General features: G+C 39.5%; 460 protein-coding genes, 1 tRNA gene, 2 rRNA genes, 2 other RNA genes, 16 pseudogenes, 4 riboswitches and 1 other annotated feature. Of the genes and pseudogenes, 239 read left to right on the forward strand and 242 right to left on the reverse strand.

What is annotated here, in order from left to right; genetic code table 11:
• Nucleotides 1-94 (forward strand): 23S ribosomal RNA (locus tag BM126_RS12715); the annotation flags it as partial.
• 61 nt (nucleotides 95-155) lie between these two features.
• Nucleotides 156-272 (forward strand): 5S ribosomal RNA (gene rrf, locus BM126_RS12720).
• 953 nt (nucleotides 273-1,225) lie between these two features.
• On the opposite strand, the gene BM126_RS12730 is transcribed toward rrf, so the two are convergent.
• Complete coding sequence (locus BM126_RS12730) at nucleotides 1,226-1,438, reverse strand: alpha/beta-type small acid-soluble spore protein (RefSeq protein ID WP_090989855.1); 213 nt, start codon at nucleotides 1,436-1,438, stop codon at nucleotides 1,226-1,228.
• Nucleotides 1,439-1,640: 202 nt separating this feature from the next.
• On the opposite strand from BM126_RS12730, the gene BM126_RS12735 reads away from it, so the two are divergent.
• Both BM126_RS12735 and BM126_RS12740 read left to right on the forward strand, forming a co-directional pair.
• Entirely contained in the window at nucleotides 1,641-2,534 is an 894-nt protein-coding gene (locus tag BM126_RS12735) for a DMT family transporter (RefSeq protein ID WP_090989856.1), read from the forward strand.
• A gap of 65 nt (nucleotides 2,535-2,599) precedes the next feature.
• Nucleotides 2,600-2,745, forward strand: a riboswitch (cyclic di-AMP (ydaO/yuaA leader).
• A gap of 175 nt (nucleotides 2,746-2,920) precedes the next feature.
• Nucleotides 2,921-4,747: an APC family permease gene (locus BM126_RS12740; protein WP_090989857.1), complete on the forward strand. Its 1,827-nt coding sequence runs from the start codon at nucleotides 2,921-2,923 to the stop codon at nucleotides 4,745-4,747.
• 70 nt (nucleotides 4,748-4,817) lie between these two features.
• Here BM126_RS12740 and BM126_RS12745 read toward each other — a convergent pair whose 3' ends face one another.
• A complete protein-coding gene (locus BM126_RS12745; RefSeq protein ID WP_090989858.1) occupies nucleotides 4,818-5,237 on the reverse strand; it encodes a hypothetical protein in 420 nt (139 codons plus the stop codon).
• Nucleotides 5,238-5,641: 404 nt separating this feature from the next.
• Here BM126_RS12745 and BM126_RS12750 point away from each other — a divergent pair, with 404 nt between their 5' ends.
• The 4 genes from BM126_RS12750 (at nucleotide 5,642) to coaW (ending at nucleotide 11,321) form a co-directional block, all read left to right on the forward strand.
• Nucleotides 5,642-6,070 carry a DUF2621 family protein gene (locus BM126_RS12750; protein WP_090989859.1) on the forward strand — a complete coding sequence of 143 codons (429 nt, stop codon included), beginning with the start codon at nucleotides 5,642-5,644 and terminating at the stop codon, nucleotides 6,068-6,070.
• A 150-nt stretch (nucleotides 6,071-6,220) separates the two neighbouring features.
• On the forward strand, nucleotides 6,221-7,366 hold the full coding sequence (locus BM126_RS12755; RefSeq protein ID WP_090989860.1) for an exonuclease SbcCD subunit D: 1,146 nt from the start codon (nucleotides 6,221-6,223) through the stop codon (nucleotides 7,364-7,366).
• Nucleotides 7,363-10,494, forward strand: coding sequence for an AAA family ATPase (locus BM126_RS12760; protein WP_090989861.1), 3,132 nt, complete (start codon nucleotides 7,363-7,365; stop codon nucleotides 10,492-10,494). The genes BM126_RS12755 and BM126_RS12760 overlap by 4 nt, the downstream gene beginning before the upstream one ends.
• A gap of 23 nt (nucleotides 10,495-10,517) precedes the next feature.
• Nucleotides 10,518-11,321, forward strand: coding sequence for a type II pantothenate kinase (coaW, locus tag BM126_RS12765; protein ID WP_090989862.1), 804 nt, complete (start codon nucleotides 10,518-10,520; stop codon nucleotides 11,319-11,321).
• Between the two features lie 42 nt (nucleotides 11,322-11,363).
• Here coaW and BM126_RS12770 read toward each other — a convergent pair whose 3' ends face one another.
• From BM126_RS12770 to BM126_RS12780, 3 genes are all read right to left on the reverse strand, one after another.
• Complete coding sequence (locus tag BM126_RS12770) at nucleotides 11,364-11,771, reverse strand: Hsp20/alpha crystallin family protein (RefSeq protein ID WP_090989863.1); 408 nt, start codon at nucleotides 11,769-11,771, stop codon at nucleotides 11,364-11,366.
• A 106-nt stretch (nucleotides 11,772-11,877) separates the two neighbouring features.
• A complete protein-coding gene (locus BM126_RS12775; protein WP_090989864.1) occupies nucleotides 11,878-12,846 on the reverse strand; it encodes an NAD(P)-dependent alcohol dehydrogenase in 969 nt (322 codons plus the stop codon).
• Between the two features lie 563 nt (nucleotides 12,847-13,409).
• The gene (locus BM126_RS12780; RefSeq protein WP_071352947.1) at nucleotides 13,410-13,553 is read right to left on the reverse strand and encodes a small acid-soluble spore protein P; all 144 of its coding nucleotides are present in this window, start codon (nucleotides 13,551-13,553) and stop codon (nucleotides 13,410-13,412) included.
• 150 nt (nucleotides 13,554-13,703) lie between these two features.
• On the opposite strand from BM126_RS12780, the gene BM126_RS12785 reads away from it, so the two are divergent.
• Nucleotides 13,704-13,964 carry a hypothetical protein gene (locus tag BM126_RS12785; protein ID WP_090989865.1) on the forward strand — a complete coding sequence of 87 codons (261 nt, stop codon included), beginning with the start codon at nucleotides 13,704-13,706 and terminating at the stop codon, nucleotides 13,962-13,964.
• A gap of 173 nt (nucleotides 13,965-14,137) precedes the next feature.
• Here BM126_RS12785 and sspO read toward each other — a convergent pair whose 3' ends face one another.
• A complete protein-coding gene (gene sspO / locus BM126_RS12790; RefSeq protein WP_090990290.1) occupies nucleotides 14,138-14,287 on the reverse strand; it encodes a small acid-soluble spore protein O in 150 nt (49 codons plus the stop codon).
• A gap of 429 nt (nucleotides 14,288-14,716) precedes the next feature.
• Between sspO and acnA the strand changes: the two genes are divergently transcribed.
• From acnA to BM126_RS12830, 8 genes are all read left to right on the forward strand, one after another.
• Nucleotides 14,717-17,428 carry an aconitate hydratase AcnA gene (gene acnA, locus BM126_RS12795; RefSeq protein ID WP_090989866.1) on the forward strand — a complete coding sequence of 904 codons (2,712 nt, stop codon included), beginning with the start codon at nucleotides 14,717-14,719 and terminating at the stop codon, nucleotides 17,426-17,428.
• A 159-nt stretch (nucleotides 17,429-17,587) separates the two neighbouring features.
• Nucleotides 17,588-18,124 (forward strand): peroxiredoxin family protein, encoded by a 537-nt coding sequence (locus BM126_RS12800; protein ID WP_090989867.1) that lies wholly within the window; start codon nucleotides 17,588-17,590, stop codon nucleotides 18,122-18,124.
• Nucleotides 18,125-18,231: 107 nt separating this feature from the next.
• Nucleotides 18,232-18,378 carry an FbpB family small basic protein gene (locus BM126_RS12805; RefSeq protein ID WP_256213090.1) on the forward strand — a complete coding sequence of 49 codons (147 nt, stop codon included), beginning with the start codon at nucleotides 18,232-18,234 and terminating at the stop codon, nucleotides 18,376-18,378.
• A 66-nt stretch (nucleotides 18,379-18,444) separates the two neighbouring features.
• Complete coding sequence (locus tag BM126_RS12810) at nucleotides 18,445-18,588, forward strand: acid-soluble spore protein N (protein WP_071352952.1); 144 nt, start codon at nucleotides 18,445-18,447, stop codon at nucleotides 18,586-18,588.
• 76 nt (nucleotides 18,589-18,664) lie between these two features.
• Nucleotides 18,665-18,898 (forward strand): small acid-soluble spore protein Tlp, encoded by a 234-nt coding sequence (gene tlp / locus BM126_RS12815; RefSeq protein ID WP_071352953.1) that lies wholly within the window; start codon nucleotides 18,665-18,667, stop codon nucleotides 18,896-18,898.
• 136 nt (nucleotides 18,899-19,034) lie between these two features.
• Complete coding sequence (locus BM126_RS12820; RefSeq protein ID WP_090989868.1) at nucleotides 19,035-21,401, forward strand: AAA family ATPase; 2,367 nt, start codon at nucleotides 19,035-19,037, stop codon at nucleotides 21,399-21,401.
• Nucleotide 21,402: 1 nt separating this feature from the next.
• Nucleotides 21,403-21,831, forward strand: a complete 429-nt coding sequence (locus BM126_RS12825; RefSeq protein ID WP_090989869.1) for an acyl-CoA thioesterase — start codon at nucleotides 21,403-21,405, stop codon at nucleotides 21,829-21,831.
• Nucleotides 21,832-21,961: 130 nt separating this feature from the next.
• Nucleotides 21,962-22,282 (forward strand): hypothetical protein, encoded by a 321-nt coding sequence (locus tag BM126_RS12830; RefSeq protein WP_090989870.1) that lies wholly within the window; start codon nucleotides 21,962-21,964, stop codon nucleotides 22,280-22,282.
• Between the two features lie 198 nt (nucleotides 22,283-22,480).
• Here BM126_RS12830 and BM126_RS12835 read toward each other — a convergent pair whose 3' ends face one another.
• A complete protein-coding gene (locus BM126_RS12835) occupies nucleotides 22,481-22,771 on the reverse strand; it encodes a HesB/YadR/YfhF family protein (protein WP_090989871.1) in 291 nt (96 codons plus the stop codon).
• A 484-nt stretch (nucleotides 22,772-23,255) separates the two neighbouring features.
• Between BM126_RS12835 and BM126_RS12840 the strand changes: the two genes are divergently transcribed.
• Nucleotides 23,256-23,585, forward strand: coding sequence for a PadR family transcriptional regulator (locus BM126_RS12840; RefSeq protein WP_090989872.1), 330 nt, complete (start codon nucleotides 23,256-23,258; stop codon nucleotides 23,583-23,585).
• A gap of 86 nt (nucleotides 23,586-23,671) precedes the next feature.
• Here the strand turns inward: BM126_RS12840 and BM126_RS12845 are convergent, their stop codons facing one another.
• Entirely contained in the window at nucleotides 23,672-23,812 is a 141-nt protein-coding gene (locus tag BM126_RS12845) for a YycC family protein (protein ID WP_071352374.1), read from the reverse strand.
• Nucleotides 23,813-23,900: 88 nt separating this feature from the next.
• Nucleotides 23,901-24,491 (reverse strand): glycerol-3-phosphate 1-O-acyltransferase PlsY, encoded by a 591-nt coding sequence (gene plsY, locus BM126_RS12850; protein ID WP_090989873.1) that lies wholly within the window; start codon nucleotides 24,489-24,491, stop codon nucleotides 23,901-23,903.
• Between the two features lie 308 nt (nucleotides 24,492-24,799).
• Between plsY and BM126_RS12855 the strand changes: the two genes are divergently transcribed.
• The 5 genes from BM126_RS12855 to BM126_RS12875 all read left to right on the forward strand — a co-directional run bounded on the left by BM126_RS12855 (nucleotide 24,800) and on the right by BM126_RS12875 (nucleotide 33,479).
• Nucleotides 24,800-26,101 carry a purine/pyrimidine permease gene (locus tag BM126_RS12855; protein WP_090989874.1) on the forward strand — a complete coding sequence of 434 codons (1,302 nt, stop codon included), beginning with the start codon at nucleotides 24,800-24,802 and terminating at the stop codon, nucleotides 26,099-26,101.
• 187 nt (nucleotides 26,102-26,288) lie between these two features.
• Nucleotides 26,289-26,702 (forward strand): CoA-binding protein, encoded by a 414-nt coding sequence (locus tag BM126_RS12860; protein WP_071352377.1) that lies wholly within the window; start codon nucleotides 26,289-26,291, stop codon nucleotides 26,700-26,702.
• A 295-nt stretch (nucleotides 26,703-26,997) separates the two neighbouring features.
• Nucleotides 26,998-28,953 (forward strand): DNA topoisomerase IV subunit B, encoded by a 1,956-nt coding sequence (parE, locus tag BM126_RS12865; RefSeq protein ID WP_371261455.1) that lies wholly within the window; start codon nucleotides 26,998-27,000, stop codon nucleotides 28,951-28,953.
• Nucleotides 28,953-31,403, forward strand: coding sequence for a DNA topoisomerase IV subunit A (gene parC / locus BM126_RS12870; RefSeq protein ID WP_090989876.1), 2,451 nt, complete (start codon nucleotides 28,953-28,955; stop codon nucleotides 31,401-31,403). Before parE ends, parC begins: the two co-directional genes overlap by 1 nt.
• A 441-nt stretch (nucleotides 31,404-31,844) precedes the next feature.
• A complete protein-coding gene (locus BM126_RS12875; protein WP_090989877.1) occupies nucleotides 31,845-33,479 on the forward strand; it encodes a glycoside hydrolase family 13 protein in 1,635 nt (544 codons plus the stop codon).
• 54 nt (nucleotides 33,480-33,533) lie between these two features.
• Here BM126_RS12875 and BM126_RS12880 read toward each other — a convergent pair whose 3' ends face one another.
• Nucleotides 33,534-34,730, reverse strand: coding sequence for an MFS transporter (locus BM126_RS12880; protein WP_256213091.1), 1,197 nt, complete (start codon nucleotides 34,728-34,730; stop codon nucleotides 33,534-33,536).
• 3 nt (nucleotides 34,731-34,733) lie between these two features.
• Nucleotides 34,734-35,195, reverse strand: a complete 462-nt coding sequence (locus tag BM126_RS12885) for a MarR family winged helix-turn-helix transcriptional regulator (protein WP_090989878.1) — start codon at nucleotides 35,193-35,195, stop codon at nucleotides 34,734-34,736.
• A gap of 415 nt (nucleotides 35,196-35,610) precedes the next feature.
• On the opposite strand from BM126_RS12885, the gene BM126_RS12890 reads away from it, so the two are divergent.
• From BM126_RS12890 to nadE, 14 genes are all read left to right on the forward strand, one after another.
• Entirely contained in the window at nucleotides 35,611-36,972 is a 1,362-nt protein-coding gene (locus tag BM126_RS12890; protein ID WP_090989879.1) for a cytochrome ubiquinol oxidase subunit I, read from the forward strand.
• A gap of 11 nt (nucleotides 36,973-36,983) precedes the next feature.
• Nucleotides 36,984-38,027, forward strand: a complete 1,044-nt coding sequence (locus tag BM126_RS12895) for a cytochrome d ubiquinol oxidase subunit II (protein WP_090989880.1) — start codon at nucleotides 36,984-36,986, stop codon at nucleotides 38,025-38,027.
• A gap of 31 nt (nucleotides 38,028-38,058) precedes the next feature.
• Nucleotides 38,059-38,811: a hypothetical protein gene (locus BM126_RS12900; RefSeq protein WP_090989881.1), complete on the forward strand. Its 753-nt coding sequence runs from the start codon at nucleotides 38,059-38,061 to the stop codon at nucleotides 38,809-38,811.
• A gap of 75 nt (nucleotides 38,812-38,886) precedes the next feature.
• Nucleotides 38,887-39,360 carry a staygreen family protein gene (locus tag BM126_RS12905; protein ID WP_090989882.1) on the forward strand — a complete coding sequence of 158 codons (474 nt, stop codon included), beginning with the start codon at nucleotides 38,887-38,889 and terminating at the stop codon, nucleotides 39,358-39,360.
• Between the two features lie 167 nt (nucleotides 39,361-39,527).
• Nucleotides 39,528-40,145, forward strand: coding sequence for a TetR/AcrR family transcriptional regulator (locus BM126_RS12910; RefSeq protein WP_090989883.1), 618 nt, complete (start codon nucleotides 39,528-39,530; stop codon nucleotides 40,143-40,145).
• A 116-nt stretch (nucleotides 40,146-40,261) separates the two neighbouring features.
• On the forward strand, nucleotides 40,262-41,404 hold the full coding sequence (locus BM126_RS12915; RefSeq protein ID WP_090989884.1) for an acyl-CoA dehydrogenase: 1,143 nt from the start codon (nucleotides 40,262-40,264) through the stop codon (nucleotides 41,402-41,404).
• Between the two features lie 123 nt (nucleotides 41,405-41,527).
• Entirely contained in the window at nucleotides 41,528-43,162 is a 1,635-nt protein-coding gene (locus BM126_RS12920) for an AMP-binding protein (RefSeq protein ID WP_090990292.1), read from the forward strand.
• A 60-nt stretch (nucleotides 43,163-43,222) separates the two neighbouring features.
• Nucleotides 43,223-44,578 (forward strand): acetyl-CoA carboxylase biotin carboxylase subunit, encoded by a 1,356-nt coding sequence (locus BM126_RS12925; protein ID WP_090989885.1) that lies wholly within the window; start codon nucleotides 43,223-43,225, stop codon nucleotides 44,576-44,578.
• Between the two features lie 18 nt (nucleotides 44,579-44,596).
• Nucleotides 44,597-44,809, forward strand: a complete 213-nt coding sequence (locus BM126_RS12930) for an acetyl-CoA carboxylase biotin carboxyl carrier protein subunit (RefSeq protein WP_090989886.1) — start codon at nucleotides 44,597-44,599, stop codon at nucleotides 44,807-44,809.
• An 18-nt stretch (nucleotides 44,810-44,827) separates the two neighbouring features.
• Nucleotides 44,828-45,742 carry a hydroxymethylglutaryl-CoA lyase gene (locus BM126_RS12935; RefSeq protein ID WP_090989887.1) on the forward strand — a complete coding sequence of 305 codons (915 nt, stop codon included), beginning with the start codon at nucleotides 44,828-44,830 and terminating at the stop codon, nucleotides 45,740-45,742.
• Between the two features lie 30 nt (nucleotides 45,743-45,772).
• The gene (locus BM126_RS12940; RefSeq protein ID WP_090989888.1) at nucleotides 45,773-46,555 is read left to right on the forward strand and encodes an enoyl-CoA hydratase; all 783 of its coding nucleotides are present in this window, start codon (nucleotides 45,773-45,775) and stop codon (nucleotides 46,553-46,555) included.
• Between the two features lie 16 nt (nucleotides 46,556-46,571).
• Nucleotides 46,572-48,104 (forward strand): acyl-CoA carboxylase subunit beta, encoded by a 1,533-nt coding sequence (locus tag BM126_RS12945; RefSeq protein ID WP_090989889.1) that lies wholly within the window; start codon nucleotides 46,572-46,574, stop codon nucleotides 48,102-48,104.
• A 578-nt stretch (nucleotides 48,105-48,682) separates the two neighbouring features.
• Nucleotides 48,683-50,155: a nicotinate phosphoribosyltransferase gene (locus BM126_RS12950; RefSeq protein ID WP_090989890.1), complete on the forward strand. Its 1,473-nt coding sequence runs from the start codon at nucleotides 48,683-48,685 to the stop codon at nucleotides 50,153-50,155.
• A gap of 86 nt (nucleotides 50,156-50,241) precedes the next feature.
• Nucleotides 50,242-51,072 carry an ammonia-dependent NAD(+) synthetase gene (gene nadE, locus BM126_RS12955; protein WP_090989891.1) on the forward strand — a complete coding sequence of 277 codons (831 nt, stop codon included), beginning with the start codon at nucleotides 50,242-50,244 and terminating at the stop codon, nucleotides 51,070-51,072.
• A gap of 282 nt (nucleotides 51,073-51,354) precedes the next feature.
• On the opposite strand, the gene BM126_RS12960 is transcribed toward nadE, so the two are convergent.
• Together BM126_RS12960 and BM126_RS12965 are read right to left on the reverse strand one after the other, a co-directional pair.
• On the reverse strand, nucleotides 51,355-51,852 hold the full coding sequence (locus BM126_RS12960; protein WP_090989892.1) for a DinB family protein: 498 nt from the start codon (nucleotides 51,850-51,852) through the stop codon (nucleotides 51,355-51,357).
• Entirely contained in the window at nucleotides 51,836-53,806 is a 1,971-nt protein-coding gene (locus BM126_RS12965) for an AMP-binding protein (RefSeq protein ID WP_090989893.1), read from the reverse strand. The genes BM126_RS12960 and BM126_RS12965 overlap by 17 nt, the downstream gene beginning before the upstream one ends.
• A 163-nt stretch (nucleotides 53,807-53,969) precedes the next feature.
• Between BM126_RS12965 and BM126_RS12970 the strand changes: the two genes are divergently transcribed.
• Nucleotides 53,970-54,587 (forward strand): VC0807 family protein, encoded by a 618-nt coding sequence (locus BM126_RS12970; protein ID WP_090989894.1) that lies wholly within the window; start codon nucleotides 53,970-53,972, stop codon nucleotides 54,585-54,587.
• Nucleotides 54,588-54,626: 39 nt separating this feature from the next.
• Here the strand turns inward: BM126_RS12970 and BM126_RS12975 are convergent, their stop codons facing one another.
• Together BM126_RS12975 and katA are read right to left on the reverse strand one after the other, a co-directional pair.
• A complete protein-coding gene (locus BM126_RS12975) occupies nucleotides 54,627-55,889 on the reverse strand; it encodes a two-component system sensor histidine kinase NtrB (RefSeq protein ID WP_090989895.1) in 1,263 nt (420 codons plus the stop codon).
• A gap of 242 nt (nucleotides 55,890-56,131) precedes the next feature.
• The gene (gene katA, locus BM126_RS12980; protein ID WP_090989896.1) at nucleotides 56,132-57,589 is read right to left on the reverse strand and encodes a catalase KatA; all 1,458 of its coding nucleotides are present in this window, start codon (nucleotides 57,587-57,589) and stop codon (nucleotides 56,132-56,134) included.
• 364 nt (nucleotides 57,590-57,953) lie between these two features.
• Between katA and BM126_RS12985 the strand changes: the two genes are divergently transcribed.
• The 8 genes from BM126_RS12985 (at nucleotide 57,954) to BM126_RS13020 (ending at nucleotide 63,378) form a co-directional block, all read left to right on the forward strand.
• Entirely contained in the window at nucleotides 57,954-58,430 is a 477-nt protein-coding gene (locus BM126_RS12985) for a C40 family peptidase (protein ID WP_090989897.1), read from the forward strand.
• An 80-nt stretch (nucleotides 58,431-58,510) separates the two neighbouring features.
• A non-coding RNA gene (gene ssrS, locus BM126_RS12990) (6S RNA) lies at nucleotides 58,511-58,699 on the forward strand.
• A 140-nt stretch (nucleotides 58,700-58,839) separates the two neighbouring features.
• Nucleotides 58,840-59,133 carry a hypothetical protein gene (locus tag BM126_RS12995; protein WP_090989898.1) on the forward strand — a complete coding sequence of 98 codons (294 nt, stop codon included), beginning with the start codon at nucleotides 58,840-58,842 and terminating at the stop codon, nucleotides 59,131-59,133.
• Nucleotides 59,134-59,233: 100 nt separating this feature from the next.
• Nucleotides 59,234-59,451 (forward strand) — a binding site (T-box leader).
• 64 nt (nucleotides 59,452-59,515) lie between these two features.
• Complete coding sequence (gene proB, locus BM126_RS13000; protein ID WP_090989899.1) at nucleotides 59,516-60,601, forward strand: glutamate 5-kinase; 1,086 nt, start codon at nucleotides 59,516-59,518, stop codon at nucleotides 60,599-60,601.
• Nucleotides 60,602-60,617: 16 nt separating this feature from the next.
• Nucleotides 60,618-61,865 (forward strand): glutamate-5-semialdehyde dehydrogenase, encoded by a 1,248-nt coding sequence (locus BM126_RS13005; RefSeq protein ID WP_090989900.1) that lies wholly within the window; start codon nucleotides 60,618-60,620, stop codon nucleotides 61,863-61,865.
• A 171-nt stretch (nucleotides 61,866-62,036) separates the two neighbouring features.
• Nucleotides 62,037-62,297, forward strand: coding sequence for a hypothetical protein (locus tag BM126_RS13010; protein ID WP_256213092.1), 261 nt, complete (start codon nucleotides 62,037-62,039; stop codon nucleotides 62,295-62,297).
• A 229-nt stretch (nucleotides 62,298-62,526) separates the two neighbouring features.
• Nucleotides 62,527-62,748: a hypothetical protein gene (locus BM126_RS13015; protein WP_071352405.1), complete on the forward strand. Its 222-nt coding sequence runs from the start codon at nucleotides 62,527-62,529 to the stop codon at nucleotides 62,746-62,748.
• 399 nt (nucleotides 62,749-63,147) lie between these two features.
• Complete coding sequence (locus BM126_RS13020; protein WP_371261445.1) at nucleotides 63,148-63,378, forward strand: YolD-like family protein; 231 nt, start codon at nucleotides 63,148-63,150, stop codon at nucleotides 63,376-63,378.
• 249 nt (nucleotides 63,379-63,627) lie between these two features.
• Here the strand turns inward: BM126_RS13020 and BM126_RS22400 are convergent, their stop codons facing one another.
• On the reverse strand, nucleotides 63,628-63,786 hold the full coding sequence (locus BM126_RS22400; RefSeq protein ID WP_177201421.1) for a hypothetical protein: 159 nt from the start codon (nucleotides 63,784-63,786) through the stop codon (nucleotides 63,628-63,630).
• 125 nt (nucleotides 63,787-63,911) lie between these two features.
• Here BM126_RS22400 and BM126_RS22405 point away from each other — a divergent pair, with 125 nt between their 5' ends.
• Complete coding sequence (locus BM126_RS22405) at nucleotides 63,912-64,088, forward strand: hypothetical protein (RefSeq protein WP_177201422.1); 177 nt, start codon at nucleotides 63,912-63,914, stop codon at nucleotides 64,086-64,088.
• 74 nt (nucleotides 64,089-64,162) lie between these two features.
• Complete coding sequence (locus BM126_RS13030) at nucleotides 64,163-64,939, forward strand: hypothetical protein (protein WP_256213093.1); 777 nt, start codon at nucleotides 64,163-64,165, stop codon at nucleotides 64,937-64,939.
• A gap of 392 nt (nucleotides 64,940-65,331) precedes the next feature.
• Here BM126_RS13030 and BM126_RS22880 read toward each other — a convergent pair whose 3' ends face one another.
• Nucleotides 65,332-65,463, reverse strand: a complete 132-nt coding sequence (locus BM126_RS22880) for a hypothetical protein (protein WP_256213094.1) — start codon at nucleotides 65,461-65,463, stop codon at nucleotides 65,332-65,334.
• 134 nt (nucleotides 65,464-65,597) lie between these two features.
• Between BM126_RS22880 and BM126_RS13035 the strand changes: the two genes are divergently transcribed.
• Nucleotides 65,598-65,927 carry a hypothetical protein gene (locus BM126_RS13035; RefSeq protein WP_141770071.1) on the forward strand — a complete coding sequence of 110 codons (330 nt, stop codon included), beginning with the start codon at nucleotides 65,598-65,600 and terminating at the stop codon, nucleotides 65,925-65,927.
• A 168-nt stretch (nucleotides 65,928-66,095) separates the two neighbouring features.
• A complete protein-coding gene (locus BM126_RS13040; protein ID WP_090989904.1) occupies nucleotides 66,096-66,281 on the forward strand; it encodes a hypothetical protein in 186 nt (61 codons plus the stop codon).
• Between the two features lie 125 nt (nucleotides 66,282-66,406).
• Here BM126_RS13040 and BM126_RS13045 read toward each other — a convergent pair whose 3' ends face one another.
• Nucleotides 66,407-67,237, reverse strand: coding sequence for an STAS domain-containing protein (locus BM126_RS13045; protein WP_090989905.1), 831 nt, complete (start codon nucleotides 67,235-67,237; stop codon nucleotides 66,407-66,409).
• A 212-nt stretch (nucleotides 67,238-67,449) separates the two neighbouring features.
• Between BM126_RS13045 and BM126_RS13050 the strand changes: the two genes are divergently transcribed.
• From BM126_RS13050 to BM126_RS13070, 5 genes are all read left to right on the forward strand, one after another.
• On the forward strand, nucleotides 67,450-67,698 hold the full coding sequence (locus BM126_RS13050; RefSeq protein ID WP_090989906.1) for a spore coat associated protein CotJA: 249 nt from the start codon (nucleotides 67,450-67,452) through the stop codon (nucleotides 67,696-67,698).
• Nucleotides 67,695-67,955, forward strand: coding sequence for a spore coat protein CotJB (locus BM126_RS13055; protein ID WP_090989907.1), 261 nt, complete (start codon nucleotides 67,695-67,697; stop codon nucleotides 67,953-67,955). The genes BM126_RS13050 and BM126_RS13055 overlap by 4 nt, the downstream gene beginning before the upstream one ends.
• Before the next feature lie 21 nt (nucleotides 67,956-67,976).
• Entirely contained in the window at nucleotides 67,977-68,546 is a 570-nt protein-coding gene (gene cotJC, locus BM126_RS13060; RefSeq protein ID WP_090989908.1) for a spore coat protein CotJC, read from the forward strand.
• Nucleotides 68,547-68,926: 380 nt separating this feature from the next.
• Nucleotides 68,927-69,334: an SRPBCC family protein gene (locus tag BM126_RS13065; RefSeq protein WP_090990294.1), complete on the forward strand. Its 408-nt coding sequence runs from the start codon at nucleotides 68,927-68,929 to the stop codon at nucleotides 69,332-69,334.
• Between the two features lies 1 nt (nucleotide 69,335).
• Nucleotides 69,336-69,662 (forward strand): ArsR/SmtB family transcription factor, encoded by a 327-nt coding sequence (locus BM126_RS13070; RefSeq protein ID WP_090989909.1) that lies wholly within the window; start codon nucleotides 69,336-69,338, stop codon nucleotides 69,660-69,662.
• Between the two features lie 287 nt (nucleotides 69,663-69,949).
• Here BM126_RS13070 and BM126_RS13075 read toward each other — a convergent pair whose 3' ends face one another.
• Nucleotides 69,950-70,513: a restriction endonuclease gene (locus BM126_RS13075; protein WP_090989910.1), complete on the reverse strand. Its 564-nt coding sequence runs from the start codon at nucleotides 70,511-70,513 to the stop codon at nucleotides 69,950-69,952.
• A 106-nt stretch (nucleotides 70,514-70,619) separates the two neighbouring features.
• Nucleotides 70,620-70,898, reverse strand: a complete 279-nt coding sequence (locus BM126_RS22410) for a hypothetical protein (RefSeq protein ID WP_177201423.1) — start codon at nucleotides 70,896-70,898, stop codon at nucleotides 70,620-70,622.
• A gap of 769 nt (nucleotides 70,899-71,667) precedes the next feature.
• Here BM126_RS22410 and BM126_RS13085 point away from each other — a divergent pair.
• Together BM126_RS13085 and BM126_RS13090 are read left to right on the forward strand one after the other, a co-directional pair.
• The gene (locus tag BM126_RS13085; protein ID WP_090989912.1) at nucleotides 71,668-73,317 is read left to right on the forward strand and encodes a catalase; all 1,650 of its coding nucleotides are present in this window, start codon (nucleotides 71,668-71,670) and stop codon (nucleotides 73,315-73,317) included.
• A 792-nt stretch (nucleotides 73,318-74,109) separates the two neighbouring features.
• Nucleotides 74,110-74,241 (forward strand): annotated as a pseudogene (locus BM126_RS13090) (type I restriction enzyme endonuclease domain-containing protein); the annotation flags it as partial.
• Between the two features lie 106 nt (nucleotides 74,242-74,347).
• Here BM126_RS13090 and BM126_RS13095 read toward each other — a convergent pair.
• The 3 genes from BM126_RS13095 to BM126_RS13105 are packed head-to-tail and all read right to left on the reverse strand — an operon-like array spanning nucleotide 74,348 to nucleotide 78,075.
• Nucleotides 74,348-75,694 (reverse strand): MFS transporter, encoded by a 1,347-nt coding sequence (locus tag BM126_RS13095; protein ID WP_090989914.1) that lies wholly within the window; start codon nucleotides 75,692-75,694, stop codon nucleotides 74,348-74,350.
• A gap of 47 nt (nucleotides 75,695-75,741) precedes the next feature.
• Complete coding sequence (locus tag BM126_RS13100; protein ID WP_090989915.1) at nucleotides 75,742-77,271, reverse strand: FGGY-family carbohydrate kinase; 1,530 nt, start codon at nucleotides 77,269-77,271, stop codon at nucleotides 75,742-75,744.
• Between the two features lie 27 nt (nucleotides 77,272-77,298).
• Complete coding sequence (locus tag BM126_RS13105; RefSeq protein ID WP_090989916.1) at nucleotides 77,299-78,075, reverse strand: SDR family oxidoreductase; 777 nt, start codon at nucleotides 78,073-78,075, stop codon at nucleotides 77,299-77,301.
• A gap of 211 nt (nucleotides 78,076-78,286) precedes the next feature.
• Between BM126_RS13105 and BM126_RS13110 the strand changes: the two genes are divergently transcribed.
• The 10 genes and pseudogenes from BM126_RS13110 (at nucleotide 78,287) to BM126_RS13155 (ending at nucleotide 93,607) form a co-directional block, all read left to right on the forward strand.
• Complete coding sequence (locus BM126_RS13110) at nucleotides 78,287-79,411, forward strand: ROK family transcriptional regulator (RefSeq protein ID WP_090989917.1); 1,125 nt, start codon at nucleotides 78,287-78,289, stop codon at nucleotides 79,409-79,411.
• A gap of 95 nt (nucleotides 79,412-79,506) precedes the next feature.
• Nucleotides 79,507-79,706, forward strand: a pseudogene (locus BM126_RS13115) (cold-shock protein).
• Between the two features lie 657 nt (nucleotides 79,707-80,363).
• Nucleotides 80,364-82,070 (forward strand): sigma 54-interacting transcriptional regulator, encoded by a 1,707-nt coding sequence (locus BM126_RS13120; RefSeq protein WP_090989919.1) that lies wholly within the window; start codon nucleotides 80,364-80,366, stop codon nucleotides 82,068-82,070.
• A gap of 184 nt (nucleotides 82,071-82,254) precedes the next feature.
• Nucleotides 82,255-84,327 (forward strand): hydantoinase/oxoprolinase family protein, encoded by a 2,073-nt coding sequence (locus tag BM126_RS13125; RefSeq protein WP_090989920.1) that lies wholly within the window; start codon nucleotides 82,255-82,257, stop codon nucleotides 84,325-84,327.
• Nucleotides 84,328-84,329: 2 nt separating this feature from the next.
• Nucleotides 84,330-86,108 (forward strand): hydantoinase B/oxoprolinase family protein, encoded by a 1,779-nt coding sequence (locus BM126_RS13130; RefSeq protein ID WP_090989921.1) that lies wholly within the window; start codon nucleotides 84,330-84,332, stop codon nucleotides 86,106-86,108.
• 17 nt (nucleotides 86,109-86,125) lie between these two features.
• Nucleotides 86,126-87,379 (forward strand): hydantoinase/carbamoylase family amidase, encoded by a 1,254-nt coding sequence (locus tag BM126_RS13135; RefSeq protein WP_090989922.1) that lies wholly within the window; start codon nucleotides 86,126-86,128, stop codon nucleotides 87,377-87,379.
• Nucleotides 87,380-87,634: 255 nt separating this feature from the next.
• A complete protein-coding gene (locus tag BM126_RS13140) occupies nucleotides 87,635-89,095 on the forward strand; it encodes an NCS1 family nucleobase:cation symporter-1 (RefSeq protein WP_090989923.1) in 1,461 nt (486 codons plus the stop codon).
• 471 nt (nucleotides 89,096-89,566) lie between these two features.
• Nucleotides 89,567-90,058, forward strand: a complete 492-nt coding sequence (locus BM126_RS13145) for a hypothetical protein (protein ID WP_090989924.1) — start codon at nucleotides 89,567-89,569, stop codon at nucleotides 90,056-90,058.
• 464 nt (nucleotides 90,059-90,522) lie between these two features.
• A complete protein-coding gene (locus BM126_RS13150; protein ID WP_090989925.1) occupies nucleotides 90,523-91,623 on the forward strand; it encodes a hypothetical protein in 1,101 nt (366 codons plus the stop codon).
• Nucleotides 91,624-91,651: 28 nt separating this feature from the next.
• Nucleotides 91,652-93,607, forward strand: coding sequence for an RNA-directed DNA polymerase (locus BM126_RS13155; protein WP_090989926.1), 1,956 nt, complete (start codon nucleotides 91,652-91,654; stop codon nucleotides 93,605-93,607).
• A 158-nt stretch (nucleotides 93,608-93,765) separates the two neighbouring features.
• Here the strand turns inward: BM126_RS13155 and BM126_RS13160 are convergent, their stop codons facing one another.
• The 3 genes from BM126_RS13160 to BM126_RS13170 all read right to left on the reverse strand — a co-directional run bounded on the left by BM126_RS13160 (nucleotide 93,766) and on the right by BM126_RS13170 (nucleotide 96,420).
• Entirely contained in the window at nucleotides 93,766-94,521 is a 756-nt protein-coding gene (locus BM126_RS13160; RefSeq protein ID WP_371261456.1) for an SDR family oxidoreductase, read from the reverse strand.
• A 22-nt stretch (nucleotides 94,522-94,543) separates the two neighbouring features.
• On the reverse strand, nucleotides 94,544-95,566 hold the full coding sequence (locus BM126_RS13165; RefSeq protein WP_256213096.1) for a zinc-dependent alcohol dehydrogenase: 1,023 nt from the start codon (nucleotides 95,564-95,566) through the stop codon (nucleotides 94,544-94,546).
• A 167-nt stretch (nucleotides 95,567-95,733) separates the two neighbouring features.
• A complete protein-coding gene (locus tag BM126_RS13170; protein WP_090989928.1) occupies nucleotides 95,734-96,420 on the reverse strand; it encodes a GntR family transcriptional regulator in 687 nt (228 codons plus the stop codon).
• Between the two features lie 1,605 nt (nucleotides 96,421-98,025).
• Between BM126_RS13170 and BM126_RS13175 the strand changes: the two genes are divergently transcribed.
• The 7 genes from BM126_RS13175 (at nucleotide 98,026) to BM126_RS13205 (ending at nucleotide 107,259) form a co-directional block, all read left to right on the forward strand.
• A complete protein-coding gene (locus BM126_RS13175) occupies nucleotides 98,026-100,080 on the forward strand; it encodes a hydantoinase/oxoprolinase family protein (protein WP_256213097.1) in 2,055 nt (684 codons plus the stop codon).
• Nucleotides 100,077-102,041 (forward strand): hydantoinase B/oxoprolinase family protein, encoded by a 1,965-nt coding sequence (locus BM126_RS13180; protein ID WP_090989930.1) that lies wholly within the window; start codon nucleotides 100,077-100,079, stop codon nucleotides 102,039-102,041. The genes BM126_RS13175 and BM126_RS13180 overlap by 4 nt, the downstream gene beginning before the upstream one ends.
• A 30-nt stretch (nucleotides 102,042-102,071) precedes the next feature.
• Nucleotides 102,072-103,184 (forward strand): ABC transporter substrate-binding protein, encoded by a 1,113-nt coding sequence (locus tag BM126_RS13185; protein WP_090989931.1) that lies wholly within the window; start codon nucleotides 102,072-102,074, stop codon nucleotides 103,182-103,184.
• On the forward strand, nucleotides 103,181-104,272 hold the full coding sequence (locus BM126_RS13190) for an ABC transporter ATP-binding protein (protein WP_090989932.1): 1,092 nt from the start codon (nucleotides 103,181-103,183) through the stop codon (nucleotides 104,270-104,272). The genes BM126_RS13185 and BM126_RS13190 overlap by 4 nt, the downstream gene beginning before the upstream one ends.
• 3 nt (nucleotides 104,273-104,275) lie before the next feature.
• The gene (locus BM126_RS13195; RefSeq protein ID WP_090989933.1) at nucleotides 104,276-105,154 is read left to right on the forward strand and encodes an ABC transporter permease; all 879 of its coding nucleotides are present in this window, start codon (nucleotides 104,276-104,278) and stop codon (nucleotides 105,152-105,154) included.
• 241 nt (nucleotides 105,155-105,395) lie between these two features.
• On the forward strand, nucleotides 105,396-105,977 hold the full coding sequence (locus BM126_RS13200) for an ABC transporter permease (RefSeq protein ID WP_256213099.1): 582 nt from the start codon (nucleotides 105,396-105,398) through the stop codon (nucleotides 105,975-105,977).
• A 97-nt stretch (nucleotides 105,978-106,074) separates the two neighbouring features.
• Entirely contained in the window at nucleotides 106,075-107,259 is a 1,185-nt protein-coding gene (locus tag BM126_RS13205; protein ID WP_090989935.1) for a M20 metallopeptidase family protein, read from the forward strand.
• A 192-nt stretch (nucleotides 107,260-107,451) separates the two neighbouring features.
• Here BM126_RS13205 and BM126_RS23330 read toward each other — a convergent pair whose 3' ends face one another.
• The 5 genes from BM126_RS23330 to trxA all read right to left on the reverse strand — a co-directional run bounded on the left by BM126_RS23330 (nucleotide 107,452) and on the right by trxA (nucleotide 110,877).
• Complete coding sequence (locus BM126_RS23330) at nucleotides 107,452-107,571, reverse strand: IS3 family transposase (protein ID WP_371261457.1); 120 nt, start codon at nucleotides 107,569-107,571, stop codon at nucleotides 107,452-107,454.
• The gene (locus tag BM126_RS23335) at nucleotides 107,535-107,675 is read right to left on the reverse strand and encodes an IS3 family transposase (protein ID WP_090989936.1); all 141 of its coding nucleotides are present in this window, start codon (nucleotides 107,673-107,675) and stop codon (nucleotides 107,535-107,537) included. Before BM126_RS23335 ends, BM126_RS23330 begins: the two co-directional genes overlap by 37 nt.
• A 779-nt stretch (nucleotides 107,676-108,454) precedes the next feature.
• Nucleotides 108,455-109,354, reverse strand: coding sequence for an aldo/keto reductase (locus tag BM126_RS13215; protein ID WP_090990296.1), 900 nt, complete (start codon nucleotides 109,352-109,354; stop codon nucleotides 108,455-108,457).
• 151 nt (nucleotides 109,355-109,505) lie between these two features.
• Nucleotides 109,506-110,222, reverse strand: a complete 717-nt coding sequence (locus BM126_RS13220; protein WP_090989937.1) for an SDR family oxidoreductase — start codon at nucleotides 110,220-110,222, stop codon at nucleotides 109,506-109,508.
• Between the two features lie 340 nt (nucleotides 110,223-110,562).
• Nucleotides 110,563-110,877, reverse strand: a complete 315-nt coding sequence (gene trxA / locus BM126_RS13225) for a thioredoxin (protein ID WP_090989938.1) — start codon at nucleotides 110,875-110,877, stop codon at nucleotides 110,563-110,565.
• A 1,324-nt stretch (nucleotides 110,878-112,201) separates the two neighbouring features.
• On the opposite strand from trxA, the gene BM126_RS13235 reads away from it, so the two are divergent.
• The 13 genes and pseudogenes from BM126_RS13235 to BM126_RS13300 all read left to right on the forward strand — a co-directional run bounded on the left by BM126_RS13235 (nucleotide 112,202) and on the right by BM126_RS13300 (nucleotide 123,192).
• Nucleotides 112,202-112,630 (forward strand): RrF2 family transcriptional regulator, encoded by a 429-nt coding sequence (locus BM126_RS13235; RefSeq protein WP_090989940.1) that lies wholly within the window; start codon nucleotides 112,202-112,204, stop codon nucleotides 112,628-112,630.
• Nucleotides 112,631-112,767: 137 nt separating this feature from the next.
• Complete coding sequence (locus tag BM126_RS13240; protein ID WP_090989941.1) at nucleotides 112,768-113,103, forward strand: IDEAL domain-containing protein; 336 nt, start codon at nucleotides 112,768-112,770, stop codon at nucleotides 113,101-113,103.
• Between the two features lie 5 nt (nucleotides 113,104-113,108).
• Nucleotides 113,109-113,525: pseudogene (locus BM126_RS22890) on the forward strand (hypothetical protein); the annotation flags it as partial.
• Nucleotides 113,526-113,793: 268 nt separating this feature from the next.
• Nucleotides 113,794-114,813, forward strand: a complete 1,020-nt coding sequence (locus BM126_RS13255) for a LacI family DNA-binding transcriptional regulator (RefSeq protein ID WP_090989944.1) — start codon at nucleotides 113,794-113,796, stop codon at nucleotides 114,811-114,813.
• Nucleotides 114,814-115,150: 337 nt separating this feature from the next.
• The gene (locus BM126_RS13260) at nucleotides 115,151-116,011 is read left to right on the forward strand and encodes a beta-keto acid cleavage family enzyme (protein WP_090989945.1); all 861 of its coding nucleotides are present in this window, start codon (nucleotides 115,151-115,153) and stop codon (nucleotides 116,009-116,011) included.
• Nucleotides 116,012-116,196: 185 nt separating this feature from the next.
• On the forward strand, nucleotides 116,197-117,228 hold the full coding sequence (locus BM126_RS13265) for a ketopantoate reductase family protein (protein ID WP_090989946.1): 1,032 nt from the start codon (nucleotides 116,197-116,199) through the stop codon (nucleotides 117,226-117,228).
• A 33-nt stretch (nucleotides 117,229-117,261) separates the two neighbouring features.
• Nucleotides 117,262-118,233: a 3-hydroxyacyl-CoA dehydrogenase family protein gene (locus tag BM126_RS13270; protein ID WP_090989947.1), complete on the forward strand. Its 972-nt coding sequence runs from the start codon at nucleotides 117,262-117,264 to the stop codon at nucleotides 118,231-118,233.
• 206 nt (nucleotides 118,234-118,439) lie between these two features.
• The gene (locus BM126_RS13275) at nucleotides 118,440-119,762 is read left to right on the forward strand and encodes a gluconate:H+ symporter (RefSeq protein ID WP_090989948.1); all 1,323 of its coding nucleotides are present in this window, start codon (nucleotides 118,440-118,442) and stop codon (nucleotides 119,760-119,762) included.
• A 542-nt stretch (nucleotides 119,763-120,304) separates the two neighbouring features.
• Nucleotides 120,305-121,030 carry a 3-oxoacyl-ACP reductase FabG gene (fabG, locus tag BM126_RS13280; RefSeq protein ID WP_090989949.1) on the forward strand — a complete coding sequence of 242 codons (726 nt, stop codon included), beginning with the start codon at nucleotides 120,305-120,307 and terminating at the stop codon, nucleotides 121,028-121,030.
• Nucleotides 121,031-121,493: 463 nt separating this feature from the next.
• Nucleotides 121,494-121,715: a hypothetical protein gene (locus BM126_RS13285; protein ID WP_090989950.1), complete on the forward strand. Its 222-nt coding sequence runs from the start codon at nucleotides 121,494-121,496 to the stop codon at nucleotides 121,713-121,715.
• 26 nt (nucleotides 121,716-121,741) lie between these two features.
• Nucleotides 121,742-121,825, forward strand: coding sequence for a hypothetical protein (locus tag BM126_RS13290; protein ID WP_256213120.1), 84 nt, complete (start codon nucleotides 121,742-121,744; stop codon nucleotides 121,823-121,825).
• Between the two features lie 59 nt (nucleotides 121,826-121,884).
• Complete coding sequence (locus BM126_RS13295) at nucleotides 121,885-122,451, forward strand: GNAT family N-acetyltransferase (RefSeq protein WP_177201424.1); 567 nt, start codon at nucleotides 121,885-121,887, stop codon at nucleotides 122,449-122,451.
• Between the two features lie 231 nt (nucleotides 122,452-122,682).
• A complete protein-coding gene (locus tag BM126_RS13300) occupies nucleotides 122,683-123,192 on the forward strand; it encodes a DUF3916 domain-containing protein (RefSeq protein ID WP_090989951.1) in 510 nt (169 codons plus the stop codon).
• Nucleotides 123,193-123,407: 215 nt separating this feature from the next.
• On the opposite strand, the gene BM126_RS13305 is transcribed toward BM126_RS13300, so the two are convergent.
• Nucleotides 123,408-123,947, reverse strand: coding sequence for a CcdC protein domain-containing protein (locus BM126_RS13305; protein WP_090989952.1), 540 nt, complete (start codon nucleotides 123,945-123,947; stop codon nucleotides 123,408-123,410).
• 184 nt (nucleotides 123,948-124,131) lie between these two features.
• Between BM126_RS13305 and BM126_RS13310 the strand changes: the two genes are divergently transcribed.
• Nucleotides 124,132-125,814 carry an alpha-keto acid decarboxylase family protein gene (locus BM126_RS13310; RefSeq protein WP_256213100.1) on the forward strand — a complete coding sequence of 561 codons (1,683 nt, stop codon included), beginning with the start codon at nucleotides 124,132-124,134 and terminating at the stop codon, nucleotides 125,812-125,814.
• 65 nt (nucleotides 125,815-125,879) lie between these two features.
• Here BM126_RS13310 and BM126_RS13315 read toward each other — a convergent pair whose 3' ends face one another.
• Nucleotides 125,880-126,179, reverse strand: a complete 300-nt coding sequence (locus BM126_RS13315) for a hypothetical protein (protein ID WP_090989954.1) — start codon at nucleotides 126,177-126,179, stop codon at nucleotides 125,880-125,882.
• 317 nt (nucleotides 126,180-126,496) lie between these two features.
• A riboswitch (cyclic di-AMP (ydaO/yuaA leader) is annotated at nucleotides 126,497-126,637 on the forward strand.
• Between the two features lie 417 nt (nucleotides 126,638-127,054).
• Here BM126_RS13315 and BM126_RS13320 point away from each other — a divergent pair.
• On the forward strand, nucleotides 127,055-127,228 hold the full coding sequence (locus BM126_RS13320) for a hypothetical protein (protein ID WP_256213101.1): 174 nt from the start codon (nucleotides 127,055-127,057) through the stop codon (nucleotides 127,226-127,228).
• Between the two features lie 405 nt (nucleotides 127,229-127,633).
• On the opposite strand, the pseudogene BM126_RS13325 reads toward BM126_RS13320, so the two are convergent.
• Nucleotides 127,634-127,961, reverse strand: a pseudogene (locus BM126_RS13325) (DUF4385 family protein).
• 101 nt (nucleotides 127,962-128,062) lie between these two features.
• On the opposite strand from BM126_RS13325, the gene BM126_RS13330 reads away from it, so the two are divergent.
• Nucleotides 128,063-128,680, forward strand: a complete 618-nt coding sequence (locus tag BM126_RS13330) for a chloramphenicol phosphotransferase CPT family protein (protein ID WP_090989955.1) — start codon at nucleotides 128,063-128,065, stop codon at nucleotides 128,678-128,680.
• A gap of 43 nt (nucleotides 128,681-128,723) precedes the next feature.
• On the opposite strand, the gene BM126_RS13335 is transcribed toward BM126_RS13330, so the two are convergent.
• Nucleotides 128,724-129,356, reverse strand: a complete 633-nt coding sequence (locus BM126_RS13335; RefSeq protein ID WP_090989956.1) for a cupin domain-containing protein — start codon at nucleotides 129,354-129,356, stop codon at nucleotides 128,724-128,726.
• Between the two features lie 125 nt (nucleotides 129,357-129,481).
• Between BM126_RS13335 and BM126_RS13340 the strand changes: the two are divergent.
• Both BM126_RS13340 and BM126_RS13345 read left to right on the forward strand, forming a co-directional pair.
• Nucleotides 129,482-130,031, forward strand: a pseudogene (locus BM126_RS13340) (GNAT family N-acetyltransferase).
• Nucleotides 130,032-130,443: 412 nt separating this feature from the next.
• On the forward strand, nucleotides 130,444-130,812 hold the full coding sequence (locus BM126_RS13345; protein ID WP_090989957.1) for a hypothetical protein: 369 nt from the start codon (nucleotides 130,444-130,446) through the stop codon (nucleotides 130,810-130,812).
• A gap of 127 nt (nucleotides 130,813-130,939) precedes the next feature.
• On the opposite strand, the gene BM126_RS13350 is transcribed toward BM126_RS13345, so the two are convergent.
• From BM126_RS13350 to BM126_RS13365, 4 genes and pseudogenes are all read right to left on the reverse strand, one after another.
• Complete coding sequence (locus BM126_RS13350; protein WP_090989958.1) at nucleotides 130,940-131,236, reverse strand: putative quinol monooxygenase; 297 nt, start codon at nucleotides 131,234-131,236, stop codon at nucleotides 130,940-130,942.
• A gap of 136 nt (nucleotides 131,237-131,372) precedes the next feature.
• Complete coding sequence (locus BM126_RS13355; RefSeq protein WP_090989959.1) at nucleotides 131,373-132,011, reverse strand: nitroreductase family protein; 639 nt, start codon at nucleotides 132,009-132,011, stop codon at nucleotides 131,373-131,375.
• A gap of 33 nt (nucleotides 132,012-132,044) precedes the next feature.
• Complete coding sequence (locus BM126_RS13360) at nucleotides 132,045-132,479, reverse strand: MarR family winged helix-turn-helix transcriptional regulator (protein ID WP_090989960.1); 435 nt, start codon at nucleotides 132,477-132,479, stop codon at nucleotides 132,045-132,047.
• A gap of 259 nt (nucleotides 132,480-132,738) precedes the next feature.
• Nucleotides 132,739-133,498, reverse strand: a pseudogene (locus tag BM126_RS13365) (SDR family NAD(P)-dependent oxidoreductase).
• A 171-nt stretch (nucleotides 133,499-133,669) separates the two neighbouring features.
• On the opposite strand from BM126_RS13365, the gene BM126_RS13370 reads away from it, so the two are divergent.
• From BM126_RS13370 to BM126_RS13430, 11 genes are all read left to right on the forward strand, one after another.
• The gene (locus tag BM126_RS13370; RefSeq protein ID WP_090989961.1) at nucleotides 133,670-134,263 is read left to right on the forward strand and encodes a kinase; all 594 of its coding nucleotides are present in this window, start codon (nucleotides 133,670-133,672) and stop codon (nucleotides 134,261-134,263) included.
• 276 nt (nucleotides 134,264-134,539) lie between these two features.
• Nucleotides 134,540-135,310 carry a sugar phosphate isomerase/epimerase family protein gene (locus BM126_RS13375; RefSeq protein ID WP_090989962.1) on the forward strand — a complete coding sequence of 257 codons (771 nt, stop codon included), beginning with the start codon at nucleotides 134,540-134,542 and terminating at the stop codon, nucleotides 135,308-135,310.
• On the forward strand, nucleotides 135,307-136,266 hold the full coding sequence (locus BM126_RS13380; protein ID WP_090989963.1) for a sugar kinase: 960 nt from the start codon (nucleotides 135,307-135,309) through the stop codon (nucleotides 136,264-136,266). The genes BM126_RS13375 and BM126_RS13380 overlap by 4 nt, the downstream gene beginning before the upstream one ends.
• Before the next feature lie 4 nt (nucleotides 136,267-136,270).
• Nucleotides 136,271-137,554 carry an MFS transporter gene (locus BM126_RS13385; protein WP_090990298.1) on the forward strand — a complete coding sequence of 428 codons (1,284 nt, stop codon included), beginning with the start codon at nucleotides 136,271-136,273 and terminating at the stop codon, nucleotides 137,552-137,554.
• 46 nt (nucleotides 137,555-137,600) lie between these two features.
• On the forward strand, nucleotides 137,601-138,257 hold the full coding sequence (locus tag BM126_RS13390; protein ID WP_090989964.1) for a bifunctional 4-hydroxy-2-oxoglutarate aldolase/2-dehydro-3-deoxy-phosphogluconate aldolase: 657 nt from the start codon (nucleotides 137,601-137,603) through the stop codon (nucleotides 138,255-138,257).
• A gap of 168 nt (nucleotides 138,258-138,425) precedes the next feature.
• The gene (locus tag BM126_RS13395) at nucleotides 138,426-139,421 is read left to right on the forward strand and encodes a LacI family DNA-binding transcriptional regulator (protein WP_090989965.1); all 996 of its coding nucleotides are present in this window, start codon (nucleotides 138,426-138,428) and stop codon (nucleotides 139,419-139,421) included.
• A gap of 92 nt (nucleotides 139,422-139,513) precedes the next feature.
• Nucleotides 139,514-140,155 carry a 3-hexulose-6-phosphate synthase gene (gene hxlA, locus BM126_RS13400; protein ID WP_090989966.1) on the forward strand — a complete coding sequence of 214 codons (642 nt, stop codon included), beginning with the start codon at nucleotides 139,514-139,516 and terminating at the stop codon, nucleotides 140,153-140,155.
• Nucleotides 140,148-140,696 (forward strand): 6-phospho-3-hexuloisomerase, encoded by a 549-nt coding sequence (gene hxlB, locus BM126_RS13405; RefSeq protein ID WP_090989967.1) that lies wholly within the window; start codon nucleotides 140,148-140,150, stop codon nucleotides 140,694-140,696. Before hxlA ends, hxlB begins: the two co-directional genes overlap by 8 nt.
• 531 nt (nucleotides 140,697-141,227) lie before the next feature.
• Nucleotides 141,228-142,022 (forward strand): SDR family oxidoreductase, encoded by a 795-nt coding sequence (locus tag BM126_RS13410; RefSeq protein ID WP_090989968.1) that lies wholly within the window; start codon nucleotides 141,228-141,230, stop codon nucleotides 142,020-142,022.
• 1,382 nt (nucleotides 142,023-143,404) lie between these two features.
• Nucleotides 143,405-144,424, forward strand: coding sequence for an STAS domain-containing protein (locus tag BM126_RS13425; protein ID WP_090989969.1), 1,020 nt, complete (start codon nucleotides 143,405-143,407; stop codon nucleotides 144,422-144,424).
• Between the two features lie 356 nt (nucleotides 144,425-144,780).
• On the forward strand, nucleotides 144,781-145,230 hold the full coding sequence (locus BM126_RS13430) for a selenium binding protein (protein WP_090989970.1): 450 nt from the start codon (nucleotides 144,781-144,783) through the stop codon (nucleotides 145,228-145,230).
• 251 nt (nucleotides 145,231-145,481) lie between these two features.
• Here the strand turns inward: BM126_RS13430 and BM126_RS13435 are convergent, their stop codons facing one another.
• Nucleotides 145,482-146,492 (reverse strand): LacI family DNA-binding transcriptional regulator, encoded by a 1,011-nt coding sequence (locus BM126_RS13435; protein ID WP_090989971.1) that lies wholly within the window; start codon nucleotides 146,490-146,492, stop codon nucleotides 145,482-145,484.
• A gap of 307 nt (nucleotides 146,493-146,799) precedes the next feature.
• On the opposite strand from BM126_RS13435, the gene BM126_RS13440 reads away from it, so the two are divergent.
• From BM126_RS13440 to BM126_RS22415, 11 genes are all read left to right on the forward strand, one after another.
• On the forward strand, nucleotides 146,800-148,485 hold the full coding sequence (locus BM126_RS13440; protein ID WP_090989972.1) for a sugar phosphorylase: 1,686 nt from the start codon (nucleotides 146,800-146,802) through the stop codon (nucleotides 148,483-148,485).
• A gap of 11 nt (nucleotides 148,486-148,496) precedes the next feature.
• A complete protein-coding gene (locus tag BM126_RS13445; protein ID WP_090989973.1) occupies nucleotides 148,497-149,798 on the forward strand; it encodes an ABC transporter substrate-binding protein in 1,302 nt (433 codons plus the stop codon).
• A gap of 128 nt (nucleotides 149,799-149,926) precedes the next feature.
• Complete coding sequence (locus BM126_RS13450) at nucleotides 149,927-150,808, forward strand: carbohydrate ABC transporter permease (RefSeq protein ID WP_090989974.1); 882 nt, start codon at nucleotides 149,927-149,929, stop codon at nucleotides 150,806-150,808.
• The gene (locus BM126_RS13455; RefSeq protein WP_371261446.1) at nucleotides 150,801-151,649 is read left to right on the forward strand and encodes a carbohydrate ABC transporter permease; all 849 of its coding nucleotides are present in this window, start codon (nucleotides 150,801-150,803) and stop codon (nucleotides 151,647-151,649) included. The genes BM126_RS13450 and BM126_RS13455 overlap by 8 nt, the downstream gene beginning before the upstream one ends.
• 36 nt (nucleotides 151,650-151,685) lie before the next feature.
• Nucleotides 151,686-152,744: a zinc-dependent alcohol dehydrogenase gene (locus BM126_RS13460; protein WP_090989976.1), complete on the forward strand. Its 1,059-nt coding sequence runs from the start codon at nucleotides 151,686-151,688 to the stop codon at nucleotides 152,742-152,744.
• Nucleotides 152,745-152,815: 71 nt separating this feature from the next.
• A complete protein-coding gene (locus tag BM126_RS13465) occupies nucleotides 152,816-153,610 on the forward strand; it encodes a sugar phosphate isomerase/epimerase family protein (RefSeq protein WP_090989977.1) in 795 nt (264 codons plus the stop codon).
• Between the two features lie 16 nt (nucleotides 153,611-153,626).
• Nucleotides 153,627-154,661 (forward strand): Gfo/Idh/MocA family protein, encoded by a 1,035-nt coding sequence (locus BM126_RS13470; RefSeq protein ID WP_218154473.1) that lies wholly within the window; start codon nucleotides 153,627-153,629, stop codon nucleotides 154,659-154,661.
• The gene (locus BM126_RS13475) at nucleotides 154,658-156,892 is read left to right on the forward strand and encodes a glycoside hydrolase family 65 protein (protein WP_090989978.1); all 2,235 of its coding nucleotides are present in this window, start codon (nucleotides 154,658-154,660) and stop codon (nucleotides 156,890-156,892) included. Before BM126_RS13470 ends, BM126_RS13475 begins: the two co-directional genes overlap by 4 nt.
• A 17-nt stretch (nucleotides 156,893-156,909) precedes the next feature.
• Nucleotides 156,910-158,046 carry a glycerate kinase gene (locus tag BM126_RS13480; RefSeq protein WP_090989979.1) on the forward strand — a complete coding sequence of 379 codons (1,137 nt, stop codon included), beginning with the start codon at nucleotides 156,910-156,912 and terminating at the stop codon, nucleotides 158,044-158,046.
• Nucleotides 158,043-158,735: a beta-phosphoglucomutase gene (gene pgmB, locus BM126_RS13485; protein ID WP_218154474.1), complete on the forward strand. Its 693-nt coding sequence runs from the start codon at nucleotides 158,043-158,045 to the stop codon at nucleotides 158,733-158,735. The genes BM126_RS13480 and pgmB overlap by 4 nt, the downstream gene beginning before the upstream one ends.
• A gap of 28 nt (nucleotides 158,736-158,763) precedes the next feature.
• On the forward strand, nucleotides 158,764-158,916 hold the full coding sequence (locus BM126_RS22415) for an alpha/beta-type small acid-soluble spore protein (protein WP_177201425.1): 153 nt from the start codon (nucleotides 158,764-158,766) through the stop codon (nucleotides 158,914-158,916).
• Here BM126_RS22415 and BM126_RS13490 read toward each other — a convergent pair.
• Nucleotides 158,844-159,035: pseudogene (locus BM126_RS13490) on the reverse strand (HU family DNA-binding protein); the annotation flags it as partial. The gene BM126_RS22415 and the pseudogene BM126_RS13490 overlap by 73 nt on opposite strands.
• A gap of 173 nt (nucleotides 159,036-159,208) precedes the next feature.
• Between BM126_RS13490 and BM126_RS13495 the strand changes: the two are divergent.
• Nucleotides 159,209-159,361 carry a DUF1540 domain-containing protein gene (locus tag BM126_RS13495; RefSeq protein WP_090989982.1) on the forward strand — a complete coding sequence of 51 codons (153 nt, stop codon included), beginning with the start codon at nucleotides 159,209-159,211 and terminating at the stop codon, nucleotides 159,359-159,361.
• A gap of 408 nt (nucleotides 159,362-159,769) precedes the next feature.
• Here the strand turns inward: BM126_RS13495 and BM126_RS13500 are convergent, their stop codons facing one another.
• A complete protein-coding gene (locus BM126_RS13500) occupies nucleotides 159,770-159,997 on the reverse strand; it encodes a GNAT family N-acetyltransferase (protein ID WP_090989983.1) in 228 nt (75 codons plus the stop codon).
• Nucleotides 159,998-160,337: 340 nt separating this feature from the next.
• Here BM126_RS13500 and BM126_RS13505 point away from each other — a divergent pair, with 340 nt between their 5' ends.
• Entirely contained in the window at nucleotides 160,338-161,180 is an 843-nt protein-coding gene (locus tag BM126_RS13505) for an alpha/beta fold hydrolase (RefSeq protein ID WP_090989984.1), read from the forward strand.
• Between the two features lie 820 nt (nucleotides 161,181-162,000).
• On the opposite strand, the gene BM126_RS13510 is transcribed toward BM126_RS13505, so the two are convergent.
• Together BM126_RS13510 and BM126_RS22420 are read right to left on the reverse strand one after the other, a co-directional pair.
• Complete coding sequence (locus BM126_RS13510; RefSeq protein WP_090989985.1) at nucleotides 162,001-162,477, reverse strand: GNAT family N-acetyltransferase; 477 nt, start codon at nucleotides 162,475-162,477, stop codon at nucleotides 162,001-162,003.
• A gap of 626 nt (nucleotides 162,478-163,103) precedes the next feature.
• On the reverse strand, nucleotides 163,104-163,262 hold the full coding sequence (locus tag BM126_RS22420; protein WP_177201426.1) for a hypothetical protein: 159 nt from the start codon (nucleotides 163,260-163,262) through the stop codon (nucleotides 163,104-163,106).
• A gap of 757 nt (nucleotides 163,263-164,019) precedes the next feature.
• Here BM126_RS22420 and BM126_RS13520 point away from each other — a divergent pair.
• Nucleotides 164,020-164,541 carry an SMI1/KNR4 family protein gene (locus tag BM126_RS13520; RefSeq protein WP_090989987.1) on the forward strand — a complete coding sequence of 174 codons (522 nt, stop codon included), beginning with the start codon at nucleotides 164,020-164,022 and terminating at the stop codon, nucleotides 164,539-164,541.
• Here the strand turns inward: BM126_RS13520 and BM126_RS21960 are convergent.
• Nucleotides 164,488-164,772 carry a hypothetical protein gene (locus BM126_RS21960; RefSeq protein ID WP_141770072.1) on the reverse strand — a complete coding sequence of 95 codons (285 nt, stop codon included), beginning with the start codon at nucleotides 164,770-164,772 and terminating at the stop codon, nucleotides 164,488-164,490. The genes BM126_RS13520 and BM126_RS21960 overlap by 54 nt on opposite strands.
• Before the next feature lie 158 nt (nucleotides 164,773-164,930).
• On the opposite strand from BM126_RS21960, the gene BM126_RS23340 reads away from it, so the two are divergent.
• Nucleotides 164,931-165,104 carry an SMI1/KNR4 family protein gene (locus tag BM126_RS23340; protein ID WP_090989988.1) on the forward strand — a complete coding sequence of 58 codons (174 nt, stop codon included), beginning with the start codon at nucleotides 164,931-164,933 and terminating at the stop codon, nucleotides 165,102-165,104.
• A gap of 538 nt (nucleotides 165,105-165,642) precedes the next feature.
• Here the strand turns inward: BM126_RS23340 and BM126_RS13530 are convergent.
• Nucleotides 165,643-165,955 (reverse strand): annotated as a pseudogene (locus BM126_RS13530) (DNA-3-methyladenine glycosylase); the annotation flags it as partial.
• Nucleotides 165,956-166,162: 207 nt separating this feature from the next.
• Here BM126_RS13530 and BM126_RS13535 point away from each other — a divergent pair.
• The 5 genes and pseudogenes from BM126_RS13535 (at nucleotide 166,163) to BM126_RS13555 (ending at nucleotide 170,669) form a co-directional block, all read left to right on the forward strand.
• On the forward strand, nucleotides 166,163-166,876 hold the full coding sequence (locus BM126_RS13535) for a 2OG-Fe(II) oxygenase (RefSeq protein WP_090989989.1): 714 nt from the start codon (nucleotides 166,163-166,165) through the stop codon (nucleotides 166,874-166,876).
• A gap of 88 nt (nucleotides 166,877-166,964) precedes the next feature.
• Nucleotides 166,965-167,603, forward strand: coding sequence for a bifunctional transcriptional activator/DNA repair enzyme AdaA (locus BM126_RS13540; protein WP_090989990.1), 639 nt, complete (start codon nucleotides 166,965-166,967; stop codon nucleotides 167,601-167,603).
• The gene (gene adaB / locus BM126_RS13545; RefSeq protein ID WP_090989991.1) at nucleotides 167,587-168,120 is read left to right on the forward strand and encodes a methylated-DNA--[protein]-cysteine S-methyltransferase; all 534 of its coding nucleotides are present in this window, start codon (nucleotides 167,587-167,589) and stop codon (nucleotides 168,118-168,120) included. The genes BM126_RS13540 and adaB overlap by 17 nt, the downstream gene beginning before the upstream one ends.
• 87 nt (nucleotides 168,121-168,207) lie before the next feature.
• Nucleotides 168,208-169,401: an MFS transporter gene (locus BM126_RS13550; RefSeq protein WP_371261458.1), complete on the forward strand. Its 1,194-nt coding sequence runs from the start codon at nucleotides 168,208-168,210 to the stop codon at nucleotides 169,399-169,401.
• 14 nt (nucleotides 169,402-169,415) lie between these two features.
• Nucleotides 169,416-170,669, forward strand: a pseudogene (locus BM126_RS13555) (ATP-grasp domain-containing protein).
• 359 nt (nucleotides 170,670-171,028) lie between these two features.
• Here BM126_RS13555 and BM126_RS13560 read toward each other — a convergent pair.
• On the reverse strand, nucleotides 171,029-171,520 hold the full coding sequence (locus tag BM126_RS13560; RefSeq protein WP_090989993.1) for a hypothetical protein: 492 nt from the start codon (nucleotides 171,518-171,520) through the stop codon (nucleotides 171,029-171,031).
• Nucleotides 171,521-172,072: 552 nt separating this feature from the next.
• Nucleotides 172,073-172,386: pseudogene (locus BM126_RS13565) on the reverse strand (tyrosine-type recombinase/integrase); the annotation flags it as partial.
• Nucleotides 172,387-172,418: 32 nt separating this feature from the next.
• On the opposite strand from BM126_RS13565, the gene BM126_RS13570 reads away from it, so the two are divergent.
• From BM126_RS13570 to BM126_RS13585, 5 genes and pseudogenes are all read left to right on the forward strand, one after another.
• Nucleotides 172,419-173,060, forward strand: a complete 642-nt coding sequence (locus tag BM126_RS13570) for a DUF4272 domain-containing protein (protein ID WP_090989994.1) — start codon at nucleotides 172,419-172,421, stop codon at nucleotides 173,058-173,060.
• 602 nt (nucleotides 173,061-173,662) lie between these two features.
• Nucleotides 173,663-173,857 carry a DUF6980 family protein gene (locus tag BM126_RS13575; RefSeq protein WP_090989995.1) on the forward strand — a complete coding sequence of 65 codons (195 nt, stop codon included), beginning with the start codon at nucleotides 173,663-173,665 and terminating at the stop codon, nucleotides 173,855-173,857.
• 168 nt (nucleotides 173,858-174,025) lie between these two features.
• Entirely contained in the window at nucleotides 174,026-174,403 is a 378-nt protein-coding gene (locus tag BM126_RS13580; RefSeq protein ID WP_090989996.1) for a hypothetical protein, read from the forward strand.
• 100 nt (nucleotides 174,404-174,503) lie between these two features.
• Nucleotides 174,504-174,680, forward strand: coding sequence for a hypothetical protein (locus tag BM126_RS22425; RefSeq protein ID WP_177201427.1), 177 nt, complete (start codon nucleotides 174,504-174,506; stop codon nucleotides 174,678-174,680).
• A gap of 60 nt (nucleotides 174,681-174,740) precedes the next feature.
• Nucleotides 174,741-175,331, forward strand: a pseudogene (locus tag BM126_RS13585) (DJ-1/PfpI family protein).
• 144 nt (nucleotides 175,332-175,475) lie between these two features.
• Here BM126_RS13585 and BM126_RS13590 read toward each other — a convergent pair.
• Nucleotides 175,476-175,592: pseudogene (locus tag BM126_RS13590) on the reverse strand (tyrosine-type recombinase/integrase); the annotation flags it as partial.
• Nucleotides 175,593-175,667: 75 nt separating this feature from the next.
• Nucleotides 175,668-176,543: an NmrA family NAD(P)-binding protein gene (locus tag BM126_RS13595; RefSeq protein ID WP_090989997.1), complete on the reverse strand. Its 876-nt coding sequence runs from the start codon at nucleotides 176,541-176,543 to the stop codon at nucleotides 175,668-175,670.
• Nucleotides 176,544-176,772: 229 nt separating this feature from the next.
• Between BM126_RS13595 and BM126_RS13600 the strand changes: the two genes are divergently transcribed.
• Nucleotides 176,773-177,357, forward strand: a complete 585-nt coding sequence (locus BM126_RS13600; RefSeq protein WP_090989998.1) for a TetR/AcrR family transcriptional regulator — start codon at nucleotides 176,773-176,775, stop codon at nucleotides 177,355-177,357.
• Nucleotides 177,358-177,794: 437 nt separating this feature from the next.
• Here the strand turns inward: BM126_RS13600 and BM126_RS13605 are convergent, their stop codons facing one another.
• On the reverse strand, nucleotides 177,795-178,079 hold the full coding sequence (locus tag BM126_RS13605) for a hypothetical protein (RefSeq protein WP_090989999.1): 285 nt from the start codon (nucleotides 178,077-178,079) through the stop codon (nucleotides 177,795-177,797).
• A 754-nt stretch (nucleotides 178,080-178,833) separates the two neighbouring features.
• Here BM126_RS13605 and BM126_RS13610 point away from each other — a divergent pair.
• Nucleotides 178,834-179,115, forward strand: a complete 282-nt coding sequence (locus tag BM126_RS13610; RefSeq protein ID WP_090990000.1) for a transposase — start codon at nucleotides 178,834-178,836, stop codon at nucleotides 179,113-179,115.
• 66 nt (nucleotides 179,116-179,181) lie between these two features.
• Here BM126_RS13610 and BM126_RS13615 read toward each other — a convergent pair whose 3' ends face one another.
• Genes BM126_RS13615 through BM126_RS13625 form a run of 3 tightly spaced genes read right to left on the reverse strand, consistent with a single transcriptional unit; the run spans nucleotide 179,182 to nucleotide 180,409 of the window.
• Entirely contained in the window at nucleotides 179,182-179,400 is a 219-nt protein-coding gene (locus BM126_RS13615; RefSeq protein WP_090990001.1) for a helix-turn-helix domain-containing protein, read from the reverse strand.
• 9 nt (nucleotides 179,401-179,409) lie between these two features.
• Nucleotides 179,410-179,892: a DUF2975 domain-containing protein gene (locus BM126_RS13620; protein ID WP_090990002.1), complete on the reverse strand. Its 483-nt coding sequence runs from the start codon at nucleotides 179,890-179,892 to the stop codon at nucleotides 179,410-179,412.
• Between the two features lie 52 nt (nucleotides 179,893-179,944).
• Complete coding sequence (locus BM126_RS13625) at nucleotides 179,945-180,409, reverse strand: DUF2975 domain-containing protein (protein WP_090990003.1); 465 nt, start codon at nucleotides 180,407-180,409, stop codon at nucleotides 179,945-179,947.
• 1,061 nt (nucleotides 180,410-181,470) lie between these two features.
• Here BM126_RS13625 and BM126_RS23345 point away from each other — a divergent pair.
• From BM126_RS23345 to BM126_RS13660, 8 genes are all read left to right on the forward strand, one after another.
• A complete protein-coding gene (locus BM126_RS23345) occupies nucleotides 181,471-181,611 on the forward strand; it encodes a hypothetical protein (protein ID WP_371261447.1) in 141 nt (46 codons plus the stop codon).
• Nucleotides 181,612-181,671: 60 nt separating this feature from the next.
• The gene (locus BM126_RS23350) at nucleotides 181,672-182,094 is read left to right on the forward strand and encodes a transposase (RefSeq protein WP_371261448.1); all 423 of its coding nucleotides are present in this window, start codon (nucleotides 181,672-181,674) and stop codon (nucleotides 182,092-182,094) included.
• A 485-nt stretch (nucleotides 182,095-182,579) separates the two neighbouring features.
• Entirely contained in the window at nucleotides 182,580-183,353 is a 774-nt protein-coding gene (locus tag BM126_RS13635) for a GNAT family N-acetyltransferase (RefSeq protein ID WP_090990301.1), read from the forward strand.
• A gap of 160 nt (nucleotides 183,354-183,513) precedes the next feature.
• Nucleotides 183,514-184,038, forward strand: coding sequence for a GrpB family protein (locus tag BM126_RS13640; RefSeq protein WP_090990004.1), 525 nt, complete (start codon nucleotides 183,514-183,516; stop codon nucleotides 184,036-184,038).
• A 201-nt stretch (nucleotides 184,039-184,239) separates the two neighbouring features.
• Nucleotides 184,240-184,671 (forward strand): GNAT family N-acetyltransferase, encoded by a 432-nt coding sequence (locus BM126_RS13645; RefSeq protein WP_256213102.1) that lies wholly within the window; start codon nucleotides 184,240-184,242, stop codon nucleotides 184,669-184,671.
• Between the two features lie 185 nt (nucleotides 184,672-184,856).
• A complete protein-coding gene (locus tag BM126_RS13650; RefSeq protein WP_090990005.1) occupies nucleotides 184,857-185,549 on the forward strand; it encodes an aspartate/glutamate racemase family protein in 693 nt (230 codons plus the stop codon).
• Between the two features lie 180 nt (nucleotides 185,550-185,729).
• Nucleotides 185,730-186,749, forward strand: coding sequence for a serine hydrolase domain-containing protein (locus tag BM126_RS13655; RefSeq protein ID WP_090990303.1), 1,020 nt, complete (start codon nucleotides 185,730-185,732; stop codon nucleotides 186,747-186,749).
• 157 nt (nucleotides 186,750-186,906) lie between these two features.
• A complete protein-coding gene (locus tag BM126_RS13660) occupies nucleotides 186,907-187,398 on the forward strand; it encodes a DUF6584 family protein (RefSeq protein WP_141770073.1) in 492 nt (163 codons plus the stop codon).
• 99 nt (nucleotides 187,399-187,497) lie between these two features.
• Here BM126_RS13660 and BM126_RS13665 read toward each other — a convergent pair whose 3' ends face one another.
• Nucleotides 187,498-187,953, reverse strand: coding sequence for a tyrosine-type recombinase/integrase (locus tag BM126_RS13665; protein ID WP_256213103.1), 456 nt, complete (start codon nucleotides 187,951-187,953; stop codon nucleotides 187,498-187,500).
• 157 nt (nucleotides 187,954-188,110) lie between these two features.
• Here BM126_RS13665 and BM126_RS13670 point away from each other — a divergent pair, with 157 nt between their 5' ends.
• The 5 genes from BM126_RS13670 (at nucleotide 188,111) to BM126_RS13690 (ending at nucleotide 192,231) form a co-directional block, all read left to right on the forward strand.
• Nucleotides 188,111-188,662: a hypothetical protein gene (locus BM126_RS13670; protein ID WP_090990007.1), complete on the forward strand. Its 552-nt coding sequence runs from the start codon at nucleotides 188,111-188,113 to the stop codon at nucleotides 188,660-188,662.
• A gap of 16 nt (nucleotides 188,663-188,678) precedes the next feature.
• The gene (locus BM126_RS13675) at nucleotides 188,679-189,668 is read left to right on the forward strand and encodes a DUF5050 domain-containing protein (RefSeq protein WP_090990008.1); all 990 of its coding nucleotides are present in this window, start codon (nucleotides 188,679-188,681) and stop codon (nucleotides 189,666-189,668) included.
• 399 nt (nucleotides 189,669-190,067) lie between these two features.
• Nucleotides 190,068-190,826 (forward strand): hypothetical protein, encoded by a 759-nt coding sequence (locus BM126_RS13680; RefSeq protein ID WP_256213104.1) that lies wholly within the window; start codon nucleotides 190,068-190,070, stop codon nucleotides 190,824-190,826.
• Nucleotides 190,827-191,173: 347 nt separating this feature from the next.
• A complete protein-coding gene (locus BM126_RS23355; protein WP_371261449.1) occupies nucleotides 191,174-191,533 on the forward strand; it encodes a hypothetical protein in 360 nt (119 codons plus the stop codon).
• A gap of 110 nt (nucleotides 191,534-191,643) precedes the next feature.
• Nucleotides 191,644-192,231 carry a GrpB family protein gene (locus BM126_RS13690; RefSeq protein WP_177201428.1) on the forward strand — a complete coding sequence of 196 codons (588 nt, stop codon included), beginning with the start codon at nucleotides 191,644-191,646 and terminating at the stop codon, nucleotides 192,229-192,231.
• A gap of 118 nt (nucleotides 192,232-192,349) precedes the next feature.
• Here the strand turns inward: BM126_RS13690 and BM126_RS22430 are convergent, their stop codons facing one another.
• Nucleotides 192,350-192,604 carry a hypothetical protein gene (locus BM126_RS22430; protein ID WP_090990010.1) on the reverse strand — a complete coding sequence of 85 codons (255 nt, stop codon included), beginning with the start codon at nucleotides 192,602-192,604 and terminating at the stop codon, nucleotides 192,350-192,352.
• Nucleotides 192,605-193,112: 508 nt separating this feature from the next.
• On the opposite strand from BM126_RS22430, the gene BM126_RS13700 reads away from it, so the two are divergent.
• From BM126_RS13700 to BM126_RS23360, 3 genes are all read left to right on the forward strand, one after another.
• Nucleotides 193,113-193,568: a hypothetical protein gene (locus tag BM126_RS13700; RefSeq protein ID WP_090990011.1), complete on the forward strand. Its 456-nt coding sequence runs from the start codon at nucleotides 193,113-193,115 to the stop codon at nucleotides 193,566-193,568.
• A gap of 529 nt (nucleotides 193,569-194,097) precedes the next feature.
• Nucleotides 194,098-194,568: a transposase gene (locus BM126_RS13705; RefSeq protein ID WP_371261450.1), complete on the forward strand. Its 471-nt coding sequence runs from the start codon at nucleotides 194,098-194,100 to the stop codon at nucleotides 194,566-194,568.
• A gap of 205 nt (nucleotides 194,569-194,773) precedes the next feature.
• Nucleotides 194,774-194,914 (forward strand): IS3 family transposase, encoded by a 141-nt coding sequence (locus tag BM126_RS23360; protein ID WP_177201454.1) that lies wholly within the window; start codon nucleotides 194,774-194,776, stop codon nucleotides 194,912-194,914.
• 80 nt (nucleotides 194,915-194,994) lie between these two features.
• Here BM126_RS23360 and BM126_RS13710 read toward each other — a convergent pair whose 3' ends face one another.
• Complete coding sequence (locus BM126_RS13710) at nucleotides 194,995-195,123, reverse strand: YjcZ family sporulation protein (protein WP_090990012.1); 129 nt, start codon at nucleotides 195,121-195,123, stop codon at nucleotides 194,995-194,997.
• 1,129 nt (nucleotides 195,124-196,252) lie between these two features.
• Here BM126_RS13710 and BM126_RS13720 point away from each other — a divergent pair.
• From BM126_RS13720 to BM126_RS23370, 11 genes and pseudogenes are all read left to right on the forward strand, one after another.
• Nucleotides 196,253-196,655 (forward strand): annotated as a pseudogene (locus BM126_RS13720) (DUF86 domain-containing protein).
• 15 nt (nucleotides 196,656-196,670) lie between these two features.
• On the forward strand, nucleotides 196,671-196,832 hold the full coding sequence (locus BM126_RS22440) for a hypothetical protein (protein WP_177201429.1): 162 nt from the start codon (nucleotides 196,671-196,673) through the stop codon (nucleotides 196,830-196,832).
• A gap of 186 nt (nucleotides 196,833-197,018) precedes the next feature.
• Nucleotides 197,019-197,327: a hypothetical protein gene (locus tag BM126_RS13725; RefSeq protein WP_090990014.1), complete on the forward strand. Its 309-nt coding sequence runs from the start codon at nucleotides 197,019-197,021 to the stop codon at nucleotides 197,325-197,327.
• A gap of 462 nt (nucleotides 197,328-197,789) precedes the next feature.
• Nucleotides 197,790-200,999: a DEAD/DEAH box helicase gene (locus tag BM126_RS13730; RefSeq protein WP_090990015.1), complete on the forward strand. Its 3,210-nt coding sequence runs from the start codon at nucleotides 197,790-197,792 to the stop codon at nucleotides 200,997-200,999.
• A gap of 183 nt (nucleotides 201,000-201,182) precedes the next feature.
• On the forward strand, nucleotides 201,183-201,866 hold the full coding sequence (locus tag BM126_RS13735; RefSeq protein ID WP_090990016.1) for a DUF421 domain-containing protein: 684 nt from the start codon (nucleotides 201,183-201,185) through the stop codon (nucleotides 201,864-201,866).
• Between the two features lie 81 nt (nucleotides 201,867-201,947).
• On the forward strand, nucleotides 201,948-202,703 hold the full coding sequence (locus BM126_RS13740) for an SDR family oxidoreductase (RefSeq protein WP_090990305.1): 756 nt from the start codon (nucleotides 201,948-201,950) through the stop codon (nucleotides 202,701-202,703).
• A gap of 370 nt (nucleotides 202,704-203,073) precedes the next feature.
• Nucleotides 203,074-203,676: a LysE family translocator gene (locus tag BM126_RS13745; protein ID WP_090990017.1), complete on the forward strand. Its 603-nt coding sequence runs from the start codon at nucleotides 203,074-203,076 to the stop codon at nucleotides 203,674-203,676.
• A 393-nt stretch (nucleotides 203,677-204,069) separates the two neighbouring features.
• Nucleotides 204,070-204,633, forward strand: coding sequence for an alkyl hydroperoxide reductase subunit C (ahpC, locus tag BM126_RS13750; RefSeq protein WP_090990018.1), 564 nt, complete (start codon nucleotides 204,070-204,072; stop codon nucleotides 204,631-204,633).
• Between the two features lie 13 nt (nucleotides 204,634-204,646).
• Nucleotides 204,647-206,176, forward strand: coding sequence for an alkyl hydroperoxide reductase subunit F (ahpF, locus tag BM126_RS13755; protein ID WP_090990019.1), 1,530 nt, complete (start codon nucleotides 204,647-204,649; stop codon nucleotides 206,174-206,176).
• A gap of 1,119 nt (nucleotides 206,177-207,295) precedes the next feature.
• Nucleotides 207,296-207,457, forward strand: a pseudogene (locus BM126_RS23365) (HAMP domain-containing protein); the annotation flags it as partial.
• Between the two features lie 129 nt (nucleotides 207,458-207,586).
• On the forward strand, nucleotides 207,587-208,405 hold the full coding sequence (locus tag BM126_RS23370; RefSeq protein ID WP_371261459.1) for a methyl-accepting chemotaxis protein: 819 nt from the start codon (nucleotides 207,587-207,589) through the stop codon (nucleotides 208,403-208,405).
• A 184-nt stretch (nucleotides 208,406-208,589) separates the two neighbouring features.
• Here BM126_RS23370 and BM126_RS13765 read toward each other — a convergent pair whose 3' ends face one another.
• Entirely contained in the window at nucleotides 208,590-209,093 is a 504-nt protein-coding gene (locus tag BM126_RS13765) for a DinB family protein (RefSeq protein WP_090990021.1), read from the reverse strand.
• A gap of 655 nt (nucleotides 209,094-209,748) precedes the next feature.
• On the opposite strand from BM126_RS13765, the gene BM126_RS13770 reads away from it, so the two are divergent.
• From BM126_RS13770 to BM126_RS13790, 5 genes are all read left to right on the forward strand, one after another.
• A complete protein-coding gene (locus BM126_RS13770) occupies nucleotides 209,749-210,768 on the forward strand; it encodes an ATP-binding cassette domain-containing protein (protein WP_256213105.1) in 1,020 nt (339 codons plus the stop codon).
• A gap of 11 nt (nucleotides 210,769-210,779) precedes the next feature.
• Entirely contained in the window at nucleotides 210,780-211,595 is an 816-nt protein-coding gene (locus tag BM126_RS13775; RefSeq protein ID WP_090990022.1) for an ABC transporter permease, read from the forward strand.
• A 90-nt stretch (nucleotides 211,596-211,685) separates the two neighbouring features.
• On the forward strand, nucleotides 211,686-212,363 hold the full coding sequence (locus BM126_RS13780; protein WP_090990023.1) for a response regulator transcription factor: 678 nt from the start codon (nucleotides 211,686-211,688) through the stop codon (nucleotides 212,361-212,363).
• 266 nt (nucleotides 212,364-212,629) lie between these two features.
• Nucleotides 212,630-213,439, forward strand: a complete 810-nt coding sequence (locus tag BM126_RS13785) for a sensor histidine kinase (protein ID WP_256213106.1) — start codon at nucleotides 212,630-212,632, stop codon at nucleotides 213,437-213,439.
• 134 nt (nucleotides 213,440-213,573) lie between these two features.
• A complete protein-coding gene (locus BM126_RS13790; protein WP_090990025.1) occupies nucleotides 213,574-213,765 on the forward strand; it encodes a DUF6366 family protein in 192 nt (63 codons plus the stop codon).
• A gap of 645 nt (nucleotides 213,766-214,410) precedes the next feature.
• Here the strand turns inward: BM126_RS13790 and BM126_RS13795 are convergent.
• Nucleotides 214,411-215,481, reverse strand: a complete 1,071-nt coding sequence (locus BM126_RS13795) for a DUF3900 domain-containing protein (RefSeq protein WP_090990026.1) — start codon at nucleotides 215,479-215,481, stop codon at nucleotides 214,411-214,413.
• A 126-nt stretch (nucleotides 215,482-215,607) separates the two neighbouring features.
• Here BM126_RS13795 and BM126_RS13800 point away from each other — a divergent pair, with 126 nt between their 5' ends.
• Nucleotides 215,608-216,105, forward strand: coding sequence for a metallophosphoesterase family protein (locus BM126_RS13800; protein ID WP_090990027.1), 498 nt, complete (start codon nucleotides 215,608-215,610; stop codon nucleotides 216,103-216,105).
• 306 nt (nucleotides 216,106-216,411) lie between these two features.
• Here the strand turns inward: BM126_RS13800 and BM126_RS13805 are convergent, their stop codons facing one another.
• The gene (locus BM126_RS13805) at nucleotides 216,412-216,957 is read right to left on the reverse strand and encodes a TetR/AcrR family transcriptional regulator (protein WP_256213107.1); all 546 of its coding nucleotides are present in this window, start codon (nucleotides 216,955-216,957) and stop codon (nucleotides 216,412-216,414) included.
• Nucleotides 216,958-217,319: 362 nt separating this feature from the next.
• Between BM126_RS13805 and BM126_RS13810 the strand changes: the two genes are divergently transcribed.
• From BM126_RS13810 to BM126_RS13825, 4 genes are all read left to right on the forward strand, one after another.
• Nucleotides 217,320-218,078 (forward strand): carboxymuconolactone decarboxylase family protein, encoded by a 759-nt coding sequence (locus BM126_RS13810; protein WP_090990028.1) that lies wholly within the window; start codon nucleotides 217,320-217,322, stop codon nucleotides 218,076-218,078.
• Nucleotides 218,079-218,275: 197 nt separating this feature from the next.
• Nucleotides 218,276-219,139: an aldo/keto reductase gene (locus BM126_RS13815; RefSeq protein WP_090990029.1), complete on the forward strand. Its 864-nt coding sequence runs from the start codon at nucleotides 218,276-218,278 to the stop codon at nucleotides 219,137-219,139.
• 164 nt (nucleotides 219,140-219,303) lie between these two features.
• Nucleotides 219,304-219,714 (forward strand): cupin domain-containing protein, encoded by a 411-nt coding sequence (locus BM126_RS13820; RefSeq protein ID WP_090990030.1) that lies wholly within the window; start codon nucleotides 219,304-219,306, stop codon nucleotides 219,712-219,714.
• Between the two features lie 355 nt (nucleotides 219,715-220,069).
• On the forward strand, nucleotides 220,070-221,206 hold the full coding sequence (locus BM126_RS13825) for an MFS transporter (RefSeq protein ID WP_090990031.1): 1,137 nt from the start codon (nucleotides 220,070-220,072) through the stop codon (nucleotides 221,204-221,206).
• A gap of 76 nt (nucleotides 221,207-221,282) precedes the next feature.
• Here BM126_RS13825 and BM126_RS13830 read toward each other — a convergent pair whose 3' ends face one another.
• A complete protein-coding gene (locus BM126_RS13830) occupies nucleotides 221,283-221,909 on the reverse strand; it encodes a LysE family transporter (RefSeq protein ID WP_090990032.1) in 627 nt (208 codons plus the stop codon).
• A 385-nt stretch (nucleotides 221,910-222,294) separates the two neighbouring features.
• Between BM126_RS13830 and BM126_RS13835 the strand changes: the two genes are divergently transcribed.
• Nucleotides 222,295-223,479: an iron-containing alcohol dehydrogenase gene (locus tag BM126_RS13835; protein WP_090990033.1), complete on the forward strand. Its 1,185-nt coding sequence runs from the start codon at nucleotides 222,295-222,297 to the stop codon at nucleotides 223,477-223,479.
• 59 nt (nucleotides 223,480-223,538) lie between these two features.
• Here the strand turns inward: BM126_RS13835 and BM126_RS13840 are convergent, their stop codons facing one another.
• Together BM126_RS13840 and BM126_RS13845 are read right to left on the reverse strand one after the other, a co-directional pair.
• On the reverse strand, nucleotides 223,539-223,745 hold the full coding sequence (locus BM126_RS13840; protein ID WP_071353609.1) for a twin-arginine translocase TatA/TatE family subunit: 207 nt from the start codon (nucleotides 223,743-223,745) through the stop codon (nucleotides 223,539-223,541).
• Between the two features lie 94 nt (nucleotides 223,746-223,839).
• Complete coding sequence (locus tag BM126_RS13845) at nucleotides 223,840-223,959, reverse strand: YjcZ family sporulation protein (RefSeq protein WP_090990034.1); 120 nt, start codon at nucleotides 223,957-223,959, stop codon at nucleotides 223,840-223,842.
• Nucleotides 223,960-224,269: 310 nt separating this feature from the next.
• Here BM126_RS13845 and BM126_RS13850 point away from each other — a divergent pair, with 310 nt between their 5' ends.
• From BM126_RS13850 to BM126_RS22445, 10 genes are all read left to right on the forward strand, one after another.
• Entirely contained in the window at nucleotides 224,270-226,603 is a 2,334-nt protein-coding gene (locus tag BM126_RS13850) for a xanthine dehydrogenase family protein molybdopterin-binding subunit (RefSeq protein ID WP_090990035.1), read from the forward strand.
• A complete protein-coding gene (locus tag BM126_RS13855; RefSeq protein ID WP_090990036.1) occupies nucleotides 226,590-227,426 on the forward strand; it encodes an FAD binding domain-containing protein in 837 nt (278 codons plus the stop codon). Before BM126_RS13850 ends, BM126_RS13855 begins: the two co-directional genes overlap by 14 nt.
• Complete coding sequence (locus BM126_RS13860; protein WP_090990037.1) at nucleotides 227,426-227,902, forward strand: (2Fe-2S)-binding protein; 477 nt, start codon at nucleotides 227,426-227,428, stop codon at nucleotides 227,900-227,902. The genes BM126_RS13855 and BM126_RS13860 overlap by 1 nt, the downstream gene beginning before the upstream one ends.
• A gap of 491 nt (nucleotides 227,903-228,393) precedes the next feature.
• Nucleotides 228,394-228,765: a cyclic-phosphate processing receiver domain-containing protein gene (locus BM126_RS13865; RefSeq protein WP_090990038.1), complete on the forward strand. Its 372-nt coding sequence runs from the start codon at nucleotides 228,394-228,396 to the stop codon at nucleotides 228,763-228,765.
• A 278-nt stretch (nucleotides 228,766-229,043) separates the two neighbouring features.
• Nucleotides 229,044-229,340 (forward strand): hypothetical protein, encoded by a 297-nt coding sequence (locus BM126_RS13870; RefSeq protein ID WP_090990039.1) that lies wholly within the window; start codon nucleotides 229,044-229,046, stop codon nucleotides 229,338-229,340.
• A gap of 119 nt (nucleotides 229,341-229,459) precedes the next feature.
• Nucleotides 229,460-229,652: non-coding RNA, 6S RNA (gene ssrS, locus BM126_RS13875), on the forward strand.
• Between the two features lie 545 nt (nucleotides 229,653-230,197).
• The gene (locus tag BM126_RS13880) at nucleotides 230,198-230,491 is read left to right on the forward strand and encodes a hypothetical protein (protein ID WP_090990040.1); all 294 of its coding nucleotides are present in this window, start codon (nucleotides 230,198-230,200) and stop codon (nucleotides 230,489-230,491) included.
• Between the two features lie 332 nt (nucleotides 230,492-230,823).
• Nucleotides 230,824-231,150, forward strand: coding sequence for a cupin domain-containing protein (locus BM126_RS13885; RefSeq protein WP_090990041.1), 327 nt, complete (start codon nucleotides 230,824-230,826; stop codon nucleotides 231,148-231,150).
• A 235-nt stretch (nucleotides 231,151-231,385) separates the two neighbouring features.
• Nucleotides 231,386-231,601, forward strand: a complete 216-nt coding sequence (locus tag BM126_RS13890; RefSeq protein ID WP_090990042.1) for a hypothetical protein — start codon at nucleotides 231,386-231,388, stop codon at nucleotides 231,599-231,601.
• 336 nt (nucleotides 231,602-231,937) lie between these two features.
• Nucleotides 231,938-232,096, forward strand: coding sequence for a hypothetical protein (locus tag BM126_RS22445; RefSeq protein ID WP_177201431.1), 159 nt, complete (start codon nucleotides 231,938-231,940; stop codon nucleotides 232,094-232,096).
• A gap of 61 nt (nucleotides 232,097-232,157) precedes the next feature.
• Here BM126_RS22445 and BM126_RS13895 read toward each other — a convergent pair whose 3' ends face one another.
• Nucleotides 232,158-233,261, reverse strand: a complete 1,104-nt coding sequence (locus BM126_RS13895) for a 5-methyltetrahydropteroyltriglutamate--homocysteine S-methyltransferase (RefSeq protein WP_090990043.1) — start codon at nucleotides 233,259-233,261, stop codon at nucleotides 232,158-232,160.
• A 229-nt stretch (nucleotides 233,262-233,490) separates the two neighbouring features.
• Here BM126_RS13895 and BM126_RS13900 point away from each other — a divergent pair, with 229 nt between their 5' ends.
• From BM126_RS13900 to BM126_RS13945, 10 genes are all read left to right on the forward strand, one after another.
• Complete coding sequence (locus tag BM126_RS13900; protein ID WP_090990044.1) at nucleotides 233,491-234,339, forward strand: STAS domain-containing protein; 849 nt, start codon at nucleotides 233,491-233,493, stop codon at nucleotides 234,337-234,339.
• Nucleotides 234,340-234,585: 246 nt separating this feature from the next.
• Nucleotides 234,586-235,398, forward strand: a complete 813-nt coding sequence (locus tag BM126_RS13905; protein WP_090990045.1) for an STAS domain-containing protein — start codon at nucleotides 234,586-234,588, stop codon at nucleotides 235,396-235,398.
• Nucleotides 235,399-235,618: 220 nt separating this feature from the next.
• Entirely contained in the window at nucleotides 235,619-236,425 is an 807-nt protein-coding gene (locus BM126_RS13910; protein ID WP_256213108.1) for a hypothetical protein, read from the forward strand.
• A 230-nt stretch (nucleotides 236,426-236,655) separates the two neighbouring features.
• A complete protein-coding gene (locus tag BM126_RS13915; RefSeq protein WP_090990046.1) occupies nucleotides 236,656-237,396 on the forward strand; it encodes a 3'-5' exonuclease in 741 nt (246 codons plus the stop codon).
• Between the two features lie 281 nt (nucleotides 237,397-237,677).
• Nucleotides 237,678-238,685, forward strand: coding sequence for an L-glyceraldehyde 3-phosphate reductase (gene mgrA, locus BM126_RS13920; RefSeq protein WP_090990047.1), 1,008 nt, complete (start codon nucleotides 237,678-237,680; stop codon nucleotides 238,683-238,685).
• 268 nt (nucleotides 238,686-238,953) lie between these two features.
• Nucleotides 238,954-239,700 carry a type I methionyl aminopeptidase gene (map, locus tag BM126_RS13925; protein ID WP_090990048.1) on the forward strand — a complete coding sequence of 249 codons (747 nt, stop codon included), beginning with the start codon at nucleotides 238,954-238,956 and terminating at the stop codon, nucleotides 239,698-239,700.
• A 703-nt stretch (nucleotides 239,701-240,403) separates the two neighbouring features.
• Nucleotides 240,404-241,186 carry a helix-turn-helix domain-containing protein gene (locus tag BM126_RS13930; protein ID WP_090990049.1) on the forward strand — a complete coding sequence of 261 codons (783 nt, stop codon included), beginning with the start codon at nucleotides 240,404-240,406 and terminating at the stop codon, nucleotides 241,184-241,186.
• 362 nt (nucleotides 241,187-241,548) lie between these two features.
• Complete coding sequence (locus BM126_RS13935; protein ID WP_090990050.1) at nucleotides 241,549-242,694, forward strand: acyl-CoA dehydrogenase family protein; 1,146 nt, start codon at nucleotides 241,549-241,551, stop codon at nucleotides 242,692-242,694.
• A gap of 598 nt (nucleotides 242,695-243,292) precedes the next feature.
• Nucleotides 243,293-243,574: a site-specific integrase gene (locus BM126_RS23375; RefSeq protein ID WP_090990051.1), complete on the forward strand. Its 282-nt coding sequence runs from the start codon at nucleotides 243,293-243,295 to the stop codon at nucleotides 243,572-243,574.
• 71 nt (nucleotides 243,575-243,645) lie between these two features.
• The gene (locus BM126_RS13945) at nucleotides 243,646-244,056 is read left to right on the forward strand and encodes a tyrosine-type recombinase/integrase (RefSeq protein ID WP_090990052.1); all 411 of its coding nucleotides are present in this window, start codon (nucleotides 243,646-243,648) and stop codon (nucleotides 244,054-244,056) included.
• 253 nt (nucleotides 244,057-244,309) lie between these two features.
• Here the strand turns inward: BM126_RS13945 and BM126_RS13950 are convergent, their stop codons facing one another.
• From BM126_RS13950 to BM126_RS14050, 21 genes are all read right to left on the reverse strand, one after another.
• Nucleotides 244,310-244,501 carry a hypothetical protein gene (locus tag BM126_RS13950; RefSeq protein WP_048008527.1) on the reverse strand — a complete coding sequence of 64 codons (192 nt, stop codon included), beginning with the start codon at nucleotides 244,499-244,501 and terminating at the stop codon, nucleotides 244,310-244,312.
• Between the two features lie 35 nt (nucleotides 244,502-244,536).
• Nucleotides 244,537-244,983: a YaiI/YqxD family protein gene (locus BM126_RS13955; RefSeq protein WP_090990053.1), complete on the reverse strand. Its 447-nt coding sequence runs from the start codon at nucleotides 244,981-244,983 to the stop codon at nucleotides 244,537-244,539.
• 53 nt (nucleotides 244,984-245,036) lie between these two features.
• Nucleotides 245,037-245,189 carry a DUF3934 family protein gene (locus BM126_RS13960; RefSeq protein ID WP_090990054.1) on the reverse strand — a complete coding sequence of 51 codons (153 nt, stop codon included), beginning with the start codon at nucleotides 245,187-245,189 and terminating at the stop codon, nucleotides 245,037-245,039.
• A 207-nt stretch (nucleotides 245,190-245,396) separates the two neighbouring features.
• A complete protein-coding gene (locus BM126_RS13965) occupies nucleotides 245,397-245,765 on the reverse strand; it encodes an SLAP domain-containing protein (protein ID WP_256213109.1) in 369 nt (122 codons plus the stop codon).
• 381 nt (nucleotides 245,766-246,146) lie between these two features.
• Nucleotides 246,147-246,746 carry a hypothetical protein gene (locus BM126_RS13970; RefSeq protein WP_090990056.1) on the reverse strand — a complete coding sequence of 200 codons (600 nt, stop codon included), beginning with the start codon at nucleotides 246,744-246,746 and terminating at the stop codon, nucleotides 246,147-246,149.
• A 509-nt stretch (nucleotides 246,747-247,255) separates the two neighbouring features.
• Nucleotides 247,256-248,701, reverse strand: coding sequence for a DEAD/DEAH box helicase (locus BM126_RS13975; protein WP_090990057.1), 1,446 nt, complete (start codon nucleotides 248,699-248,701; stop codon nucleotides 247,256-247,258).
• 190 nt (nucleotides 248,702-248,891) lie between these two features.
• On the reverse strand, nucleotides 248,892-249,230 hold the full coding sequence (locus BM126_RS13980; RefSeq protein ID WP_090990058.1) for a hypothetical protein: 339 nt from the start codon (nucleotides 249,228-249,230) through the stop codon (nucleotides 248,892-248,894).
• 178 nt (nucleotides 249,231-249,408) lie between these two features.
• On the reverse strand, nucleotides 249,409-249,888 hold the full coding sequence (locus BM126_RS13985) for a hypothetical protein (RefSeq protein WP_090990059.1): 480 nt from the start codon (nucleotides 249,886-249,888) through the stop codon (nucleotides 249,409-249,411).
• 186 nt (nucleotides 249,889-250,074) lie between these two features.
• Nucleotides 250,075-250,347, reverse strand: coding sequence for a DUF1292 domain-containing protein (locus BM126_RS13990; RefSeq protein ID WP_090990060.1), 273 nt, complete (start codon nucleotides 250,345-250,347; stop codon nucleotides 250,075-250,077).
• Between the two features lie 117 nt (nucleotides 250,348-250,464).
• Complete coding sequence (locus tag BM126_RS13995) at nucleotides 250,465-251,334, reverse strand: thermonuclease family protein (RefSeq protein WP_090990061.1); 870 nt, start codon at nucleotides 251,332-251,334, stop codon at nucleotides 250,465-250,467.
• Between the two features lie 81 nt (nucleotides 251,335-251,415).
• Nucleotides 251,416-252,144, reverse strand: a complete 729-nt coding sequence (locus BM126_RS14000) for a 2-phosphosulfolactate phosphatase (RefSeq protein WP_090990062.1) — start codon at nucleotides 252,142-252,144, stop codon at nucleotides 251,416-251,418.
• A 23-nt stretch (nucleotides 252,145-252,167) separates the two neighbouring features.
• Nucleotides 252,168-253,226, reverse strand: a complete 1,059-nt coding sequence (locus tag BM126_RS14005; protein WP_090990063.1) for a phosphotransferase family protein — start codon at nucleotides 253,224-253,226, stop codon at nucleotides 252,168-252,170.
• Between the two features lie 91 nt (nucleotides 253,227-253,317).
• Nucleotides 253,318-253,884: a TetR/AcrR family transcriptional regulator gene (locus tag BM126_RS14010; protein ID WP_090990064.1), complete on the reverse strand. Its 567-nt coding sequence runs from the start codon at nucleotides 253,882-253,884 to the stop codon at nucleotides 253,318-253,320.
• 127 nt (nucleotides 253,885-254,011) lie between these two features.
• Nucleotides 254,012-254,785, reverse strand: coding sequence for an SDR family oxidoreductase (locus BM126_RS14015; RefSeq protein ID WP_090990065.1), 774 nt, complete (start codon nucleotides 254,783-254,785; stop codon nucleotides 254,012-254,014).
• Between the two features lie 39 nt (nucleotides 254,786-254,824).
• Nucleotides 254,825-256,024 carry an acyl-CoA dehydrogenase family protein gene (locus tag BM126_RS14020; protein ID WP_090990066.1) on the reverse strand — a complete coding sequence of 400 codons (1,200 nt, stop codon included), beginning with the start codon at nucleotides 256,022-256,024 and terminating at the stop codon, nucleotides 254,825-254,827.
• Between the two features lie 103 nt (nucleotides 256,025-256,127).
• Nucleotides 256,128-256,529 (reverse strand): MaoC/PaaZ C-terminal domain-containing protein, encoded by a 402-nt coding sequence (locus BM126_RS14025; RefSeq protein WP_090990067.1) that lies wholly within the window; start codon nucleotides 256,527-256,529, stop codon nucleotides 256,128-256,130.
• Complete coding sequence (locus BM126_RS14030; protein ID WP_090990068.1) at nucleotides 256,526-256,975, reverse strand: MaoC family dehydratase N-terminal domain-containing protein; 450 nt, start codon at nucleotides 256,973-256,975, stop codon at nucleotides 256,526-256,528. The genes BM126_RS14025 and BM126_RS14030 overlap by 4 nt, the downstream gene beginning before the upstream one ends.
• 24 nt (nucleotides 256,976-256,999) lie before the next feature.
• Nucleotides 257,000-257,764, reverse strand: coding sequence for a 3-oxoacyl-ACP reductase FabG (gene fabG, locus BM126_RS14035; RefSeq protein WP_090990069.1), 765 nt, complete (start codon nucleotides 257,762-257,764; stop codon nucleotides 257,000-257,002).
• 44 nt (nucleotides 257,765-257,808) lie between these two features.
• Nucleotides 257,809-258,984, reverse strand: coding sequence for an acyl-CoA dehydrogenase family protein (locus tag BM126_RS14040; RefSeq protein WP_090990070.1), 1,176 nt, complete (start codon nucleotides 258,982-258,984; stop codon nucleotides 257,809-257,811).
• Nucleotides 258,985-259,288: 304 nt separating this feature from the next.
• Nucleotides 259,289-259,609: a hypothetical protein gene (locus tag BM126_RS14045; RefSeq protein WP_090990071.1), complete on the reverse strand. Its 321-nt coding sequence runs from the start codon at nucleotides 259,607-259,609 to the stop codon at nucleotides 259,289-259,291.
• Between the two features lie 336 nt (nucleotides 259,610-259,945).
• Nucleotides 259,946-260,329 carry a VOC family protein gene (locus tag BM126_RS14050; RefSeq protein WP_090990072.1) on the reverse strand — a complete coding sequence of 128 codons (384 nt, stop codon included), beginning with the start codon at nucleotides 260,327-260,329 and terminating at the stop codon, nucleotides 259,946-259,948.
• A 157-nt stretch (nucleotides 260,330-260,486) separates the two neighbouring features.
• Between BM126_RS14050 and BM126_RS14055 the strand changes: the two genes are divergently transcribed.
• Nucleotides 260,487-261,116, forward strand: a complete 630-nt coding sequence (locus tag BM126_RS14055) for a CBS domain-containing protein (protein WP_090990073.1) — start codon at nucleotides 260,487-260,489, stop codon at nucleotides 261,114-261,116.
• Nucleotides 261,117-261,162: 46 nt separating this feature from the next.
• Here the strand turns inward: BM126_RS14055 and BM126_RS14060 are convergent, their stop codons facing one another.
• The 10 genes from BM126_RS14060 to BM126_RS14100 all read right to left on the reverse strand — a co-directional run bounded on the left by BM126_RS14060 (nucleotide 261,163) and on the right by BM126_RS14100 (nucleotide 266,870).
• The gene (locus tag BM126_RS14060; protein ID WP_090990074.1) at nucleotides 261,163-261,588 is read right to left on the reverse strand and encodes an OsmC family protein; all 426 of its coding nucleotides are present in this window, start codon (nucleotides 261,586-261,588) and stop codon (nucleotides 261,163-261,165) included.
• A gap of 167 nt (nucleotides 261,589-261,755) precedes the next feature.
• Nucleotides 261,756-262,880, reverse strand: coding sequence for an NADH-dependent flavin oxidoreductase (locus tag BM126_RS14065; RefSeq protein ID WP_090990075.1), 1,125 nt, complete (start codon nucleotides 262,878-262,880; stop codon nucleotides 261,756-261,758).
• A 41-nt stretch (nucleotides 262,881-262,921) separates the two neighbouring features.
• Nucleotides 262,922-263,599 (reverse strand): NAD(P)H-dependent oxidoreductase, encoded by a 678-nt coding sequence (locus tag BM126_RS14070; protein WP_090990076.1) that lies wholly within the window; start codon nucleotides 263,597-263,599, stop codon nucleotides 262,922-262,924.
• A 269-nt stretch (nucleotides 263,600-263,868) separates the two neighbouring features.
• Complete coding sequence (locus BM126_RS14075) at nucleotides 263,869-264,231, reverse strand: RrF2 family transcriptional regulator (RefSeq protein ID WP_371261451.1); 363 nt, start codon at nucleotides 264,229-264,231, stop codon at nucleotides 263,869-263,871.
• Nucleotides 264,232-264,433: 202 nt separating this feature from the next.
• The gene (locus BM126_RS22895) at nucleotides 264,434-264,568 is read right to left on the reverse strand and encodes a hypothetical protein (protein ID WP_090990077.1); all 135 of its coding nucleotides are present in this window, start codon (nucleotides 264,566-264,568) and stop codon (nucleotides 264,434-264,436) included.
• 30 nt (nucleotides 264,569-264,598) lie between these two features.
• On the reverse strand, nucleotides 264,599-264,808 hold the full coding sequence (locus BM126_RS14085) for a hypothetical protein (protein ID WP_090990078.1): 210 nt from the start codon (nucleotides 264,806-264,808) through the stop codon (nucleotides 264,599-264,601).
• Between the two features lie 78 nt (nucleotides 264,809-264,886).
• Nucleotides 264,887-265,273 carry a hypothetical protein gene (locus BM126_RS14090; protein ID WP_090990079.1) on the reverse strand — a complete coding sequence of 129 codons (387 nt, stop codon included), beginning with the start codon at nucleotides 265,271-265,273 and terminating at the stop codon, nucleotides 264,887-264,889.
• A gap of 141 nt (nucleotides 265,274-265,414) precedes the next feature.
• Nucleotides 265,415-265,591, reverse strand: a complete 177-nt coding sequence (locus BM126_RS22450) for a hypothetical protein (RefSeq protein WP_177201433.1) — start codon at nucleotides 265,589-265,591, stop codon at nucleotides 265,415-265,417.
• A gap of 182 nt (nucleotides 265,592-265,773) precedes the next feature.
• Nucleotides 265,774-265,998, reverse strand: a complete 225-nt coding sequence (locus tag BM126_RS14095) for a hypothetical protein (protein ID WP_090990080.1) — start codon at nucleotides 265,996-265,998, stop codon at nucleotides 265,774-265,776.
• A gap of 14 nt (nucleotides 265,999-266,012) precedes the next feature.
• Nucleotides 266,013-266,870, reverse strand: a complete 858-nt coding sequence (locus BM126_RS14100) for a hypothetical protein (RefSeq protein ID WP_090990081.1) — start codon at nucleotides 266,868-266,870, stop codon at nucleotides 266,013-266,015.
• A 248-nt stretch (nucleotides 266,871-267,118) separates the two neighbouring features.
• Here BM126_RS14100 and BM126_RS14105 point away from each other — a divergent pair, with 248 nt between their 5' ends.
• Nucleotides 267,119-267,466 (forward strand): hypothetical protein, encoded by a 348-nt coding sequence (locus tag BM126_RS14105; protein ID WP_090990082.1) that lies wholly within the window; start codon nucleotides 267,119-267,121, stop codon nucleotides 267,464-267,466.
• Nucleotides 267,467-267,523: 57 nt separating this feature from the next.
• On the opposite strand, the gene BM126_RS14110 is transcribed toward BM126_RS14105, so the two are convergent.
• The 4 genes from BM126_RS14110 to BM126_RS14125 all read right to left on the reverse strand — a co-directional run bounded on the left by BM126_RS14110 (nucleotide 267,524) and on the right by BM126_RS14125 (nucleotide 272,001).
• Nucleotides 267,524-267,895 (reverse strand): YybH family protein, encoded by a 372-nt coding sequence (locus tag BM126_RS14110; RefSeq protein ID WP_090990083.1) that lies wholly within the window; start codon nucleotides 267,893-267,895, stop codon nucleotides 267,524-267,526.
• 24 nt (nucleotides 267,896-267,919) lie between these two features.
• A complete protein-coding gene (gene fabF, locus BM126_RS14115; RefSeq protein WP_256213110.1) occupies nucleotides 267,920-269,152 on the reverse strand; it encodes a beta-ketoacyl-ACP synthase II in 1,233 nt (410 codons plus the stop codon).
• Nucleotides 269,153-269,413: 261 nt separating this feature from the next.
• A complete protein-coding gene (locus BM126_RS14120; RefSeq protein ID WP_177201434.1) occupies nucleotides 269,414-271,372 on the reverse strand; it encodes an elongation factor G in 1,959 nt (652 codons plus the stop codon).
• 35 nt (nucleotides 271,373-271,407) lie between these two features.
• Nucleotides 271,408-272,001 carry a branched-chain amino acid aminotransferase gene (locus tag BM126_RS14125; protein WP_090990085.1) on the reverse strand — a complete coding sequence of 198 codons (594 nt, stop codon included), beginning with the start codon at nucleotides 271,999-272,001 and terminating at the stop codon, nucleotides 271,408-271,410.
• A 240-nt stretch (nucleotides 272,002-272,241) separates the two neighbouring features.
• Here BM126_RS14125 and BM126_RS14130 point away from each other — a divergent pair, with 240 nt between their 5' ends.
• The gene (locus BM126_RS14130) at nucleotides 272,242-272,661 is read left to right on the forward strand and encodes a ferritin-like domain-containing protein (RefSeq protein WP_090990086.1); all 420 of its coding nucleotides are present in this window, start codon (nucleotides 272,242-272,244) and stop codon (nucleotides 272,659-272,661) included.
• 51 nt (nucleotides 272,662-272,712) lie between these two features.
• Here BM126_RS14130 and BM126_RS14135 read toward each other — a convergent pair whose 3' ends face one another.
• From BM126_RS14135 to BM126_RS14170, 8 genes are all read right to left on the reverse strand, one after another.
• Nucleotides 272,713-272,991, reverse strand: a complete 279-nt coding sequence (locus tag BM126_RS14135; RefSeq protein WP_090990087.1) for a hypothetical protein — start codon at nucleotides 272,989-272,991, stop codon at nucleotides 272,713-272,715.
• Nucleotides 272,992-273,003: 12 nt separating this feature from the next.
• Nucleotides 273,004-274,284: an ArsB/NhaD family transporter gene (locus BM126_RS14140; protein ID WP_090990088.1), complete on the reverse strand. Its 1,281-nt coding sequence runs from the start codon at nucleotides 274,282-274,284 to the stop codon at nucleotides 273,004-273,006.
• Between the two features lie 287 nt (nucleotides 274,285-274,571).
• Nucleotides 274,572-274,793: a DUF378 domain-containing protein gene (locus BM126_RS14145; protein WP_090990089.1), complete on the reverse strand. Its 222-nt coding sequence runs from the start codon at nucleotides 274,791-274,793 to the stop codon at nucleotides 274,572-274,574.
• Nucleotides 274,794-275,312: 519 nt separating this feature from the next.
• Nucleotides 275,313-276,158 (reverse strand): P-loop NTPase family protein, encoded by an 846-nt coding sequence (locus BM126_RS14150; RefSeq protein ID WP_090990090.1) that lies wholly within the window; start codon nucleotides 276,156-276,158, stop codon nucleotides 275,313-275,315.
• Between the two features lie 48 nt (nucleotides 276,159-276,206).
• Entirely contained in the window at nucleotides 276,207-277,037 is an 831-nt protein-coding gene (locus BM126_RS14155; RefSeq protein ID WP_090990091.1) for a GNAT family N-acetyltransferase, read from the reverse strand.
• A 377-nt stretch (nucleotides 277,038-277,414) separates the two neighbouring features.
• The gene (locus BM126_RS14160; protein ID WP_090990092.1) at nucleotides 277,415-277,612 is read right to left on the reverse strand and encodes an alpha/beta-type small acid-soluble spore protein; all 198 of its coding nucleotides are present in this window, start codon (nucleotides 277,610-277,612) and stop codon (nucleotides 277,415-277,417) included.
• Nucleotides 277,613-277,715: 103 nt separating this feature from the next.
• Nucleotides 277,716-279,287: a glycosyl hydrolase family 28-related protein gene (locus tag BM126_RS14165; protein WP_090990093.1), complete on the reverse strand. Its 1,572-nt coding sequence runs from the start codon at nucleotides 279,285-279,287 to the stop codon at nucleotides 277,716-277,718.
• Between the two features lie 186 nt (nucleotides 279,288-279,473).
• Nucleotides 279,474-280,667, reverse strand: a complete 1,194-nt coding sequence (locus BM126_RS14170; protein ID WP_090990094.1) for a NupC/NupG family nucleoside CNT transporter — start codon at nucleotides 280,665-280,667, stop codon at nucleotides 279,474-279,476.
• A gap of 156 nt (nucleotides 280,668-280,823) precedes the next feature.
• A riboswitch (purine riboswitch) is annotated at nucleotides 280,824-280,926 on the reverse strand.
• Between the two features lie 211 nt (nucleotides 280,927-281,137).
• Between BM126_RS14170 and BM126_RS14175 the strand changes: the two genes are divergently transcribed.
• The gene (locus tag BM126_RS14175; RefSeq protein ID WP_090990095.1) at nucleotides 281,138-281,905 is read left to right on the forward strand and encodes an SDR family oxidoreductase; all 768 of its coding nucleotides are present in this window, start codon (nucleotides 281,138-281,140) and stop codon (nucleotides 281,903-281,905) included.
• A 47-nt stretch (nucleotides 281,906-281,952) separates the two neighbouring features.
• On the opposite strand, the gene BM126_RS14180 is transcribed toward BM126_RS14175, so the two are convergent.
• From BM126_RS14180 to BM126_RS22905, 4 genes are all read right to left on the reverse strand, one after another.
• On the reverse strand, nucleotides 281,953-282,267 hold the full coding sequence (locus BM126_RS14180) for a DMT family transporter (protein WP_090990096.1): 315 nt from the start codon (nucleotides 282,265-282,267) through the stop codon (nucleotides 281,953-281,955).
• Nucleotides 282,267-282,608 carry a DMT family transporter gene (locus BM126_RS14185; RefSeq protein WP_090990097.1) on the reverse strand — a complete coding sequence of 114 codons (342 nt, stop codon included), beginning with the start codon at nucleotides 282,606-282,608 and terminating at the stop codon, nucleotides 282,267-282,269. The genes BM126_RS14180 and BM126_RS14185 overlap by 1 nt, the downstream gene beginning before the upstream one ends.
• A gap of 69 nt (nucleotides 282,609-282,677) precedes the next feature.
• Nucleotides 282,678-282,774, reverse strand: a riboswitch (guanidine-I (ykkC/yxkD leader).
• 61 nt (nucleotides 282,775-282,835) lie between these two features.
• Complete coding sequence (locus BM126_RS22900) at nucleotides 282,836-283,453, reverse strand: hypothetical protein (protein WP_090990098.1); 618 nt, start codon at nucleotides 283,451-283,453, stop codon at nucleotides 282,836-282,838.
• Nucleotides 283,454-283,472: 19 nt separating this feature from the next.
• Nucleotides 283,473-284,483: an MFS transporter gene (locus BM126_RS22905; protein WP_256213112.1), complete on the reverse strand. Its 1,011-nt coding sequence runs from the start codon at nucleotides 284,481-284,483 to the stop codon at nucleotides 283,473-283,475.
• Between the two features lie 322 nt (nucleotides 284,484-284,805).
• Here BM126_RS22905 and BM126_RS14200 point away from each other — a divergent pair, with 322 nt between their 5' ends.
• On the forward strand, nucleotides 284,806-285,234 hold the full coding sequence (locus tag BM126_RS14200) for a MarR family winged helix-turn-helix transcriptional regulator (protein WP_090990100.1): 429 nt from the start codon (nucleotides 284,806-284,808) through the stop codon (nucleotides 285,232-285,234).
• A 65-nt stretch (nucleotides 285,235-285,299) separates the two neighbouring features.
• Here BM126_RS14200 and BM126_RS14205 read toward each other — a convergent pair whose 3' ends face one another.
• Nucleotides 285,300-286,142, reverse strand: a complete 843-nt coding sequence (locus BM126_RS14205) for a deoxyribonuclease IV (protein ID WP_177201435.1) — start codon at nucleotides 286,140-286,142, stop codon at nucleotides 285,300-285,302.
• Nucleotides 286,143-286,156: 14 nt separating this feature from the next.
• On the reverse strand, nucleotides 286,157-287,539 hold the full coding sequence (locus tag BM126_RS14210) for a glycosyltransferase family 2 protein (protein WP_090990102.1): 1,383 nt from the start codon (nucleotides 287,537-287,539) through the stop codon (nucleotides 286,157-286,159).
• A gap of 421 nt (nucleotides 287,540-287,960) precedes the next feature.
• Here BM126_RS14210 and BM126_RS14215 point away from each other — a divergent pair, with 421 nt between their 5' ends.
• Complete coding sequence (locus BM126_RS14215; RefSeq protein ID WP_177201436.1) at nucleotides 287,961-289,643, forward strand: LTA synthase family protein; 1,683 nt, start codon at nucleotides 287,961-287,963, stop codon at nucleotides 289,641-289,643.
• A gap of 103 nt (nucleotides 289,644-289,746) precedes the next feature.
• Here the strand turns inward: BM126_RS14215 and BM126_RS14220 are convergent, their stop codons facing one another.
• From BM126_RS14220 to BM126_RS14295, 17 genes are all read right to left on the reverse strand, one after another.
• Complete coding sequence (locus tag BM126_RS14220; protein ID WP_090990104.1) at nucleotides 289,747-290,166, reverse strand: VOC family protein; 420 nt, start codon at nucleotides 290,164-290,166, stop codon at nucleotides 289,747-289,749.
• A gap of 242 nt (nucleotides 290,167-290,408) precedes the next feature.
• Nucleotides 290,409-290,810, reverse strand: coding sequence for a cytosolic protein (locus tag BM126_RS14225; RefSeq protein ID WP_090990105.1), 402 nt, complete (start codon nucleotides 290,808-290,810; stop codon nucleotides 290,409-290,411).
• A gap of 92 nt (nucleotides 290,811-290,902) precedes the next feature.
• Nucleotides 290,903-291,658 (reverse strand): exodeoxyribonuclease III, encoded by a 756-nt coding sequence (locus tag BM126_RS14230; protein ID WP_090990106.1) that lies wholly within the window; start codon nucleotides 291,656-291,658, stop codon nucleotides 290,903-290,905.
• A 219-nt stretch (nucleotides 291,659-291,877) separates the two neighbouring features.
• On the reverse strand, nucleotides 291,878-293,305 hold the full coding sequence (gene glgA, locus BM126_RS14235) for a glycogen synthase GlgA (protein ID WP_090990107.1): 1,428 nt from the start codon (nucleotides 293,303-293,305) through the stop codon (nucleotides 291,878-291,880).
• A gap of 13 nt (nucleotides 293,306-293,318) precedes the next feature.
• Entirely contained in the window at nucleotides 293,319-294,425 is a 1,107-nt protein-coding gene (gene glgD, locus BM126_RS14240; protein ID WP_090990108.1) for a glucose-1-phosphate adenylyltransferase subunit GlgD, read from the reverse strand.
• 24 nt (nucleotides 294,426-294,449) lie between these two features.
• A complete protein-coding gene (locus BM126_RS14245) occupies nucleotides 294,450-295,598 on the reverse strand; it encodes a glucose-1-phosphate adenylyltransferase (protein ID WP_090990109.1) in 1,149 nt (382 codons plus the stop codon).
• Nucleotides 295,588-297,537, reverse strand: coding sequence for a 1,4-alpha-glucan branching protein GlgB (gene glgB / locus BM126_RS14250; RefSeq protein ID WP_090990110.1), 1,950 nt, complete (start codon nucleotides 297,535-297,537; stop codon nucleotides 295,588-295,590). The genes BM126_RS14245 and glgB overlap by 11 nt, the downstream gene beginning before the upstream one ends.
• A gap of 322 nt (nucleotides 297,538-297,859) precedes the next feature.
• Nucleotides 297,860-298,876: a glycoside hydrolase family 15 protein gene (locus BM126_RS14255; RefSeq protein WP_090990310.1), complete on the reverse strand. Its 1,017-nt coding sequence runs from the start codon at nucleotides 298,874-298,876 to the stop codon at nucleotides 297,860-297,862.
• Between the two features lie 390 nt (nucleotides 298,877-299,266).
• Entirely contained in the window at nucleotides 299,267-299,782 is a 516-nt protein-coding gene (locus BM126_RS14260) for a mismatch-specific DNA-glycosylase (protein ID WP_090990111.1), read from the reverse strand.
• 37 nt (nucleotides 299,783-299,819) lie between these two features.
• Nucleotides 299,820-301,325 (reverse strand): cardiolipin synthase, encoded by a 1,506-nt coding sequence (gene cls / locus BM126_RS14265; protein ID WP_090990112.1) that lies wholly within the window; start codon nucleotides 301,323-301,325, stop codon nucleotides 299,820-299,822.
• 231 nt (nucleotides 301,326-301,556) lie between these two features.
• Nucleotides 301,557-302,105 (reverse strand): NADPH-dependent FMN reductase, encoded by a 549-nt coding sequence (gene ssuE / locus BM126_RS14270; RefSeq protein ID WP_090990113.1) that lies wholly within the window; start codon nucleotides 302,103-302,105, stop codon nucleotides 301,557-301,559.
• A 336-nt stretch (nucleotides 302,106-302,441) separates the two neighbouring features.
• On the reverse strand, nucleotides 302,442-303,326 hold the full coding sequence (locus BM126_RS14275) for a LysR family transcriptional regulator (protein ID WP_090990114.1): 885 nt from the start codon (nucleotides 303,324-303,326) through the stop codon (nucleotides 302,442-302,444).
• Nucleotides 303,327-303,448: 122 nt separating this feature from the next.
• Nucleotides 303,449-303,586 carry a hypothetical protein gene (locus BM126_RS22455; protein WP_177201437.1) on the reverse strand — a complete coding sequence of 46 codons (138 nt, stop codon included), beginning with the start codon at nucleotides 303,584-303,586 and terminating at the stop codon, nucleotides 303,449-303,451.
• A gap of 27 nt (nucleotides 303,587-303,613) precedes the next feature.
• The gene (locus BM126_RS14280; RefSeq protein ID WP_090990115.1) at nucleotides 303,614-303,853 is read right to left on the reverse strand and encodes a heavy-metal-associated domain-containing protein; all 240 of its coding nucleotides are present in this window, start codon (nucleotides 303,851-303,853) and stop codon (nucleotides 303,614-303,616) included.
• Complete coding sequence (locus BM126_RS14285) at nucleotides 303,850-304,344, reverse strand: helical membrane plugin domain-containing protein (RefSeq protein WP_090990116.1); 495 nt, start codon at nucleotides 304,342-304,344, stop codon at nucleotides 303,850-303,852. Before BM126_RS14285 ends, BM126_RS14280 begins: the two co-directional genes overlap by 4 nt.
• On the reverse strand, nucleotides 304,319-307,300 hold the full coding sequence (fdhF, locus tag BM126_RS14290) for a formate dehydrogenase subunit alpha (protein WP_090990117.1): 2,982 nt from the start codon (nucleotides 307,298-307,300) through the stop codon (nucleotides 304,319-304,321). The genes BM126_RS14285 and fdhF (BM126_RS14290) overlap by 26 nt, the downstream gene beginning before the upstream one ends.
• A 22-nt stretch (nucleotides 307,301-307,322) precedes the next feature.
• Nucleotides 307,323-308,108, reverse strand: a complete 786-nt coding sequence (locus BM126_RS14295; protein WP_090990118.1) for a formate/nitrite transporter family protein — start codon at nucleotides 308,106-308,108, stop codon at nucleotides 307,323-307,325.
• A gap of 106 nt (nucleotides 308,109-308,214) precedes the next feature.
• Between BM126_RS14295 and BM126_RS14300 the strand changes: the two genes are divergently transcribed.
• A complete protein-coding gene (locus BM126_RS14300; protein ID WP_090990119.1) occupies nucleotides 308,215-308,436 on the forward strand; it encodes a hypothetical protein in 222 nt (73 codons plus the stop codon).
• Between the two features lie 50 nt (nucleotides 308,437-308,486).
• Here BM126_RS14300 and BM126_RS14305 read toward each other — a convergent pair whose 3' ends face one another.
• The 9 genes from BM126_RS14305 to BM126_RS14345 all read right to left on the reverse strand — a co-directional run bounded on the left by BM126_RS14305 (nucleotide 308,487) and on the right by BM126_RS14345 (nucleotide 319,787).
• Complete coding sequence (locus BM126_RS14305) at nucleotides 308,487-309,539, reverse strand: LLM class flavin-dependent oxidoreductase (protein ID WP_256213113.1); 1,053 nt, start codon at nucleotides 309,537-309,539, stop codon at nucleotides 308,487-308,489.
• 128 nt (nucleotides 309,540-309,667) lie between these two features.
• Nucleotides 309,668-310,660, reverse strand: coding sequence for an LLM class flavin-dependent oxidoreductase (locus BM126_RS14310; protein WP_090990121.1), 993 nt, complete (start codon nucleotides 310,658-310,660; stop codon nucleotides 309,668-309,670).
• Between the two features lie 294 nt (nucleotides 310,661-310,954).
• The gene (gene pepF, locus BM126_RS14315; RefSeq protein WP_090990122.1) at nucleotides 310,955-312,745 is read right to left on the reverse strand and encodes an oligoendopeptidase F; all 1,791 of its coding nucleotides are present in this window, start codon (nucleotides 312,743-312,745) and stop codon (nucleotides 310,955-310,957) included.
• Nucleotides 312,746-313,021: 276 nt separating this feature from the next.
• A complete protein-coding gene (gene cysK / locus BM126_RS14320; protein WP_090990123.1) occupies nucleotides 313,022-313,936 on the reverse strand; it encodes a cysteine synthase A in 915 nt (304 codons plus the stop codon).
• An 81-nt stretch (nucleotides 313,937-314,017) separates the two neighbouring features.
• A complete protein-coding gene (locus tag BM126_RS14325; RefSeq protein WP_090990124.1) occupies nucleotides 314,018-316,273 on the reverse strand; it encodes a DEAD/DEAH box helicase in 2,256 nt (751 codons plus the stop codon).
• Nucleotides 316,274-316,648: 375 nt separating this feature from the next.
• Nucleotides 316,649-317,296 carry a pyroglutamyl-peptidase I gene (gene pcp / locus BM126_RS14330; RefSeq protein ID WP_090990125.1) on the reverse strand — a complete coding sequence of 216 codons (648 nt, stop codon included), beginning with the start codon at nucleotides 317,294-317,296 and terminating at the stop codon, nucleotides 316,649-316,651.
• A 14-nt stretch (nucleotides 317,297-317,310) separates the two neighbouring features.
• The gene (locus BM126_RS14335; RefSeq protein WP_090990126.1) at nucleotides 317,311-318,273 is read right to left on the reverse strand and encodes a DUF979 domain-containing protein; all 963 of its coding nucleotides are present in this window, start codon (nucleotides 318,271-318,273) and stop codon (nucleotides 317,311-317,313) included.
• 14 nt (nucleotides 318,274-318,287) lie between these two features.
• Nucleotides 318,288-318,986, reverse strand: coding sequence for a DUF969 domain-containing protein (locus BM126_RS14340; protein WP_071350860.1), 699 nt, complete (start codon nucleotides 318,984-318,986; stop codon nucleotides 318,288-318,290).
• Between the two features lie 39 nt (nucleotides 318,987-319,025).
• On the reverse strand, nucleotides 319,026-319,787 hold the full coding sequence (locus BM126_RS14345) for a 5-oxoprolinase subunit PxpA (RefSeq protein WP_090990127.1): 762 nt from the start codon (nucleotides 319,785-319,787) through the stop codon (nucleotides 319,026-319,028).
• Nucleotides 319,788-320,081: 294 nt separating this feature from the next.
• Here BM126_RS14345 and pxpB point away from each other — a divergent pair, with 294 nt between their 5' ends.
• Both pxpB and BM126_RS14355 read left to right on the forward strand, forming a co-directional pair.
• Nucleotides 320,082-320,819 (forward strand): 5-oxoprolinase subunit PxpB, encoded by a 738-nt coding sequence (gene pxpB / locus BM126_RS14350; RefSeq protein WP_090990128.1) that lies wholly within the window; start codon nucleotides 320,082-320,084, stop codon nucleotides 320,817-320,819.
• Nucleotides 320,816-321,820: a 5-oxoprolinase subunit C family protein gene (locus BM126_RS14355; protein ID WP_090990129.1), complete on the forward strand. Its 1,005-nt coding sequence runs from the start codon at nucleotides 320,816-320,818 to the stop codon at nucleotides 321,818-321,820. Before pxpB ends, BM126_RS14355 begins: the two co-directional genes overlap by 4 nt.
• A 115-nt stretch (nucleotides 321,821-321,935) precedes the next feature.
• Here the strand turns inward: BM126_RS14355 and BM126_RS14360 are convergent, their stop codons facing one another.
• Nucleotides 321,936-322,703, reverse strand: coding sequence for an IclR family transcriptional regulator (locus BM126_RS14360; RefSeq protein WP_090990130.1), 768 nt, complete (start codon nucleotides 322,701-322,703; stop codon nucleotides 321,936-321,938).
• Between the two features lie 784 nt (nucleotides 322,704-323,487).
• On the opposite strand from BM126_RS14360, the gene BM126_RS14365 reads away from it, so the two are divergent.
• Entirely contained in the window at nucleotides 323,488-323,667 is a 180-nt protein-coding gene (locus BM126_RS14365; protein ID WP_090990131.1) for a hypothetical protein, read from the forward strand.
• Nucleotides 323,668-323,951: 284 nt separating this feature from the next.
• Here the strand turns inward: BM126_RS14365 and BM126_RS14370 are convergent, their stop codons facing one another.
• The 3 genes from BM126_RS14370 to BM126_RS14380 all read right to left on the reverse strand — a co-directional run bounded on the left by BM126_RS14370 (nucleotide 323,952) and on the right by BM126_RS14380 (nucleotide 327,290).
• A complete protein-coding gene (locus tag BM126_RS14370) occupies nucleotides 323,952-324,947 on the reverse strand; it encodes a DMT family transporter (RefSeq protein WP_090990132.1) in 996 nt (331 codons plus the stop codon).
• A 216-nt stretch (nucleotides 324,948-325,163) separates the two neighbouring features.
• Nucleotides 325,164-326,255, reverse strand: a complete 1,092-nt coding sequence (locus BM126_RS14375) for a branched-chain amino acid aminotransferase (RefSeq protein WP_090990133.1) — start codon at nucleotides 326,253-326,255, stop codon at nucleotides 325,164-325,166.
• Nucleotides 326,256-326,441: 186 nt separating this feature from the next.
• Nucleotides 326,442-327,290: a patatin-like phospholipase family protein gene (locus BM126_RS14380; protein WP_090990134.1), complete on the reverse strand. Its 849-nt coding sequence runs from the start codon at nucleotides 327,288-327,290 to the stop codon at nucleotides 326,442-326,444.
• A gap of 239 nt (nucleotides 327,291-327,529) precedes the next feature.
• Here BM126_RS14380 and BM126_RS14385 point away from each other — a divergent pair, with 239 nt between their 5' ends.
• On the forward strand, nucleotides 327,530-328,642 hold the full coding sequence (locus tag BM126_RS14385; RefSeq protein ID WP_090990135.1) for an AI-2E family transporter: 1,113 nt from the start codon (nucleotides 327,530-327,532) through the stop codon (nucleotides 328,640-328,642).
• Nucleotides 328,643-328,786: 144 nt separating this feature from the next.
• On the opposite strand, the gene fdhD is transcribed toward BM126_RS14385, so the two are convergent.
• Together fdhD and BM126_RS14395 are read right to left on the reverse strand one after the other, a co-directional pair.
• Complete coding sequence (gene fdhD / locus BM126_RS14390; protein WP_090990136.1) at nucleotides 328,787-329,581, reverse strand: formate dehydrogenase accessory sulfurtransferase FdhD; 795 nt, start codon at nucleotides 329,579-329,581, stop codon at nucleotides 328,787-328,789.
• A 15-nt stretch (nucleotides 329,582-329,596) separates the two neighbouring features.
• Nucleotides 329,597-329,941 carry a Na-translocating system protein MpsC family protein gene (locus tag BM126_RS14395; RefSeq protein WP_090990137.1) on the reverse strand — a complete coding sequence of 115 codons (345 nt, stop codon included), beginning with the start codon at nucleotides 329,939-329,941 and terminating at the stop codon, nucleotides 329,597-329,599.
• A 489-nt stretch (nucleotides 329,942-330,430) separates the two neighbouring features.
• Between BM126_RS14395 and fdhF (BM126_RS14400) the strand changes: the two genes are divergently transcribed.
• The 3 genes from fdhF (BM126_RS14400) (at nucleotide 330,431) to BM126_RS14410 (ending at nucleotide 334,971) form a co-directional block, all read left to right on the forward strand.
• Nucleotides 330,431-333,373, forward strand: a complete 2,943-nt coding sequence (gene fdhF, locus BM126_RS14400) for a formate dehydrogenase subunit alpha (RefSeq protein ID WP_090990311.1) — start codon at nucleotides 330,431-330,433, stop codon at nucleotides 333,371-333,373.
• 15 nt (nucleotides 333,374-333,388) lie between these two features.
• Nucleotides 333,389-333,868 carry a helical membrane plugin domain-containing protein gene (locus BM126_RS14405; protein ID WP_090990138.1) on the forward strand — a complete coding sequence of 160 codons (480 nt, stop codon included), beginning with the start codon at nucleotides 333,389-333,391 and terminating at the stop codon, nucleotides 333,866-333,868.
• A 305-nt stretch (nucleotides 333,869-334,173) separates the two neighbouring features.
• Entirely contained in the window at nucleotides 334,174-334,971 is a 798-nt protein-coding gene (locus BM126_RS14410) for a formate/nitrite transporter family protein (RefSeq protein WP_090990139.1), read from the forward strand.
• A gap of 35 nt (nucleotides 334,972-335,006) precedes the next feature.
• On the opposite strand, the gene BM126_RS14415 is transcribed toward BM126_RS14410, so the two are convergent.
• Nucleotides 335,007-335,468 carry a YueI family protein gene (locus BM126_RS14415; RefSeq protein ID WP_177201438.1) on the reverse strand — a complete coding sequence of 154 codons (462 nt, stop codon included), beginning with the start codon at nucleotides 335,466-335,468 and terminating at the stop codon, nucleotides 335,007-335,009.
• A gap of 136 nt (nucleotides 335,469-335,604) precedes the next feature.
• Here BM126_RS14415 and BM126_RS14420 point away from each other — a divergent pair, with 136 nt between their 5' ends.
• From BM126_RS14420 to BM126_RS14430, 3 genes are all read left to right on the forward strand, one after another.
• On the forward strand, nucleotides 335,605-336,300 hold the full coding sequence (locus BM126_RS14420) for a DUF421 domain-containing protein (RefSeq protein ID WP_090990141.1): 696 nt from the start codon (nucleotides 335,605-335,607) through the stop codon (nucleotides 336,298-336,300).
• Between the two features lie 336 nt (nucleotides 336,301-336,636).
• Entirely contained in the window at nucleotides 336,637-337,371 is a 735-nt protein-coding gene (locus tag BM126_RS14425; protein WP_090990142.1) for a L,D-transpeptidase family protein, read from the forward strand.
• 694 nt (nucleotides 337,372-338,065) lie between these two features.
• Nucleotides 338,066-338,515 (forward strand): GNAT family N-acetyltransferase, encoded by a 450-nt coding sequence (locus tag BM126_RS14430; protein ID WP_141770075.1) that lies wholly within the window; start codon nucleotides 338,066-338,068, stop codon nucleotides 338,513-338,515.
• 602 nt (nucleotides 338,516-339,117) lie between these two features.
• Here BM126_RS14430 and BM126_RS22910 read toward each other — a convergent pair.
• Complete coding sequence (locus BM126_RS22910; protein WP_256213114.1) at nucleotides 339,118-339,240, reverse strand: hypothetical protein; 123 nt, start codon at nucleotides 339,238-339,240, stop codon at nucleotides 339,118-339,120.
• A 350-nt stretch (nucleotides 339,241-339,590) separates the two neighbouring features.
• The gene (locus BM126_RS14435; protein WP_177201439.1) at nucleotides 339,591-340,049 is read right to left on the reverse strand and encodes a MarR family winged helix-turn-helix transcriptional regulator; all 459 of its coding nucleotides are present in this window, start codon (nucleotides 340,047-340,049) and stop codon (nucleotides 339,591-339,593) included.
• 433 nt (nucleotides 340,050-340,482) lie between these two features.
• On the opposite strand from BM126_RS14435, the gene BM126_RS14440 reads away from it, so the two are divergent.
• Both BM126_RS14440 and BM126_RS14445 read left to right on the forward strand, forming a co-directional pair.
• Nucleotides 340,483-341,997 (forward strand): amino acid permease, encoded by a 1,515-nt coding sequence (locus tag BM126_RS14440; RefSeq protein WP_090990144.1) that lies wholly within the window; start codon nucleotides 340,483-340,485, stop codon nucleotides 341,995-341,997.
• A gap of 164 nt (nucleotides 341,998-342,161) precedes the next feature.
• Complete coding sequence (locus tag BM126_RS14445; RefSeq protein WP_090990145.1) at nucleotides 342,162-343,139, forward strand: cation diffusion facilitator family transporter; 978 nt, start codon at nucleotides 342,162-342,164, stop codon at nucleotides 343,137-343,139.
• 57 nt (nucleotides 343,140-343,196) lie between these two features.
• On the opposite strand, the gene BM126_RS14450 is transcribed toward BM126_RS14445, so the two are convergent.
• The 12 genes from BM126_RS14450 to BM126_RS22465 all read right to left on the reverse strand — a co-directional run bounded on the left by BM126_RS14450 (nucleotide 343,197) and on the right by BM126_RS22465 (nucleotide 351,316).
• On the reverse strand, nucleotides 343,197-343,700 hold the full coding sequence (locus BM126_RS14450; protein WP_090990146.1) for a DUF1648 domain-containing protein: 504 nt from the start codon (nucleotides 343,698-343,700) through the stop codon (nucleotides 343,197-343,199).
• Between the two features lie 528 nt (nucleotides 343,701-344,228).
• The gene (locus BM126_RS22460) at nucleotides 344,229-344,366 is read right to left on the reverse strand and encodes a hypothetical protein (RefSeq protein ID WP_177201440.1); all 138 of its coding nucleotides are present in this window, start codon (nucleotides 344,364-344,366) and stop codon (nucleotides 344,229-344,231) included.
• A 222-nt stretch (nucleotides 344,367-344,588) separates the two neighbouring features.
• The gene (locus BM126_RS14455) at nucleotides 344,589-344,765 is read right to left on the reverse strand and encodes a DUF3934 family protein (protein ID WP_090990147.1); all 177 of its coding nucleotides are present in this window, start codon (nucleotides 344,763-344,765) and stop codon (nucleotides 344,589-344,591) included.
• A gap of 419 nt (nucleotides 344,766-345,184) precedes the next feature.
• Entirely contained in the window at nucleotides 345,185-345,835 is a 651-nt protein-coding gene (locus BM126_RS14465; RefSeq protein WP_090990149.1) for an amino acid ABC transporter permease, read from the reverse strand.
• A gap of 13 nt (nucleotides 345,836-345,848) precedes the next feature.
• Entirely contained in the window at nucleotides 345,849-346,451 is a 603-nt protein-coding gene (locus BM126_RS14470) for an amino acid ABC transporter permease (RefSeq protein ID WP_071352568.1), read from the reverse strand.
• Between the two features lie 102 nt (nucleotides 346,452-346,553).
• Nucleotides 346,554-347,363: a transporter substrate-binding domain-containing protein gene (locus tag BM126_RS14475; protein WP_090990150.1), complete on the reverse strand. Its 810-nt coding sequence runs from the start codon at nucleotides 347,361-347,363 to the stop codon at nucleotides 346,554-346,556.
• 15 nt (nucleotides 347,364-347,378) lie between these two features.
• Nucleotides 347,379-348,107 carry an amino acid ABC transporter ATP-binding protein gene (locus tag BM126_RS14480; RefSeq protein ID WP_090990151.1) on the reverse strand — a complete coding sequence of 243 codons (729 nt, stop codon included), beginning with the start codon at nucleotides 348,105-348,107 and terminating at the stop codon, nucleotides 347,379-347,381.
• Nucleotides 348,108-348,304: 197 nt separating this feature from the next.
• A complete protein-coding gene (locus tag BM126_RS14485; RefSeq protein WP_090990152.1) occupies nucleotides 348,305-348,709 on the reverse strand; it encodes a hypothetical protein in 405 nt (134 codons plus the stop codon).
• A 322-nt stretch (nucleotides 348,710-349,031) separates the two neighbouring features.
• Entirely contained in the window at nucleotides 349,032-349,760 is a 729-nt protein-coding gene (gene queE, locus BM126_RS14490; protein WP_090990153.1) for a 7-carboxy-7-deazaguanine synthase QueE, read from the reverse strand.
• The gene (queD, locus tag BM126_RS14495; protein WP_090990154.1) at nucleotides 349,753-350,232 is read right to left on the reverse strand and encodes a 6-carboxytetrahydropterin synthase QueD; all 480 of its coding nucleotides are present in this window, start codon (nucleotides 350,230-350,232) and stop codon (nucleotides 349,753-349,755) included. Before queD ends, queE begins: the two co-directional genes overlap by 8 nt.
• A gap of 4 nt (nucleotides 350,233-350,236) precedes the next feature.
• Nucleotides 350,237-350,917, reverse strand: a complete 681-nt coding sequence (gene queC / locus BM126_RS14500) for a 7-cyano-7-deazaguanine synthase QueC (protein WP_141770076.1) — start codon at nucleotides 350,915-350,917, stop codon at nucleotides 350,237-350,239.
• A gap of 252 nt (nucleotides 350,918-351,169) precedes the next feature.
• Nucleotides 351,170-351,316 carry a hypothetical protein gene (locus BM126_RS22465; RefSeq protein ID WP_177201441.1) on the reverse strand — a complete coding sequence of 49 codons (147 nt, stop codon included), beginning with the start codon at nucleotides 351,314-351,316 and terminating at the stop codon, nucleotides 351,170-351,172.
• Between the two features lie 138 nt (nucleotides 351,317-351,454).
• Between BM126_RS22465 and BM126_RS14510 the strand changes: the two genes are divergently transcribed.
• The 3 genes from BM126_RS14510 (at nucleotide 351,455) to BM126_RS14520 (ending at nucleotide 353,528) form a co-directional block, all read left to right on the forward strand.
• Nucleotides 351,455-352,336, forward strand: coding sequence for a LysR family transcriptional regulator (locus tag BM126_RS14510; protein ID WP_090990157.1), 882 nt, complete (start codon nucleotides 351,455-351,457; stop codon nucleotides 352,334-352,336).
• Between the two features lie 119 nt (nucleotides 352,337-352,455).
• Complete coding sequence (locus BM126_RS14515; RefSeq protein ID WP_071352555.1) at nucleotides 352,456-352,824, forward strand: CidA/LrgA family protein; 369 nt, start codon at nucleotides 352,456-352,458, stop codon at nucleotides 352,822-352,824.
• Nucleotides 352,825-352,865: 41 nt separating this feature from the next.
• Complete coding sequence (locus BM126_RS14520) at nucleotides 352,866-353,528, forward strand: LrgB family protein (RefSeq protein WP_371261452.1); 663 nt, start codon at nucleotides 352,866-352,868, stop codon at nucleotides 353,526-353,528.
• A gap of 188 nt (nucleotides 353,529-353,716) precedes the next feature.
• On the opposite strand, the gene BM126_RS14525 is transcribed toward BM126_RS14520, so the two are convergent.
• Complete coding sequence (locus tag BM126_RS14525; RefSeq protein WP_090990159.1) at nucleotides 353,717-354,439, reverse strand: CBS domain-containing protein; 723 nt, start codon at nucleotides 354,437-354,439, stop codon at nucleotides 353,717-353,719.
• 220 nt (nucleotides 354,440-354,659) lie between these two features.
• A complete protein-coding gene (locus BM126_RS14530) occupies nucleotides 354,660-355,604 on the reverse strand; it encodes a phosphotransferase (protein ID WP_090990160.1) in 945 nt (314 codons plus the stop codon).
• 234 nt (nucleotides 355,605-355,838) lie between these two features.
• Between BM126_RS14530 and BM126_RS14535 the strand changes: the two genes are divergently transcribed.
• Nucleotides 355,839-357,056 (forward strand): MFS transporter, encoded by a 1,218-nt coding sequence (locus BM126_RS14535; RefSeq protein WP_090990161.1) that lies wholly within the window; start codon nucleotides 355,839-355,841, stop codon nucleotides 357,054-357,056.
• A gap of 43 nt (nucleotides 357,057-357,099) precedes the next feature.
• Here BM126_RS14535 and BM126_RS14540 read toward each other — a convergent pair whose 3' ends face one another.
• Together BM126_RS14540 and BM126_RS14545 are read right to left on the reverse strand one after the other, a co-directional pair.
• Nucleotides 357,100-357,459 carry a hypothetical protein gene (locus tag BM126_RS14540; RefSeq protein ID WP_141770077.1) on the reverse strand — a complete coding sequence of 120 codons (360 nt, stop codon included), beginning with the start codon at nucleotides 357,457-357,459 and terminating at the stop codon, nucleotides 357,100-357,102.
• A 304-nt stretch (nucleotides 357,460-357,763) separates the two neighbouring features.
• Nucleotides 357,764-359,008, reverse strand: coding sequence for a YeeE/YedE family protein (locus BM126_RS14545; protein WP_090990163.1), 1,245 nt, complete (start codon nucleotides 359,006-359,008; stop codon nucleotides 357,764-357,766).
• Nucleotides 359,009-359,249: 241 nt separating this feature from the next.
• On the opposite strand from BM126_RS14545, the gene BM126_RS14550 reads away from it, so the two are divergent.
• Nucleotides 359,250-360,302, forward strand: coding sequence for a lactonase family protein (locus BM126_RS14550; RefSeq protein ID WP_090990164.1), 1,053 nt, complete (start codon nucleotides 359,250-359,252; stop codon nucleotides 360,300-360,302).
• A 35-nt stretch (nucleotides 360,303-360,337) separates the two neighbouring features.
• Here BM126_RS14550 and BM126_RS22470 read toward each other — a convergent pair whose 3' ends face one another.
• Nucleotides 360,338-360,520, reverse strand: coding sequence for a hypothetical protein (locus BM126_RS22470; protein WP_177201443.1), 183 nt, complete (start codon nucleotides 360,518-360,520; stop codon nucleotides 360,338-360,340).
• An 831-nt stretch (nucleotides 360,521-361,351) separates the two neighbouring features.
• Between BM126_RS22470 and BM126_RS14555 the strand changes: the two genes are divergently transcribed.
• Together BM126_RS14555 and BM126_RS14560 are read left to right on the forward strand one after the other, a co-directional pair.
• Nucleotides 361,352-361,882 carry a hypothetical protein gene (locus BM126_RS14555; protein WP_090990165.1) on the forward strand — a complete coding sequence of 177 codons (531 nt, stop codon included), beginning with the start codon at nucleotides 361,352-361,354 and terminating at the stop codon, nucleotides 361,880-361,882.
• Complete coding sequence (locus BM126_RS14560; RefSeq protein WP_090990166.1) at nucleotides 361,869-362,912, forward strand: alpha/beta fold hydrolase; 1,044 nt, start codon at nucleotides 361,869-361,871, stop codon at nucleotides 362,910-362,912. The genes BM126_RS14555 and BM126_RS14560 overlap by 14 nt, the downstream gene beginning before the upstream one ends.
• Nucleotides 362,913-363,032: 120 nt before the next feature.
• Here the strand turns inward: BM126_RS14560 and BM126_RS14565 are convergent, their stop codons facing one another.
• From BM126_RS14565 to BM126_RS14610, 9 genes are all read right to left on the reverse strand, one after another.
• Nucleotides 363,033-364,370 (reverse strand): aspartate aminotransferase family protein, encoded by a 1,338-nt coding sequence (locus BM126_RS14565; RefSeq protein WP_090990167.1) that lies wholly within the window; start codon nucleotides 364,368-364,370, stop codon nucleotides 363,033-363,035.
• 30 nt (nucleotides 364,371-364,400) lie between these two features.
• Nucleotides 364,401-365,861 (reverse strand): CoA-acylating methylmalonate-semialdehyde dehydrogenase, encoded by a 1,461-nt coding sequence (locus BM126_RS14570; protein ID WP_090990168.1) that lies wholly within the window; start codon nucleotides 365,859-365,861, stop codon nucleotides 364,401-364,403.
• A 241-nt stretch (nucleotides 365,862-366,102) separates the two neighbouring features.
• Nucleotides 366,103-367,719 (reverse strand): PucR family transcriptional regulator, encoded by a 1,617-nt coding sequence (locus BM126_RS14575; RefSeq protein ID WP_090990169.1) that lies wholly within the window; start codon nucleotides 367,717-367,719, stop codon nucleotides 366,103-366,105.
• A 181-nt stretch (nucleotides 367,720-367,900) separates the two neighbouring features.
• Nucleotides 367,901-368,125 carry a hypothetical protein gene (locus BM126_RS14580; protein ID WP_090990170.1) on the reverse strand — a complete coding sequence of 75 codons (225 nt, stop codon included), beginning with the start codon at nucleotides 368,123-368,125 and terminating at the stop codon, nucleotides 367,901-367,903.
• A 78-nt stretch (nucleotides 368,126-368,203) separates the two neighbouring features.
• Nucleotides 368,204-369,619, reverse strand: coding sequence for a dihydropyrimidinase (hydA, locus tag BM126_RS14585; RefSeq protein ID WP_090990171.1), 1,416 nt, complete (start codon nucleotides 369,617-369,619; stop codon nucleotides 368,204-368,206).
• Between the two features lie 11 nt (nucleotides 369,620-369,630).
• Nucleotides 369,631-370,911 carry an NAD-dependent dihydropyrimidine dehydrogenase subunit PreA gene (preA, locus tag BM126_RS14590; protein ID WP_090990172.1) on the reverse strand — a complete coding sequence of 427 codons (1,281 nt, stop codon included), beginning with the start codon at nucleotides 370,909-370,911 and terminating at the stop codon, nucleotides 369,631-369,633.
• Between the two features lie 22 nt (nucleotides 370,912-370,933).
• The gene (locus tag BM126_RS14595) at nucleotides 370,934-372,301 is read right to left on the reverse strand and encodes an NAD(P)-dependent oxidoreductase (RefSeq protein ID WP_090990173.1); all 1,368 of its coding nucleotides are present in this window, start codon (nucleotides 372,299-372,301) and stop codon (nucleotides 370,934-370,936) included.
• Nucleotides 372,302-372,342: 41 nt separating this feature from the next.
• Nucleotides 372,343-373,233, reverse strand: a complete 891-nt coding sequence (locus BM126_RS14600; RefSeq protein ID WP_090990174.1) for a nitrilase-related carbon-nitrogen hydrolase — start codon at nucleotides 373,231-373,233, stop codon at nucleotides 372,343-372,345.
• Between the two features lie 437 nt (nucleotides 373,234-373,670).
• On the reverse strand, nucleotides 373,671-374,924 hold the full coding sequence (locus tag BM126_RS14610) for a M20 family metallo-hydrolase (RefSeq protein ID WP_090990176.1): 1,254 nt from the start codon (nucleotides 374,922-374,924) through the stop codon (nucleotides 373,671-373,673).
• 324 nt (nucleotides 374,925-375,248) lie between these two features.
• Here BM126_RS14610 and BM126_RS14615 point away from each other — a divergent pair, with 324 nt between their 5' ends.
• Nucleotides 375,249-376,127 carry a VanW family protein gene (locus BM126_RS14615; protein WP_090990177.1) on the forward strand — a complete coding sequence of 293 codons (879 nt, stop codon included), beginning with the start codon at nucleotides 375,249-375,251 and terminating at the stop codon, nucleotides 376,125-376,127.
• Nucleotides 376,128-376,325: 198 nt separating this feature from the next.
• Here the strand turns inward: BM126_RS14615 and BM126_RS14620 are convergent, their stop codons facing one another.
• Together BM126_RS14620 and BM126_RS14625 are read right to left on the reverse strand one after the other, a co-directional pair.
• Nucleotides 376,326-377,063, reverse strand: a complete 738-nt coding sequence (locus BM126_RS14620; RefSeq protein ID WP_090990178.1) for a protein-glutamine gamma-glutamyltransferase — start codon at nucleotides 377,061-377,063, stop codon at nucleotides 376,326-376,328.
• A 154-nt stretch (nucleotides 377,064-377,217) separates the two neighbouring features.
• A complete protein-coding gene (locus BM126_RS14625; RefSeq protein WP_090990179.1) occupies nucleotides 377,218-377,811 on the reverse strand; it encodes a carboxymuconolactone decarboxylase family protein in 594 nt (197 codons plus the stop codon).
• A gap of 481 nt (nucleotides 377,812-378,292) precedes the next feature.
• Here BM126_RS14625 and BM126_RS14635 point away from each other — a divergent pair, with 481 nt between their 5' ends.
• Nucleotides 378,293-379,501: a cytochrome P450 family protein gene (locus BM126_RS14635; RefSeq protein ID WP_090990181.1), complete on the forward strand. Its 1,209-nt coding sequence runs from the start codon at nucleotides 378,293-378,295 to the stop codon at nucleotides 379,499-379,501.
• Between the two features lie 70 nt (nucleotides 379,502-379,571).
• On the opposite strand, the gene BM126_RS14640 is transcribed toward BM126_RS14635, so the two are convergent.
• From BM126_RS14640 to hutP, 6 genes are all read right to left on the reverse strand, one after another.
• Nucleotides 379,572-379,793, reverse strand: a complete 222-nt coding sequence (locus BM126_RS14640) for a hypothetical protein (RefSeq protein WP_090990182.1) — start codon at nucleotides 379,791-379,793, stop codon at nucleotides 379,572-379,574.
• Between the two features lie 226 nt (nucleotides 379,794-380,019).
• A complete protein-coding gene (hutG, locus tag BM126_RS14645; protein ID WP_090990183.1) occupies nucleotides 380,020-380,961 on the reverse strand; it encodes a formimidoylglutamase in 942 nt (313 codons plus the stop codon).
• Nucleotides 380,930-382,207, reverse strand: coding sequence for an imidazolonepropionase (gene hutI, locus BM126_RS14650; protein WP_090990184.1), 1,278 nt, complete (start codon nucleotides 382,205-382,207; stop codon nucleotides 380,930-380,932). Before hutI ends, hutG begins: the two co-directional genes overlap by 32 nt.
• A 6-nt stretch (nucleotides 382,208-382,213) precedes the next feature.
• Nucleotides 382,214-383,881 (reverse strand): urocanate hydratase, encoded by a 1,668-nt coding sequence (hutU, locus tag BM126_RS14655; RefSeq protein ID WP_090990185.1) that lies wholly within the window; start codon nucleotides 383,879-383,881, stop codon nucleotides 382,214-382,216.
• Nucleotides 383,882-383,901: 20 nt separating this feature from the next.
• Nucleotides 383,902-385,428 (reverse strand): histidine ammonia-lyase, encoded by a 1,527-nt coding sequence (hutH, locus tag BM126_RS14660; protein WP_090990186.1) that lies wholly within the window; start codon nucleotides 385,426-385,428, stop codon nucleotides 383,902-383,904.
• 125 nt (nucleotides 385,429-385,553) lie between these two features.
• A complete protein-coding gene (gene hutP, locus BM126_RS14665) occupies nucleotides 385,554-385,991 on the reverse strand; it encodes a hut operon transcriptional regulator HutP (protein ID WP_071349649.1) in 438 nt (145 codons plus the stop codon).
• A 226-nt stretch (nucleotides 385,992-386,217) separates the two neighbouring features.
• Here hutP and BM126_RS14670 point away from each other — a divergent pair, with 226 nt between their 5' ends.
• The 6 genes from BM126_RS14670 to BM126_RS14690 all read left to right on the forward strand — a co-directional run bounded on the left by BM126_RS14670 (nucleotide 386,218) and on the right by BM126_RS14690 (nucleotide 391,076).
• Nucleotides 386,218-387,162 carry a glycine-rich domain-containing protein gene (locus BM126_RS14670; RefSeq protein ID WP_090990187.1) on the forward strand — a complete coding sequence of 315 codons (945 nt, stop codon included), beginning with the start codon at nucleotides 386,218-386,220 and terminating at the stop codon, nucleotides 387,160-387,162.
• A gap of 194 nt (nucleotides 387,163-387,356) precedes the next feature.
• Nucleotides 387,357-388,307 (forward strand): MerR family transcriptional regulator, encoded by a 951-nt coding sequence (locus BM126_RS14675; RefSeq protein ID WP_177201444.1) that lies wholly within the window; start codon nucleotides 387,357-387,359, stop codon nucleotides 388,305-388,307.
• 179 nt (nucleotides 388,308-388,486) lie between these two features.
• On the forward strand, nucleotides 388,487-388,693 hold the full coding sequence (locus BM126_RS14680) for a hypothetical protein (RefSeq protein WP_090990189.1): 207 nt from the start codon (nucleotides 388,487-388,489) through the stop codon (nucleotides 388,691-388,693).
• 95 nt (nucleotides 388,694-388,788) lie between these two features.
• Nucleotides 388,789-389,004, forward strand: coding sequence for a hypothetical protein (locus BM126_RS21975; protein WP_141770079.1), 216 nt, complete (start codon nucleotides 388,789-388,791; stop codon nucleotides 389,002-389,004).
• Nucleotides 389,005-389,085: 81 nt separating this feature from the next.
• A complete protein-coding gene (locus tag BM126_RS14685; protein WP_090990190.1) occupies nucleotides 389,086-389,961 on the forward strand; it encodes an aldose 1-epimerase family protein in 876 nt (291 codons plus the stop codon).
• 155 nt (nucleotides 389,962-390,116) lie between these two features.
• The gene (locus BM126_RS14690; protein ID WP_090990191.1) at nucleotides 390,117-391,076 is read left to right on the forward strand and encodes a D-2-hydroxyacid dehydrogenase; all 960 of its coding nucleotides are present in this window, start codon (nucleotides 390,117-390,119) and stop codon (nucleotides 391,074-391,076) included.
• A gap of 99 nt (nucleotides 391,077-391,175) precedes the next feature.
• Here BM126_RS14690 and BM126_RS14695 read toward each other — a convergent pair whose 3' ends face one another.
• The 5 genes from BM126_RS14695 to BM126_RS14715 all read right to left on the reverse strand — a co-directional run bounded on the left by BM126_RS14695 (nucleotide 391,176) and on the right by BM126_RS14715 (nucleotide 395,021).
• The gene (locus BM126_RS14695; protein ID WP_090990192.1) at nucleotides 391,176-391,358 is read right to left on the reverse strand and encodes a hypothetical protein; all 183 of its coding nucleotides are present in this window, start codon (nucleotides 391,356-391,358) and stop codon (nucleotides 391,176-391,178) included.
• Nucleotides 391,359-391,509: 151 nt separating this feature from the next.
• Nucleotides 391,510-392,394, reverse strand: coding sequence for a GNAT family N-acetyltransferase (locus BM126_RS14700; RefSeq protein WP_090990193.1), 885 nt, complete (start codon nucleotides 392,392-392,394; stop codon nucleotides 391,510-391,512).
• A gap of 27 nt (nucleotides 392,395-392,421) precedes the next feature.
• Nucleotides 392,422-393,648, reverse strand: coding sequence for an MFS transporter (locus BM126_RS14705; protein WP_090990194.1), 1,227 nt, complete (start codon nucleotides 393,646-393,648; stop codon nucleotides 392,422-392,424).
• Entirely contained in the window at nucleotides 393,611-394,084 is a 474-nt protein-coding gene (locus BM126_RS14710) for a GNAT family N-acetyltransferase (protein WP_177201445.1), read from the reverse strand. The genes BM126_RS14705 and BM126_RS14710 overlap by 38 nt, the downstream gene beginning before the upstream one ends.
• A 325-nt stretch (nucleotides 394,085-394,409) precedes the next feature.
• Nucleotides 394,410-395,021 carry a TetR/AcrR family transcriptional regulator gene (locus BM126_RS14715; RefSeq protein ID WP_090990196.1) on the reverse strand — a complete coding sequence of 204 codons (612 nt, stop codon included), beginning with the start codon at nucleotides 395,019-395,021 and terminating at the stop codon, nucleotides 394,410-394,412.
• Nucleotides 395,022-395,263: 242 nt separating this feature from the next.
• Between BM126_RS14715 and BM126_RS14720 the strand changes: the two genes are divergently transcribed.
• Together BM126_RS14720 and BM126_RS14725 are read left to right on the forward strand one after the other, a co-directional pair.
• Nucleotides 395,264-395,389 carry a YjcZ family sporulation protein gene (locus BM126_RS14720; RefSeq protein WP_090990197.1) on the forward strand — a complete coding sequence of 42 codons (126 nt, stop codon included), beginning with the start codon at nucleotides 395,264-395,266 and terminating at the stop codon, nucleotides 395,387-395,389.
• Between the two features lie 39 nt (nucleotides 395,390-395,428).
• Nucleotides 395,429-395,524 (forward strand): YjcZ family sporulation protein, encoded by a 96-nt coding sequence (locus BM126_RS14725; RefSeq protein WP_141770080.1) that lies wholly within the window; start codon nucleotides 395,429-395,431, stop codon nucleotides 395,522-395,524.
• A gap of 121 nt (nucleotides 395,525-395,645) precedes the next feature.
• Here the strand turns inward: BM126_RS14725 and BM126_RS14730 are convergent, their stop codons facing one another.
• The 8 genes from BM126_RS14730 to BM126_RS14765 form a co-directional block, all read right to left on the reverse strand.
• Entirely contained in the window at nucleotides 395,646-396,506 is an 861-nt protein-coding gene (locus BM126_RS14730) for a DUF421 domain-containing protein (RefSeq protein WP_090990199.1), read from the reverse strand.
• A gap of 25 nt (nucleotides 396,507-396,531) precedes the next feature.
• Entirely contained in the window at nucleotides 396,532-396,738 is a 207-nt protein-coding gene (locus BM126_RS14735) for a DUF1657 domain-containing protein (RefSeq protein ID WP_090990200.1), read from the reverse strand.
• A 34-nt stretch (nucleotides 396,739-396,772) separates the two neighbouring features.
• Entirely contained in the window at nucleotides 396,773-397,786 is a 1,014-nt protein-coding gene (spoVAD, locus tag BM126_RS14740) for a stage V sporulation protein AD (RefSeq protein ID WP_090990201.1), read from the reverse strand.
• Complete coding sequence (gene spoVAC / locus BM126_RS14745; RefSeq protein WP_071349661.1) at nucleotides 397,786-398,265, reverse strand: stage V sporulation protein AC; 480 nt, start codon at nucleotides 398,263-398,265, stop codon at nucleotides 397,786-397,788. The genes spoVAD and spoVAC overlap by 1 nt, the downstream gene beginning before the upstream one ends.
• Before the next feature lie 104 nt (nucleotides 398,266-398,369).
• Nucleotides 398,370-398,573: a DUF1657 domain-containing protein gene (locus tag BM126_RS14750; RefSeq protein WP_090990202.1), complete on the reverse strand. Its 204-nt coding sequence runs from the start codon at nucleotides 398,571-398,573 to the stop codon at nucleotides 398,370-398,372.
• A 102-nt stretch (nucleotides 398,574-398,675) separates the two neighbouring features.
• Nucleotides 398,676-398,969, reverse strand: a complete 294-nt coding sequence (locus BM126_RS14755) for a hypothetical protein (RefSeq protein WP_090990203.1) — start codon at nucleotides 398,967-398,969, stop codon at nucleotides 398,676-398,678.
• A 25-nt stretch (nucleotides 398,970-398,994) separates the two neighbouring features.
• Nucleotides 398,995-400,719, reverse strand: coding sequence for a ubiquinone-dependent pyruvate dehydrogenase (gene poxB, locus BM126_RS14760; protein ID WP_090990204.1), 1,725 nt, complete (start codon nucleotides 400,717-400,719; stop codon nucleotides 398,995-398,997).
• A gap of 232 nt (nucleotides 400,720-400,951) precedes the next feature.
• Nucleotides 400,952-401,221 carry a hypothetical protein gene (locus BM126_RS14765; RefSeq protein ID WP_090990205.1) on the reverse strand — a complete coding sequence of 90 codons (270 nt, stop codon included), beginning with the start codon at nucleotides 401,219-401,221 and terminating at the stop codon, nucleotides 400,952-400,954.
• Nucleotides 401,222-401,401: 180 nt separating this feature from the next.
• Between BM126_RS14765 and BM126_RS14770 the strand changes: the two genes are divergently transcribed.
• The 4 genes from BM126_RS14770 to BM126_RS14785 all read left to right on the forward strand — a co-directional run bounded on the left by BM126_RS14770 (nucleotide 401,402) and on the right by BM126_RS14785 (nucleotide 406,920).
• Nucleotides 401,402-402,148, forward strand: a complete 747-nt coding sequence (locus tag BM126_RS14770; RefSeq protein ID WP_090990206.1) for a class I SAM-dependent methyltransferase — start codon at nucleotides 401,402-401,404, stop codon at nucleotides 402,146-402,148.
• Between the two features lie 38 nt (nucleotides 402,149-402,186).
• Nucleotides 402,187-402,831: a GDSL-type esterase/lipase family protein gene (locus BM126_RS14775; protein WP_090990207.1), complete on the forward strand. Its 645-nt coding sequence runs from the start codon at nucleotides 402,187-402,189 to the stop codon at nucleotides 402,829-402,831.
• Between the two features lie 301 nt (nucleotides 402,832-403,132).
• The gene (locus BM126_RS14780) at nucleotides 403,133-403,756 is read left to right on the forward strand and encodes a TetR/AcrR family transcriptional regulator (protein ID WP_090990208.1); all 624 of its coding nucleotides are present in this window, start codon (nucleotides 403,133-403,135) and stop codon (nucleotides 403,754-403,756) included.
• 83 nt (nucleotides 403,757-403,839) lie between these two features.
• Nucleotides 403,840-406,920 (forward strand): efflux RND transporter permease subunit, encoded by a 3,081-nt coding sequence (locus BM126_RS14785; protein ID WP_090990209.1) that lies wholly within the window; start codon nucleotides 403,840-403,842, stop codon nucleotides 406,918-406,920.
• A 362-nt stretch (nucleotides 406,921-407,282) separates the two neighbouring features.
• On the opposite strand, the gene BM126_RS14790 is transcribed toward BM126_RS14785, so the two are convergent.
• From BM126_RS14790 to BM126_RS14845, 13 genes are all read right to left on the reverse strand, one after another.
• Nucleotides 407,283-408,344 (reverse strand): M42 family metallopeptidase, encoded by a 1,062-nt coding sequence (locus BM126_RS14790; RefSeq protein ID WP_090990210.1) that lies wholly within the window; start codon nucleotides 408,342-408,344, stop codon nucleotides 407,283-407,285.
• 206 nt (nucleotides 408,345-408,550) lie between these two features.
• Nucleotides 408,551-409,792, reverse strand: coding sequence for an NAD(P)/FAD-dependent oxidoreductase (locus BM126_RS14795; RefSeq protein ID WP_090990211.1), 1,242 nt, complete (start codon nucleotides 409,790-409,792; stop codon nucleotides 408,551-408,553).
• A gap of 245 nt (nucleotides 409,793-410,037) precedes the next feature.
• On the reverse strand, nucleotides 410,038-411,366 hold the full coding sequence (locus BM126_RS14800) for a 6-phospho-beta-glucosidase (protein ID WP_090990212.1): 1,329 nt from the start codon (nucleotides 411,364-411,366) through the stop codon (nucleotides 410,038-410,040).
• Between the two features lie 36 nt (nucleotides 411,367-411,402).
• A complete protein-coding gene (locus BM126_RS14805; RefSeq protein WP_090990213.1) occupies nucleotides 411,403-411,747 on the reverse strand; it encodes a PTS lactose/cellobiose transporter subunit IIA in 345 nt (114 codons plus the stop codon).
• A 28-nt stretch (nucleotides 411,748-411,775) separates the two neighbouring features.
• On the reverse strand, nucleotides 411,776-412,678 hold the full coding sequence (locus tag BM126_RS14810) for an ROK family protein (protein ID WP_177201446.1): 903 nt from the start codon (nucleotides 412,676-412,678) through the stop codon (nucleotides 411,776-411,778).
• A gap of 8 nt (nucleotides 412,679-412,686) precedes the next feature.
• Nucleotides 412,687-412,923, reverse strand: coding sequence for a hypothetical protein (locus tag BM126_RS14815; RefSeq protein WP_090990215.1), 237 nt, complete (start codon nucleotides 412,921-412,923; stop codon nucleotides 412,687-412,689).
• 10 nt (nucleotides 412,924-412,933) lie between these two features.
• A complete protein-coding gene (locus BM126_RS14820; RefSeq protein WP_090990216.1) occupies nucleotides 412,934-414,283 on the reverse strand; it encodes a PTS sugar transporter subunit IIC in 1,350 nt (449 codons plus the stop codon).
• A 67-nt stretch (nucleotides 414,284-414,350) separates the two neighbouring features.
• Nucleotides 414,351-414,668: a PTS sugar transporter subunit IIB gene (locus BM126_RS14825; protein ID WP_090990217.1), complete on the reverse strand. Its 318-nt coding sequence runs from the start codon at nucleotides 414,666-414,668 to the stop codon at nucleotides 414,351-414,353.
• Nucleotides 414,669-414,700: 32 nt separating this feature from the next.
• Entirely contained in the window at nucleotides 414,701-416,170 is a 1,470-nt protein-coding gene (locus BM126_RS14830) for a glycoside hydrolase family 1 protein (protein ID WP_090990218.1), read from the reverse strand.
• Nucleotides 416,171-416,292: 122 nt separating this feature from the next.
• Nucleotides 416,293-417,024 carry a MurR/RpiR family transcriptional regulator gene (locus tag BM126_RS14835; RefSeq protein WP_090990219.1) on the reverse strand — a complete coding sequence of 244 codons (732 nt, stop codon included), beginning with the start codon at nucleotides 417,022-417,024 and terminating at the stop codon, nucleotides 416,293-416,295.
• Nucleotides 417,025-417,187: 163 nt separating this feature from the next.
• Nucleotides 417,188-418,567, reverse strand: a complete 1,380-nt coding sequence (locus tag BM126_RS14840; RefSeq protein WP_090990220.1) for a Mur ligase family protein — start codon at nucleotides 418,565-418,567, stop codon at nucleotides 417,188-417,190.
• Nucleotides 418,568-418,698: 131 nt separating this feature from the next.
• Nucleotides 418,699-418,854: a hypothetical protein gene (locus BM126_RS22475; protein ID WP_177201447.1), complete on the reverse strand. Its 156-nt coding sequence runs from the start codon at nucleotides 418,852-418,854 to the stop codon at nucleotides 418,699-418,701.
• The gene (locus BM126_RS14845) at nucleotides 418,851-420,110 is read right to left on the reverse strand and encodes an ATP-grasp domain-containing protein (RefSeq protein WP_090990221.1); all 1,260 of its coding nucleotides are present in this window, start codon (nucleotides 420,108-420,110) and stop codon (nucleotides 418,851-418,853) included. Before BM126_RS14845 ends, BM126_RS22475 begins: the two co-directional genes overlap by 4 nt.
• A 161-nt stretch (nucleotides 420,111-420,271) precedes the next feature.
• Here BM126_RS14845 and BM126_RS14850 point away from each other — a divergent pair, with 161 nt between their 5' ends.
• Nucleotides 420,272-421,309 (forward strand): YheC/YheD family endospore coat-associated protein, encoded by a 1,038-nt coding sequence (locus BM126_RS14850; protein ID WP_090990222.1) that lies wholly within the window; start codon nucleotides 420,272-420,274, stop codon nucleotides 421,307-421,309.
• An 18-nt stretch (nucleotides 421,310-421,327) separates the two neighbouring features.
• Here the strand turns inward: BM126_RS14850 and BM126_RS14855 are convergent, their stop codons facing one another.
• From BM126_RS14855 to hpaI, 5 genes are all read right to left on the reverse strand, one after another.
• A complete protein-coding gene (locus BM126_RS14855) occupies nucleotides 421,328-421,825 on the reverse strand; it encodes a GNAT family N-acetyltransferase (protein WP_090990223.1) in 498 nt (165 codons plus the stop codon).
• Between the two features lie 153 nt (nucleotides 421,826-421,978).
• Nucleotides 421,979-422,962, reverse strand: a complete 984-nt coding sequence (hpaD, locus tag BM126_RS14860; protein ID WP_090990224.1) for a 3,4-dihydroxyphenylacetate 2,3-dioxygenase — start codon at nucleotides 422,960-422,962, stop codon at nucleotides 421,979-421,981.
• Between the two features lie 14 nt (nucleotides 422,963-422,976).
• Complete coding sequence (hpaB, locus tag BM126_RS14865) at nucleotides 422,977-424,446, reverse strand: 4-hydroxyphenylacetate 3-monooxygenase, oxygenase component (RefSeq protein WP_090990225.1); 1,470 nt, start codon at nucleotides 424,444-424,446, stop codon at nucleotides 422,977-422,979.
• 12 nt (nucleotides 424,447-424,458) lie between these two features.
• Entirely contained in the window at nucleotides 424,459-425,976 is a 1,518-nt protein-coding gene (gene hpaE / locus BM126_RS14870) for a 5-carboxymethyl-2-hydroxymuconate semialdehyde dehydrogenase (protein WP_090990226.1), read from the reverse strand.
• A 137-nt stretch (nucleotides 425,977-426,113) separates the two neighbouring features.
• The gene (gene hpaI, locus BM126_RS14875; RefSeq protein ID WP_090990227.1) at nucleotides 426,114-427,037 is read right to left on the reverse strand and encodes a 2,4-dihydroxyhept-2-ene-1,7-dioic acid aldolase; all 924 of its coding nucleotides are present in this window, start codon (nucleotides 427,035-427,037) and stop codon (nucleotides 426,114-426,116) included.
• A gap of 118 nt (nucleotides 427,038-427,155) precedes the next feature.
• Here hpaI and BM126_RS14880 point away from each other — a divergent pair, with 118 nt between their 5' ends.
• The 4 genes from BM126_RS14880 to BM126_RS14895 all read left to right on the forward strand — a co-directional run bounded on the left by BM126_RS14880 (nucleotide 427,156) and on the right by BM126_RS14895 (nucleotide 430,330).
• Entirely contained in the window at nucleotides 427,156-428,100 is a 945-nt protein-coding gene (locus tag BM126_RS14880; RefSeq protein ID WP_256213115.1) for a LysR family transcriptional regulator, read from the forward strand.
• A 272-nt stretch (nucleotides 428,101-428,372) separates the two neighbouring features.
• Complete coding sequence (locus BM126_RS14885) at nucleotides 428,373-429,167, forward strand: fumarylacetoacetate hydrolase family protein (protein ID WP_371261453.1); 795 nt, start codon at nucleotides 428,373-428,375, stop codon at nucleotides 429,165-429,167.
• Nucleotides 429,164-429,922 (forward strand): fumarylacetoacetate hydrolase family protein, encoded by a 759-nt coding sequence (locus BM126_RS14890; protein WP_090990229.1) that lies wholly within the window; start codon nucleotides 429,164-429,166, stop codon nucleotides 429,920-429,922. Before BM126_RS14885 ends, BM126_RS14890 begins: the two co-directional genes overlap by 4 nt.
• Nucleotides 429,923-429,934: 12 nt before the next feature.
• Nucleotides 429,935-430,330 carry a 5-carboxymethyl-2-hydroxymuconate Delta-isomerase gene (locus tag BM126_RS14895; RefSeq protein WP_090990230.1) on the forward strand — a complete coding sequence of 132 codons (396 nt, stop codon included), beginning with the start codon at nucleotides 429,935-429,937 and terminating at the stop codon, nucleotides 430,328-430,330.
• A 34-nt stretch (nucleotides 430,331-430,364) separates the two neighbouring features.
• On the opposite strand, the gene BM126_RS14900 is transcribed toward BM126_RS14895, so the two are convergent.
• Entirely contained in the window at nucleotides 430,365-431,495 is a 1,131-nt protein-coding gene (locus tag BM126_RS14900; protein WP_090990231.1) for an NERD domain-containing protein, read from the reverse strand.
• A 119-nt stretch (nucleotides 431,496-431,614) separates the two neighbouring features.
• Between BM126_RS14900 and BM126_RS14905 the strand changes: the two genes are divergently transcribed.
• Nucleotides 431,615-431,701 (forward strand) — tRNA-OTHER (locus tag BM126_RS14905).
• Nucleotides 431,702-431,854: 153 nt separating this feature from the next.
• Here BM126_RS14905 and BM126_RS14910 read toward each other — a convergent pair.
• The 5 genes and pseudogenes from BM126_RS14910 to BM126_RS14930 all read right to left on the reverse strand — a co-directional run bounded on the left by BM126_RS14910 (nucleotide 431,855) and on the right by BM126_RS14930 (nucleotide 435,663).
• On the reverse strand, nucleotides 431,855-432,838 hold the full coding sequence (locus BM126_RS14910) for a Gfo/Idh/MocA family protein (protein ID WP_090990232.1): 984 nt from the start codon (nucleotides 432,836-432,838) through the stop codon (nucleotides 431,855-431,857).
• A 201-nt stretch (nucleotides 432,839-433,039) separates the two neighbouring features.
• Nucleotides 433,040-433,604 (reverse strand): annotated as a pseudogene (locus tag BM126_RS14915) (LD-carboxypeptidase).
• A 64-nt stretch (nucleotides 433,605-433,668) separates the two neighbouring features.
• Nucleotides 433,669-434,067 (reverse strand): YidH family protein, encoded by a 399-nt coding sequence (locus tag BM126_RS14920; protein ID WP_371261460.1) that lies wholly within the window; start codon nucleotides 434,065-434,067, stop codon nucleotides 433,669-433,671.
• A 17-nt stretch (nucleotides 434,068-434,084) separates the two neighbouring features.
• Nucleotides 434,085-434,867, reverse strand: coding sequence for a DUF4931 domain-containing protein (locus BM126_RS14925; RefSeq protein WP_177201448.1), 783 nt, complete (start codon nucleotides 434,865-434,867; stop codon nucleotides 434,085-434,087).
• 253 nt (nucleotides 434,868-435,120) lie between these two features.
• Entirely contained in the window at nucleotides 435,121-435,663 is a 543-nt protein-coding gene (locus tag BM126_RS14930) for a GNAT family N-acetyltransferase (RefSeq protein WP_090990234.1), read from the reverse strand.
• Between the two features lie 113 nt (nucleotides 435,664-435,776).
• On the opposite strand from BM126_RS14930, the gene BM126_RS14935 reads away from it, so the two are divergent.
• Complete coding sequence (locus BM126_RS14935) at nucleotides 435,777-436,505, forward strand: hypothetical protein (RefSeq protein WP_090990235.1); 729 nt, start codon at nucleotides 435,777-435,779, stop codon at nucleotides 436,503-436,505.
• Nucleotides 436,506-436,575: 70 nt separating this feature from the next.
• Here the strand turns inward: BM126_RS14935 and BM126_RS14940 are convergent, their stop codons facing one another.
• Nucleotides 436,576-437,040 (reverse strand): DinB family protein, encoded by a 465-nt coding sequence (locus BM126_RS14940; RefSeq protein WP_090990236.1) that lies wholly within the window; start codon nucleotides 437,038-437,040, stop codon nucleotides 436,576-436,578.
• A gap of 310 nt (nucleotides 437,041-437,350) precedes the next feature.
• Nucleotides 437,351-437,596, reverse strand: a complete 246-nt coding sequence (locus BM126_RS22915) for a hypothetical protein (protein ID WP_256213126.1) — start codon at nucleotides 437,594-437,596, stop codon at nucleotides 437,351-437,353.
• Here BM126_RS22915 and BM126_RS22920 point away from each other — a divergent pair.
• Nucleotides 437,578-437,748, forward strand: coding sequence for a CotD family spore coat protein (locus BM126_RS22920; RefSeq protein ID WP_305728156.1), 171 nt, complete (start codon nucleotides 437,578-437,580; stop codon nucleotides 437,746-437,748). The two genes, BM126_RS22915 and BM126_RS22920, sit on opposite strands and share 19 nt — an antisense overlap.
• Nucleotides 437,749-437,889: 141 nt before the next feature.
• Here the strand turns inward: BM126_RS22920 and BM126_RS14950 are convergent, their stop codons facing one another.
• Together BM126_RS14950 and BM126_RS14955 are read right to left on the reverse strand one after the other, a co-directional pair.
• Nucleotides 437,890-439,419: an NCS1 family nucleobase:cation symporter-1 gene (locus BM126_RS14950; protein ID WP_090990238.1), complete on the reverse strand. Its 1,530-nt coding sequence runs from the start codon at nucleotides 439,417-439,419 to the stop codon at nucleotides 437,890-437,892.
• 390 nt (nucleotides 439,420-439,809) lie between these two features.
• The gene (locus BM126_RS14955) at nucleotides 439,810-440,157 is read right to left on the reverse strand and encodes a hypothetical protein (RefSeq protein ID WP_090990239.1); all 348 of its coding nucleotides are present in this window, start codon (nucleotides 440,155-440,157) and stop codon (nucleotides 439,810-439,812) included.
• 460 nt (nucleotides 440,158-440,617) lie between these two features.
• Between BM126_RS14955 and BM126_RS14960 the strand changes: the two genes are divergently transcribed.
• Nucleotides 440,618-441,748, forward strand: a complete 1,131-nt coding sequence (locus tag BM126_RS14960) for a histidine kinase N-terminal domain-containing protein (RefSeq protein ID WP_090990240.1) — start codon at nucleotides 440,618-440,620, stop codon at nucleotides 441,746-441,748.
• Between the two features lie 67 nt (nucleotides 441,749-441,815).
• Here the strand turns inward: BM126_RS14960 and BM126_RS14965 are convergent, their stop codons facing one another.
• From BM126_RS14965 to BM126_RS15000, 8 genes are all read right to left on the reverse strand, one after another.
• Complete coding sequence (locus BM126_RS14965; protein ID WP_090990241.1) at nucleotides 441,816-442,628, reverse strand: DODA-type extradiol aromatic ring-opening family dioxygenase; 813 nt, start codon at nucleotides 442,626-442,628, stop codon at nucleotides 441,816-441,818.
• A 141-nt stretch (nucleotides 442,629-442,769) separates the two neighbouring features.
• Nucleotides 442,770-444,200, reverse strand: coding sequence for a dihydrolipoyl dehydrogenase family protein (locus tag BM126_RS14970; RefSeq protein ID WP_090990242.1), 1,431 nt, complete (start codon nucleotides 444,198-444,200; stop codon nucleotides 442,770-442,772).
• Nucleotides 444,200-445,429, reverse strand: a complete 1,230-nt coding sequence (locus BM126_RS14975; RefSeq protein ID WP_177201449.1) for a dihydrolipoamide acetyltransferase family protein — start codon at nucleotides 445,427-445,429, stop codon at nucleotides 444,200-444,202. Before BM126_RS14975 ends, BM126_RS14970 begins: the two co-directional genes overlap by 1 nt.
• A 20-nt stretch (nucleotides 445,430-445,449) precedes the next feature.
• Nucleotides 445,450-446,451: an alpha-ketoacid dehydrogenase subunit beta gene (locus BM126_RS14980; RefSeq protein ID WP_090990243.1), complete on the reverse strand. Its 1,002-nt coding sequence runs from the start codon at nucleotides 446,449-446,451 to the stop codon at nucleotides 445,450-445,452.
• The gene (gene pdhA / locus BM126_RS14985; RefSeq protein ID WP_090990244.1) at nucleotides 446,448-447,518 is read right to left on the reverse strand and encodes a pyruvate dehydrogenase (acetyl-transferring) E1 component subunit alpha; all 1,071 of its coding nucleotides are present in this window, start codon (nucleotides 447,516-447,518) and stop codon (nucleotides 446,448-446,450) included. Before pdhA ends, BM126_RS14980 begins: the two co-directional genes overlap by 4 nt.
• Nucleotides 447,519-447,542: 24 nt before the next feature.
• Nucleotides 447,543-448,649 carry a Leu/Phe/Val dehydrogenase gene (locus tag BM126_RS14990; protein WP_090990245.1) on the reverse strand — a complete coding sequence of 369 codons (1,107 nt, stop codon included), beginning with the start codon at nucleotides 448,647-448,649 and terminating at the stop codon, nucleotides 447,543-447,545.
• Between the two features lie 118 nt (nucleotides 448,650-448,767).
• On the reverse strand, nucleotides 448,768-449,166 hold the full coding sequence (locus BM126_RS14995; RefSeq protein WP_090990246.1) for a thioesterase family protein: 399 nt from the start codon (nucleotides 449,164-449,166) through the stop codon (nucleotides 448,768-448,770).
• A 129-nt stretch (nucleotides 449,167-449,295) separates the two neighbouring features.
• The gene (locus tag BM126_RS15000) at nucleotides 449,296-450,249 is read right to left on the reverse strand and encodes an NAD(P)H-dependent flavin oxidoreductase (protein WP_090990247.1); all 954 of its coding nucleotides are present in this window, start codon (nucleotides 450,247-450,249) and stop codon (nucleotides 449,296-449,298) included.
• A 70-nt stretch (nucleotides 450,250-450,319) separates the two neighbouring features.
• Between BM126_RS15000 and BM126_RS15005 the strand changes: the two genes are divergently transcribed.
• Nucleotides 450,320-450,838 (forward strand): gamma carbonic anhydrase family protein, encoded by a 519-nt coding sequence (locus BM126_RS15005; RefSeq protein ID WP_090990248.1) that lies wholly within the window; start codon nucleotides 450,320-450,322, stop codon nucleotides 450,836-450,838.
• Nucleotides 450,839-450,882: 44 nt separating this feature from the next.
• Here BM126_RS15005 and paaX read toward each other — a convergent pair whose 3' ends face one another.
• The 11 genes and pseudogenes from paaX to BM126_RS15060 all read right to left on the reverse strand — a co-directional run bounded on the left by paaX (nucleotide 450,883) and on the right by BM126_RS15060 (nucleotide 460,049).
• A complete protein-coding gene (gene paaX / locus BM126_RS15010; protein WP_090990316.1) occupies nucleotides 450,883-451,761 on the reverse strand; it encodes a phenylacetic acid degradation operon negative regulatory protein PaaX in 879 nt (292 codons plus the stop codon).
• Between the two features lie 156 nt (nucleotides 451,762-451,917).
• Complete coding sequence (locus BM126_RS15015) at nucleotides 451,918-453,120, reverse strand: thiolase family protein (RefSeq protein ID WP_177201455.1); 1,203 nt, start codon at nucleotides 453,118-453,120, stop codon at nucleotides 451,918-451,920.
• A gap of 13 nt (nucleotides 453,121-453,133) precedes the next feature.
• On the reverse strand, nucleotides 453,134-454,006 hold the full coding sequence (locus BM126_RS15020) for a 3-hydroxyacyl-CoA dehydrogenase (RefSeq protein ID WP_090990250.1): 873 nt from the start codon (nucleotides 454,004-454,006) through the stop codon (nucleotides 453,134-453,136).
• A 76-nt stretch (nucleotides 454,007-454,082) separates the two neighbouring features.
• Nucleotides 454,083-454,859: an enoyl-CoA hydratase-related protein gene (locus BM126_RS15025; protein WP_090990251.1), complete on the reverse strand. Its 777-nt coding sequence runs from the start codon at nucleotides 454,857-454,859 to the stop codon at nucleotides 454,083-454,085.
• A gap of 9 nt (nucleotides 454,860-454,868) precedes the next feature.
• Nucleotides 454,869-455,645 carry an enoyl-CoA hydratase-related protein gene (locus BM126_RS15030; RefSeq protein ID WP_090990252.1) on the reverse strand — a complete coding sequence of 259 codons (777 nt, stop codon included), beginning with the start codon at nucleotides 455,643-455,645 and terminating at the stop codon, nucleotides 454,869-454,871.
• Nucleotides 455,638-455,943, reverse strand: a complete 306-nt coding sequence (locus BM126_RS15035; protein WP_090990253.1) for an EthD family reductase — start codon at nucleotides 455,941-455,943, stop codon at nucleotides 455,638-455,640. The genes BM126_RS15030 and BM126_RS15035 overlap by 8 nt, the downstream gene beginning before the upstream one ends.
• 29 nt (nucleotides 455,944-455,972) lie before the next feature.
• Nucleotides 455,973-456,473: a 1,2-phenylacetyl-CoA epoxidase subunit PaaD gene (gene paaD / locus BM126_RS15040; RefSeq protein ID WP_256213117.1), complete on the reverse strand. Its 501-nt coding sequence runs from the start codon at nucleotides 456,471-456,473 to the stop codon at nucleotides 455,973-455,975.
• A gap of 33 nt (nucleotides 456,474-456,506) precedes the next feature.
• Complete coding sequence (gene paaC / locus BM126_RS15045; RefSeq protein WP_090990255.1) at nucleotides 456,507-457,328, reverse strand: 1,2-phenylacetyl-CoA epoxidase subunit PaaC; 822 nt, start codon at nucleotides 457,326-457,328, stop codon at nucleotides 456,507-456,509.
• The gene (paaB, locus tag BM126_RS15050) at nucleotides 457,325-457,684 is read right to left on the reverse strand and encodes a 1,2-phenylacetyl-CoA epoxidase subunit PaaB (protein WP_256213118.1); all 360 of its coding nucleotides are present in this window, start codon (nucleotides 457,682-457,684) and stop codon (nucleotides 457,325-457,327) included. The genes paaC and paaB overlap by 4 nt, the downstream gene beginning before the upstream one ends.
• 14 nt (nucleotides 457,685-457,698) lie before the next feature.
• Nucleotides 457,699-458,670: a 1,2-phenylacetyl-CoA epoxidase subunit PaaA gene (gene paaA / locus BM126_RS15055; protein WP_090990256.1), complete on the reverse strand. Its 972-nt coding sequence runs from the start codon at nucleotides 458,668-458,670 to the stop codon at nucleotides 457,699-457,701.
• A 40-nt stretch (nucleotides 458,671-458,710) separates the two neighbouring features.
• Nucleotides 458,711-460,049 (reverse strand): annotated as a pseudogene (locus BM126_RS15060) (phenylacetate--CoA ligase family protein).
• A gap of 338 nt (nucleotides 460,050-460,387) precedes the next feature.
• Here BM126_RS15060 and BM126_RS15065 point away from each other — a divergent pair.
• Complete coding sequence (locus tag BM126_RS15065) at nucleotides 460,388-461,371, forward strand: S8 family peptidase (RefSeq protein ID WP_090990257.1); 984 nt, start codon at nucleotides 460,388-460,390, stop codon at nucleotides 461,369-461,371.
• Nucleotides 461,372-461,373: the final 2 nt, after the last annotated feature.

Consider the following 461,373-nt stretch of genomic DNA (forward strand, 5'->3'; position numbering starts at 1 on the left):
AGATCCCTGAAAGATGATCAGGTTGATAGGTCTGAGGTGGAAGCGTGGTGACACGTGCAGCTGACAGATACTAATCGATCGAGGACTTAACCAAAATGACGTGCAGAATTTACTTCTTCTATTATCTAGTTTTGAAGGAACAACGTTCCTCATAGTTTGGTGGCGATAGCGAAGAGGTCACACCCGTTCCCATTCCGAACACGGCAGTTAAGCTCTTCAGCGCCGATGGTAGTTGGGGGTTCTCCCCCTGTGAGAGTAGGACGCCGCCAAGCAAGCGAAAGGCCAGCAGAGATGCTGGTCTTTTTGTGTGCAGGAACGGAGACTTTATAATAACTAAAAAGAATATAAAGAGGAAAAAAGTCAAGTAAGCCCAAACCTGAATGGGGAGAACCAAGGAGGTCGAGGAAGCGAAGGAGTGAGCACCGGAGTGTACGGTGTACACGAGGAGCGGAATGACTGAACCTGACGAAGAGATCCGCCAGTTATCGCCGTTCAGGAGTTCGATCACGGCAGTTAAGCTCGTGCCGATGGTAGTTGGGAGTTCTCCCCCTGTAAGAGTAGGACGCCGCCAAGCAGACAAAAGGCCAGCAACAATGCTGGACTTTTTTGTATGGAAACTAAGCTTTACAGTAGTCCTAATAAGAAACTAATTCCAGCTGGCAACTCCAAAATTTTTACAGCTGTAGCGACTAAAGCAAAGGAGCAAAAGCCTGAGCGGGTATTAGGAGGCACGCAGAACGGAGCGAATAGGCTCTCATAGGGATCTGCCCGATAGCCTTGTTAAAAGGTTTTTAATACAGCTATAGTCTGAAGGGGATTGGTGTTAGGACTACTGTTAAAACCGTTACATGTTCGGCGGCAGAGAAATCAGGACGTCCTATGATTGCAGAAAGGAAACAAGTGCTTACTTTCTGCTGGTTTTAAATGCACAAAGCAATTTTTTTAGGAAAATTCAGCAGAAAGTGTTCGAATACAAAAGGGGACCGTAAACAATGCAGTGCAGCCCTATGTGGACGCTACACTTTGTGGTTTTTTTTATTTGGCTCAGTCAATCTTTTCTGCGGATTTCCTCATGCAGACAGAAAAGTAAAATGAAATTAAATGTAACCCCTTTCAAATAAAGAAACTAAAACAAAAGCATTTACCTAATTTACATTGCAGACCAGGATTAAACATAATAAGACTGCCTGCATCAGCAGGCAGTCTAAGCCATTGATATTTAGTTTTATCGAGTACCTGCTTGTCCAGCTAATTGTGATTGAGCTGTTGCTACTAGACGTTTTGTGATTTCTCCGCCAACTGATCCGTTAGCGCGTGATACTGTTTCTGCACCTAATTGTACACCAAATTCAGAAGCGATTTCATACTTCATTTGCTCAAGAGCTTGTTCTGCACCTGAAACTAACAATTGGTTTCTGTTGCTGCTGCGATTTGCCATGTGTTTTCACCTCCTTACATGTTAATCTTCCTAAAATGAATGGTTTAATACCTTTGTAAATATTGGATGATTATCCATTCCTGGTGAACATGTTAAAAATGTATCATTTTTAAATTTGATTGAATTTTCCAGGCTTATTATTTTATTAATTTAATGTATTGCAGTAATATTGGTAAGTATGAGTTTTAAAGGAGGCATCTATATGAAACAACTTTCACAAAAAAGGACGTTCTTGCTCTTATCCTTTCTTGTTATAATGTGGGGAATTAATTGGCCGCTGTCTAAGATGGCTTTAAGCTATAGTCCGCCGCTATTATTTGCTGGAATACGAACAATTTTAGGCGGAATCATTCTGCTTGCTGTTGCACTGCCCCGCTACAGGCTGCTTAACTTCAAGAAAAACTGGAAGGCTTATGTCATTTCAGCCGTTCTTAATATTATCGTCTTTTACGGTTTTCAAACGGTTGGATTAGGGTATATGCCGGCAGGTCTTTTCTCTGCAATTGTATTTATTGAACCTGTGCTGCTTGGCATATTTTCATGGATATGGCTTGGGGAGACCATGTATCCCCTGAAAATTGCTGGCCTGGTGTTAGGTTTTGCGGGTGTCGCTGTTATTAGCTCTGGAGGGTTTACTGGAAGCATTTCTGCTGCTGGTATATTATTTGCGCTTATTTCTGCACTTGGATGGGGTCTTGGAACAGTTTATGTAAAGAGAACAAGTGACAGGGTGGACTCCATCTGGATGGTAACACTGCAGCTCCTAATAGGAGGCTTATTTTTATTGGCTGCGGGTTCAAGTACAGAAAACTGGGGAAACATTAATTGGAATGTACCGTTTGTCTCGAACCTGCTGTTTATCTCAGTCTTTGTAATCGCATTTGGCTGGCTTGCATTTTTCACATTAGTCGGTTCTGGGGAAGCAAGCAAAGTAGGTTCTTATACTTTCCTAATTCCGCTCATTGCCATTTTTTGCAGTTCATTTCTGCTGCATGAAACTATAACGTTAAACCTTCTGGCAGGACTTTGTTTAATCATCCTCAGCATCTGCTTTGTTAACATCAAATTAAAAAGCAGAGCCATAAATAAAAATTAATTAATACCAAACAAAATTTTTATTTACAAAATTAGAACGTCACGGTATGATATCAACAGTTTCATATTTCTAAATCGCTGAATCAATTCGAACGGGGAAACCATTTTTTGTGGCATATTCTTGCTACTGGGGTGAATCCTAATTTTTTAGGTAGGGCTACTCTTTGGCCCGAATCCGACAGCTAACTCCGTAGGCGTATAGGAGAAGAAGGTGAAGCTGGTGTGACTATGCATTTTTATGTCCACAGGGCCGCTTGTTTATGCCTTGCGGATTTTTTTTGTTTTTTTAGCCGCATATCGCTTCTTCTCTAGAATTATAGTCTCCCGGCGATTTAAGTTATGTATACAGGGTACTATAATAACAAAACATGATTATGGTGGTGTACTATGTTAACAGCGGTTAAACGATTTTTAATCGGCCGGCCTTTGAAGTCTAATGAACTAGGCGATCAAAAGCTTAATAAGCTGAAAGCCTTGGCGATTCTTTCGTCTGATGCATTGTCTTCTGTGGCTTATGGTCCCGAACAGATTTTGCTTGTATTAATAACAATAAGCGCAGTAGCTTTTTGGTACTCCCTTCCTATTGCTGTGGGTGTGCTATTTTTATTGACAGCACTTATACTTTCTTACAGGCAAATCATTTACGCTTATCCGCATGGCGGCGGGGCTTATGTAGTATCTAAAGAAAATTTAGGCCGAAATCCTGGATTAATAGCAGGAGGATCGCTGCTTGTTGACTACATACTGACAGTAGCAGTTAGCGTGTCTGCAGGAACGGATGCCATCACATCGGCGTTTCCGGGTCTGCATCCATATACGGTGCCTATTGCGGTGGTGCTAGTAATTTTTATAACGATACTGAATCTCCGCGGGATTACAGAATCAGCTTCCATCCTTGCTTACCCGGTATATTTATTTGTGCTTGCATTATTCATAATGCTAGTGGTCGGGCTATTCCATATCACTTCCGGTGATGTACCGTCTAATCTTCATCCGCATTTTGGGACCCCTGTTGCCGGCATTTCGCTGTTCCTGCTGTTGAGGGCTTTTGCTTCCGGATGTTCTGCACTGACAGGAGTCGAGGCAATCTCGAACGCAATACCCAATTTTAAAGATCCTGCTCCGAAGAATGCAGCCAAAACATTAATGGCAATGGGTTCATTATTAGCTGTGCTGTTTACCGGAATTGTTTTTTTGGCCTATTATTATGGAATTACGCCTAAAACGGAGGAAACAGTCGTTTCACAAATTGCTGATGCTACATTTGGAAGGAATATTTTCTATTATTTCATCCAGGGAACAACAGCCTTAATTCTAATCCTGGCTGCCAACACAGGCTATTCGGCTTTTCCTCTGCTTGCCTTTAATTTGGCTAAAGATAAATTCATCCCCAGAATGTTTACAATGAGAGGGGACCGGCTAGGATATTCAAATGGAATCATTACATTGGGAGCTACTTCAATCCTTTTGATTATTATTTTTAAAGGGCAGACCGAACAGCTTATTCCTTTATATGCAGTGGGAGTGTTCATTCCATTTACATTGTCGCAGACAGGCATGCTGGTTAAGTGGGTAAGAGAAAAGCCAAAAGGCTGGATGGGAAAATTAATCACAAACCTTATTGGCGCGCTGATCAGCTTTACGGTCATGATGATTTTCTTTATTACGAAGTTTGGGCAGGTATGGGCTGTGCTGATTTTCCTGCCTCTTATCGTTTTAATGTTTCACAGCATTAAGAAACATTATGATGCAGTAGGCGAGCAGCTAAGCTTAAAATCCTGCGAGCCCATCCTTCCTATCGAAGGAAATATCATCATTGTGCCGGTAGCCGGCATGACACATGTTGTTGAAAACTCCATCAATTATGCAAAATCTCTTACAGCCGATCAGGTGATTGCTGTGTATGTTGCTTTTGAACGTGAAGATGAAAAATCATTCGAAGAGAAGTGGAAAAAGTGGCAGCCGGATGTCAGGCTTGTTACTCTCCATTCTTATTATCGAAGTGTTATTCAGCCTTTAACTAAATTCATTGATACTGTAGAACATAAGGCCAGTGAATCAAATTACAGGGTCACGGTGCTGATTCCTCAGTTCATACCGAAAAAAAGCTGGCATAATATCCTTCATAACCAGTCGAGCCTATTGATTCGTGCATACTTGCTTTATAAGCGTAATGTAGTAGTGACCACAGTGCCATTTCATTTAAAAAAATAATAAATTGTAAAACAGCTTTGCAGACTATAAGCAAAGCTGTTTTTGTTTTAATGTGATTCCTTAGGCAAAATTATATCTTTTCATTACTTGTTCTCGAAGTAATATTAAGAACTAGTATATAAAATGGATAAACTGCTAATCCTCCTATAATTAGAAGGCCAGAGGCTGGATTGGGGCTGTCTCCGCCATAAGTTATTGGAAATAAAGAACCGAATACATAAATAAAAAGGATGAAATAGGGTATCCATAAGATGGAAGTCCAAAGATTTGCTAATCTGCTGCCCAGCCATTTTTTAGTTAGAGAGTAAAGGGATATTGTGCCAGCAATTATTTCAATGAGCAGCATTACAAAAACAGAACAATTAACCTCATTAATTCCCCAGCTTGTTAGCCTGCCAATTCTATAAACATTCACGATAAGTTCAATTGGAATAAATGCCAAAAGAGCATATATCATACTTACAATATTTAACTTGAAGTAATATTTCATTTTTTAATCTCCCGGCATCTTCATTAAACGTACTGCTCTGTTTTAAAAAGGCTGTTTTTATAAGCTTTAAGAAATGAGCCATTAAGAAAGAAAATTGATTATTGGAATTTCTTCATGCAGCATATTTTTTTATTATAAAATAAAGTTTGGTCATGAAAAAAGGACAATTGATTTCTTTTGTAAGATTTTTTTATACTTTCAGTTTTTTGGCAACATACAGTATAATAGAAAAGGACAATTATAAATAGAAATAAATAAGATATACATAGTAAACAGCATGAAAGGTCCAAAAACAAATATATTCTTAGACTGAACGAAGTGAATAAATGGGATCTGATTTTGGAAAGTATTTTCTGTTTTATGAGATCCTTTAAAATTCTGCAATAATAAGGAGGCATAACATCATGCTTGATGGGTGGTTTTTGTGGTTTATTCTTTTTTGGGTAGTGGTCCTGGTATCCATGATGGGTATAGGCGGCTTTTTCATGTTTCGAAAGTTCCTTAAAAGAATGCCGAAAACTGATGGGAAATCGGACATGGATTGGGAGGAATATTATGTCGGCATGACTAAAAAGCTTTGGCAACAGCAGCAAAAAGAGCTGCTGGAGGACTTGGTAAGTCCAGTTCCTGAGCTATTCAGGGATGTTGCGAGACAGAAAATAGCAGGAAAGATCGGTGAATTGGCGATAAAAGAAAAGGCTTCTGTGATTACTGAGGATATTGTCATCCGGGGATATATCATGGCTACTCCAAAAAGAGATCATAAATTTTTACGTAAAAAGCTGTTGGAGCGTAAGGTGAATCTCCATACATATGAAAACCTTTTTAATTAAGAAAAAGCATACTTAAAAAAGTGTGCTTTTTTTATTGATTTCAAGCTAAAGACAGGGGTTTCCATTAGTTGGTGTATCCGGAACGTATGTGCCCAAGCTGTTTTTTTGTTATAATACAATCAAATCATTAAAGGGACGGAGTGAAGTGTTTTGAAATTCATACATACGGCAGATTGGCATTTGGGAAAAATCGTTCATGGAGTACACATGACAGAAGACCAGCGTCAGGCGCTGCTTCATTTCATAAATATTGTAGAGGAAGAAAAACCTGATGCGATTATTATAGCTGGGGATTTGTATGATAGGTCGGTACCTCCTACAGAAGCAGTTAATTTGCTGGATGAAATGCTATTTACGCTCAATGTGGAAATGAAAACACCTATTGTCGCGATTTCGGGAAATCACGATAGCGCTGAAAGACTGTCATTTGGTTCATCCTGGTACAGACACAGCGGCCTTTATTTACAAGGAAAGCTGGATGATAAGTTTCTGCCCGTGAATGTAGGAGGGGTCAATTTCTATTGTATCCCTTTTACAGAGCCGGGTGTGGTGAGACAGCTCCTTGATGATGAGCGTATACACTCCCACCAGTATGCGATGCAGGCCATGATCCATAAAATAGAGAAAACGCTGAATCCCAATGAGCCTAACGTACTTGTAGGGCATGCTTTTGTTTTGGGCGGGAAAACCAGCGATTCAGAAAGAGTATTATCTGTTGGCGGGACAGGCTGTGTGAACAGCGATTTGTTTGATGCATTTGATTATACGGCTTTAGGTCATTTACATAGTCCTGATGCCATTTCTGATCCGAAAATTTTCTATTCTGGTTCTCTTATGAAATACTCTTTTTCAGAAGCCAGACAGAGGAAATCAATTTCTATTATAAATATGGATGCTGACGGGTCTTTTGAATTGTCATACCGGCCAGTGCAGGCAAAAAAGGATATGAGAGAACTAGAAGGGCATATGGAGGAATTGCTTGATCCTGGATTCTATCAGTCTCAAAAGCTGGATGATTATCTTAAAATCACCCTGCTTGATGAAGGTGCCATTCTGGATCCAATCTCAAGACTAAGGAAGGTTTATCGGAATGTGCTTCACTTGGAGAGGAAATGGGATTTGATTGACAGCAGAAGAAAGCAATCTTTTTCTTCCGTTAAAGATGATAAAAAGTCTGAACTGGAACTTTTTGAAACATTTTACAGGGAAATGACAGATAGGGAATTCGATAGGTTCAAGAGGGATGCTATGACATCTGTCATTGAGGATGTAAAAAAAGAGGAGGCGCTAAAATGAGACCCCTTCGTTTAGTTATGCAGGCATTCGGACCATACGCCGGAAAAGAAACTATAAATTTTGAAGAACTTGAGAGCCGGACAATGTTTGTGATTTCAGGTAAAACAGGAGCAGGCAAAACCACAATTTTTGATGGGATCAGCTTTGCCATATATGGAAAGGCAAGCGGGGAAGATCGAAATGGAATGGAGCTCCGGAGTCAATTTGCACAAAGTGATCTGCTGACAGAGGTTGCCTTGACCTTCGATTTGCGGGGGAAAACCTACTATATAGTACGTTCACCCCAGCAGGAAAGAAAAAAGAAATCGGGCGAAGGCACTACAATTGTAAATGCAAAAGCTGAACTGTATGAAATAGAAGAAAGCGGCAAAAAGCTGCTGGGCTCCAATGTCAGGGAAGTGGAAGAAAAGATCAAACAATTGATGGGCCTTGATGCAAATCAGTTCAGGCAGATATTGATGATCCCGCAAGGAGAATTCCGAAAACTATTAACTTCGGAAAGCAAAGATAAGGAGCAAATCCTCCAAAAGCTTTTTCACACAGAAATGTATAAAAATATTGAAGAAAAGCTGAAGGAAGAAGCTGCATTATTAAAGAAACAAAGCGACAGATCCCGTCAGGAAAGAGTTCATCTGATCAGGAACATCCAGCCAGGGGACAACGAAGAATTAACAATGCATATCGCTGCAGAAGATCCCAATGAAAACATTATTTTGCCGCTGCTGACTGAAGAAATATATAAAAATGAAAAGAGCTTACAAAGACTGGAAGCTGATAATAATCAAAGGCAACATATAAGGGATGAAATAAAAGCGGAAATAGTCCGGGCTGAGGGGCTTATCGCCACATTTCAAGAACTAGAAAGAATGAATGCTGAAAAAAAATCTTTGGAATTACGAAAATCAGAATTTGACAAAAAAAAGTCAGCCATTGCCATGGCACAGCGTGCAATTGCCTTAGAAAAGCAGGAGCAATTTTACCTTAGAATAGGCAAACAGCTGAATGAAGTCCGGCAAGAATTAGATAAACAAAAGAAAGATGCTGATACCCTTAAAAAGAAAAAGGTATTTTTGGAAGAAAACTATGAAATCGAGAAAAATAAAAACAGCGAAAGAGACGAGGTTTTAAGAGAATTACACCGTCTACAGCAGCTGAAGGGGTCTGTGGAGGCATTTAGCCAATACAGCCAGGCTGCTGTTATGGCAGAAAAGTCCTGGAAAGACACAGAGGAAAAAAAATCCGACATAGAAAAACGTTTGAAAAATTGTGAAGAAACGGAAGAAAAGCTGCTGGCAGAAAAAAGTCATTGTGAACAAGCTGTGGTAAATTATGCTGAAAAAGAAAGAGAAACAGAAAAGAACCAGGAGCTTTTGGATAAAATCACTTATTTTATGGAGCTTTTTCAAACGAGAGAAAAAGCTGAAAAAGATCGGATTAACAAAGAAAAAGCATCAAACCTGGCTGCAATCGATCTATTGCAGGAAAGAAGCCGTATGGAGGAGCTAAATCACAATTGGATGGGAAGCCAGGCCAGTTTATTGGCCCAGTCACTTGTTCCTGGTGAAGCCTGCCCTGTATGCGGAGCAGCCGATCATCCAAATCCGGCAGCAAGCAGCTTATCCATGCCTTCAGAGGCTCAGCTGAAAAAACAGCAGGAAATTTTAAAGCTCGCAGAAGAAAAGAAAAGCAAAGCCGAAGCAGAATATTATAAAGCAGATATAAAATATTCCTCACTAGTGGAGGACTGTGCCCAAAAAACAGAGCAATTGAAAAAGCTGATTTCAGATTTTCAGTCAGATAAAATCAGCGAGTATGTTCATGATGTCAAAAATAACAAAATAATTCTTCTAAAAGAGATAGATGCTCTTCGGCTGAAAAAGGATAAATTACCAGAAATTGAAAAGCAATTGGCTCAGCTGAAAGAAGAAAAAAAGAAGTTTATATTAAATGCAGAACAGCTAAAAATACAAGAAGAACAAGCCAGGATGCACTATTTTGAAGCTGGAACAAAACTTTCTTCTCTAAAAGATGGCATACCTGAAGAAATAAGAACACCTGAAAAGTATCATCTTGCATGTAAAGATTTGGAACGTAAGCAAAAAGAGCTTCAGGAGGCTCTGGACCGCTCTCTGACAGTACTGCAGAAAGCTATACAGGAAGAAGCTGTTTTTACTGCTAATATACAGTCCCTTTCAGGGAATGAAGCGAATTTGGCTGAAGAACTGTCCGATGAAAGGAAACGCTTTAAGGAGGAGCTGCAGCAGCAGGGGTTTGATTCATATAGCGCATATACGGCTTCAAAAAAATCAGAAGCTGAGATTGCTGCTATAGAGAATGAAATAATTGCCTATGAACAAAAATATCATACGGTAATTGGTCTTTACCACCAGCTTGAGTTAACTTTAAAAGGAATAAGCATGCCCGATTTAAATGGAATGCATAAGAGGCTTGAAACAGCTGATGCCCAAATTGCTGAGTGCAGAGAGCTGTTTTCGAAACTTGCGGGTGGAATTCAGGATAATAAGAAAATAAACGCTGATTTAGAAAGAATTAAGCTCGAGCAAAAAGAACTTGATGAAAAATTTGCCGTTATCGGACATTTGCATGAAATCTCCAAAGGCCAGAATCCTTTTAGAATTACTTTTGAGCGATACGTGTTGGCTGCTTTCCTTGATGATATATTAAAAGAAGCCAATCTGCGCTTGATTAAAATGACAAGCGGACGTTATCAGCTTCTCCGCAAAATTGATCCAACAAGGAAAAATATTCAGAGCGGTCTGGAATTGTCGATATATGATCAATATACTGGCCAGGAACGGCACGTGAAAACACTTTCTGGAGGAGAAAGCTTTAAAGCAGCCCTGGCCTTGGCCCTTGGCTTAGCAGATGTGGTGCAATCACATTCGGGCGGAATTTCACTTGAAACAATGTTTATTGACGAAGGTTTTGGAACGCTGGATCCAGAATCTCTGGATCAGGCAATAGAAGCATTGATGGATATTCAAAGCAGCGGTCGCCTTGTCGGGATAATTTCGCATGTTCCTGAATTAAAAGAACGGATAGATGCACAGCTTGAAGTCATTTCAACACAAAAGGGCAGCCGTACTGAGTTTAACTTCACCGGCTGAAATTAAAGGCAGGAGGAAAGGTAATGGTTCAATCAATCGGCATGGATGCAGGCGGCTCACTGCTAAAACTGGCATATATGGAAAATGGATTGCTTCATGTTAAAGCTTATGATTACAGTGATATTGCAAAGCTGCTTCAATGGCTCACAATGGTTGGCCAGGGAGCAAAAATCTGTTTAACAGGAGGCAAAGCTGCCTTTGTGCAGAGCAAGCTCCCGATTGAAGCCGGCTATGCAGATGAATTTGAAATGACGCTATCAGGAGCTGCGTATCTGCTTTCCAGTGAGGAAAAATATATGGCAGCAAGGATCCTTGTTTCTATTGGTACCGGCACATCCATTTACTTATTACATGGAAAAGAATCAAAAAGGATTTCAGGCAGCGGAGTCGGCGGAGGAACACTAACAGGTTTATCTTCCCTGCTGCTGGGCACGGATAATTTTGAGAAGCTTGTTTCATATGCGGCAAAAGGTGACAGGTCCCAGGCGGATTTGCTGGTCAGGGATATTTATGGAAAGGAGAACCCGCCTATTCCCGGTCATTTTACTGCAAGTAATTTTGGAAAAGCTGCACATATGGGCAATCCCGCAAAAGAAGATATCGCTGCATCATTAATGGGCATGGTAGCAGAAACTGCAGTTTTATTAGCAGCAGGGGCTGCACATGCAAATAGCTTAAAAGATATCTGTTTTATTGGAGGTACTCTGGTTAACAATATACCGCTTAAACATGCATTGAAAGAGGCAAGTGCTGCTTTTGGCTGTGAGGCGCATTTTCCAGATAGGGGAGAATACAGCGGTGCAGTTGGCGCACTCCTTTCGCTATAATACCGTTGTTTGAAAACAAAAATGAAGCGAATGAATCCTATTTCATTCGCTTTTAATATAAAGAATATTGTTCTTGTTTTTTTCTTCAAGCTGCTTGTTAATTGTAATGGTCAATATGCGGTTTTCTAACTCTGCAGTGATTTTTTTATTATCTATAGAATAAGGAAAACAAATGCTTCTTTCTAAGAAATTCCCGGTTTGTTCCGTTATGCCCGTAACTTCCTTATTTACACGAACGATAATTGTATCTCCCTTGAAAATCACATTAATTGATTCCATATAAGGAACTTCCAGCAATCCTTCAACGATATACTCCTCACTTGATTCGTACAAATCAATCCGGAAGGTCATCATGTCCAGATAGCTGGTAACAGGGTCTAAAAAGTACCGCGACATCCACTCATCAAATTTATCATTTTCAAGTTCCTCGTCGAATTGCTGATTCTCCATATACTTACCCCCGTTTTGCCTTTGTATAGTATATGTAGTGTAATGATAAGGAGTGTAGAAGGAGCCTAACCATCAGTAGTTCACTTCTGTAATATCCATTCGAATACTAAACGTTAATTACCACTTTACCTTGAGCGTGCCCCTCCTGGAAATATCTGAAAGCCTCAGTAATTTCACTTAACTTAAACAGTTTATCGATTTTTGGTTTTATTTTTCCGCTCTCAAGTAATTCTTTTACGTAATTCAGGTCTTTTTGGCTAGCTCTCTGTAATACAGTACTTATTTTCTTACTTCCAGTCATCGAAATAAAATGCCCTATAACTAAGGCACGAAACAATTGGGATCCGGAACCTCCTGCATGAACGAAAGTTCCATTTGCTTTTAATGCACGTTTATAAGCTGAAATAGAATTAGACCCGTTCACGCCGAGAATCAGATCATAATATTCCTCATTTTTAGAGAAATCTTCATTTTTATAATCAATAATATGGTCTGCACCTAAAGAATGCAATATCTCTAAATTTCTTGTACTGCATACGCCTGTTACTTCAGTTCCAAAAGATTTCGCAATTTGTACTGCAAAAGTACCGACACCGCCAGATGCCCCATAAATTAATACCTTCTGCCCCGATTTAATTTTCCCTTTATCTCGTAATGCCTGAAGGGCAGTCACTCCTGCCATAGGTGCCGCAGCTGCTTCCTCGAATGTGATATTGGCTGGTTTTAAGGCTAAAGCATCTTCGGGGACTGCTGCATATTCAGCAAAACCGCCCCAGCCACAGCTTGAGAGGTCTCCAAATACTTCATCACCTACTTGAAATAGGTTTACATTTTTGCCGACAGCTTCAACTTTGCCAGCTATGTCACCTCCAGGTATGGAGTATTTTGGTCTGGTTAGTCCGAAAGCGAAGCGGGCTAAGAATGGTTTGCCTTTCAAAAGAACCAGGTTGCCGAAGTTTAAAGATGAGGAATGTACTTTTACCAATACTTGATTCTCCGCAGGTAACGGTTTTTTTATCTCAGCTAATTCAAGTACATCAGGTGAACCATATTTATTGCACACTATTGCTTTCAAAAATTCCCCTCCAATTTCTTAACATAATTGACTTGGTTAATGTACATTGTTGAATACTGGATTTTTTTTGATGATTAGCCAGACTTCCAGGGGAGCATCGGTATAGTCGAGGCCGCACTGAGGAGGTCAGCAAATGGATCTGAAGTCTGTGTGGAGCAGAAAACAACAGGTAAGTTTTGCGGTTCCTTTATTTACATAGAAAGAGGATCCATCCATAACAGAAAGTGTGAAGTGCTGTGCTGTTATGTAAATAATATTTATATGGAATAACGAATGTAAACATTCGCAAAAGTGAAGGTCCAAAATGAAAAGTGAATTAAAAGGCTGGAAAAACTAAAAATCTTATTGGTCTATTTTTGAAAATAATATCATGTATCACATATGAAAATGCCTAGCCGCTGACGGGGAGGTGCTTTTTAAGAAGAAATAGAGATCTATATAGCAAAAAAAATCGCAGGCTGATTTAGCCCGCGATTTTTCATTTGTACTTCGGAAAGTAATCCGTCATTCAGATGACTTTCTTTTTACTTCATAGAACTCCCCAAGCCAGGGCATTGGTTTTTTTACATATCATGTCCGCTGTTATGTTTTTGGCGGGAATGCTTTCTGTTTTTAACTTTATGAGAACCGCTTAAGGGAGCCGGCTGTCCTGAATTTTCTCCTTTTGGTGCATTTCTTCGGATATCTTTTCCATCGTTTTTATTCATTGTTAACCCCTCCTGATATTAAGATTGGCTTTTGGCTTTATTTTATGCAATGGCCTCCTTGGCTTTTTTTATATTACGAAGAGCTTTACATACATATTTACTGAATGGCGGCACACTATAGTATTGAAAACGAAAAAAGGAGTGCTGCATATGCTAAATCATCAGGATAAGCGGAGAACTTTTCAAGAAGCGCAGCAAAGCGTAAAGCAAGTCCAGGATGCCTATGAAGATATTATCACTGATAGTCCAGGGTATGGACATCAGCTTCAGCATCTGAAACAGGAAGCAAACGAAGCTTTTCAGCAGATACAAACGGCTCTTGGCAGTGCCTCAGAGCATCAGCAATTACAGCTTGAACAATTTCAAAAGGATATCAGCAGCATATTAAGCGAATTGAATGCTGAAGGATAATGAAATAAAAAAGCAGGCTGCTTTCAATATGTGCAGCCTGCTTTTTTATTTTTGTATGAGTAAATTGAATTTTAAATCATGATATATTAATTTTATTCATATTTATCATCCCGAACATGCTGTATTAGAACGTCCTCAATGCCTTGATGATGACTGATACTGCTTTTTTATTGTTACTGATTTTTTTTACGCTTCTTATTATTTTGTTTTTGCTCTTCTGTTAGGGGCTCATTTTGAAACTCTTTATTGAATCCAGCTCCAATTCCTTGGCCTTTTGCATCATTCATCCCCGGGATTACGTGATTCGCTTTTCGATTTGACAAAAGAATTACCTCCATTCATCCCATTTAGACTGTTCGTAAAACCCCCTGATATGGAAGTTCCGTTTTATAGGGTGCGATGATAAAAGTTAATTATGCATGTGATGAATTTGTTTTGTTAGAATAATATGTGCCATAAATAAAAAAGGGGGAGATTTGGAAGTTTCCTTCAAGGGCCAGCTTTAAATTACATCATGCATGATAAAGGGAAAACACCATAAGGAATACTTATCAAAAACAATAACTTTCTTGATATTTACTTATATCTATTTCTATATTAAAATTTAATTGTGAGAAAAGTGAGGATGGGAGAATATTCAAACTTTTCGCCAAATAATTATTCATTTTTGTAATCTTGGCTGTTTTATATAAGCCATGTTTACTCTTATGCTCAGATTTATGAGGTGACATTCCTAACAGGGGGTAAGAAACATGACGAAAAATGATATTTTTCAAGCGCGTTCATCATTTGAACTTAATGGAAAACGCTACAATTTTTACAATTTAAATGCTTTAGAAAAAGCAGGTGCAGGAAAAGTTTCAAGGCTGCCATATTCCATTAGGGTATTGCTTGAAGCAGTGCTTCGCCAGGTTGATGGCCGGGTCATTACCAGGGAGCATGTAGAAAATCTTGCTAAATGGGGAACAAGCGAACAACAAGATATTGACGTGCCATTCAAGCCTTCACGAGTGATCCTGCAGGATTTTACGGGTGTCCCGGCTGTAGTGGACCTTGCATCTCTTAGAAATGCGATGGCTGCATTGGGTGAAAATCCGGATAAAATTAATCCTGAAATTCCAGTTGATCTGGTAATTGACCACTCTGTACAAGTTGATAAAGCTGGAACTCTTGATTCCCTGGAAGTCAACATGGATCTTGAATTCGAGCGTAATACCGAACGTTACCAGTTTTTAAGCTGGGCACAAAAGTCCTTTAATAACTATCGTGCAGTACCGCCTGCAACTGGGATTGTCCATCAGGTGAACTTGGAATACCTGGCTAATGTAGTTCATTCAGTTGAAACTCCAAATGGAGACCATGAAGTCTTCCCTGATACTGTTTTTGGTACAGATTCACACACTACCATGATTAATGGAATTGGTGTATTAGGATGGGGTGTCGGCGGAATCGAAGCAGAGGCAGGCATGCTCGGACAGCCATCATATTTCCCTGTGCCTCAGGTTGTCGGTGTTAAGCTGACTGGAAAGCTTCCTAACGGCACAACGGCTACAGACCTTGCATTAAAGGTAACTCAAGTTCTCCGTAAACATGGAGTTGTCGGCAAATTCGTGGAATTCTTTGGCCCTGGAGTTTCATATCTTCCATTAGCTGACCGTGCAACCATTGCCAATATGGCACCAGAATATGGAGCTACTTGCGGATTTTTCCCTGTTGACAGTGAAGCAATCGCTTACCTGCGCCTGACAGGCCGTGATGAAGAATTGATTCAAATCGTTGAAACATACAGCAAGGAAAATGGATTATTCTATTCTCCTGATAAAGAAGATCCAATCTACACAGATGTTGTGGAAATTGATCTGGCTGACATTGAGCCAAACCTTTCCGGGCCAAAACGCCCGCAGGATTTGATTCCTCTTTCCCAAATGCAGCAATCCTTCAAAGAGGCTATTAATGCCCCTATGGGAAATCAAGGTTTCGGTCTTGAGTCATCTGAACTGGATAAAGAGGTAACAGTGAAATTTGCTGATGGCCATGAATCGAAGATGAAAACGGGTGCGATTGCCATTGCAGCCATTACAAGCTGCACTAACACTTCAAATCCTTACGTAATGCTTGGCGCCGGGCTGCTTGCGAAAAATGCCGTAGAAAAGGGCCTAAGTGTGCCGGACTATGTCAAAACTTCGCTTGCACCTGGATCTAAGGTAGTTACAGGGTATCTTCGTGATGCTGGCCTGCAGCCTTATTTGGATAAATTGGGCTTCAATATTGTAGGGTACGGATGTACAACTTGCATCGGAAACTCTGGACCATTGGCTGAGGAAATCGAAGCGGCAGTTTCAGAAGCAGATTTGCTTGTAACGTCTGTTTTATCTGGAAACCGTAACTTTGAGGGAAGGATTCATCCTTTAGTAAAAGCTAACTACCTTGCTGCACCTCCATTGGTCGTTGCATACGCTCTTGCCGGTACGGTGAATGTGGATCTTCAAAAAGATTCTCTTGGCAAGGACAAAGACGGAAACGATGTTTACTTTAATGACATTTGGCCGTCTCAAGATGAAATTAATGAGGTTGTGCAAAGGACAGTAACTCCAGAGTTGTTCCGCAAAGAGTATGAAACAGTATTCAATGATAACAAACGCTGGAATGATATCCACACAAGCAATGAAGCATTATATTCTTTTGATACTACATCAACTTACATTCAGAATCCGCCGTTCTTTGAAGGGTTATCTCCGGAGCCGGGAACAGTCAACCCGCTTTCTGGATTGCGTGTAGTCGGCAAATTTGGTGATTCGGTAACGACTGACCACATTTCTCCGGCAGGTGCCATCGGAAAAGATACACCAGCAGGAAAATATCTGCGGGCTAATGGTGTAGAACCGCGTGATTTCAACTCTTACGGTTCACGCCGCGGAAACCATGAAGTCATGATGCGCGGAACTTTCGCAAACATCAGGATACGCAACCAAATTGCCCCAGGCACAGAAGGCGGATTTACGACATATCATCCGACAGGCGATGTAATGGCGATCTATGATGCATGCATGAAATATAAAGCAGACGGCACAAGCCTTGCTGTTTTGGCCGGCAAAGATTACGGTATGGGAAGCTCCCGTGACTGGGCTGCAAAAGGAACGAACCTTCTTGGAATCAAAACAGTCATTGCCGAAAGCTTCGAGCGTATCCATCGTTCTAATTTAGTATTGATGGGAGTTCTTCCTCTTCAATTCAAAGAAGGAGAAAATGCCGAAGTTCTTGGATTAACAGGAAAAGAAGCAATTGACGTAGCTATCGATGAAAATGTTAAACCGCGCGATATGGTTAAAGTAACTGCAACTGACGAAGACGGCAATAAAAAGGAATTTGAAGTACTTGTCCGTTTTGACAGCGAAGTTGAAATTGATTACTACCGCCACGGCGGAATACTTCAAATGGTGCTGCGCGACAAGTTGAAAGCGTAAGTGAATATCAGGTCAATCAGAAACGGCAAACCTTAAATGGGTTTGCCATTTTTTCTCATCAACTTTGCTGTAAATAAAAGGGGACTTTTGATATTATCAAAATATAGAATAAAGTTTGGAATTTTCACCTTGTTCTATAAAGTGTAACAGGGGGTTTATATGATTAAAAAAATGATTGCAGCTTCTGTGCTTATCCTTCTCATTACCGTTGCGATTGTACAGGCTATGGATAATGGAAAAGAAAAGGGGAAGGAAGGCAGACAGACATCTGCAGGCGTTAAAGTTGGTGAAGAGGCTCCAGACTTTGATCTTTATACACTGGAAGGGAAGAAAGTAAAGCTTTCAGAATTTAAAGGCAAAAAGCTGCTGATCAATTTTTGGGCCACCTGGTGTGAGCCTTGTAAAGAAGAAATGCCCCACTTGGAGGAATTTTATAAAAATTCCGCCTCGAACGCAGTAATTCTTGCTGTAAATATTGATCCTGAAAATGACGTAGAAGGCTATGCGCAAAAAATGGGTCTCACCTTTCCCATCCTTTTGGATAATCAGGAAAAAAGCAAAGCAGTGAATGAACGATATGGGGTAGCTGCTGTACCGAGCAGTTTTTTAGTCGATTCTAAAGGTGTAATTCGGCAAAAATTTATAGGCGCCATTAATTTTGATGTTATGAAAAAAAGCATGGAAAAGTTAAAATAAGTATTTAGGCATAGCCGGGTTCCGTGACTGAAACCTGGCATGCCTTTTTTTTAGGTGATATGATGTCATAATTTTATGTGAATTTGGCGATACTGATTATAAATCAAATGAAAAAAGGTGAAATTATGAAAAGAAGGAAAAGATCGTTTGAAGATTTAGTGCTTGAAAACAAAATGGAGTTATTAAAGGATTTGAAACAGATGGAAAAAATTGAAGAACGGCTGGAAAACAGGCATATGTTAAAGGCAGAGTAACCTTCAAAATATGTCAGTAATGTTTCCTCTTTTTAAGTAAAAGATAATAAAAAGGAGGAGATAGACATGGGCAATCCAAAAAAAGATTCTAAACATTTTACACCAAGCCATATTGGTACCAAATCACGGTCATTTGGCAATAATAAAGGCAAGCAGATGGGAGATAAATCCGGGGAGCATCCTCAAGTTATTCAGACGAAGGGTGAATGACCGGAATTAATTAGTTAATTGTAATTTTATTATGTTAACTTGAATGTTTATAAAACACGATGGAGGTAATGATGCAATGACATACAACAAGCCAAATCCCGACGATCGTTCAGATAATGTAGAAAAATTGCAGGATGCTGTCCAAAATACAATTGAAAACATTGATAGGGCAGAAGAGTCTCTAGAATTTGCTACAGGGGATGAAAAGCAGCAAATTATGGATAAAAATGAAAGAAGAAGAGACAGCATCCAGGGAATGCGGAATGAAATAAAAGATGAAGACGCTGCACGAAAAAACGGTTATCAATAATAAATGTATCAATCATCATTTTTGGAAAAAAGGGAGAAAGAGCATTGCTTTCTTCCTTTTTTGCTTTTCATCCTCTTAGAGCACAATAATAAATAAGATGGTGAAAATATGATAAAATTACATATAGAATGCAGGAATGAAAGATGTGATAAAGCTGAAAACAAGACAGCAGATAAAAGAAATGGCAGCAGAAAAAGCAGCGCGGTTTTCAAATGAATTAGAAAGTCTCGGTTACATTAAAAATCAAGAGGAGTTAATAAAGTTAATCCAGCTTTATGACGAGCCTGGCAGTGATGCTGATAAGCTAAAGTCGGAGTTATTTGGCATGCTTGCACAGTCCCAAAAAGAAAAGTTTGGGGAAGATTCGTTATTTATGGCATGGCTAAAGAAGGCAAGTGAATTGGATCCGGCCAACCAAAGAGTGAATGGGCTGCTTGCAGAGTCAAATTTGGAGAAATTCAGATATCTGGCAGAACCCCTTGTTTTCCCAATAATTCGTGAAACAGATAACCGTACGGCTAAAAAGAAGATAGCGGATGAATATATAACAAAATGCGAAATATTCCTTGGAAAATTGGAAACTGCAGTACGTGATTTAGAAATTGGAATCGGACGCGCCCGAAAACTTGGAAATGAGCCGCTCGTTTCTAAATATCAGAATTTGACCAATATGGCCAATGAGATATTCTTAGAGCTTTCTGGGCTCCACGCAGCATCTAAAGAATATGGTGAATCGATTACCGGCGTATTTTACACGTCGACTCATTTTCTTGATATGCAGGAACATATCAGCCGCCTTGGGACCCTGAGATCTGATTGGAATGAAATTTTCAGTGAGTACTTAGATGAACATTCAGAACAGGCTGCTGGCCCGCTGGATGAACTGCAAAATATGATAGGGCTATCCTCGGTAAAAAGAAGAGTGAATGATTATTATCATTTTCTGCAATATCAGCAAAGAAGAAAAGAAATGGGTTTTAGGGCAAAAGACGGGCAAAGTATGAACATGGTTTTGACTGGGAATCCGGGTACCGGTAAAACGACGCTGGCCCGTCTTTTTGCACGGATTTATAATAGCCTTGGGGTATTGCCTAAGGAGAAGGTATATGAAGTTGATCGGTCACAGCTAATAGGAGCGTATGTCGGGCAAACGGAAGAAAACGTGAAGGCAGCCGTTGAAAGGGCAATAGGAGGAGTCCTGTTTATAGACGAAGCCTATAGCCTGAAACGGGATGGCCAGTCAGGCAATGATTATGGACAAACTGCGATAGATACACTGGTTTCTTTAATTACAAGCGAAAAATATTCCGGAAAATTTGCGGTTATACTTGCTGGCTATCCGGATGAAATGAGGCAATTCCTGAATGCAAACCCTGGCCTGCAAAGCAGATTCCCTCAAGCGAACCATATTCATCTTGTAGATTTCTCTACAGAAGAATTGCTGCTGATCGCTGAAAAAACAGCGGAGGAAAATGATTATTTTTTAACCAGCGAAGCGAGGATTGAACTGGGAAAAAGAATTGAAAAAGAAAAAGTGGATGAAACATTCGGAAATGCCCGGGCCGTTAAGGACATCATTACTGAGGCCATTTTTAAAAAGGGCTCAAAACAAGGACTGGATGAAGATATTTTTCAGTATACGCTGCTCAGTAAAGATGATTTTGAAGTACAGGAAGAGGATGCTTCGATTGCATCGTTGTCACAGTTAAATCAGCTGATAGGGCTTTCGGGAATAAAAGAGGAAGTTCAGACACTCGCTTCTTTTGCTGAAGTTCAGTCTATACGCAGAAAAAAATCCCTTCCTGCTGTTCCAATTCAGCTGCATGCTGTCTTTACCGGAAACCCCGGCACAGGGAAAACCACTGTTGCCAAAATATATTCCCGGCTCTTAAAAGAAAGGGGTATGCTGAAGCGCGGTCACTTAATTGTCACAAGCAGGGCAGATTTTGTTGCAGGATATGTAGGGCAAACTGCAATCAAAACAAAGAAAAAAATAAGAGAAGCCCTAGGCGGAGTCCTGTTTATCGATGAGGCATATTCTCTGTTAAGCCACACTGAGGGTGACTTTGGCAAAGAGGTGATTGATACGCTCGTAGATGAGATGACCAAACATAATGAAAATCTTGTTGTCATCCTGGCTGGCTATCCGGAAGAAATGAAAAGCCTGCTGCGGAGCAATCCTGGCCTTCGTTCCAGATTTAAAAAGTTTTTTAATTTTAGCGATTATACAGCAGAAGAGATGATTTCAATCATGGAAAGCTATGCAGGAAATTATCACTATGAGCTTACGGATGATGCAAAATCATTTCTCTTAGAAAACCTTAGCAGAAAGCCTGTAAAGGGGAACGGGCGCTTTGCTGCTAATTTAATCGATGAAACCATCCAGCTGCAGTCTTCCCGCCTATTTAGAGAGCCGGAGTTAATGGAAGAACAGAACAATTTATCGCTGCTGAAAAAAGAAGACATTAAAGCAGCATTCGAAAAAGTAGAAAGCGGGGATTAAATTGCTGATTTCAAAAAAAAACATAGAAGTGAGATATGCGGAAACGGATCAAATGGGTGTGGTGTATCATACAAACTATATTGTTTGGATGGAACTGGGCAGAACAGAACTGGTAAAGGATCTTGGATTTAATTACGCAGAGATGGAGAAAGATGGAATTATATCTCCTGTAATTGATGTGAATGTTTCCTACAAGCGCCCCGTCCGGTATGGAGAGACTGCACTTGTTAAAACATGGATTGAGCATTATGATGGCATACGGATTATTTATGGATACGAAATTTATACTGAATCAAATGATCTTGCTGTTTCTGCCACTTCCTCGCATGTTTGTGTGAAAAAAGACAGCTTTAGGCCAATCTCCATTAAAAGAGTGTTCCCGGATTGGCATGAAGCATACGAAGCGAATAAAAAAACAGATCAAAAGTAATGAGAGCGGATTTTCCGCTTATACCGGCAAGTATTTCGTTAAATGGTATTTCCGGCTATAAGCAGAAGAGGAGAGAAGTGCCCTTCTGATGTAAATGATACAGCCTGTTTAAAAAAAGGAGGAAACATTATTGGCTTTTGGGATAAAAAGAAAAGATCTTTTGGAATGGAAAAATAAAATCCAAAAAGGGGAAATTGCATTTCTGACCCACTTTTGGCTGGATGACCGTTTTCCTGGTTGTACAACGGTCACAAAAGTGGGCTGCGGCGATTTAAAAAAGCTCGAAGCCTGGGGAAAAAAATATGGATTGAAGAAAGAGTGGATCCACCATCGGAAAGATGGCTACTCTCACTTCGATTTATTAGGTACCTCACAAAGAGATATACTTAAAAAGGAAGGTATATCGGATAGATTAATAGAAAAAAGTGCCCGTAATTCTCACCTTTCATAAAAAACACCGGAGCCATAATAAATGCCCCCTAATCCAATAGGGGGCATTTATTATGGCTAAATATACAGATATAGATAAACGGAAAGGTATAAATGTTATTTAGGTAGTATCAGCAAAGTTTGCAGACTTCGCAGATTCTATTAGAGATAAAAGCCAGCTATCTAAACTGGATTCAATAGAAATTATTATTATTGGAGCCTATTTTTTGTATAAAAACTCGGGTTCGTTATACTTTTGATTAAACTCAATATGCAAGTCATTTCCGTCAAAGTACCATGAGTCGGTTTCTTCAACAAAGAATGAAATGCCCATTTTTTCAGTTTGGGCAGCCGGATTTTCGGGATCAGTATTGTTGACCCCTAATGAAAAGCCGCTTTGTATAGGACTGTATCCTCCATATCTTGCGAAAAAACGGAGAGAATCTCCTTCTTTTAACGAAAGTTCATCTTTATACCATGCTGCTGCTTCATCGTTAATAAATATTTTCATAGCAAAGTCTCCCTTCATACTAGTCATTAACAATAGTATATAGCAATGCTAGTAAAGAAGCGAACGATGTGTCATCCCGGCAGGAAGCTGGACCTCGCGATGGTTCCAGGGGGGCATGTAAGGAAATACAATGGCGAACCTTGATTGATTAGATGTCTGTGGAAATTGAAATCCTATTAATCATTTTCTCTCTTTAAAAGTAAGCTGGTGCAAAAAAATCAGAAGAGTTGCTATATTGTGTTAAAATATAGATATTAACTGTACTACTTTTAATAACGGCTTGCTAGTCATGTGATATAAATACTTCAGTCGTTCAGTGACACTGCTGATATATACATTACTCCTTTTACGGGATGAGTTTAGTTAACTGAATAGATGTAGATTATATGGTTTCGAAAACAACATATATTTATCTATGTATTATTAATAGGTAGTGAGAATTGATGGTATATAATAACGCGATATAGTTAAGGGGGCTGGGTGAATGCGTAAATCCGAATTGCTGAAAGGCAGCACAGAGATGGTGCTTCTTTCAATTTTAAAGAACCGGGATATGTATGGGTACGAAATTATCGAGGAATTAAAAAGAATCAGTGATGGATACCTGTTATTTAAAGAAGGAATGCTGTATCCGGCTTTGAAAAAATTAGAAGAAAAAGAACTTGTGAAAAGTTATTGGAGAGATTCTCTGGAGGGGCCAAGCAGGAAATATTACTACATTACCAAAAATGGTGTGCGCGAACTAAAGGAGCAAATTACAGAGTGGGAGCTTTTTCATGAGATCATTAATAAAGTAGTCCATCATCAGAAGTGAGCATGGGGTAATAACAGAACAGGACAAAAAAATAGAGAGCTTATCTCGGGCATTGTCTGCCTTCGGCGGCTCTCTCTTCTTGTTCTTTATTCCTTTTCCTTTGCTTCCATTTCAGCTATTTTTGCGATAAGAATATGCGGAGGCATATGCATGATCTGTTCAATTGGCACTGATAGCGATTTTGAAAGCTTAATGGCAGTTTCAGCCGATATTTGCAGAGGCTTCATATTAGCTCCTTTCTTTTCGAAGTACTGTCAGCTGCGAAAATTAAAAGCCAGCCCCTATGTTTTGGTTTGGGATGGCAGGAATATATATTTAAATCCATTTTACTTTCGGCTCGGTTTTATCCAGAATCCGTTTAATGTTTGCACGGTGGCGATAAAAAATAAATATGGCCAGCACTCCAAGGACGAGTATCAGGGGCCAGTCGCTCCACTTAAAAATCATGGCATATGCCAGTGAAACGATTGAAGCCACCATGGAGGAAAGAGACACATATTTTGATAAATACAGCGCAATAAAGAAGGCGGCTAAGACTACAACGAACAGCAGAGGTACATAGGCAAGTACGATTCCTCCCGAAGTAGCTACAGCTTTTCCGCCGCGGAACCCTGCGAAAACAGGGAACATATGGCCGATTACAGCAAAAACTCCTGCCAGAAGGGGGTGGATATGAGCTCCGATCATCATAGGCAGCATAGTAGCCAATGTGCCTTTTAATATATCCATTATGGTAACAGCCATTCCGGCTTTAAAGCCGAGCGTCCGAAAAGTATTGGTGCCGCCGAGGTTTTTGCTTCCGTGTTCACGGATATCCGTTTTATAAAAGATCTTGCCGATAATCAAGCCGGAAGGAATAGAACCAAGCAGGTAGGCAAGCGCCAATGTGATAATAATTAGTAACATATTGCAGCCCTTTCTTATATGTATTTATTTGTATGTATGATTGCTTTTGCGGATTGCACTTTCGTATGTTTATCCAAAAAGCATGTATACCTTTAGCCATTAAGCAAGGTACTCTATATTTTATCATGATTATGCAAAAAAACCATCGGCTATGAGATTTTTTATTCCATGAATTTTGAAGCTTTTATTCATGAAAGCTTTAAACTATGCAATTTACATCCAAAACCTTCCTGTCCTTTTCCATGGCATTAGGCAGTTATGTTAAAATAGGAATGTAGTAGACTAGTTGATGAAAACGGGAGATTGTTATGAAAAATTTATTTGGCGCTCTGCAATGGATCGCTTTTATGGTTGCTTCTTCAATCGTAGCGCCTATTGCGATTGCAGACTTATTCGGTTTAACCGGTCATGAAGCAGCAGAATTTGTTCAAAGGACAATATTTGTTCTAGGCGTAGCCGGAGTCATCCAGGTAACCTGCGGGCACAGGCTGCCTATTAATGAAGGGCCGGCAGGTTTATGGTGGGGGGTGTTTGCCCTTTACGCAAGTTTCAGTACCACACTGTTTGCATCAGGCTCTGACACCCTAAGAGCCCTTCAGACAGCCCTGATTGCAAGCGGCATCTTATTTATCATACTTAGTGCAGCAGGATTGATAAAAGTGGTCAGCCGCCTATTTACGCCTGTTGTGATGGGCATCTATCTGCTTCTTCTGGTTGTGCAGCTCAGCAAATCATTTTTAAACGGTATGCTTGGATTGGGGTATACAGGAAATAAAGCTGATTTAAAAATTGCCGGATTAAGCCTGCTGACGGTGCTGATCACTTTTTATGTGACAAAACATAAAAAGGAATCCATCCGGCGCTACGGAGTGTTAATTTCCCTTGCCTGCGGCTGGCTTCTTTTTGCAGTTTGCGGAGCAGCGAAGAAGGCTGCCTATTCCCCGGATCAGCTGTTTTCACTTCCAAAGCTGTTTGCTTTTGGTTCCCCGAAGTTTAATTCAGGCATGATCATGACCGCAGTATTTGTTACACTCCTTTTGCTGACGAATATGATAGCAAGCATCCGTTTAGCAGAAATGGCCATGGACTCAATAAAACCGGGAGAAGGCAAGGCAAATCTTAAATCAGCAGGCATGGCAGCCGGCATAAACCAGATATTAGGAGGAGTATTCAGTGCAGTTGGGCCTGTCCCGATTTCAGGTGCCGCGGGGTTTATTGCTGCAACGAGGATGACATCCAGACTGCCGTTTTTACTCGGCTCCATTTTAATTGCCGTTTCAAGCTTTTTTCCGCAGGTTATGGCCATTTTTACAGCCGTTCCGATTCCAGTTGGATATTCCGTGACATTTGTAGTGTTTACGGGCATGCTAGGCATGGCGTTTGCCGAATTCGAAAAGGAAAAAGAACAAAATAGAATACGTACGGTTATTGGCGTTTCACTATTGAGCGGAGTAGGCTTAATGTTTGTTCCCGCCGCAGCCTTTCAGGGGCTGCCTCCAATTATCGTTTCGCTGCTCAATAATGGCCTGGTGTTTGGCTCACTCGTATCCATATGTGCAGATCAGTGGACGAAGATTGTTTACAGAAGAAAGGCTCGGGGTGAAGCATAATTCTTCAGGGGAAAGATAGCCGTTTATAGGAGAAATATGCACGGAAACAGCGGGAAAGTCAGCAATATCTCTATATTAAAGGCTAATAAAGATTTTTCTCCTGTTTGTTTATGTGCTAAAATTTAAAGATAAACAGGATTTATGCCTCCTGAACGAGAAATAGAATAAAACTAAGGAGCTGAAAATCATGACAATGAATATTCCAAGCCGGGAAGAAATCGGCCGTATATTAAAAAAGGCCAAGGTAATTGCTGTGGTCGGATTATCAGACAATCCGGAACGTACATCCTATATGGTCTCAAAGGCCATGAAGGATAGCGGATATGAAATCATACCGGTAAATCCCTCTGTCGAAGAAGTTCTTGGAGTGAAAGCAGTTGCTTCCTTAAAAGATATTAAAGGACATGTAGATATTGTGAATGTTTTCCGCCGCTCCGAATACCTGCCGGAGATCGCCAGGGAATTCGACGAAGTCGATGCGGATATATTTTGGGCACAGCTGGGGCTTGAAAATGAAGAAGCGTATAATTTCTTAACAGAAAAAGGTTACACCGTCATCATGGATCGCTGCATCAAAGTGGAACATGCCCTTACAAAGTAAGGCTGAGAGCGGATAAAGCCCCGCTCTTTTTTTATGGACTCCAAATTAAAACAAAAAGCATATTTAGATGCCAAGATGCAAAGGTATAATATACATATCATTGCAGTCATGGTAATCATGATGAAACACAAATAGAACATTTGTTCTTTTTCTTCTTTTGGATTATACTTATCATATAAGAAGTTAATAATATAAAGCCTATTTATTTATGAGTCATATCATACTGAATGATACGGCCCGGAAATGTTGTTGTTGCAAGGAAAGGGGAATTTCTGTGGCAAAGAAAGTTAGTACAATCGAATATAATGATGATGCGATTCAAGTCCTTGAAGGCCTGGAAGCGGTCAGAAAGCGTCCAGGAATGTATATCGGAAGCACCGATGCACGAGGACTTCATCATTTGGTATATGAGATTGTTGATAACTCCGTGGATGAGGCGCTTGCTGGCTACGGAGACCACATCATCGTTAAAATACATAAAGATAACAGTATCAGCGTGACAGATAAGGGCCGGGGAATGCCAACCGGAATGCACAAGCTCGGCAAGCCTACACCAGAAGTCATTTTGACAATCCTTCATGCAGGAGGGAAATTTGGCCAGGGAGGCTATAAAACCAGCGGAGGGCTTCACGGTGTGGGAGCGTCAGTGGTAAACGCCCTCTCGGAATGGCTCGTTGTTACAATTAAGCGGGATGGCTTCATTTACGAACAGCGATTTGAAAATGGAGGCAAACCAGAAACCACTCTGGAGAAAATAGGAAAAACCAATCAGTCGGGAACTAAAATCCATTTTAAACCCGATACATCCATATTTTCGGTTACCGTATATAATTATGAAACACTTTGTGAGCGCCTAAGAGAGTCTGCATTTCTTTTAAAAGGAATGAAGATTGAATTAATAGATGAGCGGAATGATCACCATGATAATTTTTATTATGAAAATGGCATTGAAGCATTTGTAGAATATATAAATGAAGAAAAAGATACCCTTCACAGCGTGGTAAGCTTTGAAGGCGAACAGAACAATATCGAAGTCGATTTTGCCTTTCAGTTTAATGACGGCTATTCAGAAAATATTCTGAGCTTTGTTAACAATGTCCGTACAAAAGATGGAGGCACACATGAAGTCGGGGCTAAAACTGCAATGACCAGGGCTTTTAATGATTATGCCAGAAAAACGGGTCTGCTGAAGGAAAAGGATAAAAATCTGGAAGGCACAGATATAAGGGAAGGCTTATCTGCCATTATTTCCGTCCGGATTCCTGAAGAGCTTCTTCAATTTGAAGGCCAGACAAAAGGGAAGCTTGGAACAAGTGAGGCGCGTTCAGCAGTTGACAGTATTGTCACAGAGCATTTGGCATACTTCTTTGAAGAAGATCCCAATACAAGCAGCTCCTTGATCAAAAAGTCCATTAAAGCGTTTCAGGCCCGTGAAGCGGCAAGGAAAGCCCGTGAAGATGCCCGGAGCGGTAAAAAGAGAAAAAAATCTGATGCTGTTTTATCAGGGAAACTCACGCCCGCCCAATCTAAAAATCCTGAAAAAAATGAATTGTACCTTGTAGAGGGTGATTCGGCAGGAGGTTCTGCCAAGCAGGGCAGAGATCGCCGTTTTCAAGCTGTTCTGCCTCTTCGGGGCAAGGTTATCAATACAGAAAAAGCAAAATTGCAGGATATTTTTAAAAATGAAGAAATCAATACCATTATTCATGCAATAGGAGCTGGGGTAGGCCCGGAATTCAATGTGGAAGATGCCAATTATGATAAAATCGTAATTATGACGGATGCGGATACTGATGGTGCCCATATCCAGGTGCTGCTCCTCACATTCTTCTATAGATATATGAAACCGCTGATTGAAGCAGGCAAGGTATACATTGCGCTTCCTCCTTTGTACAAGGTCAGCAGAGGGACTGGGAAAAAGGAAGTTATTGAATATTCGTGGAGTGATGAAGAACTTCAGGATACAATCAAAAAGGTAGGCAAAGGTTATATGCTACAGCGGTATAAAGGTTTAGGAGAAATGAATGCCGACCAGCTTTGGGAAACCACCATGAACCCTGAGACAAGAACTTTAATACGTGTGAAAATCGATGATGGAGCACGGGCAGAAAGAAGGGTTACGACCCTTATGGGCGACAAAGTAGAGCCGCGCCGAAAATGGATTGAAGCTAATGTAGCGTTTGGTCTCGAAGAAGAGTCGAATATTTTGGATAATGAAAATATGTCGATATCAGAGGAGGTCAAAATTTAATGTCTTTAGAAGAGAAAGTTCGCGATTTGCCCCTTGAAGAGGTTATTGGAGACCGGTTCGGGAGATACAGCAAATATATAATCCAAGACCGTGCACTCCCTGATGCAAGGGACGGGCTAAAGCCGGTTCAGAGGCGCATATTGTATGCAATGCATGTGGAAGGGAATACAAATGATAAAGGTTTTCGAAAATCAGCCAAGACGGTAGGAAACGTAATCGGGAACTATCATCCGCACGGAGATTCATCTGTGTATGATGCCATGGTCAGGATGAGCCAGGAATGGAAGCTTCGAAATGTCATGGTACAGATGCACGGCAACAACGGCAGCCTTGACGGCGATCCGCCAGCAGCAATGCGTTATACAGAAGCAAGGCTATCAGCCATTGCGGCAGAGCTCCTTCGTGATATTGATAAACGGACGGTAGACTTCATTCCCAATTTTGATGATACCTCAAACGAGCCGGTTGTTCTTCCTGCAATGTTCCCTAATTTACTGGTAAATGGATCGACTGGAATTTCAGCAGGCTATGCAACAGAGATTCCCCCTCACCAGCTAGGAGAGGTTATAGACGCTGCCATTATGAGAATGGACAAGCCGGATGTAACTGTCGACGAATTAATGACAGTCATAAAAGGGCCAGACTTTCCGACAGGAGGCATCATTCAGGGGATTGAAGGCATAAAAAAAGCCTATGAAACCGGAAAAGGAAAAATTATTATTCGCGGCAAAGCCGAAGTAGAGAATATGCGCGGAGGCAGGCAGCAGATCGTTGTGACAGAAATCCCTTATGAAGTAAATAAAGCAAATTTGGTCAAAAAAATCGATGAATTCAGGCTCGACCGAAAAGTGGAGGGAATCTCTGAGGTTCGTGATGAATCGGACCGGACCGGATTAAGGATTGTCATAGAATTGAAAAAAGAAGCAGATTCTTCAGGCGTGCTGAATTACCTTTATAAAAATTCAGATCTTCAGATAGCCTATAACTTTAATATGGTGGCCATTTATAAAAAGAGGCCAATGTTAATGAGTCTGCCAAAGCTTCTTGATGCATATATCGGCCATCGTAAAGAGGTTATCCTGAACCGTTCACGCTATGAACTGCAAAAGGCACAGGACAGGGCACATATTGTTGATGGATTGATGAAGGCTTTATCCATTTTAGATGAAGTTATTGCTGTGATCCGTTCATCCAAGGATAAACGGGATGCTAAGGATAACCTGATAAGCAGGTTTCAATTTACAGAACCGCAGGCTGAAGCAATCGTATCCCTGCAGCTTTATCGCCTGACCAATACGGATATCACTGCACTTCAGTCAGAAGCGGAAGAGCTAAACCGCAAGATTCAGGAATTGCAGGCCATTCTTGACAATGAAAAAACACTCTATCAAGTCATTAAAAGAGAATTGAAAAGCATTAAAAAAACATATAACGATACACGCCGTTCCAGAATTGAAAACGAAATAGAAGAAATTAAAATTAATCTGGAAGTATTGGTAGCCAGCGAAGATGTTATGGTCACAGTCACGAAGGAAGGATATGTGAAAAGAACTTCTCTCAGGTCGTATGCCGCCTCAGGGGGTCTGGATTTCGGCATGAAGGACTCTGACAGGCTCCTTCAGAAGACGGAAGCCAATACAACGGATGTTATCCTCCTGTTCACTAACAAAGGGAATTACCTGTACTGTCCAGTTCATATGCTGCCGGATATCCGCTGGAAAGAAACAGGGCAGCATATTGCCAACATTGTGCCAATTAGCCGTGATGAGCAAATAGTTAAAATGATTCCGATTAAGGATTTTGAACAGCAGCAATATTTGTTGTTTGTTACGAAGAACGGAATGGTGAAAAGAACCGAGCTGCGTTCCTATAAAGCTCAGCGTTATTCCAAACCTCTTGTCGGCGTCAACCTGAAAGGCGAGGATGAAATGGCCGATGTGCATCTTACTGATGGAAGCACATCCATTATTATGATCAGCCATTATGGGTTTGCTTTATGGTTTGATGAAGAAGAAGTAGGTGCAGTCGGTGTCAGGGCTGCCGGAGTAAAAGGAATGAACCTAAAAGACGGAGACTACGTCGTTGGCGGCAAGGTGCTTCAAAAGAATTCAGCAGAGGGCATCCTGGTTGTCACCCAGCGAGGCGCGATTAAGAAAATGAAGCTTACTGAATTTGAAAAGTCTTCCCGTGCAAAACGCGGGGTCGTTGTGCTTAGGGAATTAAAGTCACACCCGCACCGGGTCATTGGATTTGAAACCGTTGTAAACAGCGACACCATTTTTATCAGAACGGAAAAGGGGATAATTGAAAGTTCCCATGCTGGAAGTTTAAGGTTCACGGACCGCTATACCAATGGATCGTTTATCATTGATGAAACAGAAAGCGGAAAAGCTGCTGAAATCTGGAAGATCGGTTTAGAAGACCCCAATCCAAACGTCGAACAGTCTTAAGAGATACGGAGCAATAGAGAAGATTCCTGAACAGCATCTACCTGTTCAGGGATTTTTTCATTTATTCCTGATAGATTTGCAAGGGTGATTTTGGCATTCCCGGAACTTGGGACACAATGTACAATATTCTTCCTGAATACGGATTCCTTTTGAGCAGACCTCAATAGGTAATATTGAGAGCGCTTACTATTTTAAAGCACCCTTCCTCGAACCGTATTTTGATACGGAAAACTTTCCAATTCCTGCGTAATTATGCTATAAAAGAAGTATCCAGGAGCATTGAAGGCGCAGTTTTAGCTCGTTTGCACGTGCTGAAAAAAGAGAAAGATAACACATTATAGTTGCCAAAAAAAGCTCTCTTAAAAATGTGAATTTCTGCAGGAAGTGCGGCTGCAAAAATCGAGAGACAATATAAGAGAGCCTTTAAAATAGGGGGAGCATATGAAAAAAACATGGTGGAAAGAAGCAGTCGTTTATCAGGTATACTGGAGGAGTTTTTTTGATTCAAATGGAGATGGAGTAGGAGACATTGAGGGACTGATAGAAAAGCTGGATTATATTAAAAATCTTGGCATAGATGTCATTTGGCTAAATCCAATGTATGAATCACCTGATAAAGACAATGGTTATGATATCTCCAATTACTGCGGAGTCATGGAGAAGGCGGGGAATATGGCCAGTGTTGAAAGCCTGATAAAGGAAGTACACCAGCGCGGGCTGAAAATCATTATGGATCTGGTGGTCAATCATACTTCCGATCATCATCCTTGGTTTTTGGAATCAAAGTCATCTGCAGATAATCCTAAACGAAACTGGTATATTTGGAAAGATTCAAAAGATGGAAGACCACCGAATAATTGGCGCTCCTATTTTGCGCCTTCACCGTGGACTTATGACGAAACATCGGATCAATACTATTTTCATTCATTTGCAAAAGAACAGCCTGATCTGAATTGGGAAAATCCTGATGTCCGACAGGAAATATACCGTATTATGAAATTTTGGCTGGATAAAGGAATTGATGGATTCCGGATGGATGTAATTAATCTGCTTGCAAAGAAGCAAGGATATCCTAATGCTGAAGATCCATTTAATTTATCATACCTGGCAAATAACCCAGGTATCCATGATTATTTACAGGAAATGCACCATATAGTATTAAGCAAATATGATATCATGACGGTTGGCGAAATTCCTTTTGTCAGCCCGCAAGAAGGCTTGTTATATGTAAGTGAAGACCGAAATGAATTAAATACTTTGTTTCACTTTCAAATTGCCGATGAGATGCCAGCATGGGACATGCTCCGATTTAAGCGCATACAAAAGGATTGGTATGAAGGACTTAAGGGGAATGGGTGGAATTCGCAGTTTCTTAACAATCATGATCATACAAGACAAGTTACAAGGTATGGGAATGACAAAGAATACCGTGTGCAGTCAGCAAAGCTGCTGGCAGTCTTAACCCATACACTTCCCGGGACTCCTTATATCTATCAAGGCGAAGAAATCGGCATGACCGGGATACGTTACGATAAGATTGAGGATTATCAGGACATAGCCATGAAAAATAAATATCGTGAAGAAGTGGAAAAAGGGCAGCATCCAGATGAAGTTCTAAGAAGCCTGCAGCCGTTGTCCAGAGACAATTCACGGACTCCCATGCAATGGAATGATGAGGAAAATGCAGGATTTACATCAGGTACTCCATGGATTGGGATTAACCCGAATTATAAAACTATTAACACAGAAAATGAACAGAAGGATCCAATGTCTGTCTTGAATTTTTATAAAAAACTCATTTCCATCCGGAAAGATACAGATGCAATGGTTTATGGAGATTATCATGATCTGACAGAAAATCATGCTGAATTGTATGCATTTACACGAAAATTGGATAATGAAATGATTTTGATCATCTTAAATCATAGCGATAATAAAAATGAGTTTATGCTGCCCGAGGAGTTAGCTGATAAAAATAAAGAGCTGATTCTCGCAAATTATGAATGTGTCAAAGATGAAGCAGAAAAAATTATGTTACATCCACACGAAGCAAGGATATATTCCATCAATCTGTGAAAGATATTTACATGTAAAATCACAAAAAGGCCCCGGATAAATGGGGCCTTTTTCTTACGCACTTTGCTTTAATTGTTCTTTCTTAGTTTTGTTAGTTAAGCTGAACGCCATATATAAAAACACAAGCAGAAAGATTAAGAAGCTGGATAATCCATAAGTAGCGTTATAGCCTATTTCTACTGCAACATTGCCAAGAGTTCCGGCTCCGATTGCCATGCCTAAATCCATGAAGCTCAGGGACATGGCATTTGCTGTCCCTTTCTTTTCAGGGGTTACCCGGCTGACGGCCCATGCCTGGAAGGTGGGCTGCATGATTCCATATGCAATGCCGTAAAAGACGGCTGCTGCAGATAGCATGGCAAAGTTATGTGTGAAAGCAAGGAGGATCAAGCCGATGATACCAGAGACACTTGCAGGATAAATTAGAAGTTTATGTCCGAAGCGGTCATATATTTTACCGGAAAACGGCCTTGTAAATACCATCATTCCAGCTACAATCAGGAAGAATATAGAAACCTTACCTCCGAAATGATTGGCCGCTCCTAAACCATCAATAAAATTCACGATTCCTGAAAAAGTAATATAAAACAGGGCTACAAGCAAACATGGAAGAAAGGCACGTTTATCAAAGGCAAATTCGAAAAGGGACTTGTCCGGAACTGGTTTGGCAGCTGGGGCACCCTGATTGTTTTTGATAAAAAAGCTTCCTGCTGCAGTGAGCAAGGTTATAAAGAGCATTACGGTTAACAGTTTATTGAATGAATATGAATGCAGCATAGAAAGCGCAATCATAGGTCCAAATGTCGTTCCAAGGCTAGTTGCCATTCCAAAATAGCCTATGCCTTCCCCAATTCGGGCAGAAGGTATTAAATTAGTGGCAAACGTCGCAAAAAGTGTAGAGATAATACCGAAAGAAATTCCTTGCAGTATTCTTAGCATTACTAAAATGGAAAAGGTGGCACGTCCAAAACTTAAACCGATTGTAATCAATACAAAAAGTAATGTAACTATTAATGTGGCTTTCATGTTCAGCTTATGCATAAAAATACCGATAAACGGCCTTGTAAATATGGCAGCGAGCATGAAAGAAGTTGTCATCAATCCGCCTTTAGCGGGATCATGTGTAATCTCTCCGACAAAAGCAGGGAAGCCGCCCATAAGTGCCTGAAGGCTAAGGAAAAATAAAAAGGTCATTATAATAATGATAATATATTGCCAGGTCCATAATTTGACAGGTGCTTGCTGTTTCAAAATTTATCCTTCTTTCTTTGATACCGTAAGACAATTTGATGCTTCGTGCTTACTGATATTTCTTTGTATTGTAGCGAGAACATTCATAAAGAAATGAAGATGTTCATCCGTTATTCCCTGCAGTATTTCGCCATACATATTCTCCACTGCAGGCATAGCCGCTTCAACAGTACTTCTTCCTTTTTCAGAGACTTCCACCAGAAAAGATCTTCTGTCTTCGGGATTCGGGATTCTTTTGGCTAAATCGTGTTTTTCAAGCAAATCCAATATTTTTGTTAAGGTAGCTTGATCTTTATCGGTTTTTGCGGATAATTCCTTTTGGCTGAGACTGGATACATATGTTAATTCTTTTAAAACAGTCCATTGCTCAGCTGTAATGTTATATCCCTTCAATACTTTACTTACTAATCCCCGTATTTTTTTGCTGGTTGATGAGGCGGTAAACCCTATCTCATCCTTGAACATGGTCTTTATCCATCCCCCATCTTTTACTTCACCTTTTTATTATACGTGTAAAAATTATAGGTGTAAATATAATTTGTATACTAATTATATTCTAATCTTAAATAAAAAAGCTGTTTTCGTAAACTTTGCTGCTATAAAACATGGGAGCTGTTTTCCGCGGGGGCTAATCTAAGCAAGAGTCTCGCACCTTACGCTCAAATCAACTTGACTTGAAATTGGGAACGCTTCACATAACAAATTAAAAAAACAAAATCTTTAAGAAGAGAACTCTTAAAAAACTTAAAATACATATCCTCTCTGCCTTCCAAGAAGCTATGTTGAAGAATTAATTATAAATATCGGCCGGATTTTTTCATAGATTCTCTTTCTCTGGAAATAATAAGAAACACCATAAGAGCGAAGGGAAGAAAAAAGAATGGATCATTTACTGATTGCCAGGTCTATGTTTGGGACCACGATGGGTTTTCACATTATTTTTGCAACAATAGGAGTAGGTTTGCCATTTATGATTTTGACTGCGGAAATCATGTATCAAAGAAAAAAGGACCTGCATTATGCCGTTATGGCTCAGCGGTGGACAAGGGCGTTCGCAGTATTGCTGGGAGTGGGAATTCCTACTGGGACGATTGCAGGAGTACAGCTGACATTGCTGTGGCCTGGCTTTATGGAGGTGATCGGCAGGGTGATGACGCTGCCATTCCAAATAGAAATTTATGCTTTCTTCGTTGAAGCATTGTTTATGTCTATTTATGTGTATGCTGCAGATAGAGTGGCACCGTGGATGCGGATCGGAAGTTTAAGCCTGGTTGCATTGGGAGCTTTATTTTCTGCTGTACTGATTACAAACGTCCATGCATTTGAAGCGACTCCGACAGGATTCAGAATTGAAAATGGGAAAATTGTGGATGTTCATCCATGGGCCGCCTTTTTCAATCCCAGCTTCCTTGTCACAGCGCTGCATGTTGCACTATCGGCTTATACCACCGGTGCGTTTGTCGTAGCTTCTGTTTCTGCCTATAAAATGATCAAAGCGGGATTTGGTTCTAAAGTGTATGTTTTTCATAAAAAAGCATTAATGCTAAGCGTAGTAGCAGGAGGAATCTTTGCCTTGTTTACAGCATTGAATGGACATGCTTCTGCACAGCATTTATACGAATATCAGCCTGAAAAGCTGGCTGCAGCAGAGGGTCTGTTTGAAACACAGACACATGCTCCGCTTTCAATTGGAGGATTTACAGATGAAAAGACACAGTCTGTGAAATGGGGAATTGAAATCCCGTGGGCATTAAGCTTTTTGGCAGCTAACAGTTTTGATACTAAAGTGACGGGACTGAATGATTTCCCAAAAGAACATTGGCCGCCCCTATTTATACATACCCTATTCAATACAATGGTAGGAATAGGCTCATTGCTGATATTGCTGGCAGCTGCGGTGATTATCTGGGAGAAGTGGTTCAAAAAAGAAAGGTTTCCGCGTTTTCTTATGTGGCTCTTTGTGATTTCCGGCCCTCTTGCAGTTTTATCTATTGAATGCGGATGGATCTTTGCCTGTACGGGGCGCCAGCCGTGGACGATTTATAATTTCCTGACAACGAAAGAGTCGGTTACATCAACATCCAATCTTGGCTTGCTATTTATCTTATTTTTGATTGTTTATCTGATTTTAGCGGTATCTGTACTTTTTGTGCTTATGTATTACTTTAAGCGGCACAGTGCTCTGGATGCCATTCATCAGGCAGAGCAAAAAGACAATCAGGCTCTCGATTCTAATTCTTAAGGAGGATTTATATGTCAGATGCAGTCATAGCCAGTATCGTTCTCTGGGGATTTGTTTTTATATACTCTGTTATGGCAACCATGGATTTTGGCGCAGGATTTTGGTCCATGATTTATTTCAACCGTGAAAAAACAAGAGCCACCAATATTGCCAACAGGTATTTATCGCCGACATGGGAAGTGACCAACACATTTATCGTCGCGCTCGTTGTTGCCATCTATAGTTTGTTTCCCGGTGCAGCTTTTACACTGGGCACAATCCTGCTTTTGCCAGGGAGCCTCATACTTTTGCTGCTTGCCCTGCGAAGCGCCTTTCTGGTTTTCTCTCATATAGCGATTGATTATGAGAAGATTCTGACCTATATTACCGGAATCACCGGGATATTGATTCCGGCACTTTTAATCAGTGTTTTACCTATTACTCATGGCCATTTTGTCACAACGGTAAACGGAAAGCAGACATTGAAGCTGGCTGAGCTTTTTTCCAGTCCGAATGAATATGCTTTTATTGGTTTTGCGATTAGCAGCACGCTGTTTTTGTCATCGCTCCTGCTGTCAGATTACTCAAAGGAAGCGGATGAACTTGAGGCCTTTAAGGTGTATAGAAAGGATGCCATGATTACTGGCCCTATATCTTTATTAATGGCATTTTTGATTATGATTACCTTAAGGAATGAGGAAGCATGGCTGTACAACAAGATGATGGATGATTTGCCTATCCTGTTATTCTCTTTGCTTTTTTTCATAATAGGGGGGCTTGCCTTATATCTGCCGTTTTTTTCAAAGAAAAATATTAAAAGCATGCCAAGGGTTGCTGTCGTTTCAATCACCCTGCAGTATTTACTGGCAAGCTATGTTTACGGAAAAGCGCATTTGCCTTATATGGTTTATCCCGATGTGACCATTCACTCTGGCTTTACGGACCCCAATTCTTTTAGAGCTGTTTTTGCCACATATATCGTCGGCTTTGCGATATTATTTCCTGGGTTCTTCTATTTTTGGAGAATGTTCATGAAGGACAATCGATATTTAAAGCAGAAGGAAGCGAATAAATAGTATTTATCCTTTATCTGAAAGGAATGATACGATGAAACCAAGAAAAGCCCACCTTATTTCCAGTTATCTTATCCTTTTCGTTTTTGCCATTTTCAGTTATCCGGCATCTGCCGAGAAAACTCTTTCTGATAATGGGGAATTGCTGGTTTCCAAAGAAAAGGATGTAACAGGTGATGGAATCCCTGATAAAATAGCCATTTCAGGAATACCATATGATGCAAAAAGCCAATTTCAAAAGAAAATGTTTATATCGGTCACTTCTCCGCCGGACTTTTTAAAGGTACCCCTTGAGGGAGGATACAACCCTTCTTTATTATTTGCCGATTTTAACGGAGACCATGTTTGTGATGTTTTTGCACAAGCAGACACAGGCGGGAGCGGGGGAACTGTCAAAGGATATTCTTTCAGTTTTAAAGGAGGCCGTGTGAGGGACTTAAAGGTCCCGCCGCCTGTTAGTGCCGGAGGGGAGTTTTTGGACGGATATCTCGCTAAGGTTACCTTGAAGAATCATAAACCGGTAATCATTGATGTATCCTCCCGAAAGCAGGAATATGAGAGGCTTGGCATTTATCAAAAGGGCCGTTTGAATGAACCTGCCGAACTTCTTATCGACCCATATTCTTCTATGAAAATTATCAACGTAAGCGGAAACAAAAAGGGTATCAGGGGCATCCAAAGAATAAGCGGTGCTTACCATGCAGATGCGTTGGCCGAGGTGATATCCGATTGGGAATACACCAATGGCAAGTGGCAAATGATTTCAGCGGAGATCAAGAAAATATAGGGCAGATATTAACCGTTTTTGGGCATTTGGCATAGGATGAGGTAAACCCGGAATTAAAAAGGAGAATGGCCTCCCATGACCTTCAATCCAGAAAAACTGCTTGTCACCTATAGACCTCCTGCGACAAAAAGCATGCCGGCAGAAGGCAGGAAATATACACTTACACATTCTGATGCAACAGGTGAGCTGTTTCTTGGCATCGGCACTTCGTATGACAAAGGCAGCATTAATCCGAAGCTGAGAGATGAATTCCTTGCAGAATGGCAGCCTCGTCTTGGACAATTCTTGCTTTCAGGCAATGTTTATATCAGCAGCGGAGAATTTGATGAAAATATATCAAGAGTGCGATATATGGTTTTTAAGAAGGAAATACCGACAGCTCTGGAAGCGATCATACATGGAGACAGAGTATTTTTCCAGCATTTTCCCTGGCTGGTGGACAGCCCGATTTATGTGACCTTTGAATCGGTTTTCCCGGAATTCAATAAAGTAATGTATTATGGGACCCCGCGCCAATATATGGGCGGAAAAAAGAAAATGAATGTGTAGCTCCCAGTATGCCTGCTGATATCAGCAGGCATTTTTAGTGCGGTTGAGGCAGAGTAACCATTTCTTAAAATTTTATTTATTTTAACAATTAAGAAATTGACTTATTTTCAGTTTATTTGTTAATATAAATTTATCGCTGGCAATTCTTCATTAGCCAAACCATATGCCTGCATGGCAGGGGGAGCGGATGCCCTACGGATTTAAAAGAAAGAATCATCGAAACATCACTTCATCTTTTTGAGGAATATGGCTATCATGGTGTTACGGTTAATACAATTGTCAAGGAATGCGGTACAAGCAAGGGAGGCTTTTATCATCATTTCCAGTCGAAAGACGAGCTATTGTTTGTCATTCATGATGTGTTCATTACATATGTTTTAACAAAGGCGCAGGAAGCAATAGCCGCAAGTGCATCTCCAGCAAAAAAAATGACAATGATCATAAAGTCTTTTGTAAAAGTGTTTGACCTCTATAAACCCCACATCTCGGTATTTTATCAGGAAAGCATGTATTTGAAGCCTCAATATGAAGCAGCAATAAGACGAAAACGGAAAAGTTATAAAGAAATGATCTTTGCGGTAATCCAGGAAGGCAAGGAACTGGGGGTCTTCAGGCCAGAGCTGCCGGTAGAAATAACAGGCATGAGCATACTGGGCATGGTGAATTGGTCATATAAATGGTACAAAAAAGACGGAGAAAAAACGATAGATGAAATTGGTGACATCTTTGTCGATTTGATTCTGCAGTCTCTGCTGACGGACCAAGCAAAGAAAAAAGAGCAGTAAAGTGATAATTTCTCTGAAAGCTTTTGTTTTCAATTTAATTTAAGCGCTTACATTTGACTTCAGCAGACCAACCGGTCGGTCTTGAAGGACATACAATATACCTGAGGAGGATTTTTATGAATTTTGAACTTACAAAAGAACAGCAAATGATTAAAGAAATGGTACGGGACTTTGCTGAAAAAGAAATTAAGCCTAAAGCGATTGAACTTGATCAGCATTCCCGTTTCAGTGAAGATATTTTTAAAAAAATCGGAGAGTTAGGACTGCTTGGCATTCCGTTTCCTGAAGAATATGGAGGCTCTGGCGGCGACACAGTCTCATATGCCATTGCGGTGGAAGAAATCGGGAAAGCATGCGGAGGAACTGGCTTAAGCTATGCGGCTGCAGTTTCCTTGGGATCCAGCCCGATTTACTACTTTGGGACTGAAGAGCAAAAACAAAAATATTTGGTGCCTCTTGCAAAAGGAGAGGAACTGGCTTCGTTTGGACTGACAGAGCCTAATGCAGGATCTGATGCAGGGGGGACCAGGACACGTGCAGTGCTTGAAGGCGATGAGTATGTGCTGAACGGCGAAAAATGCTGGATAACAAATGCCAGCTACGCAAGCACCATTACGGTTACAGCAGTTTCCGGAAAAGACAGCAGAGGGAAAAACATTATTTCAGCATTTCTCGTTCCGACAGATACGAAAGGGCTGACCATAAACTCTAATTATGAAAAGATGGGAGTAAGGGCTTCAAATACCTGTGAAATCATACTTCAGGATGTCAGGGTGCCAAAGGAAAATATCCTTGGAGATCCGGAAAAAGGTTTTAAGCAATTTTTATATACTCTGGATGGCGGAAGGATCTCTATTGCGGCTCTTGCAGTTGGTATTGCCCAGGCAGCATTTGAGAGGGCACTATCATTTGCTAAGGAACGCCAGCAATTCGGCCAGCCGATTTCCAAGTTCCAGGCCATCCAATTTAAACTTGCCGATATGGCCATGGAAATAGAATTGGCGAGAAACATGGTCTATAAAGCAGCCTGGCTGAAGGATCAAAAGAAGCCTTTTACTAAAGAGTCGGCATATGCAAAGCTTTACGCTTCCGAAATGGCATTTCGTACAGCGAATCAAGCCATCCAGATTCACGGCGGTTCAGGATACATGCGTGAATATGAAGTGGAAAGGTATTTAAGGGATGCCAAACTCCTTGAAATAGGGGAAGGAACTTCGGAAATCCAGAGAATCGTCATTGCCAGGCAGTTAGGCTGCTGATCCTGCTCATCAGTAAGGAGAATCTTAGATTGAAATTATATAAGCCCCCAAAAAATTGACAGCTTCCGCTTCGACAGACGTCTCTGCAAATAATCACTGAAAAGGAGGATTTTAATGTCTGAATTGTTGCGTGTAACGGTTGGAGAATTGCTGGAAAACACTGCCAGGGAGGCAGGGGAAAAAGAAGCGGTTGTCTATCACGATCTGGGCTTGCGTTATACTTACAGCCAATTTGAAAAGATTTGCCGGCAGGCTGCCAGAGGGTTTATGTCACTTGGAATTGAAAAGGGAGACCATATCGCAATTTGGGCTTCCAACAAGCCTGAGTGGCTGATTTCTCAATTTTCAACAGGAAAAATGGGCGGTGTACTGGTTACGGTCAATACGAATTACCGAAAAAGCGAGCTTGAATATCTGCTGGAACAATCCGACTCGGGCACGCTGATATTAATGGAACAATTCAAGGATCATTCATACATTGATACCCTTTACGAAATTGTGCCTGAGCTTCGTACCTGTCAGCCTGGAAAGCTGCAATCTGAAAAGCTGCCTCAATTAAAGAATGTAATTGTGCTTTCAGACAATGCGTACCCAGGAACTTTTTCATGGGATGATCTCTTAAGAGGTGCAGCTTCGGTTACAGAAGAGATGCTGGATTTTCGGATGAGGACGATGAATCCGGACGATGTGATTAACATGCAGTATACATCAGGTACGACAGGATTCCCCAAGGGAGTGATGCTTACACACTCAAACCTGGTGAATAATGGGCATAGCATCGGTTCCTGCATGAAATTGACTAAGGAAGACCGTCTGTGCATCCCTGTTCCTTTCTTTCACTGCTTCGGGTGTGTGCTCGGGACGATGGCATGTGTGGCCTGGGGTGCAGCAATGGTCCCCGTTGAGGAATTTAATCCCAGAACAGTGCTTAAAACGGTTCAAAATGAAAAATGCACAGGACTGCATGGAGTTCCTACTATGTTTATTGCGGAACTCAATCTTTTGGACTTCGATCAATATGATCTCACAAGTTTGCGCACTGGCATCATGGCAGGTTCAAACTGCCCGATAGAGGTCATGAAAAATGTGGTGGGGAAAATGGGAGCAAATGAAATCATAATCATATACGGACAGACTGAGTCATCGCCTGGGATAACGGGAACGAGAAGTGATGATGATATAGAACTTCGGGTTTCCTCTGTAGGAAGGGCGCTACCGCATGTTGAAGTGAAAATCATGCTGCCTGGAACAGATCAGGAAGCTGAAAGAGGAGAGCAGGGCGAACTATGCACCAGGGGATACCATGTTATGAAGGGATATTACAAAAATCCCGATGCAACAAAGTCTGCCGTCGATAAAGCTGGCTGGCTTCACACAGGAGATTTAGCAGTAATGGACAAAAATGGCTATTGTAAGATTACCGGACGTTTGAAGGATGTAATCATTCGGGGCGGCGAAAATGTGTATCCCCGTGAAGTGGAAGAGTTCATTTACCAGCATCCAAGTGTGATGGATGTACAAGTAATTGGTGTACCTGATCAAAAATATGGAGAAGAACTGATGGCATGGATTATTCCTAAAGAAAATTCCGGGCTTACGGCAGAAGAAATTCAAAACTATTGTAAGGGAAATATATCAAAACACAAAATTCCAAGATATATAGAATTTACGAAAGAATATCCTATGACGGCTTCCGGAAAAATTCAGAAGTATAAGCTGCGGGAGCAGTCTAAAAATGTTTTAGGACAATATCATTAACAATTCCGTGAGCAAAGGGTCCTATAAGATTAATTCCAAAAACCGGAAGGAGGATGTCAATTGATTGAAAAAATACTGATTGCAAACAGAGGAGAAATTGCCTCAAGAATAATCCGGACATGCAAAAAAATGGAAATCCGCACTGTGGCTGTCCATTCAGAAGCAGATACAGATGCCCCTTTTGTAAAGGAAGCGGATGAGGCTTTCCTTTTAGGAGGCTCCAAGGTACAGGAAAGTTATTTAAACATAGAGAGAATTATGGAAGCGGCAAAAACTTTTAAATGTGATGCCATTCACCCGGGATACGGTTTTTTAAGCGAAAACAGAGAATTTGCGGAAATCTGTGAAAAAGAGGGATTAATTTTCATAGGGCCTAAACCCGAAGTGATTGAAAAGATGGGTAATAAAGTTGAATCCAGAAAGACAATGGAACAGGCAGGACTTCCGCTGGTACCGGGGATTTCGAGGCCGCTTGAAAATGCGGAAGAAGCTATAAGGGCAGCAGAATCCATTGGCTATCCCATTATGCTGAAGGCATCAGCTGGCGGCGGCGGAATAGGCATGCAGGCCGTTTCTGATGAAGCGGAACTTAGAAAAGCATTTGAAGGCAACCAGAAAAGGGCTTTAATGTTTTTCGGCAATGGTGACATGTTTATTGAAAAAAGGATAGTAAAGCCCCGTCATATTGAAATACAGGTGCTGGCAGACCATTATGGAGAATCTGTTTATCTATTGGAAAGAGAGTGTTCCATTCAGCGCAGGCATCAAAAGGTTCTGGAAGAGGCTCCGTCACCTTTCCTTAATGAAGTTACCCGCAAGAAGATGGGGGAGGCTGCTTTAAAGGCGGTTCAAGCCATCGGGTATACCAATGCAGGCACACTTGAATTTTTAGTGGATGAAAATCAGGACTTTTTCTTTTTGGAAATGAACACCCGGCTTCAGGTAGAGCATCCGGTCACAGAAGAAATAACGGGACTGGACTTAGTGGAGCAGCAGATTAGGATTGCTTCTGGGGAGAAGCTTGCATTTACCCAGAAAGATGTTAAAAGAACAGGGCATGCCATAGAAGCCAGGATTTACGCGGAAGACCCGAATACATTTTTTCCATCACCAGGGAAGATAACAAGTCTTAAACTTCCTTCAGGAAATAATATACGCCATGAATTGGCGATCCACTCGTCTTCTGCGGTATCTCCATTCTATGATCCTATGATTGCGAAGCTTGTTGTAAAGGGGGCTTCAAGAAAAGAAGCAATCAAGGAAATGAAGGATGCACTGGATAACTATGAAATTACCGGTATTAAAACGAATATACCTATGCTAAAACAGATTATTTCTCATGAAGCATTCGCAAATGGAGACACCACAACAGATTATATTGAAAAATACTATAAAAAATCATCGCCGACAACATAAGAAATGGGGGATTCAAAGATGGAAGAAATTAAAGCAAGCATGGCTGGAAGCGTATGGAAGATTGTGGTTTCAGAAAATGAAAAGGTAGAAGAAGGCCAGGATATCATTATTCTGGAATCTATGAAAATGGAAATTCCAATTTCTGCTGAGTCAAACGGCAATATTAAAGAATTAAAAGTAAGTGAAGGGGACTTTGTGAACGAGGGAGACATACTCGCTATTATTGAATAAATAGAGCGGAGGAAAACAATGAAATGGCCAGAAAAAGTAACAATTAAAGAGGTTGGGCCAAGAGATGGGCTTCAGAATGAAAAAGCTATTGTCTCTACAGAAAGGAAGATAGACTGGATCAACGCTCTATCAGAAACAGGCCTTACTTATATCGAGGCAACTTCCTTTGTCAGGCCGAGCTGGATTCCCCAGCTTGGCGATGCAGCAGAAGTGGCAGCAGGCATCAAGAGATATCAGGGTATTGTATATGCTGCCCTTGTGCCGAATATGAAAGGATTGGAAGCTGCCTTAAACGCTGGTATGGATGAAATATCAGTTTTTATGTCAGCTTCCGAGACTCACAACAAAAAAAATATCAATAAATCAATTTCAGAAACCTTTCCAGTCTTAAAAGAAGTGGCAGAGACTGCTCAGAAGCATGGCAAGACTGTCAGGGGGTACGTATCAACTGTATTTGGCTGCCCTTATGAAGGGAAAGTACCTCTTGACCAGGTATTCAGGGTGTGCGAGGAACTCTTTAGTATGGGGATCAGCGAGCTCTCTCTTGGGGATACAATAGGAATCGCCAATCCAAGACAGGTTGAGGAGGTTCTCAGGCAAACACTTGCAAGATTTGATAAAAGTAAATTAGCGCTGCATTTTCATGATACACATGGAATGGCACTTGCAAATGTACTGAAGTCCCTTGATTTTGGAATAGAAACTTTTGATGCTTCTCTTGGCGGCCTTGGAGGCTGTCCATATGCACCAGGTGCAAGCGGCAACCTCGCAACAGATGACCTTGTCCATATGCTTGAAAATATGGGGATTAAAACGGGCATTGACTCAAGGAAACTGATGAAAGCGGCACATATCATGCAAAATGAACTGGATAAACCGCTGCCGAGCCACCAGATGGCCATTTATAATCAATTAAATGAATCAGCTAAATAATTGCGCGGCAGTATTTGAAAGGAGCATAGTATGGTGCAATCTGTTGAATTAAATAAGGATCAATCTGGAATAGCGGTTATGAGTTTGAATCGTTCAAAGGCTGCTAATGCATTATCAAGACAAATGTTGAATGAAATGAAGGCTGCTTTGCAGAGTATTCATGAAGATGAGTTCATTCGCTGTCTTATACTGACGGGATCAGGAGAAAAAGTTTTTTGTGCAGGAGCAGATTTAAAGGAACGTGCCGGTATGAATGAGCTTGAAGTAAGGAATACAGTGGCCCTGATCCGTGAAACCATTAATAGGGTGGAGGAGCTCCCTGTTCCGGTGATTTGTGCAATGAATGGCTCTGCTTTTGGAGGAGGGCTTGAGCTTGCACTTGCCAGTGATATCCGCATTGCCTCAAGCCATTCCAGCTTTGGGCTTACCGAGACTTCACTTGGAATCATTCCGGGTGCAGGAGGAACACAAAGGCTTCCGCGGCTTATCGGACTTGCAAAGGCAAAAGAACTGATATTTACAGCAAGAAGAATTGATGCAAAAGAAGCAGAACGTATAGGCTTAATCAGCAAAACCGCAAGTAAAGAAAGTCTGATGGAAGAAGCCTTTACCCTTGCCCGTGAAATCGCCGGAAATGCTCCGCTTGCCTTGAGGGCATCAAAAAAAGCGATCAACCAGGGTGCTGAGACAGGCCTGCAGGCAGGTTTAAAAATTGAAGAGCTATGCTACGGAACTATTATTGATACGAATGACAGGCTGGAAGGGCTTCAAGCATTTAAAGAAAAACGCAAGCCTGTTTATACAGGCCATTAATAGAGGAGCTGTCACGATGTCAACATTACTTGGAAAACTGAATGAAACTGTCGAGAAAATCAGTCAGGGCGGGCATGAGAAGTATCATGAAAAAAATGCAGAAAAAGGTAAACTGTTTGTCCGTAAAAGACTTGAACTCTTATTCGATGAAGGAATAGAGATCGAAGATGCATTTTTTGCGAATTGTGCCAGTGAGGGGCTTCCTGCAGACGGAGTTGTAACAGGGATAGGGAAGATCAATGGCCAGACGGTTTGTGTGATGGCTAATGATTCTACTGTTAAAGCAGGATCATGGGGGGCCCGAACGGTTGAAAAGATCATCAGGATACAGGAAACCGCTGAAAAACTTCACGTTCCACTTTTATATCTGGTCGATTCAGCTGGTGCAAGAATCACTGATCAAGTAGAAATGTTTCCTGGCAGAAGGGGAGCAGGCCGGATTTTTTATAATCAGGTAAAGCTTTCCGGAAAAATACCTCAAATCTGCCTTCTTTTTGGTCCATCTGCTGCAGGCGGAGCGTATATCCCTGCGTTTTGTGACATTGTTGTGATGGTGGAAGGAAATGCTTCCATGTATCTCGGCTCGCCGCGCATGGCTGAAATGGTCATTGGCGAGAAAGTAAGCGAGGAAGAAATGGGCGGGGCTAAGATGCATTGTTCAGTTTCAGGATGCGGAGATGTACTGGTTAAGTCTGAAGAAGAAGCAATTGGGTATGCAAGACGCTATCTATCCTATTTCCCCTCAAACTATCAGCAAAAACCTGAACCCGTTGAAGCTGTGCTTCCGAATGAATATGAAAAAACATTAAAAGATATCATCCCATCAAACCAGAACGCCCCATTCAATATGTATGATCTGATCAATCGGCTAATTGACAGGGATTCGTTCTGTGAAATCAAAAAACTGTTTGCCCCAGAGCTTATTACAGGCTTAGCCCGTTTACATGGACAGACAATCGGAATCATTGCCAATCAGCCAAGAGTAAAGGGCGGGGTACTGTTCCATGATTCTGCAGACAAAGCAGCCAAATTCATAACTTTATGTGATGCCTTTCATATTCCACTCCTCTTTTTAGCCGATATTCCAGGTTTCATGATTGGGACCAAGGTAGAACAAGCTGGAATTATCCGGCACGGAGCAAAAATGATTTCCGCGATGAGCGAAGCAACCGTTCCAAAAATCTCAGTTGTTGTAAGGAAAGCTTATGGAGCAGGATTATATGCGATGGCAGGCCCTGCTTTTGAACCTGACTGCTGCCTTGCACTTCCATCTGCTTCAATTGCTGTAATGGGCCCTGAAGCTGCTGTGAATGCAGTGTATGCAAACAAAATAAATGCTCTTCCGCCTGAAGAGAGAGCAGCATTTATTGAATTGAAACGTGAAGAGTACAGGAAGGATATCGACATATACCGCCTTGCATCTGAAATGATCGTTGACAGCATTGTACAGCCGGATGAGCTGAGAAATGAATTGATCAAGCGTTTTGAAACATACAGCACAAAACAGCAGACCTTTACAGAAAGAAAGCATGGTGTCTATCCAGTCTGATGCTTTGACTTCAAAACCCGGCAGCTATGCCGGGTTTTTCCACATTGAACAGAAATTAATTTTAGATAGGGTATGGTTTGGCATACATATTGTTTCGTCCGTTGAAAAATTTTAAAAAAGAGTATACTATATGTACTAATTAAAAAAACTCTGTTAATTCAGGACTGTGATACTGCTGCATTTTGGGTGGGCTTGCCGCACGCCCCGCGGAATCCGCCTCGTTTTATATCAGCAAAGGGTTTTTAATAGTACTTGATTCAAACATGAAGCAGAAAACTAAGTGCTTCCCAGGAAATTCATAAAAAATTGTACGGATTATTTTTTAAGAAAGATATAAATTGGACGTCGCTTGTAACGAGTAATAGACAATGTGGAAAAAAACTTTCCCCTTCACTATATTAGGGGTACAATATAATGGGTTTATTAGTTGGGGAAATGAGACTATATTAAAAAAAAGAGGCAAGCATACCAGCCGCGGCAAGCTGAACAAGGGGCAATAGATGATGCCGGGTTGAATAGCCAGAGCGGCATTGTGATAGAGAGAGAGGCTTAAATGCTCTCTTTGGGAGGAAATGAACATGAGCACAAAGTACCAGGATGACAGCTTCGCACTGCATACAGATTTATATCAGATTAATATGGCACAAACATATTGGGAAGATGGGATACATAATAAAAAGGCTGTTTTTGAAATCTTTTTCAGAAGTCTTCCTTTCGAAAGCGGCTACGCCGTATTTGCTGGGCTGGAAAGAATTATTGATTATATAGAAAACTTCCATTTTTCAAAAGAAGATATACACTATTTGCAATCGGAATTGCAATATAATGAAGATTTTCTGCAATATCTCCAAGGTTTGAAGTTCAGCGGGAATATCCGCTGTATGAAAGAAGGGGAACTTGTTTTTGCCAATGAACCGATTTTAAGGGTGGAAGCACCCCTGGGAGAAGCTCAATTGGTAGAAACAGCTTTATTAAACATTGTGAATTACCAAACACTCGTTGCAACAAAAGCATCCCGGATCAAGCAAGTGCTTGGAAATGAAATTGCCCTTGAGTTTGGGACAAGGCGGGCACATGAAATGGACGCAGCAATTTGGGGAGCGCGTGCCGCTTATATAGCTGGTTTTGAATCAACCAGCAATGTCCGTGCCGGGAAAATTTTTGGCATCCCGGTTTCAGGGACACATGCACATGCCCTGATTCAAGCATATAAGGATGAATATAAAGCATTTCATAAATATGCTGAAACCCATAAAGATTGTGTTTTCTTAGTTGATACTTATGATACCCTGCGTTCGGGCATCCCGAATGCCATCCGCGTTGCAAAGGAACTGGGAGATAAAATAAATTTCCTGGGCATACGGCTCGACAGCGGAGACCTGGCTTACTTATCTAAAGAAGCACGAAAGATGCTCGATGAAGCAGGCTTCAGGGATACAAAAATAGTTGCTTCAAATGATCTTGACGAGTATACCATTATCAACCTGAAGCAGCAGGGAGCGAAAATCGATATATGGGGAATAGGTACAAAGCTGATTACCGCATATGACCAGCCGGCACTTGGAGCCGTGTATAAAATGGTTTCAATTGAAGGCAAGGAAGGGAATATGATGGATACAATCAAAATTTCCTCAAATCCTGAAAAAGTTTCTACTCCAGGGCTTAAGCGTGTCTACAGGATTATTAATTCATTTAATCATCATTCTGAAGGGGATTATATTGCCATGGAGGGCGAAAACCCTCAAGATGAAGAAAAACTGAAGATGTTTCACCCGGTCCATACATTTCTCAGCAAATTTGTGACCGACTATAAGGCGGTAGATCTGCATGAAGATATTTTTGACGCTGGCAGCTTAGTTTATGAAATGCCTGATATAGAAGAAATCAGAACATATTCCAAACATAATTTGGATGTGCTGTGGCCCGAATATAAAAGGGCATTGAATGCGGAAGAATATCCTGTGGATTTAAGCGAGAAATGCTGGAATAATAAAATGGAAAATATTAAAGAAGTAAAGGAAAATGTTGATAACCTGATTAAAAATAATTAGCCGCCGGGCTAGATACTTTTTGTATTTGTGAATGCTGTAATTCAGGTTCACTATATATAATTCTATTTAGAAAGAGGGTAACGAAATTGCGGAAAATTCAACAAGAAATCATTGAAAAACTTCTGGTGAAACCGGAAATTGATCCTCAGGCTGAATTCAGGAAAAGTGTTGATTTATTAAAGAATTACCTGAAAAAATACACCTTTCTGAAAAGCTTGGTGCTTGGAATTTCAGGCGGCCAGGATTCTACTCTTTGCGGATATATCGCACAGACAGCTGTGAACGAATTGAATGAGGAGACAGCCGGAACTGATTATTCCTTCATTGCGGTCAGCCTTCCATACGGTGTTCAGGCTGATGAAGATGACCGGCAGGCAGCACTTGCTTTCATAAAGCCATCTATGAATATCACAGTGAATATCAAGCCTTCTGTTGATGCAAGTGTCAGGGCTGTTGAAGAGGCAACTGGAGAAACACTGTCGAATTTCTTAAAAGGAAATGTTAAAGCCCGTGAAAGAATGAAAGTTCAATATGATCTTGCGGGTTTATATCATGGTGTGGTTCTTGGAACTGACCATGCGGCCGAAGCAGTAACAGGATTCTTCACAAAGCATGGCGACGGAGCTGCGGATCTTGTGCCTTTATACCGCCTTAATAAAAGGCAGGGAAAAGCTATCCTGAAATCAATTGGTGCACCCGAAAGGCTTTATATGAAAATACCGACTGCCGACCTGGAGGATGACAAACCTTTAGTGCCGGATGAGGTAGCTCTTGGCGTTTCATATGATGATATTGATGATTACTTAGAAGGCAAGGAAATCAGGGAAGATGCCGCAGAAAAAATTGAAAGCTGGTATCTAAAAACAGAACACAAGCGTAATGAAGCCATATCAGTTTATGATACTTGGTGGAAATAATGAAAAAGAGGGAAGGCTGAAAAAATTCAGTCTTCCCTTTTTTTTTATTGAAAGGCTCTTTTCTTAAAGATTGTTGTTTATTTAATTTGTTATGTGAGGCGTTCCCATTGTCAAGTCAGGTTGATTGGAGCGTAAGGTGCGAGACTCCTGCGGGATGAGCAGAACAGGTGAGACCTAAGCAGGCGCAGACGAGGAGGCTCAACGGCTGCCCCGCGGAAAGCGAGCATCCTGGAGCGGAAATCAACCACCTTGTTTAATAGCAACAAATTTTACGAAAACAGCCTATTGAAATAAAGAAACATTGATGCGGCAGCCCTTGATAGTAAGAAAGGCATGGAGCTGTCCGCGATGATGATAAAAATGCCCGAGTATTTCGAGGAGCCATTCATATCCCGAATAACAAACACCCCAGTAAGATGTTGTTTCTCTCTTCCAATCATCCTCCGTATAATCAGAAACTGCTGCTGTTAAAGATTCGAAGGAGCGGTCAAAAGCTGCGAGTATTTTATCTTTAGAAAAAAGCTGCTGCCGCTGGTAATATTCTTGCATATACTTCGATGAAGCTTCTTTAGAAATCAGCAAATCCGCTTCACACAGAATTGAAAGGTGGACGAACATTTCACGGATGTTTCTTTTACCTTCTGCCGGCTGCCAGGCCATCATACTTTCGGGTGTCTGCTGGAGCATTTCCTTGGCTGAATCGACAGCAATCTTTAGCTGGTTCAGAACAGAATGGCAATCATGTATATTGTTTGGCTGACTTTTATTCTTTTCGGTCATATTCGGGTATCACGATATTTAAATTTTTAACTATTTCCAGGATATCAGGATTTTCAAGAGAGGAAACATCACCTGTTTCTTGTTTCAAAAAGGATGCTTTGAGTAATCTGCGCATGACTTTTCCATTTCTTGTTTTTGGAAGCTCTTCAACAGGATAAATTTCTTTTGGTTTAAGTGATTTTCCAAGATGCGCTGCCACCAGGTCATATAATTCTTTTTTACAAAGGTCATCAAATATAGCTCCTGTATTTAATACAACAAAACAAACCGCGGTTTCTCCTTTAACTTCATCCGGGATCCCGATCGTCGCCGCTTCTAAAATGGAGGCATGTTCAACAAGGACTGATTCCATCTCGGCCGGGCCAAGCCTTTTTCCGGCAACATTAAGGATATCATCAGAACGTCCGGTAATGGTCCAGAAGCCATTATCATCTTTTATTACCCAGTCTCCATGCACCCATGTATCTTCCCATCTGCTCCAATAGCTGTTTTCATATCGCTCATTTTCATTCCAGAAGCCATTGGTCATGCCCACCCATGGTTTGAGAATCACCAATTCCCCAACCTCATTCAGGGCTGAATCGCCATTTTCATTATAAACATGAACATCCATGCCTGGAAGAGCGGCATTAAAGGTGATTGGCGAAATTGGTTTTAAAAGTACATTGCCAAGGATGCCTCCGGATATTTCTGTACCTCCCGAATAATTTACAATGGGCACCTTTTTTTTGCCTGCATGCTCAAATAGCCACATCCAAGGCTCGGGATTCCAAGGTTCACCGGTGGAACCAATCATCTTCAGTGTATCCATTTTATATTGGTCGACCCATTTAGGCCCATGTTTCATAAGGCTGCGGATCAGTGTAGGAGAAATGCCGAGATGGGTAACTCCATATCGTTCAACAAGCTGCCATATTCTATCTGGTGCTGGAAAATCGGGGGTTCCTTCAAACAGAACGATGGAAGCTCCATTTACCAGTCCGCCGAACACAAGGAACGGCCCCATCATCCAGCCCATATCGGTATACCAGAAAAAGGTATCGCCTTGGTTGACATCCATGCAGATTCCAGCATCAAAAGCTGATTTGATTGGAAAGCCCGAATGGGTATGTACTGCTCCTTTTGGTTTCCCTGTGGTCCCTGAAGTATAAATAAGCATGACAGGATCACTTGCATCTGTATCCGGATACGTGTAAGTGCTTTCATTTTTCAGTAAAGATCCCCATGCCACATCTTTGTTTTCATCCCACGGTATATCAGATCCGCATCTTCTAACGACTATTACTTTTTCGACAGAAGGAGACATGGAGACTGCCCTGTCCGCTTCCTTCTTCATTTTTACGATTTTACCGCGGCGAAGGTATCCATCTGCTGTTATCAGGAACCTTGCTTCAGCGCTGTTTATCCTTGTTGCTACAGCTTCCGCTCCATATCCTGAGAATGCAGGAGAGAAAATAGCGCCAATTTTTGCAATGGCCATCATGCTGATGACAGTTTCAGGAATCATTGGGAGGTACATGGCGATGATATCGCCTTTCTTTACCCCTAAATCAGATAATCCGGAGGCCGCCCTGTCAATTTCTTTTGACAGTTCTTCAAAGGTGTAGATGATTTCCTTTCCGTCATCACCATGCCATATAAGTGCTTTATTTGTCCTAGTTTCAGTATTGGCTACCCACTTGTCAACTGCATTTTCACAAATGTTCATTTTGCCGCCAAAAAACCAGTTAGGGTATTTTAGCCCTTTACTTAAATCGAGTGTTTTGCTGTAGGGCTGCTTCCAGGTGATATTCAATTCTTTTACTGCTTCATCCCAGAACCAGGCCAGATCATCAATAGATTTTTCATAAAAATCATCATATTCTCTGATTCCCAGTTTCTCCATCCATTTATACATTCTGGTTTGTTTCATGTCCTCTTCGTGCGGAAACCACACTGCTTGATTTGAATCCATATGAAACCCCCTGTGGAATTTTCTGTATTCATTGATATTTCAAAAATTTATGTCTATTCCATTATATAATAAAAGGAAAAGTATTGAAAAGAAAGAATAAACATAGAGTGAGCAGGGAAGCGGGGGTGTTTCTTCCCCAATTTTAAAGCAAAGAGGAGAGAGTATGAAAAAATATATCATCCTTCTGGATATCATTTTTTATGCAGCGATTCCTTTAATAGTCTGGAATGCTGGAAGGGGTTATCTGGGTGATTATAATACAATACTTGCATCATCCATTCCCGGAATATTATACAGTGCTTTCCGCTTTTATGAAGTAAAAAAAATAAACTTCACGGGCATCTTCATATTGGCATCCCTCATCATAGGAACTGCTTCAGACTTCCTTGCCGGCTCGGCCCTTCAATTGCTGTGGAATAATGTCTTTTACTCAATTGCTGTAGCGCTATTTTTTTTGCTGACGATTTTCTCGAATAAGCCCGCAGCTCTTTTGCTTTCTCTGGATTTAGCAGAAATGCAGGGGAATGACAGGGCAAGCATGAATGATTTGTTTTGGCAAAAAAAAGTTTTAAACGTTTTCAAATTGATTACGATGCTGTTCGCAGCAAGGGAATTGGTATTATCCTTTGTGATGCTGCTGCTTATTAAGAAGTATGGGGTAGAGGCTTTTGACCATGGAATCATTTATAAACAGGCAATCACATGGTCTTTTACTATAGTTTGCATAGGGGGATTTATTTATATTAGCAAACTGATTAATCAGGATCCGGAAAGAATCTAATCCTAAAACCAGTCTGCAGCTCTTTGAAGTATTCATCACTCAAGAATTTAAGTTAGCAGTTTCTTCAGCAAGAGGCAGTTCAATGAAAAATGATGTGCCATCCTCATTGCTCGATACACTAAGCATGCCATTATGGCTTTCAATAATATTTCGTGAAACAGATAAGCCTAATCCTGTTCCATAATCCTTTGTGGAAAAAAATGGATCAAAGATATTTGCGAGTATTTTGGAATCAATGCCTTGGCCGTTATCTGCAAATATGAATTGAATATAATCGTCTGCTTTTTTTAATGTAATGTTCACCTTTAGATCCTGGTTCCCCTTGGCTTGAACGGAATTTTGGAATAAATTCATAAAAACCTGAAGAAGCTCTTCTTTATCACCAGTGAAATACAGGTTTTTTGTACAGGCGTCCTTATTATAGATATATTCGACATTAAATAGAAGGGCCTGTGTTTTCATGAATTTATTTAAATAGCTTTCAAAAAATTCCTCAACATTCAGCCGTTCATCATGGGTCTTTGCGGGACGGACAATGCTTAGAAACTCGGATATGATGTTATTGGCCCGGTCTATCTCAGGAATCAAAAGTGATGTAAAAAGCTCGGATATTTCCGGGCTTAAATTGCCTTGAAGCAGCTGTAAGTAACCGCGGACAGTTGTAAGGGGATTCCGTATTTCATGGGCAATGCCTGCTGCAATCCGTCCGGCAAGTGCTTGTTTTTCTGCTTCTTTTATGGCATGCAGAAAGTAAAATACTCCTACAACCCTCTTGATTGAACCGTCCGGGTTTCTGATGATTTTTGTGTTTACATTATAATAGTTGCGGTCCCATATTTCATGGTTGACCAGTTCTTTTTCCATTCGAAGAGATTCCAGGATCATTATTTTTTCATCGGGTATTTTCATTAAGTCACGGATATGCTTCCCGGTTATTTCTCCCCGGTCTACACCATGGTCTTTGGCAGCCTGTGTATTGCAAAGAGTTATATACCCTTTTTGGTCAATGAAAACGATATGGTGGGGTATTTGGTCCAATATAGGCAATAGGATAGCTTCTATCTCGTCTAATGGATCGAAGGCCGATGAAATCTGCAGTAAGTTATTATCGGAGGTATTTTCCAAACTCGTTTCTGTTATAACCGGGGAAGTACTCTCTTCTAAACTTTTTTCAAGTTTTCTAGCATATTTTTGACTATAGTAGGAAAAGGAAAAGGGCAGTTCATCAATGAGCTCTTTATAAAAAGAGTTTTCTTCTCTTAACCTTTTTAATTCAGCTAAATAATTTTGGTCATTGTCCATTTATAAAACTCCTAACAAAAAAAGCAGATTATAATATTCCAATCTTTTACACTATATAATAATTTTTTTCATTATACTAGAAGTCCAGGTGAATTTTTCTAAAAGAAATCAGGGAGAGCATGATGAACAGGCGGGGTTAGCCACAATTAGACAGCATTATTATTCTCAAAAAAAGGCATCCGCTGAGAAGCGGATGCCCTTTTTTGAGAATAATGCTTGTTAAATGAGAATGGATGGATATATTATTTCACGTTTGCCGGAACAGTAATCGGCAAACCTAGACCAGCAGCAATCCGTGTCCCAAATTCAGGATCAGCTTTGTAGAAATGCTGTATTTGACGGCGTTTGATTTCTTCCATTTTAACTGGTTTCATGGCATCCACGATTGTTTCAATCAGCCTTGATCTTTCTTCCTCACTCAGCAGGCGGTACAAGTCTCCCGGCTGTGTATAATGGTCGTTATGATCGTAAGAAACTGATTGAGCCATTCCTTCCACTTTGAAAGGAGAAGTATTGCTTTCAGGCGTTTCTGAAGGGCCTCCAAAGCTGTTTGGCTCGTAATATACAGAGCCTCCGCCATTATTATCGTAACGCATTTGGCCATCGCGCTGATAGTTATTCACTTCTGTTTTAGGACGGTTGACCGGCAGGCTGTTGTGGTTGGCCCCTACTCTATAGCGGTGGGCATCTGAATATGCGAACAATCTTCCTTGAAGCATCTTGTCCGGTGAAGCCTCAATTCCAGGCACAAAGCTTCCGGGAGAAAAAGTGGCCTGTTCCACTTCAGCAAAATAATTTTCAGGATTCTTGTTCAGTACCATACGGCCCACTTCAATTAAAGGATAGTCTTTTTGAGACCAGACTTTTGTTACATCAAAAGGATCAAATCGGTAGGTGTCTGCATCTTCAGCAGGCATGATTTGGACGTAGAGCTTCCATGCAGGAAAGTCTCCGTTTTCTATGCTGTTGAAAAGATCCTCGGTATGATAATCAGGATGCTCTCCTGCCAGCTTTGCGGCAAGGTCAGCATCGAGGTTTTTGACACCTTGTTCAGTTTTAAAGTGGTATTTAACCCAAACAGCTTTACCTTCGTTATTAACCCACTTGAAGGTATGGCTTCCGAATCCATGCATATGGCGGAACGTCGCTGGAATACCCCGGTCAGACATCAGAATCGTGACCTGGTGGAGTGATTCTGGGGAAAGGGACCAGAAATCCCAGACAGCGGTCGGATTTTTCAGGTGTGTTTTAGGATCTCTTTTTTGTGTATGAATGAAATCAGGAAATTTAATGGCGTCGCGGATAAAGAAAACAGGAGTGTTATTCCCGACAAGATCGTAATTTCCTTCCTCTGTATAAAATTTTACAGCAAATCCGCGGGGATCACGGACAGTATCAGCGGAGCCTAATTCTCCTGCTACAGTTGAAAAGCGGATGAACATTGGTGTGCGCTGACCTACAGCAGAAAGAAAATTGGCTTTCGTATAGTTCGATACATCATTGGTGACTTCAAAATATCCATGTGCCCCTGCACCCTTGGCGTGTACAACACGCTCAGGTACTCGTTCCCGGTTAAAATGAGCGAGTTTTTCTAAAAGATGCACGTCTTGGATCAAAGTCGGGCCGCGGTTTCCAGCAGTCATTGAGTTTTGATTGTCCCCAACGGGAGCTCCCCAGCTTGTTGTAAGTTTTTTTGTCATAGTATCAATCACCTCTTGAAATAGTAAGATAGTTTAAATGATAACATTTATTAGTTTAAAATCAATAGTTATTTAAAATAATTATAATGTAATATTTAATTCATTATAATACTATTCTGCAATTTATCGTTTTGATGATTACTTCTGGTGATGCCTGAACCTGCAGATAATCCCATACTTAGCACATGATAAGTTTTCCGGCTGCCTGCATTTTTCTCAGGAATGCGCCGCCATCTGCTGCTATCAGCTCTTGTCAAACCTGCGAAAAGCTTTTACTAGCTGAAAACAGGAATACTTTGTGGTCGATATCATATCATGGTCAATGTGGTTTTCTGAGTAATTTAAAAAAAGGAGCTGACTGTTTTTGAGGGTTTTTAAAAAAATAACAACAATATTTATTACTGTATTTATTTTTTTCTTTGCTTTTTCAATGGTGCCCGGCTTGTCTCAAAGTGCCAAAGCAAGTCCTTCACCTGGTCAGGAAGCAGCCGCAACAGCAGGCCTGTATAATGGGAAGCCGTTCAAATGGGGAGGAACAACTCCAAACGGGTTCGATGCTTCAGGTTTTACCCAATATGTTTTCAGTCATTCATATGCAAAGCTGAAACTTCCCCGTACAGTTAAAGAGCAATACAAAATGGGATCTCCTGTTCAAAAGAAAACATTAAAGGAGGGGGATCTTGTATTTTTTAAAATTGATGGGAAGAATGTTTCTTTTGTAGGGATTTTTCTCGGCCAAGACCAATTTATTGCCGCTGCTTCAAAGGGAGTAAGCATTCAGTCACTTTCGTTAAAATATTATAGTGAACGATATGCAGGAGCTAAACGAATCGTAAAGTGAAGTTCTTCAATCAGCATTAAAGTATAAACATTATGTATAAATTTCCATTGCTTAACCTGCCTAACCAGGTGTAATATACTAGTAAGCTGCATTGTACGTAATGATAATTAAGTTTTAACCTTTAAGCTGTAATAGGGAGTTTTATATCGAAACAGAAATGTCATGCCTCATTCAATGCGAGAGGAAGACAGGAATGGTTCTGCAAACACCCACTTTGAGAAGTGGTGGTTTAAAACTTTCTTGCAAGTTACGGCAAGTGCGGCTTCCTTATACTATTATCCCAAGCCAGTTTCCTATCGGGAGCTGGTTTTTTAGTTATATGTGCTGCCAATTTTTATGGAGATAGAATGTTTTCTACAGCAAATAGGCATTTCCTTTAATAAAAATATTAAATTTTGGAGGAACAATCTTGGAATTTCAAAAAATAACTCATGAAGAAGAAAAAAGTTTTCCTGCTTTTAACAATCATTTGGAAGCCAGAGAATATTTTAAGCAATATTATATGGACCACTTTACATATAAAAACAAAAAGGAAAAGGGCGGGCAGGAAATATTTAGCTATGTTCTAGTGCTGAATGCAGAGGCCTACAGATCTGGACAAGAAAAATTGGCAAGATTTGAAATGGTTGACGGAACAGATTTTTCAGCCAGTTTTCAGACCATTGATATTTATCAAGATGGCAGCATATATATTTACCGTTAACAGAGTGAAAAGGACACCCGGGATCATTTTTACTTTTGTACTTCCTGGCGTCAGATAATGTTTGACACGAAGGATATTATTTTGCATAATAAAAAAAAATATTTGAACGTTGAAAGAAGATTAGTATGCAAAAGTTTATGTTACAGAGAGCGGAGTAGCATGCTGAAATACCCGCAGCAATAAATTTGCAGAACCTGCTTCTTGAGTCCTGTGTTAATGCATAGGCGCTATTTTTTAGCGTTATCAATTCAAGAGGGATACATTGCATTGTGTCCAACTAAGGTGGTACCGCGGAAAATTGCCCTTTTCGTCCTTTATATAAGGATGAAAAGGGCTTTTTGTGTTTTTCTCTTCTATAAAAAGTGTGCAGGAGGATGAATAAATGAAGAAGCGGATCGTTGTGAAAATTGGCAGCAGCTCCATCACTGATAAATATGGAGAAATTGATGATGAAAAATTCTCCGACCATATCCAGGCTGTTGCGGCATTAAGAGGAGCGGGCCATGAAGTTGTACTTGTCTCTTCAGGTGCAGTTGCAACCGGCTTTAAAAAACTTGGATACTCATCAAGACCTGTAACAGTTAAAGGAAAACAGGCAGCAGCAGCTGTCGGGCAAAGCATCCTGATACAATCCTATACGGAACAATTCCGCAATTTTGGCATCACACCTGCACAAATTTTATTAACAAGAAATGATTTTTCCAAGAAAGATCGTTATCAAAATGCTTATTCAACATTGTCTGAACTGCTTGGGCGGGGGATACTGCCTATAATTAACGAAAATGATACCGTATCAGTTGCTGAATTGACTTTTGGAGACAACGATATGCTTTCAGCTCTTGTAAGCGGCTTAGTACATGCCGATCAGCTTATTATACTGACAGACGTAAATGGGTTATATGACCGTAATCCTCATAGAGACCAAAAAGCAAAAAAAATTGGCTGCTTGCCTGAAATAACCGAAGAAATACTTAAAGGTGCGCAGGGAACAGTTACGAATATAGGAACAGGCGGCATGAAATCAAAGCTGCTTGCGGCAAAAACTGCTCTCTCTTTGGGGGTGAAAGTTTTTATTGGCAGTGGGACCGGACCAATGAAACTATTAGAGATTTTGGAAGGTGAAGGAGACGGCACCTATATTGGCAGGAAAAATTTAAATCAGCTGGCAAACAGTAAACAGTGGATATCCCTTCATTCACAAGCAGCCGGAAAAATTTTCATTGATGAAGGTGCAGAAACAGCACTCATGTCAAAGGGATGCAGCTTGCTTCCATCAGGAATTTATGATATTTCGGGCTATTTTAATAGGGGAGATGTTGTTGAAGTTCACGGCCCTAATGGCCTCCTTGGCAGAGGGGAAGTACTTTATTCAGGGGAGGATCTGAGGGAATCCATGGGTAAACACAGTGCAGATTTAGGTGCTGGATTAACTGAAGTGATTCACAGAAATAAATGGGTGAACTTCTAATAAGGGAGGCATAGGAATGAATGAATTAATCCAAAAAGGTAAAGCAGCCAAAAAAGCCAGCTATTTATTAACGGGGAAAACCTCTCAGCAAAAAAACGCGGCTCTAAACAAAATTGCTCAGAAGCTTATTGAGAATAAAGATTTTATCATACATGAGAATAAAAAAGATCTTCACTCTGGCAGGCAAAAAGGCTTTTCAGCGTCTATATTGGACCGTATTATGCTCAGTGAGAAAAGAATTGAAGATATGGCAGCGGCCATCGATTTATTAATTGAAATGGATGATCCCATCGGTGAAGTGCTTGAAACGATACATAAAGATGATGGACTGCTGATTAAGAAATGCAGGATTGCTATTGGTGTCATCGGAATGATTTATGAAGCGCGGCCGAATGTAACCGTTGATGCCGCTGCTTTATGCCTTAAAACAGGTAATGCAGTCATATTAAGAGGAAGTTCGTCTGCAGCACATTCCAATATGGCTCTAGTAAAAGTTATTCAAGATGCGCTGAATGAAACGGATATCCCTTCTTATGCGGTACAGCTGATTGAAGACAGCAGCAGAAAAACTGCTGCAGAATTTTTTCAGCTGCGGGAATATTTAGATGTGCTTATTCCAAGGGGAGGCAAAAAACTGATTGATACAGTGATAAAAGAATCATCTGTTCCAGTTATTGAAACCGGTGCAGGAAATTGCCACATTTTTATTGATGAAACAGCAGAAGAAAATATGGCAGTCCGTATCCTTGTAAATGGAAAAACACAGCGCCCCTCCGTCTGCAATTCTATTGAAAGTGTTTTAATACAAAAAGAATGGTTTGAGAGGCATGGTAGGAACCTTTTATACATCCTTCACGAAAAAGAAATTGAAATATATGGAGATGAAACCGTTTGTGCAGCTTTTACTGAGGCGAAACAAGCAGAAGAAGAGGATTGGTCAACAGAATATTTGGCACTTAAGCTCAGCATTAAAACAGTAGAAAATGTAGATGAAGCAATTCAGCACATCAATAAATATGGAACGAAACACTCAGAGGCCATTATTACAGAAAATGAAAAACATGCAGAAAAATTTTTAAGCCTTGTAGATGCTGCCGCAGTTTATCATAATGCCTCGACAAGATTTACGGATGGCTTTGAATTTGGCTATGGAGCTGAAATTGGCATAAGCACTCAAAAACTCCATGCCAGGGGACCTATGGGATTGCCCGCATTGACTACAACTAAATATTTCATTTATGGGAATGGGCATATCCGGGATTAGCAAATAGATTCAATTCATAAGGACAAAGGCTACCCAATAGTATTAGTAATTTCTTTCAAACTAAGGATGAAAAATCCGCACTTTTTACTTATCCAACCGTGACAAAGAATGAGACAACCTCTTTTAAGTTTGCATAAGCTATATGGAAATTAGAAAAAAGAGGTGGATATATTGAGTAATTGTCAAAACACTCCAAGAGAGCCAGATGTAGTGACTATACTATGGCAGCGCAACCCATTAAGACTATTGGAGCCCCGTACGATAGTAGAGGCTACCATTATTGGGAGTGCCAATCCTTGCAGGAATGACTTAGATGAAGGAAGCAGACTGCGGGATGCTGTAGCATGTTTATTGAGAAGCGGATTCCTGTTGGTTTCCAGTACAGATTTAGGGATATTCGGGGTTTCAGTTTTCATCCGGCAGCGGCTGTAATCCTATAAAGGACAAGTTCTTGCCAAAAAGAATTGGAAAAGCCAGCCATGTTTGCTGACTTTTTCTTTTCTTTTACATAATTATATAACTCCTATTTAACAGGTTTCCGTGTGCCATTCATGAAAAGGTGGAATGCATCAGTGAGACAGCAGCACAGTTTAAATTGGGATTAGTGAAAGAGGAAAAATTCATTTCAAGGTCGAATTATCTCTAGTAAGGGGTGATTGATATGGAAATAAAAAAACTAATCTTTTCAAAAACTGTTGCAGTAGATGCACGTCTTCAAATATCCGACGATCAGATTTTTTTATTCGCCAATGGGCATACACCTGTACGGGTAAAAAAGAATGGTGCAGAGTCAGAGCAGAGCTGCATAAAAGAAGCCATTAAAATTTTCGAAAAAGAAAATAATGTAAAGCTCCTTCAGGAGAGAAAAAATTTACTTATCTAATAGATTTTGTCCTGATTTTTTGATTTGCTTAAATGGTGCCATGCTTGGTTTGGTTTAAATAGTGTTTGATATTGGCGGAGGCTACAGTAAAATGGTGTCCGCTTACTTTATAACCTGCAGGAAACAGATGCTGTTCAGGCATGATCCTGCGGGTTTTTCAGTGTTCCTTTTGCAAATCATGCTATATTGAGCCGATTTAGAGCTTAATATTCAATTAACACAAAATTAACACTATGTTCATAGCGGTATGAAAGAATGAATAGAAGGCAATGTTAGTTTCCAGAATAAATCAAGCCACATTTAACATATGAAATCAAGGTAGATAAATGCGCTTACAAAATATTGAACAGAGTTTGCTCAAATGTTCACATATTGTTCAAACACAAAGTGGAAGGCAGCATGTATAATGAAAATATAAATAATAAATTTAACAAAAAGGAGACAGCTATGATACTTAGAGAACTAAGGAAGAACAGGATATTAACAATTAATTATTATAAAAATGGTTCATTAAAGACTTGCAAAGGGAAAATTCACAAGTTAAATGTAATACAGCAGACATTATTTCTCGAAGATGAAAAACAAAAAGTATTTTCTATAGAATTAGGCGGAATAAAAGATATATCTTAAGAAATCTGGAAGTTACGAAAAGGAAAAACACCCCATTTTGCAGCTCTAGCTGCTTCGTAATCCTTCTTATTCCCCCTCAGATACTTGTGTTTCATTTTCCTGAAAGTAAGATATTACCCATTTGATATTTCTTTCACCGATAAAAGCATTTTTGGAACAAAAACATTAAATTGATGTACTTCATTGCCGCATGTATTTTAGCATAGTTGAAAGAGGATCCTGCCTCTAAGACAGGATCCTCTTTTTAATTTAGTCAGCATCTTCAATACGGTTTTTAAATGCTTCTTGTACAACTAGAAATTCTTCATCTTCTTGAGCTTCTGTTGTATGCTGTTTTGTTTGAGTGTTAGCTGGAAACTTTCCCGGATGTCCCTTTTTCTTATGCTCGAACTCTTTGCCGCGTGCCATTAACTGACCTCCTTTCCTTCATGTATAGGGTACCCTTTGCATGAGGAAATATAAAAAATGCAGTATATCAACAAACAGGTTCCGTTTTAAAGGTGCAAAGTTTTAATAAGCAGTACAAATTGAGAGTGAATCTGCAAAGATTTTACTCTTTTATTTTTGTTGAATTTATCAATTTTTATGCTATTATAGCGTATAAATTAGCAATGCCTTATCAAAGGGCTGACACAAAATTTAAAGACTTATTAATTGCAGCAGAACCTTTCCTTTTAAATAAAAAACCTAAAGCTGGGACTCCTGATTAACACTTTGGTCTAACAGAAAAGGTGTTCACTTTAAAATGAAAATGGGATAAGCTTAATTCCAGGGGTCATTAAAAATGCGGGGGATTTTCAAACAAATAAGGTGGTTGATTGTCCTCTCCAGGATGCTCACTTTCCGCAGGGTGTCACCTGTTCCGCTAAACACAATCTACGCAGGAGTTTGGCACCATAATTCTCAATCAACCAGATTTAAAAATGGGGCACATAAAAAAATAACAACTTTTAAGAAAAGAGCAAAAATGAAAAAAAACAAAATACTACAATTATCATTAATAAGCAGTGTTTTTGTCATTCTATATATGTTTTTTCAATGGGAAATAATCGATATTGTAACACCATTTTTGATTTTTCCTGTTCTCTTATTAGTGTTTGGATTTTTTATTTATATTACAGTACGAGCAATAATAAACTTGTTCAAAGTTCAGGATTGGAAACCTATTGTCATCCAAGTTATCACTATTCTACTTCTATTTTTTGTTCCGTTTAATCAAATTATATTGTATATAGATTTCAACATTAACAAATCCGAAAGAGAACAGGTAGCTAAAATGGTTGAAAACGGAGAACTTAAACCGGATGTATCTAACAATACTTCACTCATTCAATTACCCAACAAATTCGAACATCTTTCAAGTGGCGGCGGTGAAGTTTTGGTTGAGAAATCTTGCGATGGTTATAACATTCTCTTTTTTACTTATCGGGGGATAATGGATAACTTTTCAGGATTCGCATTTACGCCCAATGACCAAAAGCCATCCAAAAGGGCATTTGACTCGGATTCCAAAGACATTGAGAAAATGGATAAAAAGTGGTATTTTCTTGAATCTTACTAAAAATAATGTTAAACGGCAGCGAAACCGCTGCCGTTTTCTTGTTCAATTTCATTACTTTTTTTTACCTCTTAACGGAATCCGTTCATATTTTGGAATATCACGCAGCGTGTAGCTTACTCACTGTTAAGGTTTGGGTATAGTCAACTCCAGTGGAACGTTTTATGAATCATTTCTTGAGGGTATAAGTTAACAGGGTTTAACAGGGGAATGCAAAAGCTGAAAGGATCGGCACCTGCAAATGCTCAATATCCGATAAAGAAGAGCATGCGAGAAAGTAATAATAGTGACAAAGAGGGGCAGCACCCTAAAATAACGATAACAGAGTGCTCCCCCCTAAAAACAGAATGATAATTCTTTAAGAATGTTTTATACTAAAGGCAGACAATTATAAATTAAAATTCGGACTGAACCTCAAGTACCTCGTTAAGGATATCATGGAGCTCTCTATCATCTTTTTCGGAGCCCTCTATTCCTGAATCAAGAATCTCGGATAACAATCCACGTTCAATCTCAATTTTTTTCATTTAGAACCCTCCTCAATGTTTTCTTCATAGTATACGGTAAGGAATTTATCAGTATGCTAAGTAAAAGCTCTCCAATAGCCCGTGGATATTAATTCCGCAAACAGAAAATAAATGTTATGATTTATTTATAATTTATGAGTGAATTTTATGGAGGCCCTGGTATCATTATGAAAGCAAGATATGAACTGAAAAACATGAATATAACACTTAGCAATGTAACACTCCGTGAGGCATCAGACAGTTATGTTCTTTTAAAGGCAACGGACGAAAATAACAATGAAGTCAAAATTATATTTTCGCATGGGCAGGCAGAATTTCTTGAAGGCGAGTTCCAGGATGTAAATCGGCGCCGTAGAGGGCATAATTCTGATGAAGCTCCACTGCCAGTTGAGGAAATAGAACCAGATGACTCGTACAATTTGTTTAATATTGATTTTTTTGATGAAAACAAGGAAGGGAAATAAGTTAATCTAATGGTGGATTAACTTATTTTATCAGATAAAATAATAAAAAAAAGCTTTATTCCTAATTATGTCAAATTTTTCTATACTTTCTGAATATTTTGTATTATTATAGGAGTTAGAAAACTCATCATGTCTCCGGCTTCTATTCATATGACGGGGTGAACAGGAATGATACTTTTAAAAGTAGATGATAAAACTTTTGGCAAAAGTAAAATTACCTATGATGTTGTTGACAAGGAAAATGGACAAGTTATTATCAGCGGGAAATGTATGGATTTTACTATTGTAAGTGAAAAATATTATGAGCTGAAAGATCTATATGGATCATCGAATGTAAAGCTTCTACTAAAATAAAAGTAAATGCCTTCTGCAGGCAATGCTTATGGAGCTGGCGCATTCACCCGAAGATGATAATCAAAAAATAGTAGGGAAGGCCAGAGCGATTGCTCGTGGCCTTTTTTTTGCTTTTGGCGCACATGCTAAACAAGGTTTATAAAATCCTGGACTGTCTGCTGTAGCGTGCCTTTTGTAATTGCTTTCCGGTCAAAAGAAATGCCGAGATGGATCATTTTTCTGACAAGCTCAGCCCGCAATCCGGTTATAACTGCAGTGCATCCCATCATATCGATGCCATCGAGAACTTTTTGAAATTTGTCAATAACTTCGACATCCATATCGGTTATCCCGGATAAATCCATAATTAGAGACTGAATTTTGAATCTCGCTATATCATTCAATACCTTTTCTTCTATTGTTGCCATGCGGTATGAATCAATAGAGCCAATCAGCGGAAGGATTGCCACTTGTTCGCTGATCGGAATGATTGGAACCGAAAGATGTTCAACATTCTTTCTTTGCTTGTTAATTAATTCATCTTTGTAATCAGAGTAGCTAATAAAAAAATTATTGAGAAATTGATCAATACTGTCATTAATTCTTTTTTCCAATGAAAAGAAATTTTCGCGCTCACTCGGCTTAATTCTTTTCTGTTCAAATTGATGCAGAAATTCCCACAGCGTTCTTCTGATTGCCTGGACCCATTCGAGTTTAAATGACAGTGTAAGAGAATGCTGTGCCCAGGCTATTCCTTCCTTCCGGGCAAAGTCTGTCAGTTCCGATTTATTGCTTTCGACTATATAAATTACTAGTCTTTCAGCATTTTTTAAAAGATCGATATTGCCGGTCCTTAAAATATCATTTATTTTTTCTGCTACGTTTACTGCTTCAGATAATAGTTTCTTCTCAAATAGCTGCCTGTTCTCTGTAATGAAATCTTTAATATCTTCTCGATCTCTGTAGGTTGAATGCATTTAAAAATCTCCTTTCAGCTTTTGTTGAATTCATCCCATATCATTAATTCTGCCAGTACTTTAAAAATTCCTGCAGAATAACTTGAAGAATGCCAGCTTTTGGAGGCCTTTGCTATTGTGTACTTTTGAACATAACTATTCTTCACTTTTGGCATTATTTCCAACAGGCTGAATATGCTGTTGTTAGATAGACAATAAAAGAGGTGTTTTGAGTGGACAATACGGCTAATTATTCATTCACTCCATTAAAGGGATACCGGCCTTTTCATGGATTATTCGATCCCTGCAGGCCCTTGGGAGTAAAATATTACTCAACTCCCCCAAATCTGTACTTGGGTTTCCAGCCCCCGAATTTGCAGCAATATCCTGCTAAAGAAGCGCTGATGAAAGGCACTCTGTGGCCTGCTCTTTGGGATTATTATGAAAATCCCTATAAAGCAAAAGAGGGCAGCAGGCTATGAAACAATTGCCTCCAGAATATTATCAGGAGATGGAAGAAATCCAGGCAGCGGATTTTGTACTTGTGGAATTAACTCTATACTTGGACACACATCCGAGAGATGAGCAGGCAATGCAGCAGTATAATGAATACGCCCAATATACCCAGCAGCTAAAGACAAATTTTGAAGCGAAATATGGGCCTCTTCAGCAATATGGAAATAGCTTAACAGATGCTAAATGGGGCTGGGGAAGAAACCCATGGCCATGGCAAATTTAAAACGGCAAAGGGGAAGGATTTATGTGGTTTTATGAAAAGAAACTTCAGTATCCGGTAAAAGTAAGCACATGCAATCCCACACTTGCAAAGTATTTGATGGAACAGTACGGTGGAGCAGACGGAGAACTTGCAGCAGCACTTCGCTATTTAAATCAGCGTTACACCATTCCGGATAAAGTTGTAGGGCTTCTGAATGATATAGGCACGGAAGAGTTCGCGCATCTGGAAATGATTGCTACCATGATATATAAATTGACAAAAGATGCTACACCACAGCAATTAAAAGAAGCTGGGCTTGCTGAACATTATGTGAATCATGACAGTGCCCTATATTACAATAATGCTGCAGGTGTCCCTTTCACTGCTGCCTATATTCAGGCAAAGGGCGATCCGATTGCTGATCTTTATGAAGATATAGCCGCAGAAGAAAAAGCAAGAGCTACATATCAATGGCTAATTGACATTTCAGATGATAGTGATTTAAATGACAGTTTAAGGTTCTTGCGCGAAAGGGAAGTCGTACACTCCCAGCGCTTCCGGGAAGCGGTAGAAATTTTAAAAGAAGAAAGAGACAGGAAGAAGATTTTTTGAAAATAACAGCCAGGCCAAAAAGGAACGAATTTCGTTCATTTTTGGCTTTTTTTTATGTGCATATAATGATTTTGCCGTTTAGAAGTGAAATAAATAAGGATATTCACTTGTTTTTTTCACAAAATAACACCCGGGGTAAATAACCGGTTTTAAGGTCTGGATCAAATTGATTCACCACTGCCGGGTATTTTTCCTCCTCCGTTTTTCCTGCTGCAGTGATAATCGATTGAGTTCTAATATACTGAAATGGTTATACACAAATTGAAAGCAGAAAAAAATTAAATCAATAAAAATGTTTAAAGTGAAACCAAAAGGTGTTATATTTAATTCAGCAGATATATTAATGCAAAAAATGGAGGTTATGTAGAATCATGAAAAAAATGCCGGAAATTCAAAAAAAAATAGTGCTGAATGCACCAATTGAAAAAGTATGGAAAGCGGCGGCAACTTCTGAAGGCATTGCCTCGTGGTGGATGCCCAATACTTTTGAGCCTGTAGTAGGGCAAAGCTTTGTTCTTCAAACAGGACAATTTGGAGATTCTCCCTGCACAGTGACAGAATTGGAACCCCCGTACCGTGTAGGAATTAAATGGGGCAAGGATTGGCACCTTACATTCGAATTGAAAAAGCTTGAAGATGAAAAAACGCTGTTCACATTAACTCACTCAGGGTGGGATGAAGAAGGAACAACAGAATTTGGCCAGCCGCATGCAATCGTGCGGGCCATTATGGACAATGGGTGGGATAAGATTATTTCCGAGAAACTTCCAGCACAAATAGAGGCATAGGTTGACACAATCAACGGAAAAGCATGATGTGTTCCATGCAATAGCAGATCCCACAAGACGCAGTATTTTAATTATGCTTGCTGAAAAGGAAATGTCCATCGCAGCTATAGCGTCCTGCTTCCCGGTTAGCCGTACTGCAGTAAACAAACATTTGAAGGTTCTTTGCCAAGCGGGCCTCGCCGCAAGCGAAAAAACAGGGCGGGAAACTGTCTACAGACTCAAACCCCAGCCATTAGAAGAACTGAAAAACTGGCTCCAGTTTTTTGAAGTTTATTGGGACAATAAATTATTGGCTTTAAAAAAATTCACTGAAAATAATAATGGTTAAGATTTTTCTTGAAAGAAAGTAACCAGTTAACGAGCAGAAATAATGCAGGGGGCTATTTATAGCTGCCCTTTTTTTAGTAGACGTCTTTAATAATTGAAGAATACTTCCATTATAGTGAGGCAGGTTCTTTACGTGAGAAAAGATTATATAGAATGCATTGATTCTACATATAGCCTCAAAATATATTTTGAAATATACCTCGGTAGAATAAATATATTTATCACAGAAATAAAATTGAGATAACACACTTAAGGAAATAGACTTGGCTATTAAGTAGAAAGAAGATATTAAAGATTAGTAATTCTCGGGTTTTTTTGATTTTTCACTTGTAAAATCCATTGTATGAACTCTTCCCGGCCAATTAAGCGCATATTGTTTGCTTCTGCAAATTCCATCGCTTTAGGGGAGTATTGATGGTTTGTAATCACCCAACACTCGGCAGCATCATAAAAATCCATTTGTTTATATATCCTTTGTACAAGGCGGATCCCAACTCCTCTATTATGGCTTTTGACTTTTACTATTGCTTTATTACCGGTTGGAGTGGTCAGTAAAAAGCTTATGTTTTGATTATCTTCATTTGGCTTTGTTACTGTATAACCTAATTTGGTTAATAAAGGGGCGGTAAAGTTCTCCAATTCCTCATCTGTTAGTTTATTGATAATCCAAATCTCAGAATCGTTTTGCTTTTTTAGCATCGAACGAAGCCAAAACAATCCGTAAACACAATAAATAAACAGCTCTACTATAAAAGTTAGAAACACAGTTTCCCAATTGCTGGTTTTTATAAATACAAATATCGGTACTAGAATAAGTGCAATCCATAGCAAAAGATGTAAACGAAGGCTCAAACAAAAACCCCTCCTTTTTTCTAAAAATATTCTATACTTGTTATATCACAAACGATTTAGTCGGCAAACTCTATGGGCTGAAGGAAAGGGAAAAGTAGCCCGTTCATTATTTTCTCATCCCTTTTATATCTCCTGGTTTCCCATTGAAAGCCAAGCAAGGCTTAGGGATCTGCTTACATTTTAGTCGGTTCTGCTGAAAAACCAAAAAAAGACAGATAGCTGAGCTGTTTATGTGCTCTAATTTCTGTCTTTTTTTGGCTAGCTGATCAGAGTGGTTTTGTTTTCCTGGTTCTTGACTTTTTCCTTTTTTATAAACAAACAGATAAAAGCCAATGTAATAAACAACCAGAATGAAAAAAACTACGATTGTTAATAGAGCTTTCATGAAATGCTGGGAGTACTGAGAGCTGTTTAAGCTGTTCTTCTGCTTCCCATCATTTGTATAAGAATAAGAAAACGGAATATAAAACGGCTTAGGAATAGAAGGAGTACAAGAGATTCTACCCATATGGAAGTCCTGTAATAGATCATACCGCTGCGTAATTCAAAGGTGCTATGCCTGATTCCGTAAGAACAGCAAAATCCCGCATAGAGCTATTCCAATGAGGGTATAAATAAAGGAAATAGGGTGGTTTAAACAACCAGCGATTAATAAAATGGCCAATAATGAAAAAATGAGAGTCCTCGCAATCAGCCTTCTAGCTTTATAAGGCTGAAAACCAATGGAACGCCTGATCCTGCGATATAAAAAGAAGCCTACAATTAAAAACGCATACAAAAATTAGAAATGATTATTCAATATTATCTCGCCTTTAAGGATTACTCTGGAAACATATTATTCGTTCGGGTTCGGGTGAATTAGAAGTATTCAAAGATGAATCTATTTTGGTAGCAAAAAACTAAGTGAATGACCTCATATACATTCATCACAGTGAACCGTACTAAAATAGTGATAAATCAGAGAGTGGGAAAAATAGAGGAACCAGCTTGGGTTTGATTGAAATCTATAAATGGGGAAGTTTTATCGTATTTGCTCCGCAAGTATTCTGAATATGTATAAATAAAACTAGGTTTAGGAATGGACCCCTTTTTACTGTTAAAATATTCAGATAAAGGTTAAAATAGTGTTGAATAACTTTTAGGAGGTTTTCATTTTGGCAGAGAACAATGATATCAATGCTTCAAGCGGGCAAGACGAAAAACGTGAAACGTTGACAACACGTCAGGGCCATCCTGTGACGGATAACCAAAATATCCGTACAATTGGTAATCGAGGTCCAGCCACTCTTGAGAACTATCATTTTATCGAAAAAATTTCCCATTTTGACAGGGAAGAGGTACCCGAGCGTGTCGTACACGCAAGAGGAACTGGAGCATTTGGTTATTTTGAAACGTATGGAAAAGTTGGAGATGAACCTGTAGAGAAGTACACCCGTGCAAAAGTATTTTCCGGTGCCGGCAAGAAAACACCGTTAATGGTTCGCTTTTCAACAGTTGCAGGAGCGAAGGATTCGCCGGAAACAGAACGGGACCCGCGCGGCTTCGCCGTAAAAATGTATACGGAGGATGGCAACTGGGATCTGGTTGGGAACAACCTGAAAATCTTTTTTATCCGTGATGCTATGAAGTTCCCTGACATGATCCATGCGTTTAAAGCTGATCCGGCTTCGAACGTGTCGCACCCGCAGCGGATGTTCGACTTTGTTTCCCGTAGCCCTGAGGCAACGCATATGATTACATTCCTGTTCTCTCCATGGGGTATTCCAGCGACTTACCGCCACATGCAGGGTTCGGGTGTAAACACCTATAAATGGGTGAATGACAAAGGAGAGGCTGTGCTGGTGAAGTATCACTGGGAGCCGAAGCAGGGTATCCGCAACCTGACACAAGAAGAGGCAAGTGAGATTCAGGCGAAGACCGTCGCTCATGCGACACAAGATTTATATCAAGCGATTGAGCGCGGAGATTATCCGGAATGGGAGCTCTTTGTACAGATCATGGAGGACGACTACCATCCGGAACTTGACTTTGATCCGCTCGATGATACGAAACTATGGCCGGAGGACAAGTTCCCATGGTTACCGTTGGGCCGTATGGTCCTTGACCGTAATCCAGTGGATTTCCACGCGGAAATTGAGCAAGCCGCCTTCGGTACAGGGGTCCTGGTTGATGGAATGGACTTCTCAGACGATAAAATGCTGCAAGGCCGTACCTTCTCTTATTCTGATACGCAGCGTTATCGTGTAGGTGCGAACTATTTAAAATTGCCTGTGAACGCACCGAAAGCGCCTGTCCGGACGAACCAGCATCGCGGCCAAATGGATATTCGTGATCCAAAAGAGTCTGGGGAAAATCCGCACGTCAACTATGAGCCGTCGATGATCGGTGGTTATCAGGAAGCAAGCAAAGAAGAACGTCCACAGCACCGCCCAACGTATAATGCTGCGGCAATGAGTGAACCCATTGACCGTCCCAACAACTATGGACAGGCGGGCGAAACGTACCGCAGCTTTGAAGATTGGGAGCGTGATGAATTAATCAATAACCTGTCCGCAGCGCTTGCGGTATGTGACAAGCGAATTCAAGATGCCATGATTGAGCACTTCACACAAGCCGATGAAGACTATGGCCGCCGTGTGCAGGAAGGTATCGAAATGAAAATGAAAGAAATACAAGAATCGAAGACGGAAAACAATATTCCAGGACGTGAAGCTGGCCAATCGAAATATGGCCAAGGTTCATTAGCTGCGAACGAAGCAACAGAAGATGCCGTAAAGAAAAGCCATGAAGCTGATCCTTATTGATTAATAGTTAAGAACCAAGAGGGCTGTCCAGAATGTCAGGGGAAACTGACTGACTGGCAGCCTTTTTGATGTTGCAGGTATTTGGTTGAAGTTTGAAGTTTGAAGGAACGGGGGAAGACAAAATTCCTAGCGACTTGAATTACATACAAATGAAGGGTGTTAGGAAACGAGATTTGAATAATACATACATCACATCCCTCGAAGTTCAGGTGGTATCATTAAAGATGATACTTTATTTTTAACAATCGTTAATTATGATGAACACGGTAGAGCTACACCTATGATTGTAGGGTATGCAAAGACAGATGGGGTTAATAAGAATAATATTGTTGACGATGCCGATGTTAAAAGATGCCCCTTGGAAACACCGCATTCCCTATTTTGTTGAATTCACAGGTGGAAAAGTTATTAATGCACCGATAAAGAATGGGATTCGATTAGTAGACTTATATAAGGTATTGGTAATGAAACTTTCCCTTCATTAAGAAAGGGGGGTAATGTCAATCAAAGAACCATACAAAGTATGCACTTTAGTAGGTCACATATCCGTATATCACAAGAAGCTCATGATTTTCTAATGGATGAATTAAATAAACGAATTAGTACGTTTGGAGAAATACTACTTTAAGTTACCTTGGATTAAAAATGAGAGCTAAGCTATTAGTAATGTCCTTTTAGTTTTATAATGTTACTGTAATTTAAAATACATAATGGTAGATTAGTTTTTTGAGCAAGGGGGGAATGATGATAGAAGATATACATTTAATAATGGTTGATAATGGGTTAGACTTTAAAATGAGAGTCACAGTGAGGCGACTTTTAAAGAAATATGGTTATCCACCAGATTTACAGAAGGAAGCAGTAGAGACAGTAGTTAAGCAGGCTGAGATGATGGCACAGATGGAGTTTAAGAAAAAAACATAAAAGGGGAACAAAATAAAGAAGCAGAGAGACATTGCTCTCCACTTTTCCTTTATACTATTCGATTAGTCGGGGTTATGAGAGTTTTGCAAAAGGACCGTTTTATTCATCAACCAACATTTTGATTTGGCGTTGCACCTGATCGGCGGCGTTCAAGTTCTAGGTCCATTTCTGCCCGTTTATCATCGAGTTTGTAGGGAATTATGGTGATCCCGATCAGTACACAGATGACTAGTGGTATCCAGATAAAACTTACTTCAATATAATTTAAAGCAGTGGCAGTTTGTTTTACATTCGGAATATAACCGCCCATTTTCAAAATCATTCCTACAAGTGCACTCCCTAGGCCCAAGCTTACTTTTACAGAAAAGCCTTGAAAAGCTGCGATCATCCCTGCAATACTTCGATTCTTTTTGTACTCTGAATAATCAACAATATCCGGCTGAATTGCAAAGGTGGTGCCGAAAATGCCATAAATACCAAGCCCGGTAATCGCTAAACCTGCAATCAGTAGGACAGGTGATGTCTTTCCAAAATAAATTACTAAATCTCCTGCAATATAAATGGCCGTACTTAAAAGCAATACATTTCTCTTCGGCATTTTTTTTTGAAGCCAAGGTAATATTAGCAGCATTGGCAGACCAGAAAGAATTCCAAATAGCCCTACAAACGTGAGCCAATCCGTATGTCCTAGATTATATGTGAAATAGTAGATAACGGTTGTATTTCTAATGACAAAAAGACCAAAATAGAGAAAGTTTAAGATAAAGAAAATAACGGCAGGGCCAGTCAATCCTTTAAAATCCTGTTTAAAGGAGGATTTCCCAGGTTGGACGGACGGTGGAATCACTTCTTTTGTATTCATAAAAGTAAACAAAAATACAAACACAGCTGCGATGCCATAAATAGTCATCGTAATTAAATAACCTTTATGGTTATCTCCATGACCAAAGAAGTTAACTAGCGGTGTTGTAATCGACATGACTAAAGCGGTTCCAATTAACGCACAAATCATTCTGGTCGATACTAACCAGTTTCGTTCATGGTTATCGGAGGTTAACCTTGGTACAAGTGTATTCAAAGGTATATTTACTACCGAATAAGCAATATTCAATAAACAATAAGTGATATATGCCCAAAGAATTTTCCCTGACATACTGAAATCTGGAACAATAAAGGTCATGATTGTAAAGACAGCAAACGGAATCGCCCCAATTAGTATATAAGGTCTTCCTTGACCCCATCTAGTATGAGTTCTATCAACCAATAATCCCATACCCGTATCGGCAAAGGCATCAATGACTTTAGTTACCAACATTAAGGTACCGGCAACGGTGGCAGTGATTCCAAAGACATCTGTATAAAAAAACAACAGGTAAGACGCCATTGTACTAAATACGAGGTTGCAGGCGAAGTCGCCCGCCCCGTATCCAATTCTTTTTTTCCATTTATTCATTTCTATCACATATCCTTTTTTTAAAATTGGTAAAGCATATGTTCTATTTATGTTGTAGAAATTCTTGTCAGCGTTTTCATATCAGATTTTAAATTTTGATAGATAGATTTATAAACTTGGTAATATTCATTATATTTCCTATGATTCTCTTTATTGGGCATAATTTTCTGATCGAGTACTTGCCATTTCTTCACATCTTCATATGAAAGAAGTCCTGTACCAATTCCAGCAAGCATGACATCGCCCATATTTGCTTCTACATCATGTATCGGACAAACCACTGGATACCCTGTGACATCAGAAAAGATTTGCCTCCACAATGTTGATTTTGTGACACCACCGGCGAGTAAGATATATTCACCTAGATTTTCTCCAGTCGCTTCAATAGCATCTCGCAGAGAAAACGCAACCGCTTCCAGAAAAGAACGATAAATATGAGCCTTTGTATGTGCCAATGAAAGTCCCACGATGGTACCTTTTGCATCAGAATCCCAAATAGGGCTTCTTTCTCCCATAAAGTAAGGAAGGACAATCAACCCTTCGCTTCCAACTGGAATGTCTGCTGCCTGTTCATTTAACACCTCATAGGCGTTTTTCCCGCCCGCTTTTTCTACTTCCAGTTCATACTGACACATTGTTTGACGAAACCATTTCACAATCGCACCAGCTGTTGCTCCACCGGCAAAATAATAGGAAAGTTTTTTGGCATCATATAAATAAGGCCAGACAATCAGATCTTTGCCTTTCACTGGTTGATCGGAAATTAACGCTGCACACATAGAAGTCCCAATAGCAGCAGCATAAATACCAGATTCAAATACGCCTAGGCCGATATTGGCTGCACCGCAGTCAATCCCACTGGCGATCACAGGCATTCCTTCCGAAAGCCCCAACTCCGCCGCGGCTTCTTTTGTCAATCCACCAACAATATCTGTTGATTCCACAATTCTTTCTGGCATCATCGAAAGAGGAATTCCCATGGCTTCCATCAATTCTTTAGACCAGCTTCGATTATTCATATCAAAAATTCCGCCGATATTTCCTGCAGAAGAATAATCTATCGCAATTTCTCCGGTCAGTTTATAAATTACATAATCGTTCGGCGGGAGAAAAAGGCTGGTTTTCTGCCAATTTTCCGGTTCATGATTTTTCATCCATAACATTTTGGTATATCCGTAATAGGGGTCAGCTCCATTATGGGTAACTTCGCGGAGTTTCTCTTCTCCAATATGTTCTAAGACCCACTTTGTTTCCGCTTCAGCTCTTCGGTCCATCCAAATCATGCATGGCCTAACAGGTTCCATTTTTTCGTCCAATGGAATTCCTGAACCTCCATAGAGCCCGCTAATGGCAATTCCGTGGATATTTCCCGCGGGTATTCCTGACTTTTGTACCGTGTTTTTAATGGATGTTTTCGTTGCATCGAGCCATACATCTGGCCACTGCTCAGCCCATAATGGCTTAGGGGTTAACACATCGTATTCCAGTAAATCTTGAGCAATCAGATTTCCTTCTGTGTCCATTAAGATTGTTTTGGTGCCGGATGTTCCGATATCTGTACCGAGTAAGTATTTCATAGATGAATCCTCCTGATTAGTAATCTTTTAAATGCAAGTGAAAGCTCCATCAATGACAAAGTCAGATCCTGTAGTAAAGCTGCTAGTGTCTCCTGCCAAATAAACACAAATGGACTGAAGTTCTTCTGGTTTACCCATTCGGTGAAGCGGTGCCATTTCATTCCACTGTTCAATCAATGGCTGTAGGCTTGGTGATTTTAGGGTAAGTTCTGTTCCGATATATCCTGGACTGATACAATTTACCCGCACATTTCTTGCTGCCCATTCCACTGCCAGGGATTTGGTTAACTGGATAACCCCTGCTTTAGAGGCGTTGTACGAGGATTGGGGCTGCGGCACATTCACAATATGTCCTGACATCGAAGCCGTATTAATAATTGAGCCGCCACCTTGTTTTAACATAACTTTTCCAGCCGCTTGGGCTGTTAAAAATACACCAGTTAGATTAATATCAATGACTTTTTTCCACTGTTCAAAAGTCATTTCCTCTGCTGGTACATTTATGCAGATTCCCGCATTACAAAAAGCTACATCTATACGACCAAATGTATTTTGTATAGTTTTGATCATGGAATCTACATCTGCAGGGTTGGTTACATCTGCTTTAATGGCAATTGACTTTATCCCATTATTTTCTTCAAGCTCCTTAGCTGTCTTTGTGGCCTCCTCAATATCCAAGTCCACAATCGCTATATCTGCTCCTGCTTCGGCAAAAGCAGTTGCCACACTTTTACCAATACCTCTAGCTCCTCCTGTTACAAAAATCTTCTTACCGTCCAATCTCATTTTTTCAATAATTCCCATAATCACCATTCCCTTAATTTATTTTGTAAAACACTTTTATAAAATACATTTACATAATAGTGCTATTTTTTCTAATAGTCAATAAATATAAAGTATAAATTTGGCAGATGATTTTGGACAAAGCTGTGTTTGTATCCGCTTTTATGATATATTTATATAATTAAAGTAAATGTTTTTATAAAATTAGTTTATAAAATGGGGTATTTTTTTCATGGACAGTAGTATCACGTTTAAAGATATAAAAAAAAGCAATTACTCATCGATCTATCACCTCATTTTTCAAAATGAGAAGCTTTCGAAACAAGAAATTGCCAATCAACTTCATTTGAGTTTACCGACGGTCACTCAGAATCTCGTTCGATTGGAAAAAGAAAAATTGATTGAGAAAAGCGGTCAGTTTGAATCTACTGTGGGAAGGCGTCCAGCTGCTTATGCCATTTGCCCTCAGGCTCGGATAAGCATTGGAGTAGAGATTCAGAAGAGGAGCGTACAGATACTGGCCATTGATTTGCGTGGTCAGGCCTTTCAGCAAGAGAGACTAGCAATGGATTATTCCAATGAGGATCGTTATTATAAAGAATTAAGTCAAGCTGTACAATGTTTCATCTCGTCTCTCGATGTGATCGAAGAGCATGTTCTAGGAATTGGTTTTGCCGTACAAGGATTAACGTCCAATGACGGGGAAAAAATCACTTACGGAAAAATATTGATCTCTACAGGATTAGGTATTGAAGTGTTTTCAAAGTATCTCCCTTATCCATGTAAGTTTTTACATGATGCCAAGTGTGCCGCAATAACAGAGTTATGGGTAAGAAATAATATTGGCGATGCGGTCTATTTATCGATTGGTCCGCACCTTGGGGGAGCCATTATTATAAATAGTCAAATTTATATGGGGAAAGAAGGACATAGTGGAACAGTCGAACATATGACGATTAATCCTGATGGTCCTGCTTGTTACTGCGGGAAGAGAGGATGCATGGAAACATTTAGCTCTGTTAATGCGCTTCTAGATGAGGATGAAACATTAGATTTCTTTTTTCTGCAGGTGCGTTCTAAAATCTCTTCATATGTGAAGAGGTGGAATTCTTTTTTGGACAATCTATCCATTTCAATCAACAATATCCATCTTGTTCTGAACAGAGAATTTATTCTAGGCGGACATTTATCTCCTTACTTAACTGAGGAAGATATCGACACTCTTCATGAAAAAGTAAAGGAAAAAACGGCATTTCCTAGCAATGACCCATTCATTTATATCAGCCGTTCACCGGCAAATGGAGTACCTATCGGGGCCGCTATACCATTTGTTCAATCATTTTTGAATGAAATTTAATCGAGAACTGGCCCTTTATGAAAAAGGCGTCTTGAGAATCACTTTGGGCAAGGATAGTAACAAATTGTGTGTAAGCACACTAGGAGGCAACAAAAATGGAACAAGGTTCAGTTAAATGGTTTAATGCAGAAAAAGATTTTGGATTTATCGAGCTTGAAGGTGGAGACGACGTATTCGTACATTTCTCAGCTATCCAAGGGGAAGGATTCAAACCCTTAGACGAAGGTCAAAAGTTTACTTTCGACGTTGAGCAAGGTGCTCGTGGACTCAGGCTGCTAACGTCCAAAAAGCTTAATTTTATATGATTTATACAAACAGGATCTTCCATAAGAGCCTGTTTTTTTGTGTCTTTGCATAATAAAAAACCTACTCAACGTTCGAGTAGGGATAGAACAGGTAAATGTATAAAGATTTAAAGCTTTAAAGCTTTTTATCCTTTTTTAAAAGGCTTTTCTTCCGTTTTCTTTTCCCTGGAGTTCGGAATACACGAATCCGTAATTCCGCGCCTCGCCATTCAACTCTGAAACGCCCATTTTTTACAGCAGTAATACTCTCTTCCACCTTTAATATATACGCTTATCGACTTGGATGAATATGATTATTTTGATTAATAAACCAATGTAGAGGGGTTCCGCTTAATCTTTCAACACCTATTAATCCCAATAATAATTTTTAAATTCCAATAACTGCAGATGTAGTTTTATGATATCATGCAAAAACTCTAAGGGGGTATTTTTGAATAATTGGATTGTGTATATTTTGAATATTTGATAAATTTAAATGACATTAAATTGATACATCTGTCCTTATTGAAAGATTAGCAAAGCTTTTGTGAGTTTTAAAAAAACCGCTTGTTCATTTTGATAGCAAGGAATCAAAAATAGATATAGACGAAGGTAAACGCTAGATTCTCCAATAAGTATAATTAAAAATAGAAAGGAGAGAATTTCCCTTGGTTGATATACAAGAAATTTTTGAGAAGTTTCCCTTTGGCGTGCTAGTAATTGATTATAAAGGAGAAATTCTATCCAGTAATAAAATTAGCGAGAGAATTTTAGGGATAGGAAAACCTAACAGGAAACATATCAGTGATGTTCTGCCGGGAAGTAATATTATCAAAGTAATAAAGGAAGGTGACTTTGGAATCATTTCCTTAAAAAATAGGGAAGACCTGCAACTCTTGGAAATTTCCTTAGAGCCTGGAAAGCTTGGTCTAGCATTATTCTTTAGCAGGCAAGACTATGACCAAAAACTTATACTTCATTCTTCTAAAATGATAGCTCTTAGGCAGGAATTAGAAGCTGTGATGAATCTTAGTGGGGAGTTAGTTACCATAACAGATGGCGATGGTATGATTCTTCGGGTAAACGACGCATGTCAACAAATGCTCGGTGTAAAGGAGTCTGATTTTGTTGGAAAATCGGCGTCTCTAATGGAGGAAGAAGGAATCATAAGTGACTCTTCGACCAAGTATGTTATTAAGAAAAAAACCAGGGTGACATTGAATCAAACCACGAAATCTGGAAGGAGGTTATTGGTAGTTGGTCACCCGATATTCAGCGACGATGGAACACTAAACAGGGTAATAAATATTTCCAAAGATGTAACCGAAATCTCAAACCTAAAAAAGAAGCTTGACGAGACAAAAAGCATGCTTAACTTGTATCAACAGGAACTTAACATCCTTCAGAAAAAAGACCAGAAAATAGTCGCGAAGTCGAAAGCTATGGAAAAGGTATATGAAATGGCATGCAGGGTAGCTGATGTAGATGCAACGATCTTTCTACAAGGGGAAACTGGAGTAGGGAAAGAAGTGCTTGCCAGAGCGATTCATAATATGAGCAACAGAAAAGAAGCTCCTTTTATTAAGGTCAATTGTGGTGCCATCCCTGAAAGTATTATGGAATCAGAGTTATTTGGATATGCCAAAGGAACTTTCACCGGTGGAAACAGGGATGGAAAAAAGGGATTGGCCCAGGCAGCACATAAAGGAACGCTGTTCTTAGATGAAATTGGGGAATTGCCATTTAACCTTCAAGCTAAACTACTTCAATTTCTTCAGGACAAACAGTTCACTCCTTTGGGGGAAACGAAGCAGGTAGCAGTTGATGTTAGGTTTATTGCGGCAACCAACCGGAATTTAGAGGAAATGGTAAGTGAGGGAACATTTCGGGAGGATTTATATTATCGCCTTTTTGTAGTGCCGATTAAAATTCCGTCTTTAACAGAGCGCAAAGAAGATATTCCATTTTTGATAAACCATTTCCTAGATACATATAACCGAAAATATAATTTATATCGTTCATTTGATAACAAAGTAGTTGAAATTTTGATTGACCATGAGTGGAAGGGTAATGTCAGGGAGCTACAAAATACCATTGAGCGTCTAGTATTGACGGCAAATGTTCAAACGATTCAGCTAACTGATCTTCCGGACAAGCTATTACAAAATACCCCTGCATCCATAGATACAAAAGACATCAACATGAATCTAAAACAGGAAGTAGAACAGTTTGAAAAGAGGATAATTATGAAGGCACTGGAAACTTCCTCCACGATGCGGGAAGCGAGTAAGAAATTAGGCGTCGATGCATCCACTATAACGAGGAAGGTAAAAAAATATGACATTAACGTTGCAAGATTGCAATTTTTGTTGTGATCTTGCATTTTTTTATTTCTTTAAAACACTGAATTTTCTGTAATTTAAGAATGCTTCTGTTGCAAGTTTGCAATATGTGATGAAAAAGGAATCGTTCGAAACTTTTTATATCAGGCCTTTTTCATTTTGGCACGATACTTGCATCAATATGTAATGAGTAAATAAAAGAGGAGGAACAGATCTTATGAAATTATTTGGCATAGATGTCGGGGGTACCTTCACTGATGTTATTTTTAGTGATACCGAGAAACGAATGACAGCAATCCACAAGGTCCCTACTACATTGGAAGACCCATCGACTGGTGTTGTGCAGGGGATATTAGAGCTTTGCGAACGTCAAAATCTTAATAAAGCAGAAATCGATCACGTCTTTCATGGGACAACGATCGCTACCAATGCGATCCTCGAATACGATGGAGCTAAAACCGGGATGATTACTACAGAGGGTTATCGAGACATCATACATATAGGAAGGCATCAGCGGCCGCAAAACTATTCAATCATGCAGGAAATCCCCTGGCAGGACCGTCCATTAGTCCAACGGAGGAACCGCATCGCGGTTGCAGAGAGGATGGGCCCAACCAAAGATCAGGTCATCACGCCACTAGAGGAAAACCAAGTTCGGGAAGCAGTTACCACGCTAAGGGAAAAAGGCGTCGACTCCATTATTGTTAACTTCCTATTTTCCTATATTAATCCAAAACATGAACAAAGAGTTAAGGAAATTATCAAAGAGGAATATCCGGAAGCCTTTGTAACCATATCATCAGATGTATCTCCCCAATTCAGGGAATTCGAAAGATTTACAACGGCGTCAATTAACGGGTTCGTGGGGCCTAAGGTAAAGAATTATATTCAAAACTTGGAATTGCGATTAAAGGATTCAGGGATTTCTGCTGAACTGCACATCATGTCTTCAAATGGCGGGGTCGCCACTCCCAAAACTGTATCAGAAAAGCCGGTTACCACTCTTTTATCGGGACCGGCAGCAGGAATCCTGGGAGGGGCATGGGCAGGGGAATTAACAAACCGCCAGAGGCTTATTACATTTGACGTTGGCGGAACCAGTGCTGACATAGGGATTATCACGGATAAAGGATATAGTGAATCTTCCGCCCGTGATACTTGGATCGCCGGATATCCTGTTATGGTTCCGATGATTGACATTCATACTATTGGTGCAGGCGGGGGGAGTATTGCTCATATTGATGAAGGGGGTGCTTTCAAGGTCGGTCCGAGGAGCGCAGGATCTCGGCCAGGGCCTGCATGTTACGGACACGGTGGATTAAAGCCAACCGTAAGTGATGCGAACGTTGTCCTAGGCAGAATCGATGAACATAATTTCCTTGGTGGAGAAATGAAAATTTATACGAATGCCGCATACAAGGTCATTGACGAATTGTCTGAACAACTTGATCTAACTAGGGAAAGAACGGCGGAAGGCATCCTTAAAATTATGAACAATAATATGGCAAATGCTATTCGTGAAAAAACCATTCAAAAGGGTCAGGATCCTAGAGAGTTTTCCCTTGTTGCTTTCGGAGGGGCCGGTCCGCTGCATGCCGTGGATGTCGCGCGCATTCTTAATATTCCAGAAGTTATTATACCGGTGTATCCAGGAATCAACTCTGCCACTGGATTATTAACAACCGACTTGAAATACGATGTTATCAAAACGGAGTTCATGATGAGTACAGATATGGATTTTTCCGGTATGAACGAAGATTTTTCAGGCTTAGAAACCCAGCTTATTAATCAGTTAAAAGAAGATGGAGTTTCCGAACAGCAAATTCAGATTCAACGTAGTGCCGATTGCCGTTATGCAGGCCAAGGATATGAACTTCGTATAGATTTACCAGGTGGAAAGATTAACGAAGAAACGATCATTGAAGCATTCAATGATTTTCATAGAAGCCACAAGGCGGAGTATGGCCACAGCTTTACTGAAAGCTCAATTGAAATCGTAAATATCCGGGTAACGGGAACGGGCTATATGCCAAAAATCGAAAAGCAGGCAATACATCAAGGAAATAATCTAGAAGATGCCTTGTTGAAAACCGGGGATGCCATCTTTGAAGTAGAAGGAAGCCTGGATAAGGTCCAAACGAAGTTTTATCAGAGAGAGCTGATCCCTGTGGGTGTTGAGTTCAGTGGACCGTGCATCGTACTTCAAAAAGATACGACAACCGTCATCCCTCCTAATTGCACCGCTTTTATCGAGGAGTACGGAAATATGATTATCAAGGTGGGTGTTTAACCATGTCACAAACAAAAGTAGAACTAAAAAAAATAGATCCAATTACCGTTCAGGTTGTTCTTGGTGCCTTAGAAAATGTAGCAGTTGAAATGGGCCATAAACTCGCTCGGATGTCTTACTCAAGTATTATTAGGGAATCGGAAGACTTTGGCTGTGCTCTTGTGGATATTAGGGGGCAACAGCTTTGTGAGTCTTCCCATAGTACTCCGCTTCAATCCGGGCCGATTCCTGGGTATGTAAAAGGGATACGTGAAATAATGGAGGAACGAGATGACACCTTTAATCCAGGAGACGTTATTATGCATAACTCACCATACCATGGGGCTTCCCATGGCCCTGATGTAGGGTTTTGTATACCTGTATTTTATAAAAACGAGTTAGTTGGTTTCTCCGTTACAACAGCCCATCATTTGGATATAGGGGCCTCTACTCCTGGCAGCTGCGGTATAGTGGATGCTGTTGATGCCTATGCTGAAGGATTGCAGTTCAAGGCAATAAAGGTTTATGACAAAGGTATCAAGAACCGCTATGTTTGGGATATTCTAGTTGACAATATCCGAGCGCCTAAATTAGTAGTTGGTGATATGGAAGCTCAAATTGCAGCAGCAAGGATTGGGGCAAAGAGATATGTAGAAATCATCGATAAGTATGGTTTGGATACAGTAGTGGGCGCCAGTGAGGAACTCATGAATTATTCAGAAAAAATGATGAGGGACGCTATTAAAAAACTGCCAGATGGAGAATACTCGGCTGAAGGATTTTTAGATGGATATCTAGACAGCGATGATCCCGCTAAAAAAGACTTAAGAATCAACGTTACCGTAAAGGTCCATGGCAGTGAGCTGACAGTTGATTTAACAGGCACCTCACCTCAAGTATCAGACAGACCTGTCAATATGCCGCTAAGGGGAACAGTCGACATCGCCGTATACCTGACACTGAGATCCATCTTGCTCGACTCGACGATTTATGGAAACTTCCCGCAAAATTCAGGATTGGTACGCCCCATTGAAATCGTTGCACCATCAGGCACCTTATGTAATCCAATATTTCCAGCGCCTACGATTGCTCGATTCAACTCTGGAAATGCTGTTGCAGATACATTAATGAAAGCTTTGGCTCAGGTTGTTCCACAGCAAGTTAGTGCTGGTGTAGGAAACCTCCAGGTAGTGGCCTTCAGTGGTCAGCAAAACGAGAATTATTGGGTTTACATGGACATCATGGAGGGAAGCTATGGTGGCCGCTATGGCAAGGATGGTATGGATGCTGTGGATACGTTGTATGCCAATACAAGAAATAACCCGATTGAGGATATAGAGTCTCACTACCCGCTAAGGGTCAACCGATATGAGCTGCGGGACAACGAAAGTGCTCCAGGTAAATGGCGGGGAGGAATTGGTTCTATTCGAGAAGTTTCTTTCTTATCTGATGGAAGCTTTTCTGTAGAAGCCGATGGACATAAATTTGCCCCATGGGGATTTGATGCCGGACAGAATGGATCGGTTGGAAGTTTGTCCGTGACACAAAAAGATTCAGAGGAACGTATTAAACTGCCGTCAAAGCTCCCGAACAGAACAGTTAAAAGTGGAACTACGATACAGCTTGTAGGTCCTTGTGGGGGGGGATATGGTAATCCTGCTGAAAGAGAACCGGAGAAAGTTCTATCTGACTATCTTGATGGCTTTATTTCAAGGGAGAAGGCCTTGACCGATTATGGAGTCGTTATTACCAAAACAGATGAAATAGATTTTGAGAAAACGAACGAGCTAAGAAAGAATTAAAAAAATTGGAGGTAAGCATGAAAACCGCAACCGTAAATAAGGAAAGGCTAAATAGTCATATAGAACAATTAGGTGAAATAGGAAAAACGAATGACAATGGAGTCCAGCGTCTTGCGTTATCACAGGAAGACAAAGAGGCAAGACTCATAGTTTCGGAGTGGATGAGGGATGCTGGTCTTACGGTCTTTCATGATCATTTTGGAAACTTAATCGGGAAGAAAAAAGGCAGTAATCCTAAACTGCCCCCGGTAATGATAGGTTCCCATATTGATTCAGTCAGAAATGGCGGAAAGTTTGATGGAACAATCGGTGTCATTGCTGGAATTGAGATAGTAAAATCTATAACCGACGCCAATATTACTCATGAGCATCCGATTGAAGTGGTTGCCTTTTGTGAAGAGGAAGGTTCAAGGTTTAATGACGGACTGTTTGGCAGCAGGGGAATGGTAGGTAAAATCACGCCGCAGGATTTAAAAAAAGTGGATGATAATAACCAATCAAGGTACGAAGCACTGAAGACCTTTGGCTTTGGCATCAACCCGGATGACATAGAGCAATCCGTCCGTAATATCGGGGAAGTAAAATATTATTTCGAGCTCCACATTGAACAAGGACCATTTCTTGAGAAGAATGGCCATGCAGTAGGGATTGTAAGCGGGATCGCAGGCCCTGCATGGTCAAAGATAAAACTCACAGGGGAAGCTGGCCATGCCGGAACGGTTCCCATGGGTCTTCGCAGAGATCCGCTGGTCGGAGCAGCAGAAGTCATTCAGGCAGTCGAAAATCTGTGCATGGTAGCGGGGGCTCCTACTGTAGGAACGGTGGGCAGGATATCAGCGTTTCCAGGGGGGAGCAATATCATCCCTGAATCCGTAGAGTTTTCTCTTGATATCCGTGATATTGACTTGAAACGGCGAAACGATATTATCCGAAAGATCGAAAGGAAAATTCATGAGGTAAGTCAAGCACGGGAGCTAGAGTACAATATTGAAAGATATGTAGATGCTCTTCCTGTAAAATGCTCAGACAATCTGGTCCAGTCCTTACAGCAATCATGCCAAAACCTAGGAATTAATGCCCCGCTGATGGTGAGTGGGGCGGGACATGATGCGATGCTGTTAGCCGAAATTACGGAAGTGGCAATGGTGTTCGTACGATGTCGTAATGGAATAAGTCACTCCCCAAAAGAATGGGCCGACATAGAGGATATTACAAATGGCACTGAAGTGCTTTACGAAACAGTATTAAAACATATTGGAGTTTCAGTTTGACTATGGCAGCCCTAGTGGCTGCCAGTATAATCTAATTAAAAACGTCTGAATACTCATTTAATCTCCTCTGTATAACTGACAGGCACACTTCACAATTACTTCTTCTTATTTATTTAATGTTATACCTTTCTTTTAGCATGTAACCCTTTTACACTGACGTGATTTTCACAAAAATTTACTGATGGAGCAATAGAAAAAAATTATTGAAGGATAGTTAAAGACTGCACATCAAAATAAAAATGAAAAGGTGATAAAATGGATTCAAATGCTAACAGCGTCATTAATCCTGATCCTTCTTTATATAACGATGATCTTGCGCCAGTTCCTCAAGAAAAGAGAAATTGGGGCTGGATTTCCTACTCAATGATATGGATGGGTATGATACACAACATTGTTTCTTATGAACTTGCAGGAAGCTTGATTGCTATGGGTATGAGCGTTTGGCAGGCGTTAGGTGCCGTTGCATTTTCTAATGTGGCTTTAATTGCAGCCATATGGCTCAACAGTGCGGCTGGTACAAAGTACGGACTCCCGTTTCCTGTCTTGATTCGGGCATCATTTGGATATAAAGGGGCGCATATACCGGTCTTGATTCGGGCTTTCGTGGCCATATTTTGGTTTGCTGTCCAGACGTATGCAGGCAGCAAGGCCGTTGGAGCGGTTATAGGTGTAATCTACCCAGGCTGGGGGTCTCTAGCAAAATACGCCTTTCTGGGAATGGGTTTGAATGATTGGATTAGTTTTGGCACGTTTTGGATACTACATGCATGGGTGATATCACATGGAATGGAACGGGTCAGACGCTTTGAGATGTGGGCGGGTCCTTTGGTGATTATTCTAGGTCTAGGACTGGTGTATTGGGCTGTTGACGTGGCAAACGGATTTGGTCCACTTTTCTCCGTTCCTTCTACACTCTCAGGAGGGGAATTTTGGAAAACTTTCTTTCTCTCCGTGAGTGGGATGATTGGGGTTTTGGCAACCTTAGTTTTAAATATTCCAGATCTTACCCGTTTTTCCCGGAGCCAGAAAGACCAATTGATTGGTCAGGGCTTAGGATTGCCTCTTATGATGACATTTTTTGCTTTTATGAGCATAATGATTACAGCTGGGACGATAATAGCATTTGGAAAGCCGATTACCAACCCAGTTGAACTTCTGACACAATTTAATAACCCGATCGTGGTGTTACTTGGCGCATTTTCTCTGCTGATTGCTACATTATCTGTTAACGTTGTAGCAAATGTAGTTTCACCTGCATACGATCTCATTAATTTAATACCTAGTAAACTAAATTTTGTTAAGGCAGGACTTATTTCGATAATAATCGGCTTACTGTTTGCACCTTGGTTATGGTTTAACAATGCTAATTCCATATATACCATTGTAGGCGCCATTGGGGGTACTCTTGGACCTGTTTCAGGCATAATGATTGTAGATTACTTTATTATTCGAAAGAGGCAGTATGACCTGAACAGTTTCTTCATAAAAGAAGGCCAATATAGCTACAAGAATGGTTGGAATCTTCGCGCATTCATTGCAGCAGTGATAGGAATTATTGTCGCTTTAGTCGGACTATTCATACCGTCATTAGCGTCTCTTTACAACTATAACTGGTTTTTAGGAATAGCTGTTGGTGGTATCTCCTATTTTCTTTTAATGCGACGTGTTGTAAATTTGCCAGTACAGGCATCGGAAGAAAAGAGGGCTTCTATTTAGAAAAAAAGACGATAAACGGAAAAGCGAGGGATTTTATCTCTTGCTTTTTTTCTTTTATGTTAATTTGACAGTTGTGGCATATACCTTCCAGGATACTTAAGAATTTTGTCTCGTAATAGTTTGAATAGATTCTTACCTGGAAAAACTCACTAAGCTATCATCACGCTCTGACTTTTCTCAACCTCAGGGGCAACTTATCTTAATCGCCTATTTCCGGAAAATCCCCAAATTTTATCAAAAACCCATCCACGCGGTTACAGGAACGCATTATACTCAGTTAAGTGTACAAAATCAAAAGTTAAAGAGTAAGATAAGTCATCATTTTTAAACGAGCTATGCCCTTATTTTTCAGTAAAAGGGGTTCATTCTAAGCTTTATTTAAAAGAACATATGTTCTATAATGGAGGAATATAATACGTATAAATAGCTCGATCTAGGAAAACGAATTTGATAAAAGAAAGGTGAAGGAGTATGAAAACATGTCCTTATTGCGGAAGCGGGATAAAGCAATTGCTCTCCTCTTACTATTGTGATTTCTGTGAACTGGGAATACCAAGAGAGGATATTCAGGAAAAGGGGAAACGTAAGGATTTTCTTCCTGAATTACAGCCCACTGTACAAGATTTATCTAAAAGTACCAGGGAATTTATGCGCCTTTCTATAATCGAGCTTGTATTACTCTTGAAATTAGCAAGAAAAGAACGAGCGAATCTCTATAATCAGAGATACATTTTTATTCAGGCTATAAAACAAGGTGCTCTTGAATATAGGGAAGGGGAACAATATACGTTTATCGAATATGAAAAAATGACACGGAAATGTTTTGTTTTAGAGAACCTCATACGAGAAAGAATGGGATACTATCCTACTTTTATCACCAATTCATTTATTTGGAAACTAGCTGAGCGAATGATTAATAGCCTTCAAAAAGACATGGTAATACGTCCTTCAAAACACCGCTAAAAAAAATAAGCTGATTTGGAGTTTACTCAGAATTCATATAATTAGAATATTGTGGTGCTTAAGCATAGAGTATTCATTTTTGAACATGATCATGCTTTGCACGGTTTCAATTTTAAAAAATTATAAATGATTGGTTATCTTTCACATGCTATCCCATCTTTATTTAAACACTGGTGAAGAATTAGGCGATTTTGAATTACCCTTCGATATGCAAATGCTAGTCTTTAATCGAAAGGAGAGAGTTGATGGAAGAAATATGTTGTCCTATTTAAATAGAGTTTAATAAAGAAGAATTTTTGTCAGAGGAAATTATAACTCGGATAGGCATAAGACATGCTGAAGATGTTCAACTTGAATATGTAATTAGTAAAAATAGTCAGTCTATAAAGTAGAATGCTAAATTGATATAAATGTATAAAAATAGTAAAATAAGGCAGGAGTATGGTAGAAATGGAGGGAAACTAATGAATTTAATGTATTCATCTCCTGCTTCTAAAATGATTAGTTTTATTAATTTAGATGCCTTCTTGAGAGAAAAGGAATCAAAAGATTATATTTTAATTATGGATTCTAATGTAAGTATATATTTAGAAAACTACTTTGATGACCCCTTTGGTACAATCAGTAATTGGAATAATAACAATAATTATGAATTATTAACAGATTTTTTTGAAATGATTAAGTGTATAAGAGGTAGAAAATTAGAATTTAGTATTAGTAACGCATTAAATGAAAATTGTAGAGACATACTGGGGGATTATTCTTTAAATACAGATAAATTTATTCGTAGAATTGATAAAGCTCAGTATTTAATTGAAGATTTATCTATAAAAGATGTTCTCTTTCCTTCTGGGTCATTTGTCTCAAATAATGATTTGAAATATATGAGGATAGTTTTGCAACCAATAATTGATGCTATTGATATTCCAGAAACATCAACGAATTTAATATTATCGTATGTTTTTACACTTAAGATAAAGCAACTCATTAGTGATACCAGTAAGAATAATTTTCAAAAATTAAGAAACTTTTACGACTTTATGACTAATGTGGTTGATATTATTAGTTTAGTTCATTGGGGCACAGCTATACTTTGCTTCGGGGGACTTAAATTAAAAAGTGGAAAGAACATAACAAAGCTAATACATATTACTAAAAAGAAAAACATTTCAAAAAGGGAATCATATATAAGGGGAATCTGGAATGCAGCTCTTGATTTAGCTTGGGTTGTAGATGTTTGTCAAGAAATAAAAGATAACAACAAAACACCAATATTTGTAACTAATGACGAAGCAATCAATGAGATAATGAAAAGATATACTTTACGTATGTTTTTTAAAGGTGTAGATAACATGCCAGCATTGGCAGAGTTTGATTTATCAGGAACAAATTTTAATGAATCATTTGTAAAGGAGCTTAATTTACTAGAAAAAGACCTTATGACACGCCAAAGGAACGGTGGGCAAATTAGGTATTTTAAAAATAAAAGATACTTAGGGGATGAGTTTCGTAAGCGTTTGATAAAAATTAAGGAAGAATTAGAAGAGCATCTACCAACGGATTAAAAGTAGAACTTAAATTGGAAGTGATAACATGTCAGAAGAAAAGGAAATTGCAAAAAAAATAATATCATCAGGATATTTTGCTAGTCAAATACCAGGTGAGTTTAAATCTACTACTTTAAGTGAGAATATAGATAAACTTGAATTAACAAAATCAAGACTATCAAAAGATGGTTTAAACAAATGGTGTAAACTAATAGATTATTCAATACCAAAAACGGAAAACTTTAGAAGAATTCTATCGGTTCCACACCCCCTGCATTACATATTGTTAGCGAGATTAATTGAAGATAAATGGGTAAATTTAGAGTCACACTTCTCAAAGTCACAATTTTCTTTAACCACTCCACAAATTTCTGAAGATAGGATAGAGCCAAAATATGAAATGTCTGAGAAGATTAATAGAAGGATACATAATCTTGTATTAAAAAGGTATATTTTACAAGCTGATATCACAAGATATTATCCAAGTATTTACACTCACTCTATTCCGTGGGCACTACATACTAAAGAGATTGCAAAAGCACACCCTAGGGATGATGGGTACTTTGGTAATGTGATTGATAGATTGGTAAGGAATCTACAGGATGGACAAACTGTAGGAATTCCTATTGGACCAGTTGTATCACTAATAATACAAGAAATAGTCGGTACAACAATTGATGATGAATTCAAAAGAGAATATGGCGATGGTTTAGTAGGTTATAGATATACAGATGACATGGAATATTATTTTAGCTCATCAGAAGAAGCTGAAAGAGCCCTAAATATTTTAAATAAGATTCTAAAAAATTATGGACTAGATTTAAATAATTCAAAGACTAAAGTAATTAAAATACCGCAAGTATTGGAATCTGAGTGGTTATATTACTTTAAAAAGTATGAATTTAGGAGAAATAAAAAGGATAAGAGAAAATCAATTTATCTGCAGCATACGGATATAAAAGAATTCTTTAGTACAGCTTTTAGATATAAGATTCAATCAGATGAAAAGGGAATATTAAACTATGCAGTAAAAGTTTTGAGGGGTATTGTAATATATAGAGATAATTGGAATATATTTGAATCGCTACTATTACAATCCATCCTTGTGGATTCCTCAATTATACCTACAGTATTTGAAACTATTGAAGGATATAAATATAGGGGATATCCATTAAACAATGAAAGGATAAATAGCTTTATTAATGTTCTTATTAAGGATAATGTGGAGCTAAGAAATGACTTTGAGGTATCATGGGCTCTTAGTTTTGCCGCAAAGTTGGATATTTCTATAGACGAAGATGTAAGTAAGCTATTGTTATGGAATGATAATGCAATAATAAATATACTGGTAATGATATTAAATTCAAAAAACCTTTTAAATGGGGATTTAGATTTTTCATATTATGAAACTCTTCTTACAGAAGAGAGTCTTTATGATAGTAATTGGCTCTTCTATTATGAGTGCTGTTTTCATGGTTGGCTAGGTAAAGACAAAAATAATCAATATTTTAAAGATGACAAGTTTTTTGAACAGCTTTTGAATAACAATGTATCATTTGTTAACCCGATATACTCTAGAGTGTTAGAGGAAGTAAAAAAGTCAATCATTTCTTTATGCCTTAATCACTATAAAACTAATATGAAGACCTTAGAAGCAGAGGAAATTATGTCAAAAGTAATTGAAGAATACTCTTTTTCAATAGAAGGTGATTTAATAGAGGAATTGAATATTGAGTTGGAGAATGAAATTAATAAAATAAAAACTGCTGAACGAGCGGAAGAAGAAACAGAGGAAGCTGAAGGAACGGAAGAAGAGACGGAGGAAGCGGAAGGAACGGAAGAAGAAACGGAGGAAGCTGAAGGAACGGAAGAAGACACAGAGGGAGTTCCTGAAGCAACTAGGGTACAAGGGAATGATAACAACTGGCTCTTTTATTTCTTAACAACAAATGTAAACAAAGCGTCTAACATTAGAAGATATGAAATTGAAGAAGAGTATTGAGGTTTTCTCGTTTAGATACACCACGGTGAACCTTATCATAAGTAACGGCGGATTTTTGATGGATGGCCGAGCACCATAATAAAAAGCACAACAACTGGCACAGTTTATGCGCCAGTATGCATGCTTCGATTGATGATTCTGGAAAACCAATACATTTTTTATCTACCTAGCCATCCACCATCGACAGCTAATAAATGCCCATGTACATAATTCGATGCATCTGATGCAAGGTAAACAACAGTCCCTTTAAAATCTTGAGGATTTCCCCAACGGTCAGCGGGAATTCGCTCGCGAATTTGTCGATTACGTGTTTCATCATTGATGAGTGCCGTGTTCATGTCTGTTGCAATATATCCTGGGACAATTGCATTGACATTTACCTGATGCTTGGCCCATTCATTCGATAATGCTTTCGTTAACTGAGCAACTCCACCTTTTGCTGCAGCATAAGCAGGAACTGTCAAGCCGCCTTGATAGGAAAGTAGGGATGCCATATTAATGATTTTCCCTTTTCCGTTCGGAACCATATAGCGGCCAGCCTGCTGACAAAGGAGCCATACGGTCTTCAAATTGACATTTATCACATCATCCCAATCTAGCTCTGAGAAATCTACTGAAGGCGAACGGCGTTGGATGCCTGCATTATTGACTAAAATATCAATTTTGCCAAAATGCGAAACCACATTAGATATTGCTGCTTTTACTTGCTCAACATTTTCTAAATCACAAGGAACAACCAAGCATTTTCTACCTAGTAATTCGATTTCTTCCTTAACGTCAGATTGTTCAGGTGAACGTTGAAGGAGGGCAATATCTGCCCCTGCTTCAGCTAAAGCGAGAGCGATTGAACGTCCAATTCCTCTGGTGGCTCCTGTGACTGCTGCTACTTTCCCATCTAGTTTAAATAATTCCAGTACCAACTTTACTCCTCCTCAATCAATTAGGTTTAAATAATACTTTTAAAGAGACATCTGGATTTTTCATTAACTTAAAACCTTCCACAATTTGCTCAAGTGGTAATTCATGAGAAATAAATGGAGAAACATCTATCTTTCCATTTGCCATTAGTTGAATAGCTGTTTTAAAATCACTTCCAGTGTAGCATCTCGTCGTTGCCATCGATATTTCTCTAAAGTGCATCCCTGCTAAATTTACAGCTGGTGCTTGTTTGTATACGCTAACTACCATGATTTGCCCTTGAATTCTGCTTACTTCAACCATTTGCTTAGCCGTAATTTGTGTACCAGCCACTTCAAAAACAATATCTCCACCAATACCATTTGTTAGCGATAAAACTTCTTCCGTTACATCTACTTTTTTCGCATCTAATGCGGTAAAACCAAGTTCTCTTGCTTTTTCCAATCGGTAAGGACTAATATCGGAAACGATGATTTCATTCGCCCCCGCCTGTCTCGCCATTAGGCCGATGAGCAAACCAATTGGTCCTGCCCCTAATATGACAACATTATCGCCTACCTTAAGATTGGAGCGGCGCACGGTGTGAACAGCCACTGCCACTGGTTCCGCTAAGGCTGCATGGGCATCTGATAATCCCTCAGGAATCACATGAAGTCGATGTAGGGGAACTGCAGCGTATTCCGCAAATCCACCATGCATATCGATCCCAATGAGTTTTAATGTTTTACAAACATGAAATTGTCCTGACCTACAGGCTTCACACGTTCCACAGCTAAGAGTTGGTTCAATAACCACTCGGTCTCCAACTGAAAAAGCTGACTCTCCGTTCAATTCTTCAATGACACCACTAAACTCATGCCCCATTGCTAGAGGTGCTTTTGCACGAGGGTGTTTTCCTGAATAAATCATCATATCGGTTCCACAAATTCCAGCATAGGAAACCCGAATTAGTGCTTCCCCTTGTTTTAATGTTGGTTTATCTAGCTCTCCAACCATTACTTCTTTTTCAGATATATACAAACCCGCTTTCATAACTGCCATTTTCATACCTCCAATTATTTATGTTGTCTACTTGTCGACAAGTCAACCAATAAAAGGGCCTATATTTTTAAAAAAGAGTTTACCCTTCATATTTTTATGTTGTGTACTTGGCGACAGGTCGATCAATAAAGGGCCATCTCTTTTCTAAAAAAGAGTTTACCCTTCAATTAATCCTCGTTCATTTTTAGCAGGGTTTCACTAACAGTTTTACGAGTGTCTTTAAAATGTTCATGAATAATTACTTTAATAAGATGAAAATCCTTTGAAACTAGAGCATTGACGATTAATCGGTGTTTTTCAATAAGTGGTTCTATTTCATGCTTTTTTCCTACAAATCTTTTTTCGGTTGCCACTAGTAGAGCGGTTAGGATGATTTCCCGTATATTATTCCATAAATGCGAGATTCTTGTATGGTTTATCCCCAAAATCATTTCTTCATGGAAACACAGGTCCTGATAAGAAAATTCAATAAAGTCTTGGTGCTTACCCGCCAATTCCATCTTGTCGATGATTTTAGTAAGGTTCACCACTAATGGCTCATGGTCTATCTGGGAAAGACGTTGCGATACAAAGCTTTCAATCATGAAACGAACATCATTTAGTTCATTGATATCCTTTGAAGTTAAGCCTAATACCACAGCACCCATCCTTTCTAAACGGATCAACCCTTCTCCTGAGAGCGTTCTCAAGGCTTCTCTAACTGGCGAACGACTGGTCCCGAATTCAGCCGCAATCTGATTTTCAGATATTAATGAACCTGGATGAATCATGCCACTAATAATTTTTAATCTTAACTCACTTACGATCTTTTCCCCAAGTGAGGCCCTTTGTAGCCATGATGATGGATACTGCATACATTTCAACTCTCCCTATAAGTCTACGCGAAAAGATTTCCTTCTTATAATTTAAATATAGAGGAAAAAATCCAGGATGGAAATAGCACCTCTAAACGCATAAGAATAGTAAATTTTGCCGTGTACTTGTATACAAGTGTTATTTTACGGAACATGGATTATCCTGTCAATAATAAAATGTAAGCGTTTTATGAAGGGAATCAAATTAAATAAAAGCGCTTTCATTTTGAAAAATCTGTTCAACAAGGAGGTGAATTCCTAACCGAATCTAAGGGATTTCTATATCCCACAAAATGGCTTTCAAAAGCTTCCGCTGGTTAGATTTGAGTTTTTTTGCAATTTAACTTTAGTAAATCTCTGGTCATGGATAGGTCCGAAAAGAATCTTAGGCTCTAAATAAAACATTGATTGATAGAATCGCTCGTCTTAATCAGCACATTCACTCCGCCCTTATAAAAAAAATATCGCCCCGTCTGTTTAGGCGATCCTTCTCTTTGAATTCTTCCCAAACATGGCGGGTTACGACCTTTTGATTATTCTTCGACCTCGGTCTACTGGAGGGATTGGGATACTTATTCGGATGATGAAGTAATAGCGATCTTTCATGGAACAGAACAAACTTGCCCAAAACGATTTTTCAAGCGAGATCAGTTAATACCGTTGGTGACCGGATTTGGTAAAATAGAACGGAATATAAAAATGAGATAATTAAAGAATAATAGATAATACATGAAGAAATTCAACCTATACAGGAAACGGTTATGGTAATATGGCAACAATAATAGATTGATAATTGAAAATTTTCAGTAAATAAATTCTCTCTGATATTTTAGAATAGAGCTAGCTTGGATCAGCACAAGAGTAAGATACCAGTCACCCCCGGCGGATAAAGTAAAGATTATAAGCTATTCAACATTCCATATGAAAAAGTTAATAAGAGTTCGGAGGAGAGGTTATGGTGCAAAGTGTAGTTAAAGCTAAAACAGAAAACAAGGCTGTCGATCCTGCATAGGTTGCAGCCTTTTCAATTTTACCTGTTCTATTTGTTTTTTTCTGTCTAAAGCAAGTTGTTTTAGAGCAACCAACTAATGTTTGCTCGCCTAACTTCTATCTAATTGATAAATGCTGTGAACTCTCCGATTTTTTTCAGTTACATTAGACTTAACGAAATTGCCTTCTTTGAGGAAAGTTGCTAGGCACAATTCTACTAAAAAAGTATCCTTATGAATGCTTACATGGTTGCTAATGTATACGCGGGAATGTAAGAGAATTGGTTTTATTGTGCAGTCATGATGGGACTAGTAACGGATGGCGACTTTTAGTTCCAGATGGGCTATAAGGATGTGAGTTAGTGGTAGAACCGCAGAGTAAACAAAAAGCGAAACTTAACTGTCCATGCCAATTGCGACCAAACAATCGGTTATATTGGGCTCATCTGGTGTCTTTGGAATTACCAATTCCGCCATATCATGCGAAATCCCAATTTCTCAAAGAAAATATCAAAATAAAATGAATTGTCAGCAGATTTCTTGACTCCGCTGTTTTAATTCCTATAGTATTAGTATGTTATGTGGTATATACATAGAGATTAGGGGGCGTAACCATTTGAGCAATTCTTGGCGACTTGGGATTGACATAGGAGGTACATTCACCGATTTAACGGTGTTGGATGAACTGAATGGAACGCTGAAAGGTGTAAAAACACCAACCGTTCCATCAGATCCAGCACAGGGGATCGCTAATGGACTCGTTTTGTTAAAAGAAAAAGGCATACAACCAAGAGACGTGCATTACTTTGCACACGGCACTACCATCGGCCTAAATACTTTAATACAGCGTCGTGGCGAAGCAATTTCTTTATTAGTTACCGAAGGATTCAGGGATTTACTGAACTTACAGCGATTGCGTTTGCCGATTCCATACGATTTTAGTTCCAGACTTCCGGAACCCCTGATTCCGCGGGAGAGGGTATTCACAGTTAAAGAGCGACTGCGTCCCGATGGCTCAGTACATACCCCTCTGGATCAGAACAGCCTAGATGAGGCGATTCGTTCTGTAATAGCTTCCGGTGCAGGGGGTGTCGTAGTCTGCTTTCTACATAGCTACAAAAATCCCGTTCACGAACAGCAGGCCGTAGAGCGGATTCTCGAATTGGCACCAGGACTTGCAGCCAGTGCATCTTCCGAACTGTGGCCTCAGATGAGGGAATACGAGCGTGCAGCAATGACAGCTGTCAATTCATACATTCAGCCCAATGTTCAGCGATATTTCGAGACATTGCAGGATCGTCTTCAGGAAGAAGGGGTTGTGGCCCAGCCTTTTATTACACAATCCAATGGCGGAATCATGGATATCGACACCGCAGCGAATGCGCCGGTAAGGACACTTTTCTCCGGACCAGCCGCAGGAGTGATTGGCGCGGTTCAGGCGGCTCGGTCAGCTGATATAAGTCATGTCATTACATTCGATATGGGTGGTACGAGTGCTGATATATCGATCATTGAGCAAGGACAGCCGACCTTTACCCAAATGAACCATCTTGCCGGATTGCCAATCATGCTGCCTTCAGTTTCCATGTATTCTGTAGGGGCAGGCGGTGGTTCCGTTGCCTGGATTGATAATGGGGGGCTGTTGAAGGTAGGACCCGAATCGGTAGGGTCTTCACCAGGCCCAGCCTGTTACGGACAAGGAGACAAGGCTGCCTTAACGGATGCATATTTGCTCTGTGGGTATATCAATCCGAACAGGTTTGCAGCAGGTAATGTGCAACTCTATCCGGAACGTTCCACACAAGCGATTTCACCCATTGCAGATTATCTTGGAACCGACGCACGCGGAGCTGCGGACCGCATGATACAGGTGGCGGTTGCTAACATGTATTCCGAATTAAGTGCAGTTATGGAGCAGCATGGATTTGATCCACGTGAATTCAGCCTGCTCGCGTTTGGTGGAGGGGGTCCGGTAACTGCCAACTTCCTGGCTGAAGAGATCCAGGCACAGAGTGTGCTGGTTCCGCCTAGTCCGGGAACCTTGTGTGCATTAGGTGCATTGACTGCTGATTTCACCTATGACGCGGTACTCTCCCTTCAGAAAAAGTTTACGGATTTGACTATGGATACACTTGTCCGAGAATACACCCAGCTTACAGACCAGGCACAGGAATGGCTGGCCAAACAGCAGGTTAACGGACTAGAAGGCAGTACGCTGCATTATTCTGTTGACGCCCGTTATGCTGGACAGGCCTTTGAAATCGAGCTTCCGCTGGATTGGTCCATGCTTAAAGATTCAACAGGAGAGAGGATAATTGAAGCGTTCCACGAACTTCATCGCAGGCAATATGGCCACAGTGATGCTGCTGCCATTTTGGAGCTAATCAATCTGCGTGTTCGTCTGGTTGGACATACATTAAAACCTAAGATTGCTTCAGTTCCGGAAACACAAGGAAGTTTAGAGTCAATAGGCGTACGCAGCATACGTTACGGTGGACGTGAATATCAGGCAAAGGTATACGCACGAAACGAAATGCTGGCAGGGCACACAATTGATGGCCCTGCAATCGTTGAGCAAGATGATACAACCGTGCTCGTGCTCTTAGGTTGGTACGGTAGGGTCGATTCAGCCGGGAACCTGATACTGAAACGAAGAGAGGGAAGCGCATGAAGACAGATCCAGCTACATTAGAAATTATGCGCAGTTATTACAATGCCATAGCTGCAGGGATGGGGCACGTCATTGAACGAACATCGTTTACGACATTCGTCAAGGAATCAGCAGATTTTGCAACTGCTTTGGCTACACCGGATGGTGAGTTTTTTGTATACCCGAAGACCGTTGGAGTGACAATCTTTCTAGGTCTTAGCCTTAAACGGGCAGCTGAAGCGTGCGAGCCTCTTGAACCGGGGGATATCGTTATTACGAACGAGCCTTATTCGACAGACGGATTGGCCACCCATTTGCCTGATGTCCATGTATTTAAACCAATTTTTGTGAATGGGGAACTAATTTCATACGCTTGGGCTTTTGTTCACTGCAGTGACGTAGGTGGCCTAGTTCCATCCAGCATTTCACCTGAGGCCACAGATATTCACCAGGAAGGCTTACGGATTCCACCTGTTAAGCTGTATAAGCGTGGGAAACCGAATGCTGACGTCCACACCTTCCTTAATGCCAACAGCCGGTCCCCTCAGCTGAACCTGGGTGATTTTAACGCGATGGTTGCAGCCGTCAATACGGCAGAGCAGCGCATGCTCACCCTAGTGTCCAAATTTGGTGTAAAGGCAGTCAAGGATAGCATGGAGGACCTTATGGATCAGGGAGAGCTTCGTGCTCGCAAGGTTATTGAAGAGATCCCTGATGGTACTTATGAATTCGCTGATTACTTGGATGATGACATGCTATCAGACACTCCTATTCGTCTTGCAGTGTCAGTTAAGGTCAGTGGGGGAGATATAACCCTCGATTTCTCGAACTCGGACCCACAGGTCAGAACGGCATTTAATCTTGTCACGAATGGTAAAAAACATTCATTCCTATTCCAGGGTCTAATCAATTATATTATCAGCTCAGACCCATTTATTCCGGTCAATGGGGGCATTACGCGCCCTATCTCAGTGATCGCTCCGGCTGGTACGCTGGTCAATCCGGTGTATCCGGCTGCGGTAGGTGTTCGTCATACCATAACCATGCGTCTTTATAATGCAGTGTTGGGCGCACTGGCGAAAGCCATTCCGTATGGAATCCCTGCAGCGGGTGCTGGACAGTCGGCTATCGTCGTCCTGTCAACCCCGGATGTCCAAAATGGTACCCGGAACATGGCGGTTGTACAGCCTATGGGCGGAGGAGGCGGTGGTCAGAGTAATATGGACGGGGCAGATGGCATAGACCATGCTTCCGGATTTTTGCGAAACACTCCAATCGAGAGTCTGGAGCAGCATATCCAGGTCCTTGTACATAAATACGAACTGCTTGAGAATACCGCAGGAGCCGGACTCCATCGCGGGGGTCACGCCATTCGCCTGGACTTTGAAATTATGGAAGAAGGTTCGATTGTGACAGCGCGTGGGATGGAGCGTCTCCGTTTTCACCCTTGGGGGCTGGCTGGAGGCCGTGCAGGCTCTCTAGGCAAAGTTCAGATGAATCCTGGTCGGGAAGATGAGAGGGACCAACCAAAAATAAGTGTGCTTCACCCAAAACCTGGGGATATCGTCAGCATACATTCACCGGCTGGCGGCGGATGGGGAAATCCTTTTGAACGTACGCCAGAAGAGGTGTTGACCGAAGTTCGTTCCGGTCTCCTCGGTTTACAGGAGGCTGAAGAGCTATATGGAGTAATACTCCTGTCTCAAGACGGTGAGTTGTCGGTAGATCAAGAGGGCACTCAACGTGTAAGAGCGGCTCAGCCTGAACAAGGTGAGTTTTGGGATTTCGGTAACGCACGTACTGCCTATGAACAGGTTTGGACGCCTGAAGCCAGCAATCAGCTAGCCCGGTTGCTTCAGCAATTGCCTCCTACCCAACGAGCGGTCCGAAAGCAGCTTGTTCATGACCGTGCATCTTCAGAGTTGAAAAACATCCCGCTTACAGCTGGTGCGGTTGATAAGCTGTGGGCTAAGCTTCTATAAAAAAATTACTAAAAAAGGTGGTTAATGGAGATGAACAAGAGAAAGAAATTTACATTTAGCGCATTGTTGTTAAGCTTGACCATGATGGTGTCGGCATGTGGAAATCAGTCAAGCTCAAACGACGTATCGTCCAGTGGAAAGCCTCCGAAAACAGACAAGGTTGTTATTGGTGTGTCCGGCGGTGACTGGGAGAAGAATATTCGTAAAGCTGCACTGGACAAATTTGAGAAGGATACTGGGATTGATGTGGAAGTGGTAACCGGAACGGATGCGGAATGGTTCCCTAAATTAAAGGCAGGCAATGGTAATAATGCGCCTTATGATGTGCTGATCCTTCAACCTGATACGATTCAGCGTGCGTCAGATTCAAATCTACTTGAGGCGCTGGACACAAAGAATGTACCTAATGTGGGAGATTTGTACCCATCCGTCCAGAAACGATTCACAAAGGCAGGCAAGGTTTATGCAGCGGGCTTCAGTATGGGGCAGCTTGGCATCATTTACCGTAAGGACCTTGTGAAGACACCTCCAACGAAATGGACGGACCTCTGGAATCCAGAATATAAGGGTCATGTGGCTGTCTCTTCACCGACCTATTCTGCCGGCCTGCAGTTCTTCTCCGGTCTCGTGAATGCCCTTGGTGGGGAAGTGAGCAATAAGGCTGATGTCGATAAGGCATTCGATAAGCTATCTGATTTGAAAAAAAACGCAGTTGCTTTTCCTGATAATTCAGGCACAATCCAGACATTGCTGGAGAGAGGGGATGCTTCGGTTGTGCCCTTCTGGGACGGTCGTGCGTTTGCGATGCAGGATGCGGGTCTTGACGTAGGATTTGCATATCCCGAGGACGGTCCCGTTGCAGCGGTCGCTAGCTGGGCCATTCCTAAGGGAAGTAAAAACCTTGCCAATGCCTATAAGCTGGTCGATTATCTATCCAGTCCGGATACACAAAAAGCCTTCTCTGACCTTTCGCTATATGGCATGACGAATAAGAATGTCCAATATAGTGGTAGTCTGAAGAAAAGGGTCAAGGTGAGCGAGGAAGACTACAAAAAACTGACTTGGGTTGACTATACAACAGCAACGCCAAATTTAGCGAATTGGACTGACCGGTGGAATCAAGCACTAGGTGGAGGAAAATGATTGGAATCCACATCGATGATGTAAGCAGACAGTTTGGAGATTTTACCGCTTTGGAGCAGGTTCAGCTTCAGGTTCGGCAGGGAGAATTCTTCTCTCTGCTGGGTCCCAGCGGATGCGGTAAAACAACTCTACTTAACATGATAGCCGGCTTTCTTGATCCGACAACCGGGCGTATTTTAATAGGGGATGAGGATGTAACAGGACTTCCACCTTACCGTCGGGGATTGGGCATTGTTTTTCAGGACTATGCCTTATTCCCCCATTTAACTGTATTTGACAATGTGGCCTATGGTTTACAGATTCGCAAGCAGTCCAAGAAAGACATCAAGAGGCGTGTGGAGGAAGTATTGGCCCTGGTACAGCTCGCATCAATGGGTAACCGACGTCCGCACCAACTAAGCGGTGGGCAGCGACAGCGGGTGGCGATTGCGCGTGCCCTCGCAATCGAACCTTCTGTCCTTTTGCTGGATGAGCCCCTTAGCAACCTGGATGCCAAGCTCCGAAAGGAAATGCAGACAGAGCTTCGCTCGATTCAGCAGAGAACCGGCGTCACGACCATCTTGGTAACACATGACCAGGAGGAGGCGCTTAGCCTATCCGACCGAACCGGCATTCTCGGTGATGGCAAGCTGCAGCAGGTCGGCACTCCGCTAGAGGTATACCGCCGACCGGCGAATCGCTTTGTCGCCGACTTTATCGGGCAGGTGAACTTGATTCAGGCACGCAAGTCCTTAGACTCTGGCCGTCATATCGCTTTAGATTATGAGACATCAGCCGGTGTTCCGCTCGTTCTGGAGAGCGCATCACCAACTGATTATGAATCAAATTTGTACATGGTCCGACCTGAGCGGATAAAGATATCTATGACGTCCGGCGGATCTAGAGAAGCTAACTGGGCACCAGGCCTCATTTCTCATGTGGGATACGCTGGAGATCAGGTTAGGTTGAAGGTCCATCTGGAGGGAAAAGGTGAACTACAGGTGGTCGCTTCTGATCTGATGTTCCCGTCACTTCCGGCACCTGGAGACGCTTGTGAATTATTCTGGGATGCAGAGGATGTTATCGCTCTCCCGCAGGAGGGAGTGTAGTACATGGCTCATCAAACAGCTGAAAAGCGTACCAATTCCTTCTACTGGCTGATGCTCACACCATCCTTGCTGTTCCTGCTAGCCTTTCTGGTGGTTCCTTTTATCATGTTGATCGTTTTGAGCTTCCGTGAGGTAGACAGCCTTTTAAATGTTCTGCCTTCATACAGTATCCATAATTATATTGAGGTGTTTACTTCATCGTCTTATCTGACTACGATTCGAACAACGCTTGGCGTAGCGGCGTTGACAACAGTCATTGTGCTGCTTGCAGCGTACCCTGCGGCGTATCTGTTGGTAAGGACACCGTACAAGGGATTGCGAACACTGTTTTATATTCTTTTAATCTCCCCACTCTTAACGAGTGTGGTCATTCGTACGTTTGCCTGGATCGTGATTCTGGCACAGAACGGACTTTTAAATGAGGTACTTTTGAAGCTGCATTTGATAGATAAACCTCTAACCGTGTTGTGGAGTATGAAGGCGGTTATTATCGCATACGTACAGGTGATGCTGCCGTTCGCTGTTCTGCCGATTGCCACGTCCATGGGGGAGATTCAGCCGAAGTTGCGTGAAGCATCCATGAGCCTCGGGGCAGGCAGGATACGCACATTCTTCAAGGTTACGTTTCCACTCACGTTCCCTGGCATGCTTTCTGGTGCGGCCATTGTGTTCTCGCTCGCAGCTGGAAGCTATATTACGCCTTTATTGGTAGGTGGACGATTGCAGCCGTTGTTGCCGCTATCGATTTATCAGCAGACTGTTCAGGTGTTCAATATGCCATTCGCAGCTGCCCTGGCAATCACTTTGCTCGCAATGGTAGCTATTGTGGTTGGACTGATTAGTTGGATTTCCAAGAGATGGGAGGCGAGGCTCCATGACTGACAATACAGGTAAACGAGGTAGCTCACGTAGACAGCATAAATTCTCCGCGTTGACTACCTTGATATGGATTGCAGGCATAATCGTCTATCTGTTTCTGATTTCGCCTATTCTTGTCATCGTTCTGTCCGCCTTCAGCCCAACCGAGTATCCGACTTTTCCGCCACAGTCATTTTCGGTACGATGGTTTACCGCTGTGTTCCAGAATAGTGATTGGTGGGATGCTCTACGGGTTAGCCTTATCTTGCTGTTGATTGTGACCCCACTTACGGTTCTACTAGGTACAGCAGCGGCTTATGGATTGGGAAGATTGAAATTCAGAGGACGGGAAGCCATTCAATCCTTAATGCTATCACCACTTATGATTCCGCAAGTCGTGCTCGGCATTGCACTTCTGTATGAATTCACCAGTCTGGGCATTATGAATTCCCTAACAGGGCTTGTTATCGGTCATATGGTAGTAGCATTTCCTTATGTAGTGAGAGTTATCAGCGTGAGTGTGACCGGACTTGACCCAAAACTGGAGTCGGCGTCCATGAGCTTAGGCGCAGGAAGATGGACTACATTCCGAAGAGTTACGCTTCCCTTGATCAAACCGGGTATCATTGCAGGTACGGTTTTTTCTGTAGTGGAATCCTTTGGAGAGGTCTCGGTCAGTCTGTTTGTGTCGTCACCAGGCAACATTACGATACCTGTTCGGATATTCAGCTATATAGACCAGACATTTGACCCATCGGTAAATGCGATTTCGGTGCTGTTCATTGCCGTTGCCGTCATAGCACTGATTATTATTGATAAAACGGTCGGCTTAACGAAAGTGATGTAACCGGAAGTCTATATTATTGTACTAGATTAATGATAAGGGCCAGGTAAACCGTGCAATCCGGGAGCCTGGTCTCTTTAATAGATTAGGAGGATATTTTATGACACTTACAGCATGGATAAATCAGGCTGATCGGATTCAGGAACAGGTAGTGGAGTGGCGCAGACATTTTCACCGCTTTCCGGAATTATCATTTCAGGAAGTTAAGACATCGGCTTATATAGCTGAGCAGTTAGAGAGTTTTGGCAATCTGCAAGTATCGCGGCCAACACCAACCAGTGTGGTGGCGCGTCTGCTTGGAACCCGGCCTGGAAAATCCTTGGCGCTCCGGGCAGACATTGATGCGCTTCCTATACAGGAGGAGAATACGTTTGAATTTGCGTCACAGCATCCTGGAATCAGCCATGCCTGCGGTCACGACAGTCATGCTGCCATGCTTCTTGGTGCGGCCAAGATCCTGTCCGGCCGACAGGAGGAGATTGCGGGCGAGATACGATTTATCTTCCAGCATGCAGAGGAACAAGTGCCGGGAGGAGCGCAACAGTTAGTGGAGGCAGGGGTTTTAGGTGGAGTGGATGCAATTTACGGTCTGCACTTGGTCTCCTGGTTACCAACTGGACAGATAGGAGTTATTGATGGTCCAGCAATGGCTGGGAATGACGCTTTCGAAATTACGGTTCGTGGAAGTGGAGGCCATGCCGCCTACCCACATGAGGCTGTTGATGTTATCTCGATTGCGGGACAGCTGATAACCAATCTTCAACATATTGTCGCGCGCCGGCTTGATCCACTTGATAATGCGGTGCTTTCGCTTACCCAGATTCATGGTGGAACTTCATATAACTCTTTTCCGGAAGAACTTAAGATTAATGGTACCTTTCGGGCCTTTGATCAGGGAGTACGCAAAAGAATGCCTGAAGTTATCCGACAGATTATAGAAGGTGTAGGAGGAGCCCACGGCGCATTGTGTGAATTGGACTACCAGTATGGGTACCATCCGTTAATCAATGACAAATCACTGGTGGATGATGTCAGGGAAGTGGCCGCTGGATTCTTCGGTAAAGATCGTGTTAAGGAAATGAAGCCGGTACTTGGCTCCGAGGATTTCTCTGCATACCAGCAGAAAGTGCCTGGGGCATTCATTTATATCGGTTCCAACAACGAAGAGAAGGGAAGCCATTATCCGCATCATACCCCTCGGTTTACAGTGGATGAGGAAGGAATGGAAACTGGTCTGAAGCTTCTAATATTACTTGTGGACAAGTGGAATAAACTATATTCGTAGGGAAACCATGTACTAGCCTAAAACGCACATGGAAATGTGCTCAGGAATTTACGTGTCATTAAAATTCATGCATGAGGCTTTTCGTATTAGAAAACAAAAAAATCAGAAAAATAGAGCTGAGAACCTCCCTTTATTCATATCGGGTATACACAGTGGATGGTCGGTAATACTTCAGCAAAAGTTAGAGTTTTCTTATGCAGTTGATTGGCTGGAATGAGTTCGGTATTCGACTGGACTCAATCCAGCTAATTTTATTTTGGATCGTTCATTGTTATTTACCAGTAGATATATTCTTCTATTCGACTTTTTAATTCTTCATAACTTACCGGCGTTTCTCCATAATACATTTCTTGCTTTATAATCCCAAAGAAATTTTCCATCGAAGCGTTATCTGCACAGGTTGCTTTACGTGACATGCTTTGAAACCTATTTTATTTTCTTTTAATGTACTGATCCATGTGCTGATAATGCCAGCCTTGATCAGAATGGATCGTGGTGCGATAGGTTCCATGATTCTTTACTATCTCTACTGTTTCTTTCAAAGGTTTCATGACAAGATCTAACGTTTCAATTACAACCTTTAACTCCAACAGTTGAAATTCTTTATTTTTATAAGCTGTATTTAAAAAAACGGGAATCTATCTAAGGAAATATAAAAGAGGAGTTATGGATATTAATCAATTTTTTTAGACATATTTTTATGCAATGCTTGAACTATGCGCAATGAGGCACATATATCAACTCAAACATACTAGCTATGCTAAAAAAAAAACAACTAACAAGTGAAGGTTTAAGGATGTAACCAATACCTAGTAGACTGCAAGTGCTAGGTAGAGTATTTAAAGAATGACATGAAATGGGGTTTACCATTTTACATAAAGGACAATTAGGAACCAAGTTAAATAGTAAGAGAGATAATAAAAGTATTGAAAGCTATGGGATATATCATTGAAAGGGAATATAATGGATAAATTATTATAACTATTATAAAATAAAATAATTTGTGTAAACCTATTTTTTTGTTAAATCACTAAAGGGGATGATGAATCGTTTATATGAAAACACTTCGTGAAATTGGCTATAAATTGCAAGAAGAAAGAAGGGGAAAGCATGGACTCTGTTGACAAATCAGAGTTTGAGAAGGGACATTGGAGTATAGATTCTCATTGGAGTACAAATCCTTGTCCCTATTCATTTATATAATATCCAAAGGTGTTTTTCTTAGTGGTTTTGGAAATACGTCGTCAAGTCTGTTCAGATCTCCTGTGGTCAATTGAATGGTTGAGGCTTGAGCATTGGCTAAAACATGTTCTTCCTTAACAGCTTTTGGGATAGCGATTACGTTGTTTGAACGAATGGTCCACGCAAGAGCAATTTGTAATGGCTGCACATTGTATTTTTCTGCTATCTCAATGATGGTTGGATCGCTTAGTAATTGTTCTCTTAAAGACCCTCCCTGGGCCAGGGGACTATAGGCCATAATTGGCATGTTATGTTCATGATGCCATGGCAGGAGATCATAATCAATTCCTCTTGAACCCAGATGATATAACACTTGATTTGTCACACAATTTTTTCCGTTAGCGGTATCCCACAACTCTTTCATATCATCCGTATCAAAATTAGAAACTCCCCATCTTACAATTTTACCAGCCTTGCGCAGTCTCTCCATTCCTTCGATCGTTTCTTCCAAAGGAACACGACCTCTCCAGTGCAAAAGATACAAATCAAGATGATCTGTGCTAAGTCGTTTTAGACTATTTTCACATGCACTTTCAATTAAATCTAACCCGGAATGATGAGGGTATACTTTCGATACTAAAAAAACTTTATCTCTTCGCCCCTTGATTACCTCACCAACTAAACGTTCGGAATCGCCGTTTCCGTACATTTCAGCCGTATCGATTAGCTTCATGCCTAGTTCTATTCCAAGCTGCAAAGCTTTGATTTCTTTGTTTTTCGATTTAGGATTTTCACCCATGTACCATGTTCCTTGACCAATACTTGGAAGAAAGGTTCCGTCAGGTAAAGTTACTCCACGTTTTTCAAGGGTATGCTTTATTCTTAATATTTTTTCATGATCAGGTGAACTCATTTTCATTATTCATTCCTTTCATATCTCACCTTGTTTTTCTCGAACTGAATCTCCAATTATTTCTATTTATTGAAAGTATGGATTATTTTTAAAAAAATGTGGCTATACATTGTTGTAGTATAGCCACAAAAATAACATTATAATATTCCATTTACACCAAGTGAGCCCCGCCATCAATAAGTTGAACAGTACCAGTTGTAAAACCATTTTTCACTAAATACACGTAGGCCTCAGCAATGTCTTCAGGCTGTGCCACGCGATTAACAGGCAGCTGTTGTGCAATGCTGCTGTATAAATTTTGTCTTTGCTCGTCAGACATCCCTCCGTAGAGCGGGGTGTCTACAATACCAGGTGAAACAACATTTACCCGTATAGGGGCCAGGTCTACTGAAAGCCCCCTAACCAATCCATCGATCGCTGAATTGATCGATGCAAGTGTAGTTGCTCCCTGTGGCGGACGAATTCCATAAACACCAGATGTCAATGTGATAGAACTGGTATCATTTAAGTACGGAATAGCAGCACGAACGGTTAAGTATTGCCCCCAAAACTTACTATCAAACGCTTCTTTAACATCCTCAACAGGTAAGTCACTAAAATGACCCATTGCACCTTCACCTGCCGTAACGACAAGATGATCAAAGTTCCCTACCATTTTAAAAAAGTCAGCCAGTTTTTCTTCACTGCGAAAATCAATATTGTAGGCTTCCACATTACCGCCAATTACATTCTTTGCCTCCGATAGTTTTGCATCAGAACGGCTTGCAATAATGACTTGAGCAGATTCATCAAGAAATGCCTTTGCTGCGGATAATCCGATACCAGAAGTACCTCCTATTACAACTACACGTTTTCCTTTTAATGACATTGTATGAACCCTCCTTAAAAAATCTTTTTAGGTTGTATCTGAAATCAATATTACATACTACTTTTAGTGAAATTAATATAAACCAACGCTTTATTATTTTATTTTACCAGTAGTTTTAATGTAGAACTAACGTAATGCTTTAACAAGGGATTTTCCAAAATCTTTCGAGACCATCGCCAGTATTAATATCATCATTGGCAACATGTTGTTCAACATAATTAACGTCAACAGCCTTCATTTCGTTCATTTGAACATCTACTGGATAGCAAGTTGCTTCTCTTCAAAGAAAGCAAACCAGTTTTAGCAACTGTAACAGGGCCTGCTACGAGAACTTTCTGTATTACATATGCTTTGAAACTATTTCTGTCAAAGCTTCTTTTGGAGAGAAACCGATAACCTTCTCTACAGCCACTCCGTCTTTGAAAAGAATCAACGTAGGAATGCTCATGACTCCAAACTTTCCTACTGTTCCTGCGTTTTCATCTACATTAAGCTTGGTAATTCTAACTTTGTCACCCATTTCACCATCGATTTCCTCCAATACAGGTGCTATCATTTTACAAGGACCACACCATGGGGCCCAAAAATCCACTAAAACTAAGCCCTCTTTAATTTCAGTGCTAAATGTTTGATCTGTTACGTGTGAGATAGCCATTATTATATCCTCCAATTTTTTCTTATAATTTTAATGCATACAGAAAATCAAAATTACTCTTCCTCTTAGTGTAATAAAAAAAGTTACAGTTTGTTTTTTATAAAACGTACTGTAATAAAATAGTTTGCAGTATAGACATTACTAAGTAAAGGTCTGGTAAATGTCCCTAACAAACTAAACTATTTTAAAAGGTACTTTTCAAATTGGTTGCTCCCAGTTCGAAAGGAATTACTGTAATTTTAATGTTTACAGTTTATGGAGTCAAGAAAAATTAACTCGATATTCTCAAATTCCCCTACAATGGGTATACACGAATGAAAAGTTCTCATCTCATTTTGCGTTTTTCACCTGAAGCTGATTTTTGTTTATTTTGTTTATGATAATATACGAGAGTACCTGACTTTGCTAACTTCTCCTATTTCATCAGCGACGGTATTTTGCGGTTGTGCTATTTCCGTTAGATTTGTGGAGGAGGGGATTAGTGATCTTTGATTCGAAAATGACTAAGGTTAAAATAAATATCTAAAAAGAAACAGTGAAGGTATAGAGTAGAAGTAAATGTCTCCATCATGTAAGTCTTAATAAGGGGAGAGGAAAAGAATTTACGGGAAAGATACTTTAAAAGAAATACCTCGTCCTTTCAAGGTGTCGGTTGTGGGACAGCAACTCCTCTTGATAGTCGAGCCCGATTTCACAGACGATTTCTCAAGATAAAAGCGTATCCAAAACAGAAGTCACTTTTTCAATTAGAGTTGAGAACTATTATGATATTCCTGGGGAAAGTGGATTCTCTGAAATTTTCTGTACCCACCCAAATGGTAATCCCTTTACAGTGGATGAGATTAATTCTAATCTTCGCTTGATAGAAGACATGCAATGGCATAAGTCGCTAAGTAATATGAAAAAATAAAGAGCAATATATCAAACCCTCAACGGTTAAAACTAATCCTTTTAACTATCGTATTATTGCAATCTTTTATTGTCTATGTTGAAAAGATGATGACTCGGATGTAGAAAAACTTTAAAAGGAATCATCAAACCAATGTCATTATAAATAAGAAATGACATGGAAAAAATAAAAAAGAGCGGCACTGACATGTCAAAAAACAATGGGATATTTAAATATCTAACTGCCTATACAAGGATTTGGAACCAGCATGTTTTAATAGAATTGCTTTTTCATGGAAAAAGTGGTTACAGCATGTTTCCATTCCTGCTTGACAATCCAAACTGTAATATTTATTATTACATTATGTTATAACTATTAAAAAAGCGAAAAGGACTACTAAAAAAACGCTTTTTTATTTCTTAGGGGGGCAGGGCCATGAATAGTGATTTTACGCTTGCCGTTCATAGTTTAACTTTTCTTGCGTTGCAGTCAGACCGGATGTCAACAAGTGATGCTATCTCAGAGAGTGCTGGTGTTCACCCGGTACGCATTCGCAAAGTGTTAAGCTTGTTAAAAAAACATGGATTTATAAAATCAAAAGAAGGAACCGGCGGCGGATTTATTTTTACTTTAGACCTTAGCGAAGTTAATCTTTGGGATATATATATGATAACTTCTGAAGGTGCTCTGCAGCCTAAGTGTCCTGATTCAAATAAAAAGTGTATTGTGGGCGCAAATATGAAAAGTGTATTATTTGGAATTTTCTTAGGCGCTGAGGAACATTTGGGTGTGTATTTAAAGAACTATACAATTAAAGAAGTTGTCGATCTTGTAAATCAAGAACAAAATAGCGACTGTGACTAATGGCCGTGAACTTCTTAATTATCATAAAAAAATTACAGGTTCATCTGGGTGATAAATCCCCGCTCACTGCAGCTTAAAAGAGGTACTTTCTTGGGTACATTCATATAATACTAAAAAAACTTAAGAAGGTGAAAAGGATGTTTACGAATGGTAATTCCGTTTTGAAAACAGGTGATTGGATTAAGGGAAAATTAAAGGATGGGGAATTAATAATTGGTTATATTGAGTCACAGAGTATTCTCGATGGAGTTGTTAAAGTAACGGTTGCTAAGAGTGACAATCGTGAAATGCTTGGCAAAACAATTTCGACTTTAAGTAAAAATGTTAAGAGACTTCCACTTTCAAAGGCGGTAAACAAGGAACAAATTCTATTTCTGATAGACTTAGCATTATTAACGGGGGATGAAGAATGGTTTATTGAGCTTTCTTCCAAGTTAAACTCCATCAATCAACTTGTTGATGTAATACGTTAAACTTTATCGGAATTCAGCCACATGCGATTATTCGTGGGAATGTAAGGGCGGGTGCCGTTCCAAGGATTCCTGTTTCCAGCTGAAAAAAAAACACTGGAAAATCAGGACTTTCATCGAAGGCATAAATCTATAGAGGCAGACGAAGCGTTTGCCGCACAGTCTCTAGATGTTGGAAAAGAGATGGAATTCGATAAAGAGATTGTCAACGGCGGAGCGATTGCGGAACATTTTAAAGGGAGGGAAACCATCTTAGTGGTTTCCCTCCTTTATTGAGTTAGGATATCCTATTGGTGCAAGTGGGGCTCGTATTTTGGTAACACTTGTTCATGAATTAATGCGAAGAAATGAACGTTTTGGGTTAGCAACATTATGCATATGGAGGCGGCCAAGAGGTGGCAACAGTAATTAAGATTGCAAAGTAACAAGCCACCCAAAAGGGACATTACCCAAAAGACTGTTATAAGTACCATCACAGGAACCTGGTAAATGTAGCTTTCAAGAAGCTCTATTAATTATTAAAATCTCTATACTCTAAACTAGCCCACTAATGTTGCAATCAACCTAAATAATCATTGAAAGCCCGATAAAGAGTGGTTACTGTAGTGCTTTAAAGAAAGGAAGATTGTATTGCAACCGTTCTCAATTTAGAATACATTAAGGGTATTGAAAAGTTCACGTGGAGGTTTTATTATGGCAACGATGAAAGACATATCTAAAAAAGCGAAAGTTTCACTTTCTACAGTGTCAGCTGTAATTAACCACTCAGCATATGTTAGTCCGGAACTTACTAAAAGAGTAATGCAGGCAATTGAGGAGCTAAATTACAGACCGAATGCAGTAGCCCGGAGTTTGAAAAAGAAGCGCACAAATACCATTGGTGTCATAGTGACAGATATTTTAAATCCCTTCTATCCGCCAATGATCAAAGGTATAGAAGATATAGCTTTCAATAATAACTTCAATGTAATCCTGTGTAATACATCAAATGAACATAAAAGAATTTTGACTTATTTGGAACTAATGCATGAAAAACAAGTTGACGGTCTTTTGTTAGCTAATATAGCAACAACGGAGGATTTCAACGAAATTGAAAATACAGGATTAAAATATGTTTTAATCAATCGAAGACCCCCATTATATTGCAATAATTTTGTTGGGGTCAATAATGTATTAAGTTCTGAATTAGCTGTTAATCATTTAGTGAATCAGGGATACAAAAGAATTGCGTATTTTGGAGGTAATCCTGAAATAAACACTGCAAGAGAAAGAAAAGCTGGATTTATAAGCTGTATGACTCAACATGGTTTAGAAGTTGACACCAACCTTGTCTTTGAAGGGGAATACACCCTGGAATCGGGATATACCAATGTAAAAAAGATGATCGCGCAAGTGGACAATTTACCAGAAGCCATATGTGCTGTAAGCGACGTAGTAGCTTTCGGAGTGATCAAGGGACTAAGAGATACCGGAATTCGTGTTCCAGAGGATATTGCCGTCATTGGGAACGATAATAGTGCGTTTTCCGAAAACTTTCTTGTTCCTCTATCCAGTGTTGATCATTCTACATATGATATGGGCAAATTATCCATGGAGTTGCTATTACAGCTAATCAAGGAAAAGGGTGAAATCACTGCCAGACAAATAATTCTTACTCCATCTTTAGTTGTTCGCGAAAGTTGCGGGTATGGAATAAATAAGAAAAATAATTGATCATTTATAATATGATATCAGAGTGCTTCTCGTTAAATTAGTGGTGAAGATATCCAGATAATATTATTGGAAATATTCTGAAAATACTATTGATTTTGAAAGTAATTCTTTTTATACTAGTAACAAATAGCGAAACGTTTCGATGGTAGGATCGACAATTCAGGATTTTTTTTAGATTCTCCTATTTTATTTGCTTGGAGTATTGTAAGATACAAAAATACATGAAAATGAATGGAGACTTTGGGTGAAGAAAGCCCTGTTTATAAATCTATAATATTTTAATTTTATCGAAACGTTTCGCTATGGTGGATATTTTTTACTAAAAGGAGGATTTACTTTGGAAAAATTAATTATTACAGTTGCCCCTACTGGAGCTCAGACAACCCGCGAGCATACCCCATATGTGCCTCTTACACCAAAGGAAATCGCAGATTCCGTTTATGAAGCTTGGCAAGCGGGAGCGTCCATTGCCCATATTCACGTAAGGGATGAAGACGGTAACAATACCCTTAACTTAGATACTTACATAGACGTAGTAAGCCGTATAAAGGATAAATGCGATATCATCATCAACTTAACGACGGCTGGCGGAGTGGCCATGAACGATGAAGATCGGCTGCGAGTATGCGAATTGGGCTCGGAGATGGCAACATTTGATGCAGGTTCAATGAACTTTGGATCCGGTGTATTTCTTAACTCACCTAATTTTTTAGAGCGATTGGCAGTAAAACTGAAAGAAAATCAGATAAAACCTGAAATTGAAGTATTCGATGTTGGAATGATCGAAAATACCATGCGAATTATTAAAAAGGGCCATATCAACGCACCATTTCATTTCCAATTTGTATTAGGTGTACAGGGCGGGATGCCGGCTACACCAAAAAATTTGTTGTTTATGGCGGAAAGTATTCCCTCCGGTTCAACATGGTCAGCAATTGGGGCGAGTAAGGATCAATTAGCTATCAACACCATGAGTATTCTAATGGGGGGACATGTCCGTGTAGGGATGGAGGACAGCGTATATTATCGAAAGGGTGAATTAGCCAAAACGAATGCTCAATTTGTTGAAAGGATTGTAGATTTATCCAGGACTTTAGGAAGAGAAATTGCAACACCAAATGAGGCAAGAGAAATTTTAGGACTGGATCAAACAAGAAATACTAAAGTAATGAAGAACGCAAGTGGTTCCGTAGAGTAATCCACAAGTGTTCACATATATGTTAACTGTTGCTTTTCTGATCATCATAACATTTTGTGGAGAAATAGGATTTCAATAACCTGATTAACCTGGTAATTGAAAGCGTTTTCTATAGTGTCTATATTCAACTAGGGTGAATCATGATTCATTCACCCCTCAAACACATTACATGGAGGAAATCACATATGAGAATTGCCATAATAGGTGCAGGTTCTTTGGGTACTATAATAGGGGCCTTGATTACTGCAGGAGGTCAAGAAATAGATTTAATTGATATCAATAAGGAACACGTGGAGGCACTTAATCATTCTGGTGCAAAAATTACTGGTTTTATGGATCTTCGTGTACCTGTAAAAGCATCGCTGCCAAATGAAATGACTGGTAAATACGATTTGGCTTTTTTGCTGACAAAGCAGGTATACAATCAAACTTCTTTAGACCAATTGCTTCCCCATCTTCATTCCAATAGTATCGTTTGTACGCTGCAAAATGGGATACCGGAAGATTTTGTTTCTTCGTATATAGGACGCGAAAGAACCATTGGGGGCGCAGTGGGATTCGGGGCCACATGGTTGGAACCGGGTGTTTCTGAACTGGCTACAGAAGTACCTACTGTAAAAAATTACGCATTTGACATTGGTGAACTGGATGGATCGCTGACTCCTCGTCTTGAGGAAGTAAAAAGGATATTGGATTTAATTGGTCATTGTCACATCTCTAATAACATTTTGGGAATAAAATGGGCAAAACTTTTAATGAATGCAACTTTTAGCGGTATGTCTGCGGCATTAGGCTGCCGTTTTGGCGATGTTTTATCAAGTGAAACAGCAATGTTTAGTATAGCTCATATTGCAGATGAAACAATAAAGGTTGCGCATGCACACGGAATTAAATTAGAACTGATGCAAGGAAAAGATATGGAGTTTCTTGAACTCCAAGACGAAAATGATATAGCAAATAAGAATGATTTTTATCATGAGGTATGGGGACCGCATAGTAATACAAAAGCAAGCATGCTGCAAGACTTGGAGAAAAATAGAAAGACAGAAATTGACTTTATCAACGGTTTCGTTTGTAAAAAGGCTAGGGAGGCAGGAATAAAAACTCCTTACAATGATCTTGTTGTTAAATTGGTGAAAGAATCGGAGGAAAAAGGTTATCCACCAGAGTTCTCTGTAAATATCAAACATTTCCAACCTAGTTTATTAAGTACGTGACTATTTATAAGAGGCAGAAAGTAGAGGTTGATTATGATTAAAAAAATTGCTGTTTTAGGTGCAGGTACCATGGGGCATGGCATTGCAGAAGCTTTTGCCATGTATGGATATGACGTTAATCTGTACGATACTGACGAAAATAAATTAAAGGATGCTAAAAAGGAAATTGAAGAAGAACTGAAATTGTTAGCTCTAGAAAACTTTTTCGAGCCTCAGTCAGTCGGGTTAACTCTCGAAAGGATTACCTTATTTACGGATTTAAAGCAAACGGTCAAAGATTGTGATTATGTAATTGAGGCTGTACCTGAAATTTTAGAGCTAAAGCAAAAGCTTTTTAAGCAATTGGATGAATATTGTCCTTCGCATACAATATTTGCAAGTAATACATCGAGTCTAAGTTTATCCAGTATGATGGAACTTATCAGTGATAAACGGAAAGAGCAAATGATTGTAAACCATTGGTATAATCCTGCCCATTTGATGCCACTAGTAGAACTATCTTATTTTGGAAATATGCCAGAACATCTTTTTAGAGAAATAGAACATTTATATCAGTCCATCAAAAAGCAAACAGTTAAAGTTTTAAAGGATATACCAGGACTTATAGCTAACAGAATTCAACAAGGAATTGCACGGGAAGTTTTCTCTCTTATTGAAATGGGGGTCGCGACCCCGGATGATATTGATAAAGCACTAAAGTTTGGCCCGGCATTCAGATATGCTACAACAGGACAATTAGAGATTGCCGATTTGGGGGGCTTAGATATTTGGTGTACAGTTGGTGATAACTTGTTAAAGGTTATGGATCATTCTCAACATGCGAACGAGATGTTGAGGCAAAAAGTAGCGGCAGGGAAATTGGGCATTAAATCAGGAGAAGGATTTTATGACTATAAAAAAGATGAAATTGCTAGTATTAGGAAAAGGTTTGCAGAAAACTTGATACATCAACTTAAAGCCTCCCAATATTATATCGATAGGTCGTCGACAAAGAACCACACCTAATAAACTAGATGATCGTAAAAATACAGCTGATAAATTCTAGAAACTCGACCCGTAATATTACAGTTGGAAATACTTTTGAGATTTTTGAAGATTGACTTCAAAAATTAGAAAGAAAATCGAAAGTCAATATGTCCTAATTACCTAATTCGAAAACGGAAGTTTATTAGAAATTCCAAGAATTAATCAAGGAATGGAGTGTTTATATTATGCCACTTATAGCATTGGCTTTGGGAATCGTAATATTATTTATTTTAGTCATAGTTTTTAAGCTTAACGCGTTTTTATCACTCATTATATCTGCAATATTCGTAGGACTTTTCCAAGGGATGGATCCACTGGCTATTGTCACATCCATTGAAACTGGACTTGGAGGTACTCTGGGACATTTAGCGATCATTATTGGCTTGGGTGCCATTTTCGGGAAAATAATATCTGAAGGTGGGGGGGCCCACAGAATCGCAAGCACTCTAATTAAAATTTTTGGTGAAAAAAGAGTTGATTGGGCAATTTGCCTGGCCTCATTTCTTTTAGGGATTATATTATACTATGAAGTTAGTTACATTCTAATAATTCCAATCGTATATACAGTAGCAGTTGAAGCAAAAGTGAAGCTGATGAAAGTGGGAATCCCGTTTCTGGCAGCAATATCTATAGCGCACGTCTTTTTACCTCCACATCCAGGACCAACTGCAATTTCAGCCGCTTTAGGGGCAAATTTGGGTCTGGTTCTATTATATGGCTTTATTCTGGCGATTCCAGCTGCAATTATTTTTGGACCATTATTCTCTAAGTTATATAAAAATTGGGATATTGAAATTCCAAACCATTTAGTATCAAAGCAAGAATTCAACATGGATGAAGTCCCATCATTTGCAACTTCCCTTTTAACGACTTTGTTACCAGTTATTTTGATTTTAATAGGGGTTATTACACAATTTTCACTTCCTAAAACTTCCGCTATTTATAGAATATTAACCTTTATTGGTAATGCTGATATGGCCTTGCTTATATCGCTTCTCGTAGCAGTTTACATTTTCGGTTTACAGAAAAAAAGAAAGACGATGCCTCAAGTAATGAAAATTGTAGAACAGGCACTGATCTCTATGGGGGGAATCATATTCATCCTCGGCGGTGGTGGTGCATTTAAACAAGTTATTTTAGATAGTGGAATGGCAAAATATATTGCTCATTTTACAAGTGGATGGCATATCTCACCATTTATTCTGGCATGGATTATTGCGGCCATCATACGGATAGCCGTGGGGTCTGCAACAGTAACCGTTTTAACCACTGCAGGAATTATGTTGCCAATAGTAAACGCAACTGGTGTTAATCCTGAATTAATGGTACTAGCTATTGGAAGCGCTTCCATAGCTTGGGCTCCACCAAGTGATGTCTCTTTCTGGATGACAAAAGAATATTTTAACTTAACAATTGGACAAACGGTTAAAACGGTTTGCTTTATGTACACCCTTGTTGCTATTTATGGAATACTTGGAGTATTAGCTTTGAATATGATAGTTGGATGATTTTTAGTTTTTTAATTACTATTTGGGAGTGAAGTTGGAATCCGAAAAAGACACAGTCAGAGGCGGAGGACTAACAATTTCTGCAGAGGATTATAATTTATTCTCAGATGCATTTGTCTAGGAGGGCGTTGCGAAAAAGGCAAATCTTATCTGAAGATACTATCAATCTCATACGTAGAACCAGCTTAAAGGGCAATGCCTAAGTGATTATAGGAAATGGTCGTGTAGGAAGGGATTCAGATATGGAGTGGGGAGTATTTGTTGGATCGAATGCTGCGGCAGTACTCATGCTTGTGCCTTAAAACTCGCCCGTGGAGGCTCGGGCGTATCGGTCTTTATTGACATTGCCAGCAGGCATTCCTATAACATACCATAAAAAGTTCTAAAACATGGAGCAGAAATGCTGAACAAACTGTATTCCACAATAAAAAATAAATCATACAAAGTTCCAATTGGCTAAATAATTGGCAAGGAAATCTGTGTCACTTGTATAGAAAGTATAGATTTTAAAGATTGAGAGATTTGAGAGGGGCCAATTTTTTATGAAACTTAAAGGGAAAGTTGCCATTATTTCTGGTGGTGCTGGTGGAATAGGAAAAGAAACTAGTTTCTTATTTGCTTCCGAAGGTGCACATGTTGTTGTCGCAGATTATAATCAACGTTTAGCAGAAGTTACAGCAAAGGAGATTGATGGTATCGGATTTGGTGTAGATGTATCACAACGTGATCAAGTGGATTGGATGGTCAATAATGTTATCGATCGATTTGGAAAAATTGATATCTTAGTTAATAATGCTGGAATTACGATGGACTCCACTCTTGTAAAGATGACGCAGGAACAATGGAATCAGGTTATATCGATTAATCAAACGGGTGTTTTTCATTGTACACAGGCCGTTGTCCCCCATATGATTCAAGAGGGGTACGGCAGAGTTATCAATACGAGTAGTATAGTTGGAAGAATGGGTAACTTTGGACAAACTAATTATGCAGCAACGAAAGCAGCCGTTATTGCAATGACTCAAACTTGGGCAAAAGAACTAGGGAGGAAAGGAATTAATGTTAATGCTGTTGCTCCAGGCTTTATTATGAGCCCAATGACAGAAAAAATGCCAGAAAAAATACTTAACGGAATGAAAGAGAAGGTATCATTACAAAGGCTTGGAACAACAAGAGATATTGCCAATACTTATTTATTCTTGGCAACTGATGATTCCAGCTACATCAACGGAGCAGTTATCCCGGTAGACGGAGGTCTTTCTATATAATACTTTGATAGATTCATCATAATTGCCCATTTTAATTATGAATGGGCTTTTTTAATGTACTTTATTGTTTGTAAGAGAAATATAAGTCACTGAGTTCAACGTTGCGTAATATACTTATTTTAAGAAAATTGTAGGTGCTGCTTTGAAATTAAATGTCCCGATAATGGCAGCTGCATCCTTCCTTGATATATCCAACAAGAACTAACGATTTGACAGAAGGTAATTTTTCCTTTGTCTAGATCCTCAATAAGGTTAAAACCAGAAATCCGGCAACAATTGAAATTTGGAGGGTTCGAGCATTTAAAAAAAGTAGCAAAGGAGAGGAGACGTACCTCATAGATATATCGCAATGTCTGGATTCGGAGGTTGATTGAGGATTTTTGAGGTAGGACTTGTAATTATTGTTTTTGACGAGCAGGCGGAGATTCCGATTGTTGGGACTCATAGTAGGTAAATTGCTCCAATGACAAAGATTACATTAACCGATTTTACTCATTTATTGGAAGAAATGAATGAATTAAAAAGAAACACTCGATTAAGAGAAATTCAGCACATAAAAGCTCTGTTATATGATATTGTTGAATCGGATGAAGGAGAGAGAAGAAAGGTAGCTAACCTAGTCAGAGACGATGAAGAATATAACGGTGACGAAATAGTTGTTGCTATTACAAAAATGAATGCGTAATCACTGGAGAAATAAAAGAAACGAACTTGACAGTAGCCAATGGAAAAATCACATTAAGTAGGAATGGTGCTGAAGAATTATTGAAAGAACTGCAAGAAAACCTTAAGTAAACCTTACTTAATAATTTTAGAATAATTAAAAAATTCGATTAATTATTTTCCGGAAGGGTGTGTGTAATATATTATCAACTAAGGTTTTTACTTATAAATCTAAGGATGGAAAGACAGTAATAATTAGAGAAGCTAAAGAACAGGATGCAGAAAGAATACTAAATTCTGCTCCAAAAGCTTTAATGAACGCTCCATACATGCTTAGTACGGTTGAGGATGTAAAGAAGATGAGTGTTGATGCTATTCAAAAAACATTAAAAACTTATAATGAAAATCCAAATTATGTACAGTTTATTGCTGAAGTTGATGGTAAGTTAGTCGGTACAATAGATTTTAAGAACGGAAATAAAGAAAAAATTAGTCATCAAGGGGCTTTTGCGATGACCATACTACCAGAATATCGAAATTATGGTATTGGAAGAGCTCTTCTAGAAACGTTAATTAATTGGGCTAAAAATAAGAGGAAGATTGAAAAAGTTTGTCTTGAGGTAATGGAAGATAATTTAGGTGCAATCCAGTTATATAAGAATCTAGGCTTTTTTGAAGAGGGTAGAAAAGCAAAGGGTGTAAAATTGGATGACGGCTATCAAGATTTAATATTAATGGCTTTATTCGTTTCAAATTGAACATTATTCAACAATTGGGCGCTTATATATGTAGTAACTTTATTTTACCACCATCCAAAACAGGACGGGAATATGGTTTTGGAAGTAATGAACTTTTAACAACTTGTTATAATCTTGACAACGACAAAACCATTGTTAGTAAAATGATTGTTAATAGTTGTTTGTATCTACTAAAACAACATGAAGAACTTAGAACGTCCAGTTATGGTAAATAAAATAAGGAGATATAGAATGCGGGAGAAAAAAGTTCGAGGAGTTAAGCGAAATTCTAATAATATGATTAAACGAATTGAAGAACACACATTGGAATTTCCAACAGAATTCTACCAAGATTATTGGCATCTGCACCTGCCAGTTGCTCAAGACTTTATTAGTTCAGAAAAAACACCAAACAAGGTCAAGCGACTATGCATTCAAACACTAATTGATAGAGCAGAACATTTAATTAGATTGAAGCCAGGTAACGAAGAAAGATATAGAGTTGTGGTCGCTGTGGATTTTCCTGATATGTGGGGTTCTCAGATTATTGTATTTAAAGGTGACTCTTATTTTAAAGATTTCTTTAACAGGAATGACGAATATCAAAAGTGGCTTCAACTATCTGATAATAGAAATATTCAAGCTGAATGGGCATTATCTGTTCCTAATGAACTGCAAATATCAGGTTTTAAAGAAGTAATTAATGATGAAGATGGATACCACTATGAAGGTGAAATTTGGTTTATTGGGGAATTAATATAAACTTAAAGGGACAGCAAAATTCGTATGTGCCTTTTTTGGTTCTCCGTTAAATGTTTTCACCCGTAACCAATTCAGATTCCAATTTCTTTATACTGCTGAGAAAGTAAAATTTTAGCCCGAAAGTGTTCAAAAGTATGGGTCTCATTATGCTGATAAAAAACCAAAAAAGACAGAAGCTAGGATGCTTTAAGTGCCCAAAGCCTTGTCTTTTTTTGTTAGCTAATCAGTGTGGTTTTGTTTTCCTGGTTCTTAATTTTCCCTTTTTTATAAACAAACAGATAAAAGCCAATGTAATAAACAACCAGAATGAAAAAAACTGCGATTGTTAATGGATCTTTCATGAAATGCTGGGAGTACTGAGTGCTGTTTAAGCTGTTCTTCTGCTGTCCCATCATTTGTATAAGAATAAGAAAACGGAATATAAATCGGCTCAGGAATAGAAGGAGTACAAGAGATTCTACCCATATGGAAGTCCTGTAATAGATGATGCCGCTGCGTAATTCAAAGGTGCTGTGCCTGATTCCGTAGAACAGCAGAATCCCGCCCAGAGCTATTCCAATGAGTGTATAAACAAAGGAAATAGGGTGGTTTACACAACTGGCGATTAATAAAATGGCCAATAATGAAAAAATGAGAGTCCTCGCGATCAGCCTTCTTGCTTTATAAGGCTGAAAACCAATGGAACGCCTGATCCTGCGATATAAAAAGAATCCTACGATTAAAAACACATACAAAAATTGGAAGTGATCGTTCAATATTATCCCGCCTTTAAGGATTACTCTGCTGAATTTTGTGATATTGGAAATTTGAAATTCAACATCTGCTAATATTATACATTTTAAAGGGTGAAATGTTTTATTTTTTTTAGTTATTCTATAAACCGGATTAGCGGAAATATTCGGTGGTATATAATAATAAAAATGGCTGGGAGGAATTAATTTGTCATCTTTACAAAATTTTAATCAAAACGCCACTCTTGGCGATTTTTTATTTGACTGCTTAAAAAAAGAAGGTATTACACATATTTTCGGGATACCGGGTGATTATAATTTCACCCTTTTAGATACATTGGAAAATAGAAATGACATGACTTTCATTAACGCGAAGAATGAGCTGAATGCAGGATACGCTGCAGATGGATATGCCAGGGAAAAAGGAATTGCAGCAATGATCACGACGTTTGGAGTAGGAGAAATGAGTGCATGTAATGCTGTCGCAGGGGCTTATAGTGAAAGTGTGCCTATTATCCATATTGTCGGTTCACCAAAATCAGGGGACCAGCAATCCAAAAAGCTGATGCACCATACACTTATGGACGGTGATTATGATGTATTCAGGAAAGTGTACGAAAATATTACTGAATACACAGCGATACTAACGCCGGAAAATGCCGCATGGGAAATTCCAGCTGCTATAATGACGGCAAAGAAAACAAAAAAGCCGGTGTATTTGTCGGTCAGTATTGATTTAGTCACAAAACCAATACAAAAACTTTCCGGTCAGCAAAATGAGCCTGTGAAAACAAATGACGAGTCTCTGAAGGCCGCCATTAATCATGCAGGGAAGCTTCTGGAAAATGCCAATAATGCTGCCATATTAACTGATAGGGATACAATGCGTTTTGGATTGCAAAAACAAGTAAAGGAATTTGCAGAACATGCAAAACTGCCTGTTGCCCAAACCATGCAGGGAAAGGGAGGCTTTGATGAAACTCATCCTCTGTATACTGGAATGTATAATGGCCAGTTCGGCAGTGAGGCCGTAAAACGGATTATTGAAGAAGCTGATTGCCTTTTTATCGTAGGCCCGGTTTGGTCAGATGTTAATACAGCCAATTTCACTGCTGAACTCAATAGGGAAAATATTATTGAAATCTATCCAGATTCAGTAAAAGTGGGACAAGCACAATACATGAACATCCTGGCCAGTGATATGCTTCTTTCCCTGATGGAACTGCAGTATCAAGATACTGAGCCAGCAATAAAACCTGAATTTCCTTATGAACGTACATCATTTGAACGAGAACAGCTCTTAGAAGCAAGCACATACTATCCTATAATAGAAAATAGGCTTAAGGAAAATGACATTGTTGTTGCTGAAACAGGGACATTTTCTTATGGCGTATCACAAATCCGGTTGCCCAAAGGGGCATCTTATATTGCCCAGGGAGGCTGGCAAAGCATCGGCTATGGAATCCCGGCGGCTTTCGGCGCCTGCATGGCATCTGGAAATCGGCGTGTCCTGCTATTTACCGGCGACGGCTCGCTGCAGCTGACAGTACAGGAGATTAGTTCCATGCTTGAAAATGACTGCAAGCCAATTATATTTATTTTGAATAACAAAGGATATACAATTGAAAAATATTTAAATGTAAAAACAAAAAATCAAGATTACAATAATATTCCTGAATGGAAATACGAAAAACTGACTGAAATTTTTGGAGAAGGGGCCTTATATAAGAGTGCTGAAACAAATGGAGAGCTGGAGGATGCCATTTCAGCTGCGGAAAATGCGGATAAACTGGTGATCATTGAAATGATCGTGAAAGATCCGCTTGATGGCCCGGAATATCTTGTTAAAATGCGCAGCTTTCTGGAAGAACAAGAAAAACAGCAGGCCTAAAGAGAGAATGTTGTAAACAATTCATGATCCGCTTATATTGTTTGAGGAAAAGTCCCTAATTAAGATTAGCCTCTTTTGATATCTATTTTCAGCCAGTCGTTAATACTGCTGAGCCCTTTATAATCACAAAGTATATCTGAATGATCATGAAGGTACCTTTCGCCGATTAAAGTAAGCTCTGCAGTGGATAAGTCATATTTGCCGTCTCTGTAAAAATCTGCATCAGCTATCAATCGATTTTTCACTAAATCAAAAATAATTTCACTCAGAAGAGTTGGGCTGAATTGCAGTTTCTGCCTTGTGAAATTTTTATTGCCCGTTTTTATTTCTTTTAGTATAGCAAGCTGCAATTTTTCCTTGAACATGGAATTTCCTCCTTCTATTAACGGCACACTGGGCCTGGCGTACAGGCTTTTCATTATTAATGAATATGCAAGGAGTGATTTTGATATTCCTGTCCGGCATGCAATATGAAGAAAGTTATGATGTTTGACAAATACATTTATTACAAATTATTCTATTTCAGTAAAATATTAAAGGTGGACATGGTTTGAGCAGGTAAAGTACCATAAATATTGGAAGCAGTCTTATTGCTTTGATTGCTTTCTTTTTGCTCAGCGGGGCAGCCAGTTTGCGGAAGAACTGGCTGCCCTTTTATGTGTATAATTTTCCATTATTAATAAATTCCTATCGGCCTAATCACTCAATTTGAGAACGGAGGACCCGTTATTTCTGAAGGTTATTCTGCATATACAAAAGGGATGAGGAATACTAAAGCTATCCTCTCCGTCAGCTAACTTCGCCGGCCATAGCGAATAAGGTCTAAGACCGCCTTGAAATAGGGGCTTTTTTGTTTTGAAAAGCAAATAAGCTTTCAGATTCATGGAGGTCTTTTTATTATGCTAAAAATGAAAAGAATTTTTAGAAACCTTTATGCAAGGGGAAGCGAAACTTTGATTTGCATAAGCATGTTAATGGTTTTTCCTCACATAAATTCGCTGTTTAAGCCATTTGGCCAAACCTGGGATTTCTTTTATACTTCCGTCTAATCTTATGGCACTGAGAACAATAACTAAGGGGACCTAACAAGTAGGATTAATAAGTAAATGACTTCTTGAAGAGTTAACACAGATTTAGAGAAATATGGGGATTTGCGTATGCATACTTAAAGGGATGAGAATATTAAGATCGGAATTCACCCGCTTTGCAGCCTAAAGAAAATACGAAAATGGGAAAAATAATGTTAAAAAAAATTCAAGAATTCCAGGAAAGATTCCCAGATCAGCATAAAGATCTGGCTAAGTACACACTCCACCTTGTTGAAGCGATAGATAAGCTGAATGAAGAACATAGAAGGTTAGTGGCTGTAAACGCTGTAGCAGGGATCAAACTAAATCCTGCAGAGGAAATCTGAATTGAAACATATTAGTTTTCAGGAATTGGAAAAAACTGTGGAAGACATTTAACATAAGGGAGATAAGAATTGGCATCTGCATTTCAAAGATGGAGTAGACCGTTAAGTGTTCAAAACACGAATGTTTGTTTTGCTCTAGAAGGCAGGAAACAAAAAAGATACATTGTTCAGCAGCTCTATAAAAGCTCGAAAAAGGCGTGTTATTTTGATGGTTATTGTGTTACATTTAATTATCAGAGTAGTTCGTTTTTTTGTGAGGTAGAATGTTTCTAAGGATGAAGCCCCTTTTAAAATAAATAATAGTAGGGATATCCGGTCTGAAGAAGAAACACTGAACTTTAATAAAATAGGGCAATCAGGTATTAGGGCATCTCCGAAAAACTAAAGGTGCCCCTGTCCTTAGGTTTATCCATATTTTTTCTGATGCATTTTCTTCAGTGCGAGGTAATCTTGATCCTCTCTTGCCAGCTTCCACTTTTCCATGAAGATGCTTGCTGATTTAGCTTTGACTGCTGGATTTGTAGTCGAGGAACTGCTGATAAATTTTATTTGAAGAATTTTCTGCTATTTCCGGAGTTTTAAAACGCCAATGAGGCAGTATTTCACTTTTATAGGGCTCTACCATCAAGACACCCTGCTCCCCCCGGCCAACACGGTACAATTCTGGATGCTTGCGGAAATCTATGCTGTCATAATCAAGCGAGTAATCGAATTCATTTTTTTGTTTGTTCAAATTGTTCACTCCTTCAATTTTGATTTACCCCATTCGTGAAAATCTATTCATTTCTTCTATTATTAAATCTTCTATATCTATTAAAAATAAGGAGGGACGTCATGCTGCCGGTAAAAAAATATGGACAAATTATCATTCTAAATGGCACACCAAGGTCTGGAAAGTCCAGTATAGCTGCAGTTATCCAGGAAACCTTCGAGGGGATATGGATGAACCTGGGTACAGATCATTTTATGCAAATGACTCCGGAACGTTTTCAGCCGGGAATAGGCCTGCGTCCCGGCGGTGAGTGGCCGGATCTCGAGCCTTTCATTGTGAACCTTTATCAGGCTATGTATGAAGCAATTGCCAGCCACAGCAGGCTTGGAATTCATGTAGTTTGTGATGTGGGGCACCATGATGCCTATTCTCAGCCGCTTGGAATCCTTCCAATGTGCGCTAACATTTTGGAGGGGCTTCCAGTATTATTTGCCGGTGTGTTTTGTCCTATCGATGTTGTGATGCAGAGGAGAATTAAGACATGGCAAAAAGGATATGATGCGGACGGAAAAGTGCCGCCTCCTGTTGAATTATGGCAGAAGGCCGTCCATGTCCCAGGAATTTATGATATTGAATTAGACACATCCTTTCACAAACCGGCAGAGTGCGCTGATATCATCCGGCATCATCTTAAAAATGGACCTCCTGCAGCTGCTTTTCACATGTTGCAGAAAGTATGATCCATTCATCATACATAGGAAAGTGAATTAATGTAATATGTGGTCAGCGGGGATAATTATATGGTTCATATGAGTGCATAGGCGGCTGGTTCTGATAATAGTGCTGATTATGAGGGCAGGAATAGTTCCCGTAATCATGTCTTTTGGCACAATTTTTGGCAGGACCGATAAATGTATTGGGCTGTACTGGCTCTATAGTACTTTTCCATTGATTTTCATTCATACAGTAGGTTTTCGCCATAATATCTGCAGGAGTGAACTTTAGCAGGTCAGATCCTAAAATAACTTCAGGCTCGGAAGCATTAAATATGGCAAGCAGATGTGTTTCATTCTCAGAAGCCACTTCATAATGCCACCAGCCATGCGGGACGTTGGCTACCTGACCAGGCCTGATGGAATAGGTTTGAAGTTGTTTAGTAAATGGGTTGAAAATGGAAACAACTGCAGAACCTGAAATGCAATAAACCAGTTCTGCCGCATTTTGGTGATAGTGTGGTTCAATTACATTGTTCGCGCTTAAGAAAATGTCCAGCAAAGATACATTATCAAGCGTATTCAATTGTTTAATTCCTAATACATTAATGAAGTTACGCTTATCTTTTTTAAATGTATTGCTTTTATTTACATCATAGGTGAATTGTGCAGCAGGAGAGGAATAATCTATATTTGCAGCCATTTATGTTCCATCCTTTATCATAAACTTATTTGTACAGATAAGTTTATGCTGGCAACAGGGATGGTGCTTACATAAAATTGAAGCAATACTTCTTTTAGCAGAAATCAATAAGGGGGAACCTGCCTGTGTTTTCGTTTCGCGTAGATAAAGAGATTGAAATAGAGCTATTGCAGCAGCATCATAAAGAAGAATTATACCAGCTGAAAATAGAGAGTATCTGAGGAAGTGGCTCCTCTGGGTAGATAAGAGAAAATCAGCAGGAGATTTTGAATCCATCATTCCTATATGGCTTACAAATTATGCGAATAATAATGGATTTGATGCTGGAATCCGATTTCATGGAAAATTAGCCGGCATGATTGGCTGCAATATATTGACTGGAACAATAAGACAGCGGGCATAGGTTACTTTTTGTCTGAAAATGCACAAGGTAATGGGATTATCACCAAATGCATACAATCTTTAACAAGATACTTATTTGATGAAATGAAGTTAAATCGAATCGAAATACAATGTGCGGCAGGCAACACAAAAAGCATAAAGGTGCCTGAAAGACTCGGATTTACAGCTGAGGGCATTAAAAAGGACGGACAGTGGCTGCATGACCATTATGAGGACATTGTTATCTACAGTTTGTTAGAAAAGGACTGGAGGAAGATGTTCGGAAATCTTTAGTTCTGAAACGGTTTCGAAGGACATTCCAGTGAATACTGAAGCACTTAAAATTGCCCAGTGAGGGACTAATTTATAGAAAAGCACAATGATACGCTATTTTTTTAAGGCTGTTTTCATAAACTTTGCTGCCATGAAACAAGGTTGGTTGTTTTCCTCTTCAGGATGCCCCTGCTTAGGTCCTGTTCTGCTAATCTAAGCAGGAGTCTCGCACCTTAGGATCCATTCAACCTGACTTGATAATGGGAGCGCTTCACATAACAAATTAAAAAAACAGCATTCTTTAAGAAAAGAGCCTTTTTTAATTAATAACTGTTTATTCCAAATTTAACCATATTCAGTTATAATACTGATATTATATATATTAACCAATTGGTTCCAGATGAATGTTTTTTTTTGAGAAAGGAGAGGGGAAATGAAAAATAACTATAATTGGATACCGGCACTGATAATATCATTGGGCATTATCATTGGAGGTTATTTGGATTCTGCAAAGGCAACCACGGTTTCTGTCAATTCACAGATGAAAAAGCAGAATCAGGGACATTACTTGCTTACAATTGGAGAAGCATCAAAGGTTTTAGGTATAACTGTCCCGGAGATGGAGGTTATTTTACATACTGAAAAAAGTGAATCTGAACCAAGTGAAAAGATGCAGTATATATACATTGACAAAAAACAGTACTTTACCGCAGCGAGCCTTTTGAAATGGGCTGAAAACAGCATGTCACAGCAGAGGGTATTTAAGGGAGGGCGTTTATTTCGCGCCGGAGAGCTTCCATAATCTTGCTGGCTGAGAGAATTTCCAAGACTGTTGAAAGAATAGTATATAAAAAAAGTTTTTTAAGGTTAATACAATAAATCTCAGCAGCTGCAAAAGAATAATGCAGTGCTGAGTTTTGCTGCTGATTTTATCTTTTTAGAGGCTCTCCGTTAAAAACTTTCACATCTAATGGAGCAGTCAGGAAATTGCCGGCTGCAGCTGTAAAAGATGTAAAATGTGAGCTTTTATTATGGCTTTCAACCGCTTGGAGATCCTGCCATACCTCTACCATTGTATATACATTTTCTTTTTCTGTGTGCTTGTATAAATCGTAAGAAATGTTTCCTTCCTCGGCTCTTGAAGCATCGATGAGCGGTGAGATTTCTTTTAAGAATTCCTCGTGTTTTGCTGAGTCTATAGTAAATCCTGCATGAATGATTAACATATTAACATTCCTTTCAGTGCAGCTTACAGCACTATAGAAAGTACTGCAGCACATTAGTTAGAGTGAGGGCATTTTTTAATTTTTCATGTACATTACCTGAGCGGCATTCGCCCGCATTGTTCATAGGTGCTTTCTGTTATTTCCATTGTGCGACTTTTTCAAGCGGAAGGCGTACGGACTGATAGCCTGTTCCTGCTGCTTTGCCAATTGAAATCAGCATTACTGGCACAAAGCGGTCTTTGTCTAATCCAAAAGCTTCGGCAATTTTATCTTTTTCATATCCGCCAATCGGACAAGTATCATAACCATGTGCACGGGCTGCAAGCATGAGCTGCATGGACACTAAACCGCCGTCAATTAAGACAGTCTCTTTATTAACTTCTGGAGCAATAGAGGAAAAATGAGCTGTAAGGCTATTCATCATATTTTCTTTAACGTCCTGCGGCATAAATCCCATTTCCACTGCTTTGCTGTATATTTCTTCGCCGTAATCAAAGTTATTAAGATCTCCGAATACTGCGATCATTGCTGAAGATGTTTCAACCTGTGGCTGGTTGAAGCGGGCAAGCGGCGCTAATGTCGCTTTTGCTTCCTCACTTTCGATGACGAGGAAACGCCATGGCTGCATATTCACAGAGGAAGGTGCAAGAGTCGCTTCTGTAAGGATTTCTTCCATTTCTTTTTTGCTGATTTTTACCGAAGGGTCGTAGCTTCTAATGGAACGGCGTCCTGTAATGATTTCTTTAAAGTCATTGATGTATGTTGTGTTTGTCATTGATGTATTCTCCTTTTATGAAAGTGATATGAATTAAGCCCGGATGTGTTTAATATTGTTTTGCATTCTGTTAAGCATATCTAAAAGCTGATTGCATTCATCATTTGAAAAGCCATCAAGCATTTGAGCTACAAAAAATGCTTTTTCATCACGCATAGAAATGATTTCATTGCGTCCATGATCTGTAAGCTTAACCAATGTGATCCTATTATCATCCGGGTTTCTTCGCCTTGATACCATGCCTGCAGTTTCAAGCTGTTTTAGATGCCTGGTAACAGCGGCACTATCGATGTTGACCTCTTTTTGAAGAGCAGTTTGACTGATTTCGTCAGCCTGGCAAAGCTCATGCAATAAATCCAGGCGTGACTGGCTTATGCCGGTGCACTTTTCGAACTTTGGGCTAACCTGTTTGTGCAGCTCATGCAAAGCATATAGAATAAGACCTTTTTCAGAACATGAATCGGCCAAGATATGCCTCCTTTTAGTTTTAAAAAAAATGGTTGACCCATCAATTGTTGATGGCTCAATTAATATAAATCATATACTAAAAAAAATCAAGCAAGCAGAATTAATAAGTTCTATAAAATTTTCCTGCTGATAAATGGATCGGAGGATGTGTGCTGTTAGTTACCTAGAACTCGCGAGCGGTGGGGAACCTCTCTAAACCTCCTGCAAAAAGCTGTCAGGGGAACCTCGCTGGTGGCAGGTTGTGGTCAAATTTTTCTAGTCAATCTCTAGTTGAAGAACCAGCAGCGTAATTAAAGAGCGGATCTTTTAGCTGGAACTCGTAGGTATGGCCATCTACAATGCCAACCGTCTTTTCACTGTCATGCAAATCAAGTAAAAATCCTGCCATTTCTTTTGATGTGTGATATTTCGGCAAGGCACCTTCATATTGGAAGTCATCTTTATTTAAAGCATGTTTCGCAAATTCTGTTTCCGTTGCCGCAGGAGCAAGAACCTTAGCTTTCAATTTAGCCCCTTGTGACTGAAGTTCCCGGGCAAGTCCTTCAGTAAATGCACTTACATAAAATTTAGTGGCACAGTAGGTAACGGCATCAGCAACAATGGTATACCCCCCGCCAGAAGAGACGTTGATTAGCTGGGCACCATCATAATTTGAATAGTCCCGGACATAACAATATGGTTAATGATTCAATGTTCAGATGGATCATGGTCTGTATTTTGTCAAGAATTTGGTCAGCAATTGATGCGAAATTTCCAAACCCTGCATTATTAACCCAGGTTTCAATTTCATAACGCCGGAGTTTTTTATACAAATCATGAGCATTTTCAGCAACAGACAAATCAGCGGTCATGATGACCACATCTATTTCTGGGTTAAAAGAGGCAATTTCCGACTTTAATTGCTCCAGTTTTTCTATTCGGCGGGCAATGATAATCAGATTCTTCCCGCGGGCTGCAAATGCTTTAGCACTTTCATAACCGATGCCGGAACTCGCTCCAGTTATAACGATGTATTTCATATCCGTTCCTCCTAATCATATAGTCATTACTAATATAAACGTCTGTTAAAAATATATAAATTAATTTGATTATAAAGTGCTCTGTGATTATTACAGGATTTTTAGAAGGGTAGTTTATCTAACTCAATCAGTACAAATCAACCTATTATTAACAAAGGGGAAGAAAGATAGATGGAAAATGATATCAATATTCTTTTAAAGCAGATAAAGGAAAATCATACAGGAAATCGTTATATCGCTGGAATTGATGGCTTAAGCCGATCTGGCAAAACAACGCTTGTGAATCGCATAAGCCAATATTTGAGAAAGAATAATATTTCATATGTTATTTTTCATATTGACGATCATATTGTGGAAAGAAATAAGCGGTATAACACTGGAGAAGAAGAGTGGTACGAATATTACAGCCTGCAGTGGGATGTAAAATGGCTGTCACAGCATTTTTTCAAAAAGCTAAAATCCGCTCAGAGGCTAAAGCTTCCGTTTTATGATAATGAAAGGGATACATGTGAATTTCGCGATATTAATCTCCCGGATCGATGTGTAATCATAATAGAAGGTGTATTCCTGCAAAGAGAAGAATGGAGAAACCACTTTGATTTTCTCGTGTTTCTGGAAGTTTCTAGAGAAAAAAGGTTTCTTCGGGAAAAAGCGGAAACTCAAAAACAAACCGGAAAATTTAAAAATAGATACTGGAAAGCTGAAGACCATTATTTACAAACTGAATTTCCAAAAGAAAATGCCGATTTCCTAATGGAGGAATAGGCTTTTTTTTATAATATATATATTTTAATTTATACCTCGATAGAATATATTTAATCCTCTCATATCCTTAATTTGCTAAAGAACATAACTTTCTTTAAATAAGGGGAGAGAAATTCCAGGATTCTCTTTTAAAATCAATCTTACTGCAGATAAATAGTAAACTAAAAGTAAGATAAAAATTTAAAAAAAACACTTGAAAAGCGCTTACATTGCCTATATAATTCAAATAAATCGATTTACTAAACCGGTTTATAAAAGTATAAAGGGGCAGATCAAATGAGCAATATTATTGTTCCGCTGAATGCATTTGAACAGTCAGATGTACAGAAGCTGGGACAGCAAGCTTTTATTGAATTAATTGCTGATGCAGGAGCAGATGGAGTGGAAATACGCAGAGAGTTATTGAATTTTGAAAAAGATCCTCCTTTAAAAGAACTTCAGCAGGTAATAAAAAAAAGAAAGCTGATTGCTGTTTATTCAGCTCCAACTTACTTATGGAATGAAGATCAGATGTTAAATACGGATCTTTTGACACAAGTATTTAAAGAAGCAGCTGACTTGAATGCAAAATTTTTAAAGGTGTCGCTGGGCCGTTTTAATCCAAGTAAATCAGATTTTAAAAAATTAAATGAAGTGGTGTTAAAGTACAGTCCAATTCAATTGCTTATCGAAAATGATCAAACCCTGCATGGAGGGAGGAAGGATTTGTTAGTCCGGTTTTTTGAAAGCGCTTCTCAATATAATGTACCTGTCAGAATGACATTTGATACAGGGAATTGGCATTACACGGATGAAGATGCCGAAGCCGCATTTATTGAACTTGCCCCTTATGTGTCTTATCTGCATCTTAAATCGGTTGCAGAAAGAAGTGGAGTTCTGATAACGGAACCAATTTCTTTGGAAGGAAAAGAGAATTGGTATTTCTTAAGGCAATTACCGTCAGACATACCAATAGCCCTTGAATTTCCCATACAGCCAAAAGAAAGAACAAAGGTTTATGTAGATTTCATGAAAAAATCCAACAAAGAAAGCTGGTCATTAGCATGAAGGAATTAGATGTAGTTACCTTTGGAGAAGCTATGGCGATGTTTATAGCGGCAGAAAAAGGCCCATTGCATGAAGTAAAACAGTTTAATCGTGAACTGGCAGGAGCTGAGACAAATGTAGCTATAGGGCTTGCAAAGCTCGGACTTCGTGCAGGATGGGCAAGCAAGGTAGGAAGAGATGCCTTCGGAGATTTTATCATTCAAAGGCTTAAATCTGAAAGCGTTGACATCAGCTGTGTCCTGGCAGATAAAGATCATCCAACTGGATTTCAGATTAAATCCAAGGTTGATAAGGGAGATCCGGAAGTTCAATATTTTAGAAAAGGCTCTGCTGCCAGTTTTCTGGAAAAGTCCGACTTTTGCGAAGAGTATTTTAGCAAAGCCAGGCATTTGCATTTGACAGGAATACCGTTAGCCATATCAATAAGCGCCAGGGAATTTTCACATGAAGCGTTATCTTTTATGAAAAAACAGAAAAATACCATTTCCTTTGATCCTAATCTTCGTCCTTCTTTGTGGAATTCAAAGAAGGAAATGATTGAAGAAATAAATAGGATGGCCATCCAAGCGGATTACTTTCTTCCGGGAATTGAAGAAGGGGAAGTATTGACAGGGTTCAAGGATCCTGGCGACATAGCAAGCTTTTACTTAGAAAAAGGCGTTAAACTTGTTGTAATTAAATTAGGCGAAAATGGGGCCTATTATGAATCACTGAAAGAAAAAGGGACAATCCCATCTTTCAAGGCAGATAAGGTGATAGATACAGTGGGTGCGGGAGACGGGTTTGCAGTCGGTGTAATTAGCGGCTTTCTAGAAAATCTATCTGTTTATGAATCTGTATTAAGAGGCAATGCAATTGGCTCGCTGGCTGTGCAGTCTCCTGGTGATAATGACGGATATCCCACAAAGAACGAGCTGCAGGATTTATTAAATAAATCATTAATAGGGGGAAGATGAAATGATGCAAAAACAGATTCTTTCTAAAAAAAGATGGCTGCGCCTTATTCCAATTGCTTTTATTACATACAGCCTGGCTTATTTGGATAGGGCCAATTATGGCTTCGGAGCTGCCTCTGGCCTGGCAGCAGATTTGCATATCACCCCAGGCATCTCGTCTTTATTGGGTTCTCTGTTTTTTCTGGGATATTTCTTTTTCCAGGTCCCAGGTGCCTATTATGCTGATAATAAAAGTGCAAAAAAGCTTATCTTTTGGTCATTAATTTTATGGGGCGGATTAGCAACCGCAACAGGACTCGTAACAAATATTAAGCTATTATTCGTAATCCGTTTTATGCTGGGAGTGGTGGAAAGTGCGGTAATGCCTTCCATGCTCATATTTTTAAGCCATTGGTTTACAAAGGCAGAAAGATCGCGTGCTAATACGTTTCTGATTTTGGGTAATCCTGCAACTGTTTTATGGATGAGTATCTTATCCGGATATTTACTAAATTCCTTTGGCTGGAGATGGATGTTCATCTTCGAAGGGTTTCCAGCACTGATTTGGGCTTTTATATGGTGGAAGGTTGTCCAGGATGAACCGAAAGATGCAAAGTGGCTTTCAAGGCAAGAAAAACTGCAGCTTGAAGAGGAGCTGTTAAAAGAACAGCAGGGAATGCAGGAAGTTAAAAATTACCGTGATGCATTCAAATCAAAAACGGTGATTCTGCTCAGTCTGCAATATGCTTTGTGGAGCATTGGTGTTTATGGTTTTGTTATGTGGCTGCCGTCCATCATTAAAGCGGCTCCAAATATGGATATCGTCACAACCGGCTGGTTATCATCCATTCCTTATATCCTGGCTGTGTTATTAATGCTTGGATCGTCTTATTTCTCTGACAAAACACTTAATCGCCAAGCTTTTGTATGGCCGTTTTTATTAATCGGAGCAATTGCGTTTTATGGCTCGTATCTAATTGGAACAAGCAACTTCTGGCTTTCATTTATATTATTAATAATTGCAGGAGGTGCCATGTACGCTCCTTATGGCCCGTTTTTTGCCATCATTCCTGAAATTCTTCCGAGGAATGTTGCCGGAGGTGCTATGGCTTTAATCAACAGCATGGGTGCATTAGGCTCATTTCTTGGTTCTTATATTGTAGGATTTCTTAATGGAAGAACAGGGGGATTCGGAGCATCATATGTCTTTATGGCCGGTTCCTTGTTTTTATCGGCTTTGCTGACTATCTGGGCACTAAGGGAAGCTAAAACACCCTCAAAGAAGAAGGATTTTAAAGTAAGCGCTTAATATAAGGGATGCTGTAATAGGTGAAAACAATAAGGAGGCGCAAGAAATGGGAGCAGAGCAAATACGTAAAAGAGCGGTAGTAGCAGTTATAAGAGGTGCTAAACCCGAAACCATTTTACCGATAGCTTCAGCATTGGAGGCTGGGGGAGTTACGGCTCTGGAAATCACAATGGAAACACCAAAAGCACTAAAAATAATTGAAAAGCTTTGTGAGGAATTCGGCAATAAGCTGCTGATAGGAGCAGGTACTGTTCTTGATGCTTATACAGCCAGAGAAGCCATTATGGCAGGGTCGCAATTTGTCTTTTCTCCTTCTTTAAAAAAAGAAACGATTGAAATGGCAAAAAGGTATGGAGTGATCAGTGTTCCAGGTGCATTTACTCCAACGGAAATTCTGAGCGCCTATGAATATGGCGCAGATTTAGTTAAAGTTTTTCCCGCAAATGTTGGGGGACCAGAATATTTAAAGAGCCTTGCAGGTCCGCTTCCGCATATCCCGCTGATGCCGACAGGAGGGATAAATCTCAAAAATGCAAGTGAATTCATTAAAGCTGGGGCAGCTGCAATCGGAGCCGGAAGCACATTAGTGGATCCAAAAAATGAAATGACCGATAAATACTTAGAACAAATTTGCCTGAATGCCAAGAGATTTATGCAGGCTGTAAAAAGTGAACCAATTTTTCAGGAAGCTCCTCTAACTTAGGTTTCAATTTTTTAGTATCTTACTTTTTATGTCCGTTTAGCCGGTCCAAGCCAGGAAAACGAGACGATTACCGGAATAAGGAAAAAGTATAACTTATAATGCGGGGGTTTCACTGCCGGTTAAAGTGGGATAAAATGTAACCAGGGATTATTGAAAGAGGAAGATGCAATGAAAAAATCTACCATGGCCGATGTTGCCAAAGAAGCTGGTGTTTCGAAAAGCACTGTTTCGCAGTTTTTAAATAAGCGTTATGAATATATGGGAACTGAAACAAAGAAAAAAATTGAGCTGGCTATTGAAAAATTAGACTATCAGCCTAATTATTTAGCAAGGAGTCTCAAACAAAAAAGAACGTCTATGATCGGAATTATTGTTGCGAATATTGTTCATCGTTTTTCTACAGAAGTAAGCCGTTCGATTGAAGATTATTTTCATGAACATGATATCCATGCAATAGTTTGCAATGCAGATGATGATCCGGTAAAAGAAAAAAATTATATAGAAATGCTGCGCGCAAAACAAGTGGATGGGCTGATTATCTTTCCTACTGGACAAAATGCCGATCTATACAAAACTATGGAGAAAGAAAGCTATCCGGTAGTCTTTATGGATAGATCAGCAGGAGAAATTAATGTGCCAGCTATTGTTACAGATAACAAAAATTCCTCGTATGAAGCAATCAGGCATTTTTTAAAAAGCGGGCACCTTAAAATAGCTGCAGCCTTTCAGCCATTAACAATCAGCCCGAGAATAGAGCGGCTGGCTGGTTATAAACAAGCTTTACTGGAAGCAGATATTGCTATTAAAGATGAATATATAATAAATGCTCCAGTACAGGAGCTTAAGAAACATTTATCACTAATGTTTGATCTGCCAGAACCGCCGACTGCTTTATTTGCCGGCAATGATTTAGTTTTCCTTGAAGTGCTGGAATTCCTGCAGGAAAGACGTATTAAAATAGGAAAGGATTTATCACTCATTGTTTTCGATAATATTCCTTTTGCTCATTTGGCAGATCCTCCAGTAACAACGATTGCCCAGCCTGCTTATGAAATGGGAAAAAAGGCTGCAGAAATATTATATAAACAGATTAATAAGGAAGATGTAAATTCTGAAACCGTCATTTTCCCAAGCAGCATTATATGGAGGGAATCATCTAAATAGGCAAATGAAAGCATTTGCCTGTTTAGGAGCTTTAGGAATCTCCCTGCCTTTTTACTAAACCGGTTTACTTTGAAATTAAAGGAGTTTTTGTAATGAAACTGCAGCTGGCTTTAGACAGACTAACCATCCAGGAAGCTATCCGAATTACCAGGTTGGCAGAGGATTATGTCGATTGGATAGAGGTTGGCACATCTTTAATTAAGGAATTTGGAATGAACAGCGTTACACAGCTGAAAGAAGCTTTTCCTCATAAAATCATTGTTGCAGACTGCAAAACCATAGATAATGCCAGATATGAGTTTGAGATGTGTTTTGAGGCAGGTGCAGACGTGGCCACTGTAATGGGAGTATCGCCGCTGGTTACGATTGCTGCCTGCTTTGATGTCGCTGGAAAAATGAACAAGCGTGTAATGATTGACCTATTAAATACATCTGCAGAACAAATAGCAGATTTGTTGAAATATCAAGATGGTATCTTCTGTCATCATACAAGCCGGGATGAGCTGGAAGAAGGCGGCAGCCCAAATCAGCGGCTACAGCCTGCAGAGTCTTCAGCTGTTACAATCGCTGCTGCAGGCGGTATTAACCCCTTGTCGCTGCCAGCTTTAATGAGAAATCTGAATCCGGCAGTAGCCATTGTTGGTTCAGCCATAACCAAGGCAGATGATCCCGCAGCTGCTGCAAGACAGTTCAAACGTATTATTGAATCAATGGAGGGTGATGGAAATGAATAAAACAACTGTCATATTAAATGAAATGGATGGAGTGCTTGCACAAGTTGATCAGCATAATTTATCTGAAATTGCCCAACTATTAAAGCGCTCGAACCGGATTTTTGTCATTGGCGAAGGACGTTCGGGATTAATGGCAAAATCGTTTGCCATGAGATTAATGCATTTAGGCGCTTCTGTTTTTGTTGTTGGAGAAACGATTACACCTTCCATTGGTGCAGGAGATACACTTGTAGCCGTTTCCGGTTCAGGCACTACTAAAAGTGTAGTATGGACTGCCGAAAAAGCAAAATCAATAAACTGCGAGGTTGTTGGCATATCAACCGAAAAAGAATCAGGATTAGGGTTATCTTCAAGCTATCTTGTCCACATACCAGCTGCGACTAAATTCCGCCGTGAAGGTGAAACGGAAACCATACAGCCTCTTGGTTCATTGTTTGATCAATGTGCTCACATTGTGTTTGATACCATTTGCCTTTTGTATGCAGAATTAAATCACGTCGATAACAGCCAGGCTTTTAAACAGCACAGCAATTTGGAATAAAGGCTTCAAATGATTAAAATAAACTGTTAAGAGAGGGATGGAAACCATTCCTCTCTTTAAATTTCCAAGTCCAATTTCTAGCCGTCCATCACTCCATATAAAAGTACAAATCAACGCTTTGGAAAATACATTTACAGCTTCTTCCTCCAGCGCCTTATAGTTATGGCCGTAAATATGACAAATCATCTGTGGTATATTTCCTGAACGTTCAGCAACAAAGGTAACAGGTTGTTTTTGGACAATTAAGATAGTTAGATGTGTATGTCGAAGCCCATTAGGCGTAATTGTTTTTTAAACCTGTTTTTCGATGATTCGGTCAAAGCAATACTTTAATATGTTTTCTCCCATTGGGGTACATATAGACGGTTTAGCACTACAGCAGATAAAAAGAAATCATCGCCGGTTTTTTTACAGCGACGCCGTCATTAATCCTGCAGGAATCGAATCGGTAAAGTTGTGCATGTTCGGTTTGCTCTTACTACAATTGGGAACAATAAATTGGCATGCTATTTCGAACTGGTGGAATTTAACATGGACAAAACAATTTTTATTACTGGTGCAGGCACCGGGCTGGGCAGAGGCGCAGCAATTGGTCTCGCCCAAAAAGGTCATCGTGTGATTGCAACTACAGAGCTTACTTCTCAAAAAACAGACCTTCTGCGGGAAGCAAATGACCTGGAACTGGATATGGAGGTGATTAAAGTCGATATTACGAACCCTTTGGATCTGGAACAGATAGAGAAGTATGATTTTGACGTATTTGTTGCAAATGCTGCCATTAATGAACGAGGGCCACTCGGAGAAGTGCCTATGAACCGATTTCGGGCACTCTTTGAAGTAAATGTTTTCGCAACCTTGGAAACAGTACAGATAGCTGCACGTAAGATGGTTCAAAAGGGAAGCGGAAAAATCGTCTTTATGAGTTCAGAATCTGGAATTTTGGCATCTCCATATGGCGGTCCATATGCCGCTACAAAGCACGCGATTGAAGCAATTGCCCATACCCTTCAGTTGGAACTTCAAGGATTTGGAGTAAAAGTTGCCACCATTAACCCTGGTTCCTTCAAGACAGGTTTTAATGATCGCGCGGCAGAAGAGCTATGGAAATGGTACGATGAAGAGAAAAACTTCACGAGAAAAGAGGATATAAAAAAGGCGGAAGAGGGCTTAAACAACCAGTTTGACCCGGAAGATATGATTGCAAAAATGGTAGAAATCATTCCAGCTGACCATCATAAATTCCGGACCGCCTATCCTCAGCAAACCGAGAAACAGATGAAGCAAGAAGAACAAAAATGGTGGGAGATGGACATATTTTACACTTAAAGTAACTTTACTTGAAGAAGTTAAATAAAAAAAGTCGGTTCCTTAACGAACAGGGAATTCGACTTTTTTATGTTTGAATTTGATTAGCGTACATAATTTCCGAAATGTTGGATGTTGGCGATACCCGAGTCTGGAGATAAACAAAGATTAACACCCGTACAACGATTAGGACTTACGGATAAGGTTTTTGATATTAAAGATATAATATATTTACGTTAACTCATAATAGGGAAAGGCCGAAACAATGAAAAATAAATGGGTAAAGAAATTAAAACCTTTTTTGATAATCGCAATAGTTCTATTCGGTCTTTATCTTTCGGTTAGTTATATACTTGATAAACTATTTGAAGATATGTGTGTAAACGAAATTGTTCAAAAGTTACGGTCACCGAATGAAGATAAAGTAGCTTATATTTTCAGAGAGATTGTGGTGCTACAACAGGAACATCATATCAGTTATCACTTTTTGATGTCGATGAGGGGCTACTGAATAAATCTGGAAACACATTTGTTTCAGATAACCAATTTCAAATCAAATGGATTACCAACGATAAATTACAAGTGAATTATAAGAAGTCCTCAGAGACATACGAAATGGATAAAAGTGTAAATTGGACTAAGATTGAATGTAGAGGAAATATTAATAAACGAATTGATAATACACCCTGATAAAGTAATAAGGTTTACTTCAGTAAAATAAGGTATATTATATTTGTTGAATAGATTCTCTTTAATGACAAGAAAAGTATGTGAACAAATTGAGAAAATATAAATTGGCTACCAAAGGTAAGGTAGCTGTGACAAAGTTTCATGAAAAACAGACGCCTGCCAAATTTGATAAAGTGCAGCAACTTGAAAAAATACGCGCGGAGTATTTAAAAAAGAAGCAAAAACAAACAGATAAATAATATGAATGAAAGAAATAGGAAGATTAAAATCTCCCTATTTTTTTCTTATTCCAATTTCTTTTTTCAATTGATGATAGAGTTTATTATTCCCATAAATTTTTCAGATTCGGCAACAAAAAACTCGTCATCAGATATTAATTACTCACTAAAAATTTCAGTAGCAGAATCAATAGACCAGCCGTCATTTTGGATACACCATTAATCTACAGCAGAAATTTTAAAACATTTGGATACGCACTTGGCTTAGGTAGCTGAATAATCGTTTTTGTTAATTAGAATACTGGATACTTTTTAAGAATGTGAAGAATTGTACTTAAAGTAACTGAGTGCGTTTGTTTAAGAAGATAGAGCTGCTTTCGGCAACCTATTTTGTTTTGTCCATACCAAATGCAGGCTGCTTTAATTTTATAATTAATATCATAATGCTATAATAATTCTGTTAAGTAAATCAAATATATTATAGGAGAATTTTAAATGAATCATAATACTAACATTAATATTGGCGGCCTAGATTTTGGCTGGGATTTAGATAAAGGGAAATTCACTTTTGAGGGAGAAGACGCGGTCTTATTCTGGATTTCAAGTGCAATGAAAACCTTTTTTGATACCATTGAAGAAATTTCGGGTGAAGAGGCTACCCAACTTGTGTTTGAGACTACTGGTTATCGCCAGGGGCTTGTGGTTGGTGAATATTTTGAAAGGATGAAGCAATTAAGTGTAATTGAAGCAGCAAAAAGGATTACCAATACATATGCGTCAGCAGGCTGGGGAAGAACAGAAATCAGGGAACTTGATTTTCAATCCAAAACGCTTATTGCAGAGATTAAAGACAGCTGGGAATATAAGATTAACTTAGCTCAGGGGAAAAAACAGAGCGGTTTATATTTAGCGGCTCATTATGCGGGGATTTTCACTGGTTTATTTGGTACGAGAATCTGGTATAGAATTGTGCAAGACCAACTGGAGGGGCATGAATACAGTATTATTGAATATTACCCATCCGATATAACAGTATCAGATAATATCCATGAATTATCGAGGAAGAAAGAGTCAGAACAGATAAAGCAGCTTGAAGTAATGGTTGAACAAAAGACCAAGGAATTAAGGGATTTGGTTAAACAATTATCTTCCCCAGTTATCCCTGTATTAGAAGGCATTGTGGTTGTTCCTCTTCTTGGGAAATATGATGAAGAACGATCTGAAGATTTAATAGCTAATACGCTGTTTAACCTCCCTCAACACCAAGCAAACTTTTTAGTTCTAGATCTAACTGGTTTAGATATGGAAGTAAGTCAGTATACTGCCAACTTTATCGAAAAAATTGGAGCAGCTGCTTCTTTAATTGGTATTAAGACTATATTGGTAGGGATTTCTGCAGAATTGGGAATCACCCTAACTCAATCTGGAATTAACCTTTCAAAATTTGAATGCTTCAGAACCCTCCAGCATGGGATTCACCATGCTTTAGCTGAGGCAGGGAAATCTATTGTATAAAGTAATTAAGACAAGAGGAAACCTCTTGTCAGCTTGTTGAGAAAGCCCTTATTTTTTCTCCACAAGCATTTTTATGGCTAGAACCTCCATCATACGTCATCAAAAAAAAGATCGCCACATACCTAGTAGGCCAGGTATGTGGCGATCTTTTTGTATTCTGACTGTCTGCGTTGAGTTAGTATGACGGTAAATGGAAAGAAGTTCAATCGAAGAACCTGCAAAGTTGTTTCTTACTCCCAAGATCTGACCCCAATAAAGAAGGGATTTCGGTTTTTCTTGTGGATTAGGAACCTGTTAAGTGATAATAAAGTTATTCCGTTAAAGGGCCAAATTGTTAAGAAATGGAGGAAAAGGATTTGTATGAAGATTACAGTCGCCAAGCTTTGCCATCCAGGAAATATAGGGAGTTATTAGGGAGCGCAATTTGTGTTTTTAATTCCAATAATGCGTTCATTATTGAAAATATACTAACTAATGATGAAACGGATGAATATGATTGGCAGCAGTTAATAGATCGTACTTCTGGGGAATTATCGGAACCGGTAAAGAATACCATTACAAAAAATTCAAATACCTTTATTGCTAAGAAATTTAGCGAGATTATTGGGATAAGGAATAGAATTATGCATAGCTTCCAAGTTGCTGCTCCTAGAGGAAGTGGTCTCTCTGAAGATGTAGATAATCAAATATTAGCTACTAAATACAAAAACGGAAAGCAAACCTATATTACACAAGAATTTTTGTATGACTTTATCAAACAGAATGGCGAATTAAGTACCGAACTTCATAAATTTAGAGGACATTAAAATATAAGCCTTCACACTAATGGGCGCATTTGTTGAGCAACATAGGTAAAAATTATCAATCTTTTTTATTAAACTAAAATTTAAATTTATGTATTGGGAGAGGGGAAAGGATAATCTTTCCCTTAATCGGTCTCCAATACGCAATGAAGGTTCACACTAAACACTGATTTAGCGCGAAGTTGTTGGGAATGACGAATTAGGCGGCCTTATAAGGGGATGCCCCCCTTATGAGGCCGCCATTAATTAATGCCCTATATAGTGGCAACTGATTTTTGGATGATGGATTTAGTTGGTATGATGGTTTGACGTTCTGGATTACTTCCCTCCTTAATCCTAGAAAAAAGGACCTTTGCTGCGATATCCCCAAGCTTTTTGACCGGAATCTCCTTACAGGTTAAGGAAGGAGATAGAAATGGATAAATATTAGGGTTGCTATAGCCGACTACAGACAGATCTTCAGGGATTGATATCCCTTTTTCTGCCGCAATTTTATAAATGCTCATGACCTTTAGGTCATCGGTCGCAACAACAGCCGTCGGCATTGTGCCGGCAATAAGCATCTTAGCTGCTAGATGGGCTGCATCTACTGTATAACCGCTGTCAATGATCCTTTCATTATTGACTTCTAAACCATTGGCCCTCATACAGCCTATGAATCCTTCCAGCCGGTCTATTGATACATGATAATCCAGCGGTGAGTGCAGGCATGCAATATCCCTGTGGCCTCTGTCTATCAGGTATTGGGTAAGGTCAAAGCTATCCTGATAGTTGTTTGTATCGACTGAGAATACATTCCTAAAGTTTCCATCTACTTTTCCAATCACCACAATAGGGATATTGAATTGGTCAATCTGCTGGAAAAAGCTTTCATCTGCCGGAGAGCTCAGCATGATAATGCCTTTAATCATCTTTTCTTTTATTTTCGTGACACATTTTTGCAGATCATCCCGGCTGTCTTTTGAAGTCTGCAGGATCAAATCAAAATCCTCTTCTTCGGACATTATTGAGATGGTGTGGATGATTTCCGAGAAAAAGGGATTATTTTCTGTCGTTTTGGCAGGCCGGGAGAGCACCATTAAGGCATCAAAGCCAGAAGAAAGAGCCCTCGCTAATTTACTGGGCTGATAGTTTAATTGCTCAATTGCTTTCAATACACGTTCCCTGGATTCCGGAGAAATATTAGTCTGATTATTCAGCACGCGGGAAACGGTTGATTTTGATACATTTGCTGCACGTGCAATATCGTATATAGTGTGTCCCAATAGAATTCCCCCTCTTAACTATTCCTGCTGGGATGGTTGTATGCGGTTCCAATCAAACGCTAGATTCAAGCTGCAAAGGAGGATAAGGCGTTTTGTCATCGAGAAAGCGGTTTTATTGTAAATTATAGGGTTAATTAATACCTATAGCAACAAAAAGATTTTCACCAGCCTATTTTTCTAAACTAGTTATTATCTAAAAATTTTATATATTGACAGAAAGCGTTTTCTATACTATATTTTTTCTGTGGGAGCGGTTCCACAACTTTTTTTACATCGCTATGGGAGCGGTTCCAAGGAGGAGGCGTACATGATGAACTTAAGAGAAAGACTGTTAAAAATTTATGATGAAAAAGATACAGAATCGATTTTGCCGAGCCTTCAAGAAAAATTGATGGAAGCGGGCAAGAAATCTCTAAGAAAAAGAAAGCAGGACTGGGATCAGGATGATGTGGTCTTAATTACATATGCCGATCAATTTCAAAAGGATGGTCAGCCTGCGCTGACTGCTCTCGAGAAAATGTATGAACAATATTTCAAAGATAAATTCGGGGTTGTCCATCTTCTTCCTTTCTACCCATATTCATCGGACGATGGATTTTCCGTAATAGATTATCAGAAGGTGAATCCGATTGCAGGTGATTGGGGAGATGTTGAAAATCTTTCAAAGAAAACCAGTATCATGTTTGACTTTGTCTGCAACCATATCTCTGCCAAGAGTGATTGGTTTACGGAATATCTCAATGGGAATCCCGATTTCAATCATTTCTTTACTGAAATGGATACCGAAATAGACCTCAGCGCTGTCACAAGGCCGAGGGCAACCCCGGTCCTGACAAAGTTCAGACTGGAGGACGGAACAGAAAGGTATATATGGACAACCTTCAGTGAAGACCAGATTGACTTGAACTTCAGCAACCCCCTGGTCCTGTTGAAAATGATAGATGTTCTACTATTCTATCTTGAAAAGGGTGCAGAATATATCAGACTAGATGCGGTAGGCTTCATGTGGAAAGAACCTGGAACCAGCTGCATTCATTTGGAAAAAACCCATCAGATTGTAAAGCTATTCCGGGATATCGTTGAAGAGGCTGCGAAAGGGACCGTCATTATTACAGAAACCAATGTGCCGCAAAAGGATAACATTTCTTACTTTGGGAATGGCAGTGATGAGGCACATATGGTCTACCAATTCCCTCTTCCTCCGCTGGTCTTGTATTCAATCAATCGCGGAGATGGAAGCGCGCTTACAGAGTGGGCAAGAAATTTAAAAGTGCCGGGTGATAAGACAACCTTCTTTAACTTCCTGGCATCACATGACGGTATCGGGCTTAACCCGATCCGCGGCATCATACCGGAAGAGGAGATTCTGGCTTTAGTAAAGAGTCTTAAAAATGAAGGCGCTTTAGTGAATTACAAGAAAAATCCAGATGGCACGGAAAGTCCTTATGAGGTAAATGTCACCTATATGGACGCCCTGAATAAACAGTTGGATGATGATGAATTGAGGGTGAAGAGATTTCTGGCTGCACATTCCATTCTATTGACGCTGCCGGGGGTGCCTGCCGTCTATATCCAGAGTATGCTAGGATCCCGGAACGATTATGAGGGTGTAAGACGGACAGGGATGAACCGCTCCATTAACCGGGAGAAATATACCCTGGAGGAAATTACAGTTGAGCTGCATGAAGGCGGATCCCTTAGAAATAAAATTTTTACCGGGCTGACAGACATAATTAAAGTCAGGAAAGAGGAAGCACTATTCCATCCGTCGGCAGATATGGAAGTCTTAGATTTGGGAAGCAGAGCGTTTGCGTTTAAACGATTGAACAGCTCAGATGAGGTGCTGACCATCATTCATAACCTGGCAGACGAAACCCTGGACTGCCGTCTATCCGGCAGCTTTCAAAATCTATTGACAGGTGAAATGATAGAGATTACTGAAAAAATCACACTGGACCCATATCAATTTGTATGGTTAAAAACCATTAACTAGGAGGCAAAAGGATGAAAAGGAAAAGCCTGATATTAACAGTAGTTCTGCTTGTAGGTGTGTTATTGAATGCGTGCAGCGGCGGACAAAAGGCCGGTTCAAAAGAAAAGACAACCATTGAGTTTATGCATTCATCTGTTGAACAGGAACGGCTCGCTGTCATCAATAAGCTGGTTGACAAGTTTGAAAAAGAAAATCCAAATATCAAAATTAAGCAGGTACCGGTTGAGGAAGATTCCTACAATACGAAGATTGTAACACTTGCGAGTGCCGGAAAGCTTCCTGCCGTTCTGGAAGTCGGCCAGGACTATGCGAAGGTCATGGATAAAGATGAGCTCATTGATAAAAGTGCTGTTAAAAAAGTCCTTGATAAAGCAGGCAAGGATAATTTCTATGATGGGGCATTGAAGCTGGTTAAGACTGAGGATGGCAAAAGCTATACTGGTGTACCGATCTCTGGATGGGTCCAGGGCATCTGGTATAACAAAAAAATGCTTGCTTCTAAAGGATTGTCAGAGCCAAAAAACTGGGATGATGTATTGAACATTGCAAAAGCGTTTACAGACAACGCCAATAAGAAATACGGAATTGCCATGCCGACTGTTGAAGGCGTTTTTTCAGAGCAGGCACTCTCTCAATTTGCATTATCCAATAATGCGAATGTTCTAAATGGAAAAGGCAAGCTGGATATCGATTCTAAGGAGATGAAAGAAGCCCTGGATTACTACAAAGAATTATCAAAATATACCATGCCGGGCTCTAATGATACGACTGAAGTTAAGGATGCTTTTATGAACGGCACAGCTCCAATGGCTGTCTACTCCACCTATATTCTTCCTTCTGTCTATGAGGAAGGCGACTCAGCGAATATTGGTTTTGCCATCCCGGAGAAAAAGACGAAGGCTGTATTCGGAACTGTATCAGCCATCACGATTTCTTCTGGATTGGATGATGCTCAAAAAGCAGCTGCACAAAAGTTCACTGCATTCCTGTCTAAGCCGGAAAACATGACGTCCTGGGTGCTGATGTCACCTGGAGGTGCACAGCCGGTCAGCAAGGCTGTTACGGAAAATGCCGATTACCAGGCTAATAAAGTTGTCAAATCCTTTGGTGCACTATCAACTGAAATCGCATCCTCCTTCAATGACATTCAAGTCTTTGGATTAGTAGATGGGAAGAATTTCTTGAAAATGGGCGATGTAACAAGCTCGGGTGCTATTCCTAAGCTGGTGAACAACATCACAGTCGGCGGCAAAAGCGTGGATGGTGAGCTGAAAAAGGCTGAAAAGACGATTGAGGACGTACTGAACAAATAATAACAGGGAGGGTATTTACCTAATGGCAATACCCTCTGCTTTTTAACATGGAGGAAAAGTAAATATTGGTCTGCAAAAAGTGCGCCTTTCTTAGGAAGGGAGCCCATTATACCTTAAGGGGGGAGCTTATGAAGAAGAAAAGAAGAGGGAAGTCAGATTTGAAGCTGGCAGCGGTCCTGCTTTTTCCGAGTGTCTTTTTAGTCCTACTGCTGGTCGCATACCCAATGATATCGAATATTCAGATCAGCTTCTTTGATCAGCCAATCAATCCTAGGTTGGACGCTGTTTTCGTAGGACTGAAAAATTATACAGCGATCTTGACAGATGCAGAGTTTTTTAAATCCCTGGGAATTACTTTTTTATATATGATTTTGGCGGTTGCCGGAAGCACAGGGCTGGGGCTTGCCGTCGCGATTTTCTTTAACCGTCCGTTTAAATTCCGGAAAGTTGCCCGTTCATTGATTATCTTATCTTATGTAACACCTTCCATTTCACTAGTCTTTGCCTGGAAATACATGTTCAATAACGGCTATGGCGTTGTTAATTATATCGGTGGAGACCTTCTTCACCTATTTGACAAGGCCCCGCTCTGGTTTGACAATCCAGTCAGCAGCTTCATCCTGGTTGTTCTATTTGCCATCTGGAGGTACTTCCCATATGCGTTTATCTCATTCCTGGCGATTCTCCAGACGATCGACTCCAGTCTTTACGAAGCGGCAGAAATTGACGGGGCATCCATTTGGCAGAAGTTCAAGATTGTTACCATACCGGCCATCATGCCGGTGCTGATTACTGTCATCACCCTGAGGTCAATATGGCTGTTCTACATGTTTACAGATGTATATCTGCTTACAAACAAGGTCAATATCCTTGGCATTTACCTGTATAAGACAGCCTTTGCCTTTAACGACCTTGGTAAAGCAGCTTCAATTTCCGTGATTCTCTTTATTATTCTATCAGTTGTCATTTTAGGATCAAGAAAGCGGGTGAATTTGAATGGCAATGGCTAGCAGTAAAAAGAGCAAAACAGCAAGAAAGATCGCTTTTTATACAGGGCTGGTCATCCTGCTCGTTGTCTCTTTATTCCCATTTTACATTATGATGATGACTTCCTTTAAAAGCTCAAAGGAAGCCGTAGCCACTAATCCGACCTTCCTGCCGAAGGATTGGACATTCAGGCATTATGTGGATATCTTCAATCCGGATATCTTTCCGTATATATCGTATTTCAAAAATAGCTTAATGGTGGCGCTGACCGCGGCCGTACTGGCTGTGTTTATAGGAATATTTGGCGCCTATGCCCTGTCAAAGCTGAAATTCATGGGCCGTACAGTCATTAATGCAAGCTTTTATACCGTATACATGTTCTCGGGGATCCTTCTAGTCGTCCCTTTATTCAAAATCATATCAGGACTTGGGCTATATGATACCAAAACGGCGCTGATTATCACAATGATCGTACAGACTCTCCCTACGGCAATTTTCATGCTGAAAAGCTATTTTGACACCATCCCGGAGGATTTAGAGGAGGCCGCAATGATTGACGGCTTGAACCGGGTGCAGATTATTTTCTATATTGTGATTCCGCTATCCATTTCAGGGATCATTTCCGTATTTGTCTATTCCTTCATGGTAGCCTGGAATGACTATCTGTTTGCATCGATCTTCCTTTCGGATTCCGTGAACTTCACGCTTCCAATCGGCTTGAACTCCTTGTTCAGCACACCTGATTATGTGTGGGGCCGCATGATGGCTGCCTCGCTGGTAACCGCGCTTCCAGTTGTTGTGATGTATGCTATCTCCGAGCACTTCATTAAAGGAAACTTAACTGAAGGCGGAGTAAAAGGATAACCATTTATTTAAATTTGTTGAGAGAAGGTAAATAGAATGAAGAAATTAGTAGCCGCAGAACCAAGATTAGCAGCTTTTGTAGAATATGAAGACCGTGGTATCCAGCCAAATGAAGTAAAAATTTCAGTTGAATTTGCATCCCCTAAGCACGGGACGGAAGTGATTGATTTCCGCGGTCTGACTCCTTTTATGGATGAAAACTTCTCAGAAGAATGGCGCATGTTCATGCCCCGTGAAGAGGGTTCTTCAAAAGGAATCGTGTTCGGTGAATTTCAGCTTGGAAACATGGTTGTAGGCGAAATTGTTGAAGCCGGTTCGGAGGTCACTAGTTATGAGGTGGGAGATACGGTCTGTACGTATGGGCCAATTATGGAAACGGTCACTGTAAAAGCCGTAAATAACCACCGTCTGCGCAAGATGCCAGAGGGAGCAAAATGGCAGAATGCTGTTTGCTATGATCCGGCCCAATTTGCGATGAGCGGCGTCCGCGATGCTAATGTCCGTGCAGGCGATTATGTGGTTGTAGTGGGCCTGGGCGCAATAGGCCAGATTGCCATTCAGCTGGCTAAAAAAGCCGGGGCAAGCCTCGTGGTTGGAGTGGATCCGCTGGCTCATAGACGGGATATTGCGATCCGCAACGGCGCCGATGTCGGCCTTGATCCCACTGCTTGTGATGTAGGCTTTGAAGTGAAAAAGCTCACAAATAAGCTCGGTGCAGACTCCATTATCGAAACAAGCGGAAACGCAGCGGCCTTGCAGGCGGCACTTCGGGGGATTGCTTATGGAGGGACCATTTCTTATGTAGCCTTCGGAAAGGCGTTCCCGGAAGGATTGAATTTCGGACGGGAAGCTCATTTTAACAACGCGAAAATCGTATTTTCCAGGGCAGCAAGCGAGCCTAACCCGGATTATCCGCGCTGGAACAGAAAGCGCATTGAAGATACATGCTGGGAATTATTAATGAACGGATACTTAAATTGTGAGGACATTATTGAGCCTATTGTGACATTCGAAGAGAGTGCGGACGCTTATATGAAGTATATCGATCAGCATCCTGAGCTCAGCATCAAAATGGGCATCGAATATAAAAAATAAGAAATGACCACAATCTCAAGGCCGGCTCCTGGCAGTCCAGCCTTGAGATTCTTATTAGGGAGGAATCATCCATGAAGATTGGTACACAAAATCAGGCTTTTTTTCCAGAATCGATCAAAGAAAAATTCAGGTTTTTAAAGGAAGCCGGCTTCGAAGGGTTTGAAATTGATGGCAGGCTGCTTGTTGATCATTTAGAGGAAGTAAAAGAAGCAATCGCAGAAACTGGAATTCCGGTTACCACGGCATGCGGCGGCTATGATGGATGGATCGGCGACTTTATCGAAGAGCGCAGGCTGAATGGTCTTGCAGAGATCAAGAAGATATTAAAAGCACTGAAAGAGGTTGGCGGAAAAGGAATCGTAGTGCCGGCAGCCTGGGGAATGTTCACCTTCCGCCTTCCGCCTATGGTGTCCCCTAGAAGCCTTGAAGGAGATAGAAAGGCTGTAACAGAATCATTGGTGTACCTTGAGAAGGCAGCTGAAGAGACCGGCACAACCATATTCCTGGAGCCATTGAACCGCTACCAGGACCATATGATCAACACCTTGGCGGATGCTAGAAGCTATATAGAAGAAAATCAATTTAATAATGTTAAGATCATTGCCGACTTCTATCATATGAATATTGAAGAAGATGGTATATCTGAGGCCCTGCATGAAAATCGGGATTTAATCGGCCATATTCATCTGGCAGATAACCACAGGTATCAGCCAGGCAGCGGCTCCATCGACTTCCACAAGCATTTTTCTACCCTGAAGGAAGACGGCTATGATGGATACCTGACCCTTGAATGTAGGATCAGAGGAAATGATCCCAAGGCTGAATACCTGCAGGCTCTGCAGCATTTGAAGGAATCACTGAGGTAAAGAGGGGGTGCATACTGTGAAGAAGAAGGTTGCAATCATCGGCGGTGGGCAGATGGCTGAAAAAATTCACATCCCCTACTATCGTACCCGGGAGGAACTCGAGATTGTGGCAGTAGCAAGCCCAAATCGGGATCGGGCTGGAAGCTTTGCTGAACGGAATGGGATTCCCCGTTTTTATACCTATGTAGAGGAAATGCTCCTTGCCGAAAAGCCAGATATTGTAAGTGTTTGTACACCCAATAAATTTCATTATGAGAATGTGCTGCAGGCACTCTCTCATGGCTGTCATGTATTATGTGAGAAACCTCCCGCCATTTCTGCGGTCCAGGCAAAGCACATGCAGGAGACTGCGGAGAAAAACGGCCGTATCCTTGCATATAATTTTCATCACCGCTTTGCCGAAGATGTACAAGTCATGAGAGAAAAAGTCGCAGAAGGAGTTCTTGGTGATGTCTATGCAGTAAAGGTGCGGGCATTACGGCGCTGCGGAGTTCCCGGTTGGGGGAACTTTACCAATAAGGACATGCAGGGGGGAGGGCCCCTGATTGATCTTGGGGTCCATATGCTGGATGCTGCGCTGTATGTGCTCGATTATCCCAAAGTAGAAAAAGTTACAGCCAAGATGTTTCAGAAGATCGGCAGGAAAAAATGCCATGGCTCACTTGGCGAATGGAATCCCGAAAAGTACGAGGTAGAAGACTCCCTCTTCGGGTTCATTGAACTGGAAGGAGGAGCCTTGCTGCAGCTGGAGACTTCCTTTGCATTAAACATTAAAGAAACCTCTGTCATGAATGTCGAATTCATGGGAGATGAAGCAGGGGCAGTCCTGTATCCTGCCCATATTTATACAGATGAAAAGGGTGAATTATCAACCATACTTCAAAGAAATGAAGCGGATCCGGACAGACAGCAAAAAGCCATGACGGCTTTTGTCGATAAGTGTTTAGACAAGGAGGCCATGGTTGCTGATGCAAGGCAGGGCTGTTTGATCCAGCAGCTCGTCGAAGCGCTCTATCAATCTGCTGAAAAAGGTGAAAGTATATCCTTATGAAAACATTAGTTGAAAACGAATTCAATCTTCATAAACTTAACAAGAATGCAAGCCTAATGACGGTTGGCAATGGATATTTCGGGCTGCGGGCCGCAATGGAGGAAAATTATCCGGGGCAGGTAAGGGGAATGTACGTGGCCGGCATTTACAATAAAGGCTCCGAAAACGAGCCCTCTGACCTGGTCAATCTGCCTGATATTGCCGGGATGAGCCTTGAGCTTGACGGAGAGATTTTCTCATTATCGAGCGGTGAGATCCTCACCTATACTAGAGAACTGGATTTATCGACTGGAGAATTAAGAAGGGAGATTCTCTGGAAAAGCAGATCGGGATTTAGATTTCACTTTCTGTTCCATCGCTTTGCAGCGAAAAATGACCTTCATCTCTATGCCTCTAAGCTGACGGTGACAAGCCTTGATTGTCCTGCAACTTTAAAGGTGGTAACAGGGATTGATGCCCAGCAGACGAATTTCGGGAGACAGCACCTTACTGAAGAAAGCCTTCGTGTACTAGGGGAGGATCTGCTGCAGGGGATATACAAAACGACCCAATCGGGTCACGTGGTGGCTATTGCCGCAAGATGCAGCGTGAATGGTGAAGCGGATATATCCTTCGCGGCTAAGAACAGGCAGCTCATAACCGCAATCAAGATACATCTTCAGGTCAACACACCAGCAGTGGTGGAGAAGACTGGGGTTGTGTTTACGTCGCTGGATAAAGGTCCTGGCGGTCTGGATCCAAAGCGGGCAAGTGAAACGGCCATGAGGGAATACTCCTCCTGCTCCTATGATTCTTTATTGAATGAATCTGCTTTAAAGTGGAAGCAGTTCTGGGATCATAAGCGTGTTGAAATTACTTCAAATAATGAATTCGATCAGCTGGCCATGGATTTTGCCATCTATCACATCGAAATGATGACACCGTCTCATGATAGCCGCTTTAGCGTAGGTGCCAAGGGGCTGACCGGGGAAGGATATAAGGGGCATGTGTTCTGGGATACAGAGATTTTCATCGTTCCATTCCACTTGTTCACAGAACCCGATACAGCCAGGAAACTGCTTTCCTACAGATATAATAATCTGGAGCAGGCGAAGAAAAAGGCGGCAGTCAACGGCTATAGGGGCGCATTATTCCCTTGGGAAAGTGCACTGACAGGAGAAGAGGAAACTCCTGAATGGGCCGCCATCAACATAAGGACGGGCCTTCGGCAGAGGGTGGCTTCGGCTATTGCCGAGCATCATATTGCTGCTGATATAGCCTATGCTGTCGTCAATTATTATGAAGCCACATTGGATGAGGAATTTATGAAAAAGGAAGGCCTGGAGCTACTGAAGGAGACAGCCCGTTTCTGGATCAGCAGGGCTGAATGGGACAATAGTCAGACTGTCATAAAAGATGTGATTGGCCCAGATGAATATACCGAGCATATCGATAATAATGCGTACACCAACTATATGGCGAAATACAATGTTGAGCAGGCGCTCTATTTTATGGAGAAGTATAAGAAGCAGGATGAGCTGCTGGTAAAGCAGGGAAAAGAATTTTTAGAAAGCCTGTATCTGCCCCAGCCTAATGACGAGCAGATCATTCCGCAGGACGATACCTTTCTGAGCAAGCCGGAAATCGATTTGGCCCACTATAAGGAGAATCAAGGCAGCCAGGGAATCCTATTAGACTATTCTCGACAGGAAGTAAATGAAATGCAAATCTTAAAGCAGGCCGACCTGGTCATGCTCCTTTACTTAATGCCCGATTTATTCCCGGATGAAGTGGTTAAGAAAAATCTTAGCTATTACGAAAAACATACAATCCATGACTCTTCCTTAAGCAAGGCCATCCATGCCATTGTTGCTTCACGGGCTGAAGATCAAAAGCAGGCCTACAGTTTTTTCCAGGAAGCGTGCTTAATCGATCTTGGTCCCAATCCACATTCCTCTGACGAAGGGGTACATGCTGCGTCACTCGGAGCGATATGGATGTCTGCTATATTTGGATTTGCAAATGTCTCTATAAAAAATGGGCAATTAAGCTTAACTCCCCGCCTGCCGGCCGAGTGGACGGAACTTTCCTTCCCGCTTACCTTCAGGGGGAACAGGCTGAACGTTAAAATTACCCAGCGGCAGACTGAGATTCGTATGATTTCGGGCAATGATATGCGTATTATGCTGAATGGGGAAGAGCACCTTCTTAAGGATAGAATCACAGCAGCCCTGCTGCAGGGAAACGACTGAACAATCGGGGGGAGAACATGAAAATCGTGATTGCACCAGATTCATTTAAAGAAAGTGTCTCTGCAAGTGAGGCAGCGAGGGCCATAAGGGCAGGGTTCATGCAGGTCTTTCCAGAAGCGGAATATCATCTTCTTCCCATAGCTGATGGGGGGGAAGGCACCATTCACGCCTTGGCAGAAGCAAACAATGGAAGAATGGAAAAAATTTCGGTCACCGGTCCGCTTGGCGGCCGGGTGGAAGCGAGACTAGCTTACTCACAAGACGGAAAAAAAGGGTTTATTGAAATGGCGGAAGCCTGCGGGCTCCATCTTGTGCCTGTTAAAGAACGGAATCCTCTTCATACGACTTCTTATGGGGTCGGCGAATTAATGCTTCATGCTATCGGGCAAGGGGCCTCTGAACTCATTATTGGAGTGGGAGGAAGCTCCACAAATGACGGCGGCATGGGGATGGCTGCTGCCTTGGGCTTTCAATTTTTTGATAAGGATGGACAAGAACTTAAGGGAACGGGCGGAGACTTGTTAAAGGTAACATCCATATCTGGCAAAAATCGTGACAGGCGGCTGGAGTCTGTCAAAATAACGGTAGCTGCCGATGTGGAAAATCCTTTGACAGGAGTTGACGGTGCAGCCTATGTGTATGGCCCCCAAAAAGGGCTGCCGAAGGAAAAACTCGCTGAAATAGATGCTGCCATGAGGCGTTTTTATGATATAGCCGGCAGCTGTATTGGAAGGGATGTTAAGTTCATTCCTGGAAGCGGTGCAGGAGGGGGAATGGGCGCAGGCCTTTTACTATTTGCGAACGCACGCCTTCAAAAAGGAATTGATCTGGTTCTGGATCAGTTAAATATGAAGGAAGTCTGTCAGAATGCCGATTTCGTCATATCAGGAGAAGGAAGAATGGATGGCCAGACCATATTCGGTAAAGCACCGGCAGGAGTCGCAAAGTGCGCACCGCCCCATACAAAAGTCATTGCTATTTGCGGAAGCGTTGGAGAGGGAGCGGAGATTCTATATGAACATGGATTCGATGCTGTATTTCCTACCCTTCCAGATTTAATGCCAATGGAGGACCTTCTGAAGCAGGCTTATAAGAATATAGAGAGAACATCTCGGAATATTGCAGCTTTGCTGCGGAAAGAGGGAACATGGTGAGTGATATAATTGAAGCTGTTGTTTTTGATTTAGATGGAGTAATTACAGATACCGCCCATTTTCACTTCCTGGCTTGGAAGGAGCTTGCAGGTGAAATAGGAATCGAGATTGATGAGGCTTTTAATGAAAGATTAAAGGGAGTCAGCCGAATGGATTCATTGGAGCTCATCCTGCAGGAAGGAAATAGGCAGGATGACTTCCCTACTGAAGAAAAGGAAAAAATGGCTGATAAGAAGAACCTGCATTATTGTGAGTTCCTAAAAGAGCTGACACCGAATGATGTACTGCCAGGTATCCTGCCTTTGTTAGCGGAGATTAAGGCTGAAGGAATCCCTGTCGGCCTGGCCTCTGTTTCAAAGAATGCTGGTACTGTAATAAGGGCACTAAGGTTGGAGGAGCAATTTGACTATATTGTCGATGCTGCGAAAATCAAAAGATCAAAACCAGATCCTGAGATCTTCCTGACCGCCTGCAAGAAGCTCCAGGCGAATCCAGAAAAATCGATAGGAATTGAAGATGCCCAGGCAGGAGTAGACGCCATTAAGGCAAGCGGCATGTTTGCTGTAGGGGTGGGAAGCACCCTTGAAAAAGCAGATCTAAAATTAAATTCATCAGACCAACTTCAATGGAGTGAAATTAAGGATCAGTTTGTTAAATGGAATCAACAAAAAGGAGTACCCCGCGTTTAATTGGGGTACTTTTTTTAGGTGAGCATAAATGGCCAGAGGTAATAATAGTAATCAACTCCTGGTAAATGGTACAGAATATGCCTTAGAACAACTGGAAATTGAAATTGTTCAGGAATTCGGGGTACAGTTGGGGGCGTTAGTTGAAGTACACCTGGCTGGGGTTTTCCCAACTGCTATTTGAATTTCTCCAGTTTGAGGATTACGACCTGTACGCGCAGCACGTTCGCGTATTTCAAAGTTATCGAAACCAAGTAATTGATCTTTATCGCCTTTTTTTAGGGCATCTAATATCGCATCAAACATTTCTTCTAATGTTTCTAAAAGAATTAAACAATTTATTCGTTATGGGGCTATAGAGCAGGTTGAACCCGGAGTCTATAAGTTAATTAATAAGGAGGAAGAAGCCAATGTGTGTTTATCCATTTCTAAAAACGGGGATATGATACTAAACAATAAAGAGGAGGAGACATTTTATGAAACTCGAAGTTTTGTGTAACGTAGAGAATTGTACGTACTGGGCCGAAGGGAATCAATGTGTTGCCGACTCCATTTATGTCGTGGGCCTTGATAACAATGATGCTGACAATGTTGCGGAAACGGCTTGTAAAACCTTTGAACATCGCTAACAATAATCGATTCAGAATGGACCGGACGGCTGATGCCGCCCGTTTTTTTTTGGAGAAATAGGGACATTCCCCCATTGGTATGAGTGATGCTAGTTTCCTTTGTCTCCAAACTGGGGATTGGATATAAATTGGTAATCAATTTAAAAGTTTATTAAATAATATTATTTAAGCATGTATCTATGTATGTGGTGATGGGGAAATTCTGCGGAATTAAATAGCTTTAAAGCGAAGGAAAAAGATGACAAATGAAAAGTTATTTATACTTGAAAGTACACTAAACAACAATGTGATTAAAGTGCTTAATGGTATAAATAACTTAAGCGGACGAACACAATAGGATTTTTGAAAGAAACTCGTAAAATTAAATAAAAAAATAGAGGTGTTTAAATGAGGATAAGAAAAGCTGTGCTAACCGAGTACACTTTGATAGTTGAAAACCACATATGTCCCCAAACTATCATTGAAAATATTTTTTTGTTGTAGTTCTTCAATGATTGGTTTAACCAATAATTTTCCTAACCCATTTCCTTGATACTCTTTTAGAATATAAATAGCATATAATTCACCAGTGTAAACAGGATATTTATCAGATCTTTCTTTACCACCAGAAGAAAATCCAAATTTTCCCTTCCTCATTTATTGAACACTACTTTAAATCAGATGGGAATGAGAGCGCTTTTCTACCGAACTCATGTCCAACAGGTTGCATAGCATTTTCCACCACACGATTCATCTATGCGTAAAATATCCGTACGTAATTATGTATAGAGGATCTTCGGTCTAAGCGAGTTAAAGGAGTCCTCGTATACAACCCTTCTCTTCAATTTTTTTGTTTTAGGTGCATAGTTGAGGATCAAAGCTGTAAATTAGGCCGGTTTTCTTGTTTAACTAAAGGAGCAAGCTGGAAAAAGAAGGGGATTTACCGGTTTTTATTGAAGTTTAACATAAAACTTCTAAAAGTATAGGTGAGGATTATATGTGGAAACAAATATTTGTAGAAACAACCAGAGGAAGATTTGAAGTCTTTACTCAGGGCGAAGGAGAACCACTTTGTGTGACTCATTTCTATGCGGTATATAATGAGACAGGCGATTACTTTGCAGAAACTTTTATAAGTACAAATAAAGTGATCTTAGTTAATCTTAGAGAAGCAGGAAATTCAGAAAAATCATCCCAGCCATATGAATTAAGCTTGTTAGAATCTGTATTTGACTTAGAAGCAATTCGTGAAGCATTAGGGTTTAATAAATGGGGATTTGCAGGTCATTCCACGGGAGGAATGCTAGGGGTAGTTTACGGCATTTACTGCTCAAACCATTTAAAATTTAATGTTATTGTTGGTGCGGCTGCAAGAGAGTATATGACATTTTCTCCAGAATGCATTTACAATGAAGAACATCCTAAATTTAATAAAATGCAGATGTTGATTGAAGAGCTAAAGCGTTCTGATTTACCCTTACAGACAAGAAGGGAACTTACTAAGGAGCGAATAAAATTATCCTTATTTAAGCCTGAGAGTTATGATGAAATTTTTCCATTTAATGTACATAAAAAAATGTCGTCAATTAGAATGAATTGCTTTAGCAGGGAGCTTCAAATATTTGATGTAACTAGAAAGCTTAAACTAATTTCAACACCAACTTTAATAATTTGCGGCAAGTATGACGTACAATGCCCTTTAACATACTCATTAGAAATGAATGAGTTAATACCTCGTTCAACTTTGATCATATTTGCAATGAGTAATCATTACCCGTTTTTAGAAGAACCGAACCGATTTAAGGCTGAAATAAAAACCTTTATTAAAGAAATCATTTAATCAGCCTAACTGGGTATACCAGTCCCATTCAGTATAATACGGCATTTAATACAACCTCGCATAGGATGTGTACTTTAAACAGAGAAAACAGCATCAGAAGGAGCATATCATGCCCTATCACCTACGAACTATTAGAAGAAATAGAAAAAGGGCAAAAATAAGTTATTATAAAATGATCCAAAAACTAAAGAGAGTATGGTGTGAAGGCTCGTTTGGAACCATGAAAATCAAGCAAAATTTATATATGACATATAAAAGCGGCATTCAAAAAACCCATGAATAATGCCTCTTTTCAACGTTGGCACTAAATTTAAAACGAATGATAAAAGTAATGTAGTAGCAACAAAATACATAGATACATACTTAAACAAGCTTTAACAACAAAAAATCAAAATGGGGAAGGAGCAAAAGCTCTTTCTCTCCGTTTTGGTGTGCCAGGCATATTCATCAACTAGACGTAGAAAGTCCGTTATGGGTGTTGGGATATACGAACCATTAGCCGGCTGCGAGCCTGCCGCTGGAAAGAGTGGAAGAAAACGAAAACAAAATATAAAAACTTGAGGAAACTCAGGATAGAGAGGGAGGAAGCTTATAAAAACGCCAATACCCGTAAGTGATACTGGCGCCTTTCCATTACTCCGGCATTACATCAAGCAATGAACAACAAATACTGGGTTAAACATGGATTGAAAAGCCTTCAGACAGTTATTTTATAAACTTTCGAACCGCCGTATACCGAGCGGTACGTACCGTAGGGTGAGAGGTCGGCGCGGTGACGCGCCTCCTACTCAATTCAACAACCTCCATTTGCCCACTTTTTTTAAATTAAAAACTTTTTCAATTCTATTTCATCTCTTAATGGAATATCAAATAATCCTTTTTTTGGAATCTGAGGTTTTATCCTTCTAGCAGCCTCCACTGCATTATTTATAATTCGAGATAAAATAAACCCTCTTTTTTGATAAAATTTTAAAGCATTTAGATTATCGTTAGTCGTGACTAACTTCAATACTTTACAATTATTCTCTAATGCAAATTTCTCTACTTGTTGAACTAGTGCCGTACCAATTCCTCTACCTTCTTTTAGACTATCTAAGGAAATAATTTCACATTCATTGTTCATAATTTTATAAGTAATTAAGCCTTCAATCTCTTCGTTGTTCAAGAAAGAAAAACCCTCTAATTCACAGCAATCATAAACACCACTTGAAATAACCATTTTTGTACTTCCCCAATGAAGCTTAAAAAACTCTGTTATCTTTTCTTGAGCAACATCTTTTGTTGACGAAATATTCATCCAATAATCTCCTTAAGACCATTCTGTATAACTTTTATTTATAATATATTTTCTATGTCTAAGTTTAATGTCCTTCTTTCACTCCCCGTTAGCATTCCTTTAGATGGTTATATTGAACTTTGAAAAAACAGAGCCTCTCAGTAAGATATGAGTATAGACACCAATCTAACTCAAAAACCTTAGGAGGAACCTTTACTATGAAGTTTAAAATGCAAGATATGCAAAATAACTTAAAAAAAGAATTTCCGATATACACCTCGGTTTTGTGGTGTGTACATCGCTCAACACTCGAGCAGTGAATTTCCGTGGAATCGTAGTCGGCAATCCTCTTACATTTTAAAATAACGAAGATGGATTTACTATTTTTTTGAAGTGGATTTAAGAACTAAAAAGGAATAAAGAGAATCGAGATAATACTCAGTAAAAAACCGATATAAAAGATGCACTCGTTATCGCCGATGGTGAAGAATGGTTTTATGCCATCGTTTGTCCGACTTCTGCATCATTTCAACAACTTCGAGTTCTTATGTCTAACCGTGACGTGTTTGTTAAGCGTCTCGTAATTTCATATAATCAATCCACTATCCCGACAACACCCCAAGTTAAGAGCCATAGGGAGATTGGAATTAGTAGAAAAAGAAAAGCTTGTAACCAGCTAAAGCCTGTGTTTTTTTCTTTTCTAGTATTTTATCGATTATAAAGAATGTAATGGCAGCGATAAGGCTATACGGAATAAGTACAAGTCCAAATAGAATGTGCAGTATCCCAGAAATAATCAGCACCATATATAGGTTATGCCTCTTCTTTGCTAGGAACTATGCAATTGTATCACTAATAATTGATATTATTACCCCATATATAAGAACTGCTGGAAATAAATACAATAAGAAAATATTAGGTATTGCAGCCGTTGAAATAAAATAGTTTTGACTGCATGATTCCCTATAAAAGGTTGGCATTATAAAGGATAGGACTAAGGCAAATAACGTACTGGAAACAGACGCAGATACAATCTTTCTAGAAAACATTCCTTCACCTCACCTTTAAATTATTAAACCATAAACAAAGATCCTTTAGGAACTTATTTACATATCTCTGAATTTGAGAATTTGATTCCTTGGTGTAACTAACGGGTGCGATTGTTGAAGATCGTCTGGCTGCTACGGCAGCCTTTCTCCTAGTTTATTAAAACGAATAATATTTATATTAATAAATCTAAGATTTTAGCTGAAAAGGAGCGAAGAATATGTTCTTGTTATGGATTGCTGGATTCCTAGCTGCTGTGATTTGTGTCACCAATCCTATCCCTCCGATGACTAATGTTGAACGTGGTGCCTATATAAAACAATATATTGACACCTATGGGGATCCTCTTAGAGACTGGAGCTTGTATGATATTCATCATATACAGCCTAGAGAATATGAGGCACCAACGCTTTTGATAATCTTATGCCAGTCTTGAGAGACCCTAACCACTACAATATAACCGGTTGGTTTAAAGGCTATTAAGCCGTATTAACATATCTCTGGAGGAATTTTACATTGGACTCAACTATATCTGATATACTTTCCGGGTTAAAAAAAAGATTAAATAATGGAAAAATGCTTATACAGAGTACAGATGGGTATTGTTATGAAGCAGAATGTTTGTTTAATGAACCTGCAACGATAAAAAATCTTGAACAACTGCAGAATAAAACACCATTCATTCTTCCGGAAGATTACAGGCACTTCTTATCGCTTTATAATGGTATAACTCTGTTTAAGGGTGTTTTTGAAGGACAAATTGAGCTGTACAGAGTTGAGGACATCCCAACTCATTATAAAACATTTTATGAAGCATTTTATTCTTACCTGGAAGACGACTTAAAAGACTCTTTCCCAATTGGATACTATACAGATTTGGGAATGATAATGATTAATAACACCAAAGTGAAAAAGGGTGAAAAAGATTATATGTGGGTTACATCCCTAGATCCTATTATCTTTTCTTATAATTTTCAAACATGGTTAGATAGAACAGTAATGGCACAAGGTAACCACTATTGGACCTGGTGTAAATAACAACCTTATAAGGTATATGACCACTGAGCAAGGCCCTGAGCCTTGTTCTATCTCAAGTTCTCCTCTAATTTTTCCAGGAAGAAACGTGACAAAGGTTTCTACGTATGATGGAGCAGAATCAACCTCTATAGACAGCCTTTCAGTGTAGGGAAGTACCTGATCATATAAGCCTTCAGCTATTTCGGAGTTTGAAACAATAAAGTCATTCAATTTAATTTCCTTATCTTTCATTCTTTATCCTCTTATATAGTTTAGGATGGGCGTATGAACGTTAACCATTTCGTGAGGACTCCTAGAGGTTACATACGAAGGGGTTTTTACTGTAACTCTATGTAACTATACCTTTTTTCTTCTATTAAGAAAGTAAATGGAAAAAAGTTTATCAAAGAATTGAAGACAATAGTGATGATGCAGATTTTGTTGGTGAAATTGACAAAGAAATTATTGAAGCTGCAGAACAAAAACTGGAAGTGAAATTTACATATAGCTATTATCAGTTTTTGAAAAGATTTGGTTTAGGGGACATATTCTCAGAGGAAATTTATGGTTTAGGAACTGAGTAAACGGGATTTCCAAATATGTATGGATTACTCAATTGTTCAGACAGGAGTATAAACTGCCTAAACAAATTTTTTACTAAACCTATTAGAAGATTCCATGTAATCCGTATATAATCACTGTTTTAATATAGGTATTAAAACTGACACAGACTGTAGACAAATTCCCAAAACGGGTTTTCCTACAGTCTTCTTTATTTTGTAAAAGAACTACATTTCACTCAATTACTCCGGGACAAAGCATATAAAGAAGTGGAATGGCTTTACCAGCGAAAGTTAAAGAGTTATACATTCTTAAGGAAGGAAAAAAACGATAAAAACTACTAATGAGCATTCATTTTGGATTCATGGTTAAGATTGGGTTCTAACTAAGGATTTAAAAGTAGGAGATTCTCTAGAAGATGAGAATGGCAAACTTCTTAAAATTAATACTATCAGGATACATTCACAAAAAGCATAACTTTGTAAAGTAAAAATAAATTTCACGTTAAAGCGTGAAGTTGTTATAAAGAACTAGATTCCTCCATTTTAAGAACCAATCATTTAATTCATAAAATAGCGTTAAATCGTTATCAAGATCAAACCATTCATGAATATATTTTACAATCTCTTCCCATTTCCGCTTTTCAATAGGTCTAGAATCATTTAGGAATTGAACAACCATTTGTTTATTATTATTACGCTTACCTATACTATGGACCGAAATTCCCCAATGGCAATAACTTTTGTAATTAAATCGTTCTCTATTTCGAACATGCATTCTTTTTTTTCCTTGTCAGATAGCCTAGGTTAGCATTCATGTCGAAATGTTCAGGTAATGTGATTACATTAACATCATTGAATTCATGACATGTCACTTTTTCATTCTCCTCATCTTATTACGATTTTCTATACTATTTACAAGATAATTCTAAAAAAACTCACTCTGATTGTAATTTTACTTTATCACATAATAATCTTTACTAATTTTGTTATCTTGCTATTACATTCTAAACACCTTATTTTTTTCTATTTATGAGGTTATAGTGTTAGTTATCAAGAATGGTAAATAGGAGTGGATAAAATTGGTCCAAGATATAAAAACACGTGTCGATAACTTAAATAGGAATTTAATTCAAAATGAATTAGATGAGCAAGGATTTGCAAAGCTTCCAGCGATTTTAACAAAAAAGGAATGTGAATTATTCATAGAATTGTATTATGAGGAAGAGGCATACAGAACGACAATCAATATGACGAGATATCGCTTTGGGAATGGGGAATACAAGTATTTTTCCTATCCATTACCTGAAATCATCCAAAGTCTAAGAGAGTCCTTTTATCTAGAATTGGCCAAAACAGCGAATCGATGGTTGGGTTATTTAAAGAAAACAGAACAGGTTCCAGATCATCTTCAAGATTTTTTGAACACCTGTGAAGAATATGAACAAACTAGACCGACACCTTTAATATTAAAGTATGAAACAGGCGGGTTTAATTGTTTGCATCAAGATTTATATGGCGACATATTTTTCCCGTTTCAAGTAGTACTTGTATTAAATCAACGAGATAAAGACTTTTACGGTGGAGAATTTCTATTAGTGGAACAAATCCCTCGTGCTCAGAGTAGGGGACATGTAATTACTTTAGAACAAGGCAGTGCACTAATCTTTCCTACTAACCATAGACCTGTTCTAGGTAAAAATGGATATTACAAAAATACGGTTCGTCACGGAGTAAGCACGGTAACTTCTGGAGAACGATACGGTCTTGGAATTATTTTTCACGATTCTAATTAAAAAATAAACTTCAATATCTTGCTATTCCATTTATAGAATTGTATATTCTGAATTTATATGGATTATATTGTAAGAAGAGGTGAGATAAATGCCGGATCGTATCAATAACGGACATAATGAGAGCCGTGATCATAGAATTTTGAATGATGCAGAAATGATAACAGATGAAAAGTGGCAAGCAATTATAAATAATGATACAGCGTACAATAATCAATTTTTCTACGCTGTAAAGTCGACAGGGATATTCTGTAAACCATCTTGTAAATCTCGCGTTCCGAAAAAAGAAAATGTATGCATTTTTTCAAACGCAGAACATGCTCTTCGCGCCAATTTTCGCCCTTGTAAACGTTGCAAGCCCACTAATGAAAATCTGCCTGATAGCGAGTGGGTTGATTTAATTACTGAATACATTGATAAAAATTTCACAGAAAAATTAACTCTAAAATCGTTAGCAAATATTTGCCATGGGAGTCCGTATCATATGCATCGAACATTTAAAAAGATTAAAGGCATTACGCCAGTTGAGTATATACAACAAGTCAGAGTACACGCTGCTAAAAATTATTTGATTCAGACAAATAAAGCTATTGGAGATATCGCCATATGTGTGGGTATGGCTAACGCGCCTTATTTTATTACTTTATTTAAAAAGAAAACTGGACAGACACCAGCACAATTTCGTCAAATGAGTAAAATGGAGGAAAAGTACAATGGTAACAAAGAATAAACCAACCCTTTATTGGTCTTTACTAAAGTTTAAGGATTGGAATTTTTATATTGCTTCAACTTCAAAGGGGCTTGTGTTTATAGGTTCAAAGAACAAACCATTCGAGGAATTGTTCGAATGGGCTAAGAAATGTTTTCCAGGAAGTCCTCTTGTTGAAGATGATGAAAAGCTGGAACCCTATATCCTTGAAATCACTCAGTATCTAGAAGGAAAGCGGAATACCTTTACTGTGCCATTTGAGTACGTAGGTACGCAATTTCAGCTAGCAGTCTGGAATGCACTTTGTGAAATTCCTTATGGAAAGACTAAATCCTATTCCGACATTGCAAATGATATAAATAAACCAGCAGCTGTTCGTGCTGTAGGCGCGGCTATTGGGGCTAATCCGGTATTAATTACTGTACCGTGCCATCGTGTAATAGGAAAGAATGGCTTATTAACTGGCTATCGGGGCGGATTAGAAATGAAGACACTGCTCCTGGATCTGGAAAAGCGAGCTTCATCTAGCAATGAGTAATTATTTTTATGTGATACAGACATATGGGGGTGTATTATGAAAAACAGAAAAAATTTTAATTTTCAAAAACTTTGGCTATGACAGTCTATAAATTTGTTAGGTACCCAGTTTACAATAGTAGCTTTGCCTCTTTTTGCATTGGAAGTGCTGGAAACAAGTGAGGCAACTGCTGCCATGCTTCGTGGGATTATATTCATACCCTACCTACTTTTCGGATTAGTAGCCGGTGCTTTGGTCGACATCCTTCATAGAAAAAATGTTTTGCTAATTGGTAGTATATGTCAAGGTGTTTTGTTTTTATCAGTGTTCATACTGTCTGTAACAAATATAATAACGTTCTCATTATTGGTGGTTCTAATGTTTTTAAATGGAATGCTTACCACGCTATACAACGTGGCAATTCCTTCTTTCTTACCGGAAATATTAACAGACAAAGATAACTTAAAAAAAGGAAATGCACAACTAGCACTTTCGGAGTCTCTTTCTATAGTAATTGGTCCTATGCTAGCAGGAATCGTTATTACTATAGTTGGATTAACAGGCTCTTTCGCTGTTGACGCAGTAACGTATTTTGTTTGTTTTGTGTTTGTATTGTTTATTTCAAAGTTTAAACCGCATACAGAGGGCTCTTTAAAAAACGTAAATATAAAATCCGTATACAAAAACATATATGAAGGGTTGAAATATTTTAAAAATCACCCTGTATTGGAACCAATTGTAAGCTGTGGCGCTGTTTACGGTTTTTTTAAATACATACTAAATAGCATTTTAGTAATATTCCTTTATAAGGTATTGGGTTTATCTGAACTCGAAATAGGCTTTGTTGTAGGTTCAGCTGCGGCGGGATTTTTAATAGGAAATACGGTCCTCATGAAAAAAAGTCAACAAATTAATAATACAAAAATTCTTATTTATAGCGCTACTGCATCAGTTATCGGTCTGGCCCTTATACCAATAATGGGGTATTTGGGAACTGTTTACGGTATAGTAGCTGCAAGTATCATACATGGTATGGGAGAAGGTGTATTTGGACCTTACGCTGCAACCATACGACAACTTGCTTCACCAAGTCACATGTTAGGCAGAGTGAATGCTGTACAGCGTACGCTTAATTGGGGAGCTTGGGCATTGGGGAGTTTTGCAAGTGCGTTTTTAGTTTCTATATTTGGGCTTCAAACTACGTTATTTATAGGGGGCTTCGGAACAACATTGTGTTTAGTGGTGTTGTTGAGGCGAGGCGTAGCAAAAGGAACTGATATTGAATATACGAGTTCATTTTGAAGGAGATGATTATGATGTATAAGGTATCAAAAGGAACTGAAAATACACCAAACATTTTATTTATAGGGGGATGGACAAAGCCTATACAAGACGCTTTAGACAGGAGGTATACTGTTTCGTATATTGGGTCTTACTTTAAACACATATATTTTGATGGAACTATCTTAGAAGAGTGTTTCTTTAAAAAAGAAATCGACACAACAAACATACCCGTGTGTGTGTACTACGCTGAAGAATTGTACAAAGAGAAACCGTTTGATGTAGTTGTTTCTTTTAACGAAGCAGCCTTGGATTCGGCTAGCATAATTGCAAAGATTTTTGATGTTAAAGGATTTTCTTACAACGCTAATTTGATAACCCGAAATAAAGACATGATGCGTGAAATTATAGCAGGCAAGGACTTTTCGGTAGATTCGATAGTTTGCAACAACATAAAAGACATTGATGAATTTTTGAACAAAAAAGACAGTATTATATTAAAGCCACCAGTTGGCGCAGGTGGTAAAGGGGTATCTAAGCTAGACAAGGGAAATGACGTAGAGGTATTTATTAAGGATAACGGTATTCAACTACCTGTTTTAGTGGAAGAGTACGTTGAAGGTGACGTAGTTTATACGGTCGAAGCCGTTTCATATAACAAAAAACATTCTATACTAGCTATATCAGCTGAAGTATTTAAAGAAGGTACGTTTATAATAAACTATACTATTATGCCGGCACCTATAGATGAATCTCAAAAAAACTTAATCATTCAAAAAGTCATGCTATTTTTCGATGACATACAAATGGAAGACGGCCTTACTCATACATAGGTAAAAATAGACAAACAAAATAAGCCAATAATTATAGAGTCTCAAGTTAGGATAGGTGGCGGTAACATTTGGAGAATGGTGGAACTAACAACCGGCATATCTCAATTTGGATACTATTACGATACGTTAGTTAATGAGACTATAGATGAATTTAGATGTGTACCTTCAAAATGTCAAGCTATGTCTTTAAGCTTAATTCCAAAACCTGGCCGCTTAAAAGAAATCAAGTATGAAGGGTTAGCTAACATATCAGAAGTCGTATTAATTGATCTATTAGTAAAAGATGGCGATACCATACCAACTATTGTAGACAGTACTCAGCGCAAAGGATATATCTTATTTACGGCTAATGACAAGAAAGACATGTATGAAGTTGCAGATAAAATATGTGACAATATAACGTTTGTTTATGAGGATTTGTCAGAGTGGAAACCTTCTATTAAAAAAATTATTTAGAAAGAAATATGACACATGACTGGTCTTTATTCAAGGAAAAGGAAAATTTAAACCACGTATGTTTATTAATTGAAAATTGGAAGACTAGTCTCGTGAATAAGTCCATAACGTTTCAAAAAAGCAACCCTTTCAGAAAACTCATCGATGGGTAGGTTGCTTTCAAGGAGTATTCTTTTGAAAAGAGATAAAGGGTAGTGTTTGAATAACACACTTTAATTAATAGGATGTTCCAATACTTATATATTGGAACACTGCAGACTATAGACAGATTCGATGAAATATGAGGGTGTCTACAGTCCTTTTTTATTTTATTGGGTGGTAAATGGAATAGTTGATTTCCATTAAAGACACCTGCTTTTTTAACTTCTCTGGACTCGTTTTCCCCAAGGTTTGAATACGGAAATAATGAATAGTATTGCTAAAAGAATAACTTGTATTATAATCCATATCATCAGTTGGTAATGATTCATTATAAAACTATCATTTATTAATGGTTCTAAGAGATGAATACCATTTAGTGTCCAAGTATAAATGAATATAAATCCTAGAATTAAACAAATTAACGTAATAATTTCCTTTGTAATGATCCAGTAGAATCTAAATAACCCCCATTTTGTTAAGATGGAAAGTAAAAGTCCTGTAATAACCGTGCCAACAAGCGATACTCTACCTGCTGTTTGTTCCAGCTGAAGCATACTGGTATAGTAGGCATTTATTACTTGAGCATCATTGGTCATTAAGACACTAATGCATAGAATTAAATAAGTAACAGTGACTCCTAACCAGATTGAAGAAAATAAAATATGAGCCGATAACCACCATTTTTTTTGACTCAAAGAAAATTGTTTCAAAATTCTCTCTCCTTATTAACCTTGTATATAAATGATTATAACATTTACTTTTTGGAATTATATATGAGTTTCATAACTATAAATTACTAAACAAAATTACAAAAAAATCAGAAGGAAAAATTATATCAAAAGGAGCTCACACTTAATGACTAATGCCAAATTGAATGTTTTGTTCAAGAAAATCTAAAAGGATGATAAAAAGGAAGTCCTGAGTTCCACGTGCAGGGGGACGAGCTGCCACATTTTAAACAGCTTGTAGGTATGGCGGGATCTATCGTTTTTATAGACGTAGAAACAAGTAAGGCTGGCAAATTGAATGCCGAATTTAAATCCCGAATTTACTTACGAAGGAAATAAAAAAAGACCAGGAATTCCCCCGTTTAAGTCGTATCTTTTTCCACGGAAGGAATTAGGGTGGGTCAAATTACATTTAAATTGCCTGAAATAGACCGAGAAAAGACAAGAGCCTCTGTGCTGTTTTTGACACCGCTAAATTTCTGAAAGTTGACGTTCCTTTAAGTGTAGTGGTTTTTCCTGAACCATTAGTACCGATTATTGTATGAATATTAGTTGGAGGAAAAGATTCCCTCTAAGATGGGCGTAGACCCTGGTTGTTTCACTTTTTTCGTGTCCGAGTAAAGTCTGAATAACTTCAAGAGGTGCCCCATTATTTAATAAATGAGTCGGAATTGGTGTAGGTGGATATTTTTATTGAAGGCTGCTCTTTTCGAAATTTGCTTTATAATGTAACGTATCTGGGCTGTGCTCAACCTATGAGGACAGCGTTCCGTAACAAATTGGGCTGAATCTTGATCCTGCCGGTCAGCCAGGTAACGCTTTAACCAAAGGGGCAGGCTGGTGAAATAATTTTTAGAATACAAGGATTGGAGATAAACCAATGTTCAAATTCTTTAGAAATGGTACTAAAAGAAGAAAGAGATCTCAGAAATATCTTCGAAGAGCGGGAATACCAATCAATTCAAACTTGCCTGTGCTGAAAGATGAAATTCAAATTAGAACTGTGGAAGAAATAGCAAATAGGGCAATGTGTATTTGTATAGTTTCCGCAAAAGGAGAGGGAACGGAGTCGGAAGTAGTGAAAAAAATCACTCAGAGATATGATTTAATCAATCATTTTACAAAAAATGAAAAGGAGTTTCTGCATAATGATGATGTAAGTGAGGAGGAGAGAATTCACTTTAGTTGGAAGTATGAAGGTTATTGGGTGTTGCTGTGGATGCTGGGTTATGTGGACGAGTTGTCCTATCCGAATGCAATATGTGATGTCCCATTTGCTGTAACTCAATTATCAGAACGAACGAGAGAGACCTTAATCGCTGAAGCGATAATTAGGTCAAAAGAAGAATTAGCTGAACAAGCTGATTTAATTTACAATATGCACTGGGCAGTCCGCCAGGCACAAATAGATGGTAAGACCATACCTGGCGACCTTAACATTGGAGTAGTACAGGAGAGACATTATGCACTTAATTGGCTTATGGGTACAGAGAACTGGGATGAGGTTGAAACACATACTTAGTATATTGTATAGTCAATAAACTATAAAATAATTCATTTGTATGTGTTAGTTGAAGAGCCTGAGCTATGTTCGGGTAGCTCTTTGTTTTTTAGTCAGTAGAACAAGAAAAACACTCTACAGGATAATCTCTTCATAAATAAACAGCTCCACCAAAGGGAGCTGTTTATTCTTATTATTTCTAATTTCATCGATTAGAATATCCATCTTCTTCTCAAGATTTTCAGTTTGTTTTTTTTCTTATTTTAAAACGTAAAAAACGGAAGATTGCAATAATTATTAAAAAGAAAAATGCGAGCATAAGCAGTTGGAAGATTATATCTCCAATGTTGTAACAAGTTACCCCTTCCATCGTGTCACCTCGTATACTGTATTTTACCTGACGATTTTACACCAATTCCAAAAAATACACACTCTCACCCGATGAATGGAAAAATTAGCAAATCCTATTAATGGTTGCCATCGAATGCTCTTTCTTATAGTGTTAACGTGAATGGATGCGATGCTTAAACAGGCATCGCCTTTTCTAGTTAAATTTAAGACAGACTCTGAAGAAATGTACATAAACTATAGGGTGCTTTAGGTAAATAAGGAGAAATGAAATTATGAAAAAACATTGTTGTGAGGATATAGCTTATCATGCAAGTTTCAAGTGTGATATACATGAAAAACCTTTTGGATGTCCTGAAAAAATAATCATATTCGATGAAAAGGATAAGGACTATGGTTTAATAATCCATGATGGTGGAACGTCAAGTATCGGAATAGATTTTTGTCCGTGGTGTGGTGCGAAACTATAATATTGGATACTTTCTTCTTTCACTAAAGGGTGCTTTATTTCAATAAGGAGTAAGGCTTTTTCTTGTTCAACTAAAGGGCAGGTTTGTGGAATAAGCAAAATAATTGAACTAAAGAAGGTTTTTAGATGTTAATATTTAGTAAGTGGTTGATTGAGGAGGAGATTTAAATTGGCAAAAATCAATAAGACAATCATACTGTTTTTTATAATTGGAATATTTTTAATTGGGTGTTCTAATTTATCAGGGGCAGAACCAACACCCGACCATCCTTTGTTTTCAGCAGATAAAAATAAGTATGCTTTATTAATTGTTGATGTTTCGGAAAAAGATGCTGATTATTATCGTGAATTACTAGATAAAAATAAGATATATAATGTTAAAAAAATAAATGGAAGAACCGCATTAGAAGGTACAAATGAAGAATATAAATTTCTTGAATTAGAAAAAGCACCGGCTTTTGTTATATTCGATACGAATGAGGTGATATTTACAACCTACAGTGAAGAAGAATTAATTGAATTTTTAAAAGAGAACAACCCAAATTAAAAAAATGGTCTTCCTCAACTAACGAAGTTTAGTTAAAGAAAGAAAAGAGCCAAAATGTGTAGAAATTCCATAAAGTATATTCCTTTAAAGGAGGTTTTCTGTGAATTTAGTATGGTATTGTCTAGGTGTAATTGCTACGTTTATTATTATGGGGTTATCTAGAGGTAATTTTGAGTGGTTAGAGTGGGACAATTTAATTCCTGTGGTTGGAGGTTTCATTGGCATTGCTGTTGTTTCATATAGATCGAGAAGGACAAATAAAACAAGATCTTTGTAATGATGCGTTGCTGCGGCAACGTTTTTCTTATTGAGCTATCGATACAAAGGGGGAACGGATATGAGTCAATTTAAGGTTGGAATATTTCTATTCGATGAGGTGGAGGTCTTGGATTTTGCTGGTCCATTTGAGGTTTTATCTACTGCAACTTTAAAAGATGGTGTTAAGCCATTTGTGGTTGAAACAGTATCAGAAAATGGAGAAATGATTAAAGCAAGGAATGGATTAAAAGTACAGCCGGATTATAGCCTTAATACAATGCCGCAATCTGATATTTTAGTTATACCTGGCGGACCAGGGGCTGGGGAACGTGAAATACATAATGAAATGGTGAAAACTTGGATAATAAATCAAATGTCAAAAGTACAGCTTATGACTTCTGTATGTACAGGAGCTTTACTTTTAGCAAAGGCGGGCTTGTTAGATGGCAAATCAGCCACTACCCATTGGGCAAGCTATGAACGATTAGAAAAAGAGTTTCCGGAAGTCAATGTCTAACGGGGAGTTAAGTTTATAGATGAAGGAAAAATTATTACATCTGGTGGAATTTCAGCTGGAATCAATATGTCATTTCATATTGTTAAAAGATTATTTGGTTCCCAAATAGCCCAGGAAACTGCCAAAAGAATGGAGTACGATATTGTACTTTAAACAACTGGTAAGTAAAAAACCGCTACGGCAACTCTCTTTTGGTCGGTCATTTGTGAAGAGATGTATTTAAACTATAAGGCTAGTAACTAAAGGGTGCTTTAGTTTAATAAGGGAGGCTGCTGTAGCAGCCTCCGCTAGAAGTATTTATTGTGAAAATCTCCTTATTTTCCCGCTAAGATGAGCGTAGACTCTGGTTGTTTCACTTTTTTCGTGTCCGAGTAAAGTCTGAATAACTTCAAGAGGGGCCCCATTATTTAATAAATGGGTCGCGTAACTGTGTCGGAATTGGTGAGGGTGTGCAGCCTTTGGTAGGTTCGTTTTAGGACACTTTCGTTCTCACGCTATAAAAGTAGGCTTCAACACTTCCTCACACCACTGCATGAAACTGGTCGGCGTTCGCTGCGCAACAAGGGCCTCATTATCATAAATGCCTTGATTTTGAGCGGCGGCCATGTCGACTACGCCTTGTGCCCATGCTTCGCTCGTTCGATATTGCATCATTGTCTCCTTATAATCCGTACCAGACACTTGCAAATAGCGGACGGGTTGCCCCAACACTCTTGAAATAGTCGCTGCCATATCATTGGGCGACAGGTCGTCCGGTCCGATGACAGAGACGCTTTCTTGACCGGTCCACGCATCATCCAACAACAGTTTGGCGGCTACATCGGCGATATCGCGCGTGGCACAAGTCGCCAGCTTGCGGTCGGCGGAATTAGCCATGATGAACATGCCTTGATTCTTAAGCGAATATACTTGGTGGAGCAAATTCTCCATGAAGAACGGCATGCGCAGTGACCGATAGTTTACGTCAGTCGACTTGATAAGATCGTCCATAGCGAACGCGGATGACAACAGGCCTGCGTTTTTGCCAAAATCGTAACCTAAGCTTGAGACGCCAATCACGCGTTTGACGCCTTGCTCCTTGAATGCCTCGCAAGCCGGTCGAGTGAAGTTCTCGTAGTGGCTCATGATATTTTCGGCACGTGGATTCGGGGGCACCAGCCAAAATACGCTCTCGGCGCCTTTAAACGCTCTGGTTAGTATATCCATGTCGGCATGCGATCCTTGAACGACCTCAACCCGCTCTAGCAAACGTGGGGAGAGACGAGACTGGTCACGTACGATTATACGGATGGTTTCCTTACTGTCATAGAGGTTGTCCAAAACTTGTTGGCCGATTTGGCTTGTGGGCGCGGTGATAACGATCATTTAAATAAACATCCTTTCTCTGGTGTTGCCAGCCGATTAATCGAAGTGGCAAGCATTTGAATTAAAATGGCTACAGTGTTGACAAGATTTGGTGGTATACTACACTGTAAAATGTATCTTAAATGAAAGTAGCGAATCGTACAATCATCAAACGAGGTGTATCGTTGGTTAACCGACAGATGCGCATTGATGTCGGTTTGTCTATGCAAAAAGAGGAGTGAAACGAAGCTTGCCGATCAACGTCAACGATCCCCGTGTCAAACGTACGCGTCAATTCATGATGCAGTCTTTTATGGAACTGCTGTTAGAAAAGAAGAGTATCTACTCGATTTCCGTGCAGGATATCTCATCTCGCGCAGCGATCAATCGGACCACGTTCTACGCGCATTTTGAAAATAAGTATGCGTTTCTGGAATGCTGGATGAAGGAGAAATTCCAGCGAAAATTGAGTGATGAGCTTCCGAATTCCTCGATAGCAAACATAAGCGGCTTAAGGCAACTCATTCGGTCCGTCTTCGAATTTCTTGCACGTACGCGGGAATTCATGAAGTCGGAAGAAGACCTGCAATACGAGCCGTTGTTTGAAACTGCGATGCAACAAGAACTGAATCGACTCTTGCTCGACTGGCTGACGGAAGAATCGAATGCTACCGCCTCGCCGGAAATCGTGGAAGCCACTGCCCTCGTAACGAGTTGGGGGATATTCGGATCTGCCGTGCAGTGGAGTCGTAACCCGGGGGATCGCGCAATGGAAACAAGGATACAAGATGTATTGGTGGTCGTAGCCGCCGGGCTGGAGCCTGTGTTGCAATAACCATATTTTGCGAAAGAGTCCGCGGATCATTTTTCCTTACGTGCTTGGCATCCACACAACTCTCGGCCTCTCCTGATTTTGTTAAATTGACAAGATTCGCGCTAAATCCTAATTTTACGAAGATTAATTCAGAGGGAATATAGAAATTGTTATTTGCAAAATGATAGGGAAACAAAAATCGATATTTGTTCCACCACAATTAAAAGTGTGTCTGTACTTATATTACGTATCATAAGAAAGAAACCAACTTTTAGTAAGCTGTTTTCCTTTCTAACTAATATCAGGATTGATTAATTGATTCCTACTGCAGTGAAAGCAATAGTAACTCCACCTATGGAACTACAGGGAGGTATAGGGGTTATTGGCGAGTACATTCAATGGGAGAGATGATGATTGAATCCAGTATTAGGAATTAGTTTTAAAAGTTTTGTATTAAACTAATCAGCCACTCTAACAGAGTTAAATTTCCACATTATGTAACATGTTATAACAACCACAACACACCCACAAACAATTAGTACATCTGTAATCGGAATACCAAAGAATAATACCAAAGAAGTTAGTCCATAAGAAAGTGGTGTTAGTCCAAGTGAAGCGGTAGAAGTAAGACCCATTACTCTCCCCATTTTTTCACTTGAAGTATTTTCTTGAATGATTGCAATAATTAAAGAGCTGACTGATATACAAGCACCATAAGCGTTTCCATTCTGAATGATTTCCATATTTTCTCTTTAGCATCTTCATCCTCCAAATCGAAAAATATTTACCTAATTATAACATTAGAATTTAAGTTATTTGCCATAAAATGGGTGGTTTCTTCTAAACTCCCACAATGAACTAGCACTTATCTCTTAATTACGCAGTTTTTCACCATATTGCTATCTAACTTGTTTTACTTTACAGATTTGATTAGAGAGAAAAGAACACAATCAAGCAGTTTACGAAGAAAATCATGAATTATATATACGAAAAGGTAAAGGAAGTTATAGAGGAATATTCAAGGCTAAAAAAAAGGTTGGTTTGGTTACTTCCTCCTATGCCAAATGCTGCAATCAACTACTCATTATGTCTAAAGGCTATACTTTTCATGAAAATATAGAAGTATTAATATTTTGGTGTGTAGGACTGATAACCTGGTTACTATTATTTTTCTTTATTGCCATTTAAAAAAAATACTAATAAGTGTTTTATTAACGGTACCAAACATATTATGGGTACTCTCTGGTGAAGTAGAGAAAATTATTTATTTGTATTACCTATGCTTTGGAATACAAACTTTCTTTTTAATTAAACTGAAAAGAAATAGACATCAATAATCATAATTAAAACTCCTCATAAGAGGAGCTTTCAGACTGTAGACAAACCCGAAAAAACTGGTTTGCCTAAGTCTTTTTTGTTTTAAAGGTAATCCAATCTTGAGGTGATAACGATGCTTTCTAAACATAACCATTCAACGAAATTGCCTTAGATCAACTGGTGCCTGCGGACCAATTAGTTCGTAAAATAGAGTCGGCCATTGATTTCTCTTTTATTTATGATTTGGTGAAAGATATGTATTCAGACGTCGGTCGCCCAAATTCAAGTAAGGGCTTAATAAAGAAAGTAGGAAAATTGATGATAGATTATGAGGCAAGATACAGAGAAAATCAAAAGAAAGAATTAGCTCGTTGGAAGGAGTTAATTCAAAATCTATTTGGAGAGGTTCCTAAGGACAGTGTAACCGTAACAGATAAAGTTCGGATTACAAAGAAGGGATAGTTTAATCCCTATCCCTTAAAATTCTTTATCGACTTCCATTAATTTTAAAAAATTTGTTGTCTGTTATTATTGAGTGTCCTCGTCATTTTTATACTCCAAAATATCGCCCGGCTGACAATCTAAAGTCTTACATATCGCTTCTAATGTTGAAAAACGAACTGCTTTTGCTTTCCCATTTTTCAAAATGGAAAGATTCGCCATCGTAATTCCAACCCTCTCAGAAAGCTCCGTTACGCTCATTTTTCGTTTTGCTAACATCACATCAATATTAATAATAATTGCCATATCCTCACCTCAGACCGTTAAATCATTTTCTGATTTTATGTTTATCGCTTCTTGTAAAAGCCATTGGAGGACAGCAGCAAAAACAGCGATAACCATTGAAGCGAAAATAATGACCAATCCAATGAATGTGATAATTGGAGGGTCAATTCTCGTTTGCATGAGATAGTATAGCGGCATACCTAGAAGATACAAGGTGCTGATTGTTATGGCACAGTATTTTATATTCTTTAAAGCCTTCACCGATAGTTCTGAAAACGCTTGGTTCTTATCGATATAGCTTAAAAGTTTAAAAGCCTGATACAGGGCAAAATAAAAAGGTATCGCTGCTGTATACATATCGATTAAAACGAGAGATTTCATATAAGTAATATCTGGAAACAATTCTGCTGCATAGTTCCCGAACTTGGGCACTAAAAATATGCACAAAGCAAGAATTGGGATTCCAATAAGAAGAACAGCTATCTTCAAAAAGAGCGTTGTTCCTTGTTTCATAAAAAGCACCTCGTTCATTAATTTTAACCGAAATGTTAATCATTTTTTGGCTTTATATTTGGGCATTTTTTAATGGCTTTTGAAGTGCTCCCACAATAGCTGCGATGATACTTGTTACTAAAATCCCTATTAGACCTATCGCTATTGGACCTGCTGCATCATCTCCTGTGAATTGAGCACGCACCCTTAAATAAACAATTGCTAACAAAATGAAGAAAATTACAGAAAGAATGCATTTTTTTATTACCTTCAAAGATTGAAGAGATAACTCAGAGAAAGCATTGTTTCTTTCGATATAGGTCAATAGTTTAAATGCTTGATACAACACCACATAAAACGTAATACATAACCCATACGCACATATTAAAAGCGGATATAGCGAATAATCACCCGGACGCTCTATCGCATCTCTTCTGGCAGCTTCAGGCAACCAATATATGCACACGGAAAGTATCGCAATTCCAATGAGAAAAATAATGACTTTTAAGAAAGTCGTTGAACCTCGTTTAACATTCATTAAAAACACCTCACATATTTAAGTACAACACGATTTTATAAAATCAATAAAATAATATTGTTTGTTACTATATTTTTATTGTAATTTAAAAACCCTTCTAATTTTGACAAAAAGTAAAAAGCATTTCTCATTACAAAGAAATGATGCTTTTACTTTCAAAAGAGGTTTTATTTAGTGGTGGCAGTTTTCAAAACTCAGATAATTAAATTGAATAAAAGGAATTCTTTATGGTCGATAATCATAACTTTAAAATTGGATTGCCTTTTTAGTTTAAATTATTTTGACAAGAATAAAATTGAGTATTAAGTATTAAGTATTAAGTAGTAAGTAATGATTTGAGGAGTGTTTTTATGAAGGATATACGATTTCTAACCTTCAATCCAGCAAGATATCCCTTTTAGAATTATATCTGCTTCCAGCCGTTTATTTATTGACAGCAAAAATATATAATTAAAATTTTTAAGAGTCTCAAGACTGATGACACTCTTACTTTTGCAATCACGGCAGGTACGCCGGAATGGTTAGAGTCTGTCGATGATGAAACCTATAACAAACTGTAAAAAACTAACGCATCGAGTCAATGATTCGATGCGTTAGTTATAAGGGTCATACAAACGAAAGGGCGGAAACAAATTGAAAATGGTATAACTGTTCTTGGTTTAAAAACCGCAAGGATTCTAGTTGGTAACTTCAATTGAATCGAATCGATCCAATGAAGTTGATAAGTTCTCATCCTAATGGGAGATAACCTTAATAAATCTTCTGGTTACATTCACAGCCATTCACATTCCTTTACTTTGAGTATTCCATGAACTCATTGCATTAATCAGATGCTTGAAAAACTTGGACGAAGGAGGAAGGAGAGCAGGAGAATATTTTCTTATATGAGGAATAGAATATTTCATTAGCTGTCCATCTTTGCGTAAAATTATAGTTCTACTTAAGATGGTATTAACCATAGCAACGGGAAGGCAGCTCTTCATTTATTAAAACTCGATGCTTTACCTTACGAAATAGGTGAATATACAGATGAAGAATTACTGGATTATCTAAGGCAAGCAGTGAAACGTAGTATAGGGATTAAGAAGATTCAAGCTTTAAAAGAAGCCGCCTATCTCTCGATTGGCATTCGTCAGGGCGCCATGATGGCTATGATGGAATTAAGAACGTTAATTCAAAAGTATGAACTCATTCAAGCCTAGTTCGAAGAGCTTGACCAAACTCTGGATACACTGCTTCAAGATATTCCAGGCGTTGATCAAATGTTAGAGATAACAGGAATTGGACGCGATACAGTGGCGGGTTTCTTCGCTGAAGTAGGCGATTTGAGTGAATACAATCATCCTCGTCAGACAACCAAACTGGCAGGACTCAGCTTAAAAGAAAATACATCAGGAAAGCATAAAGGGAGAACCAGGATTACGAAACGTGGTCGAAAGAAATTAAGGGCACTGCTGTTTCGGGCATCTATGATTCTAGCAGCTATGAATAAAGCCTTTAAAGTTCTGCATCATTATTACACAACAAGGCTTGATAATCCGTTGAAAAAGATGCAGTCTTTAATTGCTTTGTGTAATAAGCTCATCCGTATACTCTTCTCTATTGGGAAGAAGCAGTTTGTGTTTAAAGAGGAGAAGATGTTGAAGGACATCCCCATATGCATGCATTTATCCAAGAACCAATAGTAGCTTAATCACTATAAAACTAACTATTAACAAATAAATTTGAAAAGATGAACGGACAAAATTAGCATGGGATTAGTCGGCAACGCAACTAACATAAGGACTTAGATCCTGTGGGGCAGCATGACCATGACCGACATCCACCTTATGGAAAGGTTGAACGAAGGAATGTAGGAGCGTAGACTCTGTGAAACTTGGGAGGGTAGACCCCGTAAGATATGTGGACATCCAATGGTGCGTACATACTATTCATCCAACTTTTTGAAATTAACCGAAGGTTGGCTAGTTTCTTGCGCTCATTTTCTTCGTAAACTGCTTGATTGTGTTCTTTTCTCTCTAATCAAATCTGTAAGGTAAAAAAAGTTAGATAGCAATATGGTGAAAAACTGCGTAATTAAGAGATAAGTGTTTGTTTATTGAGGGAGGTTTGTTGAAGAGTAATATATACTAATATGAGGAATAACCAAAAAACAAAAGGGGAACAGTGTATGAATAATGATTTTGGAAAAGCTATAAATTTACTGGAAAATAAGGATAATGAAACTTACTCGACATTTGCTTACTCTGTATTAAATAATTATATTCCTGGACAGGTATATATGGATGAATTGAAGAAAACTGTTTTAATTGGAACTGATTCAGGTATTTTTATTGTTGGTGGAGACGGAATGAACAATGGTCTTGATAGCATACTTTTAGAAATTTTTAGAAGTAGAAAAAATGAAAAAAAGCGATTCACTTTGTTTTCTCCTTCAAAAGAATGGGATCAAGTTATAAATAAGTTGTTTGAAAATGAGTTAAGACAGATGCATAGATATTCTTTTCATTTTAATAAGGATATATATTTAACAATAAAAAAGGGGAAATTACCCAATGATTTTATAGTGAAGAGAATAGATGAAAAAATAATTACTGAAAGTCAGGAATTTAATGAATCTTATTATAAGGAATATTGGGGTTCAGTATCAAATTTTCTTGAGAATGGTTTTGGTTATTGCTTGCTACATAACGATACCGTTGTAAGTGAATGTACATCTATATTTAGTTCATCACAATTTGCTGAAATTGATATTGCAACTAAAAATAAGTATAGAGGAATGGGCTTAGCTCAAAATGTTGCAGAGATATTCATTGAACATTGTATTGAAGGAAATTTGAAACCCAATTGGGATTGTAATGTTCACAATTTTGCGTCGGTAAAGCTGGCTGAAAGATTAGGATTCGAAAATCCAATGGAATATTCAGTATTCGTTAGAAAGTAAAAAATCCTTATTTCGCTAACGGGTGTTTAGTTGAAGATCACACAGTTGCTAAGGCAGCTTTTTTGTTGTTTACTAAAAGGTAGTTTTGTTAAAGAAGGTTTGTTTTCGTTTAGCTATATAGAATTATAAGATATATTTCTTTTTAAGGTGGAACAGGTATATGCCGAAACCAATCGTTAATCTTAGTGATTATGATCCAAATTGGGGAAAACAATTTGAATATGAACAAAAAAGAATTCTTGATGTTTTAGGTGATAAGGCTGTTGGAATTGAACATATTGGAAGTACTTCTATAAAGGGGTTAGAAGCCAAACCAATAATTGACATTATTGTAGGTGTACAAGATCTAAATGAAATATCTAACTTTGTTAGTCCTTTGAGTGAAATAGACTATGAATATGTTCCTAAACCGGAGGTTAAAGATAGAAGGTTTTTTAGGAAGGGCTTATGGGGACAGGGTACTTGCCATCTTCATATCTGTGAATTTAATAGCAGTGAGTGGATTGAAAAGTTATTATTTCGTGATTATCTTAGGCTAGACCCCAAAGTAGCCGAGGAATATGCATCTTTAAAAAAAGAACTTGCCTCCAAATATCAGTTCGATAGACCTACCTATACAAAGAAAAAAGAACCTTTTATAAAAAAGATTATCGAAAAAGCTATGAAGGAAATACCTTGTAAATAACATTGCTTATTTAAGTAAAGGGTGCGATAGTTGAACAAGGATGGCTGCTTTGACAGCCTTTACTCTTTGTTTAAAAACTGGCTAGTTTAATTTAAGAAGGAATAATTTATGTATTGTAGAACTAAATTTAACTGGTGAAAAAAAGGAGAATTTTTTGTATGAGTGAATGGAAAGTGGAACTAAAGTAAAGGAGATATAAAAGTGGAAATCAGAGATGCAACTTTAAATGATATTAATGAATTAACTTTTCTGATGGAACAACTTGGTTATCCTACTACAATTGAAAATATGGAAACACGTTTCAAAAATATAGAATTAAATCCAGATTATAAGACCTTATTAGCTACTTTTGATGGAAAAGTAGTTGGGATGATTGGACTTTTAAAGGGATACTACTATGAAATGGAAGGTTGTTATGTTCGCATAGTAGTACTTGTTGTAAATTCAAGTTATCGTAGTAAGGGGATAGGAAAAAAACTGATTGCGGAAGCAGAGAATTGGTCAAGAAAAAATGGAGCTACTGGTATTGGACTAAACAGTGGAAACCGACCAGAGAGAGTTAACGCACATAAGTTTTACAAAAATAGAGGTTATGTAGAAAAAAGTATAGGGTTTGCAAAAGGGCTTATCTAAAGATTGTTGTTACCGTTTGTGAAATATTGTATTTAAACTATAGGGTGCTTGAGTTCAGGAAGGATTGCTGCGGCAATCCTTTTTTGTTGTTGTGCTAACGTGGAGTTTAGCTCAATGAAAAAGTTGGATCATTAAAAAATATTGTATAATTGGGATATATTACAATGTGGATATGGGGGAACTTTATGAAAACTATAGGACTAATTGGTGGAATGAGTTGGGAGTCTTCGGTTGAATATTATCGAATCATAAATGAAGAGGTAAAAAACAGATTGGGTGGATTACATTCTGCAAAATGTCTTTTATATAGCGTTGATTTTGCCGAGATTGAACGCTATCAATCGGAAGGTGATTGGGAAAGAGCAGGTAAAACATTAGGAGAAGTTGCATCATCTTTAGAAAATGCAGGTGCAGAATTAATAGTAATTTGTACAAATACGATGCATAAAGTAATTGATTATATAGAAGCAAAGATAACAATTCCTATTTTACACATAGCTGATGCAACTGCCAATCAAATAAAAAAATCAAATATTACAACGGTGGGATTATTAGGCACTAAGTATACTATGGAGCAAGATTTTTATAATTCCAGAATAGTATCTAACGGAATTAGAGTTTTAGTTCCAAATAATACTGAAAGAGAATTGATTAACAAGGTTATATATGAAGAGTTGTGTTTAGGTAACATCAAGCAATCATCAAGGGATTATTACAAGAAAGTTATCAAAGACTTAATTGCAAATGGTGCTGAAGGAATCATATTAGGATGTACGGAAATTGGATTATTAGTCAAACAAGAGGATTCAGAAGTTCCTTTATTCGATACAGCAGAAATACATGCAATTGAATCAGTTAATAAAGCATTAGAATATTAAGTGGTATAGACAACTTTCAATAAATATCATGAAATCTTATTAAACAAACGGGTGCTTTACTTCAATAAGGGAGGTGGCTTAAGCAGCCGTTTTCTTATGGCACTAACGGGGCAGTTTGAAGAAGGATTAGTCTTCTTTTTGGTGAATCTAATAAAAGAACTCGAAAGAAAGGAGAACAAAATGTTGGATAATAGATATCAAAAATTAATTACATGGGTTGAAGATATAAAGGAGCAAAATCACAGCTCTGCATCGGCTTTGCTTATACTTAAGAATGATGAAATGGTAATAGAACATTACAGCGGAAGCCACTCCAATACAGAAGGTTCATCGCCTATTACTCAATTCTCACAGTTTAATGTCGCATCAGCGAGAAAAAGTTATTTAGGGTTAGCTGTTGCATATGCAATCCATGAAGGTAAAATTAAAAGTCTTGATGATTATGCAGTAAATTACTTTGAAGAATTCGATAAAGAACTACTTGGCGGAACGACCATTAGAAATTTAATTACTCATTCTCATGGTTTAAATGAGGATAAGAATGGAACGGTTTATAGAGAGTTCGATCCAGGTCAAGGATGGGCGTACAGAGGGATTAATGTGTTAATGATGACACAACTTATTAAACGATTATACAACCAAAGTATTCCTGAATTGTTACATAAAAGAGTCTTTTCACCTTTAGGTTATAAGGAAACGGGTTGGCAAACAAAAGAAAATGAGAAATTAGTTAAAGTCATTGTAAATCCTAACGAAGAGGCGACATCTATACTGGGGAATTCAAATGATGGAACTGAGTCTAACCTTTATGTATCTGCTCGAGAATTTGCATATTGGGGAAATCTTCATCTAAGAAGAGGAAATATAAATGGAATACAAATTGTTCCAAAAGAAGTAATAGAAATTGCAACACAAGTTCAAAGCCCTGAATACAAAAGTGAAGAAACACCATTGAATGGTGCGTTTTGGTATGTCCAAGGAACTCCATCATTAAAAAGTGAGATTGGAGACCGAGTACCAAAAGGTGCTTTTCAAATAATAGGTGTAACAGGTCCAACTTTATTAGTAATTCCTGAATATAATGTTGTTGTTGCAAAGATGTATAACAAAAGATATAACTATGAAGGAATTGATGGAAAAAATTATCTCTATTATTTAAGAGAATTTAGTAACTTAGTGGCTGATACATTCTCTAAATAATTTTTGTTGCACTAACGGGTGCGTAGTTGAACAACATTCGGTTGGTTAGGCAACTTTTTTGTTGATTAACCAAAGAGCAGTTTAGTCAAAGAAGGGATTAATATAAACTATCGATAAAGTAAGAATAGAGGAGTAAAACGAAAATGAGGTCTTTTTTATAGAAAAGATACCTGTAAAGACGCTAAAAAAAATAGAAGAAGACATTAAAAAAAATGATTTAGGAAAAGCGAGGGATAGACTACACGGGTTAATATCAACCTATCCTAATGCATTGGAGCTCCGTAAAAAATTAGGAGACATTTATTTTGAATTGAAATATCCTTCGATGGCCGGTCGTTACTGGTATTTAGAAGAAAACAAAACACCAGAAATGGTAAAAGTGTGTAATGAGTTTGAAAAATCTATGGTAAATGACCCTAAGAGAATTGCTAGAACCCTAAAATTTAAAGGCGATGTTGAAATTTTAAATAGAATGGAATTACACGGGGAATTTCCCCTTATTGAAAATAAAGTGAAAGAAAAATTGCTCCAAGAATCCGAAGATACATTCCAAGATAAATTACTTACATTTGGCTGTTTATCAATCTTAATTTTAATAGTTATATTTGAAGTAATTGGAATTTACGCATTCTTTAACTGGATATTTTGATAGGATTTATGAAAGTGGATGGATAAAATTCGTGAAAAACTGCACTTAAATTAACGGGGGCATTAGTTAAAGTAATGGAGGCTGCTTCAGCAGCCTTCGCTAGAAGAATTTATTGTAGAAATCTTTCCTTATTTTCTCGCTAAGATGGGCGTAGACCCTGGTTGTTTCACTTTTTTCGTGTCCGAGTAAAGTCTGAATTATTTCAAGAGGGGCCCCATTATTTAATAAATGAGTCGTGAGTCGCATAACTGTGTCGGATTTGGTGTGGGGGATATTTTTATTGAAGGCTGCTCTTTTCGAAATTCGCTTTATGAAGTAACGTATCTGGGCTGTACTCATCCTATGAGGACAGCGTTCCGTGACAAATAGGGCTGAATCTTGATCCTGCCGGTCAGCCAGGTAACGCTTTAACCAAATGTCACTGCGTGTATTGAAATAAACTTCGCGTTCTTTATCTCCTTTCCCTCTGACTATCACTGATCTGCTGGACCAATCTATGTGCTCTTTGTTGAGCAGCATTGCGACTTCACCAATCCTGCACCATGTCGAAAACATAAATTCATCCCAACTTAGGCTCCTTTATTTTTATGGCTGGGTTGTGATCCAAATAGCCTTCTTCATATGCCCACCTAAGTAGGGATTTTATGAATCGTATACGATGTGCAAGACTTACTGGCTTCAAATGATCCCCATTTCAGAGAATGGTAGCTTCATGGCTTTAGATCCGCAACCAGGTGACGAGGATGACCCAACTTCACAGAATGGGTATACGTATGCAGATAATAATCCGGTGAATTATATAGATCCAGATGGTAATGATGCTATATGGATTACCGCATCAAATGAAGCAAATGGTTTTGGACATACATCATTAGTTATCTATGGAAAAGGGGATAGTGGGAAAGGATGGTATTACTTTTATTTTGGCAATGATGGTAATATTGCTTGGCCAAAACCAAAGGTGGTAGTTAAATTCATAAAGAAAAGTAAGCCATCTCTGAAGTATATTTCGAATAATGACGGTTATAAATACAAGTTTGATAAATCTGTATATATTAAAGGAAGTTTTCAAAAATCCCTAGATTATGCGTATGAGGTTCAAAGGAAAAAACCACACTATAGTGTTGGAATTAGGAATTGTTTAATGGTATCGGGGAAAGTTTTAAACAAGTCAATAAAATGGAATAATCAATGGAAAGTAAACAACGCAGTTGCTGCTAAATCACCTATTTGGGCTCATATACTTATGGCTCGTTATTTTTAATGAGAAGGATGAAAGAATGAAAAAATACTACGTTATTTTGATGATACTATTATTAATTGGGTGTGAAAATGAACACAATAAAGAATTTGGAGAGAAAGGTGTGCCTAATTTAACAGGGAATTCATATGGGAATTTAATCAATAACGGATTTGTCGCTAAGCAGGACAACCTTTTAATTTATATGAAGTATAATGATTCCAATATTCCTCTTATCAGCAATAATGCTATTATGATTAAAGAAGAAGATGGGACAAATGAGGTAAAGCTCACGTCAAAAGGATTTGGAGATTTAAATGTATGGGAGGAATGGGTTTATTATACCGTAATGCCTTTCTCGGATATACCGGTGTTATATCGAATAAAATTAAATGGGACAGAAAAAGAAAAATTAGTCAAAGGTGCTGACTATGTACAAGTAAAAAATGATCAGATTTACTATTATGATTCGATTAAGAATGGTATTTATAAAATGAACTTGGACGGGACGGATAAGGTTCAAATATATTCACCAAAACCGGAAGTTACAATGAATTTCTACGTTGATTGTGAACATATTTACTTTTATAAACCTATAGATGAAGATGGTGAAGAAGGAAAACTATATTCGATGTCACTAAATGGAGAAAACGTAAAAAAACTAAATGATACAGTTTCAAATTTCCAGGTAATTAATGATGCAGATGAGGAATATCTCTATTATACAGATGTAGATGAGCACTTGTATAAAGTGGATAAACAAAAAGGTAAGGAAATGAAAATAACTGATCAAAAGTTTTCATCAATAATCGTAGATAAAGATTGGATTTATTACTTGAATGCAGGTGATCACTATTATTTATATAAAATGAAAAAGAATGGTGAAAAAAATCAATTATTGATACAAAAAGAAATATCAGATATAAATGGATTGGATAATTGGATTTACTACAAATTAGATGGTCATGAAGACATATTCCGAGTTAATACAGACGGGACAAAAAACAGATTATTTTCAAAGCATAAGTAACGTATGGTGCCTGTCACTCCTCGAATTTTTTAAAAGCATAATAGATTCGAAGAAAGCTCTGTGGAGGAGGATCTCTACAGAGCTTTTCTGCTAAAGCAGAGGGGAGTCCCCTCTGCTTTAGAACTTTTTCTAAAAGTACACACTGTGATATAAATTGAAACGCTGTATACGCGATCCGTCGTACGGTGTTGTGAGAGGGGCGAAAATAATACATTTATTTTCCCTCTACTCGATTGGATTAAACGGGTTGTAATTATTCATATTTAGTTGAAACGGGTGCGATTCTACAGAAAGAAGTATGTTTTTTCTTATTCCAGTACGTGGCAGGTTAGAGAAAGAAGGAGTCTGTCATAAATTAGAGAATTAATTAAGATAACATAGTTTTTTGGGGGATACAAAGTGAGGAATAATGCTACCTTTTTAAAAAGTGTAAATACTTTAGTACAAATGCACGAAAATGGACTTTTAGGTGGAGAAATAATGCCTGAAGATGTTTTGATTGGTGTTGTTACAGAAGAAGAAATGATGAATGTTTTAACATTGGCAATGGCGTTAAATTATCAAAGAAATTCATACACGTTATGGGAATCTGTAGTAAAAGCGTATCAAGATTCAAATACCAAATGGATTTTTGATCCGACTCTTGCAGCTAATAGCAATACAGAGCGACTTCGAGAAGCATTACTCCTTCATCGTGTAGGATTGCAACCAAACCGCCATCCTGAAATTTGGCAACGTGTAGCCAAAGGCCTTGTGGAATCTTCGGAAAAAGGAGATGTGCAAGGATTGATTGAGTTTATTCAATCTGACATCGCTCCTCTAAAGGCAATGATGCAAGGAACGCGAAAATCAGATTTTCCTTATCTCTCTGGACCGAAAATTTTTAATTATTGGCTATATGTTTTGGAAAGTTATACAAACGTTTCATGGAAATCTCGTGAATTAATCACAATTGCACCAGATACACACATTTTAAAAGCTTCGGTTAAATTAGGTTTATGTGCAGAGGAAGTTTTAAATGGTGGAGCAGATGATAGACAAGTGGTTGCTACTGCTTGGGAAACGGCACTTGCTGGAAGTGGATTAGCACCAATTGATGTACATACTCCATTATGGTTATGGAGCCGAGCTGGGTTTCCACCAATTCTTGCATCATAACCTTTTAGCTCATCTAATGGTAGAGATTCTTTAATATTGAGGAATAGCTTTTTCTTATTGAAGTAACAGGCCGGTTTAGCGCAAGAAGGTGGTATGGAAATAAAAGGTGAATCTAGAATTTGGTTAAAATCGGAGGTGTGGTTTATGCAACAATATGTATATCATATGGTACCGAATGAGATGGAAGGGGAGAAGTTGATACCCTTAAATTTTTTGAAGAATCCTTATCCTCAACTTTATGAGAAATATATTAAAAATATTTTGACCACCCTGAGAGACCCAAACTGCTTAGAAAACAAGTTCCAAAACTAAACTGTTTATGGAATGATGTTTTACATTTTCTACCTTTGCATCCTCATTACGTTTACCAAGCAATCACAGCTTTAGATATTAAGACTAAAGAAAAACAGCCCTTTTTTAAAATTCCTATTCAATATTTAAAAAACAATGAAAACGCTATCTATATTTACTCCAAAGAGAAATATAAGGGTCCAGCGGAACCTATCGAGGAAGGTCAAATTAAGATAGTGGATATTTATGATTATAAAGAACTTCCAGAATTGCCATCAGCTACATCTGATTATTACAAAAATGAAAGCAGAAATGGCAATAGATTTGGATTGTTTCACTACGTCCCACATTTTTTAAGTCTGGGAGAAGTCGAAATTGGCAATGTTGAAATAATAACTTGGAATGAAATCAAATAGATTGTGAAGTATGGTACTTAAACTATAGGGTGCATTACCTCAACAATGGGGATAATGCCATTTTCTTCTTCAAGTAACGGGTAGCTTAGTAAAAGAATGGAGGAGGAATTTTGAGGAAAGTCAATGTCTGTCCGTATAGTGTGGACTGGGTTGCTATGTTCATTGAGGAATCAAAAAAACTTAATCAAATTTTCGGTAACGAAATTATAGAAATTCATCATATTGGTAGCACTTCTATTCAAGGGCTGAAAGCCAAACCAATTATAGATATTATGCCCGTTGTCGAAGAAATTAACGTTGTCGATAAATTTAATAATGAGATGAAGAGCATTGGATATGAACCTAAAGGTGAGAACGGACTACTTGGACGGAGATACTTCAAAAAAGGCGGAGACAATCGAACTCATCACGTACATATGTATGAGGTTGGAAGTTATGGAATAGAAAGACATTTAGCATTCAGGGATTACTTAAGAACACATTCAGATGTTAAAGTGAGCTATGGCGATTTAAAAGAGAAGTTAGCTCTTCAATTTCCATACGATATTGAATCGTACATAAATGGTAAAGACCAGCTTGTTAGGGAAATAGAAAAAAATGCACTTGATTGGTATAAAACAAATTCAAGCCAATTCAAGCCAATAAGTATTGGAAAACTAAAGAGTAAGAGTGTAATGGTGTATCGTATCATCCTTTAATAAAGTTATCTTTGTGAAATATTGTACTTAAATAAACGGGTGCATTTGTTCAATTGGTAAACATAAAAACAACCGCCAAAAGTATTCTTCTTTGGCGGTTAGAGTTAATCGTTTATTTCTACCCTTTTGTCTTAATAGATTCATACTTAATAAGCGTAATATTCATTTTAGAATCAGTATCCCTATACCTGTAGTCTTTAAACATGTTAGGAATATCTACTCGTAGCGTGATTGTATCAAAACACTCTTTATTATTTTTTTCCGTATCATTAACTCTTGTTGAAATTTCCATCTTGTACCATATATCGGATTCCTTTTTAGTATGGTCTGCAATTAAAAAAACTTTTGTTACTTTAATAATATTCCATGACATTTGTTTGCCATATTTATCAGTAATTATCTGATTTAATTTTGGTTCAATTACCTTTAGTAATATGTCCTCAGTTGTTGAATAAACCTCCTTTTCAACCTTTCCATCCTTCGAAATGAAAGATACTTTTAGCTCACCTACTTCAGCACTTGTTAAATTACCCGTTGAAAAGAAAAATATAGCAGCGAAAAGTAAATGGTAATCACCTCGTTGGTACTTAGTTTCATTGTTATATTGGCGTTTCGCTAATTTTAGATACAGATTTGATGAATAAAAAGGCTGATATAATCTTCTTCTTCAATAAACGGGTGCTTTACTTCAATAAGGGAGGTTGCTACGGCACCCTTTTTCTTATGGAACTAGAGAGGTAGTTTAGTTAAAAAAGCTTAGTATAAACGCACAGTGAATGACGTTTGCTTTCACAATAGTACTGTATGGTTATATGTGTTTTTTTTTATTTTTTTAGGAAAACTAATCAAAAATTGATTTAATACAACAGGAGGCAGCAATATTGAAAAAACTAATAACCTCATTATTTATTTTTTGCTTTATAGCCACTGGAATTGTTTCAAATGCAACAGCAGAGGTAGACGAACCACTTAAAACTCCTATTATAAAGCAATCTGATCAATGGAAAATCGAAATAAAAAAGGGTAAAGAGACGGCAAAGACTACTAATGATAATGTTGAATTATATAATGTAAACATTACAAATATTGGTAAAAAACTCGAAAATGTTGAATTCAACACTTACAGAAATGAACAAAATACTGAAACAAAATACGGATTAAGTGTTTCTGACTTTGAATATAAGGAGTTTAAACAGGGACAAACCTTCGAATTTCCGAATTTTCCTATATTGAGTAAATACAGTGAACTTCAATTTGAAATAAGTTGGCACGAAAAACCGCACAGTAATGAAGTTAAGGGCAGAAAATACAAGGAAACCTTTACTTTTACTAAATGAAAGGTGTCAATCTTAGGCACTTTTTTGTGCTTTTTTTCGCACAGTTTGTGTCAACTCAACAATCAGTTTTATGAACTAACAGGTGCTTTAGCTTAGGATCAGAGCTGTTTTTAAGGCAGCTCTTTCTTTATACAAATTTTTGGGCCCTTTAGTTAAAGGAGAGGATAAAATAACCGTAAAGAATTTCTTATGGGAAGGGTAATATGGAACAAATTAATTTTTTTGAAAACAGTCTTTTTTATGAAAAGGTAGAGAAAACTTTCTCAGAACACAAAAAGCTAATTAAAGAACGTATGCCCGAAGCTTCATCACATTGGAAGTTCCGCTGTCCCTAATAGCCTTACAAAGGGTGATTTAGATATACAAGTGCGTGTAAATTCTGAACAATTTCAGACACTCTCAGCATTATACGAACTTAATGAAGGTAGTGTAAAAACGGACTGGTTGATATTGTCCCCTTTAAGTAGACATCCAAAAAAACCTTCATCTTACCATGAAGAAAAGAGTGCTACTTGGAGGGGATTTTTCTATGGCGAAGAAAGGACAAACTTTTAATACCTATTCAGATGAGTTCAAACTTAAGGCCGTTATGAAATATGTAAATGGTTCAAAGAGCTATAAAGCATTGGCTGAAGAAATGGGGATCCGTAATTGCAGTCAGCTTAAAGTATGGGTCGAAAAATGGAAACAAGGTGTTCCTTTTGATGTAAGAAAGGATGTGTCAAATCCTTTAAAAGGCAGACCAAGAACTACATTTAAGTCGGAATTTGGGCGGGAGCGTATAACAGATGAATTAAATGAAATGGGGATACAATCAATCATTCGGAAAAAGAGAAAACGTCATGGTCAGAGTCCGTCAGTCTTCTTTCCTAACCGACTGAAGAGGAACTTCAAGGCTATGGGACCTCAACAGAAGATGGTCACAGATATTACTTATGTATCCGTCGAAAAGAATTTTATTATTTATCTGTTATCCAGGATCTTTTCAATAATGAAATAGTAAGTTGGGTGTTATCCAAGAGAAACAAAGAAAAAAGACGTTGATGGAGCTTTTTTACATTCAGACCAAGGCTTCCAATATACGTCAAAGCTGTATAACAACCGATTAGATGCGTTTGGAATTAAGGGCAGACATTCTCGTAAGGGAAACTGTTTAGAATAATGCCTGTGTAGAAACGTTTTTCTCCCACCTCAAAACAGAAAAATTGTATGTAAATAAGTGTACTTCTGGAGAAGAACTAGAACAAGCTCTTGATGAGTACATTTATCACTACAACTACAAACGAAGACAAAAGAAACTTAAAAAACGCGCGCCGATTGAATATCGACACGCGCTTGTTGCTTAGTTTTTTTATGTTGTCTACTTGACAGGGACAAGACCATATAAGGGTTTTTCCCATTAACAGACTTTGTGCCGTCAAATTGATTAATAGCCGCCGCCCATGAAGCAAGAGCAACCGATGATGATTAACAAGATAAACAATACTACGATTAGAGCAAATCCACTACCATAGCCGCCACCATTTCCGCCACCATATCCATATCCATTTGCCATATTATCCACCCCTTCGTAAATTCTTGGTGTCACTCAATTTATCCTATGTACAAGCAATCACGACGGACAGGGCTTTTAACAAGATTTTTGTCCATTTTTGCAACCAAAAAGCGCAGGTGTTAGGCTGCGCTTTTCAGAGGAGTAAATGTCTGGATCGGAGTTGTTTTGGGTTGATCAGCTTACTTTAATTTATGCCGTAATATCGAAACGGACAAGGTAATCTGCCTTATTTGCGCAAAATTAAACAACTACCCTTCTGAAGAGTAGTGGTATAAGCTTCTTATTTAAAATTTGTTACAGTAAAATATCAGCATATTAGTGATATCATAAAGTCTCTTAATTTTAAAGGAATTTCATAGAAATTAATGGAAATCCTATTGGATTGCACTAACAAAAAGTGAGGGCCTAAATTATGAAATATAAAACTAAGCTTATTGTGCTGATATCTCTTTATCTAATTTGGGTTATAGGCACTGCCATACCTGTAATGTTAATTGATGAAAATTATATTCTCTATCATCAGGGACCAGATTATTCTAATTATTCTATTATAATCTTAAAGATAGGTTTATTTATAATACCGGTATTTTAATTATGTACCCCAAATCGAAAGCACGCCCTTCAAGTGCTTTGTATGGGTCTATCAGCTTTCTTTTTAGTAATTTTTATTCTGTTGGAAGATTTTAACCCTATTTTTATGTAGGAGGTAAATAATATTTTTTAGGGCTGTCGATAGATATCAATGGCTTTTTAATTTAAATAATACAGAGACAAACATAGTATACTAGCAGGCTAAATGTGCGTGAAGAAGGAACTAGTAAAATTCCTTTGAAGGTGGTTTCTTTTTGAATTATAAATCTTTTATTTTGTTTTGTTAGGTGCGATAGTAACGTTTCTTATTATAAGCTTGTTTAAAGGGAATGTTGAATGGGATAATTTAATCCCTATTATAGTTGGTGGACTAATTGGTACTGCCTTTGCTTCTTATAAAGGCAGGACTTAATAAGGATGTGAAGATTTCTACTTTAACTACCATGAAAATAAGTTTCTTTAAAAAAGAAAAATGAAAATTCTTAAGAAGACCCTGCTCAATCGTTTTTAAAAAAGAGGAGAGCAGCGTTAACTATATATGAAAAATGATGTGATTTTAAATAAGATTAGCTTGATTGAGCGCTGCATGAAACGCATTCAAGATGTTTATGGCAACGATGCTAGCAGCCTAAAAGACTTCACTAAACAAGACTCCATCATACTCAATATCCAACGAGCCTGTGAAGCATCCATCGACTTGGCTATGCATATTGTGGCTGACCAGAGTTTGGGATTGCCTCAAAGCAGCAGAGATTCGTTTGATATGCTTCACGTTTCCTTAATTATTGATGAACATACAGTTAAACGCCTTAAAGCCATGGTGGGTTTTAGGAACATATCTGTTCATGTATCAGACAATTAATATAGACATACTGCAGCAAATTGTTGAAAATCACCTCGGAGATTTTACTGACTATACAAAGCAAATCCTAAAATTCTGAAAAAGGGGTTTTATGATGGAATACAAAATCCGGGTTTATGACTTACATACAAATAAAGAAACAATCAAACTAGATGAGGTTTTTGAAACTAAAGATGAGGCTGAAGCTGCGATTGAAAAACTGGAACTTCAGTATCCAGAAAAATATGAGTATGTGAAGGTTCCTGTAAAAAACTAATAATTGCAGACCCTGCCCTAGCTATATTTTAGCTGCTACGCTAACAGAATAATAAAACATAATATAATTATGTAAAAAACTGGATATGTCCAGCCGCTGTATGAAAATAGCATGTATGGTGCATGTTAAAGGTAAAATGCTTTTCTGTAGCATGACTCCGTTTCAGGACTGGCTGGTGATTAACAAGTGAATAAATGTATTGTGTATTTCCTATACCTTGCAGCAGGATTTTTCCTTTTCTTTTCGTATTCAGGATTTGCAGAAGGGGAACTGTCAGGGTCTGTAGAAAAAGCTTACGTAGCTAAAAAAACAAAAGAGATTGTAGCAGAAGAAATGGGCATGAATGTTGTCGAAAAAACAAATTACGAAATTTTGCTTTCCTCTGGATACAGGATTTCCGTCCCTAAAGAATATTATGATAGTTTATCAAAAGGTGAACCGGTGACAATTTTAAAGAAAAACCATGAAGCAAAGTTAATTTCTATTAAATATTGATATTAAAAGGCTCTTTTCTTAAAGATTGTTGTTTATTTATATGTTCTCGCTGTTAAACCGGGTTGATTGGAGTGTACTGTACGAGACTCCTGCAGAATTAGAGGGAAGGTGATACCCCGGAAAGCGCCGCTGAGGATGCTCACCGCCCGCACCGCGCGTAAGAGGGCACCCTAGAGCGGAAATCAGCCCCTTGTTCCTTAACAACAAAGTTTACGAAAACAGCCTAATAAAAAAATACTGTTCTCTAGCACCCCCAGAATAACTTGCGGAAAACAAGGAAATCTGGGGGTGCTGCCGTATTATCTGCCATCATTATTTGTGTTACAATTGTTCAGGATATAAACTACAAGAATTGTCTAGTTAATGAAGCCTTTGGTTGTTTTTTCATTTCTCTATCTTAAAACAGGTATTTTATCATTAATTTAGTTTTGTTACAGACACTCACCGGAAGGAGCAAATCTCTTGAATATAAAACTAACAAAGAAAATCATCAAAGAATTATGCGGAACAGTCTCCTTCAAACGAGGTGAGGCTTTTTACACAGCAAAAAAAGTTGAATTTGAAACAATCAATACCGATCGCTGTGAAGCAACGGTGACTGGCAAAGAAGAGTTCAGGGTAATTGTCCAAAGTGAAGAAAGCGGAGGTTTCAGCACCTCCTGTACTTGTCCCTCGCTTGCTTCCTTTCAAAGGAAGTGTCAGCATGTTGCCGCTGTTTTGCTGACGATATTTGAACATAAACATTCCCTTTCTTCACTTTCAAATCCAAAGCATGCTGGATTTGAAAGTGAAGAAGGAGAAAACGGCTGGCTTGATTTATTCAGCGAAAAACCAATACCACAAACCAGGCACCAGCTGCACTTTGAAACCAGGCAAGTGATCCATACGGAATTCATATGCAAACTCCTCGATGCAGATGAAAAGATTGTAATTGGTATAGAAATGAAACTGAATTCAAAAAAAATCGATCATATCTATGGTTTTTTGGAAGATATAAAAAGGCGGGAAAGGGATTTCTCATCATATTCTTTCATATATAATCCCTCCCTTCATTGCTTTTCGGAAGAAGCAGACACTGTTTTACAGCACTTAGTTCAAGTGACTTCCGATAAAGTAGTATACAGCAATCCTCCTTCAGATCGATATATTCATTCAAGCAGTGAGGAAGTATTGCTAATTCCTCCAACAGCATGGAAATTGCTTGCTCCCGTGCTGGCGAATTTTTCTTCGGTCAAATTCGAAGATCAGCTGAATGCCTATAATCGACTTGTAATAACCAAAGAATTACTTCCTTTGCAATTTGCCTTTTCAGAAAGCTCGGGAAATGATTATCAGCTCAAGATAAATGGCATGCAGAGCGTCCAAATTTTGGATGACTATCATTCTGTTTTTTGTGAAGGGAAATTCTTTCAGCTGACAGATGAGGACTTCAAACGTCTCTGTGAATTACAGCAAATGCAAAAGCAATCCGGACACCATGTCATTCCGATTTCAGGCAGTCAAGCAGGTTTTTTTCTTGAGAAAGTAGTTCCTGGCTTAAAAAAATTGGGTCAGGTCCAAATTTCAAAAGCCATAACATCACAGGTTATGAAAACGCCGCTGATTGCAAAGCTTTATTTGGATCGGGTGAAGAATCGCCTGCTTGCTGGGCTAGAATTTCACTATGGCGGGATAGTGATTAACCCGCTAGAAAGCATGGAATCACCGGGTTCCCTACTTGTTAGAGATATTGAAAAAGAAGAATCTATTTTGGAAGTAATGGAGAACAGCTCGTTTGCCAAAACAGATGGCGGCTATTTTATGCAAAACGAAGAGCTGGAATATGAGTTTTTGTATCATGCAGTGCCAAAACTTCAAAAGCTTGTGCAGATCTATGCGACAACGGCAGTCAGAAACCGGATTTTCAAAGGGACATCAAGACCTCAAATCAGTGTGAGGATAAAGAAAGAACGGACAGATTGGCTGGAGTTTACATTTGAAATGGATGGAATTCCTGAAAAAGAAATACGCGACCTTTTACTCGCCTTAGAAGAAAAAAGAAAATATTACAGGATGAAAAATGGGTCACTATTCTCTCTGGAAACAAGGGAAATAGAAGAGATCAACAGGTTTTTGAACGCTGCTCCAAAACAGAGGCAGGATCTCGAAAGTTCATGGGAAATGCCCATTGTAAAAAGCCTGGCTTTTCTTGATGCTTCTGGAGAAAGCGATGTTTTTTTGCTTGAAGAGTCGTTTCGTCAATTTCTTGAAAAAATCAGCAATCCCGCATTGCTCGATGCTAAGATTCCACAGAGCCTAAAGACCATTCTGCGGGATTATCAGGTACATGGCTACAAATGGATGAAAGCATTGGCAGGATATGGTTTTGGCGGGATTTTAGCAGATGATATGGGGCTCGGCAAAACACTGCAGAGCATCTCCTATCTCCTGTCAGAGCTCCCTGTAATCAGAAAAAAGAAGCAGCCGGCACTTGTTGTCTGTCCTTCATCGTTAACATACAACTGGCTCAGTGAAATGATGAAATTTGCTCCGGACATTCAAGCTGCAGTATCAGATGGCAGCCAAGCGGAAAGAATCCAGCTTCAAAACAATATAAGTGAACTGGATGTAATTATTACCTCATATCCTCTTCTCAGAAGAGATATCCAGTGGTTTGAGAAGCAAAGCTTCCATACCGTATTTTTTGATGAGGCACAGGCTTTTAAGAATCCTGCTACCCAAACCGCCAGGGCAGTAAAAAAAATCCACGCAGATCACCGTTTTGCACTGACTGGGACGCCTGTGGAAAATGCAAGTGAGGAGCTGTGGTCCATTTTTCATGTTGTATTTCCGGAATTATTCCTGGGTTTAAAGGAGTATAGTAACCTGACAAGAAAAACGATTGCCAGGAGAATCCGCCCATTTATGCTCAGAAGGCTGAAAAAGGATATCCTCGAAGAACTGCCAGGGAAAATGGAGCTTATAGAAACAGCTGACCTGCTTCCAGATCAAAGAAAGCTATATGCTGCTTATCTGGCTAAGCTTCGGCATGACACATTAAAGCATCTTGATAAAGATACACTCCGGAAAAATCGGATCAAAATTCTGGCAGGATTGACAAGGCTGCGCCAAATTTGCTGCCACCCTGCATTATTTGTGGATGGATATGAAGGAAGCTCTGCTAAATTTAACCAGCTGCTTCAAATCATAGAAGAATCCAGACTCACAGGCCGAAGAGTGCTGATTTTTTCCCAATTTACAAAAATGCTGGAGCTGATAGGAAAGGAATTTTCAGGTAAAGGCTATCCTTTTTTCTATCTTGACGGCCACACACGCCCGGATGAGAGATTGGACATCTGCAGCAGGTTTAACACTGGAGAACGTGACTTTTTCCTAATTTCCCTGAAAGCTGGCGGAACAGGACTCAACCTTACCGGAGCGGATACTGTCATTTTATATGATAACTGGTGGAACCCGGCAGTAGAGATGCAGGCTGCCGACCGGGCGCACCGTATTGGCCAAAAAAACATTGTCCAGGTAATTAAGCTCGTTGCCCGCGGTACAATTGAAGAAAAAATGAATGAACTTCAGGAGAAAAAAAAGCATCTTATTGAGGATATTATTGATTCTGAAGAAAATAAAAAAAATGCGGCACTTACAGAGGAAGACATCCGGAGCATTTTATTGATATAAAGGGCCATCTAATGGCAGAAATTAAATGTAAGAGAACACTCACCTGGAGCCAGCAAATTAATATTTGCTGGCTTGTTTTTTGCTGCAGCAGGTTTGCTTAGTGTGTTTGGCAGAATAAAATCTATTAATAGAAGCATACTATCTCTCGCTAAGATTTTCGTTTTCAGTAAAGGAGAAATAGTGATGCAGGGATCTCTAGAAATAATAATCAGGACCTTTACATCCTTTCTTTTGCTTTGGATTTTTATTTCGCTGATTGGCAAACAGGCAATCGCACACAGGTCGAACCATTTATATATTGCTTCGATTACAATGGGTACGATTGGCGGAAATCTTGCTTTTAATATCAAAATTAAATTTTTGTATTTTATTATCGCTCTTATTTTAATGGGAGCCATCGTTTATATATTGAACATCCTGGCCGCCAGAAACTCCAACTATCGAAAATGGATTGCAGGTGCACCATCAGTTTTAATAAAAGATGGAAAGCTGCATGAAAATACGATGAAAAAGATTGATTATTCATTGGATACTCTTATGCAGGATCTGCGCGGAAAAGATATCTTCGATGTGGAGGAAGTAGATTTCGCAATTCTTGAGTTAAATGGAACATTGTCCGTTAAAAAAAAGTCTCAGTTCCAGCCGCTGTCAAGGCAGTATTTGGATGGAGTGCTTAGGAGTGGTCCTATTGAATTAATCATGGATGGCGTGATGCTCCCGGAAAATCTGGCGATGAGCAGATTCAGTGAAGAGTGGCTTATGGCTGAATTGAAAAAGAAAAAACTTTCAGTATCTGATATTTCCTATGCGGTGGCAGGATCGAAGGGCAATCTATATGTTGAACGATACGGGAAAGATTCTGAATAACAGATCAGTTTCTATTTAAAAGATATGGCATAGATAGTATGATGATAAATAGAATACTTTCCTATGAAAGGGGGTTTTTGTATTTATTATCTTAATGACAAAACGGCTATCATTACAGGAGTGAGCCATGAAAAAGGAATAGGGGCAGCGGTTTGCAGGAGGTTTGCTAAAGAAGGCGCAGATATCTTTTTCACTCATTGGTCTGCAGATACAGGCTGGCCAGAAAGCTTCCAAAAAGAAATAGAGGATTATGGTGTACGTAGTAATCATGCAGAAATAGACTTGTCTCATCCTGATGCTGCTGCCCATATTATGGATAGGGTGTCTGCTGTAATGGACTTTCCTCAAATCCTGATAAACAATGCGGCACATTCTGTAAGAGACAGTTACAAGGAATTAAATGCAAAAATTCTGGATGATACATATGCTGTTAATATGAGGTCAACCTTTTTGCTATGTACAGAATTTGCCCGCAGATCAATGGGTACGAAAAATGCGTCAGGCAGGATTATCAATATGACTTCAGGGCAGGCTTTAGGGCCGATGGTTAATGAGCTGGCTTATGCAGCAACTAAAGGAGCAATTTCAGCCTTTACAGTTTCATTGTCAGCAGAACTTGCGCCTTTAGGCATTACAGTGAATGCTATTAATCCAGGGCCGACCGATACTGGCTGGATGACAGGCGAAATAAAGGAACACCTTCAGCCTAAGTTTCTTTCTGGACGCATGGGAAAACCTGAGGATGCGGCGCGCTTAGCTGCATTTCTTGCAAGTGAAGAAGCCCAGTGGATCACAGGGCAGATTGTGAACTCTGAAGGCGGGTTCTTGCGAAGTTAAAGGCAAAATTTAATAGCTTAGTATGAATGAACATTAAATGCCCCGCAGTGTGAAGTATCGGGACAGTAAAACGGCAGCGGCACCGCTGCCGTTTTATGCTTTAGTAAGAGTCAACTTAACTTTTAATCCGTTTAGTAAGCGCTATACTTGATGCATGCCACCCCAGATTAATAATAGGACTTGAAGAATCGATTAATTCAAGTTAATATACCGGTATTCTTTAAAAAGAGAAATACAACTTGCAGTCTGCCTTCGATTCTAATTTCATGATAGTACTTTATTTAGACTTAAATGGGAAGATGTGCAGCCAAATGGGCTTTATTTATAATAATGAGTTCAGAACGGCAAGTAATGAAAGGGAAAATTTTATATGCTGCTGCTCAAAAGTTTTATTTTAGGATTTTCTGTATCAGCTCCAATAGGGCCAATAGGTTTATTATGTATTCAAAGGGTTCTCTTAAAAGGGAGATCTGCAGGGTTCCTGACAGGACTAGGTGCTGCCACAGCCAATATTATCTATGCTGGCATCGCTGCTTTCGGTTTTTCTGCCATTTCATTCTTTTTAGTTGAAAAACAATTATATTTTAAAATCATTGGAAGTCTTTTTTTGCTATACTTAGGCATAAAAACATACTTTAAAAAATCTACTAACAAGGCAGCTGACTTGGATGGCAGCAGCTTGTTCCGTATGTATGCCTCAACACTCCTGTTAATGATTACGAATCCTGTTACAATTTTGAATTTTGCCGGAATGTTTGCGGGATTTGGCTTTGAGCAAAATTCAAGTCCCGTGCAGACAAGCATCCTTTTGATCAGCGGCGTTTTTTTGGGTGCCATCTCCTGGTGGATCATTTTAAGCCTTGCTGTCAGCATTCTTAGAACAAAAATTACTCCATATATGGATTATGTAAATAAAATAGCCGGGTTATTGATCGTTATTCTGGCTTTATTGAATTTCATACATTCTACTTAATGCTAATGATAAAACCTTAAAGAGACTTTGAAGTATATTCTTCAAGGTCTCTTTTTATTTTGGTACCTTTAGTTTGTTTAAAAAGTTAAAAGATTTATCTTTGTATTCTCATTTAGTTTTTGGAAATATAATATGTTTAAATACGATTCTCTTGCTGGATAGATGACTATTGGGACCTAAAGATTTACTCATTGTGACAGTAATATAGTGGTTGCAGTCCTTAAATTCTGATATAGCGGCAATTTTAATCATTAAAGGCAGATAAAAAATATATGAAAATAGTAAAGCGTTTGTATTGACATATAATAGGTTCTATATAATAATAAATATCGAATTATAATTATTATAATCTAGTTGATTATAAATATTAAAACATCTAGGAGGAAATTCACTATGTCATTAATTGGAACAGAAGTAAAACCATTCGCAGCAAAAGCTTTTCATAACGGAGATTTTATTGATGTTACGGAAGGTAACTTTAAAGGAAAATGGAGTGTAGTTTGCTTTTACCCTGCAGATTTTACATTCGTATGTCCTACTGAATTAGAAGATCTGCAAAATGAATATGCAACTTTGAAAGAACTGGGCGTGGAAGTATATTCCGTATCCACAGATACACACTTTACCCATAAAGCATGGCACGATCACTCAGAAGCTATCGGCAAAATTAAATATATTATGATCGGTGACCCTTCACAAAAGGTTTCCCGCAACTTTGATGTATTAAACGAAGAGGAAGGTCTTGCTGATCGCGGTACTTTTATCATCGATCCAGACGGCATCATTCAAACAGTTGAAATTAATGCAGACGGAATTGGCCGTGACGCAAGCACTCTTGTTAACAAGATCAAGGCAGCGCAGTATGTCCGCAACAATCCGGGAGAAGTTTGTCCTGCTAAATGGCAAGAAGGAGCTGCAACACTGAAGCCTAGCCTTGACCTTGTAGGAAAAATTTAAGGAGCTTAAATCAATGTTACTAGATGCAGATATAAAAGCACAGTTAGCCCAATATCTTGAATTGCTTGAAGGCGATGTTCTGCTAAAAGTCAGCACTGGAACCGATCCGGTATCCAGCGACATGCTCGAATTAGCAGATGAATTGGCCAGCATGTCAAATCACATTAAAATAGAGAAAACACAGCTTGAGAGAACACCAAGCTTCAGCGTAAACCGTATTGGCGGAGACACTGGTGTTACCTTCGCTGGCATTCCTTTAGGACATGAATTTACTTCATTAGTGCTGGCGCTGCTGCAGGTCAGCGGCAGGCCGCCTAAGATTGATCAAAAGGTAAGTGATCAAGTTAAAAACATCAAGGGTGAATTTCACTTTGAATCATACATCAGTCTCAGCTGCCACAATTGTCCTGATGTTGTTCAGGCACTGAACTTAATGAGTATTCTTAATCCTGGCATAACACATACCATGATTGATGGTGCTGTATTCAAAGAGGAAGTTGAAAGCAAGGACATAATGGCTGTGCCAACTGTTTTTCTGAATGGGGAATCTTTCGGCAGCGGGCGTATGACACTTGAGGAAATTCTTGCGAAATTGGGAAATGGCCCAGATGCAAAAGAACTTGCTGATAAGGATCCATACGATGTGCTGGTTGTTGGAGGCGGTCCTGCGGGTGCAAGTGCAGCAATCTATGCAGCCCGCAAAGGCATTCGTACAGGCATTGTAGCTGAACGCTTTGGCGGCCAAGTTATGGATACCTTGGGCATTGAGAACTTTATAAGCACGAAATATACGGAAGGCCCTAAGCTTGTCGCAAGCCTTGAAGAGCATGTTAAAGAGTATGGAATAGATATATTGAACCTGCAGCGTGCCAAGAGGTTAGAAAAGAAAGACTTGGTCGAACTTGAATTGGAAAACGGTGCTGTCCTGAAGAGTAAAACTGTAATCCTTTCAACAGGAGCCCGCTGGCGCAATGTTGGCGTACCAGGTGAAGAAGAGTTCAAGAATAAAGGTGTAGCCTATTGTCCACACTGTGATGGTCCGCTTTTTGCAGGCAAGCATGTGGCAGTTATCGGCGGTGGTAATTCCGGCATTGAAGCAGCAATTGACCTGGCAGGCATCGTGAAACATGTAACCGTTCTTGAATTCATGCCAGAACTGAAGGCAGATGCCGTACTGCAAGAACGCCTATACAGCCTGCCTAATGTAACAGTTTTAAAAAATGTTCAAACAAAGGAGATTACCGGAACTGATAAAGTAAATGGGATTTCCTACATTGAACGTGATACAGGAACTGTTCAGCGGGTTGAATTAGAAGGTGTGTTTGTCCAGATTGGACTTGTGCCAAATACCGACTGGCTAGGCGATGGCATTGAGCTGACCCGCTTCGGCGAAATTGTTGTGGATAAGCACGGCGCTACAAACATAGATGGAGTGTTTGCTGCAGGCGACTGTACAAACAGTGCATATAAACAGATCATTATATCGATGGGATCAGGTGCAACTGCAGCTTTAGGCGCATTCGATTACCTTATTCGTAATTAATGAAATGTAAGAAAGCCAGATGCTATTTCAGATAGCATCCGGCTTTCTTTTTTTGCATCTTATGAACTTCAATGGATGCTCTGCATAAATCATATTTATGATAATAAAAGGTAACTTCGTAATAAAGAGATGGTAAACTGCTCTGCGGAGAATCCATATTTAGTAAGCTTCAAATTATCTTTCAGATAGGAATTAAGGTAAAAATAAACGTGTTAAAGGAAATGTACCTTTGTGACATAATCTTAAGAGAAGAACAACGTTTATATGCTGGCCTGTATGCAATGTCCATTTGATTTTTGAAAATATTAAACTTTTTGTCACAATAAGTCGATAATATTAGTTGGGTAATAACTAAAATTGTTTTGTTACTTTCTTTTACATAACAGGTTGACCGCTTAGACATAGGATTATCGGGGGTAAGGTAACTATGAGGAGGTAGGTTTCATAAAAGGAGTGTTTCAGTTGAAAAGTAAATATTCATCTCTAAGTTTAGCTTCACGTATCACATCTATTTTTTCATTATTAATCGTCATATTACTTGTACTATCAGTTATTTCAAGCGTTTCGAAAACAAAGAAAGCGACTGAAGATTCTATATCTCAATACAGTAAGCATTTAACGGAGTCACTAGCAAATAAGGTAAACTCAGAAGAGTATGAAAAATTCTTAAATGCTAAGGAAGAAAACGATGCTTACAGAAGTGTCAGAGAACAATTGAATTCTTTCAGAGAGCTAACCGGTTCGCTCTATGTTTATTCTTTAGAGTATTCAAATAATAAAGTGAAAATATTAGTAGATGGTGAACCAAACGACGCAAAAGCGGGGGAGTACTCACCTATTGGAGAGTCTGCTGTCACAACATCTTATGAGGATATAAAACCCGTATTAAGTGGTAAAACAACCCACACACCTATTGTCCATGATAAGAAATATGGGGACTACTTATCGTCTTTTGCACCTATCAAAGACAAAGATGGAAAAGTCATCGGAATCCTGGGTGTGGACACAGACGCCAAAATGGTGAAAGAGATAACCAATAATATTATTAGTTCCAGTTTACCTAGCACAGTGCTAGTGGGTCTACTTGCCATTATTATCGCCATCGCATTTAACATCTGGATGCTTAGAAGGTTGTTAAACCCTCTTAAAGGGATTCAAGCAACTGCAGAGAGCATTGCGAATCATGATTTACACACAGCCGAAAAAGAAATCAGTAAAGTAAAAGCGTTCTATAATGATGAGGTAGGTCGACTTTTAGCTTCAGTAATTACGATGACAGGAAACCTAAGAGCCATCATTTCGGCGGTAAAAAGTACGACTTCAAATGTCAGCACCTTGTCTCAGGAACTAACAGATACGTTTGGTATAACAAAAGCCTCTTTAATAGAAATCAATGCATCTGTTTCCGGGATGAGTGAGGGAGCTCAAACACAGATGACGGGTGCAAGTGAGAGTGCAATAGCCACTGCGGAGTTAGCTGCATCAATTTCTAAGATAGCAGAAAGCGCAGCTAGTGTTTCTGAAAAGTCCTCCGAGGCAGTGGCTGAAGCCAATAAGGGGTATTCCAGAATTGAGTCGGCAATTAAACAGGTTAAGGTTATTCAAGAAGTTGTTGGTTTTTCATCTGAAAATATTTCCGTAATGACGTCAAGATACTCTGATATTGAACATGTCTTAGCCACAATATCAGGTATTGCTGACCAGACAAATCTTTTATCCCTTAATGCCAGTATAGAAGCGGCAAGAGCAGGTGAGCAAGGAAAAGGGTTCTCTGTAGTGGCCCAGGAGATTCGTAAATTGGCTGAGCAGTCTAAAAATGCATCTAAACAAATCTCTACTCTTATACAACTAATTGATACGGATACAAAAACAGTTATTGAAGGTATGGAAGTTGGCGTTAGAGAAGCAAGTGCAGGTCTTGAGTTAGTTAAATCGGCAGGTTCAGCATTTAAAGACATTTTAGTTAAGAACGATGGGGTGGATTTCGAAGTACAAGAAGTAACAGCGGCAGTCGAACAAATGTCAGCAGGAGCAGAGCAAATATCAGCAACAATAGATGAAATGTCTGTAATTGCTACATCTTCTTCTCAAAAGACAGAAGAGATAGGTGCACTGTCTGCTGAGCAATTGCATTTAATCGATTTGGTTGGGAACTCTACGTCAAATATGAACAATATGGCTAATGAACTCACAGACGTAGTCAATAAATTTAAACTGTCTACTAGTTGAATTAACTGTAGAATTCTGGATACAGAAAAACATTTAAAAGTTAGGGGAGAAGAAAATCTACCCTAACTGTCTTTAATTTATGGCTCTGTTAAACTACAATGTTGATAATCGGTCAAAATAAGGGAAACCCTATAACTATTGGGTTTCCCGATCCTATTACTAACAAAACTCGTTCGTAATTATATTAAAGTGGTGGATTTTCTGCACCTAAGTGAATCCAATCTTCTTTTGATGGTCCATAAACCCCAAAAGGTTTTATTCCTGCTTGACGCATAAGAATTGTAACTTGTCCACGATGATGAACGATGTGCTTAATTAGTCCCATTAAAATTTGAGCATTTGTTTCTTCTCTGCCAAATGCAGTTTGCACTTCCTTCAAAGATTCGTCTGTCCATTGATCTTCAATGACTTTGATTGCAGAAGAACTTATATGGTTAAAGGTTTCAGCAATTTCTTTAGCTGAGATTGGAATATTCCTTTTATTTTCCACTTCATCCACTCTCAATCCGAAATGAGCCAAATATTCCGGAATATTTGTTGTAAAATGCCAGACTATTCTTCCCAAAGTACGCCCTTCTGGGTAAACTTTTTGTTTCAGTGAATCATCGGTTAAACCTTCCAAAACCTTTTGAGTTAGCGCTGCCTCCCTATTCCATTCTCGAGTAAAGTCTGCAATCGTTACATACATATAAAATACCTCCATAATCAACATTTCTATGACTTAAAAATATTATAAAACATTTATTCGTTTTTTTCGATTTTCCTTCTTAACTATCTTGTCGACATACTTTAACAAGTTGCTAAACGCTGTGGTCACATTGATAACACCCGAATGAATGTTCTTGTATTGGAATTTATCAAGAATTCGGACAGGTATCAAATATCAACATTTACCTTTAACAGAGCCTATTTTTAAGACTAGTTTGGTTGATATACTTTAGGTTTCTGATAATTTTTACAATCGCATGGATTAATTCGTACTCTAGGGAGTTTAAAGCGATTAAAGTATCAATCTCCTTTATATTGTTTGTGCTTCCATGCGGAGCATGGAGATTAGTGAATTTTTTATTCCGGATTTTTAAATTATAAGACAGAAAGCCAAAGATTTATACGAAAAAATGTACTGGTACATTTAAGGCATAAAAACAGCGGGGTATAAGATGGATTATTGCTTCACAATCATGTTTACCTTGGGATACATAAATGAGTAGATTTGTTAATTAGAAGGAAAAGAGAATAGGCTGCAGATTATATTTCATTTTTTGTTTATAGTTCATATTCAGTTCATATAAATGGTTTATCATTCCTATATAATCAGCTGCAGAGAAGAGGGAGGATTTATATTGAATCAATTTTTAAGCAACAAAGTAATTTTGGAAAGTAAGGAGCTGGCTGTACAAGCGCATGGATTAGTCAAAACCTTCGGTGATAATCGCGCGGTCGACGGGGTGAATCTAAACGTTCGCGCTGGTACGATCTATGGTGTACTTGGCCCAAATGGAGCGGGGAAGACAACAGTTATCAGAATGCTGGCAACATTACTTAAAGCAGATGCTGGTACAGCTCGGATTTTTGGATATGATGTGGTTAAGGAACCGCAGCTTGTCAGGCAATTAATTGGTGTGACAGGGCAATATGCCTCTGTCGACGAGTCACTAAGCGCTACGGAAAATCTGATTATCTTTTCACGTATATTAGGCTTGGGGCGTGCAGATGCAAAACGTAAGGCACAGGAATTGCTGGAGGAATTTGGTTTGACAGAAGCAGCAAAACGTCCATTGAAAAATTTCTCAGGCGGCATGCGCCGCCGGCTGGATTTAGCTGCCAGTCTCATCGCCCAGCCCCCGCTTATCTTTCTGGATGAGCCGACTACTGGATTAGACCCAAGAACCCGAAATCAAATGTGGGATACCATCCGCCGGTTAGTAAGCGGAGGATCAACAGTGCTTTTGACCACGCAATATCTTCAGGAAGCTGATGAACTAGCGGACCGGATTGCGGTTATCGATCGCGGTCAAGTTGTCGCGGAAGGTACAGTAAATGAACTGAAGGAATCAATCGGCACTTCATCCTTGCATTTAAAGATTCAAAACGAACAATTTATGCAGCAAGCTTGCTTAATTGTTGAACGAATGCTTAATGTCCAGTCAGCAGTATCTGCGGAAGGCGGAAAAATTACGGCTCCCATGGCAGATGCCGGCCGGGTAACGGATTTGCTGATCGCATTGAGGGAGGCTGGCATTCAGCTGGCAGAATTAAGTGTACAAAAACCAACTTTAGATGAGGTTTTTCTATCTATCACTGGAAATCATGCTGGTTTTAAGGGTAATTCAGAAACTGCATCCATTAAATCTAATATTTAGGAGGAGTCAATATGAGCGGTACAACTATACAGGTACTCAAAAGCCGCAAGCTTCGTAACAAAACAAGCTTCCGGAAAAATGTAAGAAATTCATTAACCATGGCATACAGAGGCCTGCTAAAAATAAAAAGGACACCTGAACAATTATTTGATGTCACGCTGCAGCCGATTATCTTCACTCTCATGTTTACTTATATTTTTGGCGGAGCTATTTCTGGAAATGTGCATAACTACTTGCCTGTTATAATCCCTGGCATTCTCGTCCAGACGGTTATTACGACCTCCGTTGTTACTGGTGTACAACTTCGGGAGGATATGGATAAAGGTGTGTTCGATCGTTTTAAATCACTGCCGATTGCCCGTATAGCTCCATTAGCTGGAGCCTTGTTGGCAGACACTGTACGATATACGATTGCAACTACACTCACGTTCACCATGGGGTATATAATGGGATACCGGCCTGAAGGCGGTTTAGAGTTTGTACTCCTAGCAGGGCTTCTTGTAATAATCTGTTCTTGGGCAATAAGCTGGATTTTTGCTTTCTTCGGTGTCATTTCACGCACAGTTTCAAGTGTACAAGGGATATCAATGATTATTCTCTTTCCTCTCACGTTCCTATCTAACGCATTTGTACCCGCTAATACAATGCCTGAGGTGCTACAATGGTTTGTGAAAATTAATCCTATCTCCCACCTGGTTACCGCTGTAAGAGACTTAACTAATTCTGGAATAATAGGTTGGGACTTCGCGCTCTCTCTTATTGGAGCAGCAGCTATAGTGGCCGTTTTTGCTCCAATGACGGTACGTGCCTATATGCGCCGCGCATAAAAGAAATGGTAAAATAAAGATTATCCACTGCTAAGCACTGCCAATTGATTTGGCAGTTATCAATTTTTGATTAAAGAAGGACTGAATATCATGGCAAACATATTAATAGTAGATGATGATCCTCATATCCGGGAATTAGTACATGTCATCCTCACTAAAGAAGGCTTATCAGCTGTAGAGGCAGCAGATGGAGAAATTGCAATTTCCTTACTCGAAAAAAATAAAATTGACTTGATTATACTTGATATTATGATGCCAAAAATGGATGGCTGGACGTTTTGCCGCAAAGTACGTTCCTATTATGCTGATACATTGCCAATTTTAATGCTTACTGCAAAAGGGGAAACTGCTCAAAAAGTAAAGGGCTTTGATCTTGGTGCAGATGACTACTTAGTAAAGCCGTTCGCTCCAGCTGAACTGGCAGCCAGGGTAAAGGCACTTCTAAAACGCTATCAAATTAGCCTATCGAATCATATTGAAATTGGAAACGTCGTAATCAATCGCGAATTTTATAAAGTGTTTATCGGGAATGAAGAGACTACACTGCCATTAAAAGAGTTTGAGCTATTATTTAAGCTGGCAACACATCAAAATAAAACTTTTTCAAGGGAACAATTAATTGAAGATATATGGGGATTTGATTATGAGGGGGACGAGCGGACGGTTGATGTTCACATAAATCGCTTGCGGCAGCGATTTTCTCATGAGTCCTCTCCTTTTAAAATTACCACCATCCGGGGACTGGGTTATCGTTTGGAGGTGAAATAATGAAGCTGTCTCAAATTATGAAACGGTTTTTGGGTATCCTTGCGGTTACAGCAATGTTACTCATATGCTGGTCCTTTGCATATTGGCTTACAGCATGGTGCTATAATTGGTTCCAGATAACTCCGCAGGAATTTATCAGGCAGTTAATAAGTTCCTTTTTAGGATTTTTCCTCTTTGGGTGCTTGATATCTATTTTGAGAAAAATCCACTGGGTTAAATCAAGACAAAACAAATTTTTGTTCCCAATGATCCAGGCGATGAAGATGATGTCCGAAGGAAATTTTAATATTGATCTTTCTTTTTATAAAAATCAGTTTCTCGAGAACAAGGATAATGATCACCCCTATTATCAGATCGTAAATAGCATTCATCATATGGCGGAAAAATTAGGTGAAATGGAAGGAATGCGCCAGGAGTTCATTTCGAATGTGTCACATGAAATTCAGTCTCCCTTAACATCCATCAGCGGTTTTGCACATACGCTGAAGAATGAAGGATTAAGCCAGGAACAACGAAATCATTATCTGGAAATTATCGAAACAGAAAGCATAAGATTATCGAAATTAAGTGAAAATCTATTAAAGCTTACTTCATTGGAATCAGAACATTTACCTTTGGAACGGAAGGAGTACAGATTAGATCATCAGCTCCGGCGGATTATTCTTGCTAATGAACCGCAATGGATGGAGAAAGAAATAAATATGGATATCTCACTTGAGAATGTAACGGTTTCTGGTGATGAAGAAATGATGGATCAAGTATGGATCAATCTGCTTCACAATAGTATAAAATTCACTCCAAAAGGAGGCACCATCTTAGTCGAGACATACAAATCTGTGGAAGGCTGCACTGTGAAAATAAGAGATACAGGAACCGGCATTGAAAAGGATGCACTCATGCATATATTTGAACGCTTTTATAAAGCGGATGAGTCGAGAAATAGGGACATTGGAGGGAACGGACTTGGCCTTTCCATCGTCAAAAAAATAATTGATTTGCACAAATATGTAATTGAAGTGAAAAGTGACATCGGAATTGGGACGGAGATACATGTATTTTTGAAATCTTGCCATTGACACACATAGGAGCAGTTCCGCTATAACTCGGGAATAATTTGTTTATTCGGGTAAATTTGATGTTATATTTTAAAGGTGAGTTAATTTTAGTTACTTGCTGAAATTTGCGGAAAAACGGAAATGAGGGGATGGATATGATCCAAAACAAAGAAACGCCGGAAGAAAGAAGAGAAAGAATGAGACAAAAGGAAGTAAAAAGTCCTTCAAGCAGTATTCACGGAAGCAATCTTTCTGATTTAGTTGGCGGTTTAAGCTGGAAGGGTACTGGGATGCTTATCCTTGTAATCATTATAGGATTTTTCATCGCTTCAATATTTTTCAAGTGAGACCTCCCTTTTTTATTATCCACTTCAAAAAAACCTGAAGTTTATTTAATTAATTTTGAAAACTTGAAAAAGCCCTGATACAACTCGATTACAAACGCTATTTTTTACCAAGCTCAAGCTGGCAGAACCAGAAGAGAAAATTGTCCGGATATTTCGCTTCCGCCTTTTGGAACCTCTCGATTTAGCTTTTAAGCATTGGTTCTAGTTATTGATGTGCTGCATGTGGTACATGCCTTTCTTTGCACGTTGTACGTTGTTTTTGTCAGCTCTTCTTTTTGTTAGGCTGTTTTCGTTAACTTTGTTGCTATGAAACAAGGTGGCTGATTTTCTCTACAGGATGCTCGCTTTTCCGCGGGGCAGGCGGTGAGCCTCCTCGGCTGCTCCTGCGGGGTCTAATACATATAGGTGTCTCGCAGTTTACGCTCCAATCAACCTGACTTGACAATAGAAATTTCTTACATAAAAAATTAAAAAAACAATAATCTTTAAGAAAAGAGCCTTTTGTTAAATAAACGTGCATACTTATTAAGTCTGCGTATAAGCCTCCCGGCAGAATAAGGGAGGCTTGAAGCTGGATGTGGAGGAACATTCCTTGATTACAAAAATCCTTGCCATGAATTATGGCGAAGATAAAAAACAATTACATTAGTTTTCGTATTGTTTCCTGCTAATCTTATCAATAATCTCCTGCAGGTCATCCGGCTTATGAAACTCTATCGGAGAAACTCCTTTTTCAAAGGTGATGGAGTCGGATTCCACGAGCAGGACATACTTGCCATTGATTTTTCCGAGATGGATGGTGTCTCCAAAGCTGCCGAGAGGGCCTTTGATTTCGGTTTCTCCAAGCTTCATTTTAAGCTCAGCTTCTGGAGTATGCTCGACAATCTGGGAGACCGCTTCTATAACCTGATGGGTATCAAGGCGTTCTCTGATTTCGCGCTTTTCGCTTGCTTCCCATATTTCCAGGTCTTCTTCAAACTGCTTCAGTTCTTCGCTGTTGTCCTCAAAGGTTTCATACACATGCTCTTGGACCATGTTCATGACCTGTGTTTTCATGATTTCAGGCATGGATTCTTTATAGTCCACAAATTTAAGAAAGTCTTCGAAATAGCGGGCATGTGAAGCCTGATGGATTTTTAACTCTGCTTCTTCAACCATTCCTTCTTCAGGCATATATGGATATTGAATAGACTTCATATTTTTTGTGGTAATTGCCATTTCCACGTTCCGGATAAGAGAACGTTCGTCTGATATGCTTGCAACTTTTGGTTCGAAATCGCATTTTAGCAGAAAAACAAAAGGATCATCAAAGTACCTGCTTAATTTGGCTGAAACCACAATGAAAACGCCGCCCCTGACAGCACTCGTATCAAGGTATGAGCGGACGAATTGTTCATTTTCTTCGTGAAATGCCTCCAGTGTTTCCGCAAAACGGACCCGGTTAAATAAATTATAATTTGGGTTGGAATTCAGCTCATGTCCTTCTTCTACAAGGAAAAAGCCAATTTTAGTAGGAACCTGTTCCGCTTTTGGATGGCGTTCTGCCTTCCTCTTGGAGACTTTCATCAATTCACCATCAAGGAATTCCTTTAACGGACTGTTTTCATATCCCTGTTCATCTATGGTTTGAAAATGCTTGAACTTTTTATCAGCTTGCTCTCCGCTTCCTTCTACCTGTACTACATAAAAGGAAAGAAATTTAACATCAAAATCCACTAATACTCACCTAATTTCACTTTACTCTGTTCATCAAGTATAAAAACCAGAAAAGCTTACGTCAATGAGAAAAAGAGGTTCTCTTTCTTGCCAGCGGGTAAAATGACAGAGAGAGGAGGCGTTCTGATGAAAATCATTGTTCTTTCAGACACTCATATGCCCAAAAAAGCAAAAAAACTTCCCTCCCCTTTATTGAAGGAGCTGGAAAATGCCGATTTGATTATCCATGCAGGTGATTGGCAGACTATAGAGGTGTACAATGAGCTGCGCAAATATGGAAAAGTGGAAGGCGTCTACGGAAATGTAGATTCAGAGCAAATTTTAGAAAAATTCCCTGATAAACAGATTTTAACTGTAAAACAATTTAAAATTGGTCTCATCCATGGACACGGCAAAAAATGGACCACAGAAAAGAGAGCTCTATATGCATTTAAGGATGACAATGTGGATATGATCATTTATGGGCATTCCCATATTCCAAAAATAACACAAGAAAATAAATGTATGTTATTTAATCCTGGTTCACCTACTGATAAAAGAAGGCAAAAGCAATATTCATTTGGAATTGTCACTGCTGGGAACACGCTTGAAGCAGAACATATATTTTTTGATGAAAAAGATTAAAAGTATTTAAAACTTCTATTAAACCCTTATGAATTTGCAATTAGCAAAAACTTACTTTGGTATAGTGGTAAAGAATTGATAATCCAATTAAGGTAGTTCATCTTTTATAACTACCTTAATTTGCGGAAAAATGGAACTGCATGCCAATAACGCATATTTTCATTAATTCATACTTCTGCGAAAAATAGAACAAGATTAATGCCGATAATAAAAACTTTACATATGATTATCGTAAAGCAAAAAGGTATTTTTGTGATTATTTTAGTTTTACGGATTATACACTAATTCTCGAAGAAAATTGGACGCTCATTCCAGGTTCCTATCCAACAAGGCCCCCGTTTGTTCAGCCATGACACATGCTGGCAAAGGCTTATCATTCTTAAACCACCATTCCACAGCCCCGACGACAGCTGAACCAAAAAATTGAAGAATAACATCGTCGCTTAACCCATGATTTTTTCCTTCTGCTGTATCCACATCCGCTTTAAACTCTTCAATGACTATATTCATAAAACGAGTACGAAAATAGGGTGCACCTTTACTCGATAACATAGTTGAAAAAAATAGAAAATGGTGTTCAAAGTATTCGTACCAGACATAATTACCTTCTTGAAAAGTCATTTCAGCTGCCGACTGGCATAGTTCTCTGAGATTGTCCATGTGTTCTTCAATCATCTTATCTAAGAGGTCGTATTTATCTGTGTAATGAAGATAAATGGTTCCCCGATTAACATCTGCTCTGTCAGCGATATCCTGAATAGTAATGTCATCGAATCCTTTTTCGGACATCAAATGAGTTACAGCATTTTTAATGGCTAGCTGGCTCTTGGCTATTCTTCTATCTATTTTCAATTTCTTTCACCATTCTTTCGTAAAATACTTAACAATTATCGTGAATTTGTTGATTACTCAACGATTTACGTTCAATTAACCATTGAAAGTATAAGCATCTTTTTTATAATTATAACCAGATGTTGATTAATCAATCAATATCAATTTCAAAGGCTCTTTTCTTGAAAAATGTTGATTTTTACTATGTTCTGTAAAGCGATCCCGTTGTTAAACCGGGTTGATTGGAGTGTGAGGTGCGAGACTCCTAGAGCAGAAATCAACCCTTGTTCCATAGCAAAGAAGTTTACGAAAACAGCCATTTCAACACGAATACCAGCTAATACCAGCAAAATAAGCACGAACTTCAAACAGGAGGCGTTTGTATGGATCGGATTGAAAAGAGGAACGAGAAATATAACCAGCTATTTGGAGATGAGACACCAGCTACTTATGCAGAAGATCCTGATTTTCAGGACATTCTTAGCCGTTTTATTTATGGAGAAGTTTTTTATCAGGGAAATCTGGATGACAAGCAGCGAGTATTAATCACTTTGGCAGTTCTTGCTGCGAACCAGACACTAGCTCAGCTCACGACACATGTAATTGCCGCTCTGAATATTGGATGCACACCTGTAGAAATTAAAGAGGCTGTTTACCAGTGTGCACCCTACATTGGATTTCCCAAAACATTTTACGCCATCCAGGAAGTAAATGAGATTTTCAAATCCAATAATATTTCATTACCTGTTGAAAATCCAAAACAGGTTAATGAAGAAAATCGCTTAAACAAAGGCCTTTCCGTTCAAATTGAAATCTTCGGTGATGTAATTGAAAAAATGCGGGAAAATGCTCCTGCTAATCAAAAGCATATCCAGGATTATCTTTCCGCCTTTTGTTTTGGTGATTTTTATACCCGTGATGGTCTTGATTTGAAGTCAAGGGAGCTGCTGACACTTTGCATTCTAAGTTCGCTTGGAGGTGCGGAAAGTCAAGTGATGTCACATGTACAAGGCAACTTAAACGTGGGTAATGATAAGGAAACGTTAATTTCCGCTATCACACACTGTTTGCCTTATATAGGATTTCCAAGAACACTAAACGCATTAAATTGTGTTAATGAAGTGGTTCCTGAAAATAAGTGATAACAAAAAAGGAAGAATCCGTCTATTGTGATAAAACTTCTGCAAAAAAGAATACAGCAGTTATAGCCATAGCCATAAATAATGAGAAGAAGTTAACTATCTTTCTGCATTAAAAGAATTACATGTATAAATGCCAATCCTATTAATTATTAGGACAAGGTTTTACCAAAATATATCCATTCGAGGAGACAAAAGGTATGTTCAACCAAACTTACAAATTATCAAATGGAACAGAAATTCCTAAATTAGGGCTTGGTACCTGGCTTCTTGAGGATGTACAGGCAGCGCAGGCGGTGCGTGATGCGGTTTCTATCGGATATAGACATATTGATACTGCCCAGGCTTATATGAACGAAAAGGGGATAGGTGATGGGATACGTTCATGCGGAATTTCAAGAGAAGAACTCTTCATCACCACAAAGGTAGCTGCAGAAGCAAAGACCTATGATAAGGTTACGCAGTCCATTGATGAGTCGTTAGTTAATATGAAGCTGGAATATATTGATCTGCTTCTCATCCACAGTCCGCAGCCCTGGAAGGAGTTTCGCGAAGAGAACCGTTATTACGGGGAAAACAAAGAAGTGTGGAAAGCAATGGAGGATGCTTATAAGAAAGGGAAGGTTAAAGCAATCGGTCTTTCTAACTTCCTTCAAGATGATATAGAAAATATTCTTGCAAGCTGTAAAATCCATCCTATGATAAATCAGGTTTTATCACATGTGAGTAATACTCCTTTGGAACTCATCGAATTCTGCCAGAAAAATAATATTCTCGTAGAGGCGTATTCACCTATTGCACACGGTGCAATTCTTGATAATACAGAGGTAAAGGCAATTGCTGATAAATATGAAGTATCTGTTGCACAGCTTTGCCTGCGCTATAATATTCAGCTTGGTCTAATCGTTATTCCTAAAACGGCTAATCCAGTTCATATGAAAAACAATGCAGACCTTGATTTTACAATTACTGACGCAGATATGGCGGCTCTTAAAAATATAGACATTATCAAGAATTATGGTGAGCATAGCTTCTTCCCTGTGTTTGGCGGGAAAATGAAGTAAACAGATTTACTCGCTAGTTCTTTTTTTATTGCATTAGAGAACAACGTACAGGTGATGGTAAATAGTTAATATGCGTTAAAACTATACACATGTGCCGAGTTGAAATAAATGCTGTTCAGCCGTTCGAGTAAATTAATAAAAACATGCTAGATGGAGGAGTTAAAATGGCAAAATATGAAGAAGTAAAAAATGGAGTGATTTTTCCTGCTGGAGAGAAAAACGAAGCATTTGCTCAATTTTTTGTGGGGCAAAGCTATCTTAAAACACTAATCTCGGATTCAAAAGTCAATGTTGGTGTTGGGAATGTGACCTTCGAACCTGGCTGCAGGAACAATTGGCACATACATCGAAATGGATTTCAGCTTTTATTAGTAACCGGAGGGGAAGGGTGGTACCAAGAAGAAGGAAAGGCTGCTCAGCACTTAAAAGCTGGTGATGTTATTGTCACCCATGATGGTGTAAAGCACTGGCATGGCGCTGCAAAGGACAGCTGGTTTGAACACATAGCCATTACTGCAGGTACACCTGAATGGCTGGAACCGGTATCAGATCATGAATACAGCAAAGTAGAATAACTATTGCTGCTATGGATGTTTGGGAAAGTGAAATAATAAATCATTTACTGCCAATACAGCTAAAAAGTTAAACGGTTGGGAAATTCACGAATTATTATTAACAAAACGGTTGGAGAATTTGGTACTAAATCTTAATGCATTTAGCCTCGAAAACCGATTTCTCTATTAGGTAGTACGTTTTTTCGTTTATGCTGTTTTCGTAAACTTTGCTGCTAAGAAACAAGGTGTGATTTCCGTAAGGGTGCTCGCTTTCCGCGGGGCAGCCGGTGAGCCTCTTTGGCTGCGCCTGTTTAGGTCTCACCTGTCCTGCTTCTAAGCAGCATGATTTCACATAAGTAGAGATAGGAGTGTTTTTTTGGCTAAACCAAATACTTTATTGATTTTCATTTTAACCATAGGAGTTTTTGGCATATTAAACACTGAAATGGGGGTTATAGGAATATTGCCTGCTATTGCGGATCATTTTCATGTCAGTATATCCAAGGCAGGATTGCTGGTGAGTCTTTTTTCCCTTGTTGTTGCAATATCGGGTCCTTCGATGCCATTATTGTTTTCGGGCATAGAACGTAAGAGGGTAATGCTGCTTACCCTTGGTGTTTTCTTGATGGGAAACATAGTCTCTATATTTACTTCCAGCTTTACGGTTTTATTAGCTGCCCGTATCATACCTGCCTTTTTTCATCCTATTTATTGTTCACTGGCTTTTACGGCAGCTGCTGACTCGGTTAGTAAAGAAAAAGCTCCAAAAGCAGTTTCCAACGTATTTATTGGTGTATCTGCAGGTATGGTAGTTGGTGTGCCAATCGTAAGTTTACTCAATAATACTGTTTCGTTTGACATGGCAATGGCCTTTTTTGCTATTGTGAATGCTTTAGTATTTATTGCTACGTTATTGATTGTCCCAGTAATGCCTATCAAGGAAGTTCTTACTTACGGAGAGCAATTATCCGTATTAAAAAAAGTAAATACATGGCTCTCCATAGCAGCTGTTGTTTTCTTAAATTCAGCTATTTTTGGGGTTTACAGTTATTTTGCTGAGTATCTTCAAACGGTGACAAAGATGTCTTCAAATATCATTAGTTTCATGCTTTTTGTCTACGGAGCTGCAAATATTATTGGAAACATTTTAGCAGGGAAATTACTTACAAAAAGTGCCATTGTATCTGTCACAGCTTTTCCTTTTGTATTGGGTGCTATTTACATCATCTTATTTTTCACTGGACAGTTTACTATGCCTATGGCAATCATTACTTTAATTTGGGGGATATTAGCAGGATTAGGGTCTAATATTAATCAATATTGGATTACTTCTGCAGCTCCTGAAGCACCTGACTTCGCTAATGGGTTATTTTTATCGTCATGTAATATAGGCACTACAATTGGTGCAGCTGCAGCGGTCGTTCTAGCAGGTTTATTATCTTTAGTTTTGGCCGCCGTATTTGTTTTATTAAGAAACTATGTGAATAATACCTCACAACGGCTTTCCAGTTAAATCGTTCCTTTTTAAGTTAGCGGTATTTTTATCTCCTAATTCAATTCGCTTGATTAATCCCTTAAATGTACATTTTTCATAAAAATAATAATTTAATAGCCTGAAAGCCGAAATAGATGCCAAATCCAATAAGGGATAAACCTGAAATAACCGATATACAGCGTAACAGAAAGCTGGTTAAGTATTTTCTTGCGCTGCTTGCCATAAAGGCCATTGTAATGTCCCATAAAAAAATACCTGAAAAAATTGCCAGGCTGTATATGATAAGCATCCTTGTTTCGTATTTTTCAGCAGCATTCGCGAGCACGGAACCGTAAATGCCAAGCCAGAATAAAATGGTGAGCGGGTTGGATATAGACATGAAAAAGCCGGAGAAAAAGGATTTGAATAATGATTCCTTCTTATCACGCATGTCATTTTGGGTATTCCCGGATTTAATGATGCTTTCCATTCCTGTATAACAGAGGACGAAAAAGCCGAAAAGCCAGAGAAATGTTTTTAAAAAGGGGATTTCGAGAAAATGGACAAGGCCGAAGTATACAAGCAGTATATAAAAAATATCTGCAGATGCCGCACCAAGGCCTAATATCCATGCATGCCAAAAACCATTTTTAATTCCTCTATCGAGCTGGGCAGCATTTATAGGGCCAATTGGTGCTGCAAGTGATAAACCTAAAATCATATAGCCTAAGATAGCATTCATTACTTTTCACCTCATCCATTGTTTTACAAACAAGCTCGTACATATTTATTCGGGAATACCGGATTGTAGGACTAGTTTTGCTTAATGCATCATTTTCATAAAAATACTTGTAAATTAACAGCAGGCATGATAAGATATTACTTGCGATGAGCTAATTTGCATAAGACGAGAGACATGCTTTCAAGCACGTTCGGGATGTGGCCCAACGGTCTTTTCGCCGCAAACGCATCAAAGACGCCAGCATATGCTAGGCGTCTTTTTCATGTTTTTTTCTAATCTTACGGCTTCCGAACAATAAATAAAGGAAATGATACTGGGCATCTTGAATTGTTTCAAATAGCTAAACAGTTATGTAAGCGCATTCATTCATAGAGGAGGAATTCAGATGTCAGCTGCACTTGTGTTTACCCCTTTAAATTATGTCGGCTGGGGGGCGCTGGACCAATTGCTTCCTGCAGTAAGCAAGTTTCAGGCTACAAAAATTTTGTTAGTTGCAGATCCAATACTGCATGAGCTTTCATTAACAGATCAAGTGGCAAATCCTTTAAGGGACAGCGGGTATGAGGTTAATATGTATACTGATATTGTTCCAGAGCCTCCTTTGGAATCAGCGGAAAGGCTGATAGCATATGCGAAAAACAGTAAATCAGAACTTGTAATCGGACTCGGTGGAGGGAGTGCACTGGACTTGGCAAAGCTCGCTGCTGTCCTGCCGGTGCAGGAAGGAACTGCTGCAGATTATTTAAACCTGACTGGAACAAGGAAAATTCGGGAAAAAGGCCTGCCGAAGATCCTAATTCCTACCACTGCCGGCACTGGCTCAGAAGTTACAAATATATCTGTTCTTTCACTTAAAGGAACGAAGGATGTAATCACGCATGACTTTTTGCTTGCAGATGCCGTTATAGCAGACCCTAAGCTGACTTTATCTGTTCCTTCTAAGGTGACTGCAGCAACCGGGATAGATGCATTGACACATGCAGTAGAATCATATGTTTCTTTAAACAGCAGCCCTGAGACGGAGGCATTATCTCTTCATGCTATCCGCCTTATATCACGTTCACTTAGAAGGGCAGTCCAAAACGGCAATGACCAACAGGCCCGGATAGATATGTGCCATGGAAGCTATATTGCCGGACTTGCATTCTTTAATGCTGGTGTTGCGGGTGTCCACGCCCTGGCTTACCCTCTAGGCGGACAGTTCCATCTTTCACATGGAGAATCTAATGCTGTGCTTCTTCCTTATGTAATGGGATATGTCCGTAAAGCCTGCAAGAAAAAAATGGCGGACATATTAAATGCAATGGGATGTTATTCAGCTTTTCTTTCAGAAGAGGAAGCGAGTGTAAAATGTGTAGAGGAGTTGAGGAGGATAGTCTGTGATGTCGGCATTCCAGATACCCTCAGGGAATACGGAATTGTGGCCGATAATATTGCAAAGCTGTCACAGGAAGGAGAAAAACAAACAAGACTTTTGGCAAGAAGTCCGCTTCCGCTAAAAAAAGAAGACATTATGCTGATTTACCATTCGGCGTTAACAGGCTGTTTTTCTGAGCCCTTTCATGATTGAACAAAAAATAGTCCAGCCAAAAAAAGGTACCAAGGCCATTGCCTTGGTACCTTTTGGAATTATTTTTCAGCATCCTTTTTAGCATGTTCTATATCAATCTTGATATCTTCTTTTATATCATCAGCTAAATTGGAGGTCGCTTTTTTGAACTCGCGCAATGAAGCGCCTACTGCACGGCCCATTTCAGGGAGCTTGTTTGGACCAAATACAATTAATGCAAGAACGGTAATTAAAATTATTCCTGGCAGGCCAATATTAGAAAGCATGCACTTTCAACTCCTAAGCAGACAAGTTTACCTTCATTATAATCCTTCTCAGCTTAGATGCAAGAAAATTCCGCTTTCTTTCTTACGTGTATTATTAGCAGGCTGCTCCGCCATATCCTCCATAACAGCTGCACCCGATTATGATCAGAAGAATAAATAAAACCACAATCAAAGCAAAACCTGAACCAAACCCGTGTCCGCCGCCAAATGTCATATAATAACACTCCTTAAGTAAAATATATGATCCATGAATATTAACTTAATACTTCATTCATGGGCTGCTATCATCTTATGCAGATTTTCAGTTGTGTGTTTCACCCATTCTTTAATTTTTGAAAAACGGGCTGGTCCGATGATTCCGCTGTACTGTCATGGCTCTTTTCAAGGTTCGTTATCATTTGCCTCCAGGACTTTGCATAAATTGATATATGTGCAAGTCTTAAAATGCTGAATTATTGCGAGGGCAGATTATTGGCACAGAACTAAAAAATTAATAAGGCTTATAAGTGAGGTGGAAAGAAGGATTGGATGTTATAGGAAAAAACGTGCTTCGGAAAGATGCCTGGGATAAAGTAACAGGAAAGGCGAAGTATACGGGAGATGAATGGAGACCGGGAATGCTTCATGTACATAAGGTAGTGAGTCCTTATGCACATGCCATAATCAAGAAGATGGATTTTTCCCGCGCCTTGAACATGAAGGGCATCTGGAAAGTCATCATAGGAGAAAATCTGCCTTTGACGGGAGAGGAAATCAGGGACCGTTACCCTATTGCCTATGAAAGAGTCCGCTACTATGGGGAGACCGTTGCTTTAGTTATAGGAGATTCACCAGGGCTCGCGAAGGCTGCCGCAGATTCCATTGCAGTTATATATGAACCTTTGCCTGATGTAAAAACACCAAGGGAGGCCTTGAATAAGGAAGCTCCGATCTTACATGAAAGACTGGGAATGTATGAGAAAATTCCTTCTGCATACCCGGTTCCTGGCACCAATATTGCAAACGTGTCTAAAATCAGGAAGGGAGACATGAAAGAAGGCTGGGAAAGCTGTGATGTGAGTGCCGAAGAACATTTCTCATTTTCCCCTTCTGATCATGCGGCGATGGAAACCAGATGCTCACTATGCGAAATCAAAGACGACGGAAGCATAATCATTACTTCTTCATCACAAGCCCCTTTTATGATAAAGCGTTTGATCAGCGAGTATTTTGAAGTCGAGAGCGGGAAAATTACAGTAAATACACCGCTTGTTGGCGGAGCATACGGGGGGAAAGCTTCCATACAGCTTGAATTTTTAGCTTATCTTGCTTCAAGGGCTGTAGGCGGCCGTCTTGTCAGGGTGATGAATTCCCGTGAAGAAGATATGATTACATCGCCATGCCATATTGGCCTTGATGCTACGGTGAAAATCGGGTGTACAAAAGACGGCAAGCTTAAAGCGGCGGAGCTTTTCTATTTATGGGACGGAGGAGCTTATGCAGATAAAGCGGCAGATCTCAGCCGGGCGGGAGCAGTTGACTGTACGGGACCTTATCACATTGAAAATATCAGCTGTGACTCGCTGTGCATGTATACGAACCACCCCTATGCTTCGCCATTTAGGGGGTTTGCCCATTCAGAAGTTTTATTCGCCTTTGAGAGGACAATGGATATCCTTGCAAAAAAGCTGAATATGGATCCGTTTGATTTAAGAGAAAGGAATAGTATCATGCCAGGGCATACCACACCGACACAGGTACGATTGAATAAAAGTAACGTCGGGAATTTGCCTGCATGCATTCATCGGCTGAAAATCGCCATGGAATGGGAAAAAGGCCAATTGATTCCGGCGGGCGATCATAAAGTAATTGCAAAAGGAATAAGCTGTGTGTGGAAAAATTCTACAATTGATGTGAATGCGGGATCTGGTGTTTTCTTAACCTTTAATGATGACGCCAGTGTTAACCTTATTTCGGGAGTCGTTGAAATTGGTACTGGAACGAAAACAGTTTTGGCGCAAATAGTGGCAGAAATACTGCAAATTGATATTGAAAAAGTCCATGTCCAAATGGGTGTAAACACCAAAAGCACTCCGCAGCACTGGAAAACCGTAGCAAGCCGTGGAATTTTGATGGCAGGCAGGGCAGCGGAACAGGCTGCGAAAGATATAGTAGCACAATTAAAGCAAATTGCTTCTTGTGTGCTGAAAGCTCCGGCAGAGGATTTTGAAATTGGCGGCGGAAGAGTGTACTTAAAAAGTGAACCTGATGCTGGCTTAGATTTCAAGGACATCGTAAATGGCTATACCTTTCCTAATGGAAATACAATTGGAGGACCGCTGCTTGGTAAAGGCCATTATGTGCTTCGGGGGATAACATATTTAGATCAGGAGACAGGTGAAGGCAACCCGGGCCCTGAATGGGAAGTAGGTGCACAGGGAGTCGAAGTTGAGTTTGATACACGTCAATACACCTATAAAATCAGAAGGGCTTTTTCGGTTATGGACGCTGGCAGGGTTTTAAACAGAAAAATGGCAGAAGGGCAGTTAATGGGTGCCATGAGCATGGGCCTTGCCTTCAGCGGAAGGGAAACCTTTTACTTTGATGATTACAGCCGTGTCCTTAATTTTCAGCTTAGGACATACAGGCCGCTGAGGTTTGGGGAAGAACCCGAATATATTTGCGAATTTATTGAAGCGCCGCACGGAGAAGCTCCATTCGGCGCAAGAGGAATGGGAGAGCATGGGATTCTTGGCATGCCTGCAGCGCTCGGGAACAGTTTATCCCTGGCGGCAGCAGTTTCTTTGACCCGGCTTCCATTAATTCCTGAATATATCTGGAGGAAAAAAACGGGAGGAAGAGGGATTGATTTCATATGACCGTGAGTACTACAAGCCGAAAACCATTCAGGAAGCTGCGGAATTATATTACACTCTAGATTCCAAAGGTAAAGCACCCATATTCTTTAATGGAGGGACGGAAATTATAACGCTGGGCCGCCTTAATCTGATTTCGGCAAATGCCTTTATAGACATCAAGGACATTCCCGAATGCAAGGTATATGAAATGGCAGAGGGCCATCTTGTTATCGGATCTTCACTTCCCCTGTCCAGGTTTGATGAAAAACAGGATTTTCCTCTATTATCCCAATTGGCAAAGGGTGTTGCTGATGCCACCTCAAGGAATAAAATAACTATTGGTGGCAATATGTGCGGAAACATCTTCTACCGTGAAGCAATACTGCCCTTTTTATTAGCAGACAGCATGGTTTACTTAGCTTCAAGGGATGGAATGAAAAAGAGGCCCATACTGGAAGTTTTTCATAAAGAAATGCTCCTGGAAAAAGGAGAGTTTTTAGTGCAGATTTCGACGCCTGCTAAATATTTAAATATGCCCTATGCAAGTGTGAAAAGGAGGCAGCAGTGGGATACAGGGTACCCGCTGCTGACAGTCGCTTCTATCAAAAAAGGAGATATGCTCCGCTTTGCTTTTAGCGGTTTATGTTCCTTCCCGTTTCGCTCACATGAAATGGAAAAGGTTTTAAATGACAGTAACAAATCATACCGGGACCGGATTTTGTCTTCATTCAGCGAATTGCCCGCACCTGTCCTTAATGATATTGAGGGATCAAGCGACTACCGGTTATTTGTGCTGAAAAACATTCTGCTGGACTTTTTTGCTTTACTTGAAGGTGATGTATAATGGCCCATACATATCTTGTTTCAATAAAAATTAATGAAAGAATGTACGAAATATCAGTTTCAGCTTTTGATATTTTGCTGGATGTTTTACGGAGACAGGGCCTGACAGGAGCAAAGCCAGGCTGCCGGAATGGAGATTGCGGGGCATGCACCATACTGATGAACGGCAGGCCCATGAAGTCATGCCTTGTTTTGGCTATAGAAGGTGAAGACTCTGAAATAACGACGATAGAAGGAATTGGGGCCTCGCCTATTCAAAAGGCGTTTGTCGATCATTTTGCTTTTCAGTGCGGCTACTGTACCCCTGGATTTATTATGAATATACACGGGCTGCTCCTTCAAAATCCTGCTCCCGATAAAAGTATAATAACAGAATGGCTTTCTTCTAATATTTGCCGGTGTACAGGATATAAAGAAATTGAAGAAGCAGTTTTATTACTGAATGAAAGCTGGCAATTTCCGGAAAAGAACCAGTGATCCTTCAGCTATATAATATGCTATCAGAAAGCCAAGCATCTTAAAATTAGGTAAAACCAGAATAAGGATTTAAACTGGTAGTGGGGGAATTGAATTTTCCGGGTAAATTTATGCAAGGAGAACAATATGGCATTCGTTGATTGCGAGAGATTAATTTTTATAAAAGAATTAATGAAATTATACGCAGAATATATGAAATGCCACGATAGCAAAGTACGGATATGTATCATAGAAGATATATTCGATATCTGCAGAACTATTAGTAAATTAGCATAAACATTACATGCCCGGCATATTTTAATTCCCTCTTGAATATTTTAGAGAAAACTCCTCTGGAATTATTAATAATTTAACAAAAAGTAAAATTTTATCATAAGACGGGGTGTTCATGCAACAATTATTGTGTTAGTATGGAACTAATAAAATAATAAATTATTATCCAGGGCATGTTCGATTTTTTGCTATCCCCTTGTATAAGGGAAGGAGTTAAAATGGAAAAAATCAGTGTTTTCTTAGATGACCACAGAAGAGCGCCGCTTGGTTATGTTTTAGCAGAAACAATTGATGAATGCCTGGAACTGCTGCGGAATTTCCGCATTGAGCATTTATCCTTGGATCATGACTTGCTTAGCAAAACCAGGAATGGTTTTTTGCTTGTGCAGATGATGATCAGAGAAAAATTATTTGCAAACCGCATTACCATCCATTCTGCCAATTCAGTCGGCGGAAAAGCAATGTACAACTGCCTGAAACAAGCACAGCATGACTCTATTTTGCCCACATCAACTATTTTATCCTTACGCCCTCTGCCTCTGCATTTCTTCCCGCCAAGAGTTCTGCAGCACTATTTAGATATACTGTGATCCCTTCCTGCCAAAACGACTGCTCAAAAAATTCCGTTCACATATAAAAATTGTAAACTTTATAAGCATGAGTATTCGTAATACTGCGAGAATATATTCATGCTTTTTGTCATGCATAAAAACAGCGCTGACGACTGGCATGCACCTTCTAAACTCTCCCGCTAAAACATTCTGGTGCTTAATCATTGAAAACATGTCATGTTTGATGAATCGTCATCCACCCATTTTCAATCAAAATCATATATAATTGGATTGTTTCATTAAAGGAGGGTAATAAGTTGCATCAAAGAATTACAGAAGCAGATGATCAGGAGCTGCCAGCATTCGAAAGCAGCGAAGAAGCAAGTGCTTATTTTAAGAAAAAATATGGTGATGATTTTATCCTAAAAAGCTCAAAGGAAATAAATGGAGAACAAGTTGACATTTATGTACTTGTACTTAACAGGGAAGCATTCAGAAGCGGTGAAGAAAAGTGGGCCAAGGCATACCGGGAAATCATTGAGGAATCCGATTTTACCAGCAGTTTTCAATCTATTGGGCTCAGCAGGAATGGTGAAGTTTATATTGCCTATTAACCAGGCAGATTAAGGCATTACGAAATTAACCAGCATGAATTGAATATTGCAGGTTTTTGTAAAAGATTTTACCAGATCATTAACCTTGTGCTTTTACCGCAAATCATGTAATATAAATACACAAGCTGCGTTGTACGTATGGATAATAAAGTTTTAACCTTTAAGCTGTAATAGGGAGTTTTATATCAAAACAGGAATGTCATGCCTCAGTCACTGACTCGGAGGACGTACAGGAATGTTTTTGCAAACACCCACTTTGAGGAGTGGTGGTTTAAAACTTTCTTACTTAACTACGGCAAGTGCGGCTTGCTTATAAAAAATGCCTAACCCGGTTCCTTATGGAGCCGGGTTTTTACGTGCATTATGTAATACTTTTTCACAAAGGCTCTTTTCTTAAAGGTTGTTGTTATTTAATAAGTTTTCGAGGCAAATCTATTGTTAAAGCTGGTTGATTGGAGCGAAAGGTGCGAAGACTCCAGCGGGATTAGCGTGACAGATGAGACCCTGCAGACGCATGTCGAGGAGGCTCAGCACATGCACCGCGGAAAGCGGAGCATCCTGTAGCGGAAATCAACCCCTTGTTCCATAGCAACAAAGTTTAGAAAACAGCCTTCACAAAAAAACCCGGCTAATGCCAGGGCCAGATTTAAAGATATATAATTAAAGGGGGTACTGAGTGAGATGATTTCTAACTCAATATAAACAGGTTACATGATAGTTGTTAACAAATTATGAAGATTTCTGTAAGAGATTATTAATTTTTTGCTGATTTTCCTCATCGGGGTCAATTATAAGTACATGTCTCAGCCTCCCCGGAAATATACATACGTTATCAGTACTTTTTAAGGGGTGATTCAATGAAACAGTATACGGAACTTTTTACGGTCGCTTACAATGCCATTTGCCTGCGCTGCAAAAATAGAGGAGCTGTACAGCCTTATGGAAGATATTTTCCTCATGGGGTAGGGGAACTTGCTGATCAGCATAAAATTTTTGAAGGGGTGAGAGATGAGCCTTATATGTCTCATGCATCAGGTTTCGGAGGCACACTGCCATACAGGTGCCTGAACTGCGGAAACATAGGATTAATTGATAGAGCAGGATTAGAAGGATACAAACAGGCTTTCAAAAGTATTAAAACCGAGATGTAATTCATCGTAAGCGGTGTGATTAAGCATGCTTAATGCTAGTAAATATATATATATATATTAAAGTTGTCCCCTATGTAATTTGGGAAAAGTCAATATCCGGAAATCAGCAGGCAATACTAAAATGGCTTTTTTTTAAAAGTTAGTAGTTTGAAAAATCTAAATATTTTGTTATAATAGGGACTATAGAAAGCTGAATCTCTATAAGTACTAGTATTGAAGGCATTGTGAGTCAGCTTGTTAGAAATACAAGTTTATTTAAACTTTATTCAGGGTAATAAAGAGTACACATTTACTGCTTTATACTAAAGATGATCTTAAGGAGGAGGAATTACATGCAAGTACTATCAATCGAAACACTTCAAGAAGATCCGAAGGCTCCTGTTTCCATGAGGTCCGTTTTTTCACATTGTGCCTTAACCGGTAATTTGAATTTGCACAAAAATATTATTCCGCCTGGTAAGCGTATTCCTCTTTCTGAAATATCAGATCACGGGGAAAATGTTTATTCAATCATCACAAACGGGTCCATTGTAACGGAAACTACAGGTGAAACACACAGGATTTCTGAGGGTGAAACAATATTTATATCGGCAGGGCATGAGCATATTGCGTATAATGACGGAAATGAAGACTGCGAAATCCTCTGCGTTCATATTTGATAAATATTTAAACATGAAGCCTTGAGAAATCAAGGCTTTTTTTATGCTGCAAAAACGTCATTAACTGATACTTATGCTTGCATTGTTTAATGCTTGTTCTATATTGTCCCCAAAACCGTAAGCTTCAAGTGCTTTTACAGAATTGCTATTGTGTACTTGAAAGAAGCCTGTCAACAAGCCTCAAGGTATAAAATATCTGTTAAAAAGGCATAACACTAACAGGAGGTGTTAACTGATGGATATATTAGAACCTAAAAAATTCGAAATTCATAAAGATGGAAGTTATACAGAGTCCCATTATGAACAAGTAAAGGCAGGAGACCATTTTAGAATGTTTCATCCGGATGGCCAGCCCTTCTTATATGAAGATGATGACAAAGAAACCTATCAGTCTGCATCACATCCATATTTTGATGATGAATTGGGTGTCTGGTTTATAGAGATTAAATAGGTGTAATTCCTTTCCCTTTCCTTTCTTCATTCTTTTTCATTTCCTTATTATACTCCGTTTCAAACCGGCTCGTTTCTATATGGCTAACGACTGCATTTTCCTTCGTTTCAGGCTTACATACTGTACTGATTCTGGGTTTAGGCTATATTAGCAGATACAGAAAAAAACGAATGGTGAATTCTTCCTGAATTTGTTCTGATTAATTCTTCCTTTCTCTATATAAGTAATTGTATGGAATACATAAAAAGGGTTTCAGTATTTGTAAATAGCAAGGTCATGCTGATTAAAGTGCAGGCTGTTAGGGCATACTTCTGAAAAATGATAAGGAGATTACCAATGAAATGCTCTATGTGTAAAAGAAAAAAAGAAATTGTCTACAATAATATGGGAAACCAATATTGTGATGATTGCTGGTCTGTCGTGACGATTCCTTATGACACTCTGGTAAGCCAGGGGATGGCTTATTTGCCGTCAAATGATGAGAAGACTCTCTAAAAGATGCAGATGAAAAACCTTCCAAATATGACTTTTGGAAGGTTTTTTTGTAGAAGAAGGGTTATTTCCAGATCTCTCCGGCAATTGAAACGACATGCCTGATCTTGTTCCATTGCTGTTCTTCTGTAAGAAGATTTCCTTCTTCAGTAGAAGCAAACCCGCACTGAGGGCTTAAGCAGAGCTGATTAAGATCCACATATTGTGCAGCATCCATAATTCTCTGCTTAATTTTCCGGGGATCCTCCAGTTCGCCATGTTTAGAAGTAATCAGACCCAATACTATTTGAAGATCCTTCCTATTTACATAGCGCAGGGGTTCAAATCCGCCTGAACGTTCATCATCGAACTCTAAAAACAATCCATCAACCTTTAATTGCCCAAAAATGATATCAGATACGTTTTCATACCCTCCGCTTGCTGTATATGAAGACTTGAAATTGCCTCTGCAGATGTGCATGGTAATGGTCATATCCTCGGGTTTGCCTTCGAGGCTTTCATTGATGCAGCGTGCGAAAAGCTCTGCAAGCTCTTCAGAATTAAACCCTTTATCTACAATCTGCTTTTGTCCTAAATCCGAGAAAAAAACCGACCAAGAAGTATCATCAAGCTGCAGGTAGCGGCACCCTGCATCATAAAATGCTTTTATGGCATCTTGATAGGCAGTAACCAGATCAGAAAACAATTCATCTTTTTGCTGATACGCTTCTTTTTCGACTTTCCCTCTGAAAAAAAGCATATTCGGGCTAGGAATGGTAAATTTAGCAATATGGTCACCGGCCAGCCTGTGAAGGAACTTAAAGTCTTCAAGCATGGGATGATTCCCGAATTTTACTTTACCAGTCACTTTCACTCCATGTGACTTCGTCTCGACACCATTAAATTGGATGCCGCTTTCTGTTTCATATAGCTCAACACCGTCCAGCCCGGCTAAAAAGTCAAAGTGCCACCATGCGCGTCTGAATTCACCATCCGATACGGCAGATAATCCAGCCTCTTTCTGCTTCTTAACGAGAGAAATAATTTCCTCATCTTCAATCGAACGCAGCTGATCAGCGGTTAATTCCCCGTTTTGTTTTTGCAAACGGGCGATTTTTATTCTTTCCGGCCTTAAAAAACTGCCAACATGGTCAGCTTTAAAGGGGCCTTTTAGCAGAGTCTTTGTCATAATAATGAGTCCCCCTTTATTTAGTATACGATCTATTATACCGAAAAAATGTACTGAAAAGAAATATTTATCGAAAATTCTATTTATTCAAAAGGTTTCTGTCTCTTGAAGGAGATTAAAAAGGCCATCCGGGAATATAGAATGTATGCTTTAACTTAACATAGACATTTTTTTAGTATTGTGTTGTTATATAAATAGGCAATATTTAAATTTTCCCCTGGAGGAAACAATGAAAACTGATCTAGATTACTTAGGAAATTTAATTTTAAAAAATAAAGAAGCTATCGTGAAAGAAGTAAATGAAATCAGACTAGAGGGAGTCTCTGAGGAAGAACGCAAACAGTTTGCTAATATTGAAAAAGAAATCCTTCAAAAGAGGGATGGTTTAATCAGCATGTTTGGTGATGCCCTTAAACAGTTGTATGATGAAGAAGCAATGGACGCAAAGCTTGCAAAATGGGGTAAGGAAACCGGAGAATATATTTTCAATCTGGGCATTCCACTGGATGAAGCGTTGCTCGATACAGCTGCATACCGGAAAAGCATATGGAAAGCAGTAAGCGAAGGGATTAATGAAAAAGGGATGTCAGCTGATTTGGTTCTCAAAGCTGGGAGCATTATTGACCCCTTGTTAGATAAAGCAGCCTACTTTTTTAGTTTGACTTTTATTAATTATCATCAAATAACGCTGGAAAATGCCAAAAGTGCATTTTTAGAATTATCAGTTCCTGTTGTTCCCCTTACACAGGGAGTCGGCATTCTTCCATTAATCGGGAATATAGACACAGAAAGAGCGGCCTTATTAATGGAAGAAACCTTGAAGCAGGCAGGGAAGCTAAAATTATCTCACTTAATTGTGGACCTGTCTGGTGTCTTGATTGTGGATACAATGGTTGCAGATCAAATTTTCAAGGTAATTGATGCCTTAAGGCTGCTTGGAGTGAAGACAATTGTCACCGGTGTCCGTCCAGAAATTGCCCAGACTGTTATAAATATCGGAATCGATTTTAAAGATATCGAAGTAAAGGGTAACCTTCAGAAAGCCCTGATGGGATTGGGAAATATGCAAACGCCATAAGACATAGCGGAATTTTCTGCTTTGTCTTTTCATTTTAATGTAGCCGGAAAGACTTTTTAATGGACAATTTTTCAGCAGATTACGGGTTATTTAGTACTAAAAGTGAAATATTGAATAACTTTTCTGCATGTTTTTATTTACTACTTTGAAAAAAATATGTTATGAATATATTAACAACTATCAAAGGCGTTTTCATTTTTCCGCTTTGCACATGATTATTAAAATGAAGTAGGACGTGACCTAAATTTGAATAAATTATCTGTGATCGCAAACTACCTGATAGAACATGCACATATATTAACAGATGGTATTGTTGAGGAAATTATAAATAAATTTGATTTTGAGGTTCCTGCAAAAGATATAGATGATGCACGGGTGATGTATGTAGAATTTCTTGAATTCCTGGGTGAATCCATTACCTGTACGGAAGGTTCTGTACCTGAAAGCCTGATTAAATGGAGTAAGGAAAATGGCGAAAAAACTGCCTATTCAGGCGGGCATATATCTGATATTCTCCTTCGGTATCCAGAAACAAGGATAGCTTTTGCAGATTATTTTCTAAAACTCGGACTCAAGCATCAGCTTAATACAGATGAGATTGTTCTCATTCTAAAAAGAGTCAATCATATGCTGGATTTGAGCATTAATGAAACAGTATTTGCTTTTGAACGCCGCAATCAGGAAATATTGAAAACGGCTAAAAGTGAAATAGATAAGCTTTCATCACCAATTGTGCCGATTCAGGATGGACTTGCAGTACTGCCTTTAATAGGATCGATTGATTCTGACAGAGCGGATCATTTGATTAATACCGTTATTCCAAAAATCCCTGCTCATGATGTTAGTTGTCTGATTATAGATTTCTCTGGAATAATTACGATTGATACAACTGTTTCAAGCCATATTTTCAATGTTTATAAAGTTCTTCGCCTGCTGGGCATTCAGGTCGTTTTTACTGGAATCAGGCCGGAACTTGCTTCGAGGGTAATAGAGTCAGGTGCTGACTTTTCTTCATTCAAGGTGTATGCTACCGTCAAACAGGCAATTGAGGCCATGTGACTTGCGGAAGATATCCAAATGAAAATCGGGCCATTTTCTTTTAAGGCGAAGAAGATGGCCTGTTTTGTTATGTTAAGATGCAAGTCTATCATTTTAAGCATCTGACATAGAACAGGATAGCGGCAAATCACAATCTTTATAGATATAAAGATAATAGTAAATCCTCGATTTTTTGATTTGCTATAATATAAAGTGACAATATATGAAAGGGGAACAATCATTGAATCGATTATTATTAGTGCTGGTTCTTTTTTGCAGCGGCAGTTTATTGGCTGGCTGCAATACTGTTCGCGTTCCTATGAAAATGAATCATAATATGAACAGTATGAATATGAATGTTACACCTACAAAGTCGGACTGGAAAACCCCAACTGTAATGAAACCAAATAAAAAGGTGCCGATCTCTATTTTTATCAAAGATAAGTCCGGCCAGCTTATTCAGAAATTCGATACTGTTCATGAAAAAAAGATGCACTTAATCATTGTTAACAAAGATCTTACATACTTCTCGCATATTCATCCTGTTTATAAAGGGAATGGCCGCTTTGATATATCTGCCGCGTTTCCCGCAGGCGGGGACTACAAACTCATCTCCGAATTTACACCTAAGGGAAGCGGCGATAATGGCGTAGCCCAGCATGTGCTGCATATCTCAGGTGAAAAGCCTGCGGCCAAGCCTATTGTGCCAGACACATCCTTAACCAAGACTATAGATGGAAAAGAAGTAACATTAACATTTGATCATGTTATGGCCCGCATGAATCTGAATATGACCTTTAAGATTCGAGATGCGAAAACAAATAAACCTGCCAGACTGCAGCCTTATTTAGGAGCTATGGGGCATTGTGTGGCAATCAGTGATGATTGGAACCATTACCTGCATATTCATCCGATGAAATCAGACTGGAAAAAGTCAAAGGTTACTTTCATGACAAGATTTCCTGAAAAGGGAACTTATAAAATATGGGGACAATTTCAGCAGGATGGACAGGTTTTCGTTGTTCCTTTTGTTGTAAAAGTTCCGTAAAAATCAGCAGCTGCTGCTTTTTTGCCTATATGCATATTGATATTTTCAGCTATAACGTTTAACCACTTTCTATTAAGAGGGAAGATTACTCTAATTTTGAAACTATGTGATGTCGTTACGTTCTTTTTGAGATGGTGTGCTATAATTAAATTTATTAAAAAAATTCACAGCCTTGATTAAAGGCTGCTTTTTTATATATTGCAATAAATTTATAGTCAGGAGTTTATGTCATGAATGCAATTGTTTTTGATTTGGAAACCATTCGAACTCATCAAAAGGGACAAGAGCGGCATATCATTGAAATTGGAGCGGTAAAGATAGACATGGAAGCTCATGCATCAGAAGCTATTGATGTTTTTCAGCAATATGTTATGCCTCCTGGTAATTATATACCCAAGAGTTCCCGCCAAATGATCGGCATGAATAAGGAAGAAATGAAAAATGCTATTTCTCTGCAGAAAGCCATAAAGAAGCTAAAAGAGTGGATAGGCGAAGAAGATTATCATCTTTGCAGCTGGAGCAGGTCAGATTTGGATATTATTCAGCATAACTATATAGTTAATAGATTTGATGTCAGCTGGGTAAAAAATTACAATGATATCCAGCTTCCTATTTCTCGGGCTCTGTCGGATATAAATCACGTTTTAGGGCTGAAAAAAGCAATTGAATTAGGAGAAATCCCTATGGAAGGCAAATGGCACAGCGGATTGGCTGACTCTATCAATACGGCCAATCTTCTTGTTAAATACCGCCATGCTGTAGAGCTGAAAAAGACGGCAATTTATGAAGTGTTCTCTATATTCAGCAGCAGGTTATATACCACGTGCAAAGAATGCAAAGAAACCAAATACCATACAGAATTTTTTAAAAAGCGCACAACCTGCCTTTCTTGTGAAATAGAGAAAAAAATGCAATATGAGCTGCAAAAACAGGAGAAAACAACTTCTGAAGAAGCTATTACAACAAAGTAGGTTTTAGTCCTAAACAGTATGGCAGGAAGGGCAGAAAGAGCCAGTAAGCCTGACTGGCTTTGATGCATTCTATCAAATGATTCCAAGAAGCAGATGACCGGAAAGTCATCTGCATTCTTTTCGCTGGTATGTAAACGTTATCTTTGTTATTCTTTGGATAAAGAATCAGATAACTGAAAATATTCATAGAGATGTTCGATTTATACTGGAGCTGGCTATTCTGTGAAACGTAAGGTTTCTTTTGGCAAAGATGATTATCTAAGAAATGGGGAGAAGAAAACATGGTCTACCAGGCAGCTGAAAATCGATACGAGAGTATGAAATATAATCGGAGCGGAAAATCAGGACTTATGCTTCCTGCCATTTCACTTGGGCTTTGGCATAATTTTGGCGGAGTTGATACATTTGAAAATGGCCGGGCTATGCTAAGGAGAGCCTTCGATCTTGGAATTACCCATTTTGACTTGGCAAACAATTATGGTCCGCCTGCTGGATCTGCAGAAGAAATGTTTGGGAAAATGCTGAAAACTGATTTTGCTCCTTATCGTGATGAAATGATTATTTCCACTAAAGCTGGCTATTATATGTGGCCTGGTCCATACGGAGATTGGGGTTCAAGAAAATATCTTACGGCAAGCCTGGATCAGAGTTTAAAACGGATGGGGCTTGACTATGTTGATATATTTTACTCACACCGCCCTGACCCGAATACCCCGCTTGAAGAAACGATGGGTGCTCTGGATTCTATAGTACGGCAGGGAAAGGCCCTCTATGTGGGCATTTCAAGTTATAGTGCGGAGCAAACAGAAGAAGCGGTTAAAATCTTGAATGGTTTAGGCACACCGCTTGTTATTCATCAGCCAAACTATTCCATGCTGAACAGATGGATTGAAGATGGCCTTCAGGATGTACTGCAGGAAAATGGCGTAGGATCGATAGCTTTTTGCCCATTAGCGCAGGGATTGCTGACCAGCAAATATCTTCATGGAATTCCGTCCGGGTCAAGAGCTTCAAAATCAACAGGCGCACTTAGCGAAGAGCGGGTCACAGAAGACGTAATCAGCCGGGTGCAAAAGCTGAACAACCTCGCTTCAGAACGTGGCCAGAATCTTGCGCAAATGTCTTTAGCTTGGGTATTAAGAAATGGCAGGGTAACATCAGCTTTAATCGGTGCCAGCCGTGTGAGCCAAATCGAAGAAAATGTAGAAGCGCTTAATAATCTGGATTTCTCACAGGATGAGCTTGAATTGATTGAAGATATTCTGAGCGGCGGAACTGCTGAAAAATAATCTTCACTTTAAGACCGAGCCGATAATAATAGAATGCATCAAAAATCCCTGCTGAGTATGATAAGCAGGGATTTTTGGCTTTGAACAGAAGCCATGCCCAAAAGACATCATAATAGAGCTAAAATATAAAAACACAATTTGTATACGTCTGCCAACTGTGTAATCGCCGGGCTTTTTGTTGCAATTTATTAGTGAAAAGGAATATGATAGTAATGGATTATTTAAGAGATAAGGGACAAATCATTTGAAATGAAAGAGGATTTAAAACATGATTAATTTAAAAAGTGAACGAGAGATAGAGTTAATGCACGAAGCAGGAAAGCTGCTGGCTGCAACACACAGGGAAATTGCAAAAATGATTAAACCGGGTATTACTACAGCCGATATAGAAGAGTTTGTCGAAAAGTACCTAGCCGAGCACGGTGCTACGGCAGAACAAAAAGGCTATCAAGGTTATAAGTATGCAACATGTGCTTCAGTAAATGACGAAATCTGCCATGGCTTTCCTACGAAAAAACCCCTTAAAGAAGGCGATATCGTTACAATCGATATGGTTGTGAATTTAAACGGCGGTTTAGCTGACTCTGCTTGGACATATCCTGTCGGCGAAGTATCAAATGAAACTGCCCGCCTTCTTGAAGTGACAAAGAACTCGCTTTATAAAGCCATTGAACAGGCGCAGGCAGGCAACAGGCTAGGTGACATCGGACATGCCATTCAATCATATGTTGAAGGCGAAAAATACTCAGTTGTCCGCGATTTCACCGGACATGGCATAGGAAAAACCATTCATGAAGATCCGACAGTCCTGCATTACGGCAAACCAGGCAAAGGCATGAGACTAAAGGAAGGGATGGTCATCACTATTGAGCCAATGGTTAACGCCGGCACATGGCATTCTAAAATGGATAAAAACGGATGGACTGCCCGCACTGCGGACGGGAAACTCTCAGCGCAGTATGAACATACCATCGTTATTACAAAAGAAGGCCCTAAAATTTTGACTGAACAATAAAAAAAGACCTGAAAGCCAGAAAACACACTGGTTTCAGGTCTTTTTTTTAGGCTGTTTTCGTAAACTTTGCTGCTATGAAACAAGGGGTTGATTTCCGCTCCAGGATGCTTCGCTTTCAGCGGGGCGTACGCTGAGCCTCCTCGACTTGCGTCTGCGGGGTCTCACCTGTCACCCTGATCCCGCAGGAGTCTCCGCACCTTCCGCTCCTATCAACCTGCTATAACAAGGGAATTGCCCCGAGCACTATTTAAGTAACAACAATCTTTAAGAAAAAAGCCTTTTTTTTATCATTACTCACAAATAGAACATAAGTTCTCATGCCGGTAAAAAGAGCATTTTTGTCCATATTTATAAAAAAATGGGTAAATTTGTTAACTGTTGAATTATAAAAAGGGCGAGCGGATTATGTAATAAAATTATAAACTGCTGCAATTTCGGGAAACTGGCATTTGTCAAAAACCAGGGCAAACATTCACGGGTTCGTTAGCAAATAAAAATATTCCAAAACTAACCTCGCTAGAATATATATTTATCTCATCTATCATTATTATTTTTGAAAAATGAATGTATATTCCATTAAGAGGGTAAAAGTTCTATAAACTTAAAATTTATGGATTAGCAGGAATTTTCGTCTGGGATATAGAACACATATTCTGTCGAGCTGTTTGTTAAACGAAATGCTCTAAAGATAGGGGATGAAAGAATGGAGAAAGGCCAAAAAGATGCCGTAACCGTTGAAACGACTGGATTAAGTCAGCGTGAATTTTTAACTCTTTTTTTGCTGCATACCTTATCATTAAAATCTAACTATCCGAGGGCAATCCACCAGGAGTTAAAAAGCATGTTTACTGGAAAGGTGCATAGTTATGACTATTTATGTAAAATCGCCAATAATCTTGTCGAATCTGGTCACTTAGAATTATACACGAATAAAGGAAGAAATTTTTATAAAATTAATTTAAAAGGCAAAGAATTATTGTCCTGGTATCATGGCAACTTTGCTGTCAGGCTCAAAGAAGTTAAAAAGGTCATTGACAGGTTCATGTTTGATCTAACTGGTTCTGGTATAAATCCCCCGGTGCAGCATGATCTTCCTGAAGAATACCGAAGCTACTTTTCTAAAATTATCTCCGTCAAAGATTTGGTCCGGTACAGTACACTAAAGGTCGCATTCCACAGAAAAACCTTTTATATGGGAGAGGTGGGGGAGCTATTAAAGGCGAAATTCGGGTGGATAGCAAGCAATGGGTATTTATATGACTTATCACATGAGATGGAAGAAGGAGACCTGCTGATTGGCTGGTGGGAAAGCGAAAAACGCACTAAACGCCAGCTTAAGATTACCCCGGAAGGAGAACATCATTATAAGCAAATAGCTGATTCTGCTGCCTACAGGGTGCAGGAAATCCAAAAATATATCTCAGCAGTTTTAACTTTTTTGGGTGAAAATGAAGAAACGGGTTCAAATCAAAGCAAGAGTGATTAAACAAATGCAGATGCAGGCAAAGCATTCAGTTTTGCAGAATATAATGAATACTTTCAGCACATGGTATTTTACCTGATTTTTATTATGTAAACAAACAGCATAGTGGCCTTCTAAGGGCTGCTTTGATGTTTACAGTAAATAATATGAAAGAAGTACTCCGCGGCCGGATAAGTGCATTGGGAGCTTCTGAAGAGCATCACAGTTCCGAGTGCCTGAGGCTGTTGCTGATTTATTGATTTTTTTTGCTGTCATCGGTGTAAAATCATACAAGATTTAAGTTAAGTATACAGGCACTTCATTTATACAAAACTTTGCGGAGTGTTAAAATGGATTTTAGCGGTTCACTAGAAAGGATGAGTTAGGTGTCTTTTTTTCAAACAAAGGAACAAAAAGAATATATCAATAAACTGGAACAAGTCATTGCCTCTTTTTCTGAAAGAGAACAAGAGCTTGATGAAAGCAGAAGTTTTCCATACCAAAATATTCGTGAATTAAAAGACTTTGGGTATACGGCTTTAACTTTGCCTAAAGAATACGGAGGCAGGGGCGGCACTTTGTATGACTTTCTGTTAGGGCAGGAACTTATTGCATCGAAATCCGGCTCAACTGCTCTTTCAATCGGCTGGCATTTAGGCGGCATCATGGAAATCAATGAACGGAAAAATTGGAACAGCGAAGTCAAAGAAGAATTAATGAAGAATGTAGCAAAAGGGGCTTTGGTAAACAGGGCAGCAACTGAGCCCAAAACAGGCAGCCCAACCAGAGGCGGAAGGCCAGAGACTACAGCCATATTGGAAGGTGGCAGCTATGTTATCACTGGCAGGAAAACATTCACAAGCCTTTCTCCCATGCTTGATTATTTTATCGTAAGTGCATGGGTGCCCAAAAACGAATCCATTGGCTGGTTCCTTATACATCGTGATTCAGCTGGAGTGAGTATTGAAGAAACGTGGGATGTGATCTCCATGCAAGGAACCGGCAGCCATGACTTGGTAATGGATTCTGTTAAGGTAGAACCAAAATATTATGTAGAAAATCAAACTAAACGATCTGCAAAAGGTGCTCCATGGCTTCTTCATATTCCGGCTTGCTATATTGGAATTGCAGCTGCAGCAAGGAATTATAGTGTTTCCTTTGCCAAAACATATACTCCAAACAGCTTGCCAGGCCCAATAGCAGAGCTTCCAAATGTTCAAAGATTGATTGGTGAAATTGATCTAGAGCTACTTCAAGCAAGGCATTTCCTGTATTCAGTTGCTGAAAAATGGGAACAGCAGCCCAAGGAACAAGAAAAACTTACCGTCGATTTGGCTGCTGTCAAAACAAGTATTACTAATAGTGCCATTAAAATCGTCGATATGGCCATGAGAATTGCAGGAGCACAAAGCCTGCAAAGAAAGAACCCTTTACAGCGCTTTTATCGTGATGTACGTGCAGGACTTCACAATCCGCCGATGGATGATGCAGTTATATCATTGCTGGCGAAAATAGCTTTATCAGAAGAATAGACATTTAGCCGCCTGATATTAAAGGCGGTTTTATTTTGTAATAAACATTTTCATTCCTGCAGCAGGACGCTTGAGTATAGATATAATATCTGAAAAGACAGCAAAACATTGACCGCGGATATTATGTAAACTGAATAAAAGAGGAAAAGTTAAAATTTCTAAAAGCAAGCGAAATTTAATTAATATTTTTAAGCTGATTATTAAATAATATATAATATAGAACCAATATACCGGGGAATGAAAAAATGATGAGGATGAAATTTAACTATGTTCCCAAATTCACTTTTAAATTCTGTACATAAAAACATAAACTTACATACAAACTGAGTTTAAAGAGTTGTTTTTTTATTAATGAGATTAAAGCTGATATCATTCCGAAATTTCTCTTTCGTCTCAATATAAGTAGTATTCTTGGTTTATGAGACAAAATCTTATATAATCTAACAACTTCCTATAATATATATTATGTAAACTAGGATAAATTTACGCTGTGATTAGGGTTATCCCCTGACTTTCCTATAATATCCGTACACTTCTGTACATTCCTTATAATTTTTCACGTTTTTCATGTGAACGATAATCCTCCTTTTGAACAATAATGTTGTGTATTTGTACGGATAATGAGTTATCGTCTAAACAACTTTTATTGGAGGTTTTTGGTTTGCAATTAAAAGCTGCAATTGACGAATTCATACTGTACATTCAAGTTGAAAAAAATTACTCCACACATACAGTTGTTAGTTATGAATACGATTTACTTCAATTTTTACCTTTTTTACTTGATCATGACTGTTCAACTGATTTGGCTTCAATCCGACCCATGTCCGTCGCTTTATCCAGCATCAACTGGGAACCCACAAGCAAAAACCGCGTTCCATAATCCGGAAGATTTCCAGTTTTAAGTCATTCACTAAATACTGCATACAGGAAAAATACCAATTTCATGACTTTATGAGTGGCATTGAAACACCCAAAACCGATGACAAATTGCCAGTATATATTACCTTAAGAGATCTTCAGCAATTATTCCGCTCGCTTGAACAGGATGATTCGACTTTATCAAAACGAAATGAAATCATGTTCAAGTTATTGGCGGTAACCGATATGAGACGATCCGAACTTGTCTCGCTTACATGGTCGCAATTGGATTTTTCCAATCAAACAATCCGGATATATGGAAAAGGTAAAAAGGAACGATTGTTGCCCCTTCCTCCCCTCCTTATTTTTCTTCTTAGTACTTATAAGGATTCTCTGGATTCGTATCAGAGTAATGCTACGGAGCCTGTGTTTTTGAATAAAGATGGTAAACCATTGAATCCACGTGGAATTCCATTTAAAGATGTAATGAAGAGATCGATATAAATAAATCGGTCTTTTTGTCTTGGAAAAGGCATCGATATTAAATTTAGTGAAATCGTGTTAAGTGACAATTAAGTCGTTTAATTCCAAGAGTTATTACATAATCGCGCCCGATTGTAGAATATCGTTTATCTATTGAATAGTAACCTTGTACTACCCAGTAACCTACTTCATATTTTGGTCAATAACTTAATCCACTTATATCATCCAGCATTTATAACTGAATTTTTAGTAAGTGTAAATAAGATATAAGAGTCTACTTTTTAGGCTGATCAAGTGCTTGGTAAGCTACCTGATACTTTCCTCCATCCGCAACTTCTGAATGGTACAAGGCCTTGAGGGCATTGTTTTTTTCAAGACCATGCTCAGCCTTTAGTTCTTTAAAGCGTGTATGCAGTTCTTTATTTTCCTTAATGAGTTGTTGCATTTGCGATTTTAAATACTTCAAAATATTTATCTCCTTTCTAAATCTCTGAGTTTAGCCTAATTTTTAACAGAAATAACCTGTTTAAAAAGATCCCTAAATTGCTCCCGGTCTTCTGCTGTAAAAGGCTTTGGTCCCTTTGTTCGCTGTCCGCCTTTTCTAGCCATTGCACTTAAATAACGTGTTTGTAATAATTGGTCAATATTTTCATTTGTATATCTAAATCCTTTATGGTGGAGGACTATAATTCCTTTTGCTAAACCTAGTGACGCAAGACCATAATCTTGCGTAACGATAATATCTCCTTTTTCCACTAACTTCACAATCCGATAATCTGCAGCATCTGCTCCAGAATCAACATAAATGGTTTTCACTCCTGATGGCTGTTCTGCATTAGAAAAATGAGAAAGGCTTGTAACAAGGATAACCTGAATTTCAAAATCGCTTGCTTCAGAAATAATAATATCTTTCACCGGACAAGCATCTGCATCCACATAAATTTTCATCTTTCCCCTCCTGTTAAGAAGTTCGACTTACTATTTAACTTGATCTTTTTCAACTATAAAAGGGTACTATCACTATGTTTAATACCTTTGCTTTTATAGGGCTTGGCACTATTTGCCTTATTTTTACTTGATTGCCAACAATTCCAGCCCTTCTTTCCAGTTCCTCTTCCTCTTCCTGTTCCGCCTTTGCCCTTAGCTTTACTCATAATATCAACTCCACAATGTTGTCCGTTTAAGCAGCTTTTGTTGATTAGTTTGAACCACTTGCTACGGGTGAAGCCTAAAACACAATAAATCTAAATCCTCCAACGTGTAAATAGCCGAATTTCAACACCTCGATTAGCTTAATTCCCTCTTGATAACTCTCTACCCTTTTGAAAAACAGCCAATGTAAAAAAATTTGCAAAGCGGATTTAAAGTATTTCTAATCGCCCATTCTCAAAAGAAGACTGTGGTATATAACTATCCTTTGGAAATATAAACGTCCAGGGGATACTCACTTGGGATGAGATAGTAAGTGCAGGTAGATTGAATGCCTTATCTGCAATGACCTCTCCCTGATTGCTGTAAAGTAATCTGGCATTATTAAAAGTAAGCGTATGGTCGGTAAAGTTATGGACCAATACAGACACTAGTAGTGCCTCTTTATGGTTGATTGCTTCTCGGATAGGAGAGCATAGAATGTCGGAAATGTTTAGATGTTTTGTTTCATTAAAGATTCTTTCTATTTTTTGTCGGTCCTGAGCAGCTAAGGCTTTATCCCAAGACTCTTCAAATTGCAATTGTTGTATAACTAAAACCCCCTCCCGAAGGTTAAGTGTAACATAGGTGAAAGAAAGAATGGATTAAACCAAACTGCCACGTTAGTAAAACAAGAAAAGCTGCCTACAGCTCTAACTTTCCGTAACGCAGCTTAGTTGGATAAGGCTAAACATTTGTGGTTTTCAACCATTCGTTTTCTAAAATACTCATTTCCCATAAATTCCAATATATATTTGTTGCAGTAATGTTAAAATCCTGTTTATCCGTCTTAGATCTCTCATTAAAACCATTTTCCATATTAAGTATCAGCTTAGACCGTTTTCTCACTGACAATTTCACTTGCACATAACACCCTTGTTACATAAATTGTACCTTATGCAACAAGGGTTTTGATAGGTTATTTACTTGTTGAGTTCATTCAGTTTACTCGAGGACTGTTCCAAGTATGCTGATGCTTTATTCAAATGGCTGTAAAACTCTTTAATGAGTGACGCATTCATATTGCTGAATGCTTGAATAAAATTATCATTTGCTATCTGATACTCATTCATGCTAAGAACGAGCTTTTCTTGAACATCTCGGGCATTGGACGGAGACTTGGCTGTTCGAACTTTCTGTATCAGCTGGTTCATATTCTTAACATTAGTCTCTGCTTTCGTCTTCCAGTCTTCCGTTTTTGTGATAGAAGGATCTTTTGTAGCGTTCTCGCTTAATTCAGCAAATGCAGACGTTATACTCGAAATGTCGTACATATTCTGAATTAAGGAAAAGTAGTACGTGTTAAACTTTTCTTTTTCATCAGAACCAGCAAGACCCGAGGTATTTCCATCCTTAGCGGCATCATTGGCAGAGTTCTTTTTTGCTTTTTCAGTTGCTTCTTTCTCTTTCTTTGCCTCTTTTTTTGTCTCAGTCGAAGAAGCATCCGAGCCTGCACCTGAACAAGCTGTAAAAATAGATACCATTAAAACGGCAACGAGAATTACGCTAATCTTATTTTTCATGTCTTTCCTCCTGTAAATAAATATTGCTGGGAACGTAAGGCAAGGTTCCTGCTCAGAGGTGAATGCTTCCAGGGGTTACCTTGCTTGCGGGATCACTGATATACTCGCATTTACATGACCCTATCAAAAACGAGCACCCAGTAATGACACTTATATGAGGTGCAAACTCCCCCATTCACCTACAGGCCTTCCTTATAGTTAGCCTGCCGCTGCTTGTGCGTGATGTAAGTATTTTCCATAATTATACATTAATTTTCCTGATATGGCGATTTTAAACGTTCCGAGGTTCACAGCTTTACAGAAGAAAACGATGACGAACCTGAAAGTATAATTGAGGGTAACATCGAGGCGATAAACCTGCATTCTATACAGCTTAATCTAATGAGATAAGCAAAGCATATAAAGAGGTTTGTATAGGAGACTAATGTGATTAGCTGAAAAAGCTTGCAGGTATACTGCTGTTAAATAAAACAGACGGCAACATATTTAGCTGCCGTCTGTTTTCTCTTTTATTTAATGGCTTTGCTGACCTTCAGCTTCTTGCCTTTAATGGTTGTGTTCTCCATTGCCTGAAGAACCAAAGATCCTTTTCCATTTAGGATATCTACATATGACAATGTATCCTGAACAGTAATGATTCCAATATCGTCTGCAGTGACTCCAGGGATTTTTGCAATCGTTCCTACAAAATCAACAGCACGGATTTTTTTCTTTTTTCCGCCATTGAAATGCAGTTTGGTTATATCCTGATTGATACGTGCTGTTTTATTGTTTCTTACAACACGGCGCCCGCTGATTTTTTCTTCAAAAGCCGCTCTGCTTCTTTCAACTTCCCCTGCCGCTGGAGCCTCATTAAGATCCAGCTGGAAGCCGATGTATCTTTCGATGGCTTTTACGAATTTTTCTTCATATGGTGTTGCAAACGTAATCGCTTTTCCCTTCTTGCCGGCACGTCCGGTTCTTCCGGTACGATGTACATAGCTTTCCTTTTCCATGGGAACGTCAAAGTTAATGACAAGAGTGACATTATCGATATCAATACCTCTTGCCGCTACATCTGTTGATATAAGATAGCGGAAATTCCCCATTTTGAAACCATCCATCACAGCAAACCTGTCTTCTTGCTCCAGTCCTCCATGAAGTCTTTCACATGAATAACCGGCTTCTTCCAATTCAGCAAATACTTTATCCACATTTTCTTTTGTTCTGCAAAAGATGATGCAGCTTTCAGGATTTTCAACAACAGTCACATCTTTAAGCAAAGAAATTTTATTGTGTTCCTTCCCCTGGATTAAAACATGTTCGATTGTATCGGTCGTAATCCCTGTTGCTTCAATTTCTACATTTAATGGGTTTTTCATGTATTTATGACAAAGGTTTTCGACGTCTTTAGGCAAAGTAGCAGAAAATACCATCGTCACTCTATTTGAAGGAAGCTTTTCGATAATCGCCTCAACTTCATCAATGAACCCCATATTCAGCATTTCATCGGCTTCATCAATAACCAGGTACCTGACTTGGCTTAAATCCAATGTTCCTCTTTCAATATGGTCCATTGCGCGTCCTGGTGTGCCGACGACAATATGTGTTTTTTGCTTCAGTTCTTCTTTTTGTTTAGCGAAAGGTTCCTTGCCATAAACCGCCATAGCCTTAATGCGTTTGAATCTGCCGATATTCGTGATATCATCACGGACCTGTACAGCAAGCTCTCTTGTTGGAGTCAAAATAAGTGCCTGCGGCTTTTTTTCTTCCCAAATAACGTTTTCGCAGACAGGAATTGCGTAGGCAGCTGTCTTGCCGCTTCCTGTCTGCGATTTTACAACAAGATCCTTGTTATTCAATGCATCTGGTATTACTTCACCTTGAACTTCTGTAGGCTGTTCATACTTTAATACAGTCAAAGCTCTTTTAATTTCGTCACTTAAATGATAATCCGCAAAATTTCTTTCCTTCATGTAAAAACCTCGTTTTTTTATATTATCGGACTTATATGTAGTATTTTCTCAATGAAATAACATATGCAAAATCTGACTATGCTCCATTATACTTGAAATTGGTGCTAAAAGGGCGATTTACGGGCAGTGCTGCAAACGGAATTTTTAAAAGAAGAAAAAAAGCCGCAGCCGCAAGCTCTTTTAAAAGAATTCACTGAGCTGGGGCATACGGTTTATGTTCATCTCTGCCATTGATTTTATCGATTTTATCGACAAACATCTGAAACACCTTCTTTTTTTCTTCCAGATCTTTTATGGTATCTTTCAATTGGTTCACTTTTGATTCAAAAGGCTTATGATACAGCTCTTTTATATTCCGGATGATTTCGTCGTTGATTGTTGACTGGACCACTTGCTTAGTGATATTAAACTTATAGGAGTACACCTGAAGCTCGCGTTTGACTTCTTCGTACTCTATTTCTATTTCATTTAATAGATTGCTGATTTCTTCTTTCCATTCTTCCAGTGATTTTTTTACATGCGATTCCATGTTCCATCTCCCTAACTGAATCATTATGTATATATTGATAAACTTCCATTCCTAAAATAGTATCAATAATTCGTTGCAGTTTCTTTTCTGCAGGGTTACATAATAAATACTTTTTATTAAGAAGCTATAACAGGAACAATCACTTTTGCATGGAACTAGTATGTATACAAGGTTAATCTTATAAAATTTTTGAGTGCTGTTTGTATTCTTTATAAGAATAAAGAAAAAGCTTTCGTTCGACCCTGCCCTTTTCACCGATGAATTTGTACCAATTTTGTCCAATGTAAAATGGATTTGTCAGCATCTTTTCAACAATGTTGCTTAAAACCGTTTCAGCTTCTGATTCTTCGATTTTTGATCTGCAGGATAATGCCAGTACAAAATAAGACTTATCACTGTCAAACTCCAGTGACTGAAGATGAAATAAATCCTTATGATTGCGGTTAAATTCCTCAAGTACTTTTTCAAGGCTGTTATTTGCGTCTATTTCATATCTTTCAGCCTCTGACCAGCTTGCAATGAGAGGATCATTAAGCGTTAAAGTCAGGATATAAAAGGCTGCAAAATCCTTCGGGTCAAATGTTCCCTGCTTGCTGCTGTTTGGCTCTTCGGGTAAAACGATATAGTCTTTATAATCCGCAAAAAAATCCCCATCCATTTTTTCCCCATCCTTCTTTAGGCATACTGCCCTATTAGCGTGATATCATAGGCATTTAAATAAGGTTCTATTCAAATATATTGAATTTTCGAAGAAATATAAAGAGAAATTTTCCATATAACCAAATGAAATTAATTCCAGCAGTTAAAACAAAAGAGAAGGAATCTATGCCTTCTCTAAATGTTTTCAGTCCTCCTGATCAGCCATAACTTCATCAAATGCCGCTGATACTTTTTCAAATTCCTCATCGCTTTCAATCGATGTTAAATTTCCATCTCTGCCGACTTTAAGGAAAAATACATCAATATCCTCATTTGAAACTTCCTGAATATCTTCCACAAGGGAAACGGCGGCATATTCTGTACCAGTAATATTGATTGTTCCCAGTACTTCCACATCCTGTATGCCGCCATTTTCATCCTCGATCTGCAGCACCTTGCCGGTTTCTATTTGTTCCATTTTTCTTCCTCCTTTCAATACAGCAAAATTGTTCATCTACTGTATAGATTCCCAAACTAATGCATTTTCAATCCTTATAAACATAGCGGCCGGAGTAAACCATATTGAACATTGCAATTACTGCTTTGATTTTCTGAATCCTGCTTTAACAGCTTCATTTTCCGTGCAGAACATTTTCTCAGGTTTTGTTGCCTGATAAAAATGCTGTCCGGGCATATGATAAATTTTTGCGCCTCTCGAACTGATATTCCCTTTAATATTACATGCCCTGTTCAATGAATGGTCTTCTGAGGGTTTTGGGTTTTGTGGTGCATCACCGCTGGTTCCTTTTTTGTCAAGAGCTGATGATGCATTTGTGTCAAACCCTTTATCTGTAGCATAGTTTTCTAACGACCAAATTCCAGCTCTCTTTTGCTGTGCTTTCCTTTGGATTGCATAAAACTGGCCTGTATATTTCGTGTTTGGAGGATATATGTAGGCTACACGCGCAAGACCCTTTTCTAATAGAGTTTCGTTAAACATTTTACCGTCCGCGTAAATATAGCCAAGCAATCGGCCGTACTTGTCTCTGCCCATATTGATGCCTGGCTCTAATTCTATCTTTCGGCCAGAGTAAAGAATTTTCTTTGTGAATTGTGCTGCCTCTAATCCAAAAGGCTGTACGCCAAGGCGCGGATGATGCGTTTCAGGTGTATCGACGCATAGCATTCTGACCGTTTCCACTCTTCCGTTAAGTTTAATTTTCACAGTGTCCCCGTCCACCGCTCTTACTACCAAAGCAGGAAGACTGTCTTTTTTAGTTTGATCCTGCACTTCAGCAGTTTTTTTGGAACTTGCCGGCGCATTAGTATCGGGAGGGGCAACGCTTTGTTTTTGTTCCTGCTGGGAATCTGATCTGGAACCCTTGTTTTCAGTGCCAGAGCAGCCGCTCAGCAGCAGTGCAGATAAAGTTATTGCAGTGAGTAAAATATTAAAAACCTTTATCATCCTGATAACTCTCCTTTGTTATAATAAGGCCAAAACAGAGTTATCATAGCATTTTATAGAGATTTTAAACAGGGGATTTTGTCATGGCAGGCAAAACCGATTGTCCTTAAACAGAGGAACAGACTGAAAAATGTTCTTGGAAGCTGTAAATTCAATTTCTTCTTCAAAATCCATTTCCGACAGCATCCTCCCCACTCTTGATTCTTTTAAGATGATGCCAGCTTTATTACTGTTTCCGCAATAAAAGAGATAGGCTGCTTTTGCGGCATCGGTAAGATCCCACTTCTTATTATTTTTTTTAAGCAGACAGTCAATGAAATGTCCAGCTCCAAAAAAATCCTCAATGTTGAATTCTCCAGATGACCCAGAGCATATCAGCAGGATTGTTTCATTTTGGTGAAGCTCTAGAATGTGCTCAGCAACTGCCTGGCTGTTCATCAGCGATGCAGCATAAACGCTTTTTGCTGAAGAGGAATTCCTGATTGCAACAGTTCCGTTCGTTGTGGATAAAATCACCGTCTTGCCCAGCACCGCTCCTTTAAGTGACAATGGATTTGGCGATAGAAACCCGTCAATGGTCTTGCCTTCGTACTCACCGGAAAGGATATAGCTGTCATTCACCCTTCCTGCCCCTTCTTTCCTTGCTTCATCACCATCTTGGACAGGGATGACTTCAGCTGCCCCGAATGTAAGTGCAGCAGTTATCGTTGATGTAGCTAACAGGATATCAAATACAACAGCAATTTTATCTTCCAAATTTTTTTCCTTGTCTATTTCTTCTTTTTTGAGCAAAAGATGTATTTTGGCCATAAACTGCGCTCCTCATCCATTGTTTATATCCTATTTGAGGACACATGGCAGGCATGCTGAATAAGTGTCTTAACAAATACGTTTAAATTAGCAAAGCGCACGTCCTGTGTCTGTCCTTTCTTCCAGCGGAAATAAATTTGCTGGCAAATGACGGCAAGCTTGAAGTAAGCGAAAGTTAAGTAGAAGTTCATATCAGAAACATCTCTTCCTGTTTTTCTGCTATAGGCCTTGATAAATTCATCTCTGCTAAAAAATCCAGGTTGAGCGGTTATTGGCAAGTCTCCCAGCCCCTTTTTCAAAAGAGGGGGATCGTCATGCTGAATCCAATAGCTCATCGCAGCACCAAGGTCTGCCAGCGGATCGCCGACTGTGGCCATTTCCCAGTCAAAAAGACCAATCATTTCTGTAAGATCTTCATTAAACATGGCATTATTCAGTTTATAATCATAATGTATGACAGCCGGCTCCTGTGAAATAGGGATATGGGCAGCCAGCCAGTCCATAAGCTGAAGTGCGCCTGGAATTTCGTCCGTGGCGGCACGGTGATAGCGGCTGATCCAGCCATGTACCTGGCGTTCAAGGAAACCATCCGGCTTTGTCATCTCTGGAAGCTTGGTGCGTTTATAATCAATAGCGTGCAAAGATCCCAGCGAATCTACCATGGCAGTTGATATAATACGGCACAATTCTGGCGTCGCCGCTGAATTGTCAGGGAAACCTGTGTCAAGCACTACTCCATGTTTTCTTTCCATAATAAAAAAAGGATATCCCAGTACGCTTGGATCTGCGAATAGAAAAGGCTTTGGGGCAGCGGGGAAATGAGGCTGTATTTCTTTTAATATATGATATTCTCTTTCTACGTCATGGGCCTTTGGCGCCAATGGTCCAAGAGGCGGCCTGCGCAAAACTCCCTCCCAGTCTCCCGCTTTCAGGGAATATGTTAAATTGGAACGGCCTACATTGAATTGCTCGATAACCAGGGGGCTATCGGGTAAATCCATTAAAGAACTCTTTAAGTAGTCTTCCAATTTTGCATTATCCAGTTCTTCGCCTTTTCTGACAGGGATGACATCTGAAGTCATAGCTACAGCTCCTTTTCATGTAATACCAAGTAATTCTTTAATTATGCCGGTAACACGTATACCTCCATGAAGCTGAGAGACTTAACAGCAGTCAGCTTCTTTTAATTCCTTTCAAAATCATTCCTGTGTAGACATCGGCTAGTTCTTCTTCGCTCATTTCACCTTCTGGGTTGAACCAGTTATAGCTCCAATTCGTGATGCCTAAGATTCCAAATGTAAGCATGTCTGCCCTGTATTCATCCGAAAATTCCCCTGTTGATATACCCTGTTCAATCAGTTTTTGGTAATTTTCACGAAAGACATTGCGTTTATGTTTGATTTCCTTCATATGCTCATCACTTAAATGACGCATTTCCCTGAAAAATATCCGTGCACTTTTCTTTTGGGATTTGATATTTGAGATAACCATATAGATTAATTTGTGAAGTTTATCAGAACAGCTTATCCCGGGTTCATTAATAATCATTTCCTGCTCGATAATAAGATCATCAATATAGCCAAGATGAATATCCTTAAGAAGTTCCTGTTTGCTGCTGAAATAATAATAAAACGTTCCTTTTGTCACCCCTATTTTTTCTACGATTTCCTGAATGGAGGTCTCTTTGAATCCCTGTCCATCGAAAAGGTGTATGCTTGCTTCAATAATTTTTTGCTTCATAAGCTATGATCCTCTCATGTTTTCTGCTGGTGCTGCGTGCAAGTTCCGGTAGAGGCTCTTCCTGTTATTATAGATTGCGGTTTATTAATAGTTGCGGTAGCTATATTAAAATTAGACTTCATGAAAGCTACATGGCATGTGATCCGCCATCAACAATCAATGTCTCTCCAGTTATAAAATCAGATGCAGAAGATGCAAGAAATAGTGCGGCACCTTTTAAATCATGATTTGATCCGAACTTACGAAGGGGAGTGCCTGCCAATATAGCATTGCCGCCTTTTTCTATTAAAGCTGCCGACATTTTGGTAGGAAAGAATCCCGGTGCGATTGCATTGACATAAATACCCCTTGGTCCCCATTTAACAGCAAGGTCTTTAGTAAATGCTATGACTGCTCCTTTGCTGGAACTGTAGCCGATAGCATCCATGTACCGCGGGTCAGAGCCTTTTATTCCGGCTACAGAGGCGATGTTGATGATTTTTCCGTATTTTTGCTGCAGCATTACTTTGCCGGAAGCCTGTGACATAAGGAAGGTTCCCGTTACATTGACATTCATTACTTTTTCCCAGGCATCAAGAGGCATTTCCTCTGCAGGGGCCCCCCATGAGGCACCGCTATTATTGACTAATATGTCAATTGCCCCAAATTCGTCCAGCGTTTTGCTGATTACAAGCTCAACATCTTCTGGATTGGTGACATCGCATTTAATAGCCAAGGTGCGAATGCCGAGCCTTTTTAATGACTCGCTGGCTTCAAGACAGGCTTCTTCTTTCCTGGAACAAACCACTACATGTGCCCCCGCCTCAGCAAAGCCTTCTGCTATTTGGAGGCCAAGTCCTCTTCCTCCTCCTGTAACGATAGCTACCTTTCCAGACAGATCAAATAGTTCTCTCACGTGCATGCTCTTTTCCTCCTTTTCTTAAGAAAATCAAATACCTGCTTATATGTGCTTTTTGAGCTCATAGCGTGCAATGGCTCTTTTGTGGACTTCATCTGGCCCATCGGCCAACCGTAAGGTCCGTATGTTGGCCCAGCTGGAAGCAAGGACATAATCATCGCTAACCCCAGCGGCACCGTATGCCTGAATGGCCCGGTCGAGAACCTTCAATGCCATATTTGGCGCAGCAACCTTTATCATGGCTATTTCTGCTTTTGCTTCTTTATTGCCTACTGTATCCATCATATATGCCGCCTTCAATGTAAGCAGTCTGGCTTGTTCAATATCCATCCGAGATTCAGCAATCCATTCCTGGATCACTCCCTGATCTGAAAGCCGCTTTCCAAAGGCCTGCCTGTCTAGCACCCGTTTGCATAACTCTTCAAGTGCTCTTTCTGCAGCTCCTATCGTTCTCATGCAATGATGGATTCTTCCAGGCCCAAGCCTTCCCTGTGCTATTGCAAACCCTTTTCCTTCTTCCCATATCATATTGGAAGCTGGCACACGCACATTGTCATAGTGGATTTCAGCGTGACCGTGCGGTGCATGGTCATATCCAAAAACAGAGAGCGTCCGTTTTATTTTTACACCTTTCGTTCCAAGAGGTACAAGAATCATTGACTGCTGTTCATATTTAGGGGCTGAAGGATTGGTTTTACCCATAACGATGGCAATCTTGCAGCGCGGGTCACCGGCTCCTGATGACCACCATTTGGTTCCGTTTATCACGTACTCATCACCATCAAGGGTGATGCTTGCCTTGATATTTGCTGCATCGGATGAAGCTACATCAGGCTCTGTCATGGAAAAACAAGACCGGATTTCGCCGTTCAATAATGGATTCAGCCAGCGCTCTTTTTGTTCTTCAGAACCATACCTGCTGAGAACCTCCATGTTTCCTGTATCTGGTGCAGCACAATTAAAGACCTCTGGAGCTATACTTGAACGTCCCATAATTTCACAAAGCGGTGCATACTCGAGATTGGATAAAGAGGCTCCGCCATCCGGAAAAAAAAGATTCCAAAGCCCTTTTTCTTTTGCTTTTTCCTTCAGCTCTTCCATAATAGGTGGAATGGATGAAAATCTGTTTTCCTTATTGATCTGTTCATGGTAAATTCTTTCATTAGGGTATATGTAATCCGTCATGAATGCTTCAAGTCTTGCCTGATAATCTTTTACTTTGCTGGAATACTCAAAATTCATAGTGACCCTCCTTTTTTAGCGGAAGAGGACGGGGCTGCTATCCTCTTCCTACAGTGAATCATTTAGACAAACTAGTAATGACAACGCTGTCATTATTATCTGTTTAATAGATTTGGTAAAAGACTTGGCCTTTAATAACTTCTTTGTCTGCTTGATTTACAGCCTCCACATTGAATTGCAGCATGGTATCTTTTTTATCCTTCAAGGAAGCCCTTAACGTAATGATATCGTCAAGAAATACCATTCCTCTGAATCTGATGCTATAATCCCTGATAAATCCCTCATCATAGTAAGGTGTGAAAATCTTGGCCAAATTGCCCATCGACCACATGCCATGAGCAATTACCCCAGGCAAGCCTGCCTTTTTGGCTTCTTCATCAATGGTATGAATCGGATTGTAGTCTCCTGAAGCACCGGCATATTTAATTAAATCAAGTCTTGAGACAGGTGCAAGATTAATTTCCTGCAGGGCTTCTCCTGTTTTCAATTCTGCGAGTTTCTTCATACCATCAAAACCTTTCTAACCGCTTCTGTTATGATCACAACCTGTTTGGATGAAAAAATGGCACTACCTTCTTTGCTTTCACCATAGCTCTCCAAAACCAAAAATCCCATTTCTCCATTTGATCCGCTTTTCTCGTAATAGTCTTTTACAGTTGAAAAGCAGTAAATTTCTTCACCTGCCAGAAGGGGTCTTTCGTAATGGTAGACCTGCTCACCGTGAATTAGGCCTTTGTTTGGCAAATGGATGCCTTCGATCTCCCCGTAGTCAAAGACCCGCGGGAAAGTGGGAGGAGCTATATTGGTCCTGAATCTTGAATTTAATCCGGTTTCCTCATCAAAATAGATAGGATGAAGATCTCCGATGGCTTCTGCAAATTTTTTTACAGCCCCGCGTTCTACTGTATTTTTAACTCTATTGGATGATCGGCCGATACATTCCTTGAACAAAACAAATGCACATCCCTCTTTATTTTAGTTTTTTGGGCCCCCTGCTACATAAAGCACCTGGCCATTGACAAAGGAAGATGCTTCATCAGCAAAAAATGCTACCGCATTTGCTATATCTGATGGCTTTCCGCTTCTGCCTGCAGGTATAGTGCTGACGCTTGCTTCTATTAATTGTTCGAAGGTTATGCCGAGTCTGCTGGCGGTTTCTCTTGTCATTTCTGTTTCGATAAAGCCGGGTGCCACGGAATTGCAGGTAATCCCATACCTGCCCAGTTCAATGGCAAGGGTTTTAGTGAAACCCTGCAATCCGGCTTTGGCCGCTGCGTAATTGGCCTGTCCGCGATTTCCAAGGGCAGAGGTGGAGGAGATATTAATAATTCTTCCGTATTTTTGTTCAACCATATATTTTTGGGCTGATTGTGCAGCATTGAAAGAACCCTTCAAATGAACATCCATGACCAGCTGCCAATCAGAATCACTCATTTTGAAAAATAGATTGTCCCTGATCACCCCGGCATTATTGACAAGGATATCAATGGATCCCAATGTTTCATAAGCTTCCTTCATAGCAGATTCGACCTGCGCTGCATCTGTAACGTCAGCAGTTCTGGCATATACCTTAATGCCCTGTTTTTCTATTTCAGCCGCTGTCTCGCTCAATGCCGCTTCATCAAGGTCGATGAATGCAAGCTGTGCCCCTTCTTGTGCAAACAGCTGCAGAATACCCTTTCCAATTCCTCTGCTGCCTCCTGTAACAAAGGCAGTTCTTCCATCGAATCTTCCTGTCATCGTATTTTCCTCCTTGTCAGATGTTAAATGAAGGCAAGCTTTTTTTATACATATTGCCCAACCTTTACATGCCCCTTTAGCAGATTCCTTGAAATGATCATTCTCTGGATTTCGTCTGTGCCATCATAAATTCTCCAAAGCCTTGCTTCCCGGTACCAGCGCTCAATCGGAAGTTCCCTTGTATAGCCCATCCCTCCGTGTATCTGAAGCACACGGTCAACAACCCGATTGCCCATATTTGCTCCGTATAGTTTTGCCATTGAAGCCAGGTGGCGGTTATCTTCTCCCTGATCCAGCGTGAATGCGGCATTAAGCACTAGCCATCTGGCTGCTTCGATTTCCACTGCTGAATCAGCGATCTGCCATTGTATTGCCTGGCGGTCAGCTATCGGCCTGCCGAATGTTTCACGTTCTTTAGAGTAGTCTATTGCCATTTGAAGCAGCCTTTCAGCAGATCCCACTGCCCTAGCCCCGACGACCCATCTTGCAAAACCAATCCACTCCAGGCCAAGTTTGTATCCCCCGTGCACTTCACCAAGAATATTTTCTTCAGGCACCCGTACATTGTCAAAAACCAGTCCTGCTGGTCCCCATTCCCCCATTGTGTCAATGTATTCAGATTTCCAGCCCATTTCCCTGTCAACAATAAAACAGGTAACTCCCTCGCGCCCGGTTTTTTCGTGTAATTCTTTATCCGTAATAGCAATAGCCATTACAAAATCGGCTTCATTCCCGCCTGTTATGAATGTTTTTTCACCATTCAGCACCCATGTGTTTCCATCTTTGACCGCAGTCATCTTTATGTTCCGGGTGTCAGAGCCTGCACCAGGCTCAGTCATGGCAAAGCAAGGTTTCTTCTCCCCGTTGATGGTAGGAATCAAATATTTCTTCTTTTGCTCTTCATTTCCATAATAAAGAATATTATCTGCAGAGCCGCCAAACTGAAAGGGTACAAACGTTTTAGACACTTCCATCAGCACAATGGCAAGCATCATTTGTCCAATATCGGCACCACCGTATTCTTCTGGTGTATTGATACCCCAGAAACCTGCTTCTTTGGCTTTTAACTGCAATTCCCTAAGCTGTGATTGAGGAAGACCTGGTTTACCTTCTCTTTCATTTCTCAGAACTTGATTCTCCAGGGGAATCAGCTCTTTTTCTACGAATTTGCGGATTGTTTTCTGAACCATTCTTTGTTCATCGGATAAGCGCAAATGCATAAAGCCAGCTCCATTTCTTTATGGTTTTTAAAACATTGCACAGTCAGCTTCTTCTGCCGGGTTCTAAGTTGGCCGGTCTGAGGAAACATGAAGCAGACATTTCCATACCTACCAGTTAGTATGTATATTTCTATTCTATTTAGAATGTTCAGAAAATACAAGTAAAAAAGATTGCTGGACCCATCTTAATAAGGATGTATCACAATCAGAAAAATCCGGCTCTATTACGGCTAGAGCCGGTGTTATCTATAACCACAGATATAATTCAGTCAGGGTTTTTGAATATCATTTTTTGGCAATTCGGTCAGCAGTTAACGGCATTCTTGATATCCTTGCTCCATAATAAGGGCTGAAGTTCTTTAAACCACCTTCTGTGCCAGGTTTCTGCTTCAAATCCATGTATCCATACTACAACCGGAATCCCGGGATTCACTTCTCTAATCGCTTGAATCATGCTTGGATTCACAAAATGAATTAAATATTTTATATGGGCTTTATAGCTTAATAGAATCCTTAAATCCGCTTCTGTTCCCCGATAGACTGTTACACCTTGATATATATTAATTTCTGCCTTGGAATATGGGGGGTGGAGAACAAAGACCTCTATATTCCTGCCTTCCTCCATGTATGAGAGTACCCTTCGATGGATAAATCCATTTCGATATAGCTGGCTTTGATGCGGGTAAGCGTTTGTAATAACCAAAAATCACTCTTTATCTGGATAAGCAAGTTCACTCATGTTTATGAATTTCTGCAAATTATTCACTCCCAGCTTCAATTTAACAGGACTGACCTGCAACAGCTTCATGCTAACAAACTGTTGTAAGGACAATTTAACAAGTTTGCATGAGATATGTATTTTTTATGAGTTTTCTGTAAATCTATTAATAGCCCCTTATTCCTAAATAAAAGAAGCACTTCTAAAGAAGCACTCCTTGTTGCACTTATTTTGCTGTCTTGTTTACCTTTGGAAAAATTCAATCCATTCCCCGTCAGGGCCATGAAAAAAGAAATACTGATATCCATTCGGAAGCAGGGTTATTTCTTCATCAATCATTTTTATGCCAGAACCTTTTATTCTTGCAAATTCTTCAGTTATTTTATCTGTACTTATTGCAAGATGATGTACCTTGCCTTCTTCAGGAAGGGAATCATTGTAGCCTTGTATCAATTCAATTTCCGTTTCAACACCTTCAGAAAATCCAAGAAAAGCAAGCTGGATGATTCCGTCAGTATGGGGTACAGACGCTTTTAATTTCATGCCTACTACTTCTTCGTAAAATGAAATTGATTTTTTTAAATCTGTAACCATTATGCCCACATGATCAACTTTTTTGATTGTCAAAATAAAACCTCCAATGAAATAACAATGCTGAATATAAATCGAAATTCATAATAGTTTAAATTTAAAAATAAGTCAATTTTTTTCGTGCTTTTTATCCAATTCCTGTTATGATACCCTTATACGAAAATTTATTGCTCTTAAGGAAGGGGAGAAGCTTATGCTGATTAAGAATAATTATGTAACAAAGGAAAAAGTGAGAGTTTGTCCTAGCTCCTATACGGTTGGTGAAGCACTGTCTTTTTTAAGAGAATCAGGCTACCGCTGCGTGCCCATTGTGAATGAAGAAAACAATTATAAAGGTCAGGTTTATAAAGTTCATCTTATTGAACATCTTTATGAAAATGGCGGCAAAGATACAGATTCAGTGCTGGATGTAGCCGCAGAAAAAAGTTCCTTTATTGAAGAAGACAGTACGCTTTTAAAAGCAGTTTTTAATATTGACCGTCTTCCCTTTTTTGCCGTGGTTTCATCGGAAGGAAGATTTAAAGGCATCATTACGCACAGTGTGATCATGAATTTATTCCGTGACGGATTTGGCGTGAAGACGGGCGGCTTAAGCCTGACTATTGTAGTACCTGAACTTAAAGGAATGATGCTGATCCTTGCTGAAACCTTTAAAGGATATAATATCGAGGGCATTCATACATTTGATAATGGAGATACACTGCTTCGAAGAGTCATGATTACACTTTCCGCTGAGGCTGAACGTGATTTGCCTAAATTCCAGAAAAAGCTGGAGAAACATAATTTCCGCATTGTTGATTCAGAAATAATTGAAAAGCAATAATGAATTTTCCACAACAGCATATAAACTGTTGTGGATTTAATTTAAGTTAAAGCATTTGTGTTCCCTTTTCACCATTGATTGAGTAGCTTGCAGTTACTTGTGCAGAAAGTGTCTTTGAGACAGAGCAGTATTTATCTTTTGATAGCATGATAGCCCGGATTACCTTATCTTCTGGAAGTGCGCCTTCTAAGGAGTAATGGATATGAATAGAGGTAAATCGTTTGGGATGGTCCTCTGCACGTTCCCCGTCCACTTCGAGATGAAAAGACAATGGATTTAATCGCATCTTCTGCAAAATAGTGATAATATCTATTCCTGTACAGCCTGCCAATGCATTCAGCAGCAATTCTGTAGGCCGCGCTCCACTGTTTGTTCCTCCCGATTCCTCGGAAGCATCCATAGTGATTTCATGTCCTGATGGTGTATTCCCAGTAAATGACATGTTTCCATTCCAAGCCACGTTTGTTTTCATCAAGAATCATCCCTTCTTTATTGTACAGGCATTTTTTTAGCATATGCTGATGTATAAACATATAAACCATATCTTCCAAACGAAAACAAGAAAAAAGCCGTTTTCAATATATACATTGAAAACGGCTGTCATATTCCGGCAGGCAATACGGATTGCCTTATATTTTTTTATTCTACGCCGGGAAACCAGCCCGGTGTATTGATAATGGCATTCCACAAAGGATCGGGAATGACAAGTTCATCCTGGGCGTTTTTATCAATCTTTGTCACAATTTCATCTTCCCGGCCCTGCTCCACCTTTTCTACCCAGTCAGGATCGATGATGAGCTCTCTTCCAAGTGCAATCATAGGTATCCCGGTTTCCATAGCCTTAGCCGCATCATCTGCTGTATAAATAGAGCCGACACCGATGACAGGCACTTTGCCCGCAGCATGTTCATTAATCATTTCAATCCGTGGGCGGGTATCCTCTGTTCCTCTTCTTGCTGCTGACCAGAAATCCATCAGGGAGACATGCAGATAATCAAGATTCTTGTCTGCAAGCGCATCAACTAAATACAGCGTCTCAGACATTGTGATTCCTGGTGTTTCAGGTTCTTCCGGGGAAAATCTGTAACCAACAAGGAATGGTTTTTCTGCATGCTCTTTAACTGTTTTTTGTACTTCTTCAACAACCGCCAAAGGAAAAGTAAGACGTTTTTCGAGGCTGCCTCCCCATTTGTCCTCACGGGTATTAGAGTGCGGGGAGAAAAATTGCTGGACCAGATAACCATTCGCTCCATGGATTTCTACGCCATCAAATCCAGCTTCAATGGCACGCCGTGTGGTTTCACCAAAGTCTTTTACTATGGATTGAATCTCTTCTTCATTTAAAGAACGGGGAACAGGTTTGCTATCACCCTCTGCAGGAATGTTACTGGCACCTACAATTTCACCGCCAGGAACTAATTCAGGTATGGCAAGGCGTCCTGCGTGGAAGATTTGCAGAACCGCTTTTGCTCCTTTTTCCTTAATCGCAGCTGCCAAGCGGCGCAAACTTGGAATCATCTCATCACTATGAGCCGCAAATTCCCCATGAAATCCTTTTCCGCTTGCCGTTACATATGTACATGCAGTAATGACCATTCCCGCGCCGTTTGAACGGCGCACATAATAATTCACCTCGTCATCGGTTACTGTTCCATCAGGGTTAGAAGAAAAATTTGTCATAGGCGCCATAACTATACGGTTCTTCAAAGCGACCCCGCTTGGCAATTCAATGCTTTCAAATAATGGTTTGTATTTTGCTTGCATGTTTATATTCCTCCAGTATCTTTATATTGGAAATTCTATATTTATAGGACCCACTGAGCAACGTCTTTCATTTCTTTTCTTGTTTTCCCGCGATGAGGATCTTCTGCACGGTATCCGAAAGCAGCCATAACAGAGGTTCCCAGCTGGCCACTTTCCAATAATCCCTCAGCTTCTAATATTTTATTCACAGCAGAATAATCAAAGCCTTCTATCGGACATGAGTCAATGCCAATTTGAGCTGCTGCAGTCATCATGTTTCCTAATGCAATATAAGTTTGTTTGCAAGCCCAGTCAAATAATGCACGCTCACTTTCAAACAGCTTCATATCTTCTTCCTGGAAGCTGCGGTACCTTACTGAGGCCGCCTTAATCACCTCATCAGGCATTTCTTTGACATTTCTTAAATGGCTCAATACCTGCTCGGAATCGTATCTCATGTTTTTCCTTGCCAAAATAATGACAAAATGACTGGCAGTCGGAAGCTGGCCTTGTGCACCCCATGAAACTTCCTTCAGTTTAGCCCGAAGTTCGGGGCTTTGGATCACCAGGAATTTCCATGGTTCATATCCAACCGAACTTGGAGAAAGTCTTCCGCACTCTAAAATAAAATCAAAATCATCTTTCGAAATCATTTTTTGAGAATCGAATTTTTTAGTTGCATGCCTGAAATTCATGGCATCCAGGATTTGTTCTTTCTTCTCGGTGTTTTTATCAGTCATAACCTTACCTCCCGATAATATTAGATGTCTAAATTGATGAATGAATAAAGGCTCGAGCAATATTACGTTTTGCACACTAAAAGCACGTGAGCGGTCCTTGAAAGCTATGCCAAGCAGGAGGACCAAAAAATATCCTGCAGGTGAACACCGTTAATCATAAAAAAATAACTGTAATAAAATAATATACAGTATGCGCATGATTAAACGACTGTCATGGGCCTTTTTTAATTGAGTTTAAAACAGCACCTATTGTCTTTTTTTCCAGGAAATTAGACAAATTGCTGTTCTGCCTCGCAAAAAATTTGATCCATCACAGCCTGGGGATTGGAGGAAATAGGACATTCCTGCTTGGGGTCTCCAGTAATCCAAGTAGGTTTCAGATTGCCAAACGAAACGGCTTTACATACATTTGCAAGCATTACATCGTGTGCACTGCAATCTAAGATATAACCGCCGCCAATGCCTTCTTTGGTTTTAACAAAACCGCTTTTTCTTAGAGAACTCATTATCTTTCTGATTCTTGCAGGGTTTGTGCAAACATTCCGTGAAATTTCCTCGCTGATTGCCATATGATCAGGCAAATATGCCAAATACACTAAACAATGAACGGCTATGGTAAATTCACTATTCACACAGGATCCTACCTCTCCAACAAGAATACTGAAATTATATTTGTTACAGTTAGCAAAGTCAACTAAGTCACCTTCTTATAATTTTAAGCCATGGACAGATAGCCCTTCTGAATGAAGGGGCAGGCTGTCCATGGTTTTTTTCTGCGCCCAAGGAAGGATCTTTTACCTGGGCAAGTGTACTTTTAATTGTATTGCTCGCTGTTTAAGATTTGTTACTGTCATTATTACTGGATTTTCTTTTTTCAGTCATTCTTTGCTGGTACGCCTTTGTTTCAGCGTTCACATGGTTTGCATCATTTGGTTTATTTTTTTTGGAACCTCCTGCAGCATTGCTCATCAGTTTTTCACCTCCATCCTTAATGCTTTTCTACTCAAGATTAGTATGGTCTATCAAAAAATAATATTGTATGGAAAATGAAAAAGCAGCCAGTGCAAGAGCATGGCTGGCATTCTTATTATTTGAGATGAATAAGGATGTGATCAAAGGATGCAGTGTTTTAAGTCTTTGTTCGTCTGCAGGCGCTTCCGCTTTTATCAATCCAGCTCCAGCGCCTAGCCTCTCGGGGTCATAAGCCACGCAAGAAGAGAAGGCAAAGAGCGCCTTCTATTCATACGCGTCTTATGCTAGTCGAGGCTGAACAGGCGCTTCCGCTTTTTATTCATTCTCTATTTTTTTGACGTATATTGCTTGTGAGGAGCTGGTTTTGATGCAATCTTTTAAATCATCAGCTTTGATGAGTCCCAGGTGAAGAGCTGATTTTATTTTGGCATCATCTGGCTTTCTTTGAATTAAATCCTCCAAGTGGAGTTCTTGGAGCCTTTTTACTGTTATTTCCGGCTCATATTTTTCTGTTGTCCTGATTTGCCTCTGCAGTTTGAACTCATTGATGACCATTTCACCTTTTTTATTTTTGCCTGCAGCGGCATCAAAGTATTGATTGAACACATTTTTCAATTGCTCCAGATTTGATTCGATTTCCTTTTTCTTTCGGTTAAGCTCTATGAATTGTGACAGCATTTCTTTTGTAATAAGGTATTCCATTTCATCACCCATTCCTTTAACAGATATAACATTGTATTAGTGATGGGGACAAGATAGTACATCTTTTAGAAGAGTTTAAGGACCTGCTTCACCGATGATTTATGTATATGAATTCGTTCATTATGCTATATTCAGCTCTTGTTAAAAGTGCCGCTTTTTATAGTATTGTACAATCAGCTGGTGGATGAGCGGGTGGGAAATAGCTTTTCCGTTTAAATCTTTCCTGCTTGCAGGCCTTTTTTTTAGTTGCCTTGCTTTTTTTGTATGTGTTTGTTTCGTTCCTGAAAAATAGGAGTTCATGACATGTTTAAGACTCATAAGATGCCTCCGTTTTTATATAATATATGCTCGCCGGTAAAAATTTATTATGCCGCCGGTATTTTGGCGTTTTTCAACAAACATACAATCATCAATGGTGCAAAACCTGCAAGCAGACTTTACTGGAATAAATATAAAAGCCCGCTGCTCTAATAGGTGAGCAGCGGGCTTAAGCGTCACTTCTATATTCCCAGCCGGGAAAGAATATGACGGACATTTGGATTATTTTTTTTATCGCCTGAATTTCGCAAGTTGCGTTTTTTATGGGAAGGAGCATGTCCGGTTTGCTTGATCATCACGGATATTTCCCTCTTTTCACTTCTTTCCAGTTCAATATTTTGCAGCTCATTTAAAAGTTTTTTTTCATGGGCGGTTAAAAATTGGCCCGTTCCTTGATTCTCAGCCATAGTGATACACCCCTCTATTCCTGTTCATTTAGCAAGTCATACAGCTTCTTTGCCATAATGGAATATTCAATGCCATCAGCACTCAGCTGCACCATCCGGTAAATGGTTTCTAAAATAGTTTCATCCATTGCATCAAAACCATTTTTATAGTCATACATGACAATTACGTAAGAGATTTGATCTGCTATAAAAGGAAAAACCATTAAATTCAGCCTGTTTAAGACACTGCTGCTATTAGAGGTCTGCAGCTGATTTTCAGAAAGAGCGGTCAATAGCAGATGCTCTGACTGAGAAGTGATTTTTAAAGGCTTTACTTCCTCAGACTGAACAGAGCCAAAGGATAAATCTCTATATTCATAAATAACCCAATTAATGCTTTTATGAAAGTTTTCTTTGTAATTTAATTTCATATCGCTCAAAAACCATGCAAGGCTATCCAGAATATTTACTTTTCCTGCAGAATCTACGAACAAATCCACAATAACCTGATAGGTTTCTTGTGATGTTAGCTGTCTGATATAGTTTGATTTCGCTTCGTAGGTGTCCACCAAATCCACTATTGCAGATTGGACTTCTTCTTTCTCTACCACTTCTATTTCCAGATTAAACAATTTAAACCTTCTAAGTGTAGCTAGCCCTGCTGGTATCAATAAAAAAAATCCCACTAAAATCAGCAAATAAAAAATAGCCCGGAAGATTTTTAAATTGAGCGGATCCTGAACAATTGGCTGAAGGACCAGTTCAGTCCAGGTTGCATTCTTAACCGTTTCGCTCGCTGAAGGCGGAGTATAAATCAAAGCAAGAATGATACATCCTGCAACGATGCATCCGTATGTAACTTTAAGCCAGTTAGGTACAGACGATGATTTCATTTCTCCTCCAGGTTTTTTTATCACTATTATAGCATTCGGCTGACTAATAATAAACTCAAAAAGAATGCCTGGTTTGTGAGTGTTGTTTGAATTTGGCCATATATATACTGACCCTTTGCATCATCTTGGTCTTTCAGCCGTTAAGACTGATGATATGAACAGAAGATGACTGATGCAAAGCAAGGATCAGCGTTTAAGTATACAGCATTCGGGTATGTATAAAACTAAACGTTAATAGGAGGAAATAAATGATGATGAAGAGAAAGAACATGCTGTTGAGTGCAGCTGCCTTAGGTGCCGTTTATTTATTAAAAAACAAGGATGCCCGTGATAAGTTAATAAATGGAGTTCAAAATTATATCAGCCCAGAAAAAATCGATAAAATGAAAAATAGTGTACAGTCCATGATTAAACCAAAAAATAATGAACAGCCTGAGAAATTTACAGGTTCACAAGCAGAAAGCAGCAAAGTGAACAAAGAAAGCTCTGAAACTGAAGAAGCCTCAAAGCTCCAGGATCAGGCCCTGTTAGGCACAGACTTCGCAAAGAAGGATGAAGATGATGCACATTCACTGGCCGAGGCGCCAAAATTGTAAAACGGAAGATCCCCTTGGAATTGTTCAAGGGGATTTTATTGTTATGGAGATTTTATGTTATTTAGGTTCATAACTAAGATGCACGTGTTTAATTTTCCATGAACCGCCACTGCTCTTAACAAAAACATTTGTTGCTCTGCCGCTTCCGGCAGAAGAAGCATTATTATATATGCCTTCCCATGTATATGTATAAATGCAAATAGCTACATGACTGTCTTCGGCAATCCAGCGGACGTGTTTTGCTCTATAGACCTCATTATTTATGGTATTCCATGCATGTTCGAAGGAATTTTTGATTTCGTTCCTGGTTGTGCACGTTTTATCAGTGAACCAGTATATGGCCCCTTCAGCAAGAAGGTTTTCAACATTTGAAAAATCACGGGTATTGGCTGCAGAGATATAATTTTCAAGTGCCTGAATATGATTCATCGATTTCACCTATTCTGATATTTTTTAATAAGCCTTGAAAATCAAGGCGGTATTATGCCCGCCGAAACCCAGTGCATTGCTTAACGCCGCCTTTACCGTGGCTCTTCTGGCTGCAGCAGGCACATAATCCAGATCACATTCAGGGTCAGGGGTGACTAAATGAATGGTTGGAAGTATTGTGCTGTTTTTAATAGTTAAAAGAGTAAAAATGGCTTCGATAGCCCCTGCAGCACCCATCATATGGCCTGTCATTGACTTTGTAGAGCTGATTGGTATTTTAGGTGCGAATTCCTGGAAGCAGGTTTTTATTGCCTGAGTTTCTGCAATGTCATTGTAATGGGTGCTCGTTCCGTGGGCATTGATGTAGTCTATATCTTTTTTGTCCAGTCCTGAGCCTGCAAGAGCGAGCTCCATTGCCCGTACACATCCTTCTCCGCCTGGTGAGGGGCTCGTGATATGGTAGGCATCCGAAACGGTACTGTATCCCGCAATTTCTCCATATATTTTTGCATCTCTTTTTAAAGCAGACTCCAAAGTTTCAAGAACTAAAACACCCGATCCTTCACCCATGACCAATCCGTCGCGGTCTTTATCAAAAGGACGGCAGGATGCCGCTGGATCCGGATTCGAAGAAATGGCTCCCATGGCACAAAATGCTCCGATCCCCATTGGTGTAATGGATGCTTCTGCCCCCCCTGCTACCATGATATCCGCCTCGCCTCTTTGTATGACACGAAAGGCTTCTCCTATCGCATTTGAACTGGAAGCGCATGATAGCACAGAAGTATTATTATAGCCTCTTGCACCAATAGCGATTGATACCTGGCTAGCTGCCATATTGGAAATAACCAGCGTGGCGGAAAAAGGATATAGCCCATGTACCCCATCTTGATTCATGCATGTATAAGTTTCTTCAAAGCTTTCCAGCCCTCCTGCCGCCGTACCGAAATATACACCTATCCTTTCTGGTTCTGCATGCTTCCCTGCAATAACTCCTGAATCACTTACAGCCATGATGGAGGCGGCTACTGCATATTGTGCAAAGCGATCCATCCTATGCCTTTTATTAACAAGCGTGTAATCTTCCATACGAAAGTCCTTAACTTCTGCAGCTGTTTTTGCTGTGAATCCGCTGCTGTCAAACCTTAGTAACGGCCCGATTCCTGTTTTTCCTTCAAGTGCAGAGCGCCACGTTGCTTCAATAGAATTTCCCATAGGTGTAACGGCCCCGATTCCTGTAATCACAACTCTTTTCACATCTAATCCCTCATTTTTAAAAAAATGTAATATAATTCCTTTTTAATAATTCGACATTACTCTGCACGAACCTTTATATTTCCAAATTTTATGATAAATTTATCGTGATTTTAGTTCACTTAATCGCGCATTCCTAATTCAAAAGAGCAGTGTGTACCGTCCTTTGCCAAAAGCCTGCAAGCTGAACGGCTCTAATTTCTGTTACTATTGGTATCCGGGCATAAAAAAACTGGGAATGGCCTATTAATGCCAATCCCAGTGCTAATTTGATATATGCATAAGATGTTCAGCTTCTTGCCAAGTTACAGAATATCCCTGCCCTCTTGCGCAAAAAATGGAGGAAGATGTATAATCGGGGTCCCTATCCTTCTTATAGCCGCTTTTTTTCACTGCTTCCTCTTCATTGTGACAATGCTGATATCCTCCAAAAACCAAGCCGATTGTCCCCTTTCCTTTGGTAAAAGAGGAAAGGGATGTACTATATTCCATAAATGTTGCAACAGGAGCTTTCCCTGTAATCACAGCTTTACTGTGAATGAGTTCCGGCGTGTTAAAAGAACCAAAAGCAGCCTGGATATCAGAGAGTACTCTGCCCATATGATTAATATCCACAGTGATTTTGAAATGATAGTATGGTTCAAGTAAAATATTTTCAGCTTTTTCAAGGCCTTGTCTTAACGCCCTGTAAGCCGCTTGCCTGAAGTCCCCTCCGCTTGTATGTTTAATATGTGACCTTCCAGTAATCAGCGTGAGTTTGATATCAGTTAATTCAGATCCCGTTAAAATTCCATGGTGCTTTTTTTCAAGCAGATGCTGCTTTATCAGATTTTGATATCCTGGAGGCAAATCATCATTAGAGCAGACATTCCTAAATGTAATGCCGCTTCCGTTTAGCGCGGGTTCAAGCTTAATATGCACCTCGGCATAATGCTTTAGCGGTTCAAAATGCCCGAAACCATTTACCGCCGTTCCAATAGTTTCTTTATAAATGATTTCAGGTTCTTTAAAAGAAACTTCTATATTAAACCTTTCTCTTACCACCTTTTCAAGCACTTCAAGCTGAATTTTGCCCATTACCTGGACTGTAATTTCCTGATTTGTTTCTTCCCAGGCTACATTCAAGGAAGGATCTTCGTCATTAAGAATGTTAAAGCATGCTAAAACGTCCCTTACAGGGATGGCTGGGTCGAAGGCTGCCTTGGATTTCAGAGGAGAATCCAAACTGAGATTTTTAGATTCACTTAAGATGCCGAGTCCATCGCCCGGAGAAATTTTTGTGAGCCCCGAAACGGCAAATAGCTCCCCTGATTCTGCTTTGTCGGCTGCCACATAAGTATTGCCCTGATATTTTCTGATTTGTGTTATTTTTTCACAGGTGCGTTTTTCCCCTTGGCCATAGCAAATTTCATCTCTTACAGATAATGTTCCGGTCAGAGCTTTTATATAGGCAATTTTAGTCCCGTTTTTATCGTATTGCACCTTATATGCTCTGCCAGAGAATAAACCTCCATTGCTGTAATCTGTTTCCGTTAATAAATCCAGGGTATCCAGGAATGGAAGGATCCCCTCATCCTGCAGTGCGGAGCCTGATGAACATGGGAAAATGCGGTTTTTTCTTATCATTTCCTTCATGGAACTAATCCATTTAACGCTATCATAGCCCTCTGTGAGATATGTCTCCAGCAGATTTTCGTCTCTTTCAGCTAGAAATTCAATTAATTCCTCATTCATCTCTCCTGTATGGCATAAATCCCTGATATTTACTGCATCCCGGGTAATTGCCAGTGAAACTTCTTCTCGCACTTTTCCTTCATCGGAACCGATCCGGTCAGTTTTGTTAATGAAGAAGAAAGAAGGAATATCGTGTTTCCTCAAGAGATTCCAAACGGTTTCTGTGTGGCTTTCAACCCCTTCTACTGCGCTGAGTATGATCACAGCGAAGTCCATGGCCATGATAGACCGCTCCATTTCTGGAGAAAAGTCCACATGGCCTGGAGTATCAATTAATTGGATCAGGGAATCTTTATAGCGCATTTCAGCCTGATTGGAGAAAACAGTGATTCCCCGTTCCTTTTCTATATCATGGTGATCAAGAAAAGCATCTTTATGATCGACCCGTCCTCTATGTTTGATAACTTTTGTATGAAATAAAAGCTGTTCGGCAAAAGTGGTTTTGCCTGCATCAACATGTGCCAATATCCCAATTGTCTTTCTTGCCATTATTATCTCCTCACCCCTGCCTGGCTGTTTATGTTTTAGGCTGTTTTCTCTGCATATTCAGCAAGCCGGAATAAGAAGCTGTATATTAGATTAAAGGCATCTTCAAGGATCATGTTTTCAGAAAAGCCGGTTACATCATTTAAAGCAAAGTTGAGATCCCACAAGCCGTCCTGACTACTGAACATTAATTCAAATGAATCCTGTTTTTTTGCTAATTCAGCATGCAAAAACTCTCTGATGGATGCATCAAACTTTTTTTGCAATTTTAAACCTAATAGCACAGAGTATGTTCCAAATACATCATCTAATTCAAAAGATACAGCATCAGCTCCAATCAGCTCAAACCATTTTGATTCGACATAAATAAATTCACCAGCATGTTCTTTAAAGTATGCAATTGGGTGTTCGAAAAAGGCGGGGGATTCTTCAGCAATCATTTCTTCACTTTCTTTATTGCAACGCTCGATATAAGCGTCTTTAAATCTTTTTTCTTTCTCTTCGGCGAGCACACTGGCCTCCGCCAAATTATGCTTTAGTATGTATTCTCTTTCTTGTTCGAATAACTGTACCTGTCCCTTGGAAGAACTCTGAACATTTTCCAGGAATTTAATCATTTGTTTATTTAGCATAAAAATTTCCTCCTCTATGTAATAGCTGCAAATTAGCCATTCAATGAACAGCCCTGATTGTCTATTCACTCTAATTATATCAATAAATTTTCTTCAGCGTGAAAATTGGCTGTATGCATTTCTATGTCCTAAGTGTGCCTAATTATATTTTTGGATGTTTATCACAATAATAGCCCTTTTTTCATATCATGCATGGAAAACAAAAAAGCAGGTGATTGCGCCGTGTATTACGAGTCGAATATGTTTGAAAGGGCCACACAGGATGCCCAGCTGATCAATGACCTTATGCAAGCGATAAATGGAGAATACTCTGCCATTGCTTGCTATCGGCAGATTGCCAAAAATGCACCTTCTGAAAAACAAAGAAATCGAATTCTGGAAATCCGCAAAGACGAAAAAAGGCACTTGAATATCTTTTCCTCCATCTATACACAGCTGACAGGGAAAAGGCCTGAACCCAAAATACTTGAAGCATGCCCTGTCAGTTATAAAAAGGGATTGGAATTTGCAATAGAGGATGAACAAAATACAGTGGATTTTTATAATGAGATAGCTGAAAAAGCCCAAACTCCGTATATAAAAGAGCAATTTTTAAGAGCAGCAAGAGATGAGCAGAACCATGCTGTCTGGTTCCTGTATTTTCTCACCAAAAGACTTTGAATACAGCATTGAAAAACCTTCAAATAAGAATTTGAAGGTTTTTCATAAGTTTTACTTCGGCCAACTTACAGTTTTTAAAAGTTTCCATTTAAACAAACCGAGGATGAAAGATACATAAAGATCCCTGCGGACGATTACTTGTATTTTCTTATTCTTTAGAGAATAAAAAAGCACGTCGCTGTAAACATCATCTCCTTCAAAAAAAGAGCGGAGTTCCATTAAGGTATCATGTGCATTTTCATTAATTGTGCTGATCAAGAATTCATAATCCTCTTCACCCCTTCTTTCTTCCAACGAAATCAGATTTTCATTCACGCTATAATTCAACATCACATACACCCCTCAGATCAGATATCGCACATATATATATACCATGCTTACTGTAATTGTTACGAGCATGATCGGCAGACCTAAGAGCATAAATTTCACAAATGAAATTTTATAGCCTTCCTTTTCTGCAAGCCCTGCTACAATTAAATTGGCACTAGCCCCAATCAGTGTCCCGTTGCCTCCCAGGCATGCACCTAAGGATAAACTCCACCATAGCGGCTCTAAATTATGAATACCCATCTTTCCCATGGACTCAATCAGGGGAATCATTGTTGCTACAAAAGGAATATTATCAACAAAAGCAGATGCAATCGCGCTCAGCCAGAGTATTAGAATGGAACTTGATGTAACATTGCCGCCGGTTAAGCTGATGGCATAGCTAGAAAGCTTTTCTATTACACCTGTTTCAATAAGCCCGGATACTAAAACAAAAAGTCCGATGAAAAAGAAAATGGTTGGCCACTCAACTTTTGATAGAGATTGTTCCAGATGCTTTTCCCCGGCAATCAGCAAAAGTATAAATGCACCAGCCAAAGCTATCGTGGCAGATTCGACTGTAAGAAGCTGGTGAAGGAAGAATCCAAGAATGGTTAACCCGACAACTGTCAGTGACTTGATCATTAAGACTTTATCAGTAATTTCTTCTTTTTCGTCCAGATTCATAATACGGCTCCGAATCTCGTCTGATACTTTCAAGTCTTTTCGGTAAATCATGATAAGTATGAGCAGAGTGACGATAGTAATAATTAAAATGACAGGTGTCAGATTATAGATAAAATCCATGAATGAAAGGGATGAGACTGCACTGCCAATCATAATATTCGGCGGGTCACCTATCATGGTGGCCGTTCCGCCGATATTGGACATTAGTATTTCAGATAACAGATATGGCATTGGATTTATTTTGAGTTGTTTTGTAATGCTTAAAGTGACTGGAACCATAAGCAGAACAGTAGTCACATTATCAAGGAATGCTGAACCGATTGCAGTCAGCAAAGATAATGAAACCAAAATGGACAATGGCTTGCCTTTCACTTTCTTTGCTGAGAAGATAGCAATGAATTTAAATACACCTGTTTCTGCTGTAATGGAAACAAGCACCATCATGCCAATAAGTAGGCCAAGTGTATTAAAATCAATATGGTGAAGTGCTGTTTCCTGATTTACTACCCCGAATAATATGATAGCTGCCCCGCCTAGCATGCTGATAATCGTGCGGTGGATTTTTTCACTAATGATAAATCCGTAAGTAACTAAGAAGATTCCAATTGCTAAAATTGCTTGTTGAGACAAAACTTTCACCCTTTCAAATCATGCTTCAAAAAATTATAACAAGTATGAAAAAACAGCAAAAAGGAGCCTGCAGTGACAGACTCCCCCAAAACATGCATACTTATTTAATTTAAGAAGAAAATGTTAAATATACTATATTCCTGTCTTGCTGCAATATAGTTTCTATAAAAATCATACATGATATTACGATAACTTACAAGTGCTGACCAGGAGGGCTAATAATGCAAACCCGGCAGCTTTTTAAAAGCTGCCGGGTTTGCAGTCTTATGGTTCCTTTTTACTTTTAATTAAATATCTCTATTGCTGTAGCGGTTGTTGTTTAATAATGGAATGAACTTTAGTGAATAGATAGCACATAATCCAACGATTATATAAACAACCCTGGATAATGCGGCATCCTGTCCTTCAAAGATGGAAGCTACCAGGTCAAATTGGAATAAGCCGACCAAAAGCCAGTTAAGCCCCCCGACAATTAATAATATTAGTGCAATTACATCTAAAGTTTTCATTAAATTAAACCTCCCTTTCGAGTTGTCTGATATCGTTCTGTTTAAACTTTAGTTATTTATTAACCTGCTAATTGGACAAGCAAATGTGCAAGTTTATGCTGTTTGTCTTTGGCTCCAGCTTTCCAAAGCTACCTCCTTTTTTGTTTATATGTATTAATTAGCCTACTTTAACCTTTCAGTAATCTTTTGAATGTGCTCATTACTTTTTTTGCATTGAATACTTATGTATAAATACATCATTTTCCTTTATGTTTTGCATCATCTTTGGAGAAAGCAGTACATTTTCCCGTTAAAACAAGCGTCTTTCGTAAACCTTGCTGTTATGAAATGTCAGACGGCTCGCGCTCCAATCTATGTAACAGCGGGATGGTCTCACAGGGCTCTTTTAAAAATTTTAAGAAAAAGCTCAAAACACAAAAGAAAAGCACCATACCATAGAATATTGGTGCCCTGCTGGAATGAATCGCTTCAAAGTGATTTTCCTAGTATATAAATTTGGACACATTTTTTTAATGAAAACTAGCTGATAAGGATTTGAATGGCATCACGGAGGGCCGCGGTATGTGAAGACAAATCAAAAGAGGAATTGTTAATGGTCAGGCTTTTTATATTCAGCCGCTGCAGGAAATGCTCTTCGAGTTTCTTTCTTTCCTGAAGAACCTGTATAGTACCTGTGACCCCTGATAAACCAAAAGCTTTTCCATAGCCTTGTTTAGTATAATAATCAATGAAATTTTCACTCCAGGACATTTGCCGCTCTTTTATTGCTTTTCCGAAAGCCAAGGCAATATCAGGCTGATCCACATATATTAAAGCCGGCTGCAGCGGTTCGATAATTCCCTCCAATTCCTGAATATATCGAAATATTGTTTCTTTTGGTGCATGATGTTTAACCATGCAGATAGTTAACGGGTTTTGAATGAAACAGCATTCAAAAAGATACACCCTATTTTCTTTAAGAGCATATTCCGTGAATCTTTTCCACTTGTCCTTCATTAATTCTATATGTAAATCAAGCGGCAGTTCATAAATATCATACTGATAAAGATCTGAAATTAGTTCATCGGGAATGTGGATGACAGACTCTTTTTTTACTTTTGCGTAATAAATCAAGTATCCGTTTTCCAGCTTTTCTGAAAATCTGGCAATCATATCTCGGTAAGCTTCATAAGCAGACGTGAAAGCAGTATATTCCTCAAAGGTTAGAAATGCGGTACTCTCATAATCTGCAGGATGATCAAGATCTCCTTCCAAATATAATTCTGCTTCTTTGCTGTCTTTCTTCAAGAGCCCGAAAATCGCTTCTGCCGTTGTGGTTTTTCCAGATCCGGGAAGTCCTTCTGTCAGTATCAACTTTGTTCTCATAAATCATGTCTCCTTTTATACATCTTCCAGAATAATCCTATTAAATAGCTAAAGCAGTTCCTTAAAGGGGAGAAAGTAAACAGGATAGTTTGGCAGCTGAATGAATCCTGCTTTCTTGGCTATGGCTATGGAATCTTTCCGGAAATCCTCAGTTGTCCAATGCGGAATGATACCTCTTTTTATACAGATACTGATAAATTCCCGCGCCATCGCCTTTCCCAGCCCTTTGCCGCGGTGTGCAGCTGAATAAGTATTAATGCCAATTTCATGATCATGCCGGCCTGCAAACGCGGAAATGCATGTGCCCACTACAGTTTGATCCTTTATAGAGCAAATACCAATACCTTGAGATAAGAAGTCCATTGCTGAAGGCCAAAATTTTAAGATTTCCTTAAGAATCACATTTTCCATATCTTCCAAAAGCGTATCTCTGTTTATTATTTTAATTTTATATCCATCAGGTATTTCAATGGGAGGCTGCTTACTAAAAATTATTTCATTAAATATGAAAGGCACTCTTTGACCGATTCCCATTCCATCGCTGAAAATCTCCCTTACAGTACTTTGCCACTGTTCATAAGGATAGGTTTCAAGATTAATCATCTCTTCTTTTATTTCCATGGCTTCAGGTTTGATTTCACTTAAGAAAAGCTGTTTTAAATAATTATTAAACTGAGTAATGTCTGCTTCTCCTATCAGGAAAAACATTTCGTTTATTGCCCATACCAGAGCAGCTGCCGGTTTTCTGAGATTGTCAACATAAATTCTGCCAGGATTTCTGCCATCCATAACACCTTGTATAACAGGATTTGTTCCAGTAAATTTTAATAAGTGTTCAATGGATTTATAGGCATTTTTATTTTTGATTTGAAAAATCATGAATGATCCTCTTTTCCTTTCATTTACCTTCAAGCAAATAGTTAAATAAAAGCGGTGTAAATTTCACATACGCCCTTTTTTAGGATAAGCCCCGCACGAAGAGCCACATAGGAACTGATCATCATTAGAATTGGCCCCAAATGCTTTGCACAATCAGCAAGGTATTGAACAATGAACTTAACCAGACTTATATAAAGGAATGGTTATCTATTCGCCATGTTTGCTCCTAATTCCTTTTAAATGCGGTTTCACGCTTGCTTTGTTATAGGGATTACTGAACTGGTCCAGAAGAATATTTAGAAGATGGTTTAGAGGAGGAAGCAAAATGAAGACTGCCTGCTGGTGCAGGCAGTCAATTCCATCATTATTTATTTAAATTAGCGGGAAGTAAATCCAGAAAGCTGCTGCTGAGCAGTCATTACAAGACGTTTTGTAATCTCGCCTCCGACTGATCCGTTAGCTCTTGCTGTTTGTTCTGCTCCAAGCTGTACTCCAAACTCAGAAGCGATTTCGTATTTCATTTGCTCTAGTGCTTGTTCTGCACCTGAAACTAAAAGCTGATTGCGGTTTGCCATAATATTCACCTCCTATTACTGTTATAATTTGCTTTGCTGCAATGAGAAATACTCTGCAATAAATGGAAAATGCCGTTTTTACAATGAAAGTGAAACCTGACAATTAGAGAGTGCAGACAAAAATATCATCTAAATTGACCAATTCTTTTTTGTCCTTAGGAGTAAGATCATTAATGCTTATATTTTCAATATCCTTTCCAAATACAACGGGTTTAGTGCCTTTCCGGTCATAGTACACTCCCCCAATGGTAATATGGTCGGCTTTCTGCTCACCGCCAAAAATCTTGATGGCACTTGAGGCCTTATTAAAGCCTCTGACTGTAATATTGCTGAGCACTACATTGCGTGCCCTGTATTGGATAGCAATCACTGGCTGCTGTTTATAATCATATTCAGAATTCCCGATTAATAAAAAATGATTAATGGCTACATTTTTATATGCGGAAATGACCATGCCCCTTGGACTTGAATCTTTATATAAGTCAGTGAAGACCGGTGCAAGCGACACGATTAAGGTTGCTCTAATGTTATAGGCAGTTTTGGACTCAGGATCCTTTTCTTTGTGATGCCCAATATGACGGAAATTATAGGATCTATTATCGTTTACAGAAAGATGGCCAATAATGGTTACATTGGCAGCAGCAGAAGCATTATGATGCGCTTTTACTTCTACACCCCCAAAACACCGTGCTGTCGAATTATTCATAAGCCACACATTTGTTGAACCATCATCCACTTCAATACCGTTCGAATTGGAAAACCCCTTTTGATGTGCTCTTCCGCTTGGGTCGCACAGATGTGAATTCGTTATCAAAATGTTATCGCTATGATGGGTTGTAATTCCATCATCACCGAAACCATAGCCATGAACATGATCAATCCAAATATACCGGCTTCTTCCGGGGTTTTTGGTTCCGTCACCCAAATAAGTATATTTAGTGGAGGAAACATCAAAGCAATGAAGGCCAGGATTGATTGCTTCAATATTTCTTGTCCATCCGTATGTAACATTGGCAAATGTAAGACAGCTTGACCGGTTGTTTCCTGAACTTGTCTTTTTATCGGCAGGAAGCCTTTCTGCATTCCAGTTCAATGTCATATTTTCCACAAGTATATTGCGATTTCCTTTAGTGTGATTTTTGTTCGTGATTAACCTATTGCCCCTTGGTGACCGGTCATGAAGTTTAATGATTGTTTCTCCTTCACCCTGCCCTGAGAGAATGGTCCAGGAAGGCAATTTGATTCCTTTTGTTATAAAAGTTCCTTTTGGAATGACCACTTTCACTCTTCCTGAGCCAAGTGCCTTCTTAAAAGCCTGTGTGCAATCTGTCACTCCATCACCGACAGCACCATAATCAAGCACATTGACTTCCTTTTTTATGGAAATATGCAATGCATCATATTCCTTGTCCAATTTATTTTTCCATTCAGGAAATAAGCCTTCGTTCATTTCAGTGTCATTTCCCCTGTGGCTAAAACCGGTCAGTTTAGCGAGCAGGCCCTTCGCTTTATCCATGAAGGAGAGCTTAGAAATCCTGGTTTCCATGTTTTTGTGTTTTTGAAAAAGCTTATTTGTTTCTTGGACTGCTTTTTCTGTGTGCAATTGAGCACCAAATAATTCTGATATTAATTCACCATTTTTTCTTGAATCATGATTCTTACCCAGATTAATCATTCCATCAGCCCCTATAGATTTCTACAGGAATTATTCCCGGTCTCGTGAGATGTAATCATATAAACAGATAAAACGTTTTTTTAAAAGCTTTAATCCGGAAATCTTAGTTGCTGATATTCAGCTGAAGAAAGCAAAAAATGCACAGCAAAAACCCTCCCTCTATAAAGAAGGAAGGCATATTGTTTATTACCAAATGAAGAGACCGACAAGCATAGCACTTAATAATGACACTGCCATGCCGCTGACAAGCAGCTTCCAGACATTCTTGCCGATAATGGAGGATTTATCTTCACCAAGAATCGAATTGAAAGTGCCATAAATCATTCCGACGGTACTGAAATTGGCAAAAGACGTCAGAAAGGTTGTAGCGGCTGCGATGGTATGTGGCGGCAAATCCTTAATATGCTTTTTCAAGTCCATCATCGCTACAAATTCATTGGTAGAGATCTTGATGCCCATAAGCTGTGCAACATACATGGCATCATCTTTATTAAGTCCCAGAAGGAAAGCAAACGGACTGAAAATTATAGAGAAAATTTTCTGTATTGTTAAACCATCAACAAAAAATCCTAATATGCCGTTTAAACAGGATGTAAGGGCTACATATCCAATCACCATGGCCAAAATGACGATAACCATTTTCATTCCTACAAGCATGCTGTTAGAAATAGTGGAAAAGAAATCTTTCCTTTCCGATTTTGGAGGAAGGTACACAATATCGTCTTCCCTGCTCACTTCCTGCGGATTCAGCATACTTGCAAGCAATAATGCATTAAAACAATTTAATGGAATGGCAGCAAAAACATACTGAGGCGGCACCATGGTTAAATAAGCTCCAATGATGGACCCGGAAATGCTACTCATGCTCATAATGCCAAAGGTAAGCATCCGGTTCTCTTTTAATACTACGAGCTGCTGGCGAATTACAGCCAATGCTTCCGTGTTTCCAAGAAACATCATTTGAATGGAAAAAAAGCTTTCAAGTTTAGGAAGCCCGGATATTTTTGAAATAACCCAGCCGACTTTATTAATAATCCAGCCCATAATTCCGAAGTAGGATAAAATATCAAAAAAAGTGATAATAAAAATAATAGGCATTAAAGCGCTGAAAAAGAAATCTACGGTATCATTGGCCATAATTGACGGAAAGGCGAAAGATATACCATCGTTTGCACAAGAAATAAGCCATGTAAAGAATGAAGCAATATAATTTATAATACTTGTCCCTATTTTGGTGTCCAGCATAAACCATGTGATGACCAGCTCTGCAGCCAAAAGTATCCCAATTGATTTCCACTTAACATTTTTTTTATTTGGCGAAAGCAGAAAAACGATGCCGATTACAGTGAAAATTCCCACCAAGTTTAAGAAAAAAAGCATGTCAGCACACTCCTGAAGTAAGATTTCCATAGAAAAAGCCCTTATTTTTTCACCTTTTGCCGTAAATTTAGACAGAAAGCATGAAAAAATAAGAGCTCCGTCCAGCTTATTCTTCCTGTTTGTGATAGAAAATAACAGAAAAAAAGAGGAGATGCTTTATTTTGCATACTTCCTTGTAGTCCGGCATTTTACGGCTGCCAGGTAGAAACTATCAGACCATTACAACTGATATTATACAAGGATAATTTTTGGAATGATTATATATTATTACACACTGTGAGAAACTACAATGGTTTTTATCTTATTCGGAATTTTTAAAGAACTGTTACAATCCATAACACTATTTTGTTTATGCAAGAAAATTGCACAGAATAATTTCTCCCTGTTTGCCTGAGTCTAATTAATGGAATCTGCTGGCATTATCGAGTAATATTCTTAGAATAATTTGGTTTTAAGAGGAGGAAAATACATTGAAACTATCCGGACATACGGTACTTATAACTGGGGGAGCATCTGGTATTGGACTGGCATTTGCTGAACGTTTCTTAAAAGCAGGCAGTACAGTTATTATTGCGGGCAGACGGGAAGCAAAATTAAAAGAGGCAAAAAAGAAATTTCCAGCACTTCATACAAAGGTTTGCGATGTTTCTGAAGAAAATCACAGAATTGAGCTTTTCAATTGGGCAGTAAGCGAGTTTCCTGGTCTTAATGTTCTTGTTAATAATGCAGGCATTCAGCAAAGGGTAAACTTATTGAATGTGCAGGAAGACTGGAATTACTACCGCAATGAAATTTCGATTAATGTAGATGCTCCAATCCATCTTAGCATGCTGTTCACCTCTCACTTTGCTAAACTTGATCATGCAGCGATTATCAATGTTTCTTCAGGACTTTCCATGACACCGGGTGCCTGGGTGCCTGTATACAGTGCAACCAAAGCCGCCATCCACTCTTTTACAATCTCCTTAAGGCTGCAGCTGGAGAAGACCAATATAGAAGTGGTTGAAATATTCCCTCCTGCAGTCAATACAGATCTTGGCGGTGCAGGATTGCATACTTTTGGTGCCCCGCTTGATGATTTTGCTGACAGCATATTCTCAGATCTTGAAAATGGCTACCGGGAAATTGGTTATGGAGGGTCAAAAGACCGTTTGCGTGCATCAAGGGATGAACTTGATCAGGGCACGCTCCAGGCATGGGAAGGATACTTGGCGAGAAATCCAGATTTCTTTGAATGATGTTAGTTATGAAAGGGAGCATTGCTTCATGGGTCCCTTTCTATTTCTTATTCGGTCACCTTTAATCCAATTGCTGCACAAAGAATCATAGCAATGAATATTAGACGTTTCCAATCCTTTGATTCTCCATAAAAGACCATCCCTAAAACCGCTCCGCCTGATGCTCCTATTCCTGTCCAAATGGCGTAGGCAGTCCCCATCGGAAGTGACTTCATGCTGTATGATAAAAAAAGGAAGCTTGCTCCAAATCCTATAATTAAATATACCAGCCAAAGGAAGCTTCTTTTTCTGTGAAATTGATTTATCATCAATACTCCTGCCATTTCGCATATACCAGCGAGAATTAATGCAATCCATGCCATCAGTTCTTCCTCCTTTCTTCAATTTTTTCCGCTGTTACCGTTTTTAAGCCAATGATTCCTGTTAATAGAAGTAAAATTAACAGCACTTTCGATAAATGAAAGGGTTCGTGAAAAAAGATAATATCAGAAATGACAGTTCCAGCAGTCCCGAGACCAGTAAAGACAGCATACACAGTTCCTGCAGGAAGGGTTTTTCCGGCTGATATCATTCCGTAAAAGCTTACTAGTATAGCAAATCCAGTTAAAGCCCAGTCCAAGCTGCTGTCTGCATGTTTTAAGCCAATCACCCAAATGACTTCAAAAAAGGCAGCTATCATTATTTTTATCCAGCTAGCATTCATTTTTGCACCTCTTTAACTTAAGAAATTCCTAAAAACGCAAAAAGCCCGAGAGCCTTCTGAATGAACAGAATCTCCCGGGCTTTTATCCCTCCGTGGCACAGCTCGGCTGCGTGTTTTCTCTCGGTCCAGGCCAGCAAGATACTGCGGAACCCTAGAAAACATAGTCATTTTTAGTTCTTTCTATTATACAAAGCAATGCTGCCGTTAGCAAGGGCGGCATGTTTCCATTATTTAGATTTATCAGGTGTATTAAGCAAAAGTGTTACAGGCGGTTTTTTATCGGCAGTGACACGGGCAGATTTTTGTACAAGTGAACGTCCTTTTCCTGTAGCAACCTTGCCTATAGAAGCAGCTAAAATAATGATGCCCAGTACTAATAAAATCATAAAAGAATCATGATAAGTATCCAAAAGGGCACTTTTTTGTGCATTACCGGCGATGATTGCAGTTACCTTGCTTTTGGCATCGGATGCAGACATGCCTGTGCCCGTAAATTTGCGGACCAGGTCATTCATTTGAATCAGAAAATCCTGGCTTGCAAAGCTCAGCTGATTTCTTAACTGTTCATAATGAAAGGAATTTCTCATTGTTAAAAACCAGCCTAGTATAGGTGCAGCTATGGCACCTAGCATGTTTCTTGTAAAATGCAATGAAACAGATCTCATAGAGGCCTTATGTATATCCCCGGCAAGAGCTGTTCCAAGTGCACCGGAAACCAAAGCCATTGATATTCCCGCTCCAAGCGTCCCAAATTGCAGACATAATGTTGTCAGTGAGGCATCTTCATTTACAGTAAGCCACTCGAAACTGACATATATAATTGCGAGCGATCCTATTATCCCCAATATGCCAGCTCCCAGCTTGTCATAGAAAATTGTACATATTAATGCGGATACCACAACACCCAAAAATAGGGAGAGATAAACATGAGATAGTGAAATAAAGGCAGTATCTAAAATATTTGCGCAGAAAGCCATTTACTCCTGCCAAGCTAACAATGAAAGCAATATGAGAAACTATAGCCATCATAAAACCGAAAAATGGTTTTGCTGCAAATAAGGTTCGAAACGGAACTAATGGATTTTCCAGAGTTGTATCCAGCCAGATGAATAGTATCAGGAAAACCGCAGCAGCTGCAAGAAACGGCCAAACAAGCCCAGATTTAAATCCGAGTTTTTGGAGATTAATCATAGGAACAGATAAACATGCAGCGGTAGCAATCAATAGCACCGCCCCTCTTTTATCAAAATCCCTTTTATCAAGACTTTCCTTTTTGTCACGCGGCAAGAGAAGCATGCCGACAATCAGGCAAAGAAGAGCGCTAATGACATTAAGCACAAAAAGCCATCTCCATGCGTCTAATCTAAGTGATATAGATCCGAAATAAGCTCCGACTGCAGAAGAACCGAATAGTCCTGCTATTGCCATAAAAAGAAATGTGTTTCTGATCTTATTGGGGAAGGAACGGAGACTGACGGGCAGTATGGTCAAAAATAACAAACCTGCACTAAATCCCTGAATGATCCTCCCTAAATCAAAAAGATCGAGTCCAATCGAAAAAAGGTTTATGACCGAACCGAATAAAAAAACAATGATCAACGTTAAATAGGATTGTTTGAGCCCGAATTTCCTGCTAAATGCCGGGCCAAGCGGCACTCCAATCGCAAACGCCAAATTTGATAAAATAGAGGGATAAAGCATATCATCCGAACTTGCCATAAAACCATTTTGAATGATTATCTGATTGATGGTAAATGAAAGATTCAAGAAGTATTGCGGGCCAATTGAAAAAATCGTCAAAATGGCAATGACTAAAAATTTAGGAAAGTATAATTCCCTTGATAGTGTTTTGTATGAAAAATGTGTATCTTCCATTCCTGCTGCCTCCTTGCTTTTTATCATTGACCGGCATTAGGCATGCCTGATAAATGATATTGTTGTTTTTTATATATATTTCAAATAGCAACTTGTATTATACAATATAATTATAAAAATTAAAATAAAATGGTTCATTCATAAAATACAAATATAGTTTACCTGCCTAAAAGGGATTGAAGCATAACGAGCCAATCTCAGACAATACTGACAGATTCAATAGTATGGCTGGCCATATAAAAAAATTTGCATCCATCCCTTTTATGAATGTATGCTAATAGTATTCACTATGCAGAGCTCAATTATTTTCCAGGAGGATATTATGGATCGAATTCTTGATATGATTGAATATGAAATTGCCCTTCTTAACCGGCTCACAAATGCCATCAGCCCTAAACTGGGGAAATTGGACCGTTCCGGCTACATCTTACTAAGCAAAGTCATCGATGGAAATCCTGCGGGAATCAACGAAATTGCTGAAGAGCTAAAATTGAATGTTTCGACAGCAAGCAGGCAGGTGGCAGCACTGGAGGAGAAGGAATATATCTCCCGCACACCTGATCAAAAAAACGGAAGAATCAGTTTAATAACGATAACTGATCTTGGCAGGGAAGTTTTTAATTCTGTTAAAAAAGCACGTACAGATGCTTACGCCGCGATTCTCCACAATTGGCCCAAAAAGGATCTGGAAGAATTGGAATCTTCGCTATCCAAGCTCAATTCAGCTTTAGTGCTATGGAACAAACCCTGATTGACAGCAAAATGGAGTAACTCTAATTCGGTATCTCTGACTAGACATCAACATTTACTGAGAAGTTAATGCAGCATCCCCCATTTTTTATTCAATTGCATAATTTCCTGTTCATGCCCATTTTCTGAGTTTTTCGGGGTTTCTAGAATGCAGGGGATTTGACGCAATACAGGAGCTGAAAGCAATGAGTGCATTTGCTCTTCAGTAATATAACCTCCGGAAAAAATATTGGCATGCCGGTCTTTCCCCTGACCCGCGGGATACAGGGAATTATTCAAATGAACGACTTCCAGTCCGTCAAAGTATTCCAGGGCTGTACCTCTATCTAGAAAAGTCCTGGTATTCTCCCCGTTCCATATGCCGCTTGCGAAAGCGTGGCATGTATCCAGGCAAAATCCGATTTTATCCGGAAAACTGCTTAAGTTCCTGACCTGGACCATCTCTTCAAGAGTCGTTCCAAATGATCCGGGAGGACCTGCATTATTTTCAAGAAGCAGCTTACATTTTCCCTTCCATTGAGCTAAAATCCGATTCAGCGTTTCTATGATAAGCTGATAGGCGCTAAGCGGGTCAGTACTGCTGGTCTGGTTTCCGAAGTGTACTACTGCCCCAATGGAACCGCAAGAGTCAGCTATCTCCAGATCATTGAGCAAAGAAGAAATGAGCCTTTCCTGCTTTTTTTCCGCTGGAGTCAAATTTGTCGGATAGGGTGTGTGTGCAACGGAGATGATGTGATGTCCGAAGCAATATTCTCTGCAGCGGCCAGCATCACCAGCATCATAATTTTTAATGGATAAACTTCTTGGGTTTTTAGGGAAATACTGAAAAGCTGAAGCCTGAATTGCAAGTGCATGGTTTGCAGCGGCCAGATATCCGTCCCGTATACTTAGATGACATCCAAATTTCATGAAAATCCCTCGGTCTATTCTATTGGATTTTGTCCATATAACACATCTTTTTTAGTATGCATTGTCTCCAGTTCTTCTATGGAAACGGAGCGCGTATGTTTTGTATGGGCCCACTCTTTTTGATTTTTTTTAAGAAATCCGAGCAAAGTTACTGGAATCCATGACAGCCCGAATAAATAGGAAATAAAGAACCAATGCAGCTTTTTTCCTTTGTTTTCAAGTATCATCGCCAGAATGGGAAGTGATATGTAGAAGAATACAAAAATTCCGTAAATCCAGCCGTCAAAAAGGATTGAACGGTCAATAATATCACCGAGAAATCCGTTTGCTTCGTAAATACCCATGTAAGATAAACCTGCAAAAATCATCAATATTAGCGCCAAAATAGACCGAGATGGCATTGCTAAATAAATGGCTGAATCAATTAGCATAAATTTTCTCTTGATAATTCCATCCTTCAATAATGGAAAAGAATATCTTGTCATACAGTCAAAGTGGCCCTGCATCCAGCGTATCCGCTGTTTAAATGATTGCTTGAATCCCAGCGGTTTTTCATCATAAAGCTTGGCGTCATGAGCCCAGGCAACTCTTTTCCCCGTTTTTAGAATGTATCTCTGGGTGAATTCAAGATCCTCAGTTAGTGATGTAGCTCCCCAGCCTACTTCTTTTAATACCTTCGTAGTGACCGTCACCCCTGTCCCTCCAAGCTGGGCAGTCAAACCAAGATTTTCACGAGCTAACTGGTAAATCCGGTTTGTTGACCAATAGGCGAATGAATAGGATTTAGTGACCCATGTGTCATGCGGGTTTTTTGCATCAAGATATCCCTGAATCACATCGTGTCCATCCAGGATTTTAGAATTGACGATTTTAAGAAAATCCTTGCTCACCAGGTTATCAGCATCAAACATGACCGCAGCATCGTATGCAGTTCCCTGCTTCTCCAGCTCCCATAATTTATCAAACATCCATTCCAGTCCATAGCCTTTTCCTCTTTTGCCGGGATCGTTTCTAACCATAGCATGCACTCCCGATTTCTTGACTTCCTCAGATGTATTGTCACTGCAGTTATCGCAAATAACAAAAATATCGTATAGTTCATTTGGATAATCCAGCTGTTTTAAATTTTCGCAGATTTGACCTATTACTTCTTCTTCATTATGAGCAGCAACCAATACTGCAAACTTATTGGCGGGCTTTTTCACTACTGTTTTCCTGAACCTTCTTAATCCGGAATAGCTCATGATTGTCTGATATCCAACAAAGAATATTGCAATGCTCTGAACAAGGAGAAGCACTAAATAAGTGGAAAATTGCCAAGCATCATCCCACCCTCTTGTAAAAACTCCAAATGTATAAAAACCTGCAATCAATATAAAAGCATATAACTTGAACATAAAATCACCTCTGTTTTATTTGCTGAAGCTTTTGTAAACCATTTGTGAATTTTAACCCTTTAGGGTCCGTCCATGCATGTAACCGTATATTTATATTGCTGGTATTTGCTTTTAGACATATACAAAGGGTATTAGGGCTGTCTGCCTATTGTTTCCGAAAATCTGGTTATCATTCCATGATGGAATAATATTGGAAAAGATAAGTATCTTGTATAGTGTAAATGGTTAGCATGGGTAGGAGACTATATTCAAAGAGGTGTTATCAGTGTCAAACCAAAAGATTTTTATTGGGGTTTTTACATATCTATCTTTAATAATAAAATTTAGTATCGCCAGCTACATAATAATGGGCAATTTCCATATACAAGGATTTTTTATGGAAAGCTCTCTTTTGCTGATGCTGCTTTTTATGCTGTACTTGATGAATTATCGGCCATTTACGGCAGCTTGTTTCTTAACCAATTTCATCCTGTCTTTGATAGTAGTCATACAACTGATGTATTTCGATTATTACAGTTCAATTCTCACTTATAAGTCGCTTGCACAAGTAAATCAGGCAGGCAAAATATCAGAAAGCATTATTGCATTAACCAGGTTAAGCTATCTGCTATTTTTTGCGGATTTATTTGGGTTGCTTTTATATAAATTTCTAAATGGTCCTACTATTAAATTACCAAGGCTGTTTTCAAAAAAAATAATGCATATGCTGCTTATACTGGGTTTTTCATATTCTGTTTTTGGTTTAATCGGCAGCAGCAAAACGATTAGTGAACTTCATCAGTATGACCAGCTGGGATTTTTGGGCTTTCAGCTGCTGACTGCAGCAAAGGATGCAAAACAAGTACTATCAGAAGAAAATATAGTGACAGTGACAGCAGACAGTCTGGAAAATGAGAAACAAGGTATACTCGAGAGGAAAATCAAATATAAGGGAATTGCCAATGGAAAAAACCTTATTATTGTACAGCTGGAATCAGTACAGAAGTTCCTCATAAATCTTTCAATCGGCGGCCGAGAAGTCACTCCTAATTTGAATGCATTTTTGAAAGAAAGTTTTTACTTTCCTCATTTTTATACACAAGTGGGCAAAGGCAATACTTCCGATGCCGAATTTATAACAAACACGTCATTATACGCTAAGGGTGATATCCCAATGTCATCTGCAGCAGAAGGAAAAAAAGTGCCCGGGATGCCCAGGGTCCTAAGGGAGAATGGCTACCGTACTGCAACATTTCATGCAAATAGCGTCACATTTTGGAATAGGGAGAAACTATATGCTTCATTAGGATTTCAGGAATTTTTCGATAAAAACTATTTTGGGAGCCAAGACCCTATATCGTATGGTGTTTCAGATGAAGTGATGTATAAAAAAACAGTAAAAAAACTGTCGGACTTTAATCATGATGGCGAAAAGTTTTATAGCCATATCATTGCTCTTTCCAGCCATTTCCCTTATAAATTGCCTGAAGAAAAAAAGAAATATGCAATATCACTGCCAAAGGAATATGAAGGTTCCATGGTCGGTTCATATATTGAAGCAGTAAGCTACGCGGATTATGCTTTTGGAAGATTTATTAAGGAATTAAAAAACGAAGGGCTATATAATGAATCTGTTATAGCCGTCTATGGAGATCATCAAGGCCTTCAGACTAAAAGCAGCAAAGATGAAAAACTTGCGGGAAACATATTCAGGAAAAAGTATGATCCTGTACTAGATCACTTGAATATCCCCCTTATCATTAAAGTGCCATCCATCAATCAAGGCGCCACTATTAACATGACGGGTGGTCTCGTGGATATTTACCCAACGGTAGCCAACTTGCTTGGTATTGATATCTCAAAGGAAGTCATATTCGGGACCGACTTGATTAATGCAGCAAGTAATGTGATTGGCATCCGCTTTTATGCGCCCACTGGAACATATATAACTGAATCCAGCTCCTTTTCTCCCGGAACAAATGAAAAAAGCGGAATCAAGACAAATATTAACACAAGGGCTGCTTCTGCAGCAGACAAGAAATCTATTAAAAAACTGCACCAGCTTCTTCATTATCTAAAGCTCTCAGATGACTTTGTAGATTCATTGCCTTCCCTGGAGAATTAGATGACACCTGCCTCCGCCTGCGCAGCTGAGCAGGCTCATTGGCCGGCCCGCGTACAGCGGGGCATCCCAGTTAAGGATAAAGTCACCTGGTTTTGATAACGGCCTATTTGGAAATCAGGTATTTTTCTCTAAATATTGAACTCAGCTCACTCCAAACATCAAATTTATTTCCATTTAAATCATAGAAAACAAAATTTCTTCCTGAGTGTCCTCTGTTTTCAATTTCTCCGACTCTAACTTGTTTTCCAATAAAATCCTTACGTATAGCTTCTAAAGCATTTAAACCATTGACTTCAAATGTTAATGGAAAACGTTCTTCGCCATGAATATCAAAAAAGTTCGAGCTTTGATTTTCATCAGATTTTACGAGAAATACGCTTTGATCAGCAAGGTTAAGTATCGCTTTATCTTCATCTTTATAACTTAATTCAGCGCCCAATATGTTCACATACCATTTCGAAGAAAGTTCTATATTTGTAACTGGAATATATATACTACCAATTCTTAATAATTTTTCAGCCAATTATTTCGCCTCCTTGAAAGCTTTTGCTGTGAAAATTGTGATAATTCTGCTTTATTATAACAGAGTTATTAATCATCTTTCAAATATAACATATCTAAATATGAATGACCTGCTGATTCAAACAGCAAAGTAAATGGGCTTGTATCTGTAGCTAACGAACCATCCATATAACAGGAAAAACAGCAGTACATATATGCACTGCTGTTTCTTTACGATATTCTTTCCTGCTGGTTTTCTTTACATTAAACTTTAAGGTCTTTTCCCGCATCAGAAATGTGAACAAGAAGATGTGCCAAATGATGTATAGGGCCGTATTCTTCTTCTTCTTCCTCTTCTTCATCGTCCTCAATGCTTGATGCACCTTGCAAATAAAGAGCCATAAACTCATAAAAATCTGTCATTTCAAAAGAATAGCAGGCGCTTGGATCTTCATTTTCTTCCTCATATTGAAGTATGAGATAAGAAATATCTCCATCTTCATCTTCTGCGTCGATAAAAACAAAATATCCTATGTTCGTATCTAAATCAAATAAATGTCTTATGCCGCCTAATACCGATTTTTTAAATTCTTCTTCTGACAGTTTTTGGACTTGCATTGTATCAACATGGTCTTCCTGGTGAAAAGTTACATTAAATGAGTTCATGGGTTTCCTCCTTTTACATATTGAAAATAACAGCAGGCAATCATGTGACAATATTAATTATACCCTTTTTAACCCATTATTATCATGTCTGTCTAAAAGGATGTTTCCAAAATAACTGGACAATGATCGCTTCCCATTACCGAACAGTGGATATCCGCACTTTTCAGATTTTCTTCTAGTCGCTGAGATGCAATGAAGTAGTCGATACGCCAGCCAATATTCCTTTCTCTGACTTTGCTCATATAAGACCACCATGTATACATGTCTGTTTTATCTGGATGGAAAAAGCGGAAAGTGTCCAGAAAACCCTGTTCGATGATATTTGTCATTTTTCCGCGTTCTTCTATCGTAAATCCAGAATTCTGTTTATTTGATTTTGGATTTTTCAAGTCAATCTCATGATGTGCCACATTCAAATCACCGCATAATATAACCGGTTTTTTTGCATCAAGTTCCTTGAGATAGACCAGCATTTCATCTTCCCAGTGTAATCGGTACTCCAGTCTGGATAAATCTCTTTTTGAATTAGGTGTGTAGACATTTACAAGGTAAAATTGTTCAAATTCAAGAGTGATAATTCTTCCCTCAGGTTCTTCCTCATTTACCCCTACGCCATATTTAACGGATAAAGGCTCTTTTTTTGTAAAAACAGCAGTGCCAGAGTAGCCTTTTTTAATTGCATAATTCCAATATTGATGATAACCATCAAGTTCAAGAGAGATTTGCCCTTCTTGAACTTTCGTTTCTTGAATGCAAAAAATATCCGCATCCATCTCTTCAAAATAACTTAAAAACCCCTTTCTGACACATGCCCTTATTCCATTTACATTCCAAGACACAAATTTCATGATATTAACATTCTCCCCGCTTGCATTTATAGTAACTTTTTCTATGTTATCAGAATAACACAGGAATCTCCTCAAAAAATAAGAACATGAGCTGACAGGTATTCAGCTCATGTTCTTATTTATACTATTAATTTTAGGCACTTTTCGTCAACCTCTGACTGAACAATGGGAATGACTCACAGAATTTATTAAAAAACACCAATCTTTTAGAAAAAAGCCTTATTTTAAAAGTGATTGATAAAGTTCTTTATATTGCTGTGACGAAGCGTTCCAGCTGAAATCCAAATCCATTGCCCTCTCAGCAAGCTTTTTCCATCTATCAGGCTGGAAACGGTAAAACCCTACAGCCCTTTCAATGGTGTAAAGCATGTCATGTGCATTGAAATTAGCAAAACTAAAACCATTTCCTTCTTCTGTAAACTCATTAAAAGGTATCACAGTATCTTTTAGGCCGCCTGTTTCCCTAACCAGGGGAAGAGTGCCATATCGCATAGCAAGCAGCTGCCCGATTCCGCAAGGCTCAAATTGAGAGGGCATCAGGAAAATGTCGGAGCCTGCATATATCTTTCTTGCCATAGTTTCATCAAAATAGGTTCCGGCATATACTTTATCCGGATATTCACGGGCAAAGCCCCTAAATGCTTCTTCATATTGCTGTTCGCCTGTTCCAAGAAGAACAAATTGAACATTGAGTCCCATCATTTCATGAAATACATGCAGAACCAGGTCTATTCCCTTTTGATCCACAAGGCGGGTGACCATAGAGATAATTGGAATATCTTCTCTGACAGTAAGGCCCAATTCTTCCTGCAGCCTGAGTTTATTTTCCATTTTTCCCTTGATATCACTAAATTTTTGATAGATTCTTTCATCTGCTGCCGGATTATATGTATGTGCATCGATACCATTCACTATCCCGAATAACTGGTCATTCCGTTTATTTAAAAAGCCGTCCATATTTTCCCCATAATATGCAGTCTGAATTTCTGATGCGTATGAAGGGCTAACAGTCGTCAATATGTCGGAAAATGCCAATCCAGCTTTCATATAGCTTACATTTCCATTAAATTCGAGTCCGTCTATATTAAAATATAGATCGCTCAAATCAAGGAGTTCAGACAGGACCGACTTAGGGTACACACCCTGATAACGCAGGTTATGGATCGTGAAAACCGTTTTAATATTCTCATAGAAAGGATGCTTCCTGTAATGTGCCTTCAATAACACACTGACAGGTCCTGTCTGCCAGTCATGGCAGTGGAGGATATCTGGCTTATCCTCAAGATATGGGAGCGCCTCAAGCACGGCTCTGGAAAAGAATGCAAAACGCTCCCCATCATCATAATATCCATAGCTGCCATGCCGTTTAAAATAATACTCGTTATCAAGAAAATAATAGTTGATTCCATCTGATACAATCCGTTCTATTCCGCAAAATTGCTGTCTCCAGCCTACTGGAACCTCAATGCTTTGTATATGCTGCATTTTTTCTTTGAATTCCTGAGGAAGGTCCTGAAATTTTGGCAAAATGACGCTCACATCAACCCCTTGCTTTTTTAAAGCCTTTGGCAGTGCCCCTATTACATCTCCCAGTCCGCCTGTCTTGATAAAAGGGGCACATTCTGATGCAGCAAATAAAACATGCATGGTAAGACCTCCGTTAGATAGTTTCTGCTTTTTTTACCACTCTTGGCTGTGACTCGCCAACAAGCATTTTATCCTTTGTAATACGCACTTGTTTATCAGTAATGACATTTTCAACATGTGCGCCTTCTTCAATTTCTCCCTTTTGCATGATGATGCTATTTTTCACGTAGGCACCCTTTTTAACTTTAACTCCCCTGAAAATGATGCTGTTTTCTACAGTTCCTTCGATGTCGCAGCCATTGGCAATTAGGGAGTGTGAAACGCTTGAAGTGTTGGAATATTTAGCAGGTGCTTCATGCTTGACCTTTGTATAAACATCCCATGAATCATAAAAGAACGAACGGATTTTTCCCGGATTTAAAAACTCCATATTGCTTTGATGGAATGTTTCCAGAGAATGGATAAATGGCATTTCCCCTTTGAAATGGTAGCCCTTTACACATAATTTATTAAGGTTCGCCTTGACTGCATCTTTTAATAAATCAAATTCGTCGTTTTCTACACACTTTTTAATTAAGTCAATAAGAATGGCTTTATCAATTACGAAAGTTTCCAGACAAACATGATCTCCTGATTGCGGGGAAGTAAAGAGCTCCAAATCCAGGATATTGTCCTCAAAGTCCACTGAACAAGTGTGATATACCAGTTTCTGGACCGGCTCTCCGTCATAGTCTTTATAGACAACGGTAATGTCAGAATTATTGCGTCTATGCTCTTCCAAAATTTCATTAAAGTCTATTTTAGATACATGGTGCCCCGGCGATATAATCACTGTGTCAGCGGAGGTTCGCTCAAAAAATTCAAGGTGGTTATAAAATTCCTGAAGATCCCCCTTGATTTTTTCATCAGGGTGAACTGGAGGAAGAATGAATAAACCGCCGCTTCTTCTGTCGAGATCCCATTCTTTCCCTGAACCCAAATGGTCCATGATTGAGCGGGTATTGTCTTTTGTGAAGACGGCAACCTGTGAAATTTGCGCATGAATAAAATTGGATAAAGTAAAATCGATTAATCGATAGCGGCCCGCAAAAGGAACTGCCGCAAGCTCTCGATTAGATGTCAGTTCCTTAAGGTATCTTTTTTCATTAATTAAGTTAATTATTCCTAACACGTTGTCCATTTTTTAACCTCCTATGATGTAATATTAACGTAATTCCTTGCTGGGCTGCTGATTCTCTCCGATTAAAACAATTTCATCCGATCCTCTTTCAGAATTTATCACAGTATTATCCTGGATTACCGTATTTGGCATGATAATGGCTCTTTCAATGGTGACATTCTTTCCAATTGTTACATCAGGCATGATAACAGAATCCTTAATGGATGAGCCGCTGCCGATTTGTACGTTATATGATACTACTGAACGCTCAACACTGCCGAACACGATTGATCCTTCGTTTATAAGTGATTCTCTGACATACGCTTCTGGTGCAATATATTGAGGAGGGTGATTTGCATTTCCTGCGTAAACCTTCCAATGGCTGTCTTCGCAATTGAAGGCAGGCGTATCTGACAGTAAATCCATATGGGCTTCCCACAAGCTCTGAACAGTACCTACATCCTTCCAGTAGCCTCCGAAACGGTATGCATAAATTTCATCATGGTCTTCAAGCATCTTTGGAATGATATCTTTTCCAAAATCATTGGAAGATGAAGCATCGTTTTCATCTTGGTTGAGGTAGCTTTTAAGGAGTTTCCAGTTGAAAATATATACACCCATTGAAGCAAGATTGCTTTTAGGATTTTCAGGCTTTTCTTCAAATTCCGTAATTTTGCCTTGATCGTCAGTGTTCATGATTCCGAATCGGTCTGCTTCATGCCATGGGACCTCAATCACTGCTATCGTTGCTTTTGCTTTCTTTTCGATGTGTTCCTTAAGCATACGGTTATAATCCATCTTGTAAATATGGTCTCCAGAGATGACCAATACATATTCGGGGTCATACTGATCGATGAACTTGGTATTCTGGTACACTGCATTCGCAGTGCCTTTATACCATTCCCCTCCATCTTTTCCCAAATAAGGAGGAAGCAGGGATACTCCGCCGAAATTTCTGTTTAAATCCCAAGCTCCGCCATTACCCACATACTCATTCAGCACATGCGGCTGATATTGAGTCAGAACTCCTACAGTATCGATGCCTGAATGTGTACAATTGCTTAAGGTGAAGTCAATAATACGGTATTTGCCGCCAAAAGGCACTGCCGGCTTTGCCAGCCCTTTCGTTAATTCGCCGAGCCTTGAACCCTGTCCGCCTGCTAATAGCATTGCAATCCACTTTTTAGATGCCATGATGCATTCTCCCCTGTCTTTTTTTTGTTTGTTTCATAAATATAGTCACACCTAGTGGAGGAACTTTTATTTCCATACTGTGAGGCTGATTATGATAAGGTTTTTTGTCGACAGAAATTACTTCTTCATTACATTGGCCAGATCCGCCAAAAGAAATGTCATCGCTGTTGAAAACCTCTATGTATTTTCCCGTTGACGGAACGCCTATCCGGTAATCTATATATACCTCTTTTGAAAAATTGCAAACTACTATACAGTAATCGCCTTTGCGTTTTCCTTTTCTCATGAATGCCAGAATGCTCTGATTTCTGTTATCAGCATCAATCCATTCAAAGCCCTCCGCTTCATGATCAAGCCGCCACAATGAAGACGAGTCTTTATAAAACTTGTTAAGAGCTTTCAAGTATTGGCTGAAATCTGTATGTGACTCATACTCTAAAAGCATCCAGTCAAGCTGCTCTTTATCCTTCCACTCAGCAAAAGGAGCAAGCTCGCTTCCCATGAACATGAGCTTTTTCCCTGGATGAGCCATGAAATATCCGAATAATAGCCTTAGATTAGCGAATTTCTGCCAATAATCTCCCGGCATTTTATCAAGCAGAGATTTTTTTCCATGGACAACTTCATCATGTGAAAATGGAAGCACGTAATTTTCAGTAAATGCATAGAAAAAAGAAAAAGTCAGCAAATTATGGTGAAACGGCCTTTCCTCAACTTCCAGCTTCATATAACGCAGAATGTCATTTGCCCAGCCCATGTTCCACTTATAATTAAAGCCAAGCCCGCCCGCATCTGTCGGTGAACTGATCATTGGCCGGTCGGTTGCTTCTTCGGCCATCATTAGGATACCCGGGTACTTCTTGAAAAGAGTTTCATTTAATTTTTTGACAAATGCTATGGCTTCTAGATTTTCCTCGCCGCCATACTGATTTTTAAGCTTGAAAGGCAGCGGATTATCATGGTTTAAGTATATAAGAGATGAAACCGCATCAACCCTGAAGCCGTCAATATGATAGACTTCCATCCAGAACATGGCATTGGAAATAAGGAAGCTTACAACCTCAGGCTTGGCAAAATCAAAACTGTATGTACCCCATAGCGGGCGTTCGGCTTTATTGGGATCTGTTGGTTCGAAAAGCGGTGTTCCATCAAACTTCCCAAGGCCATGAAGGTCTTTGCAAAAATGTGCCGGGACCCAATCAAGAATGACACCCAGCCCTTTCTTGTGGCATTGATCGACAAAATACATGAAATCCTCTGGCTTGCCAAATCTGCTTGTCACAGAGAAAAAACCTGTAACCTGATATCCCCAAGACCCGTCAAAGGGATGCTCCATAATGGGCATCAATTCAATATGTGTATAGCCGGCAGAAACAACATAGTCTATTAGTTCACTTGCCATTTCCCTATATGTATATAGCTCATCGTTTTCTTTTTTCTTCCATGTACCCATATGTACTTCATAAATATTCATCGGCTTATGATAAACATCTGTTTTTGCCCTTTCAGACATCCACTTGCCGTCCTGCCAATCATGCTTTTCCAAATCATAGATAACAGAAGCAGTATTTGGACGGAGTTCGGAATAAAAGGCATAAGGGTCGGCTTTTAAAACAGTGCCGCCAGAAGAGCTGTATACCTTGTATTTGTATATATCGCCTTCTTTCAGGCCGGCAATGAATATCGCCCATATCCCGGAACCCGCGACACGCTTCATTTCATGAACAGCATCTTCCTGCCAGTTATTAAAGTCCCCTACAACTGAAATCTTTTTTGCATGAGGAGCCCATACAGCAAACCGGACACCTTCCTGGCCATTATAGGTGGCAAGGTGCGCACCAAGCATTTTATAGCTTTCATACAATGTTCCTTCATGAAAAAGATATAAATCAAACTCGCTGGGATATATTTCAGGATGACCTTCCGTTATCTCGTTCAATCAAAACCCCCGCCTTCTAATTTATTTTCTTCAGCAGCCTGAAATAGCTTTTGAATACATTCGACATATATTTTTGATTTTCCTTTGTGAAACAATGATTTTTTATGATTTTTATTATACAAATTTGTTTAACACCTATTGATACCCACTATTTTTTCTGCTGAAACCTAAAAAAAGATTATTTTACAAAAATATTCTCGTCTTTTTTTGAGCCCTTTTCAATTGAAGCAGGGAGAGCGTCTTTGTATCCCGAATACAGGTGATGGTCATTTTGGAAAAAACAAATAACCCTCCTTCATTTTAGGAGGGCCGCAATTGATTTTTAAGCTTCAAGGGAATCAAGCTCTTTATTTTTCATTTTATTTAAAAACAGATATGTTAAAGATACAGACCAGGCAAGCGGTGTGTTTCCGTTTGGCCTGTTTGTTCCGCCAATATAAAGTTCAGGGATTTCCCAGCTGTCAGGAATGATTTTCTTAGTTTTCTTGATATACTCCTGAGCTTTATCAAACATACCTAATTCGAAATAGCATAACCCGAGCCACGGCAGCCCGAAGCACCATTCCGCTTCACTGCCTTCATTATAGTACTGGTCATTTTCATACCTTATGCAACCGTATGTCCTTTCGAGACGGGTTGAAACGGTTTTTACAATATTCATTGCCGTTTTGCGGTCCACGATGCGGTAAGGATAAACCAGAGATAATAATGCTAAATCCGTTTCTTTTGTTTCACTTTCTCTGGGAAGCATAAACCTGAGTGTTTCCTGCCCTTTTTGAATTAATTCTTCTTTAACATCCACTAGCATTTTTACGGCATTAAGACCTGCTACGCAGGCACCGATGCTGGAAGAGTGCAATTCCATATTTTCTTCCCACATGCCATTATCCTTTGCCTGCCAATATTGAAGGCACTCAAGATATCTAACTAGTTTTTGAACTATTTCAAGGTCTTTTTCATCTCTTATTACATTTTGGCCATGGCGGACACCCTCGCCTACCCCCCAAAGGAAAGCTCCGATTGCATCATTCTGAGCATGGCCCCATTCCTGGCTGATTTCTTTGAGATCCTGTGAATATCTTGAGTGGATATATTCAAAAGGATATACCGGTTTTTTCTCGGTATGAATGTCAATTTTCCATTCATAACGTTTAAATAGATCGAACATTGAATGATAGGCTGTTTCATATCGCTCGCAAGGCACCTGCAAAAAAGGCAAAACCGTATAGACAACATCCCGGATCCAGACATAGCTGTAATCTTGGGAAGTACTCGCTGTATATGTGCCATTTGGAAGCCTCATCGTATCAAGAACTGTAATCGCTTTATCACAATCCATCATATCTGCACCTCCAGAACTTTTTTCCAATATCCTTATTCTAGACAAATGATTCTAATCTAATCATTACATACTGATTTTTTATAAAAAATGAAAAGAAGTTATTTTAAAAGCGTTTTCATTTTAAGGAATTTTCAAAATGAAACAGCTTTTAAAAAAATTAATCCATTTCAGGGATAAGATAGTTTATGTTAAAGAGTAATCATTTGATAATGAGACAGACATTAAGCTGTTCAAAATCAGCATATGCCCATTTAATCGAAGTCACATAGAGATAGCAGTAACAGTTAAAGCTGCATATTATTATGATATCTGACAAAGAGTCTCTATATGACAGTTACACAGGAACAAAAGTACAAAAAAATGATCCGATTTAGGCATATCGGATCATTATCCTGTGAATTTCGCAGCTAATGCAGTTAATTCACTGTATATTTTAATGATTTCATCCATTTTCATTCTAACCAGGCCGCTTGAAGAAGGTGCAACAAAATCAATGGTTCCGGGAACCATTGAATCATTTTGAATGCCCCATTGGCTTTTAGGCTTTTTCGAATATTCCTTATAAACTCCTTTTCCGACAAAACAAACAATTTTAGGCTTATAATATACGACCTTTTTAATTAAATCTTCTCTTCCGGCCTTGTATTCTTCCTTTGTAATTTCGCCTGCGTTTTTTGTTGGCCGTTGTACAATGTTGGTAAATCCATATCCCGCAGAAAGAAGCTTAGCATCTTCTGAAAAATGATGTATTTTCGGTGTCAAACCAGAATAATATAGGATCTTCCAAAATCTGTTTCTGGGATTTGCATAATGATGTCCCGTTTTACCCGAAAGAAGACTTGGATTGAAGCCGACAAATAATATAAGAAGATTGTGTTTAATATGGTCATTTATTCCATTCACCTTTAAAATTAGCTCCCTTCCAGGGCTTATATTATATTTATAGCACTCCAGAAAAAAGTCTTGCGAAAGATTCCTTCGACCTTTCTGCGAAACCTCTCTTATAATACTGGACAGGCTTCAGTTTTTCGCTGTCTTTTATATCTTCTTCATAATGTGCTGTTAAATCCCGGATAGATGTACTGCCAAATAAAAAGACATTTACTTCAAAATTCAAATGGAAACTTCTCATATCCATGTTGGCTGTACCTATAGAAGCCAAATCTCCATCTATAATGATTATTTTCTGATGGAGGAATCCTTTCTTATACGAATATATTTCAACGCCAGCCCGCAGCAGCTCCGGAAAGTAAGAGCGGCTTGCATATTGAGTCAGAAATCCGTCATTTTTTTCCGGAACCATGATCCGCACTTCAATTCCTTTGGAAGCAGCCACTCTGAGAGCAGTACGGATTGATTCATTAGGGACGAAGTATGGAGTGGCAATCCAAATAGATTTAGTGGCGCAAGAAATCATTGTATAATAATAATCACTCATAATTCCCTGCTGGGTATCAGGGCCGCTTGCCACCACCTGGACCGCTCCATCCCCTTTCTCCTTTGGAGGTTCGTAGCACCTATACTTTTCAAGGATCTTTTCTCCGCTGACATATTCCCAGTCAAGCAGTAAAACAGTGTGCAGCGTGTACACTGCCTCTCCTTTTACAACCATATGGGTATCTCTCCAAAAACCAACATTTTCATCTTCCCCAAGATATTCGACTCCTACATTCAATCCGCCCACAAATCCGATTTCCCCGTCTATAATAATGATTTTGCGGTGATTTCTAAAGTTGAATTTTTGGTTGAAGAATCCGTACTTTAATGGCAGGAAAGGATGGACCTTAATGCCTGCTTCCTTCATGTTTTCAATTTCCTTAGCAGACAATTTCATACTTCCTGCAGCATCAAAGATAAATAAGACCTCTACACCATTTCTTGCTTTGTCAATTAATATATCAATGATTTCCTTTCCTAAACGATCAGACCGGAAAATATAGTATTCAATATGTATATATTCTCTTGCTTCTTTAAGCCTTTTCTTTATTTCTGAAAAAGTTTCTTGGCCGTTTTTTAAGACAGACGTCCTTGAAGCCGTGCTAATGCTCGTCAGGGATTCATTTTTTGCAAAACTTGCCAGGCATTGCTGATGGTCATTCAGAAAGGACAAATCAGGATTCGTTTTTTTGTAAACAGAACGCTGCCATTCCTCCCTGTGATTTCTTCTTTTGTTCCTGAAAAGGAACCCCTTCAGATACAGCTGCCCTGAGTATAAATAAAAGATATAGCCAATTATGGGAATGAACAGTAAGACATATATCCATAAAAGTGTATTTTGAGGTGAACGGTTTTCAAGCATAAGAGAGTAAACACTTGAAATGATCGCCACTGCATACAATGCAGCAAATAGGTACTTGACAGCAAGGCTTGCAGGGCTCAGCAAAACCATATATGCAGTAAAAATATAAATAAATAAAAATACAAAATCCATTCTCCGTTTTTTCATGCAATCAATCTCCGTCTGTCAAATTTTTTATCAAATCCTGTTTCTATACCCCTTTTGACAGCTTTCAGAAACTAGCTTTAAATAATTTAAATGGCTGATACGTTATTTTGCCCTGAAATCAGACTTCAACGCCAAAAACAGGTTAATTTTCGCATGAGCCTCTATACAATTTAGAACAGCAAAAAGAGCTGATTTGATTAATCAGCTCCTTAAGTAATTTTTATCCTTCAGTTATCGATTTCGAAAATGCTTTTCCTTATGAACCGCTTCTTCGAATTGTTCCAGCTGGTTATTCAGCCTCTCGATAAGTTCCGCATCTTTCAGCGGCATATTTTCATCTGTTTTATCAATTTGTTTATCAATAAAATAAAGTCCCTGAATCGGCTGTCCTTTTAATATAGCTATAAGAGGTTTTAAAGAATAATCAATCGCCAGCAAATGCGCCATGCTTCCGCCTACCATGATTGGCAGCACGGGTTTATTTTTAAAAGCACCTTCAGGCAAAAGATCAATCAGTGATTTTAAAACACCGGTATAGGATGCTTTATATACTGGAGACCCAATAATCACTCCGTCTGCGTTTAGAATCGCTTGTGATAATTTTTCAATCTCAGGGCTGTCATAGCGTGCATTTACCAGGATATCAGCTGAAAAATCCCTCACTGAAACATATTCAGCTGTAAAACCATTCTTTTCTTCAAGCGATTGTACATGTTTAAGAATAAGATCAGTCCTTGAAGGCGCCGCCGGGCTTCCTGAAATGATGACAATTTGGCTCATTACATACTTCTCCCCTTTTTTTAAAATGCAGTTTTTATGTTAAACTTGCTAAGATTTTCGCTGTAAACGCAAGACACGCGGGGACGTCCGCTGAGCCTCCTTACAGCTTATTTCCTTGGCCCGCCAATGATGCAAATTCACCGGCAAGTGATTCTGCTCCAATCAACAAAGTGCAAAAAGCAGCAATGTACTTTAACAAAGTCTTTTAAAAAGTGGCTGTTTGTCCGAAGCAGGCCTTATAAAATACATTATGATTTAAATACCTTGTATTAAATCATAATCTTCTTTTTAAATTACTGTCAATAGAGATAGCCGTTATAAATGATGGGTGCGGATTCATTTAAGCGGGTAATTTTCATTCAGCCAAAGTGTGACTGTGGCGATAAACTTTTCTGCTGCAGGAGAAAGGCGTTTAAAGGATAGTGCGGATAAGCCGATAGAACTGTATTCTTGATGGCCTGCCAGCGGAATTTTTTTCACACCGGCAGGGATGCTGCCCACAGCAATTTCCGGAAGAATGCTTACCCCAAGATGTTTATCCACCATGGCCAATATAGCTTGCTCATCTTCCAGTTCGTATGAAAACCCAGGTGAAATACGATGTTTTTTTAATAATTTAAGAACGGTTTCACGAAAAGATTTCTTTAGAATCAAAGTTTCCCCCTTCAGCATAGAAAGCGGGAATTCACTATTTTTTGTAGAATTATGAGCTGCAGGGAGTATCAAATATAATTTTTCGCTTTTCAGATTTAAAATTTCAAAATTTCCGGCTGGGGGCAAATTCACAAAACCGAAGTCAATGATTCCATCTGCTATCCATGAGCATATTTCCTGCTGATTCCCTTCCATAAGGTTAACTTTAATCGACGGATATTGATCGGTGAATTTCTTTAGCATTCCCGGGTACCAATGTGATGTAACGGATGAAAAAGACCCTATTTTTATGCTGCCGGTCTCGAGGCCGGTAATCTCTGCAGCATCCTGCTTTAATTTTTGATAGCTGTTCATCATTTCCTTGATATGTATTAAAATCTTCTCTCCATCTGCAGTAAGCGAAATGCCGCCCCTGTTGCGGATAAGGACTGAAAACCCCAGCTCTTTTTCCAGGGAAGAGATCGCATGGCTGACTGCTGACTGTGAAATTTGCAAGAATTCGCCGGCTTTTGTTAAACTGCCGGTTTCTACCACTTGATAAAAAATTTCATATTTTCCCAGTGTCAAAATAAACGCCTCTTTTAAAAGATTTTGTATAACGAATATAAATCAATATCACGGAATGGGCAAAATTTATACACCCGGATAAAAAATAGCGGGACAGCTTATTGCTGCCCCGCTGAACGTTCTTATATGATTGAATCGCTGTCTAAATTATATCTTCTGTCATTGATGCAGTCTTCACACAAATAAAGATGTGATTCTCCAACCAGAACCTCTTCGTCTTTCATATCCTTTTGGTGTCCGCATATTTCACATTTATACATGTTTTTTACCTCTTTCTTTCATTGGCGCTATTGCTGTTCATTACTTTCAATCCCATATCCAAGGTCCAGTATTGCCTGTTCAAAGTCCTGCCGGGAAGCCATCCTGCTGTCATATGAAAAGCTTGCTTCACGATGTTTTATATCGATTTCAGCTTTATTGATTCCCCAGACGGATTCTAAAGCCTGAAGGATCTTTTTTCCGCTTTCCTGGCTGTCCAGTCCGCTGACAATCATTTTCCACTGCTCCACATCTTCTCTTCCTTTCAATGCTTTTTATTATTTTCAAGAAAGACTTCTCCCATGCCCTCCATGAAATCTACCATTGTAGTCATGGCCGCACGTATTTCAGGACTGCGGAGTCTTTTGCGCATTTTCCATAAAGATTGTTTTTCACCCTGATGTCCTGTTTCGGAAAGGCGTTTTATACCATGGCTGACGCCTTGAAGCATAGTTTCAAGTTCGTTTGGATTCATTGCTGATAAAAAGCCAAATAATCCCATGGCACTTTTAATAATGTTATGGACAGCCGGCTGGTTGATTTGTCCAATTGCGATTGCGGCAACCTCTGTACGCTGTTCGAGGAGAGAGTTAGCTGCTTCTAAAATCGTCAGGTCATTTAGGCCTTTCAGAACCCCTATTGCTGCCAGAACTGCTTCACGGTTTTCTGCCAGCTCTTTTACAATTTCTGCTACTGCCTGATTTTGTTCTTCAGCATAATTTGGAATTGATTTATTAATTTGCCTTATTGCTTTCGCCATATTCATCCCCCTTTATCTCAAAAAGTTCAGTTATTGGTTTAAAATCTTCTCTTTGCCACTTTTCTTCAACACGTACACTTATTTGGGGAACTCTGTTTCCAAAACGATGGTTATGGCGGGGAAGTGGCGGCTCCCCTTCTTTTTCTATTACAGTCATCTTGACTCCTGCTTCTTTATAAGCAGGAGTGTGGGTAACCGTATCATGATAGCTGCTTGTCAATCGGTTCACAGCCTCGATATCTTCAAATGAATTCATTGTTAGGTAAAGTTCGTTGCCCTGGACTCTTTCCGTGACTATGACCCGAACTTCCACATGGCCATATGGAGAAGTCAGCCCTACAAGTGAACCGTCTTCCAGTTTTCTTTCAGCAGCTAATTCAGGTGAAACTTCCACCCAAGGATTAGGCACTTTATGTGTAAGTCCTTCTGATTTATATGTCATGTTTCCTTCATGGAAATGCTCAAGCAGTCTTCCATTATTCAAATGAAGGTCATATTCTTCCCCTGAAACGAAAGGAGGCGTCCACTCAACACTGACCAGCTTCGCCTTTCCATCAGGGAAAGGGAATTTGTCTTTATAAAGCAGAGGTGTATCAGTCCCGTTTTTAGCAACCGGCCATACAAGACTTTTGAAGCCTTCCAGTCTTTCATAGCTGACTCCTGCAAATAACGGTGCAAGACTTGCGGCTTCAGTCATGATTTCGCTTGGATGCTGATAATTCCAATTTGCCCCCAGCCTGTTGGCTAAATCCTGGAATATTTCCCAGTCGGGTCTTGAGTTTCCAAGCGGCTCGAACACCTGGTAAAAACGCTGGATTCTGCGTTCTGTATTCACAAATGTTCCATCTTTTTCAAGTGATGGAGAGGCGGGCAGCACCACATCAGCAAATTGAGCAGTTTTGCTGAAAAATACATCCTGGACGACAAAAAAGTCTAATTTTTCAAAGCCATCAATGACATGATTTGAATTTGAATCAACAATGGCCATATCTTCTCCAAATAGATATAAAGCTTTTAGCTTGTCATTATGAATGCCTTCTACCATTTGATGATTATTCAGACCAGGCACTTCAGGTATGGCAGATCCCCATGCTTTCTCGTACCTCTCTCTTGCCTTTGGATCTTCTATAGCTTCATATCCAGGGAACCATGCTGGCATTGTGCCAAAATCACATGCTCCTTGGACGTTATTATGTCCTCTTAAAGGGTAAGCGCCTGTTCCTGGTTTGCCGTAATTGCCTGTAATCAGCAGGAGGTTGGAAATGGCAGTGCTGGTATCTGTTGCTCCCTTATGCTGTGTTACCCCCATTGCCCAGAGAACACATGCTGACTTTGCATCATGAATCATTTCTGCAATTTTTATTAAATCACTTTTTGGAATGCCTGTTTTTTCAGCTGCATAATCAAGTGTGTACTGTCCCAAACTTTCCTTGAATTCCTCATAACCGGAAACCCGCATTGAAATAAAGCTTTCGTCATGCCAATTTTGATCTATGATATATTTAGTTACAGCATTTAGCCAAATAAGATCTGTGCTAGGCTCAGGATGAACAAGGAAATCTGCCCGCTCTGCAAGTTCATGCTTCCTGATATCAGCTACAAGGAGCTTTTGGCCGTGCAGCTTATGCGACCGCTTAACACGGGTAGCCAGAACCGGATGTGACTCAGCGGGATTCGCGCCAATGACAATAATCAGCTCAGAGGCTTCAATATCTTTTATGGTTCCTGAATCTCCTCCCATTCCGACTGTTCTCAGCAGTCCAGCGGTAGCAGGAGACTGGCAATAACGGGAGCAGTTATCCACATTATTTGTTCCCATGATGGCACGGGCGAATTTTTGGAACAGGTAGTTTTCTTCATTAGAGCATTTAGAAGAAGCAATATAGCCTATTGAGTGGGGACCATATTTTTCCTTAATCCCGCCTAATTTTTCTGCAATTAAATCAAGTGCTTCATCCCATGTGGATTCCACAAATTCTTCTCCGCGGCGGATTAATGGCTTTGTCAGACGTTCCTCACTGTTTACAAAGTCCCAGCCCCATTTGCCTTTTACGCAAGTAGATATGCCATTGACAGGTGCCTCTGTCTGCGGCTCGATTTTTAAAATATGCCGGTCCTTTGTCCATACTTCAAAGCTGCAGCCAACCCCGCAATATGTACAAACTGTCTTAGTGCGCTTGATGCGCGATTGACGCATGGTTGCTTCCACCTCGGAAACGGCAAAAATTTCTCTGTATCCAGGCTCAACTTCCTTCGTCATATCAATCATAGGCCCAAGAACCTTAGGAGGGATTCCTGTTAGATAGCCTGCCTCTCCAAGCATAGATTTTTCCATTAATGCATTGCATGGACAGACAGTGACACAGTGTCCGCAAGATACACAGGATGATTGGTCAATTGGTACATCATTGTCCCATATTACCCTCGGATTTTCCCTGCTCCAGTCAATAGTGAGAGTTTCATTAACCTGCAAATCCTGGCAGGCTTCCACACAGCGGCCGCATAAAATGCATTGATCCGGTTCATAGCGGTAAAAAGGATGTGTCATATCAGGTGAATATGGCTTAGCCTCAAAAGGATACGCCTGATGTGCCAAGTCCATTAGTTCTACTGTATTATGGATTGTGCAATTTCCATTATTATTGTCGCAAACCGTACAATAAAGCTCATGATTCTTTAGTATCCTTGAAATTCCTTCATATTGGGCAGCCTGAACAAGCTGGGAAGAAGTATCAATAACCATGCCAGGTTCAGTTTTTGTAACACACGCCCTTACTAGCTGGTCACCCGCATGAACAAAGCAGGTATCACATGTCTGGATACTTCCGAGATTAGGGTGAAAACAAATACTTGGAATAAAAACGTCTTGTGCTTTAGCAGCGTCCAGTATGGTTTGGCCAGGCTTGGATAAACATTCATTTCCGTTAATCTGAATTGTAAAGTTTTCTTCATTCATTTCCATGCCTCCTAAAAAATAATCAGCTTCTATTATTATCTGGTTTTCTAATATAAGAGAGCCAGTAGATACCCGCTACAAAAAGAGCGCCTCCGATAGCATTGCCAATAAAAACAGGAATGAAATTCATAAAATAGTCCATCCATGTAAAATGGCCGCTGAAAATGGCTGCGGGAATGACAAACATATTGGCGACAATATGCTGAAAACCAATTGCGACAAACCCCATAACCGGAAACCATATCCCAAGGATTTTGCCCGCGAAATCTTCACTGCCGTATGCCAGCCATACTCCAAGTCCGACTAGCCAGTTACAGCCAACTCCTGAAAATAATGCAGCAATGAATCCTTCTTCCAATTTTGCTCCTGCAATGGCCGCTGTCTTATCCAAAAAAGGGCCCGTTTCTGTAAGGCCGACAACATGCCCAAAGATATAGGCTACAAATAGGGCTCCAATTAAATTTGAAATGGTAATATAAAACCAGTTGGAAGCGAGATTTGATAGTGTTACTTTTTTTGAAAAAAATGCCATTGTTACAGCCATCATATTTCCTGTCAGCAGCTCGCCTCCTCCAAGTATGATTAAAATCAGACCCAATGGAAAAACAGCAGCTCCAAGGAATGTGCCAAATGAACCCCATTCTTCGGGAAGATTTGCACTTACCCTGATGTCTAGCAGGAATCCGATTGAAATGAATGCCCCTCCCAGAAATCCAAGCAGCAGTTTGCTTGTAAGCGGCAGTGATGCTTTTTTGAAGCCGTGCTCTACTGCTTTTTGTGCAATTTGCTGGGGATTGTTAAAAGCCATTATGCATGCCTCCTTTTGAATCTGTAATATTATGAACGAAAATGGGGGAAAATATAATGAATAAATGGATAATTTTATTGTGCCAGTCAAGAAGGGAGAATATTGAATGGATAAAGAAATTCTTTATAGCCGTATGCACTCAATGATTATGTCATCAGCCAAAAGCCCGAAGTATATGTCTATTTCATCTGCAAAGCTTGCACAGCTTTGGGATATGAGGATGGAAGATATTGAAGAAGGGCTGAAGGAACTGCTGATAGAAGGGAAAATAATAAAAAAGACACTTGCCGAACCGCCAAAATATGAATATTACATGCTCCCTCAATAAGAAATGAAGCCATAAAAAAACCTCCCGTTTATTGTGGGAGGTTTTTACTTTTAGTTTTTCCGCTTGTTTTTAAGAGCAGATAAAATTTCAAAAGAATGCAATCTTGCTGCATGATCAAATATGCCTGAAGTAACGATAATTTCATCTGCCTGGGTTTCATTAAGGAAGGCCTGAAGCTTTTCTTCTACTTCATCCGGGCTGCCAATGATGGAAGATTTAAGCTGCTGCAAAACGGCAGCTTTTTCATATTCTGTCCAGATTCCCTCCATTGTTTCAACTGGAGGAGCCAGCGGGCCAGGATTATTGCGGATCAAATTCAAGAATTGCTGCTGGTGGGAAGTAGCCAATTTCTTGGCTTCTGCCGCTGTGTCTGCAGCAAAAACATTCACTCCAACCATGGCATACGGTTTATCCAGTACCTTGGATGGTTTAAAGTTATTGCGATAAAGGTTCAAGGCAGGAATTGTATTCTCTGGTGAGAAATGGCTTGCAAATGCGAAAGGAAGCCCAAGCTGGGCAGCTAATTGAGCACTAAAACCGCTTGATCCAAGAAGCCAGATCGGGATATTCAGTCCTTCTCCAGGAATGGCCCTTACTGCTTTACTGCTTGAATCTGCATCCAGATAACTCCGGAGCTGTTCCAGATCTTCCGGGAACTCTTGTCCATTTCTCCTGACATCGCGGCGCAGAGCCATGGCTGTTAATTGGTCGCTTCCGGGTGCTCTTCCCAGACCAAGGTCAATCCTGCCTGGGTACATGGATTCTAATGTGCCAAATTGTTCTGCAATGACCAAGGGAGAATGATTTGGCAGCATGATTCCCCCTGAGCCCACTCGTATTTTTGTGGTGCCGCCGGCAATATAGCCAATGACGACTGATGTAGCTGCACTGGCTATTCCGGGCATACTATGGTGCTCGGCAAGCCAGTACCGGTTAAAGCCCCATTTTTCTGCATGCTGAGCGAGATCCAATGAGTTCCGGAATGACTCGCCAGCAGAACCGCCCTGAAGAATAGGAGCTAAATCCAAAACGGACAAAGGTATATCCTGGATCTGCTTTTTGCCTGTTGAATTTTGATTAGACATACGTTCATCTTCTTTCATATAGGTTTTACTATTGTTTCAATAGTGCCATCTTATTAAAAAATAGACAGAATTGCACGTGATACGGCTTGGGCAGAAGCTTTGCGCAAAGCTGGTGATTAGCGGAATTTTTAGAAAACATGCGGTTATTATAAAATCTCGCGGGCAATTAATTCGTACGAATTAATCCGGTCACGTATATCATGTGCAATAGTAAGGATCATTAGTTCATCCGTTTTATACTTCTGCTGCAATGCTATCAATTGATCCTTTACTTCAGCGGGATTTCCTATGATAAAATTAGAGCTCATTTGCCCGCTGCTGCTTTTGGTGCCATGCTTCTTGAAATACTTATTTGCCTGCTCTTTTGAAGGAACCTTCCCTCCTGTACCGATAGAGGCATTTATATTCCACAGCAGGCTGCTCTCTGCTATTTCTCTTGCTTTTTCCGCTGTTTCTGCACAAACAGCATTTATCGTCAGCAAAGACATAGGAGCCTTTAAACTTTTTGAAGCTGTAAAATTGTCATTATAGATTGATAAAATTTCTGCTCCTTCCTTGTCAGACATGAACTGGCCAAATGCATAGGCCATTCCTTTTTCGGCTGCCATTTTTGCGCTTTTGGCGCTTGTACCGAGGACCCATGGTACAGGAAGGGTTTGAGGAACAGGGGCTGGCGTTATTTTTGAAAAGATATTTTCTTCGGAAAAATCAGCATGAAGAAAATGCAGGAGTTCGTCCACCAGCTCAGGCATTTTATAAACCTGCTGAAGGAATGTATCAGAAAGAGCTGAAGTTGCTTCTGCCGAACCTCCAGGAGCCCGCCCAATGCCTAAATCTATCCTTCCTGGGAAAAGCGAAGCCAGCATATTGAACTGCTCCGCCACTTTATATGGCTTATAATGAGGCAGGAGCAAAGCTCCAGATCCGATTCTGATTTTATGTGTCAGTGCACCTATGTAACTCAGCAATATTTCAGGGGCTGAACAAGCAAGTCCTGGCATATCGTGATGTTCAGTCACCCAAAAACGGCTATATCCGTACTTTTCTCCTGCTTGTGCCAGTTCAAGAGAGTCTTTGAGGGCATCTGCAGCAGTTTTTCCTTCGGGAATAGGAGATTGATCTAATATACTTAATTTCATGGAATACTCCTTCCTGTGCTAATTCATCTTGTTGCAAGTATCCTTATGTGGACATATCTTTAGCTAGTTTAACGCAATAATAATGATATTACCCTTTAAAAAGCTCGGGATAGCAGAGAGACTGCCGGAAAAAAGTTTTTATAATCATGGTTTAATCCCCGTTTTTTCCTCCACCTTGTTACATAGCAGCAATTTTTACAAAAACAGCCTATTAACCGGACTTCATTTAAACATGTAAAAGCCGCACTTTTGCCAAAAAAGGATTAGTGCGGCTGTATTGTTCTGTATTAAAATTTATTTTAGAGCTGCGAACTCTTCAACTAAATCACTGAATATGGTAAGTGCATGTTTAATGGTTTCGGGCTCTGTAAGATCTACCCCGGTCGATTTAAGAAGATCCAGAGGATATTCAGAGCTTCCGCTTTTTAAGAAGTTCAGATAGCTGTCAAGCGCTCCCTGTTCTCCTGATAAAATATTGTCAGCGATAGTGATGGCTGATGCATAGCCGGTGGCATATTTGTATACATAAAACGGGCGGTAAAAATGCGGTATGCGTGACCAGCCATATTTTACTTCGTTATCCAGAATGATTTCTTCCCCATTATACTGCCTATAAATGCTTTCGTATGTTTCATTGAATACATCTACATTTAATGGTTCATCCTTCTCTGCTTTTTCATGTACCAATTTTTCAAATTCAGCAAACAAGACCTGAGTGAAAAATGTCCCTTTAAAACCGTCAATAAAATGGTTCAGCAAATGCTTTTTCATTTCAGCATCTTCTGTAGTTTTTAACAGATAGCGAATAAGCAGGATTTCATTCACAGTGGAAGCGACTTCTGCCACAAAGATGGAATATCCGGCTGTAATTTGCGGCTGATGCTTTGAACTGAAATATGAATGCATGGCGTGGCCGGATTCATGAGCAAGTGTGAATAAGCTGTCAAGATCATCCTGGTAATTCAGCAGAATGAATGGATGAACGCCATAAAGGCCAAGATTGTAGGCACCGGAGCGCTTGCCTGGAGTCTCTCTTACATCAATATATCGTTTTTCCTTAAACTGTGATAATACAGACTGATACTCTGCGCCTAATGGCTTCAGACTGGCAAGCATAGTATTATAAGCCTCTTCATAAGGAATTTCCTGTTTTACGCCTTTCACAAGCGGTACGCTTAAATCATATTGACGCAATTCATCGAGTCCAAGACGTTCTTTTCTTACACTCATATATTTATGCAGGGGCTTTATATGTTTCTTGGTGGCCGAAATGAGATTATTGTACACTTTATTTGGCACTTTATCTCCAAATAAGGACTTTTCAAGCGCAGATGGATAATTTCTTAATTTGGATAAAAGGACATTATTCTTAACGGCAGCTGAAAGAGTAGAAGCGATTGTATTCTGCAGCCCTAAATATGGCTCATAGTAGGCCTTATATGCTTCTTTGCGCTTCTCCCTGTTTTCATCTTCAATGAGCTTGCTATACATCCCGCGGGTAAGCTCAACTTTACCGCCTTGTTCATCTGTTACCATCCCGAATTTGATGTCAGCATTATTAATCATACCGAACGTTTTTTGGGGAGATGACAGTGCTTCACCGAGCTGGGATAGCACCTGTTCCTGTTCTTTAGAAAGGACATGTGCTTTATAACGGAATGAGTCCAGTAAATCATCCTCGAAATATTTCAGTCCTTCTTCTTCCTCAATATATCCTTTTAATGATGTTTCACTTAGCGAAAGCAGAAAGGGCATGAAAAAAGAAGAAGCACTGCTTAACTTTTGTCCCAGCTGGCTTGCTTTATCCAGTAATGCCTGAGAGCTTGTCTTCCTTGTATCCAGATCCACATGAAGCATCGCATACACATATACTTTATTGTATAAATACCCTGTATCTTCACTGAGCTTCAAATATTCCAGTAAACTGCCGGCGTCAACTATCTTACCGTCAAAGGATTTTATCTTTTCAGCAGATTCAAGTATTTTGCTAAAGTCTTTTTCCCAAAGGTCCAGACTGCTGTAAATGTCGTCCAGGTTCCAGGTATCCTGAACCGCCACTTCTTCACGGTTTTTATAAGTCTTCATATTATCCCGCCTTTTAATATGTATTTAGCTGATTTGAAATGTGCGAATCCAGCTGATGTGTGATTAACTGCAGAATTCAAAAAAACAGGTCATCAATAGTATAATGAATCAGACAAATAAATATGTTTGTGAACAAGCAGACATTTCATGGCCGTTTACTGCAAACAGAAGAAACCGGAGCCAGCGGGGTTCCTTCTGCTTAAATTCCCGCTGGCTCCAAGGTAATCTGCTCCAATTAATAAAACGCAGAATCAGCCAAGTCCTTTTATAGAGTTCTTAAAATAAATTCATGCTTAAGTAGCGTTCACCTGTGTCAGGTGCAATGCATAATACCTTTTTGCCGGCTCCGAGGCGCACTGCCACCTGTATGGCAGCATAAACGGCTGCCCCTGCTGAAGGACCTAGGAATAATCCTTCTTTGCTTGCAAGCTTTTTGAACATGTCTATTGCCTCTTCATCGGATATTTGCATGATTTCATCATATACTGCTGTATTTAAAATAGCAGATATAAAACCGGGGCTTGTTCCGACAAGTTTGTGAGGACCGGGCTTGCCGCCTGAAAGTACCGGGGATCCTTTTGGTTCTGCAACAGTAATATGAATTCCAGGAAGCTTCTTTTTAAGTGTTTCCCCAATTCCTGTAATGGTCCCGCCAGTTCCCGCTGTGGCAACAAAAGCATCGAGCTCGCCGTCCATTTGCTCCAAAATTTCAATTGCGGTTGTGCTTCTATGGATATCAGCATTTGCAGGATTCTCAAACTGCTGAGGAATAAAGCTGTCAGGAATTTCATTTTTTAATTGAAGAGCTTTTTCGACCGCCCCTCCCATTTTTTTCTCGCTGGGCGTCAGAACTACTTCGGCACCATATGCTTTAAGAATGCTGATCCTTTCCTTTGTCATATTGTCCGGCATGACCAAAATGGCATGGTACCCTTTGGCTGCTGCAATCATCGCAAGCCCGATGCCCGTATTTCCGCTGGTAGGCTCGATAATTGTGTCTCCTTCTTTCAGTAAACCTTGTTTTTCAGCTTGTTCAATCATATTGTAAGCTGCCCGGTCTTTAACACTTTTAGAAGGATTGAACATTTCCAGTTTTACATAAACATCTGCAGCTCCTTCAGGTACTAGCCTGTTAAGTCTGATCACAGGTGTTTCCCCAATTAAATCGGTAATATTCTGTACTACTTTCATTATGATGGCCTCCAAAAATTAGGTGATTTATATTATTTAATCCTTCTTCATTATAAAATATCAGATTAATGTTACAAGTTATTAGCTTTCTTCTGCAATTCCTGGCATTTGAGAAATAAAGTGGCTGCAGAACACAGAAGAATCAAGTCTTGCTGTGACAAAAGGCGGCTCCCGGTAAAAAGATTGATCAAGAGGCAAACCCAGCCAAAAATACGTCTCATCTATAATAACGAATGGATATGCCACGTTTTGCGACACCGCCTTATGCTTCCCAAATCCGGACCATTCTGTCCCGGAAAGCACAGTAATCCTCACTTCTTCGGATTTTAATTTTAAAAGATTTTTCCATTGAGATGATAAAATGGTGCCTTCCGGAAGAGAAACAATAATTGATTTCTCCGCGGCATTTATATCAGAAAAAATCTTATCAGTCTTTTTAGCATGCATCCACTTGAGCTTCGGATGCTGATTTTTAATCCATTTTCCGATTGTATCAATTTCAGCCGTATTATGGTATTTTTCTTGATGATCAACAAGCTGTCTCAGTGTTTTGCCATGGTGGATGGATTTTTTTATGAATGAACGGTCACTTACCTGAATGAATTTACCCTTGGTTCTCGTAACTGCGACATTTATCAGCCTTTCACTTTCTTTTCCGGTTAAAAGCATTCCTGCCCGAGACTCCGGATAGCTGTCCACTGTATCAAAAATCAGGATATCCCTTTCGCTTCCCTGCAGTTTATGGACGGTTGCAGCAATAATATCAGCTGAATTCATTTCTTCACTGTATAAATCAGCCAGGAGATTCTGCATAAAAACAGCCTGTGCACGGTATGGTGCCACATAACCTATAGAACGCGAGCCGCCTTCATATGCTTCGTGAATCAGCTGAAACGAAAGCAATAGGTGCATCGGATTAAACCTCGACTTTGACATTCTTTCCTGCGTGCAATGTGCTCCTGTAAAACTTGTATCCAAAAGTACAGCAGCACTATTATTGAACGGGGCACGGGAAACAATCTCAGTTCTGGAGTTCAGCACACTTTTGTGATCTTCAACAAGTGAATGATAAATATAGCGGTTAGTAAATGATGAAATGTCCGGATGCATTCTTCTTTGCTGTTTTAATAAAAATAAATGAGGGTGAAGGTGATCTTTCGAAACAGAATCTGCTACCCCTGATTTATGAAAAATATCTTCCTTCAGCCACTGATTTACGAGAGGACTTCTTGAGGCGGCAATCGGCGGCAATTGTTTGAAATCGCCGCTGATAATCACATTGCTGCCAAGAGCTGATGCAAATGCAGCCTGAGGTATATAGGCCATGCTGGCTTCATCCACAATGACTAAATCAAACTCTCTCTCATAGATGGCAGGATCTCCTGCGGCTTTGGCAAGAGTCGTTCCAATCAAGCAGGCCTCTTTTGCCAGATGAATCTCTTTTTGCCGTATTTTTTCCAGTACTCTGGCTATCTTCTTTTCTATCTCGATTAGTGCTGAAGAGTCCCTTTTGCTGAATGAAGAACTGAGATCCTGTTTCAGGCCTTTTTTTTCACCGGTTAACCTGTTCTTGTCATCCAAAAGACCTGGATATTCTTTTTTGATAAGTGCTGAAGGGAGAATATCTTCGTGACTGTTCAATTCGTCCCCTGCCTGTGATCCGTAGCGAAGCACCTCCCCTTCATTAAACCTTTTTTTCAGCTTAATGAATCCTGATATTTCCTTCATAAGTACATCAACAGCCTGATTGCTGTGTGATAATATTAAAACATTTTTGCCTTTAAAATAGGCATTGGCTGCAGTCCGGGCTAATGTATAGGTTTTGCCGGTGCCAGGCGGACCCCAGACATATGTTACCGGATTGTATTTGCTCCTGAGATAAAGCTCTTCTACACTGCTTTTTGTTTTGCCCTCAGGATGTTTCGCAGGCATTGATGGATTCATGAGTCTTTTTATGCGCAGCCGTTTTGTTTTGTTTTTTTTGCTTTCCTGCAGTCTTTCGATAAGCTGCTCAAGAAGCTCCCAGGGATCATGGAGCAAATTTGCTTCTCCTATTAATTCTCCCAAGTTTCTTTCAAATGTAAGGATTATACTCTTGCCTTCAGATGAGAGTATGCGGCCCTCTGATTTTTCCTTTCCCCTTTCAAGCTTTACGATAGTGCCTACGGGGATCTTGAGTGACACATTACTGTCAAAATAATAGGTGAATCCAGATTCCGCCGTCAAAAGCCTGCCGCTGAATACCCGGTATTTAGTGCTTCCAAATTTTTTTAGATGGCTGATTTCATAGTCAAGTGCTTGCTGCCATTCTTTGATATATTCTACAGTTATATTCATTTTTATCTTCCTTTTAATGAAAAAAAACCCATCAAATATGAGTGAGTTTGTTTATTGAATAACCTTTACTATAGCACTTCCAGCTTACTTTATCCATTGGCCGCCTATTATCATACCTATGTCAATGCAGGACTGGTGTTGCGCAAAAAGGGAGGTTACACGGCCGCCTGCAGAAAGCAAGCATCCTGGAGCGGAAAGACTGCCTTATTCCATATCAGCAAAGTTTACTAAAACCGCCATTTAAAAAGGCGGAAAGCTCCCTTTTCAGGAAGCTTTCCACCCTTATTTTTACCCTTTTCTTCCATTTACTCTGAAGGCATATTTCTTTTGTAAGAAAAGTAATTGGTCAAACATGAAACTTAAATATAGCCCTTTTTAGCTGATTTGGCCCCCTTCAGCTACAATATCTTCCTGATATTGAATGGACGTTTCAATCGCAATCTTTAATCCCTTAACAATGGTTTCTACTGACATGCTTGGCTGAGGTCCCTTGCCGATTGCCTGTTCAGGAAGAAATGGGATATGAATGAACCCGCCCCGGACGTTTTTAGGAAGGGATTGAAGCTCATGCATCAGCCCATAAAATAAGTGATTGCAGACGAAGGTTCCTGCACTTTGCGAAACAGAAGCCGGAATTCCTTGGGCATTCATTTCTTTGACAATTGCCTTGATTGGAAGTGTGGACAAGTATCCGACAGGACCGCCTTTAATGACTTCTTTATCTATTGGCTGATTTTGTTCGTTATCTGGGATGCGAGCATCATCGACATTAATCGCAACACGTTCAATAGAAAGGTCATGGCGTCCCCCTGCCTGTCCAACACATATGACAATTGCCGGATCATTTTCTTTTATCGCTTCCTTAAGGTGATCAATGGATTTATGAAACACGGTAGGAATCTCTTTTACCTTAATTTCATGATTACTTATGGTAATTCCTTTTAACTTTTTGACTGATTCCAGAGCGGGATTAACGCGTTCTCCTCCAAATGGATCGAATCCTGTTACAAGTACTGTTTTCATCCGGGGTTCCTCCTTTAAAAATTATATACAAGCACATACATTAAAAGCATATTAATAATCATTAATGGCAGTGCGATGGGAAGCTGTGCTTTGATGACTGCATTTTTATCCTTTAAATCGAGGAGCATGGCAGGGACAATATTAAAGTTGGCCGCCATTGGCGTCATTAAGGTTCCGCAATAGCCTGCGAACATTCCTAATGCTCCCATGATGGCAGGATTTCCGCCATGCATCTGCACAATAAGCGGAATTCCAATGCCGCCCGTAATGACTGCAAAGGCTGCAAAGGCATTTCCCATAACTATCGTGAAAAGAGTCATACCAAGGCAATATGCGGCAACAGCAACAAAAGAATATTGCGTTGGCAGAACGCTGCCGACAATCTCAGAAACAACCTTGCCCACACCGGCCGAGGAAAATATGCCGCCAAGAGCAGATAGCATTTGAGGGAGAATAATGGCCCAGCCGACTGCCTGCATCAGCCTGCTCCCTTCATGAACAGGCACCGATGCTTTTGCTTTGGTAAGATAAAGTGCCGCAAAGCAAGCGATCACCGTGCTTAACCCAAGAGAAATAAGGGTGACATTCTTTGGATCCGCCAAGTATGCTCCGCCGATATGAAATTTCCCTAATGTCAGTGTCCCGATAACAGTAAACACAGGAATCAATAAAGCGGGAATGAAGACTTTGCCTTTTATCCGGCTGGCGTTCAACATCCTTTCCTCTTTTGGCGGCTCGGTTTCTTTTCCAGCTTTCACCTTTCCAAGCGCCGCAATAATTACCATGATTAATACTAAATATCCGACTGCTAAAGAAGGAATAAATTTACCGAAAAGAAAGGTAAATGCAAAGATGCCCCAAAATAGGAAGGAACCTATGCGTGCAGGGTGAGACTTATCCGCTATCACCCGGATGGCTACAAAAGCAACAATGATTCCAAGCAAGTAATATATATATTCCAGTGTAATGATACTCATGGGCTGCCATCTCCTTAAGCAATGCGGTTTTTAGATTTTTTTGTTTTTCCATGTATTTCGTTATGAATGTTTTTATCGAGTCTGCTAAATCTCCACCATGATAATAATAGAGCGGAAATGGCTGTAGGTATGCCCCATAAGGCCATGTCCCAGACTCCAACGTGAAGGCCTGCTGAATCATAATAGCCCTTCATAAGCAAAATGGCGCCTGTTGCAATAAAGATATCTTCGCCGAAAAACCAGCCAATATTTTCCGATGCCGCAGCATGGGATTTAATATCATTCTGAATTTTTTCTGATAATTTTCCATGTTTTGCTGCTGCAGCACCTTCAGCCATCGGAGCTACCAATGGACGGACTGTTTGAGCATGGCCGCCAATATTCAGTCCCAGTGCTGCAGAAATTTCCCTGATAAGAAGATAAGACAGCATTACTCTTCCGGCAGTAGCGGCTTTTGCCCTGATTATCAAAGCTTCTGCCCTTTCTTTCAGCCCGTGCCTTTCAAGAATGCCTATAACTGGCAATGTAAGTATGATAGGAAGGGACATATACCTGTTATCAATAAAAATTTGTCCGAATTGTGAAAGAATTTCATTAAAAGAAAATCCTGACACCAAGCCAGTGACGATACCTGCAGCCATAACAACAAGCAAGGTGTTGATTCTAAAGCCAAAACCAATGGCAACAATAACAATGCCAATAAGCTTAATCATTATAAAACCCCTCTCTATTTGGTTTTGTTTTTCATATTCTCACCTTTGGATCCCCCTAATTCCGATGCCTTCAAGTTCAAGCGCTTTCTTGATCTGTCCGGCAAACAAGAGGGCGCTTGGTCCATCTCCATGAATGCATATGGTATCTGCTTCTATTGGTATATAACTTCCGTCATGAATTTTGACTTTTTTATTTTTTATCATTGAAAGGACGTTTGAAACGGCGAGATCTTTATCCTCTATCATTGAATTTTCCTGGGTTCTTGGGGTGAGAGACCCATTACGCTGATATGTTCTATCAGCAAATACCTCATTCGCAGTATGTATACCCAATTCTTTTCCTGCTTTGATTAATTCACTTCCAGCCAATCCGTATAGGATAAGATCTGGCTGAATCTTATAGACAGCTTCAGCGATAGCCCGGGCATATAGCGGGTCTCGTGCAGCCATATTGTAAAGTGCACCATGCGGTTTGACATGGTTAAGCCTGGCGCCGGAAGCCTTAACAAATCCTTTGATCGCTCCTATTTGGTATATCATAAGATCAAATATTTCTTGTGGAGCCATTTTTATTTCCCGCCTGCCGAATCCTGCTAAATCGTTAAACCCAGGATGAGCTCCAATTTTTGCATTCTTTTTCAGTGCAAGGTTTACAGTTTTGCGCATTACCGTTGGATCGCCAGCATGATATCCGCAGGCTATGTTTGCTGAGGTAACAATATCAAGGATTTCTTCATCATTTCCAATATCGTATCTGCCAAAGCTTTCTCCCAAATCGCAGTTCAAATCGATTGTTAACAAAAAATCCTCCTCCTTATGAAAAAAAGTTCCGAAATGTGGATTTGAAATTCCGAAATTTCTATTTACAGAATACTATATATTTAGAATTTTTACACTTGTAAGTTTTTACTTTACATTACCTATTAATTAAATTTGCTTCAATCTGCTTGGTTCAGCTGAATATAATAGGCAGGAGAACCCATGATAGCGTTCGTTTCACATTAATGATTGTTTTTGTATATTCAGACTATTATAATATTAGAAGACCAACATTCGGAATATTAGTTCCGAAAATAGGAATTGAGGTGTACTGCTATGAATAAGATTTTAAAGGAAAATATCAATATCATGCCTTTAGGTGATTCAGCTTTGATGATCCAATTAGGCAGCACAATAAATCCGGAGCTCCAGCAAGTGGTCAGTTCTTTAACGGCACATCTAGAAAGTACCCCTTTTCCCGGGTTTATTGAGTGTGTCCCCGCCTTCGCGAGCATAACCGTATACTATAATCCGGTAGCAGTCATAAAAGGCAAGGGATCTTCCCAAAGGGAATCACCATATAAAATCGTGCATTCTTATATTAGCAATATCATTCACGAGAATCGAAATGCAGAAAAATTCACGAGAAGAAGAGTAGACATTCCAGTTGTATATGGCGGAGAGTATGGACCAGATTTAGAGTTTGTTTCCAGTCATCATTCTTTATCAGTACAAGAAGTGGTGAGTATCCACTCATCAAATGATTACCTTGTGTATATGATAGGATTTGCTCCAGGATTTCCATATCTGGGCGGGATGTCAGAAGAAATTGCTGTTCCGCGAAAATCTTCCCCGAGACTGCGGATACCGGCTGGTTCTGTCGGCATTGCCGGACAGCAAACAGGGGTTTACCCAATATCAACGCCAGGAGGATGGCAAATCATTGGCCGCACCCCTCTTCCGCTTTTTAATCCTGCTAAATCCCACCCAAGCTATCTTCAAGCTGGAGATATTGTCACATTTACTCCTATTGATGAAAAGGAGTTTCTGGAGCTTAAGGAGGCATTACATTGAGTATTAAGGTTATTCGCCCAGGTCTTTTAACGACCATTCAGGATCTTGGAAGATACGGATATCAAAAATTTGGCGTAATCGTATCTGGAGCAATGGATATAGTTTCATACAAATTAGCAAATATGCTTGTCGGAAATCAAGAAGACGCTGCTGCCCTTGAAGCGACTTTAATCGGGCCCGAATTAAAAATTGAAAGAGACATGCTATTGGCGATAACTGGAGCTAACCTTAACCCTAAAATTAATGGGGAATCTGTGCCTTTATGGAAGCCATTGTATGTCAAAAAAAACAGCATTCTTACTTTTGGGACATGTACACTGGGATGCCGCTGTTATATTTCATTTTCCGGCGGTTTGATCACAGAGGAAGTTCTTGGGAGCAGAAGCACTTACTTGAGGGCGGAATTTGGCGGGTTTCTAGGCAGGGCTTTAATCAAAGATGATATCTTGTTCACCAATGATATCACAAGTAATGGAAAGGCTATTTTTCAAGATCTTAAGAAAAAAGAAAAAGCAGGATACGCAGCAGCCCGCTGGCATATCCCGCGGTTTTTTTTTCAAAAAAGAAGCCAGCATATCCTTCGGCTAATAAAAGGACAGCATTTTAGTATGCTTGATGAGAAAGCGAAAAATGATTTCTTTGAAAATACTTTTATAATTGATTCTCATTCTGATAGGATGGGATATCGTCTATCTGGCCCGGAGCTCCAAACGGCGGTTTCCGGTGAATTGTTATCCGAAGCAGTAACTCACGGTACGATTCAAGTGCCCCGGGATGGAAAACCTATTATTCTTTTATCTGACCGGCAAACAACAGGAGGTTATCCCAGGATTGCACACATTGCTTCCGCAGATGCGCCCCTTTTAGGCCAGCTCAAACCTGGTGATTCCATCTCCTTTCAGGAAATTACGTTAATGGAGGCGGAACATTTAATAATAGAAAGAGAAAATTGGCTGGGAGAAGTAAAAACAGGCATCCAGCTTAAACTAGAAAGTTACTGACAATTTTATCGCTGCAAGACCGCTTTTTCATTAGCCTTCTTGCAGCAGAAAAACAGATGCTGATAATTAGCAGCGTTTAATATCACTCACATGGCGGGTCATACCATGCTGCTTATTATACTTTCTCTCTGTTCCTGTACCCCAGTTTCATTGAGACTTTTGCAGCTTCACTTTTGAGCTTCTCTATAAACAATGAAAGGCGGTCTCCTCCAAAATTTCCTTCAAATCCTGCAAGGCTGATTCCTGCAGCTATTTCCCCTTCGTGATCGAATATCGGGGCAGCAACAGAAACAGTATGGTTTTCAAGCTCAGAATAACTTACTGCATATCCCTCTTTTCTCGATGTTTCTAAAGTATGTTCCAATAACTTTTTATCCGTAATGGTTCCCGAAGCTAACGGCAGCAGCCTGCACTTTTTTATGTAATCCTCTCTTTCATTTTCTTTCAAGTTGGCCAGGATGATGCGGGAACATGCACCTGCATATAACGGCGACCTTCTCCCTATTGCCGTAAAAAGTCTAACAGGATGCTGGGTATCCAGTTTTTCTACATAAATTGCTTCATCTCCATCCCTTACAATCAGGTTAACAGCTTCTCCTGTTTCATTTAGCAGGCTGCGCATAAATGGAAGTGCTATTTTTCTTATGTCTAGCCGTTGGGAAACAATTTGGCCGAATTGCAGGAACATTAGCCCTAACTCATAATAACCTGCCCTGTCTCTGACAAGGAAACCCATCTCGGTAAGGGAACCTAGCATTCTGTGAACCGATGTTTTAGGAATGTTAGAGAGATCTGCGATCTCCTTTAAGGTTAGCTTGGGATGCTGAAGAAAAAGATTAAGAATTTCCATCGATTTAATAACTGTTTTATTTTGATTTTGCATAATTGACTCCTTTTTACTTATAAAATTCCGAATTCCGGTATTAAGGTAATTATACGATTTACATTTCTTATTACAAGAATATTTAGAAACCTTACCAGCGATTTTTATATTATGATAGGTAAATCTTCTTTCTGCATATGTTCTTTGCTGCTATCTATGCTGATTGGTGAATTAAAAGAATTTTTATATTTTTCAGATTAAATGTTTATACTTTTTCATGCCGGGTAAACATTAGAATGTAAGACATTCTCATAACACCAAAGGAGATGGTTAGATTGATTGTAATCAGCAGCCAATGGAATAACGAGAATGACGCAGCAGTATTCAGTCCCGGTGATCGGTGCTAAATCTTTTAATTAAAGGAATGCACGAAACATTCTCATAACACCAAAGGAGATGGTTAGATTGATTGTAATCAGCAGCCAATGGAATCGAGAGAATGACGCAGCGGTATTCAGTCCCGGTGATCAGTGCTAGATTTTTTTAAAAAGGAAAGCCGAAAAACATTCTCTGCCCCAAAGGAGATGGTTAGATTGATTGTAATCAGCAGCCAATGGAATCATGAGAATGACGCAGCAGTATTCAGTCCCGGTGATCAGTGCTAGACTTTTTTTAAAAAGAAGAGGCAATAACATTCTCTGCCCCAAAGGAGATGGTTAGATTGATTGTAATCAGCAGCCAATGGAATCGAGAGAATGACGCAGCAGTATTCAGTCCCGGCGATTACGCCTAGTTTTAAGAATATTCATCATTTCTTCATTCTCAGCTAAAGGAGATGATTACTGTGAACATCAACCCTAGCCAGTGGAACAAAGAAAATGACGCAGCAATTAACAGTCCAGGTGATATTGATCATTCTTCAATATCAAAAAATTTACTGAGCGTTACAGCATTTGAAATGTCTCAATCTAAAAATGACACTCCCGAATATGACATATATGGTACGGCCTTGAATGATTTGTAAAAATTCAATCCCCTTTTTAAAGAAATAAACAAGCCTATCTGCAGTTAAACTTTAAGTTTAACTGCAGATAGGCTTTTTGCGGTTTCCTGTTATGCCCTGTTAAATAAAGAATAGTCTTAAAGAAGTCTTCCCTTCATTTAATCAGGTTTTTCTATATGATTAGTCATTCTATTTTTGGAATATGGTCTTTTCGCCAATCCATTCAGCATTCTATCTCAACTGGGGAATCAGACACGATTTCTCTCCTTTTTGGATACTAATGGTCCCCTTCCCTGTTTTATTTATCAAGCATTTATCTTCGTTTTTGCCTTATCATCCATCCCGGAATATCGGACAGCCTTTTCATGCCTTGAGGATAGAATACTATGAAGAATCATACCCAAAATGACAAGTCCTAATCCAGACAGTGAGTTAACTGATGGAAAGGGTGTTCCGATAAACACCATTTCTCCTATTAAAGCAAATACAATTTCAGCTGCTTGTGTCGCTTCTACCCCGCTTAAAAGTCTAATATCATCTTTGACCAGATCTGTAGCTGCAAAAAATAATACTGTTGCACAAACACCGGAAAGTATGGCGACCAGACCCGATTGCAGTACTTGACTATTACCTGGCAGGCCTTCTTTGAACAGTCCGTAAACAAATAGAATTATCCAAAATGGCAGGCTTGCAAGTGTCATCCCAAGCACTCTTTGATAGGCATCTAAGTTCCCTTTACAAACCTCCATCATCTTCCGGTTGCCTAAAGGATAAGCAAATGATGCAATTAAAATGGGAATTATACAAAGTAAGAAGTCCTTTAAAGAAAGCTTTGAAGCATGATCATATTGCATAACCATAATTCCCAGTAAAATAATGAAAGACATAGAGAGTCCTTTTAAAGGGATTTTTTCCCGGGTTTTTACTAAGCCTGATGGTGTTTCGCGTATGTTTATGAACAGCGGAGCCAAAAGAGATCCAGAGATGATTGTTATTTGCCAGGTGCCTGCTATCAGCCAGCCTGGACTGTAGGCAGAAGCTATGCAAAGAGGTGCGTAAAATAGGACAAAGCCAACAAAACTCCATATTACCCAGAGTAAAGGCTGCTTTCTCATTTCTTTCAAAAGCTGAATGAAATTCCCCCTGAATAAAACAATAATAAGAAGTAAAGGAACCATAAATAAGTAACGCAGTGAAGCGCTCCAAATCCAGCTTCCCCCTGAAATATCCATCATTCTATTTAGAACAAACGTAAAGGCAAAAAAGAATGCTGCGCCAATTCCAAGGATTATCGCACGCAAGTGATCCCTCCTATCGATATTTTTTTATAGCTTTAAAAATGACATTGTTGATACATAGCTGGTTTTCTTCACCTTGAAAGGACATGAATGTTGATGCATGCTTCAACATTCATGTTTAACGGAGCATAAGCCCCATACGCATTTGTATGGGGCTGTTTGCGCTTGTTATTAATCCGCTTAAACCGCATGCAACCCTTGCTGTTAGAACGGGTTCAATTATTTTACAGATTCTGCAGTCAGCACGTTAGTTATCCAGCCTAGCGGATCAGGCTCAGTTCCATTTTGAATTCCTGTAAGTGAATCATAAAGCTTTTTAGAAATTTCGCCTGTTAACCCGCTGTTGATGACCATTTTTTCATCATTCCAGAGAAATTCTCCAATTGGCGATATAACAGCTGCTGTGCCTGTGCCGAACGCCTCTTCCAATTTTCCTTCATGATAGGCTTCGCGTATTTCTGCCATTGATATTTTTCTCTCTGCAACAGGAATATTCCAGTGGTTAAGCAGCTCGATAATAGACGTTCTTGTAACTCCCTGAAGAATGCTTCCGTTCAATTCAGGTGTAATAATTTCTCCATTTATCTTAAAGAAGACATTCATACTTCCTACTTCTTCGACGTATTTCTTTTCTACTCCATCGAGCCATAATACTTGAGAATAACCCATACGTCCGGAAACTTCTTGTGCTTTAAGCGAGGAGGCGTAATTTCCTCCAGTTTTTGCTTCACCTGTACCACCGCTTACGGCGCGTGTAAATTCTGTCTCCACAGCTATTTTAACCGGATGTATTCCTTCTTTATAATAAGAGCCCACAGGAGACATTATGATAATGAATTTGTAGCTGTCCGATGGAGCTACGCCAAGATAAGGTTCTGTAGAGATTACAAATGGGCGTATGTAAAGTGATGTGCCAGGTGCCTCAGGAACCCACTCATAATCAACTTTGATCAGCTTCTTAAGTGCTTCCAGAACAAAATTAACGTCTAATTCCGGAATACAAAGACGGTCATTAGATTTATTTAGCCTTTGGAAATTCTTCTCAGGCCTGAATAATACAATATCTTTATCTTGGTTTAAGTAGGCTTTCATTCCTTCAAATACCGATTGGCCATAATGAAAAATCATAGCTGAAGGATCTAAAGACAGCGGCTGGTAAGGGACAATCCGGGGATCATGCCATCCTTTTCCCCTTTTATAATCCATGATGAACATATGGTCTGTAAAAACCTTTCCAAACTCCAGAGTTTGTGAGGAAGGCTTTTCCTTTTTGTCTTTGTTCATGATGATTTCAATATCTAATTGGGTCATTGCCAAAACTCCTTGTTGAATAATTTAGTTGTGAAGGTTTTATCAAACAATCTATAAAAGTCATTTTACTCCTAAGTGGCCAGAATATTCAACCATTAATTATTAAATTTTCGGAATTTTAAAACTTTTGTACATCATTCAAAAAGACTATATTAAAATATTATTGTTGCAATATTGTCTTGGGATTTAGCTTAAAAATTCCTTCAATGCAGGAAATTGCTGCATCGTCTCATTGTATCCTCTTTCAAACAGCTTGTTTAATTTTGCGGGGTTGCGTTCAATTCTTCCTACATCCAATTTTTCTTCAGGGCGTATTATAAAAATGTTTCCCTTTGCTTCTTGTTCTTCCAAATAGCTGACAGTCTCGTTATACAAATTATGACGGTGCATCATGGCACGCAGCAGGCCTTCATATTGACTGTATTTCCGCTTGATGTACCAGCTAAAAGATTGCTGCTTTTTTAGATATCCTTTATTCCTTGTTAAAACAACAACATTTTTACTGTTCCCGTCTTTTTCGGATTTTAAAATAGGAATCGGATCTGAGATGGCTCCATCCAAGAGATATCTTCCTTCATAATTGATGATGGGGGCCATCATAGGAATCGAGCTTGATGCTCTCAAGATTGTCAGCATGTTCTTGTAATGCTGCTGTTTATCAAAATAAACAGACTCTCCTGTCATACAGTCAGTAGTTCCCACGATGAATTTTTCTTCGGCGTCTCTAAATGCCTGAAAATCGAATGGCTCCAGGTCATTCGGCAGCTTATCAAAAATAAAATCCATTCCAAATAGCTCTCCCCTGCTGAGAAAACGTTTAAAAGAAATATACTCCGGATGTTTTATATAATCAATATTCACAATTTTATTTCTGTCCATCTGCCTCGCCACATAGGATGACCCATTGCATGCACCTGCCGAAACTCCTATTACATATGGCAGATACGTTTCTTTCTCCATTAAATAGCGAAGCACTCCAGCTGTATACACACCCCTCATTCCCCCGCCTTCGAGGACCAGTCCAGTTTGATTCATAAATTTTCGCCTTCTTTGAATTAATATATGTCTTTAATACTTAAAAATGGGATATATCAATAATAAAAATGAACAATATATTTTATCACAGCCATACTGATAATTAAACTAATTTGGCTTGGCTATTGTTACATCTTTTTTTTGAAATAATAATTTCATTTTGAGTTTAAATCTTGTTAAAAGAAGGAATGAAAGAATATGTGAGAAATATTTCTCAGTCAATTAGGGAGGTTAAGGGATTGTGGATTAATAAACCATTTTTTAAATACGCAGCGGGCATTTTGCTGACTATATTAATTATCATTTCACTTGGGAAAATAGATTATGTGCTGTGGCCCATCCAGAAAACAATTGCCACTGTTTTTTTTCCTATCATAATCGCAGGATTGCTTTATTACATAATTAGGCCAGTTGTTACACTTTTATCAAGATACCTCCCGAAAGCAATAAGTATTTTAACAGTTTTCTTGGCCATCGCCGGCATCATTTTTGCCATTGTTCATTTCGGAGGACCTGCAATCGGCGAACAAATACAAAATTTATCCGAAAAAGCGCCTGAAAAGGTAAAACAGCTTACAAATCAATCACAGAAAGCTTTGGATCACAATAACATTAGCTTTTTAAAAAGTTCAAACTTAAAGGAAAAGGCTCTTACTTATTTTAATGGTTTATCCAAAAGAATTGCAGGCAATGTAATAGAAATATTTACAACAATCACCAGCATAGCTGCAGTCCTCATTATTGTTCCGTTCCTATTGTTCTATTTTTTAAAGGATGATCATAAGCTGAGGCCTTTTTTATTAAAATACCTTCCTGATGAAGTTTGCCATGAAGGAAATTTAATCCTTAAAGATGTGGATAAAACACTTTCGACTTATATCATTGGACAATTTATCATAGCAGTTGTCGACGGGGTCCTGATGTATATTGGCTATTTGATCATTGGACTGGATTATGCACTTGTATTGGCCGTAATTGCGACATGCCTGACAGTAGTACCTGTGCTAGGCCCATTTATGGGAGTCATCCCTGCTTTATTAATTGCTTTTCAAATGGATCCCTTTATGGCTGTCAAAGTGCTTATTGTCCTTCTCGCTGTACAGCAGGCAGAAGGACACCTGGTAACACCATTTGTTATGGGGAAAAGATTGAGCATCCATCCTATTACTATCATATTATTGCTGCTTGTAGCTAACTCTATTTATGGATTTGTCGGGATTATTATAGCCATTCCTTTATATTCGGTAATTAAAACAATCATCAAAAATTTCCGCCGCTTTTATAAGTTAAAGCATCAGGCGAATAATAAAATAGTAGATATTTCAAAAGGAGAAAGCGGGCAGAAACATTAAGTGCCTGCTTTCTCTTTTTGATGATTCGTTTATATGTATCAGTAAATAATATGTGAAAATGCAGCTTTTCACTAAAAAGGCAAAGCCAAAAAAACCCGCCTTTTTAACGTAAGCGGGTCAGTCAGTATATTTTTCTGCAGTCAATCACCCTAAGCGAAGCCTCTCATGCCCGGTATAGACATTCAGGGCATCATTCCGGACAAATCCTATGGCCGTAATGCCCAGTTCTTCAGCAGCCTGCAGCGCAAGTTCTGTTGGGGCAGATTTGGATACCACAATTTCACACCCGATTTTGGCAACTTTTAATAGAATTTCGGAGGAAATCCTGCCGCTGAAAACTAAAATTTTATCCTGGATGGAAATATCGTTTTTTAAACAATGACCATATATCTTATCAAGTGCATTATGGCGGCCAATATCCATTCTGCTGACTGTATTCCCTTCCAGGTCGGATAATGCGGCATTATGCACACCGCCTGTTTTTTGGAACATCTCTGCCGAATCCTGGAGGTTTTTCATTAGGCGGAAACAATCATCAGGAGAAACCGTAACATGTATATCTTTCATTTTTTTTGCTGTAAGGGCATCATTGACAAAAACAAACCCTTGTCTGCTCATCCCGCAGCATGAAGTTATGTAGCGCTTATTTTGGAAGTTTTCAAAGAAAGGATTGATAGCATTTGTTTTAATATGCACAAATCCTTCCTTTTCCTGAACCCATATTTCTTCAATATCAGAAAACTTTTTTATGACTCCTTCAGATGCCAGATAGCCTATTGCCATATCTTCTATATATTCTGGTGTACACACCATCGTGACAAATTCTTTTCCATTGATCTTAAGTGTCACCGGGTATTCGGTGACAACTTGGTCTTCTTTCCATGCTGCTTCTCCATTAGAAAAACGAAGAATTTTTCTATTTGCTGCAAGAGGATTCATGATTTTTCTCTCCGTTTACATAATATTTTTATCGAATACAAAAACACTTACGCCTATATCTTCTTCCACCTTGATATCAGAAAATAAATGAACCAATGTCGCTTCCATTAATTCATTCATACCTTTAGGCGTCTCATTCTTATAAAGATCCTGTATTAGTTTCGTTCTCGCTGAATGAACCATGTCCCGCCCTTCAGGCGTTTTTGCAATAAATTTTTCCGTAGGCGTAAGGTTTCCGTACAAGGTGGAAATGACCATATTCTCTGCAAAGACCGTTGTAATGCGCTCAGGGCCTTTTCCGAATAGTTCCTTGCGCAGTTTTCTAATAATATCGTTAAATTCATGAACTTTTTTGGACACAGTACTCTACACCTTCTGTTCATTTTCATTAAATGAATGATTGCCTTATTTCAATAATCTATAATAAATCATACTTTTGAAAATGAAAAGCGTTATGGCTTTCTTGAATAATTATAGACTTTATGTTGTCAGTTTCAAAATTGAGAGGTATAATGGCGAAGTTGGATCTCCAATAATGATTTTGTTGGGGGCCTATCAGACTGTATTTATATAATGGATTGGTACCTTGGTAGGGTTTGCTAATGAACTATTCCACCATGTAAACGCTTCCTTTGGATTTTTATATCCCAAAGGTTTGTTTATCATGGTGGTTTTTTTGTTTTTCGGCTCTGTCAAAGTTCCATGCCGATTTACTATGGGCAGATTGTGCGGCTTAAAGGAGTCCTGGCAGGCACCTATGTGCCAGAGGCTCCGCCTGCCTGCCGCTCTAAAATCAGCAGTGATAAAGAGCCTATTTTTAAGAAGGAAGGTTGCAGGATGGAACAAACAATAACAGCTGTAAAAAACATTACAGTTACAATCAATAATCAGCTTTTTTCAGCAGCTCCGGGACAAACCGTACTGCAGATTTTAAATGAAAATCAAATTGAACATCCCCAGATTTGCTATGTACCCGAGGTAGATCCGATTCAAACCTGTGATACATGTATTGTGGAAATTGACGGTAAGCTTGCCCGTTCATGTTCGACAATTGCTATGGATGGAATGAATATTGATTTACATACAAATGGAGCGGTAACAGCGCGTACAGAAGCAATGGACCGGATTTTAGAAAATCACTTGCTGTATTGCACAGTTTGCGATAACAACAATGGAAATTGTAAGCTGCATAATACTGCAGAGATGATGGGTATCGCACATCAGGCTTATCCTTATACACCTAAAGTAACAACAGATGCTGTAGATATGTCACACCCCTTCTATCGCTACGATGCAAATCAATGTATTGCCTGCGGACAATGTGTGGAAGTCTGCCAAAGCCTGCAAGTTAACGAAACCATTTCGATCGACTGGGAAGCAGACCGTCCCCGGGTCATTTGGGACAACAATGTACCGATCAATGAATCTTCTTGTGTCGGCTGCGGACAGTGTGTGACAATTTGCCCCTGCAACGCATTAATGGAAAAATCAATGCTTGGAGAAGCAGGTTTTATGACTGGTCTCGAAGATGAATTGCTTTCTCCTATGATTGATTTAATAAAAGAAGTAGAACCGGATTACACTACAATTTTTGCTGTTTCTGAAGTTGAGGCCGCGATGCGGGAAACACGCACCAAAAAAACAAAAACTGTCTGCACATTCTGCGGTGTTGGCTGTTCATTTGAAGTCTGGACGAAAGACCGCAAAATACTTAAGGTGCAGCCTGTTCATGAGGCACCAGTCAATGCTATTTCCACATGTGTTAAAGGGAAATTCGGCTGGGATTTCGTGAATTCTGAGCAGCGCATCACCTCTCCTTTAATCCGTAAAGATGGTGAGTTCGTTGAAGCAACCTGGGATGAGGCCCTTGATTTAGTAGCAAGTAAACTGGGCAATATCAAAACGCAATATGGAAGCGGGTCTATCGGGTTCATTTCTTCTTCTAAAATTACCAATGAAGAAAACTATGTGATTCAAAAGATGGCACGCCAGGTATTCCAGACAAACAATGTTGATAACTGTTCACGTTATTGCCAGTCCCCTGCTACAGATGGTTTATTCCGCACAGTCGGTATGGGCGGTGATGCAGGTACGATAAAAGATATTGCACAAGCAGGTCTTGTTATCATAGTGGGAGCCAACCCTGCGGAAGGTCACCCAGTATTAGCAACACGTGTAAAACGTGCTCATAAAATTCATGGCCAAAAACTCATTGTTTCTGATCTCCGGAAAAATGAAATGGCTGAGCGTTCTGATATCTTCATTAGCCCTAAACAAGGCACCGACCAGGTTTGGCTAATGGCTGTTACGAAATATATCATTGATAATGGCTGGCATGATCAGGAATTCATCAATGAAAATGTTAACTTCTTTGATGATTTTAAAATGGTTCTAGAAAAATACACACTTGAATATGCAGAAAAAATTACAGGAATCTCAAAAGCAAATTTAATCAGTGTAGCTGAAACTATTCGCGATGCAGATGGAACATGTATTCTTTGGGGAATGGGAGTCACCCAAAATACCGGCGGATCAGATACTTCTGCTGCTATTTCTAACTTGCTTCTTGCAACAGGAAACTATCGCCGTCCTGGTGCCGGCGCCTACCCGCTCCGTGGACATAACAATGTACAAGGCGCATGTGATATGGGTACACTTCCGGGGTGGCTTCCAGGATATCAGCATATTACAGATGATGCAGCCCGTGCTAAGTTTGAAAATGCATATGGAGTCAAAATCGATGGAACACCAGGCCTTGATAATATTCAAATGCTTCATGCCATTGGAGAAGGAAAAATGAAGGCTATGTATCTTGTTGGTGAAGACATGGCACTTGTGGATTCCAATGCAAACCATGTTCATGAAATCTTATCAAGCCTTGAATTCTTTGTCGTTCAGGATATTTTTCTGTCAAGAACCGCTCAATATGCAGATGTCATTCTGCCTGCGGCTCCTTCATTGGAAAAAGATGGAACATTCACCAATACTGAGCGCCGGGTTCAAAGACTATATCAAGTCCTTCCAACACTAGGTGACTCTAGGCCTGACTGGTGGATTGTACAGGAGGTAGCAAACCGTCTTGGTGCTGGCTGGAACTACAGCCATCCTAGTGATATTTACGATGAAATGGCAAGCCTTTCTCCGCTGTTTTCTGGAGCTAATTATGAAGTGCTGGAAGGATGGAACAGTTTCTTATGGGGCAGTTTCGAAGGCGAAAGCACTCCGCTTCTATATGTGGATGGATTTAATTTCCCAGATAAGAAGGCTCGCTTCGCTCTTTCTGATTGGGTCCTTCCTGCAGAATTCCCGGAAGAGTACGATCTTCATATCAATAATGGAAGAATGCTGGAGCATTTCCACGAAGGTAATATGACTAATAAATCAAAAGGCATTCAATCTAAAGTGCCTGAAATCTTCATCGAGGTTTCACCTGAGCTGGCGAAAGAACGCGGCATAAATGATGGATCTCTTGTCCGTCTGGTATCTCCATTTGGCGCCTTGAAGTTACATGCATTAGTAACAGACCGGGTAAAAAATAATGAAATTTATCTCCCGATGAATTCAACTGATAAAGATTCAGCAATCAACTTCCTTACAGGCCCAGCTATGGATCAGCGTACCCATACTCCTGCCTATAAACAGACAAAGGTTAGAATGGAAGTTATCCGTACAGATGGCGAAACCCCTCTTCCGGCTTCTAATCCGCGCAATAAAAAACGCAACCCGCAAAATGGTGTTGAAGTACAGCGCAAATGGAATCGAGAAGGATATGTTTCACTGACTGATTATTGAAAGGAGTAAAGAGAAGTGGCCGAGCCGATTACTTACATTAAAAAAACGGTATTGACAAAAGAAGAACAAAGACAGCAAAAGCTTGAAGACTTGACAGCACTTCTTGCAGAAAATGATGATTCCTTGAATAAGATTATGGGGATTATTGGTGAATTGAATGATATAGGTGTCCTTCAGGCTGCACATTCAATGATTAGTGCTAAAGAAAAAATCGCACAAATCGGACTTGAACAAATCACCCGTGAACCTGTAACCAATTTGATTAATACACTTATGGGTGCTACAGGTGCCTTGATGAGTGCTGATTCTGAAGCCGCCACTAAGCTTGTAAAAGGCGCTGTTGCTGGCATGGATTCAGGCAGCGATTTTCTGAAAAGCAATCAGAAAATTAAAATCCGTGACCTTATGAAAGTGATGAATGATCCGGATATCAATAGAACTTTAGGATTTGGGATTCACTTTTTAAGAGGCATGGGAAAAGAATTAAAGAATTAAAGAAATGCAGTCAAAAGTATTTTGTAAACTAACCTAAGCATCCAATAATAAAGAACCCGTCTCTAAAAAGGTTTAGAGGCGGGCCATTTATGTAAACATATAGATTATAAATATTATTTTGAAAAATCGGCTTAATTTGCCTTTACATAGAAGTATAAACAGCTCCTTGCTGGAAATAATTTACGGTTTAATGATAGAAGTATCCCTTCTATCTTAGATAGGTTCCATAGTTTTCGTTTTCCATTATGGAAAATAAGATGCTGTGAGTTCCATAATAGATTGCAATTTTACGAGGAGGAAACAGGATGGGATTTAGAACACCAGTGCAGATTGCAGAATTTGCAGCAGAAACAGGAGCTAAGAAGGCTGCTCTGCCAATCAGCAGTATGCTTCTTTTAGGTTTTTTGGGAGGTGCCTTCATATCTTTGGGATTTTTACTGGATATTAGGGTCATAGCTGATATACCAAAGGATTGGGGAACCTTTGGGTCTTTCCTGGGTGCTGCTGTCTTTCCATTAGGACTTATTTTAATTGTCATTGCAGGAGGAGAATTGCTTACCGGAAATATGATGGCCGTGCCGATGGCAGTGCTGGCGAAGAAAATATCTGCCGGAAGCTTAATCAGAAACTGGTTCTGGGTTACGATTGCTAATTTTATTGGAGCAATTTTTGTAGCATATTTCTTTGGTCATGTTGTAGGTTTAACAGAGGCTGGTCCGTTCCTTCATAAAACAGTTGCTGTAGCACAAGCTAAATTAGATGCTACTTTTGTACAGGCTTTAGTCTCTGCTGTCGGCTGTAATTGGCTGGTTGGCCTTGCAGTGTGGATGGCTTACAGTGCAGAAAGCATTGGCGGGAAGATTCTTGCAATCTGGTTCCCTATCATGGGATTTGTTGCTATTGGGTTCCAGCACGTTGTTGCAAATATGTTTGTCATTCCAGCTGCTATTTTTGCAGGTTCGTTCACGTGGATGGATTACCTTTCTAACTTTGTACCAGTATTTATCGGTAATGCAATTGGCGGAGCTGTTTTAATCTCTGTAGTATATTGGGCAGCATATTTGCGCAAGCAGCCAGCATTATTATCCAATGAAAAAAAGTAATCATTTTATATAACAGCTAAGAGGAATGGTGCCAGTTATGGCGCTTTCCTCTTTTTTTTCTTTCGGATTAGGAACCGGTAAAGCTTGAAGTACCATTTTGCTTTTGTGCGGGCCGTCTTTTGTGTTTTCTTCTTCGTAAGATAGATATCTTCTTTATCTATGGCATATTCCTTCGCAAGAACCAGCCCCAGATTTGTCTCCCCCTCTTTATTGATAACAATTTTATAAGGTATATAATATCTCGATGCAAGAGTTATATATTTATTCAAATGAGAAACATCTACTTTGCCATTCAGAAGCAATTTTGAATCTTTATGTTCCTTCATCAGCCCGGACAATTCTTCATAAAGCTGAGTCTCCCTAATCTGGGCCTGTGTTAATACAACGATCACTCTCTCCCTGAAGGTTCCAAGAAACATCTTTTTTTCATCCGGTTTTATCTCCTTTTTCCCATGTATCCCCTGATGCAGAATTTCATCAACATTTAGCCTGGACACTCTCCTGCCTCCTCCCTTTATCTATACTTTATGGACTTTGTAAGATAAAGTGCAATAAAATGCATGAAAGCAGGATAATTAACACTCCCGCTGTAAAAAATAGCAAAGAATTTATTTTATTACTGGATGTGAAGGAATGGACTTCTTTAAGGCACAAGGAACTCTTGAAACAGCGGAGTGGATATTAAGAGCCGTCTATTCTTTTTTCTTTTTGATTCTTTCAGCGAAATGCATGGGACGCAGGGCCATTTCACAAATGGGGCTGCTGGATTTCATTATGGCTCTCATAATTGGCAACATTCTTGCCCATCCCCTCTCGGATCCGAGATTGGGTATAAAGGGTTCCAGCATTTCCATGTCTGTGCTGGTTTTTTTATATACAGCAATTTCTTTTTTAAGTTTAAAATGGAAAACCCTGAGATACCTTATTGACCCTCCACCCTTCCCTCTAATAAAAGATGGCCGGATTATTTACCGCAACTTATGGAGGGCAAGGATTTCTTTGGACTATTTGCTGGCAAGCCTGCGGGGTGAAAAAATAACAGACCCAAAAAAAGTGGCTTTAGCTTTATGGGAACAAAATGGCAGTGTTTCATGTTTTTTAAAACCGGAGCATGATCCAGTGACTCCAAAGCAGTTTAAATTGCAGGTTGCCCCCTTCTATATGCCGGTAACTGTTATCAAGGAAGGCAAAGTTATTGAAGAAGAGCTAAAGTTAATCGGCAAAGATATGAACTGGCTTTTACAGAAAGTTGATTCTGCTGAAATAAAGAACATTTTATTGGCGGTACATACACAAGATGATAAACTGGACATGTTTTACTATAAATAAAGGGGAAATCTCTGTTTAAAGAGATTTCCCCTTTTTCTCTTTAAGTCTCCAATAGTGCGCGCAGCAGGACAGATGCCATTCCACTTTTTGATCTGGTAAACGTCAGGGAATCAAGATAATACGCCAAATAAGAAAAGTGCAAAAAGTAACATGTACTTTTAATCCTTCAATAAAGGCAACGAGAGAAATGAAGCTGCAAAAGCCCGTTTCCTTTGAACAGCCATCCGATTTAAATATGCCCCCAGTTTTTATTTTAACTATTTTCTTACCGTCATCATAGACAGGCAGTGCCGCATAGAATTAATGGATGAAAATGGTTGAAAAGGATGGGGATTCATGAAAAAAACAGTTTTTTTATTATTGGCTGCATGCTTCATATTCTTTTTTGTTCAGCCTGCATATGGCCAGGGAAGCCAGCTGATTATCATTAATAAATCGAACAACCAGCTGGGTTATTATGAAAATAGCCGTCTCTCGAAGATCTTCAAAGTAGCTACAGGGAAAGTTTCATCATACACACCGGAAGGCAAGTTCAAAATTGTCAACAAGATTGTCAATCGTCCGTACTACACTGGACATATACCTGGAGGAGATCCCCGAAACCCATTAGGCAACAGATGGCTCGGATTGAACGCAAGGGGAACGTGGGGAACCACATACGCCATCCATGGCAATAATAATCCTGGTTCAATCGGAAAGTATGTGAGCGCCGGCTGCATAAGAATGTATAATAACGAAGTACAATGGCTCTTTTCCAAAGTAAAAATTAATACACCTGTCATCATTACAGCAACTGGAAAAACGTTTAATGAGATTGCACGGATAAACGGCTATAAAGTAAGTGATACTTCCGTACCTTCTCCTTCAAGCACTGTTTTAAAGAAAGGAAGCAAGGGGCCAGAGGTAATAATCCTTCAAAGCAGGTTATCCTCTCTGGGTTACAGCACGAAAGGCATCGATGGGATATATGGTGCAAACACTGTAAGTGCTGTGAAAAAATTTCAAATTGCAAATGGTTTGAAAGCAGATGGCATTGCCGGCCCCGCAACTAAAAAAGCTTTAAAGTTGTAACAGCTTAAATGAGGCCTCTTTTGAAGCCTCTTTTTTATTGGCTCTTTTATGATCTTGGACGATTCTTTTGTTAAGCCGGGATGATTGCAGGTATAGGTCCCAGGCCCAACGCCCGCCCCGCGGAAAGCAAGTATACTGGAGTGGAAATCAACCACCTAGTTCCCTCAACCACAAAGTTTACCAACACATCCTTTATACAAAATTTTTAATTTTCTAACAAATTAAAAATGTGGTATAATTGTTCTGAATTTAAAGTTTCCTGAACAGGTGAGATTCGCCCTTTCAATGTTTTGCTGGCGCATGCATCTGAGAACTGTGTTCCAGAAAAAATTGTACGGTTACTCTCCAATCAACAGGTCTGAAATGCAAGTAAACAGAATGAAAAAATCGATATCTATACATTACAGGGAGGATTTTGCAATGGATGAAACACTTTTATGGATTATTAAAGGTTTGCTTATAATAGGTTTTGTGGGCATGTTTGCTGTATTAGGCTTCATTAAAGGAGAAGAATAATAGCGAGTTAAAAGGGGTTCTTCCCGGAAACTCACTTTTACTTTTGCAGCGGCTGTTTTCGTAAAGAGTGTTATTTTTAAGAGTTTTGATGGATCAATAACTAAAGTTACATATATCAGCAGAGGAAGATAGCAATTTAGGAGGAAGTAATGTGTCGTTCGTATTCAGAAAAACAACTATGGAAGATATAGATATTTTACTTCCAATTCAAAAAGCCTCCTTTCAACAGGACTTGGAAAAATACGAGGACTTTGAAACTAATCCGGCTTGTGAAACATTTGAAAAGTTAGCTGAAAATATCAAAAAATATCATCACTATACCATTTTACACGGAGAAACCGTTATCGGTGCTATTGATGTAAGGGGTAATAATGAGCGTATGCACTTAGATAAAGTCTTTATTTCTCCTTTCAATCAAAATAATGGTGCAGGTACTGCGGCGATACAGTTTCTTGAAGAACAATTTCCGAATGTCAGATTATGGACTTTATATACTCCTTATTTAAGTTTTCGTAATCATTATTTTTACGAGAAATTCGGATACAAAAAGACCAAGGAGGTTCAGCTTACGCCTAAGTTAATTTTATTTAAATACGAGAAATCAGCATGTGTGCTGTTGCCAGAATAGAAACTTTATTAAAGAGACCATCTTCAGGTGGTTTTTTTTATTGGCTATGCTAAAGGATAAGGTTAATTTATTGGATTCTATTGCCGAGGAATTGAAACCGCACTAAATAAAGCCGGAAATACTTCGCATAAACAACAATGAACCAGATTATTGTTGTTAAAAGTCACTAATATGCTCGTAATCCAGGCTCTTTATTTTAGCGGATTTCTTATAGCAGCAGCTGTATCAATGCAGATTAAGAGATTGTGGGGCGATATATTTTCCATTGGAGAATAAGTATTCATCGTTTAATTCTCTTCCCCTTCCTTCCATTCATTAGTTAAGCTCAACCAAGCGAAAAAAGGATTCAGACGCTATCCCCCTTCATCCATGAGGTTATTTTTTTCTAAGAATCAAGAATGTATGTAAACCATTGGTACACAGTCACCCTTCTAAATCAAGTGAAGATTAATGGTATTATAATTTTTCCTATTATTATCGTTAAATATTAATGGTTGATAATACCCCCTATTTCATATCAAGGAGCTAAGCGAACTCTTTCAACAAGCAAAGTGCAGATTTTTAACAAACGAAAAAGCATGGGCTTTATATCCATGCTTTTTTTACCAATCATCAGTATAGTCCAGCAAACGGTCTATATCAATTAAATGTCCGCCAAGTTCGATATCTTCACATGCGATTTCTGCTGTTTCTTCCAGTAACTGATCAATATCAATGGTCGGCATATGCCTGGGCCTCCTTAAAAACGAAAATTTAACGGTAAAAATGCTGTTTGTGTTTTTTACCCTTATATGTATTCTAATAAACATTTCTGCTCAGGTCTGCAAATTGTGAGGGTTATCATTTTTACTTAATAATTGTCATTTTACTGTTACTAAACTGAAATACTACTGAATGTTGCAGTCTTTTAGATAATTGGATGAGATGGAAAAAAGCCTGAATACACCATATTCAGGCTGCAAATAATATGAAGGGCTTAATAGGCTAAGCAAGGCGTTTCTTTTCTCTGCTAATGTACAGAAGACAATTAATTCTGATTCCGGTTGCAGGGCTGCCATTATGATTCACCGGTATGTTACTCTTTATCGGCGGAAAAGACTTTTTTTGTATTTTCGTTAATTTGAATCAGAACCCGCTGAAGCAAGTTAAGATTTTCCTCAGAAATCCCATTGAGCAGCTGCTTTCCATATAAGCCCTCTATAAAAGGATACAAATGTTCTTTCAGATTTTTTCCTGATTCAGTAATGTGAATGAGAAAGGAACGTCTGTCTTCTTTATTTGGCCTTCTCTCTATAAGGAGTTTTCTTTCCAGGATATCCAGGATTCTGGTTAATGTCGCCTGGTCTTTATCAGTTTTTTGCGATAATTCCTTTTGAGTTACTCCATCATTGCTTCCGAGGCTTTTCAATACTGACCATTGTTCAGGAGTAACTTCGTATTCTTTTAATTGTAATGCCAGGAATCGCAGCAGATTACGGCTAGTTTGTGAGATCAGCATTCCAACTGGCTCTTTTTCCTTAAGAATTTTCTTCATAAATCTCTTATCCTTCCGGAATTTTAATTTTTATATACCTTCATTCTAACATAAATATAAAAATATATGAGTGGCAGCTGTGAAACGGCCATGATAAATAAACCATCAGCATAGCTTTTGATGCTGGCTAAGGGATGGGAAATACACATTTGTAAATAATTGTAATAGTTTTTGGCTTTTCCTTCAATAATTATTTTTCAAAATAATTAGAAAGGTTATCTTGGTTTATTGCCAATAAAAATCATGGGCAGATTGGTTTATTCTTTTTTAAAAACGGTAATAAACATTTTAAACAGTTATATTGCAATATAGTATATTTTTGGCTCTGTTAATCTTGTCTGCTGATTACCTTTTAAGGTACTACATCAAAATAGGGAATAAAATCATCATGGATTGATAACAGAGCTTCATCCTAACTAATTGAGGTGTCAACATGGAACAAGCGCATCCGGCAAAAAAATCAGCCCGTGCAAGATCTGACAAAAAAGCAATTACAGCAGTTTCCACACTTAATAAACCAAAAGATGGGCTGAAAAGGAAACTGCAGGCAAGACATATTACCATGATTTCTCTGGGAGGAACAATAGGCACAGGCTTGTTTCTCGCCAGCGGGAATGCAATTCATACAGCCGGCCCGGGCGGTGCTTTAATAGCATATGGTCTTGTTGGCATCATGGTCTTTTTCCTTATGACCAGCCTTGCTGAAATGGCTGCTTATATGCCAATTGCAGGTTCCTTCAGCGTATATTCGTCTAAGTTTGTGGATGAGTCCCTTGGTTTTGCGATGGGCTGGAATTATTGGTATAGCTGGGCAGTGACTATCGCAGCAGAATTATCGGCTGTCGGATTGGTCATGAAATACTGGTTTCCTGATATTCCTACTATATTATGGAGTGCCATTTGTTTAGCTATTTTATTTTTTATTAATATCCTTTCTGTTAAAAGCTTTGGAGAATCAGAATACTGGTTTGCTCTTATAAAAGTAATCACAGTCATCATTTTTATTATAACTGGGATCTTAATGATTGCGGGAATCATGGGCGGAGACAGTATTGGAGTTAAAAATTTCACTGTCGCTGATGCCCCGATACATGGAGGTTTCTTCTCAGTACTTGGAATTTTCATGGCTGCTGGTTTTTCTTTTCAGGGAACTGAATTATTAGGAGTAACTGCTGGAGAGAGCAAAAATCCGGAAAAACATGTACCAAAAGCAGTAAAACAAGTGTTTTGGAGAATCCTGTTATTTTATATTTTAACCATTACTGTAATAGGCTTAATTATCCCTTATACAACGCCTGAACTGGCTGCATCCGATGATGTTACTGTGAGTCCATTTACATTGGTTTTTGAAAAAGTGGGTTTTGCTTTTGCAACCTCTGTAATGAATTCGATCATTCTTACTGCCATCCTTTCTGCTGGTAATTCTGGAATGTATGCAGCGGCTAGGATGCTTTGGAATATGGCTAAAGAAGGACATGCTCCAAAAGCTCTTGGAAAGGTAAATTCAAAAGGAATTCCTGTAAATGCCCTAATATTGACATCTCTAGTAGGCTGCCTGGCATTTTTATCCTCACTCTTCGGTGATGGTGAGGTATATACCTGGCTCCTGAATGCAGCTGGCTTATCAGGGTTCATAGCTTGGCTGGGCATAGCCCTTAGCCACTATAGATTCAGACGGGCCTTTGTCATTCAAAAGAAGAATATAGATGAGCTCCCGTACAAAGCAAAATGGTTTCCTTTTGGCCCCATTTTTGCTTTCTCCCTCTGCGCTATTATCATAGTTGGCCAAAATTATTCTGCCTTCATAGGCGGAGCCATTGACTGGCGTGGAATATTGGTTTCATATGTAAGTTTACCGATTTTTATTGTTTTGTGGCTAGGCTATAAATTCATAAGAAAAACTAAAGTTGTAAAATTATCTGATTGTATTTTGGAAAAAGGAAAATAATAATAGTGCCCTTCTTCAAATTTTAAATTAAACGAAGAAGGGTCTTTGTTTTTTAAATCTTACTAAGCTGTGGTTTCAAAAGATTTTATTTTTTCATCTATGCTTTACTTGCAGGTGATTTTATAGCACTCTTAAATGAACAAGTATATGGAAGGAATGATTTAATGAAGGAATTGTTTGTTTTATTGAAACAAGGAAACAAATCAGCATTTTTGGCAGCCATTGTGAATGCCATCATTGCCATAATTAAAGGAGTTGCTTATGCATTAACAGGTAATGTTGCCATGTTTGCAGAAACATTGCATAGTTTAGGTGACGCTGCAAATCAGCTTTTTGTATTTATAGGCTCAGCCCTAAGCAAAAAGGCCCCTACTCCCCGATTTCCCAATGGATTTGGCCGTTTGGTAAATTTAGTTTTACTCGGTGCCGTTTTAATTGTAGGAATTATGTCGTTTGAAACCGTCAAGGAAGGCTTTCATCATATTATTCACCCTACTAAATCCACCGGTCTCTTGATTAACCTATCTGTTTTGCTATTAAGTGTCATTCTGGAAAGCTTTGTATTATTCAAAGCAGCCAGGGAAATCGCACATGAGACAGGCATTAAGGAAAAAGGCTTTAAGTTATTAATTAAAAGCATTGGTTCGTTAAAAAGAGCGAAACCCGCTACAAAACTAGTTTTCATGGAAGATACAGTTGCTACACTAGGCGGCCTTTTAGCAATTGCTTCCATTCTGTTATCCCATTTTACCCCCTTTCACCAGGCAGAAGGTATTGCTTCCGTAATAATCGGGCTCATGATGTTCATTGTTGTAGGCAGAGTATTTTTGGATAATGCAGCCGGTGTCCTTGGAGAATCTGACGAAGAAATGAAGCAAAAGATAGGTGACATGATAATAAATGATCCAGATGTAAAGGATATTCAGGATATTTCAGTAATAAAAGAAGGAGAAACCCTTCATGTTGAAGTGGAAATCGAGGTAGACCCACTGATTACAGTTGCTAAAGCAGATGATATTAAGGACCGGCTTGAAGAAGCCATCCGCCAAGAAAAAGGCGTTGCAGATGTGATTGTAGAATTTGATGAAGATGATGGTATAAAGCAATGGACTGAAAAAAACGGAAGCAAAGAAAATAGCTAGAGAAAAAGGCAGTGGGATGCATGTGCATTCCATTGCCTTTTTCTCTAGAGGGATCCCCTATTTCAATTTAAATGAGCGGACAATAAAAAAAGTCAATGTTAAGAAAACAACTAAAACAGCAAAGAGAACACTTCCTGAACTCAATCTCTCTAATTTCCCTAATGGAAATTGGATGAATTCCCAGGATTCATAAGAAAAAAACAAGACAATCTCAGCTTTAAGACAATTTAGCATGCACCTCGCATTTTTATATTGTTTTTCAGTGTTACCTTCTGTAAGAAAGGAATAATGATATTTGTGAGGAAAACTTTCTAGTAGTGAAAAGCCGGACCATATTACAATATTCAGTGCTATAAAAATCCAGATTACATTTTTTGATCCATGATTATCCGGTTCGCCGTATGCATTAAAATGAATAGGAATGGTGTGCGGAATCTCATTCCACATTATCAAAATATAAACAGCTAAAGCCATTATTGATAGAACAGAGACTATATTAAGTATTATTTCTAAACTGCTTTTCTTAAGTTTCAGTTTTGGATGGACCATAACAGTTTTCATGAAAAACCCACCTTTACAAAGTTTCTCCTGTATTTATACATTATGAGTCTGATTAAATAATCAGACTTGAACTATGCTGCAACATGACAAAAAATTCCAGAAGTTAAATCCTCAAATTAAAAACCATATCTCTACTTCATTCGGCAAACATTAGATAAGTTCCTCTTTTGAGATAACACATCGGTTTTTGTAAAAGTTCTACAGCAGATGGATTGCGTTATACGACAGCAGTTAAAAGTCTTCTTTGTTTCTTTATATAGATAACGCAGTGCCTCCCCCTGCTGCCTGCAGCAAAAAATCTATTAAATCCTATGTATGTAATACATTTTGTTATTAATATATTTCATTTATTTGTTTTTAAGAGCAGGATTATTTTTAAACTAAGTGTTTTGTAAGCCTTGATTGCAAAACTCCCGGGGAAAACGGGAAGCTAGAAGAGAATAATGGTTTAATTTAAACTTGCTATACAAAAAGATCGAAATAATCGATCCTTTTGTATAGCAAGTAAAATGTTCTTTTGCACATGAATTAAGCATCTGCAGAAAACAGCTGCTCCACATAATCTCCAGATCCATCGGTGACAGCCTCTTCCCCGCCATTCCGATTGAAGGTTTTTATATTTTCTGTATGACATCGGTTTTCATTGTTTTTGTCTTCTTTTTCCATTGGGATCTCCCTCCTTTAATAATTTATTCAGTAGCAAGCCTGTTCGGTGCAGAATTTACAAAAGGAAGTATGAATTTTATTAGAGTTTATAAACAATTCATCAATATAACTTTGAAGGGAGTTCAAGAATAATTTTTACGGGTGTCAACAGAGCCAGCATTTAAATAGCAAAAAAAAGAACTGCCTTTTGGCAGTTCTGGTCTTTTGTGTAAAATTAATGATTCATTCGGTCTTATCATCAATATTATTCCCGGCGGGCTTGTTGCCAGTCTGATTTTTAACGTTTTTGCTTGTATACGGCTTAGCGCTTTTAGCTTTATTGGCCTTTGATTTCCAGCGGGTCCACCCTTTTTTTCCAGTACCTCTGCCCGTTCCGCCTTTACTTTTTGCTTTACTCATATAATCACTCCATTATTATTGTACACCTGACTTCTTAGATGTTTGTACACCCAAGTATCTTTAATATCTTTTTGGCGCAGTAATATATACCATATCATACTTATTTAATATTAGCTCTGTAAACTTGTCTGTGAAACTCACCGGCACAAGAATACACAGGACTTTACTGAGTTCCATCTTTTCTTACGGCTATTGATGTTCGGAAATACGCTTTTCCCCCTGTTTTTGGGCGGATTGACCAATCTGCAAATACAGAAACCTGCACTGTTTTATAATCACTCTTAAAAAAATAGATAAAGGACATTTTTTTATTATTCATCACTAGAAGAAACGTAAAAGCCTTGCCTGTTGCCGGCAAGGCTTTTGCTTTTACATATAAATATTAATTTTCATCGTATCTTAGGCATTCCTTCTCCCTCTTACACCCGTTTGGCTTCTAATCTATAAGCAACCCGGGATAGGGCGAAATTCACAATAAAATACATGAAGGCAATCAGTATAAATATGGGGCCAAGATATGACATCTTTTGGCTATAAATGATCTGCCCATTATGCAGGAGCTCTGGCAGGGAGATACTGACTGCAAGTGAAGTATCTTTTAAAAGAGAAATAAACTGGCTAACAATGGGCGGTATCATTCTTTTTAATGCCTGAGGCAATATGATGTGCCATAATGCCTGGACATAATTCAGGCCGGAAGAACGAGCTGCTTCTATTTGTCCTTTATCAATGGAATTTAATCCGCTGCGGATGATTTCTGAAAGCATGGCTGATTCAAAAATAGTGAGAGCGACAATTGCAGCCGGCAGGATCTCAAGTTTAATATTCACTTCAGGAAGAGCAAAGTATGTGAAAAAAATGATAAGAAGCAGCGGCAGGTTCCGGATGATTTCTACCAGTACGCCAAGAAGGTGGGAGAAAAATGGAATTTTTGCGTATCTTCCTATCCCAATAAGTGCTCCAAAAATAAAGCTTAATGCTATAGAAATGAAAGCTGCTTCAAGGGTAACTCCAAAACCCTGCAGCAAAAATTTTAAATGATCCGGTGTATAAGCTCCTAGAAAGTCCAATAGGCTCCTCCCTTCAATTGCTTCTAGCCAGGCGTTTTTCCAAATACCCCACACCAAGGCTCAAAGGAATAGTTAGGATTAAATAGAACATGGCGACAAAGATATACACATCAAACACTACGAAGGTGCGGGAGGAAATCAAATCACCCTGATACATTAGATCAGCTCCTGCAACCAAGGAAATGATGGAAGTGTTCTTGACAAGATTAATAAACTGGTTTCCTAGTGGCGGAATTACAATCTTGAAGGCTTGAGGCAAAATGATGATCCTCATTGCCTGGCCATAAGAAAGGCCAGATGAGCGGGCAGCTTCCATTTGGCCCTGAGGAACTGACATGATGCCTGCCCTGATGGCTTCTGCCACAAAGGATGCTGTGTAAATGGTCAATCCTAAAATTCCTGCATATAGTCCGCTGAGCTTAAAAACAAGAAAGATAAAAATAGTAATGACAAGCAGCGGAATGTTCCGAATAAATTCAACGTAGATAGTTCCAAGCCAATTTAATGGCTTGAATGGAGCAATCCTCATGACCGCGAGGACGGTACCTAAAAGGAGGCTGGCCGCAAGCGCGATTAGACTTGCATAGACAGTGTTTTTAAATCCTTCCAGAAACATATCAAGATTATTTGTCAACAAGCTGAAATTCAAGTAAATCCTCTCCTCTTGCACTAACAGGAGGGCTGCCCCTCCTGTCAGGCAGCAATCAAAGCAGATCAGTTAGTTTTTTATCCATTTATCATGTATTTCCTGATATTTTCCTGAATCCTTTAATTTTTTTAGTGCTTTATTAAGTTCATCCACTAGCTTTTTGTTTCCTTTTTTAACGGCAATTCCATAAGGTTCTTTTGTAAATGTGCCCCCTACCAGTTCGTAGGAAGGATCTTCATCTACCATTCCATAGAGAATAGCATCATCAGTAGTCAAAGCATCACCTTGTTTGGACTTTAATGCAGCAAACGCTTCAGAATAGTTCTCAAATTCAAGGACGGTGGTGTCCGGAGCCTTTTCCCTGATATTGATTGCCGAAGTAGAGCCTTTAACTGCTAAAACCTTTGTCCCTTTTTTCAAATCCTGGATTCCGGTAATCTTGCTCCCTTTTTTTACAAGCAATGACTGTCCTGCATCAAAATAAACATCGGTAAAATCTACTTCTTTTTTCCGTTCATCAGTGATGGTCATCGTCGCTATAATGGCATCAATATCGCCATTTTGAAGAAGGGGCATTCTCGTTTTTGAGGTTACTTCCTTGAATTGCACTTTATTTTCATCTCCAAGGATTTCTTTTGCAAGCGCTCTTGCAATATCAATATCAAAACCTTCAACCTTGCCTGAGCTAGGGTTCTTTAATCCGAATAAACGTGTATCATTCTTTACTCCGACAATGATTTTGCCGCGGTCCTTGATTTGAGCCAGCACATCTTTGCCTTTTCCATCACCAGATGTTTTTTCCCCTCCGCAGCCTGCCAATATTAGTGCAGCCATCATTGATATCAGAGCCAGTTTAAATATTTTTTTAGGATTCATCATACTATTACCTCCTGTTTAATGATTTAAAATACGGCTTAAAAATAGCTGTGCCCTTTGCTCGCGGGGATTTCCAAAAAATTGATCCGGAGCAGCCATTTCTAAAATCTGTCCATGGTCCATAAATACGATGCGGTCAGCAACTTCCTTTGCAAATCCCATTTCGTGCGTTACTACAACCATTGTCATCCCTTCATTAGCTAATGTTTTCATAACATCCAGCACTTCTCCTATGCTTTCTGGATCCAGTGCTGAAGTAGGTTCGTCAAAAAGCATAATCTCCGGATTCATGGCGAGTCCCCTGGCTATGGCGACACGCTGCTGCTGGCCCCCGGAAAGCTGCGATGGATAGGAATCTGCCTTTTCCAAAATCCCTACTTTTTTAAGATATTTTTGCGCAGTTTCTCTTGCTTCCTTTTCTGACAGGCCTAATACCTTCATGGGTGCTATTGTGATATTTTCAAGTACGGTTTTATGCGGATATAGGTGGAAGTGCTGGAAGACCATCCCTATGTTCCGGCGGAGTTTATTGATATCTGATTTTTTATCTGCAACAGATATGCCGTTTACAGTCAGGACACCATCTGATATGCTTTCTAAACGGTTTATGCAGCGGAGCATAGTGCTTTTTCCGGAACCGGATGGTCCGATGACGACAACTACTTCTCCTTTAGGTATTTTAAGGTTAATATCTTTTAAGACATGAAAATTGCCGAAAAACTTATTCACCCCTGAAAATTCAATCAATGAGCATCTCTCCTTTCTTTTTAAATTTTATGTACCAGAAAATTTACATTATAAGGAATAGAAATACTTTTGTAAATTTTCTGACATATAACGTTATATAAAAAATATATACTGAAATGTGGAAAGAAGTCAAATGATTGTCTGAAATTGTAAAAAAGGAACATCTGTCAAGATGCTCCTTTTTTTATAAATTGCTGCTACAATGCAGCATCTTCAAATGGAGCGGAAAATTTTCCTTTAGGGGCAATGATATCTGTTTCTGATTGCCGTTTTTCTCCTGCTACATCATATTCACCCGCGGGATAGTAATCAAACAGTCCGCTTTTTATATGCATTTCGAGAAAATTATCCTGCAGATCATCAAGCATTTTCCGGTATTTTTCTTCATCCAGGACTTCTCCGTATTCATCAACCTCAAAATTTTCTTTAATGGCATCTTGAAGTTCTTCATTGTGGGCAAGTGCAATATAAAAATCAACATCCCCGCATTCCATGCATAACAATAGCTTTTCTTCACTGGCCTCCACATAAGCTCTTTCTATCAAATCCTGCATAATTTTATAAACCTCAGATTCATTTTTCAAAATAATAGTTTTTATCATTATTCTTCCGCCTCCATTATCTATATTCGAAGACTCATTCCTTCATAAGGTGCCATAGCCCTATTTTAAATGGTTTATGTAAAAAATACATGACATAGGATTATAACTCAATAAATACAGCCTGGCAGACATTATGCCTGCCAGGCTTGGTTGTACTATGGATATGAAAAGTGCTTTTAATAAATGCAGCTGAAACTTCCTAATACGTTATTTTCCCCAGCTCCGGCACTGATTACTTAAAATGTTTGATCTATTGCTCGCTGGAGGAACTAAGGCAAGTACATAGCAGGAAAAAGTACTTTTTTTGCATGAGGAGGGATGGTTATACCCCCCGTTTGTTTCCCCAGATATAAGTGTGCAGCTGAGGAAGTACTTTTATATCTGTAAATCGGCCATCTGCCATAACCTTATCGATAAGTTCCTCGTAATGTTTAAGCAGCATCATGGTAAGCTCTGTATTATCAGCCGTTGAAATATCCGGATTTCCTACCTGAAGATAAAAGGGTACTCCTTGATATCGCTTATAAACGGTTAGTGCATATTTGTAATCCAATTCATCGAATACAACAACTTTGATACTGAAGCTTTTCCCTTTTTTATTGTTTCTCAGGTTTTTTATGATTTCATCCAGAATTGTAAAATTTGTTTCCATTTTCGAGCTAGGCGGTTTTGGGGAAAGAGTCAGTTCATCAATGTCATAAAACCAATCCTGCCATTTGCTTCCCTGTGTCTCTAAACAAACTTTCACTGAATGCATGTTCAATAGTTCTATAAGGGTGCTGAGATTTTTCAAAAGGGCCGGATTGCCTCCTGAAATCGTAACATAAGAAAAGCCGCAGCCGCCTATGGTTTGGAGCTCTTCCCAAACTTCTTCTGCTGACATCTGTCTGATATCCTGTTTGCCTGATCCATCCCAGGTAAATGATGAGTCGCACCAGTCACAGGAATAATCACAGCCTGCCGTTCTTACAAACATAGTTTTTTGGCCTATTACCATGCCTTCTCCCTGTATGGTTGGCCCGAAAATTTCCATTACTGGTATTTTACTCAACCTCCATCCACTCCCTTCTAGCCTCAGCATACGAAGTAGGAGTTTCAAAAAGCCTTACGAATTCCAATCTTACTCCAGTTTCTGTCCATTTGGGATCTTTTTTTAAGTATTCACCCATCATTTCATACATCCAGACAACTATGTTTTCAGCTGTCGTGTTCATCATTGGCAAGGTGTCATTCAAGTATCTGTGATCAAGATGTATTTCGATCTCATTTTTCCAGATTTGCTTAATTTCACCGAAATCAATCATTAACCCTGTATCATCCGTATAGCCGCTGATCCCGAATATTGCCTTATAGGTATGTCCATGGAGGTTCTTGCATTTCCCTTCATAGCAATGTAAATGGTGTGCAGCGTCAAAAGTGAATTCCTTGCTGACAAGCACTCTTTTATGATGATACTTAAGCTGTTCTTTATGGATATCTTCATTTATTTTTTGAAGCTTTTCAACAATTTTGAAACCTGTCATAGCGTCACGCTTCCTTTCGGGACATGAGATAATCGTCAAGCCCTTTTTTGCGCAATAAGCATGCCGGGCATTCACCGCACCCCATTGCTATGATGCCATTATAGCAGGTTAATGTTTTGTTTCTGACAAAGTCAAGTGCTCCTAGTTCATCTGCCATTTTCCATGTCTCAGCTTTATCAATCCACATGAGCGGCGTATGTATGACGAAAGAATCATCCATAGAAAGATTCAGCGATACATTCAATGATTTAATAAATATATCGCGGCAATCCGGATATCCGCTGAAGTCGGTCTCACAAACACCTGTGACAATGTGTCTGGCGCCAAGCTGCCGTGCCAGGATGGCTGCAAAAGAAATAAAAACTAAATTCCTTCCTGGTACAAATGTAGAAGGCAATTCACCGTCTTCTCCTTCTTTTACGTCAATATCATTTCTGGTCAGCGCGTTTGGAGCAAGCTGATTTAATAGTGACATATCAAGGATATGATGCTTTATGCCGAGTTCATTGGCAATATCCTTTGCACATTGTATTTCAAGGCTGTGCCTTTGGTTATAATCGAAAGTTACCGCTATAACTTCTTCAAACTGCTTCTTGGCCCAAAATAGGCAGGTTGTACTGTCCTGTCCGCCGCTGAATACAATTATGGCTTTTTCTTTTTTCATTCTATAAATCTCCTTTAACATGAAAAAACAGGAATGCTAAAGAAAGCACACCTGTTTTTCCTTAGTTTTTTTGAGAGGGTAGCTAACAACCTCTACCGTTATTAAACGGATTTTTATTAAGTTAACTGTACTCGAATTATTTTAGCATAATTCAAAAAAACCGCAAGTTAAAACGAATGCTTCTTTGCATCTTTTCAGGAGTCTTGCCGTTATTTGCGCTTTCCCCAGAAAAATCACATGCTTTCATTTTTAAAGCTGTTTTCGTAAACTTAATTAATATGGAACAAGCTGGCTTATTTCCGTTCCAGGATGCCTGCTTTCCGCGAGCGGACAAATGAGCATCCCAAGCTCTGCCTGCATCTCACCTGTCCCGCTAATCCTGGAGAAGTTCGGAACCTTACCTTCTAATCTTTGATTCAAAACTGTAATCCCGCGAAGAACTCATTAAAAAATCAATCTACAAGAAAAGAGACGTTTTTGCAGATAAAATGTGCTTGTACACCTGATAAGGTTTTTTTCCATAATTGTTACTTATAATAAAGAAGAAGGAGTGTTTTTATGGATTTTCGCCAATTAAAGTATTTTTATGAAGTAGCCAAACAAAATAGCATAACAAAAGCCTCACAAACTCTTCACATTTCACAGCCGGCACTCAGTAAGATGATAAAAGGTCTAGAAGAAGAACTTGGGATGCCGCTTATTCTGCGTTCAAATAAAGTAAGCGAGCTGACCGATGCCGGTCAGGTAGTATATGAGTATGCACAAAGAATTATTTCTCAAGTAAATGAAATGCATACAACTCTAAATGATATGACACATCTGGCTAGGGGAGAAATTAATATAGGGGTCCCGCCGATAGTAGGCAGCCTGTATTTCCCGAAAGTCATGGCCAATTTTCACCGTTTGTATCCTAATATTAAAATCAATATAACAGAATATGGAGCTGCGAGAGTTGTAAAAAGTGTTGAAGAAGGAGAATTTGAAATGGGCGTGGCTGTATTGCCTGTTAATGAAGAAGTTTTCAGCATACACCCCATTGTGTACGATGAGTTAAAATTGCTGGTTCACCCCGAGCACCGTTTTGCAGAACGCGATACAGTTCATTTAAAGGAATTAAACGGGGAAGATTTTATATTTTATAGTGAAGAATTTGCTTTATACGAAATCATGAGAAAAAAATTTATACAGCAAGGCTTTGAACCCAAAATTCTTTTTAAAAGCTCTCAGTGGGATTTTATGTCAGAAATGGTAGCGGCTAATCTTGGGATTTCTATTCTTCCTGATTCAATCTGCAGACGCACTGATCAAAAAAACATTAAAATTATTAAGCTTGTCCCTGTCTCTCCCTGGAATCTTGCTCTGATAACAAAAAAAGAAAAATACATTTCAATTGCTGGCAGGACTTTCATCGACTTTATGGTGGCCAGTATGACATTATAACTATAAGTTATATTCATTATGTTAAATATGTATTTTACTTATAATAATTATGATAGTAATATAGTTTTAACAAGAGGAGCGAAATGTCGCTTCTTTTTATTATTTAGGAGTGCTGAAAAATGAAACTAATTACTATCATTATACAAATATTAATCCTGCATATCTTCCTTTATCTAGGTGCAGGGATTAAACATTTTATTCATATACCAGTTCCTGCTTCAATGATCGGTTTAATTTTGTTATTTGCCGCATTGATGCTGAAAATAATAAAGCTTGAATGGATTGAAAAAGGCGGAAATTGGCTGCTTGCTGAATTGCTCCTCTTTTTTATACCTTCTGCTGTCGGTATTGTGAATTATGATGAAATCCTGAGCTTACAGGGTATTAAGGCCCTCCTGCTTATTGGCGTCAGCACCTTTATCGTAATGGGCGCAACGGCGTTTACTGCAGAAAAAATATCTAACAAGAAAAGAAGTGAAGCATCATAATTTCCATGGTATTTTTCACCTTAATAACTTATGTCATTTACATGATTACAAAAAAAATATATAAAAGAAGATCATACTTTTTTATGCATCCTCTTTTGATCAGCCCGCTGGCATTGATTGCCCTGATCAGCTGCCTGCATGTTTCTGGAACACAGTATATTCATTCGGCAAGATTGCTTTCTCATTTGCTCGGTCCGGCGACTGTTGCTTTTGCCATTCCGATTTATAAGCATAGGGCGCTGCTTAAAAAAAACCTAGGCATCATTATTACAAGCATTACTACAGGTGTTATAGTTGCCATTTTGTCATCCTTCGCCCTCTCTAAGCTTTTGAGAATGGCACCAGACTTAATTATCAGCATTCTTCCCCGGTCAATTACTACTCCAATTGCCATTGAGGTCTCCAAGGAAATTGGCGGCCTGCCGGCATTAACTACTGTATTTGTAATTGTTACAGGCATAATGGGAGGAATTATGGGCCCTTCTGCTATTAAATGGCTATCTATTGAATCACCAATTGCCAGAGGATTGGCTTTTGGAATGAGCGCACATGGAGTTGGAACCAGCAAGGCAATGGAGTACGGAGAACAGGAAGGTACTTTTTCAACTCTTGCCATGATTTTTGCTGCGTGGATTACTTTATTAATGGGAGATTCCCTTATTCCTATGCTGATTCATGCAGCTAAGCTTACTTCTGGTGTTTAATATCAATTTTAAAAAGGCGAAGCATATATCGTATATGCTTCGCCTTTGCTTTGGTAAACAAGCTTGTTGCAGTTACTTTGTTCTTGGACTTTTAAGCAAGGAAAAACGCCTGGGTAGGCGGTTGCGAGGCAGATTTTTCATTCTGATTTTCGGGAGCCGGTACCTTATCCAGACGTTTTTTTAATTGGTTACTCGCTTATTTCCGCCTCTAGGAGATCCAAAGTAGTAATAATACCGTTTGGTTTTTCAGATGGCTTTCCATTTTTGGTAATCAGCACAGCTTCAAGTTTTTGGTTTCTGCGCTGATATTCTTCAAAAATATCTTCCACATCAAGCACTGTGCTGTTCTGTGATGTAAATTCAACGTGATGCCTGAAACGCTTAGAATGGATATCTTTAATTTTTATGCTATTTAGATCAAGGCTGGTTTCAGAAAAGTGATCCGCCATCCATTTTACAATTTCTGCAGAAGTAAGCATCCAAAGATAGCAGTCATCCGAATCGTAAACAGGAAAACGTGAGTGTGAATGTTTACGGATAAGCACCAGTACTTCAGATAATTTATCATCTTCATAAAAATAGTAAACTGGTTTAGTTGCAATAGAAAGTGCTGATTGAGGTTTTTCGAATTCATCGGCCATGCTCTCAATCTTCTCGACAATATCTATATGCGGTTCAGCTATATAAAAGCCTTCTTCAATTTTTTCATGGACAATGGCATTGCGAAGCTTGGCAAATTGACACAAATCATGTTCATAGAATCGAATTAACGCGTGGCTCTTCCCTTTATAAACAAGATCGGTGAATTTATCACTTCTTGCATTTTTCACATTATGCATAAGGGATTTATGTAACCTGTTAAATGCTGTTTCAAACCTTTCAGATTGGCTTGTTTGAGTTTCTGAAGTCATGTCAATCGCTCCCTAAATCCTTTTATTTTGTTATTTCCCCAAAAAAGTGATTTAGTAACTTGCATAGTCAAAAAATATCTTTCTTGAACAAAACATCAATGTTTACGTTAATTAGTATTGTCATTGATTTTTTATTTAAATATTTTTAAGCCTTGTTCATGAAATAACTTTAAATAAGCAGAATGAAACATTCATTTGCTGGGGCATCTGCATCTGACTATTATATTTTATTTAAGCATTGTGCTAGCGAGATCAAGGATTCATTAAGCTGGCTGTGCAATTGATTTTTAGGCCATTTTGAATTCTCCATTAATAAATCCGAGGAAATCAAAAGAATCATCCAAATTGAAAAAACAGAAGAGAAAAGAAAATATTCTTTAAAGAAACTTTCTTGTTCTATGGCAGCTCCCTGCTGATCTGCAAGCTTGCAGTACAAATTCAGAATATCTTCTCTCAGTTCACTCGATGGATTTTTAGGGAAAACAGGATGAGACATATCAATTAAATGATACAAGTCCCAATGCCTGTAATTCAGGTGAACATGCTCCCAATCCAGAACAACTATGGAAGTCTTTGTTTTTGCATAATTGCCAAGATGCAAATCTCCATGTGAAAGCACCATTTCATCATTAAACACTGTTTTTTCTAACTTTGTGAAAAACTTATGAAGCAGATCTTCGGATATATAGTAGCCCTTCAGAAGCTCCAGTGTCTCTTCCTTTTTTTTTATTACTGCTTTTGAGATATGTCCGATACCTGGCTTTGGACCTTTCACAGGTATTTCTGCTAGTTCTCCGACAGGAAAAGAGTGCCACTGGACCATAAGTTTAACAACTTCTGCAAGGGTATTTTCTTCAAAAACATGGAGCAGCGGCCCCATATCCTCAAGAATAATCCAGCTCTTCTCAGGATCATTTGATGTGCTGTGCGCCAGGATTTTAGGATAAAAGGGCGGTAAATTTAATAAAATCCTCTCTTGCGCCCATATTTCCTTTCCAAGCTGATCTGTATTGGTCAATGGTTTAAAGATATAACTTTGGCCATTTTCTATGTAAAATCTTTCAACATACTTCCCGTTCATTCCCTGGTAAATTTTTTCTCTCTTTGTTATTTTACCATTGTCCAATTTCCCGCTTGGTTCAATATAGTCAAAAAATGTTTTCATGGTCCCTCCCGAAAAGTTAATGAATGTGTCTAATATTATACCATTGAATAACCTTATGGAATGAATGGATATATGCACCTAAAACCGGGAATTATATGTGCCCTGTGAGGCATCTAAAAATAAAGGTGCAAAATTATTTCTTTCTTTATTCATTAGTTTTATACTAATATTTAGAGTAACGAAATAATAGTCTATATATATTACGGAAATCGAAAATTAGAAAGAAGTGAATAAATGGAAAAAATACAGCATGCCAGACGGAATCTGGTCATTATGTGGTTTGCCAACTTTTTCATTGGCGGCAGCACGACCATGGTTCTTCCTTTTCTTTCTCTCTATATCGGAACCTTTGGCCATTATTCAGAAAAGTATATTCAGCACTCATCAGGGCTGACATTTGGCGTAACTTTTGTAACTGCCTTTTTGGTATCTCCAATCTGGGGAAGAATCGGCGACAGATTAGGCAGAAAGAAAATCCTTATATTTTGTGCCTTCGGAATGGGACTTTCCATATTTTTAATGGGATTTGTTACATCTGTGTGGCAGCTTTTTGTCTTACGGATGCTCACTGGGTTTTTTACTGGGTTTGTTTCCATGTCACAAGCTTTCATATCCACACAAACACCTAAAGAGATTGCAGGGCGTGTCCTGGGCACCTTGCAGACAGGAAGCATTACCGGATCTTTACTTGGGCCGATGCTAGGAGGCTTGATGGCTGACTCTTTGGGCTACTCGACAACATTTAAATGGACATCAATATCCATTTTCATATCTGCTCTATTGGTATTTGCTACTAAAGAATTCAAAGTAGAAAGCAAAGAAAGCAGATCTATAAGGTATTCCAGTAAGGAAGTGATTTCCCATATAGTAAAGAATCCAGTTTTATTAACTGTTTTGCTAATTTCTGCGCTTGTACAGATAGCGCACTTCAGCATTCAGCCTATCCTTTCTCTTTACGTGAGGGAGCTGCATGGTAAAACTGATCTCGCTTTTTACTCGGGAATCGCCTTTTCTGCAGCGGGACTTGGGAATTTATTAATGGCAACTTATTGGGGTAAAATCGGTGACCGGTACGGTTATATAAAAATTCTTGTCCTTCTGCTTTTTATATCCACCATCGTTTACCTCCCTGGTGCGTTTGTAACAAACCTATGGGAGCTGGTGGCAGTCCGCTTTGCACTTGGAATTGCGATTGGCGGGATAATTCCAGTCCGAATAGCATATATCCGCCAGGAAGCGCCAATTTCAATGCAGGGTGAGGTTCTTGGCTACAACACCAGCCTTAGGTTTCTTGGTAATATGATAGGGCCGGTTATGGGCGGTTCTATTGCCGGATATTTCGGTTTTTCTGCTGTTTTTATCTCAACAAGCACCCTTTTGCTGATAGCAGGAATTATACTTTATACGGTTATCCATCGAAATCATCGGCTGGCTGATCATTCCATGACATAAAAAAATGCCGGCAGACGTTGATCTGGCGGCATTTTTTTATCTATTAATTTAGAGATACAACATGTTTTTCAATTTCATCCCATGATAAAGAGAGAATACCAGGCAGTGCAATGAACAAGGCAAACAAATCATGGAACCAGTCCTTGTTTCCTGATCTGGTAGCAATGGCTTTGTTAATATTTTGGAAATGAGCAACTAAGTTTTGGCTCAGCTGAGGCCTGGAAGGCAAATAAAGCATCATGGTTTTATAATCCATGGCAATACCTATTTTCAGGACTTCTCTGAATGCGTCAGCAAATTCTGCCGCGTTTTTTCCGTTATAGACTTTAGGAAGCTTTGAACGAAGATTTTTAATCAGCACATCTTCTTCGGGAAGTTCAGAGGCATTAATTGACTTAATCATAGCATCATACATAGATTTCACTCTTTCATATTATATTTATCGTGTATCATTATAATAGAAGCATTAACTATAAACAAACTTGAATCCATATTCATCTTACAGATCAAAGACGCCGTTAAATTTGGCTGATTCCAAGTGTATAATCGGCCCCCGCCATATTCAGCAATGTTCTAGGAAGTAATAAAACGGACACCGCAATGCGGGTCCGTTTTATTTACTTCAGAACTGTGATTTGCATAAAAGCCTTCTAACTGACTCACTCTTTCATATACTGCCAGGCATTTATCTTAAGCAAGATGAGTACTTAACAAACAGAGTCATTGGGCTTAGGGTTGCTTAACCCGAACAATGGCCTTATAAATAACGCACATGAAGTTCCGAGCATCGCCATTATCATCCATACCCAGCCATGCAGGCTAAATGAAGCAATACCTCCAAAATATGCCCCGATATTGCACCCGAATGCAAGACGGGAGCCATAGCCCATCATAAGGCCGCCGATGATTGAAGCTAATGCCACACCTGGCCTTATTCTGCCTGGCTTGAATGTTCCTTGCGAAGATGCTGAAATAAAAGCACCTAAAATGATGCCAAAATTCATGACACTGGTAGAATCAGCAAGCACTGTATGGGAAAGCGCTGCCCCGTTTGCTCCCGAGAAATAACTCCAGGAGGATACATCGAGCCCCATTGCCAGCAAAAACTTCCCGCCCCATAGTGCAAAAGCGGATGTTATCCCCCACGGATTACCCCTTATGGTTAAAGTCAGGGCATTCAATAAAGCTAAAATAATCGCAGCGGTATAAAGCGGCCACGATCCCCGCAGTACTTTTTTCCAGCCCAACATGGTCGGCAATGGCTTCATAGCAGGAGGATTTTTCTTTTTTGCAATTTTTATTGTGATCCAATAGATACATGCAAAAGCGATTATCTGAACCAGCCAAGCTCCAAAATAACCGAGACTTGTTGATTCAGCAAGAGAAATGGGTGGAAATGATGGTGTATCCTCCATCCAAAATTTAAAATGATATGCTCCCAGAACCGATCCGCCGATAAAAGCCAGCAGAGTCAGGATCATTGAAGAAGACCCTCCGCCAACTGAATACAGGGTCCCTGATGCACACCCGCCTCCAAGCTGCATGCCTATACCGAAAAGAAAAGCGCCAAATACAACACTAATGCCTACAGGAGAAACATAGCCTGCCGGTTTTAATCCAGTAAATGTAAAACCTGTGCTTAATATAATGGCAAATAAAGTAGAGGAAACAGCCAGCATAAGCATATGCGCCTGCAACCCCTGGACATTTCCTACTGACATTAGTCTGCGGAATGCGGAGGTAAACCCAAATCGGGCATGCAGCAATGTTGCCCCTAAAGCTAAACCGATGATAAAAAGAACTCCCTGTGTCCAATTTGCAGTTCTTACAATACAGATTAACAAAACATTGGCTGCTATTGATCCGCCGGTTACAAACGGAATTTGAACGGGATTCAGTGGAGCAACTCTTGTTGTTGCATGGTGGCCCCAAGATGAATATCTATTTTCCATTATGTTCGCTCCTTATCCTATGAGTTTAGTCGGATTATTTACTGCTTATCTAAAGGTAATATGTTTCGTTTTCTATGTAAAGTGGTTTGCTCGAATAAAGTGCAAGCTTATGAATTCCACAGCAGATTTCATCGTTAAAACTCATATAAGAAATTTCACTTCTGCAGGAATAAGCCTTATCCTATAGTTTTATTAGCGGCTTGTGGTAAAATAGATTAAATCTGAAATTGGAGGAATTAACATGACAAAGTTCACTGGATATGTTGGAACCTACACCAAAGGAGACAGCAAAGGAATTTATTCCTTTACTTTGGATACTGAAAATGAAAAAATCAGTGATGTAAAAGTTGCAGCCCAACTTGAAAATCCTACATATGTAACTGTAAGCAGCAATAATAAATATCTTTATTCTGTAGCCAAACAGGGTGATCAAGGCGGAATTGCAGCTTATTCAATTAATGGCGAAACTGGAGAACTAAGTGAAATCAACAAACAGCTCTTTCCCGGCGGATCTCCTTGCTATGTGAGTGTTGACAGCAGCAATGAGACAGCAGCTCTTGCATACTATCATCAGGGAACCGTACAGTCTTTTAAAGTAGATCCTGAAACTGGAAAAGTGAATGCTGCCGTATCATTGATTGAACATAAAGGATCTGGCCCTAATAAAGATCGCCAGGATAAATCACATGCCCACTTTTCCGGCTTCACTCCTGACGAAAAATATGTTGTAGCTATAGATTTAGGTACAGATAAGATTATTACATATGAAGTGAAAGATGCAGAATTAACTGAGGCGAGCACCCTTACCGTACATGCGGGAAGCGGTCCAAGGCATATTGGATTCCATCCTAATGGAAAATTTGCCTATGTGATGACAGAGCTCTCAAACGAAGTAATTGCTCTTGCCTATAATTCCGCTGATGGTAGCTTTACGGAGCAGCAGTATATTTTTGCCATCCCTGGCGATTTTAAGGAAAATTCCCAAGGCAGTGCTATCCATATCTCCCCAGACGGAAAATTTGTTTATGCAGGAAACCGTGGACATGACAGTATTGCGGTTTTCAGTATCGATCAGGATACAGGTCTGCTTGAGCTCGTTGAGTATACTTCAACAGAAGGAAACTGGCCTAGGGATTTTGTTCTTGATCCATCTGGCAAATACATTGTAGCTTCTAACCAGGAAACTGGAAACCTTGTCCTATTCAGCAGAAATGAACAGACAGGCAAGCTAAAGCTTCTGCAATCTGATGTGGCTGTTCCTTATCCAGTTTGTGTGAAATTTCTGAATCAGTAACAAAAAAACTAAAACCCCCTGCTGGATTTGAAACTTCAATTCAGCAGGGGGTTATTTCTATCATCTATTAACTGAATGCCAATGATTTTCGCCGGTTCACTTTTCTTCTTGCTGCTGCTTTCCCTGTATATTCCGGATGTTACTTGCTTGGCTTCTTGCTGATACGGTTTCATGTTCTGCTGAGAAATTCTGAATAGATCCATAAGTGTTCTTCTCACATGTATGCCATGCTCAAAGAATGCGGCGGCCAGTACAGTACCTTCATCAGTTTATTTATCCTTTTAACTTTCTTACATATAAGGCTTATTTACACGGGAAAGTTCTTGTACAAGTTGCAGAATCCTTTTTGAATGTTCTCCATTCTTCTACTATTGATTCTGATATGAGATTTTTTACCTCAGCTAGCTCATTTGCTTTATGTGAATATTCCTTTTAAGTTCTTCCAATTCTTTTGCTTCCTCTTCAAAAGCTTCATTTGCACTCTGCACTGCTGCTTTCAGATTACTATTCTCTTGATTAACCACTTAAAGCTGCCGTTTAAGGTGGTCAATGATATGGAGCTTTTTCTCGTTTTCAGGTATTTTCTGTGTTAAGAAGCAGTCATTTCAGCGAACTTTTGTTGGAAGCTGGTGCTCCTTTTGCCCTTCTTACAATCTCCTTGTTTCCTCTTCAAAAGCAGTGTTTCTTTTATAAGCTCGCTTTACTTTTGTTTATCATTTGAAATTTTCTGCTCAAGCAGAGTGTTTTTTTGAAGCAGTTCTTCTTTTTCAGATATTTTCTGCTAATTAAAATATATTGTAACCTCCCAGCCGGGGGGATTTTTCTTTGATTTTGGTGCAAATAACATCGGAAGGAGACATATTTAATTAATTATTTTCGCTGTTCTATCCAGAAGTTCCTTATCATTTATAAAGCCAGGAAAAAAGGCTCTGGTTATTCCCTATTTTAAGCACAACTACGTACATGCTTATCTATAATAATAAAGAATTTAAGGGTTCTAACATCTGCTTGCTTAGCATGTATTTGAAAAATCAGAAAGGAGAAATGTCATGACTGATTCACAAGATTTTTATAAGAAACTTAAGGAGTGGGGAGTAAAAACCGAAGAGGAACTTAATACTTTCATTCAAGATTTCTTAAATAAAAAAGATTTTATTATTTTAGCAAATCAGGAGGGTAAAGAAATTTCGCCAGTTCTGAAAAAACTGCAAAATAATATAGAACAGCTTTCTATTATCTATAACTTTCCAACTAAAAATGATGTAGCAAGCGTTGCAAAGCTGGCTATTCAAATAGAGGAAAAAGTGGACAAAATAGAAGAAACTCTTTTAGAGCTGTCAGATCAAATTAACGATATTAAATCAGGAAAAGTGGAAACTCCAGTTTTAAATATTTCAGAAAATGCACGGTTAAAACAATATGAAGCTCCGAAAAAGGAAAGCCAAACATTACCAAACTTACAATCTGTTGTGTTTGAACGCTTAGCAGAGAAGATTAAAATGAAAAAAATTGAGGGTTTATATGATGGCACCCGTATGAAAAAAAACATGAAGCAGAAGAATAATCATGGATCATATTAACAAACCACAGGAAGACAGTAAATTGAAACATTTTTTCGAACTTTTGAAAGAGCCTATGCCAGACATGGGAATGACAGACCGGATGGCAATCTGGAAAAAAAATAAGGCAACTCTTTGGTATTACAAACCTGAAGAAAAAAAATATAAAGTACCAATTTTTTTAATATATTCACTTGTCAACGAGCCTATATTATTAGATTTAGCTCCAGGATACAGTTTAATTGAGGCATTTGTAAAACAGGGTTTTGAAGTTTATTTGCTGGACTTTGGTATTCCAGGGTATGAAGACAGCGATCTCGGACTGGATCAATATATCACGGATTACATCGGAAAAGGAGTGCAGCGAGCCTTAAAGCATTCACATGCAAAGGATATATCAGTAATGGGGTTTTGTCTTGGAGGCACGCTTGCAGCTATTTATGCATCTGTAGCAGAGGAGCCTGTAAAAAACCTAATATTGTCTGCAGCACCAATTAATTTCGGCAAAGTACAGGTCTTTGATCAATGGATGGAAGCCCTGCTTGAACTTGAAGATACAGCAGGTTTTGAGGAATTAATTGATGTTTTTAAAGTTATGCCTGCAAATTCTATACAAGCAGGAATGCGATTGATTACTTCCCCAGTATATTTTGCCCATTATCTCTCTTTGCTGGAAAAAGCAGATGATAAAGAATATGTTAAAAAATGGCGGAGATTCAATCACTGGGCCAATTCGTATGTGCCGATGACTGGTGCTTTTGTAAAACAGATTTTAAATGAACTGGTAAAGGAGAATACGCTGATTGAAGGTGGCCTTTTAATTTCTGGGCAAAACGCAGAATTAGAAAGCATTTCTGCAAACATTTTGGTTGTAGCCAATGAAAATGATCGTTTGGTTCCTCATGACATGATACTTCCAGTCATGGAGAAATTGACCACACCTGATAAAACATACCATCTCCTTAAGAGCGGACATTCATCATTAAACTGGGGAGGGGAACTTCCAGGTTATTTAAGAGAATGGCTGCTGGAAAGGTCCGATGCTATCTAGTAAATTAATATACAAATTTAATAATGTCTATTTCAGGAATACAGCTGCAATGAAATAGACTGTAAAACAGCTAAAATCCCGCAAAAGGGATTTTAGCTGTTTAATGGCCCATTTAGTTTATCACTCAAATAAACTCTCTTTAAGAACTTTAACAATGAAGGACATATCGTTATCTGTAATGCTAAGTGGAGGTGCCAGCTGCAGGATATTGTTAAAGCCTGCCACTGTGTCTCCATTCTTTCCAATGATCAGTCCTTTCTCCCTGCATCTGTCAATAATCCGAGTTACCTTTTCAAGCTGCAAGGGTTCTTTAGTTTCCTTGTTCTGTACTAGTTCAATTCCTATAAGGAGCCCTATACCCCGTACATCCCCAACATATGGGTGTTTTCTTAATGCCTGTAAATCCATAAGAAGTTTTTCTCCCAGCTCTTTTGAACGTCCAATTAAATTCTCATTTTCGTAGATTTCCAGGTTTTTTAAAGCTACGGCACATGCAGCCGGATTTCCTCCAAATGTATTAACGTGCCTGAAACGGTCATATGCCTCGGTACCTGCGTAGGCTTCATAAATTTCCCTTTTTACAGCTGTGGCGGATAAAGGCAAATATGCGCTTGTAATGCCCTTTGCCATTGTAATAATATCAGGTGAAACACCGTAATTCATAAATCCAAATGGTTTGCCTGTCCTTCCGAAGCCGCATATTACCTCATCACAAATCAGCAAGGCACCATGTTTTTCGCAAATTTCCTTCACTCTTGCCATATAACCATCTGGAGGCATCAGGATCCCTCCCCCGGTAATGATAGGTTCCATAATGACTCCAGCAATTGTCTCGCTTACCTCCCATGTCATCACACGGTCAATTTCTTCTGCAGAAGCAAGACTTGCGGCGTCAGCAGGGTTTCTATAAAGATCAGGAGGAGCAACATGCAGGAATCCCTGGCCAAGCGGTTCGTATTTATACTTCCTCTGTGCCTGGCCAGTCGCAGCTAAAGCACCCATTGTATTTCCATGATAGGATCTGTACCTGGAAATGAATTTATATCGGTTATGCCCTCCTGTTTGCTGGTGATACTGGCGTGTTATCTTAAATGCTGCCTCGTTCGCTTCCGATCCGCTGTTGGAAAAGAAAATTACGTAGTCTTCTCCCAGCCATTCATTTAACTTTTCTGCAAGCTTAATGGCAGGTGCATGGCTTTGCGTTAAAGGAAAATAAGCGAGCTCCTTAAGCTGCTGATAAGCTGCATCTGCAAGTTCATGCCTTCCATAACCAACGTTTACGCACCATAAACCCGACATTCCATCGAGGTAACGGCTGCCTTCACTATCTGTTATCCATGCACCGTTTCCTTCTTTGATTATCATGTGTGACTGTCCAGGTGCCGACCCCTTCATGGAATGCCATAAATATTTTTCATCCAGTTCCTGAAGTGATTGTGTTTTCCCAGTATTTTGCATACTATCAGCTCCATTCTTTGTAGAATTGCGTTAGTACCTTGCTGTCAGCATTTTTTTTCTAGTGTAAAATTCCACTCCATCTTTTCCATTTGCATGCAGATCTCCATAAAATGATTTTTTGTAGCCTGAAAAAGGGAAAAATGCCATTGGTGCAGGAACACCGAGATTTACACCAAGCATACCTGCATCGATTTCATCCCTGAACAGACGTACAGCTTTCGCACTATCCGTATAGATGCATGCACCATTTGCAAATTCCGATTTATTTGTCAATTCAATTGCTTCATCGAGAGTATTTACCCGTACTACTGAAAGGACGGGAGCAAAAATTTCATCCTTCCAAATTTTCATATCCGTATGCACTTCGTCAAAGATTGTCGGTCCTATAAAGTAGCCGCCTTCCGGACCATCGTCCTTTCTTCCATCCCTAACAAGCCGTGCTCCCTGAAGCTCGCCATGCTGAATATATTGAAGTGTTCTTTCTTTATGGGCTTCACGGATTACAGGTCCAAGAAAGACATCTTTGTCAATGCCGTTCCCCATAATGATCCCATCTGCAGCCTGCTTAAGCCGGCTAACCAGTTCATCCGCTGTATTTCCCACGGCAACAACAACTGAAGCAGCCATGCACCGTTCACCGGCAGAACCAAAAGCAGCCATTGTTATATTCCTCACAGCATTATCCATGTCAGCGTCAGGAAGCACGATTGAATGATTTTTAGCACCTGCAAGCGCTTGTACGCGCTTGCCATTTGCGGCAGCTGTTTTATAAACATACTCCGCTACCGGCTGTGAGCCGACAAAAGAAATGGCTTTAATATCTTCATGGCTTAATAAACCATTCACTACATCATGTGCACCATGCACTACATTTAGAACACCATCAGGCAAACCTGCCTCTTTAAGGAGCTCAGCCAGTTTGTTTGCCAAAAGAGGCGTTCTTTCAGAAGGTTTTAGGACAAATGTATTTCCGCATGCAATAGCAAGCGGGAACATCCAGCAAGGCACCATCATAGGAAAGTTGAATGGTGTTATTCCGCCGATGACCCCAATAGGGTAGCGGTACATGCCAGATTCTATGCCTGTTGCAATATCAGGAAGCTGATACCCTTGCATAAGGCTTGGTACTCCTGAGGCAAATTCAACGCATTCAATTCCCCGAAGCACTTCCCCGTAAGCCTCTTCATAGCTCTTTCCATTCTCCTGTGTTACTAATTTTGCAAGGCTTTCCCAATTCTCGGTGAGAAGCTGGTGATATTTGAACAAAATCCTTGCTCTTTGCGGAACCGCAACTTTACGCCAGCTTTTGAACGCTTCCTTTGCAGCTGCAACAGCAGAATTTAATTCTTCCTGCGAAGAAAGAGGCACACTCGCCAATAGCTCCCCTGTTGCAGGGTTAGGCACATCCTCAAATTTTCCGCTGGAAGAATCCACCCACTTTCCGCCTACAAAATTCTTTAAAATCTCAACTGCCGGCTTTGTAACTGTCATGTTAATCCCCTCCAGAAAAATGTCATATATATTGACTTTATTATAGTAGCCGTATGGATTGGCTTCATTAGACACTATGTAAAAGAATATAATCGAAATTCCTACAGTTTGTTGCACTGTACAAGAAAATTACCATGAAATTCTTCAATAAAAAAACGATACTAAAAGGCAAGTATCGCTTTACATTTCTGACAAATAAATTATGAATCTAGGACTTTATTTTCTCCCCGCCAGCTAAGACTCAGATTTCTGCCTTGAGCTTCAGGTTTTTTTTTGAGCTTGTCAAATATTCGTGTGCAAGCACCATGAATTCAAGCTCAAGCCGTTTCTCGGACTTCATGAAATTTTGGCCGAGAAGCTTTTCCAGTTTTTCTAGCCGATGATATAAGGTTTGCCTGACAATAAACAGCCTGCTTGAAGTTTCCTGTTTAGATCCGCTGCAGGCGAGATAGGTTTTCAATGTCCTAAGTAATTCACCGTTATTCCGTCTGTCATAATTCAGCACTGGCTCAAGATATTCATTTACTGTTTCCTCCAGGTTGCTATGCTGTTTAACTAAAGATAAAATCCTGTGCATATGAAGATCCTGATAAAAAAAGCTTTTGTTTTCTTCAGCAAGGGAATCCTGAAGAAGAAGTGTCTCTTTAGCTGATTGATAGCTCTTATGCACATCTCCCAAATCAGTTACATATTTTCCAACTCCGTATGAAATACCGATTAATCTCTTTCTCCCGCTGTTTTCAGCTTTATTTATCCTGTTAAAAGCATCAGTCATCCTTTCTTTCCAATTATCCGGATTTCGTTTATCGCCTAGAATAAAAATCAGATTATGCTGAATTTCGGTAGAAAATAGCTGAAATCCGCTTTGTTCGAAAACTGTCCTGAACAATAATTTAAAATATGTGCGGTCTACTGAGGAATTTTTATTGGAAGCTGCCTGAAGCTTACAAATGCAGACCGTCCCGCCATTTAGATTGGTTTGCGGATGGCTGTATGAAAGCTGGCTGCGGACAACCTCTTCGCTATATTCGCCATCCAGCCAGCTTCTGATCCATTTGCTTTCTTCGGCTAGTTTTCTTTCCTCCACATATAAATCCCTTAAGAAATGCTGAGCAAGTGCAGTGGCAGTCCGATCTAAAATAATGAGATCGAATTCATTCAACATACGGTGTTTGGCATAAATAATCAGTTCTGCATAGCTTTCTCCAAGAATTGTGATCGTCTGTTTTAACATGGATGTATGCTGAATGCGGTCATATTCTTTTATCTGTTCAAGCAATAACTTCAGCTCTTTTCCCCTTATAATAGGGAAAGCGAGCGATTTATTGTCATTGAAAACAATTAATACCTGAAGATCCAAGTAATTTTGCAAAAACTTAAGTATTTGCTCATAATGGTCGATTTCCAATAGGTTTTTGTTTAGCTCCTGGGAGTAATTTTCAATGTTTGAGATCAAAAGGTATTGCTTATTAATGATGATGGAATGCAAATCGTGGGTTATTTCGACAAAGGGTACTTCATGATGAAAAAGGATGATAGGAAATTTGCTGCGGTCAGCTAATTCAATTGCTTCTTGAGGAATGTTAACAATATTGGTGCCCAATTCTATGCATATTCCAGAGGCCTGGGCTGCAATCAGCTCCTGTAAGAATGGCATAAATAATGATTCATCATCTTTCCAGCCAAGGCCGGTGGTAAGAATTAATTCATTTCCATTCAGCAAGTGGTTGACTTGGGTGGATTCTACAACATGCACCCACTTTACTAAACGCTGTATACCGTGATTTCCTGCTGCTATGCAGCTTTTATCAAAGTGTTTTCGCTTTAAGATTTCTTCTATTGTAATAAAAGAATTCATTGCTGCAGCCTCATTTCCTATTATGATTGTTTCATATTATGTTAATTATAATAAAAATCAGTCATCTCAGCCATAGGACTGTCAGTTTTTCTAACATCAAAAAGAGACATGATTTTCTTCATGTCTCTAAAATAGGATAAAAAGGGATATTGTTAGACATTTCCTGCAATATTTGCGGGTATTATTTTTTGCTGATGTAAGCTGCTTCTAATAAAAATACAGAGAAATATTTTCTGCCTTCTGCTGTTTTAATATGAAGCTGCTGATATTCATTTACTTCTTTAGATTTTTTAAAGTCTACAAACGCACCGCTGAGATTTTCAGTAATATGTTCTATTCTGTACCCCTGGTTCACCAGGCTATCAATCTTTTCTTTTTCCTCAAGGAACTCCTGGAAATCTGACATTCCGCTCACCCTTCCGCACATTTTAAGCAATCAGCTGACTTAGGCCAGGCGAAGTGGCTCAGTCTGGAAAAGATTTTTCTATAAGGAAAGCTCTTCTACCCTGGTTTTAGATTCTTTTCCATATTTTGAGCGTTTAAGATAATGCCCTTTTCCTGGCTCCCCTATAAAATGCTTGTTTTTTATGACAAAACTGCCCCTGGATAAAACAGTTACAGGCTCCCCTGTTATCTCCATACCTTCAAAAGCGCTATAATCGACAGCAGTATGATGTGTTTCTGCAGAAAGCACTCTTTTTACTGATGGATCAAATATTACCAAGTCAGCATCTGATCCAACGGCAATCGTTCCTTTCTGAGGATAAAGACCAAACAGCTTGGCGGCTCTTGTGGCAGTGATATCAACAAATTGATTTAAGGTGATCCGATCTTTCATAACACCCTCTGAAAAAAGGATGCTCATTCGGTCTTCAATCATCGGGCCCCCGTTAGGTATTTTTGTGAAATCATTTCTTCCCAAATCCTTCTGTCCTTTAAAGTCGAAGGAGCATTGATCAGAGCCAATAGTCTGCAGCTGACCGCTTTTCAGTGCATTCCATAGAAAATCCTGATGATGTTTTTCCCGAAGCGGAGGGGACCAGACATACTTTGCTCCTTCAAAGTCAGGCTTTTCCATGTAGGATTGATCTAACACGAGGTATTGTGGGCATGTTTCTCCCCACACATCAAACCCTTTTTTTCTTGCTTCTATAATTTTTTCTGCCGCATCCTGGCAGGATACATGGACGACATATAATTGTGAATTTGCAAGGCCGGCAAGCTGTGCAGCCCTGCCCGTTGCTTCTCCTTCAATTTCGGGTGGGCGGGTTAATGCATGATAAATAGGTTCAGTTTTACCTTCTTCAAGTGCTTTTTTTGTTAAATAATCGATAACATCCCCATTTTCTGCATGCACCATCACCAGGGCCCCATGTTCCTTTGCTGTAACAAGTGTCCGGAAGAGAGTTTCATCATCTGCCTGAAAAACATTTTTATAAGCCATAAACACCTTAAAAGAAGTGATCCCCTCTTCTTCAATTACTTTAGGAATCTCATTAAGTACATCTTCATTTATCTCTGAAATCATTAAATGAAAACTATAGTCAATGACTGCTTTGTCCCTGGACTTTTCATGCCAGACATCGATGGCTTTTTTTAATGGTTCCCCTTTTTCCGTTAAACAAAAATCGATAATAGTTGTCGTTCCGCCGTACGCCGCACCAATTGTTCCAGTTTCAAAATCATCCTTTGTAACTGTTCCGCCAAAGGGCATATCCAAATGTGTGTGGGGATCAATTCCGCCAGGAAAAATATAAGAACCGGCAGCATCGATTATTTCTGCACCCTCTGCATTGAGATTTATCCCAATAGCTGATATTTTTTCGTTTTCTATTAATATATCTGCTTTATAGACATCTGATGCAGTGACAATTTTTCCGTTTCGGATTATTTTTTTCATAGTATACCCTCCTATTTAACCAGGTCTCTTTCACCAAGCATTCCAATTGCACTTTGTCTTTGATTCCATGTCATCGGCGGCAGCTGCCTTTCTAGTTCAACCATATCAATTGCCCCATCAACCGGGCAAACGATGGAACAAAGATTGCACCCCACGCAATCTTCTTCCCGTACACGCAAATAAGAGTTTCCATTTTCTCCGGTAAGAATATCAATACATTGATGTGAGGTATCTTCACAAGCAATATGGCATTTATTACACTTAATGCATACTTCTGTATTGATTCTGGCTGCTACTTTATAATTTAGATCGAGCTCTCCCCAGTTTGAGTAGCGGCCAACGGATTTTCCTACAAGATCCATGACGGAGGCTAAGCCTTTTTCATCTAAATAATTGGATAGTCCTTCTATCATATCTTCTACTATTCTAAAACCATGATGCATAGCCGCTGTACATACTTGAACTCCAGTAGCACCCATTAAAATAAATTCAACGGCATCCTGCCAATTGGATATTCCTCCTATTCCTGAAATTGGCACATCTATAAGTGCATTCCGGGCACATTCCGCTACCATATTCAAGGCAATAGGCTTGACTGCCGGACCGCAATATCCGCCATGTGCCCCTTTTCCAGCTACATGAGGAATAGTATTCCAGGAATGAATATCAACCCCTGCAAGACTGTTTATCGTATTAATCATACTGACGGCGTCTGCTCCGCCTCTTACGGCAGCTTCTGCTGTCACCGTTATATCTGTTATATTGGGAGTTAACTTTACGATAACGGGTGAGCGTGCGGCTTCTTTAGCCCAATATGTCTGTTTTTCTACGAGTTCAGGTACTTGTCCTGAAGCGGAGCCCATTCCCCGTTCCGCCATTCCATGGGGACAGCCGAAATTAAGCTCAAAACCGTCTACTCCTGCATCTTCTACACGTTTAACAATTTCATGCCATTTCTCCTGTTTTGGCTCAACCATTAAGGAGGCGATGATAGCATGATCCGGAAACCTTTTTTTTGTTTCGTAGATTTCCTTTAAATTCACTTCTAGGGGTCTGTCAGTAATCAGTTCAATATTATTAAAGCCTGCCACTCTCTGGCCATTGAACCCGATTGCAGCAAAACGGGAGGTTACATTCAAAATTGGGTCTCCGAGTGTTTTCCATACAGCTCCGCCCCATCCTGCTTCAAATGCTCTTTGCACCTGGTAGCCTGAATTGGTCGGGGGAGCTGAAGCAAGCCAAAAGGGATTAGGTGATTTTATCCCTGCAAGATTAATGTGTAGATCAGCCATGTTATGCCTCCTTTTTAGCTATTTAGGCAGTTGCGGTTACTTCGCCTGCAAGACTTTTATGAACTTCATAGGCTGTCAGTTTTCCCTGCTGTGCAGCGGAAACCACCATTGCTTCACCCTGTCCTTTTCCAAAAGTCACATCACCGCAGGCATATACTTTATCGCAAGTGGTTTTATATGAATCAGGGATAAGCTTGACCACTCCTCCTCTTTGTTCAACACCAAATTCTTCTAATAAAGATATATAACGGGATTGTCCAATTGCTCTGATAACCGCGTCTATTTCCAGGGTAAATTCAGAGCCCTGTAATGGCAGCGGATTTCTCCGCCCATCGTCGCCAGGTTCACTTAAGATCATTTTGATGCATTCAATTGCAGATACCCTGCCCTGGCCATCAGAAATAATCCTTACAGGTGCAGTGAGCCATTGGAAATCCACATTATCATGTATCGCAAATTCGTATTCAAAGTCATAGGCTGTCATTTCATCAATAGATCGCCGATAAATGATTTTGACGTCTTCTGCACCTAAGCGGACAGAACAAGTGGCAGCGTCTATTGCCGTATTTCCTGCACCGATTACTGCAACTTTTTTTCCTATTAAGTCTTTGGTAAGTGTTCCTGTTTTCGTAGCTTCAACAAACGAAATCGCATCATAAACACCGTCTAATTCCTCGCCGTCAATTCCTAACTTTGGAACCTCAGACATGCCAATTGCAAGTACAACAGCATCATAATTATCTAATATGGCTTTTGGAGCGATATCTGTGCCTACTGCCGTATTTGTTCTGATTTCCACATCCAGGTTTTTTACTTGCTGAATTTCCCAGTATGATATGCTTTGAGGGAGACGGAAAGAAACGATCCCGTATGTATCCATTCCTCCCGCTTTTTCCTTGGCCTCAAATATTGTGACCGAATGTCCCAAAATAGCAAGCTCCCTTGCAGCAGATAAACCGGCGGGGCCGCCCCCTATAATAGCTACCTTCTTCCCGGTCTTTTTTCCGGCCTTAAAAAGGATTGCTTCATTGCTGATCGCCCAGTCCGTTGCATATCTTTGAAGATTTCCAATCAGGATTGGGGAGGTGGAATGATTAAGCACACAAGCTCCTTCGCATAGCTCTTCTGTAGGGCATACCCTCGAACAGCTTGCACCTACAGGATTTGCAGTCATAATTGTTTTAGCCGAACCTTTTAAATTGCCGGATGCAATTTTTTTGATGAAAGAAGGAATATCTATATCTGTAGGGCAAGCTTTAATACAAGGGGCATCATAGCAATATAAACATCGATTTGCTTCTTCAATAGCCTGGCGGTTTGTCAAAGCAGGTTCAATTTCTTCAAAATTCTGTTCCAGCTGATGCAGAGATATTCTTTCAGCTTTATTCATGAACGTTCTCCCTTCTTGGCTATTTTCCTTTATATAAATATTTATGGCAGCAAAGCCGTCATTTCTTTATAAGTCTCCGGCCGGCGGTCACGGTAGAATTGCCAGGCATCCCTGACTTCCCTTATTAACTTCCTGTCCATTTCCCCAACAATAACTTCATCTTTATCTCTGCTTGCCATGGCAACAAAGTTTCCTTTTGGGTCTGCTAGGTATGACTGGCCATAAAACTCTCCCATATTCCATGGTGCTTCGGTGCCCACCCGATTGACGGCGGCAATATAGTATCCGTTTGCTACTGCATGTGCAGGCTGTTCCAGTTTCCATAAATACTCAGAAGTGCCAGCTACCGTCGCGGACGGGTTAAAGACAATTTCTGCTCCTTTCAGCCCAAGCAGCCGTGCACCTTCCGGAAAATGCCGGTCATAGCATATATACACACCAATCTTGGCGTATGCAGTATCAAACACTTGGTAGCCAAGATTACCAGGCTTAAAATAATACTTTTCCCAAAATCCGCAGCCTTCTTCTCCTGCTGCAACATGCGGAATGTGGTTTTTCCGGTATTTGCCCAAATAAGAGCCATCTGCATCTATGACAGCGGCAGTGTTGTAATAGGTGGCTATACCCTCCCGTTCATAAATTGGAAGAATGAGAACGACACTCAGTTCTTTTGCCAGTTCCTGAAAAAATTTTACTGTTGGTCCATTTGGTACTTCTTCAGCTGCATCATACCATTTGGTTTTTTGCTCTGCACAGAAATATGGACCATAGAAAATTTCCTGAAGGCAGATGATCTGCGCCGATTTTTCTTTTGCTTTCCTGATTAAACTCACATGTTTCTCAATTGCCCTTTTTTTATGGACTTCCACTGGCTCGTCTCCATGAATATCATTTGCCGCTTGTATAAGCCCAATCATTACTTTATCCGTCAAGATAATCCCTCCTGTTTTTCAAATTTATAAAATATGCTGAATAATCAGTATTCATTTCACTTATTTTATAATGACAAAGAATGCAATTCATTAAACACTTTGTAAGTATATAATTTGCCGATTCATACATAGTGTAAAAAATAGTTCCTTACATGCAGAAAAGCGACTTTATGATATGTACATCAAATCAATTATCAAAATCCTGGCATTCTGGTTTTTCTTCAAATCGAGCCAGCTGTATTGCACATTCGTTAAGGCTGTCAAACAGCGTCTGCCCCGGATCTTTTTTTAAAAAGGCTCACCTTAGCTCCTATCAGCCTGACTTGACAGCAGGAACGCCTCACATAACAAATAAAAAAACAAAAATCATTAAAAAAGAGCCTTGCACACAAAAATGCGGGGATGAAAACTGAACTCACCCCCATTGTTTTTATAGATTATTTCTTCGCTTCAATGACGGATAATGCAGTCAGGTATAGCAGTTCTGTTCCAAGTGCAATATCTTCATTCGACGAATATTCAAGAGGGTTGTGGCTGATTCCGTCTTTGCAGCGTACAAAAATCATTCCATAATCGCAATATCTTGACATGACCATGCTGTCATGAAAAGGTCCGCTCATAAGCTCAGCTGGCTCAATACCCATTTTTTTGCCTTCATTGCGTATGGCCTCTTTAATCCACTCTGCACAGTAACGGGGTTCAGTATTGGTGTCTTCTCTTATAACTGCTTTAAGTCCATGCTGTTCGGCGATCTTCTGAATCTCCCTTTTTAACTCCATTTCATTCCGGTTTCTCTGTTCAATATCAATATCCCGTAAATCAACAGTAAAAGTGACTTTTTCAGGAATGATGTTACGGGAATTAGGAAATACCTCAATGTTTCCTACTGTTGCAACTGCTGGTGAATCTGGATTGCGGGCTGCAATCTCATTTAGTGCCACAATTACTTTTGCGGCACCAAGCAATGCATCCTTCCGCATATCCATCGGGACACTGCCTGCATGGCCGGCGAAGCCAGTAAAGTCTACGGTCAGCCATAATGGACCCGAAATGCCAGTAACAATTCCCACGGGTTTATTTAATTTTTCAAGAACCGGCCCCTGTTCAATATGCAGCTCAAGAAAAGCAGCAACACTCCCTTTTTTATACTGCGATTCTGCAAATTTTGATGGATCGCATCCAACACTGATCAGGGCCTGTTCCCTTGTGATGCCGTCTTTATCCACTCTCTGCAGTTCTCCTTCTTCAAGTTCGCCCCAAATGCCCCGGACACCAAAAATCCCTTTATTGAACCTGCATCCCTCTTCATCGCAAAAGGCTGCCACTTCAATTGGAATATCAGGAACAATCCCTTTTTCCTGCAAGGTCTGTACGGTCTCAATGGCTCCAAGCACTCCAATAGTTCCGTCAAACCTTCCTCCATAAGGCTGTGAATCAATATGCGAACCCAGCATCAGAGAGGGCGTATCAGGATTCCTGCCTTCAAGCCTTCCTATTAAATTACCGAAGTTATCGATGCGTGTTTTTAAGCCAGCCTCTTCCATCCAGCCGCGGACAACGTCTACAGCATGCCGGTCCTCTATGGACAGCGCAAGACGGCATACACCTGTATCACTGATCTTGCCTATTTCCGCTAGTTTTTCTATACGCTGCTGCAGTCTTTTGCTGTTTATTGAGTGTGCTGCAATCATGTTTTCACCACTTTCATTAAGTATTCTTGAATAAATTTTATGTCTATTGATTATACAGCCAGCCTTAAATTATTTTAGTAGACATTATGTAAGATGTTTGCTGCCCTGAATTGGACAGGTTGTTATTGGGTAGCCCGCATTTTTACAGCTTAGCTGCTGATTAATCAGTATCCATGCTGAATCTGTAATCATTCAATTGAAGTTTCAGCCGGTACAGGGCAAATTAAACTTCTGGGGTGTTTATACATTCATTCGTCTAAGCTGGTTATATTAATATAAGTGGAATTATATGAAAACTAATATATACGGCGGTGTATACATGAAATGATTTTCCATTGGTTCGCCAGTTTAATGCTTATCACGAATATTTGGAGTTCACCAGCACATTTGACAGTCAGCTATCTGGGCCGCACAATTGCTGAAGCTGACCGTTCTGAATTTTATATTCCCTTACCAGGCTTTCCAGTTTTAAATATGGAGAGATATCGCAATTTCATTAAAATGCTTGATGAGCAGACTTATCAGCCACCAAGGAATGCAGTGATTAATGAACAGGGAAGGATCGTGCCGGGGCAGAATGGCTCAAAGCTTTATCAGCAGGAATTTACCAGGCAATTTTATGAGTTCTTCTTCAGCGGAAGGAATGTTCATCTGGAAACACCGATGATTTCCATTTATCCTAAAGTGGACAGTGAACTTCTATCAAATATCAGGACCAAAAGGATTGGCCATTATATAACCTATTTTAAATCAAGCAACAAAAATCGATCACATAATATCAGTCTTGCTGCAAATGCACTCAATAATTATGTTGTTTTTCCAGGTGAGATTTTTTCCTTTAATAAAGTAGTGGGAATGAGAACCGAAAGTAAGGGATACTTAAAGGCTCCAGTTATTGTGAAAGGAGAATTTTCGGAAGGGATAGGCGGCGGCATTTGCCAGGTATCTTCTACCCTTTTCAATGCTGCAGATATTGCTGGATTGGACATAGTTCAAAGGTACTCGCATAGCCGGGCTGTTCCGTATGTACCAAAAGGGAGAGATGCTACAGTAAGCTGGTATGGCCCCGATTTCCAGTTTGCCAATACACTTAATCAGGCGGTCCTTATTAGGGCACAAGTTCTCGGGGAGATGCTGGTTGTGAATATTTTCTCTTCAGATTCAATCAACGCAGGCTCCGCCCATAAAGATATTAACAGATAACCGCGGCAGGCCCCATATTTCGGCTGCAAAAAAATGCTGCAAAAATAGAGATATGGGTGTTTCGTTTTTTGCAGCAAAATTATTGCAGGGCTGTCATTATTTTTTTATTCCTTTACATGGATAATTGCAAAGGAAGGATAAATCGGAACTGAATCTTCGGTTAGTTAAAAGCTCGGATTGCCTGAAAATTGTATATACTTACAGGTTTTTTAAATTATATAACGAAATAAAATCCGGTCTTGTAATGGATCGTGTCAAAAATGCTGATTCACTTCCGTCCTTTGCTCTTGTTTCATTGAGAAAGCTAATGATTTCAGCTGAACTTTGAATGCCTATTCCATGGCCGAAAAATTTGTCATTCCCGAAATAAATAACATTTTCCCCTCTCCACTGAGGCTGTTTTGGATCAAAATCCGGATTTTTAAAATACAATATATCACCTGGCAAAAAATCATCGCCTTTTTTTGAATAGAGCTCAAGGTCTTCATCGAAATGTCCATCCATTAAAAGTATTCCTTCGAAATATTGGTTAAACGAAGCTCTGCCAATGGTCATTATTACAGATATATATAAAACTATTGCCATGGCAGTTGAACATTCAAATGCATAATATTCCCCGTTTATCAGGATATCTAAAATGGCTGATGTGGGGGACACGTCCTTTTTTAGCAAAAATCCGCCATTATTCAGCCGTTCCCAATACTTTTCATTGCACATTGAATGTTCAAATGTCTCAAATTCCGCTCCGCTGTCATTCAATTTTTTTGAGGCTTCTAAAATATTGCTGCGTGTAAACAGTTCAAACCTCAAATATTTAGGGCTTGGATATTCATATTTCACATTGTAGGCAATCATTTTTTTAATAATTGACTCTGATTCATAGCCTTCAATTTGCAGGGATTCGAGGTTTGTTTGCTTCCCCTCTATTAATATCATGTTTTCCTCCATAAATTATTGACTTCTCCATTTCCAATATATGAAGAAATAATGATAAGCATCCATATAAACGTTTCTTTTTTCAGTCAATACAACTCAGAAAAGTAAAAAGCCCCTATTTTAGGGGCTGCGGATAGTAATAACCTGGACTTTATTAAGATTCATTAAATACTGATATCATGTTTGCCATCTGCATATAAACTCCCCCGGAACAAATGGCAGAAGCAATAAAAATTGCCTCCAATTGTTCCTGCTGGGATACCCCTGATGCTTTTGCATTCTTTGTATGCTTTTTAATGCTATAAGAGCACTTTAAAAGATGAGAAACCGCTAGTGCAATGATTTCCTTCATTTTCGGGCTCAGCTTTCCTGCCTGGAAGGCTGATTCAAAAAAATTCTTACAGGTTTCTTGGCACTCATTTAGTTCATTTGATTGGCCGGTTATTTCTTCTTGTTGCATTAATGTGCTTTTGCCTTTTACTGCAGCGGCAATAAATATAGCTTCAGACAGTTCTTCAATTGAAGCTCCCTCTGTTTTGGCACTTCTTGTATGGATATCGATGCAGTACGGGCATTGTATTGCAGATGCTAATGAAAGAGCAATGGTTTCTTTTTCTTTTCTGTTCAAAGCTCCAGCTTTCAGCACTGCACTGTTATATGTTGCATATGCATGCAGAGTTTCGGGAACGAGGCTTTTTAGACTGTTAAGGTGGAGCAGATTCTCTGTGCTATATAAGTTAGTTTGCATATAAGATCCATCCTTTTTATTTCGCTTTTATAATCCCGTTTTTTTAAAACATCAGCGATAGAATTGAAAGAGAGATAACCCGAACTGTTGGTTACTTCACTTTATAACTTATCCTTTTATATAGAAATCATTCTAAAAAAACAATGGAAAATGAACACTTAATTTTCGGAATTTTTCGTTTTCGTATTATAATAAATAATAGAACTGAATATGCAAAGGCTGTTTTCATAAACTTTGTTGCTATGATACAAGGTGGTTGATTTCCGCTCCAGGATGCTCGCTTTCCGCGGGGCAGCCGGTGAGCCTCCTCGGCTGCGCCTCCGGTGTCTCACCTGTTCTGCTAATCCCGCAGGAGTCTGCACCTTACGCTCCAATCAACCTGACTTGACAATGAGAACGCCTCACATAACAAATTAAAAAAACAACAATCTGTAAGAAAAGAGCATATGCAAAAGAAGCTATTGGGAAGGAGAAATACAAAATGGAACTTAATAATAATAGAGAAATAACAAAAGGACAAAATTATATGTTTACAGATGCTTTTGTTCAAAATCCCTATCCACTTTACAAAAAACTTAGAGAGGAGGCTCCCATTTATAAGACCCTTCTTCCTGGGGGAATGCATTCCTGGCTGATTACACGGCATGAAGATGCCTCTGAACTACTAAAAGACAGCAGGTTTATTAAGGATTATACGAAATTATCTGATGAACCAACCTCACATACCAGCATCTTTACCCAAAATATGCTCTTTTCTGATCCGCCTGATCATAAACGGTTAAGAGGACTTGTACAAAAAGCGTTTACACCCAAAATGATTGAAGGCATGCGTGAAAGAATTCAGGAAATAACAGATGAACTCCTCGATGATGTAAAAGAAAAAGGTAAATTGAATTTAATTGATGATTTGGCATTTCCTCTACCCATTATTGTCATCTGCGAAATGCTTGGAGTTCCCAGCAAAGACAGGGAAAAATTCAGGTTATGGTCCAATTCCCTTATAGAAAGCGGAACTGCTGAAAGCTTTGAAGAAGTTGGACAGCATATGTCAGAGTTCATTGCCTACCTTGGAGACTGGTTTGCACAGGTGCGTGGAACCCCCTGTGAAGGCATGATAAATGACTTGATTAATGCAGAAGATGACGGAGAAAAACTGTCTGGAGAGGAACTGTATGGTCTTGTTTCTCTTTTAATCATTGCTGGGCACGAAACTACAGTCAACCTGATAGGTAATGGTATCCTATCCCTGCTTGAATTTCCGGAACAGTTTGGTATATTGAAGAATAATCCTGAGCTCATTTCAACTGCTATTGAGGAACTGCTCCGCTTTAATGGCCCAGTTGAATTCAGCACTGACCGCTGGGCAGGCGAAGATCTGATTTTTCGGAATGTTGAATTTAAACGCGGAGATCATGTTATTGTAGCACTAAATTCAGCCAACCGTGATTCTCAAGTTTTCAAAGATCCGGATATTCTCGACATTACCCGGGAAAAAAGCCCGCACCTTGCTTTTGGAAAAGGAATTCATTTGTGCCTTGGTGCGCCCCTTGCCCGTTTAGAAGGAGAGATTGCCATTAATACCTTATTAAACAGAATGCCGGATATTCGCCTGGCCATTGATCCGGATGAATTGCAATGGAGACCAGGAATGATTGTACGGGGTGTAAAAGAAATTCCGCTAATATTTTAAATAACTTAGCCTCCTGCTTATTGGCAGGAGGCTAAGTTATTTAATTGTCTGCTGTTTTTTGGGTTTATGGTTATTCAATAATTTCACCTGTCTTATAATCGGCCATGAATATTTCCACAACGTCCTCAATTGTTCCATCAGCTTCAGGCAGCTGAACAATTATTTCATTTCGGTGTTCGTCAGGGCTAATCTTCACATCGCAAAAACGGTTGACAGCAATTTGAACTTTCAAATCTTCTGCTAATTCTGCAGCATCCAGTGATTCCTTTAGCATATATCTGTAAATTTTCATGTAGTATCCCTCTTTTATCAGTTCGTTTGATATTTATTATATTCTGCCCTTTAGACTAAAAGTTTATTTTAGGGATACCATTGCATTTTTTATATTAGTTCTTTTCGAACAGGGCGAATACATTTTCAATGGTGTTGATTGGCGCGAAAGGTGTGAGACTCCTGCTTAAACTGGAAACGCACATTCTCGAACTGAAAACAACTCCTTGTTTCCATAGCAAAATTTATTAGGAAAATATGAATTCTAGCATGGCTGCCGAAGCAAGCCTGCTTGTTATATCACGGAAATCCCTGGACGGATCAATTTCCACTATGTCCATTGCTTTTACTTTCGGATGGCGTGATGCTTCAGCTATACTTTTTATAAGCTCCCTGCTTGTTAAGCCTCCGGGCCCTATTGCCGGGCAGCCTGGGGCATAGGCCTGATCCACAACATCCATATCAACGGATAAATAGATTAAATCCGTTACTGCCGATAACCGGCTGATTTCTTTTCTTATTATGGGAACAATGCCGGTATCCTCAACATCTCCCATGGAATAAACGGTTATGCCTTTTTTCTTTGTGTAGTCATGATATATTTTAGAGTTGCAGTAATCACGTATGCCAACCTGAACAAGATGTTCCCCTTTAATAAATCCCCCTTCTAATAGACTGCGGAAAGGAGTGCCATTTGTTCTCCCGCCATCTTCAAAGCTTCTGACATCATGGTGTGCATCCCATTGAATCACACCGATTGTTCCGTATATTTCCTGGAATGCCTGTATAGCAGGAAAGCTTATTCCATGATCTCCCCCAAGAATGATATGGCGTTCACAAGAAAACGTGCCGAGCATTTCTTTCACAGAAATACGGAGCCTTTTTAATGTTTCTTCAATGTTAGCGGGATGTGTAGGTACATCTCCAAAGTCCAGGATAACTTCTCCGCTGTAATCCTGGACTTGTTCACCTGAATAAGCGGAAAACCCCCTCAAACAATTCCGGATAGTTTTTGGGGCTTCAGATGCTTGTGAAGAGGAGATCGATGTCCTGGAATATGGCAGGCCAATAATCCCTGTTTTTCCAGATTTCCCTGTTGAATAAGGAATCAGGCAATCGTACATTTTTGGCATATTACGGTCTTGAAATAAAACTTCCTTACCTGGAGTCAGATAGCTGAAATTTTTCATTCTTCTGTCTCTCCCATATTTTATTTCCATCCAAATAAACAGTTTTTGCATGATTAACACCAAAGTGGTAGGGAATGTAATGATAGTTATCTGCATCCCAGATGACAAAGGTTGCCGGTTTTCCTATTTCAATCGTTCCGGCTTTTCCATTCAGGCCAATTGCATGGGCTGCATTAACTGTGACACTATTCCAAATTTCCTCCGCTGACATATTTAACTTTAGAGCGGCAAGCGACATGATGAACTGAAGGTTTTCAGTTACACAGCTTCCTGGATTGAAATCAGTTGCGAGAGCAATAGCCAGCCCGCTGTCAATCATTCTTCGAGCAGGTGCATAGGCATCCTTTCCTAAGTAAAATGTGGTTCCCGGCAATAAAACGGCAACTGTTTTTGAATCACTAAGCATCTTGATTCCCTTATCAGAAACAGCTACAAGATGGTCTCCGCTTGCTGCTTCAAGTTCAGCTGCAAGTTCAGCACCTCCAAGTGTATCGATTTCATCAGCATGGATTTTCAGGCCAAATCCTTTGCTTTTTGCAGCTTTTAAGTATTTCCTTGACTGTTCGGCAGTAAAAACACCTGTCTCACAAAAGATATCTGCAAATTCAGCGAGATCTTTATGGCTTATCTCATCAAGCAAACCTATCATCTCATTTAAAAAATCTTCTTCTTTTCCTTTATAGGAAAGAGGGATGGCGTGAGGTCCCAGAAAAGTCGGTACAATGGCAGCTGGAAATGCATTCTGAAGTCTTTGAATAACACGCAGCTGCTTGATTTCAGTATCACGGTCCAGGCCATATCCGCTTTTAGCCTCAAGAGCAGTGACTCCGAAAGAAATCATTCTTTCCAAATGGAACGATGCCTTCTGAAAAAGTTCTTCCTCTGAAGCTCTTTTTGTGGCTGCCACTGTTGAAAGAATTCCTCCGCCACCCGCCAAAATTTCCAAATAACTCATGCCTTTTTGCTTTAAAGGCATTTCGTTTTCACGGGAACCGCCAAAAACTAAGTGTGTATGCGGATCGATAAGACCAGGAGAAACAATTTTTTGCTGTACATCGATGTATTGTCCGGCCTTTATAGAATCTGCTTCATCATCGTCGCCGATCCAGGATACTTTTTTGTCCTTTACCGCAAATGCAGCATTTTCCTTCACTTTTAAAACACTCATTTCTTTGCCTTTTAAAGGAGAAAAAGAAGATTCAGGCAGAATCAGCTGGCTGATATTTCTAACAACAAGATCGTGCATTAATCATCATCCTCTCTTAAGCAATGGTATATCGAGATTTGTTTCCTTTGCCGCTTTGATTGCTGCTTCATAACCGGCATCTGCATGACGTACAATTCCCATTCCAGGATCTGTTGTCAGCACCCTTTTCAATCTTTCTTCTGCAAGATCAGTGCCGTCAGCAACCGCCACCATTCCAGCATGCAGGGAATATCCCATGCCTACTCCTCCACCGTGATGGACGGAAACCCATGACCCGCCGGCTGCGACATTAACCAAAGCATTCAGTATAGCCCAATCCCCTACGGCATCGCTCCCATCCTTCATGGATTCTGTCTCCCTATTAGGTGATGCGACAGATCCGCAGTCGAGATGATCACGTCCGATTACAATAGGTGCTTTCAGCTCGCCTGACCTCACTAGTTCATTAATTGCCAGACCCATTTTCATTCGTTCACCATATCCCAGCCAGCAGATTCTTGCCGGAAGCCCTTGAAAAGCAACTTTTTCACGGGCCATTTTTATCCATCGATTGAGTGCCTCATTTTCAGGAAACAGTTCTTTTATCAATGAGTCTGTTCTATATATGTCTTCCGGATCTCCAGATAGGGCAGCCCACCTGAATGGGCCTTTTCCTTCACAAAAGAGCGGTCTGATAAAAGCAGGAACAAAACCTGGAAAGTCAAAGGCGTTTGAAACACCTGCATCTTTTGCAATTTGGCGGATATTGTTTCCGTAGTCAAATACTATGGATCCCCTTTTCTGAAATTCAAGCATGGCTTCTACATGCTTTGCCATTGAACGGGTTGACCTTTTAATATATTCTTCGGGATTATCACTTCTAAGCTGTTCTGCTTCTGTTACATCCATTCCTTCGGGTATATAACCATTCAGCGGGTCATGTGCCGATGTTTGATCTGTCACGATATCAAAGTGCACCTGCCTGTCAAGGAGCTCATGATGAATTTCTGCTGCATTGCCTTTTAATCCAATGGAAAGGGGCTTACCTTTAATTTTTGCTTCATTTGCAATGATGAGTGCCATATCCAAAGAATCTGCAAAAACATCAAGATACCTTGTCTGTATTCGTTTTTTGATATGATTGGCATCTGTATCAACTGCAATGCAGACACCGCCATTCATAGTTACAGCAAGCGGCTGTGCTCCTCCCATTCCTCCAAGGCCCGCAGTAAGAGTTATTGTTCCTTTCAGAGAACCGCCAAAATGCTGGCGGGCAAGCTCGGCAAAAGTTTCGTACGTGCCTTGAAGGATTCCTTGTGAACCAATATAGATCCAGCTTCCGGCAGTCATTTGTCCATACATCATCAGGCCTTTACGATCTAATTCATGAAAATGCTCCCATGTAGCCCATTTGGGCACAAGCACAGAATTAGATAACAAAACCCGCGGAGCCGCGGCATGGGTTCTGAAAACTGCAACAGGCTTTCCAGATTGAATCAGCAGAGTTTCATCATTTTCCAGCCGCCTAAGTGTTTCAACAATAGCATCGAATGCTTCCCAGTTTCTTGCGGCTTTCCCGATGCCTCCATAAACAACGAGGTCTTCAGGCTTTTCTGCTACGTCAGGATCCAGGTTATTGTATAGCATTCTTAAAGCCGCCTCCTGCTCCCACCCCTTGCATTCCAATGTCAGCCCTCGTTTTACAGTAATTTTGCGGTTCGCTTCAATCGGCATATCTCTTCCCCCTTTATTTTTTATGATTGCAGGACGATTTCTCTTCCCAGAGTCATTGTCCAGCTCAGGTCATTTTTTTTTAACCATTCTGTGACGTTTTCAATGTCTTCTGAAAATACCCTGTCTTCTTTAATGGAAGGGACAACTTTTCTGGCTTCATTATAAAAATCCCTGGTTATAGGCGATAATTTATCTGGTCCTCTGTATTCCGCAGCCTGGAGTGCGCATATCAGCTCAATCGCCAAAACGCGCCTGGTATTTTGAATAATTGCATGAGCATGCCTGGCAGCTATTGTTCCCATGCTGACGTGATCTTCCTGATTGGCTGAGGATGGAATAGAATCCACGCTTGCTGGATGTGCCAGCGTTTTATTTTCAGAAACAAGAGAAGCTGCACAATATTGAAGGATCATTGCCCCTGATTGAAGGCCAGGATTAGGACTTAAGAAGGGAGGGAGATCATTCAGCTGCGGATTAACAAGCCTTTCAATTCGCCGTTCAGAAATGCTTGCGAGTTCTGCTGCAGCAATTTTCATAAAATCCATGCTGATAGCTATCGGCTGTCCATGAAAATTTCCTCCTGAGATAATCAATTCTCCTTCGTTAAAAATCAGGGGATTATCTGTTGCCGCATTTGCTTCTATTTCAAGTTTTTCCTTCACATAATCCAAAGCCTGCCAGGATGCCCCGTGAACCTGAGGGATACAGCGGATTGAGTATGCATCCTGAACCCTTTTTTCCCCCTGTCTGGTGACAAGACTGCTGCCTTGTAAAATGTCCCTGATTCTTTTAGCAACCTCTATTTGCTGCGGGTATCCGCGGGCCTCATGGATGGCAGGATGAAAGGAATCTATTATTCCTTCAAGCCCCTGGATTGTAAGTGAAGCAATCATCTCACTTTGATATGCCAGCTTGCTTGCCTCCAGCCAGCACACAGCTCCCATCGCCGTCATTGCCTGTGTCCCGTTAATTAAGGCTAGCCCTTCCTTTGCCTGCAGGCTGACAGGATTCATTCCCTCTTGCAAATATGCTGCTTTAGCAGAAATGATGTGTTTCTTATAAAATACTTTTCCCTCTCCCAACAAAACGAGCGCCAGATGTGAGAGAGGTGCCAAGTCGCCTGAAGCACCTAATGAACCCTGCTGCGGAATGACAGGATGGATTCTCTTGTTTAAAAGGGTTGCCAGCTGCTCGGCTATGATGGGACGGATTCCCGAAAAGCCCTTTAGCAGGGCATTTAGCCTCAGCAGCAGCATGGCTCTTGACACTTCTTCAGGAAAAGGTTCACCCACCCCGCAGGCATGTGACCTGATTAAATGGAGCTGGAGATCATTTACATCACGTTCATCAATGGTTACGTCACTGAATTTGCCAAACCCGGTGTTGATTCCATATATGGTTTTTTTTTCAGAAACTATTCTGTCTACTGCCTTTCTGCTGTTTTTTACCCTTTCCATGCTGTCTGAGCTAATGGAAACCAATTCATTTTCGAAACATACTCTTGCGATTTTATCCAATGACAATGCATGCCCTGTCAATTCAATCATGTACCTGCCTCCTGAATATTCCTGATAGAAATTGATAAACCCGTTTTTTCTGCACAAAAAGGCGATAATGGCATGGTAGTGCCATCATCGCCCCCTCACTCGCTAATGACTTTAGGCAATGTGAATTAAATATGATTGATGCCCAAACCAACTGTTTCATGCTCCAGTCCTTTAACAGGTGCACCGATGGTTCCATAAAATGCTACGGCAATCCATTCTCCTTCACCTTGTTTTTCATATGGCCTGCCCCGGACTACGGCAAACCTGAGACCAACCGTTCTCAACATTTCCCCTATTGCAATCTGCCCTCGTGTAACACCTTCGATTGCTTCGATAATCGCATGATACAAGGAGTGTGTTTCCCGGTAATGTTCTTCTGAGATCAATTTATTTCTTTTTGCAGCCGTTTCAACAGCTGAGATGATTTTTTGCATGTTCATCGAGCCTACTTTTCCCTGGCAAAATCTAACGGAATGTAAGGCTGGAAGAAAGCCCTTTATTTCTTCTTCTGTCAAGGCAGCAAGCAGAATAGCAATTTTTCCTATTTGGACAGTCTGGCTCATAATTTTCACCAATTCTCTATTCACTAATAACTTCTTTTATTGTAAGGTCCCCTTCTTTAATCTGTCAAACAAATATTTTGAAATTTCAGTCTATTAATAAGACAGCATGGTAAAGACTAGACGTATTTCCAAAGGCAAAACTTCATGTCTATCCCTGATGACCGTGTGGTATAATTAGTTTTATTTGTAAAATTTAACCTAATTTATTTTAGGAAGGGCTGAAATCATGGTCTGGTTATTAATTATAGGAGCTGCTATCTTAATATTGATTCTTCAGGCGGAATTAAAAAGAGGAGCCGCAAGACATGAACGATTTGAAAAAGACTTCAAGGCTGCTTTCGAAGAGATAAAAAACATCGGACATCTGGAGATTGCTGAGCAGCTGGCCTTATCCATGAATGAAGCATTACACTATGAATATATGGAAAAGGTCAATTCAGAATTCCGCGATAAATTCCCAATGATGTCTCAATCACAGGCTGCCTTATACTGGAGGGAAATTCAGCGTTATCTTTTGATGGCCTCCATTTTTAAAAGTATGGACATGTTTAATCCAAAGGTTGATGAATTATGGCATTCCATGTTGAATTATCAGGATGAGTACCAGCAATTCTGCAAAGACTTTGCAGGGTGCGAAATTTTCCATCACCCCAAAACAGAACTTGTTTACAAGCCCTTTGAACGAACATTTTTTGACTTTTGCTATGTACAGTTATTCTCGATCGACAATTCTTCTCTTTCTGTGTGGGGACCTTTTTTCAAAGAAGGAATAGGCCAGGTATATTTCAGTGAATTCATGAATGAAGATCTGTCTTATCTGAAAGATAAATATATGCGCAAGCAGGCAAACCTGGAGATAATCCGTGTTTTTGAGACATTTGTTTCCAAGATAAAAAATAGCAAATTGGAAGACGCTGCTGACTGGAAAAATCTATATAGATATAATAATGATGCAAGTTACGCCTACTTATTTTTCGCACAAACAGATGATTGCGACTATCAAATTCACTGCAAGCATATCTTCGGTGATGACAGCCTGCCTCACAGTCATCATTCACATCATGAAGGGTTAAGCGGACACGATGGAGACACTGGACATGGAGGAAGCCATTTTGGTTCAGACTCCAGCTGTTCTTCTTGCACTTCTTGCAGCTCCTGCTCTTCTTCATGAATGTTCTTTCCATACTTTTCGGAGTATGGAATTTTTTATTTTCATAAAGAAATTGATGGTTTTTACAAGGTTTTGCTGAATCCCTTCTTCTTTTGATAGCTTTTGTCAGATGGCAGGAAAAACTGAAAGTAATGAGAGAATATACATGCTATCAAGCTTCAATAAAAATTTGCTGTGAAAGGGCTGACATATTAATGAGTGCAAATCAAATAACCAGGGCATATTCAATAAAAGATGTTTCTAAAAAAATCAATGTTCCAACAGGTACTATCAGACAATGGGAAAAAGACTTTACGGGGCTCCTTCATATTCCCAGATCCAAGCAAGGTGCCAGGTTTTACACCGATATGGAAATGGCCCTTTTGAAAAAGATCAAGGAAATGCGGGATAAAAATATTAGCAGAGAAATGATACGAACCCTGTTGGAACAGCACCTGAATGGCGTTTCACAACCTGCTTCCGAAACCTTCGGAGGTTCCGAAAAGCCAGGTGAAACAAATGAAATAATTGCTGCGGTGCCAATCGCCCCCGCGTCTAATGCACCGGCACCAGAAGTCTTGAAAATGGAAGAAATGCTAACAGTTATGGAAAACTACCGTCAGGATATGATTAGGGAGATTAAAGGTGTCATTCAAAATGGTAAAACGGAAATTGTGGAAGACCTTCAGACGGTCATCAATCAAGGAAACATGCATACGATCCAAGGAGTTGCCAAATCAATACAGCGTTCAAATGACAAACGCCAAGCTGAAATTCAGTTCCTGAACGATGCCATTGAGAAAGCTTCGGAACTTACTTTCGAAACTTTCGGAACCATCTCCGACTGCATTGCGAAAGCTTCGGAAGATACTTACGAACTGCTGTCACAGCAAATTACAGAATCTTCAAGGAGCACGATGAATGAAAGTAAAAATATGTTATCTAAAATCTCCCGAACTGTTAAAGAAGCCCAGAAGGATATAACAAGCATGTCGAAAACCTTTCAGCATGAAAGGGAGCACATGGTAGATGTTATGAACCTTAATCTGCAGCAATTTACTGAAGCGGTCAAAGAACGTGAGGAAGCTTTTCAAGACATGGTAACCGGTTATAGAGAGGCTGCTGCTGCAAAAAAACATAAAAAATGGTGGAATGTCTGGTCATAATTAAAGATTGAACTGAGATGGAGCCGGCATGCTGCCGGTTCTTTTTTTGGACCATAAAAAACTTTGTAATGATTTTTAGCCGGAAAGTGCGGAACCTTCTGCACAAGTTTAAAGTGTGCTGTTTTACATAGCACATACATGTAAGATAAAATAAATGCCGGAGGGAAATATATCTATCTATGGGTTTCCAAATAAAGATTTATGATTTTTTCACAAAGGGCGAGGTGCCTGTATTCCGTATTGGAAGGCATGTTAAACGATCGGAAAATTTGAATAGGCAGGGATTGAACTTAATAAACCGCATAAAAGGTTCTGGCGCACGAGGTTTGCTTGACGAACAATTATGGCTTCATCATATTCTCCTTCAGCCGTCCCAGGATAAATAATGAAGGAATCACTCATAATAGCAGTGCTTCGACAATTTCATCTCATAAGGTCATGCAGACGTCAGCATCGGCGTTGGCGTTGAAAAACTGTAAAGATGGCAAATGCCGCATCATTCCCCTCAAAACTCAACGAGATGATTTGGTATTGCCTTGAAAATTCCAGGACCTCTCATTTTGTTTACATTCTCTGTAACATCCTTCAAAATGATCCATTTAAGGCTGAGATTAAAGCACTAATCGATGATAATGTTACAGATGCAGGAAAAATTTGTGTAAAACATTTTAACTTTACTGCAGGTTTGGTAAATTAACATTGAAATTGCGCAGCAGGCTTTTAATTTCAAAAGTTGCGCATGCTAAGAACAAATCTATGAAAGCAAGGAGCTATCAACATGTTAACACAGCTTGAAAACGAAACACTTATTGTAAAAATGCAGGACAAAGGTGCGGAACTTGTCAGTATCGTTTCAAAGGAAAATGGCAAAGAATACTTATGGCAAGCCGATAAGGCATTTTGGGGCAGACATGCTCCTGTTCTGTTTCCCATTGTCGGAAGGGTCAATAAGGATACATATTATGTGAATGGAAAGGATTTTCACCTTTCCCAGCATGGTTTTGCCAGGGATATGGAATTTGAGGAAAGCGAATCCCATGCATCGAAACATGCATACACCCTTTCTTCTACAAAAAGCACTTTAGAAATATATCCGTTTCCTTTTCATTTAGAAATATCGTACGAGTTAGCAGGCAATAGTGTTTTGGTCCGATATCAAGTGAATAATCCCGGTAAGGAAGCTATGTATTTTTCAATTGGCGGCCATCCTGCTTTTCGCTGCCCTGTGTTTGAGGATGAACAGTTCGAGGATTACTATTTAGACTTTGGCGAGAAAGAGAAAATGACAGTATTTGAATTGGAAGGCGGCACACGCATGCCTGAAAAAAGGCAAATTGCCCCTGCCTCGCAAACTCTTGAGCTTAACAATGATCTATTTGAAAATGATGCTCTAATTTTTGAAAATCTCAAACAGAATAAAATTGCCCTCCGTTCAAAAAAACACTCATGCTTTGTTGAGGTTGAGTTTGCAGGGCTGCCCTACGCGGGTATATGGAAACCTCATAATGAAGCGCCATTTGTCTGTATTGAACCTTGGCAAGGCATTGCAGATGCATCTGGAGAGCCTGGGGAACTGAAGAATAAAAAAGGAATCGTTTCACTAGATCCAGGGGTAACCTATTCATGCAGCTATAAAATTACAATTGGTTCTTAAAGGGATAAAATGCGCAAACCAAATAGTTTGCGCATTTTATCCCTTATTTTTCGTTTTTATTGCTATTATTGATATAATTACAATATTGAAATTATATTTTCTATTTATTAAGTTTTTCGTTTTCACTACTCAAAAAGGCAGGGAGAGAGCGTAATATGGCAAAGCGTAAACTTGTAATTACTCATAATGTAGAAAAATCACTTGCTGAAAAAATTCAAAAGATCATTCCAGACTGGGAAGTGGTCTATGGAAAAGAACCTGAAATTTGGGAAAAACATCTGAATGATGCAGAAGTTCTGGCAGGCTGGAATCCGAATGTGAAAGATACTGTTTTAAACAGCAGCAAGCTTCGCTGGATTCAAACATGGAGTGCAGGAGTTAACAGCTTGCCTCTTGAAGATCTAAAAATCAAGGAAATACTGATTACAGGAGCAAATGGTGTACATTCGTACCCTATCTCTGAAACCATATTTGGACTTATTCTTTCGTTAACCAGGAAAATTCATACATATGTCAAGAATCAGCAATCCAAGAGATGGGATCATGCCAATATGAACGCAGAAATTCATGGGAAAACGATTGGTATTCTTGGAATTGGGGCAATCGGCCTTGAAACGGCTAAAATTGCAAAAGCCTTTGGCATGAAAGTGCTAGGAGTACGTCACTCTGGCCAGCAAGCTGAATTTGTAGACGAAATGTTTACTTCTGATCAATTGCATACCGTTTTGCCTCAATGTGATTATGTTGTGGTCACACTGCCCCTGACAGAAAAAACTAAAGGAATGTTCGGTAAAAATGAATTCAGTTTAATGAAGCCGTCCTCGTTTTTTATCAATATCGGCCGCGGCTCAATAGCTGTTGAAAGTGAAATGATTGAAGCTCTTAAGAATCAGGAAATAGCTGGCGCTGGACTGGATGTATTCGAACATGAGCCCCTTCCTGCAAATAATCCGTTATGGGAGCTTGAGAATGTCATAGTTACACCCCATACAGCAGGCTCTACAGAATACTATGATAAACGGCTGATTGAAGAAATATTTATTCCTAATCTGAAAGAATACGCAGAAGGACAAGTGCCATCTCTAAATCTTGTAGATTACAAAAAAGGGTATTAAAGATAATTTTCATCTTCCTTTTACAAAACACGTGCAGCCAAAATCCCTTTATCTTGAAATGGGATTTGGCTGTATGGCTTTGAGGGGACAATGTTCATGTTATTCGCAGTCCAGGCACACTTGGCTTTCTCCCAGAGTAATAGTCTCCCTTCTTTGGCTTTTTATTTTTATGGCAGGCAATCTTTCGGCTATTTCCGAGGCCGTTTTGGCTTTTCTTTCAATTTCCTGCCTTTGCAGCTTATACAATTCCATGAATTCATAATCATTAAACATGTTTCTCATCCCTCTTTCCCCCTGAATGTGTATTCTGCCTGAGTATTAAACCAAAGTAAGGCCTTCCGCTGAATCTGTCCTGTAGGAATAAGCTCATCATCTTTTGCAGCAGAGCGGGATAATTACTGCAGCTTTCGCGGGATCCCCTCATGAAACACTTTTAAAGCGAAAGATACATTTCATATTGAGCAAGAGCTGTTTTTTTAAATCCAGCTTTTTTAAAAAATCCTTCAGCAAGGCTGTTGTTGGGAAATCCCGCATGGAGTTTTGATGCCTTCAGCTCCTTTAACCCTTCAAATAAAAGCCTGGATGCTACTCCCTTTCCTCTGTATCTTTTGTCTACATATAATGAACTGATCTTCCCTCCATTGTTAACAGACAGACAGCCAATTACTTGCTTTTCATCGAGTGCAGCAAAATAACTGACATTATCGCTGCTTTTTAAATATGGCAAATCGTTTTGCCAATTAATATGAAAATCCCATTTATTCACTGCAGTATTGAATGATAGAAAATCAACTTTTTCGAACCTAAATGGAGAATGTGCCTCAAGGGCTTGAAAACATATTAATTCTTCAGGTTTTTCTGCTTCAAAATAGGATATATCGTATATTTTTTCATAGCCGCATTTATGATAAAAAGTTATAGCCCTATCATTGCCTTTAATCACTTCTAAATACAGCTGACTGCAATTGTTTTCCGCCGCTGTTGTTTTATGTGCTTCGAATAGGATATTGCTTACTCCGGTTCCGCGAAATTCAGCTGAAATGGCCATCGCCCCGCACCTCATTGTTTTTATGCCATCAAAATATCTGATTCCTCCCAGAATGACACCGGCTGGCTTATTTTCATAATAAGCGATATACGAAGTTTCAAGCTGATTTCCCTCAGGACCAAAAAATCTATCAAAAAACACCTGTTGAGAAATTTTCATTGGAATAATATAATCAGAAAATCCGGCATCAAAAGCACTGTAAACATCTTCAATTTTTGCATCGGAACATTTAACAATCACAAATTTTTCTGTTAAGCGATCAATTGCCATCTTTAACACTTCCTCTATTTTTATTTTTTATATAGTTTCATTTTCTATAGCGGTTTTCTTTACATCCTGTTTTTTTGCCCACAAAACAATGAAACCTATTAGTACGGCTAATATCATTCCCCCGTGAAAAAAAAGGACAAGCATTGGCATTGATACATGCCTTAGCACTTGAGCAGCTGCAGCGAATCCCAGCCGATTGAGAAAATTGGCTATGCCAAAGATTCTTCCTCGTATGTTATTGTCTGTTTTTTGCAGAACTGCATTAAAAAAGATCCCTTTTCCTCCATCGAACATTCCCGTAAAAAAAGCTAACACCATAATATATAAGATGGCATTATTCCACATTAATAAAATAAAACCCATTGATGCGAACATTGAAAATACCATATACCCAAAGAAAAAGTTGTGGTGTAGCCGTTTTAACCCTGGTACAAGGATGGTCGTTAAAATGCACCCATGGCCCCACCCTCCCCAAATCAATCCCTGATAAAATGAGAAATTTTCAGAGCTCAAGCTTTCAGATAAAATAGGGATTCCAAGATTTTGTGAGCTTGCTGCAAAAGTCTGGTATAGAAAAATAATAAATATCATAAAAAGCAGCGGTCTTTCCCTGACAAACCTGCAGGCTTCAAGACTATCCTTAATCCAATGCTTATGAACAGCCTTAGAAACTGGTTTATTCGATTCACTCCATTTAATATTGAGCAGTGCTGTCCCTGAAAGAAAAAAGGAAAGGGCATCTATAACGAAAATACCGCGTGGATTTAAAACTTCAGCAAGAATAGCTGCCCCAAAAAATCCGATTACCATGGAAATTGCACTTAGCCTTGAAAGCAGCGAGCGTATCTTGACTACCTTTTCTTCTCCGAAAATTTGAGGTATTTCAGCATTGAAACTTACCGAAAAGAAGCTTGTGAATATTCCCATTAAAAATGCCCCTGAAAGCAGTAAAAATGGTGAAGAAAAAAAACAGAGTGTTAATATTATTACTCCTCTAATAAGATCACTGTAAATCATGATCTGCCGCCGGCTGCAGCGGTCTGCAAGAATTCCAGAAACCATGCTGGAAAGAATCCCTCCGCAAACTCTTGCCGACAAAACTGCAGCAAGCCAGGCTGTGCTTCCCGTTTCGGAAAATATAACAGAATTCATAACCAGCATTTCCATCAGACTGCACATATCAGAAAAAGAATTAGTATATACAAAGTACGATTGTTTACCCATCTTTCCGGGGATTTTTGCAGTTGAGCTCATAATAGAATAAATCCATGCCCCTCCACCTGATTTCCTTCACATATGTCATTCCCGCTTTTTCCAGCACTCTTCTTGAACGATCATTATCATGCTTGATCAGCCCGATTAATTTTTCAAGTCCAAGTGTATTAAAAGCAAATGAAACCGAAGCAGCTGCCGCTTCACTTGCATACCCCATTCCCCAGCTTTCCTTTTCTATTGCATATAAAAGCTCAACCTCTCCTAAGTCTGATATTTTATTCAAACCTATATGTCCGATTAAAGTACCATCCTTTTTGTTCAATGCCCATGGCCCATAACCCTCCTCTTCCCAATGTTTTATATAATTTTTCATCATTGATTTTGCTTCTTCGTATGTGTAGCCCCCTCTTTTTGGAAGCCGCTTCCCTACCTCATGCTGGGCAGCTATCGATGCATATACCTTCCATATCCTCAACAAGCTCGAACGGCCGCAGCACGAGTCTATCGGTTGTTAATGTGTTATTTACCATCATATAAAAAACCTCCATTTATTTATGCAAATAAATAAAACTGACTGTTAAGTTTATTTTATTCACTGCCCTTGGAATTGTCAAACAACTTTTAAAATTATGCAAAAGGTTCACATCCAAACTTTGTATAGCTCAGTGAATCTTTTTGATGTGATGCAGAAAATATGCCCCTAAATTTTATGGAGAAATGGGGAATCCCGGAGAAATTATTCAGTTACATCACTAAAAAATCAGGAGGACCTTATTGGTCCAGCCTGATTTTTCGGGTTTTTAGAGAAGGAGATAATTCATGTACATATCTTCAGCTGCTTCAAAATGTTCCCTATACGCGTAATCTTCTGCGACAACGGAATAGTGCAGGCAAATGCCATCAACCATTGCCCAAAACAAACTGCCGGCAGCTTCAGAAGAAACCTCTTTTTTAAACTCCCCCTTCATTTTTCCTTCTTCTATAATATTAGCCATAAAAAGCCTGTATTGTTCTTTGTACCGATTTTTCATAATTTCACGCAAATTGTCCTGTTTTGCGGAATTGATCCAGAATTCCATATGAACACTGATTAAATTTCTCCACTCAGATGTCTGAGGTCTTTCTTTATAGATGAGGAACAAAGTTTGTATTTTTTCTTTTGCAGAAGGGATAGAAGTGAATCGTTCAATGAGCTGCCCAAAAGACTTTTTCGTCCGTTCTTCCATAAGAGATATGTAAAGTTCTTCCTTACTTTTAAAATAATTATAAATTAAGCCCTTGCTTGTTTTGGAATAAACCACAATATCATCCATAGTGGCTGCCTGATACCCTTTTTCGCCAAAACATTTTAAGGCACTTTCCAATAAATGTTCCCGTTTCTTCTCTTTATAATCATCCGACACTTTAGGCATTTTAACTCTCCTTTCCCGGGATTTGATTAAACTGACTATTTAGTTTATCAAGAGTAAAAAATTATTTCAAATAATTTTCTTTTTTTAACTAATCTTTATTGCTAACAAGGGTTATTATCCCGCATGCCCTTTTCTCATCTTTCTGGATGATTGTCCGTAACAACTGCTGTCTTGCTACATAACATAGCATTAGGAATTGCATTTATGCGGCTCCGAGTACCCTTTTAAGGAGGAAATATTCAATGTGCTTTGGCGGATGCGGATATGGATACACAGCACCTGTTTCTACCGGCTATGGTAGCGGCTTTGCACTAATCGTTGTGTTATTCATTTTATTAATCATTATTGGTGCGGTGTGCTGGTCTTAAGGAAAGCTAAGGTCTTAAATAAGGAATGGAGGTATAAATATGGGTGACGGCGGTTACGGCAGCGGCTTTGCTTTAATAGTTGTTCTGTTTATTTTATTGATCATCATTGGATGTTCATGTGCAGGACTATACTAATTTTTAGGAACGTATAGTTAAAAGGACAGATTTTATCTGTTCTTTTTTCCTCGATGTTCATGGACAAGCCTCAAATCTCCAGTAGCAAAAAAAGACAGAGGATTGAAAAACCTCTGCTTTTTCAGCTAATTAAAATTGCTTTGACATCATCAATCGCTTTTTGCAGTTTTAAACTGTTTTTATGATACATATTTTTAGCATCCTGCGAGTCCGTTCCTAGGGCAAAGAGCTCTAAATCTGCCTGGCATTTTTTGAATGATGCCAGCAGGAGCGGCCTTTCCTGCGGGGATGCTACCTTGAGTTTATCATCAAAAAGATCAACGGTCAGCTCTCCGTATGAGTCAATTTGGCCAAGAAATACATTTTCAACTGTAATACCCATTTTAGATAATTCCGTGTGCAGCCACTTGTGATTCTTCCCTGCTGTAGATAATGGTTCATCCATTATTTCTCCATCCATAATGACAGCTTGGGATTCTTTAATGGGTGCCATATTCATTTGAAGATCTTTGGGGGTCAATGGCTGTTTTTCTTTTTTTAGCATTGCGGTCAGGTCCCCGGTTGCTTCAAGAACAGCGAACTCAACATCTGCAACGTTAAATACATCCTTTTTTCGAAGCAGTTCAAGTAACTCGTCAGTAGTGTATTTCTCTTTTTTTAAGTTATCCTCCATGATTTTGCCGTCTTTAATAAATACTGTTCCTCTACCTTCTACAAAACCACGGAATGATTTGCTTTTTAAAGATATCAAGCCTACTATAAAGGGCGCTAAAGCAAAAGTTGATATAGATACCAATCCATTGATGAGGCTGTGTTCAATCTTTGTGGCTACTTCTGCTCCGATGCTACCGATTGTAATGCCGGTAACATACTCAAAAAATGAGAGCTGAGAAATCTGTTTTTTGCCCAGCCACTTTGTGATAAAAAACAGGACAACCAAGAAGAAGAAAGACCTGAATATTATATTGATCCAATCAGGCATGCCTAACACCTCCTGCTTTGATGAGTTAAAATCCCTTGTAAGTTGGCTCTTCCTGCTCCATTTCCCCTGCTCTGCGTTCCACATCCAACACGATTTCATGCACAGTCATCATCGCTTGATGGAGTTTTCGCTGTGATTCTTCATCTTCTGTTCTTATAGCAAGGCCAGATAATTCAGATTCAATACCCTTCAGGTTAGCAAGACACTGTTTTACTGCTGATGCTGTTGTCACCTTCGTTCACCTACAATCTTTAAGTATTTTTCATTCACGGAACCATGTCGGACTCAATGGACACTGCATGGGCAATACATGGTATCGTTTCTTTTTGCTGAAAGGATAATGGAGATAGGAGAGCACCTGTTGCAACCACCAGAATTTTGTTTAATTCACCTTTTTTCATGGCGTTCAGCAAGTGGCCATAAACAACTGTCGCCGAGCAGCCAGGACCGCTCGCTCCTGCAAGAACAGGCTGCCCTTTCTTGTATATCATCATCCCGCAATCCTTGTATTGACTTTCATTAATTTTGACTCCATGCTTTTTTAACAGCTGCAGAGACACTTCATGGCCAATACTCCCAAGGTCTCCAGTCACGATCAAATCATAATAGGAAGGGTCAATATTCCTTTCCTTAAAATGTGCCTCAATCGTATCTACAGCCGCCGGTGCCATGGCTCCACCCATATTAAAAGGATCGCTTAAACCCATATCAATGACGCGCCCGACAGTTGCTGATGTAACACGAGGGCCATTTCCCTGGTCACTCAGCAAGGCAACGCCTGCCCCTGTAACTGTCCACTGTGCGGTTGGGGGTTTCTGCCCTCCGTATTCTGTGGGATACCGGAATTGTTTTTCAACAGCTGCGTTGTGACTGGATGCTCCGGTCATTAAATACTTGGCACCGGAAGTATTGACAAGGTATGCTCCAAGAGCGAGCCCTTCCATTGAAGTCGAGCAGGCTCCAAATAAGCCTAAATATGGAGTTCCCATGGTTCTTAACGCAAAGCTTGTAGGTGTAATCTGGTTGATAAGGTCTCCGCCCAGGAAAAATTGAATCTGCTCTTTTTGAAGCCCAGCTTTCTCGATCGCTTTTTGGCAGGCTTCCTCTAAAAGAACTCTATGAGCCTTTTCATAGGAATCCTGTTTAAGCCACAAATCTGCATGAAGCAGGTCAAAGTCATCTGATAGCGGTCCGTTTGCTTCAAAAGGCCCCCCAATTGCTGAGGAGGATATAATTACTGGTTTGTTTTCGAAAATCCACGTACGATGCCCGGTAAGCATTATAGTCCCCCCCATTTGATGAGGATTGTCTTAATCATGGCAACCACAAAGGCTGAAAAAACTCCAAAAACAATGACAGAACCTGCTAATTTGAAAATATTTCCTCCGACTCCCAGTACAAATCCTTCTGTACGGTGCTCAATTGCAGCTGAAATGACTGCATTCCCGAATCCGGTTAAAGGTACAGCCGATCCGGCACCTGCAAATTGGGCGATTCGGTCATAAACTCCAAATCCAGTTAAAAGCATTGACAAAAAGATCATTGTACCAGCAACGGGATTTCCGACTGTCTGGCCTGTAAAGTTAAAAAAGTGCATATACACTAAGGAAATAGCTTGACCAATCAGGCAAATGAGACCTCCAATTACAAATGCCCGTATGCAATTCATAAACACAGGCCTCTTTATTTCAATCTGTGATTGCAGTTTTTGATATTCCTGCTGCACAGGGGTCAGTTTTTTCTTTTTATTGCTGGACATATAAACACCTACTTTTAATCTTGATTTGTGCTGTCTTGGGTTGTATGTAAACATTGTTCATATAAAAGAGCTGGCTGAGATTGCCAGCCCCTTTTGGTGCGAATTTATTGTTTATATTGGGGTTCTTCCTGCTCCATTTCCTGAATGCGCGGAGAAAGACTATCAACAATTGTTTGGGTTTGCTGGGCTGCATCCTGGTAAAGCTGTTTTGCCTGCTGGTTATCTGTTCCAAGAGCAAAAGCTTCAAAGTTAGCTTGGGCGCCTTTTAAACCTGCCAGTGTGGTTTTGACCTGGTTGATTACAGTCATTGGGGTTTCATCTCCTTTTTCGATATTGCTTACTATAATAGGATGATAAAAATTGCCTTGTTTTATGTTTTCTAATTTTAACCATATGGAGGTGGAAAAGGATCATCTCATGACAATCTCAATATTTCCACAGTCAATTCTCCCATTTTGAATGTCATTTAAGCTAATTTCACATTGTGCAGCAATCCAGCCGGCATATATATCTTCGATTGAAATGATGCATTTGCTTTTGCCGGATGGCCTTGATGTTATAGAATAATGATCTTTTAATGCTGATATGTCTCTAATTTCTAACTGGTCAACTTCTCTTAGTTTTTTTTCATTCCATACTGCATTAAATTTAAATTCCCCTTCTCCGTCCAGACTTGCCTCAATCCTGAAACAATTGAATTCCATGCTGTTTCTCCTTTATTCAGACTCATTATCTCCTCAAATTAGTTTTGGCTAGTTCGATCAATTCACTTCCATGGCCATTGAGGACGGCCTTTAGCATCCATAAAGTAAAACCATGTGCTTGTTCAAATTTAATTTTAGGAGGAAGAGAAAGCTCTTGGCGGTTTACAGAGATATCAAGAAGTGCTGGCCCGGCGTGTGAAAAGGCGGATCGAATTGTTTCTTCCAGCTCTCCCGGGTCTTCTGCCCGGAAGCCTTTAATGCCAAGTGCTTGTGCAACTGCTGCAAAATTAGGGTTATTAAGGCTTGTACCAGTTTCTAAATAGCCGGATGCCTTCATTTCCAATTCAACAAAGTTCAATGAACTGTTATTGAACACAACAATTTTTATTGGCAGATTATATTGTTTTACTGTAAGCAAATCTCCCATAAGCATGGAGAGACCTCCATCTCCGCACAGTGCAATAACCTGCCTGCCTTTTTTTGAGGTCTGGGCCCCTATAGCCTGCGGCAAAGCATTGGCCATTGTTCCGTGATTAAAGGACCCAAGCAGTCTCCTTTTCCCATTCATTTGAAGATATCGTGCTGCCCATAATGTCGGAGTGCCTACGTCACAAGTAAAAATAGCGTCTTCCTCTGCCAGATCACTTACAAGTTTGGTAAGATACTGAGGATGAATCGGTTTTCTTCCCGGTTTTCCTGCTGCCAGCTTATCGAGTCCCTTTCGAACTTCCTTATAATGATCCGTGTACTTATCAAGATGGCTGGAATCATGTTCTTTTGTTAAATATGGAAGCAGGCATTCTACAGTATCTTTAACATTTCCGCATAGGCCCATTGTTAAATTTGCTCTTCTTCCAAGATGCTCCGCACGGATGTCTACTTGAAGGATGACAGCTTTTTTGGGGAAGAATTGCCGGTACGGAAAATCAGTGCCAAGCATTAGCAAAACATCACAGTTCATCATTGCATGGTAGCCGGAAGAATAGCCGATAAGCCCCGTCAGGCCAACAGAATAGGGATTGTCGTACTCCAAATGTTCTTTCCCTCTTAAAGCGATTACCATTGGAGACTTAAGCTTACTGCAGAGCTTCATTAATTCACTATGTGATCCTTCACACCCTGCCCCGCATAATAAAGTGATTTTTTTGCCATGGTTCAGATACTCAGCCAGCCGGCTCAGTTCTTCTTCAGATGGTCGGATCACTGGATTTGTAAGGTGGATGACTTGGTCAGGAACTGTTTCTGTATCCGGCAAGGCCGCAATATCCCCCGGAAGAACCAAAACGGATACCCCCTTTTTGGAAACTGCCTGCTGAAGGGCAAGTGTTACAAGACGCGGCATTTGTTCAGGCCTTGTCATTACTTCCGCAAAATGGCTACAGTCTTTGAATAACTGTTCCGGACGCGTCGCCTGAAAATATTCCCCCCCTATTTCACTGCTTGGAATATGAGCAGCGATGGCGAGTACAGGAATCCGGCTACGGTGGCAATCATACAATCCATTAATCAAGTGTAAATTTCCAGGACCGCTGCTGCCTGCACAAACAGCAATACTTCCGGTTAAGATGGAATCGGAGCCTGCTGCAAAAGCAGCAACTTCTTCATGCCGCACGGATATCCATTCTATTTTTCCAGAGCTTCGGATGGAATCGAGGACGGCATTAAGAGAATCGCCTACAATTCCATAAATTCGTTTTACCCCAGCATGAAGCAATGAATCGATTAATAAGTCAGCAATCGTTTGTTTCATAGTAACATCTCCTTTATGTTCCAGTTTTAGAGAAATCCCCTCCAAAAGCTGGCAACTGTTACTCTTATTCTTTATCCCAGTATCATACGCTATACCAAGAAATACTATTTGTATCCCCGCTATATGGATACTGAGTTCATTTCTTTGGGGAAAAAGCAAAGAGGTGCTTTAAGCACCTCTTGGTTAAATCATATTTCTGTTTGCATGCCAAACTCTTTCCTCTACATTCAAATCACCATAAAAATGCAAGAAAAGCAAGAGATGTAATGGCGCCTAATGCAAAGCCTGCAGCTGCGCCGCCCCAGCCCCAGCCGTAGCCACCTCCATATCCATAACCGTAACCCCGATAGTTATTGCCGCCGCCTGTTAATGGCCGGAGGTAAACCCTGTTAGGGGTTACTCTTTCAATAATGCCCCGATGAACTGTGCCCCGGTTAGTTCTGATTTCAACTGCTCTGCCGATACCTTTTTTACACATTCCATAATAATTATTATTTCCCATAATGTGGTATGCACCTCCTTTTTTTATAAGATATGCAAGAGTTTTTTTTTCGAATGGACATACACACAAATGAGGGCAAAAAATCAGTGCTTTTCAGTTAAAAGTGCTTTATATGCCCATTCATCTCATTAGTGGATACATAGTATAAAACAAAAAACAAATACATTAGGAGTTGAAGCCGTGTATCTGACCTATCAGGATGTCCTGGCATTTTATGGTATTGAAGGCGCCCATCCGGGAGGTTTCGGGCTTACAAAGAAGATATTGGCAAAAGAAAAAATATCGGATAAGACAACTGTGCTTGATGCCGGATGCGGAACGGGGCAAACATCTTCCTATCTTTTCAGGACATTTTCGTGCCAGGTTACAGCTATTGACAAGCATCCTGAAATGATCAAAAAAGCTTTACAGCGCTTTAAGCATGAAAAAATTCCGATTCAGAGCTTACAAAATTCTATGGAGGCGATGCCATTTGATGATGGCAGCTTTGATTATATTATCGCCGAGTCATCAATAGCCTTTACGAATATTAATAATACCCTGAGAGAGCTTCACAGGGTCCTTAAAAGAGGAGGCGTCTTGCTTCATATTGATATGACTGCTGAACCCACTTTAAAAAAAGAAGAAAAGGCAGAATTGAAAAATTTTTATCAAATGAAAGAAATTTTAACAGAGAAGGAATGGCTGAAGGCTCATAATTTAGCAGGTTTCAAAGGTGTACGGATCCTTAAATCGAATACTATATTAAAAGAATTGGAAGAGATGCCTATATCTGATTTTGCAAGCATGCCCCAAGTTCCTGCAAATCAAGCATTTGATGAAATTATGCAAAAGCATCAGCTTTTGACATTATCATATGGCGATAAGCTTGGGTACCGGGCATTCAGGGCAGTTAAGTCAAGCTCTTTAAGAAGTCAATTCAGCTAAAGTAGCTGCTTATATAAAATGTGTATTGGAGGAATAATATGGCCATTCACTATACAGCCTTGGGAGATTCCCTGACAATCGGTACAGGAACCCCTCTTTTCTCTCCTGGTTTTGTTCAAAGATATAAAAAAATGCTGGAAGAAGACCTGCAAGAAAGAGTAGCTCTTCAGGTCAAAGCCCGAACGGGGATTGAAACAGGAGATATCTCCAGATTCCTTAATAACCGGTTTGTCGTACAGTGGGTAGAGAGTGCAGATGTGATAACAATTACAGGCGGAGGAAATGATTTAATTCACGCCCTTAGAAAATATGAGCAGCACAGGGATGAAAAAATTTTCGCTGAAACATTGGATTCTGCTCAGCAAAATTTTTCAGAGATTATATCTAAAATATATAAAATAAAACGGAATAACGATTCGCCATATGCGGTCAGGATTCTTAACCTGTATAATCCGCTTCCTCAAGTAAGCTTAGCTGATAGGTGGATCACAAATTTCAACGAGCACATCCAGAAGTTCGGCAACGCCCCTCACGTTGAGATTGCCAACATATACGCAGCTTTTAAAGGCCGTGAAAAAGAATTGCTTTCAATGGATGGCATCCATCCAAATAGCCTAGGCTATCAGATAATGGCTGAAACGCTAAGAAAGCTTGGATATAGCTTTGTTGCAAGCCCCCAATAACCCAAAAAGGAGCCTATTTAATGAGGCCCCTTTTTTTATATCGCCGTTCTGTTTGACCGTATGCTTAAAGATTCATTATGTGACTCACATAATGTTTATTTTTTCGATAGTTTCACTTAGCACATTCACTGCAGGTTTTGAATTGTATTGAAGTAAGAATGATGGTATTCTTCAAATAACTTAAAGCCGATCAATTTAGGACTTAAGTAATTTTTCCTTATCAGTTGATAAATTTAATTCAGTCATTTTAGAAAGGAGCCTGTATTACGCTCCTCGTGAGCTTGCAAAGGAGATCTTCAAAATGAAAAAGAGACACGATTCTTCAGAAACCAGCATGGGCGAAACCAGAACTACCATTATTAGCACGGCCCAGAAGTTATTTATGGAGCTTGGCTACAGGGCAGTTTCCACAAGGAAGATTTCTGAAGCATGCGGCTTGACACAGCCTGCATTGTACCATCATTTTTCTAATAAAAATGATTTGTATGTAGCTGTTTTGCAGGATGAGCTTAAGACAGCTCAATCTGCCATTGAACGAATCATAAAAAGATCAAGCAGTATAGAAGACAGGCTTTACGAGGTCATTCACTATATTTTGGTGAATAGTCCGCAAAACCTGTCACAAATGTTTCATGATATTAGGCACGAGCTGCCGGAAGAATTTCAGCCATCCATCGAAAAATGGTGGTTCAACGCATATCTGCTGCCAATTGCAGGAATTTTTGAAGAAGGACAGAAACACGGGATATTAAAAAATTCGGAAGGCACAGAAACAAATCCAGTTAGCATGTCTTATATTTTACTTAGTATGCTGAGTCACTCCTTTCCAATTAAAAACCTTACAGAAAAAGAAATTAAGGAGAAAACAATAAAGCATGCAAAGTTAGTTGTCCATGTCCTCCTTTATGGCCTGACAGGGAAATAGCGCGACAAGTTTTCTGTACTTTTTTGCAAACTGTTTATCATTTGATAAGTAAAATACAAAGATGAAATGAGGGGAAATTCCGGATGAGTTTTTTAACAAAATTCAGTTTGAAAAATGCTGCAGCTATCTTTATCATTTCTTTTTTATTTATTTTGGGAGGGATTTATTCTTTTTCAAAGCTTCAGGTAACCCAGTTTCCTGATATTGAGTTCCCGCAGATTACTGCAGAAATCGTGTATCCTGGTGCTTCGCCGGATGATGTCAGCACTCAGGTAGTTTCAAAGTTAGAAGATCAATTCAAGTCGATTGAGGGTGTCAAAACCATTCAAAGCTCCGCTTACGAAAGCGTGGGAGTTGTGAATGCAGAATTTCCGTTTAACACAGATTTAGATAAAATTGAACAGCAAATGAATTCTCTTGTGAAAGATGCGGGTTTGCCTGACAAAGTTAGTGTGAAGCTTAATCGATTGTCATTCGGCTCTTTCCCTATTTACAATATTTCTCTATTTGGCAAAGGCTCAACTAATATTGATAAGCTGCTTAAAGAAGATGTAATACCGGAGCTAAAAAAAATAAATGGAGTAAACAGCGTCTCTGTTGGCGGCATTAAGGATCAATTGGTGCAGGTAACCGTCGACAAGAAAAAGGCAGAACAATCTGGTTTAAGCCTAAGTTCCATTAAAGATCAAATCAATGAAAAATTTATTTCATTCCCAGCTGGACAACTGAAGGATTCTGATGTAAAGATCCCGGTTCGCGTAGAAGAAAAATTGGATACAGTAAAAGAACTGCAAGGTTTGCGGCTTAATTCCACCACTGTCCAGGCAGCTGCCAAAAATACAGTGCAGCCCGGCAGCAGTGCAGGACAAGGACAAGAAGCAGCGAAGTCCATTTTGTTGTTAAAAGATATAGCCAAAGTGGAAACTGTTACAAAGCAGGAGGAAAAAACGCGGTATAACCTTAAAAGCTCTCTGTCTATGGCTATTACAAAAAAACAGGATGCCAATACAGTTGAAGTGGCTGACGGGGTCATGAAGGTATTAAAAAAATATGACAATAAGCTCGATTATTCTATCGGTCTTGATTCAGCAGAAGACGTAAAAAAATCTGTATCTTCTCTTGTTAAAGAAGGCCTCCTTGGAGCTTTATTCGCATCCATTGCCGTCCTCCTTTTCCTTAGGAATATCCGTGCGACATTAATTGCGATTATATCAATTCCTCTCTCCCTGCTTATATCGGCGATTTTCCTTAAACAGCTGGATGTGTCGCTTAATATAATGACTTTGGGCGGCATGGCTGTTGCAGTCGGCCGGGTAGTGGATGATAGTATCGTTGTCATTGAAAATATATTCAGGAGGGTACGTAAATCTCCAGAAGGAATGACCAATCATGCCATTCTGGAATCGACGAAGGAAATTTTGAAAGCTGTTACCTCTTCTACGATTACCACTGTCGTTGTATTCCTCCCTCTTGGTTTTGTAGGCGGAATTACAGGGAAGTTCTTCCTTCCTTTTGCACTGACTATTGTTTTCTCACTTCTTGCCTCATTATTAGTGGCAGTAACTATCGTCCCTATTATGGCAAAGTTTGCTTTCAAGAAAATACCGAAGGAAGAAAAAGAAGGGGCACTTCAGCGAGTGTACGGCAGAATGATATCTGCTTCTCTTAATCATAAGATCATCATCTTAATTGTTTCAATATTATTGTTAGCTGGTTCTTTTACCATTGTGCCAACTCTTGGCTTTACTTTCATACCAAATGAAGAACAGCGCACATTAAATGCCTCCATTGAACTCCCGGCAGCATCTTCATTAGAAAAAACAGATAAAGTTTCTAGGGATATCGAAAAAATACTGGATGGAAAAGAGTATGTTAAGCAAGTAACGGCAAGCATCGGCAGCCGTGATTATCAAACTAACCTGAAGCTTGAAAATAAGGCAAGCTATTTTATTAATTTAAAAGAAAATGCAGATGTTGAAGCTTCCATTAAAAAACTTCAAAAAGAGTTTGAAAAAATTACTGAAAATGATGCTCCCGAAACGAAAATTACTATAGCGGAGCTTAACACCAGCGGTCCCCCAACTAATAATAATGTAGATATCGACCTTTATTCGAACAATCTGGATGCTTTGCAAAAGGCTTCCAAACAGGTTGAAAACTATATGAATAAAGATAAAGACCTGAAATATGTTACAAATAATTTCTCAGACAAACAAACTCAGTATCTGGTTGAAATAGACCCTGAAAAAGCAGCTGCCCTTGGATTAAGCGGAGGACAGATTCTCGGTACCATCAATGACCAGACTAGCCCACTGGATGCCGGTGAGCTTAAGCTTAATGGAAAACTTCAAAGCGTCCAGCTTTCCTATAGCGAAGGCCTTAACTCTCCGGAGGATTTGAAGAATGTGATGATTTTCTCAAATAAAGGCCCTGTACCCTTATCGAAAGCCGCGAATGTGAAAAAGTCAGCCAGCTTTACTTCTATTCAGAGACTTGATGGCAAAGTATATGCCCGTGTAACCGCACAGGTAAAAGGCAATGATGTGCAGGCGGTTACGAAAAAAATATCTGATGGGGTTAAATCAGATCTTAGCCTTCCAAAATCTGTGTCACTTGAAAGCGGCGGAGGAAGCGATGATACGGCCCAGGTATTCCAAAGCCTTGGCATTGCTATTGCTGTAGCTATTGGTCTTGTGTATCTGACCATGCTAATCACATTTGGAAGAGCTCGTATACCATTTGTTATCCTTTCGTCCCTGATATTTGTTCCAGTAGGTTCCTTAATCGGATTATTTATTACAAAAGAGCCGTTATCGGTTAGTGTAATGATTGGATTCTTAATGCTTATCGGAATTGTTACCACCAATGCCATAGTACTTGTTGACAGAGTCGGGCAAAACCGGGACCGTGGCTTAACAATCCGTGACTCGCTGATTGAAGCAGGAAAAACTAGGCTCCGCCCTATATTAATGACTGCTTTTGCAACGATTACAGCATTGATACCATTGGCATTAACATCTTCCACAGGAACCCTAATTTCAAAAGGCCTTGCAATTACAGTAATCGGGGGTCTTACATCTTCAACATTGTTAACATTAATCATTGTTCCTGTTGTATATGAGCTTTTCTTCTTCAAGAAAGCTAAAAAACAGCGAAAACAGTAAAACTAATTATGGGCAGCCTGAGAGAATCCGGGCTGCCTTGTTTTTGAGAGTTTTAGTTTGAAGTAATTGTCATGAAACGGGTTTCCTGATTTGCTGCTTTGTAACAAAGGGTTGTTTTCCGCTGGGCGGGCGGTAAGCCTCCTTCGCAGCGGGTCTCACCTTCCCGCTAATCCCGCATAAGTCTCGCACCTTACACTCCAATCAACCCGGATTTACAACAGGATCGCTTCACAGAAAATATTAAGAAACAACATTCTTTATGAAAAGTGCCTTATTTTAGACTGTTTTAATAAAGGAGCGAAAAAGCAGAGTCAGTTCCATGAAGGAAATGACCCTGCTTTTTGTTGTGTTTATCTTATTGTTCAAAATGAAAAAGACTGGTTTTCCTCCATGATGAGTATAAAGGCTTTCAGTAAATCTTTTGTTGCTTCCAGATCACTGAGATCGATGACTTCTGCAGGTGAGTGGGCATATCTTGAAGGGATGGAAAGAACACCTGTTGGAATGCCTCTATTTGCGTAGTTCACTGCCCCTCCGTCTGTACCGATTCCAGGGAAAACCTCGAGCTGATATGGGATGTTTTCTGATTTTGCCAAAGAAATAAGGAGATTTTTCATAGTTCTAGGTACAATTAGACTGAAATCCATAACCTTTATTCCCGTTCCGGCACCAAGCATTAAGCTGCGATCCATGGTCTCTTCTGGTGTATCACTGACTGCTGTCGTATCGATTGCTATTGCTGCGTCTGCCATAATATGCTCTGATGCTGTTTTAGCTCCCCGCAAGCCTACTTCTTCCTGTACCGCAAAGAGAAGGACAATTTCTCCTGCGAATGATGTTTCATTTAATTCTTCCAAAGCTTGGATCATTACTGTACATCCTGCACGATCATCCAAGGCTTTAGAACGGATTTTAGGCTTTTCCTCAGGGCCTATCAATTTAAAATTTGGTTCCCAAGTAACTGGCGTACCAATTTCAATTCCAAGGCTTTCTGCTTCCTCTCTGGAGGATGCGCCTATATCAATATACATATTCTGATGACTGCGCACCTTTTTTGCATCATCAAATTTTACATAATGGGCTGACATTGTGCCTATCACACCGCTGATATTACCTTTATCTCCAAGCAAATTAACAGTCTTGGCCAATAATATCCGGTCATCATGGCCGCCAAGCTTCTCAAAACGGAGAAGTCCATTTTCTTCAATTTTTTTAACGATAAAGCCTACCTCATCCATATGGGAAGTAATGAGAATTCTGGGGCCAGGCCTGTCCCCCTTTTTTATGGCAATAACGTTGCCGATCCTATCAATGGAAACTGAATCTACTTTGTTTCTTAAGTATTCCTCTATATAATAGGATACATTTTGCTCATACCCGCATGGCCCGGCAAGGTCTGTCAATGTTTTCAGAAGTTTTAGCATGTTTTTATCACCTTTTTCATATTATTTAAAATCTTCTATTTTATTATAATTTTAAATATCCTATAAATCTATTAATACTCTTAATGTTTGCCTATTTGGCCACTCTGCGAGTATGAGCTACAAGACTCTTTGTCATAAATTACCAAACCTAACTATAGCATTCTGGAAATATATCAAAATAAAAAAACAGGCAAGCGCCTGCTTTTCTAAATTGCTGCAATAGACTCTTTCCGGGCTTTCCCGCCAGATCTGTATAGCTCTATGTCTGGATGTGACCCTTTTGTAATTAAATCCCGGATTATTTGAGAAAGAATAATGCTGTACACTGTTCCATTTCCGCCGTATCCCAGCAGAAAGTAGCAATTTGGATAGTTTTCATACATTCCTATCGAGGGAAGTCCATCCCTGCTTTCCCCAAAAAAAGCTCCCCAGTAAAATTCTGCTTTCACATTCCCCTGAAGCGAAGGAAATAGTTTGCTGAGCTCTTCAATAAGCTTATCTCTTTTATGAATGATCATGGAATCTCTTTTGTTCCTGTATGTGGTATATTCATCAAGGCCACCTATTATTATGCGCCGGTCTGCTGTTCGGCGTGCATAAATATAGGGCCGTGCTGTTTCCCATATCATCATATCTTCTTTCCACCCGATGTCATCATAAACAGGGTTTGTAGCAATTGCATAGGAGCTGACTACTTGAGCATTTCTTTCTGATACCTCTTCCTGTGCTTCGTAGCCTGTCGCAAAAATAACCTTATCAGCAGAAATAGAAAACCCTTGATCTGTATATAATATTGTTTTATCTTCTTTTAATATTTTCCCATTAATCCTGGTGTTCGAAAAAATCCTTACCCCTTTGTCCTGGGCATATTTAATTAAATAATGGGCATTTTTATAAGGATTAATTTCTGCATCTCCATCTGTAATTAGTGCGGCTGGTTTTGAAAAAGGAAAGATTTTATTTATTTCATTTTGTGTCAGGTACGTTGCATGAAAACCATATTTTATTAATTGCTGGTATTCTTCTTGGAGCATTGGAACATCTTCATTGCCAGAAGCAAAGTAAAGGCTTTGGCGAAACCTGAAATCCGGATCATCTTCAAGGCTTGGCACAATTTTGTTTCCCAGGGTTTGAAGGGCCTGCGCGCATAGTTTGACATGCCTGACTGCAGCTTCCACACCAAAAGTATGTATAAGGGAAGTCAGGGACTTGTCATTCGAAAACTGAAGCAGGCCAGTATTAGCAGATGTACTTCCGCCGCTTATGTCTCTTTTATCCACAAGAACCACTTTCAATCCTGTTTCAGCCATAAAATAGGCACAATGAGCACCTGAAGATCCGCTTCCGACGATTACAACGTCACAAGTGATATCTTCCTCTAAAGGAGGAAATTCCATATTTTTTTTCAGTGTACCATTCCAATATAATTTTCCTGTATTCAAATCCATAATCAATTCCTCCTGCATCATAACATCAATACTGGATATTTCCCCTAGCAGTTAAAAAAGAAAACCTCCCAATATGTTCATAAGCGAAAGATTAGAAGGTTTACCTGTTTTTGACAAGCACATATGTGAACCTGGCAGGGACACTGAGGCGATTAATTAGAAATGGGAAATATATATAAAGTAGTAATATTTAATAACGGAAAAATCAAAAAGAGACAGGAGTTCCCCCTGTCTCTTTAGCAGATTTACTGTACTGCTTTCTGAAAAAATTGCGGCAAGTGTTCTTTATGTGCTTCAAGCATTTCATCCAGAATCTTCTTTGCAATGGTATCGGATGGCACTAAAGGATTTATTGTCATTGCTACGAGCGCTGTATGATAATTTCCAGTAACTGCAGCTTCAGCAGCCACTCTTTCAAAGGACTTAATCTGCTGTACAAGCCCGCGCACTGCAATAGGAAGGTCTCCGATTGCTATAGGTTTAGGTCCATCCTTTGTTATTACACAATTGATTTCAACAGCAGAATCATCTGGAATGCTGGCAATTGCACCATTATTCATCGTATTAACCGGCTGGATATCCCGTTTATCATTATAAATGGAATTAATCAGGCTGCAGGCTGCGTCGCTATAAAATGCGCCTCCGCGTTTTTCAAGCTGTGGCGGCTTTATGGAAAGCTCTGGATCTTTATAGAGTTCAAACAAATCCTTCTCAAGAGCCTGTACCACTTCTGCACGTGTACCGGAGGATGCCGACGCTTCCATTTCTTCTTCCAGCATTTCGTTGGTTTTGTAATAATACCGATGATATCCGCATGGTATAACACCTAGCCCCTTAATAAAGTCAGGGTCCCATGATAGTCCTGCTATATTTTTCATTGTCATTTTATTTTCAGGATCTGACATTGCATCAATGACTTGTTGTTTTACACTGACACCATCTAAAAATACATCAAGACCGAAAACCATATGGTTCAATCCTGCAAAATTAACTGACACACGTGATGGATCGACTTCGAGTGACTTAGCTATCCCCATCCTCATACCGATTGGTACATTGCATAAGCCTACAACCTTCTTGATTTTGCTGTAGCGGAGAACCGCTTCTGTGACCATGCCTGCAGGATTTGTGAAATTAACCAGCCATGCTTCAGGGCAAAGTTCTTCCATATCCTTGCAGATCCCAAGAATCACAGGAATGGTTCGCAGTCCTTTAAATAAACCTCCTGGCCCATTTGTTTCCTGGCCAATTACTCCATATTTCAGAGGAATCCTTTCATCCTTTGCCCTTGCATCAAGCAAGCCTACCCGGAATTGGGTAGTAACAAAGTCAGCGCCTTTCAATGCTTCTCTTCTATCCAAGGTTAAGTGGATATCAATATGTAGTCCAGCTTTTTTAACCATTCTTTTCGCAAGATTTCCGACTATTTCAAGTTTTTCTTTTCCTGCTTCTATATCAACAAGCCAAAGCTCCCGGACCGGAAGTTCGTCGTGGCGTTTGATAAAACCTTCAATTAATTCTGGTGTATAGCTAGACCCTCCGCCAATCGTCACTATTTTAAGTCCTTGTTTCATAAAAAACCCTCCTGTAAATAAATTTTATTAATAAATTTATTGAATCTGCCTCTCATCCATTTTGATTTTTATTGCCTCCATCTGCTTATACATCAGAATCATTTCAGCAACTAAATCGCCGATCGTTTCAGCACTCATCATTTGATCTTCTGCATGCATGATAATCAGGGAGAATTCAAGTTTCTTTCCAGATGCCTCCTGCTGAATCAAGCCTGAATGAGATTTATGGCCCTCAATCAAATATGATTTCGACTCTTTGAGCTTATTTTCTGCTTCTTCAAATCGTCCTTCTCTAGCAGCATATAAAGCTTCCATGACAAGACTTTTGGCTGTGCCTACGTTTGAGATAATAGTAAATGCCGTCAATTCCATTTCTTCCATCGTCTTTTGATCCTCCCTTTCTGCCCTTTTAAATCTTACTTGTGCAAGCCTGCAAATGATGATAAAGCGCCCCGAGCAGACCTGCATCATTTTTTAACCCGCAGCATTCTAATGCAGATTCTTTGCCATATGAGCCCATACTCTGTATTCTCCACGTAAGCTCACTGATAAGTTCTTTTCTCTCGCTTACCGCGCCGCCGATAAAAAGCTTCTTCGGGTTGAACATAAACAGCAAATTATAAACAGCTATTGCTAGGCTATTGTAAAAGGTAGTAACCTCATGCCGGGCGCGTGGCTCTCCTTGATCGCAAGCCTCGAAAACATCAAAGCCAGTAACAGTTTCCACTTTAACTCCCTTATATTTTGCAAACCTTTCACGCAGCCCATATATTGAACCCGTATAGCTCAGAGTGCATTTTTCGGCCAGATTATTCTGAAGTCCCTGAGTAATCATATATCCGAATTCACCCGCCATATTTGAACTTCCCCGGTAGAGCTTGTTTCCGATAAAGATTGCTCCTCCTATTCCCGTCCCAATTGTCATGCAAAGAAAGTCTGACTCATTCTGTGCATTGCCTTTCCATTTTTCTCCTAAAGCAACACAGTTCACATCATTTTCAGCACTAACGCTTATGTTCAGCTGTTCTTCCAGATATTCCTTGATATTAAAGTGATTAAAATCACTAATAGCGCCGCCAACCTCAATATAACCTGTTTTGTGATCCACAAATCCAGGCACACTTAGTGCAATGCCGGTCAATCCTTCCGTCTGTAAAGCCCGTTCTATAATAGATTGCAAAATAGCTGAACCGTCAAAACGGTTTGATGGATAAGACCCTTTCTGGAGGAAGTTTCCTTCCTTGTCGAGAACAGAATATTTAATGTCTGTCCCGCCTATGTCAAACGCAAGGTATTTTTCGATTGTCCTCACCTCTGTGCTTACTCTATACAGCTAGCGGTATAATAAAGAGCCGGTCCGTATTTCGATTTTTTGAATTTGTCCATTAAATACTGCTCCGCTTCTTGCCCTGACAGTGAAGTGACTACCTCAAAAACAGCTGTTATTTTGGATTCTGAAAGTAAAACTGTCTTTACCTTTTCATCCTGATATTCATTAAAGAATTTGCGGACAAAGGAAATTTGTCCGCAATAAAATTTTATTTTATAAGTATTCATTGTTATTCCCTTATGCTGGAAGGTCTTTCTGATTTTTCTTGCTGCTTGAATTATTAACGGATGCAGCTTTATTTGATGCTAATACGAATGGCAGGTAAACAATTGTGGAAACTGCCAGACATACAAATCCGATCAGCAATGCAATGTAATTTCCGCCTGTTCCTAAAAATGCGATTAACGGTCCAGGTGTTGTCCATGGGACCTGATAGGCAATTGGCGGAATGAGCCCAGTGGTAATGGCAGTATAACCGATAATAACATTGATGGCCGGGACAAGGATGAAAGGAATGATCAATATTGGATTAAGAACTACCGGCAATCCGAATATAACAGGCTCATTAATATTAAAGAGTCCTGGAGCGATTGAAAGTTTTCCGATTTCCCGGTAATCCTTCCTTTTAGAAACAATGAACAAAGCAATCAGCAAACCTAATGTCATTCCAGATCCGCCGTAGTTGGCAAATGCATCATTGATCGCCCATGTGACAGGGTATGGAGCTCCCCATGCAGATCCATGCTGTGCAACATAATTCAGGTTTTCAAGGTTTGGTTCAGCGAACATGGCTTCACGGATGGCTGCCACCGTATTAGGTCCATGAATGCCAAATACCCAAAGTAGATTGGATACAATAGCCAAAATAACAAGCGAGAAAATACTGGTTCCCAGATTTTTAAGCGGAGTTTGAAGGACTGCATAAATAAGTTCATGTAAACCTTTAGGATAAATTTCTAAAATGATCGCGTTGGCAACTGAAAATCCTACGGTAATGATGATGATAGGAAATAGCACTTTGAAGCTTCGGGCTACTGCCGGAGGAACAGAAGCAGGCATGTTAATCTGCAGTTTTTTAGACTTTGACAGCCTGCTGAAAAGCTCACCCACAATCAAGCCTACAATCAGGGCAACAAACAAGCCTTGAGCTCCCAGCCATTGCGTAGAAAGGAAGCTTGCTCCATCAACAACTTTATAGGCAGGGTAAATAATGAAAAATGTAGATAAAGCAGTCAGTCCGCAAAGCAGCTCATCTGCTTTCAAGGCAAGTGCCATATTCCTTGCAACCAGAAAAACAATGAACATTGCCAGCACATTGGAAGAACCATTGAGCACCGGTGTGAAAATATGCTGATAATCAGAAAGATGCGGAAACAGCTTATTCAGGAAAAGTATTTTTGCGATAAATCCGTCCGGTGCTAAGACGGCAAAGTTCAGCAGTACAATCAAGGATCCCGCCAATGTAATCGGAAATGCTAAGATAAAGGCATCACGTATAGCAACAATATGCCTTTGTGAGTTGAGCCTGGCTGCAACTGGAACCAGAGCCTTCTCCATGAACCCCTCAAATCCCGCCATGAATCCCATTCATTTTTCCCCCTTTAGTGGATTAAGCTTCTATTAAAAAATTTCATTGGAGCTATAATAAAAATTATCAATTTTCTTCAAACTGGCTCATTAAGTCCAGCGCCCTGCTTAGAATGGCTTTTCCATTCATCATTCCGTAATCTCTCATCTCTATAACTTCAACAGGCACCCTCCCAGCGATGATGGCATCCACCTGCGGCTTTTGGTAGCGTACTTGCGGGCCAAGCAGCACCACATCAACTTCTGCAGAAACACTGGAGCATTCCGATACAGGTAAAGCAAATATATCAATTTCTATCCCTTTCTCTTTTGCAGCATCATTCATTTTGTTCACCAGAAGGCTTGTAGACATGCCGGCTGCACATACTAGCAGAATTTTTTTCATCACTTTTCCCCCTATGCTTTTTATTTAGGATGTTATCTGGATTCCTCAGTTTGTGAAGGAATAAAACTCAAATGATTTCCATTCGACTTGATGACTTCTTTGTACCAGTAAAAGCTTTTTTTCTTTATTCTCCGTAAATCTTTTTCACTGTGTTCATCACGATTGATGTATACAAAACCATACCTTTTTTGATATCCGTTCAGCCAGCTGAGGATGTCTGTAAATGACCAAGTACAATATCCAAGCAGCATGACACCATCATTTATAGCATTCTGGCAGGCTTCAACATGTGATTTTAAGTAATCTATCCGGTAATCATCATTGATGATGTCATGATCCTCTAAAGTATCAAACTCTCCCAGTCCGTTTTCAGTGATCAAAATAGGCAGCCCATACCTGCTTGTAAGTCTTCTGAGACCAATGCGCAAACCTTCGGGATCGATTTCCCAATCCCAATTGGTAGCTTCTAAGTGAGGGTTTCTTATAGATTTATACAGTCCTGGAACGCCGCTTTCCGGAGTAGTGCCTTTTTGGCCGGTCGTATTCATATCCCCCTGGCCAACGCCATCAGCCGGATTCATTTCCACTGTACCGGTCCGGTAATAATTGATGCCGATAAAATCAGGCCGGCCAAATTCAAGAAGTTCCCAGTCACCTGCATGGATATCAGGCGCCAAATCATTTTCTTCTAAATACTTCCATGATGCTTTTGGATATTTCCCCCAGCAATAGATATCCAGCCACCAATGATTATTCAGATCTTCTGCGTTTTCAAATGCCATCACATCATCCGGGCGGCATGAGAATGGGTAGTTGGGTCCATATGCAAAGCTTGGCCCTATCTTGCCTCCTGGCACATATCTCCTGAAAGACTGTATTGCTTTGGCATTGGCCAAATTAGCAATATGATTGGCATTGTACATTCTTTTTAAATCTTTTACGCCCGGAGGATGGATCCCTGACTTATAGCCAAGACCGATAAATACATTTTGTTCATTCAAAGTGACCCAATATTTTACACGGCTGCCGTAGCGCTTATAAAGGGTTATGCAATAATCATTAAAATCTTCAATGATCTGCCTTGATTCCCATGCCCCGTATTCATCCATAAGACCTTGCGGAACATCCCAGTGGTAAACCGTAATAATCGGTTCAATTTTATATCTGAGCAATTCTTCAATAAGCTGATCATAAAATAAAAGTCCCTGCTCATTTGTTTCTCCATTCCCCTTAGGGAATATCCTGCTCCAAGCAATGGAAAAACGGTATGCTTTCAGCCCCATTTCAGCCATTAATGCAACATCTTCCCTGAACCTGTTATAGTGGTCTACGGCAACATCGCCGTTAGTTCCTTTAAAAGTCGTGCCAGGCAATTTTGTGTATGTATCCCAAACGGATGGCCCTTTCCCGTCTTGATCCCAAGCGCCCTCTACCTGATAGGCAGCTGTGGCCGAACCCCAAAGAAAGTTATCAGGAAAGCGGCCCTTACCTGTATGTATCATTGACATCTCCTCCTCCTTGATCAAATTGTATACGCTTTCAAAAATAGTGTAAATGAGTTTTGAATATTCTGTAATTTGTATCATTGCTTGGTAATTGTTACATTTTAAAAACAGGGTGTTTTTTATTCCCTTTTACCGCTCCTGTGAATTTCACGTGCAATAGATTCGAGTATGTACACCACGGGTATCTGGCTGGTAATGTTGGATTCTTCTATGTATTCCTCCGTAACATAATAGGAAATATTTAAATCGGAAATATTGGCAATGGTACAGTTTTTCTGATTGGTGATGCTGATAATCGTGCTTCCCTTCTCTTTCAGTTTTTTTATTAAGTTGATGATTTCGTGTGTCTCCCCTGACACAGACATGGCAATGGTGATGCTGTTTTCAAGAAGCCTGTTATGTATTGGGAAAAAAGGATCTTTAATGTACAGAGAAAATTTTCCCAGACTTGAAAAATAACGTGCTCCATATTCAGCCATAATGCCGGAACTGCCGATTCCGAGGAAAATAACGCTACCTGATCGTGCTATAAGGTGTGATGATTCCTGGATATATGATTCAAATCCGCCCTTTAAGGTTCTTTCAACAAATTCTGATAATGCATGATGTGTGCTTTTTAAATTGTTGACTGTACTTTTTTCTAAATACAGCTTTAGCTTTACTTTAAACTCTGAGAAGCCTTCACAATCATTTTTACGGCAAAACCGGAGGATTGTGGAAGTGGATACATGTGTCTCGTCCGCAAGCTCGCGAATGCGCATATATACCACTTTATTGGCATGTTGAGTAATATAATTATAAAGGGAATATTCTAATTCGTTGAAAGATGAAATTACTTTGTTGGGAAACATCTACGTTCCTCCTCATTTATCATGTAGTTATCTATTCTCAGAATTTATAAGAAAACCCTTTTTATTTATGGATTTTGAAAAATCGTTTTCCGGGATGGTAATTAAAAATAAAAAAGCGATGCTATTTCAGCAGCGCTGTTATCTTTATAATGAGTTAATCTCTTTATTTCAGATAGGAAATGAATGTTTCGAACGCTTCATCATCTCCCCCAGTTTTAAAATAAACGATATCACCCGGGAGAAGCCATTTATCAAATATCTCCAGTATGTCTTCAGGGTCAGAAGAATTGAAAACATTCTCTTTTTTCATCCCGGCACTTATAGCTGCTTTTCCTAAATCTTTAGCCAGGGATCCTTTTGTAATCAGTTTATCTATTCCAAATTGTGCAGCCAATTTTCCGATTCTTTCATATTCCGAATCGGCATATTTTCCAAGGGCTGCTATCCTGCCTAATACAGCAATTTTTCTGCATGATGGAAATTCAAGATCATTTAGAGTCTTCAGTCCGCTTTCCAAAGAAGCGGGATTGGATTTCCATGTATCGTCAATTATAGTCATATCATTTTTCCCCTTAATCAATTGAAAACGGGATTTTAATGTAGTAAAAGTCTCAAGCCTGCTGATTGAAGTCTGTATGTCGACTCCCATTTCCATTGCAGCAGTTATGGCAGCAGCAGCATTATACACGCAATGCTCACCCAGACCTGGAATAGTGCCCTCATATATTTGATTTTCACAGGACAACTTATATTTCATGCATTCGTTTTCATAACGAATTTCTTTTATCTGCAAAAAAGCACTCTCTTTTTTTCCATAGGTAATAAGTTTACCTGAGTAACCTGAAAAATCTATTGTCATAATATTTTTATCATCACTATTTATAATAAGGGTTCCACTGTTTTGCAAGCCTTCCATTAGCTTTGCCTTTTCTGTTATATACGCTTCGAAAGTGGAGATTTTGTCTGTATGGTCTATGCCTATCATCGTAAAAATCCCTATGGTAGGAAAAAAATACCTGCATGCTTCCATCATGTCTCCACGCCTTGCAATGGCCGTTTCGAAGACGGCTGCATCGGTATTTTCGTCAATACCCAGCAAATAAGGCAAATTATAGCAGTTAGCGTTTTTGTTTGATTTTGTTGCCTGGACAGTCATTTCTTTATTGAGAATATACTTAAGCATTTCTTTTACGGAAGTTTTACCGCAGGTTCCGGTAATGGCTGCCACTGGAATATCAAATAAATGCCTGTAATACGATGTGAAAGCATAAAATGCTTTAAACACATCTTTTACCATGATGATTTGGTATGGAGATAACATTTCCATATTAGAAAAGGGTTCATCTGTCACTATGAAAAAATTTATATGTTTCTTTAACCTGTTTCCATCCAGTCTTCTCCCTTTTTTTACACGAAAATAAACGGTGTTATTTCCTGCTTCAGAAAGCTCGCGTGTTACATGGATAATTTCGACATTTTCATGGGCCTCAGAGGGCGTTTCTCCCATTGCTTTTAATATATGTTCCAAAAATAGAGCTTTCATGCTATCTCTCCTCCCAATGCTGAAAACACATTGAATGGTGCCAGCATTAACTTTTTATTTTTTTAGATATTGCCTACCTATCAATATACGTTAATGCAATTCGACTATAACTTATTTCAAAAAGAGCATGCCTAATCTTTGTCCATAATTTGTGACTCGATTAAATGAAATCTTCCCAGCTTTGTATTCAGCTGTTTCTTCAGTTTACTTACTAGCTTTTTATTTATAGATACGTTTGGCAAAGCAACATGCTGCACCATGTTCTTTAATGACTTTTCTTCATTCATTTTGATTCTTTCCCTTCTCTTGGTTTTAAGGATTCTGGATTTTTTTCAAGGTGAAATTTAATTTCCTTCGCGGCCTCTTGTGCAATTTTTATTGCGTCTTCTTTACTGTGTGAAGATGCCATCACATACCCGTACCTGTCTCCCATCGATAATGGAGCTCTTAAAAATTTCCCTTTTCGTGGTTTTATAAAAACCTCTTCTACCCCAGGAAAATTAGCAGCAGCATTGGCTCCTGTTACTTTGATGAGCTGGCCTTCGTTTTCCACGGTCAAATAATGGACATATACATATTTTTCATGGTTTCTTTTAAGATTTGGCTTGTTTCCTTGAAATGACTGGATTGTTTCTTCAACTAAATTGATTCCATACCCTACCTCTATAATTCGGTTCATGGCACCTCCGGAAATCCGGGGATTAATTTCAATGACCTTCCACTCTCCATTTACCAGTCTCATTTCAATATGGCATGCACCGTTTTTCATTCCAAATGTATCCACAATAGAATGAACGGTTTGCTGAATATTATGATAAAAATCTTCATTTAAGAATGGATCCAAAATATATCCTGTTACAATGAATCGTTTGTGGAATGTTATTTCCTGTTCTATCACTGCAGCGATATGCACTTCTCCGTCATGAACCAGGGTTTCAACCAAAAATTGCGGACCGATTAAAAACTCCTCGACCAGAATTGGTTTCTTGCCATATTTACGGATAAGATTTTTCATCGCTGACTTTAATTGAATTTTGCTATTGGCCTTTAACACATCCTTTGAGCCTGCGGATATCGGAGATTTAATGATTAAAGGCAGCTTGGTTTGATGCTCCCAAACAAAATCTTTCAGTGAATTTCCAGGAGTATAAATGGAAAAGTATGGTGATACAGGCAGATCTTTAAGCATGCTGCGTGTCAGCACTTTATCCTCCATCTGAAGAATCGGAGCAGACGAGACTACACTTGTACAGAATTCCTCAGCCAATGACGCTGCCAAATGAACATTAGGATCCATAAAACTAAATATATTTTTAATGACTTTTCCCTGTTTGATTAAATCAGCTATGATTTCCTTTAATTTGCTGATGTCCGATAAATCCGCGAATATCATTTGGTGAACATCAGGAAACTCCAGTCTTTGCTCCATAAATTGAATTCTATCTGTTAACAGCACTGTGAAATATCCCAGTCGTTCTGCCGCTTTGATAGCTTCCCGGCTGGATCCAGATTTACTTGAAGCTACAAATACAATCGTGTCCATTATTTGATTAATCCCACCTACATAACAATTTTTCAAACAACCTATAAAATAAATTATGACGATTCTAATAAAAAGTTCTCATATTGAAAAGAAATGGGAATGTGGAAAAGCCCTACTTAATATTTTACTGAGAAAACCAATTTAGAGCGGAGGGAAATGTAATGACCTTAATTGGCATGCTTCATCATAGAGAAAATCCAGAGAAGGTAATAAAAGCCTATGCGTATAATGCCGTTGCAAAGGCTGAAGGTGCAGATTTCTTTTACTTTACGCCTGGAAAGGTAAATATAAATACTAAAACCATTACAGGAAAAGTGTATGAAAACGGCCAATGGATTGAAAAGCAATTTCCTTTTCCTGAAGTCATATATAATGCCAGTCCGCCCATTAGCGAACAGGCTTCTGAAATGTATGATTACCTAGCACAGAGAATTCCTTTTACAAGTCATTCAATCGGCAACAAAGTGAGTGTATATAACCGGATCAAAAGTGGAAAGGACTTCTCGCAATACCTAATACCGACTGAAGAAGCAAGTAATTCCCAAATAGTTTTTGATATGATAGATACTTATGCGCAAGTTATCTTTAAGCCTGTAACTGGACGACAGGGAGGAGGAATTCTTTACATTGAAAAAGAAAATAAAAATAGTTTCAAAGTAAATGAGGCAGGCAATTTATCGAGCCTTAGCAAATCACAATTGCAAAAGGTAATCGCCGAAAAATATGAAGAACGGGATTATTTAGTTCAGCCCTTTTTAACCTGCAAAATCAATTCCGGCCATGTATATGATCTTCGTTTACATGTTCAAAGGGATGGTGAAGGTGAATGGGTCATTAGCTCCATTTATCCGAGAATAGGACCGCTCGGCAGCATAACCTCCAACATAAGCAGCGGAGGATACTCCTGTTTGCTGGACGAATTTTTAAAAAGAGAGTTTGAGGATTCGTGGTATAACATGAAAAGGAATCTGGAAAAGTTTGCTGTCTTATTCTCCAGGCACTTTGCCACATTATATGATAATATATCATTTGACGAATTAGGCATTGACTTGGGTATCGATAAAAATCAGAAGTTCTGGATATTTGAGGTAAACTGGAGACCGGGAATCCCGGTAATCTTCAATGGTGAACTGGATGTTGCAAGAAATACCATCCATTATGCGAAATACTTAGCAAAAACGAAAACAGAGCAGCCATAAATTTTGGCTGCTCTGTTTTTAAAGAAATAGCACCATATGGTCTTCATCAAAATAGGCTTCTCCTATTTTCAAGGCATTTTTATCAATGCCAAACACTTCAAAACCTAAGGATTCATAGAGCCTTTTAGCAGGCTCATTTTTTTTTGTTACTGACAGGTGTATTTGTTCGATATCCTTCAGCTCTTTTGCTTTGCTGATTGTCTTTTTCATCAGCTCACGGCCTAAGCCTTTCTTTCTTTTTTCCTTTAATACATACATTCCATAAATATTTGCTCTATGTCTGAGCTTTATCTTGCTTTCTTTTACCAGTGAAACAATTCCAATCAGCTCTCCGTTTTCATACGCTCCAAAAATCATGGCTTCAAAGGATTCTATTCTTTTTTGATAATGTTCAATAGAATTACTCTTTTCTTCTTCGTAACTGGATGAAAAAGCCTCTGGGCTATCTTTTAGAGCTTCAAGCCTGATTTTTTTATACTCTTTTGCATCAGATTGGTTTAAAAGCCTGATATTCACTAAGATACCTCCACTAATCAATTGTTTTTATTTGTAAAACATTTTATCCCATTTTAACTGACATGGATAGTTCAATTTTTTTAGGGATATGGGGTTTAATATATTAATAGCGGGATAATAAAACAGGCATCCATAAATGGATACCTGCTCATTTTAAATAATGAAAGTTGGCTTATGCTGTTCAAGAGATGGCTTTTGTGTTTCCAGCAGTACGCCGGTATGAACATCCATTACGTTCGATGCTTCATTAAACCAGCAGTCAGGTGCAGCTGCACCCCAAAAGGTTTGTCTCCTCTTATCATTGATATCCCATCGAATGGGCTTAAAATCAGGATCAATGGTCAAATAATCTCCATTATATAATTCAATCCGGTGTCCATCCGGGTCTCTTAAATACAGGAAAAATGCGTTTGAAAGACCATGCCGCCCAGGCCCTCGTTCAATGTTTTCACTATATCCGAGCGATGCCAGCACATCGCAGCCCTGAATGAGAGCCATAGGATCACTCAGCCAGAAGGCAACATGATGAAGACGAGGGCCATTTCCATTCATAAAGGCAATATCATGCACTCCCGGTTTCCGGAACAGCCATGCTGCCCATATATTTTCTTCTTCTGTAACCGTGTACTCTGAACATCGGAAACCCAAATCCTTCATATAAAATTCACAGGCTTTTTCCACGTCGGTTACCGCACAGTTGAAATGATCAATTCTCTGCACTTTGGCCCCCTGATACAGATCATACCGCTGAAGCATTCTTTCTGTGTGGTCCATTTCCGAGAAAAACTCAATAGGAAGCCCAGATATATCCTGAACCCGTAAAGCACGCCCGATTGCATGCTGAGATCCTTTTTCGAGCCACAATGTTTTCATGCCCCTATTTTCAAAAAATGACGCTAGCCTATCAAGATCAGCATTACACTGCACTTTATAGCTCATTACTTCAGCACAGCTTGTTTCTGCTTTTTTTAATAGCAGACTATGATGGCAATGCTCTTCAAGCCCCCTTAGATATATGGCTGAATCATTTTCCTCGGTTACAATGAAGCCAAGACCTTTTACATAAAATTCACGTGATGCTTGTAAGTCCTTTACATGTAAAATGGCCCTTGCGGCACGAAGAATGTTAAAAGCCATATGGCTGCCTCCTTTTAAATGGCTGAAATGTCATGTTTCGTCGCGCTTTTAAGGAAATCTTGTACTCTTTGTTTAACATAGTCTTTTTCATAGTTATCAAAATAAGTCATTCCCATTCTTATTGGATCCCCAAAGAAATAGTATTCATAATGTGTTTGCCTGCTTCCAAAGGAACTTAGCGTCAAGTCCCAGGCCAGCCGGAATAATTGCACCTTTTCATAACCATCAAGATTCTTGCCCTGTAATCCCCTTTGAATAAGAGGACCTATTTCTTCAGAATCAAAATCTTCCTTGGTCGGGATGCCCATCAATCCAGATGCACCAAGTATACGTATAATTTCGGCCAGGCGCGGGTACATTTTGGGATACCAATTTCTTGCAGCGTCCAGTGCTGCGTATTCTGGTGTCATTGTTCCCCATTTATCAAGTTTGGCATTATGTTCAGCCCGGTATAAGTGCGATTTCATTGCTTCAAGCGTCAGCATAATTTCAGTCCCTTTTTCCTTAACATGCTGAAACTGATCAATTCCAATCGCATCCATTATCGACAGGGCAACACCAAGTAAAAACTCTGTTTTGATGATGTTTTTTGAAACTACCTGATGAGACATATGGACCACTGCATTCGTTTCCCTGAAAGTACGGTTGCAGATGGATGAATTTCCGCAGACAAAAACACGGCTCCACGGAACGAATACATTCTCAAAAGAAACGATTGCATCTCCTTCTTCAAAACGAGATGATAATGGATGATCCCATTCATTCTTACCGCAGTCAAATGACTCCCTTGAGATAAATTTAAGTCCAGCAGTATTATTGGGAATGGCAAATGCAAGAGAATAAGCATCATCTTTTTCTCCAGCTTTTTTTACGGTCGAAGGAAACACGAGAATTTCATCTGTTATTCCCCCCTGTGTTGCCAAAAGACGGATCCCGTTTACAATGATCCCATCGCTTCTTTTCTCAGTCAGGCGCAGAGCCACATTTGCATCTTCTTGTTCATGCTGTGCTTTTGACCTGTTCACCTGGGGATGGATCAGCGTGTGTGTCAAACTTATATCATTTTCCCGTGCATATTCATAATACAATTTTGCATTTTCAGCAAACATAGGGTCTCCCTCGGCAAAAAAACTGCTTGATGCCCCCATTGCCATTACTTCAGCATTTAGATAATCCGGCGAGCGCCCCATCAGCCCGCATGATGTAATCGCCCATTCCTGAATGGCCTGGCGCCGCTGGATGATTTCATCAATGGTTTTGGGCTGCATGAATGTGATCCCTATTTTTTCTCCTGAGGCGGGTGAATTGAAGAGCATTATTTCAGGCTTTTCATACTGCAGGTCATATAGCTTCGCCATTGATTTCACAACGCCTTTAAGTCCAGGATGGCCGGTAACATCATCCACTCTTTTGCCATGGAGATAAATATTGTTATTTGCTTTCTTCAGCCGGTCCAAATATTCTTTCCCCGTCTTGGCTGGCATAATTTCTCCTCCTTATTTTCCAAACTGGGGGATATGATGGTCATTGATAGCTACATGAATAACCTTTGGTTCTGAGTAAAATTCAAGCAGGGCATAATGACCTCCCTCCCTGCCGATTCCGCTTGATTTGGTCCCGCCAAATGGGATGCGGAGGTCACGCACATTTTGAGCATTAATCCAGATCATCCCTGCATCCACTGCCTGTGCAACTCTATGACCCCGTTTGATATCATTGGTCCATACATATCCTGCGAGCCCATATTTCACATCATTTGCTGCAGCAATTACTTCATGTTCATCCTCAAATTCAATTACAGCCATCACAGGACCGAAGATTTCTTCCTGGCATACCTTCATTTCATTTCTGGCATGAAGCAAAACAGTCGGGGGAACAAAGTTCTCTGCCTTTGCTTCGGGAAAAACAGTGCCTTGAAAAACTTCACAGCCTTCTTTTTTTGCTAATTCAATATAGGAGTTTACTTTGCTGACATGCTCTTTATTTATCAGCGGACCAAGCTCAGTCGCAGTATCCATCGGATCGCCAATTTTAATGTTTGAAACTCTTCTTTTCAATGCTTCAATGAAACGTTCTTTGATTTTTTTATGGACAAAAACCCGTGAGTTTGCCGTGCATCTCTCCCCGTTAAAAGAAAATATGCCCCATACTGCAGCGTCCAGTGCACGTTCAAATTCGCAGTCCTCAAATATGATCAGGGGGGACTTTCCGCCAAGCTCCATAGATGTCCTCTTCAGTGTATCTGCTGCATTTTTAAGAATTACTGTGCCTGTAGACGTTTCCCCTGTAAATGAAATAGCGTTCACATCGGGATTTCCTACAAGTGAGGCTCCGGCCCTTTCACCAAACCCATGAACTACATTAAATACACCTCTTGGGAGTCCGGCTTTATCAATGACCTGGGCCAATATATGCGCGCTGAGCGGCGACAGCTCAGCCGGCTTTAATATCACCGTATTGCCGGCTGCGAGTGCAGGAGCCACCTTCCAAGTTTCAAGCATAAATGGAGCATTCCATGGAGTTATCAGCCCTACAACCCCTACAGGTTTATAAATTGTATAATTAATGAACTCATCGTCAGCCTGATAGGCTTCTCCATGAAGCCTGGTCTCAGCCATCCTTGCATAAAATCTGAAATTTTCAGCAGACCGGGCAGTCTGTTTTTTTGTCTGAGATACTGGAAGCCCGGTGTCCAAAGCTTCTAAAACTGCAATTCTTTCTATTTCCTGATCTATTATATCTGCAATTCTATACAAATACTTCATACGCTCAGAAACTTTCATTTTGCCCCAAGGGCCATTTTTGTAAGCATCCTTCGCGGCAGCTGCTGCTTTTTTGATATCCTCTTCGCGGCCCTCCGCTACGCTGTTAATTCTCTGGTTTGTGAAAGGATTGATATTAATGAAGGAAGAATTGGAATATGAAGGGATGAATTCTCCATTAATATAAAGATCAATATTTTCTATACTTGATATGATGCTTTCAATTTTTTGATCTGTAAGTTTGGCTGGCATACGTTCACCCCTGTCCGCAGTATTTAGAACTGACATAGTGAAGTTTGAATAATCTGTCCTGAGAAGGCATGAAGGAACGAGTCTTCTCAGGAAAGTTTACATCCATGTAATCTTGGACAATCAGTTATTTTGAAGCTTTATTGCTTCACGCTGTCTGGCAGCTTTACATACTTTTTCAGCACCTGGCGGATTTCAGCCTGAAGAGAAGCTTCCGGAATATCCATCGGCTTTCTTAATACGGGCTTAATTTTCCCCATCATTCCAAGTGCTGTTTTTAATGGCGCCGGATTGGTGTCCTTAAATAAAACATCATTCAGCTCCATCAGCTCATAGTGAAGGTCCAGGGCAAGGTCTAAGTCCTTTCTGGTCCATGCATTATAAATTTCAGCTACCTTGTCTGGAAGGATATTGGCAGTTGCACTGATATGGCCAGCTCCTCCAATTGCAAGCATAGGATAACAAAGCAGTTCTATACCAGAGTACAGAAGAAAATCCCTGCCGCACTTTGCCAAGACACGGTTTACATGCTCGAAGTCTTTATTGGACTCTTTAATTCCTATAACATTTGTGCAGTCTTCATTTATTCTTGCCAGTGTATCAATGTGCAAATTGACTCCTGTCCGGCCGGGTATGTTATAAATAATGATTGGAATATCCACAGAATCGGCAACGGTTTTAAAATGTTTATATAATGCATGCTGTGAAGGCTTATTATAATAAGGAACAATAATAAGAGCTGCATCGGCACCTATTTCCTGTGCCCTTTTTGTCAGATAAAGAGTTTCATTGTGGTTTACTGAACCTGTTCCAGGCACAAAAGGAACTCTCCCCTTAATTTCTCCAGCCGCCGTTTCCATGACCTTAACACGTTCCTCTGCAGTCAGCGAGCTGGGCTCTCCGGTAGTTCCAGTTACAGATATGCCATGTGTCCCGCTGTCAATATGCCAGCTGATTAAGTGCTTAAAAGAATCATAATCAATCGTTTCATCTTCATAAAAAGGAGTTACAACAGGGGCAATTGATCCCCTGAGAATGGCCTTGACTTCATCAAATTTCGGCAAGAAGATCACTCCAGTATTTTAGGATTGAAGTATTTTAAAACTTTTATGAAAACCCTTTCATAAATAATGTACCATGTGCTATTCTATATAAAAAATATTAAAATCATTGGCATTGCATATGAAAAAAATATATAAAGGCAGTGATTTAATGGACATGAAACAGCTATTCTATTTTTGTACCATTGTGGAAGAAGGCCAAATCACACGTGCTGCCAATAAACTTCATATGGCCCAGCCGCCCCTCAGCCAGCAGCTCAAGCATCTTGAAGAAGAATTTGATGTGAAATTATTCGAACGTAATGGAAGGAAAATGGAATTAACTTCTACTGGAAAACTTCTTTACAAGCGAGCCAAACATTTGCTTTCACAGGCTTCCGATACCATTCTAGAGGTAAAGGAAATGTCCAAGGGCTTCAAAGGAGTCCTAACCATCGGCGCCAATAAATCTTGCTTTTCTCACCTTGCTTCCCGTATCCGTTCCTTCCGTGAAAATTATCCTCAAGTAAGCTTTCAGCTGAGAGAGGGAGATACCTATCAAGTCGGCGAGCTTTTAAAAGAAAGAGAAATTGAACTGGCTGTCGTCCGGCTCCCCATAGCCGGCGAGGGATTCTCCATGATACATCTGCCGAAGGAGCCTTATATATTCGTTCTTCCGCAAGAATGGAAGACTCGAGCCCCTACCGAAGAATCCATTACATTAAAACAAATTTCTGCCTTTCCCCTCCTATTGCTGCATAGAATAAATGGCACAGGCCAATATGAATTGGTACTGAATGAATTCATAAAAAAAGGGCTGCATCCCAATATTATCTGTGAATGCCCCGACCCTTCCATGATCTTATCCTTAGTTGCAAGCGGAGTCGGGGCAACTATAGTCCCGCAATCCGCTTTACAGTCCATTAAAATGGAGAATCTGCACATTATGAAGATAAAAGGTACTCCTCTTATATCAGAATCTGCTGTAATCTGGCTTGAAAATCGCTATCTTTCAAAGAGCGCCTTGCATCTTATTCAGTCTTTCGAACATTCCGTGAACCTTGCTGCTTTGGAACAAGATGGCTGATTTGCGCTCCAGAATCTTACTTTAATCAACAGTGGAACCGCCTCACAGAACTCATTAAAAAACAACAATCTTATAGAAAGAGCAAATTGAAAAGTTTCTTGCAATCTACTGCTGCCAGTCAACACAGATAAAAAGTTTTTAGAAAAGTTTGAACATTAAACGGTGTTGCATTATATTAAAAAGAAAAAAACTTTTCCGAAACCCTTTCAACTTTCAATTCAAAGCGGGCTTTTTATCAGTATTCAATGTAGAAAAGTCTTTTCGAAAAGGATGTGAATTCTTTGAACTTTGCAGAAGTGAAATTTTCAGGGATGAGACAGCGGCAAAAAGTTAAAGCCGATCCCGAATCCGGCACATTATTCTTAAATGGTAAATCTCTTTCTATAAAACAAGCAGCGTTAGATGTGCCGATATCAGGCACTGTATATGGAACAATGTTCAACTACCAAGAAGACCTGAATTCGATAAACACCTTCGCTCCTCCTTACGGCACACCTCCAAGAGCTCCCGTGCTATATATTAAGCCTGCCAATACCCTGATAGCCTGTAATTCGCCGATACCTTTTCCAGATGGTGAGGATGGGCTTTCCATGGGGGCCGCTCTGGGAATTGTAATTGGAAAAACAGCTTATAAAATATCACGTGAAACAGCCTATGAATATATATCAGGATACACAATTGTGAACGATGTCAGCATCCCTCATCAAAGCTTTTACAGACCCGCCATTAAAGAGAAAATACAGGATGGCTTTTGCCCTGCCGGCCCCTGGGTCATTGACAGGGAATATATTGAAGATCCTGACAGCCTTCTCATTTCCGTTTACTTAAATGGTGAACTAAAGCAGCAAAATCACACTAGTGAATTAGTCCGTCCAATTTCTCAGCTATTAGCTGATGTTACAAATTTCATGACATTGTATCAGGGTGATGTTTTGCTTGCCGGTGTTCCTGCTTATCCTCCTATCGCAAAAAGAGGCGACATAGTAAAAATAACAATTGAGAAGATTGGGTTTATTGAAAACATGCTGCAGCCGGATGACTCTCTTCATAAGGAGGGATCACAGTGAAAAGAGCACGTGTTGCCTATAAAGGACAAATTCATGAAGCTGTATATGAAGAAGGCTATCTAGCTTTGCCGGACGGATGCCTGGTTTCTGAGCAGGATGTTGTATGGCTCCCGCCAATCGTGCCGAACACTGTTTTTGCTTTGGGACTGAATTATGCGGATCATGCCATGGAGCTGGATTTTAAGCCTCCTTCAGAACCGCTTATTTTTCTTAAAGGCCCTAATACCTTTATTGGGAACCGGGGAAATACCATTCGCCCCGACAATGTCAGCTTTATGCATTATGAATGTGAACTTGCCGCCGTCATTGGCAGGCAGGGAAAGAATATTAAAGCCTGTGATGCTTACAATTATGTGTCAGGCTATACTATTGCGAACGATTATGCCGTTCGTGACTATCTTGAGAATTACTACAGACCCAATCTGATTGTGAAAAATCGTGATACCTGCACACCCCTTGGTCCCTGGATCGTAGATGCCATGGATATTGAAGACCCTGAGAACCTCACACTGCGGACTTATGTAAACGGCGCCCTTACACAAGAAGGTTCCACAAAGGATATGATTTTCGGAATACCGGCATTGATTGAATATCTAAGCAGTTTTATGACATTAAATTGCGGCGACCTGATACTGACAGGAACACCAAAGGGATCTGTCGATACTAAAGCTGGAGATGAAGTCATTTGTGAAATAGAGGGAATTGGAAAACTATTAAACACGATTGTAAAGGAAAAGGAAATAGCCGAACATTAAGAGGAGGAGCGAATGCCGCATATCATTATTGAATACACCGATAACATTAAACAAGAAGCGAATATCCCCTTCCTGCTTGAGAAAATCAGTAAGTCATTGATAGCTAGAGCATCCATCTTCCCTGTTGGGGGTATCCGCCTGAGGGCCATTGAACTAAAAGAATATCTTATTGCAGATGGCGAGGAAGACTATGCTTTTGTGCATGCTATATGTAAAATAGGATCAGGCCGGTCCGAGGAAGATAAAAAGGCGGTTTGTGCAGATATGTTTGAGATTATTAAAAAGCATTTCTCCTCTTTAATGGAAAAACGCTACCTCGCCTTGTCTCTTGAACTTTACGAATTCGGTGAAGCAGGAACTATGAAATATAACAACATTCATGAACGTTTTAAGAAGGAAAAAAACTGAGCCTTAAGACGGGTTCAGTTTTTTTCCTTTTTTATTACACTTGAGTAATTCCTGCAAGCATTTTAATGAATTCAATTTGTTCTGCTTTAAATAGCTGGCTTTCTTTAATGAAAATAGCATCATATTCTGGAAAATCTTTTTTTAACTGAAGCAAAATTTCTTTTGAGCTGAATACCGCTGATCCAATGGCCTTCAACTCGGATTTCATCCAAGAATGAAAATGCCGGACTTTAACGTTCTGGTGATTTTTTGGACTCTCAATATTCTGGGTGGTAAAATCAAAATCAAATAAATCTTCAGGTTCATTTAGGATAATATTCATTTGCTGCTGCAGGTTTTGAGCAGTTTTTCTATTAAAAGCCAAGATAAGGATATTCCAATGAGGATAATTTTTGGATAAATTTTTTGTATATTCACGGATGTCAAAAGGCGCGATTTCCTTTTTCCTGCTATTCTTCTGTTTTGATAGCGGGTTTTTAATAGTGTGCGGGGATAGAAAAAGAGTTTCATCAGGCGAATCATTTCCCTGCACATACTCCTTCATTTCAGGAAATAAATGATATGAAATTGCCCCGATTTCTTCCTTCTTCAGCGGTTTAGAAAGACGAAAAGGCACTGTAATCATATCAAACAATTTATCCGTGAACTTGCCTATGGAGAATCCGGCTTCATCTTTATCAAGTTCTTCACTCATAAAGCACAAATAAGGATCCATCAGTGAATAAAGTCCGGCCCCCATAAAATCCTTCTCATTCATTTTGGTAAAAACAACACCGCAGCCATATGGGATTTTCAGCTGAAAGCGGTATTTACCTTCAAGATGAAGCAAGTTATTATCCTTGCTCAACAAACTTACTATTTCATCCATCTGGCTTCTTGCCTGTGTCATCGGATTTTCCATAATTTTTTTTTGTCCTGATGCGTCCAGATAATGCCATTGATCCTCCCCCACTGATAGAAGGGATTTATTTGTAATACCAGTTGTAGATAGAACCAGTATACCTAAGTGAGGGCCAATAATTAAAAAGTCAAAAAGTTTATCTCCAATTTCTGCTTTATAGTATATGGTATAATCATCCGGCAAAACATCTTTTAATGTATGAAAAAACTTCCGGTCACCTGGTGAAGCGATATGCTGTATTTTTTCAGGTATTGTTGATGCCATACTCCCCGCTCCAAAATCATCAAATTTACTTCCATTTTAATTTTAATTAAGAAGAAAAGTCCTTTTCGAGCATTCTATACGTGAATATATTTCCGTTGTATTGAGCAAACTATCACTATGGACTTGTAGCTCAAATGGAAGAGCAGCCAGCATTTATCCTGATATAACTGCCGTGCATCTTGCGGGTTCAAATCCCGCCAGGTCCTTATTTGTGTTCTGAAGAAATCTCCTGCAGTAAATCATTCTTAAAGGTTCCTCATGCTGCCCTCCGCCAAGCGTACTAACTCAAACAGATAAGAAAAAAAGTATCATAATTATTTTTCTGTATACAGTAAAAGCTTTTCTATATCCCCGCTAATTTACTTGTCGCTCGGATAAATGACACCAATTTGTTTTCTGATTTCATCTAAAATTTCCATTGTAATCAAAGAATTTTCAAAGGTGTTTTTATCAGATTCATGCTTTCCATTTTTAATGAGATTAATAAATTCCTGAATCTCATAAAACATCGTGTGCTTATTTTGTTCTGCAGAAATATCTTCTTTTAGATTGCTTCTGGAATGGAATTCTATTTTATCCTGTGTAGATATTCTGTCAATGATTATGGTGCCTTCTTCTCCGTGAATTTCTGATGGCAGAGAAGAATCTGTAATTTTTGAATACATGATGACTGCATCCATTTCACTGTACTTAAACATGGCACTTCCCTCGCCATCGACACCTGTTTCAAGAAGCAGGCCATTTGCAATGACTTGTATAGGACGGCCGAATAGAGCAACCATTGGATAAATGCAGTAAATTCCTATGTCCATTAACGCCCCATTTGAAAAGGCAGGGTCAAATGCATTTAATACGATTCCTTCTTTATAAGAATCGTACCGGGAAGAGTACTGGCAATAATTCGCAAAATACCTTCTTACCTTGCCAACTCGATGTAAGTTTTGTTTCAGTGCCTTAAAGTTTGGAAGAAAACTAAACTTCATGGCTTCCATTAAAAGGACATCATATTGTTTTGCTGTTTCAATCATATTCTGTAATTCTAATGCATTGGAAGCAATGGGTTTTTCACACAAGACATGCTTTTTATTACGCATAAATAGTGTGGCTTGATCTGCATGAAGTGAATTTGGAGTCGCAATGTATACAGCATCTATTACATCGCTTTTCGCCATGTCTGCAAGATCCGTAAATGTGTGTTCTGCTCTGTATTTTCGGGCAAACTCATCAGCCCGTTCCTGAGTTCTTGAATAAACTGCTGTGAGGATAAAGTCTTCCGCGCTTTTAGCTGCATCTAAAAATTTGTCTGTAATCCAATTGGTTCCCACAATCCCAAAGCGTATCATGTTACTCCCCCTCATTTAAGTATGATGTTCCCTGAAATAAGAGAAAACAGGAACTTTTTGTTCCTGCCACTTATTCTCAGTTTTTAATTTCCGGATATCTTTTTATTTTCCTCATCTATTATTCTATTAAATAGAATGGTCCATTGTCCATAAATTGAGAACAAATAGTAAACATTCTTAGTCAGCCAGCAAAAAGGATGTTTAAATAAAATGCTGAACAAGTTTTCCTTTACCGCTTTCTGATTCAATTCTCGCATAGGCACCATTAATAAAGGTCATTTGAGGCGGCATATGCCCGCAATCTATATCATATACAATCGGAATGTCAAGCTCTCTTGAAAGCTCATAATAGACATCTTTGGCTGTGTAATTTTGGACTGGTGCATTTGCAGCGCTTCTTCCGAATAAAATAGCTGAACAATCGTTGAACCAACCTGCAAGCTTCATTTGTACCAAAGATCTTCTTAGATCTGTTGCAGATAATGAACAATTTTCAAAATACCACAGCAAGGGTTCAGCATTAGTGTATTTCTTCCTGAAGTTTACGACGTTTCCATCTGTTAAATTCAGAAGCGCGTTTGAAAGCAGATGCAGATTTTGCCTTTTCCTGTGTCCAAACAGTATCTCCGCATATGACATTATATCCTTGTTCCTCTAATCGTCTCACTGATTGCTGAAACATTTTGTGCAAATCCCGGCTGATGCCTGATGATGGAGCAGTAATCCCAATAACTCCTTTATTTTTCAATGTTGGATAGGTTATCACCAACTCTCCTCCTTACCACTCGCTTGCTTAATTACTCTGTCACATCAGAACTTAAATCATTTAATTACAGCAGTCCCCAGGCAACCAGATAATAAGCGCAAAATAAAAGAAAAATGATTAACAATGAAATTGAAAGAAAAATGATTAGTTTATTGGAAAAACGGAAGGTCTGCTGATTAATGTCTTTTCCTTTTCTGAAATAGCTGAAGCTCGAAAGAATCAATACAGCAATTCCCGCTGTAATTGAGCCTATTCCGATTATGGCAGCAAAAACGTCACCCATTAACAGTTTTGAAAGCGTAGAAAAATGCAAATTCGTAATTAGGAAACCAACACCGATAATGGTAATGCTCGTTCTGACCCATGCAAGAAAAGTCCTCTCGTTTGCTAAATGCTGCTGTATGTATTTCGAATCTATAGTTTCTTTCCCGTTGTTTTTTAAATTAACATCAGTTTTAATGATAACACTTCCTTAATAAATTAAATGGATGAAGTTTCACCCCGGAAATATATTTCCGTAACCTGGTTGGCGATTACATCAATATCATTCGAAACCTGAGGGATTTTATAACCGACAAAGTAAGGCGATGCAACATAACGGGGCACAATTTTACCCTTATACGAACCATTTATTTTGTAAAAAAATAAATTATAGCTCTCTATTTTAGAGCGAAAGTGATTCTTTAAATAGTGAACCCCGTTTTGCAGACAATCTGCCATTTTTTCAACATGTTTTATATCCTGAATAGAAACATTAAATTCATAAAAACCCATAATAGGATTAGTGGAAATATTAAATTCAACATCCTCAGTTTTAAAGATGGCTGTACCTTCAAAATTCTTATTTGAAATATTTTCTTTATAGTCAACATGCTTTAAGCCGACAATCTGCATATGCGGATGGCTTATGGTACCGCCGGAGTAGGGTCCGTGGTTCTTGAACAAAAGAACAGATTTATAATTGCCGGATTGCTCGTAATCCTCCCATTTCCTGAAAGCAAATCTCATTAATTTATGTAAATGTTCTCTTGGATAATCTGAAAACTCCCCATTGCACTGGTTCGTTTCAATGAGCACAGTCTGGAAAGTGTTTTTCAGAGTTGGAAACTTATTTTCAAGAAGGATAATGTCACCTTCTCTGTCAATAATATTTTCCAAATCAGATGTATTGCAAAATGGGCAAGATGTTTGTTTATTTCTTATCGTGCTGGGCTTTTGCCTGCCAATTTGCATTTCAAAAGATAAGGTAGTTTCATGGTCCATATATATCCCTCTTTTTTTCATTTTGCATCTCTCGGTCTTCTTATTATATTCTATGAACAGAAATTTTTCCGTTTCTTTGATTCTTACATTAAAAATACATTTGCACGGCGTAATCTGTTTACAGCTATATATACAGGTTGCATGACCTTTTATACCGCAGATATTAGAAAAATTGTGCGGCAGGAACTGGTAACTGCATTTATAATTACTGCTCTAAAAAAAGGAAAAATCTTCACTACATTATTTCATTTTCTTACATTTCACCTTTTAATAGTGAATATATGTATAAATCATCAAATTTTCCGACCGTATATTCATATTTCCGCAATAAACCTTCTTCTTTAAAACCAATTTTTTTTACCAAACTGCGGGAAGGAACATTTGCGGGCTCAATGAATGCTTGTATCCTCATTAGTTTTAGTTCAGTGAATCCATATAGAAGTATAGCGGCCAGTGCTTCCTTTGCAATTCCTTTTCCCCAATAGTCATGATGCAGCTCATAGCCAATTTCTGCACGGAAGTGTTTACTCTCACGGTTATGAAATCCGCAGCTGCCAATCATCTTTCCATCATCTTTTAAACAAATCCCCCATCTCACTCCTGATTTTTCATTAAAAATAGAAGAATACCAATCTATTTCTGATTGAATGCTTTTACTCTCAGTGAATGGCTCCATTCCGTAATATTGCATCACCCGGGGATCAGACAAATATTCAAACACATCGTTCTTATCACTTTCTATTACCTGCCGTAATATCAGGCGATCTGTTTCTAAAACAGGAAAGGTTTTCTTCATTGTCATTTCTCCTTTCTACTTAAATAGATATTTGGACGTTAAGGTATATGTCCCCTATTTCAGTGGTATAACTTATTTATAGCTTTACTTGATTATTAGGGGGGATAGGCGGTATGAACTTTCTATCAAAAATTGATGCTCTGCCATCTGATAAAACATTCACAAAAGAAGACTTGCTTACTGAGCAATTTCTTCTCAATAAGGATCGGGACCTGGAAATCTACTATTCCCCCCATAATGAATTTATCAATACAGAAGCCAAAATTGCAATTGTTGGCATAACACCTGGCTGGACACAAATGAAAACAGCCTTTCAGGAAGCTAAGTTGAGGGTTTCTGAAGGAATGGAAGATATTCAGATTTTTAAAGAGGTAAAAATGGCTGCTAGTTTTTCTGGTCAAATGAGACGAAATTTAATAAGCATGCTCGATGACTGCGGGATTGCCGAAGCAGTGGAGTTAGATGCGTCATCTTCCCTTTTTCATGATAATAGAAGCCTTCTCCACACCACATCAGTAATTAAGCACCCTGCATTTTACCGGAATAAAAATTATACAGGGCATATTCCGAAGATTTCCAGTTCCTCCGTGTTATCAGCATATGCCTTTAACTGCTTTCCAAATGAATTAGAAAAGCTGAAACATCAGCTTCTGGTTATACCTCTTGGAAAAGCGGCTGAAGCTGTGATTACAGATTTGGCGAATAAGCAAAAATTGCCCAATCATTTTTATATGTATGGTTTCCCGCATCCTTCTGGTGCCAATGGGCATCGCTTCAGCCAGTTACAAAGTAATATGCGCCAGTTAAAAGAAATTATCGAGAAATGGAAACGCACTCTTTAGCTTATAACTTGCATGATTTGAGCATATAAAAGCACAGCGGGCTATTCGCTGTGCTTTTATATATCCATTTTTAGCGTTCATAAAAAGCTGGAGGTTCAATGCCAAGACATCTTAGATAAACAAATCCTTGCCCGCGATGGTGGATTTCATTTTCAAGACTGTATAGCATCCGGCTTAAATGACTTGTTGGAGGAGCTTCAAAAAAGGGATCTTTTTCTACAGTGGAAAGCCGCTCTTCTGTGATTTCCTCCCAAAGCTTGAGCGTTTCACCTCTGATTTTATGGCATGCAGATAAAATTTCTTCTTTTGCAGCAGTTTTAATGCTGCCGGGTTCCCACTCCCATTTGTCTAAAGCGATACCTCGCACATATGCTTGTTCAATACCCAAAATTTCGATGATCATCTCTGAAAAAGGACGCATTCCTTCTGCCGCTGAAAAATGAAATAAATCTTTTTCAGGAAAGCATTCTATGGTACGGACCGTTAGCCTCCTGTTTCCTTCCAAAACTTTTAAAAGATCTGATTTAGAAAACATTTAAGTGACACTCCTCTTATTAGGCATATGAGCCCTTTTATGCGTTTTTTAACTTTCAATCGACGGATGGCAGACAAAATACTTTCGTTCAGCCAGCCAAAATTCCACTTCACTATTTATGTTCCATGTTCTCTTTGTATTATCCTGCAAGTTTTTGTTAAGTTTATTTATTATTGTTTATATCAATTTGACTTATTCGTACTATGGTAACGATTTTAATAGAGAATTAATGTAATAATTATATTTCCATTTCTTGCTGGAACCAAAAGGATGAAAAGTTAATGACTTTCAGCACAATTAGGCATTTTTATCAGAGCAGACGCACAGTCAGCCACATATGCTGTTTTTGGAAGTAAACCCAAACGATAAAGAAAGGGTGTTGTATTTCCCATGTATTATCACGATTATTGTCACCATCAGCAGCATGCACAATGCGGCCCAGTGTATTGCCCGCCGCATATAGCCCCTGCCCAAGAGGATCCGCCAATTTATGATCCCGCTCAAAACTATGTAAATACAAATATATATCCGCATATTGTGCAGCATATTCATCCAAGTCATACTACTACAGTAAACAAGCAGGTTTTTATGCATCAGCATTATTTCCCGCATACGGATTCCTGTATGAATGTTTGCTGCCATGAGCATATTATCTGCGGTCCAAGACATATACCATACTGTCATCCCGGGCCGAACTGGCACTGGTAGACTAGATAAAAACCTAAGGATAAAAATTGTAAGTCTCTTTTTATATGAATAAATAAAAGCACCTTCATTAGAATGCTTCAGATTGCCGAAAAAGGGGGTGCGAAATGGTCACATTCCGTACCCCCTTTTTATTCACTTCATTTATTTGCTGATTATAGAATCATTTTGATCAGTACTGCTGCCTGCCTCTATCCCTCTTTTGTAAATTGTCATATTATCATATTCTTCTGCTCGAAGAATACTTTGGTCTCCTCTCATTAAAACGGTATAAGCAAAAATGGATATGAATAGTCCGAAAGTCCATGCATTGTCCCATAAAAACCTGAGGCCAGGGATCAACAATCCAAGAACAGGAATCGCAACTCCGATTAAGAGAGCATATATGCCATTTTTATTATAGCCTGACTGGTAATTATATCTGCCATTTTTCTGATATAGTTCAGTCAGCGCCATCTTCCTTTTCCGGACAAGCCAGTAGTCCGCGATTGCAATACCATCTATCGGGCCAAGCAGGGCGCCATAGGTACCAAGCCATCCAAAAATATAATTGCCGAAATTGGACATGATATACCAGGGCTGCAGCAAAATGGCAAACAATCCTGTAATAAGGGCTCCGATGCCAAATGTTATTCTTTTAGGATACAGGTTTTCTATGGCGCGGGCAGGAGCCACCACATTCGCGCCAACATTAATGGTTAAAGAAGACAGCACAATAACAATGGTTCCCAGAAAAATCACGAGCGGAGGAAACTTGGCAATCAAGGCGACAGGATCCCATATTGCCTGGCCGAATACAACGATAGTAGCGGAAGTGACCGCAATTCCTATGAATGAAAAAATGGTCATTGTTAAGGGAAGTGATACCGTTTGGGCTACCATTTGAGATTTTTGGCTTCGGGCATACCTGCAGAAATCCGGGATATTAAGTGCCAGTGTTGCCCAAAATGCAATTACACCGGTCAATGCCGGAAAAAAAACTTTAAAGAACGAGGAAGCTGTTGTGAACTTTGAAGGTTTATCAAGAATGGGGCCCCAGCCTCCTGCGTGAGTAAAAGCCCAGATTAAAAGGATAATAGCAGATATTCCCACAACAGGAGCTGCAATGGTTCCTAAGAGCTTCATGGTTTGAGGGCCTTTATAGGCAACTCCAACATTCAAAGCCCAGAAAAGCGCAAACACAATGGCGGTATGGCCTGAAAGACTTGCCCATGCAGGGAATGAAGCAGAAAGCAATGTATCAATGGCACCGGTGCCTATCCAGGTATTGATGCCAAACCAGCCTGCAGCGACAATGGCGCGTGCGAGTGCAGGGATGTGTGCCCCTTTATCTCCAAACCAAAGCCTTGCAAATACCGGGTATGGAATTCCGAACTTTGTACCTGCGTGAGAATTAAGCAATATGGGTATAAGAACAATAACATTGCCGAGGAAAATAGTGCCAATGGCCTGCCACCAGTTCATTCCGAGAGTTATCATGCCGCTTGCCATCGTATAGGCTGGAATGCATAAACACATTCCTATCCATAACGTAGCAAAGTTTATTCCTTTCCAGGAATGTTCCTTAGCTGTGGTAGGCCTTAAGTCATCATTCCATAAGCTGCTCCCCTGGAGTTCATTCGCAGCTTCGCTTGTCAAAGTAACAATGCCGTTATGCTCAATTTGTGTTTTCATGGCTTCCCCTCCTCTAATTAAAAATTAAAATCTGAAATTTCCGCTAAAGACTATATCCTCCTTTCCAGGCAATCAAAGAAAACTATTTCTTCAATAATTTCGTTAACAGGATGCTTAAATTAGTTTAATTATAAAGAATATTGTAAAACATTCATTAAACAAATTGTAAAAAAATTCAGACTTTTATTTAGATACTATGTATATAGCAAGATCGTTTTCTTATAAATGTTGCAAGTGCGCTTCTGCTATAGCATAAGGTAATATTTTTCGATTTGCTCTAAAAACTTGTTAAGGCAGGCCGTTCTCATGCTGCGAGACAAGAAAGAACTGAAATGCATGCCGGATAAGAATGCTGGAATATCAGCAAAAAAACTGGCTTTTCAGCCAGCTTCACTTATAAATTTTATATCGGAGATACTCATAATGTGTGGTAGGCACGATTTCTATAACCTCCCCTTGCTGATTTTTATAAATTTCATATTCCCGGTAAGTTTCTACCCTGTAGCCGGCTTCTTGGCTTGTGTTTACCAGCCTTTCATCCAATTCCATGATATAGTTCTTTTTCAAATGCTTTTCTTCAGGGATAGCCGCAGCCGTTTTAGCAGCTTCACCGTTTCCCTGGCCAATCAATAACGGATTTGACTTCAATTCTTGAGAAGAGGAATTCTCCAAATAAAAGGCAGGGGCCATAATTAAGACTAAAAACAGAAGCACCGAAACATCTCGTTTACTTTTCAAGCGATATCTCCCTTTCTCCATCGTGCAGCTTTGTACTATAATATGCGGTCAGTTCCCCCGGCATTCAAAAACAAAATCGAGAGCAGTTGTCATGAAGGATTATAAAGAGGGCTTTTTCTAAGATTGTTGTTTTTAATGTGTTCTGAGGCGATTCCATTGTTGAGTCAGGTTGATTGGGAGCTTATGGTTTTGGTGAGAAACTCCTGCGGGATTAGCGGGAAGCGAGCATCCTAGAGCGGAAATTACCCAGCTTGTTCAACAAAAGAAGCTCACAAAAACAGCCTTAAAAAACTTCTCCAATCAACAGAACTCGCATAACGGAGTACACCAGACCAGTTTTTCTGCCTATTTACCTATTTAATTATCAAAAAAGCATCTTGACTTGAAGGATAATTAAAAAGTTTGTCGAATATCTTTATATTATTTATCGATCGTATTTTTCGGGGAAGTGGTGGAGAAAATGGAGTCGTCTTCAAGAAAAAAGGATTATAATCAGTTGGCTGCGCTGCACCTGGTAAAACAGCAGGATGTTTTTTTATCCGAGTGGTTTGAATCTGCAAAAAAGGATGAGCACGATCCCTATCTTGAAAAAATCCTGGAAAACGGATCAAGCATGTATCAAATTATCGTAGCCGGCATTTCCGGTCAACTGTCACAGAATGAACTTAAAAACCTTGCTAATAAAGTGGCCCACGAACGTCTTGAAGCACATGTTAATATCGGAGACTTCGTTTATAACGTTAACCTGGGAAGAAGCATTATAGTAAAGAATATAATCCGATCAGAAATGTCTGCTGCTGAATTACAGGAAATTATTGATGAAATTAACCATCTTTTTAATCTATTCTGCTATCATGCTGTTTCTTATTATACTAATCTGCAAAATCAGGAACTTAAAGAAAAAAATCTTTTCATCAGTGAAAACCATAAAGATAAGCTGGCGGTTCTCGGCCAGATCTCGTCAAGCTTCGTTCATGAATTCAGAAACCCGCTTACTGCTGTAATGGGATTTAATAAAATATTGAAAAATGAGCATCCGGACATTAAATATCTGGATATTATTGAACATGAGCTCAATCAGCTCAATTTCAGGATTACCCAGTTTCTCCATACATCAAAAGCAGAAATTAACCAAAATACAAGAGACACCATCTCTATTGCGGATCTTTTTAAAGATATACAGATGCTCACATACCCAAGTCTTGCAGATAACGATATTAATGTGTCAATCGATATTGACAGGCATTTGATGATAGAGGCCAATGAAGAAGAGCTGAAACAGGTTCTTCTTAACTTATTCATAAATTCCATTGATGCCCTGAAAACACAGACAAAGCCCAGAAACATTCTGGTGAAGGGTTTTTCTGAAGAAAAGGAAGGCATGATTATTATTTCCAATAACGGTCCTGTCATTGCAGCAGAGCATATAAAAACAATTTTTGAACCCTTTTTTACGACTAAGGAACTGGGTACAGGGATTGGGCTTTTCGTTTGTAAAAAAATCATAGAAAAACATGGCGGTATAATTGCCTGCACGTCAAATGATGATCTTACTGCCTTCAGTATACGGATGCCGCTTCATGCAATCTGAACTTATGCAAATGTCCCTGCTGGATATGAAGTAATGCCAGCGGGGATGTCTGGTTATACTCCCTGAATTATTTGGGATATATTGCTGCACTGATTAAACCGAAATATGTAGGGGCTTCGTATGATAGAACCTTGACTTCTCTTTCATTGGACGGGATTGCTCCTGCCAAAATAAGTGTCTGCCATATGCCATCCGGTTTAGCATTATCAATAAGTTCTGTACTGAAATCCTGCATTTCTTCCAATTTCTTCTTTTCTAACAATGATTTGACTTCTCCATCAAGCTTTGCAGCATCTTCATGAAATCCGTATGGCCCGCTCATTTGATGCGTATGCGACCAATCACAGCTGGCAATTATTCCAATTTTCTTTTCTGAAGCCAGCGCCGCCATTTTTAAAACTCTGCCGAACTCCAAGTGGTCTTTAAATGCCAATTCCCTCGAAGGCGTGATGATGACAGCCGGAACCTCAGGCATGAATCGGAGCGGTACAATCGCACCCCAATCAAGCTGCAAACATGAAAAAGGGCCAGCAGATGTTCCAAAATTTATCGTTCCTGCTTTAATTCCTGCTTCTTCAGCTTTTTTCGCAGCGTTTTTTGCAAGGTCTCTGTCAACGGTGATCTTCATAGAAAAAGATGATCCATTTTCTTCAACGACTCCCTCCATGTACTCAGAATCACTGATAGAAAAGACTCCATTTATCCTTGTACCATGGGGTGTCAAGACAATCAGTGAATCTGGCATTGCTTGTGCCATTTCTTTTCCTAACGTATATAGACTGCTTCGGGTGACTGACATTCTCCCCGGAAAATCTCCTTTTAATTCAGGTATGATTTCTCCGCCATGAGGGGTTATGCATGCAAAAACAAATGGATTCATTTTGATTTCTCCTAACTTTTTGATTTATAACTTATTATTCTGGCTAATACAGGAAAAAACCTTTTCTTGGTGTTTTCTTAATGATTTCGAAGTATAAAATATTAACAAAAGGGGCTCATCAGCTGATGGGCCCCTTTGTAATTACCTTTTTACTCTTTCTTTTTTTGGAGGCTGGTGAATCGCCTGGTGAATCAGGGATTCTGCTGCCTCAAGCAGTCCCTCGCTGCCACTTGGATGCGGGTATATGGGAAATTTTATATCTTCATCCCTTGCAGCCATTTCAATAGCTACCGCTGCTGAAGCAATTAAATCCGGAGCTTGCTTGCCATATAGATGAATACCAAGAATCAGGTCGGTTTCTTGATCAGTGATAACCTTTGTTAATCCATCTTTATTGCCGGTAATTTCCGCATAGCCATTAGCTGCAGCACTGAATTGTCCGATATTCAGCCTATACCCCTGAGAGGCGGCTTCCTGTTCCGTTAAACCTACATAGGCAATAGGCGGCTGGCAGTGTATAATTTGCGGTATCAAAGTATCATTCCATTCTGTTGGCTTATTGGCGCAAGCTTCGGCAGCTGTTTTCCCCTGTTTAATAGCTTTAGACGCAAGCTGTCTGCCTCCTGTAACATCACCGCATGCAAAAATGTGCGATATACTGGCCCTGCATTCATTATCTGTAGTGATATAGCCCATTTTATCCATCTTGATGCCAATTCTTTCAAGTCCCATATTTTCAGTATTTCCCTTTAATCTTGACTGGATATACACATGGGAAGCCTCTATCCCTGCCTTATCCCCTCTATTGGATTTAAAGGCTGTTAAAAGCCTGTCGCCGATTGAGGTAACAGATACAATAGAAAGATTTTTATAAAGTTTGATTTTTGCTTTCTTTAGCTGCCTTTTTAGCTCTTTATTGATAGATACATCCAGTTGGGGAAAATTTTCTCCGCTAATGACAAGGTATACATCAGAACCAAGCGATTTGTAGCTGAATGCTGCCTCAATGGCGATATAGTCATCGCCATTAATGACAATATCCTTCGGTATATCCCTGATTTCATATAGCGACCTTGCATCTAAAATATTATTAAGTCCATCTATGTCATGGCTTTTTATTATTTTGCTTCCTGTAGAAATAATTGCGTTCTGGAACGTATAAATTTCAAAGTCATCTCCATTTTCGACGCCAATTCTGTCAGCGGCTAAAAAGGAGGCGGATCCAAAAATTACTTCTATTTTATTTTCACGGCATAATGATTCCACTCCTCTTTGCAGGTTTGCTATGACCGTTTTTTTATATATTAAAGACTGATCATAATCCAGAGAAAACCCATTCGTTTTAATGCCAATATCATTGTTATGCTTTAGCTCTTCAGCTTTTTCAGCCAAGTGGGAGAAAAATTTCGATGAAATGCACCCTCTATTCAGACAAATGCCTCCAAGCACCTCTTTTTCAATCAAAGTAACCTCTCTGCCTAGCTGGGCAGCCCGAATGGCAGCTGTATATCCTGCCGGGCCGCCGCCGATTATCATTAAATCCCGTTCATGTGCCAGCTCCCCTACAACCATTACACCAGCTCCAATACTAAAAGAATAGGGTGCTCTATCAGTTCCTTAAACCGGTTGGTAAAAGCCACCGCAGTTGCTCCGTCAGCCACTCGATGATCGAAAGACATGCTGATGTTCATTAAGGAACGGATTACAATTTCTCCGCCAACAACCGCCGGTTTTTCTTTTGTTGCATGAAAAGCCAAAAGTCCGGTTTGCGGATAATTAATGATAGGAGTTGCTCCAATGCTGCCCAGCGGGCCGACATTGCTGAGTGTAAAAGTCCCCCCGGCTAATTCATTGATTTTAAGGGTGTTTTCCTGTGCTTTTTTGGTCAAACTCTTTATCTCAGTGTCAATTTCTTTAATAGTTTTTTTATTTGCATGCAAAATTACAGGAACAATCAAGCCTTCTTTGGAATCTGCTGCTATTCCAATGTTATATTCATTTTCCAGGATTATCGATTCATTTTCTTCATCAAGTTTTGCATTGAATACAGGATAGTCAGCAAGGGCAAGTGTTACTGCTTTTACAAAAAATGCGGGTATTGATACTGATTGGCCAAGACTTTTAATTTCTTTAGATAAACTAAGGAGCTCTGTCATATCAATTTCTTCAAAGTGAGTTACATGAGGAATGGTATAAAGTGATTGCGCCATTTTTTGTGCAATTTGCCTGCGCCGTCCTTTATATGGGATGCTTTTTTTCAGGTGTTCTGCTGGCTGAGGAATATTTTCTTGGACAGGATGAAACACAGAATCTTCTATTTCAGAGTTGTTTCCTCTCTCTTCTTTTTTGTGCAAAAACGTGTAAACATCTTTATCAGTAATTCTGCCTGCCGGACCTGTGCCTAAAACCTCTTTGAGGCTGATTCCATTTTCTCTTGCGATTTTCCTTGTATACGGGGCAGCTAATATTCTATTCCCCTTACTTTCTGCCGGCAGTTCAAGTGGTCCGGGCTGTGTTGCATGTTTTTCGCCAGCCTGCATTTTCCCTTCATTATCTTTTGTATCCTCAATGCCTTCAATAAGCATTAAAGTCGTTCCTACCTTAACGGTTGTTCCAGGATGAACCAAAATTTCTTTAATAATCCCGGAACCTGGAGAAGGCAGCTCTGCTGTCATTTTATCGGTAACAACCTCAACAAGCGGCTGATCACTCTGTACAGATTCACCTGCTTTAACAAAATATTGGAGGATTTCCCCTTCTGTCATGCCTTCTCCTATATCATGCAATTTAACTTCCAGCATTCCAATATTCCTCCTTTTTACTAAAAATGTGCCGCCTTTTCTGCCGCTTTTATGATCCTTCCTGTTGTCGGCAAATAATGCTCTTCGAGGGCAAACATCGGTACAGGAACATCAAAGCCCGTTACACGTTCGATTGGTGCTTTCATGTATAAAAATGATGTATCATTTATGATGGCCATTACATCATTTGAAACACCGCCAGTTGCATGTGCTTCATGGACGATAACGGTTCTTCCAGTTTTCTGGACGGTAGCTGCGATTGCTTCCCTGTCCAGTGGATAAAGAGTCCGGAGATCCAGTACTTCACATGAGATTCCCTTTTCCATTAATTCTTCGGCTGCCTTTAAGCACAGCGGAACCATTGCTCCCCAGGCAATCATGCTCAGATCATGTCCCTCCCTCACTACCTTTGCTTTGCCTATTTCCACCCTGTATTTCCCGTCCGGAACTTCCTCGCGGCTTGATCTGTAAAGTTTTAGCGGCTCCATAAACAGTACTGGATCGGGATCTTCTATACTTGCAATCAGCAGCCCTTTTGCATCATAAGGAGTAGAGGGACAAACCACCTTGATTCCCGGCATATGAGTAAATAATGTTTCAGTGCTGTCTGAATGGATTTCAGGTGCCCGAATTCCAGCGCCATACGGGGCCCTGATAACCATTGGGACGGTGTATTTGCTTTTTGTCCGCATTCTGATGCGGGTGGCATGTGTCATGATTTGTTCGTAGGCAGGGTAAATAAAACCAAGAAACTGTATTTCTGCAACTGGTTTCATTCCATTAACAGCCATACCTATGGAAACACCGATGATACCAGATTCACTGAGGGGTGTGTCCATAACACGTTCTTCTCCAAACTCCTCAAGCAAGCCTTCTGTAGCCCTGAATACACCGCCATTAACCCCAACATCTTCTCCAAGGATTACAACTTCCTCATTTTCCTTAAGCATGATGCGCAGCCCGGCCGTAACCGCTTGAATCATTGTCAGTTTGTTTGCTGCAACCTTTGTTTCAGGAGTCATACTGTCTCACCTCTTAAATGATTAAAATATCCATTTTTTTGTTCCTGAATATTCCATGGTGCTGTTTCAAACACATGATCAAACAGATCATTAACATCTGCCGGGGGGAATGCTTCCATTTCCTTCACTGCATCTTCAATTTGATTGTGTATTTCCTCCAGCTCCTGCTGAAGCAGCCTTTCCTCCCATAATCCTGTTTTTTTCATATAGCGCTCCAGCCTCAGGACTGGGTCAAAACTTGTTCTTTTTAAATTGCTTTCTTCCTGGTTTCTATATTTTTTTGGATCATCCGCTGTTGTATGGGCACCGTATCTCCAGGTTACTGCTTCAATCAGGGTTGGCCCACCGCCATTTCTTGCCAGATCGAGCGCTTTTTTTGTATAAAAATATACGGCAAAAATATCATTTCCATCAATTCTGTAGCCGGGGATATTATAGGCCACTGATTTTTGGGCAATGGTTTCTGAATTCATTTGCTTACGGATGGGTACAGAAATAGCAAATTGATTATTTTGATTAAAAAACACTACTGGCGCTTTAAATACACTTGCGAAGTTCATTCCTTCATGAAAATCACCTTCAGAAGTTGCTCCATCCCCAAAATAAGCGATGGCAGCGTTTTTTGTACCTCTTTGTTTTTCTGCTAAAGCTGCTCCAGTGGCATGGGGAAGCTGGGTCGCTATAGGCACAGCTGGAGGAAAAATATGTTTCCCTTCAGGCGCCAGGCATCCCTCCAGGCGACCGTTCCAATATAAAAGCGCGTTAGGAAGTGAATGCCCGAAAGTGATGCTTGCAGCATGGTCCCGGTATGTCGGGAACATCCAATCATCTTTTGAAAGTGCAAGTGCACTCCCTACCTGTGCCGCTTCCTGCCCCTCAAAAGGCGCATAGGTCCCTAGGCGCCCCTGCCGCTGCAGGCTTATGGCTTTTCTGTCAAAGTTCCTGACGAGAAGCAATTGTCTATATGCCTTTTTAACAAATTCGCTGGAAATCTGATCACTGAACTCTTCGAGAACCAGGTCTCCATTTTCATCCATGATTTGTATTATAGGGAATTGGCAATTCATCGGTTTTCCTCCTCCGTTTAAGTTTTAAATATGAATATCCCATTTCGGCCTTTTATAGTGAGAGAAAAAACTGCTTCTATTCTTACCTGATTGAATCTTTTTTTCACAGAACAGATCTGCAGCTTTTGCTGTGCAGACAGAATCAGTATCAGAATTTTCAAATATTTCAAGCAATGATTTATATATTCCTTGGGTTTTTTTGAGTACCCGTTCATTGTTTGGGCCATAAAGCTCATCTGCAACCTGGATTAAACCGCCGGCATTTACAATATAATCGGGTGCATATAAAATTCCCCGTTCCCTTAAGGCCTCCCCATGCCTTGCATAAAGAAGCTGATTGTTCGCAGATCCGGCTACGGCCTTTACCTTTAGAACTTCAAGTGTTTGGTCATTAATAATCCCCCCTAGGGCGCAGGGCACAAAAACGTCGGCAGGGATAGTGTAAATGTCCTCTCCGGAAACTGCTTTAACAGATCCTGAGAACTCTTTGCAGGATTCAAGAAATGAATGCACGGAGTGTTCATTGATATCTGTTACGTATAAGCTCGCCCCTCCCTTCAAAAGCATATGAGCTACTTTGGAACCGACTTTGCCGAGTCCCTGTATCGCTATTGTTTTGCCTTCCAGGCAATCTCTGCCCCAAAGTCTCCGATTTACAGCCCTTAAGCTGTAGATTACACCAAGAGCTGTAGGAACGGATGAGTCACCGCTTCCTCCATATTCTTTCGGTATTCCGACAATGCAATTGGTTTCCTTTTTGCTGTCCACGAAATCCTCTGGAGCTGTGCCCATATCAGTACCTGTGTAAAAGCGGCCTTTCAGCGACTCTACAAATTGCCCGAATGCCCTAAATAATGCAGGTGACTTATCCTTGACCGGATCTCCGATAATAACAGATTTCCCTCCTCCAAAATCTACATCTGCTGCTGCACATTTATAGGTCATTCCCCTGGATAAACGGAGCACATCATTAAGCGCCGCATCAAAGCTTTGATAAGGCATCATCCTGCAGCCGCCAAGCGCCGGACCCAGTGTTGTATTGTGTATGGCAATAATGGCCTTCAGTCCTGAATCAGGATCATTGCAGAACACAAGCTGTTCATGCTCGTGCATACTAGTAAATATATCCATTATGTAAGCTCCTTTTCATATAATGGCAAGGAATGCCCTCCCTATTAATCATGAGCAGGCGCTTTTTCTTTAAATGTCCTGCCGCAGGGTGCAGCGTTCTATCCCTGCTCTTATTGCGTCAGCCATTTTTGCTGCTGTCTATAATTCTGGCAATCTCATGTTTTGGAAGAATAATCTGGACGACGCTGCCTTCACCGATAAGACGTGTTTCGCAATATACCTTGATTTCAGCAGTCACCAGGCTGCCTTTTATTTTGGTGATAGCAGCCTGAAGTGTAATTACATTGCCTTCTGCTGCGGGCGCAAGATGCTTCAGGCTTACTGCAGTTCCCATCCCTTCTTCGTTTTCTTCAAGATAAGGAAGAATCAGTTTCCTTGCCGTCCATTCCATATGATGCACCATGGATACAGTTGAATAAACAGGGTGAATGACTTCTCCCTCAAAACAGGGAAACATTTCTTTCGTAACAGCACATTGGTATTCAGCTTGCTGTCCTGCCTCAATTCCTGGTTTCATTATTCAGCACCCCGTTTTATTGTAATCGCTTACATTATTTTATTAAAAATGGCATTCCGCAAAAAAAAATGACGTTTATTTAACGTTATATTATCATTTTGCAGCAAAAAAGGTCAATGTCTTTCATACTCATAGAGTCCTTAATTTCCTAAGGCGGTCAATGGTTTGATACATTTCGCCAATCATTGTTTTAATGAGCTCTTCTGCACTGTATTCCCGGTTGATAAGGCCGGCAATTTGACCGCTGTTGCAAAAGCCTTTTTCTTCATCGCCCAATATTGCCCCGATCATATGATGCTCTTCATCTGTTAATCGGCTGTATTCGCTAAGTGACAAGCCTTTTTCTTCGTTATCAGAAATCTCTTTAATAAATGGATTTTTCAATACCCGCCGTATTCTATTAATACTTCTTCCAATGACAACTGTTTCCTGGTCATCTGCATTTATGACCCTCTGTTTGTACGTCTCCGAAAATGGCGCTTCTTTTACAGCTATGAAACGTGTTCCCATTTGGACACCTTCTGCACCAAGGGCCATCATAGCGGCTATCCCCCTTCCGTCACCGATTCCTCCTGCTGCAGCGACAGGCACATCTACAGCATCTGCCAGCTGGGGAATCAAAGCTAAAGTAGTGATTTCCAGCGGTGAATTGATGCCAGCAGCTTCATATCCCTCGCCGACTATAATATCAGCGCCTGCTGCAGCGGCTTTTTTTGCATGTTTAACTGCTCCTGTCACGGCCATCACTTTTATTCCATTATTGTGGAGACAATCTATATATGGAGCAGGATTCCCGGCTGACAGAGAAACGGAAGGAAGTTTATACTTAATTGCCAGATCAATCAGCTCTTTTGTATATTGAGAAACACTGACGGCAATATTTAAAGCAATGGGCCGGTTTGTCATTTCAAGGGCGGTTTTTAGCTTTGCTTCAACCTCTGGCGGGGACATCGTACCTGCTCCGATCATTCCCAGGGCCCCGGCATTTGAAATTGCGGCTGCCAGATGCGGTGAGCTTATATTTCCCATTCCTCCCTGGATGATGGGAACGCTAATATTCAATATCCTGCAAAGTCTATTCATTTGTGAGTAACCTCCCTTTGTTATGATATAATAGATTGGCAGCGCTTTCTTAATAATGAGGAGGGAATGTATGATTTATTCTTTTGATGGAACAACACCTAGCATTGATAACTCTGTATTTATTGCGCCGGGGGCTAGAATCATAGGAAATGTAACAATCGGCAAAGATTCAAGCGTCTGGTTCAATGCAGTTTTACGCGGTGATGAAGGCCCCATCTCCATTGGGGAAAAATGCAATGTACAAGATAATTGCACTCTGCATCTTTATGAAGAATTTCCTTTGATTCTAGAAGACGAAGTCTCAGTCGGCCACAATGTGATCCTTCATGGCTGCCATGTGAAAAAAGGAGCTCTGATTGGTATGGGCTCCACCATTATGGATGGAGCAGTCATTGGTGAAGGATCACTGATCGGGGCAAACACATTTATTCCGGCCGGAAAAATCATTCCCCCGCATTCCCTTGTAATCGGTTCGCCAGGCAAGGTGGCCAGGGAGTTAACAGAACAGGATAAAACCATTATTGCTATAACAATTGATACATATTTCCAAAAAGGCAGAAAGTTCAAGGAAGAGTTTTCTCTAAAATGATATGCCTTTCACTGCCCTGCATTCAGCACATCCCTTGCCCTTTATCATTCCTCTATAAGAAGCGGATGCTGAAAAAAATCATATTCTAAATTTTTATTTTCGAGCTCATTTCCTTCCTGAAAGACCTCTTCAAAGAATCGGCTTGCCGGCTCAGCCAATACCTTATAAAAATCACTGAACAGTGAAGCTGCTGATGAGCCCAGCCATTTTTCAGGCAGCAGGTCTTCAGGAAGTCCCGGATCAATAAATAAAAACTTTCTATACTCATGCACAAGCTTGGTTCTTTGCACAAAGCATTCTGCGTCGGATAGGCCATTGTTTTGAAATTTATTTTTTGCTTCATAATATTCTTGCTGATATTCAGAAAAAAACTGCTGATATTTTTCATTGATTCCTGCTAAATCCCAGCATTTCCTGACAAGCTGTACATTTTCCTCAGGTCCTTCATATCGAGAGGTAAAGAAGTGGACATATTTACTGATTCCATACTTATTAATAAGGCTGTTTACCTCTTTATCTAAGGAGTTCGGTGTTATCCAGCAGCTGTTGGATATGGTGCCAAACCCGCTCCAAATCAGTTCTTGCCGTAGCTCATCCCTCAAATGCCGCTTTTCTTCAGGAATGGAGTAAATAAGCATGCGCCATTCATCATCCCATTTATCCGGTTTTAATTTAAAAATCCTTTTTGCAGCTTCGTCCATTCTATCTGCACCGCGTTCTGTCAGGAAGTAATAGCTTTTATTTCCTTCCTTCCGGGCCATCACCCACCCCTGTTTGCTCATTCTTGAAATTGCTGCCCGTACAGCCTGCTCATTATGGCCGAATTCTTTTAAAAGACGAATCAGGCTGCCTATCCAGATTTCGCTGCCATAATGACGTATATAATCACCATATATTGTAAAAATCATAGATCTGGTATTCAAATTCCCATTCATTTTCATTCACTGCCTTTTAAGTTGATGTGATCACTCTTTTCTACATTTTCCCATGGATTAATCACACCAGTCAATACATCATGACAGCTGCAGTATATATCGATACTTTCGTAATCCTTCATGACTCATTAACTAAAGCTAACACTATATCAGTTCAATTACGGTCGCAATTCCCTGTCCAACACCTATGCACATGGCAGCAAGGCCAAATTTTGTATTTTCCCTTTTCATTTCATGTACAAGAGTTGTCAGAATTCTTGCACCGCTGGCCCCAAGCGGATGGCCGAATGCAATGGCGCCTCCATTTACATTTACCTTGCTTATATCTGCTTCGAGCTCCCTTATGCACTGAAGAGATTGAGAGGCAAATGCTTCATTCAGTTCTATTAAGCCAATTTCTTTCATTGATAGTGATGCACGGAACAGTGCTTTCTTGGAAGCAGCTACAGGTCCCAGTCCCATTATGGATGGATCAAGTCCGCTCACTGCAGAAGACCTGTATTTGGCAATTGGCTTAATGCCGAGTTCCCTGGCTTTAGAAGCACTCATTACGAGAAGGGCGGAAGCACCATCATTGATCCCGGAAGCATTTCCAGCAGTTACTGTGCCATCCTTGAAAATTGGCGGCAGCATGCCCAATCTCTCCAGGGTCGTGTCAGGACGGATATGCTCATCTTGATCTACCGTTTGTTCAATGCCTTTTTTATTTTTATATGTAACAGGGATAATTTCTTCCTTTAATTTGCCTTGAAGGATGGCTGCTTTAGCTTTCTGCTGGCTTTGAAACGCAAAGGCATCTTGATCTTTCCTTGTCACTCCGTACCTTTTTGCCACATTTTCTGCTGTTTGGGGCATTGAATCTGTACCGTACATATTTGCAAGCTTGTTATTAATGAATCTCCAGCCAATAGTAGTATCCAGTGCTTCAAAGCTTCCGCGCGGGAAATCCGTATCTGGTTTAGCCATGACAAATGGTGCCCTTGTCATGCTTTCAGTCCCTCCGGCAATGAATATATCGCCTTCACCTGCTTTAATGGCACGTGAAGCATAAATGAATGCATCAAGACCTGAACCGCATAGCCGATTGATTGTAGTGCCAGCGACTTCAACCGGCAATCCGGCAAGCAGGGCGGACATTCGTGCGACATTCCGGTTATCCTCTCCAGCACCATTTGCATTGCCAAAGACCACATCTTCAATTTCACCCAAAGGAACAATGGGATTTCTGTCTGCCAGTGCCTTAATCACAATGGCACCAAGATCGTCCGGGCGGACATCTTTAAGTGCGCCCTTGTATCTTCCTATAGGAGTCCTGACTGCATCGACAATTACCGCTTCTTCCAAGATCCGCACCTTCTTTTCATCGCTCTATTTTTGTACCGTCACTTCCGTATTCAAATACTCCTTTGCCTGATTTTCTTCCCAGCCTTCCCGCTTTTACATACTGAATGAGAAGAGGTGCAGGACGAAACTTTTCACCAAGCCTGCTATGAAGGTAATTCAAGTTATTGAGGCGTGTGTCAAGCCCTACCAGGTCTCCCAGTTCGAACGGTCCCATCGGATAATTCAGCCCTAATTTTATTGCTTTATCAATTTCTTCAGCTGTCCCGATTCCTTCTTGAAGCATCAAAAATGCCTCATTGCCGACGAGGGCGCTGATGCGGCTTGTAACAAAACCGGGAAATTCATTCACGACAACGGTTTCCTTTCCCATCCCCTCGGCAGTTCTTCTTATTGCCTCCGAGGTTTCATCGCTTGTTTCCAGCCCTTTTACAATTTCAACAAGAGGCATTTTATGCACAGGATTAAAAAAATGCATGGCGATTACTTTATCTGGCCTTTTAGTAAAAGCCGCTATTTCAGTGGGGCTCATCGTAGATGTATTCGTTGCAAAGATGCAATCATCTTTCGCAAACTTTTCCATTTCCTCAAATACTCTCTTTTTTATTTCCAGATTTTCCGTAACTGCTTCTATGATCAGATCAGCATTTCTAACTGCATTTTCAATGCTGGCTTGAAAAAACAGGCGCTCCAAAGCAGAAGATTTTTCAGCTTCGGAAATTTTTTTTCTTTGAATTCCTTTGAAAAAAATCGCTTCTATCTCTCTTTTCGCACTTTCCAAGGCTGAATTCTTACTATCGGCAAGCGTGACAGTAAAACCAGAAATTGCTGCTGTGCAGGCAATTCCCCTCCCCATGACACCTGAGCCTATAACCGCAATGTGTTCAATCATCTGACTCTCCTTTCATATAAAGGAAGCTAGTTGTAAAAGCAGAGCATTTGCCCATGATTTTCTGCTCGCTTTTTGTTCATCTTCCCTGAAAGTGCGGCTTCCTTTTTTCGAAAAAGGCAGCTACTCCTTCTCTGTGATCTTTTGACAGCCCTGCAATCCTTTGAGCTGAGGCTTCCTTTGAGAGCATTTCATCAAGTGTGACAGAAAAGCTTTCATTCATATATCTTTTAACAAGCCCGATGGCAAGGGTTGGCATTAAAGCCAGCCTTGCAGAAAACTCCTCTATTTCACTCTTCCAATAATCCTCGGATATAAGTCTTCCTGCTATTCCCAGGCTCCTTGCTTCCATAGCTGATATTTTTTCTCCCAGCACAGCAATTTCCATCGCCTTTGCTCTCCCTACCACTCTCGGCAAAAGATACAGCAGCCCGGAATCAGGAACAAGCCCGATATTCATAAAGGAAGAAACGAAGCTGGCTTTTTCTGAAACTAGCATAAAATCGCAGATAAGCGCTAAACTGAATCCGGAACCGGCACAAATACCGTTAACGGCCGCGATGACAGGTTTTTCAAGATTAGCAATGGCAGAGATTAAGGGATTATACCTTTTTCTCAGTATTTCTCCATGATCGGTTTCTTCACCAAGTCTCTGTATGTCTTCGCCTGCACAAAATGCCCTGCCTTCTCCAGTAATGACAAGGCACCGGGTATTCCCGTCCCGTGAGGTTTCCTTCAGGGCCTGAAGCATTTCCATATGCATTTCTTCAGTAAATGCATTCAGCCGCTCGGGCCTGTTTAATGTCAGCCATGCCACACCATTGCTTCTCTTTTCAAACATGATGTTTTTATACATACCCAACCCTCACTTTCCTTTAAAAGAAGGCTTTCGTTTCTCAATAAATGCTTTCATGCCCTCTTTTTGATCTTCACTTGAAAAGAGCATATAAAAATTTTTACGTTCAAACTGCATGCCTTCCTGCAGCGGATAGTCGATGGCCTTGATTACAGATTCCTTGATCAGGCGAATGGAAAGAATGGGCTGTTCGGCAATCTTTTCAGCAAATTTCAGGCTTTCTTCCATCAAAAGCTCACGTGGCATTATTTTTGTAAGAAGCCCATATGAATAGGCTTCCTGTGCGCTCATCAAGTCACCAGTCCACAGCCATTGAAGGGCCTGTGCCCTTCCCAGCGCTTTCGTAAGCCTTTGGGTCCCGCCCGCACCAGGCATAACACCCAGATTTACCTCAGGAAAACCAAACTTTGCATCCTCTGCAGCAAATAGAACATCACAGCAAAGTGCAAGCTCGAATCCCCCGCCCAAAGCAAGACCATTGATTGCACCGACTATAGGCTTCTTTATGGAAATGATATGGTCCCAATCTTTGAATTGATTTAAGAGTTCAAGTGAAATGCTATCTTTATCCGCCATCTCCGCAATATCCGCGCCAGCTGCAAAAGCCCGGCCATTTCCAGTCAGTAAAAGGACTTTTATTCTTTCATTCTTCTCAAATTCAAGGAAGGCCTGTGCCACTTCAGAGACCATTCGGGTGTTCAAGGCATTAAGTACATTTGGCCTATTAAGCTTTACAATGCCCATGCTTCCCCGTATCTCTGTTTCAATAAATTCGCTATTAATCATTATTTTCTTCACCGAACATAAACGTCACAATGTCCCCTGCAAACTTCATGACATCTTTGCCTGAAGCCTTGGACTCTTCTGTCCGTGAAGCCTCTTTAAAGGCTTCCTTGCTTTCATAGTACATTTCGCATAATAAATAAAAATCACTTTCACCCATTGGTGAACCGGTAATTTTAGTAATGCGGAGATCCTGAAGCCCAGGAATTTTTTTAGTTAAAGGGATATGTGTGCCATAATAATATTCATCAAAGCTTTCTTGGTTTTCAGGTTTTTTGAACAAAGCCATCATTTTAAACATATTATCTTCTCCCTTATCGTTTATAAATTTTAGAGGTTTACAGAAATAAACTTCATTGCTTCAAAAGGATTTTTGCAAGATTTGCAATATAAAATACTGCGGCAGGCAGTTGAACCAAAAATATTTTCAATGGTGATGTAAGGCGAGCTGCAGTATGGACAATTTACATGCCAGGTGCCATCTTCTTCCAAATATTCTGGGGGAGGGGCAATTCCGTTCTTCTTCAAATTCTCCCTTCCGGAAAGTGAGACTCTGTCTGTTGTCCAGGGAGGATGGAATATAAATTCTGCATATGCTTTTTCCACGCCGTTTAGCTTCAGGATTGCTTTTTCAATGTTCTTTCGAATGATTTCAAGCGCAGGACATCCTGAGAAGGTTGGAAGAACTTCGATTCTGGCTGTTCCATCTTTAAAAGAGACACTTTCGATCATACCTAGATCCAGCAGGCTTACATTGGGGATTTCCGGATCATACACAAACTTCATAGCTTCCCAAATTTCTTCTTCCATACTATTGTTTGGCCGAGTCATATAGCATCATTGCCTCCTGCTGGGGTATTTGCCTTACCACACAGCTTTCTCATCCATTCTGTAAACCTCTGAAAGTGTAACTAATGCCTTCTCCATATCGGCTGTATGCTCTCCTTCGCGCCCATTTCCGGATATCATCCCATAAGAATTTCCATGGGCAAGCTGCACTTCTTCAAGAGATTTAGCAGCTAGCTTTGAGAACCGGTTTTTCAATATGGTACAACTTTCAATCAAGCCATATTGGACCATCTGACCTTCCAAAGGGCCAAGTGTCAGCAAACCTTCAAGTTCGTTCCATACCCTGCTGACAGCTGCAATCATTCTTGACCTTGCTTCACCGCCGCACATTGTCAGCTGTTTAAACCAAATGCCCCAATGCATCAGGTGATAATGCTGTTCCATTTTAATTTTTACAGCTGCATGTGATAGAGGCTGGTAAGATGAATGTATAAGTGACTCAAGCTTGATTTTTTTGTACATGTCATAAAAATAATGGCGGACTACCGTGAACGCCCAGTCAAACCTTGGTTCCTCCAGATATGTGCCGCTTCCGTTCACAAGCTCTAAAAGAATGGCATTCCTCCTTTCTTCCGGAGGTCTTTCGTGTGCCAGGGCATCTATGCTGCCGGCGCCAAGCTCGCTCAAAAGCTGATAATACAAGACTGCATGCCCCATCAAATCCTGGCTGATGGATGAAAAAGCTACATCCTCCTCGATATGTGGAGCAAGCCCGAGCCATTCTGATCCCCGGTAGGAAAGGATAAAATCATCGTCCGCCAGCCCAAGCAGCAATTCATTAAGGGCTTTGTGAAAGCTTTGATCATTTTTCGCGTCTGCTGCTGTCTTTATAATCATTCTTTATTTTCACCCCAGGACAGTATTTCTTTTTCATCGAGCATGTTTTGTTCATAGCCCCGCCACTTTTTCTTGAGATAGCCATATCCCTTTGCTGTCCGGTAATCTTTATTATCAAGACGCGGCAAAACTTCCCTTTCTTCTTCGGTCATTTTTCTTATACTGGAGCGTTTGACAACCCAAATATCTGCAGCAGGTTCTCTTCGCATGAAGTTTTCCCTGGCTAAAATCAAGGCCATATCATGGTTTGGAGCCAATAAACTAAATTGATGCTGCATATTAGAGTTAGGTGTTCTTTTACTGAATATCTCAAAGACCTCGTAAAATGCCGTGGAATTGTTTTCTTTACCCTCCAATGTGACCCTCCTATTTATTGCGCCTTTTGATTTTCAGGTGTTAATGCTTCCAGTACCCAGCTATTGTTTTCATAGGCAAGTTTCCTTAAGCGCAGCCTGTCTTGTGACTTGGGCCCTTTATTTTTGACGATTCGCTTAAATTCCTCCCAATCAGGCTGCTGGTATAACCATTTCCCTGATTCCTCATCAAATCTCATGGTTTCATCAGGAAGCTTTAATCCGATTGACAGAGCTCTTGGAATGTATTTGGTGAAAAAGTCCTGCCGCAGCTGTTCGTTCGTTTTGGTGCGGATTTTATATTTAATTGTTATATCCTGCTTTGATCCCCCTGTAGTATCGGCAATGGCTGGCCCAAAAAACATCAGCAACGGGTGCCACCACCTGTTAAAGGAATCCTGAACCATCTGTTTTTGCTCCTTGGTTCCCTCTGTCATGGCCAGTATGATCGATTCCCCGTGCTGGGCATGAAACACTTCTTCCGCGCAAATACGCTGAAGTGCCCTGGCATACGGACCATAAGAGGCACCGAGCATGTTCGTTTGCGTAATGATGGCTGCCCCATCAACAAGCCAGCCAATAATTCCCGCATCTGCCCATGTCGGAGATTCCATGTGAAAAACATTGTGAAACTTAAGATTTCCGCTGAATAAGTCTTCCATAATATCCTTGCGGTTCTTGCCAAGAGGGGCAAGTAAATCCTCTGTAACTCTAAGCAATAGCTGGCCATGTCCCATCTCGTCCTGCACCTTGGCCATAATGCCTAATTTCCTTCTTAATGTGGGTGCCTTTGGGACCCATTCCTTCTCAGGAAGCGCACCCATAATCTCGCTGATTCCATGCATGGATATCAGCTTTATCAGTGTGTGGCGGTATTCATCCGGCATCCAGTCGTCTGCTTCGATTTTTTCTCCGTTTTCAATTTTCATCATGAACCGATGAAACTTATCCTCTTCAGAAATCCTTTCAGAATAAGCAGTGCCTTCCATGTAATTTCTCCTTTCCATGCGTTTTCACTTAAACTCTTTATCACTGAAGCGGCTGGCTGATCAGTTCCTTATTTCTTAAGTCAACAATCCGGACAGCTTTCCCCTCAGATCTTGGAATGGTACCAGGAGATAATATTTTAACCTCCATATTTACCAGACAGGAATTTTTCAACCGGACCTGGATGGCCTCCGTTAAATCCTCAGCGGCTGTACAGTTCAGATTTCCCTTCATTTCCAAGTAGGTGTCCTCAGTGATTTCAGCATACAAAATTACGTCCTGGCGTGATCCATTTGGTTCGATAACCAGCTGATAATACGGGGAAGACTGCTTAAATTGCATCAGGCAGTGCTCAATTTCTGAAGGATAAACGTTAACCCCTCTGATAATGAGCATATCGTCTATCCGGCCTTTGACCCGGGACATTCTCATTGTCGTTCTTCCACACTTGCATGGCTCTCTTGTAATTGAAGCAATATCACCCGTCCTGTAGCGGATAATCGGAAAAGCTTCCTTCTGCAAACTGGTAAAAACCAGTTCACCGGCAACTCCGTCTGCAACGTTCTTCATTGTGACCGGATCTATTACTTCTGCATAAAAATGATCTTCTGCAATATGCAAGCCATCTTGCGCTTCATGGCATTCAGCCGCAACTCCAGGACCCATTACTTCACTAAGCCCATAAATATCACAGGCCTTGATATCCAGTATATTTTCTATTTTATTTCTCATTTCCTCTGACCATGGTTCGGCGCCTAATATTCCGTATTTTAACGAAGTAGCTCTGGGGTTTTTACCCATCTCAAGCATTTTTTCCGCGATATTCAAGGCATAAGAAGGCGTTGCACAAAGAATATCAGGCTTCAGATCTTCAATTAGCGTGATTTGCCGCTCAGTATTTCCTGCTGATGCCGGGATTACAGCAATTCCGAGCTTTTCGGATCCGTGATGAAGGCCAAGGCCGCCGGTAAACAGCCCATATCCATAGGCATTATGAAGAACATCATTTGGGCTTCCGCCTGCAGCTGCTATAGCACGGGATACGATTTCCGCCCAGCTTTCTATATCCTTTGATGTGTATCCGATAATGGTGGGCTTGCCGGTTGTGCCCGAAGATGCATGGATCCTCAATAAATCTTTTCTTTCAGCCGCCAGCAGCCCGAAAGGATAGTGATTTCTCAAATCGTTTTTTTTCTGTAAATGGCAGCTTTTTTATATCAGAGAAATTCTGAAATTGGCCTGGGTGGAATCCGTTCTCCTCCATTGCCTCCCTGTAAAAAGGAATGTTGTTAAAAACACGCGATAATGTCGTCCTTAAACCTTCCAGTTGCTGCTCTTCAATGGATTTCCGATCGGCCGTTTCGATTGCATGGATAATCATCAGCATCTCCCGCTTTCGTTTAGTAATCGCTTACATAATCGTATAACGGTTTTTACTCGCCTGTTATTTTTTTGTTATGTTACTACAATCTTACTGCCAGAAACGATTTTATGTCAATATATTCTGAAAATTTTAATCTACCTAATGTATTTTATTTCGATGACCTCTGTAAAGATAGACGAACATTCATTTCCAAAACTCTTTTTGCTTCATAACATATTAGATGCACTTTCCATTAGCGATTCATTTGATTGGTTTTATATTTGGATAGCTTGGGCCAAGAATTCAAGAAGGTTTTTCTTTATCTTCAGTGCTGCATGCAAAAGGAGCTGATATAGATGTCATTTTATAAATTAATCCCTTTCAAGCCGGAGGGAAATTTAACGGATGTTTTCGAAGTGCCTCCAGGAATTAAGCTGATAAAGGCTTCCTCTCTCTGGAAGGAAGGATATAAAGGGGAAAATATTGTTGTTGCTGTCATTGATACAGGGTGCCAGGCATCACATCCCGATTTAATCGGACAAGTTATCGATGGCTGCAATTTTACAGGAGATTATGAAGGCGCACCTGAAAATTATAATGATAATAATGGTCATGGAACACATGTAAGCGGCATAATTGCTGCAGCCGGGAACTCATTAGGCGTAAAGGGTGCTGCACCTGGGGCGAAAATTTTAGCTTTGAAGGTTTTAGACGCTAAAGGAGAAGGTAACGATGAGAATATCGCTGCAGCCATAAAATATGCTGCTAATTGGACAGGCCCTGCTGGAGAAAAAGTAAGAGTCATCTCAATGTCTTTAGGAGGCCCGGAAGATAATCCTCTCGTGCACGCAGCAATAAAACACGCCGTATGGAAAAACATACTTGTAGTTTGTGCTGCGGGAAATGAAGGTGACGGATCTGCTTCTAAAGATGAATACAGCTATCCTGGGGCATATCCGGAGGTTGTGGAAGTGGGTTCTGTTAATTTGCTGCAGGAAATTTCCTCTTTCAGCAATTCTAATAGTGAAGTAGATTTGGTGGCTCCAGGCGAGCAGATTTTATCAACCTATCCTGTAAACTCTTATAGAGTCCTGTCTGGCACTTCAATGGCGGCGCCGCATGTATCTGGAGCTGCAGCGCTTATTATTGACAAGTTCGAAACAATCTGGAAACGCAAGATCACAGAACCGGAAATTTTTAATTTACTCATGCAGCATACGGTGACTTTAGGCAATCCGAGAAAGGAAGAAGGAAATGGCATGATTAAATTAAATACACCAAAAAAACAAAAGCTTCGATCTCTTCTTCAAAATATAATTAAGCAGGTCTCCAGCAAGTAATC

The organism is Bacillus sp. OV322 (genome assembly GCF_900112495.1).
GTDB lineage: Bacteria > Bacillota > Bacilli > Bacillales > DSM-1321 > Peribacillus.

Bases quoted from the DNA above. Each gene is read 5' to 3' on its own strand.
- hpaB (WP_090990225.1), bottom strand. From the start codon at position 424,446: ATGCCAGCCAAGACGGGGAAAGAATATTTGGACCGGCTGAAGAAAGCA.
- glgA (WP_090990107.1), bottom strand. From the start codon at position 293,305: ATGCATGTTTTATTTGCTGCATCAGAATGTGCCCCTTTTATCAAGACA.
- BM126_RS12800 (WP_090989867.1), top strand. From the start codon at position 17,588: ATGATTAAAAAAATGATTGCAGCTTCTGTGCTTATCCTTCTCATTACC.
- BM126_RS14990 (WP_090990245.1), bottom strand. From the start codon at position 448,649: ATGGATATATTTACTAGTATGCACGAGCATGAACAGCTTGTGTTCTGC.
- BM126_RS13380 (WP_090989963.1), top strand. From the start codon at position 135,307: ATGAAGGAATTAGATGTAGTTACCTTTGGAGAAGCTATGGCGATGTTT.
- BM126_RS22475 (WP_177201447.1), bottom strand. From the start codon at position 418,854: ATGAATGAAGAAAAGTCATTAAAGAACATGGTGCAGCATGTTGCTTTG.
- BM126_RS13455 (WP_371261446.1), top strand. From the start codon at position 150,801: ATGGCTAGCAGTAAAAAGAGCAAAACAGCAAGAAAGATCGCTTTTTAT.
- BM126_RS13885 (WP_090990041.1), top strand. From the start codon at position 230,824: ATGCAAGTACTATCAATCGAAACACTTCAAGAAGATCCGAAGGCTCCT.
- BM126_RS22905 (WP_256213112.1), bottom strand. From the start codon at position 284,483: ATGGAAGATACACATTTTTCATACAAAACACTATCAAGGGAATTATAC.
- BM126_RS12930 (WP_090989886.1), top strand. From the start codon at position 44,597: ATGGAAGAAATTAAAGCAAGCATGGCTGGAAGCGTATGGAAGATTGTG.
- fabG (WP_090989949.1), top strand. From the start codon at position 120,305: ATGAAACTTAAAGGGAAAGTTGCCATTATTTCTGGTGGTGCTGGTGGA.
- BM126_RS12900 (WP_090989881.1), top strand. From the start codon at position 38,059: ATGAAACCAAGAAAAGCCCACCTTATTTCCAGTTATCTTATCCTTTTC.
- BM126_RS12810 (WP_071352952.1), top strand. From the start codon at position 18,445: ATGGGCAATCCAAAAAAAGATTCTAAACATTTTACACCAAGCCATATT.
- BM126_RS12785 (WP_090989865.1), top strand. From the start codon at position 13,704: ATGCTAAATCATCAGGATAAGCGGAGAACTTTTCAAGAAGCGCAGCAA.
- BM126_RS13915 (WP_090990046.1), top strand. From the start codon at position 236,656: ATGAATGCAATTGTTTTTGATTTGGAAACCATTCGAACTCATCAAAAG.
- BM126_RS13040 (WP_090989904.1), top strand. From the start codon at position 66,096: ATGATACTTTTAAAAGTAGATGATAAAACTTTTGGCAAAAGTAAAATT.
- BM126_RS13150 (WP_090989925.1), top strand. From the start codon at position 90,523: ATGAATTTAATGTATTCATCTCCTGCTTCTAAAATGATTAGTTTTATT.
- BM126_RS14580 (WP_090990170.1), bottom strand. From the start codon at position 368,125: ATGTCAGATTTCCAGGAGTTCCTTGAGGAAAAAGAAAAGATTGATAGC.
- BM126_RS13410 (WP_090989968.1), top strand. From the start codon at position 141,228: ATGGACAAAACAATTTTTATTACTGGTGCAGGCACCGGGCTGGGCAGA.
- BM126_RS13820 (WP_090990030.1), top strand. From the start codon at position 219,304: ATGGCAAAATATGAAGAAGTAAAAAATGGAGTGATTTTTCCTGCTGGA.
- BM126_RS13020 (WP_371261445.1), top strand. From the start codon at position 63,148: ATGTATAATGAAAATATAAATAATAAATTTAACAAAAAGGAGACAGCT.
- BM126_RS13570 (WP_090989994.1), top strand. From the start codon at position 172,419: ATGTTCAAATTCTTTAGAAATGGTACTAAAAGAAGAAAGAGATCTCAG.
- BM126_RS14445 (WP_090990145.1), top strand. From the start codon at position 342,162: ATGAAGGAATTGTTTGTTTTATTGAAACAAGGAAACAAATCAGCATTT.
- BM126_RS22445 (WP_177201431.1), top strand. From the start codon at position 231,938: ATGAAATGCTCTATGTGTAAAAGAAAAAAAGAAATTGTCTACAATAAT.
- BM126_RS14475 (WP_090990150.1), bottom strand. From the start codon at position 347,363: ATGATGAATCCTAAAAAAATATTTAAACTGGCTCTGATATCAATGATG.
- BM126_RS13500 (WP_090989983.1), bottom strand. From the start codon at position 159,997: ATGAGGAAGGGAAAATTTGGATTTTCTTCTGGTGGTAAAGAAAGATCT.
- BM126_RS14100 (WP_090990081.1), bottom strand. From the start codon at position 266,870: ATGAAATCATCGTCTGTACCTAACTGGCTTAAAGTTACATACGGATGC.
- BM126_RS14820 (WP_090990216.1), bottom strand. From the start codon at position 414,283: ATGGGATTCATGGCGGGATTTGAGGGGTTCATGGAGAAGGCTCTGGTT.
- BM126_RS12860 (WP_071352377.1), top strand. From the start codon at position 26,289: ATGACAATGAATATTCCAAGCCGGGAAGAAATCGGCCGTATATTAAAA.
- BM126_RS14375 (WP_090990133.1), bottom strand. From the start codon at position 326,255: ATGACCCAATTAGATATTGAAATCATCATGAACAAAGACAAAAAGGAA.
- hxlB (WP_090989967.1), top strand. From the start codon at position 140,148: ATGAATAAAACAACTGTCATATTAAATGAAATGGATGGAGTGCTTGCA.
- BM126_RS14980 (WP_090990243.1), bottom strand. From the start codon at position 446,451: ATGACTCCTGAAACAAAGGTTGCAGCAAACAAACTGACAATGATTCAA.
- BM126_RS14200 (WP_090990100.1), top strand. From the start codon at position 284,806: ATGGATCGAATTCTTGATATGATTGAATATGAAATTGCCCTTCTTAAC.
- BM126_RS14705 (WP_090990194.1), bottom strand. From the start codon at position 393,648: ATGAGCTCAACTGCAAAAATCCCCGGAAAGATGGGTAAACAATCGTAC.
- BM126_RS14055 (WP_090990073.1), top strand. From the start codon at position 260,487: ATGCTGATTAAGAATAATTATGTAACAAAGGAAAAAGTGAGAGTTTGT.
- BM126_RS14440 (WP_090990144.1), top strand. From the start codon at position 340,483: ATGGAACAAGCGCATCCGGCAAAAAAATCAGCCCGTGCAAGATCTGAC.
- BM126_RS14995 (WP_090990246.1), bottom strand. From the start codon at position 449,166: ATGAAACCAGGAATTGAGGCAGGACAGCAAGCTGAATACCAATGTGCT.
- BM126_RS13140 (WP_090989923.1), top strand. From the start codon at position 87,635: ATGGATTCAAATGCTAACAGCGTCATTAATCCTGATCCTTCTTTATAT.
- BM126_RS13815 (WP_090990029.1), top strand. From the start codon at position 218,276: ATGTTCAACCAAACTTACAAATTATCAAATGGAACAGAAATTCCTAAA.
- BM126_RS14020 (WP_090990066.1), bottom strand. From the start codon at position 256,024: ATGAATTTTGAGTATTCCAGCAAAGTAAAAGATTATCAGGCAAGACTT.
- BM126_RS14205 (WP_177201435.1), bottom strand. From the start codon at position 286,142: ATGAAATTTGGATGTCATCTAAGTATACGGGACGGATATCTGGCCGCT.
- BM126_RS14485 (WP_090990152.1), bottom strand. From the start codon at position 348,709: ATGATAAAAACTATTATTTTGAAAAATGAATCTGAGGTTTATAAAATT.
- BM126_RS13255 (WP_090989944.1), top strand. From the start codon at position 113,794: ATGGCAACGATGAAAGACATATCTAAAAAAGCGAAAGTTTCACTTTCT.
- BM126_RS22430 (WP_090990010.1), bottom strand. From the start codon at position 192,604: ATGTCATGGAATATTATTAAAGTAACAAAAGTTTTTTTAATTGCAGAC.
- tlp (WP_071352953.1), top strand. From the start codon at position 18,665: ATGACATACAACAAGCCAAATCCCGACGATCGTTCAGATAATGTAGAA.
- BM126_RS22450 (WP_177201433.1), bottom strand. From the start codon at position 265,591: ATGAGTCTTAAACATGTCATGAACTCCTATTTTTCAGGAACGAAACAA.
- BM126_RS13890 (WP_090990042.1), top strand. From the start codon at position 231,386: ATGGATATATTAGAACCTAAAAAATTCGAAATTCATAAAGATGGAAGT.
- BM126_RS14545 (WP_090990163.1), bottom strand. From the start codon at position 359,008: ATGGAAAATAGATATTCATCTTGGGGCCACCATGCAACAACAAGAGTT.
- BM126_RS14125 (WP_090990085.1), bottom strand. From the start codon at position 272,001: ATGCTAAATAAACAAATGATTAAATTCCTGGAAAATGTTCAGAGTTCT.
- BM126_RS14610 (WP_090990176.1), bottom strand. From the start codon at position 374,924: ATGATTGCAGCACACTCAATAAACAGCAAAAGACTGCAGCAGCGTATA.
- BM126_RS12835 (WP_090989871.1), bottom strand. From the start codon at position 22,771: ATGAAAATATTTATTAACGATGAAGCAGCAGCATGGTATAAAGATGAA.
- BM126_RS22415 (WP_177201425.1), top strand. From the start codon at position 158,764: ATGGCCAGAGGTAATAATAGTAATCAACTCCTGGTAAATGGTACAGAA.
- BM126_RS13665 (WP_256213103.1), bottom strand. From the start codon at position 187,953: ATGTTTTCGACATGGTGCAGGATTGGTGAAGTCGCAATGCTGCTCAAC.
- BM126_RS14185 (WP_090990097.1), bottom strand. From the start codon at position 282,608: ATGAATGCTAGCTGGATAAAAATAATGATAGCTGCCTTTTTTGAAGTC.
- BM126_RS14325 (WP_090990124.1), bottom strand. From the start codon at position 316,273: ATGAATATAACTGTAGAATATATCAAAGAATGGCAGCAAGCACTTGAC.
- BM126_RS13780 (WP_090990023.1), top strand. From the start codon at position 211,686: ATGGCAAACATATTAATAGTAGATGATGATCCTCATATCCGGGAATTA.
- BM126_RS12840 (WP_090989872.1), top strand. From the start codon at position 23,256: ATGCGTAAATCCGAATTGCTGAAAGGCAGCACAGAGATGGTGCTTCTT.
- BM126_RS14550 (WP_090990164.1), top strand. From the start codon at position 359,250: ATGACAAAGTTCACTGGATATGTTGGAACCTACACCAAAGGAGACAGC.
- BM126_RS13100 (WP_090989915.1), bottom strand. From the start codon at position 77,271: ATGAAATACTTACTCGGTACAGATATCGGAACATCCGGCACCAAAACA.
- hydA (WP_090990171.1), bottom strand. From the start codon at position 369,619: ATGAAAAAAATAATCCGAAACGGAAAAATTGTCACTGCATCAGATGTC.
- BM126_RS14070 (WP_090990076.1), bottom strand. From the start codon at position 263,599: ATGACTGATAAAAACACCGAGAAGAAAGAACAAATCCTGGATGCCATG.
- BM126_RS13785 (WP_256213106.1), top strand. From the start codon at position 212,630: ATGTCCGAAGGAAATTTTAATATTGATCTTTCTTTTTATAAAAATCAG.
- BM126_RS15020 (WP_090990250.1), bottom strand. From the start codon at position 454,006: ATGATTGAACACATTGCGGTTATAGGCTCAGGTGTCATGGGGAGGGGA.
- BM126_RS12915 (WP_090989884.1), top strand. From the start codon at position 40,262: ATGAATTTTGAACTTACAAAAGAACAGCAAATGATTAAAGAAATGGTA.
- BM126_RS13955 (WP_090990053.1), bottom strand. From the start codon at position 244,983: ATGAAAATTTATGTGGATGCAGATGCTTGTCCGGTGAAAGATATTATT.
- BM126_RS14410 (WP_090990139.1), top strand. From the start codon at position 334,174: ATGGGATTTAGAACACCAGTGCAGATTGCAGAATTTGCAGCAGAAACA.
- fabG (WP_090990069.1), bottom strand. From the start codon at position 257,764: ATGACAGGAAGATTCGATGGAAGAACTGCCTTTGTTACAGGAGGCAGC.
- BM126_RS13625 (WP_090990003.1), bottom strand. From the start codon at position 180,409: ATGAATGTTAAACGAGGTTCAACGACTTTCTTAAAAGTCATTATTTTT.
- BM126_RS12960 (WP_090989892.1), bottom strand. From the start codon at position 51,852: ATGACCGAAAAGAATAAAAGTCAGCCAAACAATATACATGATTGCCAT.
- BM126_RS14800 (WP_090990212.1), bottom strand. From the start codon at position 411,366: ATGAAACAAGGACTTAAAATAGTGACGATTGGCGGAGGGTCTAGCTAT.
- BM126_RS13055 (WP_090989907.1), top strand. From the start codon at position 67,695: ATGAAACAATTGCCTCCAGAATATTATCAGGAGATGGAAGAAATCCAG.
- BM126_RS14420 (WP_090990141.1), top strand. From the start codon at position 335,605: ATGGACTTCTTTAAGGCACAAGGAACTCTTGAAACAGCGGAGTGGATA.
- BM126_RS14310 (WP_090990121.1), bottom strand. From the start codon at position 310,660: ATGAAATTAAGTATATTAGATCAATCTCCTATTCCCGAAGGAAAAACT.
- BM126_RS14700 (WP_090990193.1), bottom strand. From the start codon at position 392,394: ATGGCAATTGATCGCTTAACAGAAAAATTTGTGATTGTTAAATGTTCC.
- BM126_RS13895 (WP_090990043.1), bottom strand. From the start codon at position 233,261: ATGACAAAGACTCTGCTAAAAGGCCCCTTTAAAGCTGACCATGTTGGC.
- BM126_RS13450 (WP_090989974.1), top strand. From the start codon at position 149,927: ATGAAGAAGAAAAGAAGAGGGAAGTCAGATTTGAAGCTGGCAGCGGTC.
- katA (WP_090989896.1), bottom strand. From the start codon at position 57,589: ATGACAAAAAAACTTACAACAAGCTGGGGAGCTCCCGTTGGGGACAAT.
- BM126_RS14850 (WP_090990222.1), top strand. From the start codon at position 420,272: ATGACCTTAATTGGCATGCTTCATCATAGAGAAAATCCAGAGAAGGTA.
- BM126_RS22440 (WP_177201429.1), top strand. From the start codon at position 196,671: ATGGAATACAAAATCCGGGTTTATGACTTACATACAAATAAAGAAACA.
- BM126_RS14305 (WP_256213113.1), bottom strand. From the start codon at position 309,539: ATGAAAGAAGATGAACGTATGTCTAATCAAAATTCAACAGGCAAAAAG.
- BM126_RS14525 (WP_090990159.1), bottom strand. From the start codon at position 354,439: ATGACTTCAGAAACTCAAACAAGCCAATCTGAAAGGTTTGAAACAGCA.
- BM126_RS13335 (WP_090989956.1), bottom strand. From the start codon at position 129,356: ATGGCTGCAAATATAGATTATTCCTCTCCTGCTGCACAATTCACCTAT.
- BM126_RS22460 (WP_177201440.1), bottom strand. From the start codon at position 344,366: ATGGAAAAAGAAGACAAAAACAATGAAAACCGATGTCATACAGAAAAT.
- BM126_RS23335 (WP_090989936.1), bottom strand. From the start codon at position 107,675: ATGTCACGTAAAGCAACCTGTGCAGATAACGCTTCGATGGAAAATTTC.
- BM126_RS13880 (WP_090990040.1), top strand. From the start codon at position 230,198: ATGAAACAGTATACGGAACTTTTTACGGTCGCTTACAATGCCATTTGC.
- trxA (WP_090989938.1), bottom strand. From the start codon at position 110,877: ATGGCTATCTCACACGTAACAGATCAAACATTTAGCACTGAAATTAAA.
- BM126_RS22410 (WP_177201423.1), bottom strand. From the start codon at position 70,898: ATGAAAGCTCTATTAACAATCGTAGTTTTTTTCATTCTGGTTGTTTAT.
- BM126_RS14795 (WP_090990211.1), bottom strand. From the start codon at position 409,792: ATGGATTTGAATACAGGAAAATTATATTGGAATGGTACACTGAAAAAA.
- BM126_RS13180 (WP_090989930.1), top strand. From the start codon at position 100,077: ATGAAGACAGATCCAGCTACATTAGAAATTATGCGCAGTTATTACAAT.
- BM126_RS14840 (WP_090990220.1), bottom strand. From the start codon at position 418,567: ATGAAAGCTCTATTTTTGGAACATATATTAAAAGCAATGGGAGAAACG.
- BM126_RS13615 (WP_090990001.1), bottom strand. From the start codon at position 179,400: ATGGCAATTATTATTAATATTGATGTGATGTTAGCAAAACGAAAAATG.
- BM126_RS12740 (WP_090989857.1), top strand. From the start codon at position 2,921: ATGTTAACAGCGGTTAAACGATTTTTAATCGGCCGGCCTTTGAAGTCT.
- BM126_RS13775 (WP_090990022.1), top strand. From the start codon at position 210,780: ATGAGCGGTACAACTATACAGGTACTCAAAAGCCGCAAGCTTCGTAAC.
- BM126_RS13495 (WP_090989982.1), top strand. From the start codon at position 159,209: ATGAAACTCGAAGTTTTGTGTAACGTAGAGAATTGTACGTACTGGGCC.
- paaD (WP_256213117.1), bottom strand. From the start codon at position 456,473: ATGACTCGGCCAAACAATAGTATGGAAGAAGAAATTTGGGAAGCTATG.
- BM126_RS14470 (WP_071352568.1), bottom strand. From the start codon at position 346,451: ATGTTTCTGGAAGGATTTAAAAACACTGTCTATGCAAGTCTAATCGCG.
- BM126_RS14790 (WP_090990210.1), bottom strand. From the start codon at position 408,344: ATGCTAAAACTTCTGAAAACATTGACAGACCTTGCCGGGCCATGCGGG.
- BM126_RS22400 (WP_177201421.1), bottom strand. From the start codon at position 63,786: ATGGCACGCGGCAAAGAGTTCGAGCATAAGAAAAAGGGACATCCGGGA.
- paaC (WP_090990255.1), bottom strand. From the start codon at position 457,328: ATGATTATAAAGACAGCAGCAGACGCGAAAAATGATCAAAGCTTTCAC.
- BM126_RS21975 (WP_141770079.1), top strand. From the start codon at position 388,789: ATGGCAAATGCCGCATCATTCCCCTCAAAACTCAACGAGATGATTTGG.
- BM126_RS14105 (WP_090990082.1), top strand. From the start codon at position 267,119: ATGATGATGAAGAGAAAGAACATGCTGTTGAGTGCAGCTGCCTTAGGT.
- BM126_RS12805 (WP_256213090.1), top strand. From the start codon at position 18,232: ATGAAAAAAGGTGAAATTATGAAAAGAAGGAAAAGATCGTTTGAAGAT.
- BM126_RS14285 (WP_090990116.1), bottom strand. From the start codon at position 304,344: ATGGCGAAAGCAATAAGGCAAATTAATAAATCAATTCCAAATTATGCT.
- BM126_RS14690 (WP_090990191.1), top strand. From the start codon at position 390,117: ATGGCAAAGCGTAAACTTGTAATTACTCATAATGTAGAAAAATCACTT.
- BM126_RS13480 (WP_090989979.1), top strand. From the start codon at position 156,910: ATGAAAATCGTGATTGCACCAGATTCATTTAAAGAAAGTGTCTCTGCA.
- BM126_RS14340 (WP_071350860.1), bottom strand. From the start codon at position 318,986: ATGATTAAGCTTATTGGCATTGTTATTGTTGCCATTGGTTTTGGCTTT.
- BM126_RS14670 (WP_090990187.1), top strand. From the start codon at position 386,218: ATGGTCTGGTTATTAATTATAGGAGCTGCTATCTTAATATTGATTCTT.
- BM126_RS14570 (WP_090990168.1), bottom strand. From the start codon at position 365,861: ATGACAGTTACAAAGCCGGCAGTTGAGATTTTAAAGAATTTTGTAGGC.
- BM126_RS12895 (WP_090989880.1), top strand. From the start codon at position 36,984: ATGTCAGATGCAGTCATAGCCAGTATCGTTCTCTGGGGATTTGTTTTT.
- BM126_RS13945 (WP_090990052.1), top strand. From the start codon at position 243,646: ATGAGTGGCATTGAAACACCCAAAACCGATGACAAATTGCCAGTATAT.
- BM126_RS13510 (WP_090989985.1), bottom strand. From the start codon at position 162,477: ATGAATATTTCGTCAACAAAAGATGTTGCTCAAGAAAAGATAACAGAG.
- BM126_RS14170 (WP_090990094.1), bottom strand. From the start codon at position 280,667: ATGCTTTTTTTCTTAAACTTGGTGGGAATTTTCACTGTAATCGGCATC.
- BM126_RS14895 (WP_090990230.1), top strand. From the start codon at position 429,935: ATGCCGCATATCATTATTGAATACACCGATAACATTAAACAAGAAGCG.
- BM126_RS13980 (WP_090990058.1), bottom strand. From the start codon at position 249,230: ATGGAATCGCATGTAAAAAAATCACTGGAAGAATGGAAAGAAGAAATC.
- BM126_RS12875 (WP_090989877.1), top strand. From the start codon at position 31,845: ATGAAAAAAACATGGTGGAAAGAAGCAGTCGTTTATCAGGTATACTGG.
- cysK (WP_090990123.1), bottom strand. From the start codon at position 313,936: ATGAAAGTAGTACAGAATATTACCGATTTAATTGGGGAAACACCTGTG.
- BM126_RS14900 (WP_090990231.1), bottom strand. From the start codon at position 431,495: ATGGCATCAACAATACCTGAAAAAATACAGCATATCGCTTCACCAGGT.
- BM126_RS13845 (WP_090990034.1), bottom strand. From the start codon at position 223,959: ATGACATTTGGCGGCGGACACGGGTTTGGTTCAGGTTTTGCTTTGATT.
- BM126_RS12730 (WP_090989855.1), bottom strand. From the start codon at position 1,438: ATGGCAAATCGCAGCAGCAACAGAAACCAATTGTTAGTTTCAGGTGCA.
- BM126_RS13370 (WP_090989961.1), top strand. From the start codon at position 133,670: ATGGAAAATGATATCAATATTCTTTTAAAGCAGATAAAGGAAAATCAT.
- BM126_RS13220 (WP_090989937.1), bottom strand. From the start codon at position 110,222: ATGTCATTAAAAGGAAAACGTGTAGTTGTAATAGGAGGTACTTCTGGT.
- BM126_RS13235 (WP_090989940.1), top strand. From the start codon at position 112,202: ATGAATAGTGATTTTACGCTTGCCGTTCATAGTTTAACTTTTCTTGCG.
- BM126_RS14640 (WP_090990182.1), bottom strand. From the start codon at position 379,793: ATGAAAATTTACAGATATATGCTAAAGGAATCACTGGATGCTGCAGAA.
- ahpC (WP_090990018.1), top strand. From the start codon at position 204,070: ATGTCATTAATTGGAACAGAAGTAAAACCATTCGCAGCAAAAGCTTTT.
- hutG (WP_090990183.1), bottom strand. From the start codon at position 380,961: ATGAAAAATTTCAGCTATCTGACTCCAGGTAAGGAAGTTTTATTTCAA.
- BM126_RS14230 (WP_090990106.1), bottom strand. From the start codon at position 291,658: ATGAAATTTGTGTCTTGGAATGTAAATGGAATAAGGGCATGTGTCAGA.
- preA (WP_090990172.1), bottom strand. From the start codon at position 370,911: ATGGCTGATCTACACATTAATCTTGCAGGGATAAAATCACCTAATCCC.
- BM126_RS13215 (WP_090990296.1), bottom strand. From the start codon at position 109,354: ATGAGTTCACCTGATCATGAAAAAATATTAAGAATAAAGCATACCCTT.
- BM126_RS14165 (WP_090990093.1), bottom strand. From the start codon at position 279,287: ATGATTAATCTGGGTAAGAATCATGATTCAAGAAAAAATGGTGAATTA.
- BM126_RS13675 (WP_090990008.1), top strand. From the start codon at position 188,679: ATGAAAAAATACTACGTTATTTTGATGATACTATTATTAATTGGGTGT.
- BM126_RS13640 (WP_090990004.1), top strand. From the start codon at position 183,514: ATGCCGAAACCAATCGTTAATCTTAGTGATTATGATCCAAATTGGGGA.
- BM126_RS12950 (WP_090989890.1), top strand. From the start codon at position 48,683: ATGAGCACAAAGTACCAGGATGACAGCTTCGCACTGCATACAGATTTA.
- BM126_RS14000 (WP_090990062.1), bottom strand. From the start codon at position 252,144: ATGGCCAAAATACATCTTTTGCTCAAAAAAGAAGAAATAGACAAGGAA.
- BM126_RS14245 (WP_090990109.1), bottom strand. From the start codon at position 295,598: ATGGCATCTAAAAAGTGGATTGCAATGCTATTAGCAGGCGGACAGGGT.
- BM126_RS15005 (WP_090990248.1), top strand. From the start codon at position 450,320: ATGATTTATTCTTTTGATGGAACAACACCTAGCATTGATAACTCTGTA.
- BM126_RS15000 (WP_090990247.1), bottom strand. From the start codon at position 450,249: ATGAATAGACTTTGCAGGATATTGAATATTAGCGTTCCCATCATCCAG.
- BM126_RS13865 (WP_090990038.1), top strand. From the start codon at position 228,394: ATGGAAAAAATCAGTGTTTTCTTAGATGACCACAGAAGAGCGCCGCTT.
- BM126_RS14675 (WP_177201444.1), top strand. From the start codon at position 387,357: ATGAGTGCAAATCAAATAACCAGGGCATATTCAATAAAAGATGTTTCT.
- hutU (WP_090990185.1), bottom strand. From the start codon at position 383,881: ATGCCGATTGAAGCGAACCGCAAAATTACTGTAAAACGAGGGCTGACA.
- BM126_RS12885 (WP_090989878.1), bottom strand. From the start codon at position 35,195: ATGTTCAAGGATGAGATAGGGTTTACCGCCTCATCAACCAGCAAAAAA.
- BM126_RS13595 (WP_090989997.1), bottom strand. From the start codon at position 176,543: ATGATCGTTATCACCGCGCCCACAAGCCAAATCGGCCAACAAGTTTTG.
- spoVAD (WP_090990201.1), bottom strand. From the start codon at position 397,786: ATGCTTACCGGGCATCGTACGTGGATTTTCGAAAACAAACCAGTAATT.
- BM126_RS14155 (WP_090990091.1), bottom strand. From the start codon at position 277,037: ATGATTTTTCAAATCAAAAATAAAAATGCCTATAAATCCATTGAACAC.
- BM126_RS14950 (WP_090990238.1), bottom strand. From the start codon at position 439,419: ATGAAAACACAAATTGAGCATAACGGCATTGTTACTTTGACAAGCGAA.
- BM126_RS13840 (WP_071353609.1), bottom strand. From the start codon at position 223,745: ATGCTTTCTAATATTGGCCTGCCAGGAATAATTTTAATTACCGTTCTT.
- BM126_RS13275 (WP_090989948.1), top strand. From the start codon at position 118,440: ATGCCACTTATAGCATTGGCTTTGGGAATCGTAATATTATTTATTTTA.
- BM126_RS14935 (WP_090990235.1), top strand. From the start codon at position 435,777: ATGAACTTTCTATCAAAAATTGATGCTCTGCCATCTGATAAAACATTC.
- BM126_RS13385 (WP_090990298.1), top strand. From the start codon at position 136,271: ATGCAAAAACAGATTCTTTCTAAAAAAAGATGGCTGCGCCTTATTCCA.
- BM126_RS14010 (WP_090990064.1), bottom strand. From the start codon at position 253,884: ATGAAGCAAAAAATTATTGAAGCAAGCATACACCTTTTCGATGGACAG.
- BM126_RS13300 (WP_090989951.1), top strand. From the start codon at position 122,683: ATGCGGGAGAAAAAAGTTCGAGGAGTTAAGCGAAATTCTAATAATATG.
- hxlA (WP_090989966.1), top strand. From the start codon at position 139,514: ATGAAACTGCAGCTGGCTTTAGACAGACTAACCATCCAGGAAGCTATC.
- BM126_RS14785 (WP_090990209.1), top strand. From the start codon at position 403,840: ATGAGTTTTTTAACAAAATTCAGTTTGAAAAATGCTGCAGCTATCTTT.
- BM126_RS13745 (WP_090990017.1), top strand. From the start codon at position 203,074: ATGCTGCTGCTCAAAAGTTTTATTTTAGGATTTTCTGTATCAGCTCCA.
- pdhA (WP_090990244.1), bottom strand. From the start codon at position 447,518: ATGAATTGCCAATTCCCTATAATACAAATCATGGATGAAAATGGAGAC.
- hutI (WP_090990184.1), bottom strand. From the start codon at position 382,207: ATGCACGATCTTGTTGTTAGAAATATCAGCCAGCTGATTCTGCCTGAA.
- pxpB (WP_090990128.1), top strand. From the start codon at position 320,082: ATGAATAAGATTTTAAAGGAAAATATCAATATCATGCCTTTAGGTGAT.
- BM126_RS13170 (WP_090989928.1), bottom strand. From the start codon at position 96,420: ATGCAGTATCCATCATCATGGCTACAAAGGGCCTCACTTGGGGAAAAG.
- ahpF (WP_090990019.1), top strand. From the start codon at position 204,647: ATGTTACTAGATGCAGATATAAAAGCACAGTTAGCCCAATATCTTGAA.
- BM126_RS12855 (WP_090989874.1), top strand. From the start codon at position 24,800: ATGAAAAATTTATTTGGCGCTCTGCAATGGATCGCTTTTATGGTTGCT.
- pepF (WP_090990122.1), bottom strand. From the start codon at position 312,745: ATGAAGACTTATAAAAACCGTGAAGAAGTGGCGGTTCAGGATACCTGG.
- BM126_RS15065 (WP_090990257.1), top strand. From the start codon at position 460,388: ATGTCATTTTATAAATTAATCCCTTTCAAGCCGGAGGGAAATTTAACG.
- BM126_RS14130 (WP_090990086.1), top strand. From the start codon at position 272,242: ATGTTTGAAAGGGCCACACAGGATGCCCAGCTGATCAATGACCTTATG.
- BM126_RS14515 (WP_071352555.1), top strand. From the start codon at position 352,456: ATGAAACTAATTACTATCATTATACAAATATTAATCCTGCATATCTTC.
- cotJC (WP_090989908.1), top strand. From the start codon at position 67,977: ATGTGGTTTTATGAAAAGAAACTTCAGTATCCGGTAAAAGTAAGCACA.
- BM126_RS14380 (WP_090990134.1), bottom strand. From the start codon at position 327,290: ATGAATCAAACTGGACTGGTCCTCGAAGGCGGGGGAATGAGGGGTGTG.
- BM126_RS14095 (WP_090990080.1), bottom strand. From the start codon at position 265,998: ATGGCTGAGAATCAAGGAACGGGCCAATTTTTAACCGCCCATGAAAAA.
- BM126_RS12770 (WP_090989863.1), bottom strand. From the start codon at position 11,771: ATGGAGAATCAGCAATTCGACGAGGAACTTGAAAATGATAAATTTGAT.
- BM126_RS14825 (WP_090990217.1), bottom strand. From the start codon at position 414,668: ATGAAAAAAATTCTGCTAGTATGTGCAGCCGGCATGTCTACAAGCCTT.
- BM126_RS13270 (WP_090989947.1), top strand. From the start codon at position 117,262: ATGATTAAAAAAATTGCTGTTTTAGGTGCAGGTACCATGGGGCATGGC.
- BM126_RS12735 (WP_090989856.1), top strand. From the start codon at position 1,641: ATGAAACAACTTTCACAAAAAAGGACGTTCTTGCTCTTATCCTTTCTT.
- BM126_RS12945 (WP_090989889.1), top strand. From the start codon at position 46,572: ATGTCAACATTACTTGGAAAACTGAATGAAACTGTCGAGAAAATCAGT.
- BM126_RS14425 (WP_090990142.1), top strand. From the start codon at position 336,637: ATGAAAAAAACAGTTTTTTTATTATTGGCTGCATGCTTCATATTCTTT.
- BM126_RS13125 (WP_090989920.1), top strand. From the start codon at position 82,255: ATGAAATTATTTGGCATAGATGTCGGGGGTACCTTCACTGATGTTATT.
- BM126_RS14135 (WP_090990087.1), bottom strand. From the start codon at position 272,991: ATGTTGAATTATAGCGTGAATGAAAATCTGATTTCGTTGGAAGAAAGA.
- BM126_RS13605 (WP_090989999.1), bottom strand. From the start codon at position 178,079: ATGGAAATCATTCAGAATGGAAACGCTTATGGTGCTTGTATATCAGTC.
- BM126_RS14775 (WP_090990207.1), top strand. From the start codon at position 402,187: ATGGCCATTCACTATACAGCCTTGGGAGATTCCCTGACAATCGGTACA.
- BM126_RS14150 (WP_090990090.1), bottom strand. From the start codon at position 276,158: ATGAGAACAAAGTTGATACTGACAGAAGGACTTCCCGGATCTGGAAAA.
- BM126_RS14755 (WP_090990203.1), bottom strand. From the start codon at position 398,969: ATGGAATTCAATTGTTTCAGGATTGAGGCAAGTCTGGACGGAGAAGGG.
- BM126_RS14565 (WP_090990167.1), bottom strand. From the start codon at position 364,370: ATGCAAAATACTGGGAAAACACAATCACTTCAGGAACTGGATGAAAAA.
- BM126_RS13860 (WP_090990037.1), top strand. From the start codon at position 227,426: ATGGCCCATACATATCTTGTTTCAATAAAAATTAATGAAAGAATGTAC.
- BM126_RS13425 (WP_090989969.1), top strand. From the start codon at position 143,405: ATGAATCATAATACTAACATTAATATTGGCGGCCTAGATTTTGGCTGG.
- BM126_RS13190 (WP_090989932.1), top strand. From the start codon at position 103,181: ATGATTGGAATCCACATCGATGATGTAAGCAGACAGTTTGGAGATTTT.
- BM126_RS13960 (WP_090990054.1), bottom strand. From the start codon at position 245,189: ATGAGTAAAGCTAAGGGCAAAGGCGGAACAGGAAGAGGAAGAGGAACT.
- BM126_RS14225 (WP_090990105.1), bottom strand. From the start codon at position 290,810: ATGAACTCATTTAATGTAACTTTTCACCAGGAAGACCATGTTGATACA.
- BM126_RS14575 (WP_090990169.1), bottom strand. From the start codon at position 367,719: ATGAATTCTTTTATTACAATAGAAGAAATCTTAAAGCGAAAACACTTT.
- BM126_RS13045 (WP_090989905.1), bottom strand. From the start codon at position 67,237: ATGCATTCAACCTACAGAGATCGAGAAGATATTAAAGATTTCATTACA.
- BM126_RS13705 (WP_371261450.1), top strand. From the start codon at position 194,098: ATGGCGAAGAAAGGACAAACTTTTAATACCTATTCAGATGAGTTCAAA.
- BM126_RS13990 (WP_090990060.1), bottom strand. From the start codon at position 250,347: ATGGAACAAATAGAAACCGGCAAGGTGCTGCAGATCGAGGATGAAAAT.
- BM126_RS12935 (WP_090989887.1), top strand. From the start codon at position 44,828: ATGAAATGGCCAGAAAAAGTAACAATTAAAGAGGTTGGGCCAAGAGAT.
- BM126_RS22895 (WP_090990077.1), bottom strand. From the start codon at position 264,568: ATGAGCAATGCTGCAGGAGGTTCCAAAAAAAATAAACCAAATGATGCA.
- BM126_RS12970 (WP_090989894.1), top strand. From the start codon at position 53,970: ATGAAAAAATATATCATCCTTCTGGATATCATTTTTTATGCAGCGATT.
- BM126_RS13350 (WP_090989958.1), bottom strand. From the start codon at position 131,236: ATGTTAATCATTCATGCAGGATTTACTATAGACTCAGCAAAACACGAG.
- BM126_RS13240 (WP_090989941.1), top strand. From the start codon at position 112,768: ATGTTTACGAATGGTAATTCCGTTTTGAAAACAGGTGATTGGATTAAG.
- BM126_RS13440 (WP_090989972.1), top strand. From the start codon at position 146,800: ATGATGAACTTAAGAGAAAGACTGTTAAAAATTTATGATGAAAAAGAT.
- BM126_RS13155 (WP_090989926.1), top strand. From the start codon at position 91,652: ATGTCAGAAGAAAAGGAAATTGCAAAAAAAATAATATCATCAGGATAT.
- BM126_RS13015 (WP_071352405.1), top strand. From the start codon at position 62,527: ATGGAAATAAAAAAACTAATCTTTTCAAAAACTGTTGCAGTAGATGCA.
- BM126_RS13030 (WP_256213093.1), top strand. From the start codon at position 64,163: ATGCGGGGGATTTTCAAACAAATAAGGTGGTTGATTGTCCTCTCCAGG.
- BM126_RS13285 (WP_090989950.1), top strand. From the start codon at position 121,494: ATGACAAAGATTACATTAACCGATTTTACTCATTTATTGGAAGAAATG.
- BM126_RS13005 (WP_090989900.1), top strand. From the start codon at position 60,618: ATGAATGAATTAATCCAAAAAGGTAAAGCAGCCAAAAAAGCCAGCTAT.
- BM126_RS14110 (WP_090990083.1), bottom strand. From the start codon at position 267,895: ATGAATCATATTCAGGCACTTGAAAATTATATCTCTGCAGCCAATACC.
- BM126_RS13355 (WP_090989959.1), bottom strand. From the start codon at position 132,011: ATGACAAACACAACATACATCAATGACTTTAAAGAAATCATTACAGGA.
- BM126_RS14815 (WP_090990215.1), bottom strand. From the start codon at position 412,923: ATGAATACTTATAAAATAAAATTTTATTGCGGACAAATTTCCTTTGTC.
- BM126_RS13505 (WP_090989984.1), top strand. From the start codon at position 160,338: ATGTGGAAACAAATATTTGTAGAAACAACCAGAGGAAGATTTGAAGTC.
- BM126_RS14970 (WP_090990242.1), bottom strand. From the start codon at position 444,200: ATGGTTGTAGGGGAGCTGGCACATGAACGGGATTTAATGATAATCGGC.
- BM126_RS14880 (WP_256213115.1), top strand. From the start codon at position 427,156: ATGAAAAAAATATATAAAGGCAGTGATTTAATGGACATGAAACAGCTA.
- BM126_RS14940 (WP_090990236.1), bottom strand. From the start codon at position 437,040: ATGTTTTCTAAATCAGATCTTTTAAAAGTTTTGGAAGGAAACAGGAGG.
- BM126_RS14065 (WP_090990075.1), bottom strand. From the start codon at position 262,880: ATGCAAGCAAAATACAAACCATTATTTGAAAGCATTGAATTGCCAAGC.
- BM126_RS14005 (WP_090990063.1), bottom strand. From the start codon at position 253,226: ATGACTTCAGATGTCATCCCTGTCAGAAAAGGCGAAGAACTGGATAAT.
- BM126_RS13995 (WP_090990061.1), bottom strand. From the start codon at position 251,334: ATGATAAAGGTTTTTAATATTTTACTCACTGCAATAACTTTATCTGCA.
- BM126_RS14300 (WP_090990119.1), top strand. From the start codon at position 308,215: ATGGATAAAGAAATTCTTTATAGCCGTATGCACTCAATGATTATGTCA.
- BM126_RS13205 (WP_090989935.1), top strand. From the start codon at position 106,075: ATGACACTTACAGCATGGATAAATCAGGCTGATCGGATTCAGGAACAG.
- BM126_RS13830 (WP_090990032.1), bottom strand. From the start codon at position 221,909: ATGAATGCTATCTTAGGCTATATGATTTTAGGTTTATCACTTGCAGCA.
- BM126_RS13130 (WP_090989921.1), top strand. From the start codon at position 84,330: ATGTCACAAACAAAAGTAGAACTAAAAAAAATAGATCCAATTACCGTT.
- BM126_RS13065 (WP_090990294.1), top strand. From the start codon at position 68,927: ATGCCGGAAATTCAAAAAAAAATAGTGCTGAATGCACCAATTGAAAAA.
- BM126_RS13650 (WP_090990005.1), top strand. From the start codon at position 184,857: ATGAAAACTATAGGACTAATTGGTGGAATGAGTTGGGAGTCTTCGGTT.
- BM126_RS13315 (WP_090989954.1), bottom strand. From the start codon at position 126,179: ATGTTCAAGGAAAAATTGCAGCTTGCTATACTAAAAGAAATAAAAACG.
- BM126_RS14210 (WP_090990102.1), bottom strand. From the start codon at position 287,539: ATGTTCAAGTTATATGCTTTTATATTGATTGCAGGTTTTTATACATTT.
- BM126_RS14180 (WP_090990096.1), bottom strand. From the start codon at position 282,267: ATGGCATGGATTGCATTAATTCTCGCTGGTATATGCGAAATGGCAGGA.
- proB (WP_090989899.1), top strand. From the start codon at position 59,516: ATGAAGAAGCGGATCGTTGTGAAAATTGGCAGCAGCTCCATCACTGAT.
- BM126_RS14120 (WP_177201434.1), bottom strand. From the start codon at position 271,372: ATGGCAAGAAAGACAATTGGGATATTGGCACATGTTGATGCAGGCAAA.
- BM126_RS13670 (WP_090990007.1), top strand. From the start codon at position 188,111: ATGGCTTTAGATCCGCAACCAGGTGACGAGGATGACCCAACTTCACAG.
- BM126_RS14520 (WP_371261452.1), top strand. From the start codon at position 352,866: ATGATTACAAAAAAAATATATAAAAGAAGATCATACTTTTTTATGCAT.
- mgrA (WP_090990047.1), top strand. From the start codon at position 237,678: ATGGTCTACCAGGCAGCTGAAAATCGATACGAGAGTATGAAATATAAT.
- BM126_RS12750 (WP_090989859.1), top strand. From the start codon at position 5,642: ATGCTTGATGGGTGGTTTTTGTGGTTTATTCTTTTTTGGGTAGTGGTC.
- BM126_RS13655 (WP_090990303.1), top strand. From the start codon at position 185,730: ATGTTGGATAATAGATATCAAAAATTAATTACATGGGTTGAAGATATA.
- BM126_RS13765 (WP_090990021.1), bottom strand. From the start codon at position 209,093: ATGTATGTAACGATTGCAGACTTTACTCGAGAATGGAATAGGGAGGCA.
- BM126_RS14615 (WP_090990177.1), top strand. From the start codon at position 375,249: ATGATTTTCCATTGGTTCGCCAGTTTAATGCTTATCACGAATATTTGG.
- BM126_RS14360 (WP_090990130.1), bottom strand. From the start codon at position 322,703: ATGCAAAATCAAAATAAAACAGTTATTAAATCGATGGAAATTCTTAAT.
- BM126_RS13330 (WP_090989955.1), top strand. From the start codon at position 128,063: ATGCTGCCGGTAAAAAAATATGGACAAATTATCATTCTAAATGGCACA.
- BM126_RS12965 (WP_090989893.1), bottom strand. From the start codon at position 53,806: ATGGATTCAAATCAAGCAGTGTGGTTTCCGCACGAAGAGGACATGAAA.
- queD (WP_090990154.1), bottom strand. From the start codon at position 350,232: ATGACAGGTTTCAAAATTGTTGAAAAGCTTCAAAAAATAAATGAAGAT.
- BM126_RS13800 (WP_090990027.1), top strand. From the start codon at position 215,608: ATGAAAATCATTGTTCTTTCAGACACTCATATGCCCAAAAAAGCAAAA.
- BM126_RS14530 (WP_090990160.1), bottom strand. From the start codon at position 355,604: ATGAAAACATTTTTTGACTATATTGAACCAAGCGGGAAATTGGACAAT.
- BM126_RS14435 (WP_177201439.1), bottom strand. From the start codon at position 340,049: ATGAAGAAAATTCTTAAGGAAAAAGAGCCAGTTGGAATGCTGATCTCA.
- BM126_RS15030 (WP_090990252.1), bottom strand. From the start codon at position 455,645: ATGATTAATAGCGAATTTATTGAAACAGAGATACGGGGAAGCATGGGC.
- BM126_RS14430 (WP_141770075.1), top strand. From the start codon at position 338,066: ATGGAAGATATAGATATTTTACTTCCAATTCAAAAAGCCTCCTTTCAA.
- BM126_RS14930 (WP_090990234.1), bottom strand. From the start codon at position 435,663: ATGAAGAAAACCTTTCCTGTTTTAGAAACAGATCGCCTGATATTACGG.
- BM126_RS13835 (WP_090990033.1), top strand. From the start codon at position 222,295: ATGTCAGCTGCACTTGTGTTTACCCCTTTAAATTATGTCGGCTGGGGG.
- BM126_RS14160 (WP_090990092.1), bottom strand. From the start codon at position 277,612: ATGGCAAACCGCAATCAGCTTTTAGTTTCAGGTGCAGAACAAGCACTA.
- BM126_RS13475 (WP_090989978.1), top strand. From the start codon at position 154,658: ATGAAAACATTAGTTGAAAACGAATTCAATCTTCATAAACTTAACAAG.
- map (WP_090990048.1), top strand. From the start codon at position 238,954: ATGATTAATTTAAAAAGTGAACGAGAGATAGAGTTAATGCACGAAGCA.
- pcp (WP_090990125.1), bottom strand. From the start codon at position 317,296: ATGAAAACAGTACTTGTAACAGGATTCGATCCATTTGGAGGAGAACGC.
- BM126_RS13110 (WP_090989917.1), top strand. From the start codon at position 78,287: ATGGACAGTAGTATCACGTTTAAAGATATAAAAAAAAGCAATTACTCA.
- BM126_RS14780 (WP_090990208.1), top strand. From the start codon at position 403,133: ATGAAAAAGAGACACGATTCTTCAGAAACCAGCATGGGCGAAACCAGA.
- BM126_RS14040 (WP_090990070.1), bottom strand. From the start codon at position 258,984: ATGCATTTGCGCTTATCCGATGAACAAAGAATGGTTCAGAAAACAATC.
- BM126_RS13790 (WP_090990025.1), top strand. From the start codon at position 213,574: ATGATCCAAAACAAAGAAACGCCGGAAGAAAGAAGAGAAAGAATGAGA.
- BM126_RS13900 (WP_090990044.1), top strand. From the start codon at position 233,491: ATGAAAACTGATCTAGATTACTTAGGAAATTTAATTTTAAAAAATAAA.
- BM126_RS14960 (WP_090990240.1), top strand. From the start codon at position 440,618: ATGGAGTCGTCTTCAAGAAAAAAGGATTATAATCAGTTGGCTGCGCTG.
- glgD (WP_090990108.1), bottom strand. From the start codon at position 294,425: ATGGACAACGTGTTAGGAATAATTAACTTAATTAATGAAAAAAGATAC.
- plsY (WP_090989873.1), bottom strand. From the start codon at position 24,491: ATGTTACTAATTATTATCACATTGGCGCTTGCCTACCTGCTTGGTTCT.
- BM126_RS14925 (WP_177201448.1), bottom strand. From the start codon at position 434,867: ATGGACCATGAAACTACCTTATCTTTTGAAATGCAAATTGGCAGGCAA.
- BM126_RS14145 (WP_090990089.1), bottom strand. From the start codon at position 274,793: ATGAAAACTTTAGATGTAATTGCACTAATATTATTAATTGTCGGGGGG.
- BM126_RS13165 (WP_256213096.1), bottom strand. From the start codon at position 95,566: ATGGCAGTTATGAAAGCGGGTTTGTATATATCTGAAAAAGAAGTAATG.
- hpaE (WP_090990226.1), bottom strand. From the start codon at position 425,976: ATGCCAGCCAAACTTACAGATCAAAAAATTGAAAGCATCATATCAAGT.
- BM126_RS14295 (WP_090990118.1), bottom strand. From the start codon at position 308,108: ATGGCTTTTAACAATCCCCAGCAAATTGCACAAAAAGCAGTAGAGCAC.
- BM126_RS14695 (WP_090990192.1), bottom strand. From the start codon at position 391,358: ATGAGAAACATGTTTAATGATTATGAATTCATGGAATTGTATAAGCTG.
- fdhF (WP_090990117.1), bottom strand. From the start codon at position 307,300: ATGAATGAAGAAAACTTTACAATTCAGATTAACGGAAATGAATGTTTA.
- BM126_RS14595 (WP_090990173.1), bottom strand. From the start codon at position 372,301: ATGAATAAAGCTGAAAGAATATCTCTGCATCAGCTGGAACAGAATTTT.
- BM126_RS14635 (WP_090990181.1), top strand. From the start codon at position 378,293: ATGGAACTTAATAATAATAGAGAAATAACAAAAGGACAAAATTATATG.
- BM126_RS13930 (WP_090990049.1), top strand. From the start codon at position 240,404: ATGGAGAAAGGCCAAAAAGATGCCGTAACCGTTGAAACGACTGGATTA.
- fdhD (WP_090990136.1), bottom strand. From the start codon at position 329,581: ATGAATCCTCTTGCAGCAAATAGAAAAATTCTTCGTTTTTCTAATGGA.
- BM126_RS13035 (WP_141770071.1), top strand. From the start codon at position 65,598: ATGAGTGAATTTTATGGAGGCCCTGGTATCATTATGAAAGCAAGATAT.
- BM126_RS13265 (WP_090989946.1), top strand. From the start codon at position 116,197: ATGAGAATTGCCATAATAGGTGCAGGTTCTTTGGGTACTATAATAGGG.
- BM126_RS12940 (WP_090989888.1), top strand. From the start codon at position 45,773: ATGGTGCAATCTGTTGAATTAAATAAGGATCAATCTGGAATAGCGGTT.
- BM126_RS14765 (WP_090990205.1), bottom strand. From the start codon at position 401,221: ATGGGAAATAATAATTATTATGGAATGTGTAAAAAAGGTATCGGCAGA.
- spoVAC (WP_071349661.1), bottom strand. From the start codon at position 398,265: ATGTCCAGCAATAAAAAGAAAAAACTGACCCCTGTGCAGCAGGAATAT.
- BM126_RS13375 (WP_090989962.1), top strand. From the start codon at position 134,540: ATGAGCAATATTATTGTTCCGCTGAATGCATTTGAACAGTCAGATGTA.
- poxB (WP_090990204.1), bottom strand. From the start codon at position 400,719: ATGAAACAAACGATTGCTGACTTATTAATCGATTCATTGCTTCATGCT.
- BM126_RS14680 (WP_090990189.1), top strand. From the start codon at position 388,487: ATGGGTTTCCAAATAAAGATTTATGATTTTTTCACAAAGGGCGAGGTG.
- BM126_RS14830 (WP_090990218.1), bottom strand. From the start codon at position 416,170: ATGATACATACAGGTAAGGGCCGCTTTCCTGATAACTTTCTTTGGGGT.
- BM126_RS14620 (WP_090990178.1), bottom strand. From the start codon at position 377,063: ATGATATTAATAGAGGGGAAGCAAACAAACCTCGAATCCCTGCAAATT.
- BM126_RS13105 (WP_090989916.1), bottom strand. From the start codon at position 78,075: ATGGGAATTATTGAAAAAATGAGATTGGACGGTAAGAAGATTTTTGTA.
- BM126_RS12820 (WP_090989868.1), top strand. From the start codon at position 19,035: ATGAAAGATGTGATAAAGCTGAAAACAAGACAGCAGATAAAAGAAATG.
- BM126_RS14555 (WP_090990165.1), top strand. From the start codon at position 361,352: ATGACTGATTCACAAGATTTTTATAAGAAACTTAAGGAGTGGGGAGTA.
- coaW (WP_090989862.1), top strand. From the start codon at position 10,518: ATGGTTCAATCAATCGGCATGGATGCAGGCGGCTCACTGCTAAAACTG.
- BM126_RS12905 (WP_090989882.1), top strand. From the start codon at position 38,887: ATGACCTTCAATCCAGAAAAACTGCTTGTCACCTATAGACCTCCTGCG.
- BM126_RS13975 (WP_090990057.1), bottom strand. From the start codon at position 248,701: ATGAAGGAAAGAAATTTTGCGGATTATCATTTAAGTGACGAAATTAAA.
- hutH (WP_090990186.1), bottom strand. From the start codon at position 385,428: ATGATTGAATTGACAGGGCATGCATTGTCATTGGATAAAATCGCAAGA.
- BM126_RS14560 (WP_090990166.1), top strand. From the start codon at position 361,869: ATGGATCATATTAACAAACCACAGGAAGACAGTAAATTGAAACATTTT.
- BM126_RS23375 (WP_090990051.1), top strand. From the start codon at position 243,293: ATGTTGTGTATTTGTACGGATAATGAGTTATCGTCTAAACAACTTTTA.
- BM126_RS13620 (WP_090990002.1), bottom strand. From the start codon at position 179,892: ATGAAACAAGGAACAACGCTCTTTTTGAAGATAGCTGTTCTTCTTATT.
- BM126_RS13195 (WP_090989933.1), top strand. From the start codon at position 104,276: ATGGCTCATCAAACAGCTGAAAAGCGTACCAATTCCTTCTACTGGCTG.
- BM126_RS13320 (WP_256213101.1), top strand. From the start codon at position 127,055: ATGTTAAAAAAAATTCAAGAATTCCAGGAAAGATTCCCAGATCAGCAT.
- BM126_RS13345 (WP_090989957.1), top strand. From the start codon at position 130,444: ATGAAAAATAACTATAATTGGATACCGGCACTGATAATATCATTGGGC.
- adaB (WP_090989991.1), top strand. From the start codon at position 167,587: ATGGTAACAAAGAATAAACCAACCCTTTATTGGTCTTTACTAAAGTTT.
- BM126_RS23350 (WP_371261448.1), top strand. From the start codon at position 181,672: ATGTTAGAGATAACAGGAATTGGACGCGATACAGTGGCGGGTTTCTTC.
- BM126_RS22455 (WP_177201437.1), bottom strand. From the start codon at position 303,586: ATGTATAAATGTGAAATATGCGGACACCAAAAGGATATGAAAGACGAA.
- BM126_RS14835 (WP_090990219.1), bottom strand. From the start codon at position 417,024: ATGTTTCCCAACAAAGTAATTTCATCTTTCAACGAATTAGAATATTCC.
- BM126_RS23370 (WP_371261459.1), top strand. From the start codon at position 207,587: ATGAGTGAGGGAGCTCAAACACAGATGACGGGTGCAAGTGAGAGTGCA.
- BM126_RS14255 (WP_090990310.1), bottom strand. From the start codon at position 298,876: ATGGATTGTGATAAAGCGATTACAGTTCTTGATACGATGAGGCTTCCA.
- BM126_RS21960 (WP_141770072.1), bottom strand. From the start codon at position 164,772: ATGAAAGATAAGGAAATTAAATTGAATGACTTTATTGTTTCAAACTCC.
- BM126_RS13540 (WP_090989990.1), top strand. From the start codon at position 166,965: ATGCCGGATCGTATCAATAACGGACATAATGAGAGCCGTGATCATAGA.
- BM126_RS13970 (WP_090990056.1), bottom strand. From the start codon at position 246,746: ATGAAAAATAAGATTAGCGTAATTCTCGTTGCCGTTTTAATGGTATCT.
- BM126_RS13735 (WP_090990016.1), top strand. From the start codon at position 201,183: ATGCAGGGATCTCTAGAAATAATAATCAGGACCTTTACATCCTTTCTT.
- BM126_RS13635 (WP_090990301.1), top strand. From the start codon at position 182,580: ATGAATAATGATTTTGGAAAAGCTATAAATTTACTGGAAAATAAGGAT.
- BM126_RS13395 (WP_090989965.1), top strand. From the start codon at position 138,426: ATGAAAAAATCTACCATGGCCGATGTTGCCAAAGAAGCTGGTGTTTCG.
- BM126_RS12890 (WP_090989879.1), top strand. From the start codon at position 35,611: ATGGATCATTTACTGATTGCCAGGTCTATGTTTGGGACCACGATGGGT.
- BM126_RS14060 (WP_090990074.1), bottom strand. From the start codon at position 261,588: ATGAAAACAAACGTGGCTTGGAATGGAAACATGTCATTTACTGGGAAT.
- BM126_RS14215 (WP_177201436.1), top strand. From the start codon at position 287,961: ATGAATTATCGGCCATTTACGGCAGCTTGTTTCTTAACCAATTTCATC.
- BM126_RS22880 (WP_256213094.1), bottom strand. From the start codon at position 65,463: ATGAAAAAAATTGAGATTGAACGTGGATTGTTATCCGAGATTCTTGAT.
- BM126_RS14685 (WP_090990190.1), top strand. From the start codon at position 389,086: ATGTTAACACAGCTTGAAAACGAAACACTTATTGTAAAAATGCAGGAC.
- hpaD (WP_090990224.1), bottom strand. From the start codon at position 422,962: ATGGCTTTTAACATTCTTCGTGCCGCAAGGGCCATTTTACATGTAAAG.
- BM126_RS14730 (WP_090990199.1), bottom strand. From the start codon at position 396,506: ATGCCTGATTGGATCAATATAATATTCAGGTCTTTCTTCTTCTTGGTT.
- BM126_RS13145 (WP_090989924.1), top strand. From the start codon at position 89,567: ATGAAAACATGTCCTTATTGCGGAAGCGGGATAAAGCAATTGCTCTCC.
- BM126_RS13445 (WP_090989973.1), top strand. From the start codon at position 148,497: ATGAAAAGGAAAAGCCTGATATTAACAGTAGTTCTGCTTGTAGGTGTG.
- BM126_RS12760 (WP_090989861.1), top strand. From the start codon at position 7,363: ATGAGACCCCTTCGTTTAGTTATGCAGGCATTCGGACCATACGCCGGA.
- ssuE (WP_090990113.1), bottom strand. From the start codon at position 302,105: ATGAGCCAAATTGTCATCATTTCAGGAAGCCCGGCGGCGCCTTCAAGG.
- BM126_RS14715 (WP_090990196.1), bottom strand. From the start codon at position 395,021: ATGCCTAAAGTGTCGGATGATTATAAAGAGAAGAAACGGGAACATTTA.
- BM126_RS14625 (WP_090990179.1), bottom strand. From the start codon at position 377,811: ATGCAAACTAACTTATATAGCACAGAGAATCTGCTCCACCTTAACAGT.
- BM126_RS13390 (WP_090989964.1), top strand. From the start codon at position 137,601: ATGGGAGCAGAGCAAATACGTAAAAGAGCGGTAGTAGCAGTTATAAGA.
- parC (WP_090989876.1), top strand. From the start codon at position 28,953: ATGTCTTTAGAAGAGAAAGTTCGCGATTTGCCCCTTGAAGAGGTTATT.
- BM126_RS14725 (WP_141770080.1), top strand. From the start codon at position 395,429: ATGGGTGACGGCGGTTACGGCAGCGGCTTTGCTTTAATAGTTGTTCTG.
- BM126_RS14845 (WP_090990221.1), bottom strand. From the start codon at position 420,110: ATGGACACGATTGTATTTGTAGCTTCAAGTAAATCTGGATCCAGCCGG.
- BM126_RS14975 (WP_177201449.1), bottom strand. From the start codon at position 445,429: ATGCTGGAAGTTAAATTGCATGATATAGGAGAAGGCATGACAGAAGGG.
- BM126_RS14720 (WP_090990197.1), top strand. From the start codon at position 395,264: ATGTGCTTTGGCGGATGCGGATATGGATACACAGCACCTGTTTCTACC.
- BM126_RS14535 (WP_090990161.1), top strand. From the start codon at position 355,839: ATGGAAAAAATACAGCATGCCAGACGGAATCTGGTCATTATGTGGTTT.
- BM126_RS14335 (WP_090990126.1), bottom strand. From the start codon at position 318,273: ATGAGTATCATTACACTGGAATATATATATTACTTGCTTGGAATCATT.
- BM126_RS14910 (WP_090990232.1), bottom strand. From the start codon at position 432,838: ATGATACGCTTTGGGATTGTGGGAACCAATTGGATTACAGACAAATTT.
- BM126_RS13460 (WP_090989976.1), top strand. From the start codon at position 151,686: ATGAAGAAATTAGTAGCCGCAGAACCAAGATTAGCAGCTTTTGTAGAA.
- BM126_RS14090 (WP_090990079.1), bottom strand. From the start codon at position 265,273: ATGGAATACCTTATTACAAAAGAAATGCTGTCACAATTCATAGAGCTT.
- acnA (WP_090989866.1), top strand. From the start codon at position 14,717: ATGACGAAAAATGATATTTTTCAAGCGCGTTCATCATTTGAACTTAAT.
- BM126_RS13985 (WP_090990059.1), bottom strand. From the start codon at position 249,888: ATGGATGGGGATTTTTTTGCGGATTATAAAGACTATATCGTTTTACCC.
- BM126_RS12780 (WP_071352947.1), bottom strand. From the start codon at position 13,553: ATGAATAAAAACGATGGAAAAGATATCCGAAGAAATGCACCAAAAGGA.
- BM126_RS14965 (WP_090990241.1), bottom strand. From the start codon at position 442,628: ATGAATCCATTTGTTTTTGCATGCATAACCCCTCATGGCGGAGAAATC.
- BM126_RS14540 (WP_141770077.1), bottom strand. From the start codon at position 357,459: ATGATTAAGTCAATTAATGCCTCTGAACTTCCCGAAGAAGATGTGCTG.
- BM126_RS22910 (WP_256213114.1), bottom strand. From the start codon at position 339,240: ATGCCGACCATTGATATTGATCAGTTACTGGAAGAAACAGCAGAAATC.
- BM126_RS14750 (WP_090990202.1), bottom strand. From the start codon at position 398,573: ATGACTGTAATCAACCAGGTCAAAACCACACTGGCAGGTTTAAAAGGC.
- BM126_RS14045 (WP_090990071.1), bottom strand. From the start codon at position 259,609: ATGGAGGAAGGCAGGAATATAGAGGTCTTTGTTCTCCACCCCCCATAT.
- BM126_RS14510 (WP_090990157.1), top strand. From the start codon at position 351,455: ATGGATTTTCGCCAATTAAAGTATTTTTATGAAGTAGCCAAACAAAAT.
- BM126_RS13135 (WP_090989922.1), top strand. From the start codon at position 86,126: ATGAAAACCGCAACCGTAAATAAGGAAAGGCTAAATAGTCATATAGAA.
- BM126_RS14015 (WP_090990065.1), bottom strand. From the start codon at position 254,785: ATGCACGTGAGAGAACTATTTGATCTGTCTGGAAAGGTAGCTATCGTT.
- cls (WP_090990112.1), bottom strand. From the start codon at position 301,325: ATGAAAAAACGGAGAATGGATTTTGTATTTTTATTTATTTATATTTTT.
- paaA (WP_090990256.1), bottom strand. From the start codon at position 458,670: ATGGAAGGCACTGCTTATTCTGAAAGGATTTCTGAAGAGGATAAGTTT.
- BM126_RS13710 (WP_090990012.1), bottom strand. From the start codon at position 195,123: ATGGCAAATGGATATGGATATGGTGGCGGAAATGGTGGCGGCTATGGT.
- BM126_RS13575 (WP_090989995.1), top strand. From the start codon at position 173,663: ATGAAAAAACATTGTTGTGAGGATATAGCTTATCATGCAAGTTTCAAG.
- BM126_RS12845 (WP_071352374.1), bottom strand. From the start codon at position 23,812: ATGAAGCCTCTGCAAATATCGGCTGAAACTGCCATTAAGCTTTCAAAA.
- BM126_RS14450 (WP_090990146.1), bottom strand. From the start codon at position 343,700: ATGAAAACTGTTATGGTCCATCCAAAACTGAAACTTAAGAAAAGCAGT.
- BM126_RS14805 (WP_090990213.1), bottom strand. From the start codon at position 411,747: ATGGAAGAAATGGAATTGACGGCATTTACTATTATCTCAAACGTAGGC.
- BM126_RS14455 (WP_090990147.1), bottom strand. From the start codon at position 344,765: ATGAGTAAAGCAAAAAGTAAAGGCGGAACGGGCAGAGGTACTGGAAAA.
- BM126_RS14025 (WP_090990067.1), bottom strand. From the start codon at position 256,529: ATGAAGAAACTCGCAGAATTGAAAACAGGAGAAGCCCTGCAGGAAATT.
- BM126_RS13095 (WP_090989914.1), bottom strand. From the start codon at position 75,694: ATGAATAAATGGAAAAAAAGAATTGGATACGGGGCGGGCGACTTCGCC.
- BM126_RS22420 (WP_177201426.1), bottom strand. From the start codon at position 163,262: ATGGTGCTGATTATTTCTGGGATACTGCACATTCTATTTGGACTTGTA.
- BM126_RS12975 (WP_090989895.1), bottom strand. From the start codon at position 55,889: ATGGACAATGACCAAAATTATTTAGCTGAATTAAAAAGGTTAAGAGAA.
- BM126_RS12745 (WP_090989858.1), bottom strand. From the start codon at position 5,237: ATGAAATATTACTTCAAGTTAAATATTGTAAGTATGATATATGCTCTT.
- queC (WP_141770076.1), bottom strand. From the start codon at position 350,917: ATGTTAAAGGAGATTTATAGAATGAAAAAAGAAAAAGCCATAATTGTA.
- BM126_RS13185 (WP_090989931.1), top strand. From the start codon at position 102,072: ATGAACAAGAGAAAGAAATTTACATTTAGCGCATTGTTGTTAAGCTTG.
- BM126_RS13810 (WP_090990028.1), top strand. From the start codon at position 217,320: ATGGATCGGATTGAAAAGAGGAACGAGAAATATAACCAGCTATTTGGA.
- BM126_RS15025 (WP_090990251.1), bottom strand. From the start codon at position 454,859: ATGTATAAAAACATCATGTTTGAAAAGAGAAGCAATGGTGTGGCATGG.
- BM126_RS15035 (WP_090990253.1), bottom strand. From the start codon at position 455,943: ATGTTTAAAATGATGGCTTTGTTCAAAAAACCTGAAAACCAAGAAAGC.
- BM126_RS13465 (WP_090989977.1), top strand. From the start codon at position 152,816: ATGAAGATTGGTACACAAAATCAGGCTTTTTTTCCAGAATCGATCAAA.
- hutP (WP_071349649.1), bottom strand. From the start codon at position 385,991: ATGAGCCAGACTGTCCAAATAGGAAAAATTGCTATTCTGCTTGCTGCC.